This is a genomic window from Arthrobacter sp. E70, assembly GCF_058266945.1.
Map to the genome: position 1 here is coordinate 1 of NZ_JBYQFR010000001.1, position 422385 is coordinate 422385.

Consider the following 422385-nt stretch of genomic DNA (forward strand, 5'->3'; position numbering starts at 1 on the left):
ACAAGCCCATAGGAAGCGGCGGAACCGCGGAACATGATGGGGCACCGGAGACAGGGGACGGGCAGGGGTGACTGTCCTCCGGGGAGGGAAATATCCCCTAAAACCTCGTGATTAACCTCAAAAAGTCGCGGAAACACGCGGAATTTGCGGACCGGAAGGGTCCAAGCTGGTAAGTTTTCGAACAGTGGCTTGCGCGCATGCCGCGTGCAGGCTCCAGAAACATAACCGTCCAGGAGGACATCAATGGCTAAGAACCGTAGTGAACTTGTTGCAGAGGTAGCTGGCAAGGCCGGCACCAGCCAGGCAGCCGTCAACTCCGTCCTCGACGCACTGTTCGAGGTTTTCGAGACTTCTGTCGCCGCTGGCGAAAAGATCACCATCCCGGGCTGGCTTGCCGTCGAGCGCACCGACCGCGCTGCCCGCACCGGCCGCAACCCGCAGACCGGCGAAACCATCCAGATCGCCGCGGGCCACAGCGTCAAGCTGACCGCCGGTTCCAAGCTGAAGGCTGCTGTTTCCAAGAAGTAGGACTTCCTTCTGCCTGCGGACTGCAGGGCAGAGCAAGGAGCGGCAACCCATGGGTTGCCGCTCCTTTTGTCTTTAGGCCCGATTCGCCGCCCGGGCGGTGGTGGCGGACAATGGAATGGTGTCTTCTGCCGCAAAACCACGTTCCACCCAGCCCCGGTCCGGCCCTGGCAAGGGATCTCCGGCCCGGGACGGCGGCCACCTCGGAATCCGGACCCCCTGGCAGGTTGCCGGCCTGGCAGCAGTCTTCGTGGCCCTTGCTGCTGCCTTGCTTTTCTCCGGCGCCGCAGCGGCCCGCGGTGTCTCTGATCCAGGAGCTCTGGTCCGCTGGGGCCTGCCTGTCAGCAAGGCCATCCATAACGTTTCCGTGGCCACGGTCATCGGCGGGCTGATCTTCGCCGTCGGAATCCTGCCAAAGAACCTGACCGCCCGCGCGCGGGAGCGGGAAGGAGCCAGCGAAGCCCCGGAGCATCCCGCTTTCACCCGCGCGCTGGCCGTGGCGGCAGCTGCCGGCGCAGTCTGGACCCTGTCCGCGATTGCCGTCCTGGTCTTTACCTACGCGGATGTTGCGGGGCAGGGCCTCTCCGGGGACCCCGCGTTCACCCAGGCCCTGGTGTACTTCATGACGGACATCGAGACGGGCCGGGCCTGGCTCGCCGTCACCATCATCGCCGCCGTCGTCACCACCGCGCTGTTCGGCGTCAGGTCACTCGGCGGCCTCGCCCTGACACTGATCCTGGCGCTCATCGGCCTGGTCCCCACGGCGCTCATCGGCCACTCCTCAAGCTCCTCGGACCACGAAGGCGCCATCAACTCCCTGGGCCTGCACCTGGTAGGCGTCAGCACCTGGGTGGGCGGCATCGTCATCCTGGCCCTGCTGTCCGGAATCCTGGCCGGCCCGAAGGCAGGTGCGGCAACCGACATCACCGAACCCACCCTGCGGCGCTTCTCCAGCTTGGCGGGATTCGCGTTCGTGCTGGTCTTTGCGTCCGGCATCATCAACGCGAGCATCCGCGTCACCAGCTGGTCGGACCTTTTCGGCTCGGCCTACGGCCAGCTGATCCTGGCCAAGACGGCCGCCGCGGTGGTCCTGGGCGGCATCGGTTTCATGCACCGGCAGTGGGTTATCCCGCAGCTGGGACTCAAGGGCTCCACCATGCCGGCCCGGCGCGTCCTGTGGCAGCTGATCCTGGCCGAGCTGCTCATCATGGGCGCCACTTCCGGCATTGCCGTGGCACTGGGCCGCTCGGCTCCACCGCAGCCAACGGAACTGGCGCCGGACGCATCGCCCGCCTTCATCCTCAGCGGCTACGACCTTCCCCCGGAACTTACTCCAGAGCGCTGGCTCAGCGAGTGGCGGCTGGACTGGCTCTGGGTGGCGGTGGCGCTCTTCGGCCTGGTGGCCTACTTCCTGGGCGTGGCAAAGGTGCGCCGCCGCGGCGATACCTGGCAATGGTTCCGGTCCCTTAACTGGATCATTGGCCTGGTGGTGCTGACCTACATCACGTCCGGGCCGCCGTCGGTCTATGGCCGCATCCTGTTCTCCGCGCACATGGTGGACCACATGGCGCTGACCATGGTGGCCCCGATCTTCCTGGTGCTGGGCGCTCCGGTCACGCTGGCCCTGCGTGCCCTGCCGGCCCGCGGCGACGGCTCACGCGGAATGCGGGAATGGCTCCTGGTCTTCGTGCACTCGAAGTTCTCCCAGCTGGTCACCCATCCGCTGTTCGCGGCAGCCAACTTTGCCGGCTCGATCGTCCTGTTCTACTACTCGGACCTGTTCGGCTTCGCGATGCGCGAGCACGTGGGCCACGAACTGATGAACCTGCACTTCCTGCTCACCGGCTACATCTTCGTCCTGAGCATGATCGGGACGGACCCGCTGCCGCGCCGGGCGCCCTACCCCATGCGGCTGCTCCTGCTCCTGGCCACCATGGGCTTCCACGCCTTCTTCGGCGTCTCCATCATGGGCGGGACCGGGCTGCTGGCCGCGGACTACTTCGGCAACCTGGGCCGGACGTGGGGGCCGTCCGCCCTCGTCGACCAGCAAATGGGCGGCGCGGTGGCCTGGGGCATTGGTGAGGTGCCCACGCTGCTGGTGGCAATCGGCGTCGCCATCATGTGGTCCAGGTCGGACCAGCGGGAAACCAAACGCGTGGACCGGGCGGCCGACAGGAATAACGACGCCGATCTCGCCGCTTACAACGATATGTTTGCCAAATTGGCCGAACGCGATGCCAGGCTGGCTGAACGTAACAAGCTGGAAGGACGCTAATGAGCGAAACCGTACGCAACCATGCCCGGGTCCGGGCCTCCGAACTGGTGGGCCGCAACTGGTTGAACACCGGCGGCAAGTCGCTGGACCTCGAAGCCTTGCGCGGCAAGATCGTGCTGCTGGACTTCTGGACCTTCTGCTGCATCAACTGCCTGCACGTCCTGGACGAGCTGCGGCCGCTGGAGGAGCAGTACTCCGATGTCCTGGTGACCGTCGGCGTCCACTCGCCCAAGTTCGAGCACGAGGCGGATCCCGTGGCCCTGGCCGCTGCGGTTGAACGCTACGAAATCCACCACCCGGTGCTGGACGACCCCGAGCTGGACACTTGGAAGGCGTACACCGCGCGTGCGTGGCCCACACTGGTGGTCATCGACCCCGAGGGCTACATCGTGGCGCACCTCTCCGGCGAGGGCCACGCGGACGGCCTGTCGGTGCTGATCCCCGAGCTCATCGCCGAACACGACGCCAAGGGCACGCTGCACCGTGGCACCGGCCCCTACGTGGCGCCCGAGGCCACCTCCGGCACCCTGCGCTTCCCTGGCAAGGCGCTGTTCCTGCCCCCGGGACGCGGCTCCACGGCAACAGAGGGAGTGTCCGACGGCGGCACAGCGGCAGGTGCCGCGGTGGCGGACGCTGCGGACAAGGGTTCGTGGCTGGTCACCGACACCGGCCACCACCGCCTCGTGGAGCTGGGCACGGACTTCCACACTGTCCTGGGCACCTTCGGCTCGGGCACCAAGGGCTACGCTGATGGCCCTGCCGCCGGCGACGCCGCAACCGCACAGTTCAACGAACCCCAAGGCCTGGTGCTGCTGCCGGAAGATGTGGCAGCGAAGGTTGGCTACGACGTCGTCATTGCCGACTCAGTGAACCACCGCCTCCGCGGGCTGTCCCTCACCGACGGCAAGGCCTCCACCCTGGCAGGCAACGGCATCCAGCGGCTGCTCGAGACCGGCCCGGCACGGGTGGACGAGGACGCGGCAGGTTTCACCGGACGCCTGGGCGGACACCCGCTCGAGGTTTCCCTGAGTTCACCGTGGGACCTGGTGTGGTCCCGCAAACTGAACGCCGTGGTGGTGGCCATGGCCGGCACGCACCAGATCTTCAGCTTCGACCCCGTCTCAGGCGACGTGGCCATCGTGGCAGGCAACGGCCTTGAAGGCCTGCTGGACGGCGCTGCCCACGAGTCCTGGTTCGCCCAGCCCTCGGGCCTGGCCGAGGACGCGGACGGAAACATCTGGGTGGCGGACTCCGAGACGTCCGCACTCCGCAAGCTGGCCGTTGGCGATGACGGAACTGTCACCGTGGAGTCCGCCGTCGGCAAGGGCCTGTTCGACTTCGGTTTCCGTGACGGGCCCGCCGGCGAGGCCCGGCTGCAGCACCCGCTCGGGGTGACCGTGCTCCCTGACGGTTCGGTGGCGATTGCTGACACCTACAACGGTGCCGTCCGACGCTACGACCCCGCCTCCCGCACCGTGTCCACGCTGGCCCGCGGACTCGCCGAGCCGTCCGACGTGATCGTGGACCACACCCACTCCGCCGGGTCGGAGCCACTGCTGGTGGTGGTGGAGGCGAACCAGCACCAGCTGGTGTACGTGCCCATCCCCAAGGAAGCGCAGCAGGTGGATGAAGGCGCGTCCCAGACCCACCGGCCCAAGAGCCCCGTGGCTCCTGGCGCACTGGAACTGACGGTGCGCTTCACGGCACCCACCGGCCAGAAGCTCGATGACCGGTGGGGTGACCCCACCCAGTTGAAGATCTCCTCCACCCCGCCGGAACTCCTGGCGTCCGGCGGGGGAACCTCGGTGGGCCTGCTGCGCACCTTGGAGCTGTCCCCCGACGTTCCGGAAGGCGTCCTGCACATCACCGCCCGCGCGGCCGCCTGCGACGGCCCCGAAACCGAGGACGGCGAGATCCCCGACCACGCCGCCTGCCACCTGTACCAGCAGGACTGGGGCATCCCCGTGGTCCTGCAGGCCGACGGCGACTCCGAACTGGTCCTGGACCTCCGCGGGATGGACTGAACCGGCGGCTTTTTGCTGGACTGGCCCAGTCTTCAAGCTTTGGAAGCCTGAAGACCGGGCCGGTTCTGTTTCTGCAGCTAAAGCAGCCCAGTTTGACGGGCGGTGCCCTAGAAGCTCAGGACCGGGGTTACCTTGATGGTGTCCCCGGAGACGTCGAGGCGCGTGGTGAAGCTGAAATCCACCTCTTCATCCAGCGGGTACCACGCCCCGGTGAACGCGTTCTGCTGAAGGGCTTCCACCTTGGCCTTGCCGTCCAGCGGCGCCACCACCCAGCGGCCGTCGAACGGCTCCACCGAGACGCCCGGATACTCGGTCACGGTCCATTTGATGGTGCCGTCCTGGACCCTGTTGTTACTGGCGTAATAGAAGGGGCAGTCGGGCTGCAGCTTCTGTTCCTTGACGGCCTCGGCCGCGCAGCCGTCCAGGAATTCGCGGACCTTGGCCGACACGTCGTTCTTCAGCCGGTCGGTGGCCTGGGTCAGCAGGTTGAGCGGGGCCACCGGGGTGTCCTTCGAGGTCACCGTAGCCCGGGTGGCGGGGGCGGAAAAGTACTCGCCGTCGAGGGCTGCTTCGTATTCGCCCGGGTAGAACACGGCAAAGGAGTTGCGGCCGTTGGGCATGTTCACCGGAACGCCGTTGACGGTGGCTTCGTTTCCGTTGACCACGGTCATGTCCACGGTGGGCAGCCGGGACGGGACGAATGCCCAGGTGTTGAAGAAGATCCATTCGGTGCCGGTCTTCTGCAGCAGGAACTCGGTGCGGAGCCGGCTGCCGTCGATGGTGTACTCCAGCGGCACCATCACCTGGTTGCCGGGCCGCTCCTCCGGGTCGCCGATGTTCACATTCGAGAGCCGGGAAGCGGCCGTCTGCAACCCGGCACCGTCGAGCATGGCGGCGTTGCTGGGCGGCACGGCGGCCCGCAGCAGGCCCAGTGCACGGCCGCCGTCGCCTGCCCGCAAGGCGTCCAGGTACTCCCGCACTGGCTGCTGGGGGCTGGCCACGGTCCGGTTCACCACGTTGATGGCCACAACGGCTCCGGCGATGGCAAGCATGAGGCCCAGCAGCCATCCGGCCGCCATCCTCACCAACGCTTGACTCATCTGCACGTTTCTTACAGTAACGTCACTGCGACGGCACACTGAAGTTGGCGTCTCCCCTAGTTCCCCGGGTACCACACCCCTAAAGCACGACGGCGGGAGCAGGAAGGGCCGTCAGCGTCCCCTTTTGCGGGTGCTGGCCAAGTACTGGTTCAGGTCAGCGGCGGCGGCGCCGTGATGAAGTGCCGAACACTCCGCGGAGCAGTTCGCGCCCGAGCTGGGTGCCCATGGAACGCGCCATGCTCTTCAGCCCGCCGCCCAGTGCACCGCCAAGCACAGCGCCGAGGTCACCCATCATCCCGTCCGGTGCCGACTGCGATGGGCGGGCGCGCGGCGCCCGGGGAGCCTTCGGCGCCTTGGCCCGGGGAGCGGGGTCCTGCGGAGCCGTGTCACGCGGTGCGCTGTATTGCGGTTCAGGCTCCTGGGGTACGGGTAGAGGAACGGTTGCGGGCCTGCTGCTGGGCCGGCCCAGGATCTCCTCCTCGATCCGCCGGGCTTCGGCGTCAATGTCGTACGCGCCCGGAGTGGCCGGTGCGCCGGCAGCCGCGGGTTCAGGTGCTGCCGGACCGGTGGGTGCCGCAGCCTTGCCGTTGAGCTTCTCGTAGGCCGAAGGGTTGTCCACCGCGGTGCCGTACTTGCCCAGCAGGGCGGAGCCAGCCACAGTGCTTCGAACCAGTCCTTCCTCACTGGGGCCCATCACCGATTCCGGTGCGCGGAGCCGGGTGAGGGCCACCGGCGTGGGCGCGCCCTTCTCATTCATGACGGTGATAACGGCCTCGCCGATGCCCGCGGAGGTCAAGGTTTCCTCGAGGTCGTAGTCGCTGACGGGGAACGTGGACACGGTGGCTTTAAGCGCCTTCGCGTCCTCGGGTGTGAAGGCGCGCAGGGCGTGCTGGACCCGGTTGGCCAGCTGGCCCAGGACGTCGGCGGGAACATCCTTGGGGGTCTGGGTGACGAAGAAGATGCCCACTCCCTTGGACCGGATCAGCCGGACGGTGGTAGTGATCGCGTCCAGGAAGGCCTTGGTGGCTCCGTTGAACAGCAGGTGGGCTTCGTCCAGGAAGAACACCAGCTTGGGCTTGTCCAGGTCGCCGGCCTCGGGGAGGTCCTCGAACAGGTCCGCCAGCAGCCACATCAGGAAGGTGGAGAACAGCATGGGCTTGGTCTGCAGGGTGGGTAGTTCCAGGCAGGTAACCACGCCGCGGCCATCCGGGGCGGTGCGCAGCAGCTCGGCGGTATCGAACTCCGGTTCCCCGAAGAACTTTTCCAGCCCCTGCGCCTCCAGGTTCACGAGCTCCCGGAGGATCACGCCCGCGGTTGCCTTGGACAGGCCGCCGAGTTCCTCGAGCTGGTCCTTGCCTTCGTCCGACGTGAGGAACTGGATGACGGCGCGGAGATCCTTGAGGTCGATCAGCTCCAGCCCGTTCTTGTCCGCGAAGTAGAACACCAGCTGCAGGCTCGATTCCTGCGTGTCGTTCAGTTCCATGATGCGCGAGAGCAGGATGGGACCGAACGAGGTCACCGTGGCGCGCACCGGGACTCCGTTGCCGTCGCCGCCCAGTGCCAGGAACTCCACGGGAAACGCCTTGCCTTCCCACGGCTGGCCGATGCTGTCCGTGCGGGCCTTGAGTTTGTCGCTGCCGACGGCGGGCGTCGCGAGGCCGGAGAGGTCGCCCTTGATGTCGGCCAGGAAGACGGGGACGCCGGCGGCGGACAGCTGCTCGGCCATCATGTGCAGCGTGACGGTCTTGCCGGTACCGGTGGCACCGGCCACCAGTCCGTGCCGGTTCATCATGGCCAGCGGCAGCCGCACCGGCGCGTCCTTGTGCAGCTCGCCGTCGATGATGGCGGCTCCCAGCTCGATGGTGGCGCCTTCCAGCGCATAGCCCTTCTGGATGGTGGCAAGCTTCTCTGCTGTGGTTTTGGTGGCCATGGCGCCAGCTTAGCGGCGGCTGCCGCGGATTGGGCGGTGGCCGTCCCGCCTGTCCGCGACCCAGTTCCAGGGACTGCAGCCGGGGCACCTGGGGCTGCTGCCGCCGTCGGACGTTCATCGGAGCCGCGACCCGGCCCTTTTGGGGGATGTCCGGCTGCCGCCGCACATCCACAGCGCCTGCACAGAAACGGACTATCCCGCTCATAGGGCCGTGGTGTTGCATCGCACTATGACCACATTTCGCGAATCCGACCAGCCGCATCCCGACCATGACCGGGGGCTGGAGTTTGATCTGTCCACGCTGATGAGCCGTAGGTCCCTGGGACTGTTCTTCGGTGCCGGCGGTGCGGTCGCGGCGCTCGCCGCCTGCACGCCAGCCGGAAACTCGGACTCCACCTCGCCCGCAACAACCTCGACAACAGCCGCAGCGTCGTCGTCGGCTGCCTCTGCCACGGATGCAGCCGCCACCGCCACCCCGACCCTGACCCGGGCCATCGCCGAGTGCGGCGTGGAAATCCCGCAGGAAACAGCCGGCCCCTACCCCGGCGACGGATCCAACGGCCCGAACGTCCTGGAAGCATCCGGAGTGGTGCGCCGGGACATCACCTCAAGCTTTGGGACTTCTTCGGCCACGGCGGAGGGAATTCCACTGACGTTCACCCTGACGCTGCTGGACAACGCAAACGGCTGCACTCCCATGGCCGGTGCCGCGGTGTACGCCTGGCACTGCGACCGGGACGGGAAGTACTCGATGTACGACTCCAGCCTGAAGAACGAAAACTACCTCCGGGGCGTGCAGGAAGCCGACGCCAATGGCCAGGTCACCTTTACCTCCATCTTCCCCGGCGCATACTCCGGACGCTGGCCGCACATCCACTTCGAGGTGTTCGAGTCCATGAACAATGCCACGACAGCCGGACAGGTACTGGCCGTCTCGCAGATCGCCTTGCCGAAAGCGGCCTGCGACGACGTATATGGCACCCCGGGTTATGAGCGCAGCGTCACGAACATGACCCGCACCACGCTGAAGTCCGACAACGTGTTCGGCGACGACGGCGGCATCTACCAGCTGGCGACGATGACCGGCTCGGCTGCTGCCGGCTACACCGCGGGGCTCAACGTGACCATTTGATGCGGGACTGCACCTAGCCGAGGTGGACAGCATTCCATTCCAGCAGCCGTGCTTCGGCCAGCCCTTCGGTCACGAAGGGGTCTCCGGCGACGAAACGTTCGGCTTCCTGCCGCGACGACGGCGGTGCAGTATTTTTCAGTGCGCCACCGAGGCAATGAGCGGTGCGCAGCTGTTGCGGGGCAGGTAGTCGGCTTTGACCTCGATGCGGCGGGCTCCGTCCGGGAGCTTGCCATGCATCCGCCCAAGCACCAGCTCGATGGCGTGGACCGCAAGCATGTCGAGCGGCTGGCGGATGACACTCAAGGGGGGAGTGGTCAGTTCGGTCCAGGGATTGTCGTCGAAGACAATGAGGGAAAGCTCGTCCGGGATGTCGATGCCCATTTGCACGAGCCGCCGCACAGAGCTTTGCACTTGAGCGGTATTGGCAACGATGAGCGCCGTCGGCGGCTGGCGCATGGCGAGCAGTGATCCGACGGCGCCGCCACCTGCGTCCCCGCGGAAAGGAACGTCACGAATAAGCGTGGGGTCTACGGGCAGGGATGCATTCTGGTGGGCGGCCCTGTAGCCGTTCAGCCTGGCACTTCCGGTGGAGGTCGTGAGTGGGCCCGTGATCAGCCCGATCCGGGTATGGCCCAGGCTCAGGAGATGCTCGGTTGACCGCTGGGCCGAGTCGAAGTTCTCGATGCTTACAACGTCAACGTCTTCGAGTTCCTCGATGGCACGGTCGATGAAGACTACGTTGACGCCCAAGTCCCGAAGACGTCGCCATTTTTCGATGTTGCCGCCCGTGGGAGTGGCAATGACGCCACTCACGGACCGGTCGAGCAAAGTGTCCAGGGAGTCTGCCTCCAGGTGCGGATCCTCCTGGGTGGTCATCAACACCACTTGGACGCCGTGGCTCCGCGCCTCCCAGACGATCCTGTCCGCCAGGCGGGCGAAAAAGGGGTTGGAGAGATCTGTAACCACCAGTCCGATGGTGAGTGCATGCCCGGCGCTGAGTTCACGCGCAGCTGCCCTGGGCCGGTAACCCAGTTCATCAATGACCCTGAGGACTTCCTGCCTTTTCGCAGGCGCTACCGGTCCCGATTCAGGGTTCAGGACCCGTGAGACCACGGAGACGGATACTCCTGCAGCCGCCGCCACATCGCGAATAGTAGGCGCTTTACGCACCGCTCCTCCTTGAGAAAAAGCCCTGGTTGTCATCATCCAGATCAACCCTTTCGGTCCGCTCGTTTCATTACGAGGGCCGTGAAGGTGATCGTTGACACAGCTTATCAGCGGCTGGTACAAAAGTGGAACCGGTTCCACTCCGGTCCAGTTTTCCCTCCAAAATGCGACAAAGAAGTTGCGCCATCCGGCCTGCCGGAGGTGCTTTCTTTCGCCAGGCACCCCTTAGAGAGATTCCGTGAACCTTCATAAACTCCTCAGCGAACGCGAGCAGCAGTCCCGCCCCATCCGTGTTGGACTGATCGGCGCCGGGCGCTACGGGACCATGTACTTGGCCCAGGCCAACAACATTCCGGGCATTCACGTCGTTGCCATTGCAGACATCAACGTCAAGCGCGCCCAAGGAGCCTTCGAGCTGGTGGATTGGCCCGCAGCGCAGGTCGCCCCTGACATCGCCACGGCTCTGCGGGACCGGTCCACGGCCATCGTTGCGAATGCCGATGAGCTGTTCGACGTCGACATCGACGTTATTGTCGAAGCCACCGGTAACCCGATCGTGGGCATCAAGCACGCCCTGAAGGCCATCGAAACCAAGAAGCACATCATCATGGTCACCGTTGAAGCTGATGCCCTTGCCGGCCCGGCACTTGCCAAGCGGGCCGAGGAAGCCGGCGTGGTCTACTCGATGGCGTATGGTGACCAGCCGGCCCTCATCATGGAACTTGTCGACTGGGCCCGTACCAGCGGCTTTGACGTGGTCTGCGCAGGCAAGGGCGCCAAATACCTTGAGCACTACCACGAGATGAACCCGGACAACGTCTGGGAAAACTGGGAATTCTCCAAGGAACTGACCGACTCGGGTCAGCTCAACCCCTACATGCACACCTCATTCCGCGACGGGACCAAGGCCGCCATCGAAATGGCGGCGGTAGCAAACGGCGCAGGGCTGGCTCCCGCCGATACCGGCCTGAGCTTCACGCCCGGCAACGTTGAGGAGATCGCCACGATTTGCCGCCCTGCCGCCGTCGGTGGCTCCCTGGCCCACGAAGGAAGCGTCGACGTCATGTCCAGCGTCAACCGGGATGGCAGCTGGATCAGCCACAACACCCAGGAGGGCGTCTTCGTCGTCGTCAAGGCAACCAACGATTACGTCTCCGGCTGCTTCAACGAATACCCCTGGCACCCGGACCCCACGGGCCAGTACGCCGCCCTGTACCGTCCCTACCACTACGTGGGCCTCGAACTTAACATGTCCATTGCCAATGCGGTCCTTCGCGGCATCCCCACCGGCGGCCCAGTCGGTTTCTACGGCGACGTGGTCGCCACCGCCAAGAAAGACCTCAAAGCCGGTGAATTCCTCGACGGCGAAGGCGGCTTCACGGTCTGGGGAAAGCTGGTTTCCGCCAAGCACTCGGTTGCCACCGGTGCACTCCCTGTCGCCCTTGCCCACCATGTGGAGTTGCGTAACGATGTGCCCAAGGGAGCGATCGTTGGTTGGGACGATGTCATCATTGATGACTCCCTGTCCCAGGCGCTGGAACTCCGCCGCGAAACCGAAGCGCTTATCGCTGCCCCTGTCGCCATCTCCTGAAGTAATACCACTGGCCTCAAGCCAAACCGCTGCCCTCGGCCACACTCCGCGTTCCTCCGCAGCACCGCATCCTTCCAATGAAGAAAGGCATCGAATGAATCTCAAGACCCGCGCCATCACCGGGGTACTGGCAACCAGCCTGGCTGCCGCCCTGCTGTCCGGCTGTGCTGGCGGAACCCCCGCTGGCCAGACCGGCCCGGTGGCCAAGATTCAGCTCTCCATCCCGGACCCGCTGACCTCCTCCGTGGGCGTGACCGCCCAGCACTTTGCCGACCAGGTCAAGAAGACCTCCAATGGTTCGGTCCAGGTCACAGTGGTGCCCAACGGCACGAGCTTTAGCGGGGACCAGAACGCCGCCGTCACGCGGCTGCAAGGTGGGTCGCTCGACGGGCTCATTCTGTCCACTTCCGTCTACGCTTCGGTGGTGCCGGAGATGAACGGCATCAGCATTCCCTACCTCTTCGCGGACACAAAGGAAGAGTCAAAGTTCCTCGCCGGAGAACCTGGAAAGGTCCTCAAGGACAAGCTGGCCGCAAAGGACACGGTGGCGCTCTCCTTCCTTACCCGGACCGGCCGCGAGATCACCAACTCCGTGCGCCCGATTGAACAGCCGGCCGACCTGAAGGGGCTGAAGATCCGGGTACCCGGCAACACCCTGTGGACCGACTTCTTCGGAAAGCTCGGCGCCAGCCCCACTACCATGGCTTTCTCCGAAGTCTTCACCGGCCTGCAGACCGGAACCATCGACGGCCAGGAGAACCCGATTGAGGTTCCCTGGACGAACAAGTTCTCCGAGGTGCAGAAGTACGTCTCCATGACCAACCACATCAACGACGCCTGGGTGCTGGCCCTGTCATCGAAGAAGTGGGATTCCCTGACGGATGACCAGAAGAAGGCGCTCAACGCAGCTTCCGAGGAAACGGCGACCTTCAAAACCGGCTATGACGAGGAACAGTCCAAGAAGCAACTGGATGAACTGACGGCAAAGGGCATGAAGGCCAACGAGCTCAGCGCCTCCGGACTCGCCGAATTCAAGGCCGCCTCCGAAAGCCTCTACCCGGAGTTCTCCAAGCTCATTGGTAAGGAATTCTTCGACCAGGCCATCGCCTTCGCCGGCAAGAAGTAGTCGGGACGGGTGGGAGCCCTTTCGGCGGCTCCCACCCGTACCAACACTCCACTCCCCACCGAACCCCCGCTATCAATGTCGACAGTCTGGAAAACCATGAAACCCACCGTTGCTTCTAAGGACTCTGAGGAAGTCCTTCCCCTCGAAGCGGAGGAAATCCTTCACCACGACCACGTGCCGGATCGCTGGAGCGGCGCTGCATGGCTCGACAAGACGCTCGAATGGATTGTGGGAGCAGCGATTCTCGCGGAGCTCGCGGTGATCCTCCTCAACATCTTGGTCCGCGTCATTACGGGGGACTCAGTGCTGTGGACGCAGGAGGTGTCCGAGATTGCCCTGCTGACCATTGCCTTCATCGGGGGCGCCATTGCCTACCCGAAGGGTGCGCACATGTCCGTCCAGGCTCTCATCATGCGCCTGCCCGCCACATGGAAGCCGTACCTCGGTGCACTGGTGGACTGGCTCGTCTTTGTCATGAGCGCCGGCGCGCTGGCCCTGTTCGTGCCCACGCTCGTCCAGCAGCTCGAGGAAAAGACTCCCATCCTTCAGCTGCCCGTTTTCTGGGTCAACATGCCCTTCTCTGTGGGCATGGTCCTCATCGCCTGGTTTGCCCTGGTCAAACTTCGCCGCCAGCACTGGCGTCCCGCCGTCGTTGGTGCCGGAATCGCCGCCGCCCTCGCCGTCGTCGTCCTCGTCTCCCCGCCGCTGTTCTACTACGCCTCCCCGAACGTCCTGCTCGTGGTGGTCCTCGTGGCCCTGTTCGGCTTGCTGTTCCTGGGCCTGCCCATTGCGTTTGTCCTCGCCCTGGCCTCCGGAATCTACCTGTACCTCGGCGGCATTTCCGACGTGAGCGCCATCCCGATCGGCATGGCGTCCGGAGCCAAGGGCTTCGTCCTGCTGGCCATCCCGTTCTTCATCCTGGCAGGCACGGTCATGAACTCCGCGGGCCTTACCCTGCCGCTGGCCAAGCTCGTCGACGCGCTGATCGGCCATCTCCGCGGCGGCCTGCTGCAGGTCGTGGTGGTCACCATGTACATCTTCTCCGGCATCTCCGGCTCCAAGGTCGCCGACGTCGCAGCCGTTGGCACCACCATGCGCGGCATGCTTGAAGAACGGAAATACCCGCGTGGCGAAGTGGTCGCGGTGCTGTCGGCATCGGCCATCATGGGCGAAACCATTCCGCCCAGCATTGTGCTGCTCATCCTGGGGTCCATCACCACCATCTCAACCACCACCCTTTTCCTTGCAGGCTTCGTTCCGGCAGCCTTCCTCGCCCTGGTGGTCATGGCACTGGTGTTCCTAAGGGCCCGCAAACAGGGCGGCGTCCCAAGCGCCAAGGCCACCTGGCGGGCCCGGGGCTCCGCCACGTTCTTCGCCCTGCCCACCCTTCTGCTGCCCGTGGGCATGGTAGTCGGGATCCTCAGCGGATTTGCCACACCCACGGAAGTTTCCTCCGTCGCCGTCGCCTACGCCTTCGTGCTCGCGGCCGCCTACCGGCGCGGCAGCAGGCGCCTGCTCGGCGACACCCTGCGTGAAACGACGACGACGGCGGGCATGGTGCTGTTCATCATCGCCGCTGCGTCGCCCCTGGCGCAGACCCTCGCCCTGGCCGGCGTCTCCCAGCAGATCCATGACCTGATGTCCGGACTGGGCGACTCTCCCATCATGTTCATGCTTCTAACGGTCGTGCTGCTGGTCATCATGGGCCAACTGCTCGAAGGCCTGCCCGCGGTGCTGATCTTCGCCCCGCTGCTACTGCCGATCGCCACCGACTTCGGCGTCAACCCCGTGCAGTACGCCATGGTCCTCATCATTTCCATGGGCATCGGCTCCTTCGCCCCGCCGGCAGGGGTTGGCTTCTACGTCGCCTGCGCCACCGCACGCGAAACCGTGGAAAACAGCCTCAAACATTTCTGGCCGTACCTGGTGGCAGTTTTTGTCGGCCTCCTCGTCCTCGCAGCTGTGCCCTGGTTCAGCACCTTCCTTCCCGCCCTCGCCGGCCTGATCCCCTTCTAATCCATGACAGAAAACAAACCTTCCTCACCCCTGGCTCCCGGTGTTTCCGTTTCACTGCTGGGCACCGGGCCGATGGGAGCCCCCATCGCCCGAAACATCATTGACGCCGGGGTGCCCCTGACCCTATGGAACCGGACGGCATCCAAAGCAGAAGCCATCGAAGGGGGAACACTGGCGCTGCGGCCGGCCGATGCGGCAGCGGACGTTGTCCTGACCGTGCTGCCGGACCTGCCCCACGTCGAAGCACTCCTGGAGGGCGATAACGGCCTGCTCGCAGGGTGGGGGCAGGCAGGCGTGATCGAACCTGTCTTGGTCATCCACGGCACCGTGTCACCCGCGGCGGTCGCCGCGTTCGCCGCCCGCTGTAAGTCCCTGTACGGCATCGTGGTCATCGACGCGCCGCTCAGCGGCGGAACCATCGGGGCGGAGCAGGGCCGGCTTAGCGTCATGGCCGGTGGGCCCGGGAACGTCGTCCAATGGCTGACTCCGCTTTTCGATCTCTACAGCTCCACCGTCATGTGGTTCGGGGAGGCCGGGGCGGGCGCCATCGTGAAGGCCTGCAACCAGATCGTGGTGGCAGCGACCGTCGCTGCCTTGTCCGAGTCAATGGCGTTGGCGAAGGCGTCGGGTTTGGACCTCAACAAGGTCCAGGCAATCCTCAAAGGCGGACTCGCAAACTCCGAAGTCCTGCAACAAAAAGGCGGCCGTTGGATCACCGGGGACTTTGACGGCGGCGGTTCGGCCAAAAACCAGCTCAAAGACCTGCGTTTTGTCACGGAGGCGGCGGCGGAAGCCGGACTCTCACTGCCCGTAGCCAACACCCTCACATCGGAATTCGAAACAATGGTCACCGAAGGTCTCGGGGACCTTGACCACACAGGAATCTACCTAAGCATCACCAGCGATCGAGTAAAGGAACCATCATGACTATCGTCGTCACAGCAGTATTCACGCCCAAAGACGGCGCCCGGGACCAGGTGGTCGCAGCACTCAAGCCCGCCATCGCCGAGGTCCACGAAGAACCGGGATGCCTCCTGTACGCCATCCACGACTCTCCCGACGGCCAGATCGTGATGATCGAGAAGTGGGAGAGCGCCGAGCTGCTCGACGCGCACGGCGTCGGGGACGCCGTCAAGCGGCTCAACGCATCACTGGAAGGACTCCTGGCAGAACCCGTCGAGGTCACCCGTCTGGTTCCCATTCCTGCCGGCACTGCCCGGCAGGGTGCTTTGTAATGCCTCAGAGCATCGTGGTCATGGGGGTCTCCGGCGCCGGGAAATCCTCAGTGGGCCAGGCGCTCGCAACCGAGTTGGGTGTCCGCTTCGTCGATGGCGACACCCTGCACCCCGAGGCAAACGTCAGGAAGATGGCCTCCGGAGTTCCCCTTACTGATGAGGACCGATGGCCGTGGCTCCATCTCGTGGGTACCGAGCTGTCCACGGCGTCTGGAGACGGAACGGTTATTGCCTGCTCGGCCCTGAAGCGCAGTTACCGGGATGCCATTCGTGCCGCCGCGCCTGCCGCCACATTCATCCTGCTGCAGGCTGACAGGCCGGCACTGCAGGACCGGCTCTCCCAGCGCCCCGGACACTTCATGCCGGCGTCGCTGCTCACCTCCCAGCTGGAAACCCTGGAGGAGCTGCAGAACGATGAATCCGGCCTGATGATCGAGTCAACGGGGGGCATTGACACAACCGTCGAACGAATCCGGAAACTGCTGGTGCTGTCGGCAGTGAACTGAGTTCGACCTGCTGGAAGGTACGACGACGGCGGCAAGGCGAGTGCCGCCGTCGCCCCTTCAGGGGGTAGCCCTGCTGTGGTTGGGTCGTTGGAAACCGCCAGCCTGCGTAGGTCAGAACCCGACGTTGTGCTTGCCCTTGAGGCCCAGCATCTGGCGGGCTTCATCGGGCGTTGCAATCTCGAAGTTCAGCGCCTCCAGGATGGTGCGGATGCGGGTGACCTGCTCGGCATTCGAGCGTGCCAGCTGGCCCGGCCCGATCCACAGCGAGTCCTCGAGGCCCACCCGGACGTGGGACCCCATGGCTGCCCCGATGGTGGCAAGCGGCATTTGGTTCTTGCCGGCACCAAGAATGGACCACTGGTAGTCGTCACCCAGGACCCGGTCCGCAGTGCGCCGCATGTGCATCAGGTCCTCCGGGTGCGCGCCGATGCCGCCGAGCAGGCCGAAGACAGACTGGACAAAGAGCGGTCCCTTGGCCAGGCCGCGGGCGTGGAAGTGGGCGAGGTTGTTCACATGGGAGATGTCGTAGCACTCGAACTCGAAGCGTGTCCCATTGGCATTGCCGATCTCCAGGATGGTCTCGATGTCCTGGAACGTGTTCTTGAAAACCAGGTCGCGGCTCTTCACCAGCCCTTCGCGTTCCCATTCGTGGGTAAAGTCCGTGAACCGGTCCAGCATCGGGTACAGCCCGAAGTTCATCGACCCCATGTTCAGCGAGGCGAGCTCGGGTTTGAACAGGGCCGCCGGCTGCATGCGTTCTTCGACGGTCATGTGCGGTGATCCGCCGGTGGTGATGTTGATGACCGCGTCCGTGTTCCGCTTGAGCTTGTCCAGGATCGGCTCGAAATGGTCAGGATTCTGCGATGGGCGCCCGTCCCGCGGATCGCGCGCGTGCATGTGCACGATCGCGGCTCCCGCTTCGGCGGCTCCGATCGCCGCGTCAGCGATCTCCTCAGGGGTGACGGGCAGGTATTCGGACATGGAGGGCGTATGGATCGCGCCGGTCACGGCGCTGGTGATGATGACCTTGCGTGTAGTTGCCACGGGACGTTTTCCTTTCGGGGCTTAGTAGAGCTTTTCGGTGTTTCCGTCGACGGCCAGGGCCTGCCCGTTAACGTTGCGGGCCATGTCGCTTGCGGCGAAGACGGCCATGTTGGCGATGTCTTCGGCTTCGATCAGCCGGCCCAGCGAGGATTGGTTGTGGTACAGGGCCGAGACGGTGTCCACGGACTCGCCCAGCATGCCGGCCTTGGCGGCGATGACCGCATCGATGCGCGGCCCGTTGACCGCGCCGGGGCAGATGGCGTTGACCCGGATGCCCTCTGCCCCGAGCTCGATGGCGAGGGTCTTGGTCAACCCGACCACCGCCCACTTGGATGCCGAGTAAGCGCTCCGCCCGGCCATGCCCAGGCGTCCCGCCGCCGATGAGAGGTTGATGATTGATGCCCCCGGCGCCGAGCGCAGGAGCGGCAGGGCGTGCTTGACGCAGTAGAACTGCCCGTGGATGTTGACGTCGAACGTCGCCTTCCAGGCCGTGCTGTCCAGGGACTGGATGGGACCCGTCGGTCCGGCGATGCCGGCGTTGTTCACCAGGACATCGAGGCCGCCGAACTCCTCGTGAATCCTCGCCATGAGGTCCTGGACCTGCGCTTCATCCGAAACGTCGCTGACGGCGGCGGGGAAGCCCTCGGCGCCTGCTTTCTCGACGGCGTCGGGGTCGATGTCCGTCACGAACACGGTCGCCCCGTGGGCCTTGAACTTGTTCGCAATGGCTAGGCCGATGCCGTTCGCGCCGGCGGTAACCAGGACGCGTTTTGAACTGAAATCCATGATGTTTCCTTTGTTGAGGGTCAGTGCGCTGCCGGGGCGCCCTGGGGCTTCTCCGCGCCGCGCTTCAGCATGAGGGACAGCAGCGCCCCTATGGCGCACATGCCGACGATGAACCACAGGCCGGAAAGCTTCGACCCGGTCAGGTCCTGCATCAGCCCCATGATGTAGGGGCCCAGGAAGCCGCCGCAGAGGCCGATCGTGTTGACGAAGGCGATGCCGCCGGCCAGGGCTGCGCCGGTGAGGCGCGTGGCGGGGTAGGTGAAGAGGATTGGCTGGAGGGCGAAGAAGTTGAAGGCCGCGAGGCAGAAACCGATCATGCCCAGGACAGGACCGCCGATGGCGCCGAGGGCGAAGCCCGCCACGATGCCCGTCATGGTTCCGGTCACCAGCAGGCGCGAGCGGCGGCCGTCGGTGGCAAAGCGCGGAACCAGCAGGGCACCCGCAGCGGAGAAGATCCAGGGGATGGCGGTCAGCAGGCCGATTTGCAGCGGGTTGAGCTTGCCGTACGTGCCGATGATGGAGGGCAGGAAGTAGGACAGGGCGTAGACGGCGATCTGGTGCGTGAAGTAGACGCCGACCACCAGGAGGATCTGCCTGTCCTTCAGGACGTCGCGCAGCCGGTGGTTGCCGGAGGCGGCAGCGCCGGCCTTTTCTTCGGCGGCGATCCGGGCTTCGAGGTCTTCGGCCTCGGCGGGGGTAAGGAAGCTGGCCTTGGAGGGACGGTCGGGAAGCTTCTTCCAGACAACCCAGGCAAGGACGCATGCCGGCAGGCCCTCGATGATGAACATCCACTGCCAGCCGTGCAGCCCGGCGAAGCCGTCAAAGCTGGTCAGCAGCAGTCCGCCCAGCGGTGCCCCGACGATGTTGGCGATGGAGACGCCCAGCAGGAACATGCCGTTGGCTTTGGCCCTGTCCTTGACCACGAACCACTGGGTCAGGAAGTACATCACGCCGGGGAAGAGGCCTGCCTCGGCGATCCCGAGCAGCATGCGCATGATGTAGAAGGACCATTCGCCCTGGACGAAGGCCATGGCCGCGGAGATCAGTCCCCAGGTGATCATGATCCTCATGATCCAGAAGCGGGCCCCGACCTTGTGCATGATCAGGTTCGAGGGGATCTCGGACACCGCGTAGGTGAGGAAGAACAGTCCCGCGCCGATTCCGTACGCCGTGGCGGAAATGCCGAGATCGATTTCCAGCCGGTCCTTGGCCATCCCGATGTTGGTGCGGTCCAGGAAGGCCATGATGTAGGCGGCGATGAGCAGCGGCATGATCCTGCGGAGGATGACGCCGTTGATCTCCTTTGGCGTGCGCCTCGTGGTCGATGTTGTTAAGGCTGTCATGGGTATTCGTCCTTGAATATCTGGCCTGCCCGGATCGGGCAGGGGCATGGTGGGCAGGGCACTTAGGGCGTGGGGGATCAAGGCATCGGCGATGCGTGCTGATGCCAGGGGTGGAGTGGGGTGGGGGGCTAGGCGGGCGGTGCGTTACACCCGCAGGTCCTCCCTATGTGGATGCGGTGCGGACAAATCAAAGAGCTGTAGGTGTTGGACGGGGCTTCGATCCTGCGGAGCAGCATGGCGAATGCCTCCTGGGCCATCTCCTGCTGCGGCTGGACGATGCTCGTCAGGTTGATCAGTCCTGAACGGCTGTGGGCCAGTCCGTCGCACCCCGCAACCGCCACGTCCTCGGGGATGCGCAGGCCCTGGGCAAGCGCGTATTCCATGACGCCGATGGCGAGCTCGTCGCTGCCGCAGACCACAGCCCGTGGCGCCTTGGCTCCGGAAAAAAGCCGTTCAGCTGCCAGCCGGCCGCCTTCGTTGTTGACGCGGGTGCTGATTTTCCACTCGCCGCTGATGGCGACGCCGGCAGCGGCCGCGGCGCGGACGAAGGCCTGTTCGCGGGTGAGGGACGCGGTGGAGAAGCGGGGTCCCACTACGGTGGCGATGTCCCGGTAACCGTGGCCCAGCATGTGTTCCATCAGCAGGGTTGCCGCGGCGTCGTCATCAATGCCGACGAAGTCGCCCTGCAGGAAGTCCGCCCGTCGCGACAGGCACACGTACGGGATCCGCGCGGTCCGCAGGGTGCGTAAGGCGGTGGCGTCCTCGCGCAGGGCGGCGGCAAGGATGACGCCGTCCACGTTGCGGTTCGCGAGCGTGGCGGTTACCTGTGCCAGCGTGGCCGCCTCGTCCTGTGTGGTGGCCACGAATACTTCGTATCCGGATTCAGCGGCTGCGGAGATGATGCCCTGCGCCCACCGGGGATACATGGGGTTGATGATGTTGGGCAGGATCAATCCGACCACGCGGGTCCGCAGTGGATCGGCGGACGGCGATGACTTACGGGGCCTGAACCCGAGTTCGTTGGCGACGCCGATGATGCGGCGCCTGGTCTCGACGGACACACCACCCTTGCCGTTCAACGCGTAGGACACCGTGGCAGGGGAAACGCCGGCTGCACGGGCAACAGCGGCGGCGGAAACCGTTGTGGGGCGGGCGCCCAAGGTTCTGCTGACTTTATGGCCGCTCACCCACCGCCCCCTCTCCATTGACGTGCATGCACGGTGTGGTTGTGACGTCAATTACAGTAGGAGGGCGCTTCACCGTTAAGCAACGTTAAGTGCTTCGGGGGGTACGTCTGCTGGAAGGTACGACGACGGCGGCGTGGTGAGCGCCGCCGTCGTACCTTCCGTGGGAGGTGCTACGGGGATCGTCAGATGCCGGCTACCCGCTGGATGAACTCGACCGTCTCGCGCTCCGTCTCGGCGCGGGTGGTGGGTTCGTTGTGCACCTCGTGGCGGACACCGGGGAACACGCGGGTGCGGACGTCCGCATGGCCCGAATCAGCCAGGCGGTTGGCCACGTGGTACGCCCCTTCACCGTAGTTGGTCACGGGGTCCTGGTCGCCGGCGAGGATCAGGACGGGGAGTTCCGCGGGGAGCTGTTTGTACCAGTCGTCGGAGGTGACCTGGTCGTAGAGGTCCACGAAGCCCTGCAGGAAACGGGCGCTGAGCGGTGCTCCGAAGTTGTTGAAGGGGTCCCGGCCGTGGTCACTCACGACGTCGACGTCCAGTGCCACCCAGGCGGTGGGGCCGGCGCCCTCGCCGAAGCGGCCCAGGAAACCGTCAAACAACTGGGCCACCAGTTCCTGGGGCGCGGGCTCTGCAGCACGCTCGCCGGAGGCAAGCCGTGCCAGTTCGGGCCGGTCGATCATTTTCTCGATGCCCCGCATCTGGGCGGCGATGCCGCAGAGGATCAGGCCGGACAGCTGGGTCCGCGGGTCCACGGCCATGCCTCGGGCGATCATGGAGCCCCAGCTGTGGCCGAACACAACGTACGGAAGGTGGGGGAAGGCCTCTTTGGCCTTGGCCTGGAGGGCGACCTCGTCCGCGACCACCACGCTGGCCGCGTCATCGCCCGCGTCGCCCCAGGTGCCCTGCTGCATGGCCGTGCGCCCGTGGCCGGAGTGGTCGCCCGCAACCACGATGAATCCCGCGTCCACCAAGGTGGAGATGAGGTGGAGGTAGCGGCGGGAGTGCTCGCCCAGCCCGTGGATCAGCTGAACGATCGCCTTGGGCTGCCCGATGGGTTCGTAGACCCAGGCCTGGATGGTGTCGCGGCCGTTGGCGGACGTGAACTCGATTTCCTGCAGTGACATATGTTCCTTCCGTGCCGGCGCCGTCGCTGGCTTGAGGCGAGCGTAACCACAACGGCGATGTGTGCGTCAACGCTGCCCATACCTAACGAAAAGTTCTACTGACAGGTAACAAAACCCCGGCGTAGGTTTAGCGGACGCGCTTTACACCAGACCGTCAGGATGGGAGCCCGACGCAGTGCTCCCGTCCAGGTGACAAGTACATGGCCAAAGGCGGCCACAGCGGGAGGAGACCTCATGGCAGGAATGTTCGAACTCTTCAACGACGAAGACTCGAACTTCAGGTTCAGAATTACAGCTCCGGACGGGACAGTGATGGCAACTTCGTGCCCGTTCCCTGATAAGCAGTCGGCCGTTGCGGGGATCCGGGACGTCCGCGAGTACGCCGGCATGGGACACATCACCGACATGTGCCTGACTCCGGCGGCGTTCACAGCCCCACGGCCGCAACTTCCATCAGCCGTTTACCCCGGCACCGACGCGCGGTGTTCGTACTTGCGGCCCGCGCCCAATCCCTTGATCCACCGCCCCTCCACCAACCTAACGCCCCGCGCACCCTTCCTTGACCCGGCGCTGAGGTCAATCTAGCTTGACTTCATGGCTGATGATGCGGGGTCCGTGGAACAGGCGCTGAACAGCGGTGACATCCACGAGTTGCTCAGGGTATGGGAAGACTTCAACCGCGGTGAGACCTGGCGGGAAACGTCTGCGATCGGCAGTGACCAGGCGCGGGTCTCGGCGGCGCAGTTCCTGACGGAAGTGCGGGAAGTTGCCGCACTGGAGGCGCTGCGCGCGAACGCACAGGCCGTCGACCTGCTCACGGCCAGGCGCTGGTACGTCATCAAGTCCGCGCGTGAGGCCGGCGCGACGTGGGTCCAGATCGGCGAAGCGCTGGGAATCACGAAACAAGCTGCCCAAGATTTCTACCGACGCAGGATCGAAGAGAAGGAGAAGTACCTGCCGGACCTTCACGACGTGGCAGCCGCGCGGGCGGTCCTGGAAGAAGTCAAGGAAGACTAGCCGCAGATCCCGACTGAGTACCTAGGCGCAGCCCGCTGCCGGCGTCCGCTCGACGATGGCCAGCTGGCCCGTCGTGTCCGGCACGCCGGGAAGCTGCGCCGGGGTGGCTTCGCCAACCGTCGACTTCCGCCCTGCGCGCATGCGGATGAGCGCAACAGCGGAAATGAGGAACCAGGCCACGTTCGTAACCACGGACGGCCATGCTCCGTGGGACGCGCCATTGACGATGAAGGCGCAGGCACCCACGAGGTTCGCGGCCTGGAAGCCCTTGCCGGCCTTGATCCACCCCATGGAGACAGCCAGGAAGGCGCTCAAAATAGTCACCGCACCGCCCCAACCAGCAACTTCCCACAGCAGTTCCATGTCCGTCCTTCCAATGTCGCTCCAGCGGTATCAATTGCCATAGTGAGGCCGCAGCCTACTTAAGTTCAATTGAATTTTGCTGCAGGTGTGGTTTAGAACTACTTAACATGAGCATCGATCCACGTCGGCTGGGCGTTCTCCTGGCAGTCGCCCGTGCCGGCGGCGTCCTGGCGGCCGCCGATGAACTGGGCATTACGGCCTCCGCGGTGTCCCAGCAGCTCAACAAGCTCGAGGACGAAACGGGCCACGCGCTGGTGGTCCGGACCCCCAAAGGCTCGCTCCTGACGCCTGCCGGACTCGCCATGGCGGAAGCCGGCGAAGAGATCGAACGTGCCCTCAGCGTCGCCCTCGCCCGGATGGAAAGCGGGGCCCAGGTTGAAGGCGTGGTCCGCGTGGGCGGATTCACCAGCTTCGTGCGCACGGTGGTCATTCCGCGCCTTCCCGAGTGGCGCACCCAGTACCCGCAATTACGGATCCACGTGGTGGAGGACGACTTCCCCGTCCTGATGCGGCTCCTGCGCCAGCGCCAGCTCGACGCCGTCGTGGTCGAACTGGATTCGACGACGGCCGAGCAGCGTGCCCTCGCCCCGGGCCTGATCGAGGAACCCCTCCTGGACGAGCCGTGGAAACTGGTGGTCCCTTCCGGAGCCTTGCTCTCCACCGGGAACATCGACCTTGGCCGCCTGCCGCTTCCGTGGCTCGGCGTGGAACCTTCTGCCGCCAACGTGGCAGTGCTCGGACGGCTGAGCCGCTCCACAGGTACGCCCATGGAGACCGTGCACCAGTACGCAGACACCCTGACTGCGCTCGCGCTGGTCGCCGCCGGGGAAGGCGTCGCCATCGTCCCCACCCTCGCACTGGCCGGCGTCGTCCAGGACGGGGTGGAAGTCCTGGACGTTCCCGGGCTGGGAACGCGGCGCATCGTCCTGCGCCGGTATGACCGACGGCGGCCAACCAGCCTCCCCGTCGACACCGTGGCGCGCCTCCTGCGCGAATCAGCGGCGACGTTCGACACACGCTCCACGCACTGACGGTCGGCGCGCATATTCTGGGAATCAACCACCACCAGGACCTCGAAGGAAGCCCCATGCCTGACAGCCCACGTCCCCTGCGCAAGCTCGGCTTCCTCACCATCGGCCTGTTCGACCCCGCCAACCCGGCCGCGGGCCACGAATCGACCTTGCAGATCATCGAACTGGGCGAGCGGCTTGGCTTCGACAGCGCCTGGCTGCGCCACCGCCACCTGCAGTTCGGCATATCGTCTCCGGTTGCCGTGATGGCTGCCGCGAGCCAGCGAACCTCCCGGATTGAACTGGGAACCGCCGTCACTCCGCTGGGCTGGGAAAACCCGCTGCGCCTGGCCGAGGACCTGGCCACCGTGGACCTGCTCGCCGGCGGACGCATTAATCCGGGCGTCAGCGTGGGCGAACCCATGCACTATGACACGGTAAAACATGAGCTGTACCCGGATTCAGCCGACCGGGAGGACTTCAGCTACACCCGCGTGGAACGGCTGGCACGGATGATCGCCGGGGAACCCGTCAGGGAGTTTTCCGGCAAGCAAGGCGTGGTGGAGGAATTCTCGAGCCGCGTCGAGCCGCACTCGACCGGGCTGCGCGACCGTCTCTGGTACGGAGCGGCCAGCAGGAAGTCCGCCGAATGGGCCGGGGCCAACGGCTTCAACCTGCTCTCCAGCAGCGTGGTCTTCCCCGAAAAAGATGAGGAGCCCGACTTCGCCGCCATCCAGCAGTCGCAGATCCGCGCCTTCAAAGCCGCGGCGGCAGCGTCAGGACATGCCCAGGCCCGGGTATCGCAGGGCTTGGTGGTGATCCCCACCGATTCCGCTTCACATAGCCAGCGGGAGAAGTACCGGCGCTACGTCGACGAACGCACCCCGCGCACAAAGTCACCGCAGGGCCCCAAGGGCATGCTGTTCGCCCCGGACATCATCGGCAGCAGCGAGGGAATCGCAGAGCAGCTCTATGCCCACGCGGGATTCCGGGAGGTGGAGGAGGTGGCCTTCGCCCTGCCTTTCAGCTTCGACCACGAAGACTACGTGCAGATCCTCACCGACATGGCCGGCAAGCTGGGCCCGGCCCTGGGCTGGGCGGCATAGGCCGCGCACCCAACGCCACCACCCGCCGTCGTACTATCCCAAAAGGCGTAGTACATGGAAATACGAAGCAATGTTTCAGGGTCCCGCCCGTAACCTGTTTAAATGCCTCGTTTCGCACTGGACATTGAGTCCGTCCCCCGTCCCGCCCGTTCCCAGGAACTCCTGGACGCAGTAAACCACCGGGTTGTCATTGCCGACGGCGCGATGGGCACCATGCTGCAGGGCCGGGAACTCTCGCTCGAAACCGACTTCCAGAACCTGGAAGGCTGCAACGAGATCCTCAACGACACACGACCGGACGTCATCGCGGACATCCACGACGCCTACTTCGCCACGGGCATCGACGCCGTGGAAACCAACACCTTCGGCGCCAACTGGTCCAACCTCTCCGACTACGGCATCGACGACCGCATCGAGGAACTTGCGCGAAAGGGCGCCAAGATCGCCCGGGAACGGGCCGAAGCGGCGGAAGAAACAGACGGCCGCATGCGCTGGGTCCTCGGCTCCATGGGCCCCGGGACAAAGCTCCCCAGCTTGGGCCACACCACCTACGACTACCTCAAGCAGACCTTCGCCCTGCAGGCCGAGGGCCTCATCGACGGGGGAGCGGACGCCTTCCTCATCGAAACCAGCCAGGACCTCCTGCAGACCAAGGCCGCGGTCAACGGCTGCAAGCAAGCCATCGTCGCCAAGGGCATCCGCCTCCCCATCTTCGTCGAGGTGACGGTCGAGACCACCGGAACCATGCTCATGGGCTCCGAAATCGGCGCCGCGCTCACCGCCCTGGAACCGCTCGGCGTCGACGCCATCGGCCTGAACTGCGCCACCGGCCCGGACGAGATGAGCGAGCACCTCCGCCACCTCGCCAAGCAGTCTTCCGTCGCCATCGCCTGCATGCCCAACGCCGGCCTGCCCATCCTCGGTGCCAACGGCGCGCACTACCCGCTAACCCCCACCGAGCTCGCCACCGCGCACGAACAGTTCGTCCGCGAATTCGGCCTGGGCCTGGTGGGCGGCTGTTGCGGTACGACGCCGGAACACATGGCCGCCGTCGTCGAACGTCTTGCGCCCTTCCGCAGCCCAGCCAACAAAGACGCAGTGACCAAAGCAGACAACGCGCCGGCACGAATCCCTGAAGAGCGCGAGTCTGGCGTCGCCTCCCTCTACCAGCACGTGAACTTCGACCAGGAGTCCGCGTACCTGGCCATCGGTGAGCGCACCAACGCCAACGGTTCCAAGGCCTTCCGCCAGGCCATGCTCGAAGAGCGCTGGGATGACTGCGTGGACATCGCCCGTGAACAGATCCGGGTCGGCGCGCACCTGCTGGACGTCTGCGTGGACTACGTGGGCCGCGACGGCGTCGCCGACATCAAAGAGGTCGTCAGCCGCTTCGCGTCCGCCTCCACCCTCCCGCTCGTCATCGACTCCACCGAGCCTCCCGTGCTCCAGGCCGGCCTGGAACTCATCGGCGGCCGCCCGGTGGTCAACTCCGTGAACTACGAGGACGGCGACGGCCCGGACAGCCGCTTCGCCCGCATCATGCCGCTGGTCAAGGAGCACGGCACCGCCGTGATCGCCCTGACCATCAACGAAGAGGGGCAGGCCCGCACCACCGAGGGCAAGGTGGCCATCGCCTCCCGTCTCGTCGACGCCCTGGTGGGAGAGTGGGGCATGCGCGTCGAGGACATCATCGTCGACTGCCTCACCTTCCCCGTCGCCACCGGCCAGGAGGAAACCCGCCGGGACGGCATCGAAACCATCGAAGCGATCCGCCAGATCACCACCAAGTACCCGGGCATCAACACCACGCTCGGCGTCTCCAACGTCTCGTTCGGCCTGAATCCCGCGGCACGCATCGTCCTGAACTCCGTGTTCCTGCACGAGGCAGTCCAGGCAGGCCTGACCAGCGGCATCATCGACGCCGCCAAGATCGTGCCGCTCGCCTCGCTGCCGGAGGAGCAGCGGCAGGTGGCGCTGGACCTGGTCTGGGACCGCCGCGAATACGATGCCGACGGCAACACCACCTACGACCCCCTGGCCCGCATGCTGGACATGTTCGCCGGCGTCGACACCGCAGCGCTGAAGGACCAGCGCGCCGCCGAACTCGCGGCGCTGCCCACGGGTGCACGCCTGGAACGGCGCATCATCGACGGAGAAGGCAAGGGCCTGGAAGAGGACCTGGACCTGGCCCGCAGCGAGGGGATGACCCCGCTCGGCATCATCAACGACCACCTGCTCGAGGGCATGAAGGTGGTGGGTGAGCGTTTCGGCGCGGGCGAGATGCAGCTGCCGTTCGTGCTGCAGTCCGCCGAGGTGATGAAGAACGCGGTGGCCCTGCTGGAACCGCACATGGAGAAGTCGGACTCCTCCGGCAAGGGCACCATGGTGATCGCCACCGTGCGCGGCGACGTGCACGACATCGGCAAGAACCTGGTGGACATCATCCTCACCAACAACGGCTACAAAGTGGTCAACATCGGCATCAAGCAGGGCATCGCCGAGATCATCGCCGCCGCCGAGGAGCACGACGCGGACGTGATCGGCATGTCCGGGCTGCTGGTGAAGTCCACCGTGGTGATGAAGGAAAACCTCGCGGAGCTGCAGTCCCGCGGCCTGGCCAAGAAGTGGCCCGTGATCCTGGGCGGCGCAGCCCTCACGCGCGCCTATGTTGAGCAGGACCTGGCGGAGCAGTTCGACGGCGTGGTCCGGTACGCCAAGGACGCGTTCGAGGGCCTCTCCCTCATGGAGCCCCTGGTGCGCGTGGCCCGCGGGGAGTCCCCGGACGACGTCGGCCTGCCGCCGCTGAAGAAGCGCATCCACAAGGGCGGTGCGAGGTTCACGGTGACCGAGCCGGAAGCCATGCCCGGCCGCTCCGACGTCGCCACCGACAATCCCGTCCCCGTGCCGCCCTTCTGGGGCACGCGCATCGTCCGCGGCGTCTCGCTCCACGATTACTCGGCGTTCCTCGATGAGCGCGCCACCTTCATGGGGCAGTGGGGCCTCAAACCCGGCCGCGGCGAGGACGGGGCCTCGTACGAGGAGCTCGTGGAACGCGAGGGGCGGCCGCGCCTGCGCTACTGGCTGGACCGGATCCTCGGCGAGGGCATGCTCGACGCCTCCGTCGCCTACGGCTATTTCCCGGTGGTTTCCGAGGGTGAGCAGGTGGTGGTGCTGCACCACGGCGAGGATCCCGACGGCGTCCTGGGCCAGGCGGGCCTGCTCGCCCCCGACGGTGGAACAGGTGCCCCGATCGGCACCGACCGCCTGCGCTTCGATTTCCCGCGGCAGCGCCGCGACCGGCACCTGTGCCTGGCCGACTTCGTGAAGTCCCGCGAGTCCGGCCAGGTTGACGTGCTCCCGGTGCAGCTGGTCACCGCCGGGTCGAAGATCGAAGAGTTCACGTCCAGGATGTTCGCCGCCAACCAGTACCGCGACTACTACGAACTCAACGGCCTGGTCATGCAGCTCACCGAGGCGCTGGCCGAGTTCTGGCACGCGCGCATCCGCAAGGAGCTGGGTTTCGCTGCCGAGGAGCCGAAGGACACGGCGGGGTATTTCAAGCTCGATTACCGCGGTGCCCGGTTCTCGCTGGGCTATCCGGCATGCCCGGACATGGAGGACCGCCGCAAGGTGACGGAGCTGCTGAAGCCCGAACGCATGGGCGTCATCCTGAGCGACGAGCTGATGCTGCATCCTGAACAGTCCACCGACGCGTTCGTGTTCCACCACCCGGAGGCCAAGTACTTCAAGGTGTGAGCTGGTGCCGGTCTCCGGCCAGGCCGGCGTGCGCCTGCGTGGCCGGCCCGGAACTGGAGACCGGCTTCACCCGCCGCAGCGCGGCGAGGATGGCACGCCCCACCACGCTGATCCCGATGATCGTGGTGACGGCGCGCAGGGTGTCCCAGCCCGCCGTCGAGGTTAGCAGCGAGTAGAGCAGGAAGCTGCTGAGGTTGGTGGACAGCGGTGCGCCCGGCACGTAGGAGATGCCTGTGCCGCCGCCCACCGCGAAGGGCCAGAACCACAGGTTCAGCAGCAGGCCGAACACGTAGGACGCCACCGCGCCATAAACGCACAGCATCCACAGTTCGGCCCTGCCCCGCACTCGCCGCGGGAGCAGGCCGGCGCCGGCGCCCACCCAGGCGCAGGCGAAGACCTGGAACGGAGTCCAGGGCCCGATGCCGCCCCACAAGGCGCTGGAGACGGCGATGGTGGCGGCGCCGAGAAGCAGGCCGAAGCGGGCACCGAAGGCACGGCCGGCCAGGATCAGCAGGATGAAGACCGCCTCCACGCCGCCGACGCCGGTGCTCGCCACCCGCACTGCCGAACCGATCGCGGCCAGCACGCCAAGCAGCGCCACCATGTGTGCCGAGCGCACGGAGCCGTCCAGGGAGAGTACGACGGCGACCGCGGCCAGGGGTGCGATGGCGAGGGCAGCGTAGGGGGTGGCGGCGGCAGCGTCCCGGGGGAGTGCCGCGGCCAGCAGGGGCCAGCAGAACGCGGCCAGGGCCAGCAGGTTCGCGGCAGCGAGGACTGCCAGCTCGGCGGGCCGGGGCATGCGGATGCGGTGGGCTTTCTTCGCTGGTGCTTCAAGGCGTGCAGGGGTGTAACGGGGTGCCGGGAAGGGCGGGGTTGCACCGGCGGCTGCTGCTGCAACGGGCGCGGCTTCAGCGGAACCGGGCACGATGCCGTCCCGCATCGGGAGGATCCGGGCGCCGAGGCCGCGGGCAAAGCCGAGGTCATGCGTGGCGATCATGACCGCAGCGCCGGACTGCGCGGCGGCCCGCAGCGCGTTCGTAACTGCTTCGCGGGCGGGTGGATCGAGGCCGCGGGTGGGCTCGTCGATCAGGAGCACTTCAGGATCGTCCATGGTCTGCAGCGCAATGGCGAGGATCCTGCGCTCGCCGGCGGAGAGGTCCCGAGGGTGCTCGTGTCCGACGGGAATCCGGACGCCTCCCCGCAACCGAGCAAGGCGTGACGTGGCGGCGCCGGGCGCCTGACGTCGGTTCTTTTGACGCGCCAGGCGCCGCTCCGCTGCCTGAAGCTCTGCCGCCACGGTGTCCCGGGTGAAAAGGTCGTCGGAAGCGTCCGGCACCAGGGCGACTCGGCCGCCGTCGACCGTTCCTCCCCGTGTGCCGTCACCGCGGATCGCCTGACCCAGGGCGAGCGCCACCAGGAGGGATGACTTCCCGGCACCGTTGGGCCCCGCCAGGGCCACCACCTCACCGCGGTGCAGGGACAGGGAGGCGTCCCGCACGAGCGGCCTGCCGTCGCGGTGCACAGAAAGGTTGGTTGCCGTCAGCACGGGCTTGTGGTCCCCGGGAGGAACGGGATGTGGAAGGGCAGCGGCAGGGTACGCAGGAGTGGACGGCGGCGCGCCAGGCACCAGGGCGCCGCCCTCGATGGACCACCACGAGCCGGCGACGGCGACCAGCGCTTCCGCACGGTGCTCGGCCACGATGACGCACACGCCGGCGTCCCGGGCAAGGGCTTTGAGTACCGCGGTGACGCGGCTGCGCGCTGCGGTGTCGAGGTCAGCCAGGGGTTCGTCCACCAGGAGCAGGGCAGGCTGGTCCACGACGGCGGCCGCGATGGCCACGAGGGTTGCTTCACCGGCCGAGAGGGTGCTGATGTTCCTGTCCAGCAGGGCGGACACCCCGATGTTCTCCGCCACTTCCTGGACGCGGGCCCTGGAGTCAGGGGATGGCACGCCGCGAAGGTCGAGCGCGAGGGCGATCTCGTCCCGGACGCGGGTGGTGGCAAAGGCGGCGCGGGGATTCTGCAGGACGACGCCGACCAGGCCGGCTGTATCGCGCGGCGGCACAACCGCCCGGTCCATGCCGCCCACGCGCACGGTTCCCGAGACCTGGCCACCATCGGTATGCGAGAGCAGGCCCGCAATGCCACGCAGGATGGTGGACTTCCCGGAGCCGGTGGCGCCGGTGATGACGGAAAGCGTTCCGGCCGGCGGCTCGAAGGCATCGACCCGCAGCCGGGCGTCCCCAATCCTGAACCGGGCGTCGCGGACCAGGAGAGGCGCGTTGCCGTCGGGGACCGCCGAACCCCCGCTGCCGAATCCGCGCAGCTCCAGGGCGGCGGCAATGCGGCTGGCGTGTTCAAGCGTCCGTTCGAGCACGGGAACCAGGGCGCGGGGCCCGAAGCGCTCGCCGCGCAAGCGAAACGCCAGGCGGACGGACGTCACGGCGTCGGACAGCGCCGGGAGGGCTGCCCACGCCACCACCAGCATCCGGGCGATGCCCTGCAGGGGGCCGCGGCGGGCCAGGCGGGTGAAGCCGCGGGCCACGTCCACCCAGGCGTTGAGCAGGCCGAACGCGAGGATGGTCGCCGCGATCGGCAGGGCGGACAGCACCGCCGCCCATAGGCCCGGTGCCGTCACCGGGCCGAAGAGGACCACATGGGCGTACGGTGCCGGCAGCCGTAGTGGCGGCAGGTTGAGCAGGACCGGCGCGCCGGCACCTGCCCCGTTGAAGAGGACGCGGTAGAGGACCCGCGCCGCGATGAACACGACGGCGAGAACGGCGCCGGCGCGCAGCGGCGCGGGTCGGAAGGTCATGCCGCCGGTGCTGCCGGTTCGTTGTCCACCGTGTAGAGCAGTTCAAGGCTCTCGCCGGGGTTGAGCTTGAGGCTGTCCAGGCCTTCTTGAGCGTAAGCCCAGGTGCCGGCGGCGGGCTTCACCCAGAGGGCCCAATAAGAGACAGTGTTCTTGTCATCGCACGCTTCGCGGATAGTGCCACCCTTGTGCTTGATGTCGAAGTCCGCAGCGGGCACACCGTTGACGCGGCACGCGAAGCTCGTGGGGTACTTAGCGGTGCCCTCGATCTTCACCTTTGCCTCTTCGAGCACCTTGGCTGCCGGGGTGGTGGCGTCCACGGGCACGCAGACGGACGTGTCGGCGGCTGACTGCTTCAGTGAGGCCGAATCGACGATGACCTTCACGCCGGAGCAGGGGCCGGAGGAGGTGCTGGACGCGGCGGCGCTGGATGAAGCGGCGGCCGTGGAGGCGGCTGCAGAGGAAGTGGACTGGGTGGCGGCCGGCGTGGAGCAGGCGGCAAGGGTCAGCAGGAGACCTGCGGCGGCGAAGGTGCTCGCGGCGGCGGTCCGGATCTTAGTCAATGTCACTTGTCAAGGGTAGGCCGTTGCGCCCCCACGGCCGGACGCCACCGTCTTGTATGACGCACAGGAGTTGTGTGGCGCAAAGGAAGGGCCGGCGACGGCGTGGCTGCCGTCGTCGACCCTTCCTCTGAAATGAGCTGCTGCAGCGGACCCTGCTGCAGCAGCAGCCTTAGGGGACCTTCACGTCCGCCAACTGGTGCTCCGCCGGAGCGCCGGGTCCACCTGGAGCGTCCTGTGCGTCCGGCACGGCAGAACGGGACGACGGGTGGGCTGCAACGGCCGCGGCATGCTCGGCGAGCACCCCGGTCTGGTGCCGGATCTTCAGCCTGTAGAGCAGCGTTCCACCGATGACCACGGCTGCCACGAAGATCACGCCGCCCCACTGCAGGTACCACTCGAACGGCGGCACCGAGTTGTAGATCTCGGGCCGGGGCCAGACCAGGTTCACCGTCATGGCGCCGCCCCAGAGGACCGCGAGGATGTTCACGGGAAGCCCCCACTTGCCGGTGCTGAATCCCGCCTCGGAATGCTGGTCCAGCAGGGGCCACTTCTTCTGGAGCCGCTTGCGCAGCAGGGGGACCGTGACCAGCAGGTAGGACAGGTAGATCAGGACGATGCTGATGCTGGACAGGATGGTGAAGATGGCGGGCTGCATGACGTTGACCAGCAGCGGGATGACGGCCATGACGCCGATGACGATCGCGGCAACGGTGGGGGTCCTGCGGACAGGGTCCACCTTGCTGAGCTGGCGGCTGAACGGCAGGTTGTTGTCGCGGGCCATGGCGAACATCATGCGGATGGCGGCGGCGTGGACGGCCAGGGTGCAGACCACCACGGCGACGACGATGCAGGCCAGGAAGGCCTTGCCGAACGGACCGCCCAGGACGGAGAGCACGATGTGCTGCAGGCCGCCGTCGGCAGCGCCCACTGCCGGGTCCGTGAGATCCGGTGCGGCCAGGATGCCGAAGAGCAGGATCAGGCCCCCCAGGATGAACGAGGCCGTGACGGCGCGGAGGATGGCTTTGGGCGCGGTGCGCTTGGGGTCCTTGGTTTCCTCGCCCAGGGAGCTGGCGGTATCGAAGCCGTACATCACGTAGCCGGAGGCCATGGCACCGATCAGGAAGACGCCGAAGAAGCCGAGGTCGTGGCCCTCGCCGAAGCCGGCGGTGTCGAAGAAGACCTCCGGTCCGCGGACCGCGTGCCAGCCCAGGGCCAGGATCAGCAGCACGGCCGCGATCAGTTCCACGAAGACGCCGATGCTGTTGATCCGGGTCATCAGCTTCACGCCGAAGGCGTTGATGAGGGTGGAGATGGTGATCATGATGGTGGCCAGCACCACGCCGTTCATGGCGAAGTCGTAGGGGCCGGTGCCGTCACCGATGAACTGGAAACCCTCCCAGAGCTGGGGGAGGGTGATCTGCAGGGCCAGCGCCACTGAGCCCAGGGCCATGATGGAGGACAGCAGCAGCAGCCATCCCGCCAGCCAGGACGAGGTCCCGGAGGCGAGCCGCTTGGCCCAGTTGTAGACGGAACCGGCCACGGGATAGCGGCCGGCCAGTTCGGCAAAGCAAAGGGCCACCATCAGCTGGCCAACAAACACGATGGGCCAGGACCAGGCGTACGCCGGGCCGGCCATGGAAAAGCCAAAGTAGAACAGCTGGAAAACACCGGTGAGGATGGAGATGTAGCTGACACCTGCGGCGAAGCTGGCAAACTTGCCGATGCTTCGGTCCAGCGTCTGGGTGTAGCCAAATTCGTCCATGCCGCTTGAATCAATACTCTTGCTGGGTTCCAATATGGACTCCTAGATCAGAAAAGCACGATGGGACCGGCCGCCCTGGGGTGCGGAGAAGGTCAAAAGGGGGGTGGCCCGGCGTTGCCTAGTGAACGCCGGGCGTCTTGCGAAAGGGCTTGCTGCCTGGTGCCTAGGCGGGTGCTGCGCTGAGCTCTAGCTCCGCCGTCGTGGTTTCTCCTGTCCTGCTGGCGCGGATCAGATCGGCGCAGCGCTCGCCGATCATCATGACGGTGATGTTGGGGTTGACGGTGACGTGTTCGGGCATGACGGACGCATCGGCGACGCGGAGTCCGGTGACTCCCTTGACCCGCAGCTCGGGGTCAAGCGGTGACATGTCGTCGTCGTACGCGCCCATCCGAACGGTGCCGACGGGGTGGTAGACGGTGTTGTGGGTCTTGCGGATGTAGTCCTTCAGTTCCTCGTCGGTCTGCGCCTCGATGCCGGGCGAGAGTTCCCGGCCGGTCCATTCGGCCATGGCGGGCTGCGCGGCGATTTCGCGCGCCTTGCGGATGCCCGCCACCATGACGCGCATGTCGTGGCCTTCGGGGTCCGTGAAGTAGCGCGGGTCCACCATGGGCTTGTCGCGGAAGTCGCGGCTGCGCAGCCGGACCGTTCCCCGGGAGCGGGCGTGCGTGACGTTGGGGGTGAGGCTGAACCCGTTCTCCGTGGTGGGGTAGCCGTGCCGCAGGGTGTTCATGTCAAAGGGGACGGAGCCGTAGTGCATCATCAGGTCGGGACGGTCCAGGCCGTCCTCGGTGGGGGCGAAGATGCCGATTTCCCACCACTGGGTGGAGGCCTGCACCATGGGCTGCTTCGCCTCGAACTGCACCACGCCCTCGGGGTGGTCCTGCAGGTTCTCGCCCACTCCGGGGGAGTCCGCGAGGACCTCGATGCCGTGCGCGGCGAGGTGTTCCGCCGGGCCGATGCCGGAGAGCATGAGCAGCTTGGGGGAGTCGATGGCGCCGGTGGACACGACGACTTCCTGGTAGGCGGTGAGCCGGTGGGTGCGGCCGAACGCTCCGTCCACCACGTCGACGCCGGTGCAGCGCTTGTCCGCATCGAAGACCAGCTGGCGGGCGCGGAGGCCGGTCAGCAGGGTGAAGTTGGGGCGGTCGATGATGGGGTGGATGTAGGAGACCGAGCTGGAGGAGCGGGTGCCGTCGGCGCGGCGGTTGATCTGGAAGAAGTTGGCGCCGTTGATCACGGTGGCGCCGGTGTTGAATTTTGCGCGGGGAATGCCGGCCTGTTCACAGGCGTCGAGAAGCGCGACGCCGGCAGGATCCGCCGGGGGCACGTTCATCAGGTGCACGGGGCCGGAGTCCCCGTGGTGGGGCGCGTCCGGGCCGGCATCCTCGTTGGTTTCCAGGCGCTTGTACAGAGGCCACGCGGCGTCGGCGTTCCAGCCGGTGGCGCCGTACTTGGACTCCCATTCGTCCAGGTCCTCCCGCGGGGCCCAGAAGGCGATGCAGGAGTTGTGGCTGGAGCAGCCGCCCATGACCTTGGCACGGGCGTGGCGCATAAAGGAGTTGCCGTTCTCCTGCGGTTCCACGGGGTAGTCCCAGTCGTAGCCGGATTCCAGCAGCTCCATCCAGCGGTCCAGCTGCAGGATCTCGGGCAGGTTCCGGTCGTCCGGGCCCGCCTCGACGAGGGCCACGGTCACCTCCGGATCCTCGCTTAGCCGTGCAGCCACGGCGGCCCCGGCGGATCCGCCGCCGATCACGACGTAGTCGAACGCGCGGTCCGTGACGTCGTCGATGTTGTCGTAATGCATCTAGTTCTCCTTGCTGTGGTCAGCGAACCAGCCGGTGACCTGCGGGCTGGTGTTCTGGTAGATGTGCTTGGCTTCCTGGTATTCGGCCAGGCCCGTGGGCCCGAGCTCGCGGCCGACGCCGGACTGGCCGAAGCCGCCCCACTCGGCCTGCGGGAGGTAGGGGTGGTAGTCGTTGATCCAGACTGTGCCGTGCCGCAGCCGGTTGGCCACCCGCTGCGCCTTGCCGGCGTCCTGGGTCCAGACGGCGCCGGCCAGGCCGTAGATCGTGTCGTTGGCGGTGGCCACGGCCTCGTCCTCGGTGCGGAACGTCTCCACGGTGACCACTGGGCCGAACGCCTCATCGGTGACCACGGACATCCCCCTGGTGACACGGTCCAGGACGGTCGGCTGGTAGTAGAAGCCGGCGTCGTACTTCTCTCCTTCAGGTGCCGCGCCGCCGGTGCGCAGCCGTGCGCCTTCCTGGAGACCGCGCTGGACGTAGGCGTGGACCTTGTCGCGGTGTGCGGCGGAGATCAGCGGGCCTGTTTCTGCGGCGTCGTCGAAGGGGCCGCCGAGGCGGATGCCCTCGGCGCGGCGGACCAGTTCGTCCACGAAGCGTTCAGCAATGGATTCCTCCACCACCAGCCGTGCCCCCGCCGAACAGACCTGGCCGGAGTGGACGAACGCGCCGTTGAGGGCATTGTCGACGGCGGCGTCGAAGTCCGCGTCCGCGAACACCACGTTGGGGTTCTTGCCGCCGAGCTCCAGCGCCACCTTCTTGACCGTCCCGGCAGCGGCGGCGGCGATGCGCTTGCCGGTTTCCAGGCCGCCCGTGAAGGAAACGAGGTCGACGTCGGGGTGGTCCGAAAGCGGGGCGCCCGCTTGAGCGCCGGGCCCAGTGACGAGGTTGGCCACGCCGTCCGGCAGGCCCAGGTCCTGCAGCAGCTGCATGGCCAGGATGCTGGTGGACGGGGTGAGCTCAGAGGGCTTGAGCACGAAGGTGCAGCCCGCGGCCAAAGCCGGGGCGATCTTCCACGCGGCCTGGAGGAGGGGGTAGTTCCACGGCGTGATGAGCCCGCAGACACCGACGGGCTCGTAGACGATCCTGCTGACGACGTCGGCGTTCCCGGCGTCGACGATCCGGCCCGCCTGCTGCCCCGCGAGCCTGCCGAAGTACTCGAAGCAGGCGGCGATGTCGTCCATGTCGATGCGGCTTTCGACCATCCGCTTACCGGTATCCAGCGATTCTGCGCGGGCGAACTTCTCGCGGCGCTCGCGCAGGCCGGCGGCAACCTTCAGGAGGAACGCGCCGCGCTCCGGTGCCGGAACACCGGACCAGGCGCCCGAGTCGAAGGCTTTGCGCGCCGCGGCAATCGCACGCTCTGCGTCTTCCCGGCCGGCCTCGGAGACTGTGGCGACCAGTTCGGCATCGGCAGGGTTCCGGATTTCGCGGACGGCTCCGGATGCGGCGGGCTCCCACGAGCCGTTGATGAACAGGGTGGATGCTGCTGTGGTTTCAGCGCCTCGGGGGACGTCCTGCGCTGGTGTGGCGTAAGTCATACCGAGGACAGTAATGCAGATTGAACAAGTGTTCAATACTTTTCTTGAACACTTGTTCAAGGTTTCTCAGCGGGCTATTGTTACCCTTCAGCAGGAGCGAACGCGATCTGCTCCGTCCGCTCGATGCTCCGCTGAATGGAGGCCTTGTCCACCCCGAGCAGCGCCGTCAGCCACATGCCGTTCTGGATGACCACGATGTCCGAGGCCCGCTCCCTGCAGGCGCTCCAGGGCAGATCCGGATTGGCGCTGGACACCAGTGCCGCGAGCCCGTCGATGTACCGGTCAAAGGCGGCAGCGTTGATCTGCGCGTAATCTTCATCGGCCTGGGCCAGGGCCCAAAGATGCAGGCGCAGGGACAGGTAGCGGGTGGTCAGCAGGTCCGCGCCCGCCACCCGCCGCAGCGCCTTGCGGAGTTGCTCCTCGGGCGACAGTGACGGGTCAGGGGCGACGAGCCGGAGATCGTGTTCGTCCACGCGGCCCAGGGCTGCCCGGATCAGCGTGGTCTTGTCGTCGTAGTAGTAGTTGACCAGGCCCAGGGCCACACCCGCTTCGCGCGCCACGGAGCGCATGCTCACGCCGGCAATCCCGTGACGGGACAGCAGATCCATCGCCGCTTCGAGAATGCGGGTCTGCTTGTCAGTCTGTTCGCCGGAGTTCACGGCATTGGTCCCCATCTGGCCAGACTATTGCCAAACCGGCCAGGAACCCATTTCTGGGGATCGAGCCGCCGGCTGCTGACAGTGTTTGAAGCCTTCTTCGGCGGGGCACGTTCCATGCACACACCCCGATGTATCTGTACAGCTTGGAGCAGGATGGAAAGCGCGAGCCTCATAGCCCTTCTATTTGCCGGCGCTATCGGCAGGAGCAGAAGCGCGCAGCCTGACGCGCCGCAAATCGTCACACAGCCGGGTTGGGCGTCAGTTGCATGGCGGGCTTTCAGGAGCAGGGCCGCCACGTTCCTGCACCGGCTGGCGTGGGCGGTTGAACCGGACCCGCGCTGAACCAGAAGAATCACCGCCGGGGAGTGCAACTGTCAGGATTGGGCGTGGTCCGCGCGCTCCAGCAGGCGGGACGCCGCGTAGCCGATGACCAGGCCCCAGAAGGCCGCGTGGATGTTGAAGAGGTTCATGCCGGAAATGGTCACCACAAAGGTCACCAGCGAGCCCAGGGTGAAGTCGCTTGCGAAGGCGGTGACGAAGGCTTGCTGGAGGGCCCGCAACATCGCGATGCCGCCCAGCGCCAGCACAAACTCCTTCGGCGCGGCCAGCATCAGCCGGGTGAGGGTGGGGGCAAACGCTGCGAACACCAGGGCCAGCAGGCCGTACGCCACGGCAGCCGTGTATTGGCGCTGCCGGCTCCCTGACGATGTTAAAAGGGCGTTGGTGGGGCCAGTAACGCATGCCGAAACGGCCCCAAACCCCGCATTCAGCACCGAAAACGCGCCGGAAGCAATGGCGAAGGCATTGACCCGTGGGTGATGGCCGGCGGCGCGAAGGACAGCAATGCCTTGGCCATTTTGAACAAACAGTACGGTCAGGGCCAGGGGAACCACCAGCTCGAGCTGGGCAGCCCAGGTGAACTCGGGAATGGTGAAAACCGGGGTGGCCAGGAGCGGTCCGCCGGGCGACAGCTTGAACTGCCCGCTGGCGGCCACGGCAATGCAGCCTGCCACCAGGGTCCCCAGGACCGGCGGCAGGTACCTGCCGAGCATGGGAACTGCCGTGAGGGCCAGGAACGCGGCCACCATCGGCGCAGCCACCACCGGGTTGTCCTGGGTGGAGGCAACGATGTCCGTGCCGAACTTCAGGAACACCGCGGCCACCATGGCCATCACGAGCGGCATGGGCACGAGCGCCATGGCCCTGCGCACCACGCCGGTGGCGCCCAGGGCGAGGATCAGCACCCCGGACGTGAAGAACGCCCCAATTACTTCGGGGAATGACAGGTGCTGAAGGGAAGGCCCCAGGAGCACCGTGCCGGGAATGGACCAGGCGAAGCCCAGGGGCTGGCGGTAAATGAGCGACATCAGGACTGTCGCCGCGCCGCCCGAGAGGAGGATACCAAAGACCCAGGACGACAACTGGCCCTGGGTCAGGCCGCCCGCCGTCCCCACAGCAAGGGTGACGGCGATGGGCCCTGACGCCGCGAAGATGAGTCCGATTGCCCCGTTGGAGACATAGGACAGGCCCAGGTCGCGAAGAACCCGGCGCGGGCCCGCGGGCCGGACACCGGGACGTTCCAGCAAGGGTTCCGGCGCGGGCGTGGCGGTCCCGCCGGATGGGGCGGTGGGGTGCTGGCGGGGATGGCTCATCGGAACTCCTGGCTGGGCGGAAAAACCGGAAGCGCTCCGAAGCATCAGCTCCGGAGCGCCTCCGTGCGGGGGTGTTTCCCAGTGTGCGTGCTACTTCTTCTGGCCCTGCTTGGCCAGGACGTAGTCATAAACTACTTCCTCGCCCTTTCCATCGGTACGGGGGCGGGGGTCCAGCATCAGTTCGGGCTTCACTGCCGAGGCGATGTCGTCAGCGTTGTGGGGGTCGCCGGGGAAGTACAGCTGCTGGGTGACCGGCTCGTAGCCCGGCGCGGATACCTTGATGTGAATGTGCGCAGGACGCCAGGCGTGCCAGCCCGCGGCGCTGATCAGCTGCCCGCAGGCGCCGTCCGTGGGGATCTGGTAGGGCGCCGGACGCATGGTGTTGATTTCGAACCGCCCGTCGTCCGAGGCCTTGACGGTCGCCCGGAAGAGCCACTCGGGCATGCCCGGGGCGTACTGGGAGTAGAACCCCGCCGCGTCCGCGTGCCAGATCTCCACCTGGGCGCCTTGGATGGGGTTGCCGTCGGTGTCGGTGAACTGGCCGGTGAACCGCAGTGGCGTGCCCTCTTCGCCGTCGCGCATTTCCACGGTGGCGGGCGTCTGGAGTTCCGGAGAGCCGGGAACGTAGTAGGGGCCCTCGATGGTGCCGACGGTGCCGGGACGGTCCTGGGAGTTCACGTCCTCAACGGTGTGTTCAAGCCAGACGTCGAGGAACAGCGGCCACTCACCATCCGTGCCCACCTTGATCAGCCAGGCTTTGAGCGCGTTGTATTCCTCGTAGGTGACCTGGTGCTCGACCACGATGTCGTTGGCGGCCTTGATCAACGCGCCGGCCAACAGGCTCACCCGTTCCTTGGATACGTCCACCTTGGAGAGCTTGCCTGACGCGGCGAACCGCTCGGTGGCCTTGGAGCCCGCTTCGACGGCGGTGCCTTCGTTTTCCGTGCGGCTGTCCGTTGGGGTTTGGGTCATGACGATGTCCACCTTCCTCATTGAATGGGGACAGGAAGGGCTCCTGCACCCGACGCGGGCTGCGGGGCCGGTCATTGCCCTGCGCCGCACCGCGTGATGTCGGTCTCAATCGTAGGGCCGCAGATAAGGACGCTACAAATATCAACTATGCGTCTTTTGAGTCATTATCAGTACATAAAGACACCCTTGGTGGAACCTCGGTATTTACCTGATGTGAGACCGATCACGAGCGTGAAGAATTGCTGGACAACGTCCGCTGTTGGGAGTTTTTCGTCCCCGGCTGGACCTCCCGACCATCCGTCCAGCAATCTCCAATGAGGGAGCACGCCATGACCGAGAACCTGATCCATGCCCGCGAGGTCCTTGCCGACGCCGTGATCGACGACCGCGAGAACGGCGTCATCCGGGCCAAGCGCGAGATCTTCACCGACCAGGAGATCTTTGAACTCGAGATGAAGCACATCTTCGAAGGCAACTGGGTGTACCTCGCCCACGAGTCGCAGATCCCGAACGTGGGCGACTACTTCACCACCTACATCGGCCGCACCCCCGTGATGATCACCCGGGACAAGGACGGGAAGCTTAACTGCCTGGTCAACGCCTGTTCCCACCGCGGCGCCATGCTGTGCCGCCGCAAGACGGACAACCGCACCACCTTCACCTGCCCGTTCCACGGCTGGACCTTCAAGAACTCCGGCGAGCTGCTGAAAGTCAAGGACTCCCGGAACGCCGGCTACCCCGAGACCTTCAACAAGGAAGGCTCGCACGACCTCACTAAGGTGGCCCGCTTCGAGTCCTACCGCGGCTTCCTCTTCGGCTCGCTGAAGGCCGAGGTGCTCCCGCTGGAGGATCACCTCGGTGACGCCACCAAGGTCATCGACTCGATCGTCGACCAGTCGCCCGAAGGCCTGGAAGTGCTGCGCGGTTCCTCCACCTACACCTACGACGGCAACTGGAAGGTCCAGGCCGAGAACGGCGCCGACGGCTACCACGTCACCGCCGTGCACTGGAACTACGCAGCCACCACGGCCCGCCGGAGTGCCGGAGACTCCGCCAACAAGACCAAAGCCATGGACGCCGGCAAGTGGGGCAAGGTCAAGGGCGGTTTCTACTCCTACGACCACGGGCACCTGCTGCTGTGGCAGGAATGGACCAACCCCCAGGACCGCCCGCTATGGGACCGCCGCGACGAGCTTGTGGCCAAGTACGGCGAGGAGATGGCCAACTTCATGATCAACATCTCCCGCAACCTGTGCCTGTACCCGAACGTCTACATCATGGACCAGTTCTCCTCGCAGATCCGCCACTTCCGGCCGATCTCCGCGGACCAGACCGAGGTGACCATCTACTGCATCGCCCCGAAGGGGGAGTCCCAGGAGAACCGTTCCAAGCGCATCCGCCAGTACGAGGACTTCTTCAACGCCACGGGCATGGCCACGCCGGACGACCTGGAGGAATTCCGCTCCTGCAACAAGACCTACTGGGCCACCAGTGCCCCGTGGAACGACATGACCCGCGGCTCCACCCATGAGATCACCGGCCCGGATGAGCAGGCACAGGCCCTGGGCATGACCCGGGTGATCGCCTCCGGCGTGCGCACCGAAGACGAAGGGCTCTACCCCATCCAGCACGGGTACTGGAAGGAAGTCATGGACCGGGCCCTGGCGGAGGAAGAGGAGCGTTCCGCACTGGAATCCGTTCCCGTCACCGCCTGAGAGCCCGCCCAAACCACAGAGAGCGCAGAACCCATGACCAACCTGACCCACACCGCCCCGGTCCTGAAGACCGCGGAGGAGATCGCAACCCTCGAAACCGTCCGGGCGTTCCTCTACCGGGAAGCCCGCCTGCTGGATGACCGCCAGTTCGATGAATGGCTGGAGTGCTACCACCCGGACTCCGAATTCTGGATGCCGGCCTGGGACGTGGACGACCAGCTGACGCAGGACCCCCAGAACGAGATCTCCCTGATCTACTACGACAACCGCGGCGGCATCGAGGACCGGGTGTTCCGGATCAAGACCGACAGGTCATCAGCAACGTCCCTCCCGGAGCCCCGCACGGGCCACAACATCACGGACGTCGAGGTGTTGGCGAACGACGGCGGCACGGTGGACGTGCGCTTCAACTGGTTCACCCTCTACTTCCGCTATAACACGACGGACACCTACTTCGGCACCAGCTACTACACGTTGGACCTTTCCGGTCCGCAGCCGGTGATCCTGAAGAAGAAGGTGGTCCTGAAGAACGACTACATCCACCACGTGGTGGACGTCTACATGATCTGACCTGCCCGCAGCCGGCGCCCGTGACCTACGGGAACCGCACGGCAGCTTCCAGCCCTGTGCCCGCCGGGCACGCCCCAACTTATACCGGACGCGACGACGCGCCCGGCCAGCCAGGAGGACCCCATGGGCCACAAAGTAGCCCTTAGCTTCGAAGACGGCGTTACCAAAGTCATCAAGGTCGGCGACCATGAGACCGTCATGGATGCCGCCTACAAGGCGCGCATCAACATTCCGTCGGACTGCCGCGACGGCGCCTGCGGCACCTGCAAGGCGTTCTGCGATTCCGGCTCCTTCGACCCGGGCGACTTCATTGACGACGCCATGACGGAGGAGGAGCTTGAAAAGGGCTACCTGCTGACATGCCAGGCCGTCCCGGAGTCCGACCTGGCCATCCAGGTCCCGGCCACGTCCGAATCGGCCAAGACGGCGGCCGCCACCTTCACCTCCACCATCAAGGAGCTCAGCCGGCACACGGACACCACGGTGTCCTTCACCCTGGAGGTGGACAACCGGGATGCGCTGGCCTTCCTCCCAGGCCAGTACGTCAACCTCAAGGTCCCCGGCACCGACGCCGAGCGCTCCTACTCCTTCAGCAGCGGCCCCGAGGTCCAGGACGCGTCCTTCATGGTGCGCGTGACTCCGCAGGGCGCCATGTCCGAATACCTGCGCGACCGCGCAGCGGTAGGCGACGCCATTGAATTCACCGGCCCGTACGGATCCTTCTTCCTGCGCGAGCCCAAGCGGCCCCTGCTGCTCTTGGCCGGCGGCACAGGACTGGCCCCGCTGCTGTCCATCCTGGAAAAGCTCGCCGAAAACCCGCCCGCCGGCCCGGTCCACCTGATCTACGGGCTCACCCGCGAGGCCGACATCGTCGGCCTGGACTGGCTGCGGGCCTACGAGGTGAAGCTGCCCGGCTTCACCTGGGACTACATCGCCTCCGAGCCCGGCACCTCCGCCCCGCACACCGGCTATGTCACCCAGATCATCGAACCGAAGCACCTCAACGACGGAGACGTGGACATCTACCTCTGCGGCCCGCCGCCCATGGTCAACGCCGTCTCCAAGTGGCTGGACACCGAGGGCATCCAGCCCGCCAATTTCTACTTCGAGCGCTTCGCGCCGAAGGAAACCACCGGAGGCGACGCCGAAACGGGTGCCCCGGCTCCGGTGGAAAAGATCCAGGCCGACGGCGACACCATGACCCGCGGGGAGGCCGTATCCTCGCTGGAAACCGGGCGGCTGGACTTCCGCAAGGAGGACAGCTTCGCCCAGCTTGACGCCCGCATGGGCCTGGAGCTTGCGGTCAGCGAACTGCTGCTGGGAAGGCTCAGCGATGAGCAGCTGCGCCAGTTTCGCCGCCTGGCCGAAGCCACCACCGGCTCGGTGCAGGACGGGAACATCACCGATCCCGACGAGTTTGCACGCACCAACGAGGAATTCCACGAGTACCTCTTCATGGTCTGTGACAACCCGATGCTCCTGGAGTCCTACCGGCGCCTGGACGTCCACGCCCAGATGGCCGCGGCCTTCGAAGCCGGCACGCCGATCTTCGAGCGCGTTACCCAGGACCACCTTGAGATAGTGAACGCCTTCGAACGCGGCGACAAGGACCACCTTCGCGCCGTCATCACAGCGCACGCCCATGATGCAAAGGAAACTATGGCAGGTGCCATCGACGCCAAGGCTGCCCTCTGATGGCTGTTCCGTACGCCGGACAATACGTGACCCCCGGCAGGTTCGGCGGCAAGGTCGCCGTCGTTACCGGTGCTGCCCAGGGGATCGGGCAGAAGGTGGCGGAACGCATCGGCGCCGAAGGCGGCGCAGTGGTCCTGGTGGACCGCGCGGACCTGGTCCACGACGTTGCCCGCAGCATCGATGAGGCCGCCAGGACATCGGGCTCGGGCGGATCCGCCACCTCTGTCACCGCGGACCTGGAGACGTTCGCCGGCGCCACCCAGGCCGTCAAGGCCGCGCTCGCGGCCCACGGGCGCGTGGACGTGCTGGTCAACAACGTGGGCGGCACCATCTGGGCCCGCCCGTACGAGGAGTACGACGAGGACAAGATCGAGAAGGAGATCCGCCGCTCGCTCTTTCCCACGCTGTGGACCTGCCGGGCAGTACTGCCGGTCATGATGGAGCAGGGCTCCGGCACCATCGTGAACGTCTCGTCTGTGGCCACCCGCGGGATGCACCGGGTGCCCTACGCAGCGGCGAAAGGCGGCGTCAATGCGCTGACCCAGTCGCTGGCCATGGAGGTTGCCGGGAACGGCATCCGCGTGGTGGCCACCGCCCCGGGTGGCACCGAGGCCCCGCCGCGCAAGGTCAAGCGCGGGCCGGAAGCCGAATCCGCCATCGAGAAGGACTGGTATCAGGCCATTGTCGACCAGACGGTGGACTCCTCGTTCATGAAGCGCTACGGCACCCTGGATGAGCAGGCGGCGCCCATCGTGTTTCTGGCGTCGGACGAGGCGTCCTACCTGACCGGGAGCATCCTTCCGGTGGCCGGCGGCGACCTGGGCTAGTGCATCCGATGGATGCACGCCATGGGGGGCGCCCAGGCCGCTCCGGTAGGATTGCAGCCATGACGGCGGGCTCCACCCAGGGCGACACGGCTGAGGATTTCCCGCTGGCGGGCCGCGCCGGCGTCTTCGAGCAGCTGCTGGAAACCCTCCGGACCGTTCGCAAGGGCACGGTGGAAACGGTGGTCCTCACCGGGCCCTCCGGGTCCGGCAAGACCGCCCTCCTGGAGCTCTTCCTGGACCACTGCCGGACGTCAGCCCGCGGCGTCCGCGTGCTGTCCGCCATGGGGGACGACTGGGAGGCACAGTTCGCCCTCGCGGGCTATTCCCAGCTCATGCGGACCCTGCCACTGCGCACAGCGAAGGATTACGACGGCGGCCCGGCCAGGGAGGCGGGGCCGGTCGCCTCCTTGACACCCGCCCAGGTGATCAACTACGCCGCAACCCTCAGCACCCATCTCGAAGGACTGCAGACGCACGGCAGCGTCGTGGTCGCCGTCGACGACGTCCACAAACTCGACGTGGAAAGCCTGCGCATCCTCACTTTCGTCATGCGCAGGCTGCACGACAAACGGGTCCTGTTCCTGCTGACCCTCAACCCCATGGACGCCCCACGTGTCCCCGCCGGGGTGCTCGACTTCCTCACCGGCCACCAAGTGGCCCGCATTTCGTTGGAGCCCCTATCGCCTCAGCAGGTCCAGGACGTGGCGCGGAGCCTGCTCGGCCTGGACCTCAGCGCGACGGCGGCCCACGGCCTGGTGGCGCACACTGGCGGGATTGCGCAGTCCATCGTGGAGCTGCTTCGTGAGCTTCCCCCGGAGACCTGGCAGTCGTGGTTCCCTTCCCTGCCGCCCACCTCCAGGGTGCGCGCCAGGGTGCGCAGCGTCCTGGCTGCCGCGTCCCCTGCCTTGGTGGCCGCTGCGGAGGCCGCATCGGTGCTTGGCCCCGGCGCGGGCCTGGCCGAGGTGGCCCGGGTGGCTGGCCTGGAATCCCTCATGCCGGCACTCGACGAGGGGCACCGGGCCGGGCTGCTGGGACTGTCCGTTGACCAGTCCCGCTCCGCCGTCGTGTTCCTGGAACCCGGCGCAGCAGAGGCTGTCTACGAACAGATCGTCCCCAGCCGGCGCATTGCCCTGCACCGGGTAGCCGCCGAAGCCGTCCAGTCCGAGGGCGAACAGTTGGGCCACCGTGTAGCCGCCACCCCGGCCGCAGACGAAACCCTGGCCGCCGAGTTGGAAGAGTTCGCGCGGCGGCAGGCCACGGTTGGGGCGTGGCAGGATGCCTCCACTGCGCTGTTCTCCGCCTCGCGGCTGTCCCCCGACATCCGCGACCGCAACCTCCGGCTCCTCAGGGCCGTCGACGCCGTGGTTGGCTCCGGCAATGTGGCGCAGGCGCAGGCGTGGGCCGGGGCCGTAGATGCCCTGCCGCCGTCGCCCCTGCGCTCCTCGGTCCTGGGGTACCTGTCCACCGTGTCCGGCCAACATGACAGCGCCCAAAGCCAGCTGGAGATGGCCTGGCGCACCAGCAGTCCTCAGCACGAACCCGGCGCAGCGGCGCAGGTGGCGCAGCGATTCGTGCTGCACGGGGTGGCCTGCTGGGACGGCCCGATAATTACCGGCTGGGCCGAGCGGGCCATGGCGCTCACGGAGCCTGGAACACCGGCGCACATCGAGTCGGAGGCCATCTACGGCCTGGGCCTCTATGCCCAGGGCCGGATAGCGGACGCCGAGGCCTCCTACCAGCGGGCCTCCGCCCAGGCGGCCGAGAATGCCCAGAAGCAGCGGGTGCAGATGGGCGCTGGCTGGCTGGCCCTGCGCCTGGACAACGCTGAATCCGCGCTGGTGAATTTCGAGTCGGCCGCCCCTACCGAGTACCGCGGGGGATCGCTGCGGATCTCCCTGTGGGCCGAGGCCTGGCTGGCCCGCACCCACCTGGTGCTGGGCAACTGGGACGCTGCTGCCGCCACCATCTCCCGGGCAAGCGTTCGGCTGGAGACCTCGCGGATGCCGCTGATCCGGCCGCTGCTGTACTGGACGGCCGCCGAGCTGTGGTCCATGCGGGGCGACTGGGACCGGGCGCGATACTACGTCTCGCAGGCCGCGGTGCAGCCGGGAACCTACCGCGCCATGCAGGTCCCGGCCAGCCTGGCGCGCGCCCGCTTCCACGAGGCGCGGGCGGACTACGAAAGTGCCCTGGCTGCCATGCAGCCCCTGGCGGAACTGGACCCTTGGACCGATCAACGGGTGTCCTTCTGGCCGTGGCAGGACACCTATGTCAACGCCCTGGTCATGACCGACAATCTGGATGCCGCAGAGACGTTCCTGACCGCCTTCGAAGGAGTGCACCGCGAGCGGGAAGTACCCTCGGACCTGGCGCGCATGGCGTGGGCGCGGGGCCGTCTGCTGGCCGCGCAGGGGGACCCGGACACGGCAAGGGAATACTTCGAGGCGGCACTGGGGCACCTGCGCGGGCTCAACCGCCCCTATCTGCGGGCACGGATCAGTTTCGCCTTCGGGCAAAGCATGCGCCGGGCCGGAAAGCGCCGGCTGGCGTCATCGGTGCTGCGGGCGGCCCGGGATCTGTATGACACCCTTGGCGCGGCCACCTATGTGGAACGGTGCGACCGGGAGCTGAAGGCCACCGGCCTTGACATCGGGAACCTGCCGGACCCGGCGGACCCGGTGCTTTCTTTGGTGGGCGGCCACCATCAACAGCTCACTGCCCAGGAACAGGCCGTGGCCGAGCTGGTGGCTGCGGGCGCCACGAACAAGGAGGCGGCCCGGGCCTTGTTCCTGGCCGAGAAGACGGTGCAGTACCACCTCACGCGGCTCTACCGGAAGATGGGCATCCGGTCACGCAGCGAACTCGCGGCTGCGTTCCGGGCCAAGGACTGACCCGGAACGCAGCGAATACTGACTGCTACTTCACGTCCGAGGGGTGCTTGGCCAGCGGAACCACAGTGATGTCCATGTAAGGGAACAGGGGAAGGTCCTGCAGGATGCCGTGGAGCTCGTCGTTCGATTCGACGTCGAAGATGGAGTAATTGGCGTATTCGCCCACCACACGCCAGATCTCGGGCCATTTGCCGGAGCGCTGCAGTTCCTGGGAGTAGGCCTTCTCCTTTGCCTTGATCCCGGCGGCTTCTTCGGCAGGCATGCCGGCGGGCAGGTTGACGTCCATATGGACCAGGTACTTCATGGTGACCTCTCGGTGGAAGGGATGGGTGTCAGTCGGCGCGGTAGTGGGTGAGCTTGTCCTCGTCCACGTCGGTGCCTGCGCCGGGAGTCTCGGGAACATGGATCCGGCCGCCGGTGATGGCCAGTGGTTGGGCCAACAGGTCATCGGTCATGTCGAGGTAGTTGGACAGCTCCGCCGCGCGCTTGGCGGTGTGGGCGAAGGCTGCCCCGAACACCACGGAGGCCACGGTGCCAACCTGGGTGTCGATCTGGTTGCCGATGTAGACGTCGATGCCCATGCCCTCGGCCATGCCCACGATCTTGGCGGCTTCGGTGAAGCCGGACCGGGCGGTCTTCACGGACAGGAGGTTGGCCCCGCCGGTGAGGATTTCGCGCGCGGCCTCGCCCAGGTTGGCGGCGGATTCGTCCGCGGCAATGGGGATAGGGGAGTTGGTGACCAGCCGGCGGCGGCCCAGTACTTCGCGGGCGTCGTCCGGCTCCTCAAGAAACTGCAGGCCGAGGTCGACGGTGCGGCGAAGCACCTCGGCGGCCTCATTGGCTGTCCAGCCGCGGTTGGCGTCCATGTACAGCTCGGCGTCTTCGCCCAGGCCTTCCCGCAGTACCCTGGCGGCCTCGATGTCCAAACTCAGCGGACGGCGTCCGGTCTTCAGCTTGAAGGTGTTGATGCCGTAGGTTTGCCGGAACTCCAGGGCCAGGGCCAGGAGTTCCTGGGCGGGTTTGAATCCGAGCATGTGGGAGACGCGAAGTGAGTCGGTGTAGCCGCCCAGCAGTTTGGTCACGGGCTGCCCGAGGGTTTTGCCGATGACGTCCCACACGGCGATGTCCACCGCGCCCTTGGCAGTCTGGTTGTGAACCGTCCGGGCCATGACCGCCTGGATCTTCTCCCGGTCAAAGATGTCAGTGCCTACTAGTTGCGGGGCGAAGACATCCTGCACCACCGCGACGATGGACTTCTGCGTTTCGCCGTAGGTGTAGGGGCGGGGTGGAGTGTCTGCAGTGCCTTTCAGGCCATCGTCGGTGTGGACGCGGACCAGGACATGGTCGGCCTCGTGAACGGACCCGGAGGCAAAATGGAGCGGGTGACGGTACGGAATCGAGTACGGGATCGCCTCGATGGCTGCGATCTTCATGATGGGAGGAGCCTTTCATCAGCGGGAGCCGGCTGCGGAGCGAGGGCGCCGGCAGGGGCGGAGGCGTCAGCGGTTGCGGTGGCCACGATGTCCAGGAAGTTCTGCAGGAGGGCGGACCGGTGGCCGCGCAGCCAGGCGACGGCGAGTTCCACCGGGGGAACATTGTCGATTTCCCGGTATGCCACGCCTTCGAGCTGGAAGGCACGCACGCTGGACGGCATGACGGCAATGCCGCCGCCCGCGGCCACGAACGCCAGCATTGTTGAGGTCTCACCAACCACTTGCGTGATCCGCGGCTGGAAGCCGGCCTGGCGGCAGAGGTCGGAGGTAATCCGGTTCAGCACGGACTCCGGAGCGTAGGCGATGAAGTCCTGGTCCTGCAGTTCGTGCATGGCCACGGGCCGGTCCACCGCCAGGGCGCTGAAAGAGGGAAGCGCGACGACGAGAGGCTCCTGGGTGACGACGCGGTAGTCAATCTCCTCGGAGGCGACGGGGGGACGCAGCAGTGCCGCGTCCAGGGTCCCATTCCGCAGCCCTGCTTCCATGGACGGCGTCAGCATCTCTCCGTTCAGCGCCAGCGACAGGCCGGGAAGGACCTGTTTGGTGAGCCGCGCGATCCGAGGCATGACGCCGTAGGTCGCCGATCCGGAGAACCCAACCCGGAGTACGCCCGTGGCACCCTTGCCCACCTGGTAGACATCCGCCCGGAGCGTCTCGACGTCGTTGACGATCTGGCGGCCGCGGTCCAGCAGGAGCTGGCCCGCCGCCGTCAGGTCCACCCGGCGGGTGGTGCGGTTGAGCAGCTGGACGCCCAGCTGCTCCTCCAATTGGCGGATCTGCTGGGAAAGGGGCGGCTGCGCCATGTGCAGGCGCTTTGCCGCCCTGCCGAAGTGCCGCTCCTCCGCGACCGCGATGAAGTAGTTCAGCTGGCGGATTTCCATCCAGTGCCACCACCTTTCTAACGGGCCGGGGGAGGCGCGGTACCGCCTCATTGATTCATAGAGTAACCATAAAAGGCCTTACTTAGATACTTTCGCTACGTAATCTTGCTCCTCCGCCGCGGGAACAGCTTCCTTGAGCTTGTGCTGGCGCGGCACCAGGATGGTGACAGCGCCTCCGAGGAGGGCCACTGCGCCGTAGATGTAGAAGGCTGTTGCCCCGCCGATCCCTGCAGCTGCCAGCCAGCCGCCGATGATCGGCCCCAGGACCCCGCCCAGCCGGCCCACGCTGGCGCACCACGCGACGCCGGCTGCGCGGGCATTGGTGGTGAAGTAGTTGGACTGGAAACCGTAGACCAGCACCTGGGTGCCCAGCGTTCCCACCCCTGCGGTGGCGATGAAGGTAAAGAGCAGCGGCAGCGGGAAGCTGAACGTCATGAGTCCCAGGGAGATGGTGGCGAGGACAAACGTGGCAGCGATAACCCGCTGCGGTCCGTTCCGGTCGGCCATCCGGGAGGCCACCAATCCGCCCACCACGGCGCCGAGGTTCAGGGCCAGCGGGAAGAACAGGGCATAGGTTCGGCCGTAGCCGTAGCCCTCCATGATCTTGGGCAGCCAGGTGTTGAGCCCGTAAGTCAGGAGGAGGCCGCAGAAAGACATCAGGCCCAACAGGATGGATGCCACGGCGAACTGGCGGGAGAAGACGGCGGCGAACCCTGATTTCCGAGGGGCGGCGCCGGCTTCCCGGATCACCTGCTCTTCGGCGAGCGGCACCCCGGTGCGCCATGCAGCGGCCAGGGCTTCCTCTTCCCGTCCCCGGGCCAGCAGCCACCGCGGGGATTCCGGAAGCTTCCGCCAGGCAATGGGCAGGATGACCAGGAGGGGCAGGGATCCGATGATGAAAAGTCCGCGCCAGCCGATGCTGTCCAGGAAAGCGATGCCCAGGACAGATGCCAGCACGCCGCCCGCGGGGACCCCGGAGTACACGATCGCGTTGTAGAACTGCCGCCGTCCCGCGGGTGCGAACTCGGCCATGGTGGCGCCGGCGCTGGCGATGACGACGCCCAGGCCCAGCCCGGTGGCAAACCGGAGGGCGCCGAAGGCGGCGACGTCCGTGGCCAGCGCGGTGGCGAACATGCCCAGGGAGAACCAGGCGATGCCCGCGAGCATCAGCCGCCGGCGGCCGAAGAAGTCACCGATCGCACCGCATGCGAGCGACCCCACCAGTACGCCGATGAGGGCCCAGGACCCCAGGAGCCCGGCGGTGGCCGCATCGAAATGACCGATTTGGCCCGCGTCCGCGAGCAGTCCCGGAAGGACGGTGCCGTAGACCACCAGGTCGTAGCCATCAAAAAGGAGTGCGGCGCAGATAACGAATGCCACCCAGTTGGCTGTCCGGGTCTCCTTTCCCGGGTTTCCGGAGATCGTAGATTGGGGGTGCGGCAGTGTCATGGCGCAGGTCCTTTCAGGGGGGCGGGTGAGGAGGCGCCGCGGCATTCGGATGGATCCACGCCGGGGCCTCGGCAACCTAGCCTGACAGGCAATGTGACGCACGGCATATGAGGGAAATACCCGGTTTCCCGCCGGGGGTGCATTGTGCTGTTCCTGCGTATCAAAGGGGCAGTTTTCGCGATGGATGCCGCAGGAACAGGCCAAATGCGCCCGGCCACAGGGGGCACCTGGCGGCAGTGGGAGGGCGGGTATTAGTCCATACACGGACGGTATGAACCAGGCGGTCCGTAACCATGGCCCGGGGCATGGCGCCGCGGTTAGGCTGGCGGAATGATCAATCCAGCACGGCTGCACTCAGACCTGTCCCGCCTTGGCCGGGAGACGGAAATGTTCATCGCCACGGTCTCATCCTTGTCCGATGAAGAGCTGGCCGCTCCTTCGCTGTGTGAAGCGTGGACCCGTGCCCACGTCATCGCACACGTCGCGACCAGCGGACGGGCCTTGGTGGGGCTGATCGACTGGGCCACCACCGGGGAGGAACGCCAGCTGTACGCTTCCGCTGAAGCGCGCTCGCAGGCTATTGGGGCCCTTGCCGCCCTGCCGCGGAAGGAACTCCTGGCTGAAGTACAGGACTCGGCCGCCGCTTTCGCCGGTGAAGCCCAGCGGTTGACCGGAGAGCTTGCGGCCCCGGAAGTGAAGGTGGGCGGGCGGGACCTGCCTGCTACTTCGATTGTGGCGCTGAGGATTGCCGAGGTGGTGGTGCACCACCATGACCTGGATACGGCCTGGACCATCGAGGAAGCCGACCCCGATTCACTGTTGAACGCCATCGAGGCCGTGGTACGTGCCATGCGTGCCAAGGGGGCGCCGGGGATGACGCTGGTTACGGAAGAACGCGATGAATGGGTCATCGGTGACGGTGCCCTGCGGGTCGAGTCCGACCGGGAAGGGCTTCTGAAGTGGCTGGCACGCGGCGACGCCGGAGGTCTTGAACTGCCGGGCCCGGTACCGGCATTGCCCGCCTGGTGAACTGACCAAAAATCCCCGCCGGGTTCAGTCCGGACTTCTGGACGGCCTCGGAGGAGAGGCCCCAGAGGTCCAGGATCCTGGCAGGTCACATCCTCCCGTCCCCGTGCCCTGAAAAACCCACGTGGAAGCCCGTCACGGATCCAGCAGAAAACGAGTACTCGCCGAAGAAAGACAGGTGGTGGGTACGCGTGCGCTCCGCAGATGCCCCACCTTACGGTGAAGTACGTTGCGGCCCGCATGGGGCCGTAAGCCATGAGGGAGGCAAAACATGAATCATTCGCCAGGTGGGAAAACAACTGCTGGGGGGACGGGCCTGCTCAGGCGAACCAGCACCAAGACAGCCGCGGCGGTCGCCGCGGGAAGCCTCCTGCTGACAGGCGGCGGCGTGGCGTTCGCGGACACTATCTCCAACAGTGTTGATGGCACGATTGACGCTACCGCCGAGATCATGCCGCTGAACGCCGGAGGCGCCAATGGCAGCACCACGCTTGCAGTAACGCCGGAAAACGGCGATGGCAAGAACGGCTGCAACCTGACGGGATCCACCACACTCACCCTGAATCTCAGCTCCAGCAATTCCGCCGTCGCCTCGGTCTCCCCGTCCTCGGTAACTTTCACGGCCTGTTCCGACACGAAGACCCTGACCATCACACCGGTGGGGGCCGGTACTGCCACCGTGAGTGCCAGCCAGGTCAGCAACAGCACCGGCGGCACCTTCAACCTCGCGCCCGCCACGTTCACCGTCAACGTGGCAGCCCCCGCGCCGTCGAACACAGCTCCCGTTTTGAATATCACTGGGGTGACGAACGGTGCGACCTACACGAAGGGCTCTGTCCCTGCCGCCGGCTGCAGCGTGAAAGATACCGAGGACGGTAACAGCACGTTCCCGGCAGCTTTGGGTGCCGTCACCGGGACTGATGGTGCCGGTGGCATCGGCGGCCAGGAAGCGACCTGCACCTACACGGACAAGGGCGGCCTCACCGCCAGCAGCTCCGTCACATACAACATCGTCGACGGATCGGCCCCGGAGATCTCCTACACGCTGTCGCCCGCAACCCCGGACGGCTCCAACGGCTGGTACAAGAGCCCGGTCACCCTGCACTGGATCGTCACCGAAGGGGACTCTTCCAGCACCCTGCAGCGGACCGGCTGCGAGGACCAGTCCATCACCGACGATCTCGCCGCTACCGACTTCAGCTGCGCGGCCGCCAGCTCCGGCGGAACTGCCGAACCCGTGACCGTGAACCTGGGCAAGGACGCAACGGCACCTTCGGTCGCCTACACCGAGGCATCGGGAACAGCGGGCAGCAACGGCTGGTACACCTCCGACGTCGAGGCCACCTTCACCGGAACCGACGCCACCTCCGGGCTGCTCGCCGCAACGCAGGCCGTTGCTTCCTCCGGCGAGGGCGCCACCGTGAAGGTGGACAGCCCGGCGTTCACCGACATCGCCGGCAATACCACTGCAGCAGGCGCGGCGTCCCACACGTTCAAGATCGACAAGACTGCGCCGTCCGTCAGCTACACCAGTGCAGCCGGAACCCAAGGCACGAACGGCTGGTACACCAGCAACGTGGTGGCCACGTTCACCGGCGCCGACGCCACGTCCGGTCCGGCAACCGCTACCCAAACGGCTACTTCCGACGGTGAGGGCGAGGCTGTGGAGGTCCTCAGCCCCGCCTTCAGCGACAACGCCGGCAACAGCACCCCTGCGGGCGCCGCGTCGCAGACCTTTAAGATCGACAAGACCGCTCCGAGCGTTTCCTTCGACTCCGTCGTTGCTGACAGCTACTTCGGCGCCACCGCCGCGGAACCCACCTGCACGGCCTCCGACGGCGGCTCTGGCCTTGCAGCCGCGTGCAAGGTCACGGGGTACGACAAGGCAGTTGGCCCCCACACCCTGACAGCGACGGCAACGGACTTGGCCGGCAACACCACCACGGTGGAGCAGTCCTACACGGTCAAGGCCTGGACGCTGAAGGGCTTCTACCAGCCGATCGACATGAACGGTGTCCTGAACACGGTCAAGAACGGCAGCACCGTTCCGGCCAAGTTCGAGATCTTCGCGGGCGACACCGAGCTGACCGATCCGGCGCTGGCCAAGTTCAGTACGAAACTGGTAACGTGCTCGCTCCTGAGCCTGGTGGACGACATCGAAACCACGGCCACGGGCAACACATCGCTGCGGTACGACGCCACCTCCGGCCAGTTCATCTACAACTGGAAGACGCCCACCGTGGCCGGCAGCTGCTACACGCTGACCATGACGGCGAACGACGGAAGCTCCATCAGTGCCAACTTCAAACTGAAGTAGCAGGCAGCGCGGCGCCCAACGTCGTGCGCCACAAAGAGGGGACCAGTTCAAATCCGAACTGGTCCCCTCTGTCATTGCCTCAGAAACTGGTGCCCGCCTAGCTCAGCGCCCCGAGGACTTCCTTGGCAACGTCCTCGCTGGACTGCGGGTTCTGGCCGGTAATGAGGTTGCCGTCCCGCACCACGTTGGAGGACCAGGCGGCGGCGTTTTCGACGACGGCGCCCTTCTCCTTGAGCGCGTCTTCCACCATCCACGGCGTGTTCTCACCGGTCCCGCCGCCCAGTTCCTCTTCATTGCTGAAGACCGTGAGGCGGCGGCCCTTGAAAGTGAACCCACCGTCGTCGTCCGTTGCGCTCAGCAGCCCGGCGGGTCCGTGGCAGAACGGCGCGATGATCTTGCCGGCGCCGTTGGCGGCCACCAGCAGCCGGCCCAGGTCGGCGTCCTTGTAGAGATCGGCCATGGGGCCGTGGCCGCCGGGCATCACCACGGCGTCGTAGCCGGCAACGTCGACGTCGGCCAGGACCAGCGGGTCCGCCAGCTCGCCGTCGATCTTGGCCAGGTAGTCCTTGAAGCCTTGCGCCCGCTCCTCGCCACCTGCCGACTCGGCAGCCAGGCTCACCTGGTCGACGGTGGGCTTCTTGCCGCCGGGAGTTGCGATGTGGACGGTGTTGCCGGCCCCGGCCAGGGTCTGGTGGGCCACCACCAGTTCCTCGGCCCAGTAGCCGGTGGGGTGTTCGCTGCCGTCCTTCATGGTGAGGGAATCTGCGGCCGAGACGACCATCAGGATGTTTGCCATAGCTGGTTCTCCTGTCTGTTGTTTCTCTGTCGTGCCAGTTCTCTACTTGCGGGTTTCTCTACTTCCCGGCGGCTTCAAGCCCGGCGTACGTGTCGTCGTCGAGCGTGATGCCCGCGGCGGCCATGTTTTCCTCGAGGTGCTGGATGGAACCGGTACCCGGGATCGGCATCATCACCGGCGAACGGCGCAGCAGCCAGGCGAGGGCAACCTGGGAGGTAGTGGCGCCCAGCCGCTTGGCCGCGGCATCCAGCGGGCCGCCCGGCTGGGCGAGTTCCCCGGCGGAAATGGGCGCCCACGGGATGAACCCGATGCCGTTCTCCTCCGAGTAGCGCAGCACGTCCTCCGAGCTTCGGTCAGTGAGGTTGTAGCGGTTCTGCACGGTGGACACGGTGAAATGCTTCCCCGCCGCTTCGAGTTCCTCAACGCCCACCTGCGACAGGCCCAGTGCGCGGACCTTGCCTTCGTCCTGGAGTTCGCGCAGCACGCCGAACTGTTCCTCGCGGTCCACCTTGGGGTCGATCCGGTGCAGCTGCAGCAGGTCCAGGGTGTCCACCTTCAGCTTGCGAAGGCTGAGTTCAGTCTGCTGGCGCAGGTACTCGGGCCGGCCCACGGGAACCCATTTGTTCGGGCCCGTGCGGGTGAAGCCCACCTTCGTGGCGATCTTCAACCCGTCCTTGTAAGGGTGCAGGGCCTCGGCGATGATTTCCTCGCTGATGTTGGGGCCGTAGGAGTCGGCGGTGTCAATGAAGTCGACGCCGAGTTCGACGGCGCGGCGCACCACGGCCACGGCGGCCTGGCGGTCCGCGGGCTCGCCCCACACACCGTCGCCGACGATGCGCATGGCACCAAAACCGAGCCGGTGCACGGTTCCCAGGTCCTTCAGGTCGATAGTTGCGGACAGTTCCAGCTGGTTCGTTGTCTCTGGGCTCATAGGGGCGGCAACATCATCAGTACGCTGAGTATTCCGCAGATCACAGAAATAAGCCGGGGGCCGCCGTCGTTATGCACCAAGTGCCCGCCTTAATCCGGCCGGCAACACACTACGCAACGTTCTTGAAAGGCCGGCACCTGACGTGACTCTTCCCCTCTCCATCCTTGACCTGGCAACCATCGGCAAAGGCCAGACGGCGGCGGAGAGCTTCGCGGGCAGCGTGGCCATGGCGCAAAAGGCCGAAAAACTTGGCTACCGGAGGGTCTGGTACGCCGAGCACCACAACATGTCCTCCATTGCTTCCTCGGCCACCAGCGTCCTGATCGCCCATGTTGCGGCGCACACCGAATCCATCCGCCTGGGCGCCGGCGGGATCATGCTCCCCAACCATTCGCCGCTGACCATCGCCGAACAGTTCGGCACCCTGGAAACCCTGCACCCCGGCCGGATCGACCTGGGCCTGGGACGTGCTCCCGGCAGCGACCAGAACACCATGCGGGCGCTCCGCCGCGACCCGATGTCCGCTGACAGCTTCCCGCAGGACGTCCTGGAACTGCAGGGCTACCTCACCGGTCCCACCCGCATCCAGGGGGTTGAAGCTACGCCCGGCAAGGGAACGAACGTTCCTCTGTACATCCTCGGCTCCTCCCTCTTCGGCGCCCGGCTGGCCGCCCAGCTGGGCCTGCCCTACGCCTTCGCCTCGCACTTTGCCCCGGCGGCGCTGCAGGATGCCGTGGCCATCTACCGCCGCGAATTCAAGCCGTCCGCCCAGCTGGACGCACCGTACGTGATCGCGGGCGTCAACGTCATCGCCGCCGACTCCGCATCCGAGGCGCAGGCCATGATGCAGGCCACGAAGCGCGCCCGTGTCTCCCTCTTCTTCGGCGGCGGCCGGGAATTCACCGACGACGAGGCGGACATGGTCCTCGACTCACCGCAGGGGCAGCACGTTTCGCAGATGATGCGCTACTCGGCGGTGGGGACGCCCGACGTCGTCATGGAATACCTGGCGGAATTCGGCAAGCACGCCGACGCCGACGAACTCATCGTGGCGCACCAGAGCACCGGCACCGAGGGCCGCCTGCGCTCCGTGGAACTGCTGGCCCATGCTGCAGGGCTGGTGGGTGTCTGACATGGCTGACGCTCAACAGGGCGTGGGATTCCGGTCCGAACGCGGGCCCATCCTCATTGCCCTCATGCTGTCCACCGGGCTCGTGGCCATCGATTCCACCATCGTGGCCACTGCCGTCCCGTCCATCGTCTCTGACGTCGGCGGCTTCTCGAACTTCCCCTGGCTCTTCTCCGCCTACCTGCTGGCGCAGGCGGTGTCCGTGCCCATTTACGGCAAGCTCTCCGACATGGCCGGCCGCAAGCCGATCATCCTCACCGGCATCGGACTGTTCCTGCTCGGCTCGGTGCTGTGCGGCGTTGCCTGGAGCATGCCTTCCCTGATCGCCTTCCGGGCCCTGCAGGGACTGGGTGCCGGGGCAGTCCTCCCGGTCTCCATCACCATCGCCGGCGACATCTACTCCCTGGAGGAACGTGCCAAGGTCCAGGGCTACCTGGCCAGCGTATGGGCCATCTCCTCCGTCGTGGGCCCCAGCCTGGGCGGTATCTTCTCCGCGCTGGGCATCTGGCGCGGCATCTTCCTGGTTAACGTCCCGCTCTGCCTGCTGGCGGGATGGATGCTGGTCCGTACCCTCCACGAGAACGTGGAACGGGCCCGGCACACGGTGGATTACGCGGGCGCTGTCCTGCTGGCCGGCTCGCTGGGCCTGCTGATCCTCGGCGCCCTCCAGGGCGGGCAGGCCTGGCCCTGGGATTCCGCGCTCAGCTATGGCATCTTCATCGTCGGCGCCCTGCTGCTGGCCGCGTTCCTGCTCGTGGAGCGGCGCGCCGCAGAGCCCATCCTGCCCTCCTGGGTGGTCTCCCGGCGCCTGCTGGCCACTACCGCGCTCGTGTCCTTCGGCGTTGGCGCGGTCATGATCGGGCTGACCTCGTACGTGCCCACGTTCCTTGAGGGCGCACTGTCCTCGTCCCCGCTGGTCGCCGGGCTGGCCCTCGCTGCCCTGACCCTCGGCTGGCCGCTCAGCGCCTCCCAGGCCGGAAAGTTCTACCTCCGGATCGGGTTCAAGGCCACCGCCCTGATCGGCGTCGCCATCGCGGTTGCGGGCCTGCTGATCCTGTCGCTGACGGCCGGCGCTCCCAACGTGGTGCTGATCGCGCTCAGCTGCTTCGTCGTCGGGCTCGGCCTGGGCCTGCTGGCCACGCCCACCCTGATCTCCGCCCAGTCCAGCGTGCCCTGGCATGAACGCGGCGTGGTGACCAGCACCAACATGTTCGCACGGTCCATCGGCAGCGCCCTGGGCGTGGCCGTGTTCGGTGCCGTGGCCAACTCGATCTACGGCGGCGCCGGCGGCAACGGGAACCCCTCAGCTGTTGTTGCCGCTTCCAGTGCGGTGTTCCTGGCCGCCCTGGTGGCCGGCCTGCTCACGGTGGCGGCGGTGCTGGCCATGCCCGCCGTGAAGGCCGGGGCGCTGGAACAGGCTGGCCGGATTGGCGAGGAAGCCGCCGAGAACCCTGCGGCCGCAGCCCCGAAGCCGGGCAGCTCCCGCTAGCCGCAGAGCTAGCGTGACGCCCGGAAAATCTCCGGCGCCGGCCGGGTCCCGGTGGCCAGGTCCGCCAGGATCCGCCCGATCACGGGCGTGAACTTGAAGCCGTGTCCGGAGAACCCTGCCCCGATGACCACCGGCCCCACCCGGTCCAGGATGAAATCCTCGTCCGGGGTGGTGGTGTAGGTGCAGCTGATGGCCTCGAACGAGTCGGCGTCCACGCCGGGCAGCCACTGCCGGGCATAGTCCTGCAGGGCGGCGAGCTGCGCGGGTTCCGGCAGGAAGTCGCGGTGGTCCGGGTCCACAACAGGACCCACACCGTGCCAGCCGGCCTTGATGCCCTCGCCGGGTGTCTGCATGCCGTAAACGGGCGAGTACCAGCCCTGGTAGTCCGGCCCGGGGTAGTGGTTGAACCCGGGCCACACGGCGCCGGTGTCCGTGATCCGGAAGTGGACGGGCTGCTCCTGGGTGACGGTGAGTGTGGGGATCGGGACGGCGCCGCGGGCCCTGCCCAGCAGTTTCTCCGTCCAGCCGCCGGCAGTCACCACGGCCTGCGCTGCCGTGACCACCTCCGTGCCCGCAGCGGATTCGAGCGTGAGCCGCACGCCGTCGTCGTGCATCTCGAAGCCCGCCACCCTGGTGTGGTGCCTGATCTCGGCGCCGCGGGCAGCGGCCAGCCGCTGGAACGCGGGCAACGCGGCCTCGGGGTTGAGCTGGCCGCCGTCGGGCATGTGGAGGACCTGCTGGTCGAAGCGGATGCCGCGCCAGCGCTCGCGGGCCTCGGCCGGGTCCAGGAATTCCGCCCGGATGCCGGCGGAGGTGAGGGCGGCGGCAACATCGGCGAAATGCGGGTTGGCGCCGTGGTTGACCGTGCCGGTGCGCGCCAGCAGCTGCTCACCGCTTTCCTGCTCCAGCTCCTCCCACAGTGCCAGGCCCTCTGCCAGCATGGCCACGTACTCCGGCTGGTGGTAGCCCGGGTTCAGGTTCCGGGTGGCACCGTGCGACGCGCCGATTTTGTGCCCGGGGCCGTACTGCTCCACGAGCGTCACCTCGCGGCCGCGGCGGGACAGCGCCCAGGCCGCGGCGGAACCCATCGCCCCGCCGCCGATCACCACGGTGTCCAGAACAGTATTCATCAGCCCTCCAAGCTGCGGTTACGCAAACAGTTATGCCAGCAAAAGCGCGACGCCGATCATCGCCGGCACTGCCACCACGGTGGTGATCAGCACGGTGTCTTTCGCGACGGTCAGGCCCGTATGGTAGCGGCTGGCCGCCACGAAAACGTTCTGGGCCGTCGGCAGGGAGGAGGTGACCACCACCGCGAACAGCGCATGGCCGTCCATGCCCAGCGCGAAGCGGGCGAAAAGGTAGGCGAGTGCGGGCTGGACAGCGAGCTTGAATCCGCTGGCCAGCAGGGTGTCCAGCCGGCGCCCGGCGGAGGCCTGCAACGGCCGGGTACCGTTCAGGCTCATGCCGAACGCGATCAGCATGGCGGGAATTGCCGCCCCGCCAATCAGGTGGATCGGCTCCATGACCAGTGCCGGGACCTGGAAGCCCGTGCCGGCGACCAGGAGCCCCAGGCCGGAGCCGACGATCATGGGGTTGCGCAGGATCATCAGGAGGAAGCCCAGGGGAGTGGTCCGGTGTGCACTGGTGCTGGAATCAAGGATCATCAGGAACACAGGCGTGAAGAAGGCCAGCTGGAAGATCAGCAGGGGCGCCACATAGCTGGCATCGCCCAGGACATATACCGCAATGGGAATACCAAGGTTCGCGGAGTTTGCCAGCGAGGCGGACATGGCGGACATCAGGGATTCGGGCAGGGCGCGCTTCAGCCAGTATTTGGCAAGGACGAAGAAGATTGAGGCCGTGGCGATGGCGGCAACGGCGGTCACCAGGAGCGGTTCGGCAAAGACTTCCTGCAGGCGGGCCTTGCTGAGGGTTTCAAAAAGCAGGGCCGGGCTGGCCACGAAGAAGGTGAGGCCGCTGAGCACGGGCCGGGCGTGGTCTCCCAGGATCCTGCGCCGGCCCACGAACCATCCCACCAGGATGATGCACCACACCACGAAGAAGCCGGCCAGCACTCCTAGCAAGGGATTCCTCCCCGTGCATGGAGGAAGTGTCTACCGGAGTTCACGCTCCGGGTTCAGAGGGCGGCGTTGTTAAGCGCGAAAGGGGGGCGCAGCAGCCCCGGGGTGAGTCCTTCGGCGGGATCGTTGCCCAACTGGATCACCTTGTTGTTTTCATCCACGTGGACCACCTTGGGCTGGTAGGCCCTGGCTTCCTCGGTGGTCATCTGCGCATAGGTGATCAGGATGACAATGTCGTTTTCCTGCATCAGGTGCGCGGCCGCGCCATTGATGCCGATGACGCCGGAACCGCGCTCGCCGGCAATGGTGTACGTCTCAAGGCGCGCGCCGTTGGTGACGTCGACGATGGAGACGAGCTCGCCGGGCAGGATGTCCGCAGCCTCCAGCAGGTCCAGGTCAACGGTGACGGAACCTACATAGTGCAGGTCAGCGTGCGTGACGGTGGCCCGGTGGATTTTGGACTTGAACATTGTTCGATTCATAACGCCACCAGTCTAGCCCTGAGCCCCGTGGACCGCAGTGACGCAGGAAACACTTCGCCGCGTGACGCGCGCCTGCGCCGTGAGGTGCGGCGTCGGTGCGCCCGTGACGCACCTGCGCACTGACGGGCGGTCTCGTGGCGCACGGAAGGACAACGGACGACGGCGGCCGGTCACCCGGCGTCGTTCCCTGCCACTGCCGCCGCGGCTGCTGCGAGGGTTTCCCGCGCTGCCAGGATGGCCGGGCGCTGCGCGCCGGAGCGCCGCACCGAAGTGAAGATGGTGCGGTGCGGCTTGCCCGGGAGCTCCAGCAGCTGGGCGGTGGTGCCGCGGCCGGTCCACACAAGGTCCGGCATCAGGGCCACGGCGTTGCCGGACTCAATAAGCCGGGCCTGGGCCTGCAGGTCCGCGGTTTCGAAGCGGACATCCGGTTCAAAGCCCGCACTGCGGCATGCCTGCTCTGCCCAGTGGCGGGATGCCGCACCGCGGGGTTCCATGACCCAGGCGAGCTCGGCGGTGTCCGCCAGCGAACGGATCCCGGCGCCGCCGGCGGCTGCCGGCGGAACGGCCAGCCGGATGGCGTCGGTGGTTAGCCTGATCCGGTCCAGTTCCGGGTACCGGGGGGCGGCGTGCCCGGGGTACTGCTCGGCGATCACCAGGTCGAAATCCCGGGCCCACGTCTCGTGCAGCGCCGTTTCGGGCTCGCGCTGGATCATCTCGATCCGGACCTCCGGGTAGGTGGCGGCCATGCGGGTCAGGGTGTCGGGCATCAGTGCCAGCGCGGCGGACTGGAACACGGCGATCTTCACGGTGCCGGTCACGGTGGTGAGCGATGCCGCGAGGTCCGCCTCCGCCTGCTCCATGGTTTCCAGCAGCTGCGCCGTGTGCGCCACGAGCACCTCGGCCTGCGGCGTCAGCTGCACCCGGCGGCCGGTCTTCCGCAGCAGTTCCACGCCCACTTCCTTCTCCAGGAGGGCGAGCTGCTGCGATACCGACGACGGGCTGTACTGCAGTGCCTCCGCCACTTCCGCGAGGGTCCCCCGGATGCTGAGTTCCCGGAGCAGGCGGAGCCGGCGCACGTCGAGCATGACGGATTCCTAACTGAAACTAACGAATATAGGTTAGAAGTAGTCACTTTATCTAACGCAACTGCCCACGCATACTGTTGGAACCGAGTTACCCCCGTCACAGCCATTTCTTGGCGTGCCGCGGCGGGGTCGCACCCCCAAGCAGGAGTTCCTGATGAGCAGTAAAGATTTGAGCCAATCGATCATGCGGCGCAAGCCTATTGATGACATCGAGGAAGAAAACAAACACAGCGGGCTTTTCAAGTCCCTCGGGCTGTGGCAGCTCACCGCCATTGGCGTGGGCGGCATTATCGGCGTCGGCATCTTCTCCCTTGCGGGACTGGTGGCCGCCGGCAGCGAAGGAAACCCGGGAGTGGGGCCCGCGGTGCTGATTTCCTTCCTGATCGCAGGCCTCGCCTCTGCGGCGGCCGCATTGTCCTATGCGGAGTTCGCGGGCATGATTCCGCGCGCCGGCTCCGCCTACACCTATGGCTATGTGGCCTTGGGCGAGGTGATCGGCTGGTTCATCGGCTGGGACCTGCTGCTCGAATACATCGCCATCGTTGCCGTGGTGGCCATCGGCATCTCCGGCTACCTTGACGCGTTCCTGGCCGGCATCGGCATCCACATGCCCGCCTGGATGACGTCCACCGTGGACGAGGGCAAGGGCGGCATCGTGAACATCCCCGCCATCCTGGTCTGCCTCCTGGTGACCTGGATTTTGTCCCGCGGCACCAAGGCGTTCGGCCGCTTCGAACTCGTGGCCGTGGCCATCAAGGTGGTCCTGATCCTGTTCATCATCGGGCTTGGCGTGTTCTACATCGACACCAACAACTACAACCCGTTCATGCCCAGCGGCTTCGGCCCCGTGGTTGCAGGTTCCGCCACCGTCTTCTTCGCCGTGTTCGGCTACGACGCCATGAGCACCGCGGCCGAGGAAGCCAAGGAGGGCAAGAAGCACATGCCCAAGGCCATCGTGCTCTCGCTCATCATCGCCATGCTGCTCTACGTTGCCGCCACCCTGGTGCTCACAGGCATGCAGAACTACAAGGACATCGATCCCAAGGCCGGCTTCGCCTCTGCCTTCACCTCCGTGGGCCTGCCCGTCATTGCCACCATCATCTCCGTGTTCGCCGTGCTGTCCATCCTCACCGTGATGCTCACCTTCCTCCTGGGCGTCACCCGCGTGTGGTTCTCGATGAGCCGCGATGGCCTGCTCCCCGGCTGGTTCGCCAAGACGGACCGCCACGGCACCCCGCAGCGCGTCACCTGGATCGGCGGCATCGCCTCCGCATTCCTCGCCGGCGTCTTCCCCATCAAGGAAGTCGCCGACCTGACCAACATCGGCATCCTGGCCGCGTTCGTCGTCGTCTGCCTCTCCGTGATCATCTTCCGGTACAAGCGGCCGGACGCCCCCCGTACGTTCCGCCTGCCGCTGATGCCCTTGGTTCCTGCCTTCGGCGTCCTGGCCTCCGGCTTCCTGATGCTCCAGCTGCACTGGGAGACCTGGCTGCGGTTCGTGGTGTGGCTGATCATCGGTTTGGCCATCTACTTCGGCTATGGCCGAAAGCACTCGCTGATGAACCCGAACAGCCCCCGCCACCAGGAACTCGCGGAGCTGCACCGCCCGCTCTCCTGACGCCGACTCCCGCAACACCTGGATAACCTCCCCTCACGGCAGGCCCTCCGCCCCTTACCCGTTGCTCTATCACTATTTGTCCCTAAGCGGCCGTCTTGGGAACCAAAAGTGATCGGGCATCCGGGGGAGGCGGAGGGCCTGCCGTCGGACGTTAAAGGGAAGGCTCAAAACATCGGCTTTCCTAACCTATATTGGTCGGAAAAGATCGCTTTATCTTATGTGAGTGGAAGCTCATACTGGTGGAAAGACCTCCTCCCACACCAAGAAAGATCGGGAAAAACCATGACCCACGTAGCAACGGAACCGGCAGTCGCCAAGGCGGCCGCCCCGCGGACGGTCGATGTCGACGTCCCCCAGGCCAAGGCCCTCGCCGACGAAGCAGTGGCCTTGGTCCGCCGCTGGCTCACCGAGGCCGCCAAGGTCCCTGTTGACGCCTCCGCCCAGCAGCTGGCCGGCGTGCTGAAGGACCCCAACGGCCTGGACTTCACGGTGGGCTTCGTGGACGGCGTGGTCCGTCCCGAGGACCTGAACGTCGCCGCCCGCAACCTGGCCGCCCTGGCCCCCAGGGTCCCCGCCTTCCTGCCTTGGTACATGCGCAGCGCTGTTGCCCTGGGCGGCACCATGGCTCCTGTGATGCCGCAGGTGGTCATCCCGATCGCCCGCAAGGTCCTGCGCGAGATGGTGGGCCACCTGATCGTTGACGCCACCGATGCCAAGCTGGGCCCGGCCATCGCCAAGATCAAGAAGGACGGCATCAAGCTCAACGTCAACCTCCTGGGCGAGGCAGTGCTTGGCGAGCACGAGGCGTCCCGCCGCCTTGAGGGCACGCACGCCCTGCTGGCGCGCCCCGACGTCGACTACGTTTCCATCAAGGTCTCCTCTACCGTTGCCCCGCACTCCGCCTGGGCCTTCGACGAAGCCGTGGAGCACGTCGTCGAAAAGCTCACCCCGCTGTTCCTGCGCGCAAACTCCTTCGCTGCCGGCGGCAGGAAGGCCAAGTTCATCAACCTGGACATGGAGGAGTACAAGGACCTGGACATGACCATCGCGGTCTTCACCCGGATCCTGGACAAGCCCGAATTCAAGAGCCTCGAGGCCGGCATCGTCCTCCAGGCCTACCTCCCGGACGCGCTGTCCGCCATGATCCGGCTGCAGGACTGGGCCGCGGAACGCCGCGCCAACGGCGGCGCCGGGATCAAGGTCCGGGTAGTGAAGGGTGCCAACCTGCCGATGGAACAGGTGGAAGCCTCCCTGCATGGCTGGCCGCTGGCCACCTGGGGCTCCAAGCAGGACTCCGACACCAGCTACAAGAGCGTCATCAACTACTCGCTGCACCCTGAGCGGATCAAGAACATCCGGATCGGCGTGGCCGGCCACAACCTGTTCGACATCGCCTTCGCCTGGCTGCTGGCCAAACAGCGCGGTGTTGAATCCGGCATCGAGTTCGAGATGCTGCTGGGCATGGCGCAGGGCCAGGCCGAAGCGGTCAAGAAGGACGTCGGGTCACTGCTGCTCTACACCCCGGTGGTGCACCCGGCCGAGTTCGACGTCGCCATCGCCTACCTGATCCGCCGCCTCGAAGAGGGTGCGAGCCAGGACAACTTCATGTCCGCTGTTTTCGAGCTCAGCGAAAACGAAGGGCTGTTCGAGCGCGAAAAGCAGCGGTTCCTCTCCTCGCTGGAAGCCCTCGACAACAGCGTCCCGCTGCCCAACCGCCGCCAGGACCGGAGCCTGCCGCCGGTACCGATGCCGCGCGCCGGTTTCGACAACACCCCGGACACCGACCCGTCCCTGCCGGCCAACCGTGACTGGGGCCGGGCCATCCTGGAGCGCGTCCCGTCCTCCACGCTGGGCAACGCATCCGTCCGGGCCGCCTTCATCAACGACGAAGCAGCGCTGAACACCGCCATCGAAACCGCTGTGGAAAAGGGCAAGGCCTGGGGCAAGCTCTCCGGCAACGAGCGCGCCGAGATCCTGCACCGCGCCGGCGACATCCTGGAGGCCCGCCGCGCAGACCTCCTCGAGGTCATGGCCAGCGAAACCGGCAAGACCATCGACCAGGGCGACCCCGAGGTCAGCGAGGCCGTTGATTTCGCCCACTACTACGCCGAGTCCGCACGCAAGCTGGACACGGTCGACGGCGCCACGTTCGTCCCTGCCAGGCTCACCGTTGTCACCCCGCCCTGGAACTTCCCGGTCGCCATCCCGGCAGGGTCCACCCTCGCGGCACTCGCCGCCGGCTCCGCCGTCGTCATCAAGCCTGCCAAGCAGGCAGCCAGGAGCGGCGCCGTCATGGTCGAGGCCCTGTGGGAAGCCGGTGTGCCCAAGGACGTCCTCACCATGGTGCAGCTGGGCGAGCGGGAGCTCGGCAAGCAGCTGATCAGCCACCCCGCCGTGGACCGCGTGATCCTCACCGGGGGCTACGAGACCGCCGAACTGTTCCGTTCCTTCCGCAAGGACCTCCCCCTCCTGGCTGAAACCAGCGGCAAGAACGCCATCATCGTCACCCCCAGCGCCGACCTGGACCTCGCGGCGAAGGACGTGGCCTACTCCGCGTTCGGCCACGCCGGCCAGAAATGCTCCGCCGCCTCACTGGTGATCCTGGTGGGCTCGGTGGCCAAGTCCAAGCGCTTCCACAACCAGCTGATCGACGCCGTCACTTCCCTCAAGGTGGGCTACCCGCAGGATCCCACCAGCCAGATGGGCCCCATCATCGAGCCGGCCAGCGGCAAGCTCCTCAATGCCCTGACCACGCTGGGCGAGGGCGAGAACTGGGCCGTCGAACCGCAACAGCTGGACGGCACCGGCCGGCTCTGGAGCCCGGGCGTGCGCTACGGCGTCAGGCGCGGTTCCTACTTCCATCTCACCGAGTTCTTCGGCCCCGTCCTGGGCGTGATGACCGCTGACACCCTGGAAGAGGCCATCGAAATCCAGAACCAGATCGAGTATGGCCTCACGGCGGGCCTGCACTCCCTCAACTCGGAGGAACTCGGCATCTGGCTGGAGGGCATCCAGGCCGGCAACCTGTACGTCAACCGCGGCATCACCGGTGCCATCGTGCAGCGGCAGCCGTTCGGCGGCTGGAAGAAGTCCGCAGTCGGCGCCGGCACCAAGGCGGGCGGGCCCAACTACCTCGCCGGCCTCGGCGACTGGGCTCCGGCCACGGCCACGGCCACGGCAGCCGTGACCAACGCCGGTGTGCGGCGCATCCTGAACGCGGCCGGCTCCGCACTGCAGCCGGCTGAACTTGAGTCCGTCCAGCGGGCCCTGGCGTCCGACGCCGAGGCCTGGGCCGGGGAGTTCGGCACCGCCAAGGACGTCTCCGGCCTGAGCGCGGAACGCAACATCTTCCGCTACCGGAACCTGCCCGTCACTATCCGCCTCTCCGAAGGCGCGCCCCTGGCGCACCTGGTCCGGACCGTGGGTGCCGGCGTGCTGGCCGGCTCGGCACTCACCGTGTCCACCGCCGTCGAACTTCCCGCGCAGTTCCGCTCCGTGCTGACCGGGCTGGACATCGACGTGACGGTAGAGTCCGACGCCGACTGGCTGGCCTCGGCCGAACGCCTCGCCACCGCGGGAAAGCTGTCCGGTGCGCGCATCCGCCTCATCGGCGGCGACGCTTCCGCGCTTGCCGAGGCCACCGGCGGACGCCCGGACCTTGCGGTTTACACCCACCCGGTCACGGAGGCAGGCCGCGTTGAGCTGCTGCCGTTCCTGCACGAGCAGGCCGTGAGCATCACCGCGCACCGGTTCGGCACCCCGAACCACCTCTCGGACGCACTGATCTAGCTCCCTTTACGGAGAAGGCCGGGCAGCCACCTTGGGTGGCTGCCCGGCCTTCTCTGGTTGAGCCCTAGCCCAGGTACCAGCCCGGCGGCGTCCACGTCACGGGGACGCTGTGGGCCGAGAAATCCTCGCAGCGGGTGCAGGTGTAGGCGACTTCGCCCAACGTGGCGACGCTTCCATCCCGTCGGTAGGTCGGCGGAATGTAGGTTTCAAGGTAGACGAATTCGTCGGTGCGGCACTTGTCGCAGGTGGGTTTACCTACGTAGCCGGAGTCCGCGGTGGCATGTCCGGTGCCGAGGTTTGCCTGGCGGGTGGACGGCCGTGCTGCGGAAAGTGGGCGCGCGTGCGCAGTACTGAGATGGGTGTTCCTGGCTGTCGTCATTGGCTGCCTGTCCCAGGCGCAGGAGCCCTTTTCGGGACGCGCCTGTTTGTAGAACCGGCCTGCTGCTTGACCCTTGGACACCCAGCATAGGGGATGCCGATTCCCCTATCAATGGACACGGGCCCCCTAATATGTCGAAGTGCTGGATTTTTCGTGTTTCGAGGGTTAAGTTTGGCGGTTAATTGTCCTTCCGACGATCGACTGGGTCAGGGCGTCAATCACCTCGGTGTTTGCGAGGGGGTTGCGGATCAGTGTGAAGTCCACGTCCCCCACCGCGGGAAGGTCGAATCGGCGGGTGATGATCTTCAGGTCCTCCGGCACCAGCGACGTCGGCATGACGGCAACGCCAATGCCTGCGCGGACGGCGGCGAGCACCCCACTGATCTGCCGTGTGGTGCAGGTGATCCGCCACGTCCTGCCATGGGCTTCGAGTGCATCGATGGCAAGCTTCCGGCTGAGGCTGGGGGAGGGGTAGGCGATCAGTGGCACCGGCGTCCCAGGCTCCAGCGTGGTTTGCTCCAACCCTACCCAGGAGAACGAATCATGCTGGACCACCGTGCCGTCCTTGGCGCCGGCCACCCACTTGACGAACACCAGGTCCAACTGCCCGGCGTTGAGCCTGCGGTAAAGCTGGTCGCTCTGCCCCACGGTGAGTTCGAGGTTGATCTGGGGATAGATCTGCCGGAATTCGCGCAGGATCCGGGGCAGCCCGGTAATGGCGAGGTCGTCAGCTGTGCCGAACCGGAGGCGCCCGCGCATGGCCGAGCCGGAGAAGTACCGTGCAGCGGCGTCGTGTGCCGACAGGATGGTCCGGGCGAACCCGGCCATTGCGTCCCCATTGTCCGTGAGCCGCACATCCCGTGTGTCCCTGCTGATGAGGGTGCGCTTCGCCGCGGCCTCGAGCTTGCGGATGTGCTGGCTGATGGTGGGCTGGGCGAGTCCGAGCCGCTCCGCTGCCTTGGTGAAGCTCAGGGTATCCGCGACGGCGAGGAAGGACCGCAGCTGGGCAGGCTCAAACATGGATTCCCTTGTCCCGAAGTGTATTGCGGTTCGCAATACGAGTTATAGGGACCATACCTCTCCATAATCTGCTGCCGCCACCCTAGCGTTAAGGACATCCCAGACCGCCCGCACATTTGAGGACATCCCTGTGGCTCCCCCACCGCCTTCGTCGGCCTCCGTCTCCCAGCCAGCCATCGACGCGGCGGGCTCCGCGCCGCCGGACCACCTGACCCAGCCGCTTCCCGTCGTCGCGGAGCGCCTTCCCTGGCGGCACACCTTCATCTCGCTGAAGGTGCCCAACTTCCGGATCTTCGTCGTCGGACATTTCATCGCAGTCGTTGCCCTCTGGATGCAGCGGATCGCCCAGGACTGGCTGGTGCTCCAGCTCTCGGGGTCCGTGACGGCAGTGGGCTTCACCGTGGCGCTGCAGTTCCTGCCGTCCCTGGTGCTGGGCCCGTGGGGAGGCATGGTCGCTGACCGGTTCGCCAAGCGGAAGATCCTCATCCTCTGCCAGGGGATGGCGGCCATCCTTGCCGCAGCGCTGGCGGCGCTGGCCCTCACGGGTGCCATCCAGGTATGGCACGTCTACGCCATTGCCCTGGTGCTCGGGCTGGTCACGGTCCTTGACCAGCCGGCCCGGCAGGTCTTTGTCAACGAACTCGTCGGGCCGACGTACCTGCGCAATGCCATCAGCGTCAACTCCACCACGTTCCAGCTGGGCGGGCTGCTCGGCCCGGCGCTCGCGGGTGTGCTCCTGACCGCGGTGGGAGCGGGGTGGGCGTTTGCCGCGAATGCCGTGGCCTGCTGCTCCACGGTGACGATGCTGCTGGTCCTGCGCCGGGACCAGCTCCACGTCAGTGCCCCGGCGCCCAAGAGCAAGGGCATGCTCCGCGAGGGGCTCCGCTACGCCCTGGGCAAGCCCACTATCTACTGGCCGTGGCTGATGGCAGGGTTCATTTCCGTATTCGCCATGAGCCTGCCCGTAGTGCTCGCAGCGTTCGCGGACCACGTCTTCCAGGCCGGAGCCGGCGGTTATGGCCTCCTCAATGCCCTGGTGGCACTCGGTGCGCTGTCCGGCGCCGTCGCATCCACCCGCCGTCGGCAGCTCCGGCTGCGGTCCGTGGTGTTCTGCGCCGGGATGTACGGACTCATGCTCTGCCTTGCGGTCCTGGCGCCCTCGATGGTGTGGTTTGGCGCCGTGATGGTGCTGTCCGGCTTCTGGTGCCTGATGTTCCTCACCGGATCCAACCAGCTGGTCCAGGTCAGCTCCAACATGGCGATCCGCGGACGGGTGATGAGCCTGTACATCATGGTGCTGATAGGCGGGCAGGCGCTGGGCGGGCCGATGCTGGGCTGGATCGCCGAGCATGCGGATCCGCACGCGGCGCTGCTGGTCTCCGGCGGCGTGCCCGCACTCGCGGCCCTTACGGTGGCCGGGATACTGGCACGGAAGGGCTCGCTGCAGCTGCGGGTGGACTGGCGGGACCGGCGGCATCCGCTGCAGATTGCGCGGCGGGCGGCTGCTTAGGGTTGGTTGCCGAGGCGCCGGCAGGCCGGGAATGGAGCGGCTGACGGGAATCGAACCCGCGTATCAAGCTTGGGAAGCTAGCGCTCTACCATTGAGCTACAGCCGCATTGCCGCCACTCGCGCGGGGCAGAACTTAGCTTAGCGCAGATATGGCGGCTGCCCGCCCATCCCGCGGCTGCATGCTGCGTGTCCTGTCATCCGTGGCGTCATCCAGTAACTCTTCAGTAACGTCGGCGCCGCCAGCTAGGTGCGGACGTTGGGCGCTGGCTAACCTGATCCCCGGGTAGCCACCGCACTGGGGGAGGAGGCTATTGCGGCCGCCGACGTCAACAACAGGAACTATCTTCATGGCAATCGCAGAGCACGAGGTCCTCATAGAGCGCGACGCCATGGCCGTGTACCAATTCCTCCTGGACGCCACCAACCTTCCCCTCTGGCGCGACGATGTCCGCAGCGTCAAGCTCGCCCGGGGCCAGGCTGAAACCGTGGGCGCCGTGTACCGGAAGATGGTGGCAGGACGCTCCGGGCTGAGTATCCCCGCGGAGCTGGAGATCACCCACGCCCGGCCGGGCGCCGAAATCCGGTTCCACATTGTTTCCGGGCCGGCCACCCGCTGGGGCGGTTACTACCTCAGCACGGAAAACGCAGGAACCCGGGTCCGGTTCGCCCTGGAGGCCAGGCGCGAGGGCAGGTTCGGTTTCTTTGACCGCTTCAGTTTCCTGAACGGGATGCTCCAGCGCCGGGTCAGCTCCGATGTTGCGCAGCTGGACCGGCTCAAGGACGTGCTGGAACTGGAGCCGGCCATCTGATCCGGGCCCGCCCCGGGACACTTATTGCGCCAGCCGCTGCCCGGTCCAGGGACCGGGAATGTTCGACGGCGATGCGAGGCTTCCGCCAGTCAGGTCCCAGTACTGCACTGTGTCGTTTGCCCGGCGCAGGGCAATGCCCGTGGAGTTCAGGCCGGTGGCATTCCGCAGGGGCCTGATGCCGGTAACGTCCGTCCAGCCGCTGGCCACGGTGGGGCGGGTCTCGGCCCGCAGCGCGGTGGTGCCCCAGCCGCGGTACAGCTGCACGGAGCCGTCCGTCCTGAGTGCCAAAAGGTCCTGGAACCCGTCGGCGTCGTAATCCACCATGGACAGCCGGGAAGCGGAAATGCCCGTGGCCACTGTGGCGCGCTCGGCGAGGTCCCCAGTTCCCTTGTTCGGGTAGAGGAACAGGTTTCCGTAGCCGTCCAACGCCAGGATCTGGGGCATCCTGTTGTTCGCGCACCAGCCGCCCACCGCGAGGGTCAGCGTGTTCCATCCGCCAGCGCCGAGCGTGAGGGGCGCCTGGAAGCCTCCGGTGGCGACGCCGCGGTGCAGCGTCAGGTTGCCGTTGGTCCATTGCGTCAGGAGGTCGTAGGTGCCGTCGCGGTCCCAGTCGGTGACGAAGACTTCCTTGGCGCCGGTGAAGCCTGACCCGATGACCTTGGCGGCAGTGTAGGTGCGCGGACCGGTGGACGCCCGGTTCAGCAGCTGCCCGGCCGAGTCGACCGAGACGAGGTCGGCGGGGCCGGTGATCGCGGCGGCTGTGAGGTTCAGGGTGGGCGGCATGTGCTTGACGGGCGCATCGCACACGCTCGGGGCCGGGGGCGGGAAAGCATTGCCCGTGCCCGCGCCCGGGGAGTCGAGGGTGCCGGCCGGCAGCGTCGTGTAGCCGAAGAAATTCACCACGCCCCAAATCTGGTAGGTGGAGTTGGTGTAGGAGATTCCGGCGCCCATCACATTGAAGCGCGGATCAAGCAGCATGGCATTGTGGCCCGGGGAACCCTTCCACCACTCCACCAGCTGGGCGGCGTCGCGGTCCGTGCGGATGGCGATCACTTCCCCCGCGCCGTTGTTGGGGTTCAGCGCGCGCGGGTCGGTCCAGAAGCTGGCGCGGTGTTCGATCACCTCGCGGGTGGCAATGCTGTCCGACCACTCCTGCGACATGCCGGCCACGGTGGGGTGGTATTTCACCTTGTTCAGGCCGTTGGCTACCCGGTACTCGTTGATCCTGGTGAACACGGTGAGGATGGCGGCCGCGTTGCTGTCGGGAACCAGGGCTTCAGTAGTGGGTCCTGCCGCGGTGGACTCCGGGGCGGCCAGACGGGAGGCGGGAGGTGACGCGAGTTCGTCGTCCGGTGCCCACAGCGGAGGAATCGACACGGTTTCGGGAGCAGGGGGTGCGGCCTCGGTTGAGGTGGCAACCGGTGCCGTGGATGCGGGCGCCGGGGCGAATGGCCCGGTTGTGGGGGCTGCCGCTTCCGTCGCGGCGGGACCGGCGGGAACTGGAGCACCCGGCTGGGCTGCCAGGATGTCCGGGTCCACGGCCGGGGTGAGCGGCGCCATCGATGAGCCTGCCCTGCCCCCGGCCGGGCCGTCGTCGTTCACTATGGGTGCCGCCAGGGACAGGCCCTGCCTTGCGGCCGTCTGGCCATGCAGCGGCTGCAGGGGTGCGGAGGCGGCCGAGGAGACCAGCGCCAGCGCACAGAGCACGCCAATAAAAGAGGGTGCAACCAATCTATTCACAACATCCCCAGCTCTGTTATGCCATCCGGGAGACCATCCGGCGGCTATCACTGGCAACATTAGCCCCAGCGGGCTACAGCAACAACGGGAAAATGGGGTTGGGGATAACCAATACGGTAATTTGGGACGGTGCTGATCTCTGACCGCGACATTCGTGCCGAAATAGACTCCCAGCGGATCGTGCTGGAACCCTTCGAACCCGCGATGGTCCAGCCGTCGTCCGTGGATGTCCGGATCGACAAGTTCTTCCGGTTGTTCGACAACCACAAGTACGCGCACATCGACCCCGCCCAGGAGCAGCCCGAGTTGACGCGCCTGGTGGAGGTGGAGCAGGACGAGGCGTTCATCCTGCACCCCGGCGAGTTCGTCCTGGGCTCAACCTATGAGACGGTCACCCTGCCCGATGACATCGCCGCCCGGCTGGAAGGTAAGTCGTCCCTGGGCCGCCTGGGCCTGCTGACGCACTCCACGGCCGGGTTCATCGACCCCGGTTTCTCCGGCCACGTGACCCTTGAGCTCTCCAACATGGCCACATTGCCCATCAAGCTGTGGCCGGGCATGAAGATTGGCCAGCTGTGCTTCTTCCGGCTGAGCTCCGCCGCGGAGTTCCCCTATGGCCAGGGCGAATACGGCAACCGCTACCAGGGCCAGCGTGGTCCTACCGCCAGCCGCAGCCACCTGAACTTCCACCGCACCAGCATCTAGCAGGGCCTTACGCCTGCGCGGCGACTGCCGGCTTCCGGACGAACGCCTTGGTCAGCGGTTCCACGTAGCGGGCGGCCAGCGGCCCCATCACGGCCATGATCAGCACATAGGTGGTGGCCAGGGCCGCGAGTTCGCGCGGGACTGCTCCGGAGGCCACCGCCAGGCCGGCGATGACTATCGAGAATTCGCCGCGGGCCACGAGTGCGGCGCCGGCACGGAAGCGGCCGGGCCGGGCGATGCCGGCGCGCTTTGCCGCCCAGATGCCGGTGGCCATCTTGGTGCCTGCCGTAGCCACCGCCAGGACCAGCGCCCAGCCGAGCACCGGCGGGATGGTGGCGGGATCGGTATTGAGCCCGAAAGCCACGAAGAAGATGGCCGCGAACAGGTCCCGCAGCGGTTCAAGGATGCGTGTGGCGCTGTGCGCCGTAGAGCCGGAAATGGCGATGCCCAGCATGAAGGCCCCCACCGCGGCGGACACCTGCATGGCGGACGCCGCGCCCGCCACCAGCAAGGCCGCCCCGAGGACGTTGAGCAGGAAGACCTCGGAGTTCTCGCTGTGGACAGCCTTGGAAACGTGGTGCCCGTGCCGCAGCGCCACCATCAGGACCAGGCTCACCACGGCCAGGGCGATTCCAACGGTGGTCAGGCCGCCCAGGAAACTCACCCCCGCCAGGGTGGCCGTGAGGATGGGAAGGTAGACGGCCATGGCCAGGTCCTCGAACACCAGGATGGACAGCACCACAGGCGTTTCGCGGTTGCCCAGCCTGCCCAGGTCCGTGATGACCTTGGCGGCGATGCCGGACGAGGAAATGTACGTGACCCCGCCCATGACCATGGCGCCGACGAAGCCCCAGTGCAGTAATAGGGCAAGCGCTGCGCCCGGTACGAAGTTCAGGACCAGGTCAAGGACGCCGGCCTGCCACGAGCGGCGCAGCCCGGTAAACAGCTCAGCGGCCGTATATTCCAGCCCGAGCATAAGAAGGAGGAGGATGACGCCGATTTCGCCCGAGAGATGTGCGAACTCGTGCATACCTTCGAGCTTGACGATGCCGCCGGCACCAAACGCGAGGCCCCCCAGGAGGTAGAGCGGGATGGGGGACATCCCGATCCGTCCGGCCAGCCGTGCCAGGAGGCCGAGGCAGAACACGACGGCCCCCAGTTCGATGAGGGTCAGGGCCAACGGGTCCATGGGACTTAGCCGTGGCGCAGGATATTGGCCGCCGAGTCGAGGCCTTCCTGGGTACCCACCGCCACCAACAGGTCGCCGGGGTGGAGCACGACGTCGGGCCCCGGCGAGGGCAGGACCTCACCTTCACGCATGATTGCCACAATCGACACGCCGCACCGGGTGCGGATGCAGGCCTTCCCCATGGGCTGGTTCTGGAACGGGGAATCCGCGGCGATGGAGAACTGCCGGGTGACGATGCCGGGCACGTCCTTGTGCTCTTCCGCGAGTTTCATGGCCAGGTGCTGGCCGCCCAGGAGGTTCCCAAGGGTGGCGGCTTCGTCGCTGGTCAGCGGAATCGACGCCTGGCAGGTATCGGGGTCGTCCCAGGTGGAAACGATGAGTTCCGTCTGGCCTTCCCACCGCTCCACGACGCCGATGCGGCGGCCGGAAGCGGTCATGAAGTCCTTCCGCCGGCCGAGGCCCGGAAGGTTGGTTTCTTCCACGTTCATGGTTCCAGCCTAGTCTGCCAGGCAACACCTGGCCGGGGTGTGTTCCAAGGGCGAACAGGCCGCTCCGTCAGGTGACGGGGACCACCGCAATCGGGGCTTTTCCCGGCGATTTCACCGGCAGCAGGACCAGGAGCCCGGCCAGGAGCACCACCATGATCCCCAGGATGCCCCAGCGCTGCGCCTCTCCAGCCGGCACCAGCGGGGTGGCCAAGGTGATGCACAAGGTGAACAGGGCCGGTGCCAGGAAGCTGACCGCGCGTCCGGTGGTGGCGTACAGCCCGAAGAGTTCGCCTGACTCACCGTGCGGGGCGAGCCGGGCGAGGTAGGCGCGGGAGGAGGACTGGGCGGGGCCCACGAACAGGCAGAGGAACAGCCCGAACACCCAGAACGTGGTGCTGCCGGTCCAGTCCATACCGAAGAAGTTGTACGTGCCGTTGCCCAGGAGCAGGATCGCGGTTCCGGCCACGAGCAGTCCCACCAGGGAGCCCGCGATCACGGCCTTCGGGCCCACCTTGTCGTCCAGGAAGCCGCCGGCCACGGCGCCGATGGCCGCCACGACGTTCCCGAAAATGGCGAAGAAAATGACCTGCGACAGCGTAAAGCCGAAGGTCCCGGCCGCGATGATCCCGCCGAAGGTGAAGACAGCAGCCAAACCGTCACGGAACACGGCGCTGGCCAGCAGGAAGTAGATGGTGTGCGGGCTGGTGGCGTATATCGCCTTGATCCGCCGGAACAGCAGGCCGTAGCTGGCCAGGAATCCCAGGCGCCGGGCCTGCGGGGTCCGCGGCAGCTCGGGGACCGCGAAGAGGACGGGGAGGGCGAAGACAAAGAACCACAGGGCGGAGAAGACAGCTACCAGCCGGATGTTGAGGCTGTCCTGGGTGGACGCGCCGAACCACTGAAAGGCCGGCTGGACGAAGAGCTGCAGGACGACCAGGAGGGCCACGATGCCCCCCAGGTAGCCGGCGCCCCAGCCAAGGCCGCTGACCTTTCCGATGTTCGCCGGCGTGGAGACCTGGGCGAGCATGGCGTTGTAGTTGACACCGGCGAATTCGAAGAAGACGTTGCCCAACGCGATCAGCGATACGCCGAGGAGCAGGAATTCCGGCCGCGGGAACACGAAGAAGCACAGTCCCGTGAGGATGGCGACGGCGGCGGAATTGACTCCCAGCCACAGCTTGCGCCGCCCCCCGGCATCCGAACGCTGCCCGGTGACCGGTGCCAGCAGTGCGATGGCGAAGCCGGCCACCGCCAGGGCCGCGCCCAGGACAGCCGACGCACTGTCCTCGCCCCCGAAGGCGTTGGACGTCAGGTACACGGTGAAGACGAACGTGGTCATCACGGCGTTGAAGGCGGCGGATCCCCAGTCCCAGGAGGCCCAGGCCAGGACCTGCCCTTTGCTGGAGGAAGTTCCGGCTTCGAGTTCGGAGGCGGGCCGCATCGCCCCGGGAGCGCTGGCGCTGTTCATAGGGTGCATAGTATCCGCCGGTGGCGAACACCCGGCGGACGCCGGACCCCTGACACCGTGGAATCCAGCCGTTCGCGGAGGCCTGGGCCGGGCGGCTTGCGCAAGAGCCTTGATAAACTGGCTTCTCCCGGATCCAACTCTTTTGCCGCCTGCTCCAACTTTTTGACAATCGAATCCCTGACGTTGCGGAGAAACCAGTGATAACAGTCCTTGCCGTGCACTTTTCGGTGGCTGTCCTGGCGCCCTTCCTCTTCCGGGCCCGGGGGCGGAACGCGTTCTACGCACTGGCGGCCGTTCCCGGGGTTTCCTTCGGGTGGCTCCTCTTCCAGCACGGCTCCATCTATTCGGGATCCGGCGCGGTGGCGGAGGTTTTCGAGTGGATTCCCGGGCTCCACCTAGAGCTCGCCTTCCGCATGGATGCCCTGGCCTGGGTCATGTCCCTGCTGGTGCTTGGGGTGGGTTCCCTGGTGCTGGTGTACTGCGCGCGCTACTTCAAAAAGAAGGACCAGGACCTTGGCGCGTTCGGCGCCCAGCTGCTGGCCTTCGCAGGTGCCATGTTCGGCCTGGTGGTGGCGGACGACCTCCTGCTGTTGTTCATTTTTTGGGAACTGACCACCATCCTGTCCTACCTTCTGATCGGTTTTGCCCGCACCCGGCTGTCGGCCCGCCGCTCTGCCCTGCAGGCCCTGATGGTCACCACCGCCGGCGGACTGGCGATGCTGGTGGGCCTCATCATGCTCGGCCAGGCAGCCGGGACCTACCGCATCTCCAGCATCCTGGAGCAGGCCCCCGCGCTGGTGGACGGCACGTCCGGCGCCATGGTGGGTGGCGCCGTCGTCCTCATCCTGGTGGGTGCCATCACCAAGTCCGCCCTGGTTCCGTTCCACTTCTGGCTGCCCGGCGCCATGGCCGCGCCCACCCCCGTCAGCGCCTACCTGCACGCCGCCGCGATGGTCAAGGCCGGCATCTACCTGGTGGCGCGCCTGGCCCCGGGCTTCTCGGAGACGTCCTACTGGCAGCCCGTGGTCCTGGGGCTGGGCCTGGCCACCATGCTGGTGGGCGGCTACCGGGCGCTGCGGCAGACCGACATCAAGCTGATCCTCGCCTACGGCACCGTCAGCCAGCTGGGCTTCCTCACCATGGTGGTGGGCCTGGGAACGCCTGACGCCGCGCTGGCGGGCCTTGCCATGCTGCTGGCCCACGGCCTGTTCAAGGCAACGCTCTTCCTGGTGGTGGGCATCATCGACCACCAGTCCGGGACCCGGGACGTCCGCAAACTCTCCGGCGTCTTCCGCTCCTCGCGCGCGCTGGGGATCGTGGCGGCCATCGGTGCGGCGTCCATGGCGGGCGTTCCCCTGATGGGCGGTTTCGTGGCCAAGGAATCGGTGCTGGAAGCGTTCGTGCACCACGCGAACGGGCCGCACTCCGGCCCATGGGGCATGGTGGTCCTGGTTGGCCTGGTGCTGGGTTCCGTCCTCACCTTCGCCTACAGTGCCCGTTTCATGTGGGGCGCGTTCGCCGTCAAGCCAGGCGTGGACCCCACCCCCTTCAAGGCGGTCAGGCCTTCATTCCTTGCTGCCCCCGCCATCCTCAGCCTCCTCACCATCGTGTACGGGCTGTGGCCGGTGCCCGTTGACGTCTGGATCCAGCCGTACGCGGCGCTGTTCGCCTCCACAGCGCCCGACGCCGGCACTCCCGTTGAGCAGGCCGGCCACCTTGCGCTGTGGCACGGCTTCACTCCCGCGCTTGGGCTGACGGCCGTCACCTTCGTGCTGGGCGTGGCCATGTACGTTGGCCGCAACGCGGTGGCCCGCGCGCAGTCGCTGGTCCCCTCGTGGGTGGACGGCGACCGCGGTTACCAGCTCACGATCGGTGCACTGGACGACGTGGCCGTCTGGATCACCGGCCGTACCCAGCGCGGTTCGCTGTACTACTACCTTGCCGTGATCCTCAGCGTGGCGTTCGTGCTGCCGCTCTCCGTGATCCTCCTGGCCGGCAAGGACCTGCCGGCGGACATCTACCTGGTGGATCCCAATTCCCCGCTGCAGCTGGTGGCCGGCGTGGGGATCGTCATCGGCGCCCTGGCCGCGGTCCGGGCCAACAAGCGCTTCCTTGCCGTGCTGATGGTGTCCGTCACCGGCTACGGCATCGCACTGCTGTTCGCCCTCCAGGGCGCCCCGGACCTGGCCCTGACCCAGATGCTCGTGGAGACCATCATCCTGGTGGCGTTCGTGCTGGCGATGCGCAGCCTTCCCGCCGAACTGCGGGACCGTACCGGGGGCAGGTACCGGGTGCTGCGCGTCATCATCGGGCTGGGGTTCGGCGTGACCATGGTGTTCGCCGCGATCTTCGCCATGGGCGCCCGGACCGCCATTCCGGTATCGCTGCAGTTTCCGCAGCTGGCCTATGAGGGCGGCGGCGGGCTGAACGTGGTCAACGTGACCCTGGTGGACATCCGCGCCTGGGACACGTTCGGGGAAATCAGCGTCCTGGCGCTCGCCGCCACCGGCGTAGCAAGCCTGATCTTCGTGCGCGGCCGCGGTGAGCGGCTGCAGTCCTCCGCGTCCGTTGCCGAGGGCACCGTGGGCCGCTTCCACGGGGTTGATCCGGGCTCCCGCGACGGCGCGGCGCTGGCCGTCAGCCGGAAGTTCGCGGCCGCCGCGCGCGACCCCTGGATCGTGGCCGGACGCACGCTCGCTCCGGAACGGCGGTCCATCATCTTCGAGGTGGTCACCCGCCTGATCTTCCACTCCATGATCATCTTCTCGCTCTACCTGCTGCTGGCCGGCCACAACCTGCCCGGCGGCGGCTTTGCGGGCGGCCTCACCGCTGGCCTGGCCCTGACCATCCGGTACCTGGCCGGCGGCCGGTTCGAGCTCCGGGAGGCCGCGCCCCTGAGCGCCGGTGCCCTGCTGGGTTCCGGCCTGGCGCTGGCAGCCGTGTCCGGCGTGATGCCCCTGCTGCTGGGCGGCCAGGTGTTCCAGTCCGCCATCATCGAAATCTGGCTTCCGGTGTTCGGGGACATCAAGTTCGTCACCTCCACCATCTTCGACATCGGTGTCTACACGGTGGTGGTCGGCCTGGTGCTGGACGTCCTGCGGAGCCTGGGCGCCGAAATCGACGAGCACTTCGAGGAACGGTCAGCAGGCTCCGGGCACCGACGGGAAGACCGTCCCCAGCTGCAGCAGGAAGAGGAACCGGGCGGAATGCCTGCCGAGACCACCGCAAAGGGCAAAGCATGAGCATCAACCTGACCCTCCTGATCGTCATGGGTGCCCTCTACGCGTGCGGAATCTACCTGATCCTGGAACGCAGCCTGACCCGGGTGCTGCTGGGGCTGATGCTGCTGGCCAACGCCACCAACCTGCTGATCCTGGCAACCGGCGGCTACGCGGGCCTGGCCCCGCTGTTTTCCAAGGACATCCCCGCCCAGGACTACAACGACCCACTGCCGCAGGCCCTGATCCTCACATCGATCGTGATCTCGTTCGCCGTCACGGCGTTCATGCTCGGCATCATCTACCGCACCTGGGTGCTGGCGCGCCAGGACGACATCCAGGACGACGTGGAAGACCTCCGGGTGGCCGAAACCCCGAGCTTCGACGCCGAAGACGACGCCGAGGTTCCGGCCGAGACATCCGAATTCCCGCTGGCAACAGTCACCGCGGGCGGCCGTGAAATTCCCGCCGAGGACGCCGCGGCGGAGGAGCAGCCCGGCTCACTCAACGTCGACCCCCGCCCCGTCAAACGCAGTCCGGAAGGAGGCGGAAAGTGAACATGGCACCCCTGGCTCCGCTCGCCGTCGTACTTCCCATCCTGGGCGCCGCCCTGACCTTCCTGCTGATCCGGCACTCCCGCGCCCAGCGGGCGGTCAGCATCGCGCTGCTGTCCCTGACCCTGGCGCTCGAATGCCTCCTGCTGGCCTCGGCATGGGAGAGCGGAACCGCCGCGGTGACCATCGGCGGCTGGCTGCCGCCCTGGGGCATCGTGATGGTGGTGGACCAGTTCTCCTCCCTGATGCTGGTGGTCTCCTCCGCGGTGAGCCTGGCCGTGCTGGTGTATGCCACCGGGCAGGGCATGGCCGACGGCGACCAGGACGCCCCGGTCTCGATCTTCCACCCCACCTACCTGATCCTGGTGGCGGGGGTGTCCAACGCCTTCCTTTCCGGCGACCTCTTCAACCTCTACGTGGGCTTCGAGATCCTGCTGACCGCAAGCTACGTGCTGATGACGCTGGGCGGCACCGGGCCCCGCATCCGCGCCGGCGTGACCTACGTGGTGGTGTCCGTGGTGTCCTCGGTCCTGTTCCTGATCGCCATCGCCATGGTCTACGGCGCCACCGGGACCGTGAACATGGCCGACCTCGCCGTGAAGCTGGGGGAACTGGACCAGGGCACCAGGACGCTGCTGCACGTCATGCTGCTGGTGGCGTTCGGCATCAAGGCCGCCGTGTTCCCGCTGTCCTTCTGGCTCCCTGACTCCTACCCCACGGCCCCCGCCCCGGTCACCGCCGTGTTCGCCGGCCTGCTCACCAAGGTGGGCGTGTACGCGATGGTCCGGACCGAGACACTGCTGTTCCCGGGCGATGCCCTGAACGCCCCCCTGATGGTGGCGGCACTGCTCACCATGGTGGTGGGCATCCTTGGCGCCCTGGCGCAAAGCGACATCAAGCGACTGCTCTCGTTCACCCTGGTCAGCCACATCGGCTACATGGTGTTCGGGCTGGCCATGTCCTCCGCCGCCGGGCTGGCCGCGGCGGTCTTCTACGTGGCCCACCACATCACCATCCAGACCAGCCTCTTCCTGGTGACCGGCCTGATCGAACGGCGGGGAGGCAGCTCCTCCGTGGACCGGCTGGGCGGACTGGCCAAGATCTCGCCCCTGCTGGCACTGCTGTTCTTCATCCCCGCCATGAACCTCGCCGGAATTCCCCCCTTCTCCGGGTTCCTGGGCAAGGTGGGTCTGCTGCAGGCCGGCGTGGAACTGGGGACGCCGCTTGCCTATGCCCTGGTGGTCGGCGGCGTGGTTACCAGCCTCCTGACCCTGTTGGCCGTCGCCCGGGTCTGGAACCGTGCGTTCTGGCGCCGGCCCACGGACGCCGAGCATCCGGACCCGGTGCTCCTTGCCGCGCCGGCGGCGAGGGTTTCCGGGCCCGGAGCCAAGCTCAACGACACGGTGACGCTGCTGCCGCGCACCATGGTGGGCTCCACCATGGGCCTGGTGGCCATCGGGGTTGCCCTGACCGTCTTTGCCGGGCCGCTGTTCGAGCTGTCCGGCCACGCGGCACGGGACATGCTGGACCGGACCCCGTACATCCAGGCGGTCCTCGGCGAGGGATCACCCGTTCCGGCCACCCCTGTGGTGGGAGGACGACGATGAGCCGGCAAAGGATTTCCCTGCGCCAGGAGCTGCCGCTGCTGGTGTGGCTGGTGGTTGTGTGGGGGGCCCTGTGGCAGGACTTCAGCCCTGGCAACCTCCTGTTCGGCGCGCTGCTGGCGGTGGGCGTCGCGCGGCTGTTCTACCTTCCGCCGGTGGAGCTGAGCGGCCGGTTCAACATGCTGTATGCAGTCCCCTTCGCCCTGGTGTTCCTGGGCAAGGTGGTGGTGGCCAGCGCCCAGGTGCTCTACCTTGCCGTGGTCCGCGGGCCCCGGGTGACCAACGCCATCGTCGCTGTAAGGCTGCGGAGCCACCAGGACCTCATAGTCACCGCCACCGGGCACGTGATCTCCCTGATTCCCGGATCCCTCGTGGTGGAGGTGGACAGGTCCACCTCCACGCTGTACCTGCACGCGATCAACATCACCTCGCGGGAAGACGTGGAAAGCCTGCGGAATGAGGTGCGGTCCATCGAGGCCGGCCTGATCCGGATCATGGGCACGCGGGAGGAACTGGAAGCAGTCCGAAAGGAAACAGCCGCATGATGGACGCAGTCCTGGCGGTCACCGCCGTCATCTTCTCCCTGGCCGCCGCCGGGGCGATCATCAGGATCGCCCGCGGCCCCTCGCTGCTGGACCGGGTGCTCGCCGCCGACGTGCTGCTGGCCATCCTGGCCGGCGCCCTGTGCATCGATATGGCGGTGAACCGCCACCTGAACAACCTCATGCTGGTGGTGGCCATCTCCATCATCGGCTTCATCGGGTCCGTCACCGTGGCCAGGTTCGTTGCCGACCGGAGGGTGGACCCCAATGAATCCTGACTTGTCCCGTCCGGATGGCTGGGTCGACGTGGTCTCGGCCGTTTTCATGGTGGTCGGCGCACTGATGTCCCTGGCGGCCGCCATCGGCCTGCTGCGCTTCCCGGACCTGATGTCCCGGATGCACGCGGCCACCAAGCCCCAAGTCCTGGGGCTGTTCCTGCTGCTGGCAGCCATCGGCCTCCAGCTGCGGACGTGGTGGGTGTGGCCGGTGCTGCTGGTGGCCTGGGTCTTCCAGCTCCTCACGGTCCCCGTGTCCGCCCACATGGTGGGCCGGGCGGGGTACCGCACCAAGCACCTGCACCGGGAACTGCTCAGCGCGGACGAGCTTGAAGCCGTAGTGCAGAAAGCCGCCGCCGAGGCTGCCCGGAAGGACAGCTCCGACGACGGCGGGACGCGCTAGTTCCTAGACGATGTCCTGGCTCTTGGCGAAGCGGGCGATGGCGCGCTGGGTGCCGCGGTTGGCCAGGACCTGGATGATGGCGCTGACCGATGCCGAGATCAGCGCGAAGGTCAGGGCCGAACGCAGGCTCGTTGGGACATCCTCGTTCTTGCCGGTGGGCGCCTTCTGCCCGGTGGTCTTTTCCCAGATGCCGTTGACCAGCTTGGTGCCGGCCAGGCCTGCGAGGAGGCTCACCCCGGTCCCGAGCAGCTTGATGAAAAGGTTCATTCCCAGTACTCCTTGACAGCGGAAAGCGGACTTCCTCCAGCCTAGCCGTACACCCGGGCGCGCCAGGGTAGGCCCGCCCGCCGTGGCCTTTCCCGCAGTGCCCTATCCCGCAGGGGGCTCCGTGCGGAACTTGATCATCTTGTGGGTTCCGTCGCAGTAGGGCTTGATGGCCGAGGCCCCGCACCGGCACAACGCCACGGTCTTGCGGTCGCGGGGCACCAGGCCGCCGGAGGGCGTGACGATCTCAAACCCGCCCCGCACAATTAGTGGCCCGTTCGGACACACCACAATGGAACTGGCGGCCGGTTCCCCGGCGCTATGTCCTGCGGTCGGCTGCTCCTGGTTCACATCTGCTCCTCTGTGGTTGGTGCGTGGGTTTTTCCCTGGTGGCGCAACCGGAGTTCGGCCTCCGAGTGGGCTGCCGCTTTGAGCCGGGAACCCGCGTACGGAATACCGCCCGCCAGCCGGAAACCGAGTGCCAGCCAGATGCAGACCGCGCGTTCCAATGTCCAGAGCGGGGCGAAGCATGCAGCAACGGCTGGAAAGACTGCGCGCCCGCCATGCCGCCGGCGGCCGATTTCCGCCGTTGCGGTGGCCGCGCCCGCCAGCATCAGGAGATACAGGCCCCGCATCCTGGCGGGAAGCGCGGCGGCGCAGGCAGCTGCGGGGAGCAGCGCGAGTTCGGCTGCCAGGCGCGGCGGCTGGGCAAAGTCGTCGTACGCCTGCCGGATGCGCTGCCCCAAAAAGTGCCGGGGTGCCGGTGGTCGGCGCGCGACGAAAAGGTCCGGAACGATCCTTTCACGGCCGCCGGCAGCCTTGACGGTCCGGATCAGTTCCAGGTTCTCGAACAGGACGCCCTCGTACCCGCCGGTGGCAAGCAGCGCGCTTCGGCGCACGCCCAGTGTTCCGGGGTAATCCGCGGACCAGGCCCGGTTGACCAACGTCCTGGCCGTGTCCCACAAGGCGTGCCAGGGGAGGGGATCGAAGTAGTTTTGCGGGCGCACCACGTCCGCCGAGCTGAGGTGATGGACGACGGCGGCGAGGGACCCGCGCGTGTAGCGAACGTCGTCGTCGGCGATGACAAGGAACTCCCTGGCTGAGGCCCGGACACCCGTCAGCACGCCGGCAACCTTGCCGTTCTGCGTGCCGGGGGCGAGCGCGGGCTGTCCGGCCGAAAACAGTGCGGCATGGCCCGGCCCGGCCGATTCCGGCCGAATGTGGCGGACCGCGGCGGGGAAGGCAGCCCGGTGCCTGTCGAAAAGCCGCGATGGGGAGCCATCCACCACCGTCACGGGGATCCACTCCACCAGGAGCGTGAGATAGGCGGTGAGCTCAGGCAGCCCGGAGTCCGCCGTCGCAGCCCCTGGTTCGTCGGTCCAGCGCAGGGGAAGGATGTATTCGGCGTCCTCCCACGGCTGCGGCGCGGACGTCATGCCGCCACGGGTGCTGCCGCCCGCAGCGATGATTTCCCGGCCTCCCAGGAGCCCAGCAAGTGGGCCGAAAGCCGGCTGTCGATGGCCATGACCGCCGTGGCCCCGAACAGGACATCCGCCAGGAGTTCCGGCTCGGCCTCCACCAGTCCACCGGCCAGGTCCCGCCCGGCGATCTGTTCGTGCACGGCGTCGGCCTCCACATGTTCGTCGAAGTAGTGCGTGACTCCGGCGTCGAAACCATGGCGGCGGAAGCCGTTGCCATAAAAGCGGTTGGGCTGGGAGGACGTCATCTCATAGATGGCAAGGTGGCCCGTGATGGCGCCGCGAAGCCGCCGATTCAATCCGCACAGCGACATCAGGTTCACCGAAGCGAGGGAGACGGCGGGGACAGCGTCCAAGTAGGCGCCATAGCGGTCATCCAGCCCGAGGCCGCGCATGGTGCGGGCGAACAGGGCACTGTGCATCCGTTCGGGCCGGCCGCCCCCGTACTCGTCCGCCTGGATTTCCACGAGCGCCGCCTTGGCCCGGCCGCTGAGGCGGGGAATGGCCCAGGTATGCGGATCGGCTTCCTTCAGCTGGTACACCGATTTGTGGACCAGGAACTCCTTCAGCTGCTCCAGCGAAGCCTTCCTGGCCACGTAGCGCGAGACACTGGGGCCGGTGTCGCTGGCGGCCAGGTCGAAGAGGATATTGGCGACGTCGTCGCTGGCCAAGCCGTCGCTGGACGGGCCGTCCCCGGGGAAGGCGCCGGTGGCAGGAAGGCCGTGTTTCCCGGCGATCTTCCGCGCGGCCTGGCGGAGCGCCTTTTCGAAGGGCTCCTCGATCATCCGCCGGATCCGGATCAGTCCCGGCTCCCACTCCCAGTCGTCGGCGACGCCGTCAAGGCCTGAGTAGTGCAGTTCGTAGAGGCTGAAGAGGGAGAGCTGGATGTCCTCGTGGCCGATGATGTCCCCGGCCCGGGCCAGCTGTGCCGCCACCAGGGCCTCCAGTGCGTCCAGGTCAGCCGCGGAAGAAGCCGGCGCCTGCACCAGGATTTTGAACAGGGCGCTGCTGATGGGTCCTCTGGTGTCCGGGATTCTCATGGTGCTCCTTGGTCTTCTGCCGCGCCGATGCCGGGAACAACCACGGGGGCGCCGGTGCGCGGTGCTGGCATGCCCTGTCCTCCTCGAAACCCGGGAGGAACATAGTAAGCATGGCTTAGTAATTAATGCTACGCAGAACCAGGGCGCGCCGGATGCGGGCCGGTAACGGGTTAGGGTGGAACGCAGAACCGTTTGGCAGGAAGCGGCATCCCCGTCCCTCCGTATGCTTCCGGTGGCGACCAGTCCAGCCGGAGCAACGCCATGGTTCAAGAATCCCTCGCCCCTGAACACCCCCTGCAACTGTCCCAGTATTTCCAGGACCTGCAGGACCTGCAGGATCTGGTGCTGGACAGCCCGGACGTCGGAGTCTTCCTCAACGAACTGGCCACGGTAGCAGCCGAGGGCCTTTCAGCCGCCCCGTTCGTGCCCGCTGTCTGCGGCGTGACCCTGTTCCGGCGGAAGAAGGCCACCACGGTGGCCAGCAGCGACCCCACCGCCAAGGAGATGGACGAACTGCAGAACACCTTCCGCGAGGGACCGTGCCTGACGGCCATGGGGGAGATGCGGAGCATCCTGGTGCCCGACACCGCGCGGGAGCACCGGTGGCCCGGTTACGTCGCCGCGGCAGCGGGGCAGGGCATCCGGTCCATCCTGTCGGTGCCGTTGCTGGTGGATGACACAACCCGGGCGGCCCTGAACCTGTACGCGTCGCGCAGCGATGCCTTCAGCGGCCCGCACATCAGCCGCGCGGAGGCGTTCGCCGCCCAGGCGTCGAAGTCACTTCGGCTTGCGCTGAAGATTGCCCAACTCAACGACGCCCGCAACGACATGGCACTGGCCATGCAATCCAGGACCGCCATCGACCTCGCCGCCGGCATCATCATGGCCCAGAACCGGTGCAGCCAGGCGGCGGCCATGGAAATCATGAAGGCCGCTTCCAACGCCCGGAACATCAAGCTGCGGGAGCTGGCCCAGTCCATCGTCGAATCCGTGGGGGCCGGCGGCGGGGTTACCACGCACTTCGACGAATGAGCGGCAGCTACACCTCCAGCGCCGAGCCGAGGACGTCCCGGAGGGCTTCCACCACCAGGTCGTGGTCCTGCACCTGGGGCAGCCCGGACACGGTGACGGTGGCCACCGCTCCCACTCCCGTAACGACAATGGGGAAGGCGCCCCCGTGCGCGGCGTAGCGGGACTGGTCGAACCAGGCATGGTCTTCGATCCGGCCCCCGCCCAGCCGGCCCCGCAGGCCCACCAGGAGGGACGGCACCTCGTACCGTGCGGCGGTGCGCTGCTTGGCGCGGACCCAGTAGCCGTTGTCAGGCGTGGCGCCCGGCAGTGCAACATGGAACAGGACTTGCTCGCCCTTGGTGATGTCGATGGCGATGGGAAGGCCCCGCTCCTTGCCCAGTTCCACGAGGAGCAGGCCAAGGTTCAGGGCGTCATCCGGGGAAAACCCCGGGAACTGCAGCTCCCTGACCTCCGCCTCGACGCGGGCGATCAGGGCTTCCAGGGAACCCTCGGGCTGCGTGTCGAGGGAATCCGGATCGAACTCGGTCACATGCGGCGGATTGGCACTCATGCCCCACAATCTACCCCTCGCCAGGTGTAAACTTGACCACGCCCGCAAGGGCTGAAATACACGCCTAATTTGAACCAAAACCACCATTTACAACGACAGGGGAGCGCCGCCGTCGGCATCCTGGCCAGGCCGGGAACCGCAGGTGGGCGCTGAGAGTGCGGACCGCCGCAGACCCTCGAACCTGATCCGGTTAGTACCGGCGCAAGGGAGTCGAGTTCTCGAAGTGATTGGCAACGGCAGTCAACGCCGCATTGCCGCGCTTTCCCCTCCTGTTACCCAGGAGGATCACATGAGCACAGCAGCAATCAAGAAGACCACCAGCAAGTCCTGGCGCGTCGTGGACATTGTGGTGGCGGCCCTCGTCGCCATCGCCGGCGGCGTCATTTTCTGGGCCTGGTCCCAGGGCGCGGCCGCAGTATCCGTGCCGATGAACGCGGCCTACCCGCCCCTGACCGGCCTCATCGCCGGCGGCTGGATGATCCCCGGTGTCCTGGGGATGCTGATCATCCGCAAGCCCGGGGCGGCGCTGTTCTGCGAGACCGTGGCAGCTACCGGTGAACTCCTCATGGGTTCCCAGTACGGCACGTCCGTCCTGTTCTCCGGCTTCGTCCAGGGCCTGGGCGCGGAGATCATCTTCGCGATCTTCGTGTACCGCAAGTTCAACCTGCCCGTGTCCCTGCTGGCCGGTGCGGCATCAGGCCTCTTCTGCGGCCTGAACGACTCCTTCGCACCGTGGGGCTGGAACATCGCCTACTCCGGCGCGGACAAGCTGGCCTACATCCTCTTCTGCATGGTTTCCGGAGCCATCATTGCCGGCGCGCTGTCCTGGATCGCCACCCGCGGTTTGGCCCGCACGGGCGTCCTGAGCTCCTTCGCCTCGCGCAAGGCCGCCACGGAGCCCGTTTTCTCCTGATGCCCGCCGCTTACGGGGACGCCTCGGCTCCCGCCCGGCCTGCCGCCGTCACAGCCCGCGGCTGGGGCTGGCGGCATGCCGGCAGGTCCAAGCCTGCCGTCAACGCCCTCAACCTTGACATCAGCCCGGGGGAGCGCGTGCTCCTGCTGGGTCCCTCTGGCGCCGGGAAATCCACGCTCCTGCATGCCCTCGCGGGGGTGCTGGGGGACGTGAACGACGACGGCGAGGCCGGGGATGCCGACGAATCGGGTTCGCTGCTGGTCGACGGAGAATCCCCGCGCGCCCGGCGCGGCCATGCCGGGCTGATGCAGCAGGACCCGGAGACGCAGGTGGTCCTGTCACGGGTGGGCGACGACGTCGCCTTCGGCGCCGAGAACCTCGCGGTGCCCCGCGATGCCATCTGGCCGCGGGTGCACGAGGCGCTGGACGACGTCGGGCTCGCCCACCTTTCGCTGGACCACCCCACGTCGGCCCTGTCCGGCGGGCAGAAGCAGCGCCTGGCGCTGGCCGGCATCCTCGCCATGCGCCCCGGACTGATCCTGCTGGACGAACCCACCGCCAACCTGGACCCGGACGGAGTGCTGGAAGTCCGCGACGCCGTCGCGCGCTGCCTGGACAAGACCGGTGCCACGCTGGTGGTGGTGGAGCACCGGGTGTCCGTGTGGAAGGACGTCGTGGACCGGATCGTGGTCCTGCAGCCGGGCTCCGCCACTGACGATGCCGTACTCCTGGACGGGCCGCCGGACCGCGTGCTGGCCGAGGCCCGGACCATGCTCGCCGCCGCAGGCGTCTGGGTGCCCGGTTACGTGCCGGCAACACGAAGCCGTGCCGAGGTTCCGGCCGCCGGGACGGGCAACCTGCTGCTGGCGGCCGAGCGGCTCGCCGTTTCCCGGGAGCGTCCGGGCCGCCGCGGCTTCCGGAAGGTAGCGCCGGCCCCGGTCCAGGAAGGCCTCACCGCGCAGGTCCGGGCGGGGCAGGCACTCGCCATCACCGGGCCCAACGGAGCCGGAAAATCGACCTTCGCCCTGACGCTCGCCGGCTTGCTGGAGCCCGTGGCAGGGACGGTGTCCGCCACGATGGACCTCAGCCGCGGCGTAGGCATCGACCCCTACAAGTGGAAGGCCGAACAGCTGATTTCCCGGGTGGGCACCGTGTTCCAGGAGCCAGAGCACCAGTTCGTGACGGGCAAGGTGCTGGATGAACTGCGTTTCGGCCCACGGCACCTGGGGCACGGCGGGGAACGGGTCGACGAGCTGCTGGAGCGGCTCCGGCTCACGGCCCTGGTGGATGCCAACCCGTACACGCTGTCCGGCGGCGAGAAGCGGCGGCTGTCCGTAGCCACGGTCCTTGCCGCCAGCCCGCAGGTCCTGGTGCTGGACGAGCCCACCTTCGGGCAGGACGCCAACACCTGGGCGGAGCTGGCCTCGTTCCTGTCCGAACTCCTGGACGCCGGCACCGCGGTGGTCTCCGTGACGCACGATGCCGAGTTCACCGCCGCCCTGGGCGGGGCCGAACTGCGCATGGCCGCGGCGGAAGCGGTGGCGCCATGAGGCAGCAACTCACCCTGCGCGGCAACCACGCGCTCCTGACGCGGGCGAACCCGCTGAGCAAGTTCGCCGCCGTCGTGCTCATCACGGCGGTCCTGGCGCTGTCCATCGACTGGGTCTCCGCCTCGGTGGCCCTGGTGTTCGAGGTGCTCCTGTTCCCGCTTGCCGGCCTGACGCCGTCCTTGTTGTGGCAGCGCGGCTGGCCGCTGATCCTCGCCGCCGCCGTTGGGGGCTGGAGCACCTCCATCCTGGCTCCGGACAGCGGACGGATCCTGCTCGACGTCGGCATCTGGAGCATGAGCGAGGGGTCCCTGCAGCTGGGGATCGGGTTTTTGCTCCGCGGGTTCGCCATCGCGCTTCCCGCGGTGCTGCTCATGAGCTGCACCGATCCCACGGACCTCGCCGATGCACTGGCGCAAAAGGCGCGGCTGCCGCACCGCTTCGTCCTGGGAACCCTGGCAGCGATGCGCCTGGTGGGGCTGATGGCGGAGGAATGGCAGACCATTGGCATGGCCCGCCGGGCCCGCGGCGTTGGCTCCCGCGGCAGCGTGGCCCAGCGTGTCAAGGCAACGCTGGGGCAAAGCTTCGGCCTTTTGGTGCAGGCGATCCGCCGTGCGTCCCGGCTGGCGGTCACCATGGAGGCCAGGGGATTCGGCGGCGGCCCGCGGACCTGGGCGCGGGAATCCACCTACAGCCTGCTGGATGTGTGGGTGCTCGCCGGAGGTGTCCTGGTGGCCGGGCTTGCCCTGGCGGCCGCCGTATCCGCGGGGACATGGAACATGGTCTGGCTCGGCAGCTGACGCCGGAAACCTATCGCATCTACCGGGTAGTATCTGCCTGGTTGCCGCGCTTCCGTCAGGACGGGCCGCTCGGATAACTCATAAATGATATATTTATGTCATGACGCAGGAAACCGCTGAACACGTTGCCGCCATGCTCAGGGACGCCCGGAGCGAGAAGGGCTGGACCCAGGGCCAGCTCGCCGCCGAACTTGGCACCAGCCAAAGTGCGGTCGCCAGGATGGAGCAGGGCAAGCAGAACCTGAGCCTGAAGATGATCCAGCGGCTCGAGAACATCTTCGAGCGCAGCATCGTCAACGTGGGCAAGCCTCAGATGACCCACCTGCGCGTGGAAGGCGGACGCACCCTGTCCGGCGCCGTGGACGTTAACAGCAGCAAGAATGCCGGCGTGGCGCTGCTGTGCGCCAGCCTGATCAACCGCGGCACCACCGTGCTCCGCCGCCTCGCCCGCATCGAGGAGGTCAACCGCATCGTCGAGGTGCTGACCAGCATCGGCGTCGAGTGCACCTGGCTCAACGACACCGACCTGCGCCTGCGCCGCCCGGCCGTCCTTGACCTGGACGCCATGGACGTTGATGCAGCCCGCCGCACCCGCAGCGTCATCATGCTGCTCGGGCCGCTGCTGGATGAGTCCAGGGAATACCGGCTGCCCTACGCCGGAGGCTGCGACCTGGGCACCCGGACCGTTGAGCCCCACATGCAGGCGCTGCGCCAGTTCGGGCTTTCCGTGGAGGCCAGTGCGGGCTTCTACACCGTCCAGGCGCCGCCGGCCGACACCCAGGACCGCTCCTTCGTCCTTACCGAACGCGGCGACACGGTCACCGAGAATGCGATCATGGCGGCCGCCCACCGCCCGGGAACAACCGTGATCCGCAACGCCAGCCCCAACTACATGGTGCAGGACCTGTGCTTCTACCTCCAGATGCTCGGCGTCACCATCGAGGGCGTGGGCACCACCACCCTGAAGATCACGGGGCGCCCGGTGATCGACGCCGAAATCGAGTATTACCCCTCCGAGGACCCCATCGAGGCGATGAGCCTCATCACCGCGGGCATCGTCACCAATTCGGAGGTGACGGTCCGGCGCGTACCCATCGAGTTCATGGAGATCGAGCTGGCCACGCTGGGCCAGATGGGCCAGCAGCTGGAGGTCTCCGATGAGTACATGGCGCGCAACGGCCGCACCCGCCTGGTCGACGTGACCACCAAGCCCTCTGAGCTGAAGGCGCCCGAGGACAAGATCCACCCCATGCCGTTCCCGGGGCTGAACATCGACAACCTGCCGTTCTTCGCGGTGATCGCCGCAAATGCCACGGGCCAGACGATGATCCACGACTGGGTGTACGAGAACCGGGCGATCTACCTGACGGAGCTGAACAGGCTGGGCGCGCAGGTGCAGCTGCTGGACCCGCACCGCATCTACGTCAACGGACCCACCCGGTGGCGTGCGGCAGAGGTGGGCTGCCCGCCGGCACTGCGGCCGGCCGCCTGCCTGCTGCTGGCCATGCTCGCGGCAAGGGGCGTGTCCGAGCTGCGGAACATCTACGTGATCGAGCGCGGCTACGAGGACCTGGCCGAGCGGCTGAACACGATCGGTGCCAAGGTGGAGTACTTCCAGGACTGAGCATTAACGGTTCGTCATGATGGGCGGGGCTGCTTCACTTCCACCGCTGCTGCAGCAGAATGAACATATGCGTACATTCGGCGTCGAGGAAGAACTCCTGATCGTTGATCCGGAGTCCGGCGAACCGCTTGCCCTGGCTGACGCACTCCTTGCGGGCCGTTCAGACGCGGCGGATGACCTCCCCACGCAGCCGGCGGTGCACCATGCCGGGAAGCAGGCGGATTACGACGACGAGATGGGCCTGAGTGCCGAGCTCAAGCTGGAGCAGATTGAGACGCAGACCCGGCCCTGCCTGGAATACGGGCAACTGCTCGAACAGATTCGGGCAGGCCGTACACTCGCCGACCAGGCGGCCCGGAAGCATGACGCGAGGGTCGCTGCGCTGGCCACCTCACCGCTGGCGTCCACCACCCACACCACCCCGGACGCCCGCTACGCCAGGATGCTGGAGCGCTTCGGCCTTACCGCCCAGGAACAGCTCACCTGCGGCTTCCACGTCCACACCTACATCGAGTCCCCCGAGGAAGGCGTGGCCGTCCTGGACCGCATCCGGGACAAGCTCGCTGTACTGACAGCCCTGAGCGCCAACTCGCCCTTCTGGAACGGCGTGCCCACCGGTTTCGAAAGCTACCGCACGCAGGCCTGGAACCGTTGGCCTACGGCCGGTCCCACGGGCATTTACGGAACCTACGCCGCCTACCGACGCGTGGTCACGCGCCTGCTGGAAACCGGCGTCATGCTCGATGAAGGGATGCTGTATTTCGACGCCCGTCTGTCCCGCAGCCACCCCACCGTGGAAGTGCGGGTGGCCGATGTCTGCCTCCGCGCCGAGGACGCCGGCCTCATCGCCGTGCTGGTCCGGGCGTTGGTGGAGTCCGCGAGCAGGGAATGGCGCCAGGAGGTTGATCCGGCGCCCGTTCCCACCGTGCTACTGCGGATGGCTTCGTGGCAGGCCAGCAGCGCCGGACTCAGCGGCGAGCTTCTGGACTTCGGGAATTTCCGCCCCGCGCCTGCCCCGGACGTCGTCCGCTCTCTTGTCGATTACCTGGCGCCGGTTCTGGATGAGCAGGGCGAGCTTGCTTTGGCGCGCCAGGGGATCGAGGACATCATCGCGCGCGGGACCGGGGCGGCTGAACAGCGCCGTGCCCGCGACAAGGCATTGGCCGGAACGCCGCCGGAGGACATGGGGTTCGGTGCCGTGGTGCGGCAGGCCGTCAACGTAACGATGCGGGGGGCGCTGGATCTCGCGGAGGTGGAGGCGGCCCCGGAACTGCTGCGGGTGCGCCAGCCCTAGCCGTCCCCGGGGGCTCCCTTGAAACGAAGGAGCTTCACGCCGACCGCGATCTGCATCAGGTAGAACACGAACGGCGGAATGTCCTTGTAGCGCAGGAGGATGCCGGCAAAAACCGGTGCACTGGCAGCGGCGCTCAGCCCGGTCCCGCCCTTGAGGGGGGAGGCCTGCAGTGCCGCGCCCAGCAGGCCGACGCCGCAGGTCTGGAGGCTGGCGTACGCCAGGAAGGGCCACGCAGCGCCCCTTCGATAGGCAAATTTCTCGATGTCCGCGGCGCGGACGGCGAGGGCCCAGACGAACAGGGGGCTGCCCGCCAGCAGGGCGACGGCGGCGACGGTCGCCAGTTGTCCGGCCCGGGCAGGCCCGGTTTCTGATTCCGCGTTGCCTGCTTCCTGCCGCAGCCGCCGGGCAAGCCGCACGAATCCCAGGGGTGCCGCCGCCGTTCCTGCTGCGGCGAGGAACTGTCCCAGTGTCCAGAGGCCGCGGTGGCGTTCCAGCATGGCCAGCCGCTGCTCGGCGCTTTTGGTGGCGTGGACGTTGCCCACCATCGCGATCCCCAGCAGCCAGCACGCGCTCGCCGCGGTGCTCACCGCTCCCGCCCTGGCATATGGCTGTGACTGGCCCATGGCTTGCCTCCTTCGCCTCCGCTGCCTATTAAAGTGCGGAGGAGCGGCGGAAGCTAGATCTGCTTCAGCGCCTGTTCCAGGTCGCGGATAAGGTCATCAGCATCCTCAAGCCCCACCGAGAGGCGGACCACGCCGTCGCTCAGCCCGATGGCAGCGCGGCCCTCCGGCCCCATGGCCCGGTGTGTGGTGGTGGCCGGATGCGTGATGAGGGACTTGGAGTCGCCCAGGTTGTTGGAGATGTCGATGATCCGCAGCCCGTCCAGCAGGGCGAACGCAGCCTCCTTGCCGGACCGGCCCGCAGAGGGCGCGAGTTCCAGCGTGAGGACGGTGCCGCCGGCGCTCATCTGCTTCGCCGCCAGATCGTACTGCGGGTGGGACTTCAGCAGCGGGTACTTCACCCAGCTCACGGCCGGCTGCTGCTCCAGCCACTCAGCGAGCCGCAGGGCTGTCGCGGACGAGTGGTTGACGCGCAGGCCCATAGTCTCCAGGCCCTTGGTCAGGACCCAGGCGTTGAACGGGGAGAGTGCGGGGCCGGTATGGCGCATCAGCTGCTTGACGGGGCCGTCGATGAATTCCTGGGTTCCCAGGATGGCACCCCCCATCACCCGGCCCTGGCCGTCGATGTGCTTCGTGCCGGAGTAGACGATGACGTCCGCGCCCAGGTCCCCGCAGCGCTGCAGGAGGGGAGTGGCGAAGACGTTGTCCGCCACCACCTTGGCCCCGGCGGCGTGTGCCAGTTCGCTCACGGCCGCGATGTCCACGATTTCCTGCATCGGGTTGGACGGTGACTCGAAGAACACGGCGGTGGTGGGCTGGGACAGCGCCTCGCGCCACTGGTCCAGGTCGGGGCCGTCCACGAAGACGGTTTCCACACCCCACCGGGGGAGGATCTCGTTCAGGATGACGAAGCAGGAACCGAACAGTGACCGGGCGGCAACCACCCGGTCGCCGGCGGACAGCAGGGCAACCAGCGCGGTGAAGACCGCCGACATGCCCGACGCCGTCGCAAAGCATGCCTCGGTGCCTTCCAGCAGGCGGAGCCGTTCCTGGAAGGTTGCCACGGAGGGGTTGCCGTAGCGGGAGTAGACGAACCGTTCGTCCTCGCCGGTGAAGGCGCGTTCTGCCGCGGCCGCTGATTCGTAGACGAACCCGGAGTTCAGGAAGATGGCCTCGGACGTCTCCTGGAAGTTGGTGCGGTCGAGTCCGCCGCGGACGGCCTGGGTGTCGGCGCTCCATCCGGAGGCGTCTGGATTGAAGGTCACTTAGTTCTTTCCGAGGTTGGTGGGCAGGCCGCGGTTCTTCCAGCCGTTGATGGTCCGTTCGCCGTAGCGGTCAGGCTCCCCCTCGAAGCCTTCCAGCACGTTGTACGAGGTGAAGCCAGCCTGGGTGGCGGCAATGGCGGCGGCGACGGACCGCGCGCCGGAGCGGCACAGGAATACCAGTTCCGCGGACGGGTCCTCGGGTGCCTGCTCCCTGAGGTCCTTCAGGAAGTCGGGGTTGGGGATGCCGCCGCGGAAGGTCCACTGGATGAAGAGCGGATCGTTGTCCGTGGCCTTGGTGTCCGGAATGCCGATGTGGGCCCATTCGCCTTCGGTGCGGACGTCCACCAGGATGGCGCCCTGCTCGAGCTTGGTCCAGGCTTCCTGGGGTGTCAGGTCTCCGGCGTAGCTCATGCGTGGCCCTCGCCGTCGAATTCGCCCTCAAATTCGCCGTCCAGCTCATCGACGGCGGTGGCCACGGCGGCGTCGGCGGACGCGATCGCGGCCGGCAGGACCACTGCCTGGGCCACGATGACGCTGGTGCCATTGAAGGTGGCGGCCGGGCTGCCGTGCAGCACGTACCCCTCGTCCAGGGCAGCGGAGATCCGCTCGCAAAATTCCCGGTTGTCCGGCCCGCTGATCAGGCGGTAGGACAGTTTTTCTTCAGTGGCGGGTGCGTCAGGCACGACGGATCTCCTTCTCCCACGCTTGCAGCTCGAATCGGTCGATATGCCGAGTATTCACCTGAGGCACCCCGCCGCGAAAGGGAGGGTTGCCGACCGGCCAGTCAGGGCTTAACGCCGGTACTCATTACTCCCCAAAAACGTAACATCTGGGGCGCGCAGCCGCATCGCCGCCGTCGTCATGTTCCGTAATTGAACGGCACCCTCCGCGCGGCCGTGGCGCGTGGTCGGATTTTGCCGCGGGCATGAAAATGCTGCGGCACCCGCGGCGCCACAGCATTCATTCCCCTTACCACTATGTGAAGGCCCTGGGTTGTTCGCGTGCAGGCCTACACCAGTTCGGGATAGGTGGTGACGATGTAGTCGGCCGCGGCCGGACCCGTCATCCGCAGGCCCTTGCGGCCTGCCGGGATCTTGTCCTTCATGGCTGACCAGAAACTGGATTCGCCCCCGGGTACTTGCTGGTTGATGAAGCACCAGCTCATGTACAGGCCAAATAACCGGTCCCGGTCAAGGGTGGATTCTGACGCCTGGTCGAAGTAGGTGGCTTCCTGGAGGAACTGGTCGAACTGCGAATGTGCCATGACGGCTCCCTTCGCTCGGTGCATTGTGCCGCCGTCAGGCTGCAGCGGCGAACCTCGATGCCCTGCACTAGGGGGCAAAGGATTGCGTAGGTGCAAACCCCTGGAAGATCGGGGAGCGCAGGGTGCTGTCACCACCTTGTCTACACTGTAGACTTTACCCGTAGACCAGATATGAGGCAACAGTCCCGGTTACGGCGGGACGGCTGCCCGGCAATGAGGACCACGCGATGACTTCCGCCGTCACTCCCAGGAGCGGCCACCCGAAAACCAGGCTGAGCAGGGACATTGTCTTGGCCAAAGCCCTCGAGTTGGTGGATGCCGAAGGCCTGGAAGCGCTGAGCATGCGCCGCCTGGGGCAGGAGCTCGGCCGGGATCCCATGAGCCTGTACCGCTACGCTGAAAACCGCGCAGCTTTGCTCGACGGTGTGGCGGAGCTTGTTCTCAATGACCTCTCCATAGAACCCGCGGACCCGGACTGGAAGGCGCAGCTTCGGAAGCTTGCCCACAGCCTGCGCCGGCAAGCGCTCCGGCACCCCAACGTGGTGCCCCTGCTGGTGACGCGGCCCCTCTCCACCCCGCTGGGCCTCCGGCCGCTGGGCACCCTGAGGCCACTGGAACAGATCCTGTCCCTGCTGGTGGCGGCGGGTTTCGAACCGGCCGACTCCCTCCACGTGTACCGCGCCTACTACGGCTTCCTCTACGGCCACATCCTCAACGAAATGCAGGAGTTCGTGGTGGATCCGGAGGAGAATGAGGTGCTCCTGCGCCTGGGGCTCCACCGCCTGCCCGCAAGGGACTTTCCGCGGCTCCGCGCCCTGGCCCCTGCCCTCGCGGAATACGACGGCGAGGCAGAGCTGGACCAGGGGCTCGCGATCCTGCTGTCCGGGCTGGAAGCGCAGCTCACCGGGCAGGCGGCGCGTTCCGGCGCCTGAGGCAGGGCTATTCGAACGAGGCGCGGCGCTTGTCCTGCAGGCGGGTGTTCCAGATATCCGGCCGGTTCACCTTGAACCGCCTGCCGGTCATCGCCTTGGCGTTCAACCGGATGTAGTGGGCCTTTTCGCCCGGCTGCCACGGCTCCAGCCCAAGGCTGTCCACCGCGTCCCGGTCCGCCTGGTCCTCGAGGATTTCCGTCTCGCCCCGCACCACCACGCTCCACGCGAGCTCCGTGGCGGGATCATAACCGTCGATCTCCAACGCTGCCGGCCGCTCCATTTGGGCACCCCAGAGCTTTGTCCCCGGGGCCGTGCGGAAGACGATGCTCCGCAGACGGACAACGTAGTTCACCGGGAAGATTTCGGGGTGGCCGTCAACCACGATGGCCAACCGGCCCACGGTGTCGCCGTCAAGGAGTTCCCAGCAGTCGTCGAAGGAGAGTTTTTCGATGGGCAGGTTGTGCGAGTCCATGGTCCACACCTTACGGGTGATGCCGAACAGGGAAAAGACCCGTGGCGGGCTGCCTGGCGCTTAGTGGATGCCGGCGAACAACCCGCTCAATTCGGCGGTCAGCTCTTTCTGGACGGAGGGGGTGCCGATGTCCTTGCCATCGATCCGGTTCACGGGGGCCAGCAGGCGGACGCTGGAGATCAGCCACACGGCGTCGGCATCGAAAAGGTCCTGTGGTTCCAGGGGGCCGTAGCCCAGCTCCCACCCGGCCGCCTTGGCAGCGGTGAACAGGGCGCCCTGGGAGGTTCCCGGCAGGATGCCGCTGTCCAGCTGGGGCGTGATGAGGCGCTTCACTGACGCGCCGTCGTCGGATTCCTCCACATGCGCGAGCAGCACTGTGGAGGTGGGGCCTTCCAGGACGCGCCCATCGGAGGACAGGAAGATGACGTCGTCGGCGCCCTGCTTGTGGGCGTGGCGCAGCGCCGCCATGTTCACTGCGTAGGAGAGCGTCTTGGCGCCAAGGAGCAGCCAGGGCGCCCGTTCTGCCACGTCACTGTCGTAGCCGCGGTCCAGGAGGATGACGTCAATGCCCGTCTCGCGCTGGCGGCGCCCGGCCGCTCCGGCAGGGGAAACCTGGACCCAGGAAGTGGGGGTGGCTGCGCCTTCGGCGCCGCGGGTGGCCACGAGCTTGACCACCAGCTCGTCGGTGGCGGGATCGGTCGGCGGGTGCTCGGACCGGTGGCCGTTGACGGCGGTGGCAATGGCCCGCTGCCACGCGTCCTGCGCGGGGATCACCAGGTCCAGTGCCTCGGCGGACCCTGCAAGCCTGCTCAGGTGGGCCGGCATCTTCCGTACCGTTCCGCCCACGGCCAGCATCGTTTCGAAGACGCCGTCGCCGCGGGTGACGCCCAGATCCGTGACGAGCAGCTGGGGTTTTGATGCGTCAGCAACCCGGCCATCCGGGAAGGCGGGGTCGAGGAAGACGAGGGCCACGGGGGCTGGTGAGCTCATGGCACCAGCTTAGTGGGGTGCCGCGGATAAGCTGGGCACAGTGTGCCGGCCGGAATCCGCCCGCCGGAACCCGATCTTCCCGGGGGTTCTTGACGTGTTGTGGCCGTTTTCGCTTGCCGGTACCGCCCCGATGTGGGTTGTGGTGCTGCTGGGCATCGCCGACCTCGCCATCAGGGTGCTGGCGCTGGGCATCATTCCCGGCAACAGGCGCCCCACCACGGCGATGGCCTGGCTGTTGGGGATCTTCTTCGTCCCCTTTGTGGGCATCGTCCTGTTCCTGCTGTTCGGTAACTTCCGGCTCTCCAGCCGCCGCCGGGCGCAGCAGCAGCTGGTCAACAACCGGGTACGGGCAGGGATCACCGCGCTCTCGGATGCTGAAAGCGACTACCCCGGCCCGGAGTGGGTGAAGTCCGCCGCTGAACTGAACCGCACCCTGGGTTCGCTGCCCATGGTGGACGGCAACTCCGTGGACCTCATCCCCGGCTACCCGGACTCCATCCTGGCCATGACGCAGGCTGTGCGGAAGGCAAAGAAGTACGTCAACGCCGAGTTCTACATCATGAGCACGGACCATGTCACCGACGACCTGATCACGGCGATGGAGGAAGCGGCCGAGCGGGGTGTGGAAGTGCGACTCCTGTTCGACCACATCGGCACGCTCCGCATCAAGGGCTACAAGAACCTGCTCAAGCGCCTGAGGGCCGGAAAGATCCAGTGGAAGCGCATGCTGCCGCTGCTGCCCATCCACGGCCAGTGGCGCCGGCCCGACCTTCGCAACCACCGGAAAATCATGGTGGTGGACGGCGAGATTGCCTTCACGGGTTCGCAGAACCTGATCGAGCCCTCCTATAACAACCCGCGGCACCGCAAGGCCGGGCGCGAATGGGTGGAGCTGATGGCCTGCCTGCGCGGACCCATCGTCACCACCCTGAACGTCGTGTTCGCCACCGACTGGCTGGGTGAAACCGACGAGTCACTGGAACACCAGCTGCAGCCGCCATCCGACCCGCATCCCGGCACCGTCACGGCCCAGGTGGTCCCCAGCGGCCCTGGGTTCAGCACGGAAAACAACCTGCGGCTCTTCAACACCCTGATCTACTCCGCCCAGCACCGGATCTCGATCTGCAGCCCCTACTTCGTCCCGGACGATTCCCTGCTGTACGCGATCACCACGGCGGCGCAGCGCGGCGTGGACGTCGAACTCTTCGTGTCCGAAAAGGGCGACCAGTTCCTGGTGCACCACGCCCAGCAGTCCTACTACGAGGCCCTCCTTGAAGCCGGCGTCCGGATCTACCTGTACAAGGCCCCGTTCGTGCTGCACGCCAAGCACTTCACCATCGATGACGAGGTGGCGGTCCTTGGCTCCAGCAACATGGACATGCGCTCCTTCTCGCTGAACCTGGAGGTGTCCGTGATGCTCCTGGGCGAGGACATCGTGAACAAGATGCGGGCCGTGGAGGACACGTACCGTGACATCTCGCACGAGCTCAAGCTGGCCGGCTGGCGGAAGCGTCCCCTCGCCGCGCGCTACGTGGACAACGTGGCCCGGCTGACGGCAACCGTCCAATAGCGGCAACCGGCGGGTAGCCCGGCAGCTGCAAGGGCACCCCGGCGGACCTAGCCGTCGGCACCCACGCGGCGGTCGTCGTCGCGCTCCACGTACTCCGTCCAGCCGCCCTTCCGGTAGGCGGGAGTTCCGGCCGCGAGGGCGGTCACGGCCAGCGCGCAACAGCCGATCATCACCCCGGCCATGGAAAGCGCGTGTCCTCCCAGCAGCCCCACCAGCGGGCTGACCAGCCCCGCCACGCCCGACTGCAGGGCTCCGATGACCGCCGCCGCCGTCCCCGCCATGTGTCCGTAGTTGTGGAGGGCCAACACCGAGGCGTTTGCCGGGATCATGCCCTGGGCGGCCAGAACAAGCCACAGGCCTGCCATCAGGCCGAAGGCGCCGCCCGCGCCCGTGGCCACCACGGCCAGCAGCAGCAGGGCAAAGCCCAGCTGGACCAGGAGGGCGGTCCGCAGGAGGCGCACCGGCGGGAACTTCCGCACCAACGCCGCGTTAAGCTGCGCCGAGAGTACCAGCGCCGCACCGTTCAGGGCGAAGGCGAGGGCAAACTGCTGCCCGGTGAAGCCGTACTCGTTTTGGAAGACGAACGGCGAACCCACAACGTAGCTCATGATCAGGGCCAGCCCGAGCCCGGGGATGATGGCCAGGGCCATGAAGTGCCTGTCCCGCAGCAGGGACCAGTACGCGCCGGCCACGTGCCGGGGTCGGCCAGGAGAGCGCCTGTCGGCCGGGAGGGTCTCGGGCATGAACTTCCAGACGACCGCCACGAGGACCAGCCCGATAAGCGCCAGCACATAGAAGACGGCACGCCAGTTCCAGAACCCGGCGACCGCCTGTCCCACCGTGGGGGCGAAGAGCGGTGCAACGCCGACCACCAACATCAGCCGGGACAGCAGCCGGGCAGCAGCGGAACCGGTGAAACGGTCACGGATGACGGCCAGTGCCACGACGGCCGCGGCCGCGTTGAAGAAACCCTGCAGCACACGCAGGACCGTCAGCGTTTCAATGTTCGGCGTTACGGAACACAACAGTGAGATGGCCACGTGCAGGGCGATGCCGATGAACAGCGGCAACCGCCGTCCGAACCTGTCGGAAAAGGGGCCGATCACCAGCTGGCCGATCCCGCCGCCGAGGAGGGTCCCGGACAGCGTGAGCTGGGCGGCCGCCTGGGTGGTGTCGAGGTCAGCCACCACGGCGGGCAGGGAGGGCAGGTACATGTCGGTGGTGACCGCGGGAAGGGCGGCCAGGGCGCCAAGCATCAGGACGTACTTGACGCTGCGCGGCGGCCGCTGGCCGGTGTCATGGGGCGGGCAGGAATCCGTCACGCGGCAAACCTCACTCTGGTGGGAACACTGAGGGGCCGCCGCGTGGCTTGAGCGGGTAGAAGTCAGAAGATTACCCCGGGCGGGGACTTCCTAAACCAGCGTCCTGGTCACTCCGGCGGGAACGTTGCGCCCAGGGTGGAGAGCACACCGAACGCCTTGGTGCGGATTTCCTCGTACTCGTCGTCCGGGACCGAATCGGCGGTAATGGCGCCGCCGACGCCGAGAGAGAGTTCCGCGGTTCCGTCGCCGCCGGCGTTGATCACCAGCGTCCGGATGGCCACAGCGAGGTCCGTGGCCGCATTGAGCGAAAAGTAGCCGATGGCGCCCGAGTAGATTCCCCGGGGTCCGGCTTCCAGCCGGTCCAGGATGGCCATGGTGCTGATCTTCGGTGCCCCGGTCATCGAGCCGGCCGGAAAACACGCTGCCACCGCTTCGGCACGCGGCGAACCGGGCAGCAGGCGGGCATCGATGGTGCTGACCATCTGGTGGACGGTGGCATAGCTCTCGATGGCGCACAGCCGGCTCACCGTCACCGACCCCGGGACCGCGAAGTGGCTGAGATCGTTGCGCAGCAGGTCCACGATCATGATGTTTTCGGCGCGGTCCTTCAGGGACGTCGCCAGGTCGGTGCGCAGCTGTTCGTCCTCGCCGGGGTCGGCCGACCGGCGGCGGGTGCCCTTGATGGGCTCGGCGCGCATGCCGCCGTCGGACGCTATCTTCAGGAACCGCTCAGGCGAGGTGCTGGCCACGGTCAGGCTTCCCAGGCGCAGGTAGCTGGCGAACGGGGCGGGGTTCCTGCGCCGCAGGGCCAGGTACGTGGCCCACGGGTCGAGCGAGTCCGCCGGAATGCGGGCCTCAAGCGTGGTGGTCAGGCAGACCTCGTAGGTGTTGCCCTCCGAAATTTCGTGCTGGGCGGCGGCGATCTTCTCCCGGTAACCTGCGCCGGTGTCCCGGCTGCGGAATGCCGGCGCGGGGGTACGCACGACGCCGGTGCTGCCGCCGGCTCGGGCGTCAGCGGCCGGGCCGGCTGCGGCCTCCACCGCCGCTCTGGCTTCTCCGAGCCACTCCTCGGCGTCCGGCGCCTCCAACGCCAGGAGCCAGGTGTCCCCTGCAGCATGGTCCAGGACGACGGCCCGGCCGGCGAAGATCAGGGCGGCGTCCGGGGTGGGGGCGGAAAGGTCGCTGCCGCCGCTCTCGCGTTTGAGCTCGTAGCCCAGGCAGCCAAGCCAGCCAAGGGTGAACTGGCTTGGGTAGCCCTCCGGGGTCCGGACCGCCCGGCGGCCCCACACCGTGTCCAGCCAGCGGAAGAAAGGCCCGGTGACTTTCGCCGTCGCCGAGCCCGCGCTGACCAGGCTTTCGCCGGCTCGGTGCGTCACGCACTGTCCGAAGACGCCGCCGTCGTCCGCCATGATGCTGAACCGGCTGCGCTCGGCGGCCGCGGCATCCCCGTCCGGCCCGACCTGCTGGTGGGCGGCGCCGGCGTTGGAGGAATCCAGCCAGACCGCGTTGCGCGACCGGCCGTACAGGGACCGGAACAGCGCCGGGGCGTCAGGTGCTGCGTCCAGGCGCTCAGCGCGGAGGCGGAGGCCCCGGCGGGCGGACAGTTCGGGCGCGAGGATGGGCGCCAGCGCGGGCAGGTAGGGGAGGAGCCGCAGGAGGTCGGCGGGCGCGGATCCGTCAGCAAGGTTCTGGACCCGCAGGTCGGCGTGGCCGGGGACGTCGTCCTGGCCCAGCCACCCTTCCTCCTGCGCGGCCCACTGGTCCCAGTACGGCTCGTAGGATTCGCCGTCGCGGGCCAGTGCGCGGACGCGCCGGACCTCGTCGGGCGATTCAGCCCAGACGACGGCGCTCAGATGCGGCCGGGCCGCCTCCGCCGCGGCTCCCACACCCTCCACGATCACGATATCGGCGGGCAGCGTCACACGCGTATCGCCGTCGTAATGGTTCTCCCAGTCCCAGCTGGTCCAGGTGGCCGCCTCGCCCCGGCTGAGCGGCCTCAGGACGGTGGAAACATACCGTTCGACGCCGGCCGCCAGGCCGTTCCAGCCCGGGTAGATGTCCTCGAGGTGGAACAGCGAGACCTTGTGGTGCGCGCGGAGGCGGGCTGCGAGTTCGATGGCGAGGGTTGTCTTACCTGCGCCGGAGCGCCCGTCGATGGCGATGATGACGGGCGCTGGATTCATGGACTAGAGCGTACCGGTTTCCTCTGCACGCTTTCACCCGCGCTTTCCGCTGGCTAGAGCGCCTGGGGCTGGAGCTGCGATTTCTCCAGGACTGCGGCCTTGATGTGGCGGACCAGCCCCGGCAGCGCGGCGTGGATCTGGTGCCAGACGGCGTCGAAGTCCGAGTGGCCGCCGTACCAAGGGTCTTCGATGCCCTGGTCCAGCCGGTCTTTGTCTGCCATGGCGGGATCGAAACTGCGCAGCATGCGGATCTTGTCGAGGGACTCCTGGTCAGGAGCAGCTTCGCTGAGCCAGGCGTAATGGTCGATATCCAGCGCCAGAATCAGGTCGCGCTCGCGGAACCATTCGTGCTCCCATTCACGCGCAATGTGATGCTCGGATGTCAGCTGGGTGACGGCGAGCCTGCGGGCCGCCCGGGGATCGATAGGCCTCCCGGCCTCGTAGCCGGTGGTGCCGGCCGAATCGACTGCCACCAGACCGTCCAGCCCTTCGCGTTCGAGCGCCGCGACGAGCATCAGCTCCGCCATGGGGGACCGGCAGATGTTGCCCGTGCAGACGGTGATGACGCGGTATGGGCTCGACGTTGAGTTCATGAACTAAGCATGCGCGCTGGAATCCCCCTTGGCTAGCCGGAGGTTCATAAAGTTTTACATCTTTGTAAAGATGCATGACCTCGAATAACAAGGGTACTTACCACGCTGGTGCGGTTGCTCCCCGACGGGTCATCGACGGTACTTCTAGTGAATCAGGGCCAGCAGGATCCCCACCGCAACAAAAAGTGCGCCGAAGACCCTGCTGAGGACAAGCTGGCCCCGTTCGGTGCTGGTAAAGCGGTGGAAGGACCTGGCTGCCGCCGCGAAGAAGAACCACATCACCAGGATGTCGATAACCACAATGGTCGCCGTGAGGACGGCGTACTGCGTGAACAGGGATTCTTCGGGCCGGATGAACTGAGGAGTGAAGGCGAGGAAGAAGACGATCGCCTTCGGGTTCAACAGGTTCACCCAAAAACCGCGGCGGAAGATGGACCAGGCGGGTTCGTTGCGCAGGGCCGCGGCCTGCTCCTGCTCCACGGCGGGTTTGCTCAGGAACTGCCGGATGCCCAGGTAGACCAGGTAAGCCGCTCCCGCATACCGGATCACATTGAAGGCCATAGGGGAGCTCGCCACCAGGACACCTACGCCCAGTGCCACGATCAGGACGTGCACAACCAGTGCTGCCTGTTGCCCCAGGATTCCCCAGATGGACCGGCGGAACCCGGCGTTGAGCGAGTTGCTCATGGTGTTGATGGCCCCGGCTCCGGGGGTGAAGCTGATCAGGGCGCCGGCGCCGGCCAACGCCAGCCACAGGGAAAATTGCACTTGACAATCTTACCGGCTTGCCTGTGCCCTTCCTCAGCCACATTTGCCATGCTTGGAGTGCACCCAGTGATCCATGGTGCACGGCAGGCCCAGGTGGTACCGGTCAAAGTAATAGTGGGGACCGTTGGAGAGGTACCCGTCCTCGTCGAGGCCAAAATGGCCGATCATGAGGAATCCGCGCTCAAGGGCCACGTCCCGCAGTGCATCAGCTTCCGCCAGCACCCGTGCATGGGCGGAACCGGTGCACTCCCACCCTCCGGCGTGGGCGATGGCGAAGTACCGGGTGGTGTCCGGGTCCAGATGCTCCAGGATCGTGTCGAAATGGGGCTCGAGGCTTCCGTCGAATTGGCAGCTGGCAACCCCGATGTCCGCAAACTGCATCTCCGCGTCGAGCTCGATCAGGACGAGCCTGGGCAGGATTTCCCCCTCGGGGGCTATCAGCAGACGGGCAAGGAACTCGAGGTCAAAGCCTGCTTGGATGATCATGTTCCGAGGCTAAGGAGCGCGGCGAAACATCGGAACAGTCATACGCGCCTATGTGGACAACGGCTAAGCCCTGGCGATGACCTCGCCGTTCGGGATCAGGAACCAGCCGTCGTCGGTGGATCCCCAGCGGTGCCAGCCGGCGGAGATCCGGGCGAGGTCGGCCGGGTTGGCAAAACCGTACTCCAGCGCCTGCTCGGCGAACGCCGAATGCAGGACCCGTTCACCCCAGACCCGCGCCTGCCAGCGGCGCTGCTGGGCGGTTGCGTAAAGCCAGTTGCTGCTGGTGGGGGCAACGTCGGTGAAACCTGCGGCCTGGGCCCAACTGACCAGGCGTCGTCCGGCATCGGGCTCCGCTCCGTTGCGCCGCGCGATCCGCTGGTACAGGTCCATCCACTCGTCCAGCTCAGGGATGGCGGGGTACCAGCTCATGCCGTGGAAGTCGGCGTCGCGGACGGCGACGATGCCGCCGGGCTTGGCTACCCGCCGCATCTCCCGGAGCGCCTCGACCGGGTCCGTCAGGTGCTGGAGCACCTGGTGGGCATGGACGACGTCGAACGTTTCGTCCGCGAAGTCGAGGTCGTAGATGTTCCCGGCAACGAATTCCACGTTGCCCACCTCGCGCTCGACGGCGAGCGCCTGCGCCTGGACGATGATGTCCGGTGAGCGGTCCAGCCCGGTGACCTTGCCGGGGCTGACCAGGGCGGCAAAGTCGCAGGTAATGCTGCCGGGCCCGCACCCGACGTCGAGCAGGCTGGACCCGGCCGTGAGGTAGGGGAGGACGAACGCGGCGGAATTCTCGGCCGTCCTGGCGGCATGGGCGCGGACCACGGATTCGTGGTGGCCATGCGTGTAGACATCATCTTCAGGCTGCTCGGCGCTCACCAAACGCTACCCCTTACCCACGGGACCTACTCGGATTCCGTCCTTGCCGCCACCGTTGCTTCCACCATTGCCGTAATGAACCGGGTAACGGTTTCCAGTTCCTGCTCGGAGAAATTGGCCATGGCGCTCCCCATGTGCTGCGCCAAGGGGGCGAAGATCGCGCCGCCTTCCTGGAACGCCTTCGGGGTCATCTTCAGCTGGACCTGGCGCCGGTCCGTACTGTTCCGTTCCCGCACGATGTGCCCGGAGCTGTCCAGGCGGTCGATCAAGGCCGTGGTGGCGGGGGAGCTCAGGTTCAGCTCCTTGCGGAGTACTCCAGGCGTCACGGCGCTGCCCGCGGCTGTGTGCCGCATGATGACGGCCAGGGCGTTCATGTCCGTGCGGTGCATGTCCTTCCGGCCGCCGGCGGTATCAACGTAGCGGTTGGCCTCCATGGTGAACTCCTGGAGGAGGCGGAGCAGCGGGTGGGACGGGCCTCCCGGGGCGGCTTCCGACGAAGCAGTTGCCGGGTCCGTTGACTCTTCGCGTGCCATTTCCACCTCCCCGCGGTTCCTCGGTTCCTGCCCGTGGATTGCTCCGGGCGTCCTGAGGGATATTACTGCAGCCCCGCCCTCCAAGAGGACGACATCAAAAAAAGCTTGGCAGCCACTTATCTCCACCATGGAGATAATCTATGATGGAACAAATATTACTCTGCGTTCTTACGGATGGAAGGCATCATGAATCGCATAAAAGCTGCCAACGAACGCGCTCCCTTCTTGCTGCGCTGGCTGGTCCCCGCCGTCCTGGTGCTGATCTGGCTGGGGCTGGCCGGTGTCGGAGGCCCCACCTTCGGCCGGCTCGAGGAAGTTTCGTCCAACGACCAGGCGTCCTTCCTGCCCGCCAGCGCCGAGGCCACGGAAGCGCAGGACTGGCAGGCGAAGTTCCGTGAGTCCGACGAGGTTCCGGGCGTCATCGTGATCGAGAACAGCGACGTTTTCACTCCAGCGCAGCTCGGGGAGCTGGCGAGCCTGAAATCCGAGCTTGAAGGCCTCAAGCTGGGCAGTACGGTGATAGGCCCAATCCCGTCGAAGGACGCCAAGGCTGTGCAGTTCGTGGTCCCCGTCGGCTCCTCCGACGAGATCAAGGACGCGGTCAAGGAACTCCGAGACACGGTCAACGAGGCAGCCCCGGAAGGCACGCAAACCTTCGTCACCGGCCCGGCTGGCCTCGCCGCCGACCTCACGTCCGCCTTCGGCGGCATCGACGGCATCCTCCTGCTCGTGGCCCTGTCCGCGGTGTTCGTGATCCTCCTGGTCGTCTACCGGTCCCTGCTGCTGCCCATCATGGTGCTGCTGACATCCGTTTTCGCCCTCTGCGCGTCCATCCTGCTGGTCTTCGGAATGGCCAAGGCCGGCTGGATCCAGCTGAACGGCCAAAGCCAGGGCATCCTTTCAATCCTCGTGATCGGTGCGGCAACGGACTACGCGCTGCTGTTCGTGGCGCGCTTCCGTGAAGCCCTCACCCACACGACCAACCGCACGGCCGCCGTCCTGACTGCATGGAAAGCGTCCTTCGAGCCCATCCTGGCCTCCGGTGCCACAGTGATCATCGCGCTCCTGTGCCTGCTCTTCTCGGACCTCAATTCCAACAAGGCCCTGGGTCCCGTCGCGGCCGCCGGCATCCTGTGCGCGCTGTTCGCCGCACTCACCCTGCTGCCCGCACTGATGGCGCTGCTCGGCCGCGCAGCCTTCTGGCCGTTCCGTCCCAGGCTGGTCCCGGCTGACCAGCGCGAGCCCGAACTGGTCACCGGCCTGGAAGGGCAAAAGGGCCTCTGGCGCGCCACCGGTTCCCTGGTTGCCCGGCGGCCCCGGACAGTGTGGCTCGCCTCGGTCCTGCTGCTGGTGGCAGCCGCCGGCGGCCTGCTCCAGCTCAAGGCCAACGGCGTGCCCCAAACCGACGTCATCCTCACCGCATCCAATGCCGTGGACGGCCAGGACGCGCTGGCCCGCCACTTCGACGCCGGCAGCGGCAGCCCCGCCGTCGTGGTTGCCGACCAGGGCAAGGCAACGGAGGTGCTGGACCGGGTGAAAGCGGACGACGGCGTGGGCGAGGCGTACCTGCTCGGCCAGGGCAGCGTGCCCATCACCGGAGCCCCGGGCGCCCCCACCGCACCGGACGTCCGGGACGGGAAGGTGCTCATTAATGCCACCCTGAACGACGCGGCAGACTCCCTGGAGGCCGAGGAGACCATCAAGGCCCTGCGCGCGGAAGTGAAAGCCGTTGACCCCGGCGCCCTGGTGGGTGGTGTGACCGCCACGGCGCTGGACACCAATACGACGGCCCAGCACGACCTGATGGTCATCATCCCGGTGGTCCTCGTGGTGATCCTGTTCATCCTGATGCTGCTGCTGCGCTCCGTCGTGGCCCCGGTCCTGCTGGTGCTCTCCGTGGTGGTGTCCTACGGCGCCGCGCTCGGCGTTTCGGCCCTCGTGTTCAACAACCTCTTCGGCTTCCCCGGCGCCGATGCCACCGTTCCGCTGTTCGGCTTCGTGTTCCTGGTGGCGCTGGGCGTGGACTACAACATCTTCCTGATGAGCCGGGTGCGCGAGGAGTCGCTCAAGCACGGCACACGGCCCGGCATCCTCCGCGGGCTCAGCGTCACCGGCGGTGTGATCACCTCGGCCGGCGTGGTGCTTGCCGCACCCTTCGCCGCCCTGGGCGTCATCCCCATCATGTTCCTGGTGCAGCTCGCGTTCATCGTGGCGTTCGGCGTGCTGCTGGACACCGTGCTGGTGCGCTCGCTGCTGGTGCCGGCCCTGGCGTACGACATCGGGCCCGGGATCTGGTTGCCCGGCAAGCTGGGGCGGACCCCGGATGCGGCACCTGAAGAACCCCTGTTGGCCGAAATCCCCGCTCGGTAGACTGCCAGTGCGCCCGCATGGACGCGGAGTCCCGAAGGAGAGATCACCATGACTGAATATCCTGAATCCGCAGCCGAAGAACCCCGCAGGGACGGTGCCGCTCCGGGCATGGAGGGTGAGGGCGGGCAGTACGTTGACGGCGACTACGGGGATGCCGGCCACGTCAACGTCCCCGCTGACAACCTGGCTGAAGGCGAATACCCGGAGGGTGATTACGGGGACGCGGGTGCCGAGGGCGGCGAACGGACTGAGGGTGCCATCCGGGAGGGGCTCACCGACGGGCAGGTCCAGGCAACCCCCGAGGAGCGCGGTCCCCTCCACGGCAACCGGGACACCGGCAGGTAGGACGCCCCACAAGAGGTTCTCCAGGAGCGAACGGGCCAGCCGCCGTCGTGGCTTCATATGGTCCAAAAACCGCGCAGCGGCAAGGGATGGCATCCCTTTGACCTGCCGCACCATCCCAAAGTTGAGCCACCTCCGCTCAACTTTGGGTTGACATCATTGGCGCCCTGAGTAAAGTTGAGTGCAGAACGCTCAATTACTCGGGGCGCCAACCAGTTTCCAAGGAAAGAAGGAAGCAACACATGTCACGTGCAGTAGGTATCGACCTCGGAACCACCAACTCCGTCGTCTCCGTTCTCGAAGGTGGCGAGCCCACCGTTATTGCCAACGCCGAGGGTGGCCGCACCACGCCGTCGGTCGTTGCATTCTCCAAGTCCGGCGAGGTCCTGGTTGGCGAAATCGCCAAGCGCCAGGCCGTCAACAACATCGAGCGCACCATCGCTTCGGTCAAGCGCCACATGGGCACCGACTGGAAGGTGGACATCGACGGCAAGAAGTACACCCCGCAGGAAATCTCCGCGCGTATCCTCATGAAGTTGAAGAACGACGCCGAGTCCTACCTGGGTGAAAAGGTCACCGACGCGGTCATCACCGTCCCGGCCTACTTCAACGACGCCGAGCGCCAGGCCACCAAGGAAGCCGGCGAAATCGCAGGCCTGAACGTCCTGCGCATCGTCAACGAGCCCACCGCCGCAGCACTCGCCTACGGCCTGGACAAGGGCAAGGAAGACGAACTCATCCTGGTCTTCGACCTCGGTGGCGGTACGTTCGACGTCTCCCTGCTGGAAGTCGGCAAGGACGAAGACAACTTCTCCACCATCCAGGTCCGCGCCACCGCCGGTGACAACCGCCTGGGCGGCGACGACTGGGACCAGCGCGTTGTTGATTACCTGCTGAACCAGCTCAAGGTCAAGGGCATCGACCTCTCCAAGGACAAGATCGCCCTGCAGCGCCTCCGCGAAGCTGCCGAGCAGGCCAAGAAGGAACTCTCCTCCTCCTCCAGCACCAACGTCTCCCTCCAGTACCTCTCCGTCACCCCCGACGGCCCGGTGCACCTGGACGAGCAGCTGACCCGCGCCAAGTTCCAGGACCTCACCAAGGACCTGCTGGAGCGCACCAAGAAGCCGTTCCACGACGTCATCAAGGAAGCCGGCATCAAGCTCTCCGACATCAACCACATCGTGCTGGTGGGCGGCTCCACCCGTATGCCGGCTGTGTCCGAGCTGGTAAAGGAACTGGCCGGTGGCAAGGAGCCCAACAAGGGCGTCAACCCCGATGAGGTTGTTGCCGTGGGCGCAGCCCTGCAGGCAGGCGTGCTGAAGGGCGAGCGCAAGGACGTCCTGCTGATCGACGTCACCCCGCTGTCCCTCGGCATCGAAACCAAGGGCGGCGTGATGACGCACCTGATCGAGCGCAACACCGCCATCCCCACCAAGCGGTCCGAGACCTTCACCACCGCTGACGACAACCAGCCGTCCGTGGCCATCCAGGTCTTCCAGGGCGAGCGTGAGTTCACCCGCGACAACAAGCCGCTGGGCACGTTCGAACTGACCGGCATCGCTCCGGCACCGCGCGGCGTTCCCCAGGTTGAGGTCACCTTCGACATCGACGCCAATGGCATCGTCCACGTCTCCGCGAAGGACAAGGGCACCGGCAAGGAACAGTCCATGACCATCACGGGTGGCTCCAGCCTCTCCAAGGAAGACATCGACCGCATGGTCCGTGACGCCGAGGAGCACGCAGCCGAGGACAAGGCCCGCCGCGAGGCAACCGACACCCGCAACACCGCCGAGCAGCTGGCCTACTCCGTGGACAAGCTGATCGCCGACAACGCCGACAAGCTGCCCGAAGAGGTCAAGACCGAGGTCCAGGCCGACGTCGACAACCTCAAGAAGGCCCTCGAAGGCACCGATGACGCCGCTGTGAAGTCCGCGTTCGAGAAGCTGCAGGCTTCCCAGACCAAGCTCGGCGAAGCCATCTACGCCCAGGCCGGTTCGCCGGACGGCGCAGGCGCTGCCGGTGCTGAAGGCGCCGCAGGCGGTTCCGCAGGCAGCAAGGCTGACGAAGACATCGTCGACGCCGAGATCATCGACGAAGACGAAGCGAAGAAGTAGCCATGCCGCACCACGGTAACGAGGAAGAGCACAACACAGCCGCGAACCGGCAGAACGAGCAGGCCAACGGCCAGGAGCCGGTCATCCGGGACCACCGCAAGGTCGACCCGGTGACCGGGCAGGCCCGGCACCCGGAGGGCAGCCGCGCTGACGGCGGAAATACTGCACCCGGGGCCGGTTCCCAGGCAGAAGCAGCGGATTCCGACGGCGATGCGCTTGCCCAGGCCGAGGAGATCCTCAACGGCATGGACGTGCCGGCCGAGAAATCCGTGGCCCAGGGGGCTCCGGCAGGATCTGCCGGCAACGCCGAAGCAGCCGAACTGCGCAACGACCTGCTCCGCCTCCAGGCCGAGTACGTCAACTACCGCAAGCGTGTGGAACGCGACCGCGCCGTGGCAGGGGAGATGGCCGTCATCGGCGTCCTGAACTCCCTGCTTCCGGTCCTGGATGACGTCGACGCCGCCCGGCAGCACGGTGACCTCACCGACGGTCCCTTCGCCGCGATCGCCACCAAGCTGGAGAACGCGCTGAAGACCTACGGCCTGGTCCGGATCAACGAGACAGGCGTCGAGTTCGATCCCACGATCCACGAGGCCCTGATCCAGCAGCCCGGCGAGGACATCGAGGTTGACACCGTCAGCCAGGTCCTCCGCTCCGGCTACAAGTCAGGAGAACGCGTCCTCCGCGCAGCCCAGGTCATCGTGGCTGTTCCGGCTTAGTCCGGCGGTCGTCTCGCCTAAGGTGAGGTAACCACAAAGCTCGCAGCGGTACAGGGGCCCCGGGAGTGGCATCGGGCCTGCCGGAGCGTGGTGGCTTGGTCCGTGAGGACCAAGCCACCACGCGTAGGGGCGGGGCCCCTGTACCGCGGAGAGCTGTTAGTTAGAAACTCTGAAAGGAAACGCCATTGGCTAGCCAGGATTGGGTGGACAAGGACTTTTACAAGATCCTTGGTGTTGCCAAGGACGCTTCCGATGCCGACATCAAGAAGGCCTACCGGAAGCTTGCGCGGCAGCACCACCCTGACACCAACCCGGGGAACGCTGCTTCCGAGAAGAAGTTCAAGGACATCTCCGAGGCCTATTCGGTGCTCTCGGATCCAGACGAGCGCCAGCAGTACGATGCCATCCGGGCCATGGGCAGCGGTGCCCGGTTCGCCCCCGGCGGTCCCGGCGGCGGAAACGGCGGGTTCGAGGACATGTTCGGTGGCCTGTTCACAGGCAACACCGGACGCCATGCCGGCGGCTTCAACCCCGCGGGCGGCGGTATTCCGCCTGAGTTCGCGGACCTCTTCGGCGGCTTCGGTGGGGCCCCCGGATTCCAGCGCACCCCGCAGAAGGGCGCCGACCGCACCGCCTCCACGAGCATCTCCTTCGCCGGGTCCATTCGTGGAACCACCATCGGCCTGCGGGAACCGAACGGCGAGGTCATCGATGTCCGGGTTCCGGCCGGCATCAAGGACGGACAGAAGGTCCGCGTCCGCGGCAAGGGCCAGCCCGGTGCTGCCGGCAACGGCGACCTGGTGGTGTCCGTCTCCGTCCAGCCGCACGCGTTCTACACGCGCGACGGCGACAACCTGCGCATCCACGTTCCGGTCACCTTCCCGGAGGCTGCCCTGGGCGCCGACATCGAGGTGCCAACGATCGACGGCGACAAGGTGAAGGTCCGCGTTCCGGCGGGCACGCCGTCGGGCCGCACCCTGCGGGTCAAGGGCAAGGGCGTGAAGACGTCCAAGGCAACCGGTGACCTTCTGGTGACCATCGACGTCGCGGTTCCCAAGAACCTCAACAAGGACGCCGAAGCCGCAGTGAAGGCCTTTGCCGAGGCCACGTCGTCGGCCGATGTCCGTGAGGGCCTGGCAGCCAAGGCCCGGCTCTAGGAGCGGAGGTGAGCCGTGGACATCAATGCTGACCAGCCGATCTTCGTGATCTCCGTGGCGGCTGAGCTGGCGGACATGCACCCGCAGACGCTGCGGCAGTACGACCGGCTGGGCATCGTCAAGCCCAGCCGCGCCCCCGGGAAGTCCCGGCGCTATTCGCAGCGGGACGTGAACATGCTGAGGGAAGTGCAGCGGCTGTCCCAGGAGGGCGTGTCGCTGGAGGGGATCAAGCGCATCCTGGAACTCGAGAACCAAGTGGCCGCGCTCCAAAGCCGGGTGGCCGAGCTGACCGAGGAACTGGGCCGCCGGCCGCAGGCGTTCGATTCCCGCATCTTCGCGGCAGGCGCCGCCGGCGACGTGGTGAGCCTGGCCCGGGGCCAGCGGCCACGGCCGCGGTCGCAGGCCGTGGTGCTGTGGCGGCCGCGGGCCATCGGGCAGTAGGCACGAACGAGTAAGTAGTGCCCCCGCCGTCCCGGGAAAAACCGAGTACCCACTACTCGTGACCGAAGAGGCCCCCAAAACTTGAATGGAACCATCGCCGGATCAGCGGCGGTGGTTCCACAAGTTCTGGGGGTTCTTCCGTGTTTAAGGTTCTCAGCAAAAGTCTTCATCCCAAGGGCCGGCCATGAGCCCGGGGATGGAAGCGGTGGCCGCGTTCAGCGGCTCAATTCCAGGCCAGGTCCTGCTGGCCATCGGGCAGACCGTCGTGGTGGTGTGCGTCTGCTTCGACATGGTGCGGGAGTTGTCCGTCCCGCGGTCGCACCGCCGTTACGTGGCCAGCACCGTGTTCCGCACCCTGGCCATCCCGTCCATTATGGCCAACATGCTGACGGTCTTCATCGCCGTGGTGGTCTCTTCCTGGATCGACGTGGTGATGGGGATGTTCGTGCTGGTCGCCATCGTGTTCCGCTTCCACCACGACCAGGATGAGGACAACTGGTGGAAGGGCAAGGGCAAGAAGCTCGCGCGCTGGGCCCGCCGGCAGTTCTCCGGCCGGACCGCCGCCGCCCCGGCCATGGGGTAGCGGCGGCCCGGACGGCAGGAGCCGCCTTGCGACGGCAGGTCAGCCGTTGATGACCTGCGGCACGCCGAGCGCCTTCAGGCCCTCGACGCCGAACTCGACGCCGTAGCCGGACTGCTTGGCTCCGCCGAAGGGGATGCGGGGATCGACGGCGCCGTGCCGGTTGATCCACACTGTGCCGGCCTGGATCCGTGCGGCGACCTCGCGGGCGGCCGCCAGGTCGGGGGACCAGACGGAGGCGCCCAGGCCGACGTCGAGCCCGTTCGCCTTCTCCACGGCCTCGTCAATGGTGCTGTACCGGATGATCGGCAGGGCCGGGCCGAACTGTTCCTCGGCCACCAGCGGGTTGTCGTTGTCGATGTCGGCCACCAATGTGGTCGGGTAGAAGTAGCCGGGCTGGCTGGTGTCGGGGTTTCCGCCGAGGAGGACGCGCGCTCCGGAAGCCTTCGCTGCCTCCACGAGGTTCGCCACGACGTCGTACTGTGCCTTGTTCTGCAGCGGGCCAAGGACGTTGTTCTCGTCCAGGCCGTTGCCCATGGGCATCGCTTTGGCCACGGCGGTGAGTTCCTCGCAGACGGCGTCGTAGATGTCGTCATAGACGTAGAGGCGCTTGAGGGCGGCGCAGGTCTGGCCCGTGTTCAGGAAGGCGCCCCAGAAGATGTCCTGCGCGATGGCTTTGGGGTCGGCGTCGGGCAGGACGATGCCGGCATCGTTGCCTCCCAGTTCCAGCGTGAGCCGCTTGACGGTGTCCGCGGAGGACTTGATGATGGCGCGGCCGCCGGCCGTGGAACCGGTGAACATGATCTTGCCGATCGCCGGGTGGTCGGTGAGCCGGGCACCCACCTCGCGGCCGCACGAGACCACCGCGAGAATGCCCTCGGGGAGTTCCTCGTTCAGGACCTTGACCAGTGCCAGGACGGACAGGGGGGTGTTGCCGGAGGGCTTGACGACGACGGCGTTGCCCATCCGCAGGGCGGGGGCCAGTTGCCAGACGGCGATCATCATGGGCCAGTTCCACGGACCAATCGCGCCCACCACGCCGATGGGGCGGTAGTGCAATTCGGCGCGGGTCTCGCTATCGTCCACAATGGTTTCCGGTTCCAGCGGCAGGGCCGCGGTGGCGCGGAGCCAGGCCACGCAGGCGCCCACTTCGAAGCGGGCGTTGGGTCCGTTGAGCGGTTTGCCCTGCTCGCGGGAGAGCAGCTGGGCCAGTTCTTCGGCGGAGCGTTCGACGGCGTCGGCTGCTTTCAGGAGCGCGGCGGACCGGGCGTCGTGGCCCAAGGCTGCCCAGGCGGGCTGGGCGGCGACGGCTGCGGCCACGGACTCCTCGAGGAATTCGAGGGTGTGGATCGGTGCCTCGCCGACGGCCTCGCCGGTTGCCGGGTCAAGGATGGTCCGGCCGGTGCCGGGTGTGGGGGCAATGGACGCGAGGAGCGCATCGTAGGTTTCCAAGGGATACTCCACTTCGAGTAGCAAGGGCGCCAGCCGGTCGGCGTAGCGGGTTGCTCCCAGTGTGGTTTACGGCTTTGGCCGGGCTCTTGTCTTTGTGCGCAGGACTGTTGGCGGAGAGGGAACGGCGTTAATAATCCTCCACCTTATTGTGAACCAGTCAGAATAAGCCCTACAATCGACGTCAGGCCGGCGGAGCTCTCGAGCACTGCCGGTGAATCCCTCCCCGGATCCAAGCAGCCGATACCAGCAAACACCCAGCAGCCAGCACCAGGCCCCGTCCTGCTCCGTGGCCGCATGGGTGCGGGACTTCGGCCGCCGCCACTCCGAGAAGCAGGGAGAAACATCATGACTTTGCAGTCCTACCTCGCTGAAGAGGCCGCCTATATCCCCCGCGGAGGCAGCTACGTCTCCATGCCCGCAGCCCCGGAGGTTCCGCCGCGCCTCGAGGGCAGTTACGTCTCGCTGCCCGGAGCCCTTCCCGGGAATGCCAGCAAGGCCCAAGGTACGTACGTGACACTGTCCACGGCCCCGGCAGGGGAGACGGAAATCAGCTACACCCGGGTCGGCTGAACCCGTCAGTGCCGCACTGGCCCACTTTTGGGCGGCTTAAAACGGCGGGACCCCGGGTTTCCGGGGTCCCCGCGGCTAAAACTGGGCCAGTGCGTGCTTCTTTCCCCGTCAGCCGGCGTAGGGGTCGTTGATGCCGATGTATTGGGTGGTGGTGTATTCGGCGATGCCTTCGGTGCCGCCTTCGCGGCCGAGGCCCGACTGTTTGACCCCGCCGAAGGGTGCTGCGGCGTTGGAGATGACACCGGCGTTGAAGCCGACCATGCCGAACTCGATCTGCTCCGCGACGCGCAGGAGGCGGTTGAAGTCGCGGCTGTAGAGGTAGGAGGCCAGCCCGTACTCGGTGCTGTTGGCCAGTTTGATGGCGTCTTCTTCGGTGGTGAAGGTGGTAACGGGGGCGACGGGCCCGAAGATTTCCTGGCCCAGGATCGCGGCGTCGTTGGGGACGTTGGCGAGGACGGTGGGCTGGTAGAAGTAGCCGGGCCCGTCCACGGGGGCGCCGCCAGTGACCGCTACGGCTCCAGCCTCGACCGCTGCAGAGACCAAGGCATGCACGTCATCCCGGGCGCCTCCATCAATGAGGGGCCCGACTTTCGTGTCCGGATCGGTGCCGCGGCCCGTGGTCAGTGCACCCATCGCCGCGGCAAACTTCCGCGTGAATTCCTGCGCGACTGATTCGTGGACGAGGAAACGGTTGGCGGCGGTGCAGGCCTCGCCCATGTTCCGCATCTTCGCCGCCATGGCCCCTTCGACGGCGGCATCGAGGTCGGCGTCCTCGAAGACGATGAACGGTGCGTTCCCGCCGAGTTCCATTGAGGTGCGGAGCACGTTCTGGGCGGTGTCGGCCATGAGCCGCTTGCCGACCGGGGTGGAACCGGTGAAGGAGACCTTCCGGAGGCGGGAGTCCTTCAGCAGCGGCCCGGAAATCCCCGAGGCCGATGAGGACGCGACGACGTTGAGGACTCCGGCGGGCAGGCCGGCGTCGAGCATGGTCTGCGCGAAGTACTGGGCAGTGAGTGGCGTGAGTTTGGCGGGCTTGAGCACCATGGTGCAGCCGGCGGCGACGGCGGGTGCGACCTTGCGGGTGGCCATGGCGAGGGGGAAGTTCCAGGGGGTGATGAGCAGGCAGGGGCCGACGGGTTTGTGCTGGACCAGGATTTTGTTCCTGCCTTCGGGGGTGGTGAGGTAGCGGCCGTAGTCGCGGACGGTTTCCTCGGCGAACCAGCGCAGGAACTCCGCGCCGTAGGTCACCTCGCCGCGGGCCTCGGCCAGGGGTTTGCCCATTTCCAGGGTCATGAGCAGGGAGAAGTCGTCGGCGCGTTCGGTCACCAGGTCGAAGGCGCGGCGGAGGATCTCGGACCGGGTCCTGGGCGCGGTACGGGCCCAGGCGGCCTGGGCGGCGTCGGCGGCATCCAGGGCGGCGATGGCGTCCTTGCTGGTGGCGGAGGCGAGGGTGGCGAGGACCTGCCCGGTGGCGGGGTCGTTCACATCGAACGTGCCGCCGTCGGACGCGTCCCGCCACTCACCTCCGATCAATAGGCCGGTGGGCACCGAGGCGAGCAGCGAAGCCTCGCGTTCCGGCGTGAGGGCAGGGGATAGCTCGGAAATGGTCATCAGGAAGTCCTAAAAGTTGATCAGTAGCTGGCGCGGGTTTCGCCGTCCGTTGGCTTCACGAACCGGGCCGCGAGGGCTTCGGAGCCGCGGGCCAGGAGGGCGACGTCGGCGCCCACCAGGATGAAGTTGGCACCACGGTCGAGGTAGTGCTGGGCGGTGTCCGGGTTGAAGGCATTAACACCTGCCGGCTTGCCGGCCGCTTTGGCGGCGGAGAGGCAGTGCTCGACGGCGGCACGCACCTCTGGATGTTCCTGCTGGCCCAGCAGGCCCATGGAAGCGGCGAGGTCGGACGGGCCGACGAAGACGGCATCCACGCCGTCAACCTTGAGGATGTCCTCCATCGCTTCGACGGCGGCGGTGGACTCGATCTGGACCGTGACGCTGATGGTCTCGTTGGCGCGGGCCAGGTAGTCCGGGACCCGGTTCCAGCGCGCGGCGCGGGCAAGGGCGGACCCGACCCCGCGGACGCCCTGCGGCGGATACCGGGTGGCGGCCACCGCTGCTTCAGCCTCCGCCACCGAATTGACCATGGGGATCAGCAGGTTTTGCACGCCCAGGTCCAGGTACTGCTTGATCACCACGGTGTCGTTGACGGGCGGACGGACCAGGGTGTGGACCGGGTAGCCGTGGATGGCCTGGAGCTGGGCCAGGATGGACTCGAGCCCGTTCGGGCTGTGTTCGGCGTCCACCAGCAGCCAGTCCAGGCCGGATCCGGCGCAGAGTTCGGCGATCAGCGGGCTTCCGGAGCACACCCACATGCCGGCCAGCGGCCGGGCGGCCTCCTGGAGCGCCGACCGGAAGGTGTCCTCTATTCGAAACGGCATGTCACGCTCCCCAACGGGCCGTAGTCGGCGTGGACGGTGTCGCCCTTGTAGACCCACAGGGGCCGGGTGAAGGAGCCCGCGAGGATAATGTCCCCGGCCTTCAAGGCGTCCCCATGGGCGGCGATCTTGTTGGCCAGCCAGTGGACGCCGTTGGCCGGGTGGTCCAGGACGCCGGCGGCCACGCCGGTTTCCTCCACGGTCTGGTTCTTGTAGAGGATGGCGGAGACCCAGCGCAGGTCCACGGCGTCGGGTTTCACCGGATTGCCGCCGACCACCATGGCGCCCATGGCTGCGTTGTCGGAGATGGTGTCCACGATGGTCCGGCCCTCCATCTCGATCCGGGAATCCAGGATCTCAAGGGCCGGAACCACGTAGTCGGTGGCTTTCAGGACATCGAAGATGGTCACTCCGGGTCCCTTCAGCCCGTCCTTCAGCACGAACGCGAGTTCCACCTCCACCCGCGGGTGGGTGTACCTGTCCCATTCCACGGAGCAGCCGGTTTCGAGGACCATGTCATCGAAAATGGCACCGTAGTCCGGTTCGGTGATGCCGGTGGCGGCCTGCATGGCCTTGGACGTGAGGCCGATCTTGCGCCCCACCAGCGTCCGGCCGGCTTCCTCGTTCCGGCGCCGCCAGAGCTGCTGCACTGCGTAGGAGTCCTCCACGGTCATGTCCGGGTAGCGGGCCGTCAGGCGGGGGACAGGGGTGCGGGTCCGGCCGGCTTCCACCAGCTCGTCCGCGATGGCCTCAATCGTCTTCGGCTCCAGCATGGCTAGACCTGGACCCCCAGCTTGAAGCCGGTCCGGTCGGCGACATCCGGCCCTTCGCCCGGCTTCCGGGTGTAGGAGAAGCCGTCGGCGCCCACGGTCACTGCCATCTCGGACTTTTCCTCGCGGACCACGACGGGCTGGGGGTTGCCGTCCAGGTCCAGGACCAGGGAGGCTTCGGTGTACCAGGACGGGACCACCGGGTTGCCCCACCAGTCGCGGCGCTGGTTGTCGTGGACGTCCCAGGTGATGGTGGGGTTGTCCGGGTCGCCGGTGTAGTAGTCCTGGGTGTAGATCTCGATGCGGTGGCCGTCCGGGTCCAGGATGTAGAGGTAGAACGCGTTGGACACGCCGTGCCGGCCGGGGCCGCGTTCGATCCGGTCGCTGATGCGCAGGGCGCCCATCTTGTCGCAGATCTGGATGATGTTGTGCTTCTCGTGGGTGGCGAACGCGACGTGGTGCATGCGCGGGCCGTTGCCGCCGGTCAGGGCGGTGTCGTGCACGGTCTGCTTGCGGTGCATCCACGCGGCGTACGTGACGCCGTCGGAATCCTTGATGTCCTCGGAGACGCGGAAGCCGAGGTCTTCCAGGTACTTGCGGCCCTTGGGGACATCGGGGGTGACCTGGTTAAAGTGGTCCAGTCGGACCAGTTCACCGGCGGAGTAGAGGTCGTAGCGCTGGGTGAGGCGCTCCACGTGCTCCACGTCGTAGAAGAACTCGTAGGGGAAGCCCAGCGGGTCCTCCACGCGCACGGAGTCGCCGACGCCCTTGGTGAAGCCCTCCTTGCGGCGCTCCACCCGGCAGCCGAGCTCCTTGTAGTAGGCCTCGGCGGCGTCCACCTCGGCGGGGGACTTCACCCGGTAGGCGAAGGCGGCGACGGCGGCAACAGGGCCCTTGCGCAGGACCAGGTTGTGGTGGATGAACTCCTCGAGGGAGCGCAGGTAGATCGCGTTCTCGTCTTCCTCGGTGACGTGCAGGCCCAGGACATCGACGTAGAACTCACGGGACTTGGCGAGGTCGGTGACCACGATTTCCATGTAGGCGCAGCGGACGATGTCCGGAGCAGGGACGGTGGGGGTGGGAACGAAGTTGGTCATTGGATTCTCTCTTCTTTGAAAGGGGGTAGGAGCGCTTAGGCGCCGAATTTTGGAGTATGAACAGGGCCGAGCGTGATGTGCACAGCCTGCTGGTCGGTGTAGAAGTCGATCGAGCGGTAGCCGCCCTCATGGCCCAGGCCCGAGGCCTTGACGCCTCCGAAGGGAGTGCGCAGGTCGCGGACGTTGTGGCTGTTCAGCCAGACCATCCCGGCTTCGACGTTCTGCGAGAAGTTGTGGGCCCGGGTGAGGTTCTGCGTCCAGATGTAGGCGGCGAGGCCGTACTTGGTGTTGTTGGCCAGGGCGAGGGCCTCGTCGTCGTTCTCGAACGGGGTGATGGCCACGACGGGTCCGAAGATTTCCTCCTGGAAGATCCGGGCGTCAGGGGCGACGTCGGCAAACACCGTGGGAGCGATGTAATTGCCTTCGGGCAGGTGGTCGGGGCGGCCGCCCCCGGCCAGGAGCCGGCCTTCGGACTTGCCGATCTCCACGTAGGAGGCCACTTTCTCGTAGTGCTCCGGGTGGACCAGGGCACCCACCTGGGTCTTGGGATCGTGCGGGTCACCGACGACGATGTTCCTGGCGCGGGCGGCGTACTTTTCGCAGAACTCGTCGTAAATGGCGCGCTCGACGAGGATGCGGGAGCCGGCGGTGCAGCGTTCGCCGTTGAGGGAGAAGACGCCGAACAGGGCGGAGTCGATGGCCGCGTCCAGGTCCGCATCCGCGAAGACCACGCAGGGGGACTTGCCGCCGAGCTCCATGGACAGGCCCTTGAGATTGGCGGCTGCGTTGCGGAAGATCGTCTGGCCCGTGGTGGTCTCGCCGGTGAAGGAGATCAGCGGAACGTCCGGGTGCTTGACAAGCGCGTCGCCGGCTTCCTCGCCCAGTCCGTTGACCAGGTTGAACACGCCGTCGGGCAGGCCGGCGTCCTTGAAGATGGTGGCCCATAGGGAGGCGGAGAGCGGGGTGAACTCGGCGGGTTTGAGGACCACGGTGTTGCCGGTGGCCAGGGCCGGGGCGAGCTTCCAGGACTCCAGCATGAACGGGGTATTCCACGGGGTGATGAGGCCCGCGACGCCGATCGGCTTGCGGTTCACGTAGTTGATCTGCGAGCCGGGGACTTTCATGGCGTCGTCGAACTGGGCCACGATCAGGTCGGCGAAGAAGCGGAAGTTCTCCGCCGCACGGAGGGCCTGGCCCTTCGCCTGGGTGATGGGCAGGCCGGTGTCGAAGGTTTCCAGTTCCGCCAGGCGGGCTTCCTGGGCCTCGACGGCGTCGGCGATCCGGTTCAGGACACGGGCGCGCTCGCGCGGCTTCATCTTCGGCCAAGGGCCGTTCACGAAGGCTTCGCGGGCGGCAGCCACGGCGAGGTCGATGTCCTCCTTCTGGCCGGCGGCGGCGGTGGCGTAGTTGCGGTTGGACACCGGGTCCAGGACGTCGAAGGTCTTCCCGCCCACCGAGTCAACGAACTGGCCGTTGATGTAGTGCTGGATGTGGGTGGGCAAGTCCTCGGGAATGTAATGCTTGGCGGTTTCTACAGAGGCAGTCATCGTTGAAGTCCTAACTGTGTTCTTGGTGTACTGCGGGGGGCTGCGGCCAGGGGGTTTGGGCGAGGTAGGCGTCCAATGTTGCAGTGCGGTGGTGCCGGGCTGCTTTTTCGATCGTGTCGGCGTCGGCGCCGGTCTCGATGAGCTGAAGCAGGTTTTCGTGTTCATCCACTGAGCCGCGGGCGCGGCCGGGGACGAAACGGAACGTGGAGGACCGCAGCGCCGCCAGCCGGTTCCAGCCACGGTGCACCAGGTCCAGGATGTGCGGGTTGGGGCAGTGCTCGAACAGGACGCTGTGGAAGTCCTGGTTGAGCTGGGTGAAGCGGACGGGATCGAAGTGGTCCAGGCATTTCCGCATTTCTTCGTTCACGGCACGGGCCCGGGCGATGGCCGCAGGATCGATCAGCGGCGCGGACAAGGCGGTGGCGGCGCCCTCCACGATGCTCAGGGTCTGCATCGTGTAGAGGTATTCGGTGGGATCGATCCCGGCAACCGTGGCGCCGACGTTGCGCTCGAACGTCACCAGACCTTCGGCTTCAAGCCGCCGGATGGCTTCGCGGACCGGGACCACGCTGAAGCCGAGGTCCTTGGCGATCGAGCCCAGGACCAGCCGGTAGCCGGGGGTGTAGGTGCCTTCAACGATCCGTGCCTTCACGACCTGGTACGCCTGTTCGGATTTGCTGCCGGCAACCATGGTGGTCTCAGTCATTGGCCTTCGCTTCCCACTCCTTGTACCGTGCCTGCCATTCGGAGTTCATCGGGTAGAGGCCGTCCACGCTGTTGCCCTGCCGGACCATTTCGAAAATGAACGCTTCTTCCTTTTCCTGCTGGATGCAGTCGTCCGCCAGCTCTTCGGCGATGGCCGGCGGGATGACCAGGATGCCGTCCGAGTCGGCCACGATGATGTCGCCGGGCTGGACGGTGGCGCCGCCGCAGGCGATGGTGATGTCCGTGTCCCACGGGACGTGGCGGCGGCCCAGCACGGCGGGGTGCGGGTTGGCGAAATACGTGGGCATCTCCAAGTCCGCGACGGCGCTGTAGTCACGGACGCCGCCGTCGGTGATGATGGCTGCCGCGCCGCGGACCTGCGCACGCAGGGCCAGGATGTCCCCTACAGTGCCGGTGCCCTTCTCTCCCCGGGCCTCCATGACCAGGATTTCGCCCTCGTTGACGGAGTCAATGGCTTTCTTCTGGGCGTTGAACCCGCCGCCGTGTGTCTTGAAGAGGTCCTCGCGGTTGGGAACGTAGCGCAGCGTCCGGGCCAGGCCCACCACCTTGCGGTCCGGTCGGGTGGCCTGCAGCCCGTCGATGCTGACGTTGTTCAGGCCGCGTTTGCGCATCTGGGAGGACAGCGTGGCGGTGGCAACCGACTCAAGTTTTGCCCTTAGTTCCGGGGAGAGGGCGCGGGTAACCGCGGCCAGCCCGGCGGCTTCGCGGGATCCGTAGGCCTCCTCCCGCTGCAGGTCATCAACCTTGGGCTGGGCACCAAAGTCGGCGAACGCCGTCGTGCCTTCCTCGACGGTGGTGACCAGGCGGCCCGTGGACAGGGCCCCATCAAGGGTGCCCACCTCCACCTCCAGGATGTCACCGGGCTTGGCAACCGAAGCGCCGGCGGGGGTGCCGGTGAGGATGATGTCGCCTTCTTCGAGGGTGAGCAGCTGGGACAGGTCCGCCACCAGCCGGGCGAACGGGAAGAGCAGGTCTTCGGTGGTGTCATCCTGGACCAGGTCGCCGTTGTGCCAGGTGCGGATGTGCAGCTTGGAAGGGTCGACGGCGTCTGCCGGGATCAGTGCGGGGCCCACCGGGGTGAACCCATCGCCACCCTTGGACCGGAGGTTGGAGCCCTTGTCCGCCCAGCGCAGGTCGTACACGCCGAGGTCGTTGCTCGCCGTGACGGCGGCGACGTGGCTCCACGCATCTTCCATGGAAACCCGGCGGGCGGCCTTGCCGATCACCAGGGCGATCTCGCCCTCGTAGCCGAGCAGTTCACAGCCGGCCGGGCGTTCCACAGGGCTTCCACTCAGGGAAAGGGAGGTGGAGGGCTTGAGGAAGTAGGACGGCTGCGCCGGGGTGCGGCCGCGCTGGGCGGCCCGGCTGGGGTAGTTGATGTGTACCGCGATCACCTTGCGTGCTGCTGCCAGGGTGTCGCCGTTGACCTGCTCCAAAGCCTTCTCCTCATCAGGTACGAAATCGTATACGATCACTATCCTCAGGTTTGAGGGATCCGTCAAGCCCTGGTTTTCAGGCTGATTTCCGAGCGAGCCGGAGCCACTTGTCGCACGCGTCACATCCGGCGTACAGTGGAAATCAAGTTCGCAGTTTTCGATTATCGAATCAAGTGTTCCGATATAGAACACATTTGCTGAGTCATCCACAAAGAAGTGAGGAAAGCCCGTGCAGTTCCACCACCACGGATACGTATCCGGTGACCCGCGCATCCTTCCGGCCGCCGGCGTCGGCCTTGACCGCCCTGAGGAGCTTCCGGAGGAAGTGGACGTGCTCATCGTGGGCACCGGCCCGGCGGGGATGCTCGCCGCCGCGCAGTTGTCCATGTTCCCCGGCGTGACCACCCGCATCATCGAGCGCCGCCCCGGCCGCCTTGCCATCGGCCAGGCCGACGGCATCCAGGCCCGCAGCGTGGAGACGTTCCAGGCCTTCGGGTTCGCGGAGCGGATCATCGCGGAGGCGTACCGGATCACCGAGATGGCCTTCTGGAAGCCGGACCCTGCCAACCACGCGAACATCGTCAGGGCCGCCCGGGCCGTGGACGACGAAACGGGCATCAGCGAATTCCCGCACCTGATCGTCAACCAGGCACGCGTGCTGGACTACTTCGCGGAGTTCGCAGCCAACTCCCCCACCCGCCTGAAGCCCGATTACGGCTACGACTTCGAAAGCCTGGAGGTTACCGGCGTCGGCGAGTACCCGGTCACGGTGACGCTCCGGCACACCGCGGGCCCGAAGGAGGGGCAGGAGCGCGTTGTCCGTGCCAAGTACGTGGTCGGCGCCGACGGTGCCCGCAGCAAGGTGCGCCAGGCGATCGGCTGCACGCTCGCCGGCGACCAGGCCAACCACGCCTGGGGCGTGATGGACACCCTCGCCGTCACCGACTTCCCCGACATCCGCACCAAGTGCGCCATCCAGGGCGAAAAAGGCAGCATCCTGCTGATTCCGCGCGAAGGCGGGCACCTGTTCCGCATGTACGTGGACCTGGGCGAGGTGGACCCGGCCACGCACCACGCCGTGCGGAACACCAGCATCGAGGAGATCATCGCCAAAGCCAACGAAATCCTCCACCCGTACACGCTGGACGTCCGCAACGTGGCCTGGCACAGCGTCTACGAGGTGGGCCACCGGCTGACGGACAGGTTCGACGACGTCCTCCCGGAGGACCGCGGCACCCGGACACCGCGGGTCTTCATCACCGGGGATGCCTGCCATACCCACAGTGCCAAGGCCGGCCAGGGCATGAACGTCTCCATGCAGGACGGCTTCAACATCGCCTGGAAGCTGGGCCACGTGCTGGAGGGCCGCAGCCCGGAGAGCCTGCTGGCCACCTACTCTGAGGAACGACAGGTGGTGGCCAAGAACCTGATCGACTTCGACAAGGAATGGTCAACCATGATGGCCAAGAAGCCCGAGGAGTTCGAGCACCCGTCCGATCTCGAGGACTTCTACGTGCGCACGGCGGAGTTCCCGGCCGGATTCATGACCCAGTACGCCCCCTCCCTGATCATCGGCAGCACGGAGCACCAGGACCTGGCTTCCGGTTTCCCGGTGGGCAAGCGCTTCAAGTCCGCGCCGGTCGTGCGGGTAGGGGACACCAACCCCATCCACCTGGGCCACCACGCCACCGCTGACGGCCGCTGGCGGATCTACGTCTTCGCCGATCCCGCCCAGCCCGGCACCAACTCGGCCACGGACCTGCTCGCAGACTGGTTTGCGAAGTCGCCCGAGTCCCCTCTGGCGGCCACCCCTGCCGGCGCCGACCCGGACGCGTGGTTCGACCTGAAGGTCATCTACCAGCAGCCGCACACCGCCGTCGACATCAGTGCCGTGCCCGCCGTCTTCAAGCCGCAGGTGGGCCCGTTCAAGCTGACTGACTACGAAAAGGTGTACGCCACCGATCCCAAGGCCGACATCTTCGACCTGCGCGGCCTGGACCGGAACGGCGTTGTGGTGCTGGTCCGCCCGGACCAGTACGTGGCCAACGTCCTGCCGCTGACGGCAACCGCGGAGCTCGGTGCCTTTTTCGCCCCGCTGCTGAAGGCGGCACCCGCGAAGCCGCGTCAGGCTGTGGCGGCCGCCGCTGCCCGGTAGTCCGCCGCCGGGTAGACGCCGAGGATCCGGACCTCGGTGGTGAAGAAGTCCAGTTCCTCGAGGGCCAGCTTCAGCGGCAGGTCCTCGGGGTGGCCTTCCACGTCCGCCATGAACATGGTGGCGGCGAATTCGTTGCCCACCATGTAGCTCTCCAGCCGGGTCATGTTCACGCCGTTGGTGGCGAAACCGCCCAGCGCCTTGTACAGGGCGGAGGGGACGTTGCGGACACGGAACACGAAGCTGGTGACTGCCGGTCCGGGAAGTTCGTCCCGGGCCGGCAGTGCCGTTTCCCGGGCCAGGACTACGAAGCGGGTGGTGTTGGAGGGGTCGTCCTCCACGCGGGATGCGAGCACCTCAAGCCCGTAGATCTGTGCGGCCAGCGGGGGAGCGAGGGACAGCTTGCGGGGGTCGTTCCACTCGGCCACTTCCCGGGCGGAGCCCGCAGTGTCACCGGCGATGACGGGCTTCAGGCCGTGGTCGCGGATCAGCTTCCGGCACTGGCCCAGGGCGTGGATGTGGCTGTGGACTTCGGTGGCGCCTTCGATGGTGCTGCCCGGGATGCCCAACAGGTCGAAGTGGATGGGCAGGAAGTATTCGCCCACGATCTGCAGGTTGGACTGCGGGAGCAGGATGTGGATGTCCGCCACCCGGCCGGCAATGGAGTTCTCGATCGGGATCATGGCCAGGTCCGCCTCGCCGCTGGCCACCAGCTCGAAGGCGTCCTCGAAGCTGGCGCACGGGACGCTTTCCATGTCCGGGAACATCTGCTGACACGCGATATTGGAGTTGGCGCCGGGCTCACCCTGGTACGCAATCTTGGAGGCCATGATCCGTATGGTTTCACGCGCCGGCGCCAGCTCCCAATTACTGCGGCCTAACGCGCAGCCAGAGGTACTGGCGCGGGAGCAGCGTGACGCCGTCGCCCAGGTCCAGGGCCGCTTCGGAGAGAAGGTCGACGGCGGCAGGCGAGTACCCGCCGAAGGTTTCCGCGGGCAGGGTCTGCGGGGAGTCGCCGAAGTTCGCCAGCGCAAGGATGATTCCGGCCTCCTCCGCGTCCCCTGGTCGCTGGTAACCGAGCACGGAGCGGTTGTTGGTGGCGAAGTCCACCAACGTGGTCCCGGCCAGTTCGGGAGTGCCGGCCCGGACCTCGATCATCCGTTTCAGGCCCGCGTACACCGCCCCTTCCGGCGTGGCGGGGTCGTCACGGCGGGCGTACTGTTCGGCCGGGAAGTGCGGCCGGTGCACCCAGCGGCTGTCAGCCTCATGCCCCGGTTCGGAGGCGTAGCTGTAGTCGTTGACCTGGCCCACCTCGTCGCCCAGGTACAGCAGCGGGATGCCGCCGGTGCTGAACGGCACCGAATGGGCCAGGAGGATCCGTTCCACCGCCTCCGCCGGGTTGACCTCCATGCCGCACAGCGACGCCGTCGTGCCTGAAATCCGGCAGTCACCTGTCTTGGGATTGTCCTGGAAGGGGACACCTCGGGCGAAGCTGCCCGGGAACCGGTTGACGTAGAACGAGTTCAGGAACCGACGGTGGTCGAAGCCGTTAATCCCCAGCTCGGCGGCGTCCTCGTCGGCGAACGTCCAGCCGATGTCGTCGTGGCTGCGCACATAGTTCACCCAGGCCGTGCCGTCCGGGATGTTGTGCCGGCGTTCCAGCGCCTGGGCCAGGAGCGAAACGTCCCGGGTGGCCAGGGATTCCCAGATCAGCGCCATCTGCAGCGGGTTGTAGGAAAGCTGGCATTCGGCGGGGTCGATGTAGAGCGCAACCTCATCCGGGTGCACGATGGCTTCGGACTTGAACAGCAGTGACGGCGCCGCCAGCCTGCACACGGCGTTGAAGGCGCGCAGCAGCGTGTGGGCCTGCGGCAGGTTCTCGCAGGGAGTCCCCAGCTGCTTCCAGATGAAGGCCACCGCGTCCATGCGCAGGATGTCCACGCCCTGGTTGGCCAGGAACAGCATCTCGCCCGCCATGGCCCTGAAAACGTCCGGATTGGAGTAGTTCAGGTCCCACTGGTACGTGTGGAATGTGGCCCAGACCCAGCGGCCGTCCGCCATCTGGATGAAGGACCCCGGGTGGTTTTCAGGGAAGATCTCCCGCACGTTCCCTTCAAAGGCATCCGGCATGGTGCGGTCAGGGAAGATCCAGTAGTAGTCGCTGTACTCAGGGTCTCCGGCAGCAGCCTTCCGCGCCCACTCGTGCTCGTCCGAGGTGTGGTTGAAGATGAAGTCCACCACCAGGCTGATGCCGTTGCGGCGCAGCTCCGCGGCCAGCGAACGCAGCTGGTCCATGGTCCCCAGCTTGGGGTTGACCTGCCGGTAGCTGGATACCGCGTAGCCGCCGTCGGAGTGCGGCTCCGGTGCCAGGAACAGGGGCATCAGGTGCAGGTAGGTGAGGCCGAGTTCCTTGAAGTAAGGGATCCGCGCCCGTACTCCTTCCAGGCTTTCGGCATAGCGGTCCACGTAGCAGACGCCCCCGAGCATGCCGTTGGCCTGGAACCAGTCCGGGTTGCCTTCCCGCTCGGCGTCCAGGGCCTTCAGCTCCTCCGGGCGTTCCTGCCAGGACCGCGCGCTCTGCAGCACCAAGGCGGACAGCTGCTCCAGCCAGTCCGTCCGGTCGCCGTACAGCGAATGGAAGAGGCTGCGGAGGGTGGGAAAGTGCTCCGCCAGGCGCCGGTCAAAGTCCGGATCCGCCGCCAGGCCGAGTCCGCGTTCCCGTGCCACCGCGGACAGCACATGCTGGCGGGCTTCTTCGTCCTCGTTAACGGTTCCCTGCATGCCACAGCCCCTTCCGGCCCCCGCCGGCACGTCCGGCGGCACTTGTACTGAAGTATTCCATGTCACACTCCAGGGATTTTGAATGAACTATTTCCAGTGGCCGTTGCCTGCAGGGCCGCTCCCACCACGCCCGCCGAGTTTTCCAGGCTTGCCGGAATGACGGGGGTGCGCAGTGACAGCCGGGGCAGGTATTCGTTGCTGCAGGCTGAAATTCCCCCGCCGATGATGATGAGGTCCGGCGAGAACAGGAACTCCACATGCGAGAGGTACTGCTGCAGCCGGCCCGCGTACTCCACCCAGTCGAGCCCTTCGTTTTCCCGGACGACGGCGGATGCCTGCGATTCAGCCTTGCAGCCGCCCATTTCCAAGTGGCCCAGTTCGAAGTTGGGCACCAGCCTGCCGTCGACGATCAGTGCAGAGCCGATGCCTGTTCCCAGGGTCAGGACCAGGACAACGCCCTGCTTGGCTGCCCCAGCGCCGTAATGCGCTTCGGCCATGCCGGCGGCGTCTGCGTCATTCATGACGCAGACGGGCCGGCCAAGACGGGACCGCAGGTAGGACTGGACGTCAAGCCCGATCCAGCTGCGGTCCATGTTTGCCGCTGACCTCGCCACTCCCCGCTGGACAATCGAAGGGATGGCGACGCCCACAGCACCTTCTGCAGCCCCAGGCGTCCCGGCTTCGAGCTCAACGATGAGCCGGTCCATGGTGGCCGCAACAGCATCAACGCTGCCGCCCGGCGGTGTCTGGAGGCGGCGGACTGCGCCGGCAGGGGTGCCGCCGGCAAGGTCGATGAGGGCGCCCTTGATCCACGTCCCGCCAACATCGATGCCGATCCGGAAATCCGCTCCCGCCGCAGCCTCGGTGGTGGCCGTCACCGGAGCCACGCGGTGGCAGCGCCGGGCAGGCTGCCTGCTTCCAGCGGCGAGCTGGAGACCAGCACCTCACCGGCGGGCAGCTCGAAGGCTTCCGCGCCGAAGTTCGTCACGGAAGTCCAGCCGTTGGGACGCCGGAACGCCACGACGTCCTCGCGGCCGGTCTCCAGCCACTCCAGCGCCTCAGCTGTCTGCAGCTGCGACCGCAGGGCCATTGCCCGCCGGTAGAGGGACAAGGTGGAGCCCTCCTTGCCGTCCTGGGCTTCCACCGAGCTGTCCGCAAACCATGCAGGCTGCGGCAGGTGGGAGCCGCCCGCCCCGAAGCCGAAGGACGTGCCACCGGGCGTCCAGGGCAGCGGGACGCGGCAGCCGTCCCGGCCGACGTCCACGCCCTTGTTCCGGAAGAAAGCCGGGTCCTGGCGCCCGGAGTCGGGGATTTCGCAGCCGACTTCCTGCAGGCCCAGTTCCTCGCCCTGGTACAGGTACGCGGAGCCGGGCAGGGCGAACATCAGCAGGGACGCGGCCCGGGCGCGGCGCAGGCCGAGTTCGACGTCGACGTCCTCCTGCCTGCCGCCGGCCAGCAGCCACTGCTTGCCCGCCTGCCCCGCCATGATGCCTGCGGCCGAATCTTCGGACGCAGGAAGCCCGTAGCGCGTGGCATGCCGGACGACGTCATGGTTGGAGAACACCCAGGTGGACGAGGCGCCCGATGCGTCGGCCTCGGCGAGGTTCTTGGTGATGATCGTCCGGAACTGGGCGGCGTCGAAGTCGGCCTGCAGCAGGTCGAAGTTGAAGGCCTGGCCCAGTCCCTCCGGGCTGGCGTAACGGGCGCGGCGGTCTGCGTGCACCCAGGCTTCGGCGACGGCGGTGCGCGGCGGGGTGTATTCGTTGAACAGCTTGCGCCACTCGGCATAGATCTCGTGGACTTCGTCCCGGTCCCAGTAGGGGTGCCGGCCTTCGAGGTACAGCGCTTCGCCCTGGGCCTCAAGGTCTGCCGTGGTGGGCAGGGTTTCTTCGAGGTTCTTGGTCAGCGCGTGGGCAACGTCGATGCGGAAGCCGTCCACGCCGCGGTCGGACCAGAAGCGCAGGGTCGCCAGGAAGTCCTCCCGGACCTCCGGGTTGTCCCAGTTAAAGTCGGGCTGCTCCTTGGCGAAAATATGCATGTACCACTGGCCGGGGGTGCCGTCCGGTTCGGTAATGCGTTCCCACGCCGGGCCGCCGAACACCGAGATCCAGTCCGACGGCGGCAGCTCACCGTTGTCGCCCAGTCCGTCATGGAAGACGTAGCGGTCACGGGCCGCGGAGCCCCTGGGTGCGGCGAGGGCTTCGCGGAACCACTCGTGGCGGTCCGAGGAGTGGTTGGGCACGATGTCCACGATCAGCTTGATGCCCGCCTCATGCAGGGCGTTGGCCATCGCGTCGAAGTCCTCCAGCGTGCCCAGCCGCGGGTCCACGTTGCGGTAGTCGTCCACGTCGTAGCCGCCATCGGCCAGGGCGGAGGGGTAGAAGGGGCTCAGCCAGACGGCGTCGATGCCCAGTTCCCTCAGGTACGGGACCTTCGCGGTGATGCCGTTGATGTCTCCCATTCCGTCGCCGTTGGAATCCGCGAAGCTGCGGGGGTAGATCTGGTACACGGAGGCCTGGCGCCACCAGGTGGGATCGTCCATCCGGAGTGCGTCGGTGCGGGTTGCCATGGTGGCGGTGGTGGGCAAGATTCGTTCCTTCGGTTCTTGGTGCAGGTCGGTGGCTGGGCGCGGGGTCGTCACTACTTGGCGGCAGGCTTACTTGACAGCACCCTGGGTGAGGCCGGACATCACCCAGCGCTGGGTAAACAGGTACACGACGATGGCCGGCGCCATCGCCATGAGGTAAGAGGCAAACGCGACGTTGTAGCTGTTGCTGAACTGTGTCTGGAAGATCTTTTGCAGCACGGGGATGGTCTGCAGTTCAGGATCGGAAATGATGAGCGAGGGCATCATGAAGTCGTTCCAGGAGGCGATGAAGGCGAAGATGCCGACCGTTGCGCTCATGGGTCCGAGCAACGGGAAGATGAGCTTCCAGAACACCTGCCACGTTCCGGCGCCGTCCATCCGCATGCTTTCCTCCAGTTCCAGGGGGATGGAGCGCAGGAACGCCGTAAACAGCATCGTGTTGAACGCCAGGGCAAAGACGATGTGCAGGATGGCCACACCGAGCGGGTTGTCCAGTCCCACGAGTCCCGTGAGCTGGATCTGCGGGAGTGCCACCACCGGGAACGGGATGAACATGGCCGCCAGCAGGTAGAAGAACGACCAGCGGAAGAGCCGGCGGTCCCAGTTGCGGACGATCGCATAGGCCGCCAGCGCCGATACAACGATCTCCCCGATGACCGCGGTCACAGACACGAACACCGAGATCGCGAAGCCGCGGGGGAAGTTCGTCAGTGTCCAGGCCTGGGTGAAACTGTCGAGGGTCAAGGGGCTTGGCAGGGAGAACGCGTTGCCATCGACTGCCTGGCCGGTGGTCTTGAACGCCATGCTGAGGGTGACATACAGCGGAACGAGCACGGCGAGCGTGCAGACGATCAGGACGACTGTGGCCGGCCAGTTCGTGCGTTCGTGCCCCGTGCGGATGCGGCGCTTTCCGGAAGCCGGTCCTGCGGTGGTTGGTCCTGCGGTAATGGGTTCTGCGAGGACGGTGCGGGTCGCGTTGCTCATGCGATCCCTCCTTTGCCACGGGTGAAGCGGAGCTGGATGAGTGCGATGGCAATGCTGATGAGGAAGAAGATCACGGCATTGGCCATCTGGTAGGCGTAGTCGCCGCCTTCGAAGCCGCGGAAGATCGCCATGGCGACGCTGCGGGTGGCAACGCCAGGGCCGCCGTCGGTCAGGCCCACGATGATGTCGTAGGCGTTGAGGTAGTTCTTGAAGCCGAGCACCGTGTTGATCACGGCGTACCCGGCAACGAGCGGCAGGGTGATGTGCCGCAGGTTGTGCCAGGGCGTTGCACCGTCGATGGAGCTTGCCTCGTAGACCTCCGCCGGGACGGTGAGGAGCCCGGCGATGTAGATGAGCATGGCGCTGGGAATCGACTGCCATGCCGTGACGAAGACGATCGCCAGCCAGGCGAGGTCGGGGTTGGCGAGGATGCTTGACGCGAGCGGTTCGATTCCCATGCCCTTGCCGAGCAGGGGCAGCGAATTCGAGAAGAGGTACTGGAAGACAAACGCGATGACGATGCCCGAGATCACCATCGGGATCACGAACACCGTGCGCAGCGCAGTGCGGAAGCGGACACGGGAGGTCAGTCCCAGGGCCAGCAGGAAAGCCAGGATATTCACGACGATGACCGTCACAAGCGAAAAGGCGAGCGTGAAGCCGTAGGCGCCGAGGATTCCTTCGTCGCGGAAGACCGCGATGAAGTTGCGGATGCCGATGAACTCGGAGTCGCCGAAGCCGACCGAGTTGGTGAAGCTGTAAACGAATCCGAGCACTGCGGGAAGTGTCACGGCCAGCGTGAAGATCGCCAGCGACGGGAACAGGAAGAAGTAGTACAGCGGGTCGACACGGCTCTTGCGGGCCGTTGCCGCTTTGGGCGCTGCCTCGGGGGTCACCGCCGCCCTGGTGGAAGGTCTCGTCATTGATGACATGGGTGGGTCCTCGTTTCGTGCGTCAGATCGGAAGTGTGGTTACGCCCGGAAAGCCAGGCGCGCCCAGTCGGCGTCCATCCGGCGCAGCGTGCCCTCGGGGTCGGCGCCCCCGATGATCGACTGGATGTAGTTAGCGGCCGGGATAGTGTTCGGAATGAACTGGGACGCGCCCATGTAGAAACGGCCCTCGTCGTAGTACTTCTGCATCTCGACGATCCGGGGGTCCGTCACCGGGGGAGCGTCCTTGACCGTGCCGAACCCCAGGAACTTGGCGTTGTAGGGGTTCTGGACCTCCGGCTGCAGAAGGTATTGCAGGAAGGCGCGCGCCCCTTCCTGGCCGTTCGAGACTTCGGGGACCCAGAGCGAGAGGTCGATGTTCACGCGGACCTTGAGGTCCGCGGGGTCGGCGGTCATGGGCAGGGGGAAGGTACCGAGGTCCAGGTCGGTGCCTGCCTTTTCGATTTCACCGAAAGCCCAGGGCCCTTGGAAGTACATGGCCGCCTGTCCCTGTGCCATGGCCGTGTTGCCGTCGCCGTAGCCCCGGCTGGAAGCGTCGGGGTTGACGTACTTCGTCAGCTGGACCATGCGCTGCACCGGCTCCAGCATGGTCTTCTGGAATGACACCTCGGAATCCGGCCCGACGTCCTCGCCAATGTCGTGCATCTTCTTGTAGAAGCCGCGTACGTCGACCATGCCGCCCACGGTGTAGTCGAACAGGCCCTGCGCCACCGTCCACGGATCGCGGAAGGTTCCGTAGATCGGGGTGACGCCAGCTGCCTTCAACCGTTCACACACCTCGATGAGTTCGTCCCAGGTGGTGGGAACGGCGAGTCCGTGCCCAGCAAAGATGCGGCGGTTGTAGATGACCGACGCCGCCATGACGGAGTAAGGTACAACGCTCGTACGCCCCGGGTAGGTGGGGTACCAGTTCGTCAGGTCCAGGACGTCTTCCCGGATGGAAGCCGCTTCGGGGAGGTCGGAAAGGTCCGAGAGCGCCCCGCGCTCCATGAACCGGGCCATCTCCAGGTTGTAGTTGAGGCAGCCCAGGTCGGGGGGACTGCTGCGGACGAAACTGGCGGAGAGGTTGGTTGCCATGTCATGCAGCACCCGGAAGCGGTCCTGGGAGTCGGTGAACTTGGCGGCCAGGTCGCGGAAATACGGAACCGCTTCAGGTTTTGACTGGTGGAACGTAATGGTGGGCCTGCTGCCAGCCGGGGAGCACCCGGCCAGGCCGAAAGCGGCCAGTGCACCTCCGGCAGCGGCGAGGAAAGTGCGTCGGGAGACTCGCGTCCCCGCAGGCGTCAAAGGTGGCAACATCGGCTCCTAAGGGCTTTCGAAGAGAATTGATTTGGATCTTATATTTAGGTCCTATACGAGGATGGTGGAGGCAGGGGCTATCGTCAAGGGGTGGACGGAACTACGGCGAGCTCGACCCAACTGTTACGCCAGATCAACTCGGAGGCACTGCTGCGCTTCGCCCTGCAGGAGCAGGTCTTCACTGCGGGGGAGGCCATGGCCGCGACCGGGCTGACGCGCGCGACGGTGCTGGGCGTCTGCGACGGGCTTGTTGGCGCGGGCTGGCTTGAGGAAGTGAGCGACGGCGGCGACGCCGGTCCCGCGCCCAAGGGCCGGCCGGCGCGCCGCTACCAGCTGCGCGAAGCAGCAGGCGTGGTGGTGGGGCTGGATGCCGGCGAAGGCTATCTCACCACCCTGGTGACGGACCTGCGCGGCCGCGAGCTTGGCAAGCGCCGCAAAAGCATCGACTCCCATGCGCTGGGACGTGCCGGGCGCGTTGCAAGCGCGCAGGAGTTGGTCGGCCAGGCGCTCGCGGATGCGGGATGCGGGGACGGCGACGTCCTGCTCACGGTGGTCGGCGTGCCTGCGCCGGTGGACGCAGAGGGTATGTCCCCGGAGGGGGGCGAGTTCTGGCAGTTGATGAATTCCGGATTCGCCCCTGCCCTTCCCGGCACTGTCATCGTCGAGAATGACGCCAACCTCGCCGCCATTGCGGAGCAGGCGCAGGAACCGTCCGCCAACGTGGCAACCCTCCTGTCCGGGGAGCGGTTTGGCGCCGGCCTGATCGTGGACGGGCGCCTGCTGCGGGGGCGCCAGGGCGGCGCCGGCGAAATGCGGTTCCTTGACGTGTTCGACAGCAGGCTCGTGCCCGGCGAGGGAGGCTCGGACGGGCTGGGGGCCCTTGCGCGGAAGTGGGCGCGCAAGGGCATCCATTCCTACGGGGGAACCACCTCACTGCGCCGGCTTCCCGAGGATGGGATCCAGGCGGAGGATGTTTTCCAGGCGGCGCGCGAGGGGGATCCGCTGGCAGGGGACATCATCGGCCGGCTGGCCGCCCGCCTGGCGCGGATTGCCGTGGTGCTCGCCAGCCTGCTCGACATTGAGCGGGTGGTCATCGCGGGCGGGATCTCAAGCGCCATCGGGCCCGTCCTGGAACACGCGCGCAGTTTGCTGCCCACGGACTCCGGCCTGCCCCTTCCGTCCCTGGTTGCCAGCACGCTCGGGGCGGAGGTAGTGGTGCAGGGCGCCATCGAGTCCGCGCTGATCCGGATCAGGCGTGAGCCTATGGCGTTCCTCCCCCGGGCCGTGCGTTCCTGACCGCGGGGTTGCCTGGGAAGCCTGGCGCGCCGAAGGGCTAGAGGACGTTGCGGATGGCCTGCTCGAAGCTGCTGACGTGCTCCAGGGCCAGCTTGCCCGCCCGCTCGGAATCACCGTCGGCCACGGCCTCCAGAAGTTCCACGTGCTCGGCAATGTGCTCCGCCACGGAGGGCACCTTCTCCAGCACCATGCACCAGATGCGGGTGGCCAGGTTGTCGTAGCGGATCAGGACGTCCTCAAGGTGGGCATTTGCCGCCGCCCGGTAGATCAGGCGGTGCACCTTGATGTCGTAGCGCATCAGGTCGTAGGGGTCATCGCCCGGATCCATGCCGGCAATCGCCTTGGCCGTCTCCCGGATCTCGGCCCGCAGCGCCGGCGTTGCCAGTTTGGCCGCACGCCGCGCGGCCAGGGGTTCCAGGGACTCGCGCAGTTCCGAGACGTCCGCGAGTTCGGTGATGTCGACGACGGTGGCGAACGTTCCGCGCCGCGGGTAGGACACCACGAGGTGGTCGCTTTCCAGGCGCTTAAGCGCTTCCCGCACCGGGGTGCGGCCGATGCCAAGGTCGCTGGCGATCTTGCCGTCGTTGATCGCCTCGCCCGGCCGGATGTCGAGCATGATGAGGCGGTCCCGAAGGTGCCGGTAGGCCTGCTCGGCGAGCGAAAGGTCCCCGTCCCCGACGAGGTGGTTCTCCAGTGTGACGCTCATTTCGAGGGCTCCCAAGGTAGCTATTGACTGCGAAGTGATCTGCAACATACTATTACGTCAGTTCTAATATATCAGTTACAGATCAGTTATGGATCAGTAACTCCGAAGGGCTTTGAAGGAGAACAATGCAGGACGTACTGAACGCCTCGCTCGCCACGGTAGACGCCGACGTCGCCGCCGCCGTTGCACGGGAACTGCACCGCCAGCAGTCCACGCTGGAAATGATTGCCTCGGAGAACTTCGCTCCGTCGGCTGTGATGGAGGCCCAGGGCTCGGTCCTGACCAACAAGTACGCCGAGGGCTACCCGGGCAAGCGCTACTACGGCGGCTGCGAGCACGTGGACGTCATCGAACAGCTCGCCATCGACCGCGTCAAGGCCCTCTTCGGCGCCGAATTCGCCAATGTGCAGCCGCACTCCGGCGCCCAGGCCAACGCCGCCGCCATGTTCGCCCTGCTGAACCCGGGCGACACCATCCTGGGCCTGTCCCTGGCCCACGGCGGCCACCTCACGCACGGCATGAAGATCAACTTCTCCGGCAAGCTGTACAACGTGGTTCCGTACCACGTCCGCGAGGAGGACCTCCGCATCGACATGGTGGAGGTGGAAGCCCTCGCCCTGGAGCACAAGCCCAAGCTGATCGTGGCCGGCTGGTCCGCCTACTCCCGCCAGCTGGACTTCGCCGAGTTCCGCCGCATCGCCGACCTCGTGGGCGCCTACCTGATGGTGGACATGGCCCACTTCGCCGGCCTCGTGGCCGCAGGCCTGCACCCGAACCCCGTCCCCTACGCTGACGTGGTCACCACCACCACCCACAAGACCCTCGGCGGCCCCCGCGGCGGCGTCATCCTCGCCAAGGAGGAATACGCCAAGAAGATCAACAGCGCCGTGTTCCCCGGCCAGCAGGGCGGGCCGCTGGAGCACGTGGTCGCCGCCAAGGCCGTGGCCTTCAAGCTCGCCGCCGCCCCCGAGTTCAAGGAACGCCAGGAGCGGGTCCTGCAGGGAGCCAAGCTGCTCGCCGAACGCCTCCTTAAGGAAGACGTGGCAGCCGCTGGCATCTCCGTGGTCAACGGCGGCACCGACGTCCACCTGGTCCTGGTGGACCTGCGCCACTCCGAACTCGACGGCCAGCAGGGCGAGGACGCCCTCCACCAGATCGGCATCACCGTCAACCGCAACGCCGTCCCGTTCGATCCCCGCCCCCCGATGGTCTCCTCGGGCCTGCGGATCGGCACCCCGGCCCTGGCCGCCCGCGGCTTCGGCGCCGCGGAATTCACCGAGGTCGCGGACATCATCGCGACGGCGCTGATCGCCTCGGCCGGCACGGGCACCCTGCCCGGGGACACCGCCGTCGAACTCCGCGCCCGCGTGAGCGCCCTGGCCGAAAAGTTCCCCCTCTACCCGCACCTGACCGCCGATGCCAGCCTGGCCGAAGCCGAGGCAGACCTGATTGGAGCCGCACAGTGAGCGCACCGCACCTTCCTGAGCACCCGGACTTCCTGTGGCGGAACCCGGAGCCCAAGTCCTCCTATGACGCCGTGATCGTCGGCGGCGGCGGGCACGGCCTGGCCACCGCCTACTTCCTGGCCAAGAACCACGGGATGACCAACATCGCCGTCCTGGAAAAGGGCTGGCTCGCCGGCGGCAACATGGCCCGCAACACCACCATCATCCGCTCCAACTACCTCTGGGACGAGAGCGCGGCCATCTACGAGCATGCCCTCAAGCTCTGGGAGATCCTGCCCGAGGAACTCGAGTACGACTTCCTGTTCAGCCAGCGCGGCGTGATGAACCTGGCCCACACCCTGGGCGACGTCCGCGAAAGCATCCGCCGCGTGGGCGCCAACAAGCTCAACGGTGTGGACGCCGAATGGCTGGACCCGCAGCAGGTCAAGGAACTCTGCCCCATCCTGAACATCCGCGACGACATCCGCTACCCGGTCATGGGCGCCACCTACCAGCCCCGCGCCGGCATCGCCAAGCACGACCACGTGGCCTGGGCCTTCGCCCGCAAGTGCGACGAAATGGGCGTGGACATCATCCAGAACTGCGAAGTGACCGGCTTCCTGAAGGACGGCAACCGCGTGGTGGGCGTCAAGACCAACCGCGGCACCATCCACACCGAAAAGGTGGGCCTGGCCGCCGCCGGCCACAGCTCCGTCCTGGCCGAACTGGCCGGCTTCCAGCTGCCCATCCAGTCCCACCCGCTGCAGGCGCTGGTCTCCGAGCTGCACGAGCCCGTCCACCCCACCGTGGTCATGTCCAACCACGTCCACGTCTACGTCTCGCAGGCGCACAAGGGCGAACTGGTCATGGGCGCCGGCGTGGACTCCTACAACGGCTACGGCCAGCGCGGCTCCTTCCACGTGATCGAGCAGCAGATGGCGGCCGCCGTCGAGCTCTTCCCCATCTTTGCCCGGGCCCACGTGCTCCGGACCTGGGGCGGCATCGTGGACACCACCATGGACGCCTCGCCGATCGTGGGCGTGACCCCGGTGGAGAACATGTTCGTGAACTGCGGCTGGGGTACCGGCGGGTTCAAGGGCACGCCCGCCGCCGGCATGACCTTCGCGCACACCATTGCCACCGGCGCCCCGCACAAGCTGAACGAGCCGTTCTCGCTGGAGCGTTTCGAAACCGGCGCCCTCATCGACGAACACGGCGCCGCCGCCGTGGCCCACTAGCCGCCCGCCACCAGAAAAGGACTAACGCACATGCTGCTGATCCCATGCCCCAACTGCGGCCCGCGGGACGAAACCGAATTCCACTACGGCGGACAGGCCCACGTCCCCTACCCGGAGAACCCGAACGAGCTGAGCGACACGGAGTGGTCCCGCTACCTCTTCTACCGCGAGAACCCCAAGGGCATCTTCGCCGAGCGCTGGGTCCACAGCACCGGCTGCCGCCAGTGGTTCAACATGCTCCGCGACACCGTCAGCTACGACATCCAGGCCATCTACCCGATGGGCACGCCGCGGCCGGACAGTTCCTCCAGGGCCACGCCCGAAACCGGGACCGCCAGCACGGCCCCTGACAGCACCACCACGGGAACCGCTGGACCCGGCACTTCCACCACAAGCACCTTGACCACCACCGCCCCGGAAGGAGCGACCAAGTGACTTCCCAGAACGCCCGCCTGGCTACCGGCGGCCGCATCGACCGCACCATCTCCTGGCGCTTCACGGTGGACGGCGAGGAATTCACCGGCCACCCCGGCGACACCCTGGCCTCGGCCCTGCTCGCCAACGGCCGCATCGCCGCCGGCAACTCCCTGTACGAGGACCGCGCCCGCGGCATCATGTCCGCCGGTGTGGAAGAAGCCAACGCCCTGGTCCGCGTGGAAGCCCGCTTCCCCGGCCACGTCGCCGAATCCATGCTCCCGTCCACCACCGTCTCGCTCGTGGACGGGCTGAAGGCCACCCAGCTCAACGGCCTCGGCAAGCTCGACCCCGCCGACGACCGCGCCGAATACGACAAGAAGTACGTCCACACCGACGTCCTGGTGATCGGCGGCGGCCCCGCCGGCCTCGCCGCAGCCCGCGAAGCCGTCCGCACCGGCGCCCGCGTCATGCTCCTGGACGACCAGCCCGAACTCGGCGGCTCCCTGCTCTCCGGCCCCACGGCCGCGGGCCGTGCCGAGACCATCGAGGGCAAGCCGGCCCTCGAGTGGGTGGCCGACGTCGAAGCCGAGCTCGTGTCCGGCGCGGAATCCACCGTCCTGAACCGCACCACCGCGTTCGGCGCCTACGACGCCAACTACGTCATTGCCGTCCAGAACCGCACCGACCACCTCTCGAGCCCGGCAGCCCCCGGCGTCTCCCGGCAGCGGATTTGGCACATCCGTGCCAACCAGGTGGTTCTGGCACCCGGCGCGCACGAGCGTCCCCTGGTGTTCGAGAACAACGACCGTCCGGGCATCATGCTCGCCTCGGCCGTGCGCACCTACCTCAACCGGTACGCCGTGGCCGCGGGCAAGCGCGTGGTCATCAGCACCACCAACGACAGCGCCTACGCCGTCGCTGCCGACCTCACCGCCGCCGGCGTCAAGGTCGCAGCCGTGGTGGACGCCCGTCCGCAGCTCACCGCCGTGGCGACTGCCGCCGTCGAAGCCGGGATCCGGGTGCTGATTGGCAGCGCGGTGGCCAACACCTCCGCCGGCGCCGACGGGCGGCTGGACGGCGTCACCGTCCGCAGCATCAACGACGACGGCGAGCTCACCTCGGGCGTCGAGCAGATCGCCGCCGACCTGCTGGCAGTGTCCGGCGGCTGGAGCCCGCTGGTCCACCTGCACTCCCAGCGGCAGGGCAAGCTGCGCTGGGACGAGGACCTGGCCGCCTTCGTGCCCAGCACCGAAGTGCCCAGCCAGCAGACCATCGGCTCCGGCCGCGGCTCCTTCGCCACCGAAGACTGCCTCGCAGAGGGCATCTCCGCCGGCGCCCGCGCTGCGATCGCCGCAGGGTTCGCATCCGCCGTCGAACCTTCCGTCCTGGCCGAACCGAAGGCTTCCGCCCCCACCCGCCAGCTGTGGCTGGTGCCGGGCGAAAACGGCACCCCGGACGACTGGCACAACCACTTCGTGGACTTCCAGCGCGACCAGTCCGTGGCGGATGTCCTGCGCTCCACCGGCGCCGGCATGCGCTCCGTGGAACACATCAAGCGGTACACCTCCATCAGCACCGCCAACGACCAGGGCAAGACCTCCGGCGTCAACGCCATCGGCGTCATTGCCGCGGCACTGCGCACGGCCGGCGAGGCCTCGCGCGGCATCGGCGACATCGGCACCACCACCTACCGTGCACCGTTCACCCCGGTGGCCTTCGCGGCACTGGCCGGACGCCAGCGCGGCGAACTGTTCGACCCCGCCCGCGTCACCTCCATCCACCCCTGGCACGTGGCCAAGGGAGCGCTGTTCGAGGACGTCGGACAGTGGAAGCGCCCCTGGTACTACCCCCAGGACGGGGAAGACATGGACGCTGCCGTGCTGCGCGAATGCGCCGCCGTCCGCGAGTCCGTAGGCTTCATGGACGCCACCACCCTGGGCAAGATCGAGATCCGCGGCAAGGACGCGGGCGAGTTCCTGAACCGCATGTACACCAACGCGTTCAAGAAGCTCGCACCAGGGTCGGCACGCTACGGCGTCATGTGCACCCCGGACGGCATGATCTTCGACGACGGCGTGACCCTTCGCCTCGACGAGGAAACCTTCTTCATGACCACCACCACGGGCGGTGCCGCCAAGGTGCTGGACTGGCTGGAGGAATGGCTGCAGACGGAGTGGCCTGAGCTGGACGTCAAGTGCACTTCGGTGACCGAACAGTGGAGCACCATTGCCGTCGTCGGGCCCAAGTCCCGCGAGGTCATCGCGAAGGTGGCGCCTGAACTGGCAGCCAACGGCGGCCTGGACGCCGAAGCCTTCCCGTTCATGACCTTCCGCGAAACCACCCTCGCCTCCGGCGTGCGGGCCCGCATCTGCCGGATCTCGTTCTCCGGTGAACTGGCCTACGAAATCAACGTCCCGGCCTGGTACGGACTCAACACCTGGGAAGCCGTGGCGGCTGCCGGTGCCGAGTTCAACATCACGCCGTACGGCACCGAAACCATGCACGTGCTCCGTGCCGAAAAGGGCTACCCGATCGTAGGGCAGGACACCGACGGCACGGTCACCCCGCAGGACGCCGGCATGGAGTGGATCGTCTCCAAGGCCAAGGACTTCATCGGCAAGCGCTCCTACTCCCGGGTGGACGCGCAGCGCGAGGACCGCAAGCACCTGGTCAGCGTCCTCCCCGTGGACGGCACGCTCCGGCTGCCCGAAGGCACCCAGCTCGTGGAAAAGGGCCGCTCCACCAACCCGGCTTACGGTCCGGTGCCGATGGAAGGCTTCGTGACCTCCAGCTACCACAGTGCAGCGTTGGGCCGGTCGTTCGGCCTGGCCCTCATCAAGAACGGACGCAACCGCATCGGCGAAACGCTGGTGGCAGCCGCCGGCGACCAGCTGGTGGACGTGGTTGTGGCAGAGACAGTGCTTTTTGACTCCGAAGGGACCCGCAAAGATGGCTGAGACAGCAGCTTCCCCCGCCGCCGCAAAGACCTCGGCAGACAAGAACCTCGCAGCACGCATCAGCCCGGCCGAGCAGCTGGCGGAAGCGTTCACGGCAGGCTCCCTGGCCGGCACCGTTGAACTCTCCGAAGTTCCCTTCCTGACCATGGTGGGGCTCCGGGCGGACGCAGGCTCGGACGCGGCAACGCGGCTGGCCGGAGTCACCGGCGGCCTGCCCGCACAATGCGGCGGCGTCGTCGGCAACGGCGACACCTCCGTCCTGTGGCTGGGCCCCTCCGAGTTCCTGGTCGTCGCACCCACCGAGGCCCACGAGTCCCTGGGCGGCGACCTCATCCAGGCGCTCCGGGACGCCCTCGGCGGCGACGCGGGCCAGGTGGTGGACCTCTCCGCCAACCGCACCACGTTCGAACTCAGCGGGCCCCGTGCCCGGGCCGTCCTGGAAAAGGGCTGCTCCCTGGACCTGCACCCGCGGGTGTTCAAGGCCGGCACCGCGTTCTCCACGGAAATCGCGAACATCCCCGCCGTCCTGTGGAAGACCGGCGAAGAGAGCTTCCGGATCTTCCCCCGCGCATCCTTCGCCGAGTTCCTGGGCCGGTGGCTGCTGGACGCCATGCGGGAGTACGCCTCGCCAGAGGTCCCCTGATGGCGCTCAGCGTCCTTGACCTGTTCTCTGTTGGCATCGGGCCCTCGTCGTCACACACGGTGGGCCCGATGCGGGCGGCCAAGCTCTTCGCCGACCGGCTGAAGGGCGACGGGCAGCTGGCCTCCACCGTGCGCGTGCAGTCGGAACTCTTCGGCTCCCTGGGCGCCACGGGGCGCGGCCACGGCTCCGACAAGGCCGTGGTCCTGGGGCTGCAGGGCCTGGAACCGGAAACCGTCAACACGTTCACCGCCGACGACCAGGTGGCCGCGGCCGCCCTGGACGCCGAACTGCACATCGCCGGCACGCACCGGGTGGGCTTCAACTGGGAAGAGGACGTGGTGCTCCACCGCCGCAAGTCCCTCCCCGCACACCCCAACGGCATGACCTTCCGGGCCTTCGACCACACCGGCGCCGTCCTGAGCGAGCGGAGCTTCTACTCCATCGGCGGCGGCTTCGTAGTGGACGGCGACGCCCAGGGCGCGGACAAGGTGGTGTCGGACGACACCGTCCTGCCCTACCCCTTCTCTACTGCCGATGAGCTCCTGCAGATCTGCAGCCGTGAAGGCATGTCCATCTCCGACGTCATGCTGGCCAATGAGCTGACATGGCGCAGCGAGGCCGAACTCCGCGAGCAGCTGCTGGGGTTGTGGGCCGTGATGAAGGAGTGCGTGCAGAACGGCTGCAACGCCGAAGGCATCCTGCCTGGCGGCCTGAAGGTGGCCCGGCGGGCGCCGGCGCTGTACCAGACCCTTTCGAAGGACTCCGCCAGCACCGACGCGCTCCACGCCATGGAATGGGTCAACCTGTTCGCCCTGGCCGTGAATGAGGAGAACGCGGCCGGCGGCCGGATCGTCACCGCCCCCACCAACGGGGCTGCCGGGATCGTGCCGGCCGTCCTGCACTACTACATGAAGTTTGTTCCGGGGGCCGACGACGACGGTGTGGTCCGCTTCCTGCTGGCGGCGGCCGCCGTCGGAATCCTGTTCAAAACGAACGCCTCCATCTCAGGTGCCGAAGTGGGCTGCCAGGGCGAGGTGGGCTCCGCCTGCTCGATGGCCGCGGCCGGGCTCTGCGAAGTGCTCGGCGGAACGCCGGCGCAGGTGGAGAACGCCGCCGAGGTGGGGATCGAGCACAACCTTGGCCTGACCTGCGATCCCGTGGGCGGGCTGGTGCAGATCCCCTGCATCGAGCGGAACGCGATCGCCAGCGTCAAGGCGATCAACGCGGCCCGGCTGGCCCTGCACGGGGACGGCAGCCACAAGGTCTCGCTGGACAAGGCCATCAAGACCATGCGCGACACCGGCGCCGACATGAAGACCAAGTACAAGGAAACCTCCCGAGGAGGCCTCGCCGTGAACGTGATCGAGTGCTGAACCATGACTGTTACTGAAACCGATACCCCTGCATCGAAGGCGCCCACCACGGTGGAGCATGTCCTGACGCTGGACTGCCCGGAAGGGCCCGGCATCGTCCACGCCGTCTCCGGCTTCCTGCTGGAGCATGGCTGCGACATCATCGACAACAAGCAGTTCGGTGAGCGTACGGAGGGCCACTTCTTCATGCGTGTGCATTTCGTCTCCGAGGGGGACGAGTCCACGCTGGAGACGCTCCGTTCCTCCTTCGCCCCCGTGGCCGACAAGTTCGGCATGCGGTGGCAGCTGGAACGCCAGGGCTCCAAGCGCCGGGTGCTGATCATGGTGTCCAAGTTCGGGCACTGCCTCAACGACCTGCTCTTCCGGGCGCGGATCGGGGAGCTGCCTGTCGACGTCGTGGCCGTGGTATCCAACCACACGGACCACCAGGCGCTGGTGGAGTGGCACGGCATCCCGTTCCACCACATCCCCATCACGGCGGCCACCAAGCCCGAGGCCGAGGGCAGGCTGATGGAACTAGTGGACGGCCTCGATGTGGAACTGGTGGTCCTGGCGCGCTACATGCAGGTGCTCAGCGACGACCTGACCCGGAAGCTGGACGGGCGGGCCATCAACATCCACCACTCCTTCCTGCCCAGCTTCAAGGGCGCCAAGCCCTACCACCAGGCCTACGCCCGTGGGGTGAAGACCGTGGGTGCCACTGCGCACTACGTCAACGCTGAGCTGGACGAGGGGCCCATCATCTCGCAGCAGGTGGTGGACGTGGACCACACCTACGGGCCCGAGGACCTGGTCGCGGCCGGCCGCGACACGGAATGCAAGGCCCTGTCCAACGCCGTGAAGTGGCACTGCGAAGGCCGGGTCATCCTGCAGGGCAACCGCACCGTGGTGCTCCGGTAAGGGAACAAAACTTCATAACACAGCGCGGCCGGTTGCCCTTGGAGGGGCAAGCGGCCGCGCTTGCGTTTTGCCCGGAGCCGGGGCTATTCGGCCGCCGTGCCCCCGGTGCGATCCCGCCGGAGGAGAACCACTTGATGCACTTCCTCGAGCGCGGCGGCGATCTCGTCCTGTCCCACCCCGGCAAGGTACTGCATGACCAGTCCGTCCAGTGCGGCGAACAGGGACCTGGCCACTACGCGGACGTCACCCTGGACCCCAAAGGCCTGCAACCCCTCAGACAGGGCGTCCACGTAGCTCTGGTACAGCTGGGCCACCGGTCCTGCAAGCTCGGGGCGACGGCGCGCCTCGAGGATCATCTCGTACTGGAATACCTGAAGCCCCGGATCCTCGAGCAGCAGTTCCAGCAGCGCCTCGGTGAAGGTGCCCCCGTTCTCCGCCGCATCCCGCAACCGTGAGGCGGCGATTGATTGCTCCGAGGACCATTGCAGCGCTGCGGCGATCAGCGAATCCCTCGTCCCGAAATGGTGCGCCACCAGGCTGTTGTTGACCCCGGCACCCTCTGCGACGGCACGGAACGTGAGTCCCCGGAGACCCTTCTGCGCCACGACGTCCACCACGGCCCGCAGAAGCGCTTCCCTGCCTGTGCCGTATTTCGAGGAGGAAGCGCTGCGGGCGGCGGAAGGCGTCATGACGACGATTCTAGCCAGCAGGGACGGGCCGTACCGCTGCCTCTTGACTAAAAACTAAGCAATTGCTTAGATTGCTTCCACGCCGTGATGCCCGTCACGGGCCCGGCGTTACCATCATTCAATTCCGGCAGCCGCCGGCCCTTCCTCCTGGAGCTACCCATGGCAACGACGCCTTCCTTCACTACGTCCTCCTCCCTTGATCCCGCCAAGAATGAACCTTTTGAGCTGGGCCAGGTCCAGTGGGTCCGCCGCTTCGGGGAAGGAGAACGGCCCGCGTTGGCTTGCGGGTTCTGGCACGTCCACCCCCACGAAGCGCCCGAGCCCTTCGACCTGCTGATCGAGGCCGATGAGACCATCCACATCATCGAAGGCCACCTTCGCATCGAGGTGGACGGCGGCGACCTCTACGACCTCACGGCCGGAGGCGCGGCGTCCTTCAACAAGGGCGCCCGCACCCGGTGGACTGTCCTCGCCCCCACCGTCGAATTCTTCGTCTACTCGTAGGAAGCTCCGCAATGGAACAGGAAAACACCGCCGGGGAGCGGAACTTGGACGCCGTCATCGTGGGCGCCGGATTCGCCGGCCTTACTGCCGCCCGTGAGCTCACCCGCCAGGGTCTGGCGGTCCGCATTGTCGAAGCCCGTGACCGCATCGGCGGCCGGACGTGGCTGGACCACCGGCTGGGCCGCGAGCTGGAGATTGGCGGAACGTGGGTCCACTGGACGCAGCCGTATGTCTGGGCTGAGTTGAAGCGCTACGGCATCGGCACGGTGGCCAGCCCGGAGCCGGAACGCGCTTTCTGGTGGGCCGACGGCGGGCGCCGGGAAGGTGCGCCGGGAGCCCTGCTGGATCTCATCGGCGAATTCAACGGGCAGTTCGTCAAGGAGTCGCGCGCCTTCTTCCCCGAGCCGTTCCGGCCGCTGGCCAGCGATGCCTTCAAGGAGATCGACCATGTCTCCGTGCAGGAACGGATTCGGGATCAGTTCCCGGCCGGGACAGCCCGCGATATCCTCGAATCCTTTTGGGCGCTGAACTTCAACGGCCCGCTCGAGGACGCGGCGCTGACCCAGGCCCTCCGCTGGGTGGCATTGACGAATGGCGACTGGGCCGTCAACTTCGAGGCATGCGCCACCTACAAGATCCAGGGCGGAACCGTGGCGCTCGCGGACGCCATGCTCAAGGACTCCGGTGCCGCCGTTGACTTCGGTTTCACCGTGGCCGGCATAGCGGACGACGGCGGTACGGTCACCGTCCGCGGCACCGATGGGCGGACGTTGGGCGCGAAGACAGCCATTGTCACCGTTCCACTTCACGCCCTGGAGAACGTCTCTTTCGAGCCGCCGCTGCCACCCGCCAAGGCTGAGGGTGCGCGGCGTGGCCAGGTGTCCCGGGGCGTCAAGGTGTGGATGCGGCTTCGCGGCGAGCACGCGCCCTTCGTCGCGTTGGGCCAAGCGGACTGGGCGCTGAACTTCTTCCAGGCCGAATACACGCTCGACGGCGACACCATCGTCGTCGGCTTCGGCCCGGACGCAACAAGGATCGATGCGTCGGACGCGGCGGCAGTGCAGGCCCAGCTCTCCCGGCTGGTGCCTGGGGCGGAGGTAGTGGACGTGGCAACGCACGACTGGGTGGCGGACCCGCTGGCGGGGGAGACCTGGCCGATGCACCGGACAGGGTTCCTTGCCAACCATCTGGCCGCTCTGCAGTCTGCGCACGGCAACGTCCTTTTTGCCGGCTCAGACGTTGCCAACGGCTGGGGCGGATTCATCGACGGTGCCATTGAAAGCGGTATGGAAGCGGCCTTGGATGCTGCGTCGCTGCTCAACCCCGCCACCGGGGAATCCGCGCTGGAACACTCCCCACTGCGCTGACCGACAACAACTGGTCGCTGGTGGACAAAGCGCGCCGCCGTCCCGCTGCGAAGCTGGATGCACGGCAATTTTTCCCCAACTCATGACCGTTAAGAAGGATCAAATGAGTATTTCGAATTCCGAGCCCCGGACCACTGACGCTCCGGCCAAGGAGCATTCAACCGCCCTCCGCGCCGGCAGCGTCGGCGTGCTGGGCATCCTCTTCTTCGTCCTCTCGGCCCAGGCGCCCCTGACAGGGATTGTGGGCGCCTCACCGCTGGCGGCGGCGCTCGGCAACGGGGCCGGTGCGCCCGGCGCCTACCTGATCGTCGGCGTCGTCATTGTGATCTTCGCCGTCGGCTTTGTGGCCATGAGCCGCAGGATCCAGGCCAACGGCGCCTTCTACGCCTACGTCACTGCGGCACTCGGCAGGAAGGCCGGCGCGGGCGCCGCCTGGCTGGCGCTGCTGGCTTACAACACGGTCCAGGCCGCCATGTACGGACTCTATGGGGCGGCGTTTTCCGGGCTGCTCGCATCCGTCGGCCTGGAGGTGCCGTGGTGGTTCCTCGCCCTGGCCACCATGGCGGGAGTGCAGGTGCTTGGCTCGCTGAACATTGAACTTGGCGCCCGCGTCCTGGCGCTGCTGGTGGGACTTGAGGTGGCCATCCTGCTGCTGTTCGGTTTCACCGTCCTGTTCAGCGGCGGGGGACCCGAAGGCATCAGCGTTGCCGCCTCCTTCTCGCCGGAGGCCATCGGCGCCGGGGCGCCCGGAGTGGCCATCATGTTTGCCGTGGCCTCGATGTTCGGGTTCGAATCCACAGCCATTTATTCTGCCGAGGCCAAGGATCCGCACCGCACTGTGGCCCGCGCCACCTACCTCTCGGTGGGCGTGATTTCCGTCTTCTTCGCCTTTATCTCCTGGATGCTGGTGAGCTACTACGGCGCGTCACAGGTGATGGCCGCCGCCGGCGCAGCCCTCGAATCAGGCGACGCCACATCCTTCGTGCTGGGGCCCCTGGTGGAACTGTTCGGCCCCTGGGCCGGCATCGTGGCCGGCATCCTGCTGGTCACGTCCCTGCTCGCCGGCATCATCGCCTTCCATAACGGCATCAACCGCTACCTGCACTCCCTGGCGCTGCGCGGTTCCATGCCCGCCGTGCTGGCCCGGACCAACCGGCACCGCGCACCCGCCGTCGCCGCATGGATCCAGTCGGCCACCGCCGTCGTACTGGTGATGACCTTTGCCATCCTTGCCCTGGACCCGGTGCTGACCCTCTTCTCCTGGTTCAGCGGGCTCGCCGTTGCGGCGCTGCTGGTGCTCTACATGCTGTGCTCCGTGGCTGTCGTCGGCTTCTTCCGCCGGGAACGTACCGGAGCCCAGCTGTGGCAGACCCGCCTTGCCCCAACCCTGGCGGCCGTGCTGCTCGGCTGGGTCCTGTTCCTGGTGGTCAGCAACTTCACGGCGCTGATCGGCGGCAGTGCAGAGACGGCCACCGCCCTGCTGGCGGCCGTGCCGGTGGTCTTCCTGGCCGGCGTGCTGGTGGAGTCCGCGCGTGCTGCCAGGAACATGCTCGCCAGCAACACGGCCGCCACCCCTGCCGCCTCCACTGTGCGGGGCCAGATTCCAGCAACCCCCAGGAACGCCGGAACGGTTGCGGTGACCGGGCTGGCGAGGACCACCGCCCACCCGGTGAAGGGCTCCAGGCGGTGCGCGCCAAGGGCCATGGACGCGAACAGCAGCCCCCACAGGACCGACCAGGCCACCCACAGCAGGGCGAGCAGCGGGTCGGTTGCGGACCACGCCCCAGCAAGCAGCAGCCCGAACAGTGCCACCATCCCGCAGAACCAGCCGAGGCCCCGGGAGCCCAGCCCGAGCAGGACGTCCAGCCCGGCATAGAGATAGGTCAGTCCGAACAGGAACATGCCGGCGGCGGTGAGCAGTGCCCCAGTGGCGGTGGTGCCGGAGGAGAGATGGACGACGCCGAGCACCAGTTGGGTGCCGCCGACCACAAGGCTGCACACGGCGGCGTCGCGGCGGGGGAGGTGCCCCAGGGTGGCGAGCCCGTTGACCAGCAGCGCGGCGCCGGAGAGCAAAAGGCAGATGTAGGCCATCAGGCTGCCCCTCCGTGCACAGCAGCCCAGGGGCGCGGCATGGGGCGAAACTTCTTTGTCACATGACGGAGGTTAGCGCCCAGCGCTGCGGAGCGCCTATTGGCCCTTGGTTGTAATCGGTTGGAAGGGACCGCCCCCGCCGGCGTCCGGCTTCAGCCGCCCCGGCGCCATTCGCTCGGCGATACGCCGAAGGCCTCCCGGAACGTGCGGCTGAAGTGCGCGGCGTCCAGGATCCCCCAGCGGGCTGCAACGGCACCCACGGACTTTCCCGCGTGCAGGGGGTCCCGGAGTTCCCGGCGGGCGCCCTCCAGCCGCTGGGTCCGGATCCAGCTGGCCACCGTGCTTCCGGATTCGTGGAAGACGTTGTGGAGGTGGCGCGTGGAGATGAAGTGGGCCGCGGCGATGCCGGCCGGCGAGAGCAGGGGATCGGACAGGTTGGCTTCGATGTATTCGCGGATGGAGACGGCCAGCAGCGCCTGGGGCTTCATCCGGTCAGGGGTGATGTCCATTTCCGCATGCAGCATGGTGGAAACCAGGTCCAGGGCATTGGCCGCCAGCCGCGAACCGCTGGGGCCGTTGAGGACGTCCAGGTCTCCGGACAGCTGCCGAATGAACTGGCCCACGATCCCACTCAGGCCACCGCTGCCGGCCATGCGCACTGCAGCGAGTTGGCCCACGTAATCGGTGGGCAGGGAAAGCGCCTCGCAGGGAAACATAAGCACCATGATCCGGTGCTGTCTTCGAACACGAGGGTGTAGGGCCGGCTGGTGTCGTAAATGGCGAGATCGCCGGGCCGGAGCACGGCTTCGCGGTTGTCCTGGATGAGCAGCCCGGTCCCCTCCAACTGCAGGTTCAGCTTGAAGTAGCGCTCGTGGGCCTGTGCGATGAGCACCGGGGTGCGGTGGACTTCGTGCGATGTGGCGGTGACTTCCACGATGGACATCCGGTCCAGCACCCGGGCGCGCATCCGGCCCCGGAATCCGTCCACGTCCTCCGTCCGTGCGGTGAGGGGCACAAACGACTCCGCCACCAGGTGCTTCCAGTGGTCAAAGGACGCAGCAATGCTGGTGGTGAGTTCCTGTGTGGTGTGCGGGGCCCGTGCCCCGGATAAGACTGATGCTGCCATGGATGTTCCTCGCGCTGGGTTGCCACGTGACGTTCCCCCGGCTGTGTCCGGGGACACACTCCATTCAGGGTAGGACGCTGGCAGTCTTTTTTCAACACTTGGCGAAAAAAGAGCCGCATGCTTCCCAGCCAAGCCCAAGCTTGCCGTGCCATGCTCCGCCAATGATCCCCAGCGCGGCCTCCGAAGACCGCCGCCACAACTTCGACTCCCGCACGCACCGCTCCATCCTGCGGTTGCTGGTAATGCTTGGCGCCGGGCTGCTTGCCGCGGCCCTGGTGGGCATCCTTGGGAACTGGGCCTATGCGCCCGCCGCCGGCTGGGCCGCCGCCTCGGCCACGTACCTGGTCTGGGTGTGGAGCGTCATTGCCCGGCTTGATCCGGCGGCAACCGCGGCCCATGCGCGGCGGGAGGACCCCGGCCGGGTCTTCTCGGATGTCCTTGTGCTCACCGCCACAGTGGCCAGCTTCGCCGGAGTCGCGCTGATCCTGGGTGAGGCGTCCGGTGCCCAGGGGTCCGGGAAGGACGCGATCGTTGCGATGGCCCTGGGCAGTATTGCCCTGTCCTGGTTCCTGGTCCACACGCTCTTCACCCTGCGCTACGCCGCCATCTACTACCGCGACCGGGCAGGCGTGGATTTCAACGAGGACGCGCCCCCGCGCTACGCCGATTTTGCCTACCTGGCCTTCACAGTGGGCATGACGTTCCAAGTCTCGGATACCGACCTCAAAACCAGGGCAATCCGCGGGACGGTCCTTCGGCAGGCCCTGCTGTCGTATCTGCTGGGGGCGATCGTCCTGGCGACCACCATCAACCTGGTTTCGGGACTGATCCACTAACCGCCAGGACTTATTCTGGGCCCATGGCGGAGATCAAAGTTAACTGGCACCACCGGCACAAGGCCGGCCTCAGCGCGGGCGACCGGGCGGCGGACACCCTGCGGAACGGGATGGGCAGCTGGCCGTTCGTGGGCATCTTTGTGGGCTTCATGGGGTTGTGGGCGGCGGTGAATTCCTTCGTCCTGGCCACGGACGCCTGGGACCCCTACCCGTACATCCTGCTGAACCTCTTCCTGTCCATGCTGGCGGGCCTGCAGGGCGCCATCCTGCTCATCGCCGCCAAGCGGCAGGACGCGATTGCGTCGGCAATGGCCCAGCACGACTACGAAACGGATGTGCGTGCCGCTGCCCACATCGAAATGCTGATGAACATCAACGCAGAGCAGCTGCAGCTGCTGCAGGAGCTCCGGACCATGGTGGACAGCCGCGGCACGGAAGAATCCGCCGGCAATCGCCCCTGAACACGCCGATGGGCGCAGCCCCTGCGGGGGATGCGCCCATCAAGCGTTGGCCAATCAGTCGCGCTTGAATGCGTCCTTGACCTTTTCGCCGGCCTGCTTCAGGTCCGCCTTGGACTGGTCGGTCTGGCCTTCGGCCCTCAGGCTCTCGTCGCCTGATGCCGCACCGGCAGCTTCCTTGCCCTTGCCGCCGAGCTTCTCTGCGGCGTTTTCGATCTTGTCATCCAAACCCATGGAGCTGCTCCTTGTAGTGGTGCTCTCCCTGGCCAAAGCCAGAGCCTGACACCTCCATACTAAGCATGCTTTCTGTTTATGTGCCTCAATCCGCCGGAATTTTTGGGCAGCGATGCGGACTTCAGGGCCCCTGACGCCTGGATCGTTGCGCAAAACCCCAGGGGTCAGGGGCGGCCCAGGAGGGCGAGGTACCCCTCCAGCTGGGCGTCGTGGCCAAAGTCCGTCTGGCCGGCCGGGGCGAGGGCCGCTTCGATCTGCGCGCCAAGCATCATGTTCAGCAGCTGGCCCGCCAGCAGGGAATCGTCGACGGCGGCAAGCACCTCGCTTGCGTCCCGCGCCTCGGCGAGGTGGCCGCGAATCGCGTCCAGCCACTCCTCCATGGACTGCCGGTGTATTTCGGCCTTTTGGGGATCGTTGACCCCCTTCTGCCAGAAGGGGATGACGATCCGGGCCTCGTTGATCCGCTCCTCGTCCAGCGGCAGGACCTCCAGGCAGAAGGCGCGAAGGGCGTCCATGCCGGATTTGCCCCGGGTGACCTCCGCGATCCGCTGGTTGGTCCGGTTGAACACGTGGCCGAACGCGAATTCCAGCAGCGTGTCCTTGGTGGGAAAGTAGGGTTTCAGCGCGCCGTTGGCGAACCCGGCCTCCATGGCTATTTCCCGCATGGTGGCGCCCTCAAGGCCGTTCCGGGCGATGATACGCCAGGTGGCATCCACCAGCTCCAGGCGCCGCTCGTCATGGTCAACTATTTTCGGCACCGCTGGCCACTCCCCGGAAATACTTTCGCTCAGACTCTTGTGAGCCATGTTACGGACGTTTATTCTCTACAACTATAGAAAATAAACCCAGTGGCCGGAAACGGCCCGGACAAAGGTTCTTCCATGACGCTTGCTCAAACCGACGCTCACGCTGCGACCGCCACAGGCACAACCTCCGCCTTCCGCCTTGCCGCGGCCGCCGAGATCCACGAGGTCCGCTCCATCCTGCAGGCGGAAGGCCACCTTGGCCCCCAGCAGCGGATTGCCTACCTGGGCATGCTGGACCCCGCCCGCGGCACGGCTCCGGAGGATGCGGACCGCCGCTTCCGCGTGTTCATCCATGACGTCTCAGGGGCAGCACCGCGTGACGTCGTCGTCTCCGTGGCGCGCCGGAAGGTGGAATCCGCCGTCGTACTCGATACCGCGGTGACCGGCGAGCTGCCGGTGCTGGAGGAGGAGTTCGAGGTGGTGGAGTCACTCCTGGCCACGGATGAGCGCTGGCTCAAGGCGCTCGCGGAGCGGAACCTGGACGTGGAAAAGGTGCGCGTGGCGCCGTTGTCCGCCGGAGTCTTCGAATACGCGGAGGAGAAGGGCCGCCGCATCCTGCGTGGACTGGCCTTCGTCCAGGAGTTCCCGGAGGACAGCGCCTGGGCACACCCCGTGGACGGGCTCGTGGCCTACGTGGATGTGGTCAGCAAGGAAGTCACCCAGGTCATCGACCTCGGGGCCATGCCCATCCCCGCCGAGCACGGCAACTACACCGATCCCGAGCTGACCGGTCCGGTCCGCAAAACTCAGAAGCCCATCAGCATCACCCAGCCCGAAGGCCCCAGCTTCACCGTCACCGGCGGCAACCACGTCGAGTGGGAAAAGTGGAGCGTGGATGTGGGGTTCGACGTCCGCGAGGGCGTGGTGCTGCATAACCTGTCATTCCAGGATGGGGACCGGAAGCGGCCCATCATCAACCGCGCCTCGATTGCCGAGATGGTGGTTCCCTACGGCGACCCGTCGCCCATCCGGTCCTGGCAGAACTACTTTGACACCGGCGAATATCTGGTGGGCCAGTACGCCAACTCGCTGGAACTGGGCTGCGACTGCCTGGGCGAGATCACCTACCTCAGCCCCGTCATCAGCGACCCCTTCGGCAACCCGCGCGAAATCCGCAACGGCATCTGCATGCACGAGGAGGACTGGAGCATCCTCTCCAAGCACTCCGACCTGTGGAGTGGCGTCACCTACACCCGCCGCAACCGCCGCCTGGTGATCTCCTTCTTCACCACCATCGGCAACTACGACTACGGCTTCTACTGGTACTTGTACCTGGACGGCACCATCGAATTCGAAGCCAAGGCCACCGGCATCGTCTTCACCTCGGCGTTCCCGGAGGGCGGGTCGGACAACATCTCCCAGCTCGCCCCGGGACTGGGCGCACCCTTCCACCAGCACCTATTCAGCGCCCGGCTGGACATGGCGATCGACGGGTTCACCAACCGTGTGGAGGAAGAGGACGTGGTGCGGCAGGCCATGGGCCCGGGCAACGAGCGCGGCAACGCCTTCACCCGCAAACGCACTCTGCTGGCCAAGGAATCCGAAGCCGTCCGGGAAGCCGACGCCCGCACCGGCCGGACCTGGATCATCTCCAACCCCCAGTCCCGCAACCGGCTGGGCGAACCCGTGGGCTACAAGCTCCACTCCCACAACCAGCCCACGCTGCTGGCGGACCCGCAGTCCTCCATCGCCAAGCGCGCCGCGTTTGCCACCAAGGACCTCTGGGTCACCCGGTACGCGGAGGAGGAACGGTACCCCACGGGGGACTTCGTCAACCAGCATGCGGGCGGCGCCGGCCTGCCCGCCTACGTGGCGCAGGACCGGGATCTCAACGGCCAGGACATCGTGGTCTGGCATACGTTTGGCCTGACGCACTTCCCGCGGGTGGAGGACTGGCCCATCATGCCCGTGGACACCGTCGGCTTCAAGCTCCGGCCCGAGGGCTTCTTCGACCGCAGCCCGGTCCTGGACGTACCGGCCAACCCTAACCAGCAGGCTTCCTCCTGCCACAGTGAGGGCGGCAGCGGTGGCTGCCACTAGGGCCGCCCCTGTGCCGGCACAGAGGTTCCCGGCACAGAGGTCACAGGGGCAGAGTACGACGGCGGCGCAGCGGCGGGGTGCGGGAGCTCCCGTTCTGCATCCGCGGCTGGTCGCCGTGGTCACCGCGGTGTCCTGCGCGGCACACCTGTGGCTGGCCGTTGCGGGCGGCCACGGAGCCTGGCTGAGCGTCCTGATGGTGGCCCTCGCCGCCGTCTGTATCCCCTGCGCCGTTCATGTCTGGCGGCACAGCCGCATCGCCGCGCTGCACCAGGTGGCCGCTGCTGCCCTGGCCATGGCCGCCCTGCACGCTGTCCTGCTGCTCAGTGCCGGACGCGCCGGAAGTGCCGGGCACGCCCACGGCGGGGTGCCGCCGTCGTCCGCTGTTGCTGGCGCCGGCAGCACGCAACTGCTGCTGATCCTCGCCCTGGAACTGTCAACCGCGCTGTTCGCCGCCACGCTGGTGGCCCGGCTGCGGCGGGCTGCAAGTGCCCGGGCCTGACTCAGCCGGCGGCGACGCCGAGGGGGCGGGCGACGTGCAGCTGGTCGTGGTCCAGCAGCCACTGGATGGACTCGAAAATGGCCTGCTCGGGCTCATACCGCGGCGCGTAGCCCAGCGCGGACACTGCCTTGTCGATGCTGAAGCAGTGGCTGCGGGAGAGGTGGCCCCAGGAGGACTCCGCATGCTCCCGTGAGGTGTTTTCGCGGAACCGGTCCCACGGGACCGGTTCCAGGATCGCCGCGTGCCCGAACCAGGCGGCGGCGATGTCAGCGTAGCCGCGGACGGTCAGCGCCGTCGGGGCGACGATATTGAAGTCCTCGCCGGAGGCCGCCTCCCGCCGGGCGATGGCCTTTTCGAAAGCCTGGGCGACATCATCGGCATGCACGTGGTGCATCAGCTCGGCGCCGCTGCCCGGTACCCGCAGCGGCTGGCCGGAGGAGAGGGTCTGCCAGACGGCAGGGTCAAGGTTTCCGAGCGGGCCGATGGGGTGCCAGCCCGGGCCTACGATGTGGCCGGGATGCAGGGAGGTGGTGGCAAGCCCGCCCGCCGCGGTTTCCTCCTGCAGCATCAGGGCGATCCTGTTCTTCTGTACGCCATACTCGCCAAAGGGCTCCGCGGCCGATCCCGACCCTTCCCTGATGGGCAGCTTCAGGCTTTGCCCGTACCGCCAGATGGAGCCGCAGTGCAGCAGGTGCCCCACCTCGCCGCGGAGCCGGTGCACCAGCGATGTTGCCGAGTCGAGGGTGAAACACACCAGGTCCACTATGGCCTCCGGCTTCAGGGCGGCCACCCGGTCCGCGAATGTCCCGTCCCGGTCCTCCTGCTGCCGGTCTGCGGTGACCTGCTGCACCTGCCGCCATTCAGGGGCATCGGCGTAGGGCCTATGGGAGCCGCGGCTGATGTTGGTGACCTCGTGGCCGGCCCGGACCAGCCGGGGGACCAGGAACGAACCGATGTGGCCGCTGCCGCCGATGACGGTGACTTTCATTGCTCTCCGATCGTTGTGTTCTCCTCAACGGTAGGGCCGGAGCAGCAGGAAAGGGAGGCTTTGACGGCCTCCCTTTCCTGCTGCAGCCTGGCTTTTCCTGCGCGCCTTAGGCGGGCTTGGCGAACTCGGCCGCGCTCATGATCTCGTAGCCGACGAACGTCTCGTCATTTTCCACCCAGGCATCATGGCCTGCCGGGATCGAGTAGGCATCGCCGGCGCGAATGGTCATCTGGCTGCCATCGACGAGCTGTACTGTCAGGGTCCCGGCGGTGCAGAAGCCCAGGTGGTTGACCTGGCAGCTGTCCGTATGGACCACCGTCTTCACTGTTTCCGACCAGCGCCAGCCGGGCTCGAAGGTGAACCGGCCCAGCGTGGTGCCGCCGAGCGTGACGACGTCGACCTGGGTCATGGGCGGGCGGCGCTTTTCATCGGGCTCGTCGAAGGACTTGGACTCAAGGTCCTTGACCGTTACTGCAGGCATTTCTGGCTCCTCACGAGGGAGTGGTTATGAAATTCATACCCAAGCGCGCTGAGCCGCTCCGGGAAATGGTCCGGCAGGGCGGGATGTGCCCGTCCAGAACCTGGCGAACCTTGCGTTGCAACGATCCCAATGTGCGCTTACCGGCACCCGATGTCAATGACGCTGCTACTCCTGGAACCACTCCCGGGCAGGGTTGGTCACGGCGGGGGCTGCGCGGTCCAGCCCGGGCTGCGCGGCCCACTTCACACCGTTGGCCAGGACCCGCTGGACCTGCGGGTGGTGGTACACCGGGTATTCCTGGTCGCCGGGGCTGAAGTAGAAGATGCGGCCCTTGCCGCGGGTGAAGGTGACGCCGGACCGGAACACCTCGCCACCCGCGAAGGAGCTGATGAAGATCAGGTCGTCGGGGTCCGGGATGTCGAACAGCTCACCGTACATTTCCTGCTCGGGGATGACGATGGGATTGTCCACGCCTTCGGCGATGGGGTGCGACGGCTTCACGGTCCACACCAGCTCCCGTTCACCCTCGTTCCGCCAGGCCAGGGAGCAGCTGGTGCCCAGCAGTTTGGTGAAGATCTTCGCGAAGTGCCCCGAGTGGAGCACGATCAGCCCCATGCCGCCGAGCACGTGCCGCTGGACGCGTTCGACGACGGCATCGCTCACCTCGGCGTGCGCCATGTGGCCCCACCACAGCAGGACGTCCGTGTCGGCGAGCACTTCCTCGGCAAGGCCGTGCTCCTCGTCCGTGGTGAGGACCGCCGTCGTGATGTCTGCGTCCGGGTAGTACGAGCGCAGGCCGGCGGCGATGGCGCCATGGATTCCCTCGGGGTAGATCTCGCCGATGTGGGACGGTTCGTTGATGGCCTCGTGGCGGCCCTCGTTCCAGACCCGGATCTTCAGTTTGCCGTCCATTAGAGTCGAACCTCCCTCTGCTCCAGCGCGGACTGGTAGCACGCGTCGATGATCTGTGCCCGGTAAAGCGCCAGGGAGCCGTCATGCCTGGCCCATTCCTCTGCGCCGCCGCGCACTGCGGTCACGAAATCTTCCACCACCGCGTCGTGGGCGCGGCCTGGCAGCACGGCAGGCACGTAGTCAGCGGATTCGCCGTCCTTGTCCGTGAACACCCGGAGCTGGCCCACCGGCGGGAACGGGGCGCCCTGCACCTTCAGTTCAGCGCCGCCGTCGGTGCCGTAGACCGTGAAATCGAGCAGGTCGTCCGTTTCCCGGTATGTTGCCCAGGCCGCCTCGAGGAGCAGGGTCCGGCCGCCCTCGAGCCGGAGGAACGCAGAGGCAAAGTCCTCCACCTCGAAGGCATGGCTGGTGGCCTGCGCCGTGTAGCGGTTTCCGCCGCCCCTGCCCTGCGGGCCGAGCTCGGAGTGGGTGGCGGCGGAGACGGCCAGTACCTTCGGTTCGCCGAGCAGGTGAAGGGCGTAGTCCAGGGCGTGCACGCCGATGTCGGCCAGCGGTCCGCCGCCGGCAAGCTCCGGATTGGTGAACCAGCTTCCCAGGGTGGGGATGCCGGAGCGGCGGAGCCAGGACGCCTTCGCGTAGTACGGCCGTCCCAGCCCGCCGTCGTCGATGACTTCTTTGAGGGCCTGGATGTCTCCACGGCGGCGGTGGTTGAAGGCGACGTCCAGGACGCGTCCGGCCTTGCGGGCCGCGTCAACCATGGCCTGGCCTTCGACGGCGTTGCGGGCGATGGGCTTTTCGCTCAGCACGTGGATTCCCCGCTCGAGCGCGGCGATGGCGATGGGCGCGTGCAGGAAGGTGGGCACAGCCACGCTGATGGCGTCCAGGCCGCCGTGGTCCAGCATGTCGTTCCAGTCCGCGAAGGCGTTCGGAATGGAGTATTCGGCCTGCAGGCTGTCCCGGAGTTCCTGTTCCATTCCCGCGAGCGACACGATGCGCACGCCGTCCAGGTCGTGGTAGGCCTTCAGGTGCTGCTGGCCGGCCCAGCCGATGCCGACCACGCCGACCCTTAATTCCCCGGCGGGGGCCTCTCCTGGGGCGGGCGGCTGCTGGCCGGGGGACTGCACGTTGTTCACGGATATTCCTTTTCTTGGTGGTACTGGTATTCGGTGGGGTTTCCTCAGCCTTTGACGGCGCCGGCAGTCATGCCGGACACGATACGCCTTTGGCAAAGGAGCACAAGGATGACCAGGGGGACGGTGATGATGACCGACGCCGCACTGATGGTGCCCAGCGGTTGGTCAAACTCGCTGGTGCCGCTGAAGAACGCGATGGCCACGGGAACGGGGCGGGCCTCCGGCGACGTGGTCAGGGTGACCGCCAGCAGGAATTCATTCCAGACCGAGATGAACACAAGGATTGCTGTGGTCGCCAGGCCCGGGACGGCCAGCGGCAGGATGACCTTCCGGAAGGCGGTGAAGGGGGTGGCGCCGTCCATGTAGGCCGATTCCTCAAGTTCGCGGGGGATCTCGCGGAAGAAGGACGTCAACGTGTAGATCGCCAGCGGCAACGCGAAGGTCAGCTTCGGGATGATGAGGCCCAGCAGCGTGTCGTAGAGCCCAATTTCGCGCCAGATCGAGAAGATCGGGGCTGCGATGGCGATGGCCGGGAACGTGGTCACCGAGAGGATCAGGGTCAGGATCAGCGCCTTGCGGCGCATCTTGAGCCTGGCCAGGGCGTAGGCGGCGAAGGACGCGAACACCAGTGCCACGGTGGTGGTGACGACGGCGATGATCACCGAGTTGCGCAGGGCCAGGAGGAACTCGGGGTTTTGGAAGACCGCCAGGTAGTTTTCCATGGTCGGCTGGCTCGGGAAGAGTTCGCCCTTGGACAGGCTGGGGCCGGTCTTGAGGGAGGTGTTGACCAGCCAGTAGAAGGGGATGAGCGAGAAGCCCATCACGGCCACCACGAAGACCCAGACCACCGGGTGCAGTTTTGCTTCTCCGCGGAGCCTGCGCCTGGGCGTCCTTCCCGGAGCGGCGGGCACCGCCTTGGCGGGTTGTGCGGTCAGGGTGCTCATTGGTCCTCCTTGGCGACGTCGCGGATGTTCCCTCCGGCGAAGCGGATGTAGACCACCGAAACGGCCATGACAGTAAGGAAGGTCAGGATGGACAGCGCCGATCCTTCGCCCACCAGCCGGTTTTCGCGCAGCTGGGTGTAAGCCAGCATGGACATGGATTCAGTGCCGTTGGCGCCGCGGGTCAGCACGAACGGAAGGTCGAAGACGCGCAGGGCGTCCATGGTGCGGAAGATCGCCGCGAGCACAATCGCCGGCCGCAGGAGCGGCAGGGTGATGCCCATGAAGGCCTGCCATTTGCTGGCGCCGTCGAGCTCCGCGGCTTCGTAGGTCTCGGCCGGGATGACCTGCAGGCCGGCCAGGATGATCAGTGCCGCGAACGGCGTGGTCTTCCAGACATCGGCAAGGACGATCACGGCCATCGCATAACCGTGCTCACCCAGCCACACCACGTCACCGCCGGGCAGGCCCAGCATGGAGAGGACGTTGGTGACCAGGCCCAGGTTGGGCTGGAACATCGTTTCCCAGGTGATCGCGCTGACCACGGTCACGACGGCGTACGGCAGCAGCACCACGGTGCGCAGCAGCGCCCGGCCACGGAAAGCGAGGTTCAGCAGCAGGGCCATGGCCGTGCCGAGCACCAGCTCCAGCGAGACCGAGAGCCCTGCGAAGAGGAACGTCTGGCCGAAGGCCGCCCACCAGTGCGGGCCGGTCAGGGCACTGACATAGTTCTCCAGGCCCACGAAACGCGACAGGCCCGCAGTGCGGACGCTGTACTGGTTCAGCGACAGCCAGAGCGCATACCCGATGGGGACCGCAGCCACCAGCGCCATCAGGACCAGGGACGGGGCGGTCATCCGGACGGCAAGCCGCCGTTCCGCCCGGTCGCGGCCGTTCACGCCGCGACCGGACAACCCGCTGCCCGGGGAAAGGGACTTGAGAGCCATGGTCAGAAGCTCGCCTTTGCGGCCTTGATCTCCTCGGCCATCGCCTTAACCGCATCCTCCGTGGAGGCAGTGCCCGACAGGACGGCGTAGACGTTCTTGTAGACCGCCTGGGAAATCTGCGGGTAAACCGGGGAGATGGGGCGCGGCTTGGCACCCTTGACCGAGGCCAGCAGTTCGGTGGCGAACGGCATCTTCGCCAGGACGTCCGCGTCGGCGTAGGCGTCCTCGTTGACCGGGGCCTGGGAGAAGTCCATGGCAACGTGCTTCTGCCAGTCCGGGGTGGTGGCGAAGTCGATGAAGGCAACCGCTGCGGCCTTGTTGGTGGAGTGCGCCGAGATGGCGAGGTTCCAGCCGCCAAGGACGCCGGACGCCTTGCCGCCTTCCCAGGCCGGAAGCGGAGCCACGCCGAAGGTTCCGGCCAGCGGGGTGGCGTTGAGCAGCCGGTAGACGTGGGGCCAGTTGCGCTGGTAGCCGAAGTTGCCGGACTCGTAGGCCAGGCGTCCCGCGTCCTCGTTGTACGTCAGCACCGCGCGGTCTGCCGAGCCGTCCTTGAGGCCCTTCGCCATGAAGTCCAGCACCTCCCGGCTTTCCGGCGAGTCGATCCGGACTTCTCCCTTGTCGTCCAGCACTTCCCCGCCCGCGCTGTAGAGCATCTCGAGGAAGTTCACGGTGAGGCCCTCGTACTGCTTGCCCTGGTAGACGAAGCTGTTGCCTGGTGCCTTGGCTGCCTCGCCGTAGAGCTGCTGCCAGGTTTCGGGCTTGGCTACCTTGTCCTTCCGGTAGTAGATGAGCCCTGCGTTGGTGAAGAACGGCGAAGCCCAGTACTTGTCCTCGTACTTGGTGGTCTCGACCGTGGACGGAATGAGGCGGTCCTTGTTGGCCTCGACGAGTTTGGTCTGGTCCAGGAGCCAGCCCTGGGACGCGAACTCGGACGTCCAAATGACATCGGTGAGGAAAATATCGCATTCGGTGGATTTGCCCTCGAGCCTCTGCACGGCCTGGGTACGGGCTTCGTCGGTGGTCGCCCCGATCTCGGTGTACTTCGCGGTGACCTTGCCGTTCGCCGTGGTGAACGCCTCCGTGGTGCCCTTGTAAATGCCGGAGGCGTCCTTGCCGCCGCACACGGTGAGGTTCCCGGCGGCGCTGTCCGCAGACGCCGGATCGGCGGCCGCAGGCTGGTCCGCCCCCTGCGGGGCCGCGCCGCCGCCGCATCCGCTCAGCAGCAGGCCCACAGCAACGGCGGCCGCCAAGGCACCGGTGGTGCGTGCGCGTCGGTGTTTACCGGGGCCGGGAGCAGTCCCGGTTGCAAGCGGTGCGGTGTCCTCCTGGAATGCGGAAGAACGTCGAATCAAATCCACAAGTGGCTCCTTTGGGGGTCTGTGGGGAAGCGCAAGGACGCGGCAGCTTGCGGTACTGGCTGCCGGCCCTAAGCGCGGCTTCTTTGCCTGGCTGGCTTCTTTCGATGACGGTGGAATCGATTCCAAAATAGAATCCCAAAACCATCGGGATAACTTTGGAATCGATTCCACAGAAGTGTGACAGGCGCCACGTCGGGCTGTCAACCCTGCATCAGCTGTTGGTGGAGTCCCTGATCACCAGTTGATGGGGGAGGAACATCCTGCCCCTGCGGTGCGGTCCCGGCGTGGTCATCCGGGCGAGGAGTGCCTCGAAGGCGAGGCGGCCCATCTCGTAGGCCGGTTGCCTGATGGTGGTCAGTTCCGGCACGCACATTTCCGCCTGCACGGAATCATCAAACCCCACAACGGCGATGTCGTCCGGAACCCGCAGCCCGGCATCGGTAATTGCCCGCACGCAGCCCGCGGCCACTGTATCGCTGCCGCAGAACACGGCGTCGGGAAGCGGGTCCGCCTTCAGCAGCTCTGTGGCCTTGGCCCGGCCGGTGCGGAAGTCGAAGTCTCCTTCGAAAAACAGGATCTGGTCGGGCGGCAGGCCTGCCTCCGCGGCCGCCTGCCGGAAGCCTTCCTCACGCAGCCGGCCGGAGCGGGCTGCCCGGTTGCCGATCATTGCCAGGCGCCGGGCGCCGGTCCGGATCAGATGCCGGGTGATGTCCACGGCCGCCTGCCGGTCGTCGATGGCAACCCCAAAGGCGGCGTCGGCATCAGCAATCTCGCAGACCTGGACGACGCTCTGCTGTTCGGCCATGTCCGCGATGTCATCGTCCGGCATCGTGGGGGAGAACATCACCAGGCCATCCACGGAGCCGTTCCGAAGCATGTCCACCAGTTGCTGCTCACGTTCCAGGTCCCCGGCGGTAGGGGCGATGAGACTGACATACCCGGACAGCGCGGCAGCGTCGCTGACCCCCCGGAATGCTTCGCTGATGACCGGCGAGTTCAGGTTCTTGGCAAGCGCCAGGATGCGCATGGTGCGGTCGCGGCGCAGGTCCCGCGCCGAGGCCAGGGGGCGGTAGTTGAGCTGCCGGACGGCCGCGGTGACTTTTTCCTTGCTTGACGCACTGACTGCCGGGCTGCCGTTCAGGACCCGGGAGACGGTGCCCACGGACACGCCTGCCGTTCTGGCAACATCCTGGACTGTCGCTCGCGCCATTTCCCTTTATCCTTCCGCGGCCGGTGGCCGTAGCTGCCCCGTTTCGCTGGGCGGTTTCAGCTTAGCGGCCGTCCGCTGGGCAAAGAGTGTGGCCTCTCGCGGACCGTCCTTTGGCCCCACCGCAGATCTCCGTCAACCAGCTGTTTTCAGTACCTGCTGGGTTTCACGGGGCACCTGAAACTGGCGTGTGGATGACTGAAACCACCATTTAACACAGCGGAAACCCACTCCAAAATGGCCGCCATACAGTTGGAACCAGACGGCAACAGCCGCCCCTCCGCTGAACGTGGCCCCTCCGTCCACGTGCCTCCACGGAGCGGCCCCGGCGGCAACTCACCGTTTTCTCTTCGCATCTTGAAAGGGGTTTCCCATGGATTCGGGAAATGTCGCTTGGATTTTGGCCAGCTCGGCGCTGGTCTGCATGATGATCCCCGCCCTGGCCCTGTTTTACGGGGGCATGGTGGGCTCGCGCCGCATTCTCAACATGATGATGATGTGCTTTGGCGGCGCCAGCCTGGTGGCAGTGCTGTGGGCACTGTTCGGGTACTCCATGGCCTTCGGCAACTCCGTGGGCGGCCTGGGACTTATCGGTGACGTCACCGAATTCCCCGGCATGGGGCAGCTGCTGGCCGCGGACGAGGGGGCGTCCATTCCGGTCATTCTGTTTGCGGCGTTCCAGCTGTTCTTCGCCTGCGTCACCACGGCGCTGGTTGCCGGAGCCGCTGCCGGACGCATGAAGTTCGGCGCCTGGATGCTGTTCGCGGGCATCTGGGCCACCATTGTCTACTTCCCCATCGCGCACTGGGTGTTCGCCTTCAACTCGGCGGACGGCAGCTCGGTGGGCGGCTGGATCGCCAACGGCATCAAGGCCATCGACTTCGCCGGCGGCACGGCGGTGCACATGAACGCCGGCGCCGCGGCCCTGGCCCTGGCGCTGGTCCTGGGCAAGAGCTCCGGCTGGCCCAAGGTGGAGCACGCCAAGCCGCACAGCCGGCCGCTGGTGCTGGTGGGCGCGGGCCTGCTGTGGGTTGGCTGGTTCGGGTTCAACGCCGGCTCCGCGCTCTCCGCCGGCCAGTCCGCGTCGGTGGTTTTCCTGAACACCGCGGTGGCCGCTTCCGCAGGCCTCCTTGCCTGGGCCCTCGTGGAGCGGGTGCGCCACGGCGCAGCCACCAGCATGGGCGCAGCATCCGGCCTGATCTCCGCCCTGGTGGCCATTACCCCCGCCTGTGGCGCCGTCAGCCCGCTCGGCGCCCTGGCCATCGGTGCCATCGCCGGGGCCGTCTGCTCCCTCGCCATCGAGCTGAAGTTCCGGCTCGGCTTTGACGACTCACTCGACGTCGTTGGCGTTCACCTGGTGGGCGGCATCCTCGGCACCCTGCTGATCGGCCTCTTCGCCACCGACGCAGCACCCAATGCCGTCAGCGGCCTGTTCTACGGCGGCGGCTTCGAGCTGCTGGGCGTGCAGGCGCTGGCAGCGGTCACGGTGCTGGTTTACTCCTTCGGCATCACCTGGGTCCTGGCCAAGATCCTGGACAAGACCATCGGACTGCGCATCAAGCCCGAGGACGAACTGCGCGGCATCGACCTCGCAGCGCACTCCGAGCTCGCCTACCTGACGGACGAAGAACCCGTGGAGCTGGGCTCACCGCAGCGGGTCTAGCCGGGCGGATCCTGTCTAAGCTGCCGGGCGCCCGCCTGCTGGGGGCGGCGCCCGGTGCATGCACCCGGGTGCACAGCAGGTCCCAGCGCACGAGTCAGGGCCAGACCTTGGACCGGTGCCGGCAGCTGCCGGCTTATAGTTCCAGGGTTTGGCCCTTTCGCTGTGCCCAAAGTTCTGTCCACGGTTCTCAGTGCTCGACGCACACCAGGGCGCCGTCCCGCACCTCCAGCACCGCCGCGCGGACGTGGCTGAGATGAGTCCGCGGATCCGGCGCCATCGTGCCGATGTCCTCGCCGCCCCAGTAGGGGTGGGTGAAGTACACCAGCAGCGGGGTTGCCGGCAGTTCCGTCCCGGGCGGGACGAGTCCGTCCACGGTGCCCTGGTAGCGCCAGCTTGCGCCGCCGTCGGACGATCTCGCGACGCCGATGCCGGTCCCGTGCACCCATTCGACGCCGCTGAGCCCTACTCCTTGAACAGCCCCGCCAGGTCCTCGGCCGTGATGGCTCCACCGGCCAGGGCATCGCCCTCCATGACGTCCGCGAACAGCTGCGACTTCCGGGTTTTCAGCGCCATGACCTTTTCCTCGATGGTGTCCTTGGCCACGAGCCGGTACACCATCACGTTCCGTGCCTGGCCGATCCGGTGCGTGCGGTCCACGGCCTGTGCCTCGGACGCGGGATTCCACCACGGATCGAGCAGGAAGACGTAGTCGGCCTCCGTCAGGTTGAGCCCGAACCCGCCGGCCTTCAGCGAGATCAGGAACACCGGCGCGCTGCCGTTCTTGAACTCGCTCACCACGTCGGCGCGGTTCCGGGTGCCGCCGTCGAGGTAGCAGTACTCGATCTCCTCCTCGTCCAGCCGCTCGCGCACCTTCCCCAGGAACCCGGTGAACTGGCTGAAGATCAGCGCGCGGTGCCCCTCGGCCACGAGGTCCTCAAGCTGTTCGAACAGGACGTCCAGCTTGCTGGACCGGACGGCGGACAGTGCCGGGTCCACCAGGGACACGTCCAGGCTGAGCTGCCGCAGCAGCGTCAGCGACTGGAAAATCGTGAACCGGTTCTTGTTGACGTCATCGATCAGGCCCAGGATCTTTTGCCGCTCGCGCTGCAGGTGCGTCTGGTAGACCTTCTGGTGGCGCGGGTTGAGCACCACTTCCAAGACCTGTTCCTGCTTGGGCGGCAGGTCCTTGATCACCTGGTCCTTGGTGCGGCGCATCATCAGCGGCCGGACCCGGCGCCGGAGCTTCTCCAGCTGCCCCTTGTCGCCGTTCTTCTCCACCGGCTTCTGGTAGTACTCCGCGAAGCGCTTGGGGCTGGAGAACAGGCCAGGAGCCACAATCGACGTGAGGGCCCAGAACTCCATGAGGTTGTTCTCCAGCGGCGTGCCGGTGATGGCCAGCTTGAACGCGGCCGGCAGCTTCCGTGCGCACCGGTACGCCTTGGACTGGTGGTTCTTCACGAACTGCGCCTCGTCCAGGACCAGCCCGGACCAGGCAAGCGAGGCGTAGGACTCGTAGTCGATGCGGAACAGGGCGTAGGAGGTGATGACGACGTCGGCGCCGGCCAGGGATTCCACCGGGTCCAGGCCGCTCTTTCCGAACGTCTCACCGACCGTGCGGACGGTGAGGCCCGGCGCGAACCGGGCGGCTTCGAGGGCCCAGTTGCCCACCACGCTGGTGGGGGCCACCACCAGGAAGGGCGCGACGGCGGCCGGCCGGGCTCCGGAGGCAGCGGCAGCACCGCCGTCGGTACGGTCTTCGGACGAGTGATCCCGTGACGCAGCCGCCGCGGCAGTGTCAACAGCCAGTTCCTTTGCCGCGCACATCAGTGCCAGCGCCTGGACGGTCTTGCCGAGGCCCATGTCGTCGGCGAGGACGCCGCCCAGCCCGTGCTTGTAGAGGAAGGAGAGCCAGTTGTAGCCCTCCAGCTGGTAGGGCCGCAGCTCCGCGTTCAGCGATGCAGGCAGCGGCAGCCCGTCGGTGCCGCCCTCCAGAAGCCCGCCGACCGCCGAACGCCAGGCCGCGGCCTGCTGGTCCACAATGCCCAACTGCGCCAGCTCGTCCCACAGCCCTGCCTGGAAGCGGCTGATCTGCAGTGGCGCGTCCTTGTTGTCCTGCAGCGAGCGGGCTTCCTCGATCAGGGCCCGCAGCTGGTGCAGTTCCGGCAGGTCCAGCGAGAAGTAGGCGCCGCTGGGCAGCAGCATCTTGGTCTGGCCGGCGGCGAGCGCGGAAAACACCGCGGCGAAGGAGACCGGCTGGCCTTCCAGGGAAATCTGGATGCCCAAATCGAACCAGTCCCGCTGCTCGGTGGCCTTGGTGGAGATGGAGACGACCGGGGCTTCCTCGGCCTCGCGGTAGTCGGCGATGTCGCCCACGGTTTCCACTTCGACGTCAGGGGCCTCGCGCAGCCGGGGGAGCACTTCCTCGGTGAAGGCCAGGGTGTCCAGGCCGGTGAGCTCGGCTGACGCTGCCAGCCGGGGCGTGCCCCAGCCGCCGGTGGCGGATTCGCCCAGCGCGGCCACCACGTCCCACGGCTGGCCGAGGCCTTCCAGGATGCGGGATTCTGCGATGTCGTCGCGGTAGCCGGCATCGCCCGGATGCCGCCACAGCGGCTGCGCCGTGACCAGCTTGCCGGTCCTGTAGTGCCATTCCCAGTGCAGCCGGACCCGGTGGTCAGCCCCGTAGTTGGCCAGCAGGGACAGGGTGGGGACGGCCAGTTCCGGCAGCTCCACGGACTCGTCCCGCGCGCTGACCCGGGCCGTCTGCTTGAGCTTGGGATAGAAGTTCGTGAGGAAGCGCGTCTCGTCCTTGGCCGGAATGTGCAGGTGGCTTCCGGCCGTGACGAATGCCAGCAGCTCCGCGCTGAGCCCGTTTTCCAACGGTGCCAGGGTGATGGTGCCGTTCGGGTCGGGTACGCCGGGCAGCGAGGCCTCCCCGGTGGTGAAAAAGATGCCGTGGGCTGGGCGGCCGATGGTGCCCACCGCAGCCGGATCAACGTCTTCCCCCTCAACGGTGATGGTCGGTGCCAGCTCCAGCCCGCCGCCGGACGCTGCGGCCCCGCCTTCCGCGCTGGCCGGTTCGGCCACGGGCGCGCCGTACCGGCTCAGGGAAAGCCCGACGGCGGCGGCGGCCTCCGCAATCCGGACCGGTTCGCTGCCGCGCGAGTGGACCAGGGCGAGCCCGATCTTTCTGGCATCGGACAGCAGGCCCCAGAGGTTCTTCCCCGCGTAGGAGTTCAGGCCCAGCCACAGTCCGGCGGAGTTGTGCATCCGGCTGGCGGAGGAGGAATGGCCGGCCAGGAACTCCTGCAGCCATTCCACATGTGCCTGGTTCGATTCGCGCCGGAAATTCAGGTAGCTCAGGGTGTTCCAGGAAACGTCGCCGCGGATCCACTTGCCCTTGGCGCCCATAATGACGGGCCGGACCTTGAGCTGGCGGACGCCGCGGACGGGATCGCGGCGGCCGGTGTAGGAAAAGTGCGGCGGCGGTTCTTCAATCTCGAACTGCAGGGCCAAGGGAACCCCGGTGGCTGACGGCGTGGAACCGGGTTGGGAGATCAGCGGACTCAGTGCCTGTTCCCAGTCCGCAAGAGCGGCGGAGGGTGCATGGGACACCTGGGTGGACGCCGACGGTGCCAGCAGCTGGACGCGGATGGCCGGGTTGTCCTCCGCCGCGAAGAGCAGTGCCGCCACGTGTTTGCAGTCCTTGCGGACCGGGCAGCTGCAAACGCCCACGGTGCAGCTCCACCCGCCCCCGCGCCGGACCAGCTTGGCCGTGGTGGAGTATGGAACTTCCGCACCTCCCCGGACCTTTCCCAGCATCAGCCCGGTCCCGGCATCGAACGACATCCCCGAGACGCGGCTGGCCATGGCATAGGCCAGCCCGGCCGCGAGGGAGCGGTCGTTGATGGCGGGAGTCTGTATTGCCAGGGCCGCACTTTCGTCCGGTTGGGTTGGCATGGAGCGCTACTTTCAGCAGGCCACGGCGGGGCCGGGTCCGGTGGGTGGTTATCTGATCCATCTTAGTTCGCCGGGCGGCAGCCCATGGCCGGGGCAGTCTGCCGCCGGAGGTTCCCCAACAGACCCGGAAACTTCGCCTGGCGTTCATTTTTTCTCCAGTACTGGCGTGAACTGGCGGCCGTACCGTGAATGCGTCCGCAGCGCCACCAGCACCAGCAGTAAGGATTCCCATGATCACCAGCCAGCAACCAGTCGTCCTGACCAGCAGCAGCGTCGAAGCCGGCTGTGAGGAAGCGGTCGCGGCCAACGTCGGCGTGGTGGACGCCATGCACGCCGCGCTCCTGAACCTGGAGGAGATGTCCCCGGCGGCAGTCCGTAGCTACTACGTGGATTTCTACCTCAGCCAGGCACTGGAGGGCGGGTTCGCCCAATACGTCTTCACGGCCGGGGACCGCGCGGAGACAGACACCCTGATCCGGGAGGGCATGGCGGGCATGGGGGCGGCCGCCCACCTGGACCTCTTCAACCGCACGGTCGAGGCGTACGACAGCCTGTCCGACGAAGATGCGGTGCACTACCTGGACGGCACCCCGGACGAGCAGGGAGACGTTCCCGACGGCGTCCTCCAGATGGAGGAACTCGACGGTGAGTTTGAGGAACTGCTGGAACGTGAAAACATCACCGCGCTCAACGCGGCGTGGCTGTGCCGGCAGGCGGACCTGCTGGTCCTCGACGACGAAGAGGTGGGCGCCTACATCCAGCACCTGGCCGCCCGGATCCCGGACCTGGAGGAGCGCCGGGCAAGGGTGGTTGCGGACCTGCTGGAGGACGCGTTCACCGACTGAATCCCTGCCGGCCGTAACCTTTGCAGGGTCCGGGGCGATATAGCACGTGATGGGTCCGCCGGCCGGATCCAGTAGACGTGTCGTCAAGGTTTGGAGAAGTAAATATGTCTGTGTTCACCGTTCTCGCCACCAGCAAAGTTGCCGCTGGAGTCCTGGCAGCTGGAACCTTGGCCGTAGGAGGCACCGGCGCCGCCGCTGTCTCGGGTGTCCTCCCCACCGAAGCCCAGCAGACCGCCCACGAACTCTTTGGTGCACCGGCCCCGAAGCTGGCAGCCGAGGCCGCAGCCGACGCGACCGCAACTGCAACCGCCACCGCCACGTCTACCGCGGCGGCTGTTGCAGAGACCGACGCCACGGCAGACGCTGCCGAAGGCGGGGCCACCGCCAGCGCCTCGGCCTCCGCTGACGCCAACACCGCCGTGGACGCTGCCGGTCCCGCCGCCCTCGGCCTCTGCACCGCCTACACCCACGGCGGCCTGGACGCCTCCTCGAAGGCGTTCTCCTCGCTGTCCATCGCCGCCAAGGGCGACGCGAACATCGAGAGCTACTGCACCGACGTCGTGGCCAAGGCTGAGGCCGCCGCCAAGGGCAGCGCCGAAGCTAAGGGCTCCGCCTCCGCAAAGGTTGAGCGTCCCGAGGTTCCGGCCGTCCCGTCCGCCCCCGCGGTTCCGGCTGTTCCGGCCGTTCCGGGTGTCGACGGCGACACCGCCGTTCCTGCCGTGCCTGCTGTTCCGGCCGAAGGCAGCGCGGTCCACGCTCCGTCGGTTTCTGCCCGCTAAGACAGTTGGCTAGTCTGGACTGCGGCTGCAGCCGCAGTCCAGGCAGCCGGGCAGCAGCCCGGAAAGACCCGCAACGAGGCAGTCGGAAAACCATGGGGGCTGGCAGTCCGCGCCGGAAACCGGGGGTGGCATGCGCCGCTACCCGCGATGGAGGAGCCGCTGGTGCTGGACACTTTGGCCCAGGACGAGATTGACATATTCGAGGACCCGGCCGGGACGGATCCGGCCGTGTTGTTCGACGCTGCCTACCGCACTTTCGCCGGCCCGGTGCATGGCTACCTCAAGGCGCGCGGACTCGATGATCCCGAGGCAGTCACCCAGGATGTCTTCCTGGCTTTTTACCCCAGGATCGGCAGCCTCACCGGCGGAGCGCAGGGCGCCAAGTCGCTGCTCTTCTCGATTGCGCACGCCCGCATGGTGGATCACTACCGCCGGCTGGAACGCCGGCCGCAGCTGACCCCGTACGACCCCCTGACGGACGGCCGGACCACGCCCTCGGCGGAGGACCACGCCGTCGAACTGGCCAGCGGTGCGGAAGCCATGCTGGAAGGACTCAGCGAGGAACACCAGGAGGTCCTGGCCCTTCGCGTCGTGGCTGACCTGTCCATCGACCAGGTGGCCGCCATCATGGGCAAGAGTGCCGGGGCCATCAAGCAGCTCCAGCGCCGGGCCCTCCAAAACCTCAAGGCACAAACGCTCAAAAGAAACCAGGCGAACAATGAGTGACACCGCAGGCTCCCGCAACGACCGGTTCGTTGACCAGCTCCTGCTCGAAGCGGAGCTGGATAATGACAACCAGCTCCGCCCCGCCCTGCTCCAGCTGCGTGCGCTGGCGGCGGAGACGCCCGCGCCGTCTGCCGACGTCGCCGCGCTGATGGCGGGTGCCGGCCCTGCCCGCGACGCCGCCCCGGCAACGACACCATTGACCGCCGTCGACCTGCAGGTTGTTGAACCGGCCACCGCCGCGCTTCAATCCGCCGAACCCGCTGCCATGCGCCATGCTGAGCGCCCGGCCGACGAACTGGCCGCCCGCCGCAGGGCGAAGCGCCGCATCACCCTGACCACGTTGTCGGTGGCTGCCTCGCTCGCCGCCGGCGGTGCCGTCGCCGTCGCCTCCGACCAGGGTTTCCGTGACTCCGTCGCCCAGCTGAACCAGGCCGTCACCTCGTTCGTGACAGGTACTTCTGCAACGCCCGCGGGAAACACCGGAGGCGACGTGCCGGCTCCCCGGCCGTCCGCTCCCGGGACGGCAACCAGCCCGGAGGCAGTCCCCACCGCGCCCGCATCCGCTCCGGCACCGGCTGCCGGCACGCCGTCGACCGCCCCTGCCCGGCCGGGCAACGCGCCCACGCACGGACAATCCGCCGAGAAGAACCCGGCCCAGCCGGCAACGCCGGGCTCCGTGGCGGAGGACGTCAGGAAGGGCCTTGACGAGGCCTCGAAGCTGCCCGTTCCCGCGCCGACGGAGATGCCGCTGCCGGGCAAAGTCCCTGACGTTCCGCTCCGGTAAAGCCGCTGCCAGGAGGCAGGGTCAGTAGGTCTGGCCGCCTCCCGGCTTGATCATGTCACCGGAAGGATTGGCGAGGTACCAGACGTTGTTGACGCCCTGGCCCAGGACGTCGCCGGCTTTGGTGTCCTTGGCGAAGTAGTAAAGCGGCATGCCGTTGAGGGTCACCTGCTTCTTGCCGTCAGGGGTCGTGATGGTGCCCAAGGCTCCGGTGACTCCCGAAGCGGCGGGCGTTGCGGACGTGGTGGTCACCGGTGGCCACTGCACCAGGCAGGCCCCCGTGCAGGCACTCGTTCCGGAGCCCTTCGTATCCTTCGTGAAGAAGTAGACGCTCATACCCTTCGCATCCACCACGATGGTGCCCGCCGACGAGGACGCCGTCATCAGCTCCGCGGCTGCGCTGGGTTGCGTGGATCCGGTTGCCGCGGCCGTTGAAGAGGCAGCGCTGCTGGCGGCCGCGGTACTGGTGGCCGGGCTGCTGGCCGTGGTGGTTCCGCTGTTGCTGCCGCAGGCGGCCAGGGCCGATGCCAGGGCCAGGACGGCAAGTCCTGCCCCGATGGGTTTCTTCATGGTGTGCTCCTGGGCTGGGGCCCGGCGTCGGATCGCCGGACGCTAACCCGTACGACGCTTCCGGGTGAAGAATGGTTCAGTGGGGCCCCGCTCAACGGAAACCTGCGACGCTGAACCATTTCGGGCTGCCCGGCGTCTAACAGCACAGGAAGCAGGCGCGGTTACGGGAGGAGTGGCATGCCGCTCGACGAAAACGTGGTGGAGGCCATCTACCGCGAGCACGGCGATGCCCTGCGCCGCTTTGTGCTGAGCGCCACCCGCGACCCCCAGGTAGCCGAGGACGTGGTGCAGGAAACCGTGCTCCGGGTCTGGCAGCACGCCCCGGACGTCACCGGCAGCTTCCGCAGCTATCTGTACCGAACGGCCAGGAACATCATGATCGACAATTACCGGCGGAGCCAGCGCCGCCCGCACGAGGCGCTGGAAAGCGGCCTTACCGACCCCGCCGATGTGGTGGAGCGCGCCGATGAACTGCTCAACCGGGTCCTGATGGAGGAGGCACTGCTGCGTTTGAGCAGGGAGCACCGCGAGGTCCTGGTGGCCCTGCACTACCGCCGCTTCACCGTCAACGAGGCCGCGGTCCAGCTCAACATTCCCGCCGGTACGGTCAAGTCCCGGGCGTTCTACGCCCTGCGGGCACTGCGCACCGTCCTGGACGAAATGGGGGTGGAACGGTGACCACGGCGGATCCGCACTACCTGATGGGCGCCTATGTGCTGGGCGGCCTGGACGCGGCAGACGCCGCCCTGTTCGAATCCCACCTGCTGGGGTGTGCTGCCTGCCGGAAGGAACTGGCGGTGCTGGAGAAAGTTCCCATGCTGCTGGACGCGCTGCCCGTGCCGGACGCCGTGGCCCTTACCGCCGCTTCCGGAGGCAGCGGGGCAGCCCCGGCCAACGTGCCGGTGCCCCTTTTCGACGAACTGGCGCGCCGGCGCCGGAAAGTACGACGGCGGTGGGCGGCGCTGGCGGGGGCCGTCGCCGCTGCGTGCCTGGCTGTGGGCCTTGCCGTGGGCCCGATGCTCGTCCGGCCGCCGCAGCCGGACGCCACCTACTCCGTGGCCGCCGGGAGCGGGCTGCAGGTCAATATCGACATGGCCAGGAAGACCTGGGGCACCGAACTGGCGGTCAGCGGGAGCAGCCTGCCGTCCCAGGGCACGTTGTCGCTGTGGGTCCGGGACCGGGCCGGCGGCGAGGACCGTGCCTGCGCCTGGACAGCCACCCCCAGCGGAAAGGTCAAGATCACCGGGGCAACGCCCATCCAGCTCGGCAGCATCTCAAGCGTGGAACTGCGGGACGGAACCCAGCGCGCGGTGGCCGTCATCGCCGTCCCCTAGCTTCAGGCCGTGGATAACTGCAGGTCGTTCCCTAAGGCTGGAGGGCCCGGAATTCCGCCAGCAGGGCGTCGTCCTCGCAGGCGCGGGCGAAGGCCTCGATGCGCCGTTCGATCTCATGACCCAGCAGCCGGGCACCGATCCACTCCATCGCCGGCCGCAGCCCAGCCGGCCGGCACGAAAAGGTGTACTTCCAGACGGCCCGGGTGCCGCCGTCGACCGCCGTAAAACGCCAGCCGCCGCCGAAAGTGGCGAAGAACCACGGGCCGGCCACCATGGTCATGCCCACATTCCGTGGCGGGGCGTAGGAAACGTATTCGCTGACCATGACCAGGCCCAGCCGCGACCTGGTCCGGGTGCGGACGCCCTTGCCCGCTGCTTCCGCCCCGTCCAGGAAGCCCTGGGCCGAGATGAAGGGGTCCCACTTGAGCCGGAACCCGCCTGTGGTCTGGGAAAGGGCGAAGGCCGTCTCCGGGTCGGTCCGGATGAGGCGTTCGGCGCGTACCTGGGGCATGCTCCCACCCTAGCCACCCCGCAGGTCTACTTGGTCATCCTGGCCAGCCGGGCGCGCATGATCATGTAGGCGCCGTAACAGACGAGGCCGGCCCCCACTGCTGCCAGGAGGTAGGGGCCCAACGGCTGGTCGCGGAGGGCTCGAAGGCCCCCGTCCAGTCCCGTGGAATCCTCCGGATGCTCCTTGATCGTGGCGATGACGATGAGCAGGCCGGTGAGCAGCAGGACCATGCCTTTCGCCAGGTAGCCGGCCACGCCAAGGCTCGTCACCGCGATCCGGGCTGCGCCGCGCTCCGGCATCCGCAGGTGCTTCTCGAATGATTTCCTGGGCCCCCGCATGCCGTAGGCCACGCCGGTGACGGCGACGGCAAGGCCGATCAGGACCAGCAGCGTCACCCCGCCGGGCGCTTCCATCATGGAGACGGTGAAGTCGCTGGTGGCCTTGCGGTTGTCCTCGCCCGTGCCCGTTCCCGTGGCGAAATGCAGCACAGTCAGGGCCAGGGCGGCGTACACGATCGCCTGGAGGGCGGCCTTGGCCTTGTTCTTGGCCTTCTTCTTGGTGGGCTGGTGGTTGAAGTCGAAGATGGCATCGCCTGCCTGCCAGAGGGACAGCGCTGCGCAGGCGCCAAAGCTTCCCCACAGCAGGAACGGCCCCACCTGCATGGTGGCGAGTTCGGCCACTGCCCCGCTGAAGTCCGCCCTGCCGGTGCCACCCATGGCAAGCCGGACCGCGATGGCGCCCATCAGCAGGTGCAGGATGCCGCTGACCGCAAAACCGGTCCTGGCCAGGACCTCGAGGGTGCGTGAATTCGTAAGTTCCTCTGCCGTTTCAGCAACCTGCTTCAATTCTTTTTTGATCGTCGTTCCTTTGGACCTGGCCTGTGCTGCGCTGTGGTGCGTGCCCTTGTTATACAGGTAATCGTGCCACGGGTGCCTGCGCCGGGACAGTATGGGGAGGCATCCCCATCGCCGCCAGACGGTGCCTGTGCAAGCATGGGGACCAGCGGTCGGAACGCACCTGCACACTTCTCCGGGGGGAACCATGACTTTTTACGGCGCCGACACCAGCCAGTTGAGGGCACTGGCCAAGGCGGCCGACCAGGCAGCGTCCCTGCTGAGCAGCCGTGCAAATTCGCTGCAGAGCCACATCCAGTCCGCCCCGTGGAAGGGACGCGACGGCGACCTCTTCCGGCAGGAATGGAGCGGAAGCCACCGGCCCAGCCTCGACAAGGTGGTGGCCAGCCTGCGGCAGAACTCGAAGATCCTGCTCAAGCACGCAGACGAGCAGGAGAAGGCCTCCACCGCCGGTTCGGGTGGTTCGGGAAGCAGCACCTGGGACCGGCTCGCCTCGCTGGCGTCCCAGGCCAGGGAGTGGCTGCAGGAGAAGGCCGAGGCCGCGCAGGCAGCCGCCGAGCACCGGCGGGAACTGGAAACCGGGCTGGACCGGATGCTGCAGGCCAGCCCGGAAGAGCAGGCCACATGGTGGGACAGCCTGTCCGCCGCGGACCGGAAGTACCTGATTGAGGGCGAGGGCAGCGACGGCCCCTTCGCCGAAGACCTCATGCGGATGGACGGCGGCATTCCCGCCGCCGCGCAGCGGCTCGCCAAAGAGCACCTGCAGGAGTTGGCCCGGGCAGACATCCCGGTCTATTCCGAGACCGGCAAAGCATCCATCGAAGCCCGGGTGGCCTGGGTCCACGGCGGGGCCGAAGTGGGAACGGAGGTGGTGGAAAACGCTGACGGCTCCGCAACCATGAAGGTGTACGGAAACATGGGCCTGGGCGTCAACGACACCACGGGGACGGCGGGCGCCACCCTCACCGGAGAGGTCTCGCGCGAGTACCAGTTCGCCAGCGTGGAGGAAGCCATGGCTGCCCGGGAGCAGATGTACCGGGACCTTCCGCCGGACAGCATCGGCGAGATCAAGGACGTGGCCGGCAATCCGCCCGGGTACATCCTGGACACCATCAATGACGCCGCGAACGACAACGGCGCCACCGGGCAGACCGACAAGGCCAAGGGAACCTTCTCGCTGGAAGCCTCCGGCGAGGCCGGGACGGCGTCCGGCTCGGCGAAGCTTGACCTGGCCTACGAACGGAACCTGACGGACGGCACGTCCACCGCCAGCGGCGAGGTCTCCGCCCAGGGCAAGCTCAACCTCGACGGCCGGGTCTTCGAGGCTTCCGGCAAGGGCGGGCTGCAGGTCAACCTGGACAAGGGCAACAACATCGAATCCGTCTCCGTGTCCATGGACGGGACGGTGGCCCAGGGCGTCACGTCCGGCGTGAAGACCGAGGCCGCCAAGTTCGATTCCACGGTTACGGCCGGGACCCGGGGCACGGTCAAGATCGACATTGACTATTCGCCCGGGAACCAGCCGATCATCGACAGCTACCTGCGCAACGTTGCACTGGGGGACGAAGCCGGCGCCGCCCGGGATGCGGCCAGGCTGTACGAGGCAGGGTCCGCCACCGTCCAGGTCAATTCAGTGGTGACCGCCACCAATGAGGCCGGGTTCGACGTGAAGGTGGGCGAGGTGGACGTCAAGACCGAGAACCAGGCCACCACCAACGTGTCCACGTACTATAAAGTCCCCAACGACACCAAGCTCGAGAGGCTCTGAACCAATGTCAGTGCACATCGAATCCCCGCTGGGCTTCACCGCCGACTTCCCTGAGCACACGCAGGTCCTGGAAGACTCCACCGCCGGGCCCAACAGCGAGCAGTACGGGCTGCTGGGCGGTGTCCTGGTCACCGTCATCAAGGACGACACCTCCGTGCGGGATGCGCCGCAGGCCAACGGCTGGGCGCACCTGATGTCCGGCTTTTACTTGGAGGAGCGCGCCGGCACCCTCCTGGCCGAGGGGGAGCTGAACCTGCCCGGCAAAGCCGCGTACGCCGTCGTGGTGGGATACGGCGATGGCGACGGGCCCGCGAAGGTGGCGGCCACCGTTGGTGTGTGGGAAAGCGGGCGCTTCATCGGCGTGGTGGTCATCTGGCCGTACCTGGACGCCGACGCCGAGCCGCGGCTGGACATGCTCAAGGAGATCGTGGCGGGCATCAGCGTCGGCTGAACAGCCTCCCGGCCCCTCCTCAACCGAACCGCTGCCTGAACGGCTGGCAGCGGTTCACGCCGATCCCGGTGGACGGCGCAGTCAGCGTCGGCGGTAGCAGAGGTCGAAGATCAGGCGTCCGGCTTCGTGGGCCTTGGCCTCGAAGCTCGTCCGGATCCTGCCCTCGAACCGGGGCGCCCAGCCGCCGGTCTCGTCCACGCCTTCGTTGGGTCCTGTATGTCCGGTGCTGACCGGCGCGCGGCCCTCGCGTACCGGCGCACCGCCCACGACCGATTCCACGCCCGACTGCCACACGTGGGTGAGCGGGCTTTCCGGGCCGCGGCGCTCGCCGGTGTGCAGGTTCTCAAACTCCGCGGAGCCGGTCATGACGTCGCGGACGTGGATGGCGTAATTGGACCAGTCCGTGGCGATCCTGAACAGTCCGCCCGGTTTCAGCACACGCGCGGCGAGCTGCACGAACTCGGGCTGGATGAGGCGGCGCTTGTGGTGCCGTGACTTGTGCCAGGGGTCCGGGAAAAACACCCAGAGTTCGCTGACCGAGCCTTCCGGGAGCATGGTGGCAAGAACTTCGGGGGCGTTGGCCTCGACGACCCGCACGTTCTCCAGGCCCCGGCTGTTGATTTTGATGATGGTGTTGGCCAGTCCCGGGGTGTACACCTCGACGGCCAGGAAGTTGGTGCCGGGGTTCTGCTCGGCGGCGTGGCAGATGGCGTCGCCGAGGCCGGAACCGATCTCCACGACGAGGGGTGCCTCGCGCCCAAACTCGGCCGCAGCGTCGAACGTGTAGTCAGGGTGGACCGAGGTGTTGGCCACGTGCCGTGGAACGTCAACCGCCCACCGCTCGGCGTGCTCTGCCCAGGCTGCCTGCCGGCGTCCCTGCAACCGGGTGCCGCGGCGCACGAAGCTGACCGGGCGCCCGCCGTAAGTGCCGAAGGAAGCCTGGGTTCCGGGCGTGACGGGCCTGGGGACATGCGGCTGCTGGGGGTTTTCAGGGGATTCGCTCATCCCTTCCAGAATAGCGCCGCGGGAACGGCCCAGACTCTTTCTGCCCAGAAACGCTTGCGGTCAGAACACGCCCAGGAGGTCCAGCGCCGGACCGAGGGCCAGGACGAACACCAATCCGCAAAGACAGAGGGCAGCTGCCGCCGCGGACCAACTTCCTGACCCCCGTGGCAGCTGTTTGAGGGCTGGGAGTGCCTGGCGCAGGCCGAGCGAGGCGAAAAGGAGAGGCAGGCTGAACAGCACGAGGGGTCACCCACGGCCTCGGGGAAGGGCCCTGGCTGGGGTAGGTGAGCAACATGGCGAACATGGAGGCAGGCCCGGTAAGGAACATGCTGACCGGAGCAAGGATCGCCAGGACCAGGCTGTTGGTGGCCTTGCTGCTGGCTCCAATGGTGTCAGGAGGTGGACTGGTCCCCGCCGGAGGCGCGCTCTCCATGGATGCGGGGCGGGGGTCGTGGGGTGGGGTGGTTTCCATGGCGCTCCTTCGATCGGTGCGGCTGTCCTGGCCGCCGCGGCTGGTTCCAACTTAGGGAGCCCCGCCAAGCACCAGAAGGTGCGTCCTGCCGTATGTGGAAAACCTGCCAGCACTCTCCTGCGAGAATGGGCGGATGATGGACGCAACGAATGCCGAGGCCGGGAAGCAACGGCGGGGGGCTGACTCCGAAGACCTCCGGAGCCGGGCCCGGACGGGCAGCAGCGTGGTGGAGCTCAGCACGCTGGTGGATGCCGAAATTGATGAGCTTCCCCCCGCCGGGCCCACCCGCGTCGGCAGCCGGCGTGCCCTGGTTTACCTGGGTGTCTGCCTGGTCCTGATCGGGCTGAACCTGCGCAGCGTCTTCTCCAGTTTCTCCGCTGTCCTGCCGGAGGTGACCTCCCAGGCCGGGCTGCCGGGGTGGGCCGTGGTGGTGCTGACCACCGTGCCCGTCACGCTCCTGGGTGTGTTCGCCCCGCTGGCCCCGGTCCTGGCCCGCCGGTTCGGCGCAGAGCGGGTGCTGCTGGGCGCCATGGCATTGCTGACATCGGGACTGCTGCTGCGTCCGGTGGACACCGGGGCAGCGGGCGGCGGGACCGGCCACCTGCCTGCGCTGCTCGCGGGCACGGCAGCCTGCGGTGCCGCCATCGCCCTGTGCAACGTCCTCCTCCCGGGCCTGGTGAAGCGCGACTTCCCCCACCGGCTCGGCCTGATGGGCGGCTTGTACACGACGGCCATCTGTGCGTCTGCGGCGCTGGGTGCCGGCTTCACCTACCCGGTCTACACGGCGACGGGGGAGTGGACGGCGGCGCTTTGGATCTGGGCGGTTCCTGCCGGCGTCGTATTTTTGCTGTTCCTGCCCGTGGCCGTGCGGCAGGGAAGCGTCCGGCACCAGGCAGTCAGGGACGGCGTGAACGTGTGGCGGTCCTCCGTGGCCTGGCAGGTGACCATATTCATGGTGCTGCAGGCCATGATGTCGTTCAGCGGTTTCGCCTGGCTGGCGCCGATCCTGCGCGAGCGCGGCGTGGACGGGGCGACGGCGGGGCTCATCGTGGCCGTCTGCATCGTGCTCCAGATGCTGGGCTCACTGTTCGCCCCGGCGCTCGCGGCCAGGTTCCGGGACCAGCGGGCCATCAACACGGTGGTGGCGCTGATGACCGGCAGCGGTTTCGTGCTGAGCATCCTGGGACCGCTGGACCTGGTGTGGGTGTGGGCCGGGCTGCTGGGGCTGGGCCAGGGAAGCCTCACCGCCGCGGCCCTGACGCTGATCATGCTGCGCACCCGTGACGGCCATACCGCCGCCCACCTGTCCGGCATGATGCAGGGCGTCGGCTACGGGGTGGGATCCACGGGGACCCTGATGGTGGGGCAGTTGCACCAGGCCACCGGATCATTCGTACCAGCTGGCATCCTGTTCATGGTGGTGGGCCTGCTCGCTGCGGTGTTCGGCTACCGCTCCGGCCGCGACCGCTACGTGGGCTAGGAGCCGGAGTGCGGGACTCCACCCTTCCAGCCACCCATCCCGCAGCAGGGATCTTCCGGGCGCCGTACCTCTGGGTGACCATTGGCACCTGCGCCCTGGTGTTCCTGGCCGCCTTTGAATCCCTCGCCGTTACCACCATCATGCCGCTGGTCAGCCGGGAGCTGAACGGCGCCAGCCTCTATGCGCTCGCCTTCGCGGGCCCACTGGCCACCGGCGTGATCGGCATGGTGGGGGCCGGCAACTGGTCCGACCGCCGGGGGCCGGCCCTGCCGCTGTACGTCTCGGTGGGCCTCTTCGCGCTGGGCCTGCTGATTGCCGGCACCGCTGTCTCCATGCCCGTGCTCGTCGCCGGCCGGCTGGTGCAGGGGCTCGGCGGCGGCGCCCTCACCGTGGCGCTGTACGTGCTGGTGGCGCGGTTCTATCCAGGGCCGCTGCATCCCAAAATCTTCGCCGCCTTCTCGGCCGCCTGGGTGGTTCCGTCGCTGGTGGGACCGTTCGCCGCCGGCCTGGTGGCCCAGGTCTTCAGCTGGCACTGGGTGTTCCTGGGCGTCGTGGGCCTGGTGGTCCCCGCACTGGCCATGATTGTGCCGCTGCTGCGCGGGATGGAGCGGGCCGGCGGGCCCGCGGTCCCGTGGGCCCTGGACCGGCTCGGCTGGGCCGCCCTGGCAGCGCTCGCCGTCCTGGGCCTGAACCTCTCGGCCGAGGTGCGCGTGCCGGGAGTCCCGGCCGCGACCGCGGTCCTGGCCGTCGCCGCCGTCGTCCTGGCCCTGCTGGCTGTCCGCCCGCTGGTGCCCGCCGGGACCCTCGCGGCCCGGCGCGGACTGCCGAGCGTGATCCTGGCCCGCGGGCTGGCGTCGGCGTCCTTCTTCGGCGCGGAGGTCTACCTGCCCTACCTGCTGATCGACCAGTACGCATTTCCGCCGTCCCTGGCAGGCCTGACCCTCACGGGCGGGGCACTGGCCTGGGCCGGCGCCGCCGCGGTGCAAGGACGGCTGGGCACCAGGCTCCCGCACCATTCTGCGGTCCGGACCGGATCCGCGATGGTCCTGGCCGCCGTCCTGCTGGCCCTGGCCACCACGGCGCTGCACTGGCCGGCCGCAGTCGCGATCGCCGGCTGGGCCCTCGCCGGCGGCGGGATGGGGCTGCTCTACCCGCGCCTGAGCGTGATGACGCTGGCGCTCTCCAGCAAGGAGGACGAAGGCTTCAACAGCTCCGCGATGTCCATCTCCGACTCCCTCGGCGGGGCGCTTTCACTGGCCACCACCGGCATCGTCTTCGCGGCATTCACGACGACGGTCCAGTCCTTCGCGGGCGTCTTCGGGCTGACCGCGGTGATCGGCGCCGCCGCGGCGCTGGTTGCGCCGAGGGTCACCACCCGGAGCTAGGGAAGCCGCGTGGCCCGCAGCACGACGTCGGCGATGGTGGCTTCCTGCCCTTCGGGACCCGTTACGGGACGTTCACGGGTGGTGAGGACTTCCAGCTGCCATTCGGGACCCCCCAGCCCCAGCTCCCGGACCAGGTCATCCCCCGTATAGAACATGTCCGCATGCATGTGCCCGGCGCCCCACGGCGGGAGCCGGTCCGGATGGTGGCCCACCACCAGCAGGGTGCCGCCCGGCTTGACCGCGGCAGCTGCAATCCGCAGCGGAACCCGCCAGTCGAGCTCCTGTGAGTGCAGGAACTGCGAGGTCACCAGCTCATAGGACCCCTCGGGGTGCCACTGCTCCAGGTCGGCCTGCTGCCAGGAGATCCGGCTTTCGATGTTGTCCTCCGACGCCTGTACGCTCTCGCGCGCCAGCTCGGCCAGCTCATGGGACCGGGCCCGGTCCAGCGCCACGGCGGAAACGTCGACGGCGGTCACCGTCCAGCCCTGCTGCGCCAGCCAGATCGCGTCCGCCCCTTCGCCGCAGCCAAGTTCCAGCGCCTTGCCCGGCCTCAGGCCGCCGGCCTCCCGCACCAGCTGCGGGTTCGGTTTCCCGCTCCACAGCCTGGGCTTGGTGCGGTACCGCTCGTCCCAGACCGAAGCGGCGCTGATGCTGCCGTTTCCTCCGGCAGGTGAGGGGCCGTCGTCGTGCCTGGCATGCTGGTGCGCCGCATCTTCGCTCATGCCTCCAGCCTGCCCCGCGCCACCGCCGAAGGCAACGGCGGGACCCGAAGGAAAAGGGGCGCGGCGCCGGGATGCTAGACTGGAGGAACTTGATGTGCAGTGATGCCGCCTGCTCCGGATCTGGAGGTTCCTTCCAGGGAGCGGGCTTTCTTCATGTGAGAGGCACATCCTGCGTCGATGAACGCGTTCCATTTGGTCCCGGCCGGCTGTCCTTATTTACAGCGCCCGGTTGATCACCTGACTTTTCTTCGGCGAAACCCCTGGTCCAACCGGCATCGGGGGCCGATATCCGCCCGGATACCGCCAGAAAGACCGTAAAAACTACATGACTACTTTTGCTGCCCTCGGTACTCCCAAGGCCCTTGCAGACACCCTTTCCGCGCAGGGAATCGTTGAACCGTTTCCCATCCAGGTGAAGACCCTTCCGGACACGCTCTCCGGTCGTGACGTCCTGGGCCGCGGCCGGACCGGATCCGGTAAGACCATCGCTTTCGCTATCCCGCTTGTAGCAAGACTCGCTGAGCGGGAAGCCAAGTACTTCCGCAAGCCAGGCCGCCCCATGGGCCTGGTCCTGGCACCCACCCGTGAGCTGGCCACGCAGATCAACGCCACCATCGAGCCGCTGGCCAAGGCCGCCGGCCTGAACACCACCGTGATCTACGGCGGCATCTCCCAGGCCCGTCAGGAAAAGGCGCTGCGTGCCGGCGTCGACATCGTCATTGCCTGCCCCGGCCGGCTGGAGGACCTCATCCGCCAGCGCATCCTCACCCTGGAGGCCGTGGAGATCACCGTCCTCGACGAGGCAGACCACATGGCGGACCTCGGCTTCCTGCCCGTGGTCAAGAAGCTCATGGACATGACCCCCAGCCAGGGCCAGCGCCTGCTCTTCTCCGCCACCCTGGACAACGGCGTGGACAAGATCGTCCAGCGCTACCTCTCCAACCCGCTCACGCACTCCGTGGATGACCCGCAGGCCGCGGTGACCACCATGGAACACCACGTGCTGGTGGTGAACGACCAGACCGTCAAGAAGCAGCTGATCGTGGAGCTGGCCTCCGGTGCCGGCCGGCGCGTCCTCTTCATGCGGACCAAGCACCACGCCCGCAAGCTGGCCAAGACGCTGACCGACGCCGGCATCCCCGCCGTCGACCTGCATGGCAACCTGTCGCAGAACGCCCGCGACCGCAACCTCGCCGAGTTCTCCAACGGCGACGTGCGCGTCCTGGTGGCCACCGACGTCGCCGCCCGCGGTGTGCACGTTGACGATGTCGAACTGGTCATCCACGTGGACCCGCCCACCGAGCACAAGGCCTACCTGCACCGTTCCGGCCGCACGGCCCGTGCCGGCTCCGACGGCACCGTGGTGACGCTGACCCTGCCCGAGCAGCAGGCCGACGTGAAGAAGCTGATGAAGGCCGCCGGCGTGGATGTCAGTTTCGAACGCGTCACGGCCAGCTCGCCCATCGTGGCCGAGCTCGTCGGTGACATTGCCGAAAAGGTCGACCCCCGTACCCGTGCGGCGCTGCTGGCCGCCAAGGCTCCCAAGCAGGGCGGCGGCACCTCCACCGGCGCCAACGCCGAGCGCAAGCGGGCCCGCCGCCAGGCCTCCCCGACTGCGGGCGGACGCGGTGGCCGTGGCGGCCGTGGCAAGGTTGCGGCCGATCGCTCCGACGCCACCCGCGCCGAGCGCCGGGCCACTGCCTTCGAGGGCCGCACCGAGGCCCGTGCCGCTGTAGACGCTGTGCGTGAGCAGAACGAGGACCGTGCAGTGGCAGCAGCTGCCGCCCGCCGCAACGCCCGCGGCCGGGGAACGGCCGCAGGCACCCACCGCAACGACGTCCCCGCAGCAGGTGGCCGGGCATCGGCCGGCCGCGGATCGGACGGACGTGCAGCTGAGGGCCGCGGCGATTCCCGGATCACCCGCAGCGGCGCCCCCCGCGGGGGAACCGGCCGTCCCGCATCGAGCGGCCGCCCCGCCTCCGGCGGGAGCCAGCGCAGCGGGCGCCCGGCAACCGGGCAGCGTGCAGCTGCAGGTGCCACCGGCGGTTCCAAGGCTGTCTGGTCCTCCAACACCGGCGGAACCTCAGGTGGCTCGTACGGCTCGGGCAACGGCGGTTCCGGCAACGGCGGCTCCGGCCGCCCGGCCCGCAGTGGCCCGCGCCGCGCATCCGCACCGGCGTCCAACGAACGCCGCGGACGCTGATCAATGAAAAGGCGGGCTCAACCACACGGTTGAACCCGCCTTTTTGGTGCTTGCAGCCCTACCAGCCGCGGGCGCGCCACTCCTCCAGGTGCGGGCGTTCGGCACCGAGGGTGGTTGGCTTGCCGTGCCCCGGATGGACGACGGCGGTGTCCGGGTAAGTGCCGAACAGCCGCTCCGTGACGTCGGACAGCAGCTGGTTGAACCGCTCCGGATCCTTCTGGGTGTTGCCCACTCCGCCCGGGAACAGCGAGTCCCCGGAGAAGATGTGGGCGGGCCCTTCCGGGTCCTGGTACACGAACGCGATGGATCCCGGTGTGTGGCCGCGGAGGTGGACTGCCGCGAGCTCGAAGCCGTCCACGGCTACCTTGTCCCCGTGCCCAAGCGGCATGTCCACCGGAACGGGCAGCGCGTCGGCGTCGTCCGCCCCGGCAGCGGTCCGCGCCCCGGTTGCTGCCACCAGTTCCTTCAGGGCCCGCACGTGGTCCCAGTGCTGGTGGGTGGTGGCAACCAGGGTGAGGTGCGCCTGCGCGCCGGTGTCGCCGGCCCCGTCCGCGAGCAATTGCCGGATGGCCGGGAAATCGTCGGCGGCGTCGATCAGCAGTTGCCCGCCGCTGGCTTTGGCCGTCAGCAGGTACACGTTGTTGTCCATGTCGCTGACGGAGATGCTGCGGATGGTCAGTGCCGGCAGGTCGTAGAGAAGCGAGTCCATGGGCTTCAGTCCTGGGATGGCTGCAGGTCGAGCGGCATGGTGGTCGAGTAAACCTGCTTGGACGGCGGCGTGGCCAGGATTTCACGCAGCGCGCTCTTGCCTTCCGGCGTGGCCCGCCAGGCAGCGTAATCGTCATGGTCCTGGGTGGTGGCCCAGGTTTCCACCACCAGGATGTGGCAGGGGTCGGCGTCATCCACCAGGGCTTCGATGCCCTGGTTTCCTGGCCAGGCCCTGGTGGCCGCGAGGGTTTCGGACAGGTATTTGGCGGCGTCCTCGCTGCGGGCGGGGTCGATCTGGACTTCGAAGTGGACGATGGCAGGCATGGGGCTCCTTAGCGTGGTTGAGGGGTGGGGTTGTGAAGAGAAGGTTTATTCCCGGCCCTGCGACACCCAGTTGGGGTCGGCGGAGCGGGAGCCGACGACGGCGTCCGAGGCTGCGTCAAGGGCCTCCAGGTGCCCCGGGGCCAGGTGCAAGGCCAGCGCGCCCAGGTTTTCGTCGATCCGGGAGGCTTTGCGGGTGCCGGGGATGGGAACCACCGGCAGGCCCAGCCGTTTGCCCTGGGCCAGCAGCCACGCCAGGGCCACCTGCGCGGGCGTCGCCTGCAGCTGGTCCGCGACGGACCGGACCGCGTCCACCACCGCCTGGTTGGCGCTGGCGGCATCCGGGGCGAAGCGGGGGATGTTCCGCCGGAAGTCCTTCTCACCCAGGCTTGCGGTGTCAACGGTGCCGGTGAGGAAGCCGCGCCCCAGGGGGGAGTACGGGACAAATCCCACGCCAAGGCTTTCCGCCGCGGGAACTACATTGCGTTCCACGTCCCGGCTCCAGATGGACCATTCGCTTTGGACCGCGGCGATCGGGTGGACCGCCGAGGCGTCCTGCAGTTCCTGTGCGGTCACTTCGGAGAGGCCCAGGTGCTTGACCTTTCCCTGCTCCACCAGCTCTGCCATGGCGCCCACGGTTTCCTCGATGGGCACGCGGACGTCGCGGCGGTGCATGTAGTAGAGATCGATCACGTCCGTCCCCAACCGCTTCAGGCTGCGCTCCACGGCCTGGTGCACGTAGGCGGCGTCGCCGCGGATGTCCGTGTAGCCGTCCGTCGGCGTGCCCACCAGCGCGAACTTGGTGGCCAGCTGGACCTCGCCGCGGCGCTGCTTGAGGAGCTGGGAGATCAGTTCCTCATTGCTGCCCCCGCCGTAGATGTCGGCCGTGTCAATGAAGCTGACACCGGCGTCGACGGCGTGGTGCAGCGTCCGGAGCGCCTCCGCGGGGTCCACCTCGCCGTAGACAGGGGTGAGGGCCATGCCGCCGAAGCCCAGGGGGCTGACTGCCAGCCCGTCACCGAGCTGGACAGTGTTGCCGTGGTCGGTTGGTGCGTTTGCCATAGGTGCTCCTGTTCGTTTCCTGATGACCAAATTACCGCCAGGGGATGACCCGGTCCGCGCCGGGGCGCGTGGCCTGGATCAGCACGGCGTTGGCTTCGTCGGGGCCAGTGGCCCAGGCCTGGGCAGCCTCCCGGGCCATGCCGAAGGATACGTGCCGGTCCACCAGCCGCTGCAGGCGGAGCGCGGGCGGGGTCTCGAGGAACCACACTTCATCCAGCTGCGCCCGCACCTCTTTCCATGGCTCCTGGTCGGCCAGCAGGTAGTTGCCCTCCGTGATCACCAGCTGCACGTCGGCCGGGACGGCGATGGAGGCCGCCACCGGTTCGTCCAGGGTGCGCCGGAACTCGGGCGCGTACACCACCGCCTCGTCCCGCGCCGCCAGCCTCCGCAGCAGCGAAAGGTACCCGCCGCCGTCGAACGTGTCGATGGCGCCTTTGCGTTCCCGCAGGGGGGTGCCCTCGATGACCGCGTTGCCCAGGTGGAAGCCGTCCATCGGGACCACCACGGAAGTGCCCGGGGTGAACTGCTGCCGGATCCAGGCCGCGAACGTGGACTTGCCGGACCCGGGGGCCCCGGCGATTCCCAGGATGGTGCGGGTCCCGGGCGTCACCCTGCTCCGGAGCGCGGCCATCGCTTGGGTGATCTCGGGGGAGTCCATGGCAAAAGCCTAGTGTGTGCCGGTCCGCGCCGTATCCGGTGCCGTGGCCGGCTGCCCGCCGGCATGTCCCGCGGGGAGCGCCTTCAGCCCTGCGGCGCAGCCCACGATTCCGGCGATGAACAGCAGTTTGACCACGCTGAAGGGTTCGGTGCCGGTGGCCATGGCCCACCCGACGGTCAGCGCGGCGCCGATACCCACCCATACGGCGTAGGCCGTGCCCAGGGGGATGCTGCGGATGGCCAGGCCCAGGCCCAGCATGCTCAGCGCTGCCGTGACGGCAAACACTGCGGTGGGCAGGGGCCTCGCTAGGCCGTCGGACAGGCCCAGGGCCGTGGCCCAGACCGCCTCGAGGACGGCCGAGGCCAGCAGTACCAGCCAGGAAACCGCTCGCATCACGCCACCACCTTAAGGCCAACCACGCACACGGCGATGCCGGACAGCAACAGCAGCCGTGCCGCCGTCGGGCGTTCCACCCTGGTGGCCATCGCGTAGGCGGAGGTCAGGACCACGCCAACCCCCACCCACACGGCGTACGCCGTCCCGGTGGGAATAGCCTGCATGGCGAAGGCGAGGCCGCCGGTGCTCGCGGCGACCGCCACGAGGAACAGGGCTGCGGGCGCGAGCCTGCGGCGGCCCGAAACCTGGGCGGCCCGGTGCAGTGCTGCAGCCCAGACGGCTTCCAGCGCCCCGGAAAGAAGGAGGATGATCCACGGCATGGCAAGTTCCTTTGGCCAGTCTTGTCGCATGCCGGGTACTGAACCGTCGTCCGGAGGCTCGGGTGCGGAGCCTTGGATTCCAGCGTAGCAACGCACGACGGCGGGCGGCCACCGGTGGTGCCGAAGCTCACCAGGGGCTCCACCGGGGAGTTGCCGCCATTCAGCCGCTCCGCTGGGACAACAACTGTTCAATCCGCTCGGGTGCGTACAGGCTTTCCTCCACAAGCCGGCAGAGCCCAACAGCAGTGGAGGTCCGGCTGTCTGCCGGGACGATCTCAAGGTCCACCAGGGAGGGTTCGAAAGCGTCGTCCAGGATTTGCCGCCGGCACGCGGCCAGGAAGTCCGGCAGTACTCCCACGAGGCCGCCAATGGCCAGCCGTCCAGGGTTCAGGGTGCCCACCGTGGCCGCGAGCGCACGGCCCAGCACCCGTCCAGCTTCGGCCACGGCAGCTCCCACGGCGGGATCATCGCCGCAGGCGTCAACGAGCTGCCGCAGCGTTCGGTATTTCGCCAGCTGCGGGGCTGCCAGCAGTGCCCGTCCTGATGCCACTGCGGCGAGGCAGCCGTCCCTGCCGCAGCGGCAGCGGTGCCCGGACGCTTCCGGAATGCGGACATGGCCGATATCCCCTGCGGCGCCGTGGGCGCCCCGGACCAGGGCACCCCCGACGATGATCCCGGAACCGATGCCGGTGCTGACCTTCACGGCAACAAGGGATTCGAGGGGGTCCCGGACCTCCCCGACGGCCATGGAGCGCGCATCGTTTTCCAGGAGGACAGGGCAGTCGAGCATCCCTTCCATGGCTTCCTGCAATCGCTGCAGGTCCCAGTGGGCCAGGACGGTGCGCTCAAGTCCCAGGCGGTGCAGGGGGTCCACGGGCGCGGGCAGGCCCACCCCGGCTCCTACCGCCTGCCGGCCGTCGAGCAGGCGAAGGGCCACCTCGATGGCCTGGCCGGCCACGGCCTCCTGGGATTCCCTGATGTCCACGGGCACCCGGGCGGCGGCAACGATCTCCCGGCCGAGCGACAGCAGATGGATGCCGGCATGGGTGTGCCCTATTTCGATGCACACCACCAGCTTGTTGCGGTCGTCGAAGCGCAGGGCCCGGGGCGGCCTGCCCCGCTGGGAGCGCAGCGGGGTGGATTCGTAGACGAGGCCTGCGGCGAAAAGCGCGTCCAGCCGCTCATAGAGGGTGGACCGCGCCATGCCGGTGAACTCGAGGAGGTCCGCGCGGCTGTAGCCTGCCGCGTTGGACCGCAGCAACTGGAGCAGGTCGCCGGCCCTGGTCGCGAGACCTGCAGGGGGCTGGCCTGAGCCGCCCACCAGTGTTCTCTGCTCGGTCATGCCGGCGGCTCCCTTCCGGCTTCAGGCGGTCCGCTGCGGAGCCGGATCATTGACGTGTTCCAGATCACACAATTATGATCGATCATCAGACAAAAACATTACAGCCCTTGCCAGCAGGAGGCACCATGTCCGATCTTGCGTTTGACGGCGTCACCCGGCGGGCCGTGCTGAAGGGAGGCCTCACTGCCCTTGCGGCGGGACCCCTGCTTGCAGCCTGCGGCGTGAACACCAGCGGGAGCGGGGGAGCCGGCTCGGTCAGCTTCCTCTCCACCCAGTTCTCTCCGGTGGAGGAGCGGCAAAAGTACGAGGCAACGCTGAAGAAGTTCGCCGGCGACATCAGCGTCGCGTACAACCCTGTTGATACGGGCGTTTTCAACACCACCCTCAAGTCCCAGCTTTCCGCCGGGAAAGTCGAAGTGGGCATCGCCGGCGGCCTCCACGGCGACCTGGTCCCCTTCGCCTCGCAACTGGAGGACCTCAGTTCGCTGATGAATGACCTCTCCTCCGCAGGCTATTCGGACGACGTCAAGGAACTGGCCAAGCTCGGCACCGATGTCCCCCGGTACATCCCCTGGATCCAGGCAACCTACGTGCTGGCCATCAACAAGAAGGCCCTCGCCTGGCTGCCCTCCGGAGCGGACGTCAACAAGCTCACCTACGACCAGTACCTGGAGTGGGCCAAAGCTGCCAAAGCCGCCAACGGCCGGCCTGTGTTCGGTATCCCCGCGGGGCCCAAGGGCCTCCACCACCGCTTCTACCAGGGATTCCTCCTGCCCAGCTTCACCGGCGGGCAGGTCACCACGTTCCGCAACGCGGATGCGGTCACTGCGTGGACCTACATGCGTGAGCTGTGGGCCAACACCAACCCGGCCTCCACCAACTACGACTTCATGCAGGAACCCCTGGCCAACGGCGAGGTCATGGTGGCGTGGGACCACGTGGCACGCCTGATCACAGCGGTCAAGGACAAACCGGATGACTGGCAGATGGTTCCGGCGCCGTCCGGGCCCAAGGGCAAGGGCTACCTGCTGATTGTCGGCGGCATGGCCGTCCCGCAGGGCTCCCCGGAAAAGGACAAGGCGTTCCAGCTGATCAAGGCCCTGTCCAAGCCCGAGGCACAGATCGAAACCCTGAAGTCCAATGCGTTCTTCCCGGTGGTGAAGGCAGACATCGGCAGCGACCTCCCCGGCGGCATCGCCCTGGAGGCAAAGGCCGTCAAGGCGCAGGAAGAGGCCTCCGATGCACTGCTGGCCCTGCCGCCGGTGGGCCTCGGAGACAAGGACCCCCAGGTATCCCAGCTGTTCAAGAACTGCTTCCAGGAGATCTGCCTGAACAACGCCGACGTCAAGGCAACCCTGGATCGCCAAGGTGCGGAACTGGCGAAGATCATGGACTCCCTCAACGTCCCCTGCTGGCCGCCAGACCCCAAAGCGGCGCAATGTAAGGTCGCGTGATGGCCGCCCCTGACGCCCCCGCGGCCGCCAGGCCTCAGCTCCCCCCTGCCCGTCCCAAAGGCCGGCCGCCCCGGAGAAGTGGAAACTCCGCGGCGCTGCTGCTGATTGCCCCGTCCATCGTGTTCATGACGCTCCTCTTCGGCTGGCCCATGGTCAGCGGCATCCTCCAGGCCTTCGGCGGTCCGGAGGGACTGACCACGGCGAACTTCTCCCGGATGGCGCAGGACCCCTACTTCTGGTCCTCCGTGGGAAACACGCTGCTGCTGATCGTGGTGATGATCCCCATCCAGTTCGTCCTGGCGCTCGCCATGGCCCTGCTCATCCGGGCCAAGCCGCGGGGATCCTCGGCCTACTTCTACATCTGGGCCATCCCCCTGGCCGTCAGCGACCTTGCCGCCGGCCTGGTGTGGCTGACGGTGTTCACCGACCGGGGCTACCTCAACTCCCTTCTGGCCTCGTTCGGGCTGGACCCGGTTTCCTGGCTCGCCTACGACAACTACCCGTCGATGTTCGGCGCGGTGCTGATCGCGGAGGTCTGGCGTGCCACCTCGCTGGTGTTCGTGATCGTGGTGGCGGGGCTGCAGTCCATCCCCAAGGATTATGAGGAGGCGGCAGGCGTGTTCGGTGCCAACTTCTGGAGCCGGCTTTGGCACGTGACCCTGCCTCTGCTGCGCCCCAGCCTCCAGACAGCCCTGATCCTGCGCACCATCCTTGCTTTCCAGACCTTCGCCGTCGCGCTGGCCCTCACCGGCCAGAACTTCCCGCTGGTGGTTGGCGAAACGTACCGCTGGTACACGGGACTGCAGGATCCCAACGTGGCGTCGGCGCTGGCGCTGGTGGTCATGGCCGTGTCGATGGTGACCGCGGTGGGCTACCTGAAACTTCTCCGTGACCAGTCGGAGGCGCCGCGATGAGCCACGCAACGACGTCCCGGGCCACGGAGCCGGCCGCACGCCCCGGGCCGGAGGTGGACCGCCGGCCCCTGGCACGCCGGCGCCGCAACAGGATCCTGCTGCAGGTGGCCTGCATCCTGATCACCCTGTTCATGGCGCTGCCGATCTACCTCATCGCGCTGGCCGCCATGTCCAGCCGGCAGTCACTGCAGAAGTTCCCGCTCAGCTTCATTCCGGACAACTTTTCCACCGAGACGATGCAGACGTTCCTGCAGTCCACCGGCATCCTGGGCGGCCTGATCAACTCGGTCCAGGTGGGTGTGTTCACCCTGGTGCTGTCGCTGATCGTCGGCGTCCCGGCCGGATACGCGGTGGCGCGCTTCGCCTTCCGCGGCAGGGACCCCTACCAGCTTTTCCTGCTCTTCACCCGGGCCCTGCCCATCGTGGTGCTGTCAGTCCCGCTGGCGCAGCTGTTCCTGCAGACGGGGCTGTACGACAGCGTCCTCGCCGTCGTCCTGCTCCACACGGCCCTGGCCCTGCCCACCACCATCCTGATCACCGCCTCGGTGTTCCTGGGAGTGCCGCGGGACGTCGAGGAAGCGGCACGTATCTTCGGCTGCAGCCCCCTGCAGGCATTCCTCAAGGTGGTGATGCCGATGGCCGTCCCGGGCATTGCCGCAGCGTCCATCTTCACGTTCGTGATGTCCTGGAACGAGGTCCTGGGCGCCTCCATCCTGACCCTGAACCAGCGCACCTTGCCGGCCCAGGTCCTCAGTTCGCTGGCCGAATCGCCGCTGGCCTACCGCTTCGCCGGCGGTTTCCTGCTGGTGCTTCCGGCGCTCATCTTCATCTTCTTCATGCGCCGCTACCTCACCAACATGTGGGGCTCCACCATCCGCTGACCGCTTTCCAAGAGAGGCTGTCCCATGGCTGACATCTCCATCAAGGGCCTGCACAAGACCTATCCGGGCAGTACTGAGCTGGCCACGAACAATGTCTCCCTCGACGTGGCGGAGGGCGAGTTCATGGTGCTGCTGGGGCCTTCGGGCTGCGGGAAGACCACACTCCTTCGCATGGTGGCCGGGCTTGATTTCCCGGACGAGGGCAGCATCTCCATCGGGGGCAGGGACGTGACCTACCTTCCCCCGCAGGACCGGAACCTTTCCATGGTGTTCCAGTCGTATGCCGTGTTTCCGCACCGCATGGTCCGGACCAACATCGCCTTCGGGCTGATGATGAAGAAGGTTCCGCGGGAGGAGATAGAGCGGAAGGTGAGGTGGGCAGCGGACCTCCTGCAGCTGAGCCCCTACCTGGACCGCTACCCGGCGCAGCTTTCGGGCGGGCAGCGGCAGCGCGTCGCCGTGGCCAGGGCCATCGTCATGGACGCCGACGTGCTGCTCATGGACGAGCCCCTGTCCAACCTGGATGCCCTCCTGCGCCTGGACTTCAGGGCCGAGCTGAAGAAGATCGTCCAGCAGCTGGGTTCCACCACGCTGTACGTCACCCACGACCAGGTGGAGGCCATGAGCCTCTCGGACCGGGTCGCCGTGATGAAGAAGGGGCAGATCGCCCAGCTGGGCAGCCCGCTTACGGTCTACGAAGAGCCGGCAGACCGGTTCGTGGGCGGGTTCATCGGGTCACCGCCCATGAACTTCCTGGACGGCCGGATCACGCAGCAGGGCGCCCTGGAAGTGGCCGGCCAGAACACGGAAGCCCCGGAATTCCTGGCGCGGGCGGCGGCCCGAACCGGCGGGAGCCCGGTGATGGTGGGCATCCGGGCGGAGAACATTGCGATTGCCGAACGGGGCTCCGATGGTTCCCTGGACGCCGTGGTGGAGGTAGTGGAACCGCTCGGGCACGCAACATTGCTGACAGTGGACCTGGGCGGGCAGACCGTCAAGGTGCAGGTCCCGTCGACGGTGCGGGTTTCCTCCGGGGACAAGGTGGGGCTGCGGTTCGATCCTGCCGCGGTCCGCTTCTTCGACACGGAGACGCAGCTGGGGCTGACCGCATGACCCCGGCCGGTGGAGAGCCCTACCCGGTTCCGGACCTTGAGGACCTGGGCCGCAGGGCCAGGGACGTGCTCGCCGCCAATGACCTCGGCACGATGGTTACCGCAGCGCCCAACCTCTACCCCCACATGTGGAGCTGGGACGCCGCCTTCGTGGCCGCTGGCCTGTCCACCGTGAGTGTGGCCCGGGCGCTGCAGGAACTCGATTACCTCCTTGCCGCGCAATGGGAGAGCGGGATGATCCCGCATATCGTGTTCTCCGACGTCCCCGGCTACTTTCCCGACGTCGAACGCTGGGGAACGCGGGGCGCCTCGCCGGAAGGGGTGCAGTCAAGCGGCATCTGCCAGCCGCCCGTGCACGCCACCATGCTGCGGCGCATCGTGGAACGCGCGACGGCGGCGGGCGGCGAAGACGCCCGGCTTGCGGAAGGCTTCGTGCGGCGGACCCTTCCCCACTGGATCCGGTGGCACGCCTGGCTGCGGAGCAGCCGCGGCGGCGACGGCTCGGGCCTGCTGACCATCTACCACGGCTGGGAATCCGGGATGGACAACTCACCGCGCTTCGACGGCCCCTACTCCCGGGTGAAACCGGGGGAGATGGAGCCCTTCGTCCGAACGGATACCCTCAAGGTCACCGACACCAGCCAGCGGCCCAGCGACGAGGAATACAGCCGGTATCTCTGGCTGGTCCAGCAAATGGCCGAGGTGCGGTTCGACGATGCCCGGCTTCCCGAAGTCATGGCATTCCAGGTCAAGGACGTCTTCATGTCCGCCATCTTCGCCGCCGCCAACGAGGACCTTGCGGTGCTGGCGGAGCAATTCGGACACCCCGGGGAGGCATCCCGGTTGCGGCAGTGGGCCAAGGAGTTCCGCGAAGGAGTGGACTCCACCGTGGACCCCCGCACCGGGCTGGCGCGTGACCGGGACGTGCTGACGGGGGAATGGATCGGGCTGCCCACCATGGCAGGGTTTGCACCGCTCATCTCCACTGCCAGCGGCCCCCTGCTGGAGCGGCAGCTGGAGCTTTTCGAGGGCCCTGACTGGACCGGGGACCCGCGCCTTGCCTTCCCGCTGCCGGCCTCCACGTCCACCACCTATGAAGGGCTGAAGCCCCGGCAGTACTGGCGCGGACCCGTGTGGCCCGTCATGAACTGGTACCTTGCCAGCTGCCTGCGGCGGCGCGGCGACGAGGAGCGGTACCACCGGCTGCGGGAGGCCTCCCTGGCGCAGCTGATGGAAGGCCACTACGCCGAATACTACGAGCCCTTCACCGGTGAGCCGCTTGGCAGCATGGACCAGTCCTGGACCGCGGCCGTCGCACTGGAATGGCTCGCTGATTCCGGGAACGGCTAGGCCGGTGGGTGGGTTGCCGCCGCCCACTGCCTCCGGACCTCCCGTGCGGCTCCTTATCGCCGGCGCGGGAGCGCGGGGTTCTGCATACGCACGTCTCGCCGCCGCAACCGGCCGAGCCGTGGTGGTGGGGCTTGCCGAGCCGCGCCGCCCGCTGCGGGAGGGCCTCGCCGCCGAGCTCGGGGTTCCGGTGGACGGGACCTTCGAGCACTGGCAGGCGATGCTGGCCGCCGGCGTTCCCGCTGACGGCATCATCATCGCCACGCCGGACCGCGAGCACACGGGGCCGTTCGCGGCCGCCGCCGCCCACGGTTACCCGATCCTCCTTGAGAAACCCGTCGCCGTGGACCCCGCGGGCTGCGAGGAGCTGGAACGGCTGGCCCGCGCGTCCGGGACCAGCGCCGTGGTCTGCCACGTCCTGCGGTACACGCGGCTGACTGGGCTGCTGCGGCAGCTTCTTTCCGGGGGCGCGGTGGGCCGGATCATCTCTGTCCAGCACCTGGAACCGGTGGGGTTCTGGCACTTCGCGCATTCCTATGTCCGGGGGAACTGGCGCCGGGAGGACCACTCCAGCCCCTTCCTGCTGGCAAAATGCACGCACGACGTCGACTGGCTGTCGTTCATCATCGGCAGCAGGCCGGCCCGGGTGTCCTCGTTCGGCCGGCTGACCCACTTCCGGCCCGGCGAGGCGCCGGCGGGCGCGTCCGCGCGCTGTACCGACTGTGCGGCCGAACCCAGCTGCCCCTACTCGGCCCTCAGGATCTACGGCCCGGGCCGTCCCGAAGGCAACGCCGAAGCCGATCCGGCACGCGCATATTTTGCCGAGGTGGTGGACCCCGGGGGGAACCGGGACTCGCTATGGCAGGCGCTGGCCACGGGTCCTTACGGCCGCTGTGTCTACTCCTCGGACAACGACGTGGTGGACCACCAGGTGGTGAACATCGAATACGAGGACGGGACGACGGCCGCCTTGACTGCCACCGCGTTCACCGCCGCCGGGCCGCGCCGCACCAGGATCTTCGGCAGCCACGGCGAGATCTCCATCGAGGCGGGGACCATCTCCGTCCACGACTTCCTGACCGGGACAACTGCCGTGCACAAGGTGCCGGCAACTGAGCCCAGCGTCAAGGGCGAGAGGCACGAAGGCGGGGACCGGGGCCTCGTGGAGGCCTGGGTGGCTGCCCTGGGAACCGGGGAGTGGTCCGGTGTCGTCTCCGGTCTGGAGGAATCCCTCGTCAGCCACGCCGTTGTGTTCGCAGCCGAGGAAGCACGCCGAAGCGGCGCCGTGGTGGCGGTGCGGCCTTTCAGTCCTCCGGGGTGACCGCGTCGATGGACACCACGGCCAGGAAGCCCCGGCCCACTATTTCGGGGGAGCGCTCATCCGAACCCGCCACGGAGTCGTACCGCTCCAGCTCCACGGGGTCCGCGTCCCCTTCGCGGACCTGCGCCTGGCCCTGCAGCAGCACCGCCAGCTGCCCCGCAAAAACCGGGTGGGCCCGTTTCCTGGACAGTTCGATGATGGATGCGTAGCCCCTGAAGGCTCCCGCCCTGGTGATGACGTTAAGGTCGCGGATGTCTCCGGTGGGCAGCTTCGCCGAGGTGGACGCCCCGCCGTCGAACCTCAACGGACGGTATTTCTCCAGCGGTTGCTCGGAACCGTCCACCGTAAGCAGCAGCAGCTCGCCCTCGATGACGGTCAGGACGCGCTCCATGCCGGGAAAAGTCGAGAAGTCGCCCGCCTTCGTCACATCCGCGATGCTCACCCGCCAGTCCCAGCCGCCGTCCGCCGAACCCTGCCGGGCGATCTCCCTGGTCACGCCCCCGCCGTTGCGCCACGGTTCGGCCTTGAGCTGTGCGAAACGGATGATCTGCATCTGGCCAGCCTAGTTCCCCGGCTGTGTCCGGCGTCGCAGGTTCAGCCCGCTCCCTGCTACTCTCCTGCGGGGGGTCAACACGAAAACAGCCTGAAGGAGCCGGGAATGTTCGTCAAAGTGTGTGGTCTCAGCACGCCCGAATCAGTCCGCGAAGCGGTGGACGCCGGAGCGGATGCCGTGGGGTTCGTCCTCACCGCCAGCCCGCGCGTGGTTTCGCCGTCGCAGGCCGCCGCCCTGCTGGCCGGGGTGCCTGAAGGTGTTTCGCCGATTGGCGTGTTCCGCGACGAGCCGGTGGCCGACGCCGTCGCCATCGCCCGCGCCGCTGGCCTGGAGTGGATCCAGCTGCACGGGCAACGGTCCCGGACGGACGTGGCAACAGTGCACGACGCCGGGATGAAGCTGGTCAGGGCAGTCACCATGGGTGCCGCTGCGGAAGAGTTCGAGGACTGGGGCGAGGACCTGCTCCTGATTGACGCGGCGGTGCCGGGGTCCGGGGAATCCTGGGACTACGCTTCCGTGGCCTCCCTGCCGGTCCTCCAGGGCCGGAAGTGGCTGCTCGCGGGCGGCTTGGAGCCGGGGAACGTACACCAGGCGTCGGCAGCGGCCCACGCCTGGGGAGTGGATGTCTCCTCCGGCGTGGAGGCTTCCCGCGGGGTCAAGGACCTGGCAAAGGTCCGGGCGTTCGTGGAAGCAGCGAAGGCGGCAGCAACCGTATAGGCGCCCTTTTCAGGGCTGGATCAGGGGAGTCCCCCATCTTTTGGCCAGGGGGCGTGTTTTGTCAGTGTCTGGGGGCAGAATGGCTGCATGAAGACACTCCTGAACATCATCTGGCTGGTTTTCGGCGGCTTCTGGCTGGCCCTGGGCTATTTCCTCGCGGGCGTGGTCTGCTGCCTGCTGATCGTGACCATTCCGTGGGGCATCGCCTCGTTCCGGATCGCTGCCTACACGCTGTGGCCCTTCGGCCGGATGGTGGTGGACAAGCCCGGCGGCAGCGGCGTTTTCTCGCTGCTGGGCAACGTCATCTGGCTGCTGGTGGCCGGTATCTGGATCGCCGTGGGGCATGTGCTGACGGCCTTCGCCATGGCCGTGACCATCATCGGGATCCCGCTCGCCATCGCCAACCTGAAGCTGATTCCGGTGTCCCTGATGCCGCTGGGCAAGCAGATCGTGCCCACCAGCACCCCGTTTGCCAGCAACTACCCGGCCAGGACCTACCGCTAGGACCCGCCCGGCTCCGTCCCGGAAGCGAAAGCCTCTGGACGGAAGGCGCCGCTGCGCAGGATGGCCACGGAATCGCTGTCATCAAGTTCGGCGGCGATGTCCACGTCCGCGGTGTAACCCCCGCCCGACAGTTCCCTGCCGCTGGAACAGTGGTGCAGCAGTTCACGCAACCTCGGCTCTGAGGCCTCAAAAACAGCCAGGGCCGCCACCGCTTCAGGGGCGTACCCGTGCCTGCCGTCCTCAGCCTCATAGCCGCCCTTGCCCGCGGCCACCAGCCCGGCGATGAACGCACCCGCCCCGATCTGGTCTTCGACGGCAGGGCGCAGGGTGCCGTCCGGCCACCGCTCCCCGGCGGCAACCACCGCCACCACGGCGTCGCCGGGGAGGTTCGCCGCCACCCAGTCCGCCGTTGCGGCAGCATTGCGCAGGCAGGCCACGGCCACCAGCGGCACGTCGTCTGCCAGCGCGTGGCACAGCTCCGCCCCGTTCGGGGAGGGCAGGACCAGCCGTTCCAGCGGTGCGGCGCTCCGGATGCTCGCCGGCGAGAGGCTCAGCCCGCCGCCGTCCCGCGGCCCGGCAAGTTGCGCCTGATGGTGCGCGGCGAAATCCTCTGCGGTGGTATCCCTCCACGGGTAGGGGAAGACCTCGGCTCCCCGGTCGAGGGCCACGCTGACACAGGTGCCGAAGGACAGGACATCCACCACCACCGCGATGTCCGCACCCGGTGCCACGGTCCGGGCACCCTCCAGCCCCCAGTCCAGCCGGACCTCGAAGGGCAGTTGCCGGTGCGCGGCGTTCGCGGAATACGTGTGGCGCGGGTTGGACCGGGGTGCGTTCACGACAGTTCGCTTTCCAGGTTGCGGCGGGCCGCGTCATGCCAGAGATCCTTGGCACGCGGATGATGGAAGAGCGGGTCCAGTTCCAGCAGGTGGCGGACGACGGCGGCGCGGCCGGCAGCGAAGTCGGCGTCGCCGATGTGCGCGTAGTCCTTCCGGACGGCCGCAACGTAGCGGGCGTACTCCTCCGGTTCCCCGCCAAGGACGGAAAGGTCCGCGTCGCAGAGGAGGGCGCCGTCGTCGTCACCCGCTTCCGGCCGGTGGTCGGAGGTGAGGCGGACCAGCCGGGCCACTTCGGCCACCTCCGCCTCGGGCAAACCGGCCTGTTCCAGGCGTTCTTCCGCCAGGCGGGCAGACTCCTCCTCGTCCTGGCCGGCGGCCCCCCGGTACACGGCGTCGTGGAACCATGCCGCCAGCAGCACGGCGCGCGGCGGCTCGGCGGGTTCGGTGAGCAGGTCCAGTGCCTCCAGCACCGAGAGCAGGTGCGTGCAGCCGTGGTAGTGGCGGTGCGGTTCGCTCCACCGGTCCAGCAGGTCCAGGAACAGGGCATCGTGGCCGGGCAGAAGGGCCTCCCAGCGGTTCAGCAGGGGAACCTTCAGTGACTTGTTCCGCCGCCGGGCCGGGATCCGCAGTCCGCTTGAGATCAGTTTGCGGACCAGGACCCTGCCTTCCACGGCGATTGCCCCGGAAGCCACCAGTTCGCCAAGGCGCCGTTCCGGTACGTCGTAATGGTCGCCGTCGAATGCCCGCTCAGGAATTCCCGCGGCCGCGGCGAAGGCGTGCAGCTCCTCGAGGGAGCTGTCCGAGACCATGTGGGAAAAGTGCGTTCCGTGGGCGGGCCACAGCGGGGGATCGATGTAGATGGCCACGGAAGGAAGTCTATGCCGTACACGGCCCAATCCCCGGATGGAACTGCAGTTCCTCGTTTACGACTCACAACGCCTGTTCCTTTCCGCATCTGCGGGTTAGGATCACATAGTGGCCCTCATCCGCGTTTCCGAAGCAGCCCGTTTCCTGGGCGTCAGCGACGACACCGTGCGCCGCTGGACGGACCAGGGAGTCCTGGCCCCCCGGCGCGACGAGTCCGGAAGGCTGGCCGTGGACGGCCTTGAGCTGGCCACCCATGCCCGGAAGCTCTCCCAATTGCCGGAGGATCCGCAACGTGGCGGCAGCTCGGCACGCAACCGGTTCGTGGGCCTTGTCACCAACGTCGTCGCCGACAAAGTCATGGCGCAGGTGGAGCTGCAGTGCGGTCCCTTCCGCGTTGTCTCGCTGATGAGCAGCGAGGCGGTGCGCGAGCTTGGGCTGGAACCGGGCTCAGTGGCCACCGCCGTGGTCAAGGCGACAACGGTCATTATCGAATCCCCCAGGGGCCGGGCATAATGCGGCCGGGCATGATGCGCCCGCTCACAGCCGCCAGGCGGGGCCTCCATGCTGCCCTTGCGGCCGGCGTCCTCCTGCCCGCCGTGCTCACCGGGTGCGCCCCGGCGGCCAGCACCACGGCGGATGAAAGCGCGGGCGCACGGCCGGCCGGCACCATCACCGTCTTTGCGGCCGCTTCCCTCAAGGGCACCTTTACCGAACTCGCGCACACGTTCGAAACGGCCAACCCGGGAACCTCCGTCACCTTGAGCTTTGCCGGGTCCTCCGATCTCGTGGGCCAGATTAACCAGGGTGCCCCCGCGGACGTCTTCGCGTCGGCCGATGCAGCCAATATGCAGAAGCTGCGGGACACCGGCCTTGCCGACGGCGCGCCGCGGAACTTCGCCACCAATACCCTCGCCATCGCAGTACCACCCGGCAACCCGGCCGGTATCGCATCGCTGAAGGACCTGGTGCGCCCGGGCGTCAAGCTGGTCACCTGCGCCAGGCAGGTTCCCTGCGGGGCCGCGGCGGCCCGCGTGGCCGAAGCGGCCGGCCTGGAACTCAGGCCGGTGAGCGAGGAGAATTCCGTCGCGGATGTGCTGGGCAAGGTCGCCTCCGCCGAGGCAGACGCCGGCCTGGTCTACACCACGGACATCACTGCGGCAGGAACCAAGGTCGCCGGTATCAACTTCCCGGAGTCGCAGGGCGCCGTCAACACTTACCCCATCGTGGCGACCACCACGGGCCGGAACAAGGCAACGGCGCAGGCCTTCCTGGACCTGGTCACCGGCGCGGAAGGCCAGAAAGTCCTGGCGGCGGCCGGATTCGGCCCGGGCAGCCAGTAGCTTAAGTCACAGCCGCTTCAGGACGGGAAGGAAAGTGCATGGCACACGCAGAGAACACCATCACCATTAATCGGCCTGCCCGCGAGGTGTACGACTTCCTCGCAGACGGCCTAAACAACACGGTGTGGCGCCAGGGCGTGCAGTCCATCTCGCTCAGGGAAGGCAACGCCGGGGAACGCGGAGCCGTGTACAGCCAGACCCTGACCGGACCGAAAGGTCGTCCCCTCCAGGGCGACTACCGGATTACCGAAGCCCAGCCAGGACGCTTGCTGGCCTTTGAAGTGGTCGTAGGCCCCGCCCGGCCCCTTGGCACCTACACGCTCACGGAGGCCGGCGGCGGCACCACCGTGAACTTCAGCCTTGATGCCAAACTGCCGGTCCTGATGCGCGTCCTGGATTCCCTGGTCACCAGGACCATGGAGTCGGAGGTGGCCCAGCTGGCCAGGCTCAAACAGGTACTCGAGGGCCACTGAATTCCAGGGAATCGCAACGCGCCAGGCAAAGGGCGCAGGACAGGACGGCACGAGGTGGGTCGGCAGGCATACACAGGGGTCCCGGGCTGGGTCCGGGCTTTGGCGGTCGTTGCCGCCGTCGTGGTGGTCCTCCCACTGCTGGCCATGGTCCTGCACGTGGACTGGACGCACTTCGTCCCGCTCGTGACGTCCGAGTCGTCGTTGACGGCCCTTTCGCTGAGCCTGCGGACCTCCGCGGCCAGCACCGTCCTGTGCATCGTGCTCGGCGTGCCGCTGGCCGTGGTCCTCGCCCGGGACACCTTCCGGCTGCAGGGCCTGCTGCGCTCGCTGGTGCTCCTGCCGCTGGTGCTTCCGCCGGTGGTGGGCGGCATCGCACTGCTCTACACGTTCGGACGGCAGGGGCTGCTGGGCCGGACCCTGGAGGTGCTCGGCCTGCAGATCGCCTTCTCCACCGCCGCGGTTGTGCTGGCGCAGACCTTTGTTGCGCTGCCGTTCCTGGTGGTCAGCCTGGAAGGGGCGCTGCGGACGGCGGGATCCCGCTATGAGGCGGTGGCAGCCACCTTGGGCGCGCCGCCGGGCACCGTGTTCCGGCGCGTCACGCTTCCGCTTGTCCTGCCGGGCCTGGCTTCCGGCGCGGTGCTTGCCTTCGCCCGCAGCCTCGGCGAGTTCGGCGCTACGCTGACCTTCGCCGGCAGCCTCCAGGGGGTGACCAGGACCTTGCCGCTGGAGATCTACCTGCAGCGTGAAACAGACCCGGACGCCGCCGTCGCGCTGTCCCTGGTGCTGGTGGCCGTCGCCGTCGCGGTGGTTGCCCTCGCTTACCGCCGCCCGGCCGTTGCCCGCACCGGCTTGGGACGGACGACGACGGCGGCACCGGCAGGAAGGAACGTCGCGTGACCTTGTCCTACCAGGCAGTCGTGGCCGAACGGGGTTTCGACGTGGCGCTGGAGGTGCGGCCGGGGGAAACCGTGGCGGTCATGGGGCCCAACGGCGCCGGCAAGTCCACCCTGTTGTCCAGCATCGCCGGCCTGCTGCGGCCGGACAGCGGCCGGGCCGAACTCAACGGCAGGACCCTGTTCCATCTTGGCGGACAGGCAGGCGGCGAAAAGCAGGCCTGGACGCCCCCGCACTTACGCGGCACGGCCCTGCTGGCCCAGGAGCCGTTGCTGTTTCCGCACTTGAGCGCCGCGGACAACGTGGCGTTTGGGCCGCGCAGCGCCGGCGCCGGCAAGCGTGCGGCCCAAGAGATGGCACTGCGCTGGCTGGCCGAGGTGGGCGTCGAAAACCTTGCCGCACGGCGCCCTGCCGAACTCTCCGGCGGCCAGGCCCAGCGCGTGGCTGTGGCCCGGGCGCTCGCCGCAGACCCTGCACTCCTCCTGCTCGATGAACCCCTCGCTGCATTGGACATCCACTCGGCCCCGCTGCTGCGCCGCCTCTTCAAGCGGGTCCTCGAGGGGAGGCAGGCCATCATCGTCACCCATGACGTCCTGGACGCGCTGATGCTCGCCGACAGGGTGGTCATCCTGGAAGACGGGAAAATCGCCGAGGAGGGCCCCACCCGGGAGGTGCTGGAGCGCCCCCGCAGCCGTTTCGCCGCCGGTCTGGCCGGACTGAACTTCGTGCCCGGCGTCCTGGATGCTGCCGGGGTGCGGACCGCCGGGGGCCTGGAGATTGCCGGGCACGCCGAAGACCCGGACCGCCCAGTGGAATCTGCCCCCTTGGAACCCGGCGCCGGGGAAACGGCCCCAACGCCGGGCAGCCCCGGCGTCGCCGTCTTCCCGCCGTCGGCCGTTTCCGTCTTCCTTGACGACGCGCACGGCAGCCCGCGCAATTCCTTCCCGGTAACCATTACCGACCTGGAGCCGCACGGCGACCAGGTCCGCGTCCGGGGCGGGGGCCTCGCGGCCGACATCACGCCTGCCGCGTCCGCGGACCTCGCGCTGGTCCCGGGCATGACCGTGCACTTCGTGGTCAAGGCGGCCGCCGTGTCCGTGTACGGGTCGTAGGCGAAGCTGGCGGCGCGGCATCCATGCAGGTGCGGGGATCCCGGCGGGACTTCCGGCTCTGGACAGTTGTTTCGCCGTAGGCAAACATGGCTAGTGAACCTCGTCCGGCAAAGTTGAGCGTAGTACACTCAACTTAGTCAACAAGCCCCCGAAAGGAGCTCTCTTTGGACGTCAAATTCACCACCAAGAGCCAGGAGGCTCTTTCCGCCGCGGCGATGAACGCTTCGACGGCCGGCAACCCGCAGGTGGAACCGGCCCACCTCCTCAAGGCCTTGATGGACCAGCGGGAGGGCGTCGCCGTCGCACTGCTCCGCGCCACCGGGGCCGATCCCGACGCGGTCAGCGTCCAGGCCAGCAGTGCCATTAAGGCCCTTCCTGCCACGTCCGGCGGCTCAAGCCAGCAGGCACAGCTGTCCCGCCCGGCCCTCCAGGCCATCCAGCACGCGAAGGAAGAGGCGGACCGGCTGGGGGACAGCTTCGTGTCCACCGAAGTGCTCCTCATCGGCCTCTCGGACGGCAACGAGGCCGCTGCACGCCTGCTGCGCGACGCGGGCGCATCCCGCGAAGCGCTGCTCGCCGCGCTGCCCGGTGTCCGTGGTGACCGCAAGGTGGACAGTCCCGACCCCGAGAACACCTTCCAGGCGCTTGAGAAGTACGGCACGGACCTCACCGCGATGGCACGGTCCGGCAAGCTCGACCCCGTGATAGGCCGTGACTCCGAAATCCGGCGCGTCGTCCAGGTCCTGTCCCGGCGCACCAAGAACAATCCGGTGCTCATCGGCGAACCGGGTGTGGGCAAGACCGCCGTGGTGGAAGGGCTCGCGCAGCGGATGGTGGCGGGCGACGTCCCCGAAAGCCTGCGCGGCAAGACGCTGATCTCCCTGGACCTTGGGTCCATGGTTGCAGGTGCGAAGTACCGCGGTGAGTTCGAGGAGCGGCTGAAAGCGGTCCTCGAGGAGATCAAGGGCTCTGAAGGCCAGATCGTCACCTTCATCGACGAGATCCACACCGTGGTCGGTGCCGGTGCCACCGGGGACTCGTCCATGGATGCCGGCAACATGCTCAAGCCCATGCTGGCCCGCGGCGAGCTCCGGCTGATCGGTGCCACCACCCTGGACGAATACCGCGAAAACATCGAAAAGGACGCGGCCCTGGAACGCCGCTTCCAGCAGGTCTACGTCGGCGAGCCCAGCGTGGAGGACACCATCGGTATCCTTCGCGGCCTGAAGGAGCGCTACGAGGCGCACCACAAGGTGTCCATCGCGGACTCCGCCCTGGTGGCCGCCGCAACTCTCTCCAACCGGTACATTTCCGGCCGCCAGCTGCCGGACAAGGCCATCGACCTGGTGGACGAGGCCGCCTCCCGGCTGCGCATGGAAATCGACTCCGCCCCCGAGGAAATCGACCAGCTGCGGCGCCAGGTGGACCGGCTCACCATGGAGGAGCTGGCACTGTCCGGCGAATCCGACCCCGCCTCCGTGGAGCGGCTTGCTGCACTGCGTGCCGACAAGGCTGACAAGGAAGAGGAGCTCTCGGCGCTGAACGCGCGCTGGGAGGCCGAAAAGGCAGGCCTCAACCGGGTGGGCGACCTGAAAGCGAAGCTTGACGAGCTGCGCTCCGCCGCAGACAAGGCCCAGCGTGAAGGCGACCTCGAGACCGCCTCGCGGATCCTCTACGGAGAAATCCCCGCCCTCGAACGTGAGCTGAACGCCGCCGCCGAAGCCGAGGCGGCGGTGGGGGAGAAGCCGGCCCAGATGGTGGCCGAGGAAGTGACGGCGGAGGATATCGCCGAGGTCATTTCCGCATGGACCGGCATCCCGGCCGGCCGCATGCTGCAGGGCGAAAGCCAGAAGCTGCTGCACATGGAGGAGGAGCTGGGCAGGCGGCTCATCGGCCAGTCCAAGGCCGTGGCTGCCGTCTCCGACGCCGTCCGCCGCGCCCGGGCCGGCATCAGCGACCCCAACAGGCCTACCGGTTCCTTCCTGTTCCTGGGCCCCACCGGCGTCGGCAAGACCGAGCTGGCCAAGGCGCTGGCGGATTTCCTGTTCGACGACGAACGCGCCATGGTGCGCATCGACATGTCCGAATACGGCGAAAAGCACTCCGTGGCACGGCTGGTCGGGGCGCCTCCCGGTTACGTCGGGTACGAGGAAGGCGGCCAGCTGACCGAGGCCGTCCGCCGCCGCCCGTACTCCGTGGTGCTGCTGGACGAGGTGGAAAAGGCCCACCCCGAGGTATTCGACATCCTCCTGCAGGTGCTCGACGACGGCCGGCTCACCGACGGGCAGGGCCGCACCGTGGACTTCCGGAACGTGATCCTGGTGCTCACCTCGAACCTGGGCAGCCAGTTCCTGGTGGACCAGACCCTGGATGCCGAGGCCAAGCGCACCGCCGTCATGGCCACCGTCAACGCGTCCTTCAAACCGGAGTTCCTCAACCGGCTCGACGAGGTCGTGCTGTTCGATGCGCTGTCGATGGAGGAGCTGGGGCACATTGTGGAGCTGCACGTGGCCGAACTGGGCCGGCGGCTGCGCGAACGGCGCCTCACCCTGGAGGTCACGGACGGGGCAAAGGCGTGGCTGGCCCTGTCCGGTTACGACCCCGCCTACGGTGCACGGCCGCTGCGCCGCCTGGTGCAGCGCGAGATCGGTGACCGGCTGGCCAAGGGCATCCTGGCCGGGGAGATCAGCGACGGCGACACCGTCCTGGTTGATACCGCCGCCGACCTGGACGAGCTGACCAAGGGCAACGTCGACGCCCTGACGGGTACCCCCACCTCGGGCCTGTCGGTGCGGCGGAAGGACTAACGCGTCACATAGTGCAGGAGTGCTGCCCCGGCGGGATAGCCGTCAGGGCAGCACGCTTGCGTTAATGACGTTGCCGCCGTCGGCTGTGACGTAACAGTCCACGCGGCGGTCGCCTGATTCCCAGCTGGTGCTGCTGGGGAAACTGCGCTGGAAATTGAGTTGGTACTGGTTGGCCGCTGGGCCCAGCTTTGCCGCCTGGCAGGCCTCCAGAGCCTTCGCCTTCAAGGCTTCCGCCCCGGGATACTCAGCCTCCGCGGAGTAGTGGAACACTGCCACAAGCTGCGCCGAGTGTCCCGTGTCGCACGGTACCAGGGAGGAAGTCAGGGCTTCGGGATCGAAGTCCTTGAAGCAATCGCCCAGGGCGTACTGCGCAGGCGCCACGCCGTCCCGCGGCAGGGGCAGGGGAGTGGCGGCAGGGGTGGCCGTGGTCTGCAGCACGCCGGGCGCCTCCTGCGCCGCCGAGTCCTGGCCGGAGTCCGAGTTCAGCCACAGGGCCAGCCACACCAGTCCGGCAACAACGGCCAGGATGACGACGGCGAACAGCGCCTTCCAGAGTGCGGGCCCCCTGTGTGCGGGCTGCGGCTGCCCGGGTTCGGGGTGCGCCTGGGACCAGGTGACCGACGCGGGCGCGGGTACCGGTCCGTGGCCCGCGCCGTGGACCCGGGGTATCCCTCCCGTTGGCGGGGATGCAGGCTTTGGCGGGATGTCCTGGTGGTTCACGGGCGTGGATCTCCTGGGTTTCGTTCCGCGGCTCGCCGGGAAGCCGGCCAAAATCGGCAGTTCTTAAGCGACTCTACCGAAGAAAAAAGCCGGAATCCCGCGGGTGGAGGTGCGTCATGGTACCCCACAACGCCGTCCGGGCCCCGTGCTGGCAAGCGGGGGCCGCCGAAAGCATGTAATCTAGGTGTACGACAAATTGACCAAACATTCCGGGGCCTCACCGATCGCCAAGGTGACCACCTCCGGTCCAAGTACAAAAGGGGGTCACGCCATGGGGCGCGGCCGTCAAAAGGCAAAAGCTACCAAGCAGGCTCGGGATATTAAGTACTACTCCCCGAACACTGACTACTCGGCACTTCAGCGTGAGCTGACGGGCCCAGGCAGTCGTTCAACGAGCCGTTACTCGAATGAACCGGTTGAACCGGACTATTCGGCTTACGTGGACAAGTACGCGGATGATTTGGATGACGATGACGACGAGGTAGACCACCGTCGCATCGGTTAGTCGTTGACCGGGAACCGCATCGAGCCGGGCCCGATGTCTTCGTCAAACCCTTTTTACGGGCTTCTTCGCCGTGCCGCTTACGGGCCCTCCTTCCCCGTGCCATGGGCCCGCCGGATCGGCATGAGGGTCCGCGGTGGTCCTTCGGCTGCCAGGAACTGAAGGATAATACTGCTCACCATGGCCGGTTGTTCCAGCGGCAGTCCATGGGATGCACCCGGGACCACAGCCAGCTGACCCTGAGGTAATGCCTGATACAACGAGATCGTGTGCTGCAGTGTCACCAGATCGTCGTCGCCTGCCACCACAAGCACCGGCTGCCGGATGCGCGCTATGTCGGCAGGGGTCAGCGTGGGTTCGCTGCTCATGAGTCGCAGGGACTTACGCACTACTTCCTCGAAGTGCCCTGGCCCGTCGGGGGAACGTTCGGCATAGGCCCTCCCAAGCTCCTGCAGCGCTGGAGCCCCTGGATCCATCTCAACCGGCGCCATGCCGTCCACATGGAAGTTCGTGCCGATGACGACCAGTTTTGCCACGAGCTCCGGCCGTGCGAGGGCCATTAGGAGGGCGACAATGCCGCCATCGCTCCATCCGACGAGATGTGCGGGGACACCGGACACTTGCTCAAGGACGCGAACCGCTTGGCGGGCCATGTCGTCATAATGAAATTCCGCCTCCGAGTCTGCGGTGTAACCGTGGCCGCGACGGTCGAAGGCGATAACCCTGTAGTGGTCAGAAAGCCCTGGCCCGATGCTGTCGAGAAGCGCATCACTGTTGCTGAGGCCGCCGTGCAGCAGGAGCAGCGGAGCGCCCCGACCACCCCGGTCTTCAACCCAGGTCGGATGTCCGTCTATGTCCCTGAGGCTAGCCATGTGCTCTCCCGGTGAGGTGCAACCGTTGGTGACGGGCCACCTGCCGGTGGGGGGCAGCGGGTCCGTCTGTCGCCATTGTGCCCCCACACCAGTTGCTGCTCAAGGCCGTGTAGCGTTGTGCCATGGCAAAAGTTGAGGGATACCGTCATGGCGAGCCGTGCTGGGCTGACCTGCAGGCTCCCGACGTTGCCGCAGCGAAAGACTTTTATGGCCGGCTGTTCGGCTGGACGTATGAGGACTTTCCCACCCCGGACGGCCGCAGCTATGCGCAGGCCTTCATGGATGGCCGGCTGGTTGCCACCATCGCTCCCCAGGGTCCCCTGCAGCGGGCTGGCACCCCTGCCCAGTGGAACGTCTACTTCGCGGCCACGGACGCCGCGGCCCTGCTGGAGGATGCCGTTCACGCCGGCGGCGAGGTCCAGTTCGGGCCGGAGCAGGTGGGCGACACGGGCACGCTGGCCTTCCTCAGCCCGCCCGGGGGCGGGACCACAGGAATCTGGCAGGCCGGAACGCACCGTGGAAGCCAGCTCTTCAACGAGCCCGGTGCGCTGGCGTGGGCGGAACTTTTGACGCCCGAGCCGCAGGCCGCCGTCGGCTTCTTCCAGCAGCTGTTCGGGCACGAGGTCACCGAATACCCGCAGGACGACGGCGGCAGCTACAGCACGCTGCTCATCAACGGTGGCGAGGTGGCCGGCGTTGTTCCTGCCGGAGCGGGCGACGAGGCCGGCTGGCAGATCTACTTCGGCGTTGCCGACGTACGCCGCGCAGCTGACGCCGCCATCCAGGCCGGGGGCGAAGTCATCGTGGAGCCGGACGAGCAGCCCGCCGACGGCTCATTGGCCACCATCAGGGATCCCCAAGGCGGTGTGCTCAGCCTCATCCAGGTCGCTTAAATAGGTCGGGTCCCCGCCAAACGGCGGGGACCCGACCTATTTAAGGCTCTACGCGTAGGCGTTGACCAGGCGCACCGCGCCTCCGTCCACACCCTTGGCGCCCTGCACGTAATCCGGGCCGGACTTCAGGATGGAGTCCGAATCCTCGGTGACCGTGCCCATGATCCAGGACGGCAGCCCGCGTTCGTTCAAACGCGCGACGGCGGCATCGGCGGCTTCGGGGGACACGATGGCCACCATGCCCACGCCCAGGTTCAGGGTGCGTTCGAGGTCCGCCAGCGGAACGTTGCCCAGTTCGGACACCAGCTTGAAGATGGCCGGCAGTTCCCAGGTGGCGCGGTCCACGGTTGCCACCAGCCCCTGCGGGAGGACGCGTGCCAGGTTGGCGGCCAGCCCGCCGCCGGTGACGTGGCTGAAGCCGTGGACAGCAGCGCCGGAGTTCACCGGGAAGGTGCGGGCGAGGTCCAGGCAGTCGGCGGCGTAGACGCGGGTGGGCTCCAGGAGTTCCTCACCCAGGGTGCGGCCCAGCTCGGAGACCTGGCGGTCCAGTGCCCACCCGGCGTGGTTGATCACGCGGCGGACCAGGGAGTAGCCGTTGGAGTGCAGGCCGGAGGAGGCCATGCCGATCACCACGTCGCCGGCGCGGACGCGGTCCGGTCCCAGCAGGGCGTCGGCTTCCACGACGCCGGTGGCGGCACCGGCAACGTCGTATTCGTGCTCGCCCAGCAGCCCGGGGTGCTCGGCGGTTTCGCCGCCGACCAGTGCCGTGCCGGCGACGGAGCAGGCCGAGGCGATGCCGCGGACAATACCGGCGATGCGCTCGGGCACCACCTTGCCGCAGGCAATGTAGTCAGTCATGTACAGCGGCTCGGCACCCACCACCACGATGTCGTCCACCACCATCCCCACCAGGTCGAACCCGATCGTGTCGTGGATGTCCATGGCCTGGGCAATGGCCACCTTGGTGCCCACGCCGTCCGTGGACGTGGCCAGCAGGGGCTTCTTGTACGTCAGCAGCTTGGAGACGTCGTAGAGGCCGGCGAAGCCGCCCACCCCGCCGATCACCGAGGAGTTGTGGGTTGCCTTGACAGCATCCTTCATGAGCTCGACGGCGCGGTCCCCGGCTTCAACGTCCACGCCTGCGGAGGCGTAGGTGATGCCGGAGTTCTCTGCGGCGGGGGTAGCGGAAGTCATACGGAGTCCTTCTTGTCGGCGCTGGTGGCGGCGTGTACGTCGGGCACGAGGTCGGCTTCGGTCAGCAGGTTCTCGAATTCGGAGTCCGGCCCGGGGTCGCAGCCCGTGGCACCGGCCTTCTCGGCAGGATCCTCGGTGGCGTCAACGGCCAGGGCGGCGGTCTCGCCGGGCAGCGCTGAGGGCGAGGGCTTCAGGCCGCCCAGGTCGGTCCGCTCCAGCAGGTTCTTGCCCAGCTTGTCGGCGTCCGGGAGCTTGATGGGGTACTTGCCCGTGAAGCAGGCCGTGCAGAGGCGTTCCCGCGGCTGCCGGGTGGCACCGATCATGCCGTCCTCGGAGATGTAGGCCAGCGAATCGGCGCCGATGGCCTGGGAGATCTCCTCGATGGTGGCACCGTTGGCGATGAGCTCAGCCCGGGAGGCGAAGTCGATGCCGTAAAAGCACGGCCACTGGACGGGCGGGGAGGAAATCTTTACGTGGACGGCGGCGGCGCCCGCCTCGCGAAGCATCCGGACGATGGCGCGCTGGGTGTTGCCGCGGACGATGGAATCATCGACCACCACCACGCGCTTGCCACGGATCACGGACTCGAGCGCGTTGAGCTTGAGCCGGATGCCCAGCTGGCGCAGGGTCTGCGAGGGCTGGATGAACGTGCGGCCCACGTACGAGTTCTTGACGAAGCCATGGGCGAAGGGGATGCCGGATTCCTCGGCATACCCCACCGCTGCTGGGGTGCCGGACTCCGGCACGGGAATGACGATGTCTGCCGCCTGGGTGTTTTCCCGGGCCAACTGCCGGCCCATCTCCACGCGGGACTCGTATACGGAGCGGCCCGCAATGGCTGCGTCCGGGCGCGCCAGGTAGACGTACTCAAAGACGCAGCCGGCAGGTGTCGGGTCCGCGAAGCGCTTGGAGCGAACGCCCTCTTCATCGATGGCAATGAATTCGCCGGGCTCGATCTCGCGGATGAAGCTGGCGCCGACGGTGGCGAGTGCGGACTGCTCCGAGGCGACAACCCAGCCCCGCTCCAGCCGGCCCAGGACCAGCGGGCGGATGCCGAAAGTGTCACGTGCGGCGTAGAGGGTGCCTTCGTCCATGAAGACGAAGCAGAACCCGCCCTTGATCTTGGGCAGCAGTTCGGTGGCGGTCTCTTCGAGGGTCTTGCCCGGCTCGCCCTCCAGCAGTGCGGTGACCAGGGCTGTGTCCGAGGTGTTGCCCTGCTTCATCTCACCGGTCAGGTTGCCGCCGTTGCGCTCCTGGATCATCGCGTTCAGTTCGACGGTATTGGTGAGGTTGCCATTGTGGGCCAGCGCCACGGTCCCGGTGGCGGTGGCGCCCAGCGTGGGCTGGGCGTTGGCCCAGTGGCTGGCGCCGGTGGTGGAATACCGGCAGTGGCCTACGGCCAGGTGCCCGGTCAGGGTGTTCAGCGTGGTCTCGTCGAAGACCTGGGATACGAGTCCCATGTCCTTGTAGACATTGATCCGCTTGCCGTCGCTGGTGGCTATACCAGCCGACTCCTGGCCACGGTGCTGCAGAGCGTACAGCCCGTAATAGGTAAGTTTTGCTACTTCTTCGCCTGGTGCCCAGACGCCGAAGACGCCGCAAGCGTCCTGCGGGCCTTTTTCGCCGGGGAGAAGATCATGGGAAAGTTTTCCATCGCCGCGTGCCACTGGTCGATTATCTCATGACATGCGGTATGACTTTTGCGGCCGCCGGTTTGTGACCCGCTACGGCTGGGGATCGGTGTCCGGCTCCGAATCGGGAACCGCTTCCACCACGGCTCGCTGCTGCCGCTTGACGCTGCGGCGGTCCAAGGCCAGGGCAAGCACGGCGCCCAGGATTGCCCCGGCAGCGCCAAACATCACCATGAAGAAACCGAAGACTGCGCCGGGGTCGAAGCTTGCGTCACCCGGCAACGCGTAGGCCACCACGGCGGCAGCGGCCACACCTACCAGGGCCCCGAGGACCAAAAACGGGACGTATTTCGGCGCCCGGCGGACGCTCACCTCGCGCCGTTCGGCGGCGTGTTCTTCAAAAGCCATGCCATCCAGCCTACTGCCACCGGGCAGGACGGTGAGACTGATGCGGCTCTGTTCTGCAACTGATATATCTATTGACAGGAAGTATGGCCGCTGACATATTTCTTGTAGCAGTATGTGCGCCTTGTTGTGTATTACGCAATCGTGCCGGGTCGTCGTGTCCGGGCGCCGGCATCCTCGAACAGGTGCGTCAGCTAGATTGGCACAAGCCGCCGACTCACCGGCCTGCCTGCTCACGGGAATGCCAGGTCCAGGAAAGGAACGCAGAACAATGGTCCATAAGGTTCAAGCAGTCATCGTCCGGGAGAAAGACGCCCCGGTAACGCTGGAGACCATCCTGGTCCCGGATCCGGGCCCGGGGGAGGCCTTGGTGGACATCCTGACCTGCGGTGTCTGCCACACGGACCTGCATTACAAGCAGGGCGGCATCGGCGATGACTTCCCCTACCTGCTGGGCCACGAGGCCACCGGCGTTGTCAGCGCCGTCGGCCCGGATGTCACCTCCGTGGCGCCCGGCGACCGCGTGATCCTGAACTGGCGCGCGGTGTGCGGGCAGTGCCGCGCGTGTGCCAAGGGCCAGCCCCAGTACTGCTTCAACACCCACAACGCCACCCAGAAGATGACCCTCGAGGACGGCACCGAACTCTCCCCGGCGCTGGGCATCGGCGCGTTCGCGGAGAAGACCCTGGTGGCCGCCGGGCAGTGCACCAAGGTGGACCCCGAAGCTGACGCCGCCGCCGTTGGCCTCCTGGGCTGCGGCATCATGGCCGGCATCGGCGCCGCGATCAACACCGGTGAAGTCAAGCGTGGCGAGTCCGTGGCCGTGATCGGCTGCGGCGGCGTGGGCATCGCCGCGATCGCAGGGGCCAAGCTGGCGGGCGCGACGACGGTCATCGCCGTTGACATCGACGACAACAAGATCGACATGGCCAAGTCCCTCGGCGCCACCCACGGCGTGAACTCCAAGCAGGAAGACGCCGTCGAGGCCATCCGCGCCCTCACCGGAGGCCACGGCGCGGACGTCGTGATTGACGCCGTCGGCCGTCCCGAAACGTACCAGCAGGCCTTCTACGCCCGTGACCTTGCCGGCCGCGTGGTCCTGGTGGGCGTTCCCACGCCGGAAATGAAGCTGGAACTGCCGCTGCTGGACGTCTTCGGCAGGGGCGGATCGCTGAAGTCCTCCTGGTACGGCGACTGCCTGCCCTCCCGTGACTTCCCCATGCTGGTGTCGCACTACAAGCAGGGCAACCTGGACCTGGACGCCTTCGTGTCCGAACGCATCACCATCGACCAGGTGGAGGAGGCCTTCGACAAGATGCACGGGGGCAAGGTCCTGCGTTCGGTGGTGGAAATCTGATGGCGGTCACCATCGAGAACCTGGTCACCTCGGGAACGTTTTCGCTCGACGGCGGCACCTGGGACGTGGACAACAACGTCTGGATCGTTGGCAACGATGAGGAATGCGTGGTCATCGACGCGCCCCACGACGCCGCCGCGATCATCAACCAGGCCAAGGGCCGCAAGGTCAAAGCCATCCTGCTCACGCACGCGCACAACGACCACATCGGTGCCGCACGCGAGGTCGCCGACACCCTGGGCGCCCCGGTCTACCTGAACCAGGAGGACCTGGTCCTGTGGGAGCAGGTCTACCCGGATGCCAAGCCGGACCGCTACCACTCGGATGGCGACGTGTTCGAGGTGGGCGGGGCAACGCTGCGTGCCATCCATACGCCGGGGCACTCGCCCGGGTCCACCTGCTTCTACCTGGAAAGCGAAGGAACGGTCTTCACCGGGGACACGCTGTTCAACGGCGGTCCGGGTGCCACGGGACGGTCCTACAGCGACTACCCGACCATCCTGAAATCCATCCGCGAACGGCTGCTCACGCTGCCTGCGGAAACGGTAGTTCGCACCGGCCACGGAGACAGCACTACCATCGCGGCGGAGCAGGAAACGCTGGCGAAGGTCCCGCAGTAGCCAAAGCCCACAGCATCAGAGTGTGCCAGGAAGGGCGCGCCGGGACGTCCTGGCGCGCCCTTCCTGCCGATTGAAGAAATCCGTGCCCGTAAGGAAGTTGGAACGATGAAGTTCGGTAAGCAGCCCGCACCCGTTGCGGACATCAACGAGGACAAGCTCGAGGTCCACAAGCCCAAGACCGAGGCCGCGGGCGTCAAGGCCGTTATGGTGGCCCTGGAGCGCGCTGTAGCGCAGGCGGGTGTGGCCCGCACGGCCCATTCGTTGCTCCGCCTCAACCAGCGCGGCGGGTTCGACTGCCCGGGCTGTGCCTGGCCGGAATCGGACAAGAAGCGCAAGACGGCCGAGTTCTGCGAGAACGGGGCCAAGGCGGTGGCGGAGGAGAACACCCTGCGCACCGTGGGGGCTGACTTCTGGGCCAGGCACTCGATCGCGGAGCTGTCCACGAAGACGGAGTACTGGCTGGGCAACCAGGGCCGGCTTTCCGAGCCGGTGGTGATCCGGGAGGGTGAGACGCACTATTCGCCGATTTCCTGGAATGACGCGTTCGAGCTGATAGGTGAGCACATCCGGGCCAGCACCCCGGACCGGTGCGTGTTCTACACGTCGGGCCGCACTGCCAACGAGACCGCCTTCCTGTACCAGCTGTTCGCCCGGTCGCTGGGCACCAACAACTTGCCGGACTGCTCCAACATGTGCCACGAGTCGTCCGGTTCGGCCTTGAACCCGACCATTGGCGTTGGCAAGGGCACGGTGTCCCTGGATGACATCCACGACGCCGAGCTGATCTTTGTGGTGGGACAGAACCCGGGCACCAACCACCCGCGCATGCTGTCCGCGCTGAAGGAATGCAAGGACAAGGGCGGCAAGGTGGTGGCCGTGAACCCGCTGCCCGAGGCCGGGCTGTTCAACTTCCGGGACCCCCAGACCCTCTCCGGCGTGGTGGGCGGGGGAACGCCGCTGGCCGACGAGTACCTGCAGATCAAGGTGGGCGGCGACCTGGCGCTGTTCCAGGCGCTCGGCCACCTGCTGCTGGAAGCCGAGGAGCAAAACCCGGGGACCGTCGTCGATCATTCCTTCATTGCCGCCCAGACGGACGGGTTCGACGCCTACAAGGAGGCCCGCCGCACCCTCGACTGGGACGAGACGGAGAAGGCCACCGGCCTGACCCGCGCACAGATCGAGAAGGTTGCCGGGATGCTGGTGGCCTCCAAGGCGTCGATCTTCTGCTGGGCCCTTGGCGTGACCCAGCAGCCGCACTCGGTGGACACCATCAAGGAAATGGTTAACGTCCTGCTGTTGCAGGGCAACTTCGGCAAGCCAGGCGCCGGCGCGTGCCCGGTCCGCGGGCACTCGAACGTGCAGGGCGACCGGACCATGGGCATCTGGGAGAAGCCCAAGGAATGGCTCCTCACAGCCCTGGACAACGAATTCGGCATCACCTCCCCGCGGCACCACGGGTTTGACGCGGTGGAGTCGATGGAGGCGTTTGAACGCGACGAGGTGGACGTGTTCGTCTCGATGGGCGGCAACTTCTCGCTGGCCTGCTCGGACACCGAGGCCCTTGAAGCCGGGATGCAGCGGATCGGCCTGACCGTGCACATCAGCACCAAACCCAACCGGTCCCACATCGTGCACGGCCGGACGTCGCTGATCCTGCCCACCCTGGGCCGGACGGACAAGGACGACAAACACCCCAAGGGCGCACAGTTCCTGTCCGTGGAGGACTCCATGTCGGTGGTCCACTCCACGCAGGGGCGGCTGACCCCGGTCTCCGATCACCTGCTCGCCGAGCCCGTGATCGTGGCACGGATGGCCGAGGCCACCTTCGGCCCGGAGCACCCCGTCGACTGGCGGGGCATGGCCGAGGACTACGACGTGATCCGCGACCACATCGCCCGCGTCCTGCCCGGCTTTGAGGACTTCAATGCCCGAGTCCGGACCAAAAACGGCTTCGTGCTGCCCAACCCGCCCCGCGACACCCGGTCCTTCGCCACGGACATCGGCCGTGGCCGGTTCACGGTCAGCCCGCTGGAGTACCTGACCCCGCCGCTGGGGCACCTGGTGCTGCAGACCATCCGCAGCCACGACCAGTACAACACCACGTTCTACGGCCTGGACGACCGCTACCGCGGCATCTCCGATGGCCGCCGGGTGATCCTGATCCACCCCGAGGACCTGGCCGAATCCGGCTTCCAGGACCGGGAGCTCGTGGACGTGGTCAGCACCTTCCAGGGCGTGGACCGCCGCGCGGACAAGTTCCGCCTGGTGGCCTACCCGACCGCGAAGGGCTGCGCCGCCGCTTACTTCCCCGAAGCCAACGCGCTGGTCCACAAGGAGAACGTGGCCCGCGTGTCCAACACCCCCGGCTTCAAGGCAATGTTCGTCCGGTTCGAACCGCATAAGGGCGGGGAAGCGGCGGCCGAAGAGCCTGCAGGAGAGCTGGAGCCGGCCACCGTGTAGGGTGGCGCGACAGAGCGCCCCCGCGTCCGCGGCTGGATGACAGCGGGAAGGCGGGGGCGCTCTTCTGTCGTTACGGCCTAAACAGGGTTGTTTCCGTCGGGCTCGGCTTCCGGATCCAGCTCCTTGCCATAACCGCTGGCAGAGGCCAGCCCCGACACCTGCTGGCCGGCATTCGTTTGACCGGGAGCAAACTGCCCGGCCTGTGCGTCCTGGGCTTCCCCCTCCGACCCGGGTGCGACATCCTGCCGCAGGTGCTCGTCGGAAGGAATGTTCTTGGATACCTCTTCATCAGCCATGCCAACAGCCAAACACTTGGGTCATAACGGCGGCAAGGGGTAAACGTGGGCCGCGTTCCGGCCATGCTTCCGGCATACAGTCCGCCCAGTACAACCGCGGGGCACGTCCATGACAGACCGGGGTCCCGCCGATGTCATGCCGGAGCATGCAGGAAGCGCTCCAGTGCTGCTTCCCCCGGCGATGGCCCGATGTAACAAAAGTCCGGGGTGCCGCCGGGTGGCCTTCCGGGCGGTCCCACTATCCGTTTGAGCCACTGGGGCCACCAGGGTGGTTCCCAGTCCTGGTGTTCGGATGCGTAGTAACGGCCGGTGGGTGAGGCCCAGCCGGGTGGTTCGTTTTTGCCGGCCAGGGTGGGTGTCCAGCCGGTGGTGTGCCGGAGCCGGTGGTGTTTTCGGCAGGGTTGTCCCAGGTTGGAGATCCCGGTGGTGCCGCCGTTGTGCCAGGCGAGGAGATGGTCGGCGTCGTTGTCCAGGGAGTTGTTGCTGCACCCGGGGAACGGACATTTGCCGTCCCGCAGCCGCAGCCAGGCCCGCATCGCTTTAGTGACCCGGTAGCTGGTCCGCCCGATCTCCAGCGGCGCCCCGTCCCGCGGATCCACCAGCACCCGGTAGAACGAGTCGGCGCCGTTAGCGACCAGTTGCCGGGCCATCGACGCCGGGATCGGCCCGTAGCCGCCCAGCATGGCCGGTTCGTCCGTCACTCCCGTCAGCGAGCATACCGGGACGGTGACCAGGACCTGGGCCCGGATCAGCGGCGATGGGACATGTGCTGCTTCACCGGCACCGGCCGCGGTACCGCTGCCCAGGATCGCGTCAGTGAAGTTGTCAGCGCGCAGCTGGGCCAGGGTGCGGGGCTCATCCGGGCCCTGCATGCTCCGGGCGGTGGCGGTGAGCCGGTTCCAGCCCGCCAGCGCCCGGTCCGCGGGCAGATACGCGGAGAGCCAGGCCATGCCGTCCTGGTCCGGCCGGAACTCCACCCGCCGGTCCGCCACGGACTTGACGTGCCGTTTTTCGATGCTCTCGGCGTGGTGGCGTTCCCGCCACGTCCGGGCCTTGGCCTTGAACCGGTGCGCCGGCATCTGCCCTGCCGGGCAGCCCCTCGCAGGGTCCGGGGCATCCGGGTCGAGAAAATGCGCCTCCAACGCGGAGGCTCCGGCGGCATCAAGGCTTACTGTTTCATCGACCATGGCCAGGGCGTGCTGCCAGGACAGGTCCCCGGCCTGGAGCGCCGACAGAGTCATTGGCAGCGTGGTGGCAAGGGCGTGGGACGCGGCCAGGAACGACCCCGCAGCCCGCGGCCCCAGGGCCAGCACGCACCCGATCTCGGCCGCGACCGCCATCTCCTGCGCCTGCACCGGCGCATCCGGCCCGGCAACCGCATGGGCGCTTTCCGCGTACTTCACTGCGGCCTTCGCCTTCAGCGCAGCGAACCCGCCTTCCACCTCGCGAGCCCCGGCAAGAACGTCCAGGCAGCCGTCCGCGAGCCCCGCCAACGGATCAACCAACGAGAACGGCTCGGGACCGCACCCCTCGACCTCGGCATGAAGCACAGCAAGGGCAGCAAGGATATCCGCATATGCCTCGGCCACCGCTGCTTTCCCCATGAACTAATCATCGGGGGAGGGTCTGACATTAAGAGGAGCGCCGGACCTTTCACCGGCAGGGGAGATCGGAGCTAAACGACTGCCCCGTCATGGAGCTGCACCCGACGGGAACGGCGGGGGAGGCGCCACGCCCAGTACGCAATCATGAGTCCTGCCGTCGCTGCCCCTCCCGCGTATGTCGAGGGCGAGGACCACGACCCTTCGGGGGTGGGGACGGCAAAGGCAACCACGACGGCAGCCACGGCCAGGACGACCTCCACGGCCGCCTGCAGCGGCCTCGCCTGGTATTCAGGGTAGGCCAGCCGGACCAGGGGGATGACCGGGAGCAGGAACAAGCCGGGGCTGAAGACCGGATAGATCACGTTGAACGTGAAGATGGCCAGGCCCAGCACCAGCAGGGCCAGAAACTTCAGCAGGTTTAAAGCCCGGAGCGGTTTCTCCGGCGTCCACCGGCTCAGCAGCAGCCCCCACGCGGGAAGCCCGAGGAGCCAGCCGCCTGCCCAGAAGCCGACGTTCAACAGTGCCAGCGGCACGAGCAGGGCGCCTGGCAGCAGGAACGCTGCCGTCTGCCGGAGGGACGGCACCTTTCCGGGCGGCCCGAAGATGCACATCCCGATCAGCAGGTACGCCGCCACATACCAAGGCAGCAGCTGGATCACGGACCCAGGAGCAGGAGCAGGAGCAGGAGCAGGAGGACCGAGGGACGGGCCGAACAACAGGAGCGTCAGCGAGGTCACCATCAAGCAGACCGCGGCGAACGTCCAAGGGCGGCGGCCCGGGCGCTGCTGGATCACGGCAGCGACGTCAGAATGTCATGAGGCCACTCCCTGGTCAGCACGTCGTCCAGCTCCGCGTCCGGGCTGGACACGCAGTAGGGGGTATGGTCCACGTTGAGGACAGCCAAATTCACCGGCACCGCGAACAGCCCCCAAGGCTGGATCCTGTTAGCCAGGTACCCGGTAAGTTTCAGGTCGGCGTACTCAGGCGCGTTCCACACGTTGCAGGCGTGCTGGAGGTCATTGGGGTGGATGGCAATCCAAACTCCGAACCGGAACTCATGGCCACCCTGCAGCCTGACAGGAAGAAGGGCGCGGACGAAAGGACTGATATTTGGGATTTGCATGAGCGTGGCCTTGGCGGGATCCGGGTCGCTTAGCCAACTGTCCTCAGCCCGGTGCTGGTCCGGGCTTTCCAAGACCGGATCGGGGAGGCGGAACCGGACGTCCCTATCGTGAGCCGCCATTGCTTCGCCGCACATCCCGCACGTGCGCTTCTTGCCGAACATCATGCATTCCCCCAATGCGTAGTTACTGACGGGAGTCTACGTCCCCGTTTGCACACCAGGTCGTCGCCATTCCGCGCACAACAAAAAAGTGGTTGGGCCTGCCGGTCTCAAGCAGGCCCAACCACCCAGTGGCGGGGGCAGGTCAGCCGCGGATGCGCTCCATGCCCGGGTCGACCAGCGGTTCGGCGGTGACAGTCGCCGCCACCCGGCGCCCGAAGTACTCGATCTCCACGGCGTCCCCAATCTCGACGGCGGCAGGCAGCCAGGCGTAGGCGATCGGCTTGCGCACGGTGTAGCCGTAAGCGGCACTTGTCACGTACCCGGCAGCCGAACCGTTCACGTACACGGGTTCCTTGCCCAGCACGACTGATGTGCCGTCGTCGACCGTCAGGCAGCGCAGCGCACGCGTGGCGGGCTGCTCCTTGCGCTTCACCAGGGCCTCGGCACCAACGAACCCGGTCTTGTCCTTGGCCACGGAGAAGCCCAGGCCGCACTCGTACGGGTGGTGCTCGGACGTCATGTCCGTGCCCCACAGCCGGTAGCCCTTCTCAAGCCGCATGCTGTTGAACGCGCCGCGGCCGGCGGCGACGATGCCGTGCTCCTGGCCCGCCTCGAACAGCAGGTCCCAGAGCTTCAGCCCATACTCGGCGGTGGTGTACAGCTCCCAGCCGAGTTCGCCCACGTAGGAGAGCCGCATGGCCGTGACAGGAATGCCGCCCACGGTGATTTCCTTGGTCCGGAAGTACTTCAAGCCGTCATTGCTCAGGTCGTCGGTGCTGACCTTGCCGATGACCTCACGGGCCAGCGGACCCCACAGGCCGATGCAGCACGTGCTGCCGGTGATGTCGGTGACATGGACCCACTGGGCGGGGTCGTTGGCGGACTGCCGGCGGGCCTCCACCCGGAGGTAGTCGAAGTCCACGTTGCTGTTGACGCCCAGCTGGAACTCCTCCTCCGCGAGCCTGGCCACGGTCACGTCACTGCGGATGCCGCCGTCGTGCTCCAGCAGCAGGCAGTACGTCACGGCGCCGGGCTTCTTGGCGATATTGCCGGTGCTGAGCCTGTGCAGCAGCGCCTGCGCGCCCGGACCCACCACGGAGAGCCGCTTCAGCGGCGTCATGTCGAAGAGTCCGACGGCGGTACGCGTCTTCCACGCTTCGGCGGCGGAAATGGGGGAGTGGAACATGGCGGACCACTCGTCCCGCTCCGGCGCCTGCCACTCCGCCGGCAGTTCCGCCAGGAGCCCGCGGTTGGCTTCGAACCAGTGCGGACGCTCCCAGGCTGCCGATTCCAGGAAGAACGCGCCGAGCTCCTTCTGGCGGACATTGAAGGGGCTGACGCGCAGGTCCCGCGGGGACTCCCTGGGCTGCAGCGGGTGCATCACGTCGTAGATCTCCACGAAGTTCTGCTGCGAGGTTTCGCTGACGTAGGAGTCGGAGGTCTGCACCTTCTCGAAGCGGGTCAGCTCGCAGCCGTGCAGGTCGGTCTGCGGCTGGCCATCGATGAGGAGTTCCGCCATGGCTTTGGCAACACCGGCGGAGTGCGTCACCCAGACAGCCTCGGCCACGAAGAAGCCCCCAAGGTCCGGTGCCTCTCCCATCAGCGGGCCACCGTCCGGGGTGAAGGAGAAGATGCCGTTGAACGCGTCATTGATCTGGGTTGAATGCAGCGCGGAAAGCAGGTCCTGGCAGTCCTCCCAGGCAGGGGCGAAGTCCTCCAGGGTGAAGTCCAGCCGTGACGGCATGTTCTGGTCCGACATCTCGGCAGCGCCTACCCGGGGCAGCCTGTCCATATCCACGGGCAGGGGGCGGTGGGCGTAGCTGCCGATGCCGATCCGGTTGCCGTGCTCACGGAAGTACAGGTCCCGGTCCTGGTATCGCAGGATGGGCTTGCTGGCCCCGTTGGGCAGTTCGTTGACGCCGCGCAGCGCTTCCACCGGGGTGGTCTTGGCGTACTGGTGCGCCAGCGGCAGCAGCGGTACGCTCAGCCCGATCATCTTGCCCAGCTCGCGGCCCCAGAACCCGGCGCAGGACACCACGATGTCAGCCGGGATCACGCCGTCGGACGTTTGCACACCGGTGACCTTGCCGCCGGCCTGCTCGATGCCCGTCACCGCCGTGGAGCCGCGGAAGGTCACGCCGGCTGCCTTGGCCTTGCTGATGAGGAGCTGTACCGCGCGTGCCGCGGAGGCCAGGCCGTCCGAAGGGACGTAGAGGCCGCCCAGGACGCTCCGGCCGTCCGCCAGGGAACCCGGGTTCAGCAGCGGCCAGAGCTTTTCGCATTCGTCCGCGTCGATCAGCCGCCCCTCAACACCCCAGGACGTGGCGTAACCCAGCTTGCGCTTCAGGTCCTCGAGCCGGGTCTCGGTGGTGGCCAGTTCCAGGCCGCCAAGCTGGTTGAAGCAAGAGACGCCCTCCGCGCTGAGGGAGAGCAGCTTGTTCACGGTGTAGGTGGCGAACTCCGTCATGGTCTTGGACGGGTTGGTCTGGAACACCAGGCCGGGCGCGTGCGAGGTGGAGCCGCCGGCGAGTTCCAGCGGCCCCTGTTCGACCACGGTGATGTTGGTCCAGCCGCGGCTGGAAAGCTCGTCGGCGAGGTTGGTGCCGACGATGCCGGCTCCGATGATGACGACGCGGGGTGAAGCGCTCATAATTCCTGGTTCTCCTGGTTGGGTGCTGGGATCCGGCTGTGCGGAAATTTTGGGTCTAGACGTGTCCGTGGACAGTCAGCCCGGGCGGCAGGTTGGGTGCGTCGGTGGATTCATTGACCATGATCACACCGTCGACGACGGTCACCTCGTGGGAGCGGACCGGCAGTTTGGCCGGCGGTGCGTCAACACTTCCATCCCGAAGGTTGAACTTGGATGCATGCAGGGGGCACTCCACCCAGCAGTCCTCAACCCAGCCATCGGCCAGGGAGGCGTCCTGGTGGGTGCAGGTGTCGTCGAGGGCGAAGAGTTCGCCCTCTTCGGTGTGGAATACCGCGATCGGCGGGGAGGTGTTGAGCCGCAGGGCTTCACCTGGTGCCAGTTCGCTGAGCGGGCATGCCTGGTGCATGGGGAGTACCTCAAGTCTTCTGAGCGGGTGCGTCTATGCCGTGATGCTGCTTTGCTTCGCTATGAGCAACGCGCATCGCTATATGCAACACGGTGGCGTAGCTCACATCAGATGTCAAGGGTTTCCTCCATTGTTGCGGCCGCCCTGCGCACTGTGTCGGCAATCCTGTGCCGGCGCCCGGTGGTTGGACGCCGCACTGGGTGCTGGGCGCAGCAAAGAGGCCTCCGCCGCTGGATGCGGCGAAGGCCTCTTGTTCTTGCGGGTGTCAGTGGGAGAAGTCTGCTGAAATCTCGGCGAGGGTGCGCCCCTTCGTCTCGGGCGCGAGCCATTGCGAGAGGCCTGCGCCGAGTAATGCAACGGCGGCAGCTATGACCATGGTTGCGCCCATGCCGATGTTGGCGATCGCCCATGGCAGGGCGAAGGTGCCGAGTGCGGCCCCGATGCGGCTGAAGGACGCGGCGAAGCCCATGCCGACGCCGCGCAGGTGGCCGGGGAATACCTCGGCCGGATAGACCTGGGTCATCGTGGTGTAGCCGGCATTGAAGAAGGAGAAGGCGAGAAACAGGACGAGTACGAGGATCGCTGGTGCGTTCCCCCATACTCCGATGACCAGCAGGATGCCCGCGCAGAGCCACTGCCCGGGCACAGTGAGGATTCGGCGGCCGAGCCTGTCAATCAGAAGCACGCTGGTGATAACGCCCGCGACCGCAAGTGCGGACAGGCCGACTCCACCGGCCCAGCCGCCGCCGAAGCCGAATTGGTTGAGCACCTCGTCGGCGAAGGTCGCGATCGCGAAGTACGGAGTGACCGCGCAGAACCAAAAACCCGCAGTGAAGAGGGTGGCGCGCCAGTACTGCGTCGAGAACAGCATTCCGAAGGAGGCGTTCTTGATCTTGGTCCCACTCTCCGCGGCTTGGGCCTCCTGGATCATCCTCAGATCCATCTCTCCGGTGATGCTGTCGTGCATCTGGGGCGATTCGACGTATCTGCGTGCGATCGCGAGTGCTTCCTTGTGCCGTCCCTTCGTAATGAGCCAGCTCGGCGATTCGGGGAGGCCCATGCGGGCGAGGAACAGAACGAATGCCAGTACCGTGCTCGTGCCGAGTACCAGGCGCCATGGGGTGCCGGCGTCGTGCAGGAGCGTGCCGATGATGAATGCCATCATGAAACCGACGTACCAGGCGATCAGGGTCAGCCCGAGCAACCGCCCGCGGAGCTTGGGTGGGGAGAACTCTGACAGCAGTGGCCCACCGATTGAGTACTCACCGCCGATCGCGACGCCCATCATGAATCGGATGATGGCCAGCTGGATCACGGCGCCGTCTCCAGAGGTTACGAAGAACTGGGCCGCTGAGGCGGCCAGGAACAGGCCCATGTCCACGAGGAACATGGGCTTGCGTCCGAACTTGTCAGTAGCCCAGCCGGCCAGCGGGGAGCCGACGAAGATACCAGCTAGCGGGCCTGCAGCGATCATGCCCAGCGATAGTGCGTCGAGCTGGAGATCTGACCGCATGGATCCGGTGACGGGGCCGATGATTCCGAGGATGTAACCATCGAGGAACATCCCGCCGATGAAGACAGCAACAAGCCGCACCATGAAGCGGCGTTTGAACGTGGAGCTGGTCTCTTCTGAGGCCTCGTGGGCGTTGGGAGATGACGTCGTCGTCGCTCCCAGGTTCCGGCGCTCCCCACTGCTTTGATCGATGGTGCTGCCACCTTTGGTTGTCATAAACAGTTTCCTTTAGTGATTTAACGCCGCAGCATGCATGCTGGCAACGCCGTACGGCCAATGCGCGAACAAGGGCTCCCCTTCGGCTCGGCCATGGGTGAATTCGTTCGTATGTTCCGGGAATCATCACTGCGAAAGTCCGGGGGGACGAGAGGAGCTTTTCCCGGGTGAACCTCGTTCCGTGATGATCAACAGCGTTCGCTTTATGCAACAAAATCGTGCGCCAGCTCACACCCAAAGTCAAGAACATGACCTCCTGCCGAGGAAGTATGTAAGCGTCCTTGCTTTCAGGTCCAGGGCATGCCGGAAGCCCCACCCGTTCGGATAGGGAGACGGCCACAATCTGTCGCTGCGCGCGGCGGTTCCGTGGGTTTGGCACCTTTCTTTAGGCGGGGATGGCGGCTGCCGGGCCTGGCCTGGCCAGCCGTTCCCGGCCCGTGTAGACATTGAGGCTGTGGCCGCGGTTGAATCCCACCAGCGTCACGCCGGTTTCGGCGGCGAGGTCGGCCGCCAGGCTCGAGGGGGCACTGACCGCGGACAGGACAGGGATTCCGGCCAGGGCGGCCTTCTGCACAAGCTCGAACGAGGCCCTGCCCGAGACCTGGAGGACCGTGCCGCGGAGCGGCAGCAGCCCCTCGCGGAGCGCCCAGCCCACCACCTTGTCCACGGCGTTATGCCGCCCCACGTCCTCGCGCAGGCACAACAGTTCCGGTTCCGGTCCGTCCACCCGGAACAGGCCGGCCGCGTGCACGCCGCCGGTCTTGTCGAACACCGCCTGGGCCTCCCTGAGCCGTTCCGGCAGCCCTGCAAGCATGTCAAGCGGTATCTGGACAGCGTCCTGCGACGGGTCGAAGTGCTGGGTCTTCCGGACGGCGTCGATGGATTCCGTGCCGCAAATACCGCACGAACTCGAGGTGTACACGTTCCGCTTGGTATCCGGGAGGGGCACGTCCGGACGGAGCTGGGCATCGACGACGTTGAATGTCTGCTCGCCCTCCCGGGTGCCGGCGCAGAAGCGCAGGGAGGTCAACTCCGGCGCCTGGCGGACCACTCCCTCGGACACCAGGAAGCCCGCGACCAGGTCGAAGTCTTCCCCCGGCGTGCGCATTGTCACCGCGAAGGAGTTGCCGTTGAGGCGGATCTCGAGGGGTTCTTCCGCGGCGAGTACGTCCTCCTTGAACCGGACCGGATACTCGGTGCCGGCGTCATCGAGGCGGAAGCGGTGGATCTTCCGGCGTTGGGTCATGCGTGCCATACGGTGTTCCGTCCTTGCGCCGGGGTCGTTCTGATGGTTTCTGCTTGGGCGGTCCAGGGCAGCGGGAGGACGGTAACGGGTTCGCCCGAGTCGACCCCCTGCGGAGGTACGGCCATGACGGCGTCCGCCCACGCAAGGCCCCGCATCATCCCCGGGCCGGCGTGCTGGACGGGGAAGGCAAGGCCGGACAGGAACCGGCAGGGGAGCAGGCGTGTCCGTCCCTTGTCCCCTTCGATGTCGCAGCCGGACATCACCAGGTGCATCGGAGGCAGCTGCCCGCCCCCAAGCGATGCCAGCAGGGGTGCCCCGAGGCTGAGCATCGCCATCATGGCTGCCAAGGGATTGCCGGGGAGCCCGATCACGAACCGCCCGTCGGGAAGCCCGGCGAGCACCGCCGGATGGCCGGGACGCATCGCGATGCCGTCCACAAGCAGCTGTCCGCCCAGGGCGTCCACCGCCGTACGGAGGTGGTCGGTGCCGGATTTCCCGGTGCCCCCGGTGGTGATGACGACATCTGCGCGCCCTCCCGGGGACGTCGCCGGGCCGTCCAGGGCGTCCAGCCACTCGCCGAAGGAGTCGCCAATCCGATGCGGGCTGCCGGCCACACCGCCCAGCAGGGACACCACGTTTCCGAGCTGGGGACCAAACGTGTCGCGGACCTGCCCGGGCACCGGAAGGCCGTGTGTGACCACTTCAGCCCCGGTAAGTACGACGGCGACAGCGGCCCGGGCGCGTACCTGCAGGGTGTCGTGCCCTGCCGCCGCAGCCAGGGCCACATGGGCCGGGTTGAGGACGGTCCCGGCCGGCAGGAGCACTTCCCCGGAGCGGGCTTCCTGCCCGGCCGGGCGGATGTGCTGGCCGGCGCCCGGCTCTCCGGGCTTTGCATCCGGGCGGAGCGTGAGGACGTGGTTGCCGTTGGGGTCCCGTGTGGCCAGGCCGCTTTCCTTCCGGAGGACGGCGTCGGCCCCGTGTGGCACCAGGCCGCCGGTGGCAATCCCGGCGGCACTGTTCGCGGGCAGGAACCGGCCGGCTGCGTTGGGCGGCGGCACATGCTGGCCGGATCCCGCCAGCAGCCAGGGACCCGGACCGTTCACGGCCCAGCCGTCCATGGCGGACGAGGCGTAGTGCGGCAGGTCCTGGCGGGCCGTGACGTCCCGGGTCAAGGTCCGCCCCAGGGCTTCAGCGAGCGGGACGGCGACGGGCGGGAGCGGACCGGCGGAGCCGAAGGCTATGTGGCGCGCTTCGGACCACGGGACGCAGCCCCGTTCCGGGACGGGATCCGCTCCGGCTGCGCTCGTGGAAGCGGTGGCTGTCAGTCCATTGGCAGGCATCCGGGCCCCCTCCTTGTCGATGTGCCGGCACCATGCCGGCGGCGGGGCCCCGTTTTCCGTAAGCGGTGCTTCGATGAGGAATACCTCCCCAGGTCTTAGGCCCATCGAAGCACCTTTTACGGAAAACGGGACACCCGTTTTGCTAACGCTGTGTCTTCCCTAGCCCGCGGCTTCCAGGACCTGGGCCTCGAGGGCACCGGATCCCACAGGCTGCGCCTGCAGCGGCAGGGAAGACGACTGGCGGCGGGCAGCCTCCACGGTGTGCAGGAGCAGCAGCGCCGTCGTGACGGACCCGACGCCGCCGGGCACCGGCGTGAGCGCTGCTGCCGTGCCGGTGACGCTGGCTTCATCCACGTCACCCACGAGTGAACCGTCGGGAAGGACGTTCGTGCCGACGTCGACCACCACAGTCCCGGAGGAGACGTGGCTGCCGGTCAGCAGCCCGGCACGCCCGGCGGCCACCACCACGACGTCGGCGTCCTTCGTGTATCGCTCCAAGGGGCCCGACCTGGAATGGCAGACCGTCACCGCGGCGTCGCGCCCCAGCAGCAGGAGGGACAGCGGCTTGCCCACCACGGCGGAGCGGCCAACGACCACCACGCCTTTGCCCGCCACGGGCACCTGGTAATGGTCCAGGATTTCGACGACGGCGCGGGCGGTGGCGGGCGCGAAGGCCGGCTGCCCGACGGCGAGGCGTCCCAGGCTCAGGGGATTGGCGCCGTCGATGTCCTTTTCCGGGGCGATGAGGCCCACCAGGCTGTCGGTCCGGACGCCCGGCGGCAGCGGGGTTTGCAGGATGATGCCGTTCACTGACGGTTCGGCGCTGAGGTCCCGCAGCACGCTGGCGAGCACCGGTTCCGTGGCGTCGTGGCCCAGGTCGATGATCCGGCACCCGACGCCGGCGCGCTCCGCTGCCCGCTCAATGGAGCGGACGTACCAGTGCGTGGACTCGTCGGCGGTGGCCATGACCACGGCCACGACTGCCCGGACGCCGTCCAGTTCAAGCGATCGGACCTGCTCCTGGACCTCCTGTTGGAACAGGCCGGCCAGGGGTTTTCCGGAAAACACTGCGGTGTTCAACCAAGGATCCTTTCCCGGACGCGGGCCGAAAGGGCGTCTGCCGCCATGACCACTTTTTCCTCAATGCCGTCCGTCTGCCCGGCCAGCAGGCTGCGGGCTTCGGGGTCTTTGATGGCCACCACGTTGATGTCGATGTTGACGCGTGCCGTTGTTGCCGCTGCGCGCGCGGCATCGGCTGCTGCTGCCACGTCGCTGATGACGTTGGCGTTGGCCACGTCGAACAGTTCCGTCGCGAGGTCCACCACCGACCCTGCCACCGTGATGAGCTCCGCCGGGGTCTGCGCCGCCTGGGTGAGAGCGGACTGGATCCCCGCGGCGCGGGCGGCCTTGAGCTCCTCCGTGTCGGAGGGGAGCTTGTAGGAATCGATGACTGCCTGGAAGGCATGTTCGTCCGCGTCAGCCAGGCGGAGTGCCTCAACGACGAGGTCGGCGGCGGCCTGGGTGATGCGCTGCACCAGCGGGGCGTGTTGTTCGTACTTGTCGCCTGTGGTGTAGCGCGCCACCATGGCCACCAGGGCGGCGCCCTGGGCGGCATGGAGTGCGGCGGCGGCTCCGCCACCCGGCGTCGGCTGCTTCGCGGCCAGCCGTGCGAGGTAGCTTGCGATTGTTTCTGAGCTGATCATGGCCCTCTACCCGCGGAGCCTGGTCATGGTGGGGTCGTACAGGGGGTCCTGGGTGACCGTGGCCACGATCCGGCGCCCGAAGTACTCGATCTCCACGGAGTCGCCGATGGACACCTCGGCGGGCAGGTAGGAGTAGGCGATGGGCTTCTTGACCGTGTAGCCGTACGCTGCGCTGGTGACGTAGCCGACCGCCTGGTCCTTGTAGAACACCGGTTCCTTGCCCAGCACCAGGCTGCGGCCGTCGTCGACCGTCAGGCAGCGCAGGCGGCGTGCCGAGTTCTCCTCGGTGCGGCCTTCCAGGGCCGCCTTTCCGACGAAGTTGTCCTTGGCCATCTTGACGGCGAAGCCCAGGCCTGCCTCGAAGGGGTCGTGCTCGGTGGTCATGTCCGTGCCCCAGGAGCGGTAGCCCTTCTCCAGGCGGAGCGAGCTGAATGCCGCACGGCCGGCGGCGATGACGCCGAACGGCTGGCCGGCCTTCCACAGCGCATCCCAAAGGCGCTGGCCGTTGTCCGCGCTGGTGTACAGTTCCCAGCCGAGCTCGCCAACGTAGGACAGGCGCATGGCGGTGACCGGGACTCCGCCGATGACCACCTTCTTGGAACGGAAGTACTTCAGGCCGTCGTTGGAGAAGTCGTCACTGCTGACAGTGCTGACGAGGTCGCGGGCGAGCGGGCCCCACAGGCCGATGCAGCAGGTGCCGCCGGTGGTGTCGCGGACCTGGACCCAGTCTCCGGCGCTGCCGCTTTCGGTCTGGTGCCGGGCGGCGCGTTCGAAGTAGGCGGTGTCGATGTTGCCGTTGGCGCCCAGCTGGAAGGTCTGCTCATCCAGGCGGGCCACGGTGATGTCGCTTCGGACACCGCCGGCGTGGTCCAGCAGCAGCGTGTAGGTCACGGCGCCCGGCTTCTTGTTCAGGTCCGCGGTGGTGAGTTCCTGCAGCAGCTTCAGTGCGCCGGGTCCGGAGATTTCGAGGCGCTTGAGCGGGGTCATGTCGTACATGGCGACGGCGGTACGAGTCTTCCATGCCTCGGCCGCGGCGATGGGGGAGCTGAACATGCCGGACCAGGCATCGCGGGCCGGCGGCTGCCAGTCGGCCGGCATCTCCTTGAGCAGGTCAGCGTTCGCCTCGAACCAGTAGGGCCGTTCCCAGCCGGCGCCTTCCAGGAAGTAGCCGCCCAGTTCCCTGTGCCGGGCGTGGAAGGGTGAAACGCGCAGGTTTCGCGGGGAGAGCTTGGGCTGCAGCGGGTGCAGGACGTCGTAGATCTCCACGAAGTTCTGCTGCGAGGTCTCACTGACGTACTCCGGGGTCAGCTGGACATCCTCGAAACGGTGGATGTCGCAGTCGCCCAGGTCGATGGAGGACTTGCCGTCCACGAGGAGCTCGGCGACGGCGCGGGCGATGCCGGCGGAGTGGGTGACCCACACTGCCTCAGCCACGAAGAAGCCGTCCAGTTCCTTGGACTCGCCAACCAGGGAGCCGCCGTCGGGGGTGAAGGAGAAGATGCCGTTGAAGCCGTCCTCAATCTCGCTTTCGCGCAGGGCCGGGAGCAACTGCTTGGTCGCTTCCCACGCGGGCAGGAAGTCCTCCACCGTGAAGTCCAGCCGGGAGGGCATGTTGTGCTCGCTGATCTCGTTCGGCTTGAAGCTGCCGAGTTCGTCCAGGTCCACGGGCATGGGCTTGTGGGCGTAGGAGCCGATGCCGTAGCGGTCGCCGTGCTCGCGGTAGTAGAGGTCCTGGTCCTGGTGCCGGAGGATGGGCAGCTGCGCACCGTTCGGCAGCTCGTTCTTGCCCTGCTGCGCCGGAACCGGGGTGGTCTTGACGTACTGGTGTGCGAGCGGCAGGAGCGGCACGGACATGCCGATCAGCTCGCCGACCTTGGCGCCCCAGAAACCGGCGCAGGAGACAACGATGTCGGCCGGGATCACGCCGTCGGGTGTCTGGACGCCGGTGACGCGGCGGCCGGACTGTTCGATGCCGGTGACCTCGGTGTTGCCGATGTACTTGACGCCGGCGGCCTCGGTGCGCTTGATCAGCAGCTGGACGGCGCGGGCGGCGCTGGCGAGTCCGTCGCTGGGGACGTGCAGGCCGCCGAGGATTTCGTCCTCGTTAATAAGGGGGTAGAGCTCCTTGCATTCCGCGGCGGAGAGGATGGAACCCTCGATGCCCCACGCGGAGGCGTAACCGAGCTTGCGCTTGAGGTCGGCGAGGCGGGTTTCGGTGGTGGCAACCTCCAGGCCGCCCACCTGGTTGAAGCAGCTGACGCCGTCCTCGGTCAGGGACAGCAGCTTCTCAACGGTGTACTTGGCAAAAAGTGCCATGGACTTGGAGGGGTTGGTCTGGAAGACCAGGCCCGGGGCGTGGGACGTGGAGCCCCCGGGCATGTTGAGCGGGCCCTGGTCCAGGACGGTGATGTTGTTCCAGCCCCGGGTGACGAGTTCGTCCGCCAGGTTCGTACCGACGATCCCGGCTCCGATGATGACAATGCGTGGCGACGATTCCATAGGGGTCTCTCCTGCTGCTTTACGTGTTGTGTCTGCGGACGGGCGGGCGGTTACCGGAACACCACGGTGCTGGTCTGGTCCAGAAGCACCCGGTGCTGGCAGTGCCAGCGGACGGCGCGGGAGAGCGCCAGTGCCTCGGCGTCCTGGCCCACAGTGGAGAGCTGGGCGGGGCCGTAGGTGTGGTCCACGCGGATGACTTCCTGCTCGATGATCGGACCCTCATCCAGGTCCGCGGTGACGTAGTGGGCGGTGGCGCCCACCAGCTTGACGCCGCGGTCGTAGGCCTGGTGGTAGGGACGAGCTCCCTTGAACCCTGGCAGGAACGAGTGGTGGATGTTGATGGCACGTCCTTCCAACGCCCGGCAGAGATCGTCCGAGAGCACCTGCATGTAACGGGCCAGGACAACCAGGTCCGCGCTGTACTCCTCCACCAGTTCCAGGAGCCGGCGCTCCGCGTCGGCCTTGGTATCTGGAGTGACGGGGACGTAGATGAACGGCAGGCCGGCTGCCTCAGCCATCGCCCGGTGGGTCTCGTGGTTGGACACCACCGCGACCAGCTCGCCGCCGAGGGTGCCGCCGCGCCAGCGGAAGATGAGGTCGTTGAGGCAGTGGCCGAACTTGGAGACCATGACCAGGACGCGCTGCTGGGTCTGGTCGTGGAAGCTGAACTTCATGTCGAACCGGCTGGCGATGGACGCGAATTCTTCTTCCAGCATGCCCGGGGTGTAGTTGGGGGAACCGGAGAACGCGGTGCGCAGGTGCAGGGTTTCGCGGAGGCTGTCGTCGAACTGCTGGTGTTCATCGATGTTGAAGCCACGTTCGAAGAGGAACGTGGTCACGGCCTGCATGATGCCTGCCTGCTCCTTGCAGGACAGGGTCAGCACGAACTTCTGGGCCTGCTCTTCCTTGAGCGCCGGCAGGGTGGTGGTTGCTGAAGCTGCTTCGATGAGGGTCATGTCCCTCCTCCTTCTAGATATATTCGAAAGCACCGAACTGATATATTAGATTGGGTGCCAGCGTATACTGGTCCATAGGCGAGGTCAATAGTTTTTTCTGGTTTGCGAAGAAGGGGCTCAGCATGGCATTCGAAACTCTGGCAGTAGCGGACGAGGCCGGCAGGAAATCGCTGGCCGATGTTGCCTACGAAAGCATCCGTGACTGGCTGCTGACGCTGGAAATCAAGCCCGGTGAGCTGCTGAACGATGAGCTCCTCGCGAAAAACCTGGGCGTGGGGCGCACGCCGGTTCGGGAAGCGTTGAAGCGCCTGGAGCTGGACCGGCTGGTGAAGACTTACCCGCGGCGGGGGACGTTTGCCACGCGTGTTGACGTCACAGACCTTTCCTTCATCTCAGAGATCAGGGCGCAGCTGGAGCCCCTCGCTGCCGCCCGCGCAGCCCGGGTGGCGTCCCCGGCGGTCCGGGCGGAACTGCGCGCCATCCTGGAGAAGGTTGAGGCGTTCGATGTGGCGGCCGCAACGGTGACCGAGACGCTGCAGCTGGACGCCCGCGTGCATCAGGGCATTTACGCCGCGGCGGCCAACCCCCACCTGGAGGACATCCTGATCCGCTACGACAACCTCGCCACGCGGATCTGGTGCATGGTCATCGACCGGCTGCCGGACCTGTCCCACCACGTGCGCGAACACCTCGACCTGCTTCGCGCCGTCATCGATGGGGACGAGGAGCGGTCCGCGGAGCTGGCCAAGGCCCACGTGAGCGGATTCGAGCACGCAGTGCGCGGGGCGCTCTTCAACGCCTAGGCTGCGGCCGCTTTCCCATCTGCTGTTGACACTGAGTGTGACCTGGCCCATACTCGAAAGCCACATTGATATATCAATCAAATATCAGTGCTGGGATTGAGCGGCGATGGCGCCGGCGAACGGAGAGATCAGTGGATTCACAGGCAACCCTTGATGCCCCGCGTGCTGCCAGCGACCTTGGAGAGGTCAGCACAGGTGGCCGCAACGCGAAGAAGGCCCTCGGTCTGCGGGCCGACTGGGGCCGTCTCCCAGGCCACACCGTCGAGGTGTGGCTGCTGGGGGAGCATGTGGCCAGCGGGGTAGTGGACCAGGCGACGGAGGACGATTCCGTGCTCTGGATAGCGGCCGAGGGCATCAGCACCCGGCGCGTCTTCGACAAGTCGTCCGGCTACCAGATCTGGGTATAACCCGTGCCTTAGCCGGCAACGCAGGGGCTTCCTAGCGAAGTCCGTGGGTGTGGGCCAGCGCTATGGCTTCGGTCCGCGAAGCCACGCCCAGCTTCCTGAACACATTCCTTACGTGGAACTTGACCGTGTTCTCGCTGATGTTCAGCGCGGCGGCTATGCTCCGGTTGCGCTGGCCACTGGCGAGCAGCTGGAGCACCTCAAGTTCCCGGGCCGCGAGGTTCCAACCCGAGACGTCCACTGGAGAAGCAGGCGGATCCAGGGGCAGCGTGACGGAAATGTCCGCACCCCACCCCGGCATGAGGTCGACTTCCATGCGGCCATCCAGTGCCTGCACCCTTCGCTTCAGCCGTTCCATGTTCGGGGCGTCCGCCGAGAGCCCGCCCCGCCCGTCATCCCGGACGTTGATCAGCAGGTTCTCGCCGTCGCAGTCCCACTGCGTGCGCACCCGCCGGACCTCCGGCTGCTCCATCATGGCCAGCAGCAGCCCGCGCACAATGGCGCGCGCCGCGATGGCCACTTCCCCGGGCAGCGCCCTGCCGTTCAAGGGGGGCTCGATGAACTGCACGTCGATTCCGCTGAACCGCGTCAGCGGACGCAGGTCCTCGCGCAGCCGCTCGAAAGCGGTGGCCACCGGTTCCTTCACCAGTTCTGCTGTCTGGTCGTTGTGCGTGCGAAGCTCCACCAGCGCCTTGGCGGCCGCGTCACTGACGGTGGCCCGCGCTGCTGCGTCATCCAGGGAGCCGGACCGTGCTGCCGCCAGGATGGTTTCAAGGGTTGTCGAATGCAGGTCCACCAGCTCGCTGGTGACCCTAATCCTTTCGGCGGACGCTGCCCGAGATTCCAGCAGGTAGGACGGCGGCGCATCCTTCACCTTCTCCTGGATGCGGCGTGCTGCCATGTCCCAGAGAAATGACACGAGCGCCAGGTCCATGAGCTCCACGTCCACGGCATGCCGGCGTCCGCTGGCTGTCCCGGAGTAGGTAATGACCAGAAGGGCATTGCTGGGCGCGTACTTCAGGGCGAAGGCCTGCCGTTGCGTGCCTGCGATCTGTGCCGTTCCCGTCCAGGGCTCGTCGCCGGCCACCAGGCCGCGCAGCTGCTGGAGTTCGCCGATCGATACCCGGGCCACCACCTCTTCGTCGCCGGCCTTCTTCTGCGGGCGCCCGGTGCACTCCTCGGTAAAGATCACCAGCGCATCGCCCCCGGTATAGGGGAGGACGGCTTCGCGCAGCCGTTCGGCAATGGCGGAGAGCGGCGCATCCGCGATCCGGGCCACGGCGCGGAGCAGGGGCCAGGGGAGGGCGGGCCCGGGGAACTCTTGAACCAGCCGAACGGACGGGGTGCTCTCAGTCATGCCGAACAGGATACGCGACGGTTCACCACCTTACCTACCCGAATGGGTGGTTGAAAACCATCCCGAATTGGCGTTTCACCTACCCGCCCGTTTCGGGACGATGGATGCCAGGAACACGAACAAGGAGGAGACATGGACTCAACCGTTCTAACCGCTCCCGGCGTGGAAGCAACCGGCGAAGCCATCACGGGCAATATCTCCCTGGTATTGGGGGAGATCGCGGGCACCGCGGCCAACATCAGCCCTGACAGGCTGCGCCAGGCCGCCGCAATGCTTGAGAACGCCGACCGCGTCTTCGTGGCCGGGGCGGGCCGAAGCGGCCTGGTTTTGAGGATGGCCGCGATGCGGCTGATGCACCTGGGCCTTGTGGTCCACGTGGCCGGAGACACCACCACGCCTGCCATCCGGAAGGGCGACCTTCTGCTCGTGGCGTCGGGGTCCGGCGGCACCGCGGGGGTCGTGAAGGCTGCCGAGACCGCCGCAAAGGCGGAGGCAAGGATTGTTGCCTTTACCGCCAACCCCGGCTCCGTGCTTGCGGGCCTGGCTGACGCCGTCGTGGTGCTCCCGGCCCAGCAAAAGACCGACCACGGCTCCGGCGTCTCCCGCCAGTACTCCGGGAGCCTGTTCGAGCAGGTGCTCTTCGTGGCAACGGAAGCGGTGTTCCAGACACTGTGGGACAACGCCGACATCCCGGCCGAGCAGTTGTGGCTGCGCCACGCCAACCTCGAATAGGCCTTTCCATCAATTTCCCGTCCTTCGGACAAACCCAAAAGAAAGAAGAACCATGAAACTCCAGGTAGCCATCGACCTCCTCACCGTTGAGGACGCCCTCGAGCTGGCCGGCAAGGTGGCCGAATACGTCGACATCATCGAACTGGGCACCCCGCTGATCAAGGCCGAGGGGCTCTCAGCCATTACCGCAGTCAAGGAAGCCCACCCGGACAAGCTGGTCTTCGCCGACATGAAGACCATGGACGCCGGCGAACTCGAAGCCGACATCGCGTTCAAGGCCGGAGCCGACCTGGTCACCGTGCTCGGATCCGCGGATGACTCCACGATCGCAGGTGCCGTCAAGGCCGCAAAGGCGCACAGCAAGGGCATCGTCGTGGACCTGATCGGCGTTGCCGACAAGGCCGCCCGCGCCAAGGAAGTCCGCGCCCTGGGTGCCAAGTTCGTGGAGATGCACGCAGGCCTGGACGAGCAGGCAAAGCCGGGCTTCGACCTGAACGGACTCCTCCGCGCGGGCGAAGAATCGCAGGTGCCCTTCTCCGTGGCAGGCGGCGTGAACGTCAGCACCATCGCAGCAGTCCAGGCTGCAGGAGCTGATGTTGCCGTGGCCGGCGGCGCCATCTACGGGGCTTCCGATCCTGCATTGGCAGCCAAGGAACTCCAGGCGGCCATCAACTGATCCCCATACCCTCCTCGCAACGGGACGGCGGCTCCACCTCCACTGGTGGGGCCGCTGTTGCGCGTTCCGCGTACTCAAGCCATAGGCTGCAGCCGCAGCAGGAAGGTCGCCATGATCGTTAATCTGCCCGATACCACCACGTCGAAGGTCTCCAAGGAACTGATGGCCCTGCGCGAGCAGGGCGGTGTGATCGCCCTGGGCCGGGTCCTGACCCTGGTCGTGGTCACGAAGTCGGGGCTGGAGGAAGAAGCGATCGAGGCCGCGAACGACGCCTCCCGCGAACACCCCTGCCGGATCATCGTCCTCGCCGACGCCGGGAAGGACCACGCGGACCGGCTCGACGCCCAGATCCGGGTCGGCGGGGACGCCGGCGCGTCGGAGGTGATCGTGCTGCGCGGCTACGGCCAGCTCGCGTACGAATCCGAATCCCTCGTCGCTGCCCTGCTGCTCCCGGACGCACCCATCGTGGCCTGGTGGCCGCACGGCGCCCCGCAGAACGCCTGCGAAACCTCCATCGGCGCGATCGCGCACCGCCGGATCACCGACTCCGCGAATGAACCCGACCCCCAGGCCGCGCTCGAACGCATCCACCGGACCTACAAAGCCGGGGACACCGACCTCGCCTGGACACGCCTGACCAACTGGCGCATCCAACTGGCCGCCGCACTGGACCAGGTGGACGCGTCCTCCGTGCTCTCCGCCGAGGTCGAAGGGGCCGCTGATTCGCCCAGTCCGCTGCTCATGGCCGCATGGCTTGGCGCCGCCCTGGATGTTCCCGTTGCCAGTGTGGAGGGCCCCGGCGGCACCGGCCTTCGCTCCGTCCGGCTCATCCTGCGTGAGGGCGAAATCCGGCTTGTCCGCCCGGGGTTGGCGGTCACGGAACTGAGCCTGCCCGGGCAGAGGGCCCAGCGAATCTCACTTCCCCGCCCCAGCCTGCGCGACTGCCTCGCCGAAGAACTCGGCCGCCTCGACCCGGACCCGGTGTTCGGGGAGGTGCTCGCCGCCGTCGGACGCGCATGCAAAGGGACGCCGGCGGCAGCGTCCCCGGCATCTGTTGCCCCCCACCCGCTGCAGGAATGCCTCGCCGCGGTTTAGGCGGGGCCCTTAACGGCTTTGGCCCCCGGCAAACGCGCCGGGGGCCAAAGTTTTGCCTGAAAGTTCCGCTACCGTGCGGCGGCCTTCTCCAGGTCCGGGCCTGCGCCCGGGCAGGGCGCCCCCTCGGGGCATCCTTCTGCGCACTCGTGCTTTGTCACGAGGTCAAACTGGACCCCGCGGTGCTGCTCAACTCCCGTGCGGATGGCCCGCTCCACCACTGAATCCGCCAGCCGGCGGCGCAAGGACAGCGGATCGCGCCGAAGGTCCTTGGCAAGGGCGAAGCAGAGCAGGAGCATGACGATGACGAATGGCAGGGCTGCCACGATGGTGATCCGTTGCAGGCCGGACAGGGCCTCGGAGGGCTCGTCGCCGCCCGCGAGGAGCATGACGGCGGCCACGGCGCCGGTGAGGGCACCCCAGAAGATGACCAGGGCCCGCCTGGGGTCCGAGCTGCCGTTGGAGCTCAGCGACGCCATGATCAGGGAAGCGGAGTCGGCGCCGGTGATGAAGAAGATTGCCACCAGCACCATGGCCAGGACGATCACGGCCGCAATCATCCACCCGGGCAGGGGGAGGTTCTTCACCAGGTTGAACAGGGCGCCGTCGAAATCGATGGTGGCCTTGCCGTCGGTGACGGTCATCAGGCCCGGTGTGCCCGCCTTGTCCGCTTCCTGCTGGATGTGGAAGGCCGTACCGCCGAAGATGCCGAACCAGATCACGCTGACGATGCTCGGGACCAGCAGGACGCCGGTGACGAACTGCCGGATGGTCCGGCCGCGGCTGATCCGGGCGATGAACATGCCCACGAAGGGCGTCCATGAAATCCACCAGGCCCAGTAGAAGATGGTCCAGCCCGACATCCAGGTGCGCAGCGCTTCGTCACCCACGGCTTCCGTACGCGAGGACATCTCCGCCAGGTCCCTCAGGTAGTCGCCCACCGCGGAGGGGATGAGGTTGAGGATGAAGAGGGTGGGCCCTGCCACGAAGACGATGATGGCCAGGACGACGGCGAGGACCATGTTGACGTTGGAAAGCCACTGGATTCCGCGGCTGATGCCGGACACCGCGGACGCGATGAAGCATGCTGTCAGGATTGCAACGATGCCCACCAGGACCGGGGTGCCGATCTCGCCTGTCCAGCCGTTGGAGGTGAAGCCGCTGCCGATCTGCAGGGCACCCAGGCCCAGGGAGGCGGCGGTGCCGAAGAGCGTGGCGAAAATGGCCAAAATATTGATGACCTTGCCCACCGGCCCCTCAACCGTCCTGATTCCGAACAACGACGTGAAGGCGGCCGAGATCAGCTGCCTGCGGCCCAGCCGGTAGGTGCCGTATGCCATGGCGATGCCTACGACGGCGTACATGGCCCAGGGGTGCAGGGTCCAGTGGAAGATGGACGTGGCCATGGCGGTTTGGATGGCTGCGGGGGTGCGGCCGTCGACGGTTCCCGGCGGGGGAGAGACGAAGTGGTACAGCGGCTCGGCCACGCCGTAGAACATCAGGCCGATGCCCATTCCGGCGGCGAACATCATGGCGATCCATGAAACCGTGCGGAATTCGGGCTTTTCGCCGTCCTTGCCCAGCGGAATGTTGCCAAATTTGCCCAGCGCCAGCCACAGGACGAAGACGACGAACAGCGAGGCGAGGACCATGAAGAGCCAGCCGGTGTATTCCATCACCCAGTCCAGGGCGTCCTTGGAAGTGGTGGCCAGGCCGTCCTTGTCGGCGAACCCCCACACCACGAAGGCGAGGGCGATGACACCCGTGATGCCGAATGTTGCTTTGTCGAGCGTCAGTTTCCGGTTGCGGCGCTGGGTAAGGGCCTGTTCCCTGTTACTCAGCCGCAGTTCCTCCAGGATCTGCTCGTGTTCGTTGACGGCGGGAAGGGCCGCCGTCGCTTCGCCTTGATCGATGTCCAGCGGCTCGGGGGGAACGCCGTCTGACGGCGGCACCTTGGGCTTCGGGGAGGTCAGTTCACTATTGATGGCCATGAAAGCGGGTCCTTTGGCTAGTCCATGGGCTTGCGTTTAATGCTGGGCTTCCGGCGGCGCAATCCGGGGATGAATTGCTGAGAGGCCGTGGCGCCAGCGGGGCAGGGTCGTGAGCCCTATGGGGGAGGTGTTCCGCAAAGATCAACAGAGTTCGCGCTAAGCAACAAGAGTGCTGTACGTCACTTTGAAAGTCAAGGGCGTCATACGGTCAGAATCTCTTGACACCCCTCAGGTGGTCCAGCACGCTGTTGCATATTGCGCTCTGTGTTGCGCAAAGAGAGATTTCGAAGGGAAACTATGCAGACGCTTGCGATCGTGGGAGCCTCCCTGGCCGGTCTTTCGGCCGCCAGGGCCGCCCGCGCCCAGGGCTTCGGCGGACGGCTGGTCATCATCGGCGATGAACAGCACCGTCCGTACGACAGGCCCCCTTTGTCCAAAGACTTCCTCCTCGGCACCATCACCGCGGAGGACCTGTTCCTGGAAACACCTGACGACGCCCTCGATGCCGAATGGATCCTCGGCGTCAGCGCGGTGGGCCTGGATGCTGCCAGCCACACCATCACGCTCTCGGACGGGCGGACCCTGGCCGCCGACGGCATCGTTATTGCCACAGGTGCCCGCTCCCGCAAACTGCCGGCCCTCGAAGGGCTGGACAACGTCTCCTACCTGCGGACCATCGCCGACGCCGAAGGCCTGGCGCCAAAACTTGTCGCAGGGAACAGGATGGTCATCATCGGTGCCGGATTCATCGGCGCCGAGGCTGCCTCGGTGGCTGCCACGCGCGGCATGGACGTCACCATGGTCGACTACGCCCGGGTTCCGTTCGCCCCGCAACTGGGCGAGGACATGGGTGCCACGGTGGCAAAGCTCCACACCGCCAGGAAAGTCAACCTGATCTGCGGTGCGGACATCGAATCCTTCGCCATTAAGGACGGCAATGTCACGGCCCTGCGGCTCGCCGACGGGCGCAACCTCCCGGCCGACGTCGTCCTTGTTGGGATCGGTGCCCAGCCCAACGTCGAGTGGCTGGAGGGCTCCGGCGTCGAACTGCGCAACGGCGTGCTGTGCGACGCCATGGGGCGCACCACAGCGCCCGGCATCGTCGCTGTCGGAGATTGCGCGAACTGGTTCGAACTCACCCTGGGTGAGCACCGCCGGGTAGAGCATTGGACAGGCGCACTGGAGCGCCCCGCCGTTGCGGTCCAGGCTTTGCTCGACGCCGACGCTCCGCAGTTGCCGGTCAAGCCGCCCTACTTCTGGTCCGACCAGCATGGCGTGAAGATCCAGTTCGCAGGCCATTCCGCAGGGCACGACAGGCTGGTCATCGAAGCCGGCGACCCGGAGGAACACAACTTCCTGGCGGTTTACTACAAAGGTGAAACCCCCGTCGCGGTCCTCGGCATGAACCAGCCCCGCCTGTTCACCAAATGGCGCCGCAGCCTCGCGGCCCCGGCCGCGAAGCCTGCACCGGTGCTGGCCGCCGCTTCCTGATACCGCTTCGGCGGTTCATGCATTTTTTCGAATACCAGACGTCCCCATGCACTGGCGCATGGGGTTTTTGAGGAGGAATTTTTTGTCTGTTGAAGTGAGTGTGCCGAGTTTGATCCCCACGCTGCCGGGATCGACGTACGTGGACGAGGGGTTGTTCCGGGCGGAGCAGGAGCGGATTTTCGAGCAGATGTGGTTCTGCGCCATCCGTTCCTCGGACCTGGACAAGGCCGGGGCCTGGCGGACCGTCCAGGTCGGCCGCGAAAGCGTCCTGATCAGCCGCACCCGCAAGGGCCAGATCCGCGGCTTCTACAACATCTGCCGCCACCGCGGCGTGAAGCTCTGCATGGAAGAACAGGGCGAAGCCGCCCGCTCGTTCCAGTGCCCGTACCACGCGTGGACCTACGACTTCGAGGGCAAGCTCATCGCGGCGCCGAACCTGACCAAGATGCCCGACATCGACCGTGACGAGTATGGCCTGGCCAAGGTCCACGTCCGCGAGTACCTGGGCTACGTATGGGTGTGCCTGGCCGAGGAGCCGCCGTCGTTCGAAGAGGACGTCATGGGTGCCATCGAGGAGCGCCTCGGTGACCTCAAAGCCATCGAGGGCTACGATGTGGCCAACCTGAGCCTGGGCCGGCGGATCAAGTATGACGTGAAGGCCAACTGGAAGCTCATCATCGAGAACTTCATGGAGTGCTACCACTGCGCCACCATCCACCCGGAACTGACCGAGGTCCTGCCTGAGTTCGCCGACGGCCTGGCGGCACAGTACTTCGTGGGCCACGGTGCCGAGTTTGGCGAGGACATCAAGGGCTTCACCGTGGACGGGTCCGAGGGCCTGGACATCATCCCCGGCGTGGGCGAGGACCAGGACCGCCGCTATTACGCCATCACCATCAAGCCCACCGTGTTCGTGAACCTGGTCCCTGACCACGTGATCATCCACCGCATGTTCCCGCTGGCGGCGGACCACACCATCGTCGAGTGCGACTGGCTGTACCTGCCGTCTGTCGTCGAAAGCGGCAAGGACGTGTCTGCCTCGGTTGAGCTGTTCCACCGCGTCAACATGCAGGACTTCGACGCCTGCGAACGCTGCCAGCCAGGAATGGCCTCGAAGACCTACGCCAAGGGTGGTGTGCTGGTCCCCAGCGAGCACCACATCGGGGCGTTCCACGACTGGGTACAGGAGAAGGTGGGCGACGCGCCGTTGTCCGGCGATGTCCGGCTGGGCATCACGGCCGACACCCCGCCGCTGGAGGAGCGGGCCGTCACCGTCGAGCGCAATGAGCCTGCAGTGGCCGCAGCGAACTGAAGTACTGGTTAACGCAGATGACCCCCGGGCCCGGCCCGGGGGTTATCTGCATTATTACCTGACGGTGTAGCCCATGTTGGCGCTGACCTTGAGCCCCGCTTCCTTCAGTGATTCGAGCAGGCCCGGAATCTTTTCCGGGTCGAAACGGAATGCGGGCCCGGAGATGCTGACCGAACCGATCACGGTGCCCTGGTGGTTGTAGACGGGCACGGCCACGGCGTTCAGGCCGATCTCGAACTCCTCACGCACCACGGCGTATCCCTTGGCCGCCACGTCGAGCAGCTGGGCGTCCAGTTCCTTCCGGCTGGTGATGGTGCGGGAGGTTCGGGGCGCCAGCCCGGTCTCCTTCAGGATGCGGTCGCGTTCGTCGGCCTCCAGCGCAGCCAAGAGGACCTTTCCGCTGGACGTGGCGTGCAGCGGTGTCAGGCTTCCCACCCAGTCGTAGGTGGCAAGCGTGGAGGGTCCCATCGCCTGGTCCACGTTCACGGCGTAGTTGGAGCGCAGGACGGCCAGGTTGACGGTTTCCTTGAACTCCTCGGCCAGGCTTTCCAGTACGGGCCGGGCTTCGTGGACCAGGCTGAGCCGGCCGGGAATGGAACTGGCCAGGCGCAGGATGCCGAATCCCAGCTGGTACTTGCCGCGCTCGCTGTTCTGGTGGACCATCTCCCGGCTCACCAGGGACCCCATCAGCCTTGAGACGGTGGATTTGTGGATCCCCATCTCCTCGGCAATTTCGCTGACGCCGGCGTGCCCCTCCCTTGCCAGGATTTCCAGGACGGTGAGGGCGCGCTCCACGGACTGCACGCCCCCGGACTGGCCGCCTTCGCTGTCGGTATCGGATTCCGGTTCATTTTTAGGAGCCATACTTCCTGATCCTATGCCGGGAACTGTGACGGCGGTGACATTGCGTTAACCCGGTTGACTTTTCAAGCGGCCGGAACCGTTTGCTAACTGCCGCGGTAGGTGGAGTACGCAAAGGGGCTCAACAGCAGCGGCACGTGGTAGTGCTCGGGGCCGGTGACCTCGAAGACCAGGTCCACTTCCGGGAAGAATGTCCGGGTCTGGAGGCCGGCGTAGTAGCTGCCGGTGGCGAAGTTCAGTTTGTAGTGGCCTGGTTCCAGCCGCTCCGGACCCAGGTCCTTCGCGCGTCCGTCCGAGTCCGTGGTGGACGCCGCCAGCTCACGCCAGGTGCCGCCGTCGTTTGCTGAAAGCACGACGGCGACACCCGCCGCCGGGCGCCCGGCACCGGTGTCGAGGATATGGGTGGTGACGTGTGAAACGCTCATTCGCTGATCAGTCCTTCGAGCCGCAGTACGGCAATCTCACGCAGCTGCTGGGCCACGATGGTGTCTTCGTCTTCGGGGGAATTGGAGAGGCGGGTATCCAGGGCCTGCAGGATCTCCGGCGCGGTGCGGCCGGCGGCGCGGATCAAAAAGACCCGGCCGAACTTTTCCTCGTACTCCCGGTTGCCCCGGGCCAGGGCGTCGGCCGCCGCGGCATCTGCCGGGTCCACCCCGGCCTGCTCGGAACGGGACATGGACGCCTCGGTGCTTGCCGCCGTCGGACGCTCCCCAATGCGGGGATGGTGTGCCATGGCGGCTTCCACCTCGGCGGGCGTGAAGGGACTGGCGGCGTTGGCCGCGAACTCCAGGAGTTCGTTCCGGTTCGCGAAAGGCCGTGCCTCTGCCACGGCATCCACCCACCTGGTGACATCAATGCATGGGCGCAGGGTGGCCCGGGCCGCGGCGGGATCTGCCGCGTTGAATTCGGCAAGCTGCATGCTGGCTCATTCCTCGGTCTGCTGGCATCCATGGTGACGGCTATGCGGAGGCCGGAAGAGTCGGCGCCTGACCTGACAAAACATCGGCAGGCTTCCGCATCATGGAACTGTTATTTCAGCATACGTAATATTCAAGAGCAGGGCTTTGGTCCGTGTCAAGAGCGTACAGCAGGCGGCCGGCCCCGGCTGGTCCCGGCCGGCGACCTGACACAGAGGCACCGACCGTTCACCGCCCCGAATATCTTGTGGGAATCTTTGCACCTGCTTGCCGGGACGTTGAGGAACTGCGGGGACACTCGAAAGGAAGCAAACGGCTTCCAGGCAGGGCTCGACGACGACCGCACCGGAAGCTGCACGGCTTGCGGAAGGCAGGGAAGCCGATGGAACAACTCAAGAGGACTGGAGTGGAGAGAGCCAGGGCGCTGCTTCGCCTCTATTTCCATTCGCGGAAGGTCCGGGCAGCGGCCAGGGATCTGGAGCACGCGCTTGCGGAATCGCGCGAGTTGTCCAGTTGGCCCGGCGACAGGCTCCCGGTAGGGGAGGAAATGTCACGGCAGGTGGAGAAGCTCACCCGCCGGCTCAAGCTGGAGACCGAGGCGCACCACAGGCTTGAGGATCTTTTCCACACTGCTGCCGGAAGGCGTTCCGTGCCGGCGGTTTAAGTGCCACACTTAGGTGCAATCGATTGGCTGGGGGATACCAGGTCAGGAGATTGCAGTGGGTTCTTTGGCGGGTTGGGCGTACCTTTTGGCGGGGCTGATGACCATGGACGCGCTGCTCCTTGCGCTGTGGGCCATGGAAGTTGACTGGGGCAAGTACTGGCGCCGGAAGTGAGCCCTGTCCTCCTGCTGCTGGATCAGCCGAGTTCTTCGGCGAGTTCGACGATGATGCCCTCCGGGCCGCGGACGTAGCAGAGCTTGTAGATGTCCCCATAGTGTTCAAGGGTGCCAACCAGCTCACCGCCGTGCGCTTTCAGCCTGGTGACGGTGTCCTCGATGTCGTCCACGGCGAAGCAGAGGTGGCGCAGGCCCGGGACGTTGGCGGGGGCCTGCGGGTCGCCGTCGGGGGTTGGGGGCGTGTGGAAGCTGCTGAGCTCAAGCCGGGACCGGCCGTCCGGAGTCTCCAGCATGGCGATCTCGGACCGGACCCCGTCGACGCCAATGATGCGGTCCACCCAGGCGCCCTCCACTTCTCCGCTGCCCACCGGCGAGAGGCCGAGCTCTACGAAGAAGGCTGTTGCGGCAGCCATGTCAGTCACCACGATGCCCACGTGGTCCATGCGTTGGATCGCCATGGGTCCGATGCTAGCCCAGGCCAAGCCGTTACTGGAGGTCCAGCCGCATCAGAACGCGGGGAAAGCCATTCAAGACGGACTCGGTGTCCGCGGCCTTGGTGAAGCCTGCGTCCTCGAAGAGCTTGCGGGTGCCCACGTAGGCCATGGTGAGGTCCACCTTGCTGCCCCGGTTGTCCACGGGGTAACCCTCGATGACGGGAGCCCCGTAGGAGCGGGCAAACTCGACGGCACCTGACAGCAGGTGGTGTGAGATCCCCTTTCCGCGGTGGCCCGGGCGGACCCGCAGGCACCACACGGACCAGGCATCCTGCCCGTCCACATGGGGGATCCTGCGGTTCCGGGCGAAACTGGTGTCCGCCCGCGGGTGGACCGCTGCCCACCCGACGACTTCGCCGCCGTCGTACGCCAAAACCCCGGGCGGGGGATCCTGCGCAACCAGCTGCCTGACCAGGTCCCCGCGCTCCGCGCCGCGCAGGGACACGTTCAGCCTGGACGGGATCCGGTAGCTCAGGCACCAGCAGACGGTGGCGTCGGGACGCTTCGGGCCCACCATCGTGGCAACGTCCTCGAAGGCCGTTGCCGGCCGCACCTCAATCGCCATGGTGCACTCAGTCCCCTGGGATCCGGCCGATGCTCCAGGCGGCAACCCTGCGGACATCAACCCTGGTCGCCTGCAGGGGGACCCTGACGCCGCCCGAGAGCAGGACAGGGGCCAGGAAATGGATGTACGGTGGCTGGTCCCCGGCACGGGTACCGGTTTCATGGGCCCCGGATTCCCATGAGTCGAGGACCCCGGCGATGGCCCAACTGCCAATCCGAACCTGGTCATTCTGCCGCTGGGTCCACGCTTGCTCCGACACCACGGATCCTGAGATGACGGCACCGTCAACCACCACTGTGAGCTCCACTGTGGCGTCCGGGCCGGTGCCGAAGACAGAGGTCAACAGCAGCAGGAGGCGCGGGTCCGTCCCGTCTTCCCACGTTTCGTCATCCATGGCCGTCCTTTCCCTGGCGGGCTGGAGCTGAATGCTGATCAACCCAGTTTCCACCCTTTTGGCCCACGGTGTGCCTCACTACACTGGGACGCATGACCCAGCCGGAACCGGGCAGGACCGCTGCGGATCCCGAAACTGCCGGCACCTTGCCACGTACCCCTGCCGAGCGCTACCGCACCTTCACCGGCATCCTGGTCAACACCGCCCTGGCGAATATCACCACCAGCTACCTGTGGTTCGCGCTGACTTTCTGGCTTTACCTGGAGACGCGCAACGTGATCGCCACCGGGGTGGTGGGCGGCGCGTACATGCTGCTGATTGCCCTCTCCAGCGTCAGTTTCGGCACGTTCGTGGACCGGTGCCGCAAGCTGTCCGTGATGCGCTTCGCTGCCGGCTTCAGCCTGGTGATGTTCGCGCTGTCCGGGGTTCTGTTCCTGCTGACGCCTGCGGCGTCCCTGCTGGACCTGGGGCGTCCGTGGTTCTGGATCTTCACCATGGTCATCCTTGTCGGTGCCGTCGTGGAAAACCTGCGCAACATCGCTTTATCCACTACCGTCACCATCCTCATCGAGCCGGACCGCCGCGCGAACGCCAACGGGCTGGTGGGGATGGTGCAGGGGCTGATGTTCATCGTGACCTCCCTGCTCTCCGGACTGTCAGTCGGGCTGCTGGGAATGGGGTGGACCATCGTCGTCGCATTGGTGCTCACCGCGCTCGCCGCCGCGCACCTGCTCACCCTCCGCATGCCGGAGGAAGTGCGCGTGGCGGCAACGGACGCCCACGGCGGATTCGATCTTCGGGGATCGTTTGCGGCCGTACTGGCCATTTCCGGGCTGTTCGCGCTGATCCTGTTTTCGACGTTCAACAACTTCATCGGCGGCGTCTACATGGCGCTGATGGATCCGTACGGGCTGGAAATGTTTTCCGTGGAAATGTGGGGCGCCGTCTTTGCCTTTGGAGCCACCGGGTTCATCATTGGCGGTGCCCTGATCGGCAAATTCGGGCTTGGCGCCAACCCCTTGCGCACCCTGCTGATTGCGGTGGTGGCCATGGGGATCCTCGGCGCGGTCTTTACACTGCGGGAGTGGGCGTGGCTCTACATCCTCGGGATCTGGCTGTACCTGGTGCTGGTTCCGTTCGTGGAGGCGGCCGAGCAAACCGTGATCCAGCGGGTTGTGCCGCTGCCCCAGCAGGGCCGTGTGTTCGGCTTCGCCATGGCATTCGAGTCTGCCGCGGCACCCGTCACGGCGTTCCTCATCGCGCCGATCGCCCAGTTCTGGATCATCCCCTACGCGCGGTCTGCCGAGGGAGCAGCGTTCCTGGCGCCGCTGCTGGGTGAGGGCACCTCCCGCGGAATCGCCCTGGTGTTCCTGGTAGCCGGCATCATCATGATCGCTGCCGCCCTGCTGGCCTTTCTGACCCCGGTGTACCGCCGGGTGTCCGCTTCGTATGCGGAGTCGCCGGCAGAAGCGCGGGCGGCCGGTTAAACGCCGGGTGCCCCGGTTCACACGCGAACCGGGGCACCAGGGAAGATACAGGTGGCTAGACTCCCAGGGCTTCCTTCAGGGCGGCGACGTGGCCGTCGGCCTGGACCTGGTACTGGGCCAGGGTGACGTTGCCTTCGGGGTCCACCACAACCGTGGAGCGGACGATCCCTTCGTGGATTTCGCCGTTGACCAGCTTTTCGCCCCAGGCGCCGTAGGCCAGGGCCACCGCGTGCTCGGGGTCGGAGAGCAGCGGGAAGGTCAGGGAGAAGTCGCCCGTGAAGCCGGCCAGGGCCTCGGGGGCGTCGGGGGAGATGCCGACAACTTCGTAGCCCTTGCCCTGCAGCGAGGCCAGGCTGTCGCGGAAGTCGCAGGCCTCGGTGGTGCACCCGGGGGTGGCGGCCTTCGGGTAGAAGTACACGATGACGTTCTTGCCGCGGTAATCGGCCAAGGAGGTTTCCCGGCCCTGGGCGTCCCGGAGGGTGAACTCAGGAGCCGGGGTGCCGGGCTGGAGTTTGGTGGTCAGGGTGGGGCTCATGGCGTTCCTTTGAAAGACTCGGTCAGTGATGGCCAAACATCTAGTGAAGCGGGTTGCCGCTGAGAGATACAACTCGCGCGTCATATGCAGTATTCCGCCGGACCCCGGACCACCGCGTGGGGCCCGGGGACAAACTGGTAGCCGCCGCCGCGCACGGTGGCCACCGCGTGGCGGGCGTTGCCCAGCTTCCGCCTGATCCTGCCGACGTAGACGTCGATGGCACGGGCGGTGGCGCCGGGGAAGTCCAGCGACTCCAGGAACTGCTGCAGTTCCTCGCGTGCAACGGTACGGGACAGGTGGGTCACCAGGTAGCGGAGCACCTTGTATTCGACGCCGGTCAGGGGCACCGGCTGGCCGTCGAGCAGGACCATCTCGGCGGCCAGGTCCACGGCCATGGTGCTGACCGGGCCGGCCGACGGCGGCAGGTGGGTGCCGCCGTCGGCATCAGTTGCGCCGGGGTCCGCTGCGGTGGAAGAAACGCGAGAGGAGTCGGCTGCGGCTCCTTCCGTGGCAGAGGACCCGGACGTGGGGGCTCCGGCGGCAGGCCAGTGGACTTCCGCCTCCGGAGCAGTTTCGAGGGCCCTCGCAAGGACCATGCGGGCGGCGTGGCGCAGGACCTCGGGGCTGGTTCCTTCGGCCGGAACCACCCACAGTGCCAGGCCCCGTGCGGCTGCCCGCTTGGCGAGCACAGGACTCCCGTGCACGCCCCCGGGGTGATGGGCTTCCACGGCCATGGCGCGTCCTATACGCCGCCGCGGCGGATCAGCTTGCCCGTGGGGGTCTGGCCGTCCACTACGGCGCCGCGCAGGAAAGTCTTGCGGACCACGCCCGAGAGGGTCCTGCCGTCGTACGGGGTGATGGGGTTCTTGTGCTTGAGCTTGGAAACATCCACCACGAAGGCCTCGTCGGGGGCGAAGACCGCGAAATCGGCGTCGTAGCCCAGGGCCAGCTGTCCCTTGTTGGTGAGCCGGGCCAGGTTGGCCGGCTTTTCCGCCATCCAGGACACCACCTGCTCCAGCGGGATCCCACGCTGCCGTGCCTCGCTCCAGATCAGGGACAGGCCCAGCTGCAGCGAGGAAACGCCGCCCCAGGCCACGGCAAAGTCGCCGTTCTCCAGGTCCTTCAGGTCCAGCGTGGAGGGGGAATGGTCCGAGACGATGCAGTCGATGGTGCCGTCCAGCAGGCCCTGCCACAGCAGTTCCCGGTTGGAAGCCTCGCGGATAGGCGGGCAGCACTTGTAGGCGGTGGCGCCGTCAGGAATTTCCTCGGCCATCAGGGTCAGGTAGTGCGGGCAGGTCTCCACGGTGAGCTTGACGCCGTCGCGCTTTGCCGAGGCGATCATGGGCAGGGCGTCCGACGACGACAGGTGCAGGATGTGCGCCCGCGCGCCCGTCCAGCGGGCCCGTTCGATGACCTCCGCGATCGCCTTGTTCTCGGCGCCGCGGGGGCGGGAGGCCAGGAACGTGGAGTAGTGGTCGCCACCCGGGTGCGGTGCGCGGTCAATGGCGTGCGAGTCCTCGGCATGGACGATCATGAGCGAGTCGAAGGACTTCAGCTCGGCCATGTCCTCTTCCATCTCGTCCGCGTCCAGGTGCGGGAACTCGTCCACGCCGGAGTGCAGCAGGAAGCACTTGAAACCAAAGACGCCCTCGTCGTGCAGCGGGCGCAGGTCGGCCTTGTTGCCGGGGATGGCGCCGCCCCAGAACCCGACGTCGATGAACGCCTGGTCCTCGGCCACCTCGCGCTTGAGCTTCAGGTTCTCCACCGTGGTGGTGGGCGGGACGGAGTTCAGCGGCATGTCGATGATGGTGGTGACGCCGCCGGCTGCCGCGGCACGGGTGGCGGAGGCAAAGCCCTCCCACTCGGTGCGGCCGGGCTCGTTGACGTGGACGTGGGTGTCCACTAGTCCGGGGAGCAGGGTCTCGTCGTCGGCCAGTTCGATCACTTCGGTGCCGGCCAGGCCGTTGCCGAGCGGCTCGATGGCGACGATCCTGCCGTTGCGGACGCCCACTTCCCGCGGGGCGATGCCGGCGGTGGTCAGGATGCGCCGGCCCCGGATGACGAGGTCAAAACGTTCTTCAGACACGGAGGTCCTCCTTGGTGCTTGGGGTGCGGGACAGCCTGTTGGCTGCCAACCTCCCGCTGATCTGGGTGCCGAGCTGTTCCAGAAGCTGTCCGGCCTCTGCTATGCATCTGTTTACATCGCTTTCGAGTTCGGTCAAAGCGTAGACGTCCTCGAATCCGGCGGCCGCAGCCTGGCCTTGCCCGAGGGTGCTCCGGCCGCACACGGCGACCACCGGGACGCCCTGCGCGGCGGCTGCACGTGCAACGCCCATGGGGGTCTTGCCCAGCAGGCTTTGCTCGTCCAGGCTGCCTTCGCCAGTGATCACCAGGTCGGCGCCGGCAAGGCGTTCGGCGAGCCCGGTGAACTCAAGGACGACGTCGATGCCCGGCCGCCGCGTTGCGGCCAGGACGGCGATCGCCGCGTACCCCACGCCGCCGGCTGCCCCGGCTGCGGGGGCCTCGGCGGCCTTGACGGCGCGGAATCCGATTTCCCTGGCCAGGACTTCGACAAACCTGGCCAGGGCGGCGTCGAGCATGCCGACGTCTTGTGGTGTGGCACCCTTTTGCGGGCCGAAAACCGCCGCGGCGCCCTGGGCGCCCAGCAGGGGGTTGTCGACGTCGGATGCCAGCACGAAGCGGGTGTCCACCAGGCGGGGTTCAAAGCCGGTGAAATCGATGCTGTGCAGGTTCGCGAGCGCCGCTCCGCCGGGTGGCAGTTCGTTGTTCCGGGCGTCCAGGAACCTGGCGCCGAGTCCTTGCAGGAGCCCGGCCCCGCCGTCGGTGTTTGCACTGCCTCCGACGCCGAGCACGATCCGCCGGCAGCCCGCATCGAGCGCGGCCCGGATGAGTTGGCCCGTGCCCAGGCTCGTGGCGGTAGTGGCTGCAGCGCGGTCAGGCCGGCCGCCTTTCCGGACGCCCGGCACCAGCGCCAGCCCGGACGCCGTGGCCATCTCGATGACGGCTTCGTGGCCGCGGACGGCGAATTCGGCGTCGACGGGCTCCCCGGTGGGGCCGCTCACCGTTGCCGTGCGGCGGGTGAAGCCGGAGCCGACGGCGGCGTCGAGGGTGCCCTCGCCGCCGTCGGCCACCGGAATCCGGACGACGTCCAGGTTTCCGCCAACGCCCCGCTGCAGGCCCTTTTCCAGGTGGCTGCACACCTCCGGGGCGGACAACGATCCCTTGAACTTGTCCGGGGCAATCACGATCCGCATGGTTAGCCCTGCAGAGCCAGGATGGCGGTGGGGGCGTCGGCGGCGGTCTCGGCCAGTTCCTCGAACTCGTTCACGGCGTTGATTTCCACGCCCATGGAGATGTTGGTGACCTTTTCCAGGATCACTTCGACCACCACGGGAACCTGGAACTCGCCCATCAGCGCCTTGGCCTTGTCGAACGCGGCGGCGAGGTCGTTGGGGTCCTCCACGCGGACGGCCTTGCAGCCCAGGCCCTCGGCCACCTTGAGGTGGTCAACGCCGTAGCCGCGGGTGTCCTCGGACAGGTGCGTGCTGTTGATGTTCTCGAAGGCCAGGGACACGTTCTGTTCCATGTTGAACCCGCGCTGGGACTGGCGGATCAGGCCCAAGTAGGAGTTGTTCACCACCACGTGGATGTACGGCAGGTTGAACTGCGCGCCCACGGCCAGTTCCTCGATCATGAACTGGAAATCGTAGTCGCCGGAGAGGGCCACCACGGTCTGGTCCGGGTTGGAGCGCGCGACGCCGAGCGCGGCCGGGGCGGTCCAGCCCAGCGGACCTGCCTGGCCGGCGTTGATCCACTTGCGCGGGCCGAACACGTGCAGCATCTGCGCGCCGGCGATCTGTGACAGGCCGATGGTGGACACGTAGGTGGTGTCGCGGCCAAAGGACTTGTTCATCTCCTCGTACACGCGCTGCGGCTTGATGGGGATGTTGTCGAAGTGCGTCTTGCGGTGCAGGGAGGCCTTGCGGTCCTGGCATTCGGCAACCCAGGCGCTGTAGTCCGGCAGGGACCCGGCAGCAGCCCGCTCCTTGGCGAGCTCAACCAGCCCTGCCAGCGCCGCGCCGGCGTCGGACGCGATGCCCAGGTCCGGCGAGAACACACGGCCGATCTGGGTGGGCTCGATGTCGATGTGCACGAACTTGCGGCCCGCCGTGTAGGTCTCCAGGCCGCCGGTGTGGCGGTTGGCCCAGCGGTTGCCGATGCCGATCACGAAGTCGCTCTGCAGGTAGTTCTCGTTGCCGTAGCGGTGCGAGGTCTGCAGCCCCACCATGCCGGCCATCAGCTGGTGGTCGTCGGGGATGGTGCCCCAGCCCATCAGGGTGGGGATGACGGGCACGTTGAGGGTCTCGGCCAGTTCCACCAGCTGCGCCGAGGCACAGGCGTTGATGATGCCGCCGCCGGCGACGATCAGCGGGTGCTTGGCGGCCAGGAGCATGTCCAGGGCCTTTTCGAGCTGCTTGCGGGAGGCCTTGGGCTTCTCGACTGGCAGGGGCTCGTAGGTGTCGATGTCGAACTCGATCTCCGCCATCTGAACGTCGATGGGCAGGTCCAGCAGCACGGGGCCGGGGCGGCCGGAGCGCATCAGCTGGAAGGCCTTCTGGAAGGCACCGGGAACCTGGCCGGGTTCCAGGATGGTCATGGCCATCTTGGTCACGGGGGCGGCGATGGATTCGATGTCCACGGCCTGGAAATCTTCCTTGTGCAGCTTGGCCACGGGCGCCTGGCCGGTGATGCAGAGCATGGGGATGGAGTCTGCCCATGCGGCGTAGAGCCCGGTGATCATGTCGGTGCCGGCGGGGCCGGAGGTGCCGATGCAGATGCCGATGTTGCCGTCCTTGGCGCGGCTGAAGCCGTCGGCCATGTGGCTGGCGCCTTCAACGTGGCGGGCCAGGGTGTGGCGGATGCCGCCGTGGGCGCGCATTGCGGAGTAGAAGGGGTTGATCGCGGCGCCTGGCAGGCCGAACGCCTCGATGGCGCCTTCCTTTTCCAGGATGGCCACCGCTGCATCAACGGTACGCATCTTGCTCATGGGGTGCTCCTTGAAAGCTTGAAAGTCTGTTTTTGGGTGTGCTGAAGGTACCGTCGTCGTCTTTAGGGACGACGGCGGCTGCCCTGCCGTGTTTCTTAGGCGCCTATGCGCCTGGCCTTATTTCCTGCCGCTGAGCTGCAGGACCTGCTTGAAGAGACCGGAGTGGTCAAGGCCGCCGTCGCCCTGGTTGACGGTGGCGGCGACGAGCTGGGCGACGACGGCGCCGAGCGGGATGGCGACGTTGGCTTCGCGGGCGGCGGAGGTCACGATGCCCAGGTCCTTGTGGTGCAGGGCAAGGCGGAAGCCGGGGTCGAAGTTGCGGTCGAGCATCTTCTGGCCCTTCTGGTCAAGGACCTTGGAGCCGGCCAGGCCGCCGCCGAGGACCTTGAGGGCGGCGTCGGTGTCCACGCCGTAGGCCTCGAGGAAAGCGATGGCTTCGCCGAGGACCTCGATGTTGACGGCGACGATCAGCTGGTTGGCAGCCTTGACGGTCTGGCCGGAGCCGGAGGGGCCTACGTGGACGATGGTCTTGCCGACGGCGTTCAGGACGTCCTGGGCGTCGTCGAAGTCCGCCTTGTCGCCGCCGACCATGATGGACAGGACGGCGTCGATGGCGCCCTGTTCGCCGCCGGAGACCGGGGCGTCGAGGGGGCGGATGCCGGCTTCGCGGGCCTCGTCCGAGAGGCGCTTTGCGACGTCGGGGCGGATGCTGGAGGCGTCGATCCACAGGGTGCCCTGCTTGGCGTTGGCGAACACGCCGTCCTTGCCGCTGACGACGCCCTCGACATCGGGGGAGTCCGGCACCATGGTGATGACGACGTCGGCTTCCTTGACGGCGTCAGCGATGCTCGAGACGCCCTTGCCGCCCTCGGAGACGAGCTTGTCGATCTTGTCCTGGCTGCGGTTGAAGCCGGTGACGGTGTGGCCGGCCTTGACCAGGTTGATGGCCATGGGCAGGCCCATGATTCCGAGGCCGATGACTGCAACGTTGCTCATGATGGTTCTTCTTTCTGGAAAGTCTTTGGGGTGGCGGGCGGTTATGCGCCGGTTAGTTGCTGATGCGCTCGCGGATGGCCCAATTGAAGGCCGTTTCCTGCGGCTCCTTGTATTCGAGGCCGATGTAGCCCTCGTAGCCGAGTTCGCGGCTGCGGGCGATCCACTCGCCGAGGGGGAGGGTGCCGGTGCCGGGGGCGCCGCGGCCGGGGTTGTCGGCGATCTGGATGTGGCCGAAGTCCTTGGCGTGGTTTTCGATGACGGCTTCAACGTCGTCGCCGTTGACTGCCAGGTGGTAGAAGTCGGCGAGGAGTTTGACGTTGTCGACGCCGGCCTCCGCCTTGACGCGGGCGATGACCTTGAGTGCGTCGTCGGCGGTCAGGAGCGGGTACTTGGGTGCTCCGCTGACGGGTTCGAGGAGGACGGTGCCGCCGATGCGGGCGACGCCTTCGGCAGCTGCCGCAAGGTTCTTGACGGCGAGCTCGTCCTGCTCTTCGGGGGTGAACTCGTCCTGCCGGTTGCCGTAGAGGGCGTTGAACGCCTTGCAGCCCAGGCGTTCCCCGATGCCGGCCACAACGTCGATGTTGTCCTTGAACTCGGAGCAGCGGCCCTTCCAGGAGACCAGGCCGCGGTCGCCGCCGGGCATGTTGCCCGCGTTGAAGTTCAGGCCGGTGAGCTGGACGCCGGCATCCGTAATGGCGTTCTCGAACTTGGCGATTTCGCCGTCTGCGGGGACCGAGGTCTCGAAGGGCCACCAGAACTCGACGGCGTCGAAGCCTGCTGCCTTGGCGGCGGCGGGCCGTTCGAGCAGGGGCAGCTCCGTGAGGAGGATGGAGCAGTTCACTGTGTACGTCATCGTAGGTCCTTCCGAGGGGAGGGGTTCTGATCTATCTTCCCTTGCTTCCGGCATCTTCACCGTTTCCGCTTTGTGGAATTTAGATTCTGCTTTATGAAAGTGTAGGGAACGTGGGGCGGGGGAGTCAAGGGGAGGGGGGCGGGGCCGCCGCTCCATCACCGGCAGGCCGGGCCGCTGGCCGACATATACTCCGAGCATGCCAATCATGCGCTTCGACCGAGACAATCAAGTGACGCCATCTACTCCCGGGCAGGGCGGAGCGGGCCTGTGAGCGGCGGCCTCGTAGCGTTGCTCGACGACATTGCCGCCTTGGCGCGCATCGCAGCCGCATCAGTGGATGATGTGGCCGCAGGGGCAGCCAAAGCCGGCACCAAGGCGGCGGGCGTGGTGATCGATGACGCCGCGGTCACGCCCCAGTACGTGTCCGGAGCCGACCCGTCCCGCGAACTGCCAATGATCAAGAAGATCTTCTGGGGCTCGTTGCGGAACAAGCTGCTGATCATCCTGCCGGCACTGCTGCTGATCAGCGCCTTCATCCCGTGGATCATCCCGTTCATCCTCATGCTGGGCGGCACCTACCTCTGCTACGAAGGCGCGGAGAAGGTCTGGCACAAGCTGCGCGGGCACCATGAGGCTGACGAAGACTCACCTGCCGTGGACCGGGGCGCCGACGCCGAAGCCAAAGTAGTAAAGGGCGCCATCATCACCGACTTCATCCTGTCCTGCGAGATCATGGTCATCGCCATGAACGAGGTCCCCGATGCCTCCCTGTGGGTCCGGGCGCTGATCCTGGTCGTCGTGGCGATTGTGATCACCATCGCCGTCTACGGCGCCGTCGCCCTCATCGTGAAAATGGACGACGTCGGCATGCACCTCGCAGCCAAGGACTCCGCAAGCTCCCAGCGCTTTGGCGAACTGCTGGTGCGGGGAATGCCTGCCGTGCTGGGCGCCATCACCTTCATCGGGACGATCGCCATGCTCTGGGTGGGCGGCCACATCATGCTGCAGGGATCGCACGATCTCGGCTGGCACGCGCCGTACGACCTGGTCCACGCCCTCGAGCACCCGTTTGCTGGAATCCCCGTGGCGGGCGGCTTCCTTGCCTGGCTCGTCAACACCCTGTGCTCCGCAGTACTTGGCGTTATCTGGGGCAGTATCGTCATGGCCGTCGTGACGCCGTTGCTCAAGGCACTGCCGTCCAACAAGGCCAAGGCGAAGGACGGCCATGCGGAGGGTGGCAGCCACGCCGCCGCCCAGCCGCCGGCGAAAAACGACGGCGACATGGCCTCCTAGCCGCGGTCCAGCGCCGCGGGCGCGAATGAAGAAAGAACAACGACGACGGGCTCCGCACCAGACCAGGTGCGGAGCCCGTCGTCGATGCGGAGCACCTAGTGCTGCAGGTCCTTCCCCTTGGTCTCGGGAATGGTGAACACGAACGCCGCGCTGACCACCAGCAGCAGCACTGCGTACACGTTGAACACCTGCGGCGCACCCAGCGAGGACCCAAGCCACTGCTGCAGGTACGGCGCGGTCCCGCCGAACAGTGCCACGCAGATGGAGTAGGGGACGCCCACGCCCACGGTGCGGATCGACGTCGGGAAAAGCTCCGCGTAGACGGCGGGCACAATGGCGGCGCTCGCGGCGATGAAGACCAGCATCACGGACATGGAGACCGCGAGTTGCCAGGCGGAGTCCTTCAGCAGCCAGGTCATGGGAAAGTGCAATAGGGCCGAGCCGATGGCGCCGGCCCACAGCACCTTCTTGCGCCCGATCCGGTCCGACAGCTTGCCCCACACCGGCAGGGCGGCGATGAACACGATATTGGCGACCACGCCGGCCCACAGCGCCTCGCCGCGGTCGATCTTCAGTGCGGTGGTGGCGTAGCTCGGTGCCACGACGCCCCAGATGTAGTAGATGACAGTCAGGCCGACGGTCAGGCCGATCACCTGCAGCGCCTGCTTGCGGTAGCGGACAATCTGCGGCCAGATGGGAGCGCGCTTCTCCGCCAGCGCTTCACCCTCGAAGGCGTCCGTCTCGTGCAGGCGGGACCGCATGATCAGCGCGTACAGCCCCATCGCGGCGCCGATCAGGAACGGGATCCGCCAGCCCCAGGCGTTCATCGCCTCGGTGCTCAGGGCCATGTTCAGGACCGCGCCCAGCAGCGTGCCGAACAGGATGCCCACCGTCCCCGAGGTGTAGATCAGGGTGGCCCAGAACCCGCGGTGCTCCTTGGGTGCCATTTCGGAGAGGTATGTCTGCGACGACGGCAGCTCGCCGCCGTGCGCCAGGCCCTGGATCAGCCGGGCCACCAGCAGCATCAGCGAGGCGAACGCACCAACACTGGCGAACGTAGGCGCGATGCCGATCATCAGGCTGCCCAGCGAGGCGAGGCCGACGGCGAGGGTCATCGACGTTTTCCGGCCCACCCGGTCGCCGATCCAGCCGAACAGGAAGCCGCCGAAGGGGCGTGCCACGAAACCGACGGCGAAAATCGCGAGGGTGGACAGCACGGCGGACGCCGGGTCCTGCTTGCTGAAGAGCTGGCTGGCGATGAACGGTGTGAAGGTGGCGTAGATGGCCCAGTCGTACCATTCGACGGCGTTGCCGATGCCGGTGCCGACGATGGTCTTCGCGGTGGACATGCGTCCAGTCTGTGGCGTGGTTGCTGCAACGGACATGATCTTCTTCCTGGGTGTTGTTTCGTTTGTGGTGGAACGGGCGGCGGCGCTGCTGCCCTTAGGCGCGCTGTTCATGGTCAGCAGGTCCGCGAAAGCGCGGCCAGCCGGGAAACGGCGAGCTCGGCGTAGAGGGCTGCCCCGTCAGCCAGCACGCCGTCGTCGAACGTTGCGTACGGGGAGTGGTTGAACGGCGAGGTGGCCGGGTCCCCACCCGGGGCGACGGCGCTGAGTCCGACGAACGTGCCGGGCACCTCGGCCAGCACCCGGGAAAAGTCCTCGGACCCGCTCAGCGGCGTGGCCCAGCGTGAGAGGCGGCGCTCGCCGAAGAGCTCCGTGATCACCTTTTCGGCGGTATGCGTTTCGTCCTCGTCGGTGATGGTGAGCGGGTATTCCTGCAGGTAGTCGACGGCTACCTCCACCCCGTGCGCCGCGGCAATTCCCTTGAGCAGGCGCGGGACGGCCTCCATCATCTTCACCCGCGATGCTTCCGAGAACGTCCGGATGGTGGCCTCGATCCGGGCCGACTCCGGGATGACATTGCGTTTGGTACCCGCGTGCAGCACCCCCACGGACAGGACGACGGGGTCGAACATGTTGAACTGGCGGGTGACCATGACCTGCAAGGCAGTCACCATTTCAGCGGCAACGGTGACCGGGTCCTTGGCCGAATGCGGCGCGGAGCCGTGGCCGCCGGCCCCGAGCACCGTGACCTCGAGCCCGTCGGAGGCGCTGAGCATGACGCCGCGCTTGGTGCAGAAGGTGCCGTGCGGTTCCAGCGAGGAGAAGACGTGCATGCCGTAGGCAGCCTGGACGCGGGGTCCGGCGGCGTCGAGGACGCCTTCGCGCAGCATGTAGCTGGCGCCGTCGAACCCTTCCTCGCCGGGCTGGAACATCAGGACGACGTCGCCCTGCAGCAGGTGCCTCTTCTCGGCCAGGAGGGTGGCGGCTCCGGCGAGCATGGAGGTGTGCAGGTCGTGGCCGCAGGCGTGCATCGCGCCGTCCGCCTGGGACGTGTAGTCGACACCGGTCTTCTCCTGGACAGGCAGCCCGTCCATGTCGGCGCGGAGGAGGACGGCGGGGGCAGCGCCGTTCCTGTCGCCGTGGGGGTTGCCGCCGGGGTTGCCCCCGCGCAGGACCGCGGTGACCGACGTCGTTTCCTTGCCCAGGGTGATCTCGAAGGGGAGGCCGTCGAGCGCCTGCAGGACCCGTTCCTGCGTGCGGGGGAGGTGAAGGCCGATTTCCGGCTGCCGGTGCAGGTCGTGGCGCAGGCGGGTGAGGTCTTCCTGCAGGTCTTTGGCGTCGTCGGTAATGGGCACGTGTACTCCTCGGCAGTCGGCATCAGGGCTTGTGGACTATTCTGAAGTGGCGTGGTTCACATCCACGGGAAGCGCTGGAAATATACTTCTTCAAGCCGTCTGGGACAGGATCTATGCAACAGGAACGAGTTACTGCAACAGAACTGAGCGAGGAGGACCTTGCCCTGATCCAGGTCCTGCAGGCCTCGCCCAGGATGGGCTGGGCCGATGCCGCGAAGGTGCTGGATGTTCACGCCACCACCCTTGCCGCCCGCTGGGACCGGCTCACCGCAGGCGGGGCCGCTTGGGTAACGGCCCATCTGGCCGGCGACCCCAAGCAGATGCTGTTGGCCTATGTGGCCGTGGACTGCGAGATGAACCGCAGGGAAAGCGTCACTGCCCAGCTCGCCGCCATCCCGGAGATCGTTACCGTGGAGGAGGCGGCCAGCAACCGGGACCTGATGCTGACAGTGATCACGCGCTCGCTCGAGGAGTTCAGCGAAAAGATCATTTCCCGGCTCAAGGCGATTGAGGGCCTGACCAAGTATCAGGTGGCCCTGTGCACCCGGCTGCACAGCAGTGGGGACGACTGGCGGCTGAACGTCCTGAGCCGGGCCCAACTCGCAACATTGCGGACCCTCGGGCCCCAGGCCGTCCCGGAGGAGGCAAAGGCAGCCGCCGGCCAGCTGCCGCAGAGCCACCTGGACCTGCTGCCGTTCCTGGCCCGGGACGGCCGGGCCACCGCGGCGGAGATCGCACGCGGCCTGGGCCGCCATCCGGCCACCGTCCAGCGCCAGCTGAACCGGGTGCTCGCCAGCGGGATCCTCTCATTCCGTTGTGAAATAGCCCAGCGCTATTCCTCGTTCCCGGTGACCTGCCAGTGGTTCGTCAACGTGCCGGCCGGACAGCACGAGGCGGCGGCCGCCGGGATCCGCACCATCAGCAACGTCCGGCTCAGCGCCTCCACCACGGGCCCCACCAACTTTGTCATCATCATGTGGCTGCACACGCTCGCGGATGTCATGTCCGCCGAGCTGGCACTGCAACAGAAGGTCCCCGGGATCGACATCGTCGAGAGCGCGGTGATGCTGCGGACGGTCAAGCGGGTGGGCTGGATGCTGAAGGAAGATACGACGGCGAGTGGCGCCGTCGTACATGCCGGAAACCTGGGTGCCGCCGCGGACTGAAGCAGCACAAAGCGGGAGCCAGGGGCATTGCCCCTGGCTCCCACTTTGCGCGGGGTAAACCGCCTAATGCCCGTGATGGTCCACTTCCACTACGGCGCTTTTCTCCCACGCGGTCCAGTCCGACCAGTGTCCGCCGTGGTTCTGCACCCGGAACGACACGAGTTGGTAGACCTCTTCACCCTTGCGGTGATGGTCGCCGACATCGACCCGGTAGTGAAGGGTCTTTGCGTCGTCGTGACGATCAAAGTCAACGGTGACCAGCCGTTTGGCGATGAGGTCGTCGTCGTGATGACCTCGCTCGTCCTCGTAGACGCGCTGGCGGATCTCGACGGTCTTTTCGCCGTTGCAGTCGACCTTGATACTGAAGTCGACGTCGTCGCCGTGGAGGTCCTTTGGATCCAACGGGTCCACCGTACAGCCGTAGCGGCTTGTTTCGGCGTTGGCCGGCGCGGCCAGTGCCAGGAAGCCTCCGAACATACCTAGTGACAGGACCGGAACCAGGGTGATCTTTGCCCGGGTTGAGCGGTTCATTGGGGTGTTGGACATTTTGTTGCTCCTCAAAGGATGCGAATACCTTTGCGGGCAGGCTTGAGGCGGTCGAGTGATGAGCATGTTGTGATAGACCAGTGCGGCGGCGTCCGCCTGCCCGTCCCATTTCAAACAGCGCGCCCGGCAAAGGGGGGCGGCTTCGGCTCCGGATCTCTTCATCTTTGGGCATCCGGTTGTTTAATCATCCGGCTGTATCTGGGGGGATGCCAGAGGGGTGCCTACCCTACCTACGGGTATTTTTCAAGACTTGCGGCACCGGTTTTGTTCCTGCCGGCGCTGTCCATGCCCGTACTGAACCATAGCCGCCTCATCCAACTTAATAGTTCCGCATCGCGGATTTATCTTTCCGGAAACATAGCCTTCCTACTGTTGCTCACGACCCTGCGGCGCCACTGCGCCGCGAGCCCCTCAACGAACAGGCACTGGCATGAACACCACGGACACAGGACCCTCCCCGCAATCCGTCCCGGCGGCGCGCAGGAAACCGGTGTACAAGTCCCTTTTCTTCCAGATCATGGCTGCGGTTATGGCCGGCATCGCGATCGGCCACCTGTGGCCGGATCTCGGCGCAGGACTTCGCCCCCTTGGTGACGGGTTCATCCAGCTGATCAAGATGATCATCGCCCCGCTGATCTTCCTGGTGATCGTCACCGGCATCGCGGCGGTCAGCGACGTCAAGGCCGTCGGCCGGGTGGGTATCAAGGCCTTGGCCTATTTCACCGCCGCGACGATGTTCGCGCTGGTATTCGGCCTGGTGGTGGGAAACCTGGTGCAGCCGGGCGCAGGCCTCAACATCGACCCCGCCAGCCTGTCCCAGGACGCCCTCAACGCCAAGACCTCCACGGCCCCGCCCAAGGATGCCGGCGCCTTCCTGCTGGGGATCATCCCCACCAGCGTGGTGGGCGCATTCGCCAGCAACAGCCTCCTGCAGGTCCTCTGTTTCTCCGTGTTCTTCGGGGCCGCGATCGTCGTCGTCGGACGTGAACGCTGCCTGCCGGTGATCACCCTGCTGGAGACCGTGCTTGAACTGTTCTACAAGATCATGGGCTGGGTCATGCGTGTGGCGCCGGTCGGCGCATTCGGCGCCATGGCGTTCATCATCGGCCAATACGGGCTAGGTTCCCTGGGCACATACGCGCTGCTGATCGCCGCCTGCTACGGCGCGGCGGTGGTGTTCATCGGGCTGCTGTTCGTGGTGGCCTGGGCGTACCCGCGGGTGCCGCTGTGGCAGTTCATGAAGTACACGCGGGAGGAATTCCTGCTGGCCCTCGGCACGGCGTCCACGGAGTCCGTGCTGCCGCGGATCATGACCAAGCTGACCAACGCCGGCTGCTCCCGCGCCACCACGGGCCTGGTGGTTCCCGCCGGGTACTCCTTCAACCTCGACGGCGCAGCCCTGTACCTTTCCATTTCGCTGCTCTTCCTGGCCCAGGCCTTCGGCTACAACCTGGACCTGGGCCAGCAGCTCGCTGCCCTCGGCGTGCTGATGCTGACGTCCAAGGGCATGGCAGGGGTGCCCGGTTCCGCCTTCCTCGCTCTGTCCGCCACTGCAGGTGCCCTGGGCATCTTCCCGGTTGCCGGCGTCGCGCTGCTCCTGGGCGCCGACCGGCTGATGGACTCCATGCGCGTGGTGGTGAACCTGCTGGGCAACTGCGTGGCCACGTTCGTGGTGGCCACATGGGAGGGCCAGTTCGACCGTGACGCCATGCTTCGCGCCTTTGCGGGGGAAGATGCGGGCTCCGAAGAGAATGCGGTTGCTTTTGAACCCGCACCCGCACCCGAACCCGAAGCTGCACCTGCCGCGCCGGCGGCGGCCCGCTAGCCTATGCCGGACTGTCGGGGCCTGCCGCAGACTGTCCCTTGCCGAAACCATGCCGCTGCTGTCCGGCGGGAATGGCGGCGATCGGGTTTTCGGTCCGGGGCTCGCCGCTGCGCCAGGTTGTTGCGGCCTGCGAGTGGATCGCGGCAAACGGGGTAAGTGAGGTCACATGAAACCGTTGCCTGCACTGGAGCTCGTCACCCGTTTCGAGGACGCCGAATGGCTTGACCCGTTGGCCAAGAGCGTCCGGAAGATCGTCAGGAAGGCCGTTCCGGCCCGCTGGGCACGGGACGTCCTGCATGGCGTCCCCATCGGCCACCCCGTGCACCCGCTGGCGGTCCAGGTGCCGATCGGCGCCTGGGTTTCCGCCGGCGTGCTCGATGCCGTCCCGGGAGGTGGAAAGGCTGCGGGGCTGCTGATCGGCGTGGGAACCGCGAGCGTATTGCCGGCCGCCCTGGCCGGTTTTACCGACTGGTCGCAGCTGCACCCGCAGCAGCAGCGAGTGGGACTGGTACACGCCGCGGCCAATGTGACGGCAACCAGCCTTTATCTTGCCTCGTTGGTGCAGCGGGCCCGCGGAAGCCAGGGCAGTGGGAAGGTGCTGGCGTACCTGGGGCTTGCAACAGTGAGTGCCGGCGGCTTCCTGGGCGGCCACCTCACCTACCGGCAGGCCGCCGGCGTGAACCACAGCGAGGAAATCCCGCACCGTTTCCCGTCCGGCTGGCATCCTCTCGCGCCGCTGTCGGAGCTGCCCCAGGGCGAACTGCACAAGCGCGACGTCGCCGGGATTCCGCTGCTCGTGCACCGCAACGGAGACACGGTGGACGTGCTGTCCGACGTGTGCAGCCACCTGTCCGGGCCACTGCACGAAGGCAAGATCAAGGACGACGACGGGGACCCGTGCGTCGTCTGCCCCTGGCACCGGAGCACCTTCTCGCTGCGCACCGGCGAAGTGAAGGCCGGCCCCGCCACGTCCAGGCAGCCGCGTTTCGAAACGCGGGTAACCGGCGACCTCGTGGAGGTGTGCCTTCCCGGCGCGGACGGGTAGAAAGGCCGTTCGGCCCTACTCGCTATGGTGCGGCCGCGCCACACTGGGCCTATGGCGGGGTCCAAGGGAGTGCATGCACCGTGAGCAATCTTCGGCAGGACACCGCAGACCTCTACAAGGCGCGCAAGGGATCGGTTGACTTCGTGGACGTTCCCTTGCTCCTTTACGCGCTGGTGCGCGGCGAGGAGGATCCCAATGGGCCGGCCTTCGCCGAGGCTTTGCAGGCGCTCTTCACCATCAGCTACGCGGCGCACTTCCGCTTAAAAAAGGAGTCCGGCGCCGTGACGCACATGATGCCGCTGGAGGCTCTGTGGTGGTTTGACGAGCCGGCGCAGGCGGAGCCGGTCGAAGCCGTCGCTGCGGGCTTCGCGGGCATGGCCGGTGGGCGGGAATCGTGGCGTTGGCAGGCCATGATGGTGCAGCCCGAGCCAATCGACGAAGCGTTGCTGGAGCGGGCGGTGCAGGATTCCAGGCCCAAGCACCATGAGATCTACCTGGGCGACCCGCGCCGCAGCGCGCCGGAGAAGCTGCGGACCCTGATCCGCCACCCCGTGGCGTGACTGCACGGCCACCAGCAGGGACGGGGGAGGTCATGACAGACGAGGGCGTTCGAAGACTTGCAGGATGGACAGGCCTGGGAATGGTGGCCTTTTCCTTGGCCCAGTTCCCGCTCTACCTCATGCAGGATCCATCGATCGGGATCTATGACGGTGCAGCCGGTTCCGCAGAGGCGCTGCGGTTGCGCAACGTCATCTTCACCCGGGTGCTGCTGGACCTTTTCCTGTATGCATCGGGTATGGCTTTTGCCGCAGGTCTGGCGCACCTGATCCGCCGTGCGGATCCCCGTCACGGCTGGGCCTCATCGCTGGTGATGGCCTCCATGTCGGTCTGGCTGGGGGTGACGCTGGTAGCCAACGGTTTCGAAGGCGGCCTCGCTCTCGACGCCCAGGCACCGGAACCGGACCCTTCCGTCAACAGGGCGTTGACCATGGGCTACATCCTCATTTACAACAGCTCCGTGGCCTTCGCAATTACCGCCCTCTTTATTGGCTCGGCGGGATACGGAACCGTCGCTGCGCGCGTCCTGCCATCATGGACCCGATGGGTGGCCTACGGGGCAGTGCTGCTCTGCGCGGCGGCCGTGCCTTCGATGTATGCCGGTCCGGCCGAACCCACAGGCTTCTATAACGCTGCTGGATGGGGGCCTGTGGTCATCGCCAACTTCCCACCGCTGATCTGGATTGTGCTTGCTTCCGCGTTGCTCCTGCGTCGTCCGCCATCAACAGCCCGGCCAGGATTGGTCCCGTCCAGGTCCTCGCATTCCGATAGGGGCGGCCACGGAAAGGGCCAGCCATGGGCGTCGTAAGGGAAAGGGGACCACGATGATGCGTGTCAGCGAACCACGCGAGATCGCAACCGGCGTCTTTCTCCTCACCGCAGGCACGGGGCCGATGGCCTCGAACCTCTACCTGGTGCGTTCCGGCCCGGCCTGGATGCTGGTGGACACGGGATGGGCAGCCACCGTGGAAGAGGTGCGGCGGGCAGTGGAGCGGTTGCTCGGGCCCGATGCCAAGCCAGTCGCCATAGCGCTGACGCACATCCATCCCGACCACTCCGGCGGTGCCGGCGCATTGTCCCGGTTGTGGCAAGTGCCGGTCTACGTCCACCCGGCGGAGCTGCCGATGGCCGCCGGGAAGTATCTTCCTGAGTTTTCGATGCCGTTGGACCGGTGGATCACCGCGCCCCTGATGCGCCTGCTGCCTGCACAGAGGCGGCGCGGGATCGAGGCTGCGGGTGACATTTCCGACGTCGTGCGTCCCCTGGGCCCCCGCGGCGAACTGCCGGGAATGCCTGGGTGGGTCGCCGTCTCCGCACCCGGACACACCCCAGGGCACGTTGCCTACTGGCGTTCCAGCGACCGGGTCCTGATGACCGGCGACGCGGTGGTGACCGTCAACCTGAACTCCCTCCAGGGGATCCTGCTGGGAACACCCGACCTGGCGGGCCCGCCGCGCTACACTACCTGGAACTGGAAGACGGCGATGGAGTCCGTTGCGGCGCTCGCCAACCTCGGCCCCGCCCTGCTGGCGCCCGGCCATGGACAGCCGCTGTCCATAGCTGTTGCCCCTCGGCTGCGAGGGCTGGCAGCGGGGAGGCGCAGGCAACGGAAGCGACTGGGCCAGCGGGCGGGAGCACCCAAAGCCGCGTGGGAACGGCTCGTTGGGCTGCTGGCCAAGAGGGGCCTGCAGCTGTAGGAGCATATTGCCGCAGCTGAGGGCGACAGGCGGCCTGTCACGAGGCGAGGTGCTTGAGGAGCGCTTCTTCGAGCTGGCTTCGCTGTCCTGGCATTATCCCCGGGGGCCAGTGGGTTGGTTCGGGATCGTGTTGTTCGGCTGGGTAGTGGCGGCCCGTTGGGGAGGTCCAGCCGGGTGGTTCGTTGGTGGTGGCGGGGGTGGGCGTCCAGCCGGTGTTGTGTTTGAGGCGGTGGTGCTTGGGGCAGAGTTGTCCCAGGTTGGCGGCGCCGGTGGTGCCGCCGTGTTGCCAGGCGGTGAGGTGGTCGGTGTCGTTGTCGGGGGTGCGGTTGCTGCAGCCGGGGAAGGTGCACTTGCTGTCCCGCATTCTGATCCAGCGTTTGATGGCCTCCGGGAGCCGGTAGCTCTTGCGCCCGATCTCCAGCGGTGCCCCGTCCCGTGGGTCGACCAGGACCCGGTAGAAGGAGTCGGCGCCGTCGGCGAGAAGTTTGCGGGCCATGGAGGCCGGGATCGGTCCGTGGCCGTCGAGGATCGCGGGTTCGTCGGTGACGCCGAGGGCGGAGAACACCGGAACCATCACCAGCACGTCGGCCCGGGGTGTGGGCACGTTGCCGAGGTCCTGGTTGCCGGGCTCCACGGCGTTTCCCGCGCCGAGGAGCACGCTGGCGGCGATGTCGGGGCGGAGTTGGGTGAGGGTGCGGGGTTCGGTGGGGCTTTGGAGGCCGCGGGCGATGGCGGTGGTGCGGTTCCAGATCGCGCTGGCGGTGTCGCCGGGGAGGTGGAGTGTGATCCGGGCCATGCCGTCGCGGTCGGGCCGGTATTCCATGCGCCGGTCGGCGGCGCCTTTGGCGTGCCGCTTCTCCAAAGATTCGGGGTGGTGGCGTTCGCGCCAGGCGCGGGCTTTGGCCCGGAACCGTGACGGGACCAGCGTCCCGGGGGCCGCGCCGCGGGCCGGGTTCGGGGCGTCGGGGTCGAAGAAGTGCGCCACCAAAGACGCCGCCCCGGCAGGGCTCAGGCCTTCGGTTTCATCCACGATGACCTTGGCGTGCTGCCACGACAGTGCTCCGGCAGCCAGTGCGTGCATGACGGGCGGAAGCGAGCAGACCTGCTGCGACTGGTGGACGAACGCCCCTGCTGCCGCGGAGCTGATGGTCAGGACCCCGGCGATCTCCTCCACCACGGACATCTCGGCGTAGGTGCATTCCGGCACGGACGCCTCCGGCGGCGTCATGGCCTGCTGGATCGCGATGCAGTCCGCTGTGTCCTGGGCCTGCCCGGCCTTGAGCTGCGCTTCCAGCCGGGACCTCAGCTCCAGCCGTTCCAGCCGGATCTCATACTGCCGCTGCAACACATCCATACCAGCAGCGCCAGCACCAGCACCAGCGGCAGAACCATCAGCAGAGGAAAGCGCAGCCTCCTCGAGGAACAGCGCATCAAGGGCAGCAACACAGGCATGAACACCCTCCATCCCTGCCCCTGCAGCGCCGCTGATTTCCATACGAACATCATCCAACGGGGGTGTGACATTCCAAGCTGGAGCCTGCGTGGATCAGGTCAGGAGGGCGGAGCAGCCCACTTCCCCGCGCGCAGGACGCCGGCCAGGGCCAGCTCCGGGTCAAGGACCACGACGTCGGCCTGCATCCCTTCGCGCAGGTCGCCTACCCGCCCCGCGATTCCCAGGACGGAGGCAGGGACTGCTGTCGCGGACACCACCGCGTCACGAAGCGGAACGCCGGCGGCAACGGTGGCCCGGACGACGTCCAGCAGGGTCGCGGTTCCACCGGCGATCGCACCGGTGCCATCCACCCGGGCAACCCCCTGGTCCACTGTCACGGCCAGGGATCCCAGCCGGTACTTGCCGTCGGCGAGGCCGGTGGCAGCCATGGAATCGGTGACCAAGGCAATGTTCTCCGGCCCCACGAGGTCAAACACGAGCTTGACGGTCTCCGGTGCCAGGTGGGCGCCGTCGCCGATCAGTTCCACCACCGCCGTTCCGGCACGGGCCGCGGCAAGGCTGGCCGACACCGGCCCGGGGGAGCGGTGGTGCAGGGGAGGCATCGCGTTGAACAGGTGGGTGACGGTGGGCCGGTGCCTGCCGGTGGAATGTCCTGGCGCACGCAGGCCAGCAGCTGCCCGCGCGAGGAATGCCGCCGCCGTCGTATGGTCCGCAGCCGTGTGCCCCAGCGAAGGGACCACGCCGCGGGAAGCGAGGAGTTCCACCAAGCCGCCGGCGCCGGGAAGCTCGGCCGCCAGTGTCACGGATACCAGGGATGGGCCTGCCGCGGCCATCAGTTGGGTCAACAGTTCCATGTCCGGTTCCAGCAGGAGCCCGGGATCATGGGCGCCGCACTTCAGCGAGGAGAGGAACGGCCCCTCCAAATGGGATCCTGCAATCAGCCCCTGGCCCGTCAGCTCCCGCAGCATCGTTAGGTTCCGCACCAGGTCCGACGGCTTCCCCGTGACCAGGCTGCCCACCAGGGTGGTGGTGCCCCGGCTGTGGAGAAATCGTGCAGCCCGCGTGGCCCCGTCCACTGAGCCTTCCGAGAAGTCCGAACCGTAGGCACCGTGGCAGTGCAGATCCACCAGTCCGGGCATAAGGATGCGGCCGGCGGGGGCGTCTGCCGGAAGCACCCCGGAAAAATCCGACGCCGGCCCGGCGAAGGTGACCAGGCCGCCGTCGACCGCCAGGACCCCGTCCGCAATGTCCAGGGAGGCGGTGACGATCCGTCCCCGAAGAGCCAGTTCGTTGCCCACTGCTACCGCCCTCCCGTCGTCGATGCAGCAGCCGCGACGGCGGCGGCCATTCGTGCTGCCAGGCCGGGGTCTGCTCCCGCAGCCCGGACCCCGCCGGAAGCGCCGGGCTGCCGGAGGCGCGCCGAGGTGTGCACGGCATGGACACCCGCTTCAAGCAGCGACGGTACCAACTCCAGGGTCACACCCCCGCCTGCCATAATCTGTACGGCGTGCGCCTGCCGGCGTCCTTCTTCCACCAGGCGGCGCAGCATCTCCAGGCCCGCAGCGCAGTCGCGGCCCCCGCCGCTGGTCAGGACCCGGTTCACGCCGGCCTGCTCCAGGCGGGACAGCGCTCCCGCCGGATCCACGCCGGAGGCCAGGGCTGCGTCAAACGCGCGGTGGAACGTGACCTCTGCATCCCACCGCAGCGACCGCACGCCCTCAACGAGGCGCCGGATGGCCGCAACATCCGGCCCGCCGTCGGCCGCCAGCACGCCAACCACCACGCCAGCAGCGCCGGCACGCACAGCGGCAGTGGCGTCCCGCTCAATCACGTCCAGCTCGACCGCCGAATAGGTGAAGTTTCCCGGCCGTGGCCGCACCAGGACATGGACGGGAAAGCCCAGGCTGCACGCTTGCTCTACGGCGCCGGACGTCGGCGTGATGCCTCCCGTCTCAGCCAGGGCGGCGCACAGTTCAACGCGGGCGGCGCCAACGGCGGCAGCCAGCCGAACGCCGTCGCTGTCTTCCACTGCAAGCTCCAGCTGCGGGAATGTGGCCGCCGGCACGCGGTTGGCGCTCAGAGTCCCTGCCATGCCGGCTTCCGGCCGAAAGTGTCCTGGTAGTAGCCGCGGTGGGCGAGCCGGGAGGCTGCGGCCTCGTCCACGAGTACCGAAACGTGCGGGTGCAGTTGCAGGGCCGACGCGGGGCAGATGGCCGCGACAGGACCCTCGACGGCGGCAGCCACCGCCTCTGCTTTGGCCTCGCCCAGGGCGAGCAGCAGCAGGTGCCGTGCCTCCCGGATGGTTCCCAGCCCCTGTGTCAGTACATGGTCCGGGACGTCCTCGGGCGAAGCAAAGAAGCGGGCATTGTCCTGGCGGGTCTGCCGGGTCAGGGTCTTGATCCTGGTGCGGGAGGCAAGCGAGGACATGGGCTCGTTGAAGCCCACGTGGCCGTCGGTGCCGATGCCCAGGATCTGGATATCCACTCCGCCCGCTGCAGCAATCCTGGCCTCGTAGCGGGCAGCCTCAACCTCGGGATCGCCGGCCAGGCCGTCCAACCCGTGCACTGCACCGTCTCCGAAATCCACGCTTTCCGTGAACTCCTTCCGAATGACCGAGTGGTAGGACTGCGGATGCGCCGCGGGCAGGCCCACGTATTCGTCCAGCAGGAAGGCCTGGGCGGCGGCGAAGCTCAGGCCCCCCTTCCGGTGCCGTTCGATGAGCTCCCGGTACGTGCCCAGGGGAGTGGATCCGGTGGCCAGTCCCAGGACGGACGGCCCGCGGCGGACCTGTTCCTCGATGGCATCCGCGGCCGCGCGCGCCACGTCGTCAGGGGTGGGGAGGATGATGATTTCCATGCAGGCTGTGCTTTCGGTTTGAGGTCTGTTGCCCGGCGGTTTACTTCGCGGCTTCGGTTTCCACGGTGACTTCATCGTCCTCACGGCCGGGCGTGCGCAGGTTCCAGCGCTTGATGACGAATGAGAAAAGGAAGTAGTAGACCACGGCGTAGCCCAGGCCGATGGGAATCAGCAGCCACGCATTTTGAGCTTTGCCGAAGTTGAGGACGAAATCGATCAGGCCGGCAGAGAACGTGAATCCGTGGTGGATGCCCAGCGCGTTCACCAAGGCCATGGAGGTGCCGGTCAGTGCGGCGTGGACGATGTAGAGCGGGAACGCAACGAACATGAAGGAGTACTCGAGCGGTTCGGTGATGCCGGTGAAGAAAGCCGTGAGTGCGGTGGAGAGCATGATGCCGCCAACGATCTTCTTCTGCGAGGGCTTGGCGTGGCGCCAGATGGCCAGTGCTGCGGCGGGCAGGCCGAACATCATGATGGGGAAGAAGCCGGCCATGAAGATGCCCGCGCTGGGGTCGCCGGCGAAGAAGCGGTTCAGGTCGCCGCGGACAAGGTGGCCGGACGCATCGGTGTAGTCGCCGATGAGGAACCAGACGCCGGAGTTCAGGATGTGGTGCAGGCCCGCAGGGATCAACATGCGGTTGGCGAAGCCATAGACCCCGCCGCCCACCACGGCGTTGCCGGCCACGGCCTGGCCCACCGCGGAAAGGCCAGCGTTGAAGAGCGGGTACAGCAGGGCCAGGACGACGCCGGCCACCAGGCTGGTCACGGACGTCAGGATGGGCACCAGGCGCCGGCCGCTGAAGAAACCGAGGAAGTCCGGCAGCTTGGTGCGGTAGAACCGCTGCCACAGTCCGGCCGACAGCAGGCCGACCACGATTCCGGCGAGGACGCCGTAGTTGATCATCACCGGCTTCCCGGCGGGGTCCAGTTGGCCGGCCAGGACCAGGGGCGACATAGCCTTGAACACGCCGTCGATCACCATGTATCCCACTACTGCCGCGAGCGCGGTGGAGCCGTCGGCCTTCTTGGCCCAGCCGACGGCGATGCCGACTGCGAAGATGAGCGGCAGCCAGGTGAAGACTGCGTTGCCGGCCGCTGAGATGACGGCTGCGCCGCCTTCGAAACCGGGGATGGCGCCGAGCAGGTCGGCCTGGCCGATGCGCAGCAGGATGCCGGCGGCGGGAAGGACGGCGATGGGGAGCATCAGGCAGCGGCCCAGCCGCTGGAGCGTGGCGAAGGCCCTGTTTGGTTTCTTCTCGGGCGCCAGTGCTGTGGTGTCGGAAGTTGTCATGGTTGCACCTCTGCGGGGTATGGGTGGGGGCTTGTGGAAGAGCGGTTCCAGCCGGTACTGTCTGGTTATGACCAGTTCAGTGTGATTCATCCCACGGCCGCTGTCAAGGAAGGGGTATCCTTCCAAGGCAAGCCGCCAGCGGCAGATGAAGCAGTCATTGGTCGAACCCAAGGCCGCCGGCCAGGGTTTTGGAGGATGTGCTCCGTGCGGGCACCGGCAGAAAGGGCAGCAATGTCCAAAGCAGAAAAAATCATTGAAGGCCTGGGCGGGGCTGGAAACATCGTGGAAGTGGAGGCGTGCATCACGCGGCTCCGCACCGAGGTCAGGGATTCGTCGCTGGTCAATGAAGCGTCCCTCAAGGCTGCCGGAGCCCATGGCGTCCTGGCGGCCGGCACGGCCGTGCAGGTGATTGTTGGCCCCGAGGCGGACACCCTTGCCGAGGACATCGAGGACCTCCTCTAGTGGCGCAGTCCTTGATGGTCCATGCCCCGATCGGCGGGTCCGTGGTTCCACTGTCCGACGTGCCGGATCCCGTGTTCGCCGGCCAGATGGTAGGTTCCGGCGCGGCGGTGGAGCCTGCCGCAGGTGTGGCGTTCGACGTCGTCTCCCCCGTAGCGGGGAAAGTGGTCAAGCTCCTGCCCCACGCCTTCGTGGTGGTCGAGTCGTCGGGCCGGGGCGTCCTGACGCACGTGGGTATTGACACCGTCAAGCTCAAGGGTGAAGGCTTCAAACTTTTGGTGGCGCAAGGTGACACTGTTGCGGCTGGTGAGCCTGTCATGCATGTCGACCCCACCGCTGCCCTGGCCGCGGGCTACTCCATGGTGAGTCCCGTCGTCGTCCTGGATACCAAGCCGGACACCGCCACCCTGGTAGCCTCCGGAAGCGTGACAACCGGCGCTTTGCTGTTTTCGGTCGGCTGAATCTGCCTGGTTACAGCCTGACTTCCATGGTCAGTGAGTAGCGGTCCGAGCGGTACCAGGAGCGCGAATGCTCGATGGCCAAGGCGCCCGAATAGGACACGCGGTCAAACGCGAGCACGGGTGCCCCCGTTCCCGTTCCGAGGAGAGCCCCGACGTCAGCCGGGGCTCCCTCGGACCGGACGCTTTGGCGTGCCCGGTCGATCTGGTGGCCAAACTGCGCAGCCAGGGCCTTGTAGACCGAGCCTGTGAGATCGATGTCCAGCAGTCCGGGTGCGTGCTGGGGGTTGTACCAGGCGTCGTCCACGCTGACCGGCCGGCCGTCCGCAAGGCGGAGCCGCTTCAGGTGGTACGCCTCCGCCCCGGGCGCGAGGCTGAGCGCGTCAGCTGTGTCTTCCGGGGCTTCGGCGTGCTCGGCCACCAGTACCACGGTGCTGGGAACGTGCCCCATGGCCTCCATCTCCTGTGTGAACGAGGCAAGGTGAAGCGTGGACTGGACGGGTGAGTCTGCCACGAAAGTACCCTTGGCGGGCACGCGCACCAGGTGCCCCTCATTGACCAGTCGGCCGATCGCGGCCCGTACTGTGATGCGGCTGACGCCATAGGCGTCCATGAGGGTCCGTTCGCTGGGCAGCCGGGCCCCGGGCTCCAGTTCTTCCTTGGCAAGCTTGAGGATGATCAGGCGGAGTTGTTCGTGCTTGGGGATCTGTGAGTTGTTGATGGGCGCGGTTGCCGCCTGCGCCGTGCTCCCTGGTGTGGCGGACATCCCAGCCCCTCCTTTGTCTGGAGCGGTCCGGATAGGACCACTTCTTCGGATTATTCCATACCAGGTCCCTCCCGGGGCGGTCCGGCAAACGCATGAGCGGGATGAGGCCCGGGCACCTGCAGCATGCCCGCGTCCCGGATGCCCCAGGGGGCGTGCGGAGATTTCCGTGGCGTCTTCCCATTCCGGACCAAAACCCTTTACAGTGGGAAACACTAAGCATGCTTTCTATTTTCGGAGGGTGACCTGATGCGAAAAGTTTCTGCGCTTGGACTGATGACCGCGGCGATGCTGGCGCTGGCCAGCTGTTCTGGGGGTGGGGGCGGCACCGCCAGCCCCTCCGGCACGGCGACGGCGTCCGCTTCCGCCAGTAAGACCGCTGAGGCCAAGGTCTACTCGGAGGATGAGCTCCGCAACCTCATCTCAGGCATGAAGGATGGCGACGGCAACGAGCTGAAGCTCTACTCGAAGGAACAGGTGGACCAGGGCGGAAACATCGCCAACCTGCTGATGAGCACCGCCACCATTGATCCCAAGGACTGCAAGGACATTGCCACCGCGGGCCTGCTGGACAAGGTGGAGACCGGCGACGTCGCCGTCGCGCTGTCCCAGGGCAACCAGCCGCGCACGCTGTCAGCGCAGTCCGGCGGCAGCGGCCCGGATGCGGTGAAGACCCTGGAAGACATCAGCGGCAAGATGGGCCAGTGCGCGAAGTTCTCGGTGTCTGCACTCGGCCAGAAGTACGACGTTTCCAGCGAAGAACTGAAGGCGGAGACCGATGCGGACAAGACGTTTGCCACCGTCAGCACCCGTAGTGGAGACAACCAGCAAAAGCTGATGCAGGTTTCCGCGGCCGAGGGACGCCTGCTGGTGGTTGCCACCAAGAGTGGCACGGACCTGGGCGACAAGGACCAGAAGGAGCTTGAAGACCTCATCAACGACGTGCTGGCGAAGGCTGAGGGTGGGGCGACGTCCAGCCCCAGCTCGACCAGTTCCTCCGGCGGCTCCATGGGCACGTCCTCACCGAGCGCCTCGACCACGGCCTCGTCCACCGCTTCGGCGACCATGACCTCCGGCAGCGGAGCGACGTCGTCGCCAAGCGCTTCACGGTAGCGCACACCGCAAAAGGGGAGGGGCAGGACCTTGTGGTCCTGCCCCTCTTTGTGCCACCTGGGCTGTATTTACTTCGACGCCGGATGCCGGGTGTCGGACGAGCGTAGTCCAACGAGCCCCGCCAGCTGCTCCGCGAGCTGCGCCGCAGGGGCCGACGCATCCACGGCAGAAAGCGTCCCCGGGGCAGGCCCTTGGCGGTCCGGAGCGCCAGTTGGCAGTGCAGGTGCCGGTCCATGACCACCACTCCGTCGAAGCGCCGTGCGCGTACATGCGAGGCCAGTACGTTCGCCACCCGCAGGAAGCTTTCGACGGCGTCAGCCAGTCGATCAGGCAACGTCAGTCCCAGCCGGGCGGAGAGGTTGGACATGCTCCGCCTGGTTGCGTGGTTGCTGAGCGGCAGGGCGCGCCCCAATGATCACGCGGCCTCCTTCCGCCGATGGGTTAAACGGCGCGGACCGCCCCAACGTCCCGGACGAGCTGCCATTCACAGTTTCTGCAAAGGCCGGGGCACGGCAACGGCCCGCCGGCTTTCGCCGACGGGCCGTAGAGTCGCTCTGCTGGGCAGGTGCTTTACATGATGCCGGTGGGAACCAGCAGGGCCCATGCCAGCGCCGGTGCCACCAGCACCACGCCACCCGCGTAGAACATGAGCTGCTTGTACACGCGCTGCCGGTCGTCGTCGCGGGCGTTGGCTACCACCAGCGCACCGTCAGTGGAGAAGGGGGAGACGTCGACGACGGTGGCTGCGATGGCCAGCGCGGCGACGGTTCCGGAGGCACTGAGGGAGCTCGTAGCCAGCAGCGGGCCGGCGAGGGGAATGAACGCGGTCAGCAGGGCCGTGGAGGACGCGAAGGCGGAACCGACGCCGATCACGTAGCACAGGACCAGTGCGATCAGCAGCGGCGCACCCAGGGCCAGGGCCTGCTCGGCGAGGGTATCGATGACGCCCACGTGCTCCAGCAGGGATACGTAAGTGATCATGCCGGCCACCAGCAGGACGGTGGACCAGGAGATGCCGCCAATGAAGGTCTTGTGTTCCTTGATGTTGACGAAGGCCAGGAGGAGGCCGGCGGAGAGGGCCACAAAGCCGATCGGCAGGTGGAAACCCAGGGTGCACACAAGGATCGCGGCAATCAGTGCCAGCGTCAGGATCTGCTGGCCGTGCGGGCGGCCGGCGGGGGACGTGTCGATATCCACATGCACGCCGCTGGCGCCGTCACGCAGCTTGCCGATCAGGGCGAACACGATGATCGTCAGCACGGAGAGGATAAGGTTCAGGGCGAAGCTGGCGAGGAACAGGCCGCTCTGGGAGATCGGGAAGTCGTTCTTCAGGGCAATGTTGTGGACCAGCACTCCGGCCACGGACAGCGGGGAGAAGCCGCCGGCGTGGGCGCCGTTGATGATGAAGGCGCCCATGACCACCGGGTGGATGCGGGACTCGTAGGCGAATCCGATGGCCGCAGGAGCCAGCAGCGCGATGGCGGCCGGGGAGAAGGTTCCCAGCGCGGTCAGTGCCGCGGCGATCAGGAAGAACACCCACGGGAGCAGCAGCGTTTTCCCGCGGACCATGCGCACGCAGCCCTTGACGATGATGTCGATGGTGCCGTTGCGCTGGGCCATGCTGAAGAAGTAGGTGACGCCGATAATGGTCAGGACAATGCTGGCGGGGAATTCCTCGAGGATCTGCTTGTCCGACATCCCCAGCATGAAATAGCCGACGCCGAACGAGGCCACCAGCCCCATCACGCCAATGTTCAGCGGCCATTTGGTGGCGACGACGAACATCACCACAAGGATCACCAGCGGGATGATCTGGGTTGCTGTCATGGTCGGCTCCGAACTCGTGGCGGCAGCCTGGTTGAAGATGCCGCCGCCGAAGAGCAGGGCAACCACAGCCAGGATGGCCACGCCGGCCACCGTCCACAGCAGGATACGGCGCCGGGAGGAGGTCCGCCCGGGGCGGTCGTCCAGTGTGTCGTTTACGGGCGCGGCGGTGCGCTCCGCATCCTTGGTCAGAAGGGTCTTAGTCATGATGGTCTCCTCAAAGGGTAGCGCCCGCGAGGGAAGCAGCGACGTCGCTGCCGGACACCTCGGGCAGATGGATGATGGTGGTGGCGATGGTGCGGGCGGTACGGTCGACGCCGACGAGCAGGCTTCCGGCGTGCTCCTCGCTCCAGGTCTCGATCACCCCGGCCGGGGTGCGGAGGCGCAGTGTGCTTCCAGCGGCGTCAATGGTCATGGCGTTGAGCACCGTGCCGGGTGTGCGGGCGGCAAGGGTGAGCGCGATGCTGCCAGTGATGGCCAAGGCGGGGTGGGGCTTGCCCATCGAGAGCATCATGACGTTGATATCGCATGCCGGGTCCGCGTCCGTCCGCGGGCCAACGATGGCGACCTTGGGAATGGCGCGTGCCGCTGCGGCAGTGGTGGGAGCCAGTCCCATCCGGACCGCAGCCTGCCGGCGGATCTGTTCCAGGGTGCCGAGTTGTTGCTCGACGCCCGCCTGCCAGCCGTCGTAGCGGCCCAGGTCGAGGCCCAGTTCCGCGGCCTGGACCATCACCACGGGGGCTCCGGCGTCCACCATGGAGACCGTCCAGCGCGTCCCGCCGGCCGTGATGACATCAGTTGTTGCACCGGTGGGCAGCAGCGCCCCGGTGGTCTTGCCGGCCGGATCCTGGAAGCCGAGCCCCACGAGGTGGCCCGGGAAGGGTACTCCGGGCATCTCCGCGGCGGGGGAGTCCGGCAGGCCGCCGTCGGGCGTGGCCACGCGCTGCACGATGATCTGGCCCGTGTTGGTGTTGCGCGTGACAACCCGGGTGACGTCGCCGGCGGGAACCACCCACCCCTTCTCGATGGCATACAGCCCCACCACCGCGGAACAGTTGCCGCAGTTGCTGCCCCAGTCCACGGCGGCTTCCTCGATGCCCACCTGCGCAAAGGTGAACTCGATGTCCACGCCGTCCTCGGCCGGGCGGTGCAGGATCACTGCCTTGCTGGTGGTGGACGTCGCTCCGCCCACCCCGTCGATCTGGCGGGAGTCGGGGCTCCCGAACAGGCGGGGCAACAACACGTCCAGGCCGGCGCCGCCTTCCTGAAGGTGCTCAGCCTCGAACACCCAGCACTTGCTGGTGCCGCCGCGCATCCATTCCGCTTCAAACCTCATTGTTATGCCACATCTCCTTGTGCCTGAATTTCCTTGGGGCGCCTGTATCGAGAATGAGCCAGCTCACAAATTAAGACAATGTTCAAGACCTGCAAGGGGTTGTAGGATTGCTTCAATCACTTGCAGTAGAAGGCGGGTGGATGCATTGGTTCCTCGTGAAGCCTTCGGTCTTGGCCGGTTTTCGCGGTGCTCCGGGACTGTCCTGCAGCTCATTCACCAAACCAGCAGGAGGGTTAAGCAGTGCTTCAGGATGACGATGAATATTTGTTCGATATCCGCCGCCTCTCGCTGTTGATGGAGGTGGTGGAACAGGGGTCTATTACCGCGGCGGCCGAACTGCGCCTGTACAGTCCCTCCGCGGTCTCGCAGCAGCTGCGCAAGCTGGAGCAGGAAGTGGGCCAGCCGCTGCTCAACCGCCGCTCCCGTGGTGTTGTGCCCACGGAAGCGGGCCAGATGCTCGCAGCCCATGCACGGAAGATCGTGCGGCAAATGCAGGCGGCCCAGGCCGACCTGAACCAACTCGCCGGCCTCAAGCGGGGATCCCTCACCGTGGGTACGTTCCCCACCCTGGCCGGGTCCTTCCTGCCGCTTGTCATCCGGGCCTTCAAGAAGCGTTACCCCGCCATCGGCCTGTCGCTGCGGAGCGCGCGGTTCGATGAGCTCGTGGCTGACCTGGAGTCCGGGGTGACCGGGTTGTGCCTGCTGTGGGACTACCCCTGGAACCCCTTCCATGACGACGCCATCCGGGTCACCGAGGTCTTCCGTGAAAGCACCGTGGTGCTGGTGGCCCGCGGGCACCGGCTCGCCGACCGGGAAGAAGTGAGCATGGCGGACCTACGCAACGAATCGTGGATCGTTCGTGCGGAGGCCCATCCTGTGGTGGAGGTGCTGCAGCGGTCGGCCCACGACGCCGGGTTCGAACCGGCTATTGCCTTCCAGGCCAACGACTACCAGGAAGCGCAGGCCATGGTCAGCGTAGGAATGGGGGTGGCCATGGTCCCCAAGACAGCAGTGGCGCTCCAGCACCCCGACGTCCGGGTCCTCAGCCTGGGGGAGGCAGCCCCCTTGCGACGGGTGCTCTTGGCGCAGCGGCAGGACAAGGTGTACGCCCCGGCGGAGGTCGCCTTCCACTCAACCCTGTTGGAAATCGCCCGGGAACGGGCAGCAGATTACTTGTAGACCGTAGGGTGGAAAGCGGGCCGGGTGCATACCCGGCCCTGCAAGGCAGTTCCCAGGTGAAAGGCAGGACCATGACCGTTTCCAGTGACGATCCCCAGAACACCGCAGACCTCCGCGGGCCCGGCGATCCGGACGAGGCGAAGGACGAAGCCACAAAAGCGCCGCAGTCCGGCCTGCACCCCGAGCAGCCCGGTGCCGCGAACATCCGGGAGGAACAGCAGGCGCACGCAGCCGGAACGGTGCCGGCATCGTACGTGGGAGGCGGGGCGGCCGGGCAGGAGCACAAGCCGGAAGAGGCCGTGGAGGAGCCCGGAACCTGGGACGACGAAGTCTGACCATGATCACCCGCGCCGATGTTGACCAGGCCGCGCAACGGACCGCCGGCCTTCTCCGCAGGACGCCCGTGCTGGCGGCGGACAGCGACGCTGCCCCGGGACACGTGTGGTTCAAATGCGAATTCATGCAGCACACCGGAACCTTCAAGGCCCGTGGCGCACTCAACCGGATCCTGGCGAGCAAGGAGCGCGGGGAGCTGCGGGCGGACGTGGGCGTGGTGGTGGCATCCGGAGGAAACGCGGGGCTGGCCAATGCCTACGCAGCCAGGGAGCTCGGGGTTCCAGCCACAGTTTTCGTTCCTGAGGCTGCCCCCGCCGTCAAAGTCGCCAAGCTGACCGCGATCGGTGCCACCGTAGTCCAGGGCGGCGCCGAATATGCCGCCGCCTACGAGGCGGCCATCGCGCACGCGGCGGAAACCGGGGCGGTTTACTGCCATGCCTACGACCAGTCCGAGATCGCCGCCGGTGCCGGGACCGTGGGGACGGAACTGCTGGAGCAGGTGCCGGACGTGGACACGGTCCTGGTGGCGGTGGGCGGTGGCGGCCTGATGGCAGGCGTCGCCGCCGCCGTCGAAGGTTTTGCCAAAGTGGTGGCCGTGGAGCCGGAATTGGCGCCCACCTTGCATGCCGCGCTCGCGGCAGGGGAACCGGTGGACGTCGCTGTATCGGGCGTCGCGGCGGACTCTTTGGGTGCCCGCCGCGTAGGCGACATCGGCTTCTCCGTCGCGGTACGCTGCGGCGTCGGAAGCGTCCTGGTCTCCGACGCGGACATCACCGCCGCGCGCTCCGCGTTGTGGAACGACTACCGGATCGTCGTCGAGCACGGTGCCGCGGCAGCCTACGCGGCGCTGACGTCAGGTGCGTACGTGCCGGCGGATGATGAACGTGTTGCTGTCATCCTGTGCGGCGCCAACACGGACCCGGCAGCGCTCTAGGTCAAGGACAAAGCGACCGGGCGCCCGCAAGAGCATGGCGCCCGGTCCGTTCACCGAAGGGTCCTAGCCAGCGGCCTGGCAGAACTTGGTGTAGGTGCTGCCGGCTTCCTGGTAGCCGGACTGGAGGTCCGCTAGCTTGTCCTTGTCCGGGTTTTCCTTGGCCTGTTCATCCGTGTAGGCAAGGATGGACGCCAGTGCGGGCTTGAGGTCGTCCGAGGCCACTGCGTGGATGGGCCGGATCTGGTTGGCGAGGTTGTTCATGCCCGTCTTGCCGGCGTTGTTGGCGGGGTTCGACACAACGGCCTGGATCCGCTCGCAGGTCTCAGCGGTGGTCAGTTGGTGGGAAGCGGAGCAGGCCGTGGCGGAAGCTACGAGGCCGGCGGCAAACAGGGCTGTGGCGAATTTCTTCATGGGTCCCTCGGTAGTGGTCAGAGGTTCCGATTGTAAGCAGATTAGGTAGCCCGATGCCTTCGCGGGCCTTTCTGCAGAGCTTAAAATGGCAGCACCAATCGTGCGGAGCTGCCGCAGATGGGCCCCGCGCGCATCAGCACCAGACTAAGGAACCAGCATGCGCCGATCAGTAGGACGGCGGGCCGCGGCGGGACTCGTGGCCGGCTTTGCCTTGCTTCTCCCCACGGCCCTTCCCGCCTTGGCTGACCCGCCTTCCGGCGTCATTGTGCTCGACGGCGCCACCTCCGCCGAGGGCATCGCGGCGGGCGAGGGGAAGACTTTCTATGCCGGGGAGCTCACCACCGGCGACATCTTCCGCGGAGACATCCGCAAAGGCACCGCCACCCGCTTTATTGACGCACCGGCAGGCCGTGCCGCCGCCGGCATGAAGGCTGATACCTGCCACGACCTGCTGTTCGTTGCGGGCGCGGCCACCGGCAAGGCGTTCGTCTACAACACGGATACCGGCAAGCCCGTGGCCGATATCAAACTTGCGGCGGGGTTCATCAATGACGTCACCCTGACCCAGGACGGGGCGTGGTTCACCAACTCGATGGCCGCAGAACTCTACTTCCTGCCGGTGGGGGACGGCGGCAAACTCGGCAAGGTCCAGACTCTCAAGCTGACCGGCCCCGCCGCCGAACTCACGCAGGGGTTCAACCTCAACGGCATCGCTGCCACTGAAAATGGCAAGACGCTCATCGTTGCCCATTCCAACAATGGCGCGCTTTACACGGTAAACCCGAAGACCGGCAAGAGCGCGCTGATCAAGGGCGTCAGCGTTCCGTTCGTGGACGGCATCCTGGTGCATGGCGATGATGTGTGGGCGGTCCAGAACATGCTGAACCAGATCGCCCGGATCGACCTGACCAGCGACCTGACCTCCGGCGTCCTGAGGGATACCATCAAGAGCCCGGACTTCAACGTGCCCACCACCGTTGCCCGGTTCGGGAACACCCTGGCCGCAGTGAACGCCCAGTTCAACCAGCCGCCGAGCCCCTTCGAGGTGGTCCTGGTTCCCGCGCACGACCCCGACCTTTAAATCGACACCGACCTTTAACACGGCCCGGACCTTAAGGCGGAACTGGCTGGCAGTACGGACTGCCAGCCAGTTCGCGTGGGCCCCGGGCCGCGTCAGATGGTGCGCGTCGCCTTCGCCAGGTTGTCCTTCAGCTCCCCCGCGGTCTGCCGCTTCACGTAGGCCGGGCGGTCCCGCTCCACGCGCCAACTCTCGGAGAGCGGGCCGACGTCGACGGTATCGAAGCCGAACTCGTCATACAGCCGCGTTACCAGTTCGGCCGCCTCCGGATAATCGCTGGCGGTGGCCAGCGCGCGCCGGTCCTCGGTCCCGGCGGGGCTTCCGTCCGTGGTGATGTCCCTGGCCATGATGTGGTTGAAGCCCTTGGCCACCTTGGAATCCGGGAGGTGCTCCTGCAGCAGCCCTGAGGTGGTGGCTTCGCCGTTGTCCAGGGCGGGAATGCGGCCGTCGCGCTCCCAGTAGTAGTTGTTCGTGTCGATAACGATCTTGCCGGCGAGCGGCTCCACCGGAACATCCTTGTAGTTCTTCAGCGGCACCGTGACCACGGCGAAGTCGCCTGCAGCTGCCGCATCGGCGGCGGTGGCCGCACGTGCCCTGGGTCCGAGTTCGGCCACCAGGTCCTTCAGTGTTTCCGGCCCGCGGGAGTTGCTGATGACCACGTCATAGCCCAGTTCAACCGCCTTCCGGGCAACCTGGCTTCCGATATGTCCTGCACCGATGATTCCGATTGTTGTCATATGGGGCCCAACAGCGGCCTTCGCGGGGATATTTCAGGGGACTTTTGGGAATAAACCGGCCCTCGCACGGCTACTTTCCGAGATAGCGGCCGGGCCGGTGGTTCAGCGCGAGGATGAGGTTCAGCAGGGTGGCGCCGGCCGCGGACAGCAGCACCATCAGTGGCGGAACGAGCGCCAGCGCGGCCAGCACGATGGCCACATCCAGCACCATCTGCACGTAGCCGGCCCGCCACTTCAGTTTTTCCTGGAGCAGCAGGGCAAGGATGTTGAAGCCGCCGAGGCTGGATTTGTGCCGGAACAGGATCAGCAGCCCGACGCCGGCCAGCAGGTTTCCGCCCAGCACGCCGTACAGGGGATCGCTGTGCAGCGGCCCGAGCGCGGCTGGGTGCAGGCTGGCCATCACTGAGACCAGGGCGATGGCGGCGCCGGTCCGAAGGGCGAAGTTCCAGCCCTTCTTCCAGATGGCCAGACCGAAGAACGGCAGGTTCACCGCGAAGAAGATGACCCCGAACGGCAGCGGGACGGTGTAGCTGAGCAGCAGTGCTAGGCCTGCGGTTCCACCCGTGACGGCAGCGCTGGACTTGAGCAGGAACAGCCCCAGCGACGCAGCGAACGTGCCGGTGAGGATGCCCAGGACATCCTCAACCGCGGAATGCCGGACGGCCGACGGCGGCACGGCGCCTGCCGCCGTCGTGATTTCCCCAGCGGGTGAGACGGCGGTGCTCATTGCGCTGTGCCCGGTTCAAGCCCAAACCGCCCGCGGTCGGCCAGGACCGCCAGGACCCTGTTGTTGGTGTCGGGGTCGGCGAGCGTGATCCGGACACCGTCCATGGCGTAGCCGCGGGCCAGGATGTCGGCCTCGCCGAGGGCGGCGAGCAGCCGTTCCCGAAGCCCGTCGGAAGCGCGGAGCCAGTAGAAGTTCGCCTGGCTGTCCGGCACGTCCCAGCCGTAGCCGCGAAGGGCTTCGATGACCCGGGCCCGTTCCGCAGCCACCGCATCAGTCCGCTCGAGGATTTCCTCCTCGGCGGCCAGCGACGCAACCGCTGCAGCCTGCGCCATCCTGTTGACGCCGAACGGCACGGCGGTACGGCGCAGGCCCTCGGCGATGCCAGGCCGCGCGATGGCGTAGCCGACCCGCAGTCCTGCCAGCCCGTAGGCCTTCGAGAAGGTGCGCAGGATGCAGAGGTTGGGGTAGCGGCGGTAGAAGTCCAGCGCGTCCACGCCCGGGCCGCGCTGGAATTCGATGTAGGCCTCGTCCAGTACCACGAGCACCCGCGGCGGCACGGACCGCAGGAAGCGCTCCAGCGCATCCCCGCTGATGGACACGCCCGTGGGATTGTTGGGCGAGCAAAGGATCACCAGACGCGTCCGGTCCGTGATCGCCGCGGCCATGGCGTCGAGGTCGTGGTGTTCGTCGGCCAGCAGCGGCACGCGGACGGAGACGGCGCCGGCCACGGCCACGAGGATGGGGTAGGCCTCGAAGGACCGCCAGGCGAACACCACTTCGTCACCGTGGCCGCACACTGCGGAGATGATTTGCTGCAGCACACCCGAGCTTCCCGGTCCGGCGGCAACTTCATCGGCGCTGACGCCATGGTGCCGTGCGATTGCTTCCCGTGTCTCCACGGCACCCATGCTGGGGTAGCGGTGGATGCGGCCGGCCTCGGCGGTGATTGCCTCCACCACCGACGGCAGGGGAGGAAAGTGGCTTTCGTTCGAGGCCAGCGCCGCGGTCAGCTCAGTCCGGGCGCTCCTGCCGGCCACGTAAGGGGGGAGCTGGGCGACGGCGGCACGCACCTCGGGTGCGGCGGTTTCGGGAAGGGTGCTGGTCATGCACAGCATGTTGGGGCAATGCAGGACGTTTGCGCAACACAGCCTTCGGCGTCAGGACAGATCCGGGTGCGTTGACATGAGGTGGTGGCAAAATGCTCAGTATGCACCTCATCGATGCCCTTGACGCAGAGATCCTCCTCACACTGGACCGGGACCCGCAGGCGACGGTCCTGTCCCTGTCACGCTCGCTGGGCGTGGCACGGAATACCATCCATGCGAGACTGCGCCGCCTGGTGAATGACGGCAGCCTGGCCCCGTTCAGCCAGCGCGTCCGGACCGCTGCCCTGGGCCTTCCACTGACCGCTTTCATCTCCATCTCCATCAGTCAATCCTCCAGCGACGCCGCCGTGGCAGCCTTGCAGGACATTCCGGAAATCATCGAAATGCACGCCACCACGGGCGACGCGGACCTGCTCGCGAAAGTGGCCGCGAAGGACCCGGCCGACCTGCACCGGGTGACCAATGCGATGCTGGCGATTGCCGGCGTCGTCCGCACCAGTACCGCGATGTCCCTGGTGGAAGTGATGCCCACGCGCACAGTGCCGCTCCTGCAGGCGGTGGCGGCGAAGTAGCGCCGGCAGGGCGGGCCGCAATATGCGCACAAGCAAACGCATGTGAACAATTTCTCCCAATCACTTTCGGTCAAAGCCTTGACCGGGATTGTCAGACGCTGATAAACCTAGAGGGCGGAAAGCGCTTTCTATGCGCGGCGGTCCCATGTCAATCACTCATCAAAGGGAATTGCCGACGCGTCTTTGAAACGTTCCAAACTGTTGTGCGGCAGACTCAGCTGCCGCCGCATCAAAGGAGATGTTCTTTTGGCAAACCCCTCAATGTGTTCCTTGAGAAACCGCGCGGGCCGGGCATGGAAGGCTGCGCCCGCCGGTGTCGCAGCCACGCTGACGGCGGCAGCACTGGTGTTCACCGGTGTTCCCCTCGCTGCGGCCGACCCCGGTCAACCCAATCCCGGTGTGGCGCAGCAGTCGCAGCCCAAGCGCCAGGTGGAGAACCTGGACCGGGCACCCGTCGCAGTGCTGACGGACCAGGGTGTCAGCCTCGGCTGGCGGATGCTGGGCCTGGACGGGGACAGCATTGGCTTCCACGTCATCCGGGACGGCGTCCAGATCACCGACGAGCCTATCCGGAATACCACCACCTACCTGGACCCGGCGGGAACGGGGGACTCCAAGTACGTCATCAAGACCGTGGGCAACGGCAACGGGCAGGACAAACTCACTGCCGAATTCAGTCCGCTGGCCCAGAACTACCTGCCCATTAAGCTGGACAAGCCAGCCGACGGCGTCACCCCCGCCGGGCAGACCTACAGCTACACCGCCAATGACTCCAGTGTCGCCGATCTGGATGGCGACGGCACCTATGAAATCATCCAGCTCTGGAACCCCACCAACGCGCAGGACAACTCCAAGTCCGGCTACACCGGCAACGTCTACATGGATGCCTACAAGATGGATGGCACCAAGCTCTGGCGCATCGACCTGGGCCGCAACATCCGTGCAGGTGCGCATTACACGCAGATGCTGGCCTACGACTTCGACGGCGACGGCAAGGCCGAAGTGGCCTTCAAGACCGCAGACGGCACCACCGACGCGGCGGGCACGGTGATCGGGGATCCTGCGGCGGACTACCGCAGCAGCGCCGGCTATGTGCTGTCCGGGCCCGAATTCCTCACGGTCTTCAACGGCGCCAACGGCACCATCATGGACACAGTCCCTTACGACCCGCCGCGTGGCGCCGTGTCCGCGTGGGGCGACAGCTACGGCAACCGGGTGGACCGCTTCCTCGCGGGCGTGGCCTACCTCGACGGCGAGCACCCCTCCATGATGTTCAGCCGTGGCTACTACACACGCACCGTCCTGGTTACCTATGACCTGGTGAACGGCAAGCTGGCCAAGCGCTGGAAGTTCGACTCCGATGTGGCGGGCGCCGAGTACAAGGGGCAGGGCAACCACAATCTGTCCGTTGCGGATGTGGACCAGGACGGCAAGGACGAGTTCGTCTTCGGCTCCATGACCATCGATGACAACGGAACGCCGCTGTACAACACCAGGCTCGGCCACGGCGACGCCATCCACACCGGCGACCTCGACCCGTCCCGCCCTGGCCTGGAGACCTTCGCGGTGCACGAAAGCATGTCCGCCAGCGGCAACCGCGGCGCCACCTTCCGCGACTCTGCCACCGGTGAAGTGCTCTGGAGCATCCCGGCCGTCAAGGACACCGGCCGTGGCGCCACCGGCGACATCGACCCGCGCTTCCCGGGCTCAGAGAGCTGGGCAGTAGGCGGCGACGCCGCCTGGAACTCGCCGGTGGGCTACCTCATGTCCGCCAAGGGCGAGCGGATCGGGGACAAGATCCCGGCGGCCAACTTCATGGCCTGGTGGGACGGCGACCTGCTCCGCGAGATCGTGGATCACGATTTCGATGCAGCTGCGGGCATGGGCGTGCCCACCATCTCCAAGTGGAACTGGGAAACCCAGGCCAGCGACCGGCTCCTGACGGCCGACGGTGCCCGCACCAACAACCACACCAAGGGCAACCCGTCGCTCCAGGCGGACCTCCTCGGCGACTGGCGGGAGGAACTGGTGTTCCCGTCGGCGGACAGCACCGAACTGCGGATCTACACCACCACCTCGCCCACGGGGGTCCGGCTCCGCACCCTGATGCACGATCCGATGTACCGGACCGGTGTGGCGCGCGAGACCGTGGGCTACAACCAGCCGCCGCACCCCAGCTTCTTCATCGGCCAGGACATGCAGGCCCCGGCCATGCCGTCCGTGTTCTACGCGGGTGACGCGAAGTAGGTCTTGCCGCGAAAGCGCCGCCCGCCTCGGGGGAGAGGCGGGCGGCGCTTTGGCTTGTGCGGGCTAAGCCGGCGCTAGTCCGGCGATGTCACTCCGGCAGGCTCAGTGGCCGCCGAGGTTGCCGCCCACCGGCGGAAGGCCGCCGTCGGGCCTGCGGTCGTCCTCGCGCCGTTCGCCGGCGCTCAGGTTCTCGCCCTCCAGCGTCTCGTCGGACTCGCCCGTGGCATCCACCAGGCCGTTGGTCTGGTCGAACGGGTGGCCGATCCGGCCGTCGTCCAGGTCACCGATCGAGCCCGATGCCGGCGTCGTGCTTGCCCTGGGCGTCTCCGATTCCGTCCAGGCGGCGCCGGTGGTGGCCCCCGTGGTCAGCGGCTCGGCCGGAACAACGGGTTCCGCCGGTGCCACCGGGGTGGTTTCCGTGACCGTCACGTCGCGGGTTTCTTCCTTGTCCTTGTTGCCGCTTGCGGCCATTGCCGCCGCTGCGCCTGCTGCCGCTGCCACACCAAGGCCGGCAGCCATCTTGCCGGAAACGCCGGCTTTGCCGGAATCGCCCAGGGAGGCGCCTGCGTGCTCGACGCCGGGGGTTCCAACTGTTGCTCCGGGGTTGACAGCGCCGCGCCACGCACCGCTGGCGTAGCCTTCGTCCTCAATGAACTCCTTGAACCGCTGCAGGTCAGCTTCGGCCTGCCGGTCCACGACGTTGAGCTTGTCGCCCACCTTCTCAATCAAGCCTTCGGGTTCGTATTCGAGCGTCAGCCGCAGCGACGTCTGGCCCCCGCCGACGTCCTCGAATTCCACGGCGCCGGCATTTGTGGCGCCTTCCGTGGCGGCCCAGGCAACCTTGCGGTCCGGTACCTGCTCAAGGATCTTTGCTTCCCACTGCCGGCGTACGCCGCCGATCTCGGCCACCCACTCCAGCCGGTCGTCACTGAGCTGCGTCACGCTCTTCACGCCGCCCATGAAATGCGGGAATTCCTCGAACTGGGTCCACTGGTTGTAGGCCGTGCTCACCGGAACGTTCACCAGAATGCGTTTTTCCACCTTCGTGCTCATAACGTCTCCTTCGCTGTGTTACCGGAAGCCGATGAGTCGGTAAAAATCATCAGCATGCTTACCAACATACCTTTTGGTCGCGCATGTTTCCAGAGCCCAACCTGTTGCCGGTTCAGCGGCGAGGCATCAACGTACGACGGCGGCACGCGGCCTTGGGTGAGAGGGCCCGGTGCCGCCGTCGCCGGTCATCCACGGGAGGTTCAGCGCAGGTGCTTGCCCACCAGCGCCAGGTTCTGGATGACCGCGAGCCCGAACTGGGCCGTGTCATTGGTGGAGACGGTGGGGGCCTCGTCCATCGGCAGCAGCACGTGCGGTGGCCGTACCTTCCGCAGCGTGAAGGCCGAGCCATGGTTCAGGTGCTCCCCGCCTTCGGCGAAGCTTTCCCACGCCCTGGCGGCCAGCTCCGGATCGCCCAGCCGGGCGGCGGCATAGGCGGTGAGCCGGCTGTGCGCCTGCGTGAGGTGGATGCCCGCAAGCGGCTGGCCCACAGCTTTGGCCTGTTCCTCCGGGGTTGCCAGGAACAGGCGGCAGTACTGCAGCCACGCCCGCTCGAACTCCGGATCATCCACCAGGTCCACCAACTCGCTGCAGATCTCCACCAGCCCGAACACTGCGCTTAGGTGTGACACCGAAATCTGCTTCCGGCCGGTGTCGAAGCGGCCCTTGTCCAGGTCATACAGGGCTTCGCCCGTGAGGAAGCCGTACTTGAGCGCCCCGATGTCCGCCATGGTGCCCAGCAGCCGGTCCCGGGAGCGCGGGTTGCCCGTGCGTTCCCAGTCGGTCAGCCAGGTGGCCGCGAGCGAGCCCCAGTCCGTGCCGAGCCCCACCCCGAGGGCACCGCGGTTGGGCCGGTAGGTGTCGGCGTCGGGGCGGACCTTGCGCACGGGGTCCAGGCCCAGGAAGGTCCGATCGCTGTCCACCAGTTCGGCCAGGAGGTCACCGGTGCGCTCATCCGCCGTCAGGTAGTAGTAGAAGCGCCGGTAGGCGGGCGTGCTGATCCGCAACTGCTTGGCGCTGCAGCCCCAGTGCTGGACGTTGTGCCGCGAGCCCAGGCCCTTCCATGGCCCCAGGTGGTAGACGTCCACCTCGCCGGTGTGCCGGGTCATGGCCTCGGCGAACCGGAAGATGTCCGCGCGGCCGGACCGCAGGTAGGAGTACCAGAGCCAGAGATCGGGGGAGAGTTCCGAGTTGTCCCAGGCGTATCCGCCCACGTCGTAGCGCCAGACGTGCCGGTCGTGGTCATAGGTGTGCATCACGTCGCCGTGGTTCCAGAACCCGTACCACCGGCGCTGCTCCACTTGTCCCGCATAGAAGTCGAAGAGGAAGTCCAGATGGTCCTCGAGCTCCGCGCGGGCGGGGGTGCTGCGGTCCACCGGGTCCCAGTCGCCAAAGACGCCCACGGAGTGCAGGTATTCCGGCGTGGCCTGGAGCAGGGCCGGCGTGGACACCGCTGCGGCGTCCGCAGCGAGGATTTCGGTGGAAGGGGTGCGGTCATAGGCGAACAGAGTTAACTCAGATGTGCGGGCAATGCCTGTCGCATTGCCGAAGCCCGGTTCGTAGTCCTCGTACGTGATTTCAAGGCCTTCAAGCTGTTCTTCGAAAGTGTCCTGGCCCATGCCGTCGTGGTAGAAACGCAGGTCCATGGGCTGGGCTTCCGGGGAGTAGAGCCAAGCGGTCAGGGTGGCCTCGCTGCCGGCCGCGCCGCGGATGTCCAGCTGCCCGGGGTGCGACTGCCAGAAGTCCTTGATACCCACGCCCAGGCCGCCGCGGGTATCGCTCAGCGCGCAGAATCCGGCCGAGCGGGTGCCGCCGGAAATACCCACCCAGCCATGGCCTGGAGCCGTGCGCTTGCGCAGTTCGAAGCCGTCCGCGGTGAGCTGGGCGAGGGTGTAGTCGCCCCACCTGGGGATGAGGTGCAGCCGTCCGGAGACCTCCGGGTTCCAGGTTTCCGGCGGGGGAGTGGGCCTGCCGGCAATCTGGGCTTCGCGGACCGCCATTCCCGGATCGCGCCGCAGCCCGGTGAGGCCGCGGACAGCTTCGGTGAGGAAGCCGCCGTCGGCCCCGGCGATGCGCACGTGCCGGTCATGCGGGTCGGCCTCGAGCGGGACGGTGAAGCGGACACCCAGGCCGGCCAGGAAGTCCCGCTCCGCGTCGCCGTCCCAGATGAACGAGTGGACCATCCGCACGCTGCGTGCGTTGGCGTAGAAGTAGAACCGGACCACGAATGGCAGCCAGTCCCGCCCGCCGCCCGGCGCATCCGGGCGGTGCCGGCCTTCCAGCCGGACCACAGCGCGGACCGGCCCGTCCTGTTCGACGGCGACGTGGGTAACCTCGCCGGTGTAGGCGTCACGTCGTGCGGTCCCGGCGCCTTCGGGGACGCCGTCCTGCAGCAGGCTGACCAGCCTGGCGTCCCGGGCAACTTCCCGGCCGTCCCGGGTGAGGCTGCTGAACAGGGTGCTGCCGCTGCGGTTGATCACCATCTGCAGTGTGCCGGTGTCCACCGTCAGGGCGCCGCCCCCTTCGGTGACGGTGACCCTCGCAGTGGACGACGCCGGCTGGTTGGCTCCGGAAAGTGCCGCACCGCCGTCGAACGTTACGCGGTAGCTGCCGGAGGGTGCGTCCGTGGCCCCGAGCGCCAGGCCCGCCCACTTCACCGAGCCGTCCGGCCACGTGGCCAGGGGCCACGCCTGGCTGGCGACAGGGTTGCCCTCGGCATCTTGCACTGCCAGGCTGCCTGGGCCGCTGAGGGTTCCGCGCGCGAAGGGCATGCCCCACGTGGCTCCGCCGCTGATCCCTGCCGGTGCCACGCCGTCGATCCACTTGATGAGCGTTTCCGCCATGTGCTCCACTCCATTGTTTCATCCTGCTATGAAAGCGCTTTCTGATACGTTTCAAAATAGTGGCCGGCCGGGAGTGCCGCAAGGGTGGACCAGGAGGGGGTTGCCTGGTAAAGCTCAGGACCAAAGACTCTTAACCCGCGCGGCGCAGGAGTTGAAGCTGGAACTGTACGAGGCAATGCGGCAGGAACGGGGCTAACTGCATGTCGGCATCCGCCGAGTACGCATAACCAGCACCGCACCACATTGAGGAAGCAAAAATGTCTGCGTCATCAGCGCATCCCGGCGTTGGCGCGAGCCACCACCGCACTGCAATCGAACTCACCGCCCTGATTTCCGGCGGGATCTTCGCCCTCGTGGGCATCCTGGGATTCATTCCCGGCGTCACCACCAACTACTCGCAGCTGGCCTTCGCCGGCCATGACTCCGGCGCCCTGCTCCTGGGCGTGTTCCAGGTGTCCATCCTGCACAACATTGTCCACCTGCTCTTCGGCGCGGCAGGCCTGATCATGGGCCGGACCGCAGTCCAGTCCAGGTACTTCCTGCTCGGCGGCGGCGTCCTGTACCTGGTGATCTGGCTTTACGGCCTGTTGATCGACCAGGCATCAGCGGCCAACTTCATCCCGGTCAACACTGCGGACAACTGGCTCCATGCCGTACTTGGCGTGGCCATGATAGTCCTCGGCTTCGTGCTGGGACGCCACGAAACCGGCACTGAGCGGAGGATCTAGCTTTTCGCTGCGGCCCCGCCGTCGTCCGGTCCTTCGGCGGGGTCCTGGCTGTGCACCCGGATGTCGGCCGGGTCCGCATCGGGATCGCCTTCCGCGGGTGATTCAGCGTGGACCCGGTCGTCGTCGTCCCGTGAATGATCTTCTGTCATGGCTGCTCCTTAAAGAGCCTGGGGAGTTGCGCTACCCATCATTCAGCGCCCAGGCGCTTGGCCTGTCAAGCACTTCCCGCCCTTGCTTCTGCTCTGGCTTGCTCCTGCTCTGGCCGGGGAGTGCTGTCTGTGTTGGACTGGGAAGGCAGTGGGCACCACTCCCGTTCCGGGGGGCGGTGCTGTTTCCAGTTACCGTACAGCCAGCCGGGTGCTCCGGCTGTTGGAGAGGAACACGCATGGCAACGTACAAGATCGGGTACTTCGTGGGCAGCCTGGCGAAGGGCTCCATCAACAGGGTCCTGGCCAACGCCTTGATCAAACTTGCACCGGAGGAACTGGAGTTCACGGAGATCCCCATCAAGGACCTTCCGCTGTACAGCTACGACTACGACGCCGATTTTCCGCCCGAGGGGCGGGCCCTCAAGGAGGCCATCGAGGCCGCGGACGGCATCCTGTTCGTTTCCCCGGAGTACAACCGTTCCATCCCCGGCGCCCTGAAGAATGCCATCGACTGGGGTTCGCGGCCGTGGGGCACAAATTCCTTCGCGCGCAAGCCCACGGGCATCATCGGGGCATCCCCGGGAAGCATCGGCACGGCCGTCATGCAGTCCTCCATGCGTGCTGTCCTGAGCTTCCTGGACGCACCCCAGCTGAATGCGCCGGAGGCGTACGTCAAATACGATCCGGCCGCATTCGGCGACGGCGGCGAGGTCAAGGACGAGTCCACCGCCAAGTTCCTGGGGCACTACATGGAGGAGTACGCAGCCTTCGTGGCGCGCGTCCTGGCCGCGAACGCACCCGGCCACATCGGCGACCTGAAGCCGGACTCAGCCAAACTGTCGCGCTAGCTGCGCGTACCACCAGGCATACGGATGCCCGCCATCCCAGCAACGGCGGGCATCCGAGTGTCCGGCCCGGGTTCGAGGCTCAGGGTGCGGGGATCAGTCCAGGGGCAGCGTCACCGTGACGCTGGTGCCGTTGCCCGGGGCGGAGGAGATGTCCACGGAACCGCCGGCCTCCTGGACCGCGACCGACATGAGGCGCAGGCCGTAGCCGTGGTGCCGCCCGCACGTGGCGCGCTGGCTGTCAAAGCCCGTGCCGTCGTCGGACACCACAAGGCGGATGCCGTGGTCGACGGCCGCAAGCTGGATATTGATCGAGGACGCGGCGGAGTACTTGTAGGCGTTGCTCAGCGCCTCGCGTCCGGACTGGTAGAGGAGGGACGCGCAGTCTGCCGGGATCTCGATGCCCCAGTGCGGGGTATCCCAGTGGACCGACGTACCCCGCTGGCGCAGGGGCGCGGTGAGCCGATCGATGCAGCCAGCCAGCCCCAACGTATGAAAATCCAGCGGCCGCTGGTCCGTCAGCACGCCGCCTATGGTTGCGACTTCGCTGTCCAACGCTGTTTGGTGTCCCATGACTTCCTGCTCCCCAAGCTGGTTTGTCTGATGGCTCCAGCGTGCGCGTGCAAGTTCTAGGTGCCGCAAGGTTTGCCGCAAGATCCCATCAATTCTGCGCGGGGGGCGTCACGGGAATAGTCTGGCGTCTTGACGGCCTGGCAGCCTCCATGTAACTGGCCGTTGTTTCATTCCTGCGGAGCTGGGGACGGAAGACTCATGCCTACTTGGTTAATGTCACTCGTGTGGGGCACCGGTGCCGGCGCGGCCCTGGTCCTGGGGTCGGCCGTGTCCTGGCGGTGGTCGATACCTTCCAAAGTCGTCTCCACGATCATGGCGTTCGGGGCCGGGGTGCTGATCTCGGCCCTCGCGTTCGAACTCGTGGACGAGGCCGTGAAGGGCGGCGGCCTGTGGCCCACGGTGGCCGGCTTCCTGGCCGGGGCAGTGGTGTACGTGGGAGCCAACATGGCGCTGTCGCGTGCGGGCGCAAAGCACCGCAAGCGGTCCGGGGACCAGCAGCCGAGCGAGCAGGACAATCCGGGCAGCGGCACAGCGATCGCCGTTGGGGCGCTGCTGGACGGCGTGCCGGAATCCGTGGTCCTTGGCGTCGGGTTGCTGGCCGGGGGAGCGGTGAGCCCGGCCATGCTGGCCGCCGTCTTCATCTCGAACGTACCGGAGGGGCTCTCCGGGACGGCGGGCATGAAGAAGGCAGGCCGGAGCGCGGGCTACGTGTTTGGCCTGTGGGGGAGCATTGCCTTGCTTAGCGGGCTCGCGGCGCTGCTGGGATACGTGGCCCTGGAGGACGCGCCGGAGGAGCTGGTGGCATTCATTACCTCTGTTGCCGCCGGCGGCATCCTGGCCATGCTGGCGGACACCATGATTCCGGAGGCCTTCGAGGAGCACCACAACCTCACCGGGCTGACGGCGGCTGTGGGCTTCCTGACGGCTTTCACGGTGCACCACTTGGGGTGATTAGGCACCCGCCAGCACCGGCGCTGTGAGCCTGCCGTCCCGCATGGTGGCCACCACATCAGTGAGCGGTACGAACTCGGTGTCATGCGTGACCATCACCGTGGCCACCGAAAATTCGGTGGTCACCTCCCGGAGCAGCCGGACGACAGATTCGCTCCGCTCGTGGTCCAGCGCCGCCGTCGGCTCGTCCACCAGCAGCACTTTGGGGCTGCCCATGAGCGCCCGGGCGATGTTGACGCGCTGGCGCTGCCCGCCGGAGAGCTGGTGCGGCAGTTTCCGCCCGCTCGAGGAGAGTCCGACGATGGCCAGCAGTTCGGCTGCCTTCTCCCGGGCCGCCTTGGCAGGCTTCCCTCGCAGGTGGTCGCTGATGATGAGCTGCTCGACTGCGGTGAGCGCGGGGAGCAGGTTGGGCTGCTGGAAGATGATGCCCACCTTTTCCCGCCGCAGCGCTGCAAGTTCCTTTTCCTTGAGGCCCGCGGTATCGGTGCCGTCGATGACCACCTGGCCGCGGGTGGGGCGGACCAGCGTGGCGGCAACGGCCAGCAGGCTCGATTTGCCGGACCCGGAAGGCCCCACGAGCGAGACCACCTTGCCTGCATGGGCCGTGAGGTTGACCCTGTCCAGGGCGGTGGTGGTCCCGCCTCCGTCGGGGTATTCGAGTGTGACGTTGACCAGTGACAGGGGAGCGGCTGTGGACATCGGGAAGTTTCCTTTCAACGGGGTGGGAATCTAGTTGCCGCCGAGCGCCAGGAGCGCGTCGACCTTGGTGGCGCGGCGGACGGCGAGGGCCGCACCCACCAGTCCCAGGGCAACGATCCCGACGACGGGAAGCACCGTGGTGGCCACGTTCAGCTGGAACGGGGCGGCCTCGGCGGCGAGGAAGCCGGCCGCCACACCAACGGCCCCTCCGACGGCGGCGCCCGCCACCAGCACGATGGCAGCCTGGGTGATGGCATCCCGGAGGACGTAGGAGCCCGGGGCGCCCAGGGCTTTCAGGACGGCGATGTCGCGGGTGCGCTGAATGGTCCAGACGGTCAGGAACGCCACGATCACCAGTGAGGAGATCCCGTACAGGAAAGCCTGCATCAGGGTGAGGGACCCGTTTTCGCTTTTGAACGAGCCCAGGGCCTGGAAGGAACCGGTACGGGACTCGCTCACGGTGTGTGCCGCCGCGTCGCCGGCTGCCCTATCCACCGTGGCCCCGTTCGCGTAGGTGACGGCGATGACGGTAGCCAGTTGACCGCCGTCGGACACGTGTGCCGCCTTGGCCCATGCCGGCAGGGCTGTCCACACGACGCTGGTGTGGGCGTACCACTGGTCCGGCACCACGGCAGCAACCGAAACCTCTACACCGCCCAGGGACACGCTGCCGCCCTGGCCCACGGACAGGGCCTCCGCCACAGAGGCACCCAGCACGGCGGTCCCCGCGGACACGTCAACCGGCGCCAGGGGACTGCCGGGGGAGACACCGAAGACGGCCACGTTCGCCGTTCCAGAACCATCCGGGGTCTGCGCCCGTGTCTGGGTGATGCCCAGCGGCTCGGCGGATTGGACGCCGGGCTGGTTCCGCCAGCTCTCCACCTGCGCGGCCGTGACGGAGCTTTCCGTGTACGACGCCTTGGGGGTGCCGGTTCCGGGGGCGCCGAAGGCGATGGTGTCCACCGGTTTGCCGGCTGCTGCGCCCAGCTTGCCGATGGCGGATGTCGACTGCTCGGCCAGGCCAGCCGTCAGGCCGGACAGCATGACGAGCAGGAGGGTGATCAGGGCTACGACGCCGCCCATCATGGCGAACCGGCCTTTGGCGAAGCGGATATCGCGGATTGCCAGGAACACGTTGTTCTTCTCTCAGCAGGGGTGGATTCTTTTCGTCTTCCACTCTCCCCGCGGGGGCCCGCGGCTCCATCACGGATACGGTTGATCCGCAGGGATGGAAGGGTGGAGCGCGGAGTCAACCATTTGATTGATCCCCGGGAACCGATCGCGGCATAAGCTGAGAAAATGCCTTCCACGCCCTTGCCGCCACCCTCGACGACGGCCGCCGGCGTTCCCGCGACGGGGCCCGTGAGCGCCCTGGAAACGGCGTCCTCAGCGACGATCCTTCGCATCCTGCGGGTCACCCTGCACACCGGATTCGCCGTGCTCCTGGCCGTGGCTCTGGTCCGGATGCTGATGGCCGGCGGTCCGCTGCGCTGGTTGTGGGCGGGGGCCGCCGCCGTCCTCGCCGCTGTCTACCTGGCCGGGACTGTCCTGGAGAAGCGCCATGCGGAAGGCCGCGTTGCCTTCAACCCACGCCGCTACGGGCTCCTATGGCTGGCACTGGTCACGGCACTGTGGGCTCTCCTGCTTGCCGGGAGCGCCGACTTCGCCTGGCTGGCCTTCCCCATCTTCTTCCTCCACCTGCACCTGCTGCCACGCCGCGCCGCGCTGCTGACGATCGCGCTGATGACCCTCGCCGTCATCGCCTCGCAGTGGGCTGTCAGCGGCACGCCGGTCCCGCACGCGGCCGCCGTCGTGGGCCCCCTGCTGGGAGCCATCTTCTCCGTGATCACCGGGCTTGCCTATGCCGCGCTCTACCGGGAGGCCGAAAACCAGCGGCGCGCGGCGGACGAGCTGCGCCGCACGCGGGAGGAACTGGCCCGCTCCCAGCACGAGGCCGGCATGCTGGCCGAGCGGGAGCGGCTTGCCCGCGAAATCCACGACACCCTGGCCCAGGGGTTGTCCAGCATTGTGCTGCTGGGGAGGGCGGCCGGGCAGTCCCTCGCCGTCGGGGACACCGTCACGGCGTCGTCGCGGCTGGAGCTGGTGCAGCAGACCGCGGCGGACAACCTGGCCGAGGCGCGCAGCTTTGTTCGTGGCCTGTCTTCCCCGCAGCTGGACGGGACCTCGCTGGTGGAGGCCTTGCGCCGGCTGTGTGCAGCGACGGAAACGGGTGCCGCCGCGGCCGGGCTGCCGCTGCGCTGCCGCCTCGAGGTGGACGGCGAGCCGCAGGAGCTGCCCCAGCCCGTCCGTGTCGCCTTGCTGCGCGCGGCCCAGGCGAGCCTCGCGAACGTCCGCGAACACGCGCGGGCCGCGAACGCCGTCGTCACCCTTGCCTTCCTGGGCACCGGGGTGACCATGGACATTTACGACGACGGCACGGGCTTTGACCCCGCCGCTGCGGATGGTGCCGCTCACGCAGCGGACGGCAGCGGGTTCGGGCTGCGCTCGCTGCGGGAGCGTGTCACCGCATTGAACGGATCGATCACGGTGGAATCCGCGCCCGGCGAGGGCACCGTGGTGGGCATCAGGCTGCCCTTGGAGTGGACACATGGGTGAGGTCCGGGTGTTGCTGGTTGACGACCATCCCGTGGTGCGCGCCGGTCTGCGCGCCATGCTCACCGGAATCGAAGGTATTTCCATTGCCGCGGAGGCCGCCGACGGCAAAGCGGCCCTGAAGGAACTGGCGAGGCTGGCGTCGCTTGGCGAGCCTGTCGACGTTGTGCTCATGGACCTGCAGATGGGGGAAGGGATGGACGGCGTCACTGCCACGGCGGCCATCCGGACGCTTGATGCTCCTCCGCCCGTGCTGATCCTCACCACCTACGACACCGATGCGGACATCCTCGCGGCGGTGGAAGCCGGCGCCAGCGGCTACATGCTGAAGGACGCACCGCCCGAACAGCTGCGGCAGGCCGTCCTGCAGGCGGCGGCGGGCGGGACGGTCCTGGCACCGCGGGCGGCCGCGCTGCTGATGGACCGGATCAGCAACCCGGGCACGTCCCTGACTCCACGCGAAGTGCAGTTGCTCGAGCTGCTGGCCACCGGGCTGTCCAACCGGGCCATCGCCAAGCAGGTCTTCATTTCCGAAGCCACCGTGAAGACCCACCTGGTGCACATCTACGGCAAGCTCGGCGTGGATAACCGGACGGCCGCCATAGCTGCCGCCACGCAGCGCCGGATCATCCGGCCGCCGGGCGCCAAGGCGTGACCTTGGTGGCGCACGACGACGGGACGCGGCGTGTGACGGCCATCGCATTGCAGTAGGTTTATTCCACTGTGCTTACGGAGGCCGCAGTACCAGGTGCCGCTGTTCCCAGGCCAACTGTTCAAATTCCCAGGCCAACTGTTCAAAGGAGAACGAATGTCCCGTCCGGTTCCAGCCGTCGATGCCCTTCTCGCCACCTACGGTGCACCGGACGCCTGCGCGGCCGAGCTCCTCTGCGACAGCCACGATCCCAACGCCGTTGCCTTCACCGTGGTTGAAGCCGACCTCTCCGCGGAGGACATTACCTACGGCGAGCTCCGGGAGCGCTCCGAACGTGGCGCGGCGGCCCTCGCGGAGCTGGGGGTTGGTCCCGGAGACGCGGTGGCCACCCTGATGGGAAAGTCGGCGGACCTGGTGGTCATGCTCCTGGCCATTTGGCGGCGTGGGGCGGTCCACGTTCCACTGTTTACAGCCTTTGCTTGGCCGGCCATTGAACTCCGCCTCACGGCCTCCGGCGCAAAGGCTGTGATCACCGACGCCAACCAGCGGGCGAAGATCCAGGAAACCGGGGCCGTCGTCGTAGTCGCCGGTGAAGAAGCCGCCCAGCCGGACCTGGCGCTCACGCCGCTGCTGGCCAGGCAGCAACCCGGGATCGCATCCGAAACCGTGGGAGGGGACGGTGCCCTGGTGCTGATCTTCACGTCCGGGACCACGGGCGCCCCCAAGGGTGTGCCGGTGCCGGTCCGGGCGTTGGCGGCGTTCCGCCAGTACGTCGAACTGGGCCTGGACGTCAGTGAAGAGGATGTCTTCTGGAACGCCGCAGACCCCGGCTGGGCGTACGGCCTCTATTACGGGATCCTGGGCCCCATGGCGGCCGGCCGGCGGAACCTCCTGCTACGCCCCGGTTTCTCCCCGGAACTGAGCTTCAAAGTGCTGGAAGCATTCTCGGTCACCAATTTCGCGGCCGCTCCCACGGTGTACCGCACCATGCGCGCGAAAGCCGACGCCGGAACGGGCCCTTTCCACCTTCGGCGTGCCTCATCCGCAGGCGAACCGCTGACTCCGGAGGTGATCGGCTGGGCCCGGGAGATGCTGGGCGTTCCGGTGCGGGACCACTACGGACAGACCGAACACGGGATGATGATCATCAACGCCTGGCATGACGACGTGCGGACGGAGCTGAGGCCAGGGTCCATGGGCCGGCCGCTGCCGGGGTGGAGCTGCGCGGTCCTCAAGGACAACGCTGACGAACCGGCCCGGCCGGGTGAGCTGGGCCGCGTAGCCGTCAACGTGGCCGCGAGTCCCATGATGTGGTTCAAGGGTTATCAGGACGCGCCGGAGAAGACGGCAGAAAGATTCAATGAGGACGGCACGTGGTACCTGACCGGTGACGCCGGCATGGTGGACGCGGACGGCTACTACTTCTTCTCCTCCCGCGATGACGACGTCATCATCATGGCCGGCTACCGGATTGGCCCGTTCGATGTGGAGAGTGTCCTGTCCACTCATCCGGCGGTCCTGGAAAGCGCCGTGGTGGGGGCGCCGGACGAACTGCGCGGAGAAGTCCTTGAGGCGTATGTTGTCCTGGCGGACGGGACCACCGGCAGCGATGCCCTGGTGGCCGAACTGCAGGCCATGGTCAAGACGCAGTTCGCTGCACACGCCTATCCGCGGCGCATCCACTTCGTGGCGGACCTGCCGAAGACGCCGTCGGGAAAGCTGCAGCGCTACATCCTCAGGCAGCAGCGGGCCGCGGCAGCCGGGAGTTAGCTGAAGTGGGCGCCGGAAAACCTTCGATGTTCCGGCGCCTTTTGCCTCCGGGGCTGTTAGCGTGGAGGCCCAGCCAACGAAGGAGGAGCGATGTCCATCAATTCACCTGACTCACTGCCGGAGGACGAGCCGCAGGAGGCCTCGGCCGGCATCGAAGGATCCGGCAAAGGCAAGGCCGACGGCGGGATTCCCGGCGGCAAGGACGGCGTCGGGATTTCTGACGGCGCCGAGCCCAACACCTTTGAACCCGAAGAAGATCCTGATGCCACCGCGGGGCCGGGCGCTTAACAGCTACCCCCGGTTCCCTCCAGCTACCCCCGGTTCCCTCCGGCTGCCTCAAGGTTCGCTCAAGATTGGCCAAGGTAGCGCGAATCGGAAATATCGCAGGCCTACTGGCCGGTAAGTTTTTCCTGTTTCCACTTTGTTCCCCCGAACAAGGAAGCAAAGGAAGCCCCCGCGCTGGAGCATGACTCGCGCGGGGGCTTCGCCCCATGTGGGGTGGCTTCGTTTAGTTCAGGTCGAAGCGGTCAAGCTCCATGACCTTGGCCCAGGCGCCGACGAAGTCGTTGACGAACTTCTCCTTGGCGTCATCGCTCGCGTACACCTCGGCCAGGGCCCGCAGCTGCGAGTTGGATCCGAAGACCAGGTCCACGGCGGTGGCGGTCCACTTCAGTTCACCGGTGGCGGCGTCGGTGATCTCGTAGACGTTTTCCTCGGATTCGGAGGCCTTCCACTTGGTGCCCGGCGAGAGCAGGTTGACGAAGAAGTCGTTCGTCAGGACCTGCGGCTTGTCCGTCAGCACGCCGTGGCTGGAGCCGCCCACATTGGTGCCCAGGGCACGCATGCCGCCCACCAGCGCCGTCATTTCCGGCGCGGACAGGTCCAGCATGTAGGCCTTGTCCAGCAGGAGGGTTTCCGGCTGGAGCTTCTCCCCGGCTCGCAGGTAGTTGCGGAACCCGTCAGCGCGCGGCTGCAGGTACTGGAAGGATTCGACGTCGGTCTGCTCCTGCGCGGCGTCCGTCCGGCCCGGACGGAACGGCACTGTGACGGGGAACCCGGCGTCGGCTGCTGCCTTCTCCACCGCGGCAGTGCCGCCGAGGACGATCAGGTCCGCGAGCGACACCTTCTTGCCGTTCACCTGCGCGGAGTTGAACTCCTCCTGCACGCGTTCCAGCACCTGCAGCGCGTTGGAGAGCTGCTCGGGCTCGTTGGCTTCCCAGCTGCGCTGCGGCTCCAGCCGGATGCGGGCGCCGTTGGCGCCGCCGCGCTTGTCGGTCTTGCGGTACGTGGCCGCCGACGCCCAGGCGGTGCCGGCGAGCTGCGGGATGGTCAGGCCGGACTCCAGCAGCTTTGCCTTCAGCGAGGCAACGTCCTGCTCGTCGATCAGTTGGTGGTCGACGGCCGGGACCGGGTCCTGCCACAGCTGCGCCTCGGGCACCCAGGGGCCGAGCATGTGCGGGCCAACCGGACCCATGTCGCGGTGCAGCAGCTTGTACCAGGCTTTGGCGAACGCCAGCGCGAACTCGTCCGGGTTGGCCAGGAAGCGGCGGCCGATCTTCTCGTAGGTTGGGTCGAAGCGGAGCGACAGGTCGGTGGTCAGCATCGTGGGGCGGTGCTTCTTGTTGGGGTCGTGGGCGTCCGGGATGATCTCGGGCGCGTCCTTGGCCACCCACTGGTTGGCGCCGCCGGGGCTCTTGACCAGTTCCCACTCGTACTCGAACAGGATCTCCAGGAAGCGGTTGCTCCACTGCGTGGGCTTGTCCGTCCAGGTGACCTCCAGTCCGGAGGTGATGGTGTCGCCGCCCTTGCCGGTGCCGTAATTGCTGAGCCAGCCCAGGCCCTGTGCCTCAAGATCCGCAGCTTCCGGCTCGGGACCCACGTGCGCATCGGCGGGGCCAGCGCCGTGCGTCTTGCCGAACGTGTGGCCGCCGGCAATCAGCGCAAACGTCTCCTCGTCGTTCATCGCCATGCGCTTGAAAGTCTCGCGGATGAACGCAGCAGCGGCCACAGGATCCGGGTTGCCCATGGGGCCTTCGGGGTTGACATAGATGAGGCCCATTTCCGTGGCGCCGACGTCGTCCGCCATCTTGCCCTCGGCGACGTAGCGCTCATCGCCCAGCCAGGCGTCCTCGGGCCCCCAGAAAATCTGCTCGGGCTCCCACACGTCTTCGCGGCCGAAGGCGAATCCGAAGGTCTTGAAGCCCATGGACTCGAGGGCAACGTTGCCCGCGAGGACCAGCAGGTCGGCCCAGGAAACCTTCTGGCCGTACTTCTGCTTCACCGGCCACAGCAGGCGCCGGGCCTTGTCCAGGTTGGCGTTGTCCGGCCAGCTGTTCAGCGGGGCGAACCGCTGGCTGCCGTCGCCCGCGCCGCCGCGGCCGTCGTGGACGCGGTAGGTTCCGGCGGCGTGCCAGCTCAGGCGGATCATCAGGCCGCCGTAGTGGCCGAAGTCCGCCGGCCACCAGTCCTGGGAGGTGGTGAGGACCTGGGTGATGTCCCGCTTGAGGGCCTCGACGTCGAGTTTCTGGAATTCCTCACGGTAGCTGAAGCCGGACCCAAGGGGGTTGCTTTCCTGGCCATGTACGTGGAGCACGGAGAGGTCCAGCTGGTTGGGCCACCAGTCCTGGTTGGTCCGCGGCCGGTGTCCCTTGGGCTGCGGCGAATCGATGGCCGGGTTTTCGCTCTCGCTGCCGTGGGCGGTGGCACTGCCATGGGCCACCGGGCACCCTCCCTCAGCCTTTTGGTCTACGCCCTGTGCGCTTGCGGGCGTGGGAACCGGAGGGTGGTTTTGGCTATCGGTCATGTGCTTCTTCCTTCCGTTGGGCCGAGGCCGCGGTTGGACTCGGGCAGCCGGTCAACCCTCCTATTTGACCACGCACCAGTGACAGCGCAAGTCACGCCTACGCCATGGGTGAAACCCGGCGGTTATGTGACCGGAAGAGGGCCTGCACGTGGTGGGCTCCCGCTGCCTCAGAGTTGGCGCGCGCTTCCGCGGACGATCAGTTCGCAGGGAAAAACCACCTGGCGCGTGGGTTGCCCGGGGGTGATGATCCGTTCAACCATCATCCGGGCTCCTATGCGCGCCATCTCGCGGCTTGGCTGGCGGACGGTGGTGAGGTTGAAGGAATCCCAAGCCGCCATGTCGACGTCGTCGTAACCGATGACCCAGCACCGCTCCGCCGATATCTGGTGGGCGCGCAGGGCGTCCAGGGCGCCGAAAGCCATCAGGTCATTGGCACAGAACACAGCCTGTGGACGGTCGGACCGCGAGAGCAGCCTGTTCATGATCTGCGCCGCGATGTCATGGGAAAACTGGCCGTTGAACCGGAGGTGTTCGGGCACCGGCTGTCCCTGTTCGGCCATCCTGTCCAGGAAGCCCCGCCCACGTTCGCGGGTGGTACTTGCGTTTTCGAAGCCGCCGATGAACGCCACGCGTGTTTTGCCGTTGGCCAGCAGATAGTCAGCGACGGCCGCGCCGCCGTCGGCATTGCTGCTGGTGACCTGGTCGCAGTCCAGGCCTTCCACCACGCGGTTGATGAGGACGATAGGGCTGTTCTTTTCGATGGCTGCCTGCAGCTCGATGGAGTCCTCGGTAGCGGTTGTGAAGATGACGCCGTCCACTGCATGCTCCCTGATGGCCTTCAGTGCGTCCTGGTGGCTGCCGCCGCCGGCGTTCCAGATGACCACCCGGAAACCGGAGGTATCGAGCTCCCGGGTGAGTTCGTCCAGGGCCTCCGAGTAGAAGGGGTTGTTAAGGTCTGCCACCACGACGCCGATGGTGTTCGTGCGCCTGGTTTTCATGGCCTGGGCCCCGGCGTGGGGGACATAGCCCAGGGTCTCCATGGCGGCCTGCACCCGGGCCCTGGTCGCAGCGGACAGCTTGGGAGACGAGGACATGACCCGGGAGACGGTCGCCTGGGAGACTCCAGCCAGTTCTGCGACGTCGCGGCTCGTCACCATGGGTTCTGTCCTCTTTCCTTCTTGGTGGCATTCGTGCGGGTTTTCAGACTAGCCAACAACGGCTGCCGGCACCCTCCGGTGTCCGACGTGATGCCGGGTGCGGAGGGTGCCGGCGGAACCGGTTGGTTAGCGGGATGTTGTGGGATCGTGTTCTGCGCTGAGTCCCTTGCGGAGCCGAACCTGGGGGGCGGTTTCAGGCGACCAGAGAGCGCCAATGATGGTGATGACGGACGTAACCACCATGTAGAGGGCGACGAGCCAGTAGCGGTCAAACTCCGGGCCGATAAGCGCGGTGGCGATCAGCGGGGCGAAGCCACCGGCGAAGACGGCTGCAACCTGCGGGCCGACCGATGCCCCGGAGTAGCGGAGCTTGGGTTCGAAGAGTTCGGTGAAGTACGCCGGTTCCACGGAGTAGCAGAGGTCGCGTCCAACGTTGCAGGTCAGGATCAGGACGAGGAGAACCATGAAGAAGTCTCCGGTCTGGACGGCCCAGAAGAAGGGGAACGCCATCAGGAGCATCGTGGCGGCGCCGGCGATGACGGTGTAGCGGCGGCCCCAGCGGTCTGATACCCAGCCCCAGAACGGGATTGAGAAGACGCCCAGGCCGGCCATGATCATGGTTGCCAGCAGGATGGTGTTCTTCTCCAGCAGGACAGCGGGACCATAGGCGAGCAGGAAGGTTGTGTAGATGTAGTAGTTCGCGTTTTCGGCGAAGCGCATCATGATGACCTTGAGGATGGTCAGCGGCCGGGTCTTGATGACCTTGACCACGGGCATCTTCTCAATCTCACCCTTGCGCTTGATCTCCTCGAACGCGGGGGATTCATCCACCTTGCTGCGAATGTAGAAGGAGAGCACTACCAGCAGGATGGACACGAGGAACGGGATACGCCAGCCCCACGAAATGAAAGCCTCCGGCGAGATCAGGAAGCCCATGACGTAGAAGGCGCCGTTGGCCAGCAGCGTTCCGGCCGGTACGCCAATCTGGGGCCAGGAGCCGAAGAAGCCGCGGCGCTTTGCAGGGGCGAACTCGGTTGCCATGAGCGCGGCCCCGCCCCATTCACCGCCGACGCCGATGCCCTGGACGATGCGCAGGATCACCAGCAGGATGGGGGCGGCCATGCCGATGGTGGCGAAGTTGGGCAGGCAGCCGATCAGGAAGGTGCCGCCGCCCATCAGGCCCAATGTCATCATGAGCATTTTCTTCCGGCCCAGGCGGTCACCGAAGTGGGCAAAGATGAAGCCACCGATGGGGCGGGCCGCGAAGCCGATGGCGTAGGTGCTGAAGGAGAGCAGGATGCCCACGAAGGGGCTGGCGTTCGGGAAGAACTGGCTGTTCAGGATGATGGCGGCGGCGACGCCGTAAACGTAAAAGTCGTACCACTCGATGCAGCTGCCCAGGACTGATGAAACCAGGGCCTTGCGGCGCATCTTCGGATCAATAGCGGGTGGCGCTGCGGTTGTCGTGGGGGTGCTCACTATGAGACTCCTTTGTCTTCGACCGGACAGTGACGGCAGCCACATCAGCTACCTCGTGCCATGGAGTGTATACGTAACCATGACAGCAACACAACGTCTTGCCGCAACGAATGCATACGTATACACTCGTTTTCCATGCAGGCCTGCTGGCCTGGTCCGGGGCGCTCGATAGGTCGCCCATCGATGAAGATGGAAGGTATTGCTCATGACCGTCACCACAGCAACCAGCTCGGCCGTGAACTCCGTGATGTTGAAAGAGCCGGCGCAGAACAGCGTGAACCGGGGCAGCACTCCCGAGGTGCGTGCCACCGTTGAAGGCGTCATCGCGGACATCCGGGAACGCGGCGACGCGGCAGTCCGCGAATACTCCGAGAAGTTCGACAAGTACGCGCCCGAGTCATTCCTGCTCACCAAGGAGCAGCTGGAGGAGATCCTGGCCCGCGTTCCCGAACAGACCATTGAGGACATCAAGTTTGTCCAGGAGCAGGTCCGGGTCATGGCGCAGAAGCAGCGCGAGTCACTGACCGACTTCGAAATTGAAACCCTGCCGGGCGTATTCCTTGGCCAGAAGAACGTTCCCGTCCAGGCTGCCGGCGCTTACATTCCCGGCGGAAAGTACCCGCTGCTGGCCAGTGCGCACATGACCATCATTACTGCCAAGGTGGCCGGCGTTGAACGCGTGGCTGCCTGCACCCCGCTGATCCAGGGTGAGGTCCCCGACGCCACGGTCGCCGCCATGTACCTGGCCGGCGCCGATGAGATCTACCTGCTCGGCGGCATCCAGGCGGTGGCGGCCCTCGCCATCGGCACGGAGACCATCAAGCCGGTCAACATGCTGGCCGGGCCCGGCAACGCCTTCGTCGCCGAAGCCAAGCGCCAGCTCTTCGGCGAAGTCGGCATCGACCTTTTCGCCGGACCCACCGAAGTCCTGGTTGTCGCCGACGAGCACGCGGATCCGTTCATCGTCGCCGTCGACCTTCTCTCCCAGGCCGAACACGGCCCCGACTCACCCGCAGTCCTGATCACCACCAGCGAAGAGCTGGGCCGGAAGGTCATTGAGCACATCGACACGATCCTCGTGGACATGCCGACGCGCGACTACGCAGGTGCCGCATGGCGCGCCTGGGGTGCCGTCCACGTCGTGGAATCCCTTGACGACGCCTACGTCCTGGCGGACGAGTACGCCTACGAGCACGTACAGATCCTCACCGAGAACCCGCGTGAAGCTCTGGAGAAGATGCACGACTACGGGGCGCTGTTCCTGGGCGAAGGAACCTGCGTCTCCTACGGCGACAAGGTCATCGGCACCAACCACGTGCTGCCCACCCGCGGCGCCGCACGCTACACGGGCGGCCTCTGGGTCGGTAAGTACCTGCGCACCGTCACCTACCAGGAAGTGACCAACACCGAATCCAGCGCCTTCTTCGGCGAACTCTGCGGACGTGCCGCCAGGGTGGAACGGTTCGAGGGACATGCACGGTCCGGCGACGTCCGTGCGGCAAAGTACCGCGGCACCACCCTGCCCTGGTCCGACCACACCTTCGACAACTAGGAAGACCCGGTGCCCGATTTCCGCCTGGACGGCAAGAAAGCACTGGTTACCGGAGCAGCCCGCGGACTCGGCAAGGCCATCGCCGATGGCCTTGCCGAGTCCGGCGCGACTGTCTACGGAACCAGCCGTGACGCCGAAAGCGCACGCCTCATCAGTGAACGCTACGGGACTCCCGCCTTTCCCGTTGACGTCACGGAACCCGCGCAAATCCTCGAATTCGCCGGCGACCTCATGGAGGAAAGCGGTGGCATCGACCTGCTGGTCAACAACGCCGGCGTCAACGTACCCAAACCTGCCCTCGAGCTGACAACGGACGACTGGGACACGGTCTTTGACACCAACCTCAAAGGCAGCTTCTTCCTGACCACCGCACTGGCCCGGCACTGGATCGACAACGGAACCCGAGGGGCCATCGTCAATGTCGCGTCGCAGGCGGGGATCGTCGGAATCGAGGAACGGGCTGCCTATGGCACCAGCAAGGCCGGCCTGATCCACCTCACCAAGATCCTTGCCCTGGAATGGGCGCAGGCCGGAATCCGCGTCAATGCCATTGCGCCCACGTTTGTGCGCACGGAGCTGACCGCGTCCACTCTCAGCCGGCCCGACTGGGCGGCCGAGCTGTTGTCCAGGATCCCTATCGGCCGCTTCGGCGAACCGGAGGACATCGCCGGGGCCGTGGCATTTCTCCTGAGCGATGCCGCCGCACTGATCACGGGCCACACCATGGCCATCGACGGCGGCTACACCATCCGCTGACCGGGCGGTTCCACGTTCCGCCGCCCGGCACATACTTCCGAGGAGTACGTTCATGACCACCAGAGACACCATTTCAACCACCGCCGTCGTCGGGTCCGGCTACATGGGCGGCGGAATAGCGCAGGTGCTCGCTTTTCATGGCTACAGCGTCATGCTGGGCGATATCGACGGCGAAACTGCAGAAAGTGCCCGCGTCCGGCTTGTGCAGCAGGCCCGGGAGTTTGAGGCCAACGGGCTCCTGGCCGAGGGGGCCTCGGAGATCATCGAGGGGAACCTCGTTGCGGCCGCGAGCATCGAGGAGGCGGTAGCGGCGGCCGATTACATCGCTGAGGCAGTACCGGAAAAGCCGGAGATCAAAGCCACGACCCTTCGGAGGGTCTCGGCCGCCGCGCCACCTCATGCGATCATCGGAACGAACACCTCCGCCATCCCCATCAGTGATTTGGCCGCTTCAGTGACCGGCCCCGAGCGGTTCCTGGGCGTCCACTGGATGAATCCAGCCCCGTTCATTCCCGGCGTCGAACTCATCCCGGGCCAGGACACGGACCCTGCTGTCCTCGACCGCGCCGAAGAGCTCATCCGCAGCCTGGGCAAGGCGCCAGCCAGGGTGGCGGACACACCGGGGTTTGTCGCGAACCGGCTTCAGTTCGCGTTGTACAAGGAGGCGGCCCGGATCGTCGAAGAAGGCGTCGCTGCGCCAGACCAGATCGATGCCGTGGTGAGCAACACGTTCGGATTCCGCCTGGCCTTGTTCGGCCCCTTCGCCATCGGCGACATGGCAGGACTGGACGTGTACGAGTCCGCATACCGCACCCTTGAAAAGGCATACGGTGAACGGTTCGCCGCCCCGGAGGCCCTCGTCGAGACCGTCAAGGAAGGCAATATCGGGCTGAAGAGCGGACGCGGTTTCCTCGACATCGACCCCGCCGAAAAGACCGCCCTCCTGGCCTACCGGGACGACGCCTACGCCCGCCTGTCCCAGCTGCGCGCGGAACTGGGACAGGCGCCGGGGCTGTAGCTGCAGCTGCCCTCCTACGCCGCCAGCGAACCTTCAGTTTTCCCTGAGAGAGCGCCGCTTAATCCCCAGCTCCCGGACGTACACTGACCTTCGCACAGGTTTTGTGGACACCCCGTCATGTTGGAGCCGCCCATGCTCTGGAAGCTGCTTGTCGAATACCTGCGGCCGCACCGCTCGCTGCTGGTCGCCGTCGTCATTTTCCAGCTGGCGCAGTCCATAGCGTCGCTGTACCTGCCGACCCTGAACGCAGACATCATCGACCAGGGCGTAGCCCGGGGCGACACCGGCTACATCCTGTCCACCGGCAGCGTCATGCTGGTGATCACGCTGGCCCAAATCGCTTGTGCGGTCATCGCCGTGTACTTCGGGGCGAAGGCGGCCATGGGGCTGGGGCGGGACCTGCGCGGCGCCATCTTTGAACGGGTAGGCGAATTCTCGGAGCAGGAAGTCACCCGCTTCGGCGCGCCCAGCCTGATCACCCGTTCCACCAACGACGTCCAGCAGGTCCAGCAGCTGGTGCTGATGTCCGCCACGCTGATGGTGGCCGCGCCCATGCTCAGCATCGGCGGCGTGATCATGGCCATCCGGCAGGACGCCCAGCTGTCGTGGCTCATTGCCGTGTGCGTCCCGGTGCTGCTGGTCGCCGTCGGCCTCATTGTGACGCGGATGGTGCCGCTGTTCCGCAAGATGCAGGCCCGGATCGACACCGTGAACCGCGTGCTGCGCGAGCAGCTCACGGGCATCCGGGTGGTGCGCGCGTTTGTGCGGGAGGACATGGAAACGGAGCGGTTCGCCGGGGCCAACCGGGATGTCACGGATGTTGCCCTGCGCGCGGGCCGCCTGATGGCGCTCATGTTCCCCACGGTCATGCTGATCCTGAACGTCTCGAGCGTTGCCGTGATCTGGTTCGGCGCGTTCCGGATCGAGGACGGTTCCATGCAGGTGGGCACCCTGATCGCGTTCCTGAGCTACCTGATGCAGATCCTGATGTCCGTCATGATGGCCACGTTCATGGCGGTGATGATCCCGCGCGCGTCGGTGTCCGCGGACCGGATCGGCGAGGTGCTGGGCACCAGTTCCAGCGTGGTGCCGCCGGCTAACCCGGTCAGCAGCGCGGTAAGGCGCGGCGAGCTTGAAATGCGCGACGTCGGATTCGCCTACCCGGGTGCCGAGCATCCGGTCCTGGCCGGCATCAGCTTCACCGCCCGCGCGGGCGGGACGACGGCGATCATCGGCAGCACCGGCTCGGGCAAGACCACGCTGGTGAACCTGATGCCCCGGCTCTTCGACGTCACCTCCGGCGCCGTCCTGATGGACGGCGTGGACGTCAGGGACCTGGACCCGGACCTGCTGTGGGGGCACATCGGCCTGGTGCCACAGAAGCCCTACCTGTTCTCCGGCACCGTTCGCAGCAACCTGCTCTACGGCAACCCGGACGCCACGGAGGAGGAGCTCTGGACCGCGCTCGAGATCGCGCAGGCCCGGGACTTCGTGGAGCGGATGGAGGAGGGGCTGGACGCGTCCATCTCGCAGGGCGGCACCAACGTCTCCGGCGGGCAGCGGCAGCGGCTGGCCATCGCCCGGGCCCTGGTCAAGAGGCCCGAGCTATACATCTTTGACGATTCCTTCTCCTCGCTGGATACGGGCACGGACGCCCGGCTGCGGCAGGCACTCAAGCGCAACATCGCGGGCGCCACCCTGGTGGTCATCGCACAGCGCGTGTCCAGCATCGTGGACGCGGACCAGATTTTGGTGCTCGACGACGGCAGGATCGTGGCGCACGGAACGCACCATGAGCTGCTGGAGACGTCCGAGACGTACCGGGAGATTGTTTCGTCCCAGCTGGCGGCGGAGGAGACGGTATGAGCGCACATCGCCCGGGGCCCCCTCCCGCACGCGGCACCAAAGCCGCGCCCGCCTCCGCAGGCGGGCAGGCCGCCGTCGTACGCATCCCCCGTCCCGCCGGCGGACCGGGGAGGGGTGGGCCCTTTGCGGGGATGAACGTGCCGGCGGAGAAAGCGATGAACTTCGGCGCGTCCGCCAAACGGCTGCTCGGGACGCTGCGCCCGGAGCGGTTCTGGCTGGTGCTGGTGCTGCTCATGGCCGTTGCCGGCGTGGTGCTGCAGGTGATCGGGCCGCGGCTGCTGGGCGAGGGCACCAACCTGATTTTCGCCGGCGTGGTGTCCAAGCAGCTGCCGCCGGGGATGACGCAGGCGCAGCTGATTGCGATGCTGCGGGCGTCGGGGGAGAACCAGAAGGCGGACATGCTCAGCGCGATGACGCTGACGCCGGGTGCGGGGATCGACTTCGGGGCGCTGGCCGGCGTGCTGACGTGGGCGCTGGTGCTGTATGTGCTGGGCTCGGCGTTCATGTGGGGGACCGCATATGTGCTGAACGGCGTGGTGCAGCGGACGGTGTTCGGGCTGCGCGAGCAGATTGAAGCGAAGATCAACCGGCTGCCGCTGCGGTACTTCGACACGATCCAGCGCGGCGAGCTGCTCAGCCGCGTGACCAACGATGTGGACAACATTTCGCAGAGCCTGCAGCAGTCCATCAGCCAGGCGGTGACGTCGGTGCTGTCCGTACTGGGCGTGCTGGTGATGATGTTCATCCTGTCGCCCACGCTGGCGCTGATCGCGCTGGTGACCATTCCGCTGACGCTGGGCATCACCACCCTGATCGCCAAGCGCTCGCAGAAGCTTTTCGTGCAGCAGTGGAAGAACACCGGTGAGCTGAACGGGCAGATCGAGGAGACATACACCGGGCATGCGCTGGTGAAGGTGTTCGGCAGGCAGCGCGAGGTGGGGGAGCGGTTCCGGCGGAAGAACGCGGAGCTGTATGAGGCGAGCTTCGGGGCCCAGTTCATTTCCGGGCTGATCATGCCGGCCATGACGTTCATCGGGAACCTGGTGTACGTGGGCATTGCCGTGGTGGGCGGCCTGCAGGTGGCGTCCGGCGCGATGCAGCTGGGCGATGTGCAGGCGTTCATCCAGTACTCGAGGCAGTTCACGCAGCCGCTGGCGCAGCTGGGGTCGATGGCGAACCTGCTGCAGTCCGGGGTTGCGTCCGCCGAGCGGGTGTTCGAGCTGCTGGACACGGAGGAGCAGACTGCGGATCCTACTGGTTCTTCGCTGCAGAGTCCGGACGGTGCTTCACGGGGGCGGCTGGTGTTTGAATCCGTTTCCTTCTCGTATTCGCCGGACAAGCCGCTGATTTCTGACCTGTCTTTGGTGGCGGAGCCGGGGCAAACGGTGGCGATTGTCGGCCCGACAGGGGCCGGCAAGACGACGCTGGTGAACCTGATGATGCGCTTCTACGAGCTGGACGCCGGGCGGATCACGCTGGACGGCGTGGACATCACCAACATGACACGGCACGACCTGCGCTCGCGGATGGGCATGGTGCTGCAGGATACGTGGCTGTTCGGCGGAACCATTCGGGACAACATCGCGTACGGGCGGCCTACTGCGTCTTCTTCCGAGGTACTGGAGGCAGCCCAGGCCACGTATGTGGACCGGTTCGTAAAGTCCCTGCCGGAGGGCTACGACACGGTGCTGGACGATGAAGGGTCCAACGTGTCCGCGGGTGAGAAGCAGCTGCTGACGATTGCCCGGGCGTTCCTGGCGCAGCCCTCTGTGCTGATTCTGGATGAGGCGACGTCCTCCGTGGACACCCGCACCGAGGTTCTGGTGCAGAAGGCCATGAGTGCTTTGAGGAGCGACCGCACGTCGTTCGTGATCGCGCACCGCCTGTCCACGATCCGCGACGCCGACCTCATCCTGGTGATGGAGAACGGGCAGATCGTGGAGCAGGGGACGCACGCTTCACTGCTGGCCGCCGGCGGGGCCTACGCGCGGCTGTACGAGGCCCAGTTCGCTGCGCCGGTGGCGGAGGTTTAGACCGGCATTGGAAACGACGCAAGCTCCTTGGAAGGAGACGACGAGACGATCGAGGTCGGTTGGCGCGGCAGTCAGAGGTAGCTCTTCACGGTCGCTCGGAGCGCTTCGGTGTGCTCATAGATCTCCTCTAGCGAGTTGATGGGCACGCGAGTCTCTTCCTTGCTGTCATTGAAGATTCCAAGGTACTTCTGCGTCCGGTTGAAGTGGAGACGGGCAATGGGCTTGCGGTTGTTGTCGTCGAGCAGCACCGCAAAGTAGGACTTCGCGTCACGCTGCGCCACACGGACTGGCTTGACCTCGCTGCAGACAATTGCCCTCACAATTTGGTAGCCCTCGATTTCCTCAAGTGTTGTCTCCAACGCATCGGCTTCAGCGAGATCTGCTTCGGCAACGGGCGTGCTGGTGACCGCGGCCGGAACTGTTGTGTCTTCAGTTTGCGGGAAGCCGGGGTTGCCCAAAGCCTTCTTCAGCCGCTCGTTCACCTGGTCATTGAGGAATTGCTTGGTGGCCTTCCCGACCAGTGTTGTGAACTGCTCCCGAATCTTTTGCGTATAGGGTCCCGAGTAAACTCTCGCCGTCAGGAACTTGACCCATTCATCCTCGGGTTCCTTGAACTGTGCAGCCAGCGTTCGTTTCAGCTCGCCGATGTATTTCAGTTCACCGGCCGCGCTGATGATCGAGTCCAGGTCGAAGACGTCCTTGGAGAGTTTCTGGAGTTCCGGGATAAGCGATTGGTCGATGTCGTTCAAATCAAGCACGAGGAATGGTTTCGCATCCATTCGGTTAGGTGCGTCTAGATCCGTGAAGAACTGGTAGACCTCTCCGTTGGTGAGAATGGCGATCCGGGCATTGGTGACGGCAAAGTACCGGAAAAGCTGCGATGCGTGCTCGATCTTCACTGGCTCTGTGGACTTCTTGCACTCGATCAGAATCTGGACTTCGCCGTCCTTAACGATCGCGTAGTCGATCTTCTCGCCCTTCTTGAGCCCAACGTCGGCGATGAACTCGGGGACAACCTCCAAAGGATTGAATACGTCATAGCCGAGAATCGTCGAGATGAAGGGCATCACGAAGGCGTTCTTCGTTGCCTCTTCCGTTTGAATTACACCCCGCTGTTGACGCACCTTTGCCGCCAGCGCTGAAAGCTTTTCTGCAAATTCCATGTCTTACCCCCAGTAAGGCCCTTACCCGGACACAGCTTCGTGTCCGGCGGCAGTTCGAGCTGATGAAGCAAAACCTACATCCGATCGGCGACATTTACACGCAACCGCTTGATGGCTACCGTCATGCTGGAGACTTCCTCAACGATAACCAGCCAGGCAGACCGGGGGAATTGAACCCCCGTGCGCCTAAACGAATGTGGACGACTCGGCTCCCACCCGCCGTCGTCCGTTCGCTGCGAGTCGCCCAACAGGCAGCTGTATCTCACTCAGGGCCATAATCGCGAGGCGAACTTCGCGATCATCTCGTCTATGACTCAGCGACCGGGCCTCACTTCGCTTCAGTCAGGTCGGCCAGCATTTTCATAGCCGGCGGACGATGCCCAAGCCGCGAGAGATGGGGATTAGCCTCCTCCGGCAAACGAAAACGGGCGACGGCGGGGATCTCCCGCCGTCGCCCGCTCCGTTGACTTAGAGCGCGTCGGCCTCCGCATTGAGGTCCCGGCCCCTGGTTTCGGGGGCGAAGAACCCTGCCGCGAGACCGATCGCAGCGTAGGCCATGAGGATCCCGGCTACCGGGATCCAGCCAGGCCCGGTCGCAGCAACGACGCTGGCTGCAATGATGGGGCCGAGACCGCCGGACAGGACGGCGCCGATTTCCTTGACCGTGGTCATGAAGGAAAAGCGGCGTTTGGACCCGAACATTTCCACCAACCAGGTTGACTCCACGCCATACAAATTCGGCAGTGGGCCGCCAACGAAGATGACGAAGACCAGGGCCACCAGCACAGGGTTACGCGTTTCGATCATCAGCATGGCGGGAATCGTGAAGGCGAACTGGAACCCGGAGAGCCAGAGCCAGACCTTGCGGCGTCCGAATCGGTCAGTGAGCTTCCCGGTCAGCAAGACTGTGACCACGCCCAGCACGGAGCCGAGTGTTACACCGGTGGTGACGAGGTTTGCGTCCATTTTCACCACCGACACCGTCCAGCCGATAAGGAAGCCCTTGACGAGGTAGACCGAGCCGTTTTCTCCGAGTTTGATACCCAGTGAGACGAGGAAGGCCTTCTTGGAGTCTGCAGCGTCACGCCAGATGCTTTGTTGCCGGGACTCAAGGCGCGCCGCGGCACGCCGCGCCTTGACTGCCTCGAAAACCGGTGATTCGCTCACGCTGCGACGAAGGTAGAGCGCCACGAGGGTGGTAACGACGCTGAGCAGGAAGGGAATACGCCATCCCCAGGTAAGGAACTCGTCCTTGGGCATCTGCGAGAGCAGCAGCCACAGTCCGCTGGCCAGCAGCACGCCGGTCGCAGTTCCCAGTGCCACTACGGCGCCGTAAAAGCCGCGCTTACCGGAAGGAGCGGATTCCACCAGCAGCAGCGAGGCCCCGGATAGCTCCGCGCCCGCGCCGAAGCCCTGGATAAGCCGCAGGAGCACCAGGAGGATTGGGGCCGCGACCCCGATCTGGGCAAATGTAGGCAACAGACCCATTCCCAAGGTGGCGATACCCATCATCCCCACGGTGATGACCAGGACGGATTTCCGCCCATACTTGTCCCCAAGGTAGCCGAAGTAGATCCCGCCCAAGGGCCGGACGAGAAACCCGGAACCGAACGCGGCAAAGCTCGCCATTAATGCCATCGCCGGGTCCGTATTGGGGAAGAAGAGCGGCCCGAAGACCAGTGCTGCCGCCAGGGTGTAGAGCGTAAAGTCCATGTATTCCAGGGCGGAACCAAGGAACGACGAAATGGAGGTGCGGCGCAGTTCAGCCGGCGTTACCTGCAGCTCCGATGCCAGGCCCTGCGGGTCGGCTTCGGCGTATGTGAGATTGGGGTTTTCTGTGCTCATGGAGTTTCTCCCTCGGGAAGAGCCTGTCGGCAGGCCGGGACGCAAACGTCGTTGTTCGGATGGTGGTGCAAGGTCTTTAAGGGCAGTTCAGTTCGGGAGCAGGGAGACAGTCTCCGCTATGCAGGCAGGCTTTTGCGAGCCTTCCAGTTCGATCAGGTGATTGAACTGCAGCTGCCGCCCATTGGCTGTCTCGCTCACCGAGGCCAGCGTCAGCCGGTCCCTGATGCGTGAGTTAACTCTGGCCGGCGCCGGGAACCTTACCTTGTTCAGACCGTAATTGATGATCATCGCGGCCCCGTCGACCCGGTATACCTGGCCGGCCAGGTATGGCAGCAGCGACAAGCTGAGGTAGCCGTGGGCGACAGTGGCCCCGAAGGGGCCGCCTGCTGCCCGCTCCGGGTCCGTGTGTATCCACTGTTGGTCCAGGGTGGCGTCGGCGAAAGCCTGGATTTGGAATTGGTCCAGGGTATGCCATCCACTCACCCCGATTTCCTGGCCAGCCATACTGGCCAACTCGGCGGCGTCCTTGAACAGTCTCATCTAAACCCTCTCCAGCAGCATGGCGACGCCCTGGCCCAGGCCCACGCACATGGTGGCCAGGCCGCGGTTGGCGTCTTCGCGTTCCATCCGCCCCAGCAGCGTGACCACGATCCGGGCTCCGGAGGAGCCCAGGGGATGGCCCAGGGCGATCGCACCGCCGTCCTTGTTGACGGTTCCCGCATCCATTCCGAGCAGCCGCATGCAAGCCAGTGCCTGCGCTGCGAACGCCTCGTTGAGTTCGACGGCGCCCACCTCGGCCAGGTCCCAGCGCGCCTTGGCCAGGGCCTTTTGCGTCGCAGGCACCGGGCCGATGCCCATGACGTCCGGAGCGACACCGGCCGCTTGGCTGGACACGATGCGGGCCCGGGGCGTGAGCCCGTAGCGCTCCACGGCCTCGCCGCTGGCGACCAATACAGCTGATGCGCCGTCGTTGAGGGAACTGGAGTTGCCGGCGGTGACCACTCCGCGGGGCGCCACGATCGGCCGGAGGGCGGCCAGGGCATCAGCGGTTGACCCGCGCCTGGGTCCCTCATCGGTGTCCACCAGCGAGCCTTCGCCCCGCCTGCCCGTGACCGGAACCGGGACTATCTCGTCGCTGAAACGGCCGGCGTCGATCGCCGCCACAGCCAGGTTGTGCGAGCGCAGTGCAAAGCTGTCCGCGTCGGCACGGGAAATCCCCTCCCGCTTAGCTACCTCTTCTGCCGTTTCGGGCATGGAAAACAGTGCCCCCGGCTCCATCCGCGGGTTAACAAACCGCGCACCGATTGAGGTGTCCGAGAGTTCACCCGGTTTGGAGTAGGGCTTCTCCGGTTTTGCCATCACCCACGGCGCGCGGGTCATGGACTCCACGCCGCCGGCCACCACAAGGTCGGCGTCACCGTTGCGCACCGCCTGCGCCGCCATGCTGATGGCCGTTAGCCCTGAGGCGCAGAGCCGGTTGACGGTCACGGCCGGTACGGCGTGCGGGAACCCGGCCAGCAGTGCGGCCATCCGGGCAACGTTACGGTTGTCCTCACCGGCCTGGTTAACACAGCCAAAGATGACCTCGTCAACGGTGGCAGGATCGACGCCGGCCCTGCCCACCGCGGCCTGCAGCACAAGCGCGGCCATGTCGTCGGGACGGACAGTGGCGAGCACACCGCCATGACGGCCCACCGGGGTGCGCACGCCCCCGACGAGGAATGCCTCGGGCATCAGCGGGCCCCGCCGTTGATGTAAAGGGTCTGGCCGGAGATGTAAGAGGAGTCCTCACAGGCGAAGAAAGCCACGGCCGCAGCCACTTCCTCCGGCTGGCCTACACGTCCCAGTGGGGTTCGCTCAGCCACCGCCTGCTGGTGCTCGGCCGGACTGGCCCCTACACGCTTGGCCGTGGCGGCGGTCATCGAGGTGGCGATATAACCCGGTGCCACGGCGTTGACCGTGATGTTGAACGGACCAAGTTCGATGGCGAGCGTCGCGGTCAGGCCCTGGATACCGGCCTTTGCAGCCGCGTAGTTGGCCTGGCCACGGTTGCCCAATGCGCTGCGGCTGCTGAGCGAGACGATCTTGCCGTACTTGGCCGGAACCATGTAGCGCTGGGCAGCGCGGGTGCAGAGGTACGCGCTGGTGAGGTTGGTGGCCAGGACCGCGTCCCAGTCCGGCCGCTCCATCTTAAAGAACATGTTGTCGCGGGTGATGCCGGCGTTGTTGACCAGGATGTCCAGCCGGCCGAACTCCCGGTGGATGTCATCGAATACCCGGTCTACGGCTGCCTCATCCGTGACGTCGCAGCAGGCGGCAACGGCCTTTCCGCCCGCCGCCACGACGTCCTTGTGGTCCGAGATACGCTGTGCGGTGTCCTTGGCGCGGTCCTCGTTGAGGTCCAGGACGGCGACAGTGGCGCCGCCACTGGCCAGTTTCAGCGCGGTGGCTGCGCCGATCCCCTGCGCCCCTCCAGTGACTACTGCCACCCGGTTGGTGAAATTGCTCATGACATTTCCTTTGCATGTTTGGTGTCGTGCCTGTGGAAAGCCGGGGCGGCCCGGCGGGTCCGCTAATTGAAAGCGGAGAAGCCGGTGATCTCCCGGCCAATGAGAAGCGACTGGATGGAGTCTGTGCCCTCGTAGGTGGAGACGACCTCCATGTCGGTCATGTGCCTGGCTACGTGGTTCCCCAGCAGCACGCCGTTGCCGCCGAGCATGTCCCGCGCCTCTGAACAGATCCAGCGGGCTTTCCGGGCGGTCTGCATCTTGGCCAGCGAAGCCATGGGCCCGGTCATCCGGCCGTCCTCGGCAAGCACAGCCAGCCGGAAGCACATGAGCTGCATGGCCGTCAGCTCGGCGAGCATATTGGCCAGCTTGTTCTGCACCAGCTGGAAACTGCCGATCGGTTTCCCGAACTGCTGGCGGGTCTTCGCGTAGTCCACGGCGATCTCGTATGCGGCCATCGCGTGGCCGTAGGACTCCCAGGATGCACCGCTTCGCGTGGAGGTCAGCACCCGGGTGACATCCTTGAACGAGTGGCATTCGGTGAGTCGGTTGGCCGCCGGGACCCGGAGGTTGTCGAGGGTGATATCCGGCTGGAGGATCGCCCGCTTGCCGATCTTGCCGGTAATGACTTCGGTGGAATATCCGTCAGGAAAGCTGCCGTCCTCGTTACGCTCCATCACGAACGCCTTGACCTTGGCATCCGCTTCGTCGCGGGCGAAAATGATGACGACGTCGGCCATGCTGGCATTGCCGATCCAGCGCTTGCGCCCACTGATGATGTAGCTGTCCCCATCCCGGCGCGCGCTGGTTTCGAGCGCCACCGAATCAGAGCCGTGCTCGGGTTCGGTCAAGGCGAAGGCGCCGATTTTGGCCAAGGCAGCCATGTCAGGGAGCCAGCGTTGTTTTTGCTCCTCGCTTCCGAGCATGTTGATGGTTCCCATTGCCAGTCCGGACTGGACGCCGAGGAAAGTGTTGACGGAACCATCGCCGCGGGAGACCTCCGCGGCGACAATCCCGGCGGCAAGCCGGCTCAGCCCGGGACATCCGTAACCCTGAATGGTTGTTCCGATAATGCCGAGCCCGGCAAGTTTGGGAACCAGTTCGAAGGGAAACTCGGCACGTTCCCAATAGCCATTGATGACGGGCAGCAGGTCTTTATCCACGAAGGCGCGGACTTTCAGGCGGAGCGCCCGGTCCTCAGCGCTGAGGAAATCGTCCATGAGGTAAAAGTCGGTGCCGTTCGCGGCGGGTTCCGGTGTCATCGGGTGAGCTCCAGTGGTGTGTGATCGGGAACCTGCTTACGCTGCGGGTCCGTGTTTCCTTGTGAAGGCTGGAAAAGGGTGAGCCAGTGGCGCTCGTGTTCAGCCAAGGGGCGGGACTTGCCGGTGTCCGGATGGACTGAAACCAGCACGGTCCGGCCGTCTACGGCGGTTGCCCCGTGTTGGCTGCCCCTGAATTCCAGACTGAATGAACTCGTGCCGATCCCGGTCACGGTGAGTTCAACCTCCAGGTCTTCCCCGTGGTGGACAGGCCGCCGATAGTTCACTTCGAGGCTGGCCACCACCGTCGGGGTCGCCTCGGCTTGACGTACTCCAGGCATCGAAGACCGCCATTTGATTCTTGACTCCTCCAGGAGCGTGACGACGGCGGCGTGGTTGACGTGCCCGTTGAGGTCCTGGTCGGACCACCGTGGGCAGACGCGGGTCCGGTAGGTTTCAGGCATCGACCAGGGCTTTCCGGTGCAGCAGCCAGTCCCGCACCAGCCCGGAGCTTTCGTTCAATCCAGGCGGCGCGAGTGAGTAGTCCACCGGCGTAAGGGAATATTCGACCGGATGGCGGACGGTCGGTATTTTCCGGGGCCCTTCGCCCGCCATTACTACCGGGTTCAGCCCCAGCTGCTCAGCCAGCTCGACACCGCCGCGGACATCCTGGATCGGAGCGCAGGGCAGCCCCGCCGAGGAGAGCTCACGGAACCATTCGTCGGCTGACTGGGTAGCCAACTGGGCGTGGAGGATGCCCCGCAGCTCATTGCGGTTGGCGTTGCGCTGCAGCGTCGTGGCGAACTTCGGATCCCGGCCGACGCCGGGAATCCCCAGTGCAGCGCAGAGCCGGACGAACTGGGCGTCGTTTCCCGTCGCAATGATGATGGTGCCGTCCCCGGTCTGCATCGGGGCGTATGGATACATGCTGGGATGTTCGTTGCCCATCCTGGTGGGTACCACACCGCCCGTTACGTAGGCCGCAGACTGGTTCACCATGCCCGACAGGGCCGAGGTAAGCAGGTTCAGCTCCACCAGCTGACCCTCGCCGGTCCTGTCCTTGTGGTGTAGCGCCCCAAGGATTCCGATGGCAGCGTGCAGGCCTGTGATGACATCGAACAGGGCGATGCCTGCCCGGTACGGTTGGGTGTCCTGGTCCCCGGTCAGGCTCATCATTCCCGAGGCGGCCTGCACCAACAGGTCATATCCCGGAATGTGTGCGCCGGCTCCGGTACCGAATCCAGTGATGGAAGCATAGATAATGTCCGGATTCAATTCGACCGCGCACGCGTAGTCCAAGCCCAGCCGCGCCATGTTGCCGGGCTTGAAATTCTCGATCATGACGTCGGCGGTGCTGATCAGGGAACGCGCTACGTCCAGGTCCTCCGGATCCTTCAGGTCCAGGGCAATGGAATGTTTGTTTCGGTTGACCGCGAGGAAGAACGTGGCCTCGCCGTCCCGGACCGGGGGCATATAGGTGCGGGTGTCGTCACCTTCAGGCCCCTCCACCTTGATCACTGTGGCGCCCATGTCAGCCAGGAGCATGGTGGCGTATGGGCCGGCCAGCACTCTGCTGAAATCTGCGACCACAATGCCTGCTAGGGGCCCGGCGCTTGCCCGGCCCAGGGCATCAAAGCCGTGGTTATCCTCGCCTCCATCGGGAAGGTCCTGCCTTCTGGAGACCGGCTCGTCGATCGGTTGTGTCATCTGAATCCTCCGCATTGTGTTCTGCATCACCAACCCTTGCAAGTGGACTGATTCACGTCCAATACGTATTTGGTGCCGGACTGATACCTGCCTGTCATCAATATCGGTGCATTTCTTTGGGTATCTTGGGCCTATGGACAATGACGTTTACCCCGGCGGGAGCTGAGCGGGAGTGGAAATACACCAGATCCGGGCCTTCCTCGCCGTGGCTGAGGAACTACACTTCGGCAGGGCCGCCCGCCGGCTCCACATGGCCCAGCCGCCGTTGAGCCGTTCCATTCAACGGCTTGAGCACGAACTGAAGGCGCCCCTGTTTATCCGCAGCACGCGGACGGTTCAGCTGACTGCCGAGGGTCAGGCGCTTGTCGGCCCGGCACGCGAAATACTCGAAGGTTGCCGCCGGGGCCGCCTCGCGGTCGCCTCGGTGGGCCGCGGCGAAACCGGACGCGTGCGGGTCGCCTTTGCCGGGGTTTCCTCCCATGTGATGGTTGGCAAACTCGCGAAGCGTGTCCGGGAAGCGCACCCCGGAATCGACTTTGAGCTGTCCAGCTCCAATTTCGCCCTTCCAGCCATGGACAAGGTCATGGGCGGAGCTATGGAAGTCGGTCTGGGCCGATGGAATTTCATCCCCGCTGTCCTCGACTCGCGGATCGTTGCCAACGAGCGGCTCGTCGTCGCCCTGTATGAGAGCCACCCCCTGAGCGGTCAGGCTTCGCTGCGCATGGCAGACCTCGCGGGGCAGCCTTTCGTCACGTTGCCGGAGCACCCGGGCGCCATCCTCCATGACCACCTTCGGAGGCTCTCCAGCGCCGCGGGATACGTCGTGGAGATTGCCCAGGTGGCGCCGGATTCCCAGACGCTTATGGCGCTGGTGGCAGCCGAGATCGGTGTCGCCCTGACAGTTTCCTCCGTGCCGGAAAACTTCAGCCACCCGGGCGTCGTGTTCCTTCCCCTTGAAGACCCGGCTGACGCCATCCAGCTGCGGCTGGTCTGGCGGAAGGACAATACCAGCCCGGCGCTGCGTGAGGTCCTTCGGCTCTCGGAGGAGGTCCTTCCGTCGCCTGATTGAAGAATTCATTGATGCCGAAGGGGCATAACCGGAACCATTATTAGGTATTGGATCTGGTGGCAATCGGACTGGCACAGTGGTTCAGGTCACCGCGTGGTGCATATCACGCCCGGACCGACGCCAGCCGCCCCTTGACCCGCCAGGAGAACCACTGTGACCGTAACCGCACCCGCACCCGCACCCGCCCTGGTCTTCGACGACGTGCTCAACCTCGACAGCCTCCTGACCCCCTCGGAACTGGAGCTGCGCAGCACTGTCCGTAACTTCGTGGATGAACGGATCCGGCCCAACATCGCCGGCTGGTACGAGGACGCCCGCTTCCCGCTCGAGATTGTTCCCGAGCTCGGGAAGTTGGGAGTCCTCGGGATGCACCTGAAGGGCTACGGATGCCCAGGCCGCAGCGCCGTCGAGTACGGCCTCGCCGCCATGGAGTTGGAAGCCGGCGACTCTGGGCTTCGGACCTTCGTCAGCGTCCAGGGTTCCCTGGCCATGAGTGCCATTCACAAGTGGGGGTCCGAGGAGCAGCGGAACGAGCACCTGCCCGCAATGGCGCGGGGCGAGAAAATCGGCTGCTTCGGACTCACCGAGCCGACGGCCGGCTCCGATCCTTCCAGTATGGCGACATTTGCGGCGCGTGACGGAGACGGCGGTTGGGTCATTAGCGGGGCAAAGCGCTGGATCGGGCTTGCCTCCGTGGCCCAAATTGCGGTCATCTGGGCCAACACCGCTGAGGGTATCCGCGGGTTCATCGTGCCGACGGACACCCCTGGCTTCACCGCGACGCCCATTGACTCGAAGCTGTCCATGCGCGCCTCAATCCAATGTGACATCGCGCTGGATGGGGTGCGCGTGCCGTCCTCTGCACTCCTGCCCGGTGCCCGCGGGCTCAGCGGCCCGTTCTCGTGCCTCAATGAAGCCCGCTACGGAATCATCTGGGGTGCGATGGGCGCCGCGAGGGACTCGTATGAAACCGCTCTCGCCTATGCCCAGGAGCGGCTCCAGTTCGGCCAGCCCCTCGCCGGTTACCAGCTCACACAAGAAAAGCTGGTGAATATGCTGCTGGAAATCCACAAGGGAACGCTGCTGGCGCTTCATACAGGGCGTCTGAAGGACGCCGGGACGCTGGAACCGGTGCAGATCTCCGTAGGAAAGCTGAACAACGTCCGTGAGGCCATTGCCATCTGCCGTGAGGCACGCACCATCCTTGGCGGAAACGGAATCACCTTGGACTTCTCGCCGTTGCGGCACGCGAACAACCTTGAATCAGTGCGAACGTATGAGGGTACGGACGAGGTCCATACACTGATCCTGGGCCAGCGGATCACGGGCATTTCAGCGTTCCGTCAGGGGTGATGTCCTTCCGCGCGGACGTGCGGCCGCCGGTACTGTCGGTCCGGCGGTCAGAGCCGAAGCGCAGGTGGATTGGTTTCTGCCCGGGCGTCCCGGAGATCTACCAGCCGATTTTCTTCAGCAATGGGGCCTTCAGCAGCATGGTCACTGGGGCCGATGTTGAAGGCGATCCGCGCCACAAGCAGCAGCCTGATGATCGCGCCAATGCCCAGGTCGATCTTCGCCGGGCCAAAGAAATGCACGGCGAGGGGATCACGACGAACCCAAGGCTGCCCGCACTGGCCGCTGCGCAGCAGCCGAAGTCACTGCGCAGCAGCCGAAGTCACAATGTCAGACCCCCGTGACAGAGTTTGGCTATGGAGACAACAGCGGTAGTCGGAGTGGGAGGCACGGCGGGATTGGCCGCTGCCATCACGTCCCTCGCCGGGCTGGCTGACGAGCTTGCCGCCATACTGCCCTGTTCGCCGGACGCCCCGGCCTCGGACGCCCGCAACGCTGGTGCGGATCCATTGCGTGAGCTTTCCGAGTCATGCCTGGACGGGCTGGGCATTGTGGCCCGGATGGAAGCCGCCACAGCGGCGGCAAAAGTCCAGTTGCTGGCCACCTACGCGAAGGCGGCAGACGCGCTGGAGGCGCCGGCGCAAACTGCGTATGAGTCAACAGCCCGCGAAATCAGCCAGGTGACGGAGGTTGCCTGCGTTCTCACCATTGGGGAACGTGCCGCGTCCGCACTGTTGGGTGAGGCACACGCGCTGACCACGTCCTTGCCGGCGGCGCTGGATGCGTTGCAGGCCGGCAAAATTTCCTGGCAGCACGCGAGGATCATCGTCGATGAAACCACTGGGCTGGACACTGCCGCCGCCGCTGCGCTGGAGGCTCACTTCCTGGACCCCGAGGCCCCCAACGCGGCCAGGGGTGCCGCGGCGGGGGAGTTGGTACCGGCCCGCTTCCGGCGGAAGGTACGTGCCTGGCGGGAACGCCATCATCCTGAGTCCCTCGAGATCAGGCATGCGAAGTCGGTAGAAGATCGGCGGATGGAATACTCCCCGGACCGCAACGGGATGGCTTGGATCTCGCTGCATATGGCCGCGGACAAGGCCTGTGCCATCTGGAACAAGACAACCGCCTTGGCGCGCGGCCTGCAGGGCCCGAATGAGCCGCGGACCCTCACACAGATCAAGGCGGATGTAGCGGCAGAGCGGCTGTTGGGGAATTCCAGCCACTCCTTCGGGGCAGGGCCGTCCCTCAAAGCGGACGTGCTGGTCACGGTCCCGGTCTTTTCCGCCCTCGGCGCCACGGAGGAGCCCGCGGAGCTTGATGGTTACGGGCCCATCCCTGCATCGATGGCGCGCAAGCTTGTCGCGGAAGGTGCCGGCTCGTTCTACCGCGTGCTGGTGGACCCACGCGACGGCGCGCCGCTCGAAATCGGCCGCACCAGCTACCGGCTCCCGGAATCGCTGAAGCGGTGGTTGCGGATGCGCGATGGAAAATGCACCTTCCCCGGCTGCAGCAACCCCAGCCAGGACAACGAAGCGGACCATCTCAACGCCTGGGAGCACGGCGGAAGCACCGGGATCCATAATTTGGGTCAGCTGTGCCCCAAACACCATAGACTCAAACATCGAACAGGCTGGACGCCCGCACCGGCCACCAAAAACGAGCCGCCCGGCTGGATCTCACCCACGGGCCGCACATACAACGCCGAACAACCGGACAGGGAACCGACAATGTGGCCCCCGGGCTGCCTGCCGGAAGAAACAAGCCCACTGGAGGCAATCGTGGACTTCCTTATTGCCTCATAGAGTGCCGCTCCGTGCCGCTCCGTGCCGCTCCCTGCTGCCTCATGGCGAAGCGGCAGCGGAGTTTGTTCCCTGCCGTTTACCGCCCAGCAACCACCAAGCCGCACACCGTTTCAGCACGCCGACCAGTCTTTTCACGCACCCTTTGCGCCCGGCACACCCCCACCGGGCGGACAATCCCCGAGGTACCAGGAGTACTCCGTGTTCGTGAAAAGCACCCTCGCAGTTGCCACCCTTCTTGCGTCCCTGGCCGGGACGGCAGCAGTCCCTGCCTCGGCCCAGGCTGAAGCACCCAAGCCCGCGCCGGTCGTCGTCGGCCAGCCCCTCGCCGGGACGCATGCCCACAACGACTACGAGCATGACCGCCCGCTGTTCGAGGCACTGGAACACGGCTTCACCAGCGTCGAAGCGGACGTCTGGCTGGTGGACGGCGAACTCCGCGTGGCCCACGACCTCGCCGATGCCAAGCAGGGCGTCACCCTCGAAAGCCTCTACCTCGATCCGCTGGAGGATCTGGTCCGCAGCCAGCCCGGCCACAGCGTCTACCCCCAGTGGAACGGCAGCCTGCAGCTCCTGATCGACATCAAGAGCGAGGGTGAGTCAACGTACGCCGCCATCGAGCAGGAACTGTCCGAGCACCGCGACATCATGAGCCGCTACACGAACGGCAACGTCAAGACCGGTCCCGTCACTGCCGTCATCAGTGGCAACCGTCCGCTGGCCACCATGCAGGCGCAGGACAAGCGCTTCAGCTTCTTCGACGGACGCGCCAGCGACCTCACGTCCGGGATGCCCGCCAGCCTGATGCCGCTGGTCAGCAACAACTGGACCAAGCTCTTCACCTGGCAGGGCGTCGGCCCCATGCCGGAGCTGGAGCGGGCCAAGCTGCACGCCTACGTTGAGACCGCACACACCAACGGCTACCGCGTCCGCTTCTGGGCCACCCCGGACCAGCCCGGCGCCGCCCGCGACGCCGTCTGGACCGAACTCGCCGACGCCGGAGTGGACCACATCAACACCGACGACCTCGCCGGCCTCCAGCAGTTCCTCACCGCCCGCGGCGCCTAATCCCCCGGAAAGACCATCCCCATGCCTTCAAAGACAGTGAAGATCACGACGGCGGCACTCACCCTGGCGTTCGGCCTCCTTGCGTCCCAGCCCGCCTTCGCGGAAACCGCCGCAGACGTCACACGCGACGGCACCAGCGACAGCAGCCAGGCCTTCACCTTCGCCGCCATCGGCGACATCCCCTACGGTGCAGCCGAGATCGCCAAGTTCCCGTCCCGCATCCAGGACCTGAACGCGGACAAGGACCTGAAGTTTGTAGCACACGTGGGCGATATCAAGAACGGCTCCTCCGTCTGCTCCGACGAGTACTTCTCCTACATCCGCACCCAGTTCGACACCTTCGCGCACCCGCTGGTCTACACGCCCGGTGACAACGAATGGGTGGACTGCCACCGGACCAACAACGGCGCCTACAACCCGCTGGAGCGGCTGGACAAGCTGCGGGAGATCTTCTTCAACGCACCCGGCAAGACGCTCGGCGCCACGATGCCCGTCAAGAGCCAGGAAAGCCTGGGGCTGCCCGAGGATGTGCGCTTCGACAAGAACCGGGTGGCCTTCTCCGTGCTGAACGTCCAGGGCAGCAACAACTCCCTCCTGCCGTGGACCGGCCTGGGCAAAACCACTGCCACCCCGGAGCAGCTTGCCGAGGTGAAGCACCGCACGGAGGCCGTGATCGCCCAGATCCGCCAGACCTTCGCGGACGCCCGCCGCAGCAATGACCGCGCGGTGGTCCTCATGCAGCAGGCGGACATGTTCGATCCGTCGCTGCTCGAGGCAGCCACCGCCAACCCGGACACCGTTTCGGGCTTCCGCGGGATCGTCCAGGCCATCGTCGAGGAGACCAACAGTTTTGACGCTCCAGTCTACCTCATCAACGGCGACAGCCACGTCTTTGCCGCGAACCAACCCCTCGCGGCGGGCTCGCCCTGGCTGGGCATCTACGGCTCGGACGCCGCGGACAACTTGCAGCGCATCACCGTGGACGGCGCCAGCAACGCCGTGGACTACGTCCGCTTCACAGTGGCGGGCAACAGCGCCAAGGGCGCCGACATCCTGAGCTGGGAAAAGGTCCCCTTCAGCCAGTAGGCGCCAAACGGAAGCGGACGACGGCGGGCGCCCACCCGCCGTCGTCCGCTTTCTGTTTGGCGGGAGACTAGAACTCCGTGGTGCCGCGCATCTTGCGGGGGCGGCCGTCCGGGTCGATCACAAGCCGGTTGAGGCGATCGGCCCAGAGGCGCTGGAGCGGCGTGACTGGCTTTGGCCGATGGTGCCGCACCTGGCCCATGGGCCGGGGCGAACCGTCGTTGGCGTCGTGCCAGTGGTCCAGCGCGTCGGCGGCGGCATCAAACAGGCGGAGCCCGTTCCGCGGGTCGCGGAGCTGGGGATCATCCTGGTCCAGGCCCAAGTGTTCTGCCCAGAGTTGGAGCCGGAGCGCGTAGGGCAGCGGGCGGGAAGCCTGCTGACCGTCGTCTGCAACGGAAGGCACCCTGACAGCAGCAGCGGTATCGACCACCGCGCAGGTCAGTTCGCTGTCCGCGGTCCAGGACCGGCGGTTGAAGTTGTCGGACCCGATGGTAAACCACACGTCATCGATGATGCAGATCTTGGCGTGGACGTAGATCGGCGTCCCGGCCTTGTTTTCCAGGTTGAAGACACCGAACCTGTCCGGGGCAACGCTGCGCATCTTCTGGATGGCGCTTATTTGCCCGAGCCGCTTGGGTGGTCCTCCGAGCGGACCGTCGGAGTCCGGGTAGCGGGGTACCACCACGATCACGTTCAATTCCGGGTTCTGTTCGAGGGCCGCGGCGATTCCGCCGGCAACCTCGGCCGACCACAGGTACTGGTCCTCGATGTAGATCAGCGAGCGGGCCTGGGCGAAGGCCTTCGTGTAGGCCCGGGCAATGCTCCGCTCACCGCCGGGGGCGAACGGGAACGGCGGATGCTTCACGCCGTACGTGCGCAGCAGTTGCACGGCGTGGGGGCCTGCCGGCGGCGGTGGCGGCGCCGTTTCGGGCAAGGGCTTGGGGTGCCGGGGCATGTCCGCCAGGCGCTGCAGCAGCATCCGGTATGGCGTCCGCCGGTCCAAGGGATGGGGGTCGTTCCACCTCTCGGCGAACAACTCCAGCACATCTGCCACGACCGGGCCGCGAAGCTCAAGGGCGGCGTCGTGCCATGGAGGCCGTTTCCCGTACCGGGGGTCCATGTCCACCGCCTGCGGGTCCCCCTCGTGGTTGGCGTCGTCACGGCGGCTGTGGGAGAGGTCGATCCCGCCCACGAACGCGACATCCTTCGAAGCGTCGTCGCGGCGGCGGATGACCACCAGTTTCTGGTGGTGGCAGCCGAAGAGGCGGACCCGCTGATCCAACAGCACCTCACCGCCGGCGTCATTGATCTGCTTGCTGAGGTGCTCGTTGGCCAGGCCACTCATGGGTGCGGAGATGCGCTCTCCATGGGATCTCCACACCAGGCCGCGCACTTCCACTCCGGCCCGGGCCAACTGCGCCAACAACCCACCGATGGTCGGCCCGTCCTCCGTAAGCCGCTCGTCGCCGTCGCCACGCCAGTCGGTGAACCACACCCGGTCTCCGGCGTTCAGGGCCGACAGCTCCTCCTGCAGCCGGGCGAAATACGTGGCCCCATGAATGAGGGGCCGCACGAGGTTGCCCTCAGACCAGGATTGGGATCCCGCGCCGCCGGCATGGACGCCGGTGGCCGCGTTGCCCCGCTCGGCGCCGCTCAAGAACCAGTCACCAGCAGTACTGTCCACTCGATGTTCCCTTCGAGGCCCGGGGCCGCCCTCAGTGTCCGGCCTACCCAGTAGCCTACGGGGACGGTCAATGTCTTCAGGTGCCCGTCTGTGGAACGGACGACGCCGGGCGCCCACCCGCCGTCGTCCGCCCGGCAATTCCGGGGGTCTGGACAGAGGTAGCCGCCGGATTTATCGTGCAAAGGTGGCGGCTGCCTGACTGGCAGGATGGCCAGTGCTGCCGGTCCGATCCGCGGCCGTCCGTCATGGAGGAGGAAGCAGATGGCACACGTTGAAGAGGTCGAAGAGACCGTCGAAGTCGCAGTCCCGGTGCGGACCGCGTACAACCAGTGGACCCAGTTCGAATCCTTTCCGCAGTTCATGTCCGGAGTGGAATCGATAACCCAGCTGACGGACACCACCAACCACTGGGTGACCAACGTAGGTGGCGTCAGGCGGGAGTTCGACACCGAGATTGTGGACCAGGCGCCTGATGACCGGATCGCGTGGCGCAGCATCGACGGCAAGTCCCACGCCGGGATCATCAGGTTCACACCAGTGGATGCCGGCCACACGAAGGTCAAGGTCCATTTCGAGTGGGCGCCGGAAACCGCCACTGAAAAGGCCGGCGCGGCGTTGAAGATCGACGAGATGCAGGTCAAGGCAGACATGCGGAAGTTCAAGGACTTCATCGAATCCCGCGGCACGGAGACCGGCGGCTGGCGTGGGGAAGTGTAGGCGTGGTGAAGTCTAGGACAGCGGGACTGCCCCGGACAGGCCACTAGGCCAGGCGCAGCTCCATGAACACACTGTTGGGATCCAGAATGTAATCGGCGAACGGCGGGCACTCAGTGAAGCCGTGCCGGGTATACAGGCGCCGCGCGGGAGCGAAGTAGTCCTCGGTGCCGGCCTCCAGGCAGACGCGTTCAAGGCCCCGGGCCTGGGCGTCGTCGAGGATGTGCCGGAGCATCCGAGTGGCTACGCCGCGTCCCCGCGCGCCTGAAGCGGTGCGCATCGACTTGATCTCGCCATAAGGGGCCGCCCCACCCGGCGCATCAAGGAGCTTGAGCGCACCGCACCCCAGCAGCTCCCCGTCCTCGCGCGCCGTCCAGAACATGATCGACGGCGCGGACAGCGCTGAGTGGTCCAGGGCGTGGACGCTTTCCGCGGGCGAGGTGGCGAACATGTCTGCCAGGTGCTCGCTCAGGAGCTGGTGCACATCGGCGCGCGCGGGATCGTCCCGGTCAATGGAAATCATCGGCATTAATGTACCCGCTCCCCGAGGTGCGGCGGGATCAGCTGTCCAGGAGTCCGCCGCTGGCCCAGCGGCGGACGGCCTGCTTCTCTGCGGCGTCGAACTCCAGCAGTGCCACGCGGCAGAGTTCTTCCACGTTGTGGGTCCACGCTGCCGCTAACTCCTGCGCCGTCGCCTGGTCGGTGAGCTGGAAGTTGGCGTAGGCAAGGCCCTGCAGGACAAAGCTGACGGCACTTCGCGAAACCGGGTGCCCGGCGTTGACGCAATCGTCCCGCACCTGACGGGACAGTTCAGTCCGGCTGAGGGGCGGTTGCTCCCGCAGCCGTTCCGCCATGGCCTCGAAGATCTGACGGAACTGGGCCGCGGAAAGCGCCGGCACGTCCGTCACCCGGGTGACCCGCTCCTCGACCCCCTGCTGGACCTCGGCGGGAACGGGAACGTCTTGGAATGAGAACCGCTTCGAGTCCCAGACCCAGCCGCCCTGTGCCGCCGAATACTCAACGTTCTTGCCGATCTGGGATACCCACGTCCCAAACTTTCCGAATCCGCCCCAGTCCGTCTTCAACGAAGGGTCGGCAGTGAGCGCCCTGTGCGCGACCATCGCACCCACCACCGGGCCAGGGGCGGACCGGATGAACTCTGCCACCTCGCGGACAGCGGGGGACAAGGTTCTTGCCTTCGTTATCGCTGCCGCAGCGGCCTCCGGCTGTTTCCCGGAAGCAACAGCATGCACCGGTTCGGCCGTGGTGCCGTTGAGGATCGCCACGAAGTCATGCGACTCCACCACGTGGTCCGCCATTTCCCGGTAGGCAAAGGCGACTGCGCCGGCAGCGATGACGGTGGTCATGCGGTCGGCTGCGCGGAAGCGCTGGATCAGCGACGTGAAGTCGGCATCGGCCGAGGCGATGAAGAACTCCTCGATGCCGCCGCTTCCGGAGAGGGCATCCATCGCGTCGAGCACCAGGTTGATATCCGTGCTGCTCTTTCCACGTTGCGTCAGGGACGGACAATCGATCACCCGGAAGCCGGCACGGGTCCAATACGTGCGGTACTTCGAGTACACCATCGGGTTCAGGTAGCAGTTGCGGATCAGGAAGCGCCGCGCCCCCTCGCCGGATCCGCTGCCGGACAGCGCGTCCGCCCAGTATTTGGGGTCCTCCGCGAACCGCTTTGCCGCCTGCGGGTCCAGTGCCTGCAGGCCTGTGAAGACATTGTCGAAATCGACAAACATCGCGGCACGGATGCCGGGCCGGCGCGAAGGTGTGAGTGCCGCGTTCATTGGGCCAGTGTGCCAGCAACGCCGGCTACGGGCGACCACAACATGGAGCGACACGCAAAGGGACGCAGTACGACGGCGGGCGCCCACCCGCCGTCGTCCGCTCCCTACTCCTGACGCACAAGGGCGAGCCCTGCCTTCTGCGCGCGATGGAAGCTGGCGTCAATGTGGACCACCTCCCGGCCGGCGCGCTGCAGCAGGCTCGCGGCCACGGCGGAGCGGTAGCCGGAGCCGCAGTGCACCCACAGCCGGCCGGCGGGCACCTCGCCCATGCGCCGGAGCAGCTCATGGAGCGGGATGTTCACCGCGTCTTGGAGGTGGGACTCCTCGAACTCGTCGGTGCGGCGGACGTCCAGGACGGGGTCCTCCTTGGGCCGCCCCAGCACTTCCGTCCAGCCGACGCTCTCGTAGGAAGAGGTGGCGGCCCCGGGAGCCAGTTCGGCAGGCCCGGCACCGGTGGCGGCATCAGGGTTGTCGATGCCGATACGGGACAAGTCACGGATGGCGTCCTCCACGTCCTGCCGCTCTCCCACGAGAGTCAGTTTCTCGTTCCACGGCAGGACCCATCCCAGGAAAGCGGTGAACTGGGTGCCGTCGCCATACTCGAAGCTGACGCTGCCGCTGAGGTGGTTGCCGGCGAACGCGATGCGGTTCCTCAGGTCCACCACCCACTCGCCCCGCTCCAGCCGGGCGGCGAGCTCATTCCCGTCCAGGGAACCGGGCAGCTCCAGGTCCGGTGGGGTAGGTCCTGCCAGGTTGATCGGGGCCATGTGCGCGTAATAGGAGGGGTAGGCCGTGAGATTGTGGATCAACTCGCGGACGAAGTGCTCCTCATCGGGGTCCGTGAGGGCGTGGTTCTCAGCCAGCTGCTCGCCGATCGTGGAGGACTCCGCCCCGCTGGCCGGCCCCGACGAGCAGAAGGAACCGAACCCGTGCGTCGGGTAGAGCCCGGCATTGCTGGCCGCTTCCTCCACCAGCCGTCGAACCGAGGCGTACTGGTGGTGGGTGAGCGGCACGGTGTCCTCCTCGCTGACCAGGTCCGTGCGGCCCACCGAGCCGTACAGCAGGCTGCCCCCGGAGAATACGGCCTGCCGGTCGCCGTCCGAGACGATGTAGGAAAGGTGGTGGTGGGTGTGCCCCGGGGTTGCCACCGCTTTGAGGACCATCCGCCCCACGGGCAAAGTGTCCCCGTCAGAGATGGGCTGTCGCTCATATGGCACGTCGTCCTCCGCGCTGACCAGGTAGGTGGCGTTGTGGTCCCGGGCCAGCTGCAGCCCGCCGGTGACGTAGTCGTTGTGGATGTGCGTTTCCGCCACGTGCGTGATCCTCACGCCGGCGTCGGCGATGGCCTTCTCCACCCGGTCTGTGTCCCGCTGCGGGTCGATGACCACGCCCACCTCGCCATCGTGGACAAGATACGTGCGGTCGCCCAGCTGCGGCGTTTCGATGGTGACGACTTCCATGCCCGGTTCCTCCTTGAATGGGTGCCTGACCGTCACGTTACCGCCGCCGATTGGTGGCCGGTACCCCTCGCGCCGCCCTTCACAACCCACGCGGACGACGGCGGATGCGCACCCGCCGTCGTCTGCGCGCCGTTGAAAGGACGCGCAAACATCGGGCTTGACGCGCAGTTTCCGCCCGAGGACACTCTGTTCCACAGGGTGCTGGGAGACGCAGGACGAAGGAATCTTCCTAGGAGGAGCAGTGGACAGCACACCCGGACAACTCGATACCGCCGACCTGGACGACCGCGTCCGTTCAATGTACGAACAGGTGGCAAACTTTCCGCACCAGGAGTTCCATTTCGAAACCGGGCGGCTTCTCGCCGAGCGTCTTGGCTACCCCGCCGAGGATCTGGACCGGATTCCCGCGGCCGCAATTGAGTCATTCGCCGGCGTGGGCTACTTCCACGACCTGGCCGCACTCCGTCCCGGCGAACACGTCCTTGACCTGGGCAGCGGCTCGGGAACGGACACCTTCCTTGCTGCACTGGCTGTTGGCCCGTCCGGCTCCGTGACCGGCGTCGACATGACCCCTGCACAAGTGGAGAAGGCGCGCAGGGTGGGAAGCGGATTCTCCAACGTCGCCTTCCGAACCGGTCGAATAGAGGAACCTGCCGTCCCGGACGGGTGGGCGGATTGTGTGATCTCCAACGGAGTGATCAACCTGGTCCCCGACAAACACCTGGTCTTCGAAACCGCCGCCCGCGCACTTCGGCCGGGCGGCCGCCTCGCCATTGCCGACATCGTCTCCGAGGTCCAGTTGCCGGACAACGTCACATGCGATGCCTCGCTGTGGGCGGCCTGCATTGGAGGGGCCATACAGCAGGACCGGTTTCTTGCAGCACTGGAGACGGCAGGGCTGCATGTCCAGACGGTCCGGCCCAACCACTCGTACAGGTTCCTTTCCAGCCGGGCAGTGAAGGCCACCTCGAAGTACGGGGTGGTCAGCATCAGCATTGAAGCAAGGCGCGCCTGAACCTCGCGGCTCCGCGCGCTCAGTAGTGGTGGCACTCCACCACCCAAACGGCCCTGACCGTGCGCTTACCCTGCGCTCTTGTCGATGACGCAGAACCGGTTGCCGTCCGGGTCGGCGAGGACCACGAAGTCGGGGTCCTCCGGGTAGAGGTCCCAGTCGACGAGCTTGGCGCCGAGCGAGACGAGCCGCTCCACCTCGGCGGTCTGATCGTCCGCGTACAGGTCCAGGTGGATCCGCGGGTGGTCCTGCACCGGGGTTTCGCTCAGCATGAGTGACAGGTGGGCTCCAGGTCCCGACGCCGGCGCAAGGGTCACCCACGTTTCGTCGCCCGGTTCCCGCGGAACATAGCCAAGGGCGGCGTTCCAGAAGTTGGTGGCGGCGGCGACGTCGTTGACGCCGAGGACGATCGTTCCGATGGTCAGCATCCGCCCAGCCTAACCCCGCCACTGCGGCCCGGCTAGGCCCGCATGGGACCGTTCAAGGCAGTACCGGGCCGGGGAAATCCACGGCCGGTTGATATGTCGGAAATTTCCGACATATACTGCCTGTGTGCTCCCCGATATCTTTGCCGCGGTCTCCAATCCCGCGCGGCGGACCATTCTGGACGAGCTCCGGCAAGGACCACGGACGGCGGGGGAGCTGACCGGCCTGCTGGATCTTAGCCGTCCTGCGGCGTCCGAACACCTGGCCGTGCTCCGCGGGGCGGGGCTGGTCCGGGAGGAGCGGCAGGGCAGGAACCGGGTGTACCACCTCCAGCCCGCAGGCCTCGCCGAGATCGGCGGCTGGGTGAAGCACTTCGAGCACTACTGGAACCAGCGGCTGGATGCCCTGGCAGAACTTCTGGACGAGGAGAAACCGACATGACCGAGAACGCCATCCGGCTTGAACGCCGCTTCCCGCACCCCGCCCCGGCAGTATGGGCCGCACTGACCACGCCGGAACTGCTGGCCCGCTGGTGGGCACCCGGCGACATCGCCCCCGCCGTCGGCCACCGCTTCACCATGGACATGGGCGCCTGGGGCCAACAGCAGTGCGAAGTCCTCACCGTCGAACCCGGCACCTCCATCAGCTTCCTCTTCTCCGAGGGCATGCTGGACACCACCATCACCTGGCGGCTGGAGCCGGTGGACGGCGGCACCATCCTTCACCACGAACACGCCGGCTTCCGCCTGGACACCCCCATGGGGCGGCAGGCCATCGAGGGGATGGGCAACGGCTGGCCCGGCCTCCTGACGCGCATTGACGGGGTCCTCGCCGGAGTCTCCTGACGCCTCAGCTGGCAGATCAAAGCAATTTTCGGGCCGCGGACTGCCACGAGCTGCCATCTCGCGCAAGGGTGCCTATCGGCTGCGCTCGCCGCCCGCCAACGGGATGACCTGGGCCTGCGCGTCCGGTCCGAGGACCACCAGGACGTGCCGCGCGCCGTCCAGCGCGGCAGCATCCACCGCCGCCGCCACGCGCCGGACGACGTCCGCCGCAGCCGGGGCCGCTGCCCCGGGCGAGGGCCCACCAGGTGCCGTCCCGCCGCCGTCCGCCCGCCACCAGGCCGTCACCTTGGCACCGCCGACCGCCTCGGCGACGCCCCTCACCAGTGCCTCGGACTCCGCAATAGTCGACGGACGAGCGCAGACCAGCGTCAGGCGCTCGATCACCCGTCTGCCCCCGGGGGACTCTGCTGCCAGCAGCGCCCGGTCGTGCCGCCACAGGGCAAAGTGGTATCCGGCAACGAGCCCGGCGGCCACCAGCAGCCCCAGCGGCGCCCGGATCCGGTCGATGACGCTGCCGCCGGAGACGTCGCCCAGCAGGAACTCGAAGAGCCGGTAGCCGATCACCAGCAGCGAAATGAGCGCCACCACCGCACTGACGCCAAAGAATGCCACCAGGTACACACGCCGGCCGGGCGGAATCTCGGCGGCGGTCCGCGGCTGGTGCCGGGGCTTCCAAGCCAGCCACCACACCGGGCCGCCGACCACCAGGGAACTGATGCCGCCGAGTAGCAGGGTGCGGGTGGCGGTGCCGGCCAGCGGGGACACCGCGGCGGCCAACAGTGCGTTGACCACCACGCCCACCCCGGACGCGGCGGCCGCCAGTGCGACGGCGGAGGTCACCAGGAGGCTGGCGCGCCGCGTCCTGGTGGAACGGGAGGCGGATTCACTGCGGTGGTAGCGCCACACCAGGGCGCCGATCAGCGCCGACGCAATGGCCGGGGCCAGGGGCTCCAGCAGCAGGTTGTCCGGATCGCTCCGGTCAAAGGCGAGCCGCAGGAGCACGAACAGCACCACGCCCAGGCCGCCCAGGGCCGCGGCGCCGGCAACGAAGATGCCCACGGCGATCATGGCGGCGTCCACCAACCCCGTCTGGAAACGCCGGCCGCCTTCACGGAACCAGTGCCACCACCAGACCACGGCTCCGCCGGCCGCCCACACCACTGACCGCAGTACCGGGTACCACCACGGCTCCACGGCTGCGGTCAGCGGGAAGCCCCGGATGGCGACGTCGAGCAGGGCGCTGAGGGCGGCAATCCCTGCGCCGGCGCCAAGCAGCAGGCCAAAGACGGACCCGACGACGGCACGCACGTCCTCCAGGTGGGTCGACGGTTTCGCGGGGTGCTTCCACATCCACCGGTGCCACAGCCAGATGCCTGCCCAGACCAGTCCGTTGGCCAGGGGCGACTCCCATGCTGCTTTCTGGGTGGCGATAAAGGACGAGGCGAGATTCAGGAAGGAAGTAGTGAAGAGGATCAGTGAGAATGCGTACATCCCGGTCAGGTAGAAGCCCCACCCGGCGGCCGTCCGCTCCGATTCGTCGTCCAACCGGCGCCAGACAAACCACCAGAGCAGGAGTGCCAGCGGGCCGCCGATCAGGGTGAAGGCCAAGGACAGTGCGAGCCCGGCCACGCCACCGGACACCAGGACGGAGGCGGACGTGAACAGCCGCTCCAACAGCCCGCTGAGGCCGGTGGCCGCGATGACCACCAGGGCGAACAACAGGACATACAGGATCAGGCGGCGCAGGGACGCCAAGGTTCCGCCGGCGGGCGCAGCCGGGGGAGTGGTGGCTACGGGCGATGTCATTGCTTCACCGGGATTCCCGTGCAGGACATCAGTGGGTAGGGCACTTGGTCGACCATCCATTTTCCATTCACCTTGGTGAGGGAGAAGGCGTCCTCCGACTCATACTCCGACGAACCGAAGGGGCCGCCCGGGGACGTCTGGACCAGCGAGACTCTCACTGTGGCGGTATCAGTGCGCTCCGTCGTCGAAATCAGCACCACCCGCGTGGGCCGTGGCGCCCCCGGGTAGGAACCGTGGCACATGGATCGCGCGGCGTCGGTGAGGTAGGACTCTGCGGTGGCAGTATCGCCGTCGATCACCGCGGCGCTGTACCGCTGCACCACACCCGCCGGGCTGGCTGCATCCAGCGGGGCCGGTCCGCCGCGGGAGAAGACGACCGCGAGCGCCACCACCACCAGCACAACTACGACGCCGACAATCGCCAGCAGGATCCGGTCCGGTTTTCGCACTGCGTGGTCGTCCATGCCGCAAGTATGCGCTGGTCGGGGGTGATTGGGCCTGTGCCTTTCGGCCCGTTTCTCCCTTGGGTGCGTACTCCGTCCGTTCCCGGACTTCTGGGCAAGTTTCTTCGCATCCCCCAACTATGTTGCTTCTGTTGCAACTACCGTCGCTGCCGATGGAGCGGCGCGCCGTGCCGCTTACGTCTACGTGCTGGCGCTGGAAATATTGGATGCAATTACTCAAAGAGCTATTGACTGTGGCGCGCATCACGACCTATGTTGGGACAACCACGTTGCAAGCAGTGCAACTCTAACTCTCACTGGTGGTTACATGCGCACCGAATCAAACCTTCCCGGAGCAGGAGCCATTGCCGATGGCGCCAGCGGCCTTGCTCCGGCCGGCGCTGACAGCGCCACGCCCAACAAAGAAGCGGCCAGCTACGAGGCACCCAGCAAAGATGTACGACGCCGGGTGGTCACGGCCAGCTTCATCGGCAACTTCGTCGAATGGTTCGACTACGCCGTGTACGGCTACCTTGCCGCCGTCATCTCCTCGGTCTTCTTCCCGGAGGCGGACCGGCAGACGGCGCTGCTGGCAACCTTCGCCGTCTTCGCCATTTCCTTCTTCGTCCGCCCGCTGGGCGGCTTCGTCTGGGGCCACATTGGTGACAAGGTCGGCAGGCGGAAGGCCCTGTCGCTCTCGATCGTGATCATGTCCGTCTCGACCTTCTGTATCGCCCTCATCCCCGGCTACGCCACCATCGGCCTCATGGCACCGGTCCTGCTGCTGCTGGTCCGTGTGGTCCAGGGCTTCTCGGCAGCCGGCGAGTACGCCGGCGCCTCCGCCTTCCTGGTGGAGTACGCCCCGGCCAACCGGCGCGGACTCTACGCCGCCGTCGTGCCTGCCAGCACCGCCGCCGGGCTGCTCCTCGGCTCGCTGATCGCGGCACTGCTCAGCTCCGTCCTCAGCACGGAACAGCTGCATGACTGGGGCTGGCGGCTGCCGTTCCTCCTCGCCGCCCCCATGGGCCTGATCGGCCGGTACATCCGCACCAAGCTTGAGGACACCCCCGCCTTCCGCGCCCTGGCCGCCGAGGAGGAGCACGCCGTCAAGGCGCCGGTGTTCGACATGTTCCGGACCTACCGGAAGCAGCTGGTGGTCGCCTGCGGAGCCGTGCTGCTCAACGCCGTCGGCTTCTACGTCATCCTCAGCTACATGCCCACCTACCTCTCGGAGGAACTGGGCTTCGGCTCCACCGAATCCTTCCTGGCCACCACCATCGCCCTGGCCAGCTACATCGGCTTCATCTTCCTCACGGGCATGGCCTCGGACCGCTTTGGCCGCAAGCGGATGCTGATCACCGCCTCCGTCCTGTTCATGCTGCTCACAGTGCCGGCCTTCATGCTGCTGGACACCGGCAACTTCCTGGTCATCGTGCTGGTCCAGATCCTGCTGGGTGGCATGCTCACCCTCAACGACGGAACGCTGCCCAGCTTCCTGGCCGAGCTGTTCCCCACCAAGGTCCGCTACAGCGGCTTCGCCGTCAGCTTCAACCTCTCCAACGCCCTCTTCGGCGGCACCGCACCCTTCATGGCCACCCTGCTGATCGGCCTGACCCAGAGCAAGCTCGCTCCCGGCTGGTACCTGGTGGCGGCATCAGCGGTGTCCCTGCTGGCCGTGCTGTTCGCGGCGGAAACCTCGCGCAAGCCGCTCCAGCACGTCTGATCTGAACACGTCCAAACGGCCCCGGGTCCCCTTCACCATCCTTCACATCACAACCAGCAGCGCCGCAAACACAGCGGCGCTGGAACCCAACCACACCCAGAAAGGCACACTTACGTGACTATCACCGCCGACAACGCATCCTCCATCGCAGAGCTCGAGCGCCTCAAGGTCCTGCACAACGGTTCCAAGGGCAAGCTCACGTTCTCCGACGCAGAGTTCGAGCGCCGCCTGGGCGGACTGCGCCAGATCATGGCCGCCAAGGACCTGGATGCCGTCATCCTGACGAGCTACCACGGCATCAAGTACTACTCCGACTTCCTGTACACCACCTTCGGCCGCAACTACGCCCTGGTGGTCACCGCGGATGACTCGGTCACGGTCACCGCGAACATCGACGCCGGCATGCCGTGGCGCACCTCCTACGGCGAGAACATCGTCTACACCGACTGGCGCCGCGACAACTTCTACTTCGGCCTGCAGGAGGCCCTGCGCCAGCGCGGCGTCAAGGCAACCCGCGTCGGCGTCGAGGATGACTTCCTTCCCGGCCTGACGCGCGAGAAGATCGCAGCGGCGTTCCCGGGCGCCGAACTCCTGGACGTTTCCCAGGACGCCATGCGCCAGCGCATGATCAAGTCCGCCGAGGAAATCGAAGTCATCAAGCACGGTGCCCGCATCGGCGACCTCGGCGGTGAGGCCATCCGCAAGGCCATCCGTGAGGGCATCACCGAGTACGAGGTTGCCCTCGCGGGCACCGAGGCAATGGTGCACGAGATCGCCCGGACCTTCCCGCACCGCGAGGTCCGCGACACCTGGGTGTGGTTCCAGTCCGGCATCAACACCGACGGCGCCCACAACTGGGCCACCACCCGCCAGCTGCAGAAGGGCGACATCCTCTCGCTCAACTGCTTCCCGATGACCTCCGGCTACTACACCGCCCTGGAGCGCACGCTCTTCCTCGGCCAGCCGGACGAGCGCTCGCTGGAGCTGTGGAACATCAACGTCGAGGTGCACCGCCGCGGCCTGGAACTCATCAAGCCCGGCGCCGTCTGCAAGGACATCGCCGCCGAGCTCAACGAGATCTACATCAGCCACGGACTGCTGGCCAACCGCACCTTCGGCTACGGCCACTCCTTCGGTGTCCTCAGCCACTACTACGGCCGCGAAGCCGGCCTGGAGCTGCGCGAGGACATCGACACCGTCCTCGAACCGGGCATGGTGGTGTCCATGGAGCCGATGATCACCGTGGCGGACGGCCAGCCGGGCGCCGGCGGCTACCGCGAGCACGACATCCTGGTTATCGGCGAGGACAAGGTGGAGAACATCACCAAGTTCCCGTTCGGCCCGGAGAAGAACATTATCGAGGCCTAACCAGCAGCACCGCCCAGGCGGCGTCACGGACACGTGGCGCCGCTTCCGGCGTTTTATGAGGAAAGATGGTGTCCACCATGACTCCTGCACCAGCCAAAGACGCCAACGGCAACGGAACCGGCACCAACGGCGGGACGGACGCGAAAGGCGCTTCCGTCGTCGTCAATGCCATCGCCGTCCTGCGCACCTTCACCGCGGATGAACCCCTGCTCGGCGTCACGGAAATCGCCAACCGGGTGGGCATGCACAAAAGCAGCGTCTCCCGGATCCTGGCAACCTTCGAGCAGGAAAACCTGGTGGAGCGGGATCCCGAGACCAAGCGGTTCCGCCTGGGCCTGGGCCTGATCGCCGTCGCCGGGCCCTTGCTGGCCGAGATGGAGGAGCGCCGGGTCGCCTACCCCGTCCTGCGGCAGCTGGCCGAGCAGACCGGGGAAACCAGCGCGCTGATGCTGTGGAACGGGGACGAGGCCGTCTGCGTGGAGCAGATCGCCAGCCACCACCAGATCAAGCACACCACTCCACTGGGCGCACGCTACCGGGACGCGATGAGCGCCTCGGTCCAGGTCTTCCTGTCCACCCTGCCCGCCGAGCGGGTGCGCGAACTCCTGCGGAGCGGGACCATCACCTATCCGGGACTGGACGACGCCGGCCTGGAAGCTTACGAGGCACGGCTTCAGGAAGTGGGGCGGCGTGGCTGGGCGGGCAACTATGGCGAATCGTCCATGGACGAGGTTGGCGTTGCCGCGCCCGTCCGCGACCACCGTGGAGACGTGGTGGCAGCCGTCCTGATTCCGGCGCCACGGTTCCGGGTGTCCCGGGAGCAGTTCGAGAGCCTGGGCGAAGCCTGCGTGGCTGCCGCCGCCAAGGTGACCACCCGCCTGGGCGGCCGGACTGCGGGCTGACGCAGGCAAGTCTGTACACGGGATAAAGCCCAGGGGAGACTGGCGCCATGCGCAAGCTGACTTTTGCCATGAACGTGAGCCTGGACGGCTACATCGCCGGGCCCGGCGACGACCTCGGCTGGAGTGCGCCAAATGACGAGCTGTTCCAATGGTGGTCCGACCGGGTGGGGGCAACGGGCCTCGCGCTGTACGGGCGCAAGCTGTGGGAGACGATGAGCTCCCACTGGCCCACGGCCGACCAGCAGCCTGGCGTCACGCCGGCGCAGGTGGAGTTCGCCCGCCGCTGGCGGGACATGCCCAAAGTGGTTTTCTCCTCGACGATCAAGACGGTGGACTGGAACGCCCGTCTTGTGGCAGGCGATGCGGTCACCGAGATCGCCCGGCTGAAGGCCGGCGACGGCGGCTCCATGGACATTGGCGGTGCCACACTCGCCGCGGCGGCCATGCGGGCCGGGCTGATCGACGAGTACGCGATGGTCACCCATCCGGTTCTGGTGGGCGGCGGCACCCCGTTCTTTGCCACCTTGGACAATTGGGTAAACCTTCGCCTCGTGGAGACCCGGACGTTCCCCGACGGCGTGCTCCTTGCCAGGTATGAAGTCAGGCGCTGAGCGCCCGACATCTGCCCCAAGGGAGAGTTGCCATGCCCCGTCGTCCACCGGTCAGGGCAGCCCGGCCAGCCGGGCCGCCAGGTGCAGCGCCGCGAGCCGCCCCGTGCCGCGCGGATCACCGCCGCACAGCTCGAAGATCCGCTGCAGCCGGTGGTGCATCGACTGCCGCTCCAGGTGCAGTTCGCGGGCGGACTGCGCCGTGTTGCAGCCGGAGTCCAGCCACACCTGCAAGGTCTCCAGCAGCTGCGACTGCCGTTGGGCGTCATGCTCCAGGACCGCCCCCAACTGCCGGCTGACAAAGGCTTCCCGCGCCGAAGCGTCGACCACCGTGAGGGCCAGGCTCTCCACCGCGACGTCTTCCGCATCGATAACCACCAAGCCGCGGGCCGGGTACCGCCTGCGCGCCGACGCATTGCGCCGCCGGATCTGCCGCACGTCCAGGGCCCGGCGCGCCTCCGCCAGTGACCACGCAGCCTCTGCCACCCCGCCGGCCGCCGGCCCCACGGCGATCACCGCATCGTGATCCCCTTCCAGGGCCTGCAGGGACTCCACGAGCGCCCGCCGTTCACCGGCCGTCCCGGTGCAGGGCAGGCCAATCATCACCACCAGCTCCGCGTCGTCCAGGTAGGCGGCGCAGGGGATACGGCGCGAGCCGAGGAAGTTTTCGACGGCGCCACGCAGCTCCTGCGGTGAGGCGGCATGGATCGCCGCCACCACGGCGGGGGAGTCAGCAGGAAAGCCGGCGCCGGGAGCCAGCTGCTCCAGGCGCCACTCGGGCGCGGAGTTGAGCACCGCGCGCATCAGCTCGGCGCCGGCCAGGGCATGAAGCCCGGGAGGTGTGTGCTGCAGCAGCGCCAGGCCCAGGATGTCCACGGCGCGTTCCCCGGCCACCTGCGCCAGCGCGGTGTCCGCAGCTTCCGGCACATGCACTTCGAGCCGTCCCATGAGGACCCCGCGCACGGGAATGTCCACGTTGATGACCGTACCGCCGGCCACCGAGTAAAAGGCGCCGTGCGCGCCCGCCCCGGAGCCGTCGTCGTCCGCTGTTCCTTCCCCGGCTTCCGCGTCCACCCCGCCGCTCCAGCCCTCCGGCACGGCGCTGCCCATGGTGACTCCCCAGGGGGAGGTGAGCTTGACGGCAGAACCGGTGATGCCGGCCAGAACGCCCAGGATCTTGTCGAGCGAGGCGCCATGGGCAAGTTCGGCAGCCATGGCACGGGTGGCGGCGTCCGCCTGCTGTAGATGGCCTACCGAGTCACTGACCAGCATGGAGTTGATCGCCTGCATGACGCCCACGAACGGCACCACCTTGCGCAGCTCCACCACCGGCAGGCCGAACTCCGCGGCCTTTTCGAGCATGGCGGCCGGTATCTCCGGCAGCACGCCGCCGGTCTCAACCGCCAGGGCTGCGATGCCGCGCTGGGCCAGCTCCCGGACATAGTCCTCGCGTTTGGCCGGGCTGGCCGCTGCGAGCGTGATGCCGCCACACAGCAGCAGCTCACCCCCGCGGAGCAGGGGAGCGATGTCCAGCACTTCGCTCGAGTGCACCCAGCGGACCGGCTGGGAGCCAGCGTCCACCCCCATCGGATGGACCACCGGATCGGCGGCAGCAAGGGCAGGATGGGCAAGTATTTCGCCGAGAAGGACTGACACGACATTCCGTAACGTATTAGGAGAATCTGTTCGACACATCGTATCTTGTTGCTTGTGATGGGGGCCACATAGCCTTTTGGTACTTATCCACCTCACGGAGGCCCCCATGCAAGAAAAGCTTTCAACGGCAACGCACGGGCAACCTGCCCAGGCCACACAGGACCACAACGACGTGGACCACGAGGCGTGGCTGCAGGCCATCCCGGAATCAGCACGAACACGCAAGGTATCCGGCCAGTTCTGGATCTGGGCCGGCGCCAACCTGGCGCCCATCAACTGGGTGCTGGGGGCACTCGGGATCCAGTTGGGACTCGGGCTCGCGGACACCATCACAGTCCTGGTGCTGGGCAACCTGATCGGCATGCTCCTCTTTGGCTGCTTCGTCCTCCTGGGACAGAAGACCGGAGCCACCGGGATGGTCCTGGCCCGTGCGGCGTTCGGACGCCGCGGCAACTACCTGCCGGCCGCCATCCAGGCCATGCTGGTCATCGGCTGGTGCGCGGTGAACACCTGGATCATCCTGGACCTGGTCATGGCACTCTTCGGAACCCTTGGCTGGGTTGACCCGGAAGCGCCCAACTACGCCTGGAAGATCGGCGTCGCCACCTTCATCATGGCCCTCCAGGTGGCCATCGCCTGGTTCGGCTACAAGGCCATCGCAGCCTTCGAAAAATGGACCGTACCGCCCACCATCCTCATCCTGGCCGTCATGTCAGCGGTGGCGTGGTTCGGCATGGACATCGACTGGAGCTACGCCGGCCCGGCAGGTGCGATCCTGGAAGGCTCCGAGCGCATCGCCGCCATGAGTGCGGTCATGACGGCCATCGGCATCGGCTGGGGCATCACCTGGTTCACCTACGCGGCTGACTATTCCCGGTTCGTCAGCACCAGCGTCCCCAAGAAAAAGGTCTACCTGGCCTCGGTCCTGGGGCAGTTCATCCCCGTAGTGTGGCTCGGTGTCCTCGGCGCCAGCCTGGCCACCAACAGCGGCGAAATCGATCCCGGCAAGCTCATCGTCCTCAACTTTGGCGCCATGGCGCTGCCCGTGCTGCTGATGGTCCTCCACGGACCCATCGCCACCAACATCCTGAACATCTACACCTTCTCCGTCGCCACCCAGGCACTGGACATCTCCATCAGCCGCCGCAAGCTCAACCTGTTCGTCGGCGTCCTCTCGCTCGCCGCCGTCGTCTTCTTCATCTTCCAGGAGGACTTCGCCGCGGTGCTGGACGCCTGGCTGATCGGCCTGGTGGCCTGGGTGGCCGCCTGGGGCGGGATCATGCTGGTGCACTACTTCTGGCTGGACAAGCGCTGGCCCGGCGACCCGGAAAGGCTGTTCGACGGCGTTGGCACGCACCGTCTGCCCGGCGTCAACTGGGCGGGGGTCGTCTCCCTCCTGACCGGCATCTTCGCCACGTGGCTGTTTATGTACGGCCTGATCCCCGTCATGCAGGGACCGATCGCCGTAGCGCTCGGCGGCTGGGACCTCTCCTGGCTGGCCGGCGGCCTGACCAGCGCCGCCGTGTACGCCGTCCTCGGACCGCGCCAGCACATCCGCTACCTCGCCCTGGAGCCCCGGACTGCGGAGGCCCGCCCGGCCGGCAGCACGCCTGCCCTGCCCGCCCTCTAATCTCTTCTTCTCCCAAACCTGGCGGGCGCACTGCGCCCGCCGAAAGGATTTCCCCGTGAACCACCCCGCCATTGCCGATGCCCTGCACCCGATCACGTGGCCCGACGGTGCCAAAGCGGCCGCATCCTTCACGTTCGACGTCGACGCCGAGTCCTGCACCATCGCCCACGATCCCGCCAGCACGCGACGGATGTCGCTGATGAGCCACCAGTCATATGGGCCGAGGATCGCCGTGCCGCGGCTGCTCAAGATCCTCGAGCGCCAGGACGTCCTTGCCACCTTCTTCATCCCCGGCTTCACCGCGGAGTCCTACCCGGACGTGGTGCGGCAGATCGTGGACGGCGGCCACGAGGTGGCCCATCACGGCTACTTGCACGAACCGATGCAGGGCATCGACGCCGCCACCGAGGCCAGCTACATTGACCGTGGCCTGGAAGCCCTGGCGAAGGTGGCCGGGGTCCGGCCGGTGGGATACCGTGCGCCGTGGTGGGAACTGAACTGGCACTCACCCGGCCTGCTCGCCGACCGCGGTTTCCTCTACGATTCAAGCCTGCTCGACGGCGATGCCCCCTACCGCTTCGCCGTCGCCGCCGATGATCCCCGGGACATCGTTGAGATCCCCGTGGACTGGGCCCTGGATGACTGGGAGCAGTACGCGTTCTACCCCGGCGTCACCGGCAGTGGCGTTATCGAGAGCCCGGCGAAGGTCCTGGAAATGTGGACCCTTGAAGCTGAGGCCCATCACTCCCAGGGCAGCTGCTTCGTCCTGACCAACCACCCCTTCATCTCCGGCCGGCCGTCAAAGGCCGTGGCATTGGAGCGGCTGATCGAGCGCGTGAAGGCGATGGACGGCATGTGGGTGACCACTATGGAACGGATCGCCGAACATACCAGGGCAACAGTCAACGAGGTCCACACCCACGGCAGGATCACCGTCCCGACGTTCCCGGGTGCCGGGGCGGCGTTTGGGCCGGCCCGCGTCAGCGAAGGTGCCGTGGCATAGCAGCCCGTCCGGTTACCCGTCTTGTTTACAGCCGAAACAAGACGGGTAACGGTGGGATATGACTGATCCCGGAGCCGGTAACGTGAACGACCCGACCGACAGCGCCGAGGACGTGGCTGGCGCCGCGTCCTTCGAGACGCCGGAGAGCATCGCGGAAGAGGTCCGTGACGAGATCCGCCTGGGCCATGTCCAGGACGACGTCAGCCATGTCCTCGAAGAACGCTTCGAGGAGGCGGGAATCAGGGCCCGCCCTGAAGAGGTGGATGACCTCGCGGAAGAAATCGAGAAAGACGTCTCCAGCTGATCCCTGGCATCTTCGCCAGGGAGCAAGCCGGCGGGCCTGAAACGGCAGGTAACAACCTGGACCAGTGCGCTGGCCGTGTTGGGCGCATGGCTTCACGGAAGTCATACCAGTGGTCCAGGTGGCCCGTCCCGGGCCGTTCGTTTGTCAGGGCCAGTCGGCGCGGGTGAAGCGGATCGGCGCCCGCACGAGCTGAAGGCAATCAGTAGAGGTCCAGTCTTTCCTCGGAATTTCCCGCGGCTGCGCTGCCGCCTCCTGCTGTGGATCCGGGCATACGGTGTCCGAAGAACTGTCGATGGAGCTATTCATTTTCTCCCCCTTGGCAAGCTTGTCTGCCAACACTAGGAGCCCGTGCAGGCGCACGGAAGAGGGTTTGTCCACTTACCGGATAAACTGCGCAAATCTTGAGGGACGTACTGCTCCGCCCACCTAGTTGAAGGTCAGGACAAGCTGGGGAGCGGCCGTGCCGCCCGCCTCCTTGGAGTTGAGGGTCAGGCCGTCAGTACTGGCGGTGTCGATGCCCAGTGACAGCTGCTGGCCCAGCTCGCCGGCAAGGCCGCTGACGGCCAGCGGAACGCTGTAAACGGTGTTGATCACCGTAGGGCCAAGCGTGCCGAGGCCGGTGCCCAGCGCAGGCTTGTTGTTGTACGTGATCCCACCCTCGGTCCAGCTGTCGTCAGCCACCAGCTTGACGTTCTGTTTACCGCCTGAGGCATTCGCCCCGCTCTGCAGCTTGAGTGTGGCACTTTGCAGGGTCCTGCCCGCGTAGGGTGACAGGTCGAACTTCAGGTAGGTGGCCTCCACCGGGCTGGCATCCACGGCCAGCGTGGTGCTCGCGCCATAGTTCGTGCCCGTTGCCCCGCTGTTGACGTAGCTGTCGGCGGTGGCCGTGAGCGTGACCGTCTGGGTGCCGCCGCCGCCCGCGGAAGCGGTGGTGAAGCTCCAGGTCTTGTCGGAGGCCAGCGCGTTGCCGGCAGCATCCTTCACGCCACTGGAACCGCCCTTGATTGTGGCCGTGTACGTCGTGCCGGCCGCCAGATCCGCACTGGGGTTGAGCGTCGCCACGTTGCCCGTGCTGCTGTACGTCACCGCGGCCCCCACCGCCGTCGTGCCCGACTGCAGCGTGAACGTGCTCGAGGTGATGGTCGAGGCATTCATGGCTTCGGAGAAGGTTCCGGTCACGTTCGTCGATACGGCGACGCCGGTCGCACCGCCGGCCGGGGTTGTGCCCGTCACCGTCGGGGCCGTCGTGTCACCGGTCCCGCCGCCGGCGCTGGGCTCGAAGTAGTGCCAGTAGCGGCTCGTGGCGTTGACATCGGCCAGCACCAGCAGGCCGCTGTTGGCCGTGCCCCGCGTCGCGTTGTTGAGGTTTTGCTTGGTCGACGTCACGTTATGGACGTACTGGTCGGCATCGACAATGCGGGCGGTCTTCGCGCTGGTGAAATTGATGTTGTCCAGCGGGGTGGATTTTTCGTAGATCGCTCCGCCCGAACTGGTGCAGACACCGGCGTTCGTGGTGCCGCTGGGCTTCGGATAGGTGGCGAAGGTCCGCAGCATCTGGGTGCTCTCATCCACCAGGACGATCACCCGGTTGGGGCACTCCGATACCGGCGCGATTGTGTGCGCTGCCCACGTGCTCCCGCTCAGGGCCAGCAGCTGGATCAGGGGCTGCGCCGACGACGTGAACGAGGTCTTGACGGCGGCGAAAACCCGGCCGCCGGAGGAGTCGAGCCACTTCAGGTTCATGTGGTCATCGCTGCTGCGCAGTCCCGACACTGCAGCCACAGGAGTGCTCCAGGCGGTGTTCGATGCGCCGTCGACGTGGTAGCTCCAGTACATGCCGTCGGTGGCGTCACCAACCTGGCGGCTCCACATCACGCCCATCTTGCCGGGGCCGAAGGCGATCACGGCCGATGTATCGTCCACGGACACGCTGCCCATCGACGAAGGATGCTGGAACGGCGTGCCCCAGGTCTGGCCATCCGTGCCGGTGACGTTCAGCCAAATCTTGTTGCCCTGCTGCCATGTGGCCCACACCCGGCCGGTCGAGTCCTTATCGATGGTCAGGACCTCAACCTTATAGTTGTTGATGGTTGATGAACCCAGCGACGTGTACTTCTTCGTCCCCGGGTCGTAGCTGTAACGCCGCAGGGTCGTGGGAAAGTTCGCTTCCGCGGGCAGGCCGTCGTTGACGAACCGGTAGCTCGCCACGAACAGCGTCTTCCCGTCCCACAGCACGTCGTGGTGGGTGTTGGCGCGCGTCTCGGCCACAACCCCCGTATCGGCCCATGAGTTCGTCGCGGAGTTGAACCGGAAGATATGGAAACTCAGGCTGGACGTGTCCCAGAGAACCCCCCACCAGGATCCATCGTTGAACCACAACGTACTGGTGGCCCGCTTGGTACCGGTTGGCGTTCCAGTCCCGGAGTGGGACGGACCCTCAACCCCGACATCACCGGTGGCAGCTGAAGCCGTGCCGGGTACCACCAGTGCGGCCAGTGCAAGGATCAACGCTGCCAGCAGTGAAGGGAGCCGCCGCTTGCGAGCTCCGCCGCGGGCGTCCTGATGGAGAACTGGATGGTCCTGCATTGTTGCTCCCGGTATTGCGCAGATGAAAGCCCGGTCCCCAGGTGGGTTCAGTGTCAGCCGCTGGCGCACCAAAAGCAATCCCTAATTTGCGGGCGCGGCAGAAACCCCTAGTGCTGCACCGGAAACCCCTAACTGCGGATGCTCACTTTCCCGCCTTGGCGAAAACAGCAGCAAAGAAGGCGGCGAGCCGGTCGGCTGTCGCTTGCGCGTCAGCCTGTGACGGCGTCCTGGTATTCGCTTCGAGGGTCAGGGTCCCTCGCCTGGCGCCACTGCGTACATGCCATTCGCCGGTCCCGTCGGAGAGTTGATAGGCGACGGCGTAGCTTGCGTCCGCGGGCAGGCCGGGTTCCAAAGCGGTCACCGGGGACCATTCACGGCTGTTGCCGCCGAAGGAGTCTTCCTTAATGCTCGTGCAGCCCTGGAGGTTCGCGGCGCGGGTATCAAATGGATACGGCGTCCCCGCCTCCGACGACATGTTCACGGCCATGGACTCGGTGTAGTCCTGCTTGTTGGCTCCTGTGATCTGTGCCTGGCCGGCGAGTGAGCCAACCAGGGAAGCGAAGTAGGTTTCATCGTTGAAACTGCACGGGGGCTGCGGTGTCTGAGGCCCAGTGGTGGCCGTGGCTCCCGGGGCAGGCCCGATAATCGAAGCCCCCGGCAGGGTGATGGGGTCGCCGTTGGGGCCCGTGATGCCTTTGAAAAGGGCGACCATTTGGTCAGCTGTCATGGCGTTGGGTGGCGGCGCGGCCACTGAAGGAGGACTGTTCACTGCCTGGCTGATCAACTCTTTTGCCAGGCCCGCCATGGATTCAAGGGCTGGTTTGGCATCGGACTCCGAGCTGAGGTTGGCGACCGCGAGGCTGAGGGTGATTGAGAGGGTGCCAGCCAGCACGCGCAGGCCAACCGAGCCGTAGTCGCTCGGCCCCTTGGGCTTGGCGTTTTGGATCAGGCCGTGCTGTTTGTCCGCTATCGGGGGAGCGGCCAGGAGTTGGATGGTGGACGTGGACGTCCGGCCGGCCTCAGTACTTGCGACGTCGAACTGGCTGCAGCGGGACACCATATCGTCCGTGTAGCCAAAGTCCGCGGTGGCAATGGCGTCCTTTCCGGCGCTTCGGAGGGTGACCATGATGGTGGTCGTGGGTCCCGACTCCCCGCCCGTGGGCGGCATGGCGCCTTCGCCGAAACTGATGTCCCGGTCCGCCCAGACTGTGAAGGGGTTTTGCGGGATGAAGGCGATGCAGTCGCCGGGCGTCGTCTCCGTGCTGACTTGGGGAAAAGCCCCGCTCCCGGCGCCGCTGCGCAGCCGGCTGGAATCCTGGGCCGGGGAATACGGCAGGCCGCGGTTTCGGGCGACCGCGTTGATAAGGGCCACCAACTCGGCGTCGGTGAAGTGCGTGGAGGGCGTGGTGGGCCGGGAGCCGGAAGGAGGGGAATCCGGGGACGCCGGCTGCGACGAAGTGCCTGTCGTGCCGGGATTCGGTGTCGTGCTCCCCGATGAACAGCCGGCCAAGGCCAGGGCCAGGGCCACGATGACTCCGAGCATGTGCCCGCTGGCGGGTGTGCCAGGTTTTGCGACTCCTTGAGCAGGCATTGCAGGCCTCCTTTGCCAGCGCCAACGCTACGGAGTGGGCCGCCGGCCAGCTAGGGCCGTAGGGCCTGAGCGTCGTGTGCTGCTGGCCTTCGGCCTGCGCGGCTATCCGGTCTCAGCCAGGAGGGACTGCATCTGGATGGCCGAATCACTCCCCAAGGCCGGGGTGTAGACCACGAGGTGCAGGTCCGGCCGGTCCGACGGCGAGACCTGGTGGTGCTCCAGCTGGAGGACACCCACCGCCGGGTGGTGGAACAGGCGCTCGCGGGATTCGAAACCCAGGATGTCGTAGCGGTCCCATCCCGCCCGGAACTCGGGGCTTGCCTCCTTGAGCCGTTCCACCTGGTACTGGATGTCCGGGTCGCCCAGGCGCTGCCCGGTTTCGGCCCGGAACTCGGCAAGGAAGCGCTTGCTCGTGGTCTCCCAGTCGGGGAGGAGGTCCCGGACGTAGGGGTCCGTGAACACCAGCCACAGAAGGTTGCGGTCAGCCGGGGCCACAGTGGCGATGTTTGGGTACAGGGCTGCATAGGCCTTGTTCCAGCCGGCCACACCCCAATCGGGGAACAGCGCGAACGATGGATTGGGATCCAGGGCATCCAGAAGGCGCTGGATGTGCGGCGGCGCTGCATCGGCGGCAGGGCTGGCCGGTGCTGCGGACGCATAGCCGCCGAGCGACAGGACATAGCCGAGACCGGTGGCCGAAAGGTGCAGGGCCCGGCTGACGGCTTCCAGGACCTGCCGCGACGGGCTGATGTCCCTGCCCTGCTCCAGCCAGGTGTACCAGGTGACACTCACCCCGGACAGGAAAGCGACCTCCTCGCGCCGCAGCCCCCGTTCGCGGGAGCGGCCTATCGGCGGCAGGCCGTAGTCGGCCCGCAGGGCCTGGTCCCGGCGCGCACGGAGGAATAAGCCAAGTTCTTTGCGGCGCCCGGGTTCGTTCACCCCAAAATACTATTACTCTGGTACTCACACTACTAGTAGTAACAGCGTCTTCCACCGGTGGCACGGAGCGGACAGGATGGTAAACATGCCTGCACTTCGCTCTAAAACAGTCACCCACGGCCGCAACATGGCCGGAGCCCGCGCACTGCTGCGCGCCTCCGGCGTCGCCAACTCGGACATCGGCAAGCCGATCATCGCCGTGGCCAACTCCTTCACCGAATTCGTCCCCGGTCACACCCACCTCGCCCCCGTGGGCCGGATCGTCTCCGACGCGATCCTTGCCGCCGGCGCCGTGCCGCGCGAGTTCAACACCATCGCCGTGGACGACGGCATCGCCATGGGCCACTCCGGCATGCTCTACTCGCTGCCGTCCCGCGACCTGATCGCCGATTCGGTGGAGTACATGGTCAACGCGCACTGCGCCGACGCCCTGGTCTGCATCTCCAACTGCGACAAGATCACCCCCGGCATGCTGATGGCCGCGCTGCGCCTGAACATCCCCGTCGTGTTCGTCTCCGGCGGCCCCATGGAAGCCGGCCGCGTGACCCTGACCGACGGCTCCGTGCGCTCCCTGGACCTGGTGAACGCGATCGCCGACGCCGTGGACGAGTCCATCTCCGATGCCGACATCAACCTCATCGAAGAGAACGCCTGCCCCACCTGCGGCTCCTGCTCCGGAATGTTCACCGCCAACTCCATGAACTGCCTCACCGAAGCCATCGGCCTGTCCCTGCCCGGCAACGGTTCCGTGCTGGCCACCCACACCGCACGCAAGGCGCTGTACGAGAAGGCCGGTGCCACCGTCGTCGAGCTGGTGAAGCGCTATTACGACGGCGACGACGACTCCGTGCTGCCCCGCTCCATCGCCACCGCCAAAGCCTTCGACAACGCCATGGCGCTGGACATCTCCATGGGCGGCTCCACCAACACCATCCTGCACCTGCTCGCCGCAGCCCAGGAGGCGGGTGTGGACTACGGCCTGGCCGAGATGGACGCCAAGTCCCGGCAGGTGCCCTGCCTGGCCAAGGTGGCCCCGAACGTAGCCAAGGACAAGACCTACTACATGGAGGACGTGCACCGCGCCGGCGGCATCCCCGCACTGCTGGGCGAACTGAACCGCGGCGGCCTTCTGCACAAGGACGTCCATTCCGTGCACTCCGGAGACCTGGACGGCTGGCTGGACGACTGGGACATCCGCGGCGGCAAGGCCACGGAGGAAGCCAAGGCCCTGTGGCACGCGGCTCCCGGCGGCGTCCGCTCCTCCACCGCCTTCTCCCAGTCGAACGAGTGGACCTCCCTTGACACCGACGCCGCAGAAGGCTGCATCCGCTCCGTGGAGCACGCCTACTCCAAGGACGGCGGCCTGGCTGTGCTGCGCGGCAACGTGGCCGTCGACGGCGCCGTGGTGAAGACCGCCGGCGTGGACGAGTCCATCTGGACCTTCTCGGGCCCGGCAGTCGTGTGCGAGTCCCAGGACGAGGCGGTGGAAAAGATCCTGAACAAGGGCGTCAAGGAGGGCGACGTGGTGGTCATCCGCTACGAAGGCCCCAAGGGCGGCCCGGGCATGCAGGAAATGCTCTACCCGACGTCGTTCCTCAAGGGCCGCGGCCTGGGCAAGAAGTGCGCCCTCATCACGGACGGCCGCTTCTCCGGCGGCACCTCCGGCCTCTCGATCGGGCACATCTCCCCGGAGGCTGCCTCCGGCGGCGCCATCGCCCTCGTGGAAGACGGCGACATCATCAGCATCAACATCAGCCAGCGTTCCATGCAGCTGGAGGTCTCCGACGAGATCCTGGCAGAACGCCGCGAGAAACTGCTGGTCAACGGCGGGTACAAGCCCAAGGACCGGGACCGCCAGGTGTCCGCTGCCCTCCGCGCCTACGCCGCCATGGCCACCTCCGCGGATAAAGGCGCCGTCCGGGACGTGTCCCTGCTGGAGCGGTAAGCGCGGCCGGTTTGGGGCGGGACAGCAGGTGAAACAAGGGGCCAAAGGCCCCGTCCCGTTGTCCTGCCCCGGCCGGTACCCTTTTCCCATGGTGCAGGGAATGGCAGATTACGGCGCGGAAGGCATCCTGCTCGCCGGAGCCGGGCGGGCGATCCTGCTGCAACTGGCCAATCCTGCCATCGGCAGCGGCGTGGCGGAGCACAGCACCTTCACCCGGCGCCCCGTCAACCGGCTCAAGGGGACCCTGACGTACGTGTACGCCGTCGTGTACGGCAACGAGGAACAACTCAAAGAGGTCCGCCGCAGGGTAAACCGTGCCCATGTACCGGTGCACCGGCCGGCCGACGGGTCCTCGCCCGGGTACAACGCCTACGATCCAGAGCTGCAGCTCTGGGTGGTGGCCACGCTGTACGACACTGCAGCCACCATCATCGGGAAGATTTACGGACCGCTCGACGACGACTCAGCCGATGCGATGTACCAGGACTACGCGCGGATTGGCACAGCCCTGCAGCTCCCCGCGGGCATGTGGCCCAAGGACCGGGCGGCCTTCACCCGGTACTGGGAGGACCAAATCTCAAGGCTGCAGGCGGAGGACGCCGGCGTGCGGGTCGGACGCGGCCTGCTGTTTCCGAAGCACACGGCCCTTTGGTACCGCGCCATCATGCCCTCGGTCCGGTTCCTGACCGCCGGGCTCCTCCCGCACCACGTCCGGGTGGACTTCGGCCTCCCTTGGAGCGACCTGCACGCGCGCCGGTTCGACCGGACCATGCGGATCCTGTCGGTGGCCTACCCCAGGTTGCCGCGGGGCATCAGGCACTGGTTCAAGGATTACTGCCTTGCCGAGCTCGACAAGGACCTGGCGAGGTAAAGGGGGCCTGGCGTTTCAGCCGCCAGCCACGGGTAAAGGGAGAGCGGACGACGGCGGGAGGTTCCGCCGTCGTCCGCCCGCCCTCCCACGGCAGGGCGCAGGTCAGTCCTCGTAGGTGTTGGCGATGTAGACATCGCACGGGGCGTTGTGCGCCACGCTGTTGGCGACGCTGCCCAGGAGGCGGCCGATGCCGCGCATCCTCCGGTTGCCCACCACGATTACCCGGGCGTCCAGGCGGATGGCTTCCTTGATCAGGGAGTCAGCCGGCTTGCCGCGGGCGGCGAAGTGGGTGATCTGCACGCCCGGGCGGGACGCGGCAAGGGACTTGGCCACCATCTCCGAGCTGTCCGCGTTGGAGATCCTGACCTTGTCCGATCCCACGCCGTAGGTTTCGGCGTTCTCGGCTTCGAAGGCGGTCACCACATGGAGGGACGCCCCCAGCGATTCCGCCAGGCCCAGGGCCACTTCCGCAGCCTTCCGTGCCGACGGGCTGGCATCCACGCCCACAACGACTACATTGCCCATTTACTTGCTCCTTCGTCTCGTCCTGGCAGAAAACGTTCACTTGCCAGTCTAGGGAGTACCCGCCTCGAGCCCCGGCCAAGCACACGGGTGCTGTGGCCTTGTCCGGGCCCGAAAACCCGGCGGCGGCGCCCACGCGCCTTCCTAGCTGCGCGCCGGCGCCTGCACCGTAGCCATGATGTTCTCCGTGGCAGCCCAGGAGGCCAGGAGCTTGAGGGCTTCCTCGGAGGGGCTGCCTGGCGTCGCCGGATAGACGGTCAGGGTGTGGCCGGGGTCCTCCTCCAGGCCGAGCACCTGGTAGTTCAGCTCGAGGAGCCCCACCACGGGGTGCTGGAAGAACTTGGTGCCAGCGTAGTGGCGCCGGACGTTGTGCGCGGCCCAGAGCGTGCGGAATTCGTCGCTGCGCATTGACAGCTCGCCAACGAGTTCGGCGATCCCCTTGTCATGCGGGTTCCGTCCCGCCTCCCGGCGCAGGATGGCCACGTTGGTGTTTGCGGCCCGGTCCCAGTCCGTGTAGAAGTTGTGGGCGCGCGGGTCAAGGAAGATGAACCTGGAGTGGTTGGCCGGCCGTGACGGGGAGCGGTACATGTCGGAGTACAGGGCGTAGCCCAGGGTGTTGGCGGCCACGATGTCCAGCCGGTTGTTGCCGATGAACGCCGGCGCCCCGGTGATGGTGTCCAGGAGGTACTGCAGCTCGGGCCGCACCCGCGACGGGGTGGAACCGGCTGAGCCCGCGGCACGCTTGCGGCCGGAGGTGTTGGCTGCCCGGGCCAGGTCGTATAGGTGGTCGTGCTCCGCCCGGTCCAGCTCCAGGGCGCCGGCGATGGCGTCCAGGACGCTGTCCGATACCCCGCTGAGGTTTCCCCGCTCCAGGCGCGTGTAGTAGTCCACGCTGACGCCGGCCAGCCTTGCCACTTCCTCGCGCCGGAGCCCGGGCACCCGGCGCCGGCCGCCGTACGGTTCGATCCCTGCCTGCTCCGGGCTGATGCGCCCGCGGCGGGAGGACAGGAACTGTCGTACCTCGGCTCGGTTATCCATGAGGAACACGTTACGACGAATCCCGGATCGCCAAGGAGGTCCTGCCAGAACCACTCAACGCAAGGCCCCGGCCAAGGGTAGGACTCGCAAGACCAGTTACAGCAGGGCCTCGCTAAACCCGCCGGTTTCCGGGTTTGATGTCATTCGGCCCGGGTAGCATTTCAAATATCCCCCAACAGATCACAGGAGAACCATGACCACCGTCAAGGCTTACGCATCCCCGTCCGCCACCGAGGACCTGGTTTCAACCACTATCGAACGCCGCGCCGTCGGCCCCCGCGACGTCCTGATCGAGATCAAGTTTGCCGGCATCTGCCACTCCGACATCCACACAGTCCGCGGCGACTGGGGACCCCAGCAGTACCCGCTGGTCCCGGGCCACGAGATCGCCGGCATCGTCACCGAAGTAGGTGCCGAGGTCACCCGGCACAAGGTGGGCGACCGCGTCGGCGTCGGCTGCATGGTCAACTCCTGCAAGGAGTGCGTCAACTGCCAGAAGGGCGAGGAGCAGTACTGCCTCAAGGGCAACGTTGGCACCTACGGCGCGGTGGACCGCGACGGCACCATCACCCAGGGCGGCTACTCCACCCACGTCGTCGTCACCGAGGACTTCGTGGTGACCATCCCCGAGGGCCTGGACCTCGATGTCGCCGCGCCGCTGTTGTGCGCCGGCATCACCACTTATTCCCCGCTGCACCACTGGGGTGCCGGCCCCGGCAAGAAGGTCGCCGTCGTCGGCCTCGGCGGGCTCGGCCACATGGCCGTCAAGATTGCCCACGCCATGGGTGCGGAGGTGACGGTCCTGTCACAGTCCCTGAAGAAGCAGGAAGACGGCCTTCGCCTGGGTGCCGACCACTACTTCGCCACGAGCGACCCGGCAACGTTCGAAGAGCTCGCCGGCCACTTCGACCTGATCATCAACACGGTCAGCGCCTCGATCGACATCAGCTCCTACCTGCAGCTGCTGACGCTCGACGGCGCACTGGTGAACGTCGGCGCCCCCGCCGAACCGCTCCCGGTCAACGCCTTCGCCCTGATCGGCGGCCGCCGGTCCTTCGCCGGTTCAATGATCGGCGGCATCCGCGAGACCCAGGAAATGCTCGACTTCTGCGCGGAGCACGGCATCGGCGCCGAGATCGAGGTCATCCCGGCAGAGAAGATCAACGACGCCTACGAGCGCGTGCTGGCTTCCGACGTCCGGTACCGCTTTGTGATCGACACCGCCACCCTCTAAGCCTTGTGGCATCCGGCGGCGGGCTGCTCCGAAAGGGGCGGCCCGCCGTCGGGCTTTAAAGACAGGGCCTTAAGGAGAACGTACGACGGCGGTCCAAGCCTCAGGGCCGAAGGCTCGCCAGGATGGAGGTGGCCGGGCCCTCGACGGTGCTCCGGTAGCCGACGCCGGCCCACAGGTTCAGCCAGTCCGGATCCCCCGCGGCTGCCGCTGCGGCCCGCAGGGGAGTGGTGAGGTGGTGGATCTCCGGGTACCCGTGCGGCGCCTCGCCGTCGTGGCGGCGCATGAATTCGTTCAGCAGCCCGCGGGCATTGCGGCCGGAGAACGAACGGGTCACCGCAGTGGTGGTGAAGCGGTCCGGCGCTGCCAGCGCCGCCCGGTGCGCCGCCTTGGTTCCGGCCTCATCGGCACGCAGGAATGCCGTTCCCGCCTGGACCGCCACGGCGCCTACGGCCAGGGCCGCGCGGGTGTCATCTGCCGTGGTGATCCCGCCGGCCGCAATCAGGGGAACTTCAAGGTCCTGCAGTTCCGCCAGGATCCCGTGCAGGCCCACCTCGGGGGCAGGGGCGGTGGCATCGAACGTTCCGCGGTGCCCCCCGGCCTCCGGGCCCTGGACGCACAATGCATCTGCCCCCGCCTCCAGTGCCCGCAAGGCTTCCCCGCGGCCGGTCACCGTGGCAACCACGCAGCTGCCCCGCTCCCGGAGGGCAGCAATAACGGCTGCTTCGGGAATATCGAAGGTGAAGGAAACCACCGCCGGGGCCAGATCCAGCAGGACCTGGACCTTGTTGTCCCAGTCGTCGTCATCATGCCTGGGCTCTCCGAGGCTGACGCCGAAGCGCTCAGCATCCGGCGCGAGGGATCGGGCATACTGCTGCAGTGCATCGGCGCCGATGACGGACGGCTGGGGGACGAACAGGTTGACGCCAAACGGCTCCCCGGTCAGGGCCCGGAGGGCTTCGATCTCGGCCTTCATGGCGGCAGCCGTCTTATAGCCGGCCGCAAGGAAACCCAGCCCGCCGCCGGTGCTGACCGCCGCGGCCAGGGCCGGCGTGGACGGGCCACCCGCCATGGGTGCCTGGATCACGGGCAGGGCCAGCGACCCAAAGCTGAACCGGGTCGTTTTCCGCTGGTTACTCATGGGGCCCTTCCTGGCCGGCTGCGCATACCTGACGAATGCTACGCCGTTCTGCGCCGGAAGGTCCGGGCAGGCAAAAGGGGAGCGGACGACGGCGGGAAGGTCCCGCCGTCGTCCGCTCCCCTTGAGAGCTGGGGCCGCCTAGACGGAAGCCAGTGCGTGGTCCTCGCCCCGCACGCTCAGCGTGAACGTGTTGGGACCGCTGCAGGTGACGGCGATGCGGCAGTTGGTGGTGTTGTGGCGGGCTGAAAGGGCGCTGACCGCGGAGTCAAGGGTCTCGTGCAGTGCGGCCCTGTCCCAGATCTTCAGGGATACGGATTTGGCAGTGTCAAACGTCATTGTTCAGTACTTTCCTACGTCAGTCCGGCGGTCCGCGCCGGGGTTCGGCCTGTCCGCGCTCCGGGGCGTCGGTGGGCTGTGGCTCACCGGTGGGCCTCGTCGCGTCACCAGGATGTCAAGGCGGAGATTCCCGCCCTCCCTTCCATAGTGCCCAAACCGGAGGGGCTGGCCCAGCCCAAAAGCGTTTTATTGCGAGTGAATCTCATCACGTGTGACCCGCGCCACAGTGCTCTCCTGTGGCGCCCTGGCTACTCATCAAAGTGGGTGGTGATGTGCTCTTCCCCCGAAATGGACGTGATGACCGTTGACGCCACATCGCGGAGTTTGACGTTCCGTGTGCTGGAGGCCCTGGTGAGAATGCTGAAGGCTGTATCCCGGTCGCACCGGTTCTGCGCCATGACGGCGCCCACCGCCATGTCGATAACGGTCCGGGACTGCATGGCAGCGGACAGATCATTCCGGGCGTCGCTGAGCTGGGTGATGCGGAGGATGAGGCGCAGTGAGCTTGCTGCCTGCCCGGCGAAGGCCTCCGCGGTGGTGATGTCCTCCCCGGAAAACCCCTGGCTGCACCCGGAATACAGGTTCAGGACGGCCTCGGCGTCGCCGGCAAGGTCCAGTGGGACGGCAAGGATGGAGGCGACGCCGTGTTCGATGGCGGTCTGGACGTAAGGTGCCCACCGGCTTTCCGCGGTGAGGTCCGGTACCAGGATGGTGGTCCGGTGCCGGAGCGCCGTGAGGCACGGGCCGTCGCCGAAGCCGTTCTGCAATTCGTCCAAGGCGGTGGCGGCGGCATCGCTCGCGGCCACGGCCTCGGGCTTCTTGCGCCGCAGCACCGTGACACCTGCATGGACCCTGTTTCCCGGAGTGGACAACCGGGAGGCAGCCAACAGGGCCAGTTCAGCGAGGAAGCCCTTGATGTCCCGGCTTTCCAGCACCATTTGCTGTAAGGAATGCTCCGGGTCTGTATCCGCGGCCTGGGCCGCGCCCTCGGGCTCCGGCGCCTGGCCGTGGTTTTCGGTCACTGGCCGTCGCCTCGGGCCAGTTCCGTCATGGCCGTGCTGATCAGGCCTACCTGCGCTGCGGGAAGGCGCAGCGCTTCATTGAGGTAGGCGTCCAGGGATACCTCGTCAACGTCACCGCCGAGTCCGTAGTAATACGTCCACAGCTTCATGAGCGGGAAGTCGGCATCACGGAAGCGCGCCGCCGCTCCATGGCGTTCTTCGTCGGCCTCGAGTTGCTGGTCCGGGCCGCTGGTCCAATCGGCGGTCATGCCCATGCGCCGCGATTCGGACTGGATGCGGTGGCTTTGTTGTTCATGGGCCGTCCGGCCTCGATCCGTGATTGCGCCAAGGCACGTGGGCCTGGCTGGCGGCCTCCGCTCTCAACGCGGGCGGCCCGTGCATTGAATCTCCGGATGATGTCACTATCCCGAAATCTCCTTCCTCTGACACTACGCCTCCACGGTTTATTCCGATACAGGCTGGAGCGATTGGGGGGGCGCAACCAGCCATTGCCCAGCATGGCGACAGTAGGATGAACCCATGCCGAATGCCGAGAACGAGTCCGTCCTCCTCCTCCAGGAAATCCTCGTGGGGGCCGCGAACGCGGTGGAATTCCTGTCAGGCCTCTCAGGGTTGGCTGCCGCGGCTGTGTCTGAAGCTGCCGGTGACGACGTCGAATGCGCCATCACCCTGAAGCTCCGGCGGAAGCCGGCCACTGTCGCCGCGAGCAGTGCCCGGGCCCTTGAACTGGACAATTTGGAACAGGCCCTGGGTGACGGGCCCTGCATCCGGGCGCTGCGCGAGATGACCCCCGTCATCATCGATGATGTCGCCAAGGATGCGCGGTGGCGGACCTACTGCCAGCAGCTGGCGGAACGGAATGTCCACAGTACTTTGGGGGTGCCGCTGGAAATCACCGCCGATGCCAGCGCGGCGCTGAACTTCTTCGCCACCAGCCGCGCAGTGTTCACCGCGGACGTTTACGACAAAGCAGTTGGCTTCGCCGCCGCCGCCCACAATACGCTGCATCTTTCGGTGCGCATCAACAACGCCCAGAACCGGGCGGACGACCTCGAAGCGGCCCTTGAGAGCAGGACCGCCATCAACCTGGCCTGCGGGGTGATCATGGCCCAGAACCGCTGCTCCCAGGAGGAGGCCATGGCTATCCTCACCAAGGTGTCCAGCAACCGGAACCGCAAGCTGCGGGACGTCGCCAGGGAACTGATCGAACAGCTTTCCGGCTCCGGCATCAAGACCCACTTCGACGCGTAGCCCCCGTTCCGGCGCGCGGCGGCTTGCACGGCTGTGTGGTCAGCCGCCCGGCAGGACGGACACGACGGCGGCACCCGCCTGGCCGCGGATGTCCCAGCAATTGCCGCGGCCGATGACGTCGTAGTCCTGTCCGCCCGGACCCTCCAGCACCAGGGCCGTGCCTTCGTCGATGGCGACGGCGCGCTCCACGAGCCCCGCAGCCACCGCACCCACCGCGCGGCTCAGTGTGCCCGCCTGTGCAGCGTGCACGTCCAGCGCGAACGGGGCGAGCCCGAAGCCATCGCGGAGGTCCACGGCGTCAAGGCCTTCGGAGCACTCTTCGCCGCACACCTCCATCCCGTTGATCCGGAAGCCGCCGATCAACGCCCTTTCGGCCGCCACCATGGCGCCGGCGGAGAACCCCAGGTAGGGGGCTCCGGCGGTAACCAGTCGGCGGATCGCCGGGGCCGCCTGGTGCAGGCCTGACCAGTAGGCCGGCGTGAGGCCGCCGCCCACCACCAGGGCATCGACGCGGTCGAATATTGCCGGATCGGCGGGGCCTTCCTGCAGGAACACGGGCAGAACCTGGCAGGCGGTCCTTGCCTGAAGGGGCTGCGTGCAGGCAGCTAGGAGATCCCGCGCTCCATCGCCGGTGCCATGCACAGCCACCGCGATCCTTGGCGGACGTTCCGGTCCGCTGCGACGGGAGGCCTCCGCCGCGAACCGGTCGAAGACGTGGGGAAAGCCGGCTGGATCAGGCCCGGCGCCGGCGAGGTAGATGCCCATGGCATCAAACTATCGGGCATCGAACCGTTGACATGGCAGTTGCCCGACGAATATGAACAGATCTGGCGGCAGCGCGCCGCCCGGATGGCCGACAATCCCGCTGAACGTTAGGAAGGTATCGCCATGACAGTCATCAGTACGGATAAGAACCCCGAGGCCCTGAGCCTTACCCTGGTTGCCGAGTTGGACGCCGGCGTGGAACGCGTCTGGCAGCTCTTCCAGGACCCGCGGCAGCTGGAGCGCTGGTGGGGGCCGCCCACCTACCCAGCCACGTTCTACAAGCATGATTTCGTGCCCGGCGGCAAAGCCAGCTACTACATGACAAGCCCCAAGGGGGAGAAGTCGCACGGCTGGTGGGAGTTCACCAGCATTGACGCGCCGCGCCGGCTCGAATTCAACGACGGCTTCGCTGACAGCGACGGCAATCCCACCGGTGACCTGGGCATCAGCCATGCCACGGTGAGCCTGGAACCGCTGGGGGAGCGGACGCGCATGACCATGCTGTCGACCTTCGAGTCGGAGGAACAGCTGGAACAAATCATGGCCATGGGCATGGAAGAAGGCCTGAAGCAGGCAGTGGGCCAAATGGACGCAATCCTCGCCGGACAGGCACCCGCCTGAGCGTTGATCGGCGCGGGAAGCTTCTGAATACTGGAATCAGGGGCAATCGGATCGGCGGTGGCAGTCATGGGCAGCGGGGCAGGCGATTTCCGCAAGCGCCTGGAACGGGCGGCGGAAGTCCGTTCCTACCGGGGCGCCGGCATCAGCGCGGAAGAAGAAGCTGCGCTGGACGCACTGGAGGAGAAGGAACGCGAGAAGCGCCGGAAGGTCAGTGACGCTGCCCGCGCGGAATACCTCGTGCGGGACGCCATGGCGCAGGGCAAGTTCGACAACCTCAAGTACGCCGGCAAGCCGATTCCCGGGCTTGGCGAGTCCTACGACCCCGACTGGTGGGTCAAGGGCCTCATCCAGCGGGAAAACATCAGCGGCCTTGGGCCCGCGGCCATCCTCCTGCGCACTGAAGACGCGGAGCTCGACGCCAAGCTTGACACGCAGTACACCGAGCAACAGGTCCGCGACGTCCTCGAGGACTTCAACCGGGGCGTGATCGACGCCCGCCGGCAACTCCAGGGCGGCCCACCGGTCATCACCAGGACGCGGGACGTTGAGGGGGAACTGGAGCGCTGGCGCCAGCGCCGGGCCGCACGCACCCCGGAGCCAGCCGCGGAACCTGAGCCCGAACGGTCGTGGTGGCAAAGGTTGTGGAAGGGCACGGGCTAAGGGCCGCTACGGCTTGGGGCTGGGTGAGGGGTTCGGCCCGATCATCGAGGCCGGAGGCGGCGGGAACGCGCCGGCAGGGTAGAGCGGAGCGACCTTCACCATGTAGTTGGCCCACTGCGGGCCGGCGATCATATAACCGTCGAGGCGCGGGTAGAAGGTTCCGTTGATGGTCACGTTCTGCCCGGACCGCTTCTGGCCCTCAAGCGCGTCGCCGAAGAAGGACGCCGTGACGATTCCCGTCGTATAGCCCACCACCCAGGTGGAGCCGTTGTTGTTGGACGTTCCGGTCTTGGCCGCCGTCGGCACCTTGTCATGGACCTTGGGGTTGATCCAGACGCCCGAGCCCTTCTTCAGGACGTCCTGCAGTACCGAGTTCACTCCGCGGGCCACGTCGGGCTTGACGGCGTCGTGGCATTCCGGGGCCTGGGCCGGCAGCTTCCCGCCGCTGGCATCCTTGACTTCCAGGACGGCGATGGGAGCACAGAAGCGGCCGTCGGTGGCGAAGGTGGCAAAGGCATTTGCCAGGTTGAGCGGGGAGACCCCGGTGCCGCCCAGGAGGTTGCCCAGCTGGTGCATGTTGATCGGGGCGCCGTCGAGGCCGCTGTGAAGTCCAACGGCATCCACCATCTTCTGGATGCCGCAGAAGTCCAGTTGCGCCGCCGATGCGAACGTGGCGGTGTTGATCGAGTTGTAGAGGCCGTAGTTGACGGGCATGGGCCGGTAGAAGCCGTCCTCGGCGTTCTGCAGGTCATCGGCGGCGCCCAGGGTCGGGTTGTTCTGTGCAGTGCTGTACGCCCCCAGCACCTTGCCGCAGCTGTCCCGCCAGGGGAAGCCCAGGGGATAAACCCGGCGCGAGGCGTCCACCTCGGCGGTCAGCGTCTTGCCCTCATTCAGCCACTCCGCGAACGTGAACGGCTTCATGGTGGACCCTGGCTGGAATCCGCCCGCCCCATTCAGGTCATTGCCCTGGGCGTCCTTCGCATCCACGTTGAAATTCAGGTTCGTATCGAACTTGCCCGGCTCCGGCAGGAAGACGGTGTTCTGTGCCATGGCCAGGATCCTGCCGCTGCCCGGCTGCACCGTCACCAGCGACGCCGCCCACCGGTCCGGGTTGGCCCCGGCTGTCCCGTCCACTTGGGCCTGGGCTGCTGCCTGGAGCCTGCTGTCCAGGGTGGTGACGATTGTGAGGCCGCCGCGGTACAGCTTCCGCTCCCGCTCGATTTCGCTTTGCCCGTAGGCGGGGTTGTTCAGGATCAGGTGGGAGACGTAGTCGCAGAAGTACGGCGCCATCGCCGCGTACGCGCAACCCTGCCGTTCAGGCGTGATCTTCAGCTCGATTGGTGCGGCCACAGCCTCGTCGTGCTGGGCCTGGGTGATCTTGTGCAGCCGCAGCATCTCCGACAGGACCTGGTTGCGGCGAACGATCGACTTATCCGGATTGGTCACCGGGTTGTAGAAGGTGGGGCTGTTGACCAGCCCGGCCAGCAGTGCGGCCTGGGGAAGCGTGAGATCCTTCGCAGTGGTGCTGAAGAAATAATGGGCTGCCGCTTCGATCCCGTACGCGTCGCTGTTGAAGAACACGATGTTCAAGTAGCCCTCAAGGATCTGGTCCTTGGTGTACTTCTTCTCCAGGGTGATGGCGAGTTTCATCTCCCGGAGCTTGTCGCCCAGGTCCTTTTGGCCGCTGAGGACCACTTCATCCGGCCTGTCCTGCGACAGCTGGGCTTCGTTCAGGACATTGGTGACATATTGCTGGGTGATGGTTGATGCGCCCTGCTGCCCGCCCTTGGTCAGGTTGGAGACCACCGCACGCAGGATGCCCTGCGGATCCACGCCAGCATGTTCGTAGAACCTGCTGTCCTCGATGGCCACGATGGCGTCCTTGATGAAGGGTGACATCTGGTCCAGCGGGACCCGCACCCGGTTCTCGGCGTAGAAGGTGGCGATCGGCTGGCCGTCCGAGGTGAGGACCTTGGTGGCTTGCGACGGCGGCTGCACGGTCAGTTCCGCCGGCAGGCTGTCGAAAAAGCCGATGGAGGTGCTGACCCCTAGGCCTGCCGCCGCGACCGCCGGCACAACGAGGCTGGCCGCCAGCACGCCGCACATCACGCTCGCTGCAAGGAACCCCACGAGCCGTCCCACGGCAGCCCCGAACCCGCGCCTGCGCCTGCTCTTCTTCGCCATCTCCAGCCCCCGTACTCGGCAGGTGTGACCAGAATACGCCGCCCACCGGGGCCGTTCCAGACGGCGGAAGGTCAGGATTTGATCACGCAGACCCGTTGACCAGCGATAGTTACCGACATATCGTTAAATATCGCTGACGATAGCAGCGGAATGTTTCAACGAAGGGAAGAGGCCACCATGAGAGGCATATTTGACGAAAAACAGCCCGGCCCGGAATTCGGCAAAGGCCGCTTCCAGCGTGGGAGGGGGCGCAAAGGGCCGCACGGACACCGCGGGCCCGGTTTCGGTCCGGGTTTCGGCCCTGGCTTTGGTCCGGGGTTTGGACCTGGCTTTGGTCCCGGGTTCGGCCCGGGGTTCGGCCGTGGGGGCCGCCGTGCGAGCCGTGGCGACGTCCGTGCTGCGATCCTCTCGCTCCTGGCAGAGTCGCCGTCCAACGGTTACGGACTGATCAAGACCATCGCCGAAAAGACCGGCGGTATGTGGCGGCCCAGCCCGGGATCGATCTATCCCACCCTCCAGCAGCTGGTGGATGAGGGGCTGATCGAGGCGCTCAGTGAAGGCCGCGGGACGGAGTTCGCGCTCACGGATGCGGGCAAGGCTTACGTGGCCGAGCATGCCGAGGAGATGGAGAATGCCTGGAACGCCGAGCCGGACAGCTCGGACCGGGATTTCCACCAGAGCATCGCGAAGCTGATGGGGGCCATCCACCAGTTCCGCGCGGGTGTTACCGAGGAGCAGCGCGCCGCTGCCATCGAGAAGATGGATGAGACGCGCCGCGCCCTCTACAAGATCCTTGCGGACTGAGGGCACCTGCCGGCCGGGGCCGCGCTACGCGAAGGAGTCTTCCTTGGCGCGCTGTTCGGTCCGGGCCGGTGCAGCGGCAGTGTGGGGTGCCAGCATGTGGCTCAAGCTGCTGAAGCCGGAGCCCATCTCGCCGAAGGCGTAGGCGGTCTCGGCGTGCTCGGACAGGTCCACGCCGGCAGTCTCCGCCTCGTGGCTGACACGGAAACCCACGGTCTTGTTGATGATCCGGGCAATGACGGCCGTGCCGAGGCCGGACAACAGCAGGGTGATGACGACGGCGGCTGTCTGGGCGATGAGCTGCTGGACACCGCCGCCGTAGAAGAGGCCGCCGCCCTGGCCGTCCACGGGCAGGGCGATGAAGCCGAGCGAAAGCGTGCCGATGAGGCCTGCGCCCAGGTGGACGCCGACGACGTCCAGCGAATCGTCCAGCCCGAAGCGGTACTTGAGGTCGACAAACACCGCGCAGGCAGCACCGGCTACCAGGCCCAGGCCGATGGCGGCCACCGGGCTGATGTTGGCGCAGGACGGGGTGATGGCCACCGCGCCGGCGACAACACCCGAGGCGGCGCCCAGGGAAGTGGGGTGGCCGTGGCGGATCTTTTCGGTAACCAGCCAGCTCAGCATTGCAGCGGCCGGGGCAACCAGGGTGTTGATCCAGATCAGGCCGGCCTGCTCGGCGCTCGTCGCCGCGCCGCCGTTGAAGCCGAACCAGCCGAACCAGAGGATGGCTGCGCCCAGCATGATGAAGGGCAGGTTGTGCGGGCGGTGGTTGGGGTCCTTCGCGAAGCCGTGGCGCTGGCCCACGACGATGGCCAGGACCAGGGCCGCGGTCCCGGAGCTGATTTCCACTACCGCGCCGCCGGCGAAGTCGATCACCTGGCCGAAGATTGCCGTGACGGCACCTCCGGCGCTCATCAGGCCGCCGCCCCAGATCATATACGCGAGCGGGCAGTAGATGACGGTAATCCAGACGGGCACGAACAGGGCCCAGGCGCTGAACTTCGCGCGGTCGGCGATGGCGCCGCTGATGAGTGCCACCGTGATGATGGCGAAGGTGGCACTGTACCCGGCCTTGAGGAGATCGGGGGAGCCCATGAGGTTCTGCAACCCGAAACTTGTGAAGGGGTTTCCGAAGAGCCCGAGCACGCCGTCGCCGGTGGTCATGGAGTAGCCGTAGAGGACCCAGACCACGCCGACGATGCCGGCCGAGATGAAGCTCATCATGATCATGTTGAGCGCAGCCTTGGCGCGGGTCATGCCGCCGTAGAAGAGGCCCAGGCCGGGGGTCATCAGCAATACCATCGCGGCTGAAATCATCAGCCAGACCTGTTGGGCAGTGATCTCCACCGGTAGTCCCTTCGCAACGTGAACTCGACTTAGGGCCCGACTGGCCCCTGGCATTTCCCCCGCCGTCTATTTTTCGGGGGCCGTGTTTCAGCCAATGCCGCTTAAAGTTGCGGTCACGTTACACAAATGGGGTCTGCGTGAAGTTCGCGTGTCAGCTATGTTTCGGGAATGTAAACCGGCGCCCACCCGCCTTCCGCTGCCATAGCCCTGGCCCCCCAAAATCCCGCAGAATCGCGGGGGAGGCCCCGCGCCCAAGGTGAGAACCGCCGTCGTACGCCCTTTTCCCGATGTTTCGCAGCTATGAACAGCTGCTCACGTGCTCAGAAACGGCGGGCGTTGGCCAGGACCGGCAGCTTGGCCCGTACTTCCTCAACTGTTGCCGGGTCGATGTCGACGACCGCGAGTTCGGGTTTGCCGCCGAGGGCCACCAGGGGGGAGCCCAAGGGTGTGATGACGGCACTGTGGCCGATCCCGGTGGGCGCCGTCCCGGCGGGTCCGGCGCCGATGGTTTCGGGGTCGCCCTGGCCGCAGGCGACCACGAACGTGGTGCTGTCCAGTGCCCGCGCCCGCACCAACAGGTCCCACTGCTCCGCCTTGCCTTCGCCGGCGCCCCAGGAGGCGCAGACGATGTTCACCTGCGCGCCGGCGTTGGCGTTGGCGGTAAAGAGGGCAGGGAAGCGGACGTCGTAGCAGGTGGCAAGGCCGAAGACCGTGCCGTCGAGCTCGAACGTTACGGGCGCGGTCCCGGCGTCCACTGTCTTCGACTCCGTGAAGCCGAAGGCGTCAAAAAGGTGGACCTTGTCGTAGGACGTGTCCAGCCCGCGGCCTGTCACCAGCAGCGTGTTGCGGACGCGGCCATCATTCCCGGGCGTGAACATTCCCGCCACGATCGCGATATCCAGGTCCTTCGCTATCCTGCGCACCTCGCTGGCCCAGGGGCCGTCCAGGGGCTCGGCGATATCTTTCAGGGAATGGCCGAACGCGCGCATTGTTGCCTCGGGAAAGACCACGAGCTGCGCGCCGGCGTTCCTGGCCTGGGCAGCGTAATCCCAGACGAGCCCAAGGTTCGCTGAGGTGTCGGCGCTGCTGATGATTTGGGCGACTGCAAGGCGCATGGAGAATCTCCGATCTCTGGGGCGGCGGAAAAAGGCGCCCGGGCCGTAGCCGGACCCGGGCGCCTGGGATGCTTCGCTAAGGCTACTGCCGGTAGCCTTCAACTTCGCTGACGGGCCGTGCCTCGGCGTCGTTCGGGTTCTCGCCCGAGTCCTTCTTCGCCCGGCGCTGGCGCAGCAGGTCCCAGCACTGGTCCAGGCTTTCCTCTACGCGCCGGAGCCGGGCCTGGTCAGGCACTCCGCCTTCCCCGGTGCCGTCGCGGAGGGAGTGCTCTTCCTCCACCAAGGCCTGGATGCGCGTCAAAATATCCTCATCATTCATGGCTTTTCCCTTCCTCCGGTCCGGTCCCCTTCAGCGTACGTAGTCGCTGCTGAAGCCACCAGCCCCCGAGCTGTACCATCAACTTCATGCCCACCGCGCTCGACATGGCAGGTCCGATCCTGGAAGTGCTTACCTGGTTGTGCCTGCCTGCCGGGCTCGGCCTGCTCTTCTATACCGGTTTCCTGCGGCGCTTCGTGCACCCGTGGGATGTTGCCGAGGCCGTGGTGTATTCCGACCTCACCGGTGTGGGCTTCCGGTGGTCCGACCGAAAAGGTCTGGTGCACCGGGCGCCCATGTCGCCCTACGACATCAGGGACATGGCGCCCGGCGACACCCTGCACATCTACTACCATCCCAAGCGCCCCACGCAGTGGCAGGCCACCGTGCCGGAGGAGCCCGGCAGGACGGCATCGGTCCTGGGCCGTTGCCTGACCGCCATCGGCACTGTGGCGCTGTTGGCCGGCTTCGTCCTGCCGATGTTCTAGGCGGGCGTTCCAGCAGGCGACGCTAGCTGGTCAGGACCACGACAATGCCCAGGCCGCCCAGGGCAACTCCGGCGAAAGCCGTCCAGAGGACCGCCGGAAGGTCCGCTTCGATGCTTTCGCCCGCGAGGCCGTGGGCCCGTGCACGGTACCGGCCGCGCTGGGTGAGGTAGATGGCCAGGGCCGCGCCGGCGGAGACCGCAAAAAGCATCAGGATGGGAAACCCGTACATGGGCAGCCAGCGCAGGAAGAAGGCGCTGGCCGTCACCAGTGCCAGCATGGTGCGGCCCCAGGCGAGGGCAGTCCGCTCGGGCTGGAGCCCCGGGTCACCGTGAGGGCTGGGGGTGCGGGATGCCATGGAACTCAGCGCAGCAGGATAAAGACGACGACGACGGCGGCCGCCAGGGCGCCTGCCCCGGCCACCAACGGCACAAGAAGGGGCAGCGGCAGCGGCGCCTTATTGCGCATGCTGCGTTCCACCCGGATCCACCGCACAGCCGCACCGCTGCTGAGCATCATGCCGAGCAGCAGCAGGAGGACGGCCAGGCCTTTCCGGACCGGTTCAAGGAACAGTCCCGAGGTGAATGCCTCGATGGCGATCCCACCGGCCAGCAGTGCGAGGGACGTGCGGATCCAGGCCAGGAATGTCCGCTCGTTCGCGAGGGTGAAACGCGGGTCCGGTTCCTCGCCTCCGGGCAGCAGCAGTTGTGCGATTCTCCCTCGCGACGGCGGGGCCGTGGCTGGGGTGGGCTGCTCGCTGTTGGTCACGGGGCCAGTCTAGCCAGCCGGGAATGCTGCCGCCCGCCCCACGGTTGGGGCTGGTATGGAGCGCATCGGATTTCTGTCATTCGGCCACTGGGGACCCGGCCAGGGTTCCCGCACCAGGACCGCGGCGGACGCGCTGCTCCAGGGCATCGAACTGGCGGTCGCCGCCGAGGAGCTCGGAGTGGACGGTGCCTTCTTCCGCGTCCACCACTTCGCCCGCCAGCAGGCATCGCCGTTTCCCCTCCTGTCCGCCATTGCCGCGCGCACCAGCAGGATCGAAATCGGTACCGGCGTCATCGACATGCGCTACGAGAACCCGCTCTACATGGCGGAGGAGGCGGCGGCCACGGACCTGATCAGCGGAGGCAGGCTGCAACTGGGCATCAGCCGCGGTTCACCCGAGCCCGCGCGGGAAGGTGCGTCTGCGTTCGGCTACCGCCCGGAGCCGGGGGAAACGGACGCGGACATGGCCCGCCGCCACACTGCCCTCTTCCGCAAGGCCATCACCGGCGCCGGGGTGGCCCCAGCGGACCCGCGCTATGCAGGAGGCGCATCCGGCCTCCTGCCCGTCCAGCCCCAGTCCCCGGGGCTGGCCGAGCGCATCTGGTGGGGCGCCGGCACCCGCAAGACCGCCGTCTGGGCCGCCGAACTCGGCATGAACCTGATGAGTTCCACCTTGCTCACCGAGGACACCGGCGTACCGTTCCACGAGCTCCAGGCAGAACAGATCCAACTTTTCAGGGACGCCTGGGCGGCCGCGGGACACGGGCACGAACCCCGCGTCTCGGTCAGCCGCAGCGTCCTGCCCATCGTGGATGAAGAGGACAACTACTACTTTGCGGGGAGCGCGCTCCGCGATGGGCGGGACCAGGTGGGCGTCATCGACGGCCTGACCGCCAGATTCGGCAAAAGCTACGTGGGCCCGCCCGACCAGTTGGCGGAACAACTCAAGGGGGACACCGCGGTCCAGGCCGCCGACACCCTCCTGCTGACCGTTCCCAACCAGCTCGGTGTGGATTTCAACGCCAAGCTCCTGGGCAACGTGGCGCGGTTCGTTGCGCCCGCGCTGGGTTGGAACCGGCGATCGGTGGGTACGGGTGAGGGGTAGGAACAACTAGGCGCGAAAGTACCCAGGGAACTCTCTGGAGGGCCGGGCCGTTACTCTTAAGGTGCGGCTTGGGGGCTTAGCGCCCCCAACCAGTGTGACTGCGTACCGGTCATATGACGGAGAGAGAGAAATATGGCTCGCGCCGCCCTAGGCTTTAAATCATGATCCGGCTACGACAGCTGGCCCAGGCGGCCTCCGTGCTTACCACTCCTCTAGCTCCAGAGGACGTCCTTGCACTCTTCAACCCTGTCTACTCCGCACGGCAGCTCCGTGGCGTCGTCACCCGCGTGGTGCAGGAGACGGCCCAGTCGGCCACGATCTTCTTCCGCCCCGGCCGCGGCTGGAAGGCGCATCTTGCGGGGCAGTGGGCGCGCATCGGCGTCGAACTCGACGGCGTCCGTCACTGGCGCTCCTACTCGCTCAGCGCCCCGGCCGGCAAGGATCCCGCCATCACCGTCACGGACGTCGGCGCGGTCTCCGGCACCCTGGTCCGCACCACCAAGCCCGGCGATGTCCTGTTCCTGGCCCCGCCGCAGGGTGATTTCGTGCTCCCGGAGCATCCCCGCCCCCTTCTCATGGTCACCGCCGGCAGTGGCATCACTCCGGTGATGTCCATGATCCGCACCCTGGTGCCGCGGCGTCCGGATGCCGACGTCGTTCTGGTCCACTCGGCCCGCACTCCCGGCGACAGCCTCTTCCGCGAGGAGCTGGCGGAACTGGCGGACCAGTTCCCCAACTTCCGGCTGGCGCACTGGTACACCGGCGAGCAGGGCCGGATGGACTTCTCCAGCACCAAGGAACTGGACGAGATCTGCCCCGACTGGAAGGAACGGGCGGCCTACGCCTGCGGTCCGGACAGCTTCCTGGACGATGCCGAGGCGCTGTGGAAGCGGGCAGCCCTGACCACACGCGCGCCGGGGACCGACGTTGCCGTGGCGGGAGACGCCGGCAACCTGATGATCGAACGCTTCAACACCACGTTCAACGCCGGTGTGGGGCACGACGGCGGCCTGGTCACCTTCGAAGCCTCGGACCGGGAGGTGGAGGCCGACGGCGACACCCCCATCCTGGACATCGGGGAGGACGCCGGGGTGCTGATGCCCAGCGGTTGCCGCATGGGCATCTGCCACAGCTGCCTTACCCCACTACTGGCCGGGCAGGTCCGCGACCTCCGCACCGGGGAAATCCACGGCGAGCCCGGCCAACTGATCCAAACGTGTGTCTCGGCAGCCGCCGGACCCGTCAACCTCGAACTCTGAGGAGCAGTACCGTATGTCTGTCATCTCACCCACAAAAACCACCGCCGCGGGTGCCAACGCCGGCTCCTCACGCACGCGTCCCGGCAAACTGGCCGAATCGGGCAGCCCCACCGTCCGCCCGCCGGCAGCAGCCCACCTCACCGACGAACAGGTGGCGGAGCTGGGCCGTGAGCTCGACGCCATCAGGGACGAGATCCTGGGCAAGCGTGGTGCAGAGGACGCCGCCTACATCCGCCGCATGATCAAGATCCAGCGCGGCCTGGAACTGTCCGGCCGCGCCGCCCTGCTGGTCGGCAAGAACAAGGCCGCCTGGGTCACGGGCACCACGCTGCTGAGCCTTGCCAAGATCCTGGAAAACATGGAGCTGGGCCACAACATCCTGCACGGCCAGTGGGACTGGATGCGGGACCCGGACATCCACTCCACCACCTGGGAATGGGACTTCGTGACGCCGTCGCGGTCCTGGCAGCACACCCACAACGACCTGCACCACCGGTGGACCAACGTGGTGGGCAAGGACAACGACGTCGGATACAACCTCCTGCGCATGGACGAGCAGCAGCCGTGGAAGCCGATCAACCTGGCCAACCCACTGTTCAATGCCATCCTGGCGCCGGTCTTCGAGTGGGGCATCGCCATCTACGACCTCGAGCTGACCGAGTACAAGGAAGGCACGAAGTCCAAGGAGGCACTGCTCAAGGACCTCAAGGCCCTGGGCAAGAAGGTGGTCACGCAGTTCACCAAGGACTACGCCGCCACCCCTGCCCTGGCCATGCTGACAGGCTCCGCCAAGCACGCGCTGTTCGGCACCATCGCAGCCAACGCCATCCGCAACGTCTGGGCCCACGCAGTGATCTTCTGCGGCCATTTCCCCGAAGGCACCGACACCTTCACCGAGGAGATGGTGGACGGCGAGACCCGCGGCGACTGGTACGTGCGCCAGATGATTGGTTCGGCCAACATCTCAGGCTCCAAGTTCATGCACCTGATGACCGGCAACCTGTCCCACCAGATCGAGCACCACCTCTTCCCGGACCTCCCCTCCAACCGGTACGCGGAGGTGGCGCCCCGGGTCCGCGAGATCTGCCAGCGCTACGGCCTGAAGTACACCACCGGGCCCCTGCTGAAGCAGGTGGGTTCGTCCTGGGCCAAGGTCTTCAAGCTGGCGCTGCCCTAAGGGAAGATCCCTACCGCTGCAGGCTGGGCGAGAGAACCATCCCGTCCAGCTTGGGCAGCGCATGGCGAAGCCGGTGGTCCGCGTGGTGCATGATGTCTTCCACCTGGGACAGCCCGAGATCGGCCAGCTCGATGCGTGCCGAGCCCTGCAGCCGGTGGCCGGACCACCGCAGCTGCAGGCCGTGGACCGCCAGCACGCCGGGGGTCTGCTCCAGCGCGGCCTGTGCCCGTGATAGCAGTTCCGGTTCAATGCCGTCCATCAGGCGCCGGCCGATGCTGCGCACCGTTCCCCACAGCAGCACCATGATCGCCGCCGAGATGATGATGCCCACGATGGGGTCCGCCAGCGGGAAACCGAGCATGACGCCCGCGGCTCCCAGCACCACCGCAAGCGAGGTGAAGCCGTCCGTCCGGGCGTGCACCCCGTCCGCAACCAGTGCCGCCGAACCGATCCTGCGCCCCACCCGGATCCGGTAGACGGCGACAGCCTCGTTTCCAGCGAAGCCGATGATGCCCGCGGCCATGACCCATCCCAGGTTCTGCAGCGGCTGCGGGTTGATCAGCCGGTCCACCGACTGCCAGCCGGCGACAACCGCGGAGAGGGCCACCACGGCCACGATGAACAGCCCGGCAAGGTCCTCGGCCCGGCCGTAGCCATAGGTGTACCGGCGGCTTGCCCCCTTTCGCCCCAGGACGAAGGCAACCCAGAGCGGCACCGCCGTCAGGGCGTCGGAGAAGTTGTGGATCGTGTCCGCAAGCAGTGCCACGGAACTGCTGAACAGGACCACCAGGAACTGCAGCACGGTGGTGGCCAGCAGGAGGAACATGCTGATCTTCAGGGCCCGGATGCCTTCGGTGCTGGCCTCCATGGCGTCGTCAATGGAGTCCGCGGCGTCGTGCGTATGGGGAATGAAGAGCTCGAGCAGCCAGCCCTTGAAGCCCCCGTGGTGGTGATGGTCGTGGTCGTGGCTGTGCCCATGCTCATGATCGTGGTTGTGCCCATGGTCGTGCCCATGGTCATGATCGTGCTCAGGACCGTGCGGATGGCTGTGCGTGTGCGTTGACTCGTGGTGTGCGCCGCTCACTGTGCGGTCCTTTCTGCGCTCTTGCCGGGAAGGCGGTGGTGGGCCGGTTCGCCGCCCAGTGCGTGTTCTGCCTGGAAGATGGCATCCGCCACAAGCTGCCGTGCATGCTCGTTCTCCAGCCGGTACAGGACACGCGTCCCGTCCTGCCGGGTGGAGACCATCCTGGCCAGCCGCATCTTCGCGAGATGCTGCGATACCGCGGCGGGGGACTTGCCCACGGCTTCAGCCAGCGCGCCGACGGCCATCTCGCCGTTCCGCAGGGCGAGGATGATCCGCACCCTGGTGGCATCGGCAAGCATGGAAAAGACTTCCACCGCCAACTCCACGTACTGGCTGTCCGCCCCCAGCGAGCAAGCATCCTTATCTGCATTCATACGCACATAATGACACATGGGAAAGCTCCCCGGTAATCGTGGGTCCTTGCCATGCCGTCCAGCGTGGGAGCCCCCTAGAGTAGGAGCAGTGCGGGCCGGCACCCCCAGCCGCCCCGCCCCGATCAGTCTCGAAAGGAATACGCCGCGATGGCTTTCATCACCGTAGGTACCGAGAACAGCACCGACATCGAGCTCTACTACGAGGACCACGGCTCGGGCCAGCCCGTGGTGCTGATCCATGGCTACCCTCTGGACGGATCGTCCTGGGAGAAGCAAACCGCAGCCCTCCTGGACGCCGGCTACCGCGTCATCACCTATGACCGCCGCGGCTTCGGCAAATCCAGCAAGCCCACCGACGGCTACGACTACGACACCTTCGCGGAGGACCTCAATACCCTGCTCACCACCTTGGACCTCAGCGATGCCGTCCTGGTGGGCTTCTCCATGGGCACCGGCGAGGTGGCACGCTACCTGTCCAACTATGGTTCCGCCCGGATCTCCCGCGCTGCCTTCCTCGGTTCCCTGGAGCCGTTCCTGCTCAAGACCGATGACAACCCCGACGGCGTTCCGCAGGATGTGTTCGACGGGCTGAAGGAGGCGGTCACTGCTGACCGGTATGCCTTCTTCACCGATTTCTTCAAGAACTTCTACAACTCCGACACCTTCCTGGGCACCCCGCGCCTGAGCCAGGAAGCCGTCAACGCCAGCTGGAACCTGGCCGCCGGTGCCGGGGCCACGGCGTCGGTTGCCGCCCAACCCACCTGGCTCACCGACTTCCGCCAGGACATCCCCAGGATCGATGTGCCCGCCCTGATCCTGCACGGCACTGCGGACAACATCCTTCCCATCGACGCCACGGGACGGCTGTTCGCCAAGGCCCTGCCAAGCGCCCAATACGTAGAGATCGAAGGCGCCCCCCACGGGCTGCTGTGGACCCACGCCGCGGAGGTCAACCAGGCGCTGCTCGGCTTCCTCGCCAAGTAAGCGTCCGCAGCACCAACGCAAACGGCGGCGGCGGGGATCCCGCCGTCGCAGTTTGCTTGCCTCGTTTCGAGGCAAGCAACTTAGTGCAGGGGTTTGCCCGGGATGTGAGGCTCCTGTGAAATGCGCGGCGGGCAGAGCTGTTCGGCAGCATTCCGAAGTTCGCTCGGGTGGAACGGCTTGGTCAGGTAGGCGGCCGCTCCCGAGGCCATGCCGGCCAGTACGTCGTCCTCCTCGGAGCGGGCCGTCAGGAAGAGCAGCGGCGCGGCGCTTAGTGCGCGAATAGCGCGGGCCGCCACGTGCCCATCCATATCGGGCAGGCCGAGGTCCAGGGTGATGAGAGCGACGGCAGGATCGGCAGCTGCCGCGACGCCCTCGCCGCCCGTAGCCGCGGTCCTGACCTCGAAGCCTGCCCGCGCCAGGACCGTCGAAATGAGGTCGCGGATATCGTCATCGTCCTCAACGACGAGGCAAACACGCTGCTGTTCCATCCAGACCCCCCAGGCCGAAAATTTGGCATCAGTCTACCGTCGCCCATGCCCGTCCACGGGAACGATGACTAGCCGTCGTAATGTGTACGGACGGGCCCCTGGCCCAGGGAGTTAACCACTGCGGCGGCCACGTCATGCAGTTTCGAATTGCGGGTGCTGGACGCTGTCCTCAGGATGCCGAAGGCGTCCTGCTGGCTGCAGCGGTTCTGCGCCATGATGATGCCGACTGCCATGTCGATGACAGTCCGGGACTCGAGGGTGGCACGGAGGTTGGCGGCCGTCTCGCTGTAATGGGCGAACCGGACGGCAAGCCGAAGGGCCAGCGACGTCTGGCTGACGAAGTCCTTGGCGAAGTCCAGGATGCGGCCTTCGAAACGGTGGGCGCGGCGGGAGTACAGCAGCAACGCTGCCTTGGTCTCCCCTTCGAGCCGGAAGGGAAGCGCTGCCACGGAACGGACGCCCTGGGCCACCACGGCTGCCGTGTATTCCGGCCAGCGGCCGTCCTCGGCGAGGTCCGGGGCGTGGACGGTCTCCTGGGCGGCGGAGGCGGTCATGCTGGGCGTTTCGGCGTACTTGTGCTCGAGCCGGCCAATGGATTCGGCATCCTTGCTGCTGCTGGCTACCGTGGCCGCCTTGCGCTGCCGGAGCAGGGTGATGGCGCATAGCATCTCGTCACCGGGCTCGGAAAGGTTGCGCGCAGACACCTGTGCCAACTCAATCAGGAAGTCCTCAACGTCGGAGCTGTTGAGGACCAGTTCGTGCAGGTGCTCTGTAATGGATGTATCGGTTTTTGCTGTTGACTCGCTGGCCACGGTTTTTCTGGTGCCATTCGCTCAGGTCAAAACGAACCGGCAACACACGAAGGTCCCCGCCTCGGACGGGGAACCTGTGATGGTCGCTGGATCGACGAACTTTCCAACGGCCTGCTGCTAAACCGATACCCAGAAGTATATACATCCGGGCACGTGCGACAGCGTCATATTGCTTGCCTCCCGGCGGCCGGATGCTGGCGCCCTTGGCGGGGAACCGGCACAATGAAGCAGGCGCCGGCGCTCCGCCGGCCGGGCCGGAATACCGGCTGCCGTGCCGCGGAGGGACGCAGATCATGACCAGGTTGCTCATCATCGGTCCGCCAGGTTCCGGCAAGGGAACCCAGGCCGAACACCTGGCCCGCCATTTCGGCATCCCCGCCGTGTCCACCGGGGAGATCTTCCGGAGCAACGTCCGCCGGCAGACGGAACTGGGAAACCAAGCCGCAAAGTACCTCGACGGCGGCGACTTCGTGCCCGACCAGGTCACCAACGCCCTGGTACAGGAGCGGCTCCTGGACGCCGATGTCAGGCCCGGATTCCTGCTGGACGGCTACCCCCGGACAGCGCTGCAGGTGACCGAACTGGACACCATGCTCGCTTCGCAGGGCCGCGTGCTGGATGCCGTCATCGAGCTGCGGGCATCGGACACCGAACTGGAAGAGCGGATGCTCCGGCGCGCCCGGGAGCAGGGACGTTCGGACGACACCATCGAAATTTTTCGGCGCAGGCTGGACCTCTACCACCACCAGACCCATGAAGTAGTCTCGGTGTACGCAGGCCGGGGCATCCTGGTCTCCGTCAACGGCAGCGGCGATCCGGGGGAGATCACGGGACTGGCCATCGCCGCCGTCGAAAAGTTCCTGGCCTCCCCGCGTCCCCCGGCCTGACCGAAGTACCGCACGCACAGCTCCTCTACTGCAACAGAAGGAACCACTGATGAGAATTGCCGTAACCGGCGGAAGCGGAAAACTCGGACGCCACGTGGTGCGCCGGCTCAACGACGACGGGCACCAGGTCCTCACCCTGGACCGGGCAGGGGCGCGGAGCCCGGAGCTGCTGGTGGTGGACCTGCGCAACTACGGCGAGGTGGTGGACGCCCTGCTGGGCGTTGACGACCGGCATGACGGGTTCGACGCCGTGGTGCACCTCGGTGCCATTCCCGCGCCCGGCATCATTCCGGACGCAGCCACGTTCGAGAACAACATGCTGTCCACCTACAACGTGTTCCAGGCGGCCCGGCGCGCCGGCATCAAGAAGGTGGTGTACGCCTCCAGCGAGACCGTGCTGGGACTGCCGTTCGACGCCGACCCGCCCTACATTCCGGTGGATGAGGAATACCCGGCCAGGCCTGAAAGCACCTACTCCCTGGTGAAACACCTGGAGGAGCAGATGGCAGTGGAACTCACCCGCTGGGACCCGGAGCTGAGCATCACGGGCTTGCGGTTCTCCAACGTCATGGACGAGGAGGACTATGCCCGGTTCCCGTCCTTCGACGCCGACCCCATGCTGCGGAAATGGAACCTCTGGGGGTACATCGACGGACGGGACGGGGCGCAGGCCGTGGCGCGGGCTCTCGAGAACGCCAAGCCGGGGTTCGAAGCGTTCATCGTCGCCAATGCGGACACCGTCATGAGCCGGTCCAGTGCCAGCCTTGCCGCAGAAGTCTTCCCGGACGTCCAGGTCACCAAGGAACTGGGCGAGCATGAAACCATGCTGTCCATCGACAAGGCGCGGCGCCTCCTCGGTTTCGAGCCGGAACACAGCTGGCGGAACCACGCGGCGGCCGGCTCCGGCAGCGGAGGAAGCCAGGAATAAACCCATTGCGCAGGACCCGCCAAGGGTTGGCGCAGGATCCTGCAAGGAGCCGGAAGCGGGGCGCTTCCGGCTCCTATCCTTTTGGTACAGGGGACGGCAGTCTCCTGCCCGGAACCTCCCAGCCACCACAAGGACCCCCAAATTCGCTCCCGATTCTTTGTGCTGCCCGCCCTCACAGCCGTACTCTCCGCCGTCGCACTTTCCGCCGCGTCCGTGCCCGCTGCCGCCGCCACTCTGCAGCCGGATTCTGCCCCCTCCGGCCGCTACATCGTCCAGTACGCGGCCAGCACCGACGTCGCAGCCGAGGCGGCGGGGCTGCGCGCCCAGGGCCTCGGCGTCGGCCGGACCTTCGCGCACGCCCTCCGCGCCGCAGTCGTCACCGCCACTCCCGCCCAGGCGGCAGCGCTGGCCAAGTCCGGCAAGGTGCTCAACGTGGAGGCGGACGGCCCGGTCAGCGTTTCGGGCATCCAGCAGCCGGCGCCCTGGGGCCTGGACCGCGCTGACCAAAGGACGCTTCCGCTCTCCGGCTCCTACTCGTGGACCGCGGCCGGCGCGGGAGTGACCGCGTATGTGGTGGACACCGGCATCCTCGCCTCGCACGCCGACTTCGGCGGCAGGGTGGCGGCCGGCTGGACTGCAGTGGCCGACGGCAACGGAACCAGCGACTGCAACGGCCACGGCACCCACGTGGCCGGGACGGTGGCCGGCTCCACTTACGGTGTGGCCAAAAGTGCCACCCTCGTCCCCGTCCGTGTGCTGGACTGCGCCGGCTCCGGCTACAACTCGGACGTGGTGGCCGGCCTGGACTGGATCGCCGCGAACCACGCGGCAGGGACCCCGGCGGTTGCCAACCTGAGCCTGGGCGGCGGCGCCAGCACCGCTGTGGACAGCGCGGTCCAGGGCGTCCTGAACGACGGCGTCACTGCCGTGGTAGCCGCCGGAAACTCCGCCGTAGATGCCTGCACGGCTTCGCCCGCCCGCGTTGCGGGGGCCGTCACGGTGGCCGCCAGCGACTCGGCGGACAAGCAGGCGTCGTTCTCCAACTACGGCTCCTGCGTGGACCTGTACGCTCCCGGCGTCGGGATCACCTCGGACTACTACACCTCGCCCACCGCCACGGCGTCGATGTCCGGAACCTCCATGGCCAGTCCGCACACAGCCGGCGCAGCCGCCCTCCTGCTCTCCCAGAATCCTGCCTTGACCCCTGCCCAGGTGGCCGCGACGCTGGTCTCCAACGCCACGGCAGGGGTGATCGCAGGTGCCACCAGCGGGACGCCCAACCGGCTGCTGTACACGGCCGGCTCCGGTGCGGCCCCCGCACCGGCACCTGCTCCCGCACCCGCACCTGCCGTGACCTCTGCGGCACCCGCCGCCAACTCCCTCGCCGCAGCACCTGGAACGAACGTGACGGCCACCTTCAGCGCCGCAGTCCAGGGCGTCTCGGCGTCGACATTCCTGCTCAGGAACGCGGCCGGCAGCACCCTCGCTGCCACTGTCACCTACAACGCCACCACCCGGACGGCCACCCTTGACCCCGTCGCGAGCCTGGCGGCCGACGCAACCTACACGGCAACGCTCGTGGGCGGTACCTCGGCCATCCGGGACACCGCGGGCACGCCGCTGGCGACCACCAGCTGGAGCTTCACCACCGGTCCGGCGCCAACGGTCACCAGCTACACGCCTGGCAGCAACGCCCTCCTGGTGCGCCGGGCCAACAATGTCAGCGCCACCTTCAGCGAGGCAGTCCAGGGCGTTGCCACCTCCACGTTCGTGCTGCGGAACGCCTCCACCGGTGCAGCCGTGGCAGCCACCGTGTACCGCAACGGGACCACCAACCAATGGATCCTGGACCCCCGGGAACCATTGGCGGCCAAGACCCGGTACACCGTGACCCTGGCCGGCGGCCCCGCTGCCATTCGGGACCAGGCCGGAAACCCGTTGGCGAGCCACAGCTGGCAGTTCACCACGGGGTCGTTCTAGCGATCCGGCGCGTGGCTGCGTGGTGAATGGGTGGAGCGGATGCCGTCCTGCCCGGATAATGTTCACCCTAGGCAATCATCACGGCGCAGGGACGGGCAGCACTTTGGCACATCAATCAGCAGGCAACGGAAGCCCGGAGAAAAACAGCGGCTGGTGGCGCACTTTCCACGAGAAGTTCGTGGTGGAGGAGCGCTACCTGGAGCCGGAAGACCGCCGCGCTCTCTACCGGACCTCGCTCATCCTGGCTGTGGCGGGGGTAGCGCTGTTCATTGCCACGCTGATCAGCGTGGTGCAGGCGGATGGCCTGTCCTCGGTTGACGGTCCGGTGCACGACTGGCTCGTGACGGAGCGTTCCGCGCCGGTCACAGCGATCATGATTTTCCTGGCGGTGGTCTTTGGTCCTATCGCCCTGCCGATCATCATCCTGGTGATCATCGTGGTGTGGAGCATTGCGGCCAAGCACGCCTGGCGTCCCATCCTGCTCGCGTCAGCCATGCTCAGCGGCGTGATCATCTCGCAAATCATCCTGCACATCGTCCGGCGTTCACGGCCGCCCATCGACCAGATGCTGTTTGGCGCGGACCAGACCTTCTCGTTTCCTTCGGGGCACGTCCTGGGCGCGTGCGACTTCCTGCTGGTGGGGACGTTCCTGATCTTCTCGCGGCGCAGGAACAAGCGCGCTGCCGTCTTTGGCTTCATCGGAGCGGGCGTCGGGATCGTGCTGGCCGCGGTTAGCCGCCTTTACCTGGGATACCACTGGCTCAGCGATGCCCTGGCATCCTTCTCGCTGTCGCTGCTGATCCTGGGGGGCGTGATTGCCCTCGACACCTGGCGCACGGCCAGGATCCCCGGGGAAGCGATCACCGGAGACTTGTCCAAGGCCGAGTCCCCGCGGCACTGAACCGGTGCCTTGCGGCTGGTCCAACCAGCCTTGCGGCCTGCCTACCTGGGCTGTGCCTACCTGGGTTGTGACCGGGCGCGCTTCAGGGCCCGGTGCAGCTTCAGGTTCGCAGCTTCCAGTTCCAGTACTTTGGCGACGCCGGCAAGGTTCAGTCCCTGCTCCAGGAGTTCCCCGATCCGCAGCAGCACGGCGATGTCGTCGTCGCTGTACTGCCGGGTGCCCCCTGCTGTCCGGGAGGGCGTCAGCAGCCCCTTGGTTTCGTACAGCCGGATGTTCTGCTGTCCGGTTCCCGTGAGTTCGGCAGCCACCGAGATGGCGTAGAGGGCCCGGGATCCCGGGGGCCGCGGCCCCCGTCCTGCGGCGGGTTCGGCCATGTCATCTCCTTGAAAATCGTTCCGGGCGGCGTCTTGCTTCAGTTTCGCACGGGTGCTATAAAAAATCTATATCCACCACCATAGATTATGGGATGGTGGGTAGCGCACAGATCCGGCACCTGGAAGTCAAAGGAGTGGGAAATGATGTTGATGCGTACGGACCCGTTCCGTGAGCTGGACCGGCTCACGCAGCAGGTCTTCGGGACTGCGGCCCGCCCGGCCGCCATGCCCATGGATGCATGGCAGGAGGACGGCGAATTCGTGGTGGCGTTCGATCTTCCCGGCGTGAAGCTGGACTCCCTGGACCTGAACGTCGAACGCAATGTCCTGACGGTCCGCGCCGAACGCCAGGATCCAACCCAGCCCAATGTGGAGCTGGTGGCTGCGGAGCGTCCCCGCGGCGTGTTCAGCCGGCAGCTGATCCTTGGCGAGACGCTGAACACCGAGAAGATCAAGGCGAGCTACGACCAGGGCGTTTTGACACTGCGGATCCCCGTTGCCGAGCAGGCCAAGCCGCGCAAGATCGAGATCCAGACGCAGCAGGGCCAGCGGCAGGAGATAGGAACCTAGCTGCGGGCAGCTGCGGGCACCTGCGCCGGGCGGGGCGGCAGGCCGCTCCGCCCGGCACCACGGGAGGGCCGGAATGAGCGATACGGGCGATTACTACAACATTCTGGGCGTGGGTGCCGATGCCACGCAGCAGGAGATCGCGCGTGCCTACCGGGCCCTCATGCGCAGCCATCATCCGGACCTGGACGGCAGCCTGCGCCAGGCAAGCGGACCCGGCCAGGATCCGGCGCGGGAGGCTGAACTGCTCAGGATCATGCAGGCGTTCAGCGTGCTGCGTGATCCGGAACGCCGCGCCGCCTACGACAGGACACTTAACTCATCGGCCCCCATTACCATTCCCGTCCGGCACGGACCCGGCCCCAGCGAACCGTCCGGACCAGCGATCCGCGTGACGCCGGTCCGCTGGGAAAGCGGCCCCTGGGCCTGACACTTCCCCGAGGAGGACAACCGCATGAGCGACTGGCGCCGCTACGACTCGCACCTGATCCCGGCCTTCCACGAGCGGTTCGAACAGCGCTGGGGCAAGGGCACCGCCCCCTTCCTGGACCCCGAGGCACATGAAGAGCCGCTGCCGCGTGCCCAATGGATCAATCCGGCAACGGGCGCCGCGCTGGCCGTGGTGCCAGTCTGGACGGCGGAGGAAACACAGCAGCGCTCCTTCGGGGTGTTCTACCTTCCGCCCGCGGGAGACATCTGGGTGCTGCGGCCCGGGTACACCGGCTACCTTGAACCGTCCGACGGTGACACCGAGCACCTGGTGACCCTGCGCAATGACGCCTTCCGCAAGGCCGTCTCGCATGCCAAAGAGTTCCTGTTCGGCTCCCAGTAAGCGGCGGGCGGCCGCCGCGGAGATTCTCCTCGTAAGCTGCCCTCCGCTGTGCCATTCTGGGACGTACTCCAATTACCGTCGCAAAGGCTGAACCTCCATGCACATCTCCGCCAAGGACCTCGCAGCACTCATCCCCCAGGGGTTCACGCTTGGCGTCGCCACCGCAGCATTCCAGATTGAGGGCGCGCTGGACGAGGATGGCCGCGGGCCGGCGGGCTGGGACGTCTTCGCCGCCAAGCCCGGGGCCATCGTGGACGGGCACAGCCCCGTAGTGGCCACGGACCACTACCACCGCATGCCGCAGGATGTTGCCCTCCTGAAGCAGTTGGGAGTGGACTCCTATAGGTTCTCCTTCTCCTGGCCACGCATCCAGCCAGGCGGAACCGGTCCGGCCAACCGTGCCGGCCTGGCCTTCTACGACCGGCTCCTGGACGAGCTCCTGGACAATGGCATCTCGCCCATGGCCACGATCTACCACTGGGACACGCCCCTGGAACTGGATGAAGCCGGGGGCTGGATGAACCGGGACACCGCCTACCGCCTGGGGGAGTACGCCGCCTTGCTGGCAGGGGCCTTCGGGGACAGGGTGGCGCGCTGGGTGACCATCAACGAGCCGGCCACCGTGAGCGCCAACGGTTACTCGTTCGGGCTGCACTCACCGGGCAAGGAACTGGCCCTGGGGGCTTTTCCCACGGTCCACCACCAGTTGCTGGGCCACGGCCTTGCCGTGCAGGCCCTCCGGGCGGCGCGCGTGCCCGGGGAGATCGGCATGACGAACGTCTACTCGCCCATGGTGCCGAACTCGATCAATCCCCTGGACAAGATCAGCGCCGGGCTGATGGACCTTGGACAGAACCGCCTCTACGCGGACCCGGTCCTCACGGGCAAGTACCCGGACCTCATCCGTGCGGCAAAGTTCTTCAGCTCCTTCGAGCACCCGGAGGAGGACATGGACATCATCTCCCAGCCACTGGACTTCTATGGGCTCAACTACTACATGCCCACCAAGGTGGCGGCGGGGCCGGGCGGCGGCGCGGTACCCTCGAGCATGGCGGAGGCGATGGGCAGCGATCTGAGCGCCACGGGCAGCGGCGCCACACCGTTCCACGTGGAGACCTGGCCGGAGGCGGACATCACCGCCTACGGCTGGCCCGTCAAGCCGGAGTACATGGCCGTTGCGCTCAAGGAGATGGCCGAGCGTTACCCGAACCTTCCGCCCGTGATCATCACCGAGGGCGGAGCGAGCTTCGAGGACATCATTGTGCGGGACAAGTCCACCAACACCAGGTTCATTCCGGATGAGCGCCGGCTGAAGTACATTTCAGACCACCTTGAAACCGCCCTGCGCGCCACGGCCCCGGGCGGTGAGGCCGAGTCCGTGGACCTGCGCGGCTACTATGTGTGGTCGTTCCTGGACAACTTCGAGTGGTCCGCCGGCTACAACCAGCCGTTCGGCCTCCTGCATGTTGACTTCGAGACGCTGGAGCGGACGCCCAAGGCCTCCTATTTCTGGTTCCAGGAGTTGATTGAGGAACGCAACCTCGCGGCTGCGGCGGACGCCGCGATCGCGCAGGCGGCGGTTCCGGAGGTCCTTGCAGATGAAGCGCCCGACGACGGCGCTGCCCTGGGTGCCAGCGCCTAGGTCAGGCCTGGTGCAGGGCACGCCGTTCCAGGGGCAGGTTCAGAGCAGGTCGAGCATCGCCAGCTGTTTGGCCATGCCGGCGCCGTCCGGCGAGTAGATCCACGGCACCCGGGACGTGGTGTGGTCGCCGTCCTCGGAGTGGCCGCCGGCGAACACCGACTCGCTGATGGACAGTTGCCGGATGGCGATGGCCGCCACCTTGTCCGGGTTCTGCGCGGCAAAGGCTGAGTAGATCGCTTCATCATGCTGGCCGTTGTCGCCGATCAGGAGCCACCGCATATCAGGGAACTCCTGCGAGAGCCGCAGCAGGTTCCGGTGCTTGTGTTCCTGGCCGCTGCGGAACCAGCGGTCCTGGGTGAGCCCCCAGTCCGTCAGCAGCAGCGCGCCCTTGGGGTACATGTTGCGGTTGAGGAACCGCGCCAGGGTGGGCGCGGCGTTCCAGGGGCCCGTGGACAGGTAGATGACCGGGGTCTCGGGGTGCTCGATGGTCAGCCGGTCCAGCAGCACTGCCATCCCGGGGGTGGCCATGCGGGCCCGCTCGCTGAGCACGAAGGTGTTCCACAGGGCCAGGAAGGGCCGCGGGAGGGCGGTCACCATGACGGTGTCATCAATGTCCGAAACGATCCCGAATTTCACGTCAGGGGCGATCACCTGGATCAGGGCCTCGGCCGGCTCCGTTCCTTCCGCCCGAAGGACTGCGGTGTGCCAGCCCGGCGACAATTGGACATCCACTTCCGTGTCGATCAGCCCGCCGCGGTCCGCCGTGACATGGGTGACGGTGCCGTCGATGGTGATTTCGACGTCGCTGTACTGCAGCGGCACGCTGGTGAAGGCCCGCCAGCCGCGGATGTTCTGGTTGCCGTTCTTCGCTTCGTGTTCGGCCTTGCTGCCCGGCAGCGGCTTCCGCGTCAGCAGTACCCGTCCCAGCACCCGCACCCGCGTGGTGGAACCGTAGCCCTGGTAAGCGATGGTCTGGGGAACGAAGTTCCAGCGTTGGGCCAGCTGGATCCGGACGTCGTTGACGGCGTCGGAGAGCCTATGGGCAAGCCGGAAGACCTGGTTTCCCGAGAGCGCATTATCCATGGCACCACTCTGCCACAGGGTGGCGGAGGAGCCCGCTGCAGGCGGTGTTCTGTGGCATCAGCCGTCACCAAGAAGGCGCTTCAGGGTCTCCGCGTTGCGCACTGCGTTGCCGCCGCCGTCGTTATTGAAGTACGCGTAGACGTCAAGGCCGCCGCCGGCCCACTCCCTGATCCGGTCCGCCCACCAGTTCAGGTCCGCGTCCGAATACGACCCGCCGTACAGGTGCTGCTGGTCCGGTCCGTGCAGGCGGACGTAGGTAAAGGGGGCCGTGGTCCGCAGCGTGCAGGGCAGGTTGGCGCCGCTCATGATGCAGTAGGCAGCCTGGTGGCGTTCCAGCAGGGCAAACACCTCGGGGCTCTCCCAGGTGGGGTGCCGGAATTCCACGGCCACCCTGATCCAAGAGGGAAGCGCCGCCAGGAAGTAGTCCAGCCTGGCGTCGTCCCGGGCCAACTGCGGCGGCAACTGGACCAGCAGTACGGCCCTTTTGTCGCCGAGCTCATGCCAGCACCGGACGATGCGCTCCACCCATACCTCGGGGGAGTACAGTTTCCGGGCGTGGGTCAGCCCCCGCGGAGCCTTGACGGACATGCTGAACCCGGGCGGCAGCCGCCTGTTCCAGCCGGCGAAGGTCGTATCCCGCGGCCACCGGTAAAAGCTGGCATTCAGTTCCACCGTGTCGAACCGGGAGACATAGCACTGGAGCCTGTCCCGGACGGGCAGCCCCGGCGGGTACAGGACGTTTTCCCAATGATCGTAGCTCCAGCCGGAGGTGCCGATATGGATCGCCATTTGCCTCAGGCTACACCCGCAATTTCCCCTTCCTGTGGCGCCTGTGTGTGGCAGGGTTATGGCATGGCGCGAATCGAGGACTACGCGGTGGTAGGCGACCTTCAAACCGGGGCCCTGATCAGCAAGGAGGGCTCGATCGACTGGCTCTGCCTGCCCCGGTTCGATTCCCCGGCCTGCTTCAACGCGTTGCTGGACACGCCCGACGCGGGCCGCTGGTTGCTGGCGCCCGAAGGTGGGGGCACCTGCACCCGGCGCGGCTACCGTGACGGCAGCCTGATCCTGGACACGGAATGGGAAACGCCCGACGGAACAGTCCGGGTCACCGACTTCATGCCGCCGCGTGACTCGGTGGCTGACATCGTGCGCATCGTGGAAGGGATCAGCGGCAGCGTCAGGATGCATGGCGAGCTGACCCTGCGGTTCGATTACGGGCACATCGTCCCCTGGGTCCGCCGTGACAAGTACGGCCTGCACGCGATCGCCGGACCGGACGCGGTGTACTTCGTTACCCCTGCGCCCCTGCACGGGGAGAACATGCACACCCTCAGCGACTTCACGGTCCAGGCAGGGGAGAAGGTGCCGTTCGTCCTCACCTGGGCGCCCAGCCACGTAGGGCGCCCGGTCACCGTGGAGGCCGAAAAGGTCCTCGAGAGCACCTTTGCGTTCTGGCGCGGGTGGGCTTCCCAGTGCACGTTCCAAGGGCAGTACCAGGAAGCGGTGGTGCGCTCCCTCGTCACACTCAAGGCGCTGACTTACGGCCCCACCGGCGGTATCGTCGCGGCAGTCACCACCTCTTTGCCGGAGCAGCCCGGAGGACAGCGCAACTGGGACTACCGCTACTGCTGGCTGCGCGATGCCACGATGACGCTGCAGGCCCTGCTGGCGGCGGGCTACACGGCGGAGGCTGCCGCCTGGCGTGACTGGCTGCTCCGGGCCGTGGCCGGTGACCCTGCCGACCTGCAGATCATGTACGGGATCCACGGCGAGCGGCGGCTGCCCGAGATGGAGCTGTCCTGGCTGAAGGGCTACGAGAATTCGACCCCCGTCCGCATCGGGAACGCGGCGGCAGAACAGTTCCAGCTTGATGTCTGGGGGGAAGTGCTCGACTGCCTCGCCCTCACGCGCAACTCGCTGCTCAAACACAGCGACGAGGCCTGGGACGTGCAGGTGGCCCTTATGGAGCACCTCGAGACCATCTGGGACCAGCCGGACAACGGGCTCTGGGAAATGCGGGGCCCGCGCAGGCACTTCACCCATTCGAAGGTCATGGCCTGGGTGGCGGCAGACCGTATGGTGAAGGGGGTTCGTGAATCCGGCCTGCCGGGTCCCGTGGAGCGCTGGGAGGCGCTGCGGGACACGATCCGCGAGGACATCATGGCCAACGGCTTCGATGCGGAACGCAACACCTTCCTCCAGTCCTACGGCCGTCCCGAGCTGGACGCCAGCCTGTTGCTGATCCCCCGGGTGGGGTTCCTGCCGCCCGACGACCCCCGCGTGATCGGGACCATCGAGGCCATCCGGCAGGAGCTGACGCAGGATGGTTTCGTGCTGCGGTACCGGCCGGAGAAGAGCGACGACGGCCTGCCGGGCGACGAGGGCGTCTTCCTGGCCTGCTCGTTCTGGCTGGTGGAGGCGCTCCTGGGTGCCGGCCGGCGGGAGGAGTCCAGGGAACTCTTCGAGCGCCTGCTGGAACTGCGGAACGACGTGGGGCTGCTGAGTGAGGAATGGGCGGTGAAGGCCCGGCGCCAGCTGGGCAACACACCCCAGGCCTTCAGCCACTTCGCCCTTGTGACTAGCGCTCTTGAGCTGCATCAGGATACGGTTCGGCGCAGTGATACCCCCATTCCGCCGGACACGGTGGATTCGCGCTGAGGCGGCGCGGACCGGGGCTGGAACTTCTCCTTCGCGGAACAGATAAGTATACTTACTAACACCTCACGGAGCGCTCCCAAGCGCAGGACCGTGATTGACGGAGGAGTGATAGTTATGGCCGGACATTTTGAGCTCGTGGATGCCCCCGACGGCGGTTACCGCCTGAGGATGCTGGACGGGGCCGGGAACCTGATGGCCATCTCAGTGACCTTTCCAACCAAAAGGGCGGCCGTCGCCGGCGTCGCCATGGCGCGCGAAATTGCCGGCACCGGCCTGATCCGGGACCGGAGCCACGATGGTGCAGGTTCTGTCATCCGCGACCGGGTGCGGCCTGTCAGCGTACCCAAGGAGGAGGCGGCGAGGCGCAAGAAGGCGCCCGTGGCACACAAGAAATTGCCCGCGGCGCGTGGGGCGGTGCTGGGCTGATGGCTGCCGCAGCCGCACCCCCTGGCGGCCGCCGCCGGGGGGTCCTTTTTGACGTCGACGGGACACTGATTGATTCGTCCTACGTCCACACCCTCTCGTGGTGGGGTGCTTTCCGGCAGTACGGCTACGACGTGCCGATGGCCAACATCCACCACTTCGTGGGGATGGGCGGGGCCAGGCTCGTGGACAACCTGCTCCCCGACGGCCGGGACCGTTCCGAGGACGAGGACATCATGGCCAGCCACGGTGCGCTGTATGCCTCGCACTGGCCCTCGCTTCGGGCGTTCGACGGCGTGAAGGACCTGCTGGGCCAATGCCACGCCGGTGGCCTGGCGGTGGCGCTCGCCTCATCGGCCCGCGAGAAGGACCTCCAGGTGATGCGCCAAGTGCTGGATGCCGATGCCTTCATCGACGCTGCCACCAGCGCCAATGACGCAGCGGAAAGCAAGCCGGCCCCCGACATACTCCAGGCGGCGCTGGACGCTGTCGGCATGGACGCCGGGGATGCGGTCTACGTAGGGGATGCAGTCTGGGACATGAAGGCGGCCGCCGCGCTTGGCATCCCTTCGATTGGGCTGACGTGCGGTGGCATCAACGCGGCGGAACTCCGGGATGCCGGAGCCGCCGAGGTCTACAGCGGCCCCCGCGAGTTGCTGGACAACCTTGGCTCCAGTGTGATTGGCCGGCTCCTGGCCCTGCAGCCGAACCCCTGATTGCCGCTGCCTTGCCTTAGAGTGGCTGGCCGCCCGGCACCGAGCCTTCCTCGCCTGCCGCCGCGGGCTTGGCCCAGGATACGGCCACCTTGACCGAGCCGTCGTCGTTCCGCTCGACGTCTGTGACGATGTCCGCGGCGGGCGCGCCCATCTCGCTGATCCGCGTGCGGTAGGTGTCCACCAGTTCCGCCAGGCTGGCTTCCGTCCACTCGCCTGGCCGCATGCGCGTGGAGATCTCGACCGGTTCCGGCTGGTACAGCGACATGGCGTTCCTCTTTCGTTCGCAATTAGGTCGTGCCTGCGTGCGAGGCCCTTCCAACGCTAGAAGCAGCGGCCGCAGACCACAAGTATTTGATCAGCATGCTTACTTTTTTCGCCAAAAGCCGATAGCGTCGAAGGACACTCTGCGACGAAAGGGAGACTGTGAAAGCACTGACGTGGCAAGGAAAACGGTCGGTAAGGGTGGAAGAAGTGCCCGATCCGGTCATCCAGGAACCAACGGATGCCATCATCCGGATCACCTCCACCGCAATCTGCGGCTCGGACCTGCACCTGTACGAAGTCCTGGGCCCCTACATGCACAAAGGCGACGTCATCGGCCACGAGCCGATGGGCATCGTGGAGGAGGTGGGCAGCGCCGTCACCAACCTTCGCAAGGGCGACCGCGTGGTGGTCCCGTTCAACATCTCCTGCGGCTCCTGCTTCATGTGCAAGCAGGGCCTGCAGTCCCAGTGTGAGACCACCCAGGTGCGGGAGAAAGGCTCCGGCGCGGCCCTCTTTGGCTACTCGGAACTCTACGGCTCCGTCCCCGGCGGCCAGGCCGAATACCTGCGCGTGCCGCACGCCGACTACGGCCCGGTCAAGGTGGGCAGCGAGCTTCCGGACGAGCGCTACCTGTTCCTCTCCGACATCCTGCCCACCGCCTGGCAGGCCGTGGAGTACGCGAACGTTCCGGCGGGCGGTACCCTGGCCGTGTTCGGTTTGGGGCCGGTGGGCCAGTTCGCCGGCCGGATCGGCGCGCACCGGGGCTTCCGTGTGATCGGCGTGGACCCCGTCCCCGAACGGCGGGCCATGGCCGCGCGGCACGGCGTGGAAACGCTGGACTACAGCAAGGCCATCGGCGACGAACTCCGGGAGATGACCGGCGGGCGCGGCCCCGATGCGGTGGTTGACGCCGTCGGAATGGAAGCCCACGGCTCGCCTGTGGCCGGCTTCGCCCACCAGGCGCTGGGACTCCTGCCGGACAAACTGGCGCAGAAGGCGATGGAGACCGGCGGCGTGGACCGCCTTGCCGCGCTGCACGCGTCCATTGACGCCGTGCGCCGGGGCGGCACGCTCTCGCTGAGCGGCGTGTACGGCGGGCAGGCCAGCCCCCTGCCCATGCTCACCATGTTCGACAAGCAGCTCCAGGTGCGCATGGGCCAGTGCAACGTGCGCAACTGGACAGACCAGCTGCTGCCGCTCGTGGAGGACGACGCCGACCCGCTGGGTGTGATGGACCTTGTCACCCACCGGTCGAACCTCGACGGTGCGCCGGCGCTCTACGAGAAGTTCCAGAAGAAGGAAGACGGCTGCATCAAGGTGGTCCTCAACCCCGCCGCCTGAGCCGTTAAACCAGCAGCCGTTAAACCAGCAGCAGGCGCCGTTATGGAGTTCCATAACGGCGCCTGCTGTTGTCACGTTGGGGCCCGCGGAAAGCCTAGGTCAGCTTCACCTGGCGGTTCATGTCCTTGTACAGCAGGTAGCGGAACTCGCCCGGGCCGCCCGCGTAGCAGGCCTGCGGGCAGAAGGCGCGCAGCCACATGAAGTCGCCGGCCTCCACCTCCACCCAGTCATTGTTCAGCAGGTACATGGCCTTGCCCTCCAGGACGTAGAGGCCGTGTTCCATCACGTGGGTTTCCGGGAACGGGATGACGCCGCCGGGCTGGAAGGTCACGATATTGACCTGCATGTCGTGGGCGAGGTCATTGGAGTCCGTGAAGCGGGTGGTCTTCCAGACGTCGTTGGTGTCCGGCATCGACGTGGGCTCCACGTCCTTTTCGTTGGTGACGAAGGACTTGGCTTCGTAGCCCTCAAGCCGCTCATAGGCCTTGCGGATCCAGTGGAAGGACACGACGTCGTCAGAGACGTTCTCCACGCCCCACTCCGAACCGGCGGCCAGGTAGGCGTAGCCGCCTTCCTCGAGCTGGTGCAGTTCGCCGTCGAGGGTGAGGTTGACCTTGCCCCGGGTGACGAAGACGACGCCTTCCACGCCGGCCTCGAATTCGGCCTTCGGTGCCCCGCCGCCCGGGCCGATCTCCACGATCAGCTGGGAGAACGTGGTGGCGAAGCCCGAAATGGGGCGGGCGATGATCCACGAGCGGGTGTTGGAGAACCCCGGAAGGTTGGACGTGACGATGTCCGTCATCACGCCCTTCGGGATCACCGTGTAGGCCTCGGTGACGATGGCCCGCTCGGTGGTCAGGTGGGTCTGCGGCGGCAGTCCGCCGCTGGGGGAGTAGTACTTGCCCATGAATGGATTCCTTTTGCTTAGGAGTTGGAAGTGGTGGCCAGCCGCGGGTGCGCCAGCGCGGTGAGCTGCGGGATTCCGACGCCGGCAAGCGCCTGGACTTCCTCGGCACCGACAGCGCCGCACTGGACGCCGCGGAGCACGAAGGCGGCCAGGGCGCGGGCGGTGGCAGGCTCGTCCATCACGCCCCCTTCGGTCCGTTCCACGTAGTTGCGCAGGCGGGCGGCAGCGGCCGGCAGGCCCTCGCGGTAGAAGGCGTAAGTGGCAGCGAACCGGCTGGGCAGCTGGGCCGGGTGCAGGTCCCAGCCCTGGTAGTAGCCGCGTTCCAGCGACCGGCGGACCAGGCGGCCGTGCAGATGCCAGGCGTTCTCCACGTTGTCACCCACCGGGATGATGTTGGTGGAGCCGTCGGAGAGCCGGATGCCGGTGCCGGCCACGGCCAGCTGCATGACTTCCTTGGCGAAGTCGGCCACGGGATGCTCCATGGACTGGTATTCGGCGGAGATCTGCAGCGACGCCGAGTAGTCGTAGGTGCCGTAGTGCAGGCCACTGATCCGCCCGGGAACGGCATGCGGGAGCTGTGCCACCGGCGACGTTCCTTCCGGACCGAGGATCAGCTGCGGCGTTTCCACCTGGACTTCGAAGCGGAGCCGGCCGGCAGGCAGTGAGTGGACTTCCTCGAGCCGGGAGACCGCGAAGTCCATGGCCTGCACCTGGGCCACGGTGGTCACCTTGGGCAGGGTCAGGACCAGGCCCTCGGGCAGCTCGCCTGCTGCGGCGAGGCCGGAGACGAAGAGGTCCAGGGTCCGCAGGCCGCGGGCACGGGTGGGAGCCTCGAAGCACTTGAAGCGGATGCCGATGAACGGGGGAGCCGACCCGGCCGCGACGGCCTGGGCCACCGCGGACGCCGCGGCAACTGCGGCGGCGTCCTCGGCGTCGTCGCCCCTGTCCCCGAAGCCGTCCTCGAAGTCCAGGCGCAGGTCCTCGATCGGCTCGTCCGCCAGCTTTGCTGCAACGCGGGAGGCTACGGCGCTGGCGAGGCCTGCTTCCTGGCCCAGGAGCCGGCCCAGCTTTTCGAGGCCGCCGTGGGCTTCCGCCGCCGCCGTTGCCTGGGCGCCCCAGTTGGCGGCGAGCGACGGCGTGAAACGGTCTGCCGGCACATATACCGTATGCACGGGCTGGCGTGAGCCATCGTCGCCGGGGTAGTTCTGCTCCAGCAGCCGGTCGGTGGCAGCGAGCTGCCCATCGATGGAGGCCAGGTCCCCGGCCGAGAGCGAGGGTTTGGGTGCTGCCATCTCAGTCCACCAGCTCGTAGGCGGGGGTGGTCAGGAAGTCGGTGTAGTCGTCCGACAGGCAAATGTCCGCGATCAGGTCGCTGGCCGGCTTGTAATAGCGGCGGAACGCCTCGTCGCCGAACTCGGTGCGGAGCCGTTCGGTCTCCTCGGCCAGGATCTTCTCCACCAGTTCCCTGGTCACAGTGTTGCCGGTGTCCGCCAGGATGGACTTGTTGCGGATTTGCTGCCACACCTGGGAACGGGAGATTTCCGCGGTGGCGGCGTCCTCCATCAGGTTGTGGATGGCCACCGCGCCGTTGCCGGACAGCCACACCGCCGTGTAGGCGACCGCCACGTACAGGTTCAGGCGCAGGCCGGCCTCGGTGACCTGGCCGTCGGCGGACTGCACGTCCAGCAGCTGGTCCGCAGTCACGGAAACCTCCGGGCGCTGCTTGTCCACCTGGTTGGGCTTGTCGCCCAGCACCGAGTCGAAGACTTCGCGGCAGGTGGGGACCAGGTCGGGGTGGGCAACCCAGGAGCCGTCGAAGCCGTCGTTTGCCTCGCGGGTCTTGTCCGCCCGCACCTTCTCGAAAGCGGCGGCGGTGACTTCGGGGTGGCGGCGGTTGGGGATGACCGCTGCCATGCCGCCCATGGCGAAGGCGCCGCGCCTGTGGCAGGTCTTGACCAGGAGTTCGGTGTAGGCGCGCATGAAGGGGGCCGTCATCACCACGGAGGCGCGGTCCGGCAGGACGAACTCCTCGCCGGCGTCGCGGAAGTACTTGATGATGCTGAACAGGTAGTCCCAGCGGCCGGCGTTCAGGCCGGAAGCGTGGTCCCGCAGCTCGTAGAGGATCTCGTCCATCTCGAAGGCGGCCGGGATGGTCTCGATCAGCACCGTGGCACGGATGGTGCCCTGGTTCAGGCCCAGGAAGTCCTGGGCGAAGACGAAGACGTCGTTCCACAGCCGGGCTTCAAGGTGGCTCTCCATCTTGGGCAGGTAGTAGTACGGGCCCTGGCCGTTGAGCACCAGCTGCTTGGCGATGTGGAAGAAGTGCAGGCCGAAGTCCACCAGTGCGCCGACGGCGGGTTCGCCGTTGATGAGGAGGTGCTTTTCCTGCATGTGCCAGCCGCGCGGGCGGGCCACCACGACGGCGAGCGGCGCGTCCGTGCGCAGGCGGTACTCCTTGCCCTCGTCCGAGGTGTAGCTGAGGGTGCCCTGGGCGGCATCGCGCAGGTTCAGGATGGCGTCGATGACGTTGGCCCAGGTGGGTGTGCTGGCGTCCTCGAGGTCCGCCAGCCACACCTTGGCGCCGGAGTTCAGGGCGTTGATGGCCATCTTCGCCGGTGATGCAGGGCCGGTCATCTCCACCCGGCGGTCCTGCAAGGCTGCCGGCGCCGGCGCAACCTTCCAGTCGCCGTCGCGCACGTCCCTGGTCTCCGGCAGGAAGTCCAGCTTGCCGGTTTCGGCCACCCGCTGCCGCTTGGCGGCGCGTGCCGCCAGCAGCTCGTTGCGGGTGCCGGCGAACCGGGTGTGGAGCTCCTCCACGAAGGCCAGTGCCTTGGGCGTGAGGATCTCCTCTGCACGGGCGATCGGCCGGGGATCTGTGACGGTGATGGCCATTTCTGGTCCTTTCCTTGGGCTGGGAGTCGGTCGGGTCAGGCGGAGGCGAGTGCCGGCGCCGGTTCCTTGGCAGAGTCGGCCGGTTCGGCAGCCGTTGCAACGTTTGAGGCGTGGGCTGCAGCCGCTACGGCGGCCGCGACGTCGGCAGTCACGTGCGTATCGAAGATGCTGGGGATGATGTAGCTGGCATTGAGCTCATTATCATTCACCCGGTTGGCGATTGCTTCTGCGGCGGCCACCAGCATGTCCGGGGTGATGTCGCTGGCCCCGGCATCCAGGAGCCCGCGGAAGAGGCCCGGGAAGGCCAGGACGTTGTTGATCTGGTTGGGAAAGTCGCTGCGGCCGGTGGCCACGACGGCGGCGTGCCGGGAAGCGATGGCAGGGTCCACCTCGGGGGTGGGGTTGGCCATGGCGAACACGATGGCGTCCTTGGCCATGGAGGCGACGTGCTCTTCGCCGAGGATGTTCGGGGCGGAAACGCCGATGAAGACGTCCGCACCCACCAGGGCTTCGTGCAGGCTGCCGGCGAAGCCCTCCTCGTTGGTGTTTTCCGCAATCCAGGTGCGGTGGGGATCGTTGTAGGTTTCACCCTTGTGGATGGCGCCCGAGCGGCCAGCCGCCACGATGTGCCGTGCGCCCTGGGCTTTGAGCAGCTGGATGATGGCGGAGCCGGCGGCGCCGACGCCGGACACCACGATCTTCACGTCTGAAATCTTCTTGTCCACCACGCGCAGGGCGTTGACCAGGGCGGCGAGGGTGACGATGGCGGTGCCGTGCTGGTCATCGTGGAACACTGGGATGTCCAGTTCCTCGCGCAGGCGGGCCTCGATCTCGAAGCAGCGCGGGGCGGCGATATCCTCCAGGTTCACGCCGCCGAAGACGGGCGCCAGGAGCTTGACGGTGCGGATGATTTCCTCGGTGTCCTGGGTGTCCAGGCACACAGGCCATGCGTCCACGTTCGCGAACTGCTTGAACAGGGCAGCCTTGCCCTCCATCACCGGCAGGGCCGCCGCGGGGCCGATGTTCCCCAGGCCGAGCACGGCGGAACCGTCGGTGACCACCGCCACGGTGTTGCGCTTGACGGTCAGGTTGCGCGCCGCTGCAGGGTCCTCGGCGATGGCAAGGCAGACGCGCGCGACGCCGGGCGTGTACGCGCGGGACAGGTCGTCGCGGTTGCGCAGCGGGACCTTGGGGACGACTTCCAGCTTGCCGCCCAGGTGCATGAGGAAGGTGCGGTCCGAGACGTGCTGGACCGTGACGCCCTCAAGGGCGTTCAGGGCGTCCTTGACCCGTGCAGCGTGGGCGTCGTCGGTGGTGTTGCAGGTGACGTCCACGACGAGGGTCTCGTGGTGGGACTCGGTGACGTCCAGGGCGGTGATCGCGGCGCCGGCGGCTCCGACGGCCGCGGCGAGTTCGCTGGTGGCGCTGAAGCTTGACGGCGCTTCCACGCGCAGGGTGATCGAATTTCCGGGGCTGGGGTTCGCCATTGAATGTCCTCCTGTTGGGCCTTGACCGGCTTCTGCTCTATCCGAATCTTTTCGTATTATGGATATTATTATCTACTTCATGGAAATACAAGCCCTTCGAATGTGACCGGCAGCAGTCCGTCGCCGCGGCGGCCGCCGTGCTGTATGTTGGGTGTTCTAAGCAACTCTTTTCACGATGCGGATAAGAGTTGTCAGATTCCGAGCCATAGGAGACAACGGAATGGCAGAAAAAGCCTCTGGCGGGGTTCAGTCGGTGGAGCGCGTCTTCGAACTGCTGGAGCTCATCACCGATGCCGGCGGCGACGTGACGCTCAGCGAGCTCTCCGCGTCCACGGACCTCCCGCTGCCCACCATCCACCGCCTGCTCCGCACCTTGGTGTCGCTGGGCTACATCCGGCAGCTGCCCAACCGGCGCTACGCCCTGGGCCCGCGGCTCATCCGGCTGGGTGAAGGCGCCAACAAGCAGCTCGGCGCACTGGCCCGCCCGCAGCTGAAGACCCTGGTGGACCGGCTGGGGGAGACCTCCAACATGGCCGTGCTGGACTCGGACATGGTGATCTACGTGGCCCAGGTGCCTTCGCTGCACTCGATGCGCATGTTCACCGAGGTGGGCCGGCGCGCCCATACCCATGCCACCGGCGTCGGCAAGGCCATTCTCGCCCAGCTCGACGACGACACGGTCCGCGGGATCGTGACCCGCGCGGGCATGCCGACGCCCACGCCCAAGAGCATCGGCGACGTGGATGAGCTCCTTGCCGACCTGAAGCTCATCCGTGAGCGCGGCTACTCCATTGACGAGGAAGAGCAGGAACTCGGTGTCCGCTGCTTCGCCATGGCGGTGCCCAATGCACCGACGCCCGCGGCGATCTCGGTGTCCGGCCCCGTATCGCGCGTGGACGAGGACTTTGCCGACAAGGCAGTGCCCATCCTCCGCGAAGCCGCAGAGTCCATCTCGCGTGAGCTGAACCGCACCTGATACTGCAGAACTGCTGACGACGGCGGCCCGCACCTTTCGCGAAAGGTGCGGGCCGCCGTCGTTCACGTCCGGACTAATGCTCTGACGCCTTCTCGGCTGACTGGATGGGCACTTCCTTGCCGTCGCAGTCGATGAGCTTGCCGTTTTCGAAGCGGTCGCCCTCTGCCAGGCAGCGGAGGTCCTCGGCGCGCACCAGGCGCTCTGTGCCCGCGACAAACACCGACTGGTTGTCCGAGTTGCCGGCGCGAAGGTGGTTGAACAGCAGGTTCAGCAGGATGGCCATGACGGCGGCGGAGCTGATGCCGGAGTGGAAAATGGTGCCGAACCAGGTGGGGAACTTGTCGTAGAACGCCGGGGCGGCGATGGGGATCATCCCGAAGCCGATGGAGGCGGCCACCACGATCAGGTTCATGTTGTTCTTGTAGTCCACCTTGGACAGCGTCCGGATGCCGCTGGCCGCGACAGTGCCGAAGAGTACGACGCCGGCACCGCCCAGGACGGGCGTCGGCACCGCTGCGACAACCCGGCCCAGGACGGGCAGCAGGCCCAGGACCACCAGGATCACACCGCCTGCGCTGACCACGAACCGGCTCTTGACGCCTGTGATGGCCACCAGGCCGACGTTCTGGGCGAAGGCGCTCTGGGTGAAGGAGTTGAAGAGCGGGGAGACGGCACTGGAGAGCATGTCAGCCCGCAGGCCGTTGCCGATCCGCTTTGAGTCCACCTTGGTGCCCACGATCTCGCCCACGGCGATGATGTCCGCGGACGTTTCGGTGAGGGTCACCAGGATGACGATTAGCATGGAGATGATGGCCGCGACTTCAAACGTGGGCGGTCCGAAAGCGAAGGGTGTGGGGAAGGCGACGATTTCGCCCTGGCCCACCTTGGAAAAGTCGGCCATGCCGAAGACGACTGCGATCAAAGTGCCCAGGACCATGGCGAGCAGGATGGACAGCCGCGAGATGGCGGCGCTGCCCACCTTGCTCAGGAGCAGGACGATGCCCATGGTGGCCGCGGCCAAACCGATGTTGGCCACGCTGCCGTAGTTGGGCGCCTTGCTGTTGCCGCCCATGGCCCAGTTGGCGGCGACCGGCATCAGCGTCAGGCCGATGGTGGTGATCACCGTTCCGGTCACTACCGGCGGGAAGAACCTGATGATTTTCGAGAACAGGGGGGTGATGAGCAGGCCGATCAGGGATGCTGCGATGACCGAGCCGAAGACGGCCTGGATTCCGCCACCGCCGTGGACGATGGCCACCATTGTGGAAACACCGGCGAAGGAAACACCCTGGACCAGGGGCAACTGCGAACCGAAGAACGGAACACCGACGGTTTGCAGAATGGTTGCGAGCCCGCCGACGAACAGGCAGGCAGCGATGAGGAGGCCGATGTCCTGGGAATTCATTCCCGCGGCGGCACCGATGATCAGGGGCGGGGCGATGATGCCGCCGTACATGGTGAGGACGTGCTGGAAGCCGTAGGCGAACGTGCTTCCAATCGGGAGCCGCTGGTCCTCCGGCCGGGCCTGCTGGCTGGCTTTTGCGGCGGCCGCGGTGGCCGGTTTCCTTCTGATGTTCATGGCAGACTTTCTGGGTTCATGGCAGACGTCATCGTCTGGCTAACGTTGTCTGGCTAACAGGTGAAGCTGAAGATGTGGGGTTGATTGAGGCGGGCTCAACAGGGTGGTTGAGCCCGCCTGCGCCGGGTGGTTCTAGCAGAAGCCGGCGATGCCGGACCAGGCCGCGGGCGCCGCGGCGGCGTCCTCGCGCTGGACGGTGGCCTCGATCAGGCCGTACGGGCGGTCGGCGGCGAAGAAGACCTCGTTCGGGTTGTCCAGGCCGAACGGGGACAGGTCCACCAGGAAGTGGTGCTTGTTCGGCATGGAGAACTTGACCTCGTCGATCTCGCTATGGGCCTCGAGGACCTTGGTGCCCATGTCGAACAGGGTCTGCTGCAGGGCGTGCGAGTACTTCTCGGTGAAGCCTTCGAGCAGGAGCCCCTTGACGTCGTCGTAGCTCTTGTTGAAGTCCAGGGTGCTGAAGTCGGTGCCGGTCTTGAAGCGCCAGCGGGCGGAAACGTCAGTGGCCAGGATCCGGTCGGTGGTCTCGGGCAGCGTGGTGTAGCGGTCCCGGGGGTAGCCCACGAAGCCGGACTGGGTGGACTTCAGGACGGTCAGGTCCTTCAGTCCGGAGATCAGGTGGCTCGTGGCACCGTCGCGGACCAGGACGGCAGTACGGACTTCCTGGCCGTTGCGGACGAACGAGTGGTCGTGTTCGCTGCCGTGGGCCTGGATGCGGTTCCAGGCGTAGGACTCGGCCTCCCAGCGGCCGCCGGTGACCCAGTCGAAGCTGGAGGTGAAGTGCTCGCCGAGCCGCAGCAGGAACGCTTCCGGCGAGCCGATGCCGTCGCGGGCGAAGGCGTAGATGGTGTTTTTCTGGGTGTCCGTGGCCACCACATGGGCGTTGTCGCCCTCCAGGTGGGCCGCGGCGAAGTCGCCCCGCAGTTGCGAGGTGACGTTAAGGTCCTCGATCTCGTGGCGGGTCGTGTCCCGGGTGATCTTGACGACGCGGACTTCGGCCTTGCCGTACTGGTTTTCGCCGAGGATGATCTTGCTGCTCATGGTCTTTTCCCAATCTCCGGTAAGTGGAACCAAGGTTCCATCACTGAAATTAAGCGCGCATTTCAAGCGCGTTTCCGGTGGAGCCGACCCAACAAAAAAGAGCCGGCATCCATTGATGCCAGCTCATTACGACCCTGCCTGCTGCTCCCAGGTTACGTGACCTGCGCCACGAGTTGCCTCAAAGCGTACCCCTGGAAGCCGGTGGTGTACATCACATGGGCAAAATTCATTTTGTGACTGCCGGGTGACCCTGCGCTGGCCGCACCTATTGACGCTCCCCCGCGAAGCCCCGTACGCTTTTCGTATAGCAAAATTTAGTTTCCGTAATACGGAACACCAACATCGCCAAACAGTGTTGAGACCATGAGGAGGATCAGATGTACCAGCAGGACAGGACGCCCGTCGCACCGCAGCCGCCCGCCGCACCTTCAGCCCAGGAGTTCTATCTTCCCCTCGGCGGCGGCACGGATCCGGATTTCTACGTGCCGGAGGACCGGGTCCACGAACCCGGCCGCTTCTCACGGTGGATGCACGCGCTTCCCGGCTTCGGCCGCCGCTGAGGCCAGTCAGGGGCTGGCCCAGGGTCAGTCCTTGGCGGTGGCCCATTCCTTGCCGGCCCAAGGGTCGTAGTCCGCGATGAGCTCCTCCTGGGCCGGGCGTTCCGCCTCGGGAACATGCTGCAGGTTGACCCGCACGCGGTACCAGAGCGAACTGGACCCGCGCATCCCGTCCACCATGACATCGGCAGGGCTCAGGGACGGAACAACGGCGGGGTGCCGGGACTTCCACTCCTCCAGCGCCTCGAGGGCTTCGGGCTTGGTCCGGGTGCGCGCCACTTCGATCAGTGGCATCACCGACTGCCTGCGGCCGGATCCGTTTCCGGCGCGCGGTGCCTTTTCCGCCGGGCCAAGTTCCTTGGCCAGCGCCAGCAGCCCGTCCAGTGAACCCACGGCGCCATCAATGCCGGCGTGGGCATCGCCGACCTCCGCGAACCGCTTGAGCATGGTGGGCACGGTGAACTGTTCAGGACGGATACTGCGTACTTCGCCCCAAGCCAGAGGCGTTGAGACGCGTGCATCGGGCAGCGGCCGGATCGAGTAGGCGGAGGCCACGGTCCGGTCCTTGGCATTCTGGTTGAAGTCCACGAAGACGCTCTCGCCGCGCTCCTCCTTCCACCACCGCGCCGTGGCCAGGCCGGGGGCACGGTTCTCCACCTCCCGGGCCAGGGTTTCCGCGGCGAGCCGCACGTCGCGGTAGGACCACTGGGGTGCGATGCGCACCAGGATGTGGAGCCCGCGCGACCCGCTCGTCTTCGGCCACCCCACCAGCCCCACATCATCGAGCACTTCCTGCGCCACGTACGCGACGTCCACGATCTGCGACCAGTCCACGCCGGGCATGGGATCCAGGTCCACCCGCAGTTCGTCCGGATGCTCCAGGTCCTCGGCGCGGACCGGGTGCGGATTCAGGTCAAGGCAGCCCAGGTTCACCACCCAGGCAAGCCCCGCGGCGTCCCGGATGACAGCTTCCTCAGCCGACGTTCCGGACGCATAGTGCAGCGTGGTGGTGTCGATGAACGGCGGATGGTTTTCCGGCACCCGTTTCTGGAAGAACGGCTCGGCATCGATGCCCTTGGGAAACCGCTTGAGCACCATGGGCCGGCCGCCCGCCCCGCGGAGCGCACCGTCCGCGACGGCAAGGTAGTAGCGCACCAGGTCCAGCTTGGTCAGGCCTGGTTCGGGAAACACCACTTTGTCCGGGCTCGAGATCCGGACTTCCTCGCCACCGATGTCCAGGATCTCGGCCGGCGTCTTTGATGGAGTCATGGCGCCACGCTAGCAGCGGGGTGGATGCCTGTCAGCCGTTGACCAGCCTGGATGCCGCAGCGGAGTGCTCCGCGATGAGTCCGGCCACGTCCAGTCCGGGTATCTGGCCGTCCACCACGCGCCATTGTCCACCCACCATCACCCGGTCTGCCCGGTCGGCCGCGCACAATAGCAGCGCTGCGATGGGGTCGTGGCTGCCGGAGAACCGCAGGTCATCGAGCTTGAACAGGGCCAAGTCTGCCTGCATACCCGGTGCCAGCTGTCCCAGTCCGGCCCGGCCCAGGACCGCGGCGGACCCACGGGTTGCCCACCCGAGGGCCCGCTCCACTGGAACGTCCGCGCCGTACCGCAGGCGTTGGAGATAGAGCGCCTGGCGCGCTTCCAGGATCATGTTGGAGGCATCGTTCGACGCCGAGCCGTCCACTCCCAGCCCCACCGGGACTCCCGCGTCCTCCAGTTCCAGGACGCGGGCGGTGCCCGAAGCGAGGCGCATGTTGGACGTAGGGCAGTGCGCGACGGCGGTCCCGGCCGCCCCGAGCCGGCTGATCTCGGCGTCGCTGAAGTGGATGCCGTGCCCCAGCCAGGTGCGGTCCGTCAGCCAGCCCACGCTGTCCAGGTAGTCCACGGTCCGCAGCCCGAACATCTCCCGGCAGAAGTCCTCCTCGTCCAGCGTTTCGGCAAGGTGGGTATGCAGCCGGACGTCGAGCCGCTCGGCGAGGGCGGCACTCTCGGCCATGATCTCCTTGGTCACCGAGAACGGAGAGCACGGCGCCAGGGCGATCTGGACCACCGCGTCGTCACCGCGCTCGTGATACGTGCTGACCAACCGCTCGCTGTCCGCCAGCACCACCTCCGGATCCTGCACCGTGGACTGCGGCGGCAGGCCGCCGTCGTCCGTTCCCAGCGTCATGGACCCGCGGGTGAGCGTGGCCCGCATGCCCAGCTTGCGCACCGCCGCCACCTCTAGGTCGATCGCGTCCTCGAGGCCCGCGGGGAAGAGGTAGTGGTGGTCGGCCGCGGTGGTGCAACCCGAAAGCAGCAATTCGGCCAGCGCAACCGTAGTGGCGAGCTCGAGGTCCCTTGGCGTGAGCCGGGCCCACACGGGATACAGGTTCTGCAGCCATGGGAAGAGCGGGGCGTTCGCCACCGGCCCCCAGGCGCGGGTGAGGGTCTGGTAGAAGTGGTGGTGCGTGTTGATCAGGCCCGGCAGGAGCACATGGCTGCCAGCGTCAAACGCCTCCGTGCAGGGCCGGGACGGCTGCTGTCCGGCGGCGAGGACCTCGGCGATGACGCCGGCGCTGACCACCACCCCGCCTGACGCGTCGAGGTGGTTGGCGGTGAAGGCGGCCTGCGGGTTCCGGATCCAGAGCCGGGAAGCGGAAGAAGGGTGGGGCATGGCATGTCCTGTCCTGAGCAAAGTGGCAGTAAATCCAGCTCAGTGAGGCCCTGTCTGCTGATCCAGGTCGCCGCGGTGCCTGAAGAAGGCGGGCCGCGGGTCCGATGACACTAACCAGCCGGGGCGCGGCGCGTCAACGGCGGCGGAATGTGACCGGCAGCCCGGGGAGGGCCGGTGAAAAGCGCGAAACATGGATTTCATATCGCGAAATAAATTTTCCAGAAAACTATGGCGTGGCCCACAAACCGGTGCTAATCTCAATTCTGCCAAAGGCGGGCACCCGAACCCGGGAAGCTATCTACCAGGCGCAACTTAACCTTCACAGCACATGCTGAAGCCTGGTAACCGTTCGCACCTGGTTCTACTGGTCCTGCACGGCAACAGGCTTCCCGGCAAAAGGAAGTCGCATCATGAGTACCACCGTCACGGCCGAACAGTTTTTGGCCAGATCCATCCGGCTGGCAACGGCCAACGTCCTCAACAGCGGCGGGCCCTTCGGCGCCATGATCGTTACCGCGGACGGCACAACCTTCGACGGCGTCAACCGCGTCACCGCGGACAACGATCCCACCGCCCACGCTGAAGTCACCGCCATCCGCACCGCCTGCCGCGAACTGGGCACCTTCGACCTCAGCGGCGCAACCCTCTACACGAGCTGCGAGCCATGCCCCATGTGCCTGGCCTCCGCCCTCTGGGCCCGCATCGACCGCGTGGTCTACGCGGCGGACCGGCACGCCGCCGCCTCGGTCGGCTTCGACGACGCCGTCTTCTACGAATACTTCGAAAACCAGGACAGGGACACCCTGATGCCGGTCTCCAAGCTGGAACTGGGCGACCCCCAGGCGCCGGCGCCGCTGGAGCCGTTCAACACCTGGAACACGCTCGAATCCAGGATCGACTACTAGGCCCGGCGGCTCAGATGACCATCCTGGACTCTTCCCACGAGGAGCATTCGGCTCCAAGTACCCCCGTCACCCGGCAGGCCCCGCGTACTCCCAAACTGCCGGCGTCGAACTCCTTCCTTGACCGCTTTTTCCACATCACCCGGCGCGGCTCAACCTTGGCGCGCGAATTCCGGGGCGGCCTGGTCACCTTCTTCACCATGGCGTACATCGTCATCCTGAACCCCCTTATCCTCGGCGGCTTCAGCGCGGACAACGCCCCCACCGACGTTGCCGGGGGCTGGCTTTCCGCAGCACAGGTGGGCGCGGTCACCGGCCTCACTGCCGGCGTCATGACCATCCTCTTCGGCCTTATTGCCAACCTGCCGTTCGGGCTGGCCGCCGGACTCGGCATCAACTCGTTCCTGGCCGTCTCGGTGATCCACGAGGTCACCTGGCCGGAGGCCATGGGCCTGGTGGTGATCAACGGCATCCTCATCGTGCTCTTCGGCGTCACGGGGGCGCGGACCGCGATCTTCCGGGCCGTGCCCAAGGAACTCAAGGCCGCCATTACGGTTGGCATCGGCCTGTTCATCGCCTTCATTGGCTTCGTGGACTCCGGCTTCGTCCGGCCGACAGCGGGCGGACCGCCCGTCCAGCTCGGCGACGGCGGCTCCATCACCTCCGTGCCCACCCTCGTCTTCGTCGTCGGGCTCCTCAGCATGGGCATCCTGGTCGCCCGCAAGGTCCAGGGCGGCCTGCTCATCGGCATCGTCGGCACCACCGTGCTGGCCGCCGTCGTGGAAGCCATCCTGAAGATCGGCCCGGCCAGCGCCACCAACCCCGGCGGCTGGCACTTGAACACCCCGGTCCTTTCCGGCCAGCTGGTCTCGGCACCGGACCTGGGTCTGGTGGGCCAGTTCGACCTCTTCGGCTCGTTCGCCCGGATCGGCGGACTCGCTGCCACCATGCTGGTCTTCACGCTGGTGTTCACCAACTTCTTCGACGCCATGGGCACCATGACGGGCCTGGCCAAGAGCGCCGGCGTCGCGCACAAGGACGGCACGTTCCCGCGGCTGAAGTCCGCCTTCATCGTGGAAGGCTTCGGCGCCGTGGCAGGCGGGGCCACCTCCGGCTCCTCCAACACCGTCTACATCGACTCCGCCGCAGGCATCGGCGAAGGCGCCCGCACCGGCCTGGCCTCGGTGGTCACCGGCCTGCTGTTCCTGGGGTCAATGTTCCTGACCCCGCTCACCAGCGTGGTGCCCCTGGAGGTCGCAGCCGCCGCCCTGGTGGTGGTGGGCGCGATGATGATGGCGCAGATCCGCGAGATCAAGTTCACCAAGTTCACCGTGGCACTGCCGGCATTCCTCACCATCGTGACCATGCCGCTGAGCTACTCCATCGCCAACGGGATCGGCGTCGGCTTCGTGAGCTGGGCCGTGATCGGGGCGGCGTCGGGAAAGGCGAAGAAGATCCATCCCCTGATGTGGGTGGTCAGCGCCGGATTCCTGGTGTACTTCGCCCGCGGACCCATCAACGCCCTGCTCGGCGGGTAAAGCCCGCCTGCTTCCCCAACCACCTGGAAGGACCGACAATGGACACCACCGCCGCGCGGATGAAGGAGCGCCGCCATGCTTGACCTGATCCCCTTGCCTGAGAGCTGGCTGCACGGGCTGCTGGGGCAGCGGTTTGCCGTGGCCACCATCGTCTCTGCTTCCGGTTCGGTGCCCCGCCCGGTGGGCACGTCCATGCTGGTCAGCGGCTCGGGGGCTGTGCTGGGCAGCCTCTCGGGCGGCTGCGTGGAGGGCGCGGTGGTTGCGCTGGCGGAAGAAGCCATGGACGACGGCGGCCCCCGGCTGGCAACGTTCGGCTTCAGTTCGGAAGACGCCTTCGCCGCCGGGCTCACCTGCGGCGGCGCACTGGAGGTCCATGTCCAACCTGTGCCCGGCGCCGTGCCCGGCGAAACCGTGCATCCCCTGCGGGCCGCCCTGCTGCAACTCGCCGGACTTGGCCCGGGCGAACCCGTGGCGCTGGTACGGCTGCTGGACGGGCAAGGGGGCGGCGCCGTCGTGCTTTCCGATCCGGCGACTGTCCGCGCGGGAACATTCCCCAAACTGGCACCGATGCTGCACGGGGAGCCTGCCCTGCAGGTGGAGTCCCTGGTTCGCAGCGGCGGCGCGGGTGTGGTGCGGCCGGCCGGGGAAGGCAACTGCCTCCCCGGCAGGCTGGGCCAGTCCCGCCAGCCGGAGGCCGACGAACCCATAACCGACGCTCGAATGTTCCTTGTGGAGTCCCGGCTGGCCCCGCCACGGATGCTGGTGTTCGGCGCCAACGATTTCGGCGCAGCGCTGATCCCGGCGGCGAAGCTGCTGGGCTACCACGTGACCCTCGTCGATGCCCGGCCGGCCTTCGCGCATCAGCCCCGGTTCGCTGCCGCCGACGCGGTGGTCACCCAGTGGCCGCACCCGTACCTGGCGGCAGAAGCTGCGGCGGGCCGCCTGGACAGCCGCACCGTGGCGGCCGTCCTCACCCACGATCCCAAGTTCGACCTCCCGCTCCTGGAAGCAGCACTCGCGCTGGACCTGGCGTATATCGGCGCCATGGGATCGCGGCGCAGCCACCTCCAGCGCGTGGAAGGGCTCCTCAGTGCTGGAGTCCGGCCGGAGCGGATCGCCCAGCTGCATTCACCGATCGGCCTGGACATCAATGCCGTTACCCCGGCCGAAGTGGCGGTGTCCATCACAGCCGAACTTATCGCCGCCCGCTCCCGGACCGCAGGCTGCACGCCGCTCCGGGACCTCTCCGGCCCCATCCACCAATCCGCGCCGCCGGCGCCCACAGACCTCATCAAGCAGGAGATCGCATGGACATGAACACCATCGAGGCGGTGGTCCGCACCACCGACCCCGCGCAATGGCGCGACGGCGACGCCTGGCTGGCCGGCGGCACCGTCCTCTTCTCCTACGGCAGCTACGCCTTCGGGCCGCAGCCGCTCAAACGGCTCCTTGACCTGGGCGAAGCCGGCTGGGAGCCGGTCACCGTCACCGATGACGGGATCGAGCTTTCCGCCACCTGCACCATCGCCCAGCTGTACAGCCTGCCCGGTTCGCCGGAGCTGTCCGGCCGGACCTGGCCCGCGCTGGACCTGGTCCGTCCGTGCTGCGATTCCTTCGTGGCCTCCTTCAAGGTATGGAACATGTCCACGGTGGGCGGAAACCTCTGCACGTCGTTGCCCGCCGGTCCCATGATTTCGCTGTGCGCGGGGCTGGACGGCACCGCCACCATCCTCGCTCCGGGCGGCGGCAGCCGCACCGTCCCGGTGGCGGATTTCGTCACGGGGGACGCGGCGAACTGCCTGGCACCCGGCGAGCTGCTGCGCAGCGTCCACCTCCCGGCGCCGGCCCTGTCCTCGCAGGTGGCCTTCCGCCGCCTGTCCCTCAGCAACCTCGGCCGGTCCGGGGCGCTCCTCATTGGGCGGCTCGACGGCGGCACCTCCCTTGTCCTGACGGTCACCGCGGCCACCAAGCGGCCCGTGCAGCTGCGCTTCGACGGGATGCCGGACGCTGACCGGCTCGCCGCAGCCATCGGAACCGCCATCCCCACCGACCTTTACCACGACGACATCCACGGATTGCCGGCCTGGCGCCGTGACATGACCTACCGGCTGGCCGAGGAAATCCGCGCCGAACTCGCCGCCCCTGGGGAAGAGCCCGGGCCGGGGGTTTCCGGCGATTTCTGGCCACCCGCGCACCGCGGCACCCATGCCCAGCAACTTAGCGCACAGCAGGAAGGGGCCTGAGCATGGCCATCGAGATTAACGGAACGCTTGCCGAAGCCGCGCCCCGCCCCGGGCAGTGCCTGCGGACCTTCCTGCGCGAGCAGGGAAACACGGGAGTGAAGAAGGGCTGCGACGGCGGGGACTGCGGCGCCTGCACCGTGCACGTGGACGGAACGCCCGTCCACAGCTGCATCTACCCGGCGGTGCGGGCGGAGGGGCACGCCGTCACCACCATCGAGGGACTGGCTTCTGCTGCCGGCGCTGCCGGGCTGCACCCGGTGCAGCAGCAGTTCCTGGAACGCCAGGGCTTCCAATGCGGCTTCTGCACGGCGGGCATGGTGATGACTGCGGCCACGTTCGACGACGGCCAGAAGGAGAACCTGCCCCGGAACCTCAAGGGCAACCTCTGCCGGTGCACCGGCTACCGGGCCATCGCCGATGCTGTGTGTGGGGACGCCGGCCATCCCGATCCGGCCGGGCAGGGCTCGGGCATCGCCGGGCCCGGGCAGCCGGAGCCGGAACCGGGCCAACTGGGCGACGACGTCCCGGCCCCTGCCAGCCGGGCCGTCGTCACCGGTGCGGCCCGCTACACCCTGGACCTCCCGAAGGACCAGCAGCAGGCGCTGCTGCACCTGAAGATCCTGCGCTCGCCGCACGCCCATGCCCGGGTGCTGTCCATTGACTCCGATGCGGCCCTGAAGGTGCCCGGTGTGGTGGCGGTCTTCACCCATGAGGATGCGCCGGAGCAGCTGTTCTCCACGGCCCAGCATGAGCTTTTCACCGATGACCCGGACGACACCCGGGTGCTGGATGACGTGGTGCGCTTCCGCGGCCAGCGGGTGGCCGCCGTCGTGGCCGAATCCGTTGCTGCCGCGGAAGCCGGCGTCCGCGCCCTCCGGGTGGAATACCAGGAACTTCCGGCCGTTTTCACGCCCCAGGACGCCCTGCTGCCCGGTGCGCCGCTGGTCCACGGCGGCAAGGACGGCACCGTTGCGCGCATCGCCGGGCCGGACCGGAACGTGGTGGCCGAACTGCACTCTGAGCTGGGAAGTGTCGCTGGCGGCTTCGCTGCGGCGGACTTCATCCATGAGCAGACCTACCGCACCCAGCGGGTCCAGCATGTCGCCTTGGAAACCCACGCCGCCATCGCCTCGGTAGACGCCGAAGGGCGCCTCCAGGTCCGCACCTCCAGCCAGGTGCCATTCCTGGTCCGCCGCACGCTGTGCCGGGTGTTTGGCCTGGACGAGGACAAGGTGCATGTGGTGGCCGGACGCGTAGGCGGCGGATTCGGCGGCAAGCAGGAAGTGCTGACGGAGGATCTCGTGGCGCTCGCGGCCCTGAAACTGAAGCGGCCGGTCCAGCTGGAATTCACCCGGACGGAGCAGTTCACCGCCGCCACCACCCGGCACCCGTTCACCATCAAGCTGAAAGCAGGCGCTGCCAAGGACGGCACGCTGACGGCGCTGGAACTGGACGTGGTCACCAACACCGGCGCCTACGGCAACCACGGCCCCGGCGTGATGTTCCACGGTTGCGGCGAGTCGCTGGCGGTGTACAACTGCGCCAACAAGAAAGTGGACGCGCATTCGGTCTACACCAACACCGTTCCTGCCGGCGCGTTCCGCGGCTACGGGCTGAGCCAAATGATCTTCGCCATCGAGTCCGCCATGGATGAGCTCGCGGCCGGGATCGGGATGGACCCGCTGGAGTTCCGCCGCCGGAACATGGTCCGCGAAGGGGACCACATGCTGTCCACCCAGCCGGACCCGGAAGAGGACGTCCACTACGGCAGCTACGGGCTGGACCAGTGCCTTGACCTGGTGCGGGATGCCCTGGACCGCGGCAAAGCCCGCTACCGGGAGGCAGGCCTGGATGACCTTGGCCCGGACTGGATGGTGGGGGAAGGAGCGGCCCTGTCCATGATCGACACCGTTCCGCCCAGGGGGCACTTTGCCCATTCCCACGTCCGGCTCCTGCCGGACGGAACATACCAGGCCGACGTCGGGACCGCCGAATTCGGCAACGGCACCACCACGGTGCACGCCCAGCTCGCTGCCACCGCACTGTCCACGGAGGCGTCCAAAGTTGTGGTGCGCCAGTCGGACACGGACCTGGTGGAGCACGATACCGGCGCGTTCGGGTCGGCCGGCACCGTGGTGGCCGGCAAGGCGACCTTGGCTGCGGCGGAGGAACTGGCCGTGCGGATCCGCGCCTTCGCCGCGGGGATCCGGCAGACCCAGGCCTCCGCCTGCGTGCTGGACGGCGACGCCGTGGTGATCGACGGAACTCCCGTGGCACTGGCTGAACTGGCGCAGCAAGCCGCAGACGCCGGCGTCGAACTCGCCGCCGAAGGGCGATGGGGCGGCACGCCGCGCTCCGTGGCGTTCAACGTGCACGGCTTCCGGGTGGCGGTGAACCGCGGCACCGGCGAGCTGAAGATCCTGCAAAGCGTGCAGGCGGCGGACGCCGGCGTGGTGGTCAACCCGCGGCAGTGCCGCGGCCAGATCGAGGGCGGCATCGCCCAGGCCATCGGCGCCACTCTCTACGAGGAAGTGGTAGTGGACGACGCCGGGAAGGTCACCACGGACATCCTGCGCCAGTACCACATTCCTACTTTTGCGGACGTCCCGCGCAGCGAGGTGTACTTCGCGGACACCAATGACAAGATGGGGCCGCTGGGTGCCAAATCGATGAGCGAAAGCCCCTTCAACCCGGTCGGGCCGGCTCTGGCCAACGCCATCCGGAACGCCACAGGGGTGCGGTTCGCCTCGCTGCCCATCGCGCGGGACCGGATCTACCTGGGCCTCAAGGAAGCGGGGTTGATGCCCAAGCTGGAGCACGTTCTTTCCTGAGAAAAAACTGTGCAACACGGGGTCAGATTGGCTGCCCACTGCGGGCCGATCTGACCCGGCTTGCATCGTTGCATATAGTCGGGGGATGGAACAGCGGATTTTAGGCAAGACCGGACGGAACGTCTCCATCGTGGGGCTGGGGACGTGGCAGCTCGGCGCGGACTGGGGCAACGTGGACCCGGCACAGGCGCAGGCAATCCTCGCGGCTTCGGTGGAGGCCGGCGTCACCCTCTTCGACACCGCCGACGTCTACGGCGACGGCAAGAGCGAGCAGGCCATTGGAAAGTTCCTGGCGGACAACCCTGGCCTCGGCGTCACGGTGGCCACCAAGATGGGCCGCCGGATGGAGCAGCGCCCGGAAAACTACAACCTGGCCAACTTCCGCCAATGGGTGGACCGCTCACGCAAGAATTTGGGCACGGACACCCTTGACCTCGTCCAGCTGCATTGCCCGCCCACCGCCGTGTACAGCAACAACGAGGTGTACGACGCCCTGGATACCCTCGTGGCCGAAGGCGCGATCCGCAATTACGGTGTCAGCGTGGAGCGGATCGACGAGGCCCTCGAAGCCATCCGGCACGAAGGCACTGCGTCGGTCCAGATCATCCTCAACGCTTTCCGGCTGAAGCCGCTGGACGAGGTCCTTCCCGCCGCCAAGGCTGCCGGGGTGGGCATCATCGCCCGCGTGCCGCTCGCCTCCGGCCTGCTGTCCGGGAAGTACTCCAAGGACACCACCTTCGCCGAAAACGACCACCGCAACTACAACCGCCAGGGCGAAGCCTTCGACGTCGGCGAGACCTTCTCCGGCGTGGACTACGAGCTGGGCCTCAAGGCAGTTAAGGAGTTCGAGCAGCTGGTGCCTGCCGGTGCCACCACGGCGCAGGCGGCCATTGCCTGGATCGCCGCCCAGGACGGCGTCACCACCGTCATCCCGGGCGCCCGCAATGTGGAGCAGGCCCGCGCCAACGCCACCGCGGCCACGGTCAGCATCGGCAAGGAGTTCGACGACGGCGTCCGCTGGATCTACGACCACTACTTCCGCGAAACCATCCACCCGCGCTGGTAACAGCTCGCAAGTGACGGGCATGCGGACAGGGCCCGGCATCACAGCGTTTGTCGAGCGGTTGGCGGCGGTGGAGCTGGGGCCTGCCAGCACCAACTTCTTCAGCCATGCCGTTCCGGAGAATGCGCTGCGCCGGCACAACCTGGAACTCTATCTGCAGGAGATGCTGGACCGGCGGCCAAAAGTGTTGCTGGTGGGGGAGGCCCCAGGCTTCCGGGGCATGCGGATCACCGGGATTCCCTTCACTAACCGGACCATCATGGAAGGTCCTGCGAACAGCTTTGGACTCTTCGGACCGGGCAAGGGCTACGTGCTGCCGCCGGACGCCGCAGGGGTTCCAGCCGAGCCAACGGCAACGGTGCTGTGGCAGGTCCTGGCTGAGCTCGACTTCCTTCCGCTGCTGTGGAGCGCTTTCCCTTGGCATCCGCACCGCCCCGGGCTGCCACAGACCAACCGGACACCCAGGCCTTCCGAGACGAAGCTGGGGACGCCGTTCTGGCAGGAGCTGTCGGAGCTGTTCGGCATCGAGACCCTTGTGGCGGTGGGCAACGTGGCGCAGCACAGCCTGAAGCGCGTCGGCCTGGATGTTCCAAAGATCCGGCATCCCGCCCACGGCGGCCGCGCGGGCTTCAAGCAGGGGCTCGAGCAGCTGCTGGAGGGAAAGGTGCAGGCCTGAGCTGAACTCTTCACGGCCACAATGTCGGACCCCTTTGCCATGATTAGTTCATGGGGAAAGCGGCGGTGGAAAAGGCTTATGCGGATATCCATGCTGCCCTTGCTGTGCTTCATGCCGAGGTTGAGGGGTGCGGTTCCGAGACGTTTTCGGTGGCTGATCCGTTGGCTGGTTTGGCGGATGGTTGCCTGGATATTCTTGCCGGGGCCCGTGAGGTGGAGGCCGGGTTCGCAGGGTTGAAGGCGAAGGCTGCTGTGAAGTACGCGGAGAGTGCCCAGGCGGTTGCCGGGCCGGATGTGCCGGTGCAGGCGCAGGAGATGGCGGTCGCGGCGGAGATCGGGTGCGTGTCTGGCTCTGGGGCCGCGGGCTGTGGGGTCGTTCCTGGCCGCCTCCCACGCCCTGGTCAAGGAGCTGCCGCGGACCTTTGCGGCCCTGGAGGCCGGGGCCCTGTCCTGGCAGCACGCCTTAGTTATGGTGGACGAAACGGCGAGCCTTGATGCTGCCAGTGCCGCCGGGTTGGAGGGGCATTTCCTTGATCCTGACGCTCCGGACCCTGCCAGGGGATGCCTGGTGGGGCGGATGCCGGCGCACCGGTTCAGGACCAAGGCCAGGTCCTGGCGGGAACGTCATCATGCCGAGAGCATCGAAATCCGCCATGTCAAGGGGATCTTGGATCGGCGGGTGGAGTTCCGGCCGGACGATAACGGCATGGGCTGGCTGTCGGTCTACCTGCGTGCCGACCAGGCGCTGGCGGGGTGGAACCGGCTGACCGCCACCGCCCGGAGCATGCAGGGCCCGGACGAACATCGCAGCATGCCCCAGCTCCGCGCTGACGACTTCGCCGACGCGATCCTGGGCAGCGGTACGGCGGCCGGGGATGTTGAAGACGGTGAAGCAGGACATGTATCGTCGCCGCGGATCCGGGCCCAGGTGCTGGTCACGGTCCCGGTGTGCTCGCTGACGGGCCAGACGGATGAACCGGCCGTGCTGGACGGCTACGGGCCGATCCCGGCGTCGATGGCCCGGCAACTGGTCGCTAACGGCGCCGACTCGTTCTACCGGGTGCTCGTGGATCCCAGGGACGGGGCGCCGCTGGAGATCGGGCGGACCAGCTACCGGGTCACCAAAGCGATGCGGGCCTGGCTGCGGCTGCGGGACGGCAAATGTCCGTTCCCGGGGTGCAGCAACAATTCCATGGACAACGAAGCCGACCACATATTGGCTTGGGCCAACGGCGGCACCACCGGGGTCAGCAACCTGGGACAGCCCTGCCGCAAACACCACCGGCTCCGGCACACCACGGGCTGGACACCCACTCCGGCCAGCAAAAACGAGCCACCCGGCTGGCGTTCACCCACCGGCCGCCACTACATCAGCGAACACCAGGACTGGGAACCACCACGATGGCCCGAGGGACTGCCAGCCGGCGGCATCGACATCGTTCACCACGGCGGGTCGCCTTGGGAAGAGGCCCTCGCGCGGTTCCTGTACGCCCCCGCCTGACCGGCTTCAGATGCTGGTGGAGACCGTGCGCTAGTGGAGAAGGCCCAGTTGGTCCGGCGTATCCACGTCCTCGCCACTGGACTGGTCGCTGCAGTCCACCTCATCCACAAGCTCCGGACGGCTCCGCAGGAAGCCGCGTGCCCCGGCGTCGCCAGCGACTGTTGCACACACGGCCTCCCGCAGGGAAGCGTCGATAAGCAGTGGGTGCCCCCGGCGGAGGGTCGCCGCACCAGCGTCGCCGGAATCACGACGGCGGTACGCGGCGGCGGTGATCCGCCCCGGTTGGTGCCGGGCCAGCAGCCGTTCCACCGTTTCGCGGGTCAGCCCGGGTTGGTCAACGAGGGCGATCAGCAGGTGGTCTGCCGGATGGGCGGACTGGTTGCCGAGCAGGAAGGAACTGCCCATCCCTGACTCCCAGCCCGCGTTGGTCACCACCCGGAAGCTGCCCAGATTGGCAGCGGCCTCAACCTCCGACGCTCCAGCGCCAAGCACCACCACCACTTCCCGGCAACCGGCGTCAAGCAGTGTGTGGGCGATCGCCTCGACAAGCGGCCGGCCGTGGAAAGGCAGCAGTGCTTTGGGGCCGAGGCCCAGCCGGGTACCGGCGCCGGCAGCGAGGACAACGCCCGTCGTCCTGGGGCCGACCAACCCCACGGCGCCGTCGATTATCCTCATGGTTGCACTGTAGCTGCCCGTCGGAGGCAGACCCTACCCACCAAGTTCCCGCAACCGCGTCAGTGCGCGGACGGCCTCTGCCACGAGCTGTTCCACAATCGTCGCCGCCGGAAGGACGCTGGTGATCAGTCCGGCGGACTGGCCCGTGAACGGGACGTATTCTTCCATCCGGCCCTCCCGCATGCCGGCCGCGAGGTCTTCCTGGAGGCCTGTGGCCTGCCGTGCCGCCGCAGGCCGGTCGGTTTGCCACTTAGTGATGAAGGGTGTGCGCAGTGCGCGGGGAACCACGTCGAAGGCCCCGTTTGCCGGTTTGGGGAAGATGTCGTCCCAGACCTCCACTTTCACGGCATCCTGGGCATCGGCGGCAACCAGGGCCTGCTTCCAGCCGTCGCTGATCGACGCTTCCGCCGAAGCGAGGAACCGGGTGCCCATGTTCACGCCCTGGGCGCCCAGTGCGAGGGCCGCGGCCACACCCCTCCCGTCCGCGATGCCGCCGGCCGCCAGGACCGGCAGGGGGCTCACCGCATCCACCACTTGGGGCACCAGGACGAAACTTGAAACGATGCCGCCGAAGCCGCCTGCTTCTGTTCCCTGGGCAATGATGACGTCGGCCCCGCGGTCCGCCGCAAGGTGGGCCTGCCGGACGCTGTGCACCTGCTGGATGAAGAGGACGCCCGCCTCGTGCGCCCTTGTCGGAAGCTCCCCGGGATCGCCCAGCGCCAGGGACACAACCGGCGCACCCAGCTCCAGGGCCAGGTCGAAGGACTCGGGGTGTGCCTGGAGCCAGGGCTGGGTGAAGTTGACGGCAAAGGGCCGCCGGGTCTGCTCCCGGATGGTCCTGATGCCTGCCCGGAGGTCCTCGGAGGTGCGGAGGGCACCCCCGAGGCTCCCCAGGGCGCCGGCATTGGAAACGGCGGCAGCCAGCGATGCACCGCTGCCGAATGGCCCCATGCCCGCCTGCATGATGGGGTGCTCCACTCCGAGAAGGTCGCAGACGGGCGTTCGCAGCGTCGAGGCCATGAAGGCTCCTTTAACGGCGGGACGGCTTTACAGGGCCAGTACAGGACGCGCTGGCCCGCACGTCAATGGGCACAAGGTCCTGCTTGGCCCCTAACCGGTGGCTTAGGCGTCACCACCCGCCCCGCCGGTGGTGCCGGCGTTGACGTCCAGGAGCTTATAGCGGTCCATGGCGTACGACGGCGCGCCCTCCTGGATATCGCCCCTCGCCGCGAGCATTTGCAGCGCTTTGACGACGATGGAGTGGGTGTCGTTTTTGAAGAAGCGGCGGGCTGCTGCGCGGGTGTCGGAGAAGCCGAAGCCGTCGGCGCCGAGGGTGGCGTATTCGTTGGGGATGAATTGCCGGATCTGGTCGGGGACGGCTTTCATGTAGTCGGAGACGGCCACGACGGGGCCGGTGGCGCCTTCGAGTTGCTGGGTGACGAACGGGACC

General features: G+C 66.8%; 391 protein-coding genes, 1 tRNA gene, 5 pseudogenes and 3 riboswitches. Of the genes and pseudogenes, 188 read left to right on the forward strand and 209 right to left on the reverse strand.

What is annotated here, in order from left to right; translation table 11 throughout:
* Positions 1-243 precede the first annotated feature (243 nt).
* The 3 genes from AC3IMC_RS00005 (at position 244) to AC3IMC_RS00015 (ending at position 4824) form a co-directional block, all read left to right on the forward strand.
* Positions 244-528, forward strand: a complete 285-nt coding sequence (locus AC3IMC_RS00005) for an HU family DNA-binding protein (RefSeq protein WP_011693739.1) — start codon at positions 244-246, stop codon at positions 526-528.
* 115 nt (positions 529-643) lie between these two features.
* A complete protein-coding gene (locus tag AC3IMC_RS00010; protein WP_490916353.1) occupies positions 644-2800 on the forward strand; it encodes a bifunctional copper resistance protein CopD/cytochrome c oxidase assembly protein in 2157 nt (718 codons plus the stop codon).
* A complete protein-coding gene (locus AC3IMC_RS00015) occupies positions 2800-4824 on the forward strand; it encodes an NHL domain-containing thioredoxin family protein (protein WP_490916354.1) in 2025 nt (674 codons plus the stop codon). The genes AC3IMC_RS00010 and AC3IMC_RS00015 overlap by 1 nt, the downstream gene beginning before the upstream one ends.
* A 107-nt stretch (positions 4825-4931) precedes the next feature.
* Here AC3IMC_RS00015 and AC3IMC_RS00020 read toward each other — a convergent pair whose 3' ends face one another.
* Complete coding sequence (locus AC3IMC_RS00020; RefSeq protein WP_490916355.1) at positions 4932-5924, reverse strand: hypothetical protein; 993 nt, start codon at positions 5922-5924, stop codon at positions 4932-4934.
* 154 nt (positions 5925-6078) lie between these two features.
* The gene (locus AC3IMC_RS00025) at positions 6079-7854 is read right to left on the reverse strand and encodes a helicase HerA-like domain-containing protein (RefSeq protein ID WP_490916356.1); all 1776 of its coding nucleotides are present in this window, start codon (positions 7852-7854) and stop codon (positions 6079-6081) included.
* Between the two features lie 229 nt (positions 7855-8083).
* On the opposite strand from AC3IMC_RS00025, the gene AC3IMC_RS00030 reads away from it, so the two are divergent.
* Complete coding sequence (locus AC3IMC_RS00030) at positions 8084-8986, forward strand: intradiol ring-cleavage dioxygenase (protein ID WP_490916357.1); 903 nt, start codon at positions 8084-8086, stop codon at positions 8984-8986.
* Positions 8987-9121: 135 nt separating this feature from the next.
* Here AC3IMC_RS00030 and AC3IMC_RS00035 read toward each other — a convergent pair whose 3' ends face one another.
* Positions 9122-10156 carry a LacI family DNA-binding transcriptional regulator gene (locus AC3IMC_RS00035; protein ID WP_490916358.1) on the reverse strand — a complete coding sequence of 345 codons (1035 nt, stop codon included), beginning with the start codon at positions 10154-10156 and terminating at the stop codon, positions 9122-9124.
* 235 nt (positions 10157-10391) lie between these two features.
* Here AC3IMC_RS00035 and AC3IMC_RS00040 point away from each other — a divergent pair, with 235 nt between their 5' ends.
* The 6 genes from AC3IMC_RS00040 to AC3IMC_RS00065 all read left to right on the forward strand — a co-directional run bounded on the left by AC3IMC_RS00040 (position 10392) and on the right by AC3IMC_RS00065 (position 16627).
* Positions 10392-11744, forward strand: coding sequence for an NAD(P)H-dependent oxidoreductase (locus AC3IMC_RS00040; protein WP_490916359.1), 1353 nt, complete (start codon positions 10392-10394; stop codon positions 11742-11744).
* A 94-nt stretch (positions 11745-11838) separates the two neighbouring features.
* On the forward strand, positions 11839-12870 hold the full coding sequence (locus AC3IMC_RS00045) for a DctP family TRAP transporter solute-binding subunit (RefSeq protein ID WP_490916360.1): 1032 nt from the start codon (positions 11839-11841) through the stop codon (positions 12868-12870).
* A 96-nt stretch (positions 12871-12966) separates the two neighbouring features.
* Entirely contained in the window at positions 12967-14886 is a 1920-nt protein-coding gene (locus tag AC3IMC_RS00050) for a TRAP transporter large permease (RefSeq protein WP_490916361.1), read from the forward strand.
* A gap of 3 nt (positions 14887-14889) precedes the next feature.
* On the forward strand, positions 14890-15813 hold the full coding sequence (locus AC3IMC_RS00055) for an NAD(P)-dependent oxidoreductase (RefSeq protein WP_490916362.1): 924 nt from the start codon (positions 14890-14892) through the stop codon (positions 15811-15813).
* Positions 15810-16121 (forward strand): putative quinol monooxygenase, encoded by a 312-nt coding sequence (locus AC3IMC_RS00060; RefSeq protein ID WP_490916363.1) that lies wholly within the window; start codon positions 15810-15812, stop codon positions 16119-16121. Before AC3IMC_RS00055 ends, AC3IMC_RS00060 begins: the two co-directional genes overlap by 4 nt.
* On the forward strand, positions 16121-16627 hold the full coding sequence (locus tag AC3IMC_RS00065; RefSeq protein ID WP_490916364.1) for a gluconokinase: 507 nt from the start codon (positions 16121-16123) through the stop codon (positions 16625-16627). The genes AC3IMC_RS00060 and AC3IMC_RS00065 overlap by 1 nt, the downstream gene beginning before the upstream one ends.
* 111 nt (positions 16628-16738) lie before the next feature.
* Here AC3IMC_RS00065 and kce read toward each other — a convergent pair whose 3' ends face one another.
* The 5 genes from kce to AC3IMC_RS00090 all read right to left on the reverse strand — a co-directional run bounded on the left by kce (position 16739) and on the right by AC3IMC_RS00090 (position 22114).
* Entirely contained in the window at positions 16739-17671 is a 933-nt protein-coding gene (gene kce / locus AC3IMC_RS00070; RefSeq protein WP_490916365.1) for a 3,5-dioxohexanoate:acetyl-CoA acetone transferase, read from the reverse strand.
* A 21-nt stretch (positions 17672-17692) separates the two neighbouring features.
* Positions 17693-18457 (reverse strand): SDR family oxidoreductase, encoded by a 765-nt coding sequence (locus tag AC3IMC_RS00075; RefSeq protein ID WP_490916366.1) that lies wholly within the window; start codon positions 18455-18457, stop codon positions 17693-17695.
* Positions 18458-18477: 20 nt separating this feature from the next.
* Positions 18478-19800: an MFS transporter gene (locus tag AC3IMC_RS00080; RefSeq protein ID WP_490916367.1), complete on the reverse strand. Its 1323-nt coding sequence runs from the start codon at positions 19798-19800 to the stop codon at positions 18478-18480.
* 128 nt (positions 19801-19928) lie between these two features.
* On the reverse strand, positions 19929-20987 hold the full coding sequence (locus tag AC3IMC_RS00085; protein WP_490916368.1) for a LacI family DNA-binding transcriptional regulator: 1059 nt from the start codon (positions 20985-20987) through the stop codon (positions 19929-19931).
* A 182-nt stretch (positions 20988-21169) separates the two neighbouring features.
* Positions 21170-22114, reverse strand: a complete 945-nt coding sequence (locus AC3IMC_RS00090) for an alpha/beta fold hydrolase (RefSeq protein WP_490916369.1) — start codon at positions 22112-22114, stop codon at positions 21170-21172.
* A gap of 243 nt (positions 22115-22357) precedes the next feature.
* Between AC3IMC_RS00090 and AC3IMC_RS00095 the strand changes: the two genes are divergently transcribed.
* A complete protein-coding gene (locus tag AC3IMC_RS00095; protein ID WP_490916762.1) occupies positions 22358-22699 on the forward strand; it encodes a YegP family protein in 342 nt (113 codons plus the stop codon).
* Positions 22700-22708: 9 nt separating this feature from the next.
* Positions 22709-23131: a hypothetical protein gene (locus tag AC3IMC_RS00100; RefSeq protein WP_490916370.1), complete on the forward strand. Its 423-nt coding sequence runs from the start codon at positions 22709-22711 to the stop codon at positions 23129-23131.
* Positions 23132-23152: 21 nt separating this feature from the next.
* Here the strand turns inward: AC3IMC_RS00100 and AC3IMC_RS00105 are convergent, their stop codons facing one another.
* The gene (locus tag AC3IMC_RS00105; RefSeq protein WP_490916371.1) at positions 23153-23494 is read right to left on the reverse strand and encodes a CBU_0592 family membrane protein; all 342 of its coding nucleotides are present in this window, start codon (positions 23492-23494) and stop codon (positions 23153-23155) included.
* Between the two features lie 107 nt (positions 23495-23601).
* On the opposite strand from AC3IMC_RS00105, the gene AC3IMC_RS00110 reads away from it, so the two are divergent.
* From AC3IMC_RS00110 to metH, 3 genes are all read left to right on the forward strand, one after another.
* Positions 23602-24525 carry a LysR family transcriptional regulator gene (locus AC3IMC_RS00110; RefSeq protein ID WP_490916372.1) on the forward strand — a complete coding sequence of 308 codons (924 nt, stop codon included), beginning with the start codon at positions 23602-23604 and terminating at the stop codon, positions 24523-24525.
* Between the two features lie 56 nt (positions 24526-24581).
* Positions 24582-25610 carry an LLM class flavin-dependent oxidoreductase gene (locus AC3IMC_RS00115; protein ID WP_490916374.1) on the forward strand — a complete coding sequence of 343 codons (1029 nt, stop codon included), beginning with the start codon at positions 24582-24584 and terminating at the stop codon, positions 25608-25610.
* Between the two features lie 102 nt (positions 25611-25712).
* Positions 25713-29366 (forward strand): methionine synthase, encoded by a 3654-nt coding sequence (gene metH / locus AC3IMC_RS00120; protein ID WP_490916375.1) that lies wholly within the window; start codon positions 25713-25715, stop codon positions 29364-29366.
* On the opposite strand, the gene AC3IMC_RS00125 is transcribed toward metH, so the two are convergent.
* The 8 genes from AC3IMC_RS00125 to catA all read right to left on the reverse strand — a co-directional run bounded on the left by AC3IMC_RS00125 (position 29356) and on the right by catA (position 41129).
* The gene (locus AC3IMC_RS00125) at positions 29356-32181 is read right to left on the reverse strand and encodes an ATP-binding cassette domain-containing protein (RefSeq protein WP_490916376.1); all 2826 of its coding nucleotides are present in this window, start codon (positions 32179-32181) and stop codon (positions 29356-29358) included. The genes metH and AC3IMC_RS00125 overlap by 11 nt on opposite strands.
* Entirely contained in the window at positions 32178-32747 is a 570-nt protein-coding gene (locus AC3IMC_RS00130; protein WP_490916377.1) for a hypothetical protein, read from the reverse strand. Before AC3IMC_RS00130 ends, AC3IMC_RS00125 begins: the two co-directional genes overlap by 4 nt.
* A gap of 163 nt (positions 32748-32910) precedes the next feature.
* Complete coding sequence (locus tag AC3IMC_RS00135) at positions 32911-34503, reverse strand: APC family permease (protein WP_490916763.1); 1593 nt, start codon at positions 34501-34503, stop codon at positions 32911-32913.
* A gap of 163 nt (positions 34504-34666) precedes the next feature.
* Positions 34667-36307 carry a GMC family oxidoreductase gene (locus AC3IMC_RS00140; protein ID WP_490916378.1) on the reverse strand — a complete coding sequence of 547 codons (1641 nt, stop codon included), beginning with the start codon at positions 36305-36307 and terminating at the stop codon, positions 34667-34669.
* Positions 36308-37846 carry an aldehyde dehydrogenase family protein gene (locus tag AC3IMC_RS00145; RefSeq protein WP_490916379.1) on the reverse strand — a complete coding sequence of 513 codons (1539 nt, stop codon included), beginning with the start codon at positions 37844-37846 and terminating at the stop codon, positions 36308-36310.
* An 80-nt stretch (positions 37847-37926) separates the two neighbouring features.
* Positions 37927-38520, reverse strand: coding sequence for a TetR/AcrR family transcriptional regulator (locus tag AC3IMC_RS00150; protein WP_490916380.1), 594 nt, complete (start codon positions 38518-38520; stop codon positions 37927-37929).
* 359 nt (positions 38521-38879) lie between these two features.
* Positions 38880-40157, reverse strand: coding sequence for a benzoate/H(+) symporter BenE family transporter (locus tag AC3IMC_RS00155; protein WP_490916381.1), 1278 nt, complete (start codon positions 40155-40157; stop codon positions 38880-38882).
* A 90-nt stretch (positions 40158-40247) separates the two neighbouring features.
* Positions 40248-41129, reverse strand: a complete 882-nt coding sequence (gene catA / locus AC3IMC_RS00160) for a catechol 1,2-dioxygenase (RefSeq protein WP_490916382.1) — start codon at positions 41127-41129, stop codon at positions 40248-40250.
* Positions 41130-41458: 329 nt separating this feature from the next.
* Here catA and benA point away from each other — a divergent pair, with 329 nt between their 5' ends.
* The 5 genes from benA to AC3IMC_RS00185 all read left to right on the forward strand — a co-directional run bounded on the left by benA (position 41459) and on the right by AC3IMC_RS00185 (position 48827).
* On the forward strand, positions 41459-42844 hold the full coding sequence (gene benA, locus AC3IMC_RS00165) for a benzoate 1,2-dioxygenase large subunit (protein WP_490916383.1): 1386 nt from the start codon (positions 41459-41461) through the stop codon (positions 42842-42844).
* A 33-nt stretch (positions 42845-42877) separates the two neighbouring features.
* Positions 42878-43414, forward strand: a complete 537-nt coding sequence (gene benB / locus AC3IMC_RS00170) for a benzoate 1,2-dioxygenase small subunit (protein ID WP_387561558.1) — start codon at positions 42878-42880, stop codon at positions 43412-43414.
* A gap of 123 nt (positions 43415-43537) precedes the next feature.
* Entirely contained in the window at positions 43538-45109 is a 1572-nt protein-coding gene (gene benC / locus AC3IMC_RS00175; protein WP_490916384.1) for a benzoate 1,2-dioxygenase electron transfer component BenC, read from the forward strand.
* A complete protein-coding gene (locus AC3IMC_RS00180; RefSeq protein ID WP_490916385.1) occupies positions 45109-45936 on the forward strand; it encodes a 1,6-dihydroxycyclohexa-2,4-diene-1-carboxylate dehydrogenase in 828 nt (275 codons plus the stop codon). Before benC ends, AC3IMC_RS00180 begins: the two co-directional genes overlap by 1 nt.
* A 59-nt stretch (positions 45937-45995) precedes the next feature.
* Positions 45996-48827: an AAA family ATPase gene (locus AC3IMC_RS00185; protein ID WP_490916386.1), complete on the forward strand. Its 2832-nt coding sequence runs from the start codon at positions 45996-45998 to the stop codon at positions 48825-48827.
* Between the two features lie 25 nt (positions 48828-48852).
* Here AC3IMC_RS00185 and catC read toward each other — a convergent pair whose 3' ends face one another.
* From catC to AC3IMC_RS00205, 4 genes are all read right to left on the reverse strand, one after another.
* Complete coding sequence (catC, locus tag AC3IMC_RS00190) at positions 48853-49131, reverse strand: muconolactone Delta-isomerase (protein ID WP_141159042.1); 279 nt, start codon at positions 49129-49131, stop codon at positions 48853-48855.
* Positions 49132-49159: 28 nt separating this feature from the next.
* A complete protein-coding gene (locus AC3IMC_RS00195; RefSeq protein ID WP_490916387.1) occupies positions 49160-50260 on the reverse strand; it encodes a mandelate racemase/muconate lactonizing enzyme family protein in 1101 nt (366 codons plus the stop codon).
* Positions 50257-51201 (reverse strand): LysR substrate-binding domain-containing protein, encoded by a 945-nt coding sequence (locus AC3IMC_RS00200; protein ID WP_490916388.1) that lies wholly within the window; start codon positions 51199-51201, stop codon positions 50257-50259. The genes AC3IMC_RS00195 and AC3IMC_RS00200 overlap by 4 nt, the downstream gene beginning before the upstream one ends.
* A 78-nt stretch (positions 51202-51279) precedes the next feature.
* Entirely contained in the window at positions 51280-52650 is a 1371-nt protein-coding gene (locus tag AC3IMC_RS00205) for an MFS transporter (protein ID WP_490916389.1), read from the reverse strand.
* A 330-nt stretch (positions 52651-52980) separates the two neighbouring features.
* Here AC3IMC_RS00205 and AC3IMC_RS00210 point away from each other — a divergent pair, with 330 nt between their 5' ends.
* On the forward strand, positions 52981-53679 hold the full coding sequence (locus AC3IMC_RS00210; protein WP_490916390.1) for a maleylpyruvate isomerase family mycothiol-dependent enzyme: 699 nt from the start codon (positions 52981-52983) through the stop codon (positions 53677-53679).
* Positions 53680-53947: 268 nt separating this feature from the next.
* Entirely contained in the window at positions 53948-55993 is a 2046-nt protein-coding gene (locus tag AC3IMC_RS00215) for a PxKF domain-containing protein (RefSeq protein ID WP_490916391.1), read from the forward strand.
* Between the two features lie 97 nt (positions 55994-56090).
* On the opposite strand, the gene AC3IMC_RS00220 is transcribed toward AC3IMC_RS00215, so the two are convergent.
* Together AC3IMC_RS00220 and AC3IMC_RS00225 are read right to left on the reverse strand one after the other, a co-directional pair.
* The gene (locus AC3IMC_RS00220; RefSeq protein ID WP_490916392.1) at positions 56091-56789 is read right to left on the reverse strand and encodes a type 1 glutamine amidotransferase domain-containing protein; all 699 of its coding nucleotides are present in this window, start codon (positions 56787-56789) and stop codon (positions 56091-56093) included.
* A 58-nt stretch (positions 56790-56847) separates the two neighbouring features.
* A complete protein-coding gene (locus tag AC3IMC_RS00225) occupies positions 56848-57720 on the reverse strand; it encodes an aldo/keto reductase (protein ID WP_490916393.1) in 873 nt (290 codons plus the stop codon).
* Between the two features lie 142 nt (positions 57721-57862).
* Between AC3IMC_RS00225 and AC3IMC_RS00230 the strand changes: the two genes are divergently transcribed.
* Positions 57863-58852 (forward strand): LLM class flavin-dependent oxidoreductase, encoded by a 990-nt coding sequence (locus tag AC3IMC_RS00230; RefSeq protein WP_490916394.1) that lies wholly within the window; start codon positions 57863-57865, stop codon positions 58850-58852.
* 1 nt (position 58853) lies between these two features.
* Positions 58854-60338 carry an MFS transporter gene (locus AC3IMC_RS00235; RefSeq protein ID WP_490916395.1) on the forward strand — a complete coding sequence of 495 codons (1485 nt, stop codon included), beginning with the start codon at positions 58854-58856 and terminating at the stop codon, positions 60336-60338.
* Positions 60339-60346: 8 nt separating this feature from the next.
* Here AC3IMC_RS00235 and AC3IMC_RS00240 read toward each other — a convergent pair whose 3' ends face one another.
* From AC3IMC_RS00240 to AC3IMC_RS00255, 4 genes are all read right to left on the reverse strand, one after another.
* Positions 60347-61468 (reverse strand): FAD-dependent oxidoreductase, encoded by a 1122-nt coding sequence (locus AC3IMC_RS00240; RefSeq protein WP_490916396.1) that lies wholly within the window; start codon positions 61466-61468, stop codon positions 60347-60349.
* A 30-nt stretch (positions 61469-61498) separates the two neighbouring features.
* Positions 61499-62425, reverse strand: coding sequence for an AEC family transporter (locus AC3IMC_RS00245; protein ID WP_490916397.1), 927 nt, complete (start codon positions 62423-62425; stop codon positions 61499-61501).
* A gap of 53 nt (positions 62426-62478) precedes the next feature.
* Positions 62479-62904: an aspartate 1-decarboxylase gene (gene panD, locus AC3IMC_RS00250; protein ID WP_490916398.1), complete on the reverse strand. Its 426-nt coding sequence runs from the start codon at positions 62902-62904 to the stop codon at positions 62479-62481.
* Between the two features lie 170 nt (positions 62905-63074).
* Positions 63075-63989, reverse strand: coding sequence for a LysR family transcriptional regulator (locus AC3IMC_RS00255; protein WP_490916399.1), 915 nt, complete (start codon positions 63987-63989; stop codon positions 63075-63077).
* Between the two features lie 154 nt (positions 63990-64143).
* Here AC3IMC_RS00255 and AC3IMC_RS00260 point away from each other — a divergent pair, with 154 nt between their 5' ends.
* Together AC3IMC_RS00260 and AC3IMC_RS00265 are read left to right on the forward strand one after the other, a co-directional pair.
* Complete coding sequence (locus tag AC3IMC_RS00260) at positions 64144-65607, forward strand: amino acid permease (protein ID WP_490916400.1); 1464 nt, start codon at positions 64144-64146, stop codon at positions 65605-65607.
* 282 nt (positions 65608-65889) lie between these two features.
* Positions 65890-69396, forward strand: a complete 3507-nt coding sequence (locus AC3IMC_RS00265) for a bifunctional proline dehydrogenase/L-glutamate gamma-semialdehyde dehydrogenase (RefSeq protein WP_490916401.1) — start codon at positions 65890-65892, stop codon at positions 69394-69396.
* Positions 69397-69460: 64 nt separating this feature from the next.
* On the opposite strand, the gene AC3IMC_RS00270 is transcribed toward AC3IMC_RS00265, so the two are convergent.
* A complete protein-coding gene (locus AC3IMC_RS00270; protein WP_490916402.1) occupies positions 69461-69775 on the reverse strand; it encodes a hypothetical protein in 315 nt (104 codons plus the stop codon).
* A 165-nt stretch (positions 69776-69940) separates the two neighbouring features.
* Complete coding sequence (locus AC3IMC_RS00275) at positions 69941-70795, reverse strand: LysR substrate-binding domain-containing protein (RefSeq protein WP_490916403.1); 855 nt, start codon at positions 70793-70795, stop codon at positions 69941-69943.
* Between the two features lie 130 nt (positions 70796-70925).
* Between AC3IMC_RS00275 and AC3IMC_RS00280 the strand changes: the two genes are divergently transcribed.
* Complete coding sequence (locus tag AC3IMC_RS00280) at positions 70926-72305, forward strand: MFS transporter (RefSeq protein ID WP_490916404.1); 1380 nt, start codon at positions 70926-70928, stop codon at positions 72303-72305.
* A gap of 32 nt (positions 72306-72337) precedes the next feature.
* Here AC3IMC_RS00280 and AC3IMC_RS00285 read toward each other — a convergent pair.
* Positions 72338-72411: transfer RNA gene (locus tag AC3IMC_RS00285), tRNA-Gly, on the reverse strand.
* Between the two features lie 241 nt (positions 72412-72652).
* Between AC3IMC_RS00285 and AC3IMC_RS00290 the strand changes: the two genes are divergently transcribed.
* Positions 72653-73114 carry an SRPBCC family protein gene (locus AC3IMC_RS00290; RefSeq protein ID WP_490916406.1) on the forward strand — a complete coding sequence of 154 codons (462 nt, stop codon included), beginning with the start codon at positions 72653-72655 and terminating at the stop codon, positions 73112-73114.
* Positions 73115-73135: 21 nt separating this feature from the next.
* On the opposite strand, the gene AC3IMC_RS00295 is transcribed toward AC3IMC_RS00290, so the two are convergent.
* The gene (locus AC3IMC_RS00295; RefSeq protein ID WP_490916407.1) at positions 73136-74854 is read right to left on the reverse strand and encodes a CAP domain-containing protein; all 1719 of its coding nucleotides are present in this window, start codon (positions 74852-74854) and stop codon (positions 73136-73138) included.
* A 129-nt stretch (positions 74855-74983) separates the two neighbouring features.
* Between AC3IMC_RS00295 and dcd the strand changes: the two genes are divergently transcribed.
* Positions 74984-75559 (forward strand): dCTP deaminase, encoded by a 576-nt coding sequence (gene dcd, locus AC3IMC_RS00300; protein WP_221387392.1) that lies wholly within the window; start codon positions 74984-74986, stop codon positions 75557-75559.
* Between the two features lie 7 nt (positions 75560-75566).
* On the opposite strand, the gene AC3IMC_RS00305 is transcribed toward dcd, so the two are convergent.
* The 3 genes from AC3IMC_RS00305 to AC3IMC_RS00315 form a co-directional block, all read right to left on the reverse strand.
* Complete coding sequence (locus tag AC3IMC_RS00305; RefSeq protein WP_490916408.1) at positions 75567-76748, reverse strand: cation:proton antiporter; 1182 nt, start codon at positions 76746-76748, stop codon at positions 75567-75569.
* A gap of 5 nt (positions 76749-76753) precedes the next feature.
* Positions 76754-77236 carry a cation:proton antiporter regulatory subunit gene (locus tag AC3IMC_RS00310; protein WP_454484723.1) on the reverse strand — a complete coding sequence of 161 codons (483 nt, stop codon included), beginning with the start codon at positions 77234-77236 and terminating at the stop codon, positions 76754-76756.
* Between the two features lie 67 nt (positions 77237-77303).
* Positions 77304-78704, reverse strand: a complete 1401-nt coding sequence (locus tag AC3IMC_RS00315; protein WP_490916409.1) for an MFS transporter — start codon at positions 78702-78704, stop codon at positions 77304-77306.
* 197 nt (positions 78705-78901) lie between these two features.
* On the opposite strand from AC3IMC_RS00315, the gene AC3IMC_RS00320 reads away from it, so the two are divergent.
* The 6 genes from AC3IMC_RS00320 to mnhG are packed head-to-tail and all read left to right on the forward strand — an operon-like array spanning position 78902 to position 85300.
* Entirely contained in the window at positions 78902-81946 is a 3045-nt protein-coding gene (locus AC3IMC_RS00320; RefSeq protein ID WP_490916410.1) for a Na+/H+ antiporter subunit A, read from the forward strand.
* Entirely contained in the window at positions 81943-82479 is a 537-nt protein-coding gene (locus AC3IMC_RS00325; RefSeq protein ID WP_490916411.1) for a Na(+)/H(+) antiporter subunit C, read from the forward strand. The genes AC3IMC_RS00320 and AC3IMC_RS00325 overlap by 4 nt, the downstream gene beginning before the upstream one ends.
* Positions 82476-84083, forward strand: a complete 1608-nt coding sequence (locus AC3IMC_RS00330) for a Na+/H+ antiporter subunit D (protein WP_490916412.1) — start codon at positions 82476-82478, stop codon at positions 84081-84083. Before AC3IMC_RS00325 ends, AC3IMC_RS00330 begins: the two co-directional genes overlap by 4 nt.
* Positions 84080-84625, forward strand: a complete 546-nt coding sequence (locus tag AC3IMC_RS00335; RefSeq protein WP_490916413.1) for a Na+/H+ antiporter subunit E — start codon at positions 84080-84082, stop codon at positions 84623-84625. Before AC3IMC_RS00330 ends, AC3IMC_RS00335 begins: the two co-directional genes overlap by 4 nt.
* The gene (locus AC3IMC_RS00340; RefSeq protein WP_490916414.1) at positions 84622-84900 is read left to right on the forward strand and encodes an MrpF/PhaF family protein; all 279 of its coding nucleotides are present in this window, start codon (positions 84622-84624) and stop codon (positions 84898-84900) included. Before AC3IMC_RS00335 ends, AC3IMC_RS00340 begins: the two co-directional genes overlap by 4 nt.
* Positions 84890-85300, forward strand: a complete 411-nt coding sequence (gene mnhG, locus AC3IMC_RS00345) for a monovalent cation/H(+) antiporter subunit G (RefSeq protein WP_490916415.1) — start codon at positions 84890-84892, stop codon at positions 85298-85300. Before AC3IMC_RS00340 ends, mnhG begins: the two co-directional genes overlap by 11 nt.
* Before the next feature lie 3 nt (positions 85301-85303).
* Here mnhG and AC3IMC_RS00350 read toward each other — a convergent pair whose 3' ends face one another.
* The 4 genes from AC3IMC_RS00350 to AC3IMC_RS00365 form a co-directional block, all read right to left on the reverse strand.
* The gene (locus AC3IMC_RS00350; RefSeq protein WP_221387402.1) at positions 85304-85567 is read right to left on the reverse strand and encodes a DUF4235 domain-containing protein; all 264 of its coding nucleotides are present in this window, start codon (positions 85565-85567) and stop codon (positions 85304-85306) included.
* A gap of 102 nt (positions 85568-85669) precedes the next feature.
* Positions 85670-85915 (reverse strand): CDGSH iron-sulfur domain-containing protein, encoded by a 246-nt coding sequence (locus AC3IMC_RS00355; RefSeq protein WP_490916416.1) that lies wholly within the window; start codon positions 85913-85915, stop codon positions 85670-85672.
* Positions 85912-87000 (reverse strand): glycosyltransferase family 2 protein, encoded by a 1089-nt coding sequence (locus AC3IMC_RS00360; protein ID WP_490916417.1) that lies wholly within the window; start codon positions 86998-87000, stop codon positions 85912-85914. Before AC3IMC_RS00360 ends, AC3IMC_RS00355 begins: the two co-directional genes overlap by 4 nt.
* Positions 86997-88082, reverse strand: coding sequence for an iron-containing redox enzyme family protein (locus tag AC3IMC_RS00365; RefSeq protein WP_490916418.1), 1086 nt, complete (start codon positions 88080-88082; stop codon positions 86997-86999). The genes AC3IMC_RS00360 and AC3IMC_RS00365 overlap by 4 nt, the downstream gene beginning before the upstream one ends.
* Positions 88083-88343: 261 nt before the next feature.
* Between AC3IMC_RS00365 and AC3IMC_RS00370 the strand changes: the two genes are divergently transcribed.
* A complete protein-coding gene (locus AC3IMC_RS00370; protein WP_490916419.1) occupies positions 88344-89114 on the forward strand; it encodes a GAF and ANTAR domain-containing protein in 771 nt (256 codons plus the stop codon).
* 7 nt (positions 89115-89121) lie between these two features.
* Here AC3IMC_RS00370 and AC3IMC_RS00375 read toward each other — a convergent pair whose 3' ends face one another.
* A complete protein-coding gene (locus AC3IMC_RS00375; RefSeq protein ID WP_490916420.1) occupies positions 89122-89664 on the reverse strand; it encodes a heme-degrading domain-containing protein in 543 nt (180 codons plus the stop codon).
* An 87-nt stretch (positions 89665-89751) separates the two neighbouring features.
* Positions 89752-89890, forward strand: a riboswitch (TPP riboswitch).
* Positions 89891-89953: 63 nt separating this feature from the next.
* Between AC3IMC_RS00375 and AC3IMC_RS00380 the strand changes: the two genes are divergently transcribed.
* The 5 genes from AC3IMC_RS00380 to AC3IMC_RS00400 all read left to right on the forward strand — a co-directional run bounded on the left by AC3IMC_RS00380 (position 89954) and on the right by AC3IMC_RS00400 (position 95842).
* Positions 89954-90577 (forward strand): ECF transporter S component, encoded by a 624-nt coding sequence (locus AC3IMC_RS00380; RefSeq protein ID WP_490916421.1) that lies wholly within the window; start codon positions 89954-89956, stop codon positions 90575-90577.
* Positions 90577-92127: an ABC transporter ATP-binding protein gene (locus tag AC3IMC_RS00385; protein ID WP_490916423.1), complete on the forward strand. Its 1551-nt coding sequence runs from the start codon at positions 90577-90579 to the stop codon at positions 92125-92127. Before AC3IMC_RS00380 ends, AC3IMC_RS00385 begins: the two co-directional genes overlap by 1 nt.
* Positions 92124-92924, forward strand: coding sequence for an energy-coupling factor transporter transmembrane component T family protein (locus AC3IMC_RS00390; protein WP_490916424.1), 801 nt, complete (start codon positions 92124-92126; stop codon positions 92922-92924). The genes AC3IMC_RS00385 and AC3IMC_RS00390 overlap by 4 nt, the downstream gene beginning before the upstream one ends.
* 100 nt (positions 92925-93024) lie before the next feature.
* The gene (locus AC3IMC_RS00395; RefSeq protein WP_490916425.1) at positions 93025-94548 is read left to right on the forward strand and encodes a UDP-N-acetylglucosamine 1-carboxyvinyltransferase; all 1524 of its coding nucleotides are present in this window, start codon (positions 93025-93027) and stop codon (positions 94546-94548) included.
* Between the two features lie 67 nt (positions 94549-94615).
* Positions 94616-95842 carry a glutamate--cysteine ligase 2 gene (locus tag AC3IMC_RS00400; protein WP_490916426.1) on the forward strand — a complete coding sequence of 409 codons (1227 nt, stop codon included), beginning with the start codon at positions 94616-94618 and terminating at the stop codon, positions 95840-95842.
* On the opposite strand, the gene AC3IMC_RS00405 is transcribed toward AC3IMC_RS00400, so the two are convergent.
* The 5 genes from AC3IMC_RS00405 to AC3IMC_RS00425 all read right to left on the reverse strand — a co-directional run bounded on the left by AC3IMC_RS00405 (position 95839) and on the right by AC3IMC_RS00425 (position 98991).
* Positions 95839-96465, reverse strand: coding sequence for a hypothetical protein (locus AC3IMC_RS00405; protein ID WP_490916427.1), 627 nt, complete (start codon positions 96463-96465; stop codon positions 95839-95841). The genes AC3IMC_RS00400 and AC3IMC_RS00405 overlap by 4 nt on opposite strands.
* A gap of 53 nt (positions 96466-96518) precedes the next feature.
* Positions 96519-97727 carry an O-succinylhomoserine sulfhydrylase gene (locus AC3IMC_RS00410; protein ID WP_490916428.1) on the reverse strand — a complete coding sequence of 403 codons (1209 nt, stop codon included), beginning with the start codon at positions 97725-97727 and terminating at the stop codon, positions 96519-96521.
* Positions 97728-98138 (reverse strand): rhodanese-like domain-containing protein, encoded by a 411-nt coding sequence (locus AC3IMC_RS00415; protein WP_490916429.1) that lies wholly within the window; start codon positions 98136-98138, stop codon positions 97728-97730.
* Positions 98135-98410 (reverse strand): DUF1737 domain-containing protein, encoded by a 276-nt coding sequence (locus AC3IMC_RS00420; RefSeq protein ID WP_490916430.1) that lies wholly within the window; start codon positions 98408-98410, stop codon positions 98135-98137. Before AC3IMC_RS00420 ends, AC3IMC_RS00415 begins: the two co-directional genes overlap by 4 nt.
* A 13-nt stretch (positions 98411-98423) precedes the next feature.
* A riboswitch (SAM riboswitch) is annotated at positions 98424-98539 on the reverse strand.
* A gap of 197 nt (positions 98540-98736) precedes the next feature.
* Positions 98737-98991 carry a hypothetical protein gene (locus tag AC3IMC_RS00425; protein WP_490916431.1) on the reverse strand — a complete coding sequence of 85 codons (255 nt, stop codon included), beginning with the start codon at positions 98989-98991 and terminating at the stop codon, positions 98737-98739.
* Between the two features lie 227 nt (positions 98992-99218).
* On the opposite strand from AC3IMC_RS00425, the gene AC3IMC_RS00430 reads away from it, so the two are divergent.
* Entirely contained in the window at positions 99219-99923 is a 705-nt protein-coding gene (locus AC3IMC_RS00430; RefSeq protein ID WP_490916432.1) for a TetR/AcrR family transcriptional regulator C-terminal domain-containing protein, read from the forward strand.
* A 7-nt stretch (positions 99924-99930) separates the two neighbouring features.
* On the opposite strand, the gene AC3IMC_RS00435 is transcribed toward AC3IMC_RS00430, so the two are convergent.
* The gene (locus AC3IMC_RS00435; RefSeq protein WP_490916434.1) at positions 99931-100395 is read right to left on the reverse strand and encodes a pyridoxamine 5'-phosphate oxidase family protein; all 465 of its coding nucleotides are present in this window, start codon (positions 100393-100395) and stop codon (positions 99931-99933) included.
* 60 nt (positions 100396-100455) lie between these two features.
* Complete coding sequence (locus AC3IMC_RS00440) at positions 100456-101385, reverse strand: aminodeoxychorismate lyase (RefSeq protein ID WP_490916435.1); 930 nt, start codon at positions 101383-101385, stop codon at positions 100456-100458.
* Positions 101386-101515: 130 nt separating this feature from the next.
* Here AC3IMC_RS00440 and cls point away from each other — a divergent pair, with 130 nt between their 5' ends.
* Positions 101516-102955, forward strand: a complete 1440-nt coding sequence (gene cls / locus AC3IMC_RS00445) for a cardiolipin synthase (RefSeq protein ID WP_490916764.1) — start codon at positions 101516-101518, stop codon at positions 102953-102955.
* A gap of 47 nt (positions 102956-103002) precedes the next feature.
* Here cls and AC3IMC_RS00450 read toward each other — a convergent pair whose 3' ends face one another.
* The 7 genes from AC3IMC_RS00450 to AC3IMC_RS00480 all read right to left on the reverse strand — a co-directional run bounded on the left by AC3IMC_RS00450 (position 103003) and on the right by AC3IMC_RS00480 (position 109722).
* Positions 103003-104277, reverse strand: coding sequence for a multidrug effflux MFS transporter (locus tag AC3IMC_RS00450; RefSeq protein ID WP_490916436.1), 1275 nt, complete (start codon positions 104275-104277; stop codon positions 103003-103005).
* 107 nt (positions 104278-104384) lie between these two features.
* The gene (gene pabB, locus AC3IMC_RS00455) at positions 104385-106460 is read right to left on the reverse strand and encodes an aminodeoxychorismate synthase component I (protein ID WP_490916437.1); all 2076 of its coding nucleotides are present in this window, start codon (positions 106458-106460) and stop codon (positions 104385-104387) included.
* A gap of 53 nt (positions 106461-106513) precedes the next feature.
* Positions 106514-107053 carry a low molecular weight protein-tyrosine-phosphatase gene (locus AC3IMC_RS00460; RefSeq protein WP_490916438.1) on the reverse strand — a complete coding sequence of 180 codons (540 nt, stop codon included), beginning with the start codon at positions 107051-107053 and terminating at the stop codon, positions 106514-106516.
* Between the two features lie 144 nt (positions 107054-107197).
* On the reverse strand, positions 107198-107821 hold the full coding sequence (locus tag AC3IMC_RS00465) for a LysE family transporter (RefSeq protein ID WP_490916439.1): 624 nt from the start codon (positions 107819-107821) through the stop codon (positions 107198-107200).
* A 33-nt stretch (positions 107822-107854) separates the two neighbouring features.
* A complete protein-coding gene (locus AC3IMC_RS00470) occupies positions 107855-108307 on the reverse strand; it encodes a hypothetical protein (RefSeq protein ID WP_490916440.1) in 453 nt (150 codons plus the stop codon).
* Between the two features lie 63 nt (positions 108308-108370).
* Complete coding sequence (locus tag AC3IMC_RS00475) at positions 108371-109189, reverse strand: methyltransferase domain-containing protein (RefSeq protein ID WP_490916441.1); 819 nt, start codon at positions 109187-109189, stop codon at positions 108371-108373.
* Between the two features lie 26 nt (positions 109190-109215).
* Positions 109216-109722 (reverse strand): MarR family winged helix-turn-helix transcriptional regulator, encoded by a 507-nt coding sequence (locus tag AC3IMC_RS00480; RefSeq protein ID WP_490916442.1) that lies wholly within the window; start codon positions 109720-109722, stop codon positions 109216-109218.
* 186 nt (positions 109723-109908) lie between these two features.
* Here AC3IMC_RS00480 and AC3IMC_RS00485 point away from each other — a divergent pair, with 186 nt between their 5' ends.
* The 7 genes from AC3IMC_RS00485 (at position 109909) to AC3IMC_RS00515 (ending at position 117448) form a co-directional block, all read left to right on the forward strand.
* Entirely contained in the window at positions 109909-112092 is a 2184-nt protein-coding gene (locus AC3IMC_RS00485) for an MMPL family transporter (RefSeq protein WP_490916443.1), read from the forward strand.
* A 48-nt stretch (positions 112093-112140) separates the two neighbouring features.
* A complete protein-coding gene (locus AC3IMC_RS00490; protein WP_490916444.1) occupies positions 112141-112437 on the forward strand; it encodes a hypothetical protein in 297 nt (98 codons plus the stop codon).
* Positions 112438-112676: 239 nt separating this feature from the next.
* Complete coding sequence (gene dnaK, locus AC3IMC_RS00495) at positions 112677-114548, forward strand: molecular chaperone DnaK (RefSeq protein WP_490916445.1); 1872 nt, start codon at positions 112677-112679, stop codon at positions 114546-114548.
* A gap of 2 nt (positions 114549-114550) precedes the next feature.
* Positions 114551-115267: a nucleotide exchange factor GrpE gene (locus AC3IMC_RS00500; protein ID WP_490916446.1), complete on the forward strand. Its 717-nt coding sequence runs from the start codon at positions 114551-114553 to the stop codon at positions 115265-115267.
* 185 nt (positions 115268-115452) lie between these two features.
* On the forward strand, positions 115453-116424 hold the full coding sequence (locus tag AC3IMC_RS00505; RefSeq protein ID WP_490916447.1) for a DnaJ C-terminal domain-containing protein: 972 nt from the start codon (positions 115453-115455) through the stop codon (positions 116422-116424).
* A gap of 15 nt (positions 116425-116439) precedes the next feature.
* Positions 116440-116865 carry a heat shock protein transcriptional repressor HspR gene (locus AC3IMC_RS00510; protein ID WP_221387433.1) on the forward strand — a complete coding sequence of 142 codons (426 nt, stop codon included), beginning with the start codon at positions 116440-116442 and terminating at the stop codon, positions 116863-116865.
* Between the two features lie 196 nt (positions 116866-117061).
* Positions 117062-117448, forward strand: coding sequence for a hypothetical protein (locus tag AC3IMC_RS00515; RefSeq protein WP_490916765.1), 387 nt, complete (start codon positions 117062-117064; stop codon positions 117446-117448).
* A gap of 39 nt (positions 117449-117487) precedes the next feature.
* On the opposite strand, the gene AC3IMC_RS00520 is transcribed toward AC3IMC_RS00515, so the two are convergent.
* Positions 117488-118897, reverse strand: a complete 1410-nt coding sequence (locus AC3IMC_RS00520; RefSeq protein WP_490916448.1) for an aldehyde dehydrogenase family protein — start codon at positions 118895-118897, stop codon at positions 117488-117490.
* 345 nt (positions 118898-119242) lie between these two features.
* Here AC3IMC_RS00520 and AC3IMC_RS00525 point away from each other — a divergent pair, with 345 nt between their 5' ends.
* Positions 119243-119467, forward strand: coding sequence for a hypothetical protein (locus AC3IMC_RS00525; RefSeq protein ID WP_490916449.1), 225 nt, complete (start codon positions 119243-119245; stop codon positions 119465-119467).
* Positions 119468-119575: 108 nt separating this feature from the next.
* Here AC3IMC_RS00525 and AC3IMC_RS00530 read toward each other — a convergent pair whose 3' ends face one another.
* Genes AC3IMC_RS00530 through AC3IMC_RS00560 form a run of 7 tightly spaced genes read right to left on the reverse strand, consistent with a single transcriptional unit; the run spans position 119576 to position 127475 of the window.
* Complete coding sequence (locus AC3IMC_RS00530; RefSeq protein ID WP_490916450.1) at positions 119576-121078, reverse strand: NAD-dependent succinate-semialdehyde dehydrogenase; 1503 nt, start codon at positions 121076-121078, stop codon at positions 119576-119578.
* Positions 121079-121098: 20 nt separating this feature from the next.
* Positions 121099-121902 (reverse strand): HpcH/HpaI aldolase family protein, encoded by an 804-nt coding sequence (locus AC3IMC_RS00535; protein WP_490916451.1) that lies wholly within the window; start codon positions 121900-121902, stop codon positions 121099-121101.
* The gene (hpaH, locus tag AC3IMC_RS00540) at positions 121887-122672 is read right to left on the reverse strand and encodes a 2-oxo-hept-4-ene-1,7-dioate hydratase (protein WP_490916453.1); all 786 of its coding nucleotides are present in this window, start codon (positions 122670-122672) and stop codon (positions 121887-121889) included. Before hpaH ends, AC3IMC_RS00535 begins: the two co-directional genes overlap by 16 nt.
* A gap of 2 nt (positions 122673-122674) precedes the next feature.
* Positions 122675-123766: a 3,4-dihydroxyphenylacetate 2,3-dioxygenase gene (hpaD, locus tag AC3IMC_RS00545; RefSeq protein WP_490916454.1), complete on the reverse strand. Its 1092-nt coding sequence runs from the start codon at positions 123764-123766 to the stop codon at positions 122675-122677.
* 35 nt (positions 123767-123801) lie between these two features.
* Positions 123802-125313, reverse strand: a complete 1512-nt coding sequence (hpaE, locus tag AC3IMC_RS00550) for a 5-carboxymethyl-2-hydroxymuconate semialdehyde dehydrogenase (RefSeq protein WP_490916455.1) — start codon at positions 125311-125313, stop codon at positions 123802-123804.
* A 10-nt stretch (positions 125314-125323) separates the two neighbouring features.
* Complete coding sequence (locus AC3IMC_RS00555) at positions 125324-126019, reverse strand: GntR family transcriptional regulator (RefSeq protein ID WP_490916456.1); 696 nt, start codon at positions 126017-126019, stop codon at positions 125324-125326.
* Positions 126012-127475 carry a fumarylacetoacetate hydrolase family protein gene (locus AC3IMC_RS00560; RefSeq protein WP_490916766.1) on the reverse strand — a complete coding sequence of 488 codons (1464 nt, stop codon included), beginning with the start codon at positions 127473-127475 and terminating at the stop codon, positions 126012-126014. The genes AC3IMC_RS00555 and AC3IMC_RS00560 overlap by 8 nt, the downstream gene beginning before the upstream one ends.
* Positions 127476-127704: 229 nt before the next feature.
* Here AC3IMC_RS00560 and AC3IMC_RS00565 point away from each other — a divergent pair, with 229 nt between their 5' ends.
* The gene (locus AC3IMC_RS00565; RefSeq protein ID WP_490916457.1) at positions 127705-129630 is read left to right on the forward strand and encodes an FAD-binding monooxygenase; all 1926 of its coding nucleotides are present in this window, start codon (positions 127705-127707) and stop codon (positions 129628-129630) included.
* Here AC3IMC_RS00565 and AC3IMC_RS00570 read toward each other — a convergent pair.
* The 7 genes from AC3IMC_RS00570 to AC3IMC_RS00600 all read right to left on the reverse strand — a co-directional run bounded on the left by AC3IMC_RS00570 (position 129600) and on the right by AC3IMC_RS00600 (position 138228).
* Positions 129600-130457 (reverse strand): prephenate dehydratase, encoded by an 858-nt coding sequence (locus AC3IMC_RS00570; RefSeq protein ID WP_490916458.1) that lies wholly within the window; start codon positions 130455-130457, stop codon positions 129600-129602. The two genes, AC3IMC_RS00565 and AC3IMC_RS00570, sit on opposite strands and share 31 nt — an antisense overlap.
* A 37-nt stretch (positions 130458-130494) precedes the next feature.
* The gene (locus AC3IMC_RS00575) at positions 130495-132408 is read right to left on the reverse strand and encodes an alpha-amylase family protein (RefSeq protein ID WP_490916459.1); all 1914 of its coding nucleotides are present in this window, start codon (positions 132406-132408) and stop codon (positions 130495-130497) included.
* A 62-nt stretch (positions 132409-132470) separates the two neighbouring features.
* Positions 132471-133286: a polyphosphate--glucose phosphotransferase gene (ppgK, locus tag AC3IMC_RS00580; protein ID WP_490916460.1), complete on the reverse strand. Its 816-nt coding sequence runs from the start codon at positions 133284-133286 to the stop codon at positions 132471-132473.
* Positions 133283-134995, reverse strand: coding sequence for a glycoside hydrolase family 13 protein (locus tag AC3IMC_RS00585; protein ID WP_490916461.1), 1713 nt, complete (start codon positions 134993-134995; stop codon positions 133283-133285). Before AC3IMC_RS00585 ends, ppgK begins: the two co-directional genes overlap by 4 nt.
* A 69-nt stretch (positions 134996-135064) precedes the next feature.
* Positions 135065-135979 carry a carbohydrate ABC transporter permease gene (locus AC3IMC_RS00590; RefSeq protein ID WP_490916462.1) on the reverse strand — a complete coding sequence of 305 codons (915 nt, stop codon included), beginning with the start codon at positions 135977-135979 and terminating at the stop codon, positions 135065-135067.
* Entirely contained in the window at positions 135976-136911 is a 936-nt protein-coding gene (locus AC3IMC_RS00595; RefSeq protein WP_490916463.1) for a carbohydrate ABC transporter permease, read from the reverse strand. The genes AC3IMC_RS00590 and AC3IMC_RS00595 overlap by 4 nt, the downstream gene beginning before the upstream one ends.
* A 39-nt stretch (positions 136912-136950) precedes the next feature.
* Positions 136951-138228: an ABC transporter substrate-binding protein gene (locus AC3IMC_RS00600; RefSeq protein WP_490916464.1), complete on the reverse strand. Its 1278-nt coding sequence runs from the start codon at positions 138226-138228 to the stop codon at positions 136951-136953.
* 90 nt (positions 138229-138318) lie between these two features.
* Between AC3IMC_RS00600 and AC3IMC_RS00605 the strand changes: the two genes are divergently transcribed.
* Entirely contained in the window at positions 138319-139524 is a 1206-nt protein-coding gene (locus tag AC3IMC_RS00605; RefSeq protein ID WP_490916465.1) for an ROK family protein, read from the forward strand.
* 37 nt (positions 139525-139561) lie between these two features.
* On the opposite strand, the gene AC3IMC_RS00610 is transcribed toward AC3IMC_RS00605, so the two are convergent.
* Positions 139562-140230: a GntR family transcriptional regulator gene (locus tag AC3IMC_RS00610; RefSeq protein WP_490916466.1), complete on the reverse strand. Its 669-nt coding sequence runs from the start codon at positions 140228-140230 to the stop codon at positions 139562-139564.
* A 125-nt stretch (positions 140231-140355) separates the two neighbouring features.
* Here AC3IMC_RS00610 and glyA point away from each other — a divergent pair, with 125 nt between their 5' ends.
* Genes glyA through purU (AC3IMC_RS00645) form a run of 7 tightly spaced genes read left to right on the forward strand, consistent with a single transcriptional unit; the run spans position 140356 to position 149203 of the window.
* Positions 140356-141696 (forward strand): serine hydroxymethyltransferase, encoded by a 1341-nt coding sequence (gene glyA, locus AC3IMC_RS00615; protein WP_490916467.1) that lies wholly within the window; start codon positions 140356-140358, stop codon positions 141694-141696.
* Entirely contained in the window at positions 141693-142913 is a 1221-nt protein-coding gene (locus AC3IMC_RS00620; protein ID WP_490916468.1) for a sarcosine oxidase subunit beta family protein, read from the forward strand. Before glyA ends, AC3IMC_RS00620 begins: the two co-directional genes overlap by 4 nt.
* 30 nt (positions 142914-142943) lie before the next feature.
* Positions 142944-143348, forward strand: a complete 405-nt coding sequence (locus tag AC3IMC_RS00625; protein WP_473695508.1) for a sarcosine oxidase subunit delta — start codon at positions 142944-142946, stop codon at positions 143346-143348.
* The gene (locus AC3IMC_RS00630) at positions 143345-146287 is read left to right on the forward strand and encodes a sarcosine oxidase subunit alpha family protein (protein ID WP_490916469.1); all 2943 of its coding nucleotides are present in this window, start codon (positions 143345-143347) and stop codon (positions 146285-146287) included. Before AC3IMC_RS00625 ends, AC3IMC_RS00630 begins: the two co-directional genes overlap by 4 nt.
* Positions 146280-146930: a sarcosine oxidase subunit gamma gene (locus AC3IMC_RS00635; protein ID WP_490916470.1), complete on the forward strand. Its 651-nt coding sequence runs from the start codon at positions 146280-146282 to the stop codon at positions 146928-146930. The genes AC3IMC_RS00630 and AC3IMC_RS00635 overlap by 8 nt, the downstream gene beginning before the upstream one ends.
* Positions 146930-148303 (forward strand): L-serine ammonia-lyase, encoded by a 1374-nt coding sequence (locus tag AC3IMC_RS00640; protein WP_490916471.1) that lies wholly within the window; start codon positions 146930-146932, stop codon positions 148301-148303. The genes AC3IMC_RS00635 and AC3IMC_RS00640 overlap by 1 nt, the downstream gene beginning before the upstream one ends.
* A 3-nt stretch (positions 148304-148306) precedes the next feature.
* Complete coding sequence (gene purU, locus AC3IMC_RS00645; protein WP_490916472.1) at positions 148307-149203, forward strand: formyltetrahydrofolate deformylase; 897 nt, start codon at positions 148307-148309, stop codon at positions 149201-149203.
* A gap of 83 nt (positions 149204-149286) precedes the next feature.
* On the opposite strand, the gene AC3IMC_RS00650 is transcribed toward purU (AC3IMC_RS00645), so the two are convergent.
* Complete coding sequence (locus AC3IMC_RS00650) at positions 149287-149892, reverse strand: TetR/AcrR family transcriptional regulator (protein ID WP_490916473.1); 606 nt, start codon at positions 149890-149892, stop codon at positions 149287-149289.
* A gap of 159 nt (positions 149893-150051) precedes the next feature.
* On the opposite strand from AC3IMC_RS00650, the gene AC3IMC_RS00655 reads away from it, so the two are divergent.
* From AC3IMC_RS00655 to AC3IMC_RS00665, 3 genes and pseudogenes are all read left to right on the forward strand, one after another.
* The gene (locus AC3IMC_RS00655; RefSeq protein ID WP_490916474.1) at positions 150052-150396 is read left to right on the forward strand and encodes a cupin domain-containing protein; all 345 of its coding nucleotides are present in this window, start codon (positions 150052-150054) and stop codon (positions 150394-150396) included.
* Between the two features lie 11 nt (positions 150397-150407).
* Positions 150408-151763: a flavin monoamine oxidase family protein gene (locus tag AC3IMC_RS00660; protein WP_490916475.1), complete on the forward strand. Its 1356-nt coding sequence runs from the start codon at positions 150408-150410 to the stop codon at positions 151761-151763.
* Positions 151764-151866: 103 nt separating this feature from the next.
* Positions 151867-153321 (forward strand): annotated as a pseudogene (locus AC3IMC_RS00665) (APC family permease); the annotation flags it as partial.
* 104 nt (positions 153322-153425) lie between these two features.
* Here AC3IMC_RS00665 and AC3IMC_RS00670 read toward each other — a convergent pair.
* Positions 153426-153794, reverse strand: a pseudogene (locus tag AC3IMC_RS00670) (AmiS/UreI family transporter); the annotation flags it as partial.
* Between AC3IMC_RS00670 and AC3IMC_RS00675 the strand changes: the two are divergent.
* A complete protein-coding gene (locus AC3IMC_RS00675) occupies positions 153714-153920 on the forward strand; it encodes a hypothetical protein (protein WP_490916476.1) in 207 nt (68 codons plus the stop codon). The pseudogene AC3IMC_RS00670 and the gene AC3IMC_RS00675 sit on opposite strands and share 81 nt — an antisense overlap.
* Before the next feature lie 86 nt (positions 153921-154006).
* Here AC3IMC_RS00675 and AC3IMC_RS00680 read toward each other — a convergent pair.
* Positions 154007-154980: pseudogene (locus AC3IMC_RS00680) on the reverse strand (AraC-like ligand-binding domain-containing protein).
* A 161-nt stretch (positions 154981-155141) separates the two neighbouring features.
* On the opposite strand from AC3IMC_RS00680, the gene AC3IMC_RS00685 reads away from it, so the two are divergent.
* Complete coding sequence (locus AC3IMC_RS00685) at positions 155142-155816, forward strand: DUF1345 domain-containing protein (protein WP_490916477.1); 675 nt, start codon at positions 155142-155144, stop codon at positions 155814-155816.
* 23 nt (positions 155817-155839) lie between these two features.
* Positions 155840-156277, forward strand: coding sequence for a DUF1003 domain-containing protein (locus AC3IMC_RS00690; RefSeq protein ID WP_490916478.1), 438 nt, complete (start codon positions 155840-155842; stop codon positions 156275-156277).
* Between the two features lie 54 nt (positions 156278-156331).
* Here AC3IMC_RS00690 and AC3IMC_RS00695 read toward each other — a convergent pair whose 3' ends face one another.
* Both AC3IMC_RS00695 and AC3IMC_RS00700 read right to left on the reverse strand, forming a co-directional pair.
* A complete protein-coding gene (locus AC3IMC_RS00695) occupies positions 156332-156508 on the reverse strand; it encodes a CsbD family protein (RefSeq protein ID WP_454485525.1) in 177 nt (58 codons plus the stop codon).
* 164 nt (positions 156509-156672) lie between these two features.
* A complete protein-coding gene (locus AC3IMC_RS00700) occupies positions 156673-157266 on the reverse strand; it encodes a TetR/AcrR family transcriptional regulator (protein WP_490916768.1) in 594 nt (197 codons plus the stop codon).
* 123 nt (positions 157267-157389) lie between these two features.
* Between AC3IMC_RS00700 and AC3IMC_RS00705 the strand changes: the two genes are divergently transcribed.
* Both AC3IMC_RS00705 and AC3IMC_RS00710 read left to right on the forward strand, forming a co-directional pair.
* Entirely contained in the window at positions 157390-159354 is a 1965-nt protein-coding gene (locus AC3IMC_RS00705) for a primary-amine oxidase (RefSeq protein ID WP_490916479.1), read from the forward strand.
* A gap of 10 nt (positions 159355-159364) precedes the next feature.
* Entirely contained in the window at positions 159365-159853 is a 489-nt protein-coding gene (locus AC3IMC_RS00710) for a hypothetical protein (RefSeq protein WP_490916769.1), read from the forward strand.
* Position 159854: 1 nt separating this feature from the next.
* Here AC3IMC_RS00710 and AC3IMC_RS00715 read toward each other — a convergent pair whose 3' ends face one another.
* From AC3IMC_RS00715 to AC3IMC_RS00750, 8 genes are all read right to left on the reverse strand, one after another.
* Positions 159855-160841, reverse strand: coding sequence for an NAD-dependent epimerase/dehydratase family protein (locus AC3IMC_RS00715; RefSeq protein ID WP_490916480.1), 987 nt, complete (start codon positions 160839-160841; stop codon positions 159855-159857).
* Positions 160842-160947: 106 nt separating this feature from the next.
* Positions 160948-161322, reverse strand: a complete 375-nt coding sequence (locus AC3IMC_RS00720) for a cupin domain-containing protein (protein ID WP_490916481.1) — start codon at positions 161320-161322, stop codon at positions 160948-160950.
* 165 nt (positions 161323-161487) lie between these two features.
* Complete coding sequence (locus AC3IMC_RS00725) at positions 161488-162234, reverse strand: ThuA domain-containing protein (RefSeq protein WP_490916482.1); 747 nt, start codon at positions 162232-162234, stop codon at positions 161488-161490.
* Positions 162234-163367 carry a Gfo/Idh/MocA family protein gene (locus AC3IMC_RS00730; protein ID WP_490916483.1) on the reverse strand — a complete coding sequence of 378 codons (1134 nt, stop codon included), beginning with the start codon at positions 163365-163367 and terminating at the stop codon, positions 162234-162236. Before AC3IMC_RS00730 ends, AC3IMC_RS00725 begins: the two co-directional genes overlap by 1 nt.
* 44 nt (positions 163368-163411) lie before the next feature.
* Positions 163412-164311 carry a carbohydrate ABC transporter permease gene (locus AC3IMC_RS00735; RefSeq protein ID WP_490916484.1) on the reverse strand — a complete coding sequence of 300 codons (900 nt, stop codon included), beginning with the start codon at positions 164309-164311 and terminating at the stop codon, positions 163412-163414.
* A complete protein-coding gene (locus AC3IMC_RS00740; RefSeq protein ID WP_490916485.1) occupies positions 164308-165255 on the reverse strand; it encodes a carbohydrate ABC transporter permease in 948 nt (315 codons plus the stop codon). The genes AC3IMC_RS00735 and AC3IMC_RS00740 overlap by 4 nt, the downstream gene beginning before the upstream one ends.
* Positions 165256-165257: 2 nt before the next feature.
* Positions 165258-166613 (reverse strand): ABC transporter substrate-binding protein, encoded by a 1356-nt coding sequence (locus AC3IMC_RS00745; protein ID WP_490916486.1) that lies wholly within the window; start codon positions 166611-166613, stop codon positions 165258-165260.
* Between the two features lie 211 nt (positions 166614-166824).
* Complete coding sequence (locus AC3IMC_RS00750; protein ID WP_490916487.1) at positions 166825-167823, reverse strand: LacI family DNA-binding transcriptional regulator; 999 nt, start codon at positions 167821-167823, stop codon at positions 166825-166827.
* A gap of 370 nt (positions 167824-168193) precedes the next feature.
* Here AC3IMC_RS00750 and AC3IMC_RS00755 point away from each other — a divergent pair, with 370 nt between their 5' ends.
* A complete protein-coding gene (locus AC3IMC_RS00755; RefSeq protein ID WP_490916488.1) occupies positions 168194-169483 on the forward strand; it encodes an ammonium transporter in 1290 nt (429 codons plus the stop codon).
* A 187-nt stretch (positions 169484-169670) separates the two neighbouring features.
* Here the strand turns inward: AC3IMC_RS00755 and AC3IMC_RS00760 are convergent, their stop codons facing one another.
* Positions 169671-169925: a hypothetical protein gene (locus AC3IMC_RS00760; RefSeq protein WP_490916489.1), complete on the reverse strand. Its 255-nt coding sequence runs from the start codon at positions 169923-169925 to the stop codon at positions 169671-169673.
* A 20-nt stretch (positions 169926-169945) separates the two neighbouring features.
* Positions 169946-173440 (reverse strand): DEAD/DEAH box helicase, encoded by a 3495-nt coding sequence (locus tag AC3IMC_RS00765; RefSeq protein ID WP_490916490.1) that lies wholly within the window; start codon positions 173438-173440, stop codon positions 169946-169948.
* A gap of 230 nt (positions 173441-173670) precedes the next feature.
* Between AC3IMC_RS00765 and AC3IMC_RS00770 the strand changes: the two genes are divergently transcribed.
* From AC3IMC_RS00770 to AC3IMC_RS00785, 4 genes are all read left to right on the forward strand, one after another.
* Positions 173671-174285: a DMP19 family protein gene (locus AC3IMC_RS00770; RefSeq protein ID WP_490916491.1), complete on the forward strand. Its 615-nt coding sequence runs from the start codon at positions 173671-173673 to the stop codon at positions 174283-174285.
* Between the two features lie 104 nt (positions 174286-174389).
* Complete coding sequence (locus tag AC3IMC_RS00775; protein ID WP_490916492.1) at positions 174390-175064, forward strand: protein tyrosine phosphatase; 675 nt, start codon at positions 174390-174392, stop codon at positions 175062-175064.
* A gap of 147 nt (positions 175065-175211) precedes the next feature.
* Positions 175212-175790 carry an RNA polymerase sigma factor gene (locus tag AC3IMC_RS00780; RefSeq protein WP_490916493.1) on the forward strand — a complete coding sequence of 193 codons (579 nt, stop codon included), beginning with the start codon at positions 175212-175214 and terminating at the stop codon, positions 175788-175790.
* Positions 175783-176574 (forward strand): hypothetical protein, encoded by a 792-nt coding sequence (locus AC3IMC_RS00785; RefSeq protein WP_490916494.1) that lies wholly within the window; start codon positions 175783-175785, stop codon positions 176572-176574. The genes AC3IMC_RS00780 and AC3IMC_RS00785 overlap by 8 nt, the downstream gene beginning before the upstream one ends.
* Positions 176575-176595: 21 nt before the next feature.
* Here AC3IMC_RS00785 and AC3IMC_RS00790 read toward each other — a convergent pair whose 3' ends face one another.
* A complete protein-coding gene (locus AC3IMC_RS00790) occupies positions 176596-177141 on the reverse strand; it encodes a COG4315 family predicted lipoprotein (protein WP_490916495.1) in 546 nt (181 codons plus the stop codon).
* A gap of 177 nt (positions 177142-177318) precedes the next feature.
* Here AC3IMC_RS00790 and AC3IMC_RS00795 point away from each other — a divergent pair, with 177 nt between their 5' ends.
* The gene (locus AC3IMC_RS00795; RefSeq protein ID WP_490916496.1) at positions 177319-177819 is read left to right on the forward strand and encodes a sigma-70 family RNA polymerase sigma factor; all 501 of its coding nucleotides are present in this window, start codon (positions 177319-177321) and stop codon (positions 177817-177819) included.
* A gap of 23 nt (positions 177820-177842) precedes the next feature.
* Positions 177843-178475: an anti-sigma factor family protein gene (locus AC3IMC_RS00800; RefSeq protein WP_490916771.1), complete on the forward strand. Its 633-nt coding sequence runs from the start codon at positions 177843-177845 to the stop codon at positions 178473-178475.
* Positions 178476-178506: 31 nt separating this feature from the next.
* Here the strand turns inward: AC3IMC_RS00800 and AC3IMC_RS00805 are convergent, their stop codons facing one another.
* Both AC3IMC_RS00805 and AC3IMC_RS00810 read right to left on the reverse strand, forming a co-directional pair.
* On the reverse strand, positions 178507-178986 hold the full coding sequence (locus AC3IMC_RS00805; protein ID WP_490916497.1) for an SRPBCC family protein: 480 nt from the start codon (positions 178984-178986) through the stop codon (positions 178507-178509).
* Positions 178987-179012: 26 nt separating this feature from the next.
* Positions 179013-179831, reverse strand: a complete 819-nt coding sequence (locus AC3IMC_RS00810; RefSeq protein ID WP_490916498.1) for a DUF1206 domain-containing protein — start codon at positions 179829-179831, stop codon at positions 179013-179015.
* Between the two features lie 196 nt (positions 179832-180027).
* Between AC3IMC_RS00810 and AC3IMC_RS00815 the strand changes: the two genes are divergently transcribed.
* Together AC3IMC_RS00815 and AC3IMC_RS00820 are read left to right on the forward strand one after the other, a co-directional pair.
* Positions 180028-181608, forward strand: coding sequence for a fimbrial protein (locus tag AC3IMC_RS00815; protein WP_490916499.1), 1581 nt, complete (start codon positions 180028-180030; stop codon positions 181606-181608).
* A gap of 4 nt (positions 181609-181612) precedes the next feature.
* A complete protein-coding gene (locus tag AC3IMC_RS00820) occupies positions 181613-182059 on the forward strand; it encodes a hypothetical protein (RefSeq protein ID WP_490916500.1) in 447 nt (148 codons plus the stop codon).
* A gap of 81 nt (positions 182060-182140) precedes the next feature.
* Here the strand turns inward: AC3IMC_RS00820 and trmB are convergent, their stop codons facing one another.
* Positions 182141-183064, reverse strand: a complete 924-nt coding sequence (gene trmB, locus AC3IMC_RS00825) for a tRNA (guanosine(46)-N7)-methyltransferase TrmB (RefSeq protein ID WP_490916501.1) — start codon at positions 183062-183064, stop codon at positions 182141-182143.
* Positions 183065-183357: 293 nt separating this feature from the next.
* On the opposite strand from trmB, the gene AC3IMC_RS00830 reads away from it, so the two are divergent.
* The 3 genes from AC3IMC_RS00830 to AC3IMC_RS00840 all read left to right on the forward strand — a co-directional run bounded on the left by AC3IMC_RS00830 (position 183358) and on the right by AC3IMC_RS00840 (position 186401).
* Positions 183358-183591, forward strand: coding sequence for a hypothetical protein (locus AC3IMC_RS00830; protein ID WP_490916502.1), 234 nt, complete (start codon positions 183358-183360; stop codon positions 183589-183591).
* Positions 183592-183669: 78 nt separating this feature from the next.
* Positions 183670-185016, forward strand: coding sequence for an MFS transporter (locus AC3IMC_RS00835; RefSeq protein ID WP_490916504.1), 1347 nt, complete (start codon positions 183670-183672; stop codon positions 185014-185016).
* A gap of 8 nt (positions 185017-185024) precedes the next feature.
* Positions 185025-186401 carry an MFS transporter gene (locus AC3IMC_RS00840; protein WP_490916506.1) on the forward strand — a complete coding sequence of 459 codons (1377 nt, stop codon included), beginning with the start codon at positions 185025-185027 and terminating at the stop codon, positions 186399-186401.
* On the opposite strand, the gene AC3IMC_RS00845 is transcribed toward AC3IMC_RS00840, so the two are convergent.
* Entirely contained in the window at positions 186398-187123 is a 726-nt protein-coding gene (locus tag AC3IMC_RS00845) for an SAM-dependent methyltransferase (RefSeq protein ID WP_490916508.1), read from the reverse strand. The genes AC3IMC_RS00840 and AC3IMC_RS00845 overlap by 4 nt on opposite strands.
* 325 nt (positions 187124-187448) lie before the next feature.
* Here AC3IMC_RS00845 and AC3IMC_RS00850 point away from each other — a divergent pair, with 325 nt between their 5' ends.
* The gene (locus AC3IMC_RS00850) at positions 187449-189326 is read left to right on the forward strand and encodes a DEAD/DEAH box helicase (protein ID WP_490916510.1); all 1878 of its coding nucleotides are present in this window, start codon (positions 187449-187451) and stop codon (positions 189324-189326) included.
* A gap of 58 nt (positions 189327-189384) precedes the next feature.
* On the opposite strand, the gene AC3IMC_RS00855 is transcribed toward AC3IMC_RS00850, so the two are convergent.
* The 7 genes from AC3IMC_RS00855 to AC3IMC_RS00885 all read right to left on the reverse strand — a co-directional run bounded on the left by AC3IMC_RS00855 (position 189385) and on the right by AC3IMC_RS00885 (position 194133).
* On the reverse strand, positions 189385-190035 hold the full coding sequence (locus AC3IMC_RS00855) for an MBL fold metallo-hydrolase (RefSeq protein WP_490916511.1): 651 nt from the start codon (positions 190033-190035) through the stop codon (positions 189385-189387).
* Positions 190036-190040: 5 nt separating this feature from the next.
* Positions 190041-190358 carry a putative quinol monooxygenase gene (locus tag AC3IMC_RS00860; protein WP_490916513.1) on the reverse strand — a complete coding sequence of 106 codons (318 nt, stop codon included), beginning with the start codon at positions 190356-190358 and terminating at the stop codon, positions 190041-190043.
* 45 nt (positions 190359-190403) lie between these two features.
* Positions 190404-191417, reverse strand: coding sequence for an aldo/keto reductase (locus AC3IMC_RS00865; protein WP_490916515.1), 1014 nt, complete (start codon positions 191415-191417; stop codon positions 190404-190406).
* A gap of 31 nt (positions 191418-191448) precedes the next feature.
* The gene (locus AC3IMC_RS00870) at positions 191449-192075 is read right to left on the reverse strand and encodes a nucleoside/nucleotide kinase family protein (RefSeq protein ID WP_490916517.1); all 627 of its coding nucleotides are present in this window, start codon (positions 192073-192075) and stop codon (positions 191449-191451) included.
* Between the two features lie 9 nt (positions 192076-192084).
* Positions 192085-192468 carry a DMT family transporter gene (locus AC3IMC_RS00875; protein WP_490916772.1) on the reverse strand — a complete coding sequence of 128 codons (384 nt, stop codon included), beginning with the start codon at positions 192466-192468 and terminating at the stop codon, positions 192085-192087.
* Positions 192468-192791, reverse strand: coding sequence for a DMT family transporter (locus tag AC3IMC_RS00880; protein ID WP_490916519.1), 324 nt, complete (start codon positions 192789-192791; stop codon positions 192468-192470). The genes AC3IMC_RS00875 and AC3IMC_RS00880 overlap by 1 nt, the downstream gene beginning before the upstream one ends.
* Positions 192792-192801: 10 nt before the next feature.
* Positions 192802-192867: riboswitch (guanidine-III (ykkC-III) riboswitch) on the reverse strand.
* 84 nt (positions 192868-192951) lie between these two features.
* Positions 192952-194133: an ROK family transcriptional regulator gene (locus AC3IMC_RS00885; protein WP_490916520.1), complete on the reverse strand. Its 1182-nt coding sequence runs from the start codon at positions 194131-194133 to the stop codon at positions 192952-192954.
* A gap of 125 nt (positions 194134-194258) precedes the next feature.
* Here AC3IMC_RS00885 and AC3IMC_RS00890 point away from each other — a divergent pair, with 125 nt between their 5' ends.
* The 6 genes from AC3IMC_RS00890 to AC3IMC_RS00915 are packed head-to-tail and all read left to right on the forward strand — an operon-like array spanning position 194259 to position 201162.
* Positions 194259-195587, forward strand: a complete 1329-nt coding sequence (locus AC3IMC_RS00890; RefSeq protein ID WP_490916522.1) for an ABC transporter substrate-binding protein — start codon at positions 194259-194261, stop codon at positions 195585-195587.
* Positions 195587-196501, forward strand: a complete 915-nt coding sequence (locus AC3IMC_RS00895) for a carbohydrate ABC transporter permease (protein WP_490916524.1) — start codon at positions 195587-195589, stop codon at positions 196499-196501. Before AC3IMC_RS00890 ends, AC3IMC_RS00895 begins: the two co-directional genes overlap by 1 nt.
* Complete coding sequence (locus AC3IMC_RS00900) at positions 196498-197382, forward strand: carbohydrate ABC transporter permease (RefSeq protein ID WP_490916526.1); 885 nt, start codon at positions 196498-196500, stop codon at positions 197380-197382. The genes AC3IMC_RS00895 and AC3IMC_RS00900 overlap by 4 nt, the downstream gene beginning before the upstream one ends.
* Positions 197383-197406: 24 nt before the next feature.
* Positions 197407-198495: an ABC transporter ATP-binding protein gene (locus AC3IMC_RS00905; protein ID WP_490916528.1), complete on the forward strand. Its 1089-nt coding sequence runs from the start codon at positions 197407-197409 to the stop codon at positions 198493-198495.
* Entirely contained in the window at positions 198492-199844 is a 1353-nt protein-coding gene (ggh, locus tag AC3IMC_RS00910) for a glucosylglycerate hydrolase (protein ID WP_490916530.1), read from the forward strand. The genes AC3IMC_RS00905 and ggh overlap by 4 nt, the downstream gene beginning before the upstream one ends.
* A 43-nt stretch (positions 199845-199887) precedes the next feature.
* Positions 199888-201162 (forward strand): Gfo/Idh/MocA family protein, encoded by a 1275-nt coding sequence (locus tag AC3IMC_RS00915; protein ID WP_490916532.1) that lies wholly within the window; start codon positions 199888-199890, stop codon positions 201160-201162.
* On the opposite strand, the gene AC3IMC_RS00920 is transcribed toward AC3IMC_RS00915, so the two are convergent.
* The gene (locus tag AC3IMC_RS00920) at positions 201146-201715 is read right to left on the reverse strand and encodes a HutD/Ves family protein (protein ID WP_490916534.1); all 570 of its coding nucleotides are present in this window, start codon (positions 201713-201715) and stop codon (positions 201146-201148) included. The genes AC3IMC_RS00915 and AC3IMC_RS00920 overlap by 17 nt on opposite strands.
* Before the next feature lie 105 nt (positions 201716-201820).
* On the opposite strand from AC3IMC_RS00920, the gene AC3IMC_RS00925 reads away from it, so the two are divergent.
* Together AC3IMC_RS00925 and AC3IMC_RS00930 are read left to right on the forward strand one after the other, a co-directional pair.
* Complete coding sequence (locus AC3IMC_RS00925; RefSeq protein ID WP_490916536.1) at positions 201821-202432, forward strand: phosphoribosylanthranilate isomerase; 612 nt, start codon at positions 201821-201823, stop codon at positions 202430-202432.
* Positions 202433-202519: 87 nt separating this feature from the next.
* Positions 202520-202936 (forward strand): YccF domain-containing protein, encoded by a 417-nt coding sequence (locus AC3IMC_RS00930; protein ID WP_490916538.1) that lies wholly within the window; start codon positions 202520-202522, stop codon positions 202934-202936.
* On the opposite strand, the gene AC3IMC_RS00935 is transcribed toward AC3IMC_RS00930, so the two are convergent.
* Complete coding sequence (locus AC3IMC_RS00935) at positions 202933-203775, reverse strand: 2-phosphosulfolactate phosphatase (RefSeq protein WP_490916540.1); 843 nt, start codon at positions 203773-203775, stop codon at positions 202933-202935. The genes AC3IMC_RS00930 and AC3IMC_RS00935 overlap by 4 nt on opposite strands.
* Positions 203772-204641, reverse strand: coding sequence for a DUF4031 domain-containing protein (locus AC3IMC_RS00940; protein WP_490916542.1), 870 nt, complete (start codon positions 204639-204641; stop codon positions 203772-203774). The genes AC3IMC_RS00935 and AC3IMC_RS00940 overlap by 4 nt, the downstream gene beginning before the upstream one ends.
* Positions 204642-204750: 109 nt before the next feature.
* Between AC3IMC_RS00940 and AC3IMC_RS00945 the strand changes: the two genes are divergently transcribed.
* The 6 genes from AC3IMC_RS00945 to clpB all read left to right on the forward strand — a co-directional run bounded on the left by AC3IMC_RS00945 (position 204751) and on the right by clpB (position 211268).
* A complete protein-coding gene (locus tag AC3IMC_RS00945; RefSeq protein ID WP_490916543.1) occupies positions 204751-205155 on the forward strand; it encodes a TOBE domain-containing protein in 405 nt (134 codons plus the stop codon).
* An 11-nt stretch (positions 205156-205166) separates the two neighbouring features.
* Positions 205167-205982 carry a molybdate ABC transporter substrate-binding protein gene (gene modA, locus AC3IMC_RS00950; RefSeq protein WP_490916545.1) on the forward strand — a complete coding sequence of 272 codons (816 nt, stop codon included), beginning with the start codon at positions 205167-205169 and terminating at the stop codon, positions 205980-205982.
* Between the two features lie 38 nt (positions 205983-206020).
* The gene (locus tag AC3IMC_RS00955; protein WP_490916547.1) at positions 206021-206455 is read left to right on the forward strand and encodes an SRPBCC family protein; all 435 of its coding nucleotides are present in this window, start codon (positions 206021-206023) and stop codon (positions 206453-206455) included.
* A 54-nt stretch (positions 206456-206509) separates the two neighbouring features.
* On the forward strand, positions 206510-207352 hold the full coding sequence (locus AC3IMC_RS00960) for an ABC transporter permease (RefSeq protein WP_490916549.1): 843 nt from the start codon (positions 206510-206512) through the stop codon (positions 207350-207352).
* Positions 207349-208461, forward strand: coding sequence for a sulfate/molybdate ABC transporter ATP-binding protein (locus AC3IMC_RS00965; RefSeq protein WP_490916551.1), 1113 nt, complete (start codon positions 207349-207351; stop codon positions 208459-208461). Before AC3IMC_RS00960 ends, AC3IMC_RS00965 begins: the two co-directional genes overlap by 4 nt.
* Positions 208462-208625: 164 nt before the next feature.
* Entirely contained in the window at positions 208626-211268 is a 2643-nt protein-coding gene (clpB, locus tag AC3IMC_RS00970; RefSeq protein WP_490916553.1) for an ATP-dependent chaperone ClpB, read from the forward strand.
* A gap of 42 nt (positions 211269-211310) precedes the next feature.
* Here the strand turns inward: clpB and AC3IMC_RS00975 are convergent, their stop codons facing one another.
* Positions 211311-211988, reverse strand: coding sequence for a septum formation family protein (locus AC3IMC_RS00975; protein WP_490916555.1), 678 nt, complete (start codon positions 211986-211988; stop codon positions 211311-211313).
* Between the two features lie 271 nt (positions 211989-212259).
* On the opposite strand from AC3IMC_RS00975, the gene AC3IMC_RS00980 reads away from it, so the two are divergent.
* Positions 212260-212493, forward strand: a complete 234-nt coding sequence (locus tag AC3IMC_RS00980) for a DUF3073 domain-containing protein (RefSeq protein ID WP_221383741.1) — start codon at positions 212260-212262, stop codon at positions 212491-212493.
* A gap of 77 nt (positions 212494-212570) precedes the next feature.
* Here AC3IMC_RS00980 and AC3IMC_RS00985 read toward each other — a convergent pair whose 3' ends face one another.
* Positions 212571-213362, reverse strand: coding sequence for an alpha/beta fold hydrolase (locus AC3IMC_RS00985; protein WP_490916557.1), 792 nt, complete (start codon positions 213360-213362; stop codon positions 212571-212573).
* 122 nt (positions 213363-213484) lie between these two features.
* On the opposite strand from AC3IMC_RS00985, the gene AC3IMC_RS00990 reads away from it, so the two are divergent.
* Positions 213485-214255 carry a VOC family protein gene (locus AC3IMC_RS00990; RefSeq protein ID WP_490916559.1) on the forward strand — a complete coding sequence of 257 codons (771 nt, stop codon included), beginning with the start codon at positions 213485-213487 and terminating at the stop codon, positions 214253-214255.
* 48 nt (positions 214256-214303) lie between these two features.
* Here the strand turns inward: AC3IMC_RS00990 and purM are convergent, their stop codons facing one another.
* The 3 genes from purM to AC3IMC_RS01005 are packed head-to-tail and all read right to left on the reverse strand — an operon-like array spanning position 214304 to position 217488.
* A complete protein-coding gene (gene purM / locus AC3IMC_RS00995; protein WP_490916560.1) occupies positions 214304-215449 on the reverse strand; it encodes a phosphoribosylformylglycinamidine cyclo-ligase in 1146 nt (381 codons plus the stop codon).
* A complete protein-coding gene (purF, locus tag AC3IMC_RS01000; RefSeq protein WP_490916561.1) occupies positions 215446-217116 on the reverse strand; it encodes an amidophosphoribosyltransferase in 1671 nt (556 codons plus the stop codon). Before purF ends, purM begins: the two co-directional genes overlap by 4 nt.
* A gap of 57 nt (positions 217117-217173) precedes the next feature.
* Positions 217174-217488, reverse strand: coding sequence for a hypothetical protein (locus AC3IMC_RS01005; RefSeq protein WP_490916562.1), 315 nt, complete (start codon positions 217486-217488; stop codon positions 217174-217176).
* A 268-nt stretch (positions 217489-217756) separates the two neighbouring features.
* Between AC3IMC_RS01005 and AC3IMC_RS01010 the strand changes: the two genes are divergently transcribed.
* The 3 genes from AC3IMC_RS01010 (at position 217757) to AC3IMC_RS01020 (ending at position 221922) form a co-directional block, all read left to right on the forward strand.
* Positions 217757-218842, forward strand: coding sequence for an S-(hydroxymethyl)mycothiol dehydrogenase (locus AC3IMC_RS01010; protein ID WP_490916563.1), 1086 nt, complete (start codon positions 217757-217759; stop codon positions 218840-218842).
* Positions 218842-219462 carry an MBL fold metallo-hydrolase gene (locus AC3IMC_RS01015; RefSeq protein ID WP_490916564.1) on the forward strand — a complete coding sequence of 207 codons (621 nt, stop codon included), beginning with the start codon at positions 218842-218844 and terminating at the stop codon, positions 219460-219462. The genes AC3IMC_RS01010 and AC3IMC_RS01015 overlap by 1 nt, the downstream gene beginning before the upstream one ends.
* A gap of 105 nt (positions 219463-219567) precedes the next feature.
* Complete coding sequence (locus tag AC3IMC_RS01020; RefSeq protein ID WP_490916565.1) at positions 219568-221922, forward strand: FdhF/YdeP family oxidoreductase; 2355 nt, start codon at positions 219568-219570, stop codon at positions 221920-221922.
* A gap of 77 nt (positions 221923-221999) precedes the next feature.
* On the opposite strand, the gene AC3IMC_RS01025 is transcribed toward AC3IMC_RS01020, so the two are convergent.
* From AC3IMC_RS01025 to purU (AC3IMC_RS01085), 13 genes are all read right to left on the reverse strand, one after another.
* Complete coding sequence (locus tag AC3IMC_RS01025; RefSeq protein WP_490916567.1) at positions 222000-222218, reverse strand: hypothetical protein; 219 nt, start codon at positions 222216-222218, stop codon at positions 222000-222002.
* Between the two features lie 134 nt (positions 222219-222352).
* Positions 222353-223822 carry an HNH endonuclease signature motif containing protein gene (locus tag AC3IMC_RS01030; RefSeq protein WP_490916568.1) on the reverse strand — a complete coding sequence of 490 codons (1470 nt, stop codon included), beginning with the start codon at positions 223820-223822 and terminating at the stop codon, positions 222353-222355.
* Between the two features lie 71 nt (positions 223823-223893).
* Entirely contained in the window at positions 223894-224616 is a 723-nt protein-coding gene (locus AC3IMC_RS01035; protein ID WP_490916569.1) for a hypothetical protein, read from the reverse strand.
* The gene (locus AC3IMC_RS01040) at positions 224613-225110 is read right to left on the reverse strand and encodes a DUF2199 domain-containing protein (protein ID WP_490916570.1); all 498 of its coding nucleotides are present in this window, start codon (positions 225108-225110) and stop codon (positions 224613-224615) included. Before AC3IMC_RS01040 ends, AC3IMC_RS01035 begins: the two co-directional genes overlap by 4 nt.
* 139 nt (positions 225111-225249) lie before the next feature.
* Positions 225250-227757 (reverse strand): GcvT family protein, encoded by a 2508-nt coding sequence (locus AC3IMC_RS01045; RefSeq protein ID WP_490916571.1) that lies wholly within the window; start codon positions 227755-227757, stop codon positions 225250-225252.
* 55 nt (positions 227758-227812) lie between these two features.
* On the reverse strand, positions 227813-228163 hold the full coding sequence (locus AC3IMC_RS01050) for a bifunctional 3-phenylpropionate/cinnamic acid dioxygenase ferredoxin subunit (protein ID WP_490916572.1): 351 nt from the start codon (positions 228161-228163) through the stop codon (positions 227813-227815).
* Positions 228164-228428: 265 nt separating this feature from the next.
* Entirely contained in the window at positions 228429-229892 is a 1464-nt protein-coding gene (locus tag AC3IMC_RS01055) for an MFS transporter (protein WP_490916573.1), read from the reverse strand.
* A 385-nt stretch (positions 229893-230277) separates the two neighbouring features.
* The gene (gene fdhD / locus AC3IMC_RS01060) at positions 230278-231147 is read right to left on the reverse strand and encodes a formate dehydrogenase accessory sulfurtransferase FdhD (RefSeq protein WP_490916574.1); all 870 of its coding nucleotides are present in this window, start codon (positions 231145-231147) and stop codon (positions 230278-230280) included.
* Positions 231135-232478: a molybdopterin molybdotransferase MoeA gene (locus AC3IMC_RS01065; RefSeq protein ID WP_490916575.1), complete on the reverse strand. Its 1344-nt coding sequence runs from the start codon at positions 232476-232478 to the stop codon at positions 231135-231137. The genes fdhD and AC3IMC_RS01065 overlap by 13 nt, the downstream gene beginning before the upstream one ends.
* A 159-nt stretch (positions 232479-232637) precedes the next feature.
* On the reverse strand, positions 232638-233558 hold the full coding sequence (locus AC3IMC_RS01070) for a bifunctional 5,10-methylenetetrahydrofolate dehydrogenase/5,10-methenyltetrahydrofolate cyclohydrolase (RefSeq protein ID WP_490916576.1): 921 nt from the start codon (positions 233556-233558) through the stop codon (positions 232638-232640).
* Complete coding sequence (locus AC3IMC_RS01075; protein ID WP_490916577.1) at positions 233555-234181, reverse strand: cyclodeaminase/cyclohydrolase family protein; 627 nt, start codon at positions 234179-234181, stop codon at positions 233555-233557. Before AC3IMC_RS01075 ends, AC3IMC_RS01070 begins: the two co-directional genes overlap by 4 nt.
* A 6-nt stretch (positions 234182-234187) precedes the next feature.
* On the reverse strand, positions 234188-236680 hold the full coding sequence (locus tag AC3IMC_RS01080) for a GcvT family protein (RefSeq protein ID WP_490916578.1): 2493 nt from the start codon (positions 236678-236680) through the stop codon (positions 234188-234190).
* Between the two features lie 50 nt (positions 236681-236730).
* On the reverse strand, positions 236731-237636 hold the full coding sequence (gene purU, locus AC3IMC_RS01085; protein ID WP_490916579.1) for a formyltetrahydrofolate deformylase: 906 nt from the start codon (positions 237634-237636) through the stop codon (positions 236731-236733).
* 122 nt (positions 237637-237758) lie between these two features.
* Here purU (AC3IMC_RS01085) and AC3IMC_RS01090 point away from each other — a divergent pair, with 122 nt between their 5' ends.
* On the forward strand, positions 237759-238439 hold the full coding sequence (locus AC3IMC_RS01090) for a GntR family transcriptional regulator (RefSeq protein ID WP_490916580.1): 681 nt from the start codon (positions 237759-237761) through the stop codon (positions 238437-238439).
* Positions 238440-238570: 131 nt separating this feature from the next.
* A complete protein-coding gene (locus AC3IMC_RS01095) occupies positions 238571-238846 on the forward strand; it encodes a hypothetical protein (protein ID WP_490916581.1) in 276 nt (91 codons plus the stop codon).
* A 31-nt stretch (positions 238847-238877) separates the two neighbouring features.
* Here the strand turns inward: AC3IMC_RS01095 and AC3IMC_RS01100 are convergent, their stop codons facing one another.
* The gene (locus tag AC3IMC_RS01100; protein ID WP_490916582.1) at positions 238878-240200 is read right to left on the reverse strand and encodes a helix-turn-helix transcriptional regulator; all 1323 of its coding nucleotides are present in this window, start codon (positions 240198-240200) and stop codon (positions 238878-238880) included.
* Positions 240201-240332: 132 nt separating this feature from the next.
* Here AC3IMC_RS01100 and hxlB point away from each other — a divergent pair, with 132 nt between their 5' ends.
* The 3 genes from hxlB (at position 240333) to AC3IMC_RS01115 (ending at position 242703) form a co-directional block, all read left to right on the forward strand.
* Positions 240333-240932: a 6-phospho-3-hexuloisomerase gene (gene hxlB / locus AC3IMC_RS01105; RefSeq protein WP_490916583.1), complete on the forward strand. Its 600-nt coding sequence runs from the start codon at positions 240333-240335 to the stop codon at positions 240930-240932.
* A gap of 52 nt (positions 240933-240984) precedes the next feature.
* Positions 240985-241608, forward strand: coding sequence for a 3-hexulose-6-phosphate synthase (gene hxlA / locus AC3IMC_RS01110; protein WP_490916584.1), 624 nt, complete (start codon positions 240985-240987; stop codon positions 241606-241608).
* Between the two features lie 111 nt (positions 241609-241719).
* On the forward strand, positions 241720-242703 hold the full coding sequence (locus AC3IMC_RS01115) for a glucose-6-phosphate dehydrogenase assembly protein OpcA (protein WP_490916585.1): 984 nt from the start codon (positions 241720-241722) through the stop codon (positions 242701-242703).
* 68 nt (positions 242704-242771) lie between these two features.
* On the opposite strand, the gene AC3IMC_RS01120 is transcribed toward AC3IMC_RS01115, so the two are convergent.
* A complete protein-coding gene (locus AC3IMC_RS01120) occupies positions 242772-244691 on the reverse strand; it encodes a BCCT family transporter (protein ID WP_490916586.1) in 1920 nt (639 codons plus the stop codon).
* 297 nt (positions 244692-244988) lie between these two features.
* Here AC3IMC_RS01120 and AC3IMC_RS01125 point away from each other — a divergent pair, with 297 nt between their 5' ends.
* The gene (locus AC3IMC_RS01125) at positions 244989-246182 is read left to right on the forward strand and encodes an NAD(P)/FAD-dependent oxidoreductase (RefSeq protein ID WP_490916587.1); all 1194 of its coding nucleotides are present in this window, start codon (positions 244989-244991) and stop codon (positions 246180-246182) included.
* A gap of 58 nt (positions 246183-246240) precedes the next feature.
* Positions 246241-247494 carry an aromatic ring-hydroxylating oxygenase subunit alpha gene (locus AC3IMC_RS01130; RefSeq protein ID WP_490916588.1) on the forward strand — a complete coding sequence of 418 codons (1254 nt, stop codon included), beginning with the start codon at positions 246241-246243 and terminating at the stop codon, positions 247492-247494.
* Positions 247495-247548: 54 nt separating this feature from the next.
* Here the strand turns inward: AC3IMC_RS01130 and AC3IMC_RS01135 are convergent, their stop codons facing one another.
* From AC3IMC_RS01135 to uraD, 3 genes are all read right to left on the reverse strand, one after another.
* Positions 247549-248358: an IclR family transcriptional regulator gene (locus tag AC3IMC_RS01135; RefSeq protein WP_490916589.1), complete on the reverse strand. Its 810-nt coding sequence runs from the start codon at positions 248356-248358 to the stop codon at positions 247549-247551.
* Positions 248359-248441: 83 nt separating this feature from the next.
* Positions 248442-248780 (reverse strand): hydroxyisourate hydrolase, encoded by a 339-nt coding sequence (uraH, locus tag AC3IMC_RS01140; RefSeq protein ID WP_490916590.1) that lies wholly within the window; start codon positions 248778-248780, stop codon positions 248442-248444.
* Entirely contained in the window at positions 248777-249274 is a 498-nt protein-coding gene (gene uraD, locus AC3IMC_RS01145) for a 2-oxo-4-hydroxy-4-carboxy-5-ureidoimidazoline decarboxylase (protein ID WP_490916591.1), read from the reverse strand. Before uraD ends, uraH begins: the two co-directional genes overlap by 4 nt.
* Before the next feature lie 404 nt (positions 249275-249678).
* Between uraD and AC3IMC_RS01150 the strand changes: the two genes are divergently transcribed.
* On the forward strand, positions 249679-249936 hold the full coding sequence (locus tag AC3IMC_RS01150; RefSeq protein ID WP_490916592.1) for a hypothetical protein: 258 nt from the start codon (positions 249679-249681) through the stop codon (positions 249934-249936).
* Between the two features lie 194 nt (positions 249937-250130).
* Here the strand turns inward: AC3IMC_RS01150 and AC3IMC_RS01155 are convergent, their stop codons facing one another.
* The 3 genes from AC3IMC_RS01155 to AC3IMC_RS01165 are packed head-to-tail and all read right to left on the reverse strand — an operon-like array spanning position 250131 to position 251563.
* Positions 250131-250568, reverse strand: a complete 438-nt coding sequence (locus tag AC3IMC_RS01155) for a VOC family protein (RefSeq protein WP_490916593.1) — start codon at positions 250566-250568, stop codon at positions 250131-250133.
* Between the two features lie 28 nt (positions 250569-250596).
* Entirely contained in the window at positions 250597-251169 is a 573-nt protein-coding gene (locus tag AC3IMC_RS01160; RefSeq protein WP_490916594.1) for a GNAT family N-acetyltransferase, read from the reverse strand.
* Positions 251170-251176: 7 nt separating this feature from the next.
* Positions 251177-251563: a hypothetical protein gene (locus AC3IMC_RS01165; RefSeq protein ID WP_490916595.1), complete on the reverse strand. Its 387-nt coding sequence runs from the start codon at positions 251561-251563 to the stop codon at positions 251177-251179.
* A gap of 92 nt (positions 251564-251655) precedes the next feature.
* Between AC3IMC_RS01165 and AC3IMC_RS01170 the strand changes: the two genes are divergently transcribed.
* The gene (locus tag AC3IMC_RS01170; RefSeq protein WP_490916596.1) at positions 251656-253050 is read left to right on the forward strand and encodes an MFS transporter; all 1395 of its coding nucleotides are present in this window, start codon (positions 251656-251658) and stop codon (positions 253048-253050) included.
* A gap of 55 nt (positions 253051-253105) precedes the next feature.
* On the opposite strand, the gene bcp is transcribed toward AC3IMC_RS01170, so the two are convergent.
* The 7 genes from bcp to AC3IMC_RS01205 all read right to left on the reverse strand — a co-directional run bounded on the left by bcp (position 253106) and on the right by AC3IMC_RS01205 (position 260502).
* Positions 253106-253585: a thioredoxin-dependent thiol peroxidase gene (bcp, locus tag AC3IMC_RS01175; protein WP_490916597.1), complete on the reverse strand. Its 480-nt coding sequence runs from the start codon at positions 253583-253585 to the stop codon at positions 253106-253108.
* 80 nt (positions 253586-253665) lie between these two features.
* Positions 253666-254319 (reverse strand): winged helix-turn-helix domain-containing protein, encoded by a 654-nt coding sequence (locus AC3IMC_RS01180; protein ID WP_490916598.1) that lies wholly within the window; start codon positions 254317-254319, stop codon positions 253666-253668.
* A gap of 8 nt (positions 254320-254327) precedes the next feature.
* Complete coding sequence (gene allB, locus AC3IMC_RS01185; RefSeq protein ID WP_490916599.1) at positions 254328-255671, reverse strand: allantoinase AllB; 1344 nt, start codon at positions 255669-255671, stop codon at positions 254328-254330.
* Positions 255664-256860, reverse strand: a complete 1197-nt coding sequence (locus AC3IMC_RS01190) for a glycerate kinase (protein WP_490916600.1) — start codon at positions 256858-256860, stop codon at positions 255664-255666. Before AC3IMC_RS01190 ends, allB begins: the two co-directional genes overlap by 8 nt.
* A gap of 2 nt (positions 256861-256862) precedes the next feature.
* On the reverse strand, positions 256863-258653 hold the full coding sequence (gcl, locus tag AC3IMC_RS01195; protein WP_490916601.1) for a glyoxylate carboligase: 1791 nt from the start codon (positions 258651-258653) through the stop codon (positions 256863-256865).
* Positions 258654-258770: 117 nt separating this feature from the next.
* Positions 258771-259694 (reverse strand): 2-hydroxy-3-oxopropionate reductase, encoded by a 924-nt coding sequence (locus AC3IMC_RS01200; RefSeq protein ID WP_490916773.1) that lies wholly within the window; start codon positions 259692-259694, stop codon positions 258771-258773.
* A 7-nt stretch (positions 259695-259701) separates the two neighbouring features.
* Positions 259702-260502, reverse strand: coding sequence for a hydroxypyruvate isomerase family protein (locus tag AC3IMC_RS01205; RefSeq protein ID WP_490916602.1), 801 nt, complete (start codon positions 260500-260502; stop codon positions 259702-259704).
* 267 nt (positions 260503-260769) lie between these two features.
* Here AC3IMC_RS01205 and AC3IMC_RS01210 point away from each other — a divergent pair, with 267 nt between their 5' ends.
* Entirely contained in the window at positions 260770-261795 is a 1026-nt protein-coding gene (locus AC3IMC_RS01210; protein WP_490916603.1) for a DUF808 domain-containing protein, read from the forward strand.
* Positions 261796-261890: 95 nt separating this feature from the next.
* Here the strand turns inward: AC3IMC_RS01210 and AC3IMC_RS01215 are convergent, their stop codons facing one another.
* The gene (locus tag AC3IMC_RS01215; protein ID WP_490916604.1) at positions 261891-263180 is read right to left on the reverse strand and encodes an MFS transporter; all 1290 of its coding nucleotides are present in this window, start codon (positions 263178-263180) and stop codon (positions 261891-261893) included.
* 77 nt (positions 263181-263257) lie between these two features.
* Positions 263258-264496, reverse strand: a complete 1239-nt coding sequence (locus tag AC3IMC_RS01220; protein ID WP_490916605.1) for a M20 metallopeptidase family protein — start codon at positions 264494-264496, stop codon at positions 263258-263260.
* Between the two features lie 113 nt (positions 264497-264609).
* Between AC3IMC_RS01220 and AC3IMC_RS01225 the strand changes: the two genes are divergently transcribed.
* The gene (locus AC3IMC_RS01225) at positions 264610-265662 is read left to right on the forward strand and encodes an Lrp/AsnC family transcriptional regulator (RefSeq protein ID WP_490916606.1); all 1053 of its coding nucleotides are present in this window, start codon (positions 264610-264612) and stop codon (positions 265660-265662) included.
* 63 nt (positions 265663-265725) lie between these two features.
* Here the strand turns inward: AC3IMC_RS01225 and AC3IMC_RS01230 are convergent, their stop codons facing one another.
* Positions 265726-266208, reverse strand: a complete 483-nt coding sequence (locus tag AC3IMC_RS01230; RefSeq protein ID WP_490916607.1) for a hypothetical protein — start codon at positions 266206-266208, stop codon at positions 265726-265728.
* 430 nt (positions 266209-266638) lie between these two features.
* Here AC3IMC_RS01230 and AC3IMC_RS01235 point away from each other — a divergent pair, with 430 nt between their 5' ends.
* Positions 266639-268033 (forward strand): cation:dicarboxylate symporter family transporter, encoded by a 1395-nt coding sequence (locus AC3IMC_RS01235; RefSeq protein WP_490916608.1) that lies wholly within the window; start codon positions 266639-266641, stop codon positions 268031-268033.
* Position 268034: 1 nt separating this feature from the next.
* Here the strand turns inward: AC3IMC_RS01235 and AC3IMC_RS01240 are convergent, their stop codons facing one another.
* A complete protein-coding gene (locus AC3IMC_RS01240; RefSeq protein WP_490916609.1) occupies positions 268035-268199 on the reverse strand; it encodes a hypothetical protein in 165 nt (54 codons plus the stop codon).
* On the opposite strand from AC3IMC_RS01240, the gene AC3IMC_RS01245 reads away from it, so the two are divergent.
* The 4 genes from AC3IMC_RS01245 to AC3IMC_RS01260 all read left to right on the forward strand — a co-directional run bounded on the left by AC3IMC_RS01245 (position 268200) and on the right by AC3IMC_RS01260 (position 271333).
* On the forward strand, positions 268200-269078 hold the full coding sequence (locus AC3IMC_RS01245) for a Rieske (2Fe-2S) protein (RefSeq protein ID WP_490916610.1): 879 nt from the start codon (positions 268200-268202) through the stop codon (positions 269076-269078). It abuts the gene before it with no gap.
* Between the two features lie 80 nt (positions 269079-269158).
* A complete protein-coding gene (locus tag AC3IMC_RS01250) occupies positions 269159-269638 on the forward strand; it encodes a hypothetical protein (RefSeq protein ID WP_490916611.1) in 480 nt (159 codons plus the stop codon).
* Positions 269639-269670: 32 nt separating this feature from the next.
* A complete protein-coding gene (locus AC3IMC_RS01255) occupies positions 269671-270444 on the forward strand; it encodes a hypothetical protein (protein WP_490916612.1) in 774 nt (257 codons plus the stop codon).
* Positions 270445-270460: 16 nt separating this feature from the next.
* Entirely contained in the window at positions 270461-271333 is an 873-nt protein-coding gene (locus tag AC3IMC_RS01260; protein WP_490916613.1) for an MBL fold metallo-hydrolase, read from the forward strand.
* Positions 271334-271370: 37 nt separating this feature from the next.
* On the opposite strand, the gene AC3IMC_RS01265 is transcribed toward AC3IMC_RS01260, so the two are convergent.
* Genes AC3IMC_RS01265 through AC3IMC_RS01285 form a run of 5 tightly spaced genes read right to left on the reverse strand, consistent with a single transcriptional unit; the run spans position 271371 to position 276933 of the window.
* A complete protein-coding gene (locus AC3IMC_RS01265; RefSeq protein ID WP_490916614.1) occupies positions 271371-272828 on the reverse strand; it encodes an HNH endonuclease signature motif containing protein in 1458 nt (485 codons plus the stop codon).
* A gap of 56 nt (positions 272829-272884) precedes the next feature.
* Complete coding sequence (locus AC3IMC_RS01270) at positions 272885-274084, reverse strand: N-acetylglucosamine-6-phosphate deacetylase (RefSeq protein WP_490916615.1); 1200 nt, start codon at positions 274082-274084, stop codon at positions 272885-272887.
* A gap of 2 nt (positions 274085-274086) precedes the next feature.
* Positions 274087-274878 carry a copper homeostasis protein CutC gene (locus AC3IMC_RS01275; RefSeq protein WP_490916616.1) on the reverse strand — a complete coding sequence of 264 codons (792 nt, stop codon included), beginning with the start codon at positions 274876-274878 and terminating at the stop codon, positions 274087-274089.
* On the reverse strand, positions 274863-275642 hold the full coding sequence (gene nagB / locus AC3IMC_RS01280; protein ID WP_490916617.1) for a glucosamine-6-phosphate deaminase: 780 nt from the start codon (positions 275640-275642) through the stop codon (positions 274863-274865). Before nagB ends, AC3IMC_RS01275 begins: the two co-directional genes overlap by 16 nt.
* 40 nt (positions 275643-275682) lie before the next feature.
* Positions 275683-276933: a PTS transporter subunit EIIC gene (locus AC3IMC_RS01285; protein WP_490916618.1), complete on the reverse strand. Its 1251-nt coding sequence runs from the start codon at positions 276931-276933 to the stop codon at positions 275683-275685.
* Positions 276934-277164: 231 nt separating this feature from the next.
* Here AC3IMC_RS01285 and AC3IMC_RS01290 point away from each other — a divergent pair, with 231 nt between their 5' ends.
* Together AC3IMC_RS01290 and AC3IMC_RS01295 are read left to right on the forward strand one after the other, a co-directional pair.
* Positions 277165-277395: a PTS sugar transporter subunit IIB gene (locus tag AC3IMC_RS01290; RefSeq protein WP_461857240.1), complete on the forward strand. Its 231-nt coding sequence runs from the start codon at positions 277165-277167 to the stop codon at positions 277393-277395.
* Positions 277395-277853, forward strand: a complete 459-nt coding sequence (locus tag AC3IMC_RS01295) for a PTS sugar transporter subunit IIA (RefSeq protein WP_490916620.1) — start codon at positions 277395-277397, stop codon at positions 277851-277853. The genes AC3IMC_RS01290 and AC3IMC_RS01295 overlap by 1 nt, the downstream gene beginning before the upstream one ends.
* A 10-nt stretch (positions 277854-277863) precedes the next feature.
* On the opposite strand, the gene AC3IMC_RS01300 is transcribed toward AC3IMC_RS01295, so the two are convergent.
* Positions 277864-278616 (reverse strand): GntR family transcriptional regulator, encoded by a 753-nt coding sequence (locus AC3IMC_RS01300; protein WP_490916621.1) that lies wholly within the window; start codon positions 278614-278616, stop codon positions 277864-277866.
* Between the two features lie 246 nt (positions 278617-278862).
* Here AC3IMC_RS01300 and AC3IMC_RS01305 point away from each other — a divergent pair, with 246 nt between their 5' ends.
* Positions 278863-279726 (forward strand): hypothetical protein, encoded by an 864-nt coding sequence (locus tag AC3IMC_RS01305; RefSeq protein ID WP_490916622.1) that lies wholly within the window; start codon positions 278863-278865, stop codon positions 279724-279726.
* Positions 279727-279871: 145 nt separating this feature from the next.
* Here the strand turns inward: AC3IMC_RS01305 and AC3IMC_RS01310 are convergent.
* From AC3IMC_RS01310 to AC3IMC_RS01320, 3 genes and pseudogenes are all read right to left on the reverse strand, one after another.
* Positions 279872-280135: pseudogene (locus AC3IMC_RS01310) on the reverse strand (thymidylate kinase); the annotation flags it as partial.
* Between the two features lie 161 nt (positions 280136-280296).
* A complete protein-coding gene (locus AC3IMC_RS01315; protein WP_490916774.1) occupies positions 280297-281742 on the reverse strand; it encodes an SLC13 family permease in 1446 nt (481 codons plus the stop codon).
* 25 nt (positions 281743-281767) lie between these two features.
* Positions 281768-282886: a PrpF domain-containing protein gene (locus tag AC3IMC_RS01320; protein WP_490916623.1), complete on the reverse strand. Its 1119-nt coding sequence runs from the start codon at positions 282884-282886 to the stop codon at positions 281768-281770.
* Between the two features lie 240 nt (positions 282887-283126).
* On the opposite strand from AC3IMC_RS01320, the gene AC3IMC_RS01325 reads away from it, so the two are divergent.
* The 3 genes from AC3IMC_RS01325 (at position 283127) to AC3IMC_RS01335 (ending at position 285335) form a co-directional block, all read left to right on the forward strand.
* Positions 283127-284065 carry a LysR family transcriptional regulator gene (locus AC3IMC_RS01325; protein WP_490916624.1) on the forward strand — a complete coding sequence of 313 codons (939 nt, stop codon included), beginning with the start codon at positions 283127-283129 and terminating at the stop codon, positions 284063-284065.
* Between the two features lie 71 nt (positions 284066-284136).
* A complete protein-coding gene (locus tag AC3IMC_RS01330; protein WP_490916625.1) occupies positions 284137-284400 on the forward strand; it encodes a hypothetical protein in 264 nt (87 codons plus the stop codon).
* A gap of 2 nt (positions 284401-284402) precedes the next feature.
* Entirely contained in the window at positions 284403-285335 is a 933-nt protein-coding gene (locus AC3IMC_RS01335; RefSeq protein WP_490916626.1) for a threonine/serine dehydratase, read from the forward strand.
* A gap of 63 nt (positions 285336-285398) precedes the next feature.
* On the opposite strand, the gene AC3IMC_RS01340 is transcribed toward AC3IMC_RS01335, so the two are convergent.
* Entirely contained in the window at positions 285399-285746 is a 348-nt protein-coding gene (locus AC3IMC_RS01340) for a hypothetical protein (RefSeq protein WP_461857230.1), read from the reverse strand.
* A 157-nt stretch (positions 285747-285903) separates the two neighbouring features.
* Between AC3IMC_RS01340 and AC3IMC_RS01345 the strand changes: the two genes are divergently transcribed.
* On the forward strand, positions 285904-286827 hold the full coding sequence (locus tag AC3IMC_RS01345) for an SMP-30/gluconolactonase/LRE family protein (protein WP_490916627.1): 924 nt from the start codon (positions 285904-285906) through the stop codon (positions 286825-286827).
* A 92-nt stretch (positions 286828-286919) separates the two neighbouring features.
* Here AC3IMC_RS01345 and AC3IMC_RS01350 read toward each other — a convergent pair whose 3' ends face one another.
* The 3 genes from AC3IMC_RS01350 to hisC form a co-directional block, all read right to left on the reverse strand.
* Positions 286920-287561 (reverse strand): NADPH-dependent F420 reductase, encoded by a 642-nt coding sequence (locus AC3IMC_RS01350; protein ID WP_490916628.1) that lies wholly within the window; start codon positions 287559-287561, stop codon positions 286920-286922.
* Positions 287562-287631: 70 nt separating this feature from the next.
* Positions 287632-288288, reverse strand: a complete 657-nt coding sequence (locus AC3IMC_RS01355) for a YitT family protein (protein ID WP_490916629.1) — start codon at positions 288286-288288, stop codon at positions 287632-287634.
* A complete protein-coding gene (gene hisC, locus AC3IMC_RS01360; RefSeq protein WP_490916630.1) occupies positions 288285-289403 on the reverse strand; it encodes a histidinol-phosphate transaminase in 1119 nt (372 codons plus the stop codon). Before hisC ends, AC3IMC_RS01355 begins: the two co-directional genes overlap by 4 nt.
* Positions 289404-289486: 83 nt before the next feature.
* On the opposite strand from hisC, the gene AC3IMC_RS01365 reads away from it, so the two are divergent.
* The gene (locus tag AC3IMC_RS01365; protein ID WP_490916631.1) at positions 289487-289966 is read left to right on the forward strand and encodes an Lrp/AsnC family transcriptional regulator; all 480 of its coding nucleotides are present in this window, start codon (positions 289487-289489) and stop codon (positions 289964-289966) included.
* 261 nt (positions 289967-290227) lie between these two features.
* Positions 290228-292213 (forward strand): rhamnogalacturonan lyase, encoded by a 1986-nt coding sequence (locus tag AC3IMC_RS01370; protein WP_490916775.1) that lies wholly within the window; start codon positions 290228-290230, stop codon positions 292211-292213.
* 102 nt (positions 292214-292315) lie between these two features.
* Here AC3IMC_RS01370 and AC3IMC_RS01375 read toward each other — a convergent pair whose 3' ends face one another.
* Together AC3IMC_RS01375 and AC3IMC_RS01380 are read right to left on the reverse strand one after the other, a co-directional pair.
* Entirely contained in the window at positions 292316-293266 is a 951-nt protein-coding gene (locus AC3IMC_RS01375) for an SRPBCC family protein (protein WP_490916633.1), read from the reverse strand.
* Between the two features lie 200 nt (positions 293267-293466).
* On the reverse strand, positions 293467-296106 hold the full coding sequence (locus AC3IMC_RS01380) for an exo-rhamnogalacturonan lyase family protein (protein WP_490916634.1): 2640 nt from the start codon (positions 296104-296106) through the stop codon (positions 293467-293469).
* A 257-nt stretch (positions 296107-296363) separates the two neighbouring features.
* On the opposite strand from AC3IMC_RS01380, the gene AC3IMC_RS01385 reads away from it, so the two are divergent.
* Positions 296364-296834 (forward strand): DUF4383 domain-containing protein, encoded by a 471-nt coding sequence (locus AC3IMC_RS01385; protein ID WP_490916635.1) that lies wholly within the window; start codon positions 296364-296366, stop codon positions 296832-296834.
* Here the strand turns inward: AC3IMC_RS01385 and AC3IMC_RS01390 are convergent.
* Positions 296831-296983: a hypothetical protein gene (locus AC3IMC_RS01390; protein ID WP_490916636.1), complete on the reverse strand. Its 153-nt coding sequence runs from the start codon at positions 296981-296983 to the stop codon at positions 296831-296833. The genes AC3IMC_RS01385 and AC3IMC_RS01390 overlap by 4 nt on opposite strands.
* Before the next feature lie 236 nt (positions 296984-297219).
* Here AC3IMC_RS01390 and AC3IMC_RS01395 point away from each other — a divergent pair, with 236 nt between their 5' ends.
* Positions 297220-297831 carry an NADPH-dependent FMN reductase gene (locus AC3IMC_RS01395; RefSeq protein ID WP_490916637.1) on the forward strand — a complete coding sequence of 204 codons (612 nt, stop codon included), beginning with the start codon at positions 297220-297222 and terminating at the stop codon, positions 297829-297831.
* Positions 297832-297924: 93 nt separating this feature from the next.
* Here the strand turns inward: AC3IMC_RS01395 and AC3IMC_RS01400 are convergent, their stop codons facing one another.
* Entirely contained in the window at positions 297925-298401 is a 477-nt protein-coding gene (locus AC3IMC_RS01400) for a sensor histidine kinase (RefSeq protein ID WP_490916638.1), read from the reverse strand.
* A gap of 198 nt (positions 298402-298599) precedes the next feature.
* Between AC3IMC_RS01400 and AC3IMC_RS01405 the strand changes: the two genes are divergently transcribed.
* On the forward strand, positions 298600-299352 hold the full coding sequence (locus tag AC3IMC_RS01405) for a ZIP family metal transporter (protein ID WP_490916639.1): 753 nt from the start codon (positions 298600-298602) through the stop codon (positions 299350-299352).
* On the opposite strand, the gene AC3IMC_RS01410 is transcribed toward AC3IMC_RS01405, so the two are convergent.
* Positions 299353-300051: an ABC transporter ATP-binding protein gene (locus AC3IMC_RS01410; RefSeq protein WP_490916640.1), complete on the reverse strand. Its 699-nt coding sequence runs from the start codon at positions 300049-300051 to the stop codon at positions 299353-299355.
* Positions 300052-300081: 30 nt separating this feature from the next.
* On the reverse strand, positions 300082-301185 hold the full coding sequence (locus AC3IMC_RS01415) for an ABC transporter permease (RefSeq protein WP_490916641.1): 1104 nt from the start codon (positions 301183-301185) through the stop codon (positions 300082-300084).
* Between the two features lie 165 nt (positions 301186-301350).
* Between AC3IMC_RS01415 and AC3IMC_RS01420 the strand changes: the two genes are divergently transcribed.
* The 4 genes from AC3IMC_RS01420 (at position 301351) to AC3IMC_RS01435 (ending at position 305374) form a co-directional block, all read left to right on the forward strand.
* Complete coding sequence (locus tag AC3IMC_RS01420) at positions 301351-302667, forward strand: sensor histidine kinase (protein ID WP_490916642.1); 1317 nt, start codon at positions 301351-301353, stop codon at positions 302665-302667.
* Positions 302660-303319: a response regulator gene (locus AC3IMC_RS01425; protein ID WP_490916644.1), complete on the forward strand. Its 660-nt coding sequence runs from the start codon at positions 302660-302662 to the stop codon at positions 303317-303319. The genes AC3IMC_RS01420 and AC3IMC_RS01425 overlap by 8 nt, the downstream gene beginning before the upstream one ends.
* A gap of 153 nt (positions 303320-303472) precedes the next feature.
* Positions 303473-305086: an AMP-binding protein gene (locus AC3IMC_RS01430; RefSeq protein WP_490916645.1), complete on the forward strand. Its 1614-nt coding sequence runs from the start codon at positions 303473-303475 to the stop codon at positions 305084-305086.
* Positions 305087-305176: 90 nt separating this feature from the next.
* Positions 305177-305374: a hypothetical protein gene (locus AC3IMC_RS01435; protein WP_490916646.1), complete on the forward strand. Its 198-nt coding sequence runs from the start codon at positions 305177-305179 to the stop codon at positions 305372-305374.
* Between the two features lie 220 nt (positions 305375-305594).
* Here AC3IMC_RS01435 and katG read toward each other — a convergent pair whose 3' ends face one another.
* From katG to AC3IMC_RS01450, 3 genes are all read right to left on the reverse strand, one after another.
* Positions 305595-307889: a catalase/peroxidase HPI gene (gene katG, locus AC3IMC_RS01440; RefSeq protein ID WP_490916647.1), complete on the reverse strand. Its 2295-nt coding sequence runs from the start codon at positions 307887-307889 to the stop codon at positions 305595-305597.
* A gap of 167 nt (positions 307890-308056) precedes the next feature.
* On the reverse strand, positions 308057-309046 hold the full coding sequence (locus AC3IMC_RS01445; RefSeq protein ID WP_490916648.1) for a LacI family DNA-binding transcriptional regulator: 990 nt from the start codon (positions 309044-309046) through the stop codon (positions 308057-308059).
* A gap of 126 nt (positions 309047-309172) precedes the next feature.
* The gene (locus tag AC3IMC_RS01450; RefSeq protein ID WP_490916649.1) at positions 309173-310525 is read right to left on the reverse strand and encodes an MFS transporter; all 1353 of its coding nucleotides are present in this window, start codon (positions 310523-310525) and stop codon (positions 309173-309175) included.
* Positions 310526-310730: 205 nt separating this feature from the next.
* On the opposite strand from AC3IMC_RS01450, the gene hisD reads away from it, so the two are divergent.
* From hisD to AC3IMC_RS01475, 5 genes are all read left to right on the forward strand, one after another.
* Positions 310731-312077, forward strand: a complete 1347-nt coding sequence (gene hisD / locus AC3IMC_RS01455) for a histidinol dehydrogenase (protein WP_490916651.1) — start codon at positions 310731-310733, stop codon at positions 312075-312077.
* 9 nt (positions 312078-312086) lie between these two features.
* A complete protein-coding gene (locus AC3IMC_RS01460) occupies positions 312087-312833 on the forward strand; it encodes an SDR family NAD(P)-dependent oxidoreductase (protein WP_490916652.1) in 747 nt (248 codons plus the stop codon).
* 52 nt (positions 312834-312885) lie between these two features.
* Positions 312886-313851: a 3-hydroxyacyl-CoA dehydrogenase family protein gene (locus AC3IMC_RS01465; RefSeq protein WP_490916653.1), complete on the forward strand. Its 966-nt coding sequence runs from the start codon at positions 312886-312888 to the stop codon at positions 313849-313851.
* A 132-nt stretch (positions 313852-313983) separates the two neighbouring features.
* A complete protein-coding gene (locus AC3IMC_RS01470; RefSeq protein ID WP_490916654.1) occupies positions 313984-315717 on the forward strand; it encodes an ABC transporter ATP-binding protein in 1734 nt (577 codons plus the stop codon).
* Entirely contained in the window at positions 315714-317750 is a 2037-nt protein-coding gene (locus AC3IMC_RS01475) for an ABC transporter ATP-binding protein (RefSeq protein ID WP_490916655.1), read from the forward strand. The genes AC3IMC_RS01470 and AC3IMC_RS01475 overlap by 4 nt, the downstream gene beginning before the upstream one ends.
* 71 nt (positions 317751-317821) lie before the next feature.
* On the opposite strand, the gene AC3IMC_RS01480 is transcribed toward AC3IMC_RS01475, so the two are convergent.
* The 8 genes from AC3IMC_RS01480 to AC3IMC_RS01515 all read right to left on the reverse strand — a co-directional run bounded on the left by AC3IMC_RS01480 (position 317822) and on the right by AC3IMC_RS01515 (position 326231).
* Positions 317822-318913 carry a type I restriction endonuclease gene (locus AC3IMC_RS01480; protein ID WP_490916656.1) on the reverse strand — a complete coding sequence of 364 codons (1092 nt, stop codon included), beginning with the start codon at positions 318911-318913 and terminating at the stop codon, positions 317822-317824.
* A 468-nt stretch (positions 318914-319381) separates the two neighbouring features.
* Positions 319382-320758 (reverse strand): MFS transporter, encoded by a 1377-nt coding sequence (locus tag AC3IMC_RS01485; protein ID WP_490916657.1) that lies wholly within the window; start codon positions 320756-320758, stop codon positions 319382-319384.
* Positions 320759-320845: 87 nt separating this feature from the next.
* Positions 320846-321298: a MaoC family dehydratase gene (locus AC3IMC_RS01490; RefSeq protein ID WP_490916658.1), complete on the reverse strand. Its 453-nt coding sequence runs from the start codon at positions 321296-321298 to the stop codon at positions 320846-320848.
* Positions 321299-322492 carry a thiolase family protein gene (locus tag AC3IMC_RS01495; RefSeq protein ID WP_490916659.1) on the reverse strand — a complete coding sequence of 398 codons (1194 nt, stop codon included), beginning with the start codon at positions 322490-322492 and terminating at the stop codon, positions 321299-321301.
* Positions 322492-323268 (reverse strand): 3-oxoacyl-ACP reductase FabG, encoded by a 777-nt coding sequence (fabG, locus tag AC3IMC_RS01500; RefSeq protein ID WP_490916660.1) that lies wholly within the window; start codon positions 323266-323268, stop codon positions 322492-322494. The genes AC3IMC_RS01495 and fabG overlap by 1 nt, the downstream gene beginning before the upstream one ends.
* Before the next feature lie 62 nt (positions 323269-323330).
* Positions 323331-324527 (reverse strand): acyl-CoA dehydrogenase family protein, encoded by a 1197-nt coding sequence (locus AC3IMC_RS01505; protein WP_490916661.1) that lies wholly within the window; start codon positions 324525-324527, stop codon positions 323331-323333.
* Positions 324524-324988 (reverse strand): acyl-CoA thioesterase, encoded by a 465-nt coding sequence (locus AC3IMC_RS01510; protein WP_490916662.1) that lies wholly within the window; start codon positions 324986-324988, stop codon positions 324524-324526. The genes AC3IMC_RS01505 and AC3IMC_RS01510 overlap by 4 nt, the downstream gene beginning before the upstream one ends.
* On the reverse strand, positions 324981-326231 hold the full coding sequence (locus AC3IMC_RS01515; protein ID WP_490916663.1) for a CaiB/BaiF CoA transferase family protein: 1251 nt from the start codon (positions 326229-326231) through the stop codon (positions 324981-324983). Before AC3IMC_RS01515 ends, AC3IMC_RS01510 begins: the two co-directional genes overlap by 8 nt.
* Positions 326232-326403: 172 nt before the next feature.
* On the opposite strand from AC3IMC_RS01515, the gene AC3IMC_RS01520 reads away from it, so the two are divergent.
* From AC3IMC_RS01520 to AC3IMC_RS01545, 6 genes are all read left to right on the forward strand, one after another.
* Complete coding sequence (locus AC3IMC_RS01520; protein ID WP_490916664.1) at positions 326404-327300, forward strand: LysR substrate-binding domain-containing protein; 897 nt, start codon at positions 326404-326406, stop codon at positions 327298-327300.
* 153 nt (positions 327301-327453) lie between these two features.
* Entirely contained in the window at positions 327454-328653 is a 1200-nt protein-coding gene (locus tag AC3IMC_RS01525) for an acyl-CoA dehydrogenase family protein (RefSeq protein WP_490916665.1), read from the forward strand.
* On the forward strand, positions 328653-328994 hold the full coding sequence (locus AC3IMC_RS01530; protein WP_490916666.1) for a hypothetical protein: 342 nt from the start codon (positions 328653-328655) through the stop codon (positions 328992-328994). The genes AC3IMC_RS01525 and AC3IMC_RS01530 overlap by 1 nt, the downstream gene beginning before the upstream one ends.
* Positions 328995-329006: 12 nt before the next feature.
* Positions 329007-330452, forward strand: a complete 1446-nt coding sequence (locus tag AC3IMC_RS01535) for an HNH endonuclease signature motif containing protein (RefSeq protein ID WP_490916667.1) — start codon at positions 329007-329009, stop codon at positions 330450-330452.
* Positions 330453-330650: 198 nt separating this feature from the next.
* Positions 330651-331517, forward strand: a complete 867-nt coding sequence (locus tag AC3IMC_RS01540; RefSeq protein WP_490916668.1) for a phosphatidylinositol-specific phospholipase C/glycerophosphodiester phosphodiesterase family protein — start codon at positions 330651-330653, stop codon at positions 331515-331517.
* Between the two features lie 21 nt (positions 331518-331538).
* The gene (locus AC3IMC_RS01545) at positions 331539-332603 is read left to right on the forward strand and encodes a hypothetical protein (RefSeq protein ID WP_490916670.1); all 1065 of its coding nucleotides are present in this window, start codon (positions 331539-331541) and stop codon (positions 332601-332603) included.
* A 67-nt stretch (positions 332604-332670) separates the two neighbouring features.
* Here AC3IMC_RS01545 and AC3IMC_RS01550 read toward each other — a convergent pair whose 3' ends face one another.
* Positions 332671-334284 carry a phospholipase D family protein gene (locus AC3IMC_RS01550; RefSeq protein WP_490916671.1) on the reverse strand — a complete coding sequence of 538 codons (1614 nt, stop codon included), beginning with the start codon at positions 334282-334284 and terminating at the stop codon, positions 332671-332673.
* Between the two features lie 261 nt (positions 334285-334545).
* Here AC3IMC_RS01550 and AC3IMC_RS01555 point away from each other — a divergent pair, with 261 nt between their 5' ends.
* Complete coding sequence (locus tag AC3IMC_RS01555) at positions 334546-335001, forward strand: SRPBCC family protein (protein WP_490916672.1); 456 nt, start codon at positions 334546-334548, stop codon at positions 334999-335001.
* A 43-nt stretch (positions 335002-335044) separates the two neighbouring features.
* Here AC3IMC_RS01555 and AC3IMC_RS01560 read toward each other — a convergent pair whose 3' ends face one another.
* The 3 genes from AC3IMC_RS01560 to AC3IMC_RS01570 form a co-directional block, all read right to left on the reverse strand.
* Entirely contained in the window at positions 335045-335521 is a 477-nt protein-coding gene (locus AC3IMC_RS01560) for a GNAT family N-acetyltransferase (RefSeq protein ID WP_490916673.1), read from the reverse strand.
* Between the two features lie 37 nt (positions 335522-335558).
* Positions 335559-336797, reverse strand: a complete 1239-nt coding sequence (locus AC3IMC_RS01565; RefSeq protein ID WP_490916674.1) for an NYN domain-containing protein — start codon at positions 336795-336797, stop codon at positions 335559-335561.
* Between the two features lie 104 nt (positions 336798-336901).
* On the reverse strand, positions 336902-338257 hold the full coding sequence (locus AC3IMC_RS01570) for an MBL fold metallo-hydrolase (RefSeq protein WP_490916676.1): 1356 nt from the start codon (positions 338255-338257) through the stop codon (positions 336902-336904).
* A 241-nt stretch (positions 338258-338498) separates the two neighbouring features.
* Here AC3IMC_RS01570 and AC3IMC_RS01575 point away from each other — a divergent pair, with 241 nt between their 5' ends.
* Entirely contained in the window at positions 338499-339272 is a 774-nt protein-coding gene (locus tag AC3IMC_RS01575; RefSeq protein WP_490916677.1) for a methyltransferase domain-containing protein, read from the forward strand.
* A 65-nt stretch (positions 339273-339337) separates the two neighbouring features.
* Here the strand turns inward: AC3IMC_RS01575 and AC3IMC_RS01580 are convergent, their stop codons facing one another.
* On the reverse strand, positions 339338-339697 hold the full coding sequence (locus AC3IMC_RS01580; RefSeq protein WP_490916678.1) for a VOC family protein: 360 nt from the start codon (positions 339695-339697) through the stop codon (positions 339338-339340).
* Between the two features lie 124 nt (positions 339698-339821).
* On the opposite strand from AC3IMC_RS01580, the gene AC3IMC_RS01585 reads away from it, so the two are divergent.
* Entirely contained in the window at positions 339822-340136 is a 315-nt protein-coding gene (locus tag AC3IMC_RS01585; RefSeq protein ID WP_490916679.1) for an ArsR/SmtB family transcription factor, read from the forward strand.
* Positions 340133-340540, forward strand: a complete 408-nt coding sequence (locus AC3IMC_RS01590; protein WP_490916680.1) for an SRPBCC family protein — start codon at positions 340133-340135, stop codon at positions 340538-340540. The genes AC3IMC_RS01585 and AC3IMC_RS01590 overlap by 4 nt, the downstream gene beginning before the upstream one ends.
* Before the next feature lie 72 nt (positions 340541-340612).
* Here the strand turns inward: AC3IMC_RS01590 and AC3IMC_RS01595 are convergent, their stop codons facing one another.
* Together AC3IMC_RS01595 and AC3IMC_RS01600 are read right to left on the reverse strand one after the other, a co-directional pair.
* Positions 340613-342346: a DUF5671 domain-containing protein gene (locus tag AC3IMC_RS01595; protein WP_490916681.1), complete on the reverse strand. Its 1734-nt coding sequence runs from the start codon at positions 342344-342346 to the stop codon at positions 340613-340615.
* On the reverse strand, positions 342343-342810 hold the full coding sequence (locus tag AC3IMC_RS01600) for an LpqB family beta-propeller domain-containing protein (RefSeq protein WP_490916682.1): 468 nt from the start codon (positions 342808-342810) through the stop codon (positions 342343-342345). Before AC3IMC_RS01600 ends, AC3IMC_RS01595 begins: the two co-directional genes overlap by 4 nt.
* 307 nt (positions 342811-343117) lie before the next feature.
* Between AC3IMC_RS01600 and AC3IMC_RS01605 the strand changes: the two genes are divergently transcribed.
* The 4 genes from AC3IMC_RS01605 to AC3IMC_RS01620 all read left to right on the forward strand — a co-directional run bounded on the left by AC3IMC_RS01605 (position 343118) and on the right by AC3IMC_RS01620 (position 347393).
* Positions 343118-344512 (forward strand): MFS transporter, encoded by a 1395-nt coding sequence (locus AC3IMC_RS01605; protein ID WP_490916683.1) that lies wholly within the window; start codon positions 343118-343120, stop codon positions 344510-344512.
* 114 nt (positions 344513-344626) lie between these two features.
* Positions 344627-345880: a M24 family metallopeptidase gene (locus AC3IMC_RS01610; RefSeq protein ID WP_490916684.1), complete on the forward strand. Its 1254-nt coding sequence runs from the start codon at positions 344627-344629 to the stop codon at positions 345878-345880.
* A 77-nt stretch (positions 345881-345957) separates the two neighbouring features.
* On the forward strand, positions 345958-346782 hold the full coding sequence (locus AC3IMC_RS01615) for an IclR family transcriptional regulator (protein WP_490916685.1): 825 nt from the start codon (positions 345958-345960) through the stop codon (positions 346780-346782).
* A 47-nt stretch (positions 346783-346829) separates the two neighbouring features.
* Positions 346830-347393 (forward strand): dihydrofolate reductase family protein, encoded by a 564-nt coding sequence (locus AC3IMC_RS01620; protein WP_490916687.1) that lies wholly within the window; start codon positions 346830-346832, stop codon positions 347391-347393.
* 51 nt (positions 347394-347444) lie between these two features.
* Here the strand turns inward: AC3IMC_RS01620 and AC3IMC_RS01625 are convergent, their stop codons facing one another.
* Complete coding sequence (locus AC3IMC_RS01625) at positions 347445-349046, reverse strand: PucR family transcriptional regulator (protein WP_490916688.1); 1602 nt, start codon at positions 349044-349046, stop codon at positions 347445-347447.
* Between the two features lie 106 nt (positions 349047-349152).
* Here AC3IMC_RS01625 and AC3IMC_RS01630 point away from each other — a divergent pair, with 106 nt between their 5' ends.
* The 3 genes from AC3IMC_RS01630 to AC3IMC_RS01640 are packed head-to-tail and all read left to right on the forward strand — an operon-like array spanning position 349153 to position 351983.
* Positions 349153-350676 carry a purine-cytosine permease family protein gene (locus AC3IMC_RS01630; RefSeq protein WP_490916689.1) on the forward strand — a complete coding sequence of 508 codons (1524 nt, stop codon included), beginning with the start codon at positions 349153-349155 and terminating at the stop codon, positions 350674-350676.
* A gap of 55 nt (positions 350677-350731) precedes the next feature.
* Positions 350732-351679: a polysaccharide deacetylase family protein gene (locus AC3IMC_RS01635; protein ID WP_490916691.1), complete on the forward strand. Its 948-nt coding sequence runs from the start codon at positions 350732-350734 to the stop codon at positions 351677-351679.
* A 58-nt stretch (positions 351680-351737) separates the two neighbouring features.
* On the forward strand, positions 351738-351983 hold the full coding sequence (locus tag AC3IMC_RS01640; protein WP_490916692.1) for a hypothetical protein: 246 nt from the start codon (positions 351738-351740) through the stop codon (positions 351981-351983).
* 426 nt (positions 351984-352409) lie between these two features.
* Here the strand turns inward: AC3IMC_RS01640 and AC3IMC_RS01645 are convergent, their stop codons facing one another.
* The 3 genes from AC3IMC_RS01645 to AC3IMC_RS01655 form a co-directional block, all read right to left on the reverse strand.
* Positions 352410-354569, reverse strand: a complete 2160-nt coding sequence (locus AC3IMC_RS01645; protein WP_490916693.1) for a CBM96 family carbohydrate-binding protein — start codon at positions 354567-354569, stop codon at positions 352410-352412.
* Positions 354570-354711: 142 nt separating this feature from the next.
* On the reverse strand, positions 354712-356160 hold the full coding sequence (locus tag AC3IMC_RS01650; protein WP_490916694.1) for a hypothetical protein: 1449 nt from the start codon (positions 356158-356160) through the stop codon (positions 354712-354714).
* 102 nt (positions 356161-356262) lie between these two features.
* Positions 356263-357099 (reverse strand): helix-turn-helix transcriptional regulator, encoded by an 837-nt coding sequence (locus tag AC3IMC_RS01655; protein ID WP_490916695.1) that lies wholly within the window; start codon positions 357097-357099, stop codon positions 356263-356265.
* Between the two features lie 85 nt (positions 357100-357184).
* Here AC3IMC_RS01655 and ilvD point away from each other — a divergent pair, with 85 nt between their 5' ends.
* Entirely contained in the window at positions 357185-359044 is a 1860-nt protein-coding gene (gene ilvD, locus AC3IMC_RS01660) for a dihydroxy-acid dehydratase (RefSeq protein ID WP_490916696.1), read from the forward strand.
* An 88-nt stretch (positions 359045-359132) separates the two neighbouring features.
* Entirely contained in the window at positions 359133-359915 is a 783-nt protein-coding gene (locus AC3IMC_RS01665; RefSeq protein ID WP_490916697.1) for an oxygenase MpaB family protein, read from the forward strand.
* Between the two features lie 102 nt (positions 359916-360017).
* Here AC3IMC_RS01665 and AC3IMC_RS01670 read toward each other — a convergent pair whose 3' ends face one another.
* A complete protein-coding gene (locus tag AC3IMC_RS01670; RefSeq protein WP_490916698.1) occupies positions 360018-360440 on the reverse strand; it encodes a universal stress protein in 423 nt (140 codons plus the stop codon).
* A gap of 141 nt (positions 360441-360581) precedes the next feature.
* Positions 360582-361475, reverse strand: coding sequence for a helix-turn-helix transcriptional regulator (locus AC3IMC_RS01675; protein ID WP_490916699.1), 894 nt, complete (start codon positions 361473-361475; stop codon positions 360582-360584).
* Positions 361476-361668: 193 nt separating this feature from the next.
* On the opposite strand from AC3IMC_RS01675, the gene AC3IMC_RS01680 reads away from it, so the two are divergent.
* Complete coding sequence (locus AC3IMC_RS01680) at positions 361669-362709, forward strand: NAD(P)-dependent alcohol dehydrogenase (protein ID WP_490916700.1); 1041 nt, start codon at positions 361669-361671, stop codon at positions 362707-362709.
* A gap of 100 nt (positions 362710-362809) precedes the next feature.
* Here the strand turns inward: AC3IMC_RS01680 and AC3IMC_RS01685 are convergent, their stop codons facing one another.
* From AC3IMC_RS01685 to AC3IMC_RS01700, 4 genes are all read right to left on the reverse strand, one after another.
* Positions 362810-363847 carry a nitronate monooxygenase gene (locus tag AC3IMC_RS01685; protein ID WP_490916701.1) on the reverse strand — a complete coding sequence of 346 codons (1038 nt, stop codon included), beginning with the start codon at positions 363845-363847 and terminating at the stop codon, positions 362810-362812.
* A gap of 138 nt (positions 363848-363985) precedes the next feature.
* Positions 363986-364183 (reverse strand): hypothetical protein, encoded by a 198-nt coding sequence (locus AC3IMC_RS01690; protein WP_221383509.1) that lies wholly within the window; start codon positions 364181-364183, stop codon positions 363986-363988.
* 248 nt (positions 364184-364431) lie between these two features.
* The gene (locus tag AC3IMC_RS01695; RefSeq protein WP_490916704.1) at positions 364432-365205 is read right to left on the reverse strand and encodes a GAF and ANTAR domain-containing protein; all 774 of its coding nucleotides are present in this window, start codon (positions 365203-365205) and stop codon (positions 364432-364434) included.
* Complete coding sequence (locus tag AC3IMC_RS01700) at positions 365202-365453, reverse strand: hypothetical protein (RefSeq protein ID WP_490916705.1); 252 nt, start codon at positions 365451-365453, stop codon at positions 365202-365204. Before AC3IMC_RS01700 ends, AC3IMC_RS01695 begins: the two co-directional genes overlap by 4 nt.
* 271 nt (positions 365454-365724) lie before the next feature.
* Here AC3IMC_RS01700 and AC3IMC_RS01705 point away from each other — a divergent pair, with 271 nt between their 5' ends.
* Positions 365725-366456, forward strand: a complete 732-nt coding sequence (locus tag AC3IMC_RS01705) for a GAF and ANTAR domain-containing protein (RefSeq protein WP_490916706.1) — start codon at positions 365725-365727, stop codon at positions 366454-366456.
* A gap of 39 nt (positions 366457-366495) precedes the next feature.
* On the opposite strand, the gene AC3IMC_RS01710 is transcribed toward AC3IMC_RS01705, so the two are convergent.
* Positions 366496-367221, reverse strand: coding sequence for a Type 1 glutamine amidotransferase-like domain-containing protein (locus AC3IMC_RS01710; RefSeq protein ID WP_490916707.1), 726 nt, complete (start codon positions 367219-367221; stop codon positions 366496-366498).
* A gap of 123 nt (positions 367222-367344) precedes the next feature.
* Here AC3IMC_RS01710 and AC3IMC_RS01715 point away from each other — a divergent pair, with 123 nt between their 5' ends.
* Positions 367345-367842 carry an SRPBCC family protein gene (locus AC3IMC_RS01715; protein WP_490916708.1) on the forward strand — a complete coding sequence of 166 codons (498 nt, stop codon included), beginning with the start codon at positions 367345-367347 and terminating at the stop codon, positions 367840-367842.
* A gap of 66 nt (positions 367843-367908) precedes the next feature.
* Positions 367909-368502: a DnaJ family domain-containing protein gene (locus AC3IMC_RS01720; protein ID WP_490916709.1), complete on the forward strand. Its 594-nt coding sequence runs from the start codon at positions 367909-367911 to the stop codon at positions 368500-368502.
* A gap of 6 nt (positions 368503-368508) precedes the next feature.
* On the opposite strand, the gene AC3IMC_RS01725 is transcribed toward AC3IMC_RS01720, so the two are convergent.
* Positions 368509-370686, reverse strand: a complete 2178-nt coding sequence (locus AC3IMC_RS01725; RefSeq protein WP_490916710.1) for a transglycosylase domain-containing protein — start codon at positions 370684-370686, stop codon at positions 368509-368511.
* A gap of 177 nt (positions 370687-370863) precedes the next feature.
* On the opposite strand from AC3IMC_RS01725, the gene AC3IMC_RS01730 reads away from it, so the two are divergent.
* Complete coding sequence (locus tag AC3IMC_RS01730; protein WP_490916711.1) at positions 370864-371490, forward strand: PadR family transcriptional regulator; 627 nt, start codon at positions 370864-370866, stop codon at positions 371488-371490.
* 24 nt (positions 371491-371514) lie between these two features.
* Here the strand turns inward: AC3IMC_RS01730 and AC3IMC_RS01735 are convergent, their stop codons facing one another.
* The 3 genes from AC3IMC_RS01735 to AC3IMC_RS01745 all read right to left on the reverse strand — a co-directional run bounded on the left by AC3IMC_RS01735 (position 371515) and on the right by AC3IMC_RS01745 (position 374271).
* On the reverse strand, positions 371515-372837 hold the full coding sequence (locus AC3IMC_RS01735; RefSeq protein WP_490916712.1) for an ammonium transporter: 1323 nt from the start codon (positions 372835-372837) through the stop codon (positions 371515-371517).
* A 320-nt stretch (positions 372838-373157) separates the two neighbouring features.
* On the reverse strand, positions 373158-373952 hold the full coding sequence (locus AC3IMC_RS01740; protein ID WP_490916713.1) for a carbon-nitrogen hydrolase family protein: 795 nt from the start codon (positions 373950-373952) through the stop codon (positions 373158-373160).
* An 82-nt stretch (positions 373953-374034) separates the two neighbouring features.
* Entirely contained in the window at positions 374035-374271 is a 237-nt protein-coding gene (locus AC3IMC_RS01745) for a DUF2630 family protein (RefSeq protein ID WP_490916714.1), read from the reverse strand.
* 86 nt (positions 374272-374357) lie between these two features.
* On the opposite strand from AC3IMC_RS01745, the gene AC3IMC_RS01750 reads away from it, so the two are divergent.
* Entirely contained in the window at positions 374358-374756 is a 399-nt protein-coding gene (locus AC3IMC_RS01750) for a hypothetical protein (protein WP_490916715.1), read from the forward strand.
* Between the two features lie 22 nt (positions 374757-374778).
* Here AC3IMC_RS01750 and AC3IMC_RS01755 read toward each other — a convergent pair whose 3' ends face one another.
* Together AC3IMC_RS01755 and AC3IMC_RS01760 are read right to left on the reverse strand one after the other, a co-directional pair.
* Positions 374779-375111 (reverse strand): DUF202 domain-containing protein, encoded by a 333-nt coding sequence (locus AC3IMC_RS01755; RefSeq protein ID WP_490916716.1) that lies wholly within the window; start codon positions 375109-375111, stop codon positions 374779-374781.
* Positions 375112-375116: 5 nt separating this feature from the next.
* Complete coding sequence (locus AC3IMC_RS01760; RefSeq protein ID WP_490916717.1) at positions 375117-375521, reverse strand: YidH family protein; 405 nt, start codon at positions 375519-375521, stop codon at positions 375117-375119.
* Between the two features lie 55 nt (positions 375522-375576).
* On the opposite strand from AC3IMC_RS01760, the gene AC3IMC_RS01765 reads away from it, so the two are divergent.
* The 3 genes from AC3IMC_RS01765 (at position 375577) to AC3IMC_RS01775 (ending at position 379062) form a co-directional block, all read left to right on the forward strand.
* Positions 375577-376626 (forward strand): LLM class flavin-dependent oxidoreductase, encoded by a 1050-nt coding sequence (locus tag AC3IMC_RS01765; protein WP_490916718.1) that lies wholly within the window; start codon positions 375577-375579, stop codon positions 376624-376626.
* A 161-nt stretch (positions 376627-376787) separates the two neighbouring features.
* Positions 376788-377885: a ferredoxin reductase gene (locus AC3IMC_RS01770; protein WP_490916719.1), complete on the forward strand. Its 1098-nt coding sequence runs from the start codon at positions 376788-376790 to the stop codon at positions 377883-377885.
* A 13-nt stretch (positions 377886-377898) separates the two neighbouring features.
* The gene (locus AC3IMC_RS01775) at positions 377899-379062 is read left to right on the forward strand and encodes a fatty acid desaturase family protein (RefSeq protein WP_490916720.1); all 1164 of its coding nucleotides are present in this window, start codon (positions 377899-377901) and stop codon (positions 379060-379062) included.
* 10 nt (positions 379063-379072) lie between these two features.
* Here AC3IMC_RS01775 and AC3IMC_RS01780 read toward each other — a convergent pair whose 3' ends face one another.
* Positions 379073-379930: a cation diffusion facilitator family transporter gene (locus AC3IMC_RS01780; protein WP_490916776.1), complete on the reverse strand. Its 858-nt coding sequence runs from the start codon at positions 379928-379930 to the stop codon at positions 379073-379075.
* Between the two features lie 212 nt (positions 379931-380142).
* The gene (locus tag AC3IMC_RS01785) at positions 380143-380520 is read right to left on the reverse strand and encodes an ArsR/SmtB family transcription factor (RefSeq protein ID WP_490916721.1); all 378 of its coding nucleotides are present in this window, start codon (positions 380518-380520) and stop codon (positions 380143-380145) included.
* A gap of 147 nt (positions 380521-380667) precedes the next feature.
* On the opposite strand from AC3IMC_RS01785, the gene AC3IMC_RS01790 reads away from it, so the two are divergent.
* Positions 380668-381504 (forward strand): alpha/beta fold hydrolase, encoded by an 837-nt coding sequence (locus AC3IMC_RS01790; RefSeq protein WP_490916722.1) that lies wholly within the window; start codon positions 380668-380670, stop codon positions 381502-381504.
* 80 nt (positions 381505-381584) lie between these two features.
* Here AC3IMC_RS01790 and AC3IMC_RS01795 read toward each other — a convergent pair whose 3' ends face one another.
* Both AC3IMC_RS01795 and AC3IMC_RS01800 read right to left on the reverse strand, forming a co-directional pair.
* The gene (locus AC3IMC_RS01795; protein ID WP_490916724.1) at positions 381585-381992 is read right to left on the reverse strand and encodes a response regulator transcription factor; all 408 of its coding nucleotides are present in this window, start codon (positions 381990-381992) and stop codon (positions 381585-381587) included.
* A 68-nt stretch (positions 381993-382060) separates the two neighbouring features.
* On the reverse strand, positions 382061-382804 hold the full coding sequence (locus AC3IMC_RS01800; RefSeq protein WP_490916725.1) for an ANTAR domain-containing protein: 744 nt from the start codon (positions 382802-382804) through the stop codon (positions 382061-382063).
* Between the two features lie 293 nt (positions 382805-383097).
* On the opposite strand from AC3IMC_RS01800, the gene AC3IMC_RS01805 reads away from it, so the two are divergent.
* The 4 genes from AC3IMC_RS01805 (at position 383098) to AC3IMC_RS01820 (ending at position 387500) form a co-directional block, all read left to right on the forward strand.
* The gene (locus AC3IMC_RS01805; protein WP_490916726.1) at positions 383098-383691 is read left to right on the forward strand and encodes an adenylate kinase; all 594 of its coding nucleotides are present in this window, start codon (positions 383098-383100) and stop codon (positions 383689-383691) included.
* 49 nt (positions 383692-383740) lie between these two features.
* A complete protein-coding gene (locus AC3IMC_RS01810; protein WP_490916727.1) occupies positions 383741-384619 on the forward strand; it encodes an NAD-dependent epimerase/dehydratase family protein in 879 nt (292 codons plus the stop codon).
* Between the two features lie 159 nt (positions 384620-384778).
* Positions 384779-386599, forward strand: a complete 1821-nt coding sequence (locus AC3IMC_RS01815; protein WP_490916728.1) for a S8 family serine peptidase — start codon at positions 384779-384781, stop codon at positions 386597-386599.
* A gap of 103 nt (positions 386600-386702) precedes the next feature.
* On the forward strand, positions 386703-387500 hold the full coding sequence (locus AC3IMC_RS01820) for a phosphatase PAP2 family protein (RefSeq protein ID WP_490916729.1): 798 nt from the start codon (positions 386703-386705) through the stop codon (positions 387498-387500).
* A 56-nt stretch (positions 387501-387556) separates the two neighbouring features.
* Here AC3IMC_RS01820 and AC3IMC_RS01825 read toward each other — a convergent pair whose 3' ends face one another.
* Positions 387557-387874: a MerR family transcriptional regulator gene (locus AC3IMC_RS01825; RefSeq protein ID WP_490916730.1), complete on the reverse strand. Its 318-nt coding sequence runs from the start codon at positions 387872-387874 to the stop codon at positions 387557-387559.
* Between the two features lie 144 nt (positions 387875-388018).
* Between AC3IMC_RS01825 and AC3IMC_RS01830 the strand changes: the two genes are divergently transcribed.
* The 4 genes from AC3IMC_RS01830 (at position 388019) to AC3IMC_RS01845 (ending at position 390915) form a co-directional block, all read left to right on the forward strand.
* The gene (locus tag AC3IMC_RS01830; protein ID WP_490916777.1) at positions 388019-388444 is read left to right on the forward strand and encodes an Hsp20/alpha crystallin family protein; all 426 of its coding nucleotides are present in this window, start codon (positions 388019-388021) and stop codon (positions 388442-388444) included.
* Positions 388445-388517: 73 nt separating this feature from the next.
* A complete protein-coding gene (locus AC3IMC_RS01835) occupies positions 388518-388871 on the forward strand; it encodes a J domain-containing protein (protein WP_490916731.1) in 354 nt (117 codons plus the stop codon).
* Between the two features lie 24 nt (positions 388872-388895).
* Positions 388896-389273, forward strand: coding sequence for a hypothetical protein (locus tag AC3IMC_RS01840; protein WP_490916732.1), 378 nt, complete (start codon positions 388896-388898; stop codon positions 389271-389273).
* A 97-nt stretch (positions 389274-389370) separates the two neighbouring features.
* The gene (locus tag AC3IMC_RS01845) at positions 389371-390915 is read left to right on the forward strand and encodes a glycoside hydrolase family 1 protein (RefSeq protein ID WP_490916733.1); all 1545 of its coding nucleotides are present in this window, start codon (positions 389371-389373) and stop codon (positions 390913-390915) included.
* Positions 390916-390954: 39 nt separating this feature from the next.
* Here the strand turns inward: AC3IMC_RS01845 and AC3IMC_RS01850 are convergent, their stop codons facing one another.
* On the reverse strand, positions 390955-391998 hold the full coding sequence (locus tag AC3IMC_RS01850) for an App1 family protein phosphatidate phosphatase (protein WP_490916734.1): 1044 nt from the start codon (positions 391996-391998) through the stop codon (positions 390955-390957).
* A 57-nt stretch (positions 391999-392055) separates the two neighbouring features.
* Complete coding sequence (locus tag AC3IMC_RS01855; protein ID WP_490916735.1) at positions 392056-392787, reverse strand: DUF72 domain-containing protein; 732 nt, start codon at positions 392785-392787, stop codon at positions 392056-392058.
* 63 nt (positions 392788-392850) lie between these two features.
* Here AC3IMC_RS01855 and AC3IMC_RS01860 point away from each other — a divergent pair, with 63 nt between their 5' ends.
* The 3 genes from AC3IMC_RS01860 (at position 392851) to AC3IMC_RS01870 (ending at position 395798) form a co-directional block, all read left to right on the forward strand.
* The gene (locus tag AC3IMC_RS01860) at positions 392851-394659 is read left to right on the forward strand and encodes a glycoside hydrolase family 15 protein (protein ID WP_490916736.1); all 1809 of its coding nucleotides are present in this window, start codon (positions 392851-392853) and stop codon (positions 394657-394659) included.
* A gap of 114 nt (positions 394660-394773) precedes the next feature.
* Positions 394774-395085: a hypothetical protein gene (locus AC3IMC_RS01865; protein WP_490916738.1), complete on the forward strand. Its 312-nt coding sequence runs from the start codon at positions 394774-394776 to the stop codon at positions 395083-395085.
* Positions 395085-395798 carry an HAD family hydrolase gene (locus tag AC3IMC_RS01870; RefSeq protein WP_490916740.1) on the forward strand — a complete coding sequence of 238 codons (714 nt, stop codon included), beginning with the start codon at positions 395085-395087 and terminating at the stop codon, positions 395796-395798. Before AC3IMC_RS01865 ends, AC3IMC_RS01870 begins: the two co-directional genes overlap by 1 nt.
* A gap of 16 nt (positions 395799-395814) precedes the next feature.
* Here AC3IMC_RS01870 and AC3IMC_RS01875 read toward each other — a convergent pair whose 3' ends face one another.
* On the reverse strand, positions 395815-396063 hold the full coding sequence (locus tag AC3IMC_RS01875) for a hypothetical protein (RefSeq protein ID WP_490916741.1): 249 nt from the start codon (positions 396061-396063) through the stop codon (positions 395815-395817).
* A gap of 158 nt (positions 396064-396221) precedes the next feature.
* Here AC3IMC_RS01875 and AC3IMC_RS01880 point away from each other — a divergent pair, with 158 nt between their 5' ends.
* Positions 396222-397403, forward strand: a complete 1182-nt coding sequence (locus AC3IMC_RS01880) for a zinc-dependent alcohol dehydrogenase (RefSeq protein WP_490916742.1) — start codon at positions 396222-396224, stop codon at positions 397401-397403.
* Positions 397404-397497: 94 nt separating this feature from the next.
* On the opposite strand, the gene AC3IMC_RS01885 is transcribed toward AC3IMC_RS01880, so the two are convergent.
* Genes AC3IMC_RS01885 through AC3IMC_RS01900 form a run of 4 tightly spaced genes read right to left on the reverse strand, consistent with a single transcriptional unit; the run spans position 397498 to position 402689 of the window.
* On the reverse strand, positions 397498-398310 hold the full coding sequence (locus AC3IMC_RS01885; RefSeq protein WP_490916743.1) for a bifunctional allantoicase/(S)-ureidoglycine aminohydrolase: 813 nt from the start codon (positions 398308-398310) through the stop codon (positions 397498-397500).
* A 17-nt stretch (positions 398311-398327) separates the two neighbouring features.
* Positions 398328-399602, reverse strand: coding sequence for a DUF6986 family protein (locus tag AC3IMC_RS01890; protein ID WP_490916744.1), 1275 nt, complete (start codon positions 399600-399602; stop codon positions 398328-398330).
* A gap of 1 nt (position 399603) precedes the next feature.
* Positions 399604-401202 (reverse strand): malate synthase A, encoded by a 1599-nt coding sequence (gene aceB / locus AC3IMC_RS01895; RefSeq protein ID WP_490916745.1) that lies wholly within the window; start codon positions 401200-401202, stop codon positions 399604-399606.
* Positions 401203-401237: 35 nt separating this feature from the next.
* A complete protein-coding gene (locus AC3IMC_RS01900; RefSeq protein WP_490916746.1) occupies positions 401238-402689 on the reverse strand; it encodes an NAD-dependent malic enzyme in 1452 nt (483 codons plus the stop codon).
* A gap of 220 nt (positions 402690-402909) precedes the next feature.
* On the opposite strand from AC3IMC_RS01900, the gene AC3IMC_RS01905 reads away from it, so the two are divergent.
* The gene (locus AC3IMC_RS01905; protein ID WP_490916747.1) at positions 402910-403665 is read left to right on the forward strand and encodes an IclR family transcriptional regulator; all 756 of its coding nucleotides are present in this window, start codon (positions 402910-402912) and stop codon (positions 403663-403665) included.
* A 73-nt stretch (positions 403666-403738) separates the two neighbouring features.
* On the opposite strand, the gene AC3IMC_RS01910 is transcribed toward AC3IMC_RS01905, so the two are convergent.
* Together AC3IMC_RS01910 and pucL are read right to left on the reverse strand one after the other, a co-directional pair.
* Positions 403739-405244 carry a nucleobase:cation symporter-2 family protein gene (locus AC3IMC_RS01910; protein WP_490916748.1) on the reverse strand — a complete coding sequence of 502 codons (1506 nt, stop codon included), beginning with the start codon at positions 405242-405244 and terminating at the stop codon, positions 403739-403741.
* A gap of 132 nt (positions 405245-405376) precedes the next feature.
* Complete coding sequence (pucL, locus tag AC3IMC_RS01915) at positions 405377-406285, reverse strand: factor-independent urate hydroxylase (RefSeq protein WP_490916749.1); 909 nt, start codon at positions 406283-406285, stop codon at positions 405377-405379.
* A gap of 377 nt (positions 406286-406662) precedes the next feature.
* On the opposite strand from pucL, the gene AC3IMC_RS01920 reads away from it, so the two are divergent.
* On the forward strand, positions 406663-406845 hold the full coding sequence (locus AC3IMC_RS01920; protein WP_454486934.1) for a hypothetical protein: 183 nt from the start codon (positions 406663-406665) through the stop codon (positions 406843-406845).
* A gap of 24 nt (positions 406846-406869) precedes the next feature.
* On the opposite strand, the gene ligD is transcribed toward AC3IMC_RS01920, so the two are convergent.
* Together ligD and AC3IMC_RS01930 are read right to left on the reverse strand one after the other, a co-directional pair.
* Entirely contained in the window at positions 406870-408111 is a 1242-nt protein-coding gene (gene ligD / locus AC3IMC_RS01925; RefSeq protein ID WP_490916750.1) for a non-homologous end-joining DNA ligase, read from the reverse strand.
* A 31-nt stretch (positions 408112-408142) separates the two neighbouring features.
* Positions 408143-409507, reverse strand: a complete 1365-nt coding sequence (locus tag AC3IMC_RS01930; protein ID WP_490916751.1) for an 8-oxoguanine deaminase — start codon at positions 409505-409507, stop codon at positions 408143-408145.
* A 410-nt stretch (positions 409508-409917) separates the two neighbouring features.
* Between AC3IMC_RS01930 and AC3IMC_RS01935 the strand changes: the two genes are divergently transcribed.
* From AC3IMC_RS01935 to AC3IMC_RS01970, 8 genes and pseudogenes are all read left to right on the forward strand, one after another.
* Complete coding sequence (locus AC3IMC_RS01935; protein WP_490916752.1) at positions 409918-410412, forward strand: nucleoside deaminase; 495 nt, start codon at positions 409918-409920, stop codon at positions 410410-410412.
* 14 nt (positions 410413-410426) lie between these two features.
* Positions 410427-411947 carry an NCS2 family permease gene (locus AC3IMC_RS01940; RefSeq protein ID WP_490916753.1) on the forward strand — a complete coding sequence of 507 codons (1521 nt, stop codon included), beginning with the start codon at positions 410427-410429 and terminating at the stop codon, positions 411945-411947.
* Positions 411948-412022: 75 nt separating this feature from the next.
* Positions 412023-413264: an XdhC family protein gene (locus AC3IMC_RS01945; RefSeq protein WP_490916754.1), complete on the forward strand. Its 1242-nt coding sequence runs from the start codon at positions 412023-412025 to the stop codon at positions 413262-413264.
* Entirely contained in the window at positions 413255-414190 is a 936-nt protein-coding gene (locus AC3IMC_RS01950; protein WP_490916755.1) for an FAD binding domain-containing protein, read from the forward strand. The genes AC3IMC_RS01945 and AC3IMC_RS01950 overlap by 10 nt, the downstream gene beginning before the upstream one ends.
* Positions 414191-414192: 2 nt before the next feature.
* Complete coding sequence (locus tag AC3IMC_RS01955) at positions 414193-417021, forward strand: molybdopterin-dependent oxidoreductase (RefSeq protein WP_490916756.1); 2829 nt, start codon at positions 414193-414195, stop codon at positions 417019-417021.
* A gap of 85 nt (positions 417022-417106) precedes the next feature.
* Positions 417107-418087, forward strand: coding sequence for an aldo/keto reductase (locus tag AC3IMC_RS01960; protein WP_490916757.1), 981 nt, complete (start codon positions 417107-417109; stop codon positions 418085-418087).
* A 19-nt stretch (positions 418088-418106) separates the two neighbouring features.
* Positions 418107-418760: a uracil-DNA glycosylase gene (locus tag AC3IMC_RS01965; protein WP_490916758.1), complete on the forward strand. Its 654-nt coding sequence runs from the start codon at positions 418107-418109 to the stop codon at positions 418758-418760.
* A 50-nt stretch (positions 418761-418810) separates the two neighbouring features.
* Positions 418811-420260: pseudogene (locus AC3IMC_RS01970) on the forward strand (HNH endonuclease signature motif containing protein).
* A 30-nt stretch (positions 420261-420290) separates the two neighbouring features.
* Here AC3IMC_RS01970 and nboR read toward each other — a convergent pair.
* From nboR to AC3IMC_RS01985, 3 genes are all read right to left on the reverse strand, one after another.
* Entirely contained in the window at positions 420291-420935 is a 645-nt protein-coding gene (nboR, locus tag AC3IMC_RS01975; RefSeq protein WP_490916759.1) for a nicotine blue oxidoreductase, read from the reverse strand.
* A gap of 33 nt (positions 420936-420968) precedes the next feature.
* A complete protein-coding gene (locus tag AC3IMC_RS01980) occupies positions 420969-421955 on the reverse strand; it encodes an NAD(P)H-dependent flavin oxidoreductase (RefSeq protein ID WP_490916760.1) in 987 nt (328 codons plus the stop codon).
* Positions 421956-422057: 102 nt separating this feature from the next.
* Positions 422058-422385 (reverse strand): transketolase-like TK C-terminal-containing protein (locus AC3IMC_RS01985; RefSeq protein WP_490916761.1); only part of this gene is annotated, 328 nt, incomplete at its 5' end.

Coding starts and splice junctions, on each gene's coding strand:
- AC3IMC_RS00820 (WP_490916500.1), top strand. CDS start 181,613: ATGTCAGTGCACATCGAATCCCCGCTGGGCTTCACCGCCGACTTCCCT.
- AC3IMC_RS01685 (WP_490916701.1), bottom strand. CDS start 363,847: ATGAGTAACCAGCGGAAAACGACCCGGTTCAGCTTTGGGTCGCTGGCC.
- AC3IMC_RS01510 (WP_490916662.1), bottom strand. CDS start 324,988: ATGCCTGAAACCTACCGGACCCGCGTCTGCCCACGGTGGTCCGACCAG.
- AC3IMC_RS01190 (WP_490916600.1), bottom strand. CDS start 256,860: ATGCGGATCGTGATTGCCCCGGACAAGTTCAAGGGATCGTTGTCCGCC.
- AC3IMC_RS00045 (WP_490916360.1), top strand. CDS start 11,839: ATGAATCTCAAGACCCGCGCCATCACCGGGGTACTGGCAACCAGCCTG.
- AC3IMC_RS00735 (WP_490916484.1), bottom strand. CDS start 164,311: ATGAGCACCCTGACCGCACAACCCGCCAAGGCGGTGCCCGCCGCTCCG.
- AC3IMC_RS00155 (WP_490916381.1), bottom strand. CDS start 40,157: ATGAGCCATCCCCGCCAGCACCCCACCGCCCCATCCGGCGGGACCGCC.
- AC3IMC_RS00260 (WP_490916400.1), top strand. CDS start 64,144: ATGAGCAGTAAAGATTTGAGCCAATCGATCATGCGGCGCAAGCCTATT.
- AC3IMC_RS00205 (WP_490916389.1), bottom strand. CDS start 52,650: ATGACACTGCCGCACCCCCAATCTACGATCTCCGGAAACCCGGGAAAG.
- AC3IMC_RS00365 (WP_490916418.1), bottom strand. CDS start 88,082: ATGAGAATCCCGGACACCAGAGGACCCATCAGCAGCGCCCTGTTCAAA.
- AC3IMC_RS00900 (WP_490916526.1), top strand. CDS start 196,498: ATGAGCCACGCAACGACGTCCCGGGCCACGGAGCCGGCCGCACGCCCC.
- AC3IMC_RS01475 (WP_490916655.1), top strand. CDS start 315,714: ATGAGCGCACATCGCCCGGGGCCCCCTCCCGCACGCGGCACCAAAGCC.
- AC3IMC_RS00865 (WP_490916515.1), bottom strand. CDS start 191,417: ATGGCAAACGCACCAACCGACCACGGCAACACTGTCCAGCTCGGTGAC.
- AC3IMC_RS00755 (WP_490916488.1), top strand. CDS start 168,194: ATGGATTCGGGAAATGTCGCTTGGATTTTGGCCAGCTCGGCGCTGGTC.
- AC3IMC_RS00080 (WP_490916367.1), bottom strand. CDS start 19,800: ATGACAGCCTTAACAACATCGACCACGAGGCGCACGCCAAAGGAGATC.
- AC3IMC_RS01885 (WP_490916743.1), bottom strand. CDS start 398,310: ATGGGCAAGTACTACTCCCCCAGCGGCGGACTGCCGCCGCAGACCCAC.
- AC3IMC_RS00015 (WP_490916354.1), top strand. CDS start 2,800: ATGAGCGAAACCGTACGCAACCATGCCCGGGTCCGGGCCTCCGAACTG.
- AC3IMC_RS01825 (WP_490916730.1), bottom strand. CDS start 387,874: ATGGCCGAACCCGCCGCAGGACGGGGGCCGCGGCCCCCGGGATCCCGG.
- AC3IMC_RS00225 (WP_490916393.1), bottom strand. CDS start 57,720: ATGAGCCCAGAGACAACGAACCAGCTGGAACTGTCCGCAACTATCGAC.
- modA (WP_490916545.1), top strand. CDS start 205,167: ATGATGCGCCCGCTCACAGCCGCCAGGCGGGGCCTCCATGCTGCCCTT.
- AC3IMC_RS00705 (WP_490916479.1), top strand. CDS start 157,390: ATGACGCTTGCTCAAACCGACGCTCACGCTGCGACCGCCACAGGCACA.
- AC3IMC_RS00870 (WP_490916517.1), bottom strand. CDS start 192,075: ATGGACTCCCCCGAGATCACCCAAGCGATGGCCGCGCTCCGGAGCAGG.
- bcp (WP_490916597.1), bottom strand. CDS start 253,585: ATGAGCCCCACCCTGACCACCAAACTCCAGCCCGGCACCCCGGCTCCT.
- AC3IMC_RS00305 (WP_490916408.1), bottom strand. CDS start 76,748: ATGGACCCGTTGGCCCTGACCCTCATCGAACTGGGGGCCGTCGTGTTC.
- AC3IMC_RS00985 (WP_490916557.1), bottom strand. CDS start 213,362: ATGGCTAGCCTCAGGGACATAGACGGACATCCGACCTGGGTTGAAGAC.
- uraH (WP_490916590.1), bottom strand. CDS start 248,780: ATGAGCGTTTCACACGTCACCACCCATATCCTCGACACCGGTGCCGGG.
- AC3IMC_RS01160 (WP_490916594.1), bottom strand. CDS start 251,169: ATGGCGATTGAGGTGCGGCCGGCAACGGCCTTCGAGGACGTTGCCACG.
- AC3IMC_RS00675 (WP_490916476.1), top strand. CDS start 153,714: ATGGACGACGCCGAGCACCAGTTGGGTGCCGCCGACCACAAGGCTGCA.
- AC3IMC_RS01855 (WP_490916735.1), bottom strand. CDS start 392,787: ATGGCGATCCATATCGGCACCTCCGGCTGGAGCTACGATCATTGGGAA.
- AC3IMC_RS00785 (WP_490916494.1), top strand. CDS start 175,783: ATGAGTGACACCGCAGGCTCCCGCAACGACCGGTTCGTTGACCAGCTC.
- AC3IMC_RS00695 (WP_454485525.1), bottom strand. CDS start 156,508: ATGGGTTTGGATGACAAGATCGAAAACGCCGCAGAGAAGCTCGGCGGC.
- AC3IMC_RS00750 (WP_490916487.1), bottom strand. CDS start 167,823: ATGGCGCGAGCGACAGTCCAGGATGTTGCCAGAACGGCAGGCGTGTCC.
- AC3IMC_RS01170 (WP_490916596.1), top strand. CDS start 251,656: ATGACCCAGCCGGAACCGGGCAGGACCGCTGCGGATCCCGAAACTGCC.
- AC3IMC_RS00905 (WP_490916528.1), top strand. CDS start 197,407: ATGGCTGACATCTCCATCAAGGGCCTGCACAAGACCTATCCGGGCAGT.
- AC3IMC_RS01775 (WP_490916720.1), top strand. CDS start 377,899: ATGTCTGTCATCTCACCCACAAAAACCACCGCCGCGGGTGCCAACGCC.
- AC3IMC_RS00240 (WP_490916396.1), bottom strand. CDS start 61,468: ATGAATACTGTTCTGGACACCGTGGTGATCGGCGGCGGGGCGATGGGT.
- AC3IMC_RS00830 (WP_490916502.1), top strand. CDS start 183,358: ATGGCGAACATGGAGGCAGGCCCGGTAAGGAACATGCTGACCGGAGCA.
- AC3IMC_RS01710 (WP_490916707.1), bottom strand. CDS start 367,221: ATGGGCATCTACCTCGCCGGCGCCGGGCCTGATCCAGCCGGCTTTCCC.
- AC3IMC_RS01080 (WP_490916578.1), bottom strand. CDS start 236,680: ATGGAATCGTCGCCACGCATTGTCATCATCGGAGCCGGGATCGTCGGT.
- AC3IMC_RS01005 (WP_490916562.1), bottom strand. CDS start 217,488: ATGGCTTTTGAAGAACACGCCGCCGAACGGCGCGAGGTGAGCGTCCGC.
- AC3IMC_RS00255 (WP_490916399.1), bottom strand. CDS start 63,989: ATGCTCGACGTGCGCCGGCTCCGCCTGCTCCGGGAACTCAGCATCCGG.
- AC3IMC_RS00310 (WP_454484723.1), bottom strand. CDS start 77,236: ATGAACGTGGAAGAAACCAACCTTCCGGGCCTCGGCCGGCGGAAGGAC.
- AC3IMC_RS01165 (WP_490916595.1), bottom strand. CDS start 251,563: ATGGATGACGAAACGTGGGAAGACGGGACGGACCCGCGCCTCCTGCTG.
- AC3IMC_RS00470 (WP_490916440.1), bottom strand. CDS start 108,307: ATGATCATCCAAGCAGGCTTTGACCTCGAGTTCCTTGCCCGTCTGCTG.
- AC3IMC_RS01430 (WP_490916645.1), top strand. CDS start 303,473: ATGTCCCGTCCGGTTCCAGCCGTCGATGCCCTTCTCGCCACCTACGGT.
- mnhG (WP_490916415.1), top strand. CDS start 84,890: ATGAATCCTGACTTGTCCCGTCCGGATGGCTGGGTCGACGTGGTCTCG.
- AC3IMC_RS01090 (WP_490916580.1), top strand. CDS start 237,759: ATGGCATTCGAAACTCTGGCAGTAGCGGACGAGGCCGGCAGGAAATCG.
- AC3IMC_RS01330 (WP_490916625.1), top strand. CDS start 284,137: ATGACCGTTTCCAGTGACGATCCCCAGAACACCGCAGACCTCCGCGGG.
- AC3IMC_RS01850 (WP_490916734.1), bottom strand. CDS start 391,998: ATGGATAATGCGCTCTCGGGAAACCAGGTCTTCCGGCTTGCCCATAGG.
- AC3IMC_RS00725 (WP_490916482.1), bottom strand. CDS start 162,234: ATGGACGGCAAACTGAAGATCCGGGTCTGGAACGAGGGCCGCCACGAG.
- AC3IMC_RS01235 (WP_490916608.1), top strand. CDS start 266,639: ATGAACACCACGGACACAGGACCCTCCCCGCAATCCGTCCCGGCGGCG.
- AC3IMC_RS00770 (WP_490916491.1), top strand. CDS start 173,671: ATGATCACCAGCCAGCAACCAGTCGTCCTGACCAGCAGCAGCGTCGAA.
- AC3IMC_RS01505 (WP_490916661.1), bottom strand. CDS start 324,527: ATGACACCGGAACCCGCCGCGAACGGCACCGACTTTTACCTCATGGAC.
- AC3IMC_RS01355 (WP_490916629.1), bottom strand. CDS start 288,288: ATGAGCACCGCCGTCTCACCCGCTGGGGAAATCACGACGGCGGCAGGC.
- dnaK (WP_490916445.1), top strand. CDS start 112,677: ATGTCACGTGCAGTAGGTATCGACCTCGGAACCACCAACTCCGTCGTC.
- AC3IMC_RS01420 (WP_490916642.1), top strand. CDS start 301,351: ATGCCTTCCACGCCCTTGCCGCCACCCTCGACGACGGCCGCCGGCGTT.
- AC3IMC_RS01620 (WP_490916687.1), top strand. CDS start 346,830: ATGCGCAAGCTGACTTTTGCCATGAACGTGAGCCTGGACGGCTACATC.
- AC3IMC_RS01840 (WP_490916732.1), top strand. CDS start 388,896: ATGAGCGACTGGCGCCGCTACGACTCGCACCTGATCCCGGCCTTCCAC.
- AC3IMC_RS00360 (WP_490916417.1), bottom strand. CDS start 87,000: ATGACGTCCGCGCCGCAGCCGTGGGAGGACGCCGAATACATCCTTCCC.
- AC3IMC_RS00740 (WP_490916485.1), bottom strand. CDS start 165,255: ATGGCTCTCAAGTCCCTTTCCCCGGGCAGCGGGTTGTCCGGTCGCGGC.
- AC3IMC_RS01390 (WP_490916636.1), bottom strand. CDS start 296,983: ATGACAGAAGATCATTCACGGGACGACGACGACCGGGTCCACGCTGAA.
- AC3IMC_RS01365 (WP_490916631.1), top strand. CDS start 289,487: ATGCTCAGTATGCACCTCATCGATGCCCTTGACGCAGAGATCCTCCTC.
- AC3IMC_RS01285 (WP_490916618.1), bottom strand. CDS start 276,933: ATGACAACTTCCGACACCACAGCACTGGCGCCCGAGAAGAAACCAAAC.
- AC3IMC_RS01320 (WP_490916623.1), bottom strand. CDS start 282,886: ATGAGGTTTGAAGCGGAATGGATGCGCGGCGGCACCAGCAAGTGCTGG.
- AC3IMC_RS00065 (WP_490916364.1), top strand. CDS start 16,121: ATGCCTCAGAGCATCGTGGTCATGGGGGTCTCCGGCGCCGGGAAATCC.
- AC3IMC_RS00390 (WP_490916424.1), top strand. CDS start 92,124: ATGAGGCAGCAACTCACCCTGCGCGGCAACCACGCGCTCCTGACGCGG.
- AC3IMC_RS00150 (WP_490916380.1), bottom strand. CDS start 38,520: ATGGGGACCAATGCCGTGAACTCCGGCGAACAGACTGACAAGCAGACC.
- cls (WP_490916764.1), top strand. CDS start 101,516: ATGTGGGTTGTGGTGCTGCTGGGCATCGCCGACCTCGCCATCAGGGTG.
- AC3IMC_RS00590 (WP_490916462.1), bottom strand. CDS start 135,979: ATGAGCAACGCGACCCGCACCGTCCTCGCAGAACCCATTACCGCAGGA.
- AC3IMC_RS00380 (WP_490916421.1), top strand. CDS start 89,954: ATGAGCACAGCAGCAATCAAGAAGACCACCAGCAAGTCCTGGCGCGTC.
- AC3IMC_RS00235 (WP_490916395.1), top strand. CDS start 58,854: ATGGCTGACGCTCAACAGGGCGTGGGATTCCGGTCCGAACGCGGGCCC.
- AC3IMC_RS01615 (WP_490916685.1), top strand. CDS start 345,958: ATGACTCCTGCACCAGCCAAAGACGCCAACGGCAACGGAACCGGCACC.
- AC3IMC_RS00090 (WP_490916369.1), bottom strand. CDS start 22,114: ATGTCACTGCAGGAAATCGAGTTCACGTCCGCCAACGGCCGCGACACC.
- AC3IMC_RS01755 (WP_490916716.1), bottom strand. CDS start 375,111: ATGGCATCCCGCACCCCCAGCCCTCACGGTGACCCGGGGCTCCAGCCC.
- AC3IMC_RS01025 (WP_490916567.1), bottom strand. CDS start 222,218: ATGGCTGATGAAGAGGTATCCAAGAACATTCCTTCCGACGAGCACCTG.
- AC3IMC_RS01795 (WP_490916724.1), bottom strand. CDS start 381,992: ATGGAACAGCAGCGTGTTTGCCTCGTCGTTGAGGACGATGACGATATC.
- AC3IMC_RS01345 (WP_490916627.1), top strand. CDS start 285,904: ATGCGCCGATCAGTAGGACGGCGGGCCGCGGCGGGACTCGTGGCCGGC.
- AC3IMC_RS00765 (WP_490916490.1), bottom strand. CDS start 173,440: ATGCCAACCCAACCGGACGAAAGTGCGGCCCTGGCAATACAGACTCCC.
- AC3IMC_RS00980 (WP_221383741.1), top strand. CDS start 212,260: ATGGGGCGCGGCCGTCAAAAGGCAAAAGCTACCAAGCAGGCTCGGGAT.
- AC3IMC_RS00115 (WP_490916374.1), top strand. CDS start 24,582: ATGCCTGACAGCCCACGTCCCCTGCGCAAGCTCGGCTTCCTCACCATC.
- AC3IMC_RS00640 (WP_490916471.1), top strand. CDS start 146,930: ATGGCGCTCAGCGTCCTTGACCTGTTCTCTGTTGGCATCGGGCCCTCG.
- AC3IMC_RS01055 (WP_490916573.1), bottom strand. CDS start 229,892: ATGACAACCAAAGGTGGCAGCACCATCGATCAAAGCAGTGGGGAGCGC.
- AC3IMC_RS01040 (WP_490916570.1), bottom strand. CDS start 225,110: ATGATGTTCGGCAAGAAGCGCACGTGCGGGATGTGCGGCGAAGCAATG.
- AC3IMC_RS01245 (WP_490916610.1), top strand. CDS start 268,200: ATGAAACCGTTGCCTGCACTGGAGCTCGTCACCCGTTTCGAGGACGCC.
- AC3IMC_RS01180 (WP_490916598.1), bottom strand. CDS start 254,319: ATGGCCGTGGAAGCCCATCACCCCGGGGGCGTGCACGGGAGTCCTGTG.
- hpaH (WP_490916453.1), bottom strand. CDS start 122,672: ATGCTGGAGCCGAAGACGATTGAGGCCATCGCGGACGAGCTGGTGGAA.
- AC3IMC_RS01830 (WP_490916777.1), top strand. CDS start 388,019: ATGTTGATGCGTACGGACCCGTTCCGTGAGCTGGACCGGCTCACGCAG.
- benA (WP_490916383.1), top strand. CDS start 41,459: ATGACCGAGAACCTGATCCATGCCCGCGAGGTCCTTGCCGACGCCGTG.
- AC3IMC_RS01225 (WP_490916606.1), top strand. CDS start 264,610: ATGCAACAGGAACGAGTTACTGCAACAGAACTGAGCGAGGAGGACCTT.
- AC3IMC_RS01075 (WP_490916577.1), bottom strand. CDS start 234,181: ATGATCAGCTCAGAAACAATCGCAAGCTACCTCGCACGGCTGGCCGCG.
- AC3IMC_RS01405 (WP_490916639.1), top strand. CDS start 298,600: ATGCCTACTTGGTTAATGTCACTCGTGTGGGGCACCGGTGCCGGCGCG.
- nboR (WP_490916759.1), bottom strand. CDS start 420,935: ATGAGGATAATCGACGGCGCCGTGGGGTTGGTCGGCCCCAGGACGACG.
- aceB (WP_490916745.1), bottom strand. CDS start 401,202: ATGGCCATCACCGTCACAGATCCCCGGCCGATCGCCCGTGCAGAGGAG.
- AC3IMC_RS00860 (WP_490916513.1), bottom strand. CDS start 190,358: ATGCCTGCCATCGTCCACTTCGAAGTCCAGATCGACCCCGCCCGCAGC.
- AC3IMC_RS01900 (WP_490916746.1), bottom strand. CDS start 402,689: ATGGCGAACCCCAGCCCCGGAAATTCGATCACCCTGCGCGTGGAAGCG.
- AC3IMC_RS01950 (WP_490916755.1), top strand. CDS start 413,255: ATGGACATGAACACCATCGAGGCGGTGGTCCGCACCACCGACCCCGCG.
- AC3IMC_RS00370 (WP_490916419.1), top strand. CDS start 88,344: ATGGTTCAAGAATCCCTCGCCCCTGAACACCCCCTGCAACTGTCCCAG.
- AC3IMC_RS00485 (WP_490916443.1), top strand. CDS start 109,909: ATGAATCGCATAAAAGCTGCCAACGAACGCGCTCCCTTCTTGCTGCGC.
- purU (WP_490916579.1), bottom strand. CDS start 237,636: ATGACCCTCATCGAAGCAGCTTCAGCAACCACCACCCTGCCGGCGCTC.
- AC3IMC_RS01400 (WP_490916638.1), bottom strand. CDS start 298,401: ATGGGACACCAAACAGCGTTGGACAGCGAAGTCGCAACCATAGGCGGC.
- AC3IMC_RS01700 (WP_490916705.1), bottom strand. CDS start 365,453: ATGACCGCCGATTGGACCAGCGGCCCGGACCAGCAACTCGAGGCCGAC.
- hxlA (WP_490916584.1), top strand. CDS start 240,985: ATGAAACTCCAGGTAGCCATCGACCTCCTCACCGTTGAGGACGCCCTC.
- AC3IMC_RS00060 (WP_490916363.1), top strand. CDS start 15,810: ATGACTATCGTCGTCACAGCAGTATTCACGCCCAAAGACGGCGCCCGG.
- benC (WP_490916384.1), top strand. CDS start 43,538: ATGGGCCACAAAGTAGCCCTTAGCTTCGAAGACGGCGTTACCAAAGTC.
- AC3IMC_RS01340 (WP_461857230.1), bottom strand. CDS start 285,746: ATGAAGAAATTCGCCACAGCCCTGTTTGCCGCCGGCCTCGTAGCTTCC.
- AC3IMC_RS00265 (WP_490916401.1), top strand. CDS start 65,890: ATGACCCACGTAGCAACGGAACCGGCAGTCGCCAAGGCGGCCGCCCCG.
- AC3IMC_RS00290 (WP_490916406.1), top strand. CDS start 72,653: ATGGCAATCGCAGAGCACGAGGTCCTCATAGAGCGCGACGCCATGGCC.
- AC3IMC_RS00440 (WP_490916435.1), bottom strand. CDS start 101,385: ATGAGCTCACCAGCCCCCGTGGCCCTCGTCTTCCTCGACCCCGCCTTC.
- glyA (WP_490916467.1), top strand. CDS start 140,356: ATGCAGGACGTACTGAACGCCTCGCTCGCCACGGTAGACGCCGACGTC.
- AC3IMC_RS01465 (WP_490916653.1), top strand. CDS start 312,886: ATGACCACCAGAGACACCATTTCAACCACCGCCGTCGTCGGGTCCGGC.
- AC3IMC_RS01650 (WP_490916694.1), bottom strand. CDS start 356,160: ATGCCTGCTCAAGGAGTCGCAAAACCTGGCACACCCGCCAGCGGGCAC.
- AC3IMC_RS00855 (WP_490916511.1), bottom strand. CDS start 190,035: ATGGACTCGCTTCTCTACGACCTGCCGGCACTGACCATCCGCAGCATC.
- AC3IMC_RS01935 (WP_490916752.1), top strand. CDS start 409,918: ATGAGTACCACCGTCACGGCCGAACAGTTTTTGGCCAGATCCATCCGG.
- AC3IMC_RS00890 (WP_490916522.1), top strand. CDS start 194,259: ATGTCCGATCTTGCGTTTGACGGCGTCACCCGGCGGGCCGTGCTGAAG.
- AC3IMC_RS00925 (WP_490916536.1), top strand. CDS start 201,821: ATGTTCGTCAAAGTGTGTGGTCTCAGCACGCCCGAATCAGTCCGCGAA.
- AC3IMC_RS01385 (WP_490916635.1), top strand. CDS start 296,364: ATGTCTGCGTCATCAGCGCATCCCGGCGTTGGCGCGAGCCACCACCGC.
- AC3IMC_RS01395 (WP_490916637.1), top strand. CDS start 297,220: ATGGCAACGTACAAGATCGGGTACTTCGTGGGCAGCCTGGCGAAGGGC.
- AC3IMC_RS01945 (WP_490916754.1), top strand. CDS start 412,023: ATGCTTGACCTGATCCCCTTGCCTGAGAGCTGGCTGCACGGGCTGCTG.
- AC3IMC_RS01215 (WP_490916604.1), bottom strand. CDS start 263,180: ATGTCCGTTGCAGCAACCACGCCACAGACTGGACGCATGTCCACCGCG.
- AC3IMC_RS00530 (WP_490916450.1), bottom strand. CDS start 121,078: ATGACCATTTCCGAGCTATCCCCTGCCCTCACGCCGGAACGCGAGGCT.
- fabG (WP_490916660.1), bottom strand. CDS start 323,268: ATGAGCAATTTCACCAACCGGGTGGCAGTAGTCACTGGAGGGGCGCAG.
- AC3IMC_RS00055 (WP_490916362.1), top strand. CDS start 14,890: ATGACAGAAAACAAACCTTCCTCACCCCTGGCTCCCGGTGTTTCCGTT.
- hpaD (WP_490916454.1), bottom strand. CDS start 123,766: ATGACCAACTTCGTTCCCACCCCCACCGTCCCTGCTCCGGACATCGTC.
- AC3IMC_RS01010 (WP_490916563.1), top strand. CDS start 217,757: ATGGTCCATAAGGTTCAAGCAGTCATCGTCCGGGAGAAAGACGCCCCG.
- AC3IMC_RS01015 (WP_490916564.1), top strand. CDS start 218,842: ATGGCGGTCACCATCGAGAACCTGGTCACCTCGGGAACGTTTTCGCTC.
- fdhD (WP_490916574.1), bottom strand. CDS start 231,147: ATGGCACGCATGACCCAACGCCGGAAGATCCACCGCTTCCGCCTCGAT.
- AC3IMC_RS00525 (WP_490916449.1), top strand. CDS start 119,243: ATGACTTTGCAGTCCTACCTCGCTGAAGAGGCCGCCTATATCCCCCGC.
- AC3IMC_RS00720 (WP_490916481.1), bottom strand. CDS start 161,322: ATGCCTGCAGTAACGGTCAAGGACCTTGAGTCCAAGTCCTTCGACGAG.
- AC3IMC_RS00210 (WP_490916390.1), top strand. CDS start 52,981: ATGATCAATCCAGCACGGCTGCACTCAGACCTGTCCCGCCTTGGCCGG.
- AC3IMC_RS00660 (WP_490916475.1), top strand. CDS start 150,408: ATGGAACAGGAAAACACCGCCGGGGAGCGGAACTTGGACGCCGTCATC.
- AC3IMC_RS01065 (WP_490916575.1), bottom strand. CDS start 232,478: ATGCCTGCCAATGGACTGACAGCCACCGCTTCCACGAGCGCAGCCGGA.
- AC3IMC_RS01100 (WP_490916582.1), bottom strand. CDS start 240,200: ATGACTGAGAGCACCCCGTCCGTTCGGCTGGTTCAAGAGTTCCCCGGG.
- AC3IMC_RS01530 (WP_490916666.1), top strand. CDS start 328,653: ATGTCCTTCCGCGCGGACGTGCGGCCGCCGGTACTGTCGGTCCGGCGG.
- AC3IMC_RS00635 (WP_490916470.1), top strand. CDS start 146,280: ATGGCTGAGACAGCAGCTTCCCCCGCCGCCGCAAAGACCTCGGCAGAC.
- AC3IMC_RS00400 (WP_490916426.1), top strand. CDS start 94,616: ATGCGTACATTCGGCGTCGAGGAAGAACTCCTGATCGTTGATCCGGAG.
- nagB (WP_490916617.1), bottom strand. CDS start 275,642: ATGGAAATCATCATCCTCCCCACCCCTGACGACGTGGCGCGCGCGGCC.
- AC3IMC_RS01780 (WP_490916776.1), bottom strand. CDS start 379,930: ATGGAGGCCAGCACCGAAGGCATCCGGGCCCTGAAGATCAGCATGTTC.
- AC3IMC_RS01275 (WP_490916616.1), bottom strand. CDS start 274,878: ATGGCAGGGACTCTGAGCGCCAACCGCGTGCCGGCGGCCACATTCCCG.
- AC3IMC_RS01920 (WP_454486934.1), top strand. CDS start 406,663: ATGTACCAGCAGGACAGGACGCCCGTCGCACCGCAGCCGCCCGCCGCA.
- AC3IMC_RS01865 (WP_490916738.1), top strand. CDS start 394,774: ATGGCCGGACATTTTGAGCTCGTGGATGCCCCCGACGGCGGTTACCGC.
- AC3IMC_RS00325 (WP_490916411.1), top strand. CDS start 81,943: ATGAGCATCAACCTGACCCTCCTGATCGTCATGGGTGCCCTCTACGCG.
- panD (WP_490916398.1), bottom strand. CDS start 62,904: ATGAATCGAACAATGTTCAAGTCCAAAATCCACCGGGCCACCGTCACG.
- AC3IMC_RS01555 (WP_490916672.1), top strand. CDS start 334,546: ATGGCACACGTTGAAGAGGTCGAAGAGACCGTCGAAGTCGCAGTCCCG.
- AC3IMC_RS00350 (WP_221387402.1), bottom strand. CDS start 85,567: ATGAACCTTTTCATCAAGCTGCTCGGGACCGGGGTGAGCCTCCTCGCA.
- AC3IMC_RS00715 (WP_490916480.1), bottom strand. CDS start 160,841: ATGAAAGTCACCGTCATCGGCGGCAGCGGCCACATCGGTTCGTTCCTG.
- AC3IMC_RS01435 (WP_490916646.1), top strand. CDS start 305,177: ATGTCCATCAATTCACCTGACTCACTGCCGGAGGACGAGCCGCAGGAG.
- AC3IMC_RS01640 (WP_490916692.1), top strand. CDS start 351,738: ATGACTGATCCCGGAGCCGGTAACGTGAACGACCCGACCGACAGCGCC.
- AC3IMC_RS00535 (WP_490916451.1), bottom strand. CDS start 121,902: ATGCCGTTTCGAATAGAGGACACCTTCCGGTCGGCGCTCCAGGAGGCC.
- AC3IMC_RS00815 (WP_490916499.1), top strand. CDS start 180,028: ATGACTTTTTACGGCGCCGACACCAGCCAGTTGAGGGCACTGGCCAAG.
- AC3IMC_RS00775 (WP_490916492.1), top strand. CDS start 174,390: ATGTCTGTGTTCACCGTTCTCGCCACCAGCAAAGTTGCCGCTGGAGTC.
- AC3IMC_RS01890 (WP_490916744.1), bottom strand. CDS start 399,602: ATGGCAGCACCCAAACCCTCGCTCTCGGCCGGGGACCTGGCCTCCATC.
- AC3IMC_RS01860 (WP_490916736.1), top strand. CDS start 392,851: ATGGCGCGAATCGAGGACTACGCGGTGGTAGGCGACCTTCAAACCGGG.
- AC3IMC_RS00595 (WP_490916463.1), bottom strand. CDS start 136,911: ATGTCATCAATGACGAGACCTTCCACCAGGGCGGCGGTGACCCCCGAG.
- AC3IMC_RS01560 (WP_490916673.1), bottom strand. CDS start 335,521: ATGATTTCCATTGACCGGGACGATCCCGCGCGCGCCGATGTGCACCAG.
- AC3IMC_RS00850 (WP_490916510.1), top strand. CDS start 187,449: ATGACTACTTTTGCTGCCCTCGGTACTCCCAAGGCCCTTGCAGACACC.
- AC3IMC_RS00185 (WP_490916386.1), top strand. CDS start 45,996: ATGACGGCGGGCTCCACCCAGGGCGACACGGCTGAGGATTTCCCGCTG.
- AC3IMC_RS00500 (WP_490916446.1), top strand. CDS start 114,551: ATGCCGCACCACGGTAACGAGGAAGAGCACAACACAGCCGCGAACCGG.
- AC3IMC_RS01410 (WP_490916640.1), bottom strand. CDS start 300,051: ATGTCCACAGCCGCTCCCCTGTCACTGGTCAACGTCACACTCGAATAC.
- AC3IMC_RS00100 (WP_490916370.1), top strand. CDS start 22,709: ATGGCTGATGATGCGGGGTCCGTGGAACAGGCGCTGAACAGCGGTGAC.
- AC3IMC_RS01535 (WP_490916667.1), top strand. CDS start 329,007: ATGGAGACAACAGCGGTAGTCGGAGTGGGAGGCACGGCGGGATTGGCC.
- AC3IMC_RS01905 (WP_490916747.1), top strand. CDS start 402,910: ATGGCAGAAAAAGCCTCTGGCGGGGTTCAGTCGGTGGAGCGCGTCTTC.
- AC3IMC_RS01645 (WP_490916693.1), bottom strand. CDS start 354,569: ATGCAGGACCATCCAGTTCTCCATCAGGACGCCCGCGGCGGAGCTCGC.
- AC3IMC_RS00690 (WP_490916478.1), top strand. CDS start 155,840: ATGGCGGAGATCAAAGTTAACTGGCACCACCGGCACAAGGCCGGCCTC.
- AC3IMC_RS00930 (WP_490916538.1), top strand. CDS start 202,520: ATGAAGACACTCCTGAACATCATCTGGCTGGTTTTCGGCGGCTTCTGG.
- metH (WP_490916375.1), top strand. CDS start 25,713: ATGCCTCGTTTCGCACTGGACATTGAGTCCGTCCCCCGTCCCGCCCGT.
- AC3IMC_RS00460 (WP_490916438.1), bottom strand. CDS start 107,053: ATGAACTCAACGTCGAGCCCATACCGCGTCATCACCGTCTGCACGGGC.
- AC3IMC_RS00885 (WP_490916520.1), bottom strand. CDS start 194,133: ATGACCGAGCAGAGAACACTGGTGGGCGGCTCAGGCCAGCCCCCTGCA.
- AC3IMC_RS00010 (WP_490916353.1), top strand. CDS start 644: ATGGTGTCTTCTGCCGCAAAACCACGTTCCACCCAGCCCCGGTCCGGC.
- AC3IMC_RS00920 (WP_490916534.1), bottom strand. CDS start 201,715: ATGCAGATCATCCGTTTCGCACAGCTCAAGGCCGAACCGTGGCGCAAC.
- gcl (WP_490916601.1), bottom strand. CDS start 258,653: ATGAGCAAGATGCGTACCGTTGATGCAGCGGTGGCCATCCTGGAAAAG.
- AC3IMC_RS00570 (WP_490916458.1), bottom strand. CDS start 130,457: ATGGCCTCCAAGATTGCGTACCAGGGTGAGCCCGGCGCCAACTCCAAT.
- AC3IMC_RS00795 (WP_490916496.1), top strand. CDS start 177,319: ATGCCGCTCGACGAAAACGTGGTGGAGGCCATCTACCGCGAGCACGGC.
- ligD (WP_490916750.1), bottom strand. CDS start 408,111: ATGACTCCATCAAAGACGCCGGCCGAGATCCTGGACATCGGTGGCGAG.
- AC3IMC_RS00555 (WP_490916456.1), bottom strand. CDS start 126,019: ATGACTGAGACCACCATGGTTGCCGGCAGCAAATCCGAACAGGCGTAC.
- AC3IMC_RS00800 (WP_490916771.1), top strand. CDS start 177,843: ATGGGCGCCTATGTGCTGGGCGGCCTGGACGCGGCAGACGCCGCCCTG.
- AC3IMC_RS01590 (WP_490916680.1), top strand. CDS start 340,133: ATGACCGAGAACGCCATCCGGCTTGAACGCCGCTTCCCGCACCCCGCC.
- AC3IMC_RS01265 (WP_490916614.1), bottom strand. CDS start 272,828: ATGGAAATCAGCGGCGCTGCAGGGGCAGGGATGGAGGGTGTTCATGCC.
- catC (WP_141159042.1), bottom strand. CDS start 49,131: ATGAAGTACCTGGTCCATATGGACGTCAACCTGCCCGCCGGCATGCCT.
- AC3IMC_RS00805 (WP_490916497.1), bottom strand. CDS start 178,986: ATGCCCCAGGTACGCGCCGAACGCCTCATCCGGACCGACCCGGAGACG.
- AC3IMC_RS01375 (WP_490916633.1), bottom strand. CDS start 293,266: ATGAGCACGAAGGTGGAAAAACGCATTCTGGTGAACGTTCCGGTGAGC.
- hxlB (WP_490916583.1), top strand. CDS start 240,333: ATGGACTCAACCGTTCTAACCGCTCCCGGCGTGGAAGCAACCGGCGAA.
- AC3IMC_RS00845 (WP_490916508.1), bottom strand. CDS start 187,123: ATGAGCGAAGATGCGGCGCACCAGCATGCCAGGCACGACGACGGCCCC.
- AC3IMC_RS00135 (WP_490916763.1), bottom strand. CDS start 34,503: ATGGACGAATTTGGCTACACCCAGACGCTGGACCGAAGCATCGGCAAG.
- AC3IMC_RS00395 (WP_490916425.1), top strand. CDS start 93,025: ATGACGCAGGAAACCGCTGAACACGTTGCCGCCATGCTCAGGGACGCC.
- AC3IMC_RS01745 (WP_490916714.1), bottom strand. CDS start 374,271: ATGAATGATGAGGATATTTTGACGCGCATCCAGGCCTTGGTGGAGGAA.
- AC3IMC_RS00220 (WP_490916392.1), bottom strand. CDS start 56,789: ATGGCAAACATCCTGATGGTCGTCTCGGCCGCAGATTCCCTCACCATG.
- AC3IMC_RS01425 (WP_490916644.1), top strand. CDS start 302,660: ATGGGTGAGGTCCGGGTGTTGCTGGTTGACGACCATCCCGTGGTGCGC.
- AC3IMC_RS01470 (WP_490916654.1), top strand. CDS start 313,984: ATGCTCTGGAAGCTGCTTGTCGAATACCTGCGGCCGCACCGCTCGCTG.
- ggh (WP_490916530.1), top strand. CDS start 198,492: ATGACCCCGGCCGGTGGAGAGCCCTACCCGGTTCCGGACCTTGAGGAC.
- AC3IMC_RS01940 (WP_490916753.1), top strand. CDS start 410,427: ATGACCATCCTGGACTCTTCCCACGAGGAGCATTCGGCTCCAAGTACC.
- AC3IMC_RS00180 (WP_490916385.1), top strand. CDS start 45,109: ATGGCTGTTCCGTACGCCGGACAATACGTGACCCCCGGCAGGTTCGGC.
- katG (WP_490916647.1), bottom strand. CDS start 307,889: ATGACCGATAGCCAAAACCACCCTCCGGTTCCCACGCCCGCAAGCGCA.
- AC3IMC_RS01205 (WP_490916602.1), bottom strand. CDS start 260,502: ATGACGTACACAGTGAACTGCTCCATCCTCCTCACGGAGCTGCCCCTG.
- AC3IMC_RS01350 (WP_490916628.1), bottom strand. CDS start 287,561: ATGACAACAATCGGAATCATCGGTGCAGGACATATCGGAAGCCAGGTT.
- AC3IMC_RS01730 (WP_490916711.1), top strand. CDS start 370,864: ATGAGAGGCATATTTGACGAAAAACAGCCCGGCCCGGAATTCGGCAAA.
- AC3IMC_RS00435 (WP_490916434.1), bottom strand. CDS start 100,395: ATGGACTCGCACAACCTGCCCATCGAAAAACTCTCCTTCGACGACTGC.
- AC3IMC_RS00655 (WP_490916474.1), top strand. CDS start 150,052: ATGGCAACGACGCCTTCCTTCACTACGTCCTCCTCCCTTGATCCCGCC.
- AC3IMC_RS01670 (WP_490916698.1), bottom strand. CDS start 360,440: ATGGGCAATGTAGTCGTTGTGGGCGTGGATGCCAGCCCGTCGGCACGG.
- AC3IMC_RS01230 (WP_490916607.1), bottom strand. CDS start 266,208: ATGTCCAACACCCCAATGAACCGCTCAACCCGGGCAAAGATCACCCTG.
- AC3IMC_RS01135 (WP_490916589.1), bottom strand. CDS start 248,358: ATGGCTCCTAAAAATGAACCGGAATCCGATACCGACAGCGAAGGCGGC.
- AC3IMC_RS00030 (WP_490916357.1), top strand. CDS start 8,084: ATGACCACATTTCGCGAATCCGACCAGCCGCATCCCGACCATGACCGG.
- AC3IMC_RS00600 (WP_490916464.1), bottom strand. CDS start 138,228: ATGTTGCCACCTTTGACGCCTGCGGGGACGCGAGTCTCCCGACGCACT.
- AC3IMC_RS00610 (WP_490916466.1), bottom strand. CDS start 140,230: ATGAGCGTCACACTGGAGAACCACCTCGTCGGGGACGGGGACCTTTCG.
- purM (WP_490916560.1), bottom strand. CDS start 215,449: ATGACTTCCGCTACCCCCGCCGCAGAGAACTCCGGCATCACCTACGCC.
- AC3IMC_RS00575 (WP_490916459.1), bottom strand. CDS start 132,408: ATGCAGGGAACCGTTAACGAGGACGAAGAAGCCCGCCAGCATGTGCTG.
- AC3IMC_RS01290 (WP_461857240.1), top strand. CDS start 277,165: ATGTCCAAAGCAGAAAAAATCATTGAAGGCCTGGGCGGGGCTGGAAAC.
- AC3IMC_RS01680 (WP_490916700.1), top strand. CDS start 361,669: ATGACCACCGTCAAGGCTTACGCATCCCCGTCCGCCACCGAGGACCTG.
- benB (WP_387561558.1), top strand. CDS start 42,878: ATGACCAACCTGACCCACACCGCCCCGGTCCTGAAGACCGCGGAGGAG.
- AC3IMC_RS01050 (WP_490916572.1), bottom strand. CDS start 228,163: ATGCACCAGGCATGCCCGCTCAGCGAACTGGCACCAGGTGAAGCCCTG.
- hisC (WP_490916630.1), bottom strand. CDS start 289,403: ATGCTGTGCATGACCAGCACCCTTCCCGAAACCGCCGCACCCGAGGTG.
- AC3IMC_RS01370 (WP_490916775.1), top strand. CDS start 290,228: ATGTGTTCCTTGAGAAACCGCGCGGGCCGGGCATGGAAGGCTGCGCCC.
- AC3IMC_RS00490 (WP_490916444.1), top strand. CDS start 112,141: ATGACTGAATATCCTGAATCCGCAGCCGAAGAACCCCGCAGGGACGGT.
- uraD (WP_490916591.1), bottom strand. CDS start 249,274: ATGCAGCTTGCCGAATTCAACGCGGCAGATCCCGCCGCGGCCCGGGCC.
- AC3IMC_RS00200 (WP_490916388.1), bottom strand. CDS start 51,201: ATGGAAATCCGCCAGCTGAACTACTTCATCGCGGTCGCGGAGGAGCGG.
- AC3IMC_RS01930 (WP_490916751.1), bottom strand. CDS start 409,507: ATGCCCCACCCTTCTTCCGCTTCCCGGCTCTGGATCCGGAACCCGCAG.
- AC3IMC_RS01605 (WP_490916683.1), top strand. CDS start 343,118: ATGCGCACCGAATCAAACCTTCCCGGAGCAGGAGCCATTGCCGATGGC.
- AC3IMC_RS00315 (WP_490916409.1), bottom strand. CDS start 78,704: ATGAACAGCGCCAGCGCTCCCGGGGCGATGCGGCCCGCCTCCGAACTC.
- AC3IMC_RS01305 (WP_490916622.1), top strand. CDS start 278,863: ATGCGAAAAGTTTCTGCGCTTGGACTGATGACCGCGGCGATGCTGGCG.
- AC3IMC_RS01725 (WP_490916710.1), bottom strand. CDS start 370,686: ATGGCGAAGAAGAGCAGGCGCAGGCGCGGGTTCGGGGCTGCCGTGGGA.
- AC3IMC_RS01600 (WP_490916682.1), bottom strand. CDS start 342,810: ATGGACGACCACGCAGTGCGAAAACCGGACCGGATCCTGCTGGCGATT.
- AC3IMC_RS01570 (WP_490916676.1), bottom strand. CDS start 338,257: ATGGAAGTCGTCACCATCGAAACGCCGCAGCTGGGCGACCGCACGTAT.
- AC3IMC_RS01740 (WP_490916713.1), bottom strand. CDS start 373,952: ATGCGCCTTGCAGTCGCCCAAATCATCAGCAGCGCCGACACCTCAGCG.
- AC3IMC_RS00835 (WP_490916504.1), top strand. CDS start 183,670: ATGATGGACGCAACGAATGCCGAGGCCGGGAAGCAACGGCGGGGGGCT.
- AC3IMC_RS01480 (WP_490916656.1), bottom strand. CDS start 318,913: ATGGAATTTGCAGAAAAGCTTTCAGCGCTGGCGGCAAAGGTGCGTCAA.
- AC3IMC_RS00275 (WP_490916403.1), bottom strand. CDS start 70,795: ATGTTTGAGCCTGCCCAGCTGCGGTCCTTCCTCGCCGTCGCGGATACC.
- ilvD (WP_490916696.1), top strand. CDS start 357,185: ATGCCTGCACTTCGCTCTAAAACAGTCACCCACGGCCGCAACATGGCC.
- AC3IMC_RS01595 (WP_490916681.1), bottom strand. CDS start 342,346: ATGACATCGCCCGTAGCCACCACTCCCCCGGCTGCGCCCGCCGGCGGA.
- AC3IMC_RS01845 (WP_490916733.1), top strand. CDS start 389,371: ATGCACATCTCCGCCAAGGACCTCGCAGCACTCATCCCCCAGGGGTTC.
- AC3IMC_RS00625 (WP_473695508.1), top strand. CDS start 142,944: ATGCTGCTGATCCCATGCCCCAACTGCGGCCCGCGGGACGAAACCGAA.
- AC3IMC_RS00895 (WP_490916524.1), top strand. CDS start 195,587: ATGGCCGCCCCTGACGCCCCCGCGGCCGCCAGGCCTCAGCTCCCCCCT.
- AC3IMC_RS00790 (WP_490916495.1), bottom strand. CDS start 177,141: ATGAAGAAACCCATCGGGGCAGGACTTGCCGTCCTGGCCCTGGCATCG.
- AC3IMC_RS00125 (WP_490916376.1), bottom strand. CDS start 32,181: ATGACCTTCCGACCCGCGCCGCTGCGCGCCGGCGCCGTTCTCGCCGTC.
- AC3IMC_RS01335 (WP_490916626.1), top strand. CDS start 284,403: ATGATCACCCGCGCCGATGTTGACCAGGCCGCGCAACGGACCGCCGGC.
- AC3IMC_RS01910 (WP_490916748.1), bottom strand. CDS start 405,244: ATGAACATCAGAAGGAAACCGGCCACCGCGGCCGCCGCAAAAGCCAGC.
- AC3IMC_RS00430 (WP_490916432.1), top strand. CDS start 99,219: ATGACTTCCGCCGTCACTCCCAGGAGCGGCCACCCGAAAACCAGGCTG.
- AC3IMC_RS01705 (WP_490916706.1), top strand. CDS start 365,725: ATGCCGAATGCCGAGAACGAGTCCGTCCTCCTCCTCCAGGAAATCCTC.
- AC3IMC_RS01380 (WP_490916634.1), bottom strand. CDS start 296,106: ATGGCGGAAACGCTCATCAAGTGGATCGACGGCGTGGCACCGGCAGGG.
- AC3IMC_RS01965 (WP_490916758.1), top strand. CDS start 418,107: ATGCGGACAGGGCCCGGCATCACAGCGTTTGTCGAGCGGTTGGCGGCG.
- AC3IMC_RS01115 (WP_490916585.1), top strand. CDS start 241,720: ATGATCGTTAATCTGCCCGATACCACCACGTCGAAGGTCTCCAAGGAA.
- AC3IMC_RS01445 (WP_490916648.1), bottom strand. CDS start 309,046: ATGGTGACGAGCCGCGACGTCGCAGAACTGGCTGGAGTCTCCCAGGCG.
- AC3IMC_RS01805 (WP_490916726.1), top strand. CDS start 383,098: ATGACCAGGTTGCTCATCATCGGTCCGCCAGGTTCCGGCAAGGGAACC.
- AC3IMC_RS00215 (WP_490916391.1), top strand. CDS start 53,948: ATGAATCATTCGCCAGGTGGGAAAACAACTGCTGGGGGGACGGGCCTG.
- AC3IMC_RS01785 (WP_490916721.1), bottom strand. CDS start 380,520: ATGAATGCAGATAAGGATGCTTGCTCGCTGGGGGCGGACAGCCAGTAC.
- AC3IMC_RS00880 (WP_490916519.1), bottom strand. CDS start 192,791: ATGCCGTGGATCATCCTCCTTCTTTCCGGGGCGCTGGAAGCCGTCTGG.
- AC3IMC_RS01720 (WP_490916709.1), top strand. CDS start 367,909: ATGGGCAGCGGGGCAGGCGATTTCCGCAAGCGCCTGGAACGGGCGGCG.
- AC3IMC_RS00145 (WP_490916379.1), bottom strand. CDS start 37,846: ATGACTTACGCCACACCAGCGCAGGACGTCCCCCGAGGCGCTGAAACC.
- AC3IMC_RS01690 (WP_221383509.1), bottom strand. CDS start 364,183: ATGACGTTTGACACTGCCAAATCCGTATCCCTGAAGATCTGGGACAGG.
- AC3IMC_RS01125 (WP_490916587.1), top strand. CDS start 244,989: ATGCAGACGCTTGCGATCGTGGGAGCCTCCCTGGCCGGTCTTTCGGCC.
- AC3IMC_RS01630 (WP_490916689.1), top strand. CDS start 349,153: ATGCAAGAAAAGCTTTCAACGGCAACGCACGGGCAACCTGCCCAGGCC.
- AC3IMC_RS00050 (WP_490916361.1), top strand. CDS start 12,967: ATGAAACCCACCGTTGCTTCTAAGGACTCTGAGGAAGTCCTTCCCCTC.
- AC3IMC_RS01020 (WP_490916565.1), top strand. CDS start 219,568: ATGAAGTTCGGTAAGCAGCCCGCACCCGTTGCGGACATCAACGAGGAC.
- AC3IMC_RS00075 (WP_490916366.1), bottom strand. CDS start 18,457: ATGGATTTCAGTTCAAAACGCGTCCTGGTTACCGCCGGCGCGAACGGC.
- AC3IMC_RS00425 (WP_490916431.1), bottom strand. CDS start 98,991: ATGGCACATTCGCAGTTCGACCAGTTCCTCCAGGAAGCCACCTACTTC.
- AC3IMC_RS01045 (WP_490916571.1), bottom strand. CDS start 227,757: ATGAGCGCTTCACCCCGCGTCGTCATCATCGGAGCCGGCATCGTCGGC.
- AC3IMC_RS00780 (WP_490916493.1), top strand. CDS start 175,212: ATGGAGGAGCCGCTGGTGCTGGACACTTTGGCCCAGGACGAGATTGAC.
- hpaE (WP_490916455.1), bottom strand. CDS start 125,313: ATGACTGCCTCTGTAGAAACCGCCAAGCATTACATTCCCGAGGACTTG.
- AC3IMC_RS00685 (WP_490916477.1), top strand. CDS start 155,142: ATGATCCCCAGCGCGGCCTCCGAAGACCGCCGCCACAACTTCGACTCC.
- AC3IMC_RS00650 (WP_490916473.1), bottom strand. CDS start 149,892: ATGACGCCTTCCGCCGCCCGCAGCGCTTCCTCCTCGAAATACGGCACA.
- AC3IMC_RS01790 (WP_490916722.1), top strand. CDS start 380,668: ATGGCTTTCATCACCGTAGGTACCGAGAACAGCACCGACATCGAGCTC.
- AC3IMC_RS01955 (WP_490916756.1), top strand. CDS start 414,193: ATGGCCATCGAGATTAACGGAACGCTTGCCGAAGCCGCGCCCCGCCCC.
- AC3IMC_RS00020 (WP_490916355.1), bottom strand. CDS start 5,924: ATGAGTCAAGCGTTGGTGAGGATGGCGGCCGGATGGCTGCTGGGCCTC.
- AC3IMC_RS01490 (WP_490916658.1), bottom strand. CDS start 321,298: ATGAGACTGTTCAAGGACGCCGCCGAGTTGGCCAGTATGGCTGGCCAG.
- AC3IMC_RS00990 (WP_490916559.1), top strand. CDS start 213,485: ATGGCAAAAGTTGAGGGATACCGTCATGGCGAGCCGTGCTGGGCTGAC.
- AC3IMC_RS01545 (WP_490916670.1), top strand. CDS start 331,539: ATGCCTTCAAAGACAGTGAAGATCACGACGGCGGCACTCACCCTGGCG.
- AC3IMC_RS01485 (WP_490916657.1), bottom strand. CDS start 320,758: ATGAGCACAGAAAACCCCAATCTCACATACGCCGAAGCCGACCCGCAG.
- AC3IMC_RS01715 (WP_490916708.1), top strand. CDS start 367,345: ATGACAGTCATCAGTACGGATAAGAACCCCGAGGCCCTGAGCCTTACC.
- AC3IMC_RS00875 (WP_490916772.1), bottom strand. CDS start 192,468: ATGCGAGCGGTTTCCTGGCTGGTACTGCTGGCCTCGGCCGTCCTCGAG.
- AC3IMC_RS00025 (WP_490916356.1), bottom strand. CDS start 7,854: ATGGCCACCAAAACCACAGCAGAGAAGCTTGCCACCATCCAGAAGGGC.
- AC3IMC_RS00270 (WP_490916402.1), bottom strand. CDS start 69,775: ATGACGACAGCCAGGAACACCCATCTCAGTACTGCGCACGCGCGCCCA.
- AC3IMC_RS00405 (WP_490916427.1), bottom strand. CDS start 96,465: ATGGGCCAGTCACAGCCATATGCCAGGGCGGGAGCGGTGAGCACCGCG.
- AC3IMC_RS00340 (WP_490916414.1), top strand. CDS start 84,622: ATGATGGACGCAGTCCTGGCGGTCACCGCCGTCATCTTCTCCCTGGCC.
- pabB (WP_490916437.1), bottom strand. CDS start 106,460: ATGAATCCAGCGCCCGTCATCATCGCCATCGACGGGCGCTCCGGCGCA.
- trmB (WP_490916501.1), bottom strand. CDS start 183,064: ATGAGCGAATCCCCTGAAAACCCCCAGCAGCCGCATGTCCCCAGGCCC.
- AC3IMC_RS00110 (WP_490916372.1), top strand. CDS start 23,602: ATGAGCATCGATCCACGTCGGCTGGGCGTTCTCCTGGCAGTCGCCCGT.
- AC3IMC_RS00385 (WP_490916423.1), top strand. CDS start 90,577: ATGCCCGCCGCTTACGGGGACGCCTCGGCTCCCGCCCGGCCTGCCGCC.
- AC3IMC_RS01120 (WP_490916586.1), bottom strand. CDS start 244,691: ATGGCCATCAATAGTGAACTGACCTCCCCGAAGCCCAAGGTGCCGCCG.
- pucL (WP_490916749.1), bottom strand. CDS start 406,285: ATGAGCAGCAAGATCATCCTCGGCGAAAACCAGTACGGCAAGGCCGAA.
- AC3IMC_RS00415 (WP_490916429.1), bottom strand. CDS start 98,138: ATGAGCTACGCCGGAGACCTGACACCCCAGGAAGCCTGGACCAAGCTC.
- AC3IMC_RS00005 (WP_011693739.1), top strand. CDS start 244: ATGGCTAAGAACCGTAGTGAACTTGTTGCAGAGGTAGCTGGCAAGGCC.
- purU (WP_490916472.1), top strand. CDS start 148,307: ATGACTGTTACTGAAACCGATACCCCTGCATCGAAGGCGCCCACCACG.
- AC3IMC_RS01300 (WP_490916621.1), bottom strand. CDS start 278,616: ATGTCCGCCACACCAGGGAGCACGGCGCAGGCGGCAACCGCGCCCATC.
- catA (WP_490916382.1), bottom strand. CDS start 41,129: ATGACCCAAACCCCAACGGACAGCCGCACGGAAAACGAAGGCACCGCC.
- AC3IMC_RS01810 (WP_490916727.1), top strand. CDS start 383,741: ATGAGAATTGCCGTAACCGGCGGAAGCGGAAAACTCGGACGCCACGTG.
- AC3IMC_RS01960 (WP_490916757.1), top strand. CDS start 417,107: ATGGAACAGCGGATTTTAGGCAAGACCGGACGGAACGTCTCCATCGTG.
- AC3IMC_RS01665 (WP_490916697.1), top strand. CDS start 359,133: ATGGTGCAGGGAATGGCAGATTACGGCGCGGAAGGCATCCTGCTCGCC.
- AC3IMC_RS01750 (WP_490916715.1), top strand. CDS start 374,358: ATGCCCACCGCGCTCGACATGGCAGGTCCGATCCTGGAAGTGCTTACC.
- AC3IMC_RS00140 (WP_490916378.1), bottom strand. CDS start 36,307: ATGCATTACGACAACATCGACGACGTCACGGACCGCGCGTTCGACTAC.
- AC3IMC_RS00480 (WP_490916442.1), bottom strand. CDS start 109,722: ATGGCACGCGAAGAGTCAACGGACCCGGCAACTGCTTCGTCGGAAGCC.
- AC3IMC_RS01155 (WP_490916593.1), bottom strand. CDS start 250,568: ATGGCGATCCAACGCATGGACCACGTGGGCATCGTGGTGACTGACATG.
- AC3IMC_RS01260 (WP_490916613.1), top strand. CDS start 270,461: ATGATGCGTGTCAGCGAACCACGCGAGATCGCAACCGGCGTCTTTCTC.
- AC3IMC_RS00095 (WP_490916762.1), top strand. CDS start 22,358: ATGTTCGAACTCTTCAACGACGAAGACTCGAACTTCAGGTTCAGAATT.
- AC3IMC_RS01255 (WP_490916612.1), top strand. CDS start 269,671: ATGACAGACGAGGGCGTTCGAAGACTTGCAGGATGGACAGGCCTGGGA.
- AC3IMC_RS00195 (WP_490916387.1), bottom strand. CDS start 50,260: ATGAAGATCGCAGCCATCGAGGCGATCCCGTACTCGATTCCGTACCGT.
- AC3IMC_RS01130 (WP_490916588.1), top strand. CDS start 246,241: ATGGGGTTTTTGAGGAGGAATTTTTTGTCTGTTGAAGTGAGTGTGCCG.
- AC3IMC_RS01980 (WP_490916760.1), bottom strand. CDS start 421,955: ATGGCCTCGACGCTGCGAACGCCCGTCTGCGACCTTCTCGGAGTGGAG.
- AC3IMC_RS01565 (WP_490916674.1), bottom strand. CDS start 336,797: ATGAACGCGGCACTCACACCTTCGCGCCGGCCCGGCATCCGTGCCGCG.
- AC3IMC_RS01495 (WP_490916659.1), bottom strand. CDS start 322,492: ATGCCCGAGGCATTCCTCGTCGGGGGCGTGCGCACCCCGGTGGGCCGT.
- AC3IMC_RS01870 (WP_490916740.1), top strand. CDS start 395,085: ATGGCTGCCGCAGCCGCACCCCCTGGCGGCCGCCGCCGGGGGGTCCTT.
- AC3IMC_RS01580 (WP_490916678.1), bottom strand. CDS start 339,697: ATGCTGACCATCGGAACGATCGTCCTCGGCGTCAACGACGTCGCCGCC.
- AC3IMC_RS01765 (WP_490916718.1), top strand. CDS start 375,577: ATGGAGCGCATCGGATTTCTGTCATTCGGCCACTGGGGACCCGGCCAG.
- AC3IMC_RS01030 (WP_490916568.1), bottom strand. CDS start 223,822: ATGGGGAAAGCAGCGGTGGCCGAGGCATATGCGGATATCCTTGCTGCC.
- AC3IMC_RS01835 (WP_490916731.1), top strand. CDS start 388,518: ATGAGCGATACGGGCGATTACTACAACATTCTGGGCGTGGGTGCCGAT.
- AC3IMC_RS00335 (WP_490916413.1), top strand. CDS start 84,080: ATGAGCCGGCAAAGGATTTCCCTGCGCCAGGAGCTGCCGCTGCTGGTG.
- AC3IMC_RS01875 (WP_490916741.1), bottom strand. CDS start 396,063: ATGTCGCTGTACCAGCCGGAACCGGTCGAGATCTCCACGCGCATGCGG.
- AC3IMC_RS01770 (WP_490916719.1), top strand. CDS start 376,788: ATGATCCGGCTACGACAGCTGGCCCAGGCGGCCTCCGTGCTTACCACT.
- AC3IMC_RS01675 (WP_490916699.1), bottom strand. CDS start 361,475: ATGGATAACCGAGCCGAGGTACGACAGTTCCTGTCCTCCCGCCGCGGG.
- AC3IMC_RS00955 (WP_490916547.1), top strand. CDS start 206,021: ATGGCACACGCAGAGAACACCATCACCATTAATCGGCCTGCCCGCGAG.
- AC3IMC_RS00105 (WP_490916371.1), bottom strand. CDS start 23,494: ATGGAACTGCTGTGGGAAGTTGCTGGTTGGGGCGGTGCGGTGACTATT.
- hisD (WP_490916651.1), top strand. CDS start 310,731: ATGACCGTCACCACAGCAACCAGCTCGGCCGTGAACTCCGTGATGTTG.
- AC3IMC_RS01515 (WP_490916663.1), bottom strand. CDS start 326,231: ATGACACAACCGATCGACGAGCCGGTCTCCAGAAGGCAGGACCTTCCC.
- AC3IMC_RS00375 (WP_490916420.1), bottom strand. CDS start 89,664: ATGAGTGCCAATCCGCCGCATGTGACCGAGTTCGATCCGGATTCCCTC.
- AC3IMC_RS00515 (WP_490916765.1), top strand. CDS start 117,062: ATGGAAGCGGTGGCCGCGTTCAGCGGCTCAATTCCAGGCCAGGTCCTG.